Origin of the sequence: Paraburkholderia bonniea (assembly GCF_009455625.1) — a bacterium.
GTDB classification, from domain to species: Bacteria; Pseudomonadota; Gammaproteobacteria; order Burkholderiales; family Burkholderiaceae; genus Paraburkholderia; species Paraburkholderia bonniea.
Genome location: NZ_QPEQ01000002.1, coordinates 518,913 through 922,806, shown reverse-complemented (window position 1 = coordinate 922,806; position 403,894 = coordinate 518,913). Strand labels below are relative to the sequence as shown.

At 58.3% G+C, this 403,894-nt stretch carries 313 protein-coding genes, 4 tRNA genes, 3 rRNA genes and 9 pseudogenes; 194 read left to right on the top strand and 135 right to left on the bottom strand.

Annotation, left to right across the window (positions count from 1 at the left end):
* A partial coding sequence (locus tag GH656_RS17940; RefSeq protein WP_217352308.1) for a hypothetical protein occupies positions 1–304 on the bottom strand: 304 nt, incomplete at its 3' end.
* Between the two features lie 520 nt (positions 305–824).
* A complete protein-coding gene (locus GH656_RS17690; RefSeq protein WP_153077329.1) occupies positions 825–1,136 on the bottom strand; it encodes a hypothetical protein in 312 nt (103 codons plus the stop codon).
* A gap of 652 nt (positions 1,137–1,788) precedes the next feature.
* On the opposite strand from GH656_RS17690, the gene GH656_RS17685 reads away from it, so the two are divergent.
* Positions 1,789–2,994, top strand: a complete 1,206-nt coding sequence (locus GH656_RS17685; protein ID WP_153077328.1) for a DNA-binding protein — start codon at positions 1,789–1,791, stop codon at positions 2,992–2,994.
* Positions 2,995–3,020: 26 nt separating this feature from the next.
* Here GH656_RS17685 and GH656_RS17680 read toward each other — a convergent pair whose 3' ends face one another.
* The 3 genes from GH656_RS17680 to GH656_RS17670 all read right to left on the bottom strand — a co-directional run bounded on the left by GH656_RS17680 (position 3,021) and on the right by GH656_RS17670 (position 5,195).
* Complete coding sequence (locus tag GH656_RS17680) at positions 3,021–4,082, bottom strand: tyrosine-type recombinase/integrase (protein WP_153077327.1); 1,062 nt, start codon at positions 4,080–4,082, stop codon at positions 3,021–3,023.
* A 50-nt stretch (positions 4,083–4,132) separates the two neighbouring features.
* On the bottom strand, positions 4,133–4,519 hold the full coding sequence (locus GH656_RS17675; protein ID WP_153077326.1) for a DUF2471 family protein: 387 nt from the start codon (positions 4,517–4,519) through the stop codon (positions 4,133–4,135).
* A gap of 64 nt (positions 4,520–4,583) precedes the next feature.
* Positions 4,584–5,195, bottom strand: a complete 612-nt coding sequence (locus GH656_RS17670; RefSeq protein WP_153077325.1) for a helix-turn-helix domain-containing protein — start codon at positions 5,193–5,195, stop codon at positions 4,584–4,586.
* 163 nt (positions 5,196–5,358) lie between these two features.
* On the opposite strand from GH656_RS17670, the gene GH656_RS17665 reads away from it, so the two are divergent.
* Positions 5,359–6,558, top strand: coding sequence for a glycine C-acetyltransferase (locus tag GH656_RS17665; RefSeq protein ID WP_153077324.1), 1,200 nt, complete (start codon positions 5,359–5,361; stop codon positions 6,556–6,558).
* Positions 6,559–6,592: 34 nt separating this feature from the next.
* Positions 6,593–7,621 carry an L-threonine 3-dehydrogenase gene (gene tdh / locus GH656_RS17660; protein WP_153077323.1) on the top strand — a complete coding sequence of 343 codons (1,029 nt, stop codon included), beginning with the start codon at positions 6,593–6,595 and terminating at the stop codon, positions 7,619–7,621.
* 31 nt (positions 7,622–7,652) lie between these two features.
* On the opposite strand, the gene GH656_RS17655 is transcribed toward tdh, so the two are convergent.
* Positions 7,653–8,357, bottom strand: a complete 705-nt coding sequence (locus tag GH656_RS17655; RefSeq protein WP_174769822.1) for a YceI family protein — start codon at positions 8,355–8,357, stop codon at positions 7,653–7,655.
* A gap of 193 nt (positions 8,358–8,550) precedes the next feature.
* Here GH656_RS17655 and GH656_RS17650 point away from each other — a divergent pair, with 193 nt between their 5' ends.
* Positions 8,551–9,063: a hypothetical protein gene (locus GH656_RS17650; protein WP_153077321.1), complete on the top strand. Its 513-nt coding sequence runs from the start codon at positions 8,551–8,553 to the stop codon at positions 9,061–9,063.
* Positions 9,064–9,205: 142 nt separating this feature from the next.
* On the opposite strand, the gene GH656_RS17645 is transcribed toward GH656_RS17650, so the two are convergent.
* Complete coding sequence (locus tag GH656_RS17645; RefSeq protein WP_153077320.1) at positions 9,206–9,970, bottom strand: SDR family oxidoreductase; 765 nt, start codon at positions 9,968–9,970, stop codon at positions 9,206–9,208.
* A 280-nt stretch (positions 9,971–10,250) separates the two neighbouring features.
* Here GH656_RS17645 and GH656_RS17640 point away from each other — a divergent pair, with 280 nt between their 5' ends.
* From GH656_RS17640 to GH656_RS17615, 6 genes are all read left to right on the top strand, one after another.
* Entirely contained in the window at positions 10,251–11,087 is an 837-nt protein-coding gene (locus GH656_RS17640; protein ID WP_217352306.1) for an FkbM family methyltransferase, read from the top strand.
* Between the two features lie 632 nt (positions 11,088–11,719).
* A complete protein-coding gene (locus GH656_RS17635; protein WP_153077319.1) occupies positions 11,720–12,436 on the top strand; it encodes an ABC transporter permease in 717 nt (238 codons plus the stop codon).
* Complete coding sequence (locus GH656_RS17630) at positions 12,433–13,389, top strand: glycine betaine ABC transporter substrate-binding protein (RefSeq protein ID WP_153077318.1); 957 nt, start codon at positions 12,433–12,435, stop codon at positions 13,387–13,389. The genes GH656_RS17635 and GH656_RS17630 overlap by 4 nt, the downstream gene beginning before the upstream one ends.
* Positions 13,386–14,039: an ABC transporter permease gene (locus tag GH656_RS17625; RefSeq protein WP_153077317.1), complete on the top strand. Its 654-nt coding sequence runs from the start codon at positions 13,386–13,388 to the stop codon at positions 14,037–14,039. Before GH656_RS17630 ends, GH656_RS17625 begins: the two co-directional genes overlap by 4 nt.
* Complete coding sequence (locus tag GH656_RS17620; protein ID WP_153077316.1) at positions 14,036–15,223, top strand: osmoprotectant ABC transporter ATP-binding protein OsmV; 1,188 nt, start codon at positions 14,036–14,038, stop codon at positions 15,221–15,223. Before GH656_RS17625 ends, GH656_RS17620 begins: the two co-directional genes overlap by 4 nt.
* Before the next feature lie 169 nt (positions 15,224–15,392).
* A complete protein-coding gene (locus tag GH656_RS17615) occupies positions 15,393–15,656 on the top strand; it encodes a hypothetical protein (RefSeq protein ID WP_153077315.1) in 264 nt (87 codons plus the stop codon).
* 197 nt (positions 15,657–15,853) lie between these two features.
* Here GH656_RS17615 and GH656_RS17610 read toward each other — a convergent pair whose 3' ends face one another.
* A complete protein-coding gene (locus GH656_RS17610) occupies positions 15,854–16,882 on the bottom strand; it encodes a DedA family protein/thiosulfate sulfurtransferase GlpE (RefSeq protein WP_153077314.1) in 1,029 nt (342 codons plus the stop codon).
* Between the two features lie 536 nt (positions 16,883–17,418).
* Between GH656_RS17610 and GH656_RS17605 the strand changes: the two genes are divergently transcribed.
* The 3 genes from GH656_RS17605 (at position 17,419) to GH656_RS17595 (ending at position 21,331) form a co-directional block, all read left to right on the top strand.
* Positions 17,419–18,528 carry a porin gene (locus GH656_RS17605; protein WP_153077313.1) on the top strand — a complete coding sequence of 370 codons (1,110 nt, stop codon included), beginning with the start codon at positions 17,419–17,421 and terminating at the stop codon, positions 18,526–18,528.
* A 293-nt stretch (positions 18,529–18,821) separates the two neighbouring features.
* Complete coding sequence (locus GH656_RS17600) at positions 18,822–19,109, top strand: hypothetical protein (RefSeq protein ID WP_425495888.1); 288 nt, start codon at positions 18,822–18,824, stop codon at positions 19,107–19,109.
* A 620-nt stretch (positions 19,110–19,729) separates the two neighbouring features.
* On the top strand, positions 19,730–21,331 hold the full coding sequence (locus GH656_RS17595; RefSeq protein WP_153077312.1) for a peptide chain release factor 3: 1,602 nt from the start codon (positions 19,730–19,732) through the stop codon (positions 21,329–21,331).
* A 148-nt stretch (positions 21,332–21,479) separates the two neighbouring features.
* On the opposite strand, the gene GH656_RS17590 is transcribed toward GH656_RS17595, so the two are convergent.
* Both GH656_RS17590 and GH656_RS17585 read right to left on the bottom strand, forming a co-directional pair.
* Positions 21,480–22,022, bottom strand: a complete 543-nt coding sequence (locus GH656_RS17590; protein WP_153077311.1) for a hypothetical protein — start codon at positions 22,020–22,022, stop codon at positions 21,480–21,482.
* A gap of 236 nt (positions 22,023–22,258) precedes the next feature.
* On the bottom strand, positions 22,259–23,068 hold the full coding sequence (locus GH656_RS17585) for an IclR family transcriptional regulator (RefSeq protein WP_153077310.1): 810 nt from the start codon (positions 23,066–23,068) through the stop codon (positions 22,259–22,261).
* Between the two features lie 977 nt (positions 23,069–24,045).
* Here GH656_RS17585 and GH656_RS17580 point away from each other — a divergent pair.
* The 3 genes from GH656_RS17580 to GH656_RS17570 all read left to right on the top strand — a co-directional run bounded on the left by GH656_RS17580 (position 24,046) and on the right by GH656_RS17570 (position 27,207).
* Positions 24,046–25,194, top strand: a complete 1,149-nt coding sequence (locus GH656_RS17580; protein ID WP_153077309.1) for an aldo/keto reductase — start codon at positions 24,046–24,048, stop codon at positions 25,192–25,194.
* Positions 25,195–25,197: 3 nt separating this feature from the next.
* Positions 25,198–26,031 (top strand): amidohydrolase family protein, encoded by an 834-nt coding sequence (locus GH656_RS17575; protein ID WP_153077308.1) that lies wholly within the window; start codon positions 25,198–25,200, stop codon positions 26,029–26,031.
* Between the two features lie 327 nt (positions 26,032–26,358).
* Positions 26,359–27,207: an ureidoglycolate lyase gene (locus GH656_RS17570; RefSeq protein WP_153077307.1), complete on the top strand. Its 849-nt coding sequence runs from the start codon at positions 26,359–26,361 to the stop codon at positions 27,205–27,207.
* A 232-nt stretch (positions 27,208–27,439) separates the two neighbouring features.
* On the opposite strand, the gene GH656_RS17565 is transcribed toward GH656_RS17570, so the two are convergent.
* Positions 27,440–28,327, bottom strand: a complete 888-nt coding sequence (locus GH656_RS17565; protein WP_153077306.1) for a hypothetical protein — start codon at positions 28,325–28,327, stop codon at positions 27,440–27,442.
* Between the two features lie 624 nt (positions 28,328–28,951).
* Here GH656_RS17565 and GH656_RS18140 point away from each other — a divergent pair.
* A pseudogene (locus GH656_RS18140) lies at positions 28,952–29,265 on the top strand (transposase); the annotation flags it as partial.
* A gap of 287 nt (positions 29,266–29,552) precedes the next feature.
* The gene (locus GH656_RS17560; RefSeq protein WP_153077305.1) at positions 29,553–38,840 is read left to right on the top strand and encodes a hemagglutinin repeat-containing protein; all 9,288 of its coding nucleotides are present in this window, start codon (positions 29,553–29,555) and stop codon (positions 38,838–38,840) included.
* A gap of 304 nt (positions 38,841–39,144) precedes the next feature.
* Here GH656_RS17560 and GH656_RS17555 read toward each other — a convergent pair whose 3' ends face one another.
* Positions 39,145–39,429: a SymE family type I addiction module toxin gene (locus GH656_RS17555; RefSeq protein ID WP_153077304.1), complete on the bottom strand. Its 285-nt coding sequence runs from the start codon at positions 39,427–39,429 to the stop codon at positions 39,145–39,147.
* Here GH656_RS17555 and GH656_RS18355 point away from each other — a divergent pair.
* From GH656_RS18355 to GH656_RS17525, 6 genes are all read left to right on the top strand, one after another.
* Positions 39,410–41,791, top strand: a complete 2,382-nt coding sequence (locus GH656_RS18355) for a hemagglutinin repeat-containing protein (RefSeq protein WP_484555866.1) — start codon at positions 39,410–39,412, stop codon at positions 41,789–41,791. The two genes, GH656_RS17555 and GH656_RS18355, sit on opposite strands and share 20 nt — an antisense overlap.
* The gene (locus GH656_RS17545; protein ID WP_153077302.1) at positions 41,788–42,081 is read left to right on the top strand and encodes a hypothetical protein; all 294 of its coding nucleotides are present in this window, start codon (positions 41,788–41,790) and stop codon (positions 42,079–42,081) included. Before GH656_RS18355 ends, GH656_RS17545 begins: the two co-directional genes overlap by 4 nt.
* A 146-nt stretch (positions 42,082–42,227) precedes the next feature.
* Entirely contained in the window at positions 42,228–43,094 is an 867-nt protein-coding gene (locus GH656_RS17540; RefSeq protein WP_153077301.1) for a hypothetical protein, read from the top strand.
* The gene (locus tag GH656_RS17535; protein WP_153077300.1) at positions 43,091–43,324 is read left to right on the top strand and encodes a hypothetical protein; all 234 of its coding nucleotides are present in this window, start codon (positions 43,091–43,093) and stop codon (positions 43,322–43,324) included. The genes GH656_RS17540 and GH656_RS17535 overlap by 4 nt, the downstream gene beginning before the upstream one ends.
* A gap of 90 nt (positions 43,325–43,414) precedes the next feature.
* Positions 43,415–44,086: a hypothetical protein gene (locus GH656_RS17530; RefSeq protein WP_217352305.1), complete on the top strand. Its 672-nt coding sequence runs from the start codon at positions 43,415–43,417 to the stop codon at positions 44,084–44,086.
* 459 nt (positions 44,087–44,545) lie between these two features.
* Entirely contained in the window at positions 44,546–45,331 is a 786-nt protein-coding gene (locus tag GH656_RS17525; protein ID WP_153077298.1) for a polymorphic toxin type 22 domain-containing protein, read from the top strand.
* A gap of 185 nt (positions 45,332–45,516) precedes the next feature.
* On the opposite strand, the gene GH656_RS17520 is transcribed toward GH656_RS17525, so the two are convergent.
* Together GH656_RS17520 and GH656_RS17515 are read right to left on the bottom strand one after the other, a co-directional pair.
* Positions 45,517–45,747 carry a SymE family type I addiction module toxin gene (locus GH656_RS17520; RefSeq protein WP_153077396.1) on the bottom strand — a complete coding sequence of 77 codons (231 nt, stop codon included), beginning with the start codon at positions 45,745–45,747 and terminating at the stop codon, positions 45,517–45,519.
* A gap of 244 nt (positions 45,748–45,991) precedes the next feature.
* On the bottom strand, positions 45,992–47,089 hold the full coding sequence (locus tag GH656_RS17515) for an AGE family epimerase/isomerase (RefSeq protein WP_153077297.1): 1,098 nt from the start codon (positions 47,087–47,089) through the stop codon (positions 45,992–45,994).
* 234 nt (positions 47,090–47,323) lie between these two features.
* Between GH656_RS17515 and GH656_RS17510 the strand changes: the two genes are divergently transcribed.
* The 7 genes from GH656_RS17510 to GH656_RS17480 all read left to right on the top strand — a co-directional run bounded on the left by GH656_RS17510 (position 47,324) and on the right by GH656_RS17480 (position 52,263).
* Positions 47,324–48,010, top strand: a complete 687-nt coding sequence (locus GH656_RS17510; RefSeq protein ID WP_153077296.1) for an MgtC/SapB family protein — start codon at positions 47,324–47,326, stop codon at positions 48,008–48,010.
* A 218-nt stretch (positions 48,011–48,228) separates the two neighbouring features.
* On the top strand, positions 48,229–49,185 hold the full coding sequence (locus tag GH656_RS17505) for a hypothetical protein (protein WP_153077295.1): 957 nt from the start codon (positions 48,229–48,231) through the stop codon (positions 49,183–49,185).
* A 353-nt stretch (positions 49,186–49,538) separates the two neighbouring features.
* Entirely contained in the window at positions 49,539–50,270 is a 732-nt protein-coding gene (locus GH656_RS17500) for an autoinducer binding domain-containing protein (RefSeq protein ID WP_153077294.1), read from the top strand.
* A 190-nt stretch (positions 50,271–50,460) separates the two neighbouring features.
* Complete coding sequence (locus GH656_RS17495; RefSeq protein ID WP_153077293.1) at positions 50,461–50,703, top strand: hypothetical protein; 243 nt, start codon at positions 50,461–50,463, stop codon at positions 50,701–50,703.
* A gap of 275 nt (positions 50,704–50,978) precedes the next feature.
* Positions 50,979–51,440 (top strand): mobile mystery protein A, encoded by a 462-nt coding sequence (locus GH656_RS17490; protein WP_153077292.1) that lies wholly within the window; start codon positions 50,979–50,981, stop codon positions 51,438–51,440.
* Positions 51,431–52,024, top strand: a complete 594-nt coding sequence (locus GH656_RS17485; protein WP_153077291.1) for a mobile mystery protein B — start codon at positions 51,431–51,433, stop codon at positions 52,022–52,024. The genes GH656_RS17490 and GH656_RS17485 overlap by 10 nt, the downstream gene beginning before the upstream one ends.
* 74 nt (positions 52,025–52,098) lie before the next feature.
* A complete protein-coding gene (locus tag GH656_RS17480) occupies positions 52,099–52,263 on the top strand; it encodes a hypothetical protein (protein WP_153077290.1) in 165 nt (54 codons plus the stop codon).
* On the opposite strand, the gene GH656_RS17475 is transcribed toward GH656_RS17480, so the two are convergent.
* Positions 52,260–54,833: a heavy metal translocating P-type ATPase gene (locus GH656_RS17475; protein ID WP_153077289.1), complete on the bottom strand. Its 2,574-nt coding sequence runs from the start codon at positions 54,831–54,833 to the stop codon at positions 52,260–52,262. The genes GH656_RS17480 and GH656_RS17475 overlap by 4 nt on opposite strands.
* Before the next feature lie 100 nt (positions 54,834–54,933).
* Positions 54,934–55,581, bottom strand: a complete 648-nt coding sequence (locus tag GH656_RS17470) for an FMN-binding negative transcriptional regulator (RefSeq protein WP_153077288.1) — start codon at positions 55,579–55,581, stop codon at positions 54,934–54,936.
* A 542-nt stretch (positions 55,582–56,123) separates the two neighbouring features.
* On the opposite strand from GH656_RS17470, the pseudogene GH656_RS17465 reads away from it, so the two are divergent.
* The 8 genes and pseudogenes from GH656_RS17465 (at position 56,124) to GH656_RS17430 (ending at position 68,258) form a co-directional block, all read left to right on the top strand.
* Positions 56,124–57,547 (top strand): annotated as a pseudogene (locus tag GH656_RS17465) (DUF1254 domain-containing protein).
* Between the two features lie 405 nt (positions 57,548–57,952).
* Entirely contained in the window at positions 57,953–61,807 is a 3,855-nt protein-coding gene (locus tag GH656_RS17460) for a DUF748 domain-containing protein (protein WP_153077287.1), read from the top strand.
* A gap of 188 nt (positions 61,808–61,995) precedes the next feature.
* Positions 61,996–63,096: an ABC transporter ATP-binding protein gene (locus GH656_RS17455; RefSeq protein ID WP_153077286.1), complete on the top strand. Its 1,101-nt coding sequence runs from the start codon at positions 61,996–61,998 to the stop codon at positions 63,094–63,096.
* Positions 63,097–63,205: 109 nt separating this feature from the next.
* Positions 63,206–64,471: an ABC transporter permease gene (locus GH656_RS17450; RefSeq protein WP_153077285.1), complete on the top strand. Its 1,266-nt coding sequence runs from the start codon at positions 63,206–63,208 to the stop codon at positions 64,469–64,471.
* A 23-nt stretch (positions 64,472–64,494) separates the two neighbouring features.
* Positions 64,495–65,331, top strand: coding sequence for an ABC transporter permease (locus GH656_RS17445; RefSeq protein WP_153077284.1), 837 nt, complete (start codon positions 64,495–64,497; stop codon positions 65,329–65,331).
* A gap of 223 nt (positions 65,332–65,554) precedes the next feature.
* Positions 65,555–66,586 carry an OmpA family protein gene (locus tag GH656_RS17440; RefSeq protein WP_153077283.1) on the top strand — a complete coding sequence of 344 codons (1,032 nt, stop codon included), beginning with the start codon at positions 65,555–65,557 and terminating at the stop codon, positions 66,584–66,586.
* Positions 66,587–66,868: 282 nt separating this feature from the next.
* Complete coding sequence (locus tag GH656_RS17435; RefSeq protein ID WP_153077282.1) at positions 66,869–67,507, top strand: response regulator transcription factor; 639 nt, start codon at positions 66,869–66,871, stop codon at positions 67,505–67,507.
* Positions 67,508–67,538: 31 nt separating this feature from the next.
* Positions 67,539–68,258 (top strand): Hpt domain-containing protein, encoded by a 720-nt coding sequence (locus tag GH656_RS17430; RefSeq protein WP_153077281.1) that lies wholly within the window; start codon positions 67,539–67,541, stop codon positions 68,256–68,258.
* A 64-nt stretch (positions 68,259–68,322) separates the two neighbouring features.
* Here the strand turns inward: GH656_RS17430 and GH656_RS17425 are convergent, their stop codons facing one another.
* From GH656_RS17425 to GH656_RS17365, 13 genes are read right to left on the bottom strand one after another with little or no spacing between them, the layout of a single operon-like run.
* Positions 68,323–69,096 (bottom strand): lytic transglycosylase domain-containing protein, encoded by a 774-nt coding sequence (locus GH656_RS17425; protein ID WP_153077280.1) that lies wholly within the window; start codon positions 69,094–69,096, stop codon positions 68,323–68,325.
* Positions 69,093–69,878 carry a TadE/TadG family type IV pilus assembly protein gene (locus GH656_RS17420; RefSeq protein WP_246184355.1) on the bottom strand — a complete coding sequence of 262 codons (786 nt, stop codon included), beginning with the start codon at positions 69,876–69,878 and terminating at the stop codon, positions 69,093–69,095. The genes GH656_RS17425 and GH656_RS17420 overlap by 4 nt, the downstream gene beginning before the upstream one ends.
* On the bottom strand, positions 69,875–70,225 hold the full coding sequence (locus GH656_RS17415; protein WP_153077279.1) for a DUF192 domain-containing protein: 351 nt from the start codon (positions 70,223–70,225) through the stop codon (positions 69,875–69,877). Before GH656_RS17415 ends, GH656_RS17420 begins: the two co-directional genes overlap by 4 nt.
* Positions 70,222–71,103, bottom strand: coding sequence for a type II secretion system F family protein (locus GH656_RS17410; protein ID WP_153077278.1), 882 nt, complete (start codon positions 71,101–71,103; stop codon positions 70,222–70,224). Before GH656_RS17410 ends, GH656_RS17415 begins: the two co-directional genes overlap by 4 nt.
* Before the next feature lie 2 nt (positions 71,104–71,105).
* Positions 71,106–71,954: a type II secretion system F family protein gene (locus GH656_RS17405; RefSeq protein ID WP_153077277.1), complete on the bottom strand. Its 849-nt coding sequence runs from the start codon at positions 71,952–71,954 to the stop codon at positions 71,106–71,108.
* Positions 71,955–71,964: 10 nt separating this feature from the next.
* A complete protein-coding gene (locus tag GH656_RS17400) occupies positions 71,965–73,836 on the bottom strand; it encodes a TadA family conjugal transfer-associated ATPase (RefSeq protein ID WP_153077276.1) in 1,872 nt (623 codons plus the stop codon).
* A gap of 22 nt (positions 73,837–73,858) precedes the next feature.
* Complete coding sequence (locus GH656_RS17395) at positions 73,859–75,496, bottom strand: type II and III secretion system protein family protein (protein ID WP_153077275.1); 1,638 nt, start codon at positions 75,494–75,496, stop codon at positions 73,859–73,861.
* Between the two features lie 23 nt (positions 75,497–75,519).
* On the bottom strand, positions 75,520–76,623 hold the full coding sequence (gene cpaB / locus GH656_RS17390) for a Flp pilus assembly protein CpaB (RefSeq protein ID WP_153077274.1): 1,104 nt from the start codon (positions 76,621–76,623) through the stop codon (positions 75,520–75,522).
* A gap of 20 nt (positions 76,624–76,643) precedes the next feature.
* Positions 76,644–76,841, bottom strand: coding sequence for a hypothetical protein (locus GH656_RS17385; RefSeq protein WP_153077273.1), 198 nt, complete (start codon positions 76,839–76,841; stop codon positions 76,644–76,646).
* A 3-nt stretch (positions 76,842–76,844) separates the two neighbouring features.
* Positions 76,845–77,558: a hypothetical protein gene (locus GH656_RS17380; protein WP_246184354.1), complete on the bottom strand. Its 714-nt coding sequence runs from the start codon at positions 77,556–77,558 to the stop codon at positions 76,845–76,847.
* Positions 77,555–78,409, bottom strand: coding sequence for a hypothetical protein (locus tag GH656_RS17375; protein WP_153077272.1), 855 nt, complete (start codon positions 78,407–78,409; stop codon positions 77,555–77,557). Before GH656_RS17375 ends, GH656_RS17380 begins: the two co-directional genes overlap by 4 nt.
* A 7-nt stretch (positions 78,410–78,416) precedes the next feature.
* Positions 78,417–79,976 carry a pilus assembly protein TadG-related protein gene (locus GH656_RS17370; RefSeq protein WP_153077271.1) on the bottom strand — a complete coding sequence of 520 codons (1,560 nt, stop codon included), beginning with the start codon at positions 79,974–79,976 and terminating at the stop codon, positions 78,417–78,419.
* A 24-nt stretch (positions 79,977–80,000) separates the two neighbouring features.
* A complete protein-coding gene (locus tag GH656_RS17365) occupies positions 80,001–80,282 on the bottom strand; it encodes a Flp family type IVb pilin (protein ID WP_153077270.1) in 282 nt (93 codons plus the stop codon).
* A gap of 640 nt (positions 80,283–80,922) precedes the next feature.
* Here GH656_RS17365 and GH656_RS17360 point away from each other — a divergent pair.
* The 6 genes from GH656_RS17360 (at position 80,923) to GH656_RS17335 (ending at position 94,063) form a co-directional block, all read left to right on the top strand.
* Entirely contained in the window at positions 80,923–88,110 is a 7,188-nt protein-coding gene (locus tag GH656_RS17360) for an ESPR-type extended signal peptide-containing protein (RefSeq protein ID WP_153077269.1), read from the top strand.
* Positions 88,107–90,125 (top strand): YadA family autotransporter adhesin, encoded by a 2,019-nt coding sequence (locus GH656_RS17355; RefSeq protein ID WP_246184353.1) that lies wholly within the window; start codon positions 88,107–88,109, stop codon positions 90,123–90,125. The genes GH656_RS17360 and GH656_RS17355 overlap by 4 nt, the downstream gene beginning before the upstream one ends.
* Before the next feature lie 94 nt (positions 90,126–90,219).
* Positions 90,220–91,353: an OmpA family protein gene (locus GH656_RS17350; RefSeq protein WP_153077267.1), complete on the top strand. Its 1,134-nt coding sequence runs from the start codon at positions 90,220–90,222 to the stop codon at positions 91,351–91,353.
* 371 nt (positions 91,354–91,724) lie between these two features.
* A complete protein-coding gene (locus GH656_RS17345; protein WP_153077266.1) occupies positions 91,725–92,336 on the top strand; it encodes a response regulator transcription factor in 612 nt (203 codons plus the stop codon).
* A 12-nt stretch (positions 92,337–92,348) separates the two neighbouring features.
* On the top strand, positions 92,349–93,167 hold the full coding sequence (locus GH656_RS17340) for an Hpt domain-containing response regulator (RefSeq protein WP_153077265.1): 819 nt from the start codon (positions 92,349–92,351) through the stop codon (positions 93,165–93,167).
* Positions 93,164–94,063: a hypothetical protein gene (locus GH656_RS17335; RefSeq protein WP_153077264.1), complete on the top strand. Its 900-nt coding sequence runs from the start codon at positions 93,164–93,166 to the stop codon at positions 94,061–94,063. Before GH656_RS17340 ends, GH656_RS17335 begins: the two co-directional genes overlap by 4 nt.
* A 136-nt stretch (positions 94,064–94,199) precedes the next feature.
* On the opposite strand, the gene acnA is transcribed toward GH656_RS17335, so the two are convergent.
* From acnA to GH656_RS17300, 7 genes are all read right to left on the bottom strand, one after another.
* Entirely contained in the window at positions 94,200–96,917 is a 2,718-nt protein-coding gene (gene acnA, locus GH656_RS17330) for an aconitate hydratase AcnA (protein ID WP_153077263.1), read from the bottom strand.
* Positions 96,918–96,979: 62 nt separating this feature from the next.
* Entirely contained in the window at positions 96,980–98,431 is a 1,452-nt protein-coding gene (locus GH656_RS17325; RefSeq protein ID WP_153077262.1) for a bifunctional 2-methylcitrate dehydratase/aconitate hydratase, read from the bottom strand.
* A 26-nt stretch (positions 98,432–98,457) separates the two neighbouring features.
* Entirely contained in the window at positions 98,458–98,976 is a 519-nt protein-coding gene (locus GH656_RS17320; RefSeq protein ID WP_153077261.1) for a hypothetical protein, read from the bottom strand.
* Between the two features lie 109 nt (positions 98,977–99,085).
* Positions 99,086–100,264, bottom strand: coding sequence for a bifunctional 2-methylcitrate synthase/citrate synthase (prpC, locus tag GH656_RS17315; protein WP_153077260.1), 1,179 nt, complete (start codon positions 100,262–100,264; stop codon positions 99,086–99,088).
* The gene (gene prpB / locus GH656_RS17310) at positions 100,261–101,184 is read right to left on the bottom strand and encodes a methylisocitrate lyase (RefSeq protein ID WP_153077259.1); all 924 of its coding nucleotides are present in this window, start codon (positions 101,182–101,184) and stop codon (positions 100,261–100,263) included. Before prpB ends, prpC begins: the two co-directional genes overlap by 4 nt.
* On the bottom strand, positions 101,181–102,197 hold the full coding sequence (locus tag GH656_RS17305) for an HpcH/HpaI aldolase/citrate lyase family protein (protein WP_153077258.1): 1,017 nt from the start codon (positions 102,195–102,197) through the stop codon (positions 101,181–101,183). The genes prpB and GH656_RS17305 overlap by 4 nt, the downstream gene beginning before the upstream one ends.
* 260 nt (positions 102,198–102,457) lie before the next feature.
* Positions 102,458–103,441, bottom strand: coding sequence for a malate dehydrogenase (locus GH656_RS17300; RefSeq protein WP_153077257.1), 984 nt, complete (start codon positions 103,439–103,441; stop codon positions 102,458–102,460).
* A 352-nt stretch (positions 103,442–103,793) separates the two neighbouring features.
* On the opposite strand from GH656_RS17300, the gene GH656_RS17295 reads away from it, so the two are divergent.
* The 24 genes from GH656_RS17295 to GH656_RS17180 all read left to right on the top strand — a co-directional run bounded on the left by GH656_RS17295 (position 103,794) and on the right by GH656_RS17180 (position 128,939).
* The gene (locus tag GH656_RS17295) at positions 103,794–104,582 is read left to right on the top strand and encodes a GntR family transcriptional regulator (protein WP_153077256.1); all 789 of its coding nucleotides are present in this window, start codon (positions 103,794–103,796) and stop codon (positions 104,580–104,582) included.
* Between the two features lie 190 nt (positions 104,583–104,772).
* Entirely contained in the window at positions 104,773–105,186 is a 414-nt protein-coding gene (gene sdhC / locus GH656_RS17290) for a succinate dehydrogenase, cytochrome b556 subunit (RefSeq protein ID WP_153077255.1), read from the top strand.
* Positions 105,187–105,188: 2 nt separating this feature from the next.
* The gene (gene sdhD / locus GH656_RS17285) at positions 105,189–105,557 is read left to right on the top strand and encodes a succinate dehydrogenase, hydrophobic membrane anchor protein (protein ID WP_153077254.1); all 369 of its coding nucleotides are present in this window, start codon (positions 105,189–105,191) and stop codon (positions 105,555–105,557) included.
* A 4-nt stretch (positions 105,558–105,561) separates the two neighbouring features.
* Positions 105,562–107,337, top strand: a complete 1,776-nt coding sequence (gene sdhA / locus GH656_RS17280) for a succinate dehydrogenase flavoprotein subunit (protein WP_153077253.1) — start codon at positions 105,562–105,564, stop codon at positions 107,335–107,337.
* Between the two features lie 23 nt (positions 107,338–107,360).
* Positions 107,361–108,065 carry a succinate dehydrogenase iron-sulfur subunit gene (locus GH656_RS17275; RefSeq protein ID WP_153077252.1) on the top strand — a complete coding sequence of 235 codons (705 nt, stop codon included), beginning with the start codon at positions 107,361–107,363 and terminating at the stop codon, positions 108,063–108,065.
* A gap of 1 nt (position 108,066) precedes the next feature.
* Positions 108,067–108,339 carry an FAD assembly factor SdhE gene (locus tag GH656_RS17270; RefSeq protein ID WP_153077251.1) on the top strand — a complete coding sequence of 91 codons (273 nt, stop codon included), beginning with the start codon at positions 108,067–108,069 and terminating at the stop codon, positions 108,337–108,339.
* Positions 108,340–108,423: 84 nt separating this feature from the next.
* A complete protein-coding gene (gltA, locus tag GH656_RS17265) occupies positions 108,424–109,725 on the top strand; it encodes a citrate synthase (RefSeq protein ID WP_153077250.1) in 1,302 nt (433 codons plus the stop codon).
* Between the two features lie 499 nt (positions 109,726–110,224).
* Positions 110,225–111,634 (top strand): 3-isopropylmalate dehydratase large subunit, encoded by a 1,410-nt coding sequence (gene leuC, locus GH656_RS17260; protein WP_153077249.1) that lies wholly within the window; start codon positions 110,225–110,227, stop codon positions 111,632–111,634.
* A gap of 5 nt (positions 111,635–111,639) precedes the next feature.
* Positions 111,640–111,789: an entericidin A/B family lipoprotein gene (locus GH656_RS17255; protein ID WP_153077248.1), complete on the top strand. Its 150-nt coding sequence runs from the start codon at positions 111,640–111,642 to the stop codon at positions 111,787–111,789.
* A gap of 78 nt (positions 111,790–111,867) precedes the next feature.
* Complete coding sequence (leuD, locus tag GH656_RS17250; protein ID WP_153077247.1) at positions 111,868–112,521, top strand: 3-isopropylmalate dehydratase small subunit; 654 nt, start codon at positions 111,868–111,870, stop codon at positions 112,519–112,521.
* 32 nt (positions 112,522–112,553) lie between these two features.
* On the top strand, positions 112,554–113,621 hold the full coding sequence (leuB, locus tag GH656_RS17245) for a 3-isopropylmalate dehydrogenase (protein WP_153077246.1): 1,068 nt from the start codon (positions 112,554–112,556) through the stop codon (positions 113,619–113,621).
* Positions 113,622–113,932: 311 nt separating this feature from the next.
* Entirely contained in the window at positions 113,933–115,054 is a 1,122-nt protein-coding gene (asd, locus tag GH656_RS17240) for an aspartate-semialdehyde dehydrogenase (RefSeq protein ID WP_153077245.1), read from the top strand.
* A 145-nt stretch (positions 115,055–115,199) separates the two neighbouring features.
* Positions 115,200–117,617 carry a FimV/HubP family polar landmark protein gene (locus GH656_RS17235; protein WP_174769820.1) on the top strand — a complete coding sequence of 806 codons (2,418 nt, stop codon included), beginning with the start codon at positions 115,200–115,202 and terminating at the stop codon, positions 117,615–117,617.
* Positions 117,617–118,426 carry a tRNA pseudouridine(38-40) synthase TruA gene (gene truA / locus GH656_RS17230; protein WP_153077243.1) on the top strand — a complete coding sequence of 270 codons (810 nt, stop codon included), beginning with the start codon at positions 117,617–117,619 and terminating at the stop codon, positions 118,424–118,426. The genes GH656_RS17235 and truA overlap by 1 nt, the downstream gene beginning before the upstream one ends.
* The gene (locus tag GH656_RS17225) at positions 118,423–119,151 is read left to right on the top strand and encodes a phosphoribosylanthranilate isomerase (RefSeq protein ID WP_153077242.1); all 729 of its coding nucleotides are present in this window, start codon (positions 118,423–118,425) and stop codon (positions 119,149–119,151) included. The genes truA and GH656_RS17225 overlap by 4 nt, the downstream gene beginning before the upstream one ends.
* 46 nt (positions 119,152–119,197) lie before the next feature.
* Positions 119,198–120,391, top strand: coding sequence for a tryptophan synthase subunit beta (gene trpB / locus GH656_RS17220; RefSeq protein ID WP_153077241.1), 1,194 nt, complete (start codon positions 119,198–119,200; stop codon positions 120,389–120,391).
* Positions 120,392–120,468: 77 nt separating this feature from the next.
* Entirely contained in the window at positions 120,469–121,287 is an 819-nt protein-coding gene (locus GH656_RS17215; RefSeq protein WP_246184360.1) for a DNA-methyltransferase, read from the top strand.
* A gap of 81 nt (positions 121,288–121,368) precedes the next feature.
* Complete coding sequence (gene trpA / locus GH656_RS17210) at positions 121,369–122,184, top strand: tryptophan synthase subunit alpha (RefSeq protein ID WP_153077239.1); 816 nt, start codon at positions 121,369–121,371, stop codon at positions 122,182–122,184.
* Positions 122,185–122,256: 72 nt separating this feature from the next.
* Positions 122,257–123,129 (top strand): acetyl-CoA carboxylase, carboxyltransferase subunit beta, encoded by an 873-nt coding sequence (gene accD, locus GH656_RS17205; RefSeq protein ID WP_153077238.1) that lies wholly within the window; start codon positions 122,257–122,259, stop codon positions 123,127–123,129.
* The gene (folC, locus tag GH656_RS17200; protein ID WP_153077237.1) at positions 123,122–124,462 is read left to right on the top strand and encodes a bifunctional tetrahydrofolate synthase/dihydrofolate synthase; all 1,341 of its coding nucleotides are present in this window, start codon (positions 123,122–123,124) and stop codon (positions 124,460–124,462) included. Before accD ends, folC begins: the two co-directional genes overlap by 8 nt.
* 51 nt (positions 124,463–124,513) lie before the next feature.
* Positions 124,514–125,329, top strand: coding sequence for an SPOR domain-containing protein (locus tag GH656_RS17195; RefSeq protein WP_153077236.1), 816 nt, complete (start codon positions 124,514–124,516; stop codon positions 125,327–125,329).
* 7 nt (positions 125,330–125,336) lie between these two features.
* The gene (locus GH656_RS17190; protein ID WP_153077235.1) at positions 125,337–125,831 is read left to right on the top strand and encodes a CvpA family protein; all 495 of its coding nucleotides are present in this window, start codon (positions 125,337–125,339) and stop codon (positions 125,829–125,831) included.
* A 123-nt stretch (positions 125,832–125,954) separates the two neighbouring features.
* Positions 125,955–127,502, top strand: a complete 1,548-nt coding sequence (purF, locus tag GH656_RS17185; protein ID WP_153077234.1) for an amidophosphoribosyltransferase — start codon at positions 125,955–125,957, stop codon at positions 127,500–127,502.
* Positions 127,503–127,745: 243 nt separating this feature from the next.
* Positions 127,746–128,939, top strand: a complete 1,194-nt coding sequence (locus tag GH656_RS17180; RefSeq protein WP_153077233.1) for an O-succinylhomoserine sulfhydrylase — start codon at positions 127,746–127,748, stop codon at positions 128,937–128,939.
* 80 nt (positions 128,940–129,019) lie between these two features.
* Here GH656_RS17180 and GH656_RS17175 read toward each other — a convergent pair whose 3' ends face one another.
* On the bottom strand, positions 129,020–129,808 hold the full coding sequence (locus GH656_RS17175) for a helix-turn-helix domain-containing protein (RefSeq protein ID WP_153077232.1): 789 nt from the start codon (positions 129,806–129,808) through the stop codon (positions 129,020–129,022).
* A gap of 40 nt (positions 129,809–129,848) precedes the next feature.
* Complete coding sequence (locus tag GH656_RS17170) at positions 129,849–130,190, bottom strand: FKBP-type peptidyl-prolyl cis-trans isomerase (RefSeq protein WP_153077231.1); 342 nt, start codon at positions 130,188–130,190, stop codon at positions 129,849–129,851.
* A 155-nt stretch (positions 130,191–130,345) separates the two neighbouring features.
* On the opposite strand from GH656_RS17170, the gene GH656_RS17165 reads away from it, so the two are divergent.
* The 3 genes from GH656_RS17165 (at position 130,346) to GH656_RS17155 (ending at position 135,061) form a co-directional block, all read left to right on the top strand.
* Complete coding sequence (locus GH656_RS17165) at positions 130,346–131,158, top strand: histidine kinase (RefSeq protein ID WP_246184352.1); 813 nt, start codon at positions 130,346–130,348, stop codon at positions 131,156–131,158.
* A gap of 147 nt (positions 131,159–131,305) precedes the next feature.
* Positions 131,306–132,658: a hemolysin family protein gene (locus GH656_RS17160; RefSeq protein WP_153077230.1), complete on the top strand. Its 1,353-nt coding sequence runs from the start codon at positions 131,306–131,308 to the stop codon at positions 132,656–132,658.
* A 783-nt stretch (positions 132,659–133,441) separates the two neighbouring features.
* On the top strand, positions 133,442–135,061 hold the full coding sequence (locus tag GH656_RS17155; RefSeq protein WP_153077229.1) for a methyl-accepting chemotaxis protein: 1,620 nt from the start codon (positions 133,442–133,444) through the stop codon (positions 135,059–135,061).
* A 33-nt stretch (positions 135,062–135,094) separates the two neighbouring features.
* Here the strand turns inward: GH656_RS17155 and GH656_RS18200 are convergent, their stop codons facing one another.
* The 6 genes from GH656_RS18200 to GH656_RS17130 all read right to left on the bottom strand — a co-directional run bounded on the left by GH656_RS18200 (position 135,095) and on the right by GH656_RS17130 (position 140,384).
* A complete protein-coding gene (locus tag GH656_RS18200; RefSeq protein ID WP_281349681.1) occupies positions 135,095–135,220 on the bottom strand; it encodes a hypothetical protein in 126 nt (41 codons plus the stop codon).
* 107 nt (positions 135,221–135,327) lie between these two features.
* A complete protein-coding gene (locus GH656_RS17150; protein ID WP_153077228.1) occupies positions 135,328–135,690 on the bottom strand; it encodes a response regulator in 363 nt (120 codons plus the stop codon).
* A complete protein-coding gene (locus GH656_RS17145) occupies positions 135,659–137,416 on the bottom strand; it encodes a sensor histidine kinase (RefSeq protein ID WP_153077227.1) in 1,758 nt (585 codons plus the stop codon). The genes GH656_RS17150 and GH656_RS17145 overlap by 32 nt, the downstream gene beginning before the upstream one ends.
* Positions 137,413–138,738, bottom strand: a complete 1,326-nt coding sequence (locus tag GH656_RS17140) for a tetratricopeptide repeat protein (protein ID WP_153077226.1) — start codon at positions 138,736–138,738, stop codon at positions 137,413–137,415. Before GH656_RS17140 ends, GH656_RS17145 begins: the two co-directional genes overlap by 4 nt.
* On the bottom strand, positions 138,739–138,897 hold the full coding sequence (locus GH656_RS17135) for a hypothetical protein (protein WP_153077225.1): 159 nt from the start codon (positions 138,895–138,897) through the stop codon (positions 138,739–138,741). It lies immediately after the preceding gene.
* A 2-nt stretch (positions 138,898–138,899) separates the two neighbouring features.
* Positions 138,900–140,384: a glycosyltransferase family 2 protein gene (locus GH656_RS17130; protein WP_217352303.1), complete on the bottom strand. Its 1,485-nt coding sequence runs from the start codon at positions 140,382–140,384 to the stop codon at positions 138,900–138,902.
* 226 nt (positions 140,385–140,610) lie between these two features.
* Between GH656_RS17130 and GH656_RS17125 the strand changes: the two genes are divergently transcribed.
* From GH656_RS17125 to GH656_RS17115, 3 genes are read left to right on the top strand one after another with little or no spacing between them, the layout of a single operon-like run.
* Positions 140,611–141,579, top strand: coding sequence for an ATP-grasp domain-containing protein (locus GH656_RS17125; protein ID WP_153077223.1), 969 nt, complete (start codon positions 140,611–140,613; stop codon positions 141,577–141,579).
* Positions 141,567–142,199 carry a histidine phosphatase family protein gene (locus GH656_RS17120; protein ID WP_174769819.1) on the top strand — a complete coding sequence of 211 codons (633 nt, stop codon included), beginning with the start codon at positions 141,567–141,569 and terminating at the stop codon, positions 142,197–142,199. Before GH656_RS17125 ends, GH656_RS17120 begins: the two co-directional genes overlap by 13 nt.
* The gene (locus GH656_RS17115; RefSeq protein ID WP_153077221.1) at positions 142,196–142,573 is read left to right on the top strand and encodes an Hpt domain-containing protein; all 378 of its coding nucleotides are present in this window, start codon (positions 142,196–142,198) and stop codon (positions 142,571–142,573) included. Before GH656_RS17120 ends, GH656_RS17115 begins: the two co-directional genes overlap by 4 nt.
* 1 nt (position 142,574) lies before the next feature.
* Here GH656_RS17115 and GH656_RS17110 read toward each other — a convergent pair whose 3' ends face one another.
* Together GH656_RS17110 and shiA are read right to left on the bottom strand one after the other, a co-directional pair.
* Positions 142,575–143,588 (bottom strand): PIG-L family deacetylase, encoded by a 1,014-nt coding sequence (locus GH656_RS17110; RefSeq protein WP_153077220.1) that lies wholly within the window; start codon positions 143,586–143,588, stop codon positions 142,575–142,577.
* Between the two features lie 141 nt (positions 143,589–143,729).
* Positions 143,730–145,094, bottom strand: coding sequence for a shikimate transporter (shiA, locus tag GH656_RS17105; RefSeq protein ID WP_153077219.1), 1,365 nt, complete (start codon positions 145,092–145,094; stop codon positions 143,730–143,732).
* 212 nt (positions 145,095–145,306) lie between these two features.
* Between shiA and GH656_RS17100 the strand changes: the two genes are divergently transcribed.
* Together GH656_RS17100 and GH656_RS17095 are read left to right on the top strand one after the other, a co-directional pair.
* Positions 145,307–145,603: a hypothetical protein gene (locus GH656_RS17100; protein WP_153077218.1), complete on the top strand. Its 297-nt coding sequence runs from the start codon at positions 145,307–145,309 to the stop codon at positions 145,601–145,603.
* A gap of 195 nt (positions 145,604–145,798) precedes the next feature.
* Positions 145,799–146,047: a hypothetical protein gene (locus GH656_RS17095; protein WP_153077217.1), complete on the top strand. Its 249-nt coding sequence runs from the start codon at positions 145,799–145,801 to the stop codon at positions 146,045–146,047.
* Here the strand turns inward: GH656_RS17095 and malQ are convergent.
* The 4 genes from malQ to GH656_RS17070 form a co-directional block, all read right to left on the bottom strand.
* On the bottom strand, positions 146,015–148,357 hold the full coding sequence (gene malQ, locus GH656_RS17090; protein ID WP_153077216.1) for a 4-alpha-glucanotransferase: 2,343 nt from the start codon (positions 148,355–148,357) through the stop codon (positions 146,015–146,017). The genes GH656_RS17095 and malQ overlap by 33 nt on opposite strands.
* Positions 148,354–150,417, bottom strand: coding sequence for an alpha-amylase family glycosyl hydrolase (locus GH656_RS18130; RefSeq protein WP_246184351.1), 2,064 nt, complete (start codon positions 150,415–150,417; stop codon positions 148,354–148,356). Before GH656_RS18130 ends, malQ begins: the two co-directional genes overlap by 4 nt.
* A gap of 6 nt (positions 150,418–150,423) precedes the next feature.
* A complete protein-coding gene (gene treS / locus GH656_RS17075; protein ID WP_153077215.1) occupies positions 150,424–154,011 on the bottom strand; it encodes a maltose alpha-D-glucosyltransferase in 3,588 nt (1,195 codons plus the stop codon).
* 398 nt (positions 154,012–154,409) lie between these two features.
* Positions 154,410–155,069, bottom strand: a complete 660-nt coding sequence (locus tag GH656_RS17070) for a DUF1345 domain-containing protein (protein ID WP_153077214.1) — start codon at positions 155,067–155,069, stop codon at positions 154,410–154,412.
* A gap of 344 nt (positions 155,070–155,413) precedes the next feature.
* Between GH656_RS17070 and GH656_RS17065 the strand changes: the two genes are divergently transcribed.
* The 3 genes from GH656_RS17065 (at position 155,414) to GH656_RS17055 (ending at position 159,521) form a co-directional block, all read left to right on the top strand.
* Positions 155,414–156,034, top strand: a complete 621-nt coding sequence (locus GH656_RS17065; protein WP_153077213.1) for a sugar dehydrogenase complex small subunit — start codon at positions 155,414–155,416, stop codon at positions 156,032–156,034.
* Between the two features lie 82 nt (positions 156,035–156,116).
* Entirely contained in the window at positions 156,117–157,718 is a 1,602-nt protein-coding gene (locus GH656_RS17060; protein ID WP_153077212.1) for a GMC family oxidoreductase, read from the top strand.
* A 498-nt stretch (positions 157,719–158,216) separates the two neighbouring features.
* Entirely contained in the window at positions 158,217–159,521 is a 1,305-nt protein-coding gene (locus GH656_RS17055; RefSeq protein ID WP_153077391.1) for a c-type cytochrome, read from the top strand.
* Between the two features lie 74 nt (positions 159,522–159,595).
* Here GH656_RS17055 and GH656_RS17050 read toward each other — a convergent pair whose 3' ends face one another.
* The 5 genes from GH656_RS17050 to GH656_RS17030 form a co-directional block, all read right to left on the bottom strand.
* Positions 159,596–160,300 (bottom strand): RES family NAD+ phosphorylase, encoded by a 705-nt coding sequence (locus GH656_RS17050; RefSeq protein ID WP_153077211.1) that lies wholly within the window; start codon positions 160,298–160,300, stop codon positions 159,596–159,598.
* Positions 160,297–160,710, bottom strand: a complete 414-nt coding sequence (locus tag GH656_RS17045) for an MbcA/ParS/Xre antitoxin family protein (RefSeq protein WP_246184350.1) — start codon at positions 160,708–160,710, stop codon at positions 160,297–160,299. The genes GH656_RS17050 and GH656_RS17045 overlap by 4 nt, the downstream gene beginning before the upstream one ends.
* Positions 160,711–160,793: 83 nt before the next feature.
* Entirely contained in the window at positions 160,794–163,007 is a 2,214-nt protein-coding gene (locus GH656_RS17040; RefSeq protein ID WP_153077210.1) for a hypothetical protein, read from the bottom strand.
* 208 nt (positions 163,008–163,215) lie between these two features.
* Positions 163,216–163,290: transfer RNA gene (locus GH656_RS17035), tRNA-Arg, on the bottom strand.
* 170 nt (positions 163,291–163,460) lie between these two features.
* Entirely contained in the window at positions 163,461–163,643 is a 183-nt protein-coding gene (locus GH656_RS17030) for a rubredoxin (RefSeq protein WP_153077389.1), read from the bottom strand.
* A 337-nt stretch (positions 163,644–163,980) separates the two neighbouring features.
* On the opposite strand from GH656_RS17030, the gene GH656_RS17025 reads away from it, so the two are divergent.
* The 4 genes and pseudogenes from GH656_RS17025 to parC all read left to right on the top strand — a co-directional run bounded on the left by GH656_RS17025 (position 163,981) and on the right by parC (position 171,307).
* Positions 163,981–164,382 (top strand): DUF4399 domain-containing protein, encoded by a 402-nt coding sequence (locus GH656_RS17025; RefSeq protein WP_153077209.1) that lies wholly within the window; start codon positions 163,981–163,983, stop codon positions 164,380–164,382.
* A gap of 346 nt (positions 164,383–164,728) precedes the next feature.
* A pseudogene (locus tag GH656_RS17020) lies at positions 164,729–166,653 on the top strand (ATP-binding cassette domain-containing protein).
* A gap of 269 nt (positions 166,654–166,922) precedes the next feature.
* Entirely contained in the window at positions 166,923–168,908 is a 1,986-nt protein-coding gene (locus GH656_RS17015; protein WP_153077208.1) for a DNA topoisomerase IV subunit B, read from the top strand.
* Positions 168,909–168,988: 80 nt separating this feature from the next.
* Positions 168,989–171,307, top strand: coding sequence for a DNA topoisomerase IV subunit A (gene parC / locus GH656_RS17010; protein WP_153077207.1), 2,319 nt, complete (start codon positions 168,989–168,991; stop codon positions 171,305–171,307).
* A gap of 41 nt (positions 171,308–171,348) precedes the next feature.
* Here the strand turns inward: parC and GH656_RS17845 are convergent, their stop codons facing one another.
* Positions 171,349–171,594, bottom strand: coding sequence for a hypothetical protein (locus GH656_RS17845; protein WP_174769818.1), 246 nt, complete (start codon positions 171,592–171,594; stop codon positions 171,349–171,351).
* A gap of 87 nt (positions 171,595–171,681) precedes the next feature.
* Here GH656_RS17845 and GH656_RS17000 point away from each other — a divergent pair, with 87 nt between their 5' ends.
* Positions 171,682–172,134, top strand: a complete 453-nt coding sequence (locus GH656_RS17000) for a CopD family protein (RefSeq protein WP_153077206.1) — start codon at positions 171,682–171,684, stop codon at positions 172,132–172,134.
* Positions 172,135–172,280: 146 nt separating this feature from the next.
* Here GH656_RS17000 and GH656_RS16995 read toward each other — a convergent pair whose 3' ends face one another.
* The gene (locus GH656_RS16995) at positions 172,281–173,255 is read right to left on the bottom strand and encodes a LysR family transcriptional regulator (protein ID WP_153077205.1); all 975 of its coding nucleotides are present in this window, start codon (positions 173,253–173,255) and stop codon (positions 172,281–172,283) included.
* 216 nt (positions 173,256–173,471) lie between these two features.
* Between GH656_RS16995 and GH656_RS16990 the strand changes: the two genes are divergently transcribed.
* The 3 genes from GH656_RS16990 to GH656_RS16980 all read left to right on the top strand — a co-directional run bounded on the left by GH656_RS16990 (position 173,472) and on the right by GH656_RS16980 (position 177,181).
* Positions 173,472–174,782: an MFS transporter gene (locus GH656_RS16990; protein ID WP_153077204.1), complete on the top strand. Its 1,311-nt coding sequence runs from the start codon at positions 173,472–173,474 to the stop codon at positions 174,780–174,782.
* A 31-nt stretch (positions 174,783–174,813) separates the two neighbouring features.
* Positions 174,814–176,073, top strand: coding sequence for a Zn-dependent hydrolase (locus GH656_RS16985; protein ID WP_153077203.1), 1,260 nt, complete (start codon positions 174,814–174,816; stop codon positions 176,071–176,073).
* A 79-nt stretch (positions 176,074–176,152) separates the two neighbouring features.
* Entirely contained in the window at positions 176,153–177,181 is a 1,029-nt protein-coding gene (locus GH656_RS16980) for a histone deacetylase family protein (protein WP_153077202.1), read from the top strand.
* A gap of 56 nt (positions 177,182–177,237) precedes the next feature.
* Here the strand turns inward: GH656_RS16980 and GH656_RS16975 are convergent, their stop codons facing one another.
* The 5 genes from GH656_RS16975 to GH656_RS16955 form a co-directional block, all read right to left on the bottom strand.
* Entirely contained in the window at positions 177,238–179,628 is a 2,391-nt protein-coding gene (locus tag GH656_RS16975) for a bifunctional diguanylate cyclase/phosphodiesterase (protein WP_153077201.1), read from the bottom strand.
* Between the two features lie 521 nt (positions 179,629–180,149).
* Complete coding sequence (locus tag GH656_RS16970) at positions 180,150–181,061, bottom strand: PhzF family phenazine biosynthesis protein (RefSeq protein WP_153077200.1); 912 nt, start codon at positions 181,059–181,061, stop codon at positions 180,150–180,152.
* Positions 181,062–181,175: 114 nt separating this feature from the next.
* Positions 181,176–181,646, bottom strand: coding sequence for a RidA family protein (locus GH656_RS16965; RefSeq protein WP_153077199.1), 471 nt, complete (start codon positions 181,644–181,646; stop codon positions 181,176–181,178).
* A 58-nt stretch (positions 181,647–181,704) separates the two neighbouring features.
* Positions 181,705–182,904, bottom strand: a complete 1,200-nt coding sequence (locus GH656_RS16960) for an aminotransferase-like domain-containing protein (RefSeq protein WP_153077198.1) — start codon at positions 182,902–182,904, stop codon at positions 181,705–181,707.
* 111 nt (positions 182,905–183,015) lie between these two features.
* Positions 183,016–183,924 (bottom strand): DMT family transporter, encoded by a 909-nt coding sequence (locus GH656_RS16955; protein ID WP_153077197.1) that lies wholly within the window; start codon positions 183,922–183,924, stop codon positions 183,016–183,018.
* Positions 183,925–184,134: 210 nt separating this feature from the next.
* Between GH656_RS16955 and GH656_RS16950 the strand changes: the two genes are divergently transcribed.
* The 9 genes from GH656_RS16950 to GH656_RS16910 all read left to right on the top strand — a co-directional run bounded on the left by GH656_RS16950 (position 184,135) and on the right by GH656_RS16910 (position 195,571).
* Entirely contained in the window at positions 184,135–185,589 is a 1,455-nt protein-coding gene (locus GH656_RS16950; RefSeq protein WP_153077196.1) for an aminotransferase-like domain-containing protein, read from the top strand.
* Between the two features lie 154 nt (positions 185,590–185,743).
* A complete protein-coding gene (htpG, locus tag GH656_RS16945; RefSeq protein ID WP_153077195.1) occupies positions 185,744–187,666 on the top strand; it encodes a molecular chaperone HtpG in 1,923 nt (640 codons plus the stop codon).
* Between the two features lie 503 nt (positions 187,667–188,169).
* Positions 188,170–190,026, top strand: a complete 1,857-nt coding sequence (locus GH656_RS16940) for a tetratricopeptide repeat protein (RefSeq protein ID WP_174769817.1) — start codon at positions 188,170–188,172, stop codon at positions 190,024–190,026.
* Positions 190,027–190,177: 151 nt separating this feature from the next.
* Positions 190,178–190,810, top strand: a complete 633-nt coding sequence (locus tag GH656_RS16935) for a chorismate--pyruvate lyase family protein (RefSeq protein ID WP_153077194.1) — start codon at positions 190,178–190,180, stop codon at positions 190,808–190,810.
* Positions 190,810–191,283 carry a DNA-deoxyinosine glycosylase gene (locus GH656_RS16930; protein WP_153077193.1) on the top strand — a complete coding sequence of 158 codons (474 nt, stop codon included), beginning with the start codon at positions 190,810–190,812 and terminating at the stop codon, positions 191,281–191,283. Before GH656_RS16935 ends, GH656_RS16930 begins: the two co-directional genes overlap by 1 nt.
* Positions 191,280–192,197: a class I SAM-dependent methyltransferase gene (locus GH656_RS16925; RefSeq protein ID WP_153077192.1), complete on the top strand. Its 918-nt coding sequence runs from the start codon at positions 191,280–191,282 to the stop codon at positions 192,195–192,197. Before GH656_RS16930 ends, GH656_RS16925 begins: the two co-directional genes overlap by 4 nt.
* A gap of 283 nt (positions 192,198–192,480) precedes the next feature.
* Complete coding sequence (locus GH656_RS16920) at positions 192,481–192,717, top strand: DUF3311 domain-containing protein (protein ID WP_153077191.1); 237 nt, start codon at positions 192,481–192,483, stop codon at positions 192,715–192,717.
* Positions 192,717–194,267 carry a monocarboxylate uptake permease MctP gene (gene mctP / locus GH656_RS16915; RefSeq protein WP_153077388.1) on the top strand — a complete coding sequence of 517 codons (1,551 nt, stop codon included), beginning with the start codon at positions 192,717–192,719 and terminating at the stop codon, positions 194,265–194,267. The genes GH656_RS16920 and mctP overlap by 1 nt, the downstream gene beginning before the upstream one ends.
* A gap of 92 nt (positions 194,268–194,359) precedes the next feature.
* The gene (locus GH656_RS16910; RefSeq protein WP_153077190.1) at positions 194,360–195,571 is read left to right on the top strand and encodes an FUSC family protein; all 1,212 of its coding nucleotides are present in this window, start codon (positions 194,360–194,362) and stop codon (positions 195,569–195,571) included.
* Between the two features lie 35 nt (positions 195,572–195,606).
* Here the strand turns inward: GH656_RS16910 and GH656_RS16905 are convergent, their stop codons facing one another.
* From GH656_RS16905 to GH656_RS16880, 6 genes are all read right to left on the bottom strand, one after another.
* Positions 195,607–196,041 carry a VOC family protein gene (locus tag GH656_RS16905; RefSeq protein WP_153077189.1) on the bottom strand — a complete coding sequence of 145 codons (435 nt, stop codon included), beginning with the start codon at positions 196,039–196,041 and terminating at the stop codon, positions 195,607–195,609.
* 173 nt (positions 196,042–196,214) lie between these two features.
* Positions 196,215–197,168, bottom strand: coding sequence for a transaldolase (tal, locus tag GH656_RS16900; protein WP_153077188.1), 954 nt, complete (start codon positions 197,166–197,168; stop codon positions 196,215–196,217).
* A 213-nt stretch (positions 197,169–197,381) separates the two neighbouring features.
* A complete protein-coding gene (locus GH656_RS16895; protein ID WP_153077187.1) occupies positions 197,382–198,578 on the bottom strand; it encodes a benzoate/H(+) symporter BenE family transporter in 1,197 nt (398 codons plus the stop codon).
* 116 nt (positions 198,579–198,694) lie between these two features.
* Entirely contained in the window at positions 198,695–199,870 is a 1,176-nt protein-coding gene (locus GH656_RS16890; RefSeq protein ID WP_153077186.1) for a vWA domain-containing protein, read from the bottom strand.
* Between the two features lie 113 nt (positions 199,871–199,983).
* On the bottom strand, positions 199,984–200,574 hold the full coding sequence (locus GH656_RS16885; protein ID WP_153077185.1) for a GNAT family N-acetyltransferase: 591 nt from the start codon (positions 200,572–200,574) through the stop codon (positions 199,984–199,986).
* A gap of 42 nt (positions 200,575–200,616) precedes the next feature.
* Complete coding sequence (locus tag GH656_RS16880) at positions 200,617–201,459, bottom strand: AAA family ATPase (protein WP_153077184.1); 843 nt, start codon at positions 201,457–201,459, stop codon at positions 200,617–200,619.
* Positions 201,460–201,796: 337 nt separating this feature from the next.
* Between GH656_RS16880 and GH656_RS16875 the strand changes: the two genes are divergently transcribed.
* Together GH656_RS16875 and GH656_RS16870 are read left to right on the top strand one after the other, a co-directional pair.
* Entirely contained in the window at positions 201,797–202,165 is a 369-nt protein-coding gene (locus GH656_RS16875) for a c-type cytochrome (protein ID WP_153077183.1), read from the top strand.
* 46 nt (positions 202,166–202,211) lie between these two features.
* On the top strand, positions 202,212–202,598 hold the full coding sequence (locus tag GH656_RS16870; protein WP_153077182.1) for a c-type cytochrome: 387 nt from the start codon (positions 202,212–202,214) through the stop codon (positions 202,596–202,598).
* A 96-nt stretch (positions 202,599–202,694) separates the two neighbouring features.
* Here the strand turns inward: GH656_RS16870 and GH656_RS16865 are convergent, their stop codons facing one another.
* The 3 genes from GH656_RS16865 to rsxB form a co-directional block, all read right to left on the bottom strand.
* Positions 202,695–203,129 (bottom strand): DUF1841 family protein, encoded by a 435-nt coding sequence (locus GH656_RS16865; RefSeq protein WP_153077181.1) that lies wholly within the window; start codon positions 203,127–203,129, stop codon positions 202,695–202,697.
* A gap of 107 nt (positions 203,130–203,236) precedes the next feature.
* The gene (gene nth / locus GH656_RS16860; RefSeq protein WP_153077180.1) at positions 203,237–203,881 is read right to left on the bottom strand and encodes an endonuclease III; all 645 of its coding nucleotides are present in this window, start codon (positions 203,879–203,881) and stop codon (positions 203,237–203,239) included.
* A gap of 10 nt (positions 203,882–203,891) precedes the next feature.
* On the bottom strand, positions 203,892–204,755 hold the full coding sequence (gene rsxB / locus GH656_RS16855; RefSeq protein WP_174769816.1) for an electron transport complex subunit RsxB: 864 nt from the start codon (positions 204,753–204,755) through the stop codon (positions 203,892–203,894).
* Between the two features lie 285 nt (positions 204,756–205,040).
* Here rsxB and GH656_RS16850 point away from each other — a divergent pair, with 285 nt between their 5' ends.
* Positions 205,041–205,673: a TetR/AcrR family transcriptional regulator gene (locus GH656_RS16850; protein ID WP_153077178.1), complete on the top strand. Its 633-nt coding sequence runs from the start codon at positions 205,041–205,043 to the stop codon at positions 205,671–205,673.
* A 189-nt stretch (positions 205,674–205,862) separates the two neighbouring features.
* Here GH656_RS16850 and GH656_RS16845 read toward each other — a convergent pair.
* Positions 205,863–207,098: pseudogene (locus GH656_RS16845) on the bottom strand (polyhydroxyalkanoate depolymerase); the annotation flags it as partial.
* A 409-nt stretch (positions 207,099–207,507) separates the two neighbouring features.
* Entirely contained in the window at positions 207,508–209,688 is a 2,181-nt protein-coding gene (locus GH656_RS16840; RefSeq protein ID WP_153077176.1) for a peptidase domain-containing ABC transporter, read from the bottom strand.
* A gap of 103 nt (positions 209,689–209,791) precedes the next feature.
* On the opposite strand from GH656_RS16840, the pseudogene GH656_RS16835 reads away from it, so the two are divergent.
* Positions 209,792–210,606 (top strand): annotated as a pseudogene (locus tag GH656_RS16835) (IS5 family transposase).
* Between the two features lie 26 nt (positions 210,607–210,632).
* On the opposite strand, the gene GH656_RS16830 reads toward GH656_RS16835, so the two are convergent.
* The 7 genes and pseudogenes from GH656_RS16830 to GH656_RS16805 form a co-directional block, all read right to left on the bottom strand.
* Entirely contained in the window at positions 210,633–211,907 is a 1,275-nt protein-coding gene (locus GH656_RS16830) for an HlyD family secretion protein (RefSeq protein WP_153077175.1), read from the bottom strand.
* Positions 211,908–212,028: 121 nt separating this feature from the next.
* On the bottom strand, positions 212,029–212,406 hold the full coding sequence (locus GH656_RS16825; protein ID WP_153077174.1) for a hypothetical protein: 378 nt from the start codon (positions 212,404–212,406) through the stop codon (positions 212,029–212,031).
* A gap of 50 nt (positions 212,407–212,456) precedes the next feature.
* Positions 212,457–212,816, bottom strand: a complete 360-nt coding sequence (locus GH656_RS16820; RefSeq protein WP_153077173.1) for a hypothetical protein — start codon at positions 212,814–212,816, stop codon at positions 212,457–212,459.
* A 265-nt stretch (positions 212,817–213,081) separates the two neighbouring features.
* Positions 213,082–213,638: pseudogene (locus GH656_RS16815) on the bottom strand (transposase).
* A gap of 25 nt (positions 213,639–213,663) precedes the next feature.
* Positions 213,664–213,885 (bottom strand): transposase, encoded by a 222-nt coding sequence (locus GH656_RS18250; protein WP_343039020.1) that lies wholly within the window; start codon positions 213,883–213,885, stop codon positions 213,664–213,666.
* A gap of 146 nt (positions 213,886–214,031) precedes the next feature.
* Positions 214,032–215,840 carry a glycoside hydrolase family 15 protein gene (locus GH656_RS16810; RefSeq protein ID WP_153077172.1) on the bottom strand — a complete coding sequence of 603 codons (1,809 nt, stop codon included), beginning with the start codon at positions 215,838–215,840 and terminating at the stop codon, positions 214,032–214,034.
* Positions 215,841–215,997: 157 nt separating this feature from the next.
* Positions 215,998–216,150 carry a DUF3096 domain-containing protein gene (locus tag GH656_RS16805; protein WP_153077171.1) on the bottom strand — a complete coding sequence of 51 codons (153 nt, stop codon included), beginning with the start codon at positions 216,148–216,150 and terminating at the stop codon, positions 215,998–216,000.
* Between the two features lie 258 nt (positions 216,151–216,408).
* Between GH656_RS16805 and GH656_RS16800 the strand changes: the two genes are divergently transcribed.
* The 4 genes from GH656_RS16800 to GH656_RS16785 all read left to right on the top strand — a co-directional run bounded on the left by GH656_RS16800 (position 216,409) and on the right by GH656_RS16785 (position 224,732).
* On the top strand, positions 216,409–217,695 hold the full coding sequence (locus GH656_RS16800) for a lactonase family protein (RefSeq protein ID WP_174769815.1): 1,287 nt from the start codon (positions 216,409–216,411) through the stop codon (positions 217,693–217,695).
* Between the two features lie 900 nt (positions 217,696–218,595).
* Positions 218,596–219,264, top strand: coding sequence for a hypothetical protein (locus GH656_RS16795; RefSeq protein ID WP_153077170.1), 669 nt, complete (start codon positions 218,596–218,598; stop codon positions 219,262–219,264).
* 468 nt (positions 219,265–219,732) lie between these two features.
* The gene (locus GH656_RS16790) at positions 219,733–220,293 is read left to right on the top strand and encodes a hypothetical protein (RefSeq protein ID WP_153077169.1); all 561 of its coding nucleotides are present in this window, start codon (positions 219,733–219,735) and stop codon (positions 220,291–220,293) included.
* Positions 220,294–220,616: 323 nt separating this feature from the next.
* Positions 220,617–224,732 (top strand): calcium-binding protein, encoded by a 4,116-nt coding sequence (locus tag GH656_RS16785; protein ID WP_174769814.1) that lies wholly within the window; start codon positions 220,617–220,619, stop codon positions 224,730–224,732.
* Between the two features lie 127 nt (positions 224,733–224,859).
* On the opposite strand, the gene GH656_RS16780 is transcribed toward GH656_RS16785, so the two are convergent.
* The 5 genes from GH656_RS16780 to GH656_RS16760 form a co-directional block, all read right to left on the bottom strand.
* A complete protein-coding gene (locus tag GH656_RS16780; protein WP_153077167.1) occupies positions 224,860–225,261 on the bottom strand; it encodes an ectoine synthase in 402 nt (133 codons plus the stop codon).
* An 88-nt stretch (positions 225,262–225,349) separates the two neighbouring features.
* Positions 225,350–226,717 (bottom strand): amidase, encoded by a 1,368-nt coding sequence (locus GH656_RS16775; RefSeq protein WP_174769813.1) that lies wholly within the window; start codon positions 226,715–226,717, stop codon positions 225,350–225,352.
* A gap of 30 nt (positions 226,718–226,747) precedes the next feature.
* Positions 226,748–227,899: a branched-chain amino acid ABC transporter substrate-binding protein gene (locus tag GH656_RS16770; protein WP_174769812.1), complete on the bottom strand. Its 1,152-nt coding sequence runs from the start codon at positions 227,897–227,899 to the stop codon at positions 226,748–226,750.
* 612 nt (positions 227,900–228,511) lie between these two features.
* The gene (locus tag GH656_RS16765) at positions 228,512–232,171 is read right to left on the bottom strand and encodes an FtsK/SpoIIIE family DNA translocase (RefSeq protein ID WP_153077386.1); all 3,660 of its coding nucleotides are present in this window, start codon (positions 232,169–232,171) and stop codon (positions 228,512–228,514) included.
* A 284-nt stretch (positions 232,172–232,455) separates the two neighbouring features.
* The gene (locus tag GH656_RS16760) at positions 232,456–232,956 is read right to left on the bottom strand and encodes an META domain-containing protein (protein ID WP_153077385.1); all 501 of its coding nucleotides are present in this window, start codon (positions 232,954–232,956) and stop codon (positions 232,456–232,458) included.
* Positions 232,957–233,252: 296 nt separating this feature from the next.
* On the opposite strand from GH656_RS16760, the gene purT reads away from it, so the two are divergent.
* The 6 genes from purT (at position 233,253) to GH656_RS16730 (ending at position 240,323) form a co-directional block, all read left to right on the top strand.
* Positions 233,253–234,473 carry a formate-dependent phosphoribosylglycinamide formyltransferase gene (purT, locus tag GH656_RS16755; protein ID WP_153077164.1) on the top strand — a complete coding sequence of 407 codons (1,221 nt, stop codon included), beginning with the start codon at positions 233,253–233,255 and terminating at the stop codon, positions 234,471–234,473.
* Between the two features lie 110 nt (positions 234,474–234,583).
* The gene (locus tag GH656_RS16750) at positions 234,584–234,796 is read left to right on the top strand and encodes a DUF6726 family protein (RefSeq protein ID WP_153077163.1); all 213 of its coding nucleotides are present in this window, start codon (positions 234,584–234,586) and stop codon (positions 234,794–234,796) included.
* 58 nt (positions 234,797–234,854) lie between these two features.
* Positions 234,855–235,244, top strand: coding sequence for an MliC family protein (locus GH656_RS16745; protein ID WP_153077162.1), 390 nt, complete (start codon positions 234,855–234,857; stop codon positions 235,242–235,244).
* A gap of 90 nt (positions 235,245–235,334) precedes the next feature.
* Positions 235,335–236,987: an acetolactate synthase large subunit gene (locus GH656_RS16740; protein WP_153077161.1), complete on the top strand. Its 1,653-nt coding sequence runs from the start codon at positions 235,335–235,337 to the stop codon at positions 236,985–236,987.
* Positions 236,988–237,130: 143 nt separating this feature from the next.
* Positions 237,131–238,567 (top strand): aldehyde dehydrogenase family protein, encoded by a 1,437-nt coding sequence (locus tag GH656_RS16735; RefSeq protein ID WP_153077160.1) that lies wholly within the window; start codon positions 237,131–237,133, stop codon positions 238,565–238,567.
* A gap of 292 nt (positions 238,568–238,859) precedes the next feature.
* The gene (locus GH656_RS16730) at positions 238,860–240,323 is read left to right on the top strand and encodes a DEAD/DEAH box helicase (RefSeq protein WP_153077159.1); all 1,464 of its coding nucleotides are present in this window, start codon (positions 238,860–238,862) and stop codon (positions 240,321–240,323) included.
* 82 nt (positions 240,324–240,405) lie between these two features.
* On the opposite strand, the gene gluQRS is transcribed toward GH656_RS16730, so the two are convergent.
* Positions 240,406–241,290 carry a tRNA glutamyl-Q(34) synthetase GluQRS gene (gluQRS, locus tag GH656_RS16725; protein ID WP_153077158.1) on the bottom strand — a complete coding sequence of 295 codons (885 nt, stop codon included), beginning with the start codon at positions 241,288–241,290 and terminating at the stop codon, positions 240,406–240,408.
* Between the two features lie 12 nt (positions 241,291–241,302).
* A complete protein-coding gene (locus GH656_RS16720; RefSeq protein WP_153077157.1) occupies positions 241,303–242,247 on the bottom strand; it encodes a sulfurtransferase in 945 nt (314 codons plus the stop codon).
* 361 nt (positions 242,248–242,608) lie between these two features.
* On the opposite strand from GH656_RS16720, the gene dnaE reads away from it, so the two are divergent.
* Positions 242,609–246,181, top strand: coding sequence for a DNA polymerase III subunit alpha (dnaE, locus tag GH656_RS16715; RefSeq protein WP_153077156.1), 3,573 nt, complete (start codon positions 242,609–242,611; stop codon positions 246,179–246,181).
* Positions 246,182–246,190: 9 nt separating this feature from the next.
* Here the strand turns inward: dnaE and GH656_RS16710 are convergent, their stop codons facing one another.
* Positions 246,191–246,958, bottom strand: a complete 768-nt coding sequence (locus tag GH656_RS16710; protein ID WP_153077155.1) for a glycosyltransferase family 2 protein — start codon at positions 246,956–246,958, stop codon at positions 246,191–246,193.
* Between the two features lie 337 nt (positions 246,959–247,295).
* Here GH656_RS16710 and msbA point away from each other — a divergent pair, with 337 nt between their 5' ends.
* Both msbA and GH656_RS16700 read left to right on the top strand, forming a co-directional pair.
* Entirely contained in the window at positions 247,296–249,059 is a 1,764-nt protein-coding gene (msbA, locus tag GH656_RS16705; RefSeq protein ID WP_153077384.1) for a lipid A export permease/ATP-binding protein MsbA, read from the top strand.
* Positions 249,060–249,063: 4 nt separating this feature from the next.
* Complete coding sequence (locus GH656_RS16700; RefSeq protein WP_153077154.1) at positions 249,064–250,050, top strand: glycosyltransferase family 2 protein; 987 nt, start codon at positions 249,064–249,066, stop codon at positions 250,048–250,050.
* A gap of 89 nt (positions 250,051–250,139) precedes the next feature.
* Here GH656_RS16700 and GH656_RS16695 read toward each other — a convergent pair whose 3' ends face one another.
* On the bottom strand, positions 250,140–251,159 hold the full coding sequence (locus GH656_RS16695; RefSeq protein ID WP_153077153.1) for a glycosyltransferase family 2 protein: 1,020 nt from the start codon (positions 251,157–251,159) through the stop codon (positions 250,140–250,142).
* A 220-nt stretch (positions 251,160–251,379) separates the two neighbouring features.
* On the opposite strand from GH656_RS16695, the gene GH656_RS16690 reads away from it, so the two are divergent.
* Complete coding sequence (locus tag GH656_RS16690; protein WP_246184349.1) at positions 251,380–252,480, top strand: glycosyltransferase family 4 protein; 1,101 nt, start codon at positions 251,380–251,382, stop codon at positions 252,478–252,480.
* Here the strand turns inward: GH656_RS16690 and GH656_RS16685 are convergent.
* Positions 252,477–253,769, bottom strand: coding sequence for an O-antigen ligase family protein (locus GH656_RS16685; RefSeq protein WP_153077152.1), 1,293 nt, complete (start codon positions 253,767–253,769; stop codon positions 252,477–252,479). The genes GH656_RS16690 and GH656_RS16685 overlap by 4 nt on opposite strands.
* Before the next feature lie 373 nt (positions 253,770–254,142).
* Here GH656_RS16685 and GH656_RS16680 point away from each other — a divergent pair, with 373 nt between their 5' ends.
* From GH656_RS16680 to GH656_RS16670, 3 genes are all read left to right on the top strand, one after another.
* Positions 254,143–254,988: a glycosyltransferase family 2 protein gene (locus GH656_RS16680; RefSeq protein ID WP_153077382.1), complete on the top strand. Its 846-nt coding sequence runs from the start codon at positions 254,143–254,145 to the stop codon at positions 254,986–254,988.
* Positions 254,989–255,484: 496 nt separating this feature from the next.
* Positions 255,485–256,252, top strand: a complete 768-nt coding sequence (locus GH656_RS16675) for a 2OG-Fe(II) oxygenase (RefSeq protein WP_153077151.1) — start codon at positions 255,485–255,487, stop codon at positions 256,250–256,252.
* Positions 256,253–257,347: 1,095 nt separating this feature from the next.
* Positions 257,348–261,820 carry an autotransporter domain-containing protein gene (locus GH656_RS16670; protein WP_153077150.1) on the top strand — a complete coding sequence of 1,491 codons (4,473 nt, stop codon included), beginning with the start codon at positions 257,348–257,350 and terminating at the stop codon, positions 261,818–261,820.
* Positions 261,821–262,782: 962 nt separating this feature from the next.
* On the opposite strand, the gene GH656_RS16665 is transcribed toward GH656_RS16670, so the two are convergent.
* From GH656_RS16665 to upp, 10 genes are all read right to left on the bottom strand, one after another.
* Positions 262,783–263,538, bottom strand: coding sequence for a M15 family metallopeptidase (locus GH656_RS16665; RefSeq protein WP_153077149.1), 756 nt, complete (start codon positions 263,536–263,538; stop codon positions 262,783–262,785).
* Between the two features lie 75 nt (positions 263,539–263,613).
* On the bottom strand, positions 263,614–265,083 hold the full coding sequence (gene rng, locus GH656_RS16660) for a ribonuclease G (protein WP_153077148.1): 1,470 nt from the start codon (positions 265,081–265,083) through the stop codon (positions 263,614–263,616).
* Positions 265,084–265,093: 10 nt separating this feature from the next.
* Entirely contained in the window at positions 265,094–265,741 is a 648-nt protein-coding gene (locus GH656_RS16655) for a Maf family protein (RefSeq protein WP_153077381.1), read from the bottom strand.
* A 125-nt stretch (positions 265,742–265,866) separates the two neighbouring features.
* The gene (gene rlmH, locus GH656_RS16650) at positions 265,867–266,337 is read right to left on the bottom strand and encodes a 23S rRNA (pseudouridine(1915)-N(3))-methyltransferase RlmH (protein WP_153077147.1); all 471 of its coding nucleotides are present in this window, start codon (positions 266,335–266,337) and stop codon (positions 265,867–265,869) included.
* An 89-nt stretch (positions 266,338–266,426) separates the two neighbouring features.
* A complete protein-coding gene (rsfS, locus tag GH656_RS16645) occupies positions 266,427–266,885 on the bottom strand; it encodes a ribosome silencing factor (RefSeq protein ID WP_153077146.1) in 459 nt (152 codons plus the stop codon).
* Positions 266,886–266,887: 2 nt separating this feature from the next.
* On the bottom strand, positions 266,888–267,622 hold the full coding sequence (locus GH656_RS16640; RefSeq protein ID WP_153077145.1) for a nicotinate-nucleotide adenylyltransferase: 735 nt from the start codon (positions 267,620–267,622) through the stop codon (positions 266,888–266,890).
* 25 nt (positions 267,623–267,647) lie between these two features.
* Positions 267,648–268,571 (bottom strand): oxygen-dependent coproporphyrinogen oxidase, encoded by a 924-nt coding sequence (gene hemF / locus GH656_RS16635; RefSeq protein ID WP_153077144.1) that lies wholly within the window; start codon positions 268,569–268,571, stop codon positions 267,648–267,650.
* A 152-nt stretch (positions 268,572–268,723) separates the two neighbouring features.
* On the bottom strand, positions 268,724–270,001 hold the full coding sequence (purD, locus tag GH656_RS16630) for a phosphoribosylamine--glycine ligase (RefSeq protein ID WP_153077143.1): 1,278 nt from the start codon (positions 269,999–270,001) through the stop codon (positions 268,724–268,726).
* Positions 270,002–270,099: 98 nt separating this feature from the next.
* On the bottom strand, positions 270,100–270,828 hold the full coding sequence (locus tag GH656_RS16625; protein WP_153077142.1) for a YebC/PmpR family DNA-binding transcriptional regulator: 729 nt from the start codon (positions 270,826–270,828) through the stop codon (positions 270,100–270,102).
* 335 nt (positions 270,829–271,163) lie between these two features.
* The gene (gene upp, locus GH656_RS16620; protein ID WP_153077141.1) at positions 271,164–271,814 is read right to left on the bottom strand and encodes a uracil phosphoribosyltransferase; all 651 of its coding nucleotides are present in this window, start codon (positions 271,812–271,814) and stop codon (positions 271,164–271,166) included.
* 306 nt (positions 271,815–272,120) lie between these two features.
* Between upp and GH656_RS16615 the strand changes: the two genes are divergently transcribed.
* From GH656_RS16615 to kdpC, 7 genes are all read left to right on the top strand, one after another.
* On the top strand, positions 272,121–272,516 hold the full coding sequence (locus GH656_RS16615) for a methylglyoxal synthase (RefSeq protein ID WP_153077140.1): 396 nt from the start codon (positions 272,121–272,123) through the stop codon (positions 272,514–272,516).
* A 46-nt stretch (positions 272,517–272,562) separates the two neighbouring features.
* The gene (locus GH656_RS16610; RefSeq protein WP_153077139.1) at positions 272,563–273,543 is read left to right on the top strand and encodes a quinone oxidoreductase family protein; all 981 of its coding nucleotides are present in this window, start codon (positions 272,563–272,565) and stop codon (positions 273,541–273,543) included.
* A gap of 271 nt (positions 273,544–273,814) precedes the next feature.
* Positions 273,815–273,928 carry a potassium ABC transporter ATPase gene (locus GH656_RS16605; RefSeq protein ID WP_153077138.1) on the top strand — a complete coding sequence of 38 codons (114 nt, stop codon included), beginning with the start codon at positions 273,815–273,817 and terminating at the stop codon, positions 273,926–273,928.
* Entirely contained in the window at positions 273,925–274,017 is a 93-nt protein-coding gene (locus GH656_RS16600) for a potassium-transporting ATPase subunit F (RefSeq protein ID WP_153077137.1), read from the top strand. The genes GH656_RS16605 and GH656_RS16600 overlap by 4 nt, the downstream gene beginning before the upstream one ends.
* Entirely contained in the window at positions 274,014–275,819 is a 1,806-nt protein-coding gene (kdpA, locus tag GH656_RS16595) for a potassium-transporting ATPase subunit KdpA (protein WP_153077136.1), read from the top strand. The genes GH656_RS16600 and kdpA overlap by 4 nt, the downstream gene beginning before the upstream one ends.
* Positions 275,820–275,909: 90 nt before the next feature.
* Positions 275,910–277,994: a potassium-transporting ATPase subunit KdpB gene (kdpB, locus tag GH656_RS16590; protein WP_425495887.1), complete on the top strand. Its 2,085-nt coding sequence runs from the start codon at positions 275,910–275,912 to the stop codon at positions 277,992–277,994.
* Positions 277,995–278,121: 127 nt separating this feature from the next.
* Positions 278,122–278,700: a potassium-transporting ATPase subunit KdpC gene (kdpC, locus tag GH656_RS16585; RefSeq protein ID WP_153077135.1), complete on the top strand. Its 579-nt coding sequence runs from the start codon at positions 278,122–278,124 to the stop codon at positions 278,698–278,700.
* 223 nt (positions 278,701–278,923) lie between these two features.
* On the opposite strand, the gene GH656_RS16580 is transcribed toward kdpC, so the two are convergent.
* A complete protein-coding gene (locus GH656_RS16580) occupies positions 278,924–279,613 on the bottom strand; it encodes an ankyrin repeat domain-containing protein (protein ID WP_174769810.1) in 690 nt (229 codons plus the stop codon).
* 381 nt (positions 279,614–279,994) lie between these two features.
* On the opposite strand from GH656_RS16580, the gene GH656_RS16575 reads away from it, so the two are divergent.
* The 6 genes and pseudogenes from GH656_RS16575 to GH656_RS16550 all read left to right on the top strand — a co-directional run bounded on the left by GH656_RS16575 (position 279,995) and on the right by GH656_RS16550 (position 288,209).
* Entirely contained in the window at positions 279,995–282,781 is a 2,787-nt protein-coding gene (locus tag GH656_RS16575) for a sensor histidine kinase (protein ID WP_153077133.1), read from the top strand.
* Positions 282,778–283,467: pseudogene (kdpE, locus tag GH656_RS16570) on the top strand (two-component system response regulator KdpE); the annotation flags it as partial. The gene GH656_RS16575 and the pseudogene kdpE, both read left to right, overlap by 4 nt.
* 172 nt (positions 283,468–283,639) lie before the next feature.
* Entirely contained in the window at positions 283,640–283,960 is a 321-nt protein-coding gene (sugE, locus tag GH656_RS16565) for a quaternary ammonium compound efflux SMR transporter SugE (protein ID WP_153077131.1), read from the top strand.
* A gap of 213 nt (positions 283,961–284,173) precedes the next feature.
* A pseudogene (locus GH656_RS16560) lies at positions 284,174–284,784 on the top strand (DUF4126 domain-containing protein).
* A gap of 86 nt (positions 284,785–284,870) precedes the next feature.
* Positions 284,871–287,459 (top strand): ABC transporter permease, encoded by a 2,589-nt coding sequence (locus tag GH656_RS16555; RefSeq protein WP_153077379.1) that lies wholly within the window; start codon positions 284,871–284,873, stop codon positions 287,457–287,459.
* Between the two features lie 120 nt (positions 287,460–287,579).
* Positions 287,580–288,209, top strand: a complete 630-nt coding sequence (locus tag GH656_RS16550) for a DUF924 family protein (protein ID WP_153077130.1) — start codon at positions 287,580–287,582, stop codon at positions 288,207–288,209.
* Between the two features lie 72 nt (positions 288,210–288,281).
* Here the strand turns inward: GH656_RS16550 and GH656_RS16545 are convergent, their stop codons facing one another.
* From GH656_RS16545 to GH656_RS16520, 6 genes are all read right to left on the bottom strand, one after another.
* Positions 288,282–288,866: an LOG family protein gene (locus tag GH656_RS16545; RefSeq protein ID WP_153077129.1), complete on the bottom strand. Its 585-nt coding sequence runs from the start codon at positions 288,864–288,866 to the stop codon at positions 288,282–288,284.
* Positions 288,863–289,594, bottom strand: a complete 732-nt coding sequence (locus GH656_RS16540; protein ID WP_153077128.1) for a TetR/AcrR family transcriptional regulator — start codon at positions 289,592–289,594, stop codon at positions 288,863–288,865. The genes GH656_RS16545 and GH656_RS16540 overlap by 4 nt, the downstream gene beginning before the upstream one ends.
* Before the next feature lie 188 nt (positions 289,595–289,782).
* On the bottom strand, positions 289,783–290,280 hold the full coding sequence (locus GH656_RS16535) for an RDD family protein (RefSeq protein WP_153077127.1): 498 nt from the start codon (positions 290,278–290,280) through the stop codon (positions 289,783–289,785).
* Positions 290,281–290,286: 6 nt separating this feature from the next.
* A complete protein-coding gene (locus GH656_RS16530) occupies positions 290,287–291,009 on the bottom strand; it encodes a DUF3106 domain-containing protein (protein ID WP_153077126.1) in 723 nt (240 codons plus the stop codon).
* A gap of 62 nt (positions 291,010–291,071) precedes the next feature.
* Positions 291,072–291,488: a DUF3619 family protein gene (locus GH656_RS16525; RefSeq protein ID WP_153077125.1), complete on the bottom strand. Its 417-nt coding sequence runs from the start codon at positions 291,486–291,488 to the stop codon at positions 291,072–291,074.
* A complete protein-coding gene (locus GH656_RS16520; RefSeq protein WP_153077124.1) occupies positions 291,485–292,048 on the bottom strand; it encodes an RNA polymerase sigma factor in 564 nt (187 codons plus the stop codon). Before GH656_RS16520 ends, GH656_RS16525 begins: the two co-directional genes overlap by 4 nt.
* Before the next feature lie 394 nt (positions 292,049–292,442).
* On the opposite strand from GH656_RS16520, the gene GH656_RS16515 reads away from it, so the two are divergent.
* The 6 genes from GH656_RS16515 to GH656_RS16490 all read left to right on the top strand — a co-directional run bounded on the left by GH656_RS16515 (position 292,443) and on the right by GH656_RS16490 (position 299,493).
* Positions 292,443–294,236, top strand: a complete 1,794-nt coding sequence (locus GH656_RS16515; protein WP_153077123.1) for an acetolactate synthase 3 catalytic subunit — start codon at positions 292,443–292,445, stop codon at positions 294,234–294,236.
* A gap of 95 nt (positions 294,237–294,331) precedes the next feature.
* Positions 294,332–294,823 carry an acetolactate synthase small subunit gene (gene ilvN, locus GH656_RS16510; protein WP_153077122.1) on the top strand — a complete coding sequence of 164 codons (492 nt, stop codon included), beginning with the start codon at positions 294,332–294,334 and terminating at the stop codon, positions 294,821–294,823.
* Between the two features lie 107 nt (positions 294,824–294,930).
* Positions 294,931–295,947: a ketol-acid reductoisomerase gene (ilvC, locus tag GH656_RS16505; protein ID WP_153077121.1), complete on the top strand. Its 1,017-nt coding sequence runs from the start codon at positions 294,931–294,933 to the stop codon at positions 295,945–295,947.
* A gap of 134 nt (positions 295,948–296,081) precedes the next feature.
* Positions 296,082–296,720, top strand: a complete 639-nt coding sequence (locus tag GH656_RS16500; protein ID WP_153077120.1) for a phosphatidylserine decarboxylase — start codon at positions 296,082–296,084, stop codon at positions 296,718–296,720.
* Between the two features lie 20 nt (positions 296,721–296,740).
* The gene (gene pssA / locus GH656_RS16495; RefSeq protein WP_153077119.1) at positions 296,741–297,610 is read left to right on the top strand and encodes a CDP-diacylglycerol--serine O-phosphatidyltransferase; all 870 of its coding nucleotides are present in this window, start codon (positions 296,741–296,743) and stop codon (positions 297,608–297,610) included.
* Positions 297,611–297,945: 335 nt separating this feature from the next.
* Entirely contained in the window at positions 297,946–299,493 is a 1,548-nt protein-coding gene (locus GH656_RS16490) for a 2-isopropylmalate synthase (protein ID WP_153077118.1), read from the top strand.
* A 134-nt stretch (positions 299,494–299,627) separates the two neighbouring features.
* Here GH656_RS16490 and GH656_RS16485 read toward each other — a convergent pair whose 3' ends face one another.
* Positions 299,628–300,161, bottom strand: coding sequence for a hypothetical protein (locus GH656_RS16485; RefSeq protein WP_153077117.1), 534 nt, complete (start codon positions 300,159–300,161; stop codon positions 299,628–299,630).
* A 177-nt stretch (positions 300,162–300,338) separates the two neighbouring features.
* Here GH656_RS16485 and GH656_RS16480 point away from each other — a divergent pair, with 177 nt between their 5' ends.
* The 27 genes from GH656_RS16480 to GH656_RS16350 all read left to right on the top strand — a co-directional run bounded on the left by GH656_RS16480 (position 300,339) and on the right by GH656_RS16350 (position 326,705).
* Positions 300,339–301,619, top strand: a complete 1,281-nt coding sequence (locus GH656_RS16480; RefSeq protein ID WP_174769808.1) for a branched-chain amino acid ABC transporter substrate-binding protein — start codon at positions 300,339–300,341, stop codon at positions 301,617–301,619.
* Between the two features lie 117 nt (positions 301,620–301,736).
* On the top strand, positions 301,737–302,006 hold the full coding sequence (gene rpsO, locus GH656_RS16475) for a 30S ribosomal protein S15 (protein ID WP_153077116.1): 270 nt from the start codon (positions 301,737–301,739) through the stop codon (positions 302,004–302,006).
* Positions 302,007–302,304: 298 nt separating this feature from the next.
* Positions 302,305–304,455 (top strand): polyribonucleotide nucleotidyltransferase, encoded by a 2,151-nt coding sequence (gene pnp, locus GH656_RS16470; protein WP_153077115.1) that lies wholly within the window; start codon positions 302,305–302,307, stop codon positions 304,453–304,455.
* 133 nt (positions 304,456–304,588) lie between these two features.
* On the top strand, positions 304,589–305,608 hold the full coding sequence (locus GH656_RS16465; RefSeq protein WP_153077114.1) for an NAD(P)H-quinone oxidoreductase: 1,020 nt from the start codon (positions 304,589–304,591) through the stop codon (positions 305,606–305,608).
* Positions 305,609–305,841: 233 nt separating this feature from the next.
* Entirely contained in the window at positions 305,842–306,618 is a 777-nt protein-coding gene (gene tpiA, locus GH656_RS16460; RefSeq protein WP_153077113.1) for a triose-phosphate isomerase, read from the top strand.
* 83 nt (positions 306,619–306,701) lie between these two features.
* A complete protein-coding gene (gene secG, locus GH656_RS16455) occupies positions 306,702–307,067 on the top strand; it encodes a preprotein translocase subunit SecG (protein WP_153077112.1) in 366 nt (121 codons plus the stop codon).
* 112 nt (positions 307,068–307,179) lie between these two features.
* Positions 307,180–307,264: transfer RNA gene (locus tag GH656_RS16450), tRNA-Leu, on the top strand.
* A gap of 159 nt (positions 307,265–307,423) precedes the next feature.
* Positions 307,424–307,783 carry an NADH-quinone oxidoreductase subunit A gene (locus GH656_RS16445; protein WP_153077111.1) on the top strand — a complete coding sequence of 120 codons (360 nt, stop codon included), beginning with the start codon at positions 307,424–307,426 and terminating at the stop codon, positions 307,781–307,783.
* 62 nt (positions 307,784–307,845) lie between these two features.
* Positions 307,846–308,325 carry a NuoB/complex I 20 kDa subunit family protein gene (locus GH656_RS16440; RefSeq protein WP_153077110.1) on the top strand — a complete coding sequence of 160 codons (480 nt, stop codon included), beginning with the start codon at positions 307,846–307,848 and terminating at the stop codon, positions 308,323–308,325.
* A 26-nt stretch (positions 308,326–308,351) separates the two neighbouring features.
* On the top strand, positions 308,352–308,954 hold the full coding sequence (locus tag GH656_RS16435; protein WP_153077109.1) for an NADH-quinone oxidoreductase subunit C: 603 nt from the start codon (positions 308,352–308,354) through the stop codon (positions 308,952–308,954).
* A gap of 9 nt (positions 308,955–308,963) precedes the next feature.
* A complete protein-coding gene (locus tag GH656_RS16430) occupies positions 308,964–310,217 on the top strand; it encodes an NADH-quinone oxidoreductase subunit D (RefSeq protein ID WP_153077108.1) in 1,254 nt (417 codons plus the stop codon).
* Between the two features lie 121 nt (positions 310,218–310,338).
* The gene (gene nuoE, locus GH656_RS16425; RefSeq protein ID WP_153077107.1) at positions 310,339–310,824 is read left to right on the top strand and encodes an NADH-quinone oxidoreductase subunit NuoE; all 486 of its coding nucleotides are present in this window, start codon (positions 310,339–310,341) and stop codon (positions 310,822–310,824) included.
* Complete coding sequence (gene nuoF / locus GH656_RS16420; protein ID WP_153077106.1) at positions 310,821–312,149, top strand: NADH-quinone oxidoreductase subunit NuoF; 1,329 nt, start codon at positions 310,821–310,823, stop codon at positions 312,147–312,149. Before nuoE ends, nuoF begins: the two co-directional genes overlap by 4 nt.
* 102 nt (positions 312,150–312,251) lie before the next feature.
* Positions 312,252–314,591, top strand: a complete 2,340-nt coding sequence (gene nuoG, locus GH656_RS16415) for an NADH-quinone oxidoreductase subunit NuoG (protein ID WP_153077105.1) — start codon at positions 312,252–312,254, stop codon at positions 314,589–314,591.
* Complete coding sequence (nuoH, locus tag GH656_RS16410) at positions 314,592–315,656, top strand: NADH-quinone oxidoreductase subunit NuoH (protein WP_153077104.1); 1,065 nt, start codon at positions 314,592–314,594, stop codon at positions 315,654–315,656.
* Positions 315,657–315,671: 15 nt separating this feature from the next.
* Positions 315,672–316,160, top strand: coding sequence for an NADH-quinone oxidoreductase subunit NuoI (gene nuoI / locus GH656_RS16405; RefSeq protein ID WP_153077103.1), 489 nt, complete (start codon positions 315,672–315,674; stop codon positions 316,158–316,160).
* A gap of 112 nt (positions 316,161–316,272) precedes the next feature.
* Entirely contained in the window at positions 316,273–316,935 is a 663-nt protein-coding gene (locus tag GH656_RS16400) for an NADH-quinone oxidoreductase subunit J (protein ID WP_153077102.1), read from the top strand.
* Between the two features lie 17 nt (positions 316,936–316,952).
* Entirely contained in the window at positions 316,953–317,258 is a 306-nt protein-coding gene (gene nuoK / locus GH656_RS16395; RefSeq protein ID WP_006052894.1) for an NADH-quinone oxidoreductase subunit NuoK, read from the top strand.
* A 17-nt stretch (positions 317,259–317,275) separates the two neighbouring features.
* Complete coding sequence (nuoL, locus tag GH656_RS16390) at positions 317,276–319,333, top strand: NADH-quinone oxidoreductase subunit L (RefSeq protein WP_153077101.1); 2,058 nt, start codon at positions 317,276–317,278, stop codon at positions 319,331–319,333.
* Positions 319,334–319,348: 15 nt separating this feature from the next.
* Positions 319,349–320,839, top strand: a complete 1,491-nt coding sequence (locus GH656_RS16385; protein ID WP_153077100.1) for an NADH-quinone oxidoreductase subunit M — start codon at positions 319,349–319,351, stop codon at positions 320,837–320,839.
* A gap of 25 nt (positions 320,840–320,864) precedes the next feature.
* The gene (gene nuoN, locus GH656_RS16380; protein ID WP_153077099.1) at positions 320,865–322,337 is read left to right on the top strand and encodes an NADH-quinone oxidoreductase subunit NuoN; all 1,473 of its coding nucleotides are present in this window, start codon (positions 320,865–320,867) and stop codon (positions 322,335–322,337) included.
* A complete protein-coding gene (locus GH656_RS16375; protein WP_153077098.1) occupies positions 322,337–322,633 on the top strand; it encodes a DUF2818 family protein in 297 nt (98 codons plus the stop codon). Before nuoN ends, GH656_RS16375 begins: the two co-directional genes overlap by 1 nt.
* A gap of 51 nt (positions 322,634–322,684) precedes the next feature.
* Complete coding sequence (locus tag GH656_RS16370) at positions 322,685–323,302, top strand: NUDIX domain-containing protein (protein WP_153077097.1); 618 nt, start codon at positions 322,685–322,687, stop codon at positions 323,300–323,302.
* Between the two features lie 81 nt (positions 323,303–323,383).
* Positions 323,384–323,821: a DUF1178 family protein gene (locus GH656_RS16365; RefSeq protein WP_153077096.1), complete on the top strand. Its 438-nt coding sequence runs from the start codon at positions 323,384–323,386 to the stop codon at positions 323,819–323,821.
* A 49-nt stretch (positions 323,822–323,870) separates the two neighbouring features.
* Complete coding sequence (locus tag GH656_RS16360; protein WP_153077095.1) at positions 323,871–325,067, top strand: acyl-CoA dehydrogenase family protein; 1,197 nt, start codon at positions 323,871–323,873, stop codon at positions 325,065–325,067.
* A 10-nt stretch (positions 325,068–325,077) separates the two neighbouring features.
* Positions 325,078–326,214: an acyl-CoA dehydrogenase family protein gene (locus GH656_RS16355; RefSeq protein WP_153077094.1), complete on the top strand. Its 1,137-nt coding sequence runs from the start codon at positions 325,078–325,080 to the stop codon at positions 326,212–326,214.
* A 29-nt stretch (positions 326,215–326,243) separates the two neighbouring features.
* Positions 326,244–326,705, top strand: coding sequence for a MaoC family dehydratase (locus GH656_RS16350; protein ID WP_153077093.1), 462 nt, complete (start codon positions 326,244–326,246; stop codon positions 326,703–326,705).
* A 133-nt stretch (positions 326,706–326,838) separates the two neighbouring features.
* Here the strand turns inward: GH656_RS16350 and GH656_RS16345 are convergent, their stop codons facing one another.
* From GH656_RS16345 to GH656_RS16335, 3 genes are all read right to left on the bottom strand, one after another.
* Positions 326,839–327,540, bottom strand: coding sequence for a glutathione binding-like protein (locus tag GH656_RS16345; RefSeq protein WP_153077092.1), 702 nt, complete (start codon positions 327,538–327,540; stop codon positions 326,839–326,841).
* A gap of 117 nt (positions 327,541–327,657) precedes the next feature.
* Entirely contained in the window at positions 327,658–328,452 is a 795-nt protein-coding gene (locus GH656_RS16340) for an oxepin-CoA hydrolase, alternative type (RefSeq protein ID WP_153077091.1), read from the bottom strand.
* A complete protein-coding gene (locus tag GH656_RS16335) occupies positions 328,449–330,005 on the bottom strand; it encodes a 3-hydroxyacyl-CoA dehydrogenase (protein ID WP_153077090.1) in 1,557 nt (518 codons plus the stop codon). Before GH656_RS16335 ends, GH656_RS16340 begins: the two co-directional genes overlap by 4 nt.
* 132 nt (positions 330,006–330,137) lie before the next feature.
* On the opposite strand from GH656_RS16335, the gene GH656_RS16330 reads away from it, so the two are divergent.
* Positions 330,138–330,785 carry a glutathione S-transferase family protein gene (locus GH656_RS16330; RefSeq protein ID WP_153077089.1) on the top strand — a complete coding sequence of 216 codons (648 nt, stop codon included), beginning with the start codon at positions 330,138–330,140 and terminating at the stop codon, positions 330,783–330,785.
* 97 nt (positions 330,786–330,882) lie between these two features.
* Here the strand turns inward: GH656_RS16330 and GH656_RS16325 are convergent, their stop codons facing one another.
* Entirely contained in the window at positions 330,883–332,055 is a 1,173-nt protein-coding gene (locus GH656_RS16325) for a pyridoxal phosphate-dependent aminotransferase (RefSeq protein WP_153077088.1), read from the bottom strand.
* Between the two features lie 149 nt (positions 332,056–332,204).
* Entirely contained in the window at positions 332,205–332,696 is a 492-nt protein-coding gene (locus GH656_RS16320) for a putative toxin-antitoxin system toxin component, PIN family (protein WP_153077087.1), read from the bottom strand.
* Between the two features lie 58 nt (positions 332,697–332,754).
* Between GH656_RS16320 and yaaA the strand changes: the two genes are divergently transcribed.
* Positions 332,755–333,537 carry a peroxide stress protein YaaA gene (yaaA, locus tag GH656_RS16315; RefSeq protein ID WP_153077086.1) on the top strand — a complete coding sequence of 261 codons (783 nt, stop codon included), beginning with the start codon at positions 332,755–332,757 and terminating at the stop codon, positions 333,535–333,537.
* Positions 333,538–333,571: 34 nt separating this feature from the next.
* Positions 333,572–334,726 (top strand): M14 family metallopeptidase, encoded by a 1,155-nt coding sequence (locus tag GH656_RS16310; RefSeq protein ID WP_153077085.1) that lies wholly within the window; start codon positions 333,572–333,574, stop codon positions 334,724–334,726.
* Between the two features lie 89 nt (positions 334,727–334,815).
* Here the strand turns inward: GH656_RS16310 and GH656_RS16305 are convergent, their stop codons facing one another.
* The 4 genes from GH656_RS16305 to GH656_RS16290 all read right to left on the bottom strand — a co-directional run bounded on the left by GH656_RS16305 (position 334,816) and on the right by GH656_RS16290 (position 338,951).
* Positions 334,816–335,451 (bottom strand): BspC domain-containing protein, encoded by a 636-nt coding sequence (locus tag GH656_RS16305; protein ID WP_153077377.1) that lies wholly within the window; start codon positions 335,449–335,451, stop codon positions 334,816–334,818.
* A 222-nt stretch (positions 335,452–335,673) separates the two neighbouring features.
* Positions 335,674–336,348 carry an energy-coupling factor ABC transporter permease gene (locus GH656_RS16300; RefSeq protein WP_153077376.1) on the bottom strand — a complete coding sequence of 225 codons (675 nt, stop codon included), beginning with the start codon at positions 336,346–336,348 and terminating at the stop codon, positions 335,674–335,676.
* 81 nt (positions 336,349–336,429) lie between these two features.
* On the bottom strand, positions 336,430–337,296 hold the full coding sequence (locus GH656_RS16295) for a helix-turn-helix transcriptional regulator (RefSeq protein ID WP_153077084.1): 867 nt from the start codon (positions 337,294–337,296) through the stop codon (positions 336,430–336,432).
* 434 nt (positions 337,297–337,730) lie between these two features.
* Entirely contained in the window at positions 337,731–338,951 is a 1,221-nt protein-coding gene (locus GH656_RS16290) for a DUF2863 family protein (RefSeq protein WP_153077083.1), read from the bottom strand.
* A gap of 606 nt (positions 338,952–339,557) precedes the next feature.
* Between GH656_RS16290 and GH656_RS16285 the strand changes: the two genes are divergently transcribed.
* From GH656_RS16285 to GH656_RS16255, 7 genes are all read left to right on the top strand, one after another.
* Positions 339,558–341,090 (top strand): 16S ribosomal RNA (locus GH656_RS16285).
* A 62-nt stretch (positions 341,091–341,152) separates the two neighbouring features.
* Positions 341,153–341,229: transfer RNA gene (locus tag GH656_RS16280), tRNA-Ile, on the top strand.
* Between the two features lie 48 nt (positions 341,230–341,277).
* Positions 341,278–341,353 (top strand) — tRNA-Ala (locus GH656_RS16275).
* Between the two features lie 330 nt (positions 341,354–341,683).
* Positions 341,684–344,562, top strand: a 23S ribosomal RNA gene (locus tag GH656_RS16270).
* 140 nt (positions 344,563–344,702) lie between these two features.
* Positions 344,703–344,815: ribosomal RNA gene (rrf, locus tag GH656_RS16265) — 5S ribosomal RNA — on the top strand.
* The 16S, 23S and 5S rRNA genes sit together here with 2 tRNA genes alongside, the layout of an rRNA operon.
* A 620-nt stretch (positions 344,816–345,435) precedes the next feature.
* Positions 345,436–346,083: a hypothetical protein gene (locus tag GH656_RS16260; RefSeq protein ID WP_153077082.1), complete on the top strand. Its 648-nt coding sequence runs from the start codon at positions 345,436–345,438 to the stop codon at positions 346,081–346,083.
* Between the two features lie 68 nt (positions 346,084–346,151).
* A complete protein-coding gene (locus GH656_RS16255) occupies positions 346,152–346,958 on the top strand; it encodes an arylamine N-acetyltransferase family protein (RefSeq protein WP_153077081.1) in 807 nt (268 codons plus the stop codon).
* A 22-nt stretch (positions 346,959–346,980) separates the two neighbouring features.
* Here the strand turns inward: GH656_RS16255 and GH656_RS16250 are convergent, their stop codons facing one another.
* From GH656_RS16250 to GH656_RS16225, 6 genes are all read right to left on the bottom strand, one after another.
* Complete coding sequence (locus GH656_RS16250) at positions 346,981–347,772, bottom strand: hypothetical protein (protein ID WP_153077080.1); 792 nt, start codon at positions 347,770–347,772, stop codon at positions 346,981–346,983.
* 165 nt (positions 347,773–347,937) lie between these two features.
* Complete coding sequence (locus tag GH656_RS16245; protein WP_153077079.1) at positions 347,938–348,753, bottom strand: hypothetical protein; 816 nt, start codon at positions 348,751–348,753, stop codon at positions 347,938–347,940.
* 184 nt (positions 348,754–348,937) lie between these two features.
* Positions 348,938–349,168 carry a 4-oxalocrotonate tautomerase gene (locus tag GH656_RS16240; protein WP_281349685.1) on the bottom strand — a complete coding sequence of 77 codons (231 nt, stop codon included), beginning with the start codon at positions 349,166–349,168 and terminating at the stop codon, positions 348,938–348,940.
* 12 nt (positions 349,169–349,180) lie between these two features.
* Positions 349,181–349,951 carry a class II aldolase/adducin family protein gene (locus GH656_RS16235; protein ID WP_153077077.1) on the bottom strand — a complete coding sequence of 257 codons (771 nt, stop codon included), beginning with the start codon at positions 349,949–349,951 and terminating at the stop codon, positions 349,181–349,183.
* Between the two features lie 29 nt (positions 349,952–349,980).
* On the bottom strand, positions 349,981–350,868 hold the full coding sequence (locus tag GH656_RS16230) for an urea transporter (RefSeq protein ID WP_153077076.1): 888 nt from the start codon (positions 350,866–350,868) through the stop codon (positions 349,981–349,983).
* A 277-nt stretch (positions 350,869–351,145) separates the two neighbouring features.
* Positions 351,146–352,057, bottom strand: coding sequence for a mechanosensitive ion channel family protein (locus tag GH656_RS16225; RefSeq protein ID WP_153077375.1), 912 nt, complete (start codon positions 352,055–352,057; stop codon positions 351,146–351,148).
* 281 nt (positions 352,058–352,338) lie between these two features.
* On the opposite strand from GH656_RS16225, the gene GH656_RS16220 reads away from it, so the two are divergent.
* Both GH656_RS16220 and GH656_RS16215 read left to right on the top strand, forming a co-directional pair.
* Entirely contained in the window at positions 352,339–354,015 is a 1,677-nt protein-coding gene (locus tag GH656_RS16220; RefSeq protein WP_153077075.1) for an ATP-binding domain-containing protein, read from the top strand.
* Positions 354,005–355,879, top strand: a complete 1,875-nt coding sequence (locus GH656_RS16215) for an ATP-binding response regulator (protein ID WP_246184348.1) — start codon at positions 354,005–354,007, stop codon at positions 355,877–355,879. Before GH656_RS16220 ends, GH656_RS16215 begins: the two co-directional genes overlap by 11 nt.
* 50 nt (positions 355,880–355,929) lie before the next feature.
* Here GH656_RS16215 and GH656_RS16210 read toward each other — a convergent pair whose 3' ends face one another.
* Positions 355,930–356,799: a helix-turn-helix domain-containing protein gene (locus GH656_RS16210; protein ID WP_153077074.1), complete on the bottom strand. Its 870-nt coding sequence runs from the start codon at positions 356,797–356,799 to the stop codon at positions 355,930–355,932.
* 192 nt (positions 356,800–356,991) lie between these two features.
* Between GH656_RS16210 and GH656_RS16205 the strand changes: the two genes are divergently transcribed.
* The 4 genes from GH656_RS16205 to zwf all read left to right on the top strand — a co-directional run bounded on the left by GH656_RS16205 (position 356,992) and on the right by zwf (position 365,958).
* Positions 356,992–358,128 (top strand): potassium channel family protein, encoded by a 1,137-nt coding sequence (locus GH656_RS16205; protein WP_153077073.1) that lies wholly within the window; start codon positions 356,992–356,994, stop codon positions 358,126–358,128.
* A 156-nt stretch (positions 358,129–358,284) separates the two neighbouring features.
* Positions 358,285–359,793: a hypothetical protein gene (locus tag GH656_RS16200; protein ID WP_153077072.1), complete on the top strand. Its 1,509-nt coding sequence runs from the start codon at positions 358,285–358,287 to the stop codon at positions 359,791–359,793.
* A gap of 232 nt (positions 359,794–360,025) precedes the next feature.
* Positions 360,026–364,228: a hypothetical protein gene (locus GH656_RS16195; protein WP_153077071.1), complete on the top strand. Its 4,203-nt coding sequence runs from the start codon at positions 360,026–360,028 to the stop codon at positions 364,226–364,228.
* A gap of 242 nt (positions 364,229–364,470) precedes the next feature.
* Entirely contained in the window at positions 364,471–365,958 is a 1,488-nt protein-coding gene (gene zwf / locus GH656_RS16190; protein WP_153077070.1) for a glucose-6-phosphate dehydrogenase, read from the top strand.
* 94 nt (positions 365,959–366,052) lie between these two features.
* Here zwf and GH656_RS16185 read toward each other — a convergent pair whose 3' ends face one another.
* On the bottom strand, positions 366,053–367,111 hold the full coding sequence (locus GH656_RS16185; RefSeq protein WP_153077069.1) for a GlxA family transcriptional regulator: 1,059 nt from the start codon (positions 367,109–367,111) through the stop codon (positions 366,053–366,055).
* A gap of 76 nt (positions 367,112–367,187) precedes the next feature.
* Between GH656_RS16185 and GH656_RS16180 the strand changes: the two genes are divergently transcribed.
* The 7 genes from GH656_RS16180 to GH656_RS16150 all read left to right on the top strand — a co-directional run bounded on the left by GH656_RS16180 (position 367,188) and on the right by GH656_RS16150 (position 374,624).
* Entirely contained in the window at positions 367,188–367,460 is a 273-nt protein-coding gene (locus GH656_RS16180; protein WP_153077068.1) for a hypothetical protein, read from the top strand.
* 73 nt (positions 367,461–367,533) lie between these two features.
* The gene (locus GH656_RS16175) at positions 367,534–368,778 is read left to right on the top strand and encodes a sarcosine oxidase subunit beta family protein (RefSeq protein WP_153077067.1); all 1,245 of its coding nucleotides are present in this window, start codon (positions 367,534–367,536) and stop codon (positions 368,776–368,778) included.
* Between the two features lie 75 nt (positions 368,779–368,853).
* Entirely contained in the window at positions 368,854–369,189 is a 336-nt protein-coding gene (locus tag GH656_RS16170; RefSeq protein WP_153077066.1) for a sarcosine oxidase subunit delta, read from the top strand.
* On the top strand, positions 369,186–372,209 hold the full coding sequence (locus GH656_RS16165) for a sarcosine oxidase subunit alpha family protein (protein WP_153077065.1): 3,024 nt from the start codon (positions 369,186–369,188) through the stop codon (positions 372,207–372,209). The genes GH656_RS16170 and GH656_RS16165 overlap by 4 nt, the downstream gene beginning before the upstream one ends.
* Positions 372,199–372,864 (top strand): sarcosine oxidase subunit gamma, encoded by a 666-nt coding sequence (locus GH656_RS16160; protein ID WP_153077064.1) that lies wholly within the window; start codon positions 372,199–372,201, stop codon positions 372,862–372,864. Before GH656_RS16165 ends, GH656_RS16160 begins: the two co-directional genes overlap by 11 nt.
* A 151-nt stretch (positions 372,865–373,015) precedes the next feature.
* On the top strand, positions 373,016–373,381 hold the full coding sequence (locus tag GH656_RS16155; RefSeq protein ID WP_153077063.1) for a hypothetical protein: 366 nt from the start codon (positions 373,016–373,018) through the stop codon (positions 373,379–373,381).
* 115 nt (positions 373,382–373,496) lie between these two features.
* The gene (locus GH656_RS16150; protein ID WP_153077062.1) at positions 373,497–374,624 is read left to right on the top strand and encodes a nucleoside hydrolase; all 1,128 of its coding nucleotides are present in this window, start codon (positions 373,497–373,499) and stop codon (positions 374,622–374,624) included.
* A 79-nt stretch (positions 374,625–374,703) separates the two neighbouring features.
* Here GH656_RS16150 and GH656_RS16145 read toward each other — a convergent pair whose 3' ends face one another.
* The 3 genes from GH656_RS16145 to GH656_RS16135 all read right to left on the bottom strand — a co-directional run bounded on the left by GH656_RS16145 (position 374,704) and on the right by GH656_RS16135 (position 377,379).
* Entirely contained in the window at positions 374,704–375,435 is a 732-nt protein-coding gene (locus tag GH656_RS16145) for a class I SAM-dependent methyltransferase (protein WP_153077061.1), read from the bottom strand.
* A 48-nt stretch (positions 375,436–375,483) separates the two neighbouring features.
* A complete protein-coding gene (locus GH656_RS16140; RefSeq protein ID WP_153077060.1) occupies positions 375,484–375,828 on the bottom strand; it encodes a zinc ribbon domain-containing protein YjdM in 345 nt (114 codons plus the stop codon).
* A 93-nt stretch (positions 375,829–375,921) separates the two neighbouring features.
* The gene (locus tag GH656_RS16135; RefSeq protein WP_153077059.1) at positions 375,922–377,379 is read right to left on the bottom strand and encodes an MFS transporter; all 1,458 of its coding nucleotides are present in this window, start codon (positions 377,377–377,379) and stop codon (positions 375,922–375,924) included.
* 324 nt (positions 377,380–377,703) lie between these two features.
* Here GH656_RS16135 and GH656_RS16130 point away from each other — a divergent pair, with 324 nt between their 5' ends.
* From GH656_RS16130 to fdhA, 6 genes and pseudogenes are all read left to right on the top strand, one after another.
* Positions 377,704–378,828 (top strand): hypothetical protein, encoded by a 1,125-nt coding sequence (locus GH656_RS16130; protein ID WP_153077058.1) that lies wholly within the window; start codon positions 377,704–377,706, stop codon positions 378,826–378,828.
* Positions 378,829–379,180: 352 nt separating this feature from the next.
* Positions 379,181–388,402 carry a hemagglutinin repeat-containing protein gene (locus tag GH656_RS16125; RefSeq protein WP_153077057.1) on the top strand — a complete coding sequence of 3,074 codons (9,222 nt, stop codon included), beginning with the start codon at positions 379,181–379,183 and terminating at the stop codon, positions 388,400–388,402.
* Positions 388,403–388,686: 284 nt separating this feature from the next.
* Complete coding sequence (locus tag GH656_RS16120; protein WP_153077056.1) at positions 388,687–389,415, top strand: hypothetical protein; 729 nt, start codon at positions 388,687–388,689, stop codon at positions 389,413–389,415.
* A gap of 385 nt (positions 389,416–389,800) precedes the next feature.
* Positions 389,801–391,063, top strand: coding sequence for a hypothetical protein (locus GH656_RS16115; RefSeq protein WP_153077055.1), 1,263 nt, complete (start codon positions 389,801–389,803; stop codon positions 391,061–391,063).
* Complete coding sequence (locus GH656_RS16110) at positions 391,064–391,540, top strand: immunity 42 family protein (RefSeq protein ID WP_153077054.1); 477 nt, start codon at positions 391,064–391,066, stop codon at positions 391,538–391,540. It abuts the gene before it with no gap.
* Between the two features lie 333 nt (positions 391,541–391,873).
* Positions 391,874–393,069, top strand: a pseudogene (gene fdhA / locus GH656_RS16105) (formaldehyde dehydrogenase, glutathione-independent).
* Between the two features lie 282 nt (positions 393,070–393,351).
* On the opposite strand, the gene GH656_RS16100 reads toward fdhA, so the two are convergent.
* Positions 393,352–395,886, bottom strand: coding sequence for an adenosylcobalamin-dependent ribonucleoside-diphosphate reductase (locus GH656_RS16100; RefSeq protein WP_153077053.1), 2,535 nt, complete (start codon positions 395,884–395,886; stop codon positions 393,352–393,354).
* Between the two features lie 79 nt (positions 395,887–395,965).
* On the opposite strand from GH656_RS16100, the gene GH656_RS16095 reads away from it, so the two are divergent.
* Positions 395,966–396,319, top strand: a complete 354-nt coding sequence (locus GH656_RS16095; protein ID WP_153077052.1) for a hypothetical protein — start codon at positions 395,966–395,968, stop codon at positions 396,317–396,319.
* A gap of 25 nt (positions 396,320–396,344) precedes the next feature.
* On the opposite strand, the gene GH656_RS16090 is transcribed toward GH656_RS16095, so the two are convergent.
* The 6 genes from GH656_RS16090 to GH656_RS16065 form a co-directional block, all read right to left on the bottom strand.
* Complete coding sequence (locus tag GH656_RS16090) at positions 396,345–397,076, bottom strand: LytR/AlgR family response regulator transcription factor (RefSeq protein WP_153077051.1); 732 nt, start codon at positions 397,074–397,076, stop codon at positions 396,345–396,347.
* A 1-nt stretch (position 397,077) separates the two neighbouring features.
* A complete protein-coding gene (locus GH656_RS16085) occupies positions 397,078–398,136 on the bottom strand; it encodes a sensor histidine kinase (protein ID WP_246184347.1) in 1,059 nt (352 codons plus the stop codon).
* A gap of 4 nt (positions 398,137–398,140) precedes the next feature.
* Complete coding sequence (locus GH656_RS16080) at positions 398,141–399,529, bottom strand: hypothetical protein (protein WP_246184346.1); 1,389 nt, start codon at positions 399,527–399,529, stop codon at positions 398,141–398,143.
* Between the two features lie 176 nt (positions 399,530–399,705).
* A complete protein-coding gene (locus GH656_RS16075; RefSeq protein ID WP_246184345.1) occupies positions 399,706–400,602 on the bottom strand; it encodes an outer membrane lipoprotein-sorting protein in 897 nt (298 codons plus the stop codon).
* 137 nt (positions 400,603–400,739) lie between these two features.
* On the bottom strand, positions 400,740–402,401 hold the full coding sequence (locus tag GH656_RS16070) for an ABC transporter permease (protein ID WP_246184344.1): 1,662 nt from the start codon (positions 402,399–402,401) through the stop codon (positions 400,740–400,742).
* A complete protein-coding gene (locus GH656_RS16065; protein ID WP_153077050.1) occupies positions 402,398–403,132 on the bottom strand; it encodes an ABC transporter ATP-binding protein in 735 nt (244 codons plus the stop codon). The genes GH656_RS16070 and GH656_RS16065 overlap by 4 nt, the downstream gene beginning before the upstream one ends.
* Positions 403,133–403,894: the final 762 nt, after the last annotated feature.

Genomic DNA, 403,894 nt, shown 5'->3' with positions numbered 1-403,894 from the left:
GCGTCGGATTGAGGTGGGAGGATTGGGCCAAAGCATACCGTCCGGGGTGATGCTCGTCTACAGAAACGCGCTCACCCTTGCGGGTGAAACGGTCCTCCCATTCACAACTCACCTCGCCAGGTTCCCGCAAACCCTCACCATCATCTGTTTTGGCGCATTCAGCCCAGCATTGTGCTGCGGAAGGATTGAGCCGATTCATGGTTTTAGCCCGGCCTTGAACGGGATAAATTAGCTCCCGTATCACCTCACCGAAAAAATCTGTCGCAGTTTCACGACTCCAGTGCAATTCGGCTGGCTTTTTCATCTTTGAGAATTTTCATCAGACAAAACACTACAAAACGACCTGTCTCTGCAGCAAAAAACAGGGGCATATGTGATGAAAACGTTCGCTGCGGGTGCTCGCCATCTGCAGAGTTCGTTTCATCTCCCGAAAACGCTCACCTAAATCGCCGCCAGCCCCTGAAATGACGTGGCCCGCCACTTATCTGCCAGAAAAAGTCCGTTTGCCAAGCACCCGAAAACCCTCACCTTTGCCAGCAACATCACCATGAAAATCATCCCGGCTGGCCAGAAACACTCGATAAAACAGCTCCCGAAAACTCTCACCTGCTGCCTGGTTCAAAAAAATACTCAATCGTTTCCGGTACTTACCCGATACACAGCCTCGCACCTGCTTCAATACCTCCCCCGAATTCCCTCACCTTTATAAAACCTGGCGCATCACACCGGCTACAACAGCACAAAAATTAAGCCTCCCGGAAACACTCACCTTATGAAAGGGCGAAGGCCAATCCTGAACAAGCAATATGTTGATTTAGAACGATTTAAATGAGAGTGACTACCAACTTTCCCGGAATACAGACGGGTTCGAAGCGCATCTCATCGCCGAATACTCCCCCGAAAACCCTCACCTTTCTGCTTCTAAACCTATTCCGCACCTTGGCGGCGAGGCATTTAGCACCGCTCCCGAATAGGCTCACCTCTGATAAATCAGCGGTATTTCCGGGCTGCCCGGAGACTAACGTCCCGTAAAACCTCACCTCAACCTTCTCTGGGACCCAATCCTGGCTTGAGATCAGCCTCCAGCCCCTGAAAAGTCTCACCTCGTGATCTGTTTTTTTCCTGTTAACGCTCACCGGTCCATCAATTCACCCCCTCAAACCTTGCCGAACAGGGTGTTTTTACCATCCTGAATAATCTCACCGTGATTCATCAGATCCCTAACCAACCGAGCTAGGTATAACGGGCCAGACAACTCATCAGGTCCCGAAAAATCTCACCTTGGCAATTGCTCACAATCGATCTCTCTCCTGAACTCACTCACGTTCTATCCCGGACTGTCTCACCCACGCCCCCGAATCCGAGCACCTTTCCATCCTGCATGCCCTCACCCAGGCTCCCGCAGAGCTTCACCTTGGCTGGCGCAAACGCTTTCCTGGCAAGGGTTTCACCAAGCGTTAACGTTTTTAACAAGGTTCAAGGGTGTTTACTTCTAATACTCTCAACAAGCTGTTTGTGTGCTCAGAGATAAATCTCTTTTCTGACTGCGCATCCTCCTGTGAAACACTGCAAAAAATCTTGGATAACGGATTAACCATTTGTTATCAACAACTTACAGCAAAATATAGATGTTGTTTCACAAAAGATGGCGTGATAACAAGCACCAATCAGTCTATTTCCAACTTGATTGGGGTAAGCATCTTCAGCGCATCAATGGCCAAATAAAACGTATAAAAAAATACGTAATTTGTTATTATTTGAACTTTTCTGACCTAAGCAGGTTCGCTGATGAATCTAGATGAAATACGCGCCAATATCCGCGAAGAACTCCAAAAAATGCGCAAAAGTGGCAGTAAACGGCAAGAAATGTCACTTCATGCGTGCAAACGGCTATTTTTTGATCTAGGCATTCGTCCAACCATGGCAACGGTCCGCGATCTCACGCAAACAGGGAGTGCGAGCGATATTCCAAAAGACATCGATCATTTTTGGGAGCGTATTCGCAGCGCATCCAAAATCCGGATCGGCACAGGCGTCATTCCACCTCTCCTTGAAGAACGCGCGGGTGAACTGCTCCAGACACTTTTTGAAGAAGCGCTGCGCTCCGCCCGAGCTGAACTAGAGGAAGAGCGGCAACAATTTCAGGCTCAGGTCCAGTCGGCGGAAAAAAATGCCCACGAAGCCAGCATTCGTCTGGATAGCTCGGATGAATCAGTTCGCCGGGAAGAAGAAAAAACCGAAGCGGCCCGGCAACGGATTCGTGAGCTGGAGGCTGAGTTGACCAGCGCTCATCTCCAGCGCGGCGTACATCAAGACGCGCTGCAATCCGCCACACAACGCATGCAAACGGAAACGCACGCGCTGCAAACTCATCTAGATACAGAACGCGCTGCTAATACGGTATTACGAGAGCGTGTCGAAGAACTGCATGTCGAATTGCGCGAACGAACCGAGCACTACGCACAACAAATAAAAGACGCAATTGATGCCGCGGAGCGCCGGGTAAAACCTCTGCTGGTTGAACTGGATACCTTGCGTGGCATGGCGGCAACGTATCAGTCAGGGACGAGAGAGGCGAATCGGAAGGAGTTTGAGTTTCTGCAGCAGTTAGCCGTAACCAAAGCACAATCGGACCGGTTTAGCGCTCAGGTTGAAGAACAAGCAGAAGCACTTGACGCGCTAAACCAGGAGCTGGCTGAACTGCGAAAGCAACAGGATGCAGATCCGGCGCTTGCCGCCTTGCTTTACAGGCAGGCGCTTTCTGGACGTTTAAGCGCTGATGAACTACAGATCATCGGCTCGAAACTGGATGCGCAGATATCGCTGCCGCAGCATTGCCCTCAGTGCAAGACTGGGGAGCCCGAGCTTTTTCAAACCGATGGCCAGCATGAACTGGCTTGCCCGGAATGTGAGCATTCATCTGGAGCCAGGTCTTCACGGCTGGAGGCCATTGCTGGGTTTTTTTCAGCCGGCTCATTGTCTGATGGGGTGTGAAAAACCTCATGAGACTGACAGTGAGCTTATTCGGGAGCGGTTGTTGGAGCGTCTGTGGAAGTGATGGCCAGCTCAGGCGGCCATGGGGCACCCACCGGACCAACACTAACGGGCTCCTCTTGCTGAACACACCATGCCTGCCATGCCAGATGCAAGCGGGCAATCGACACAGGCTGAATTAATCCCAGCCACTGCTGGATCACATCGTGATCGGTATTACATTCAAAAAGACTCGCTGCAAACGCGTTTCGCAGCGTTTGCGGGCTGACACGCTGTTGCCGTGCCGAGATGACGTCCGCTGCCTCAACCAGCGTATCCACGGCACGTAATACGGTCGCTTTGTGCATCGGGCCGCCTGAAAGCGAAGCAGGAAATAACAGGTCACCAGAAAACGCATGACGTTGCCGCTCCGCGAGCCAAACCTCCAGCGCTGTGACGGCAAAAGGAAGCAAGTGCGTGCGGCGGGTAAAAGCCGGATTAGCTGTTTCAATCAGCAAAAACGGCAAGGCTTCAATGCAACTAACGGTCAATAACCGCGTTTCGCCAACCTTTAACCCTCCGCCGAGAAAAACCGCGATCAATGCGCGATCACGGCGGGCTTTCCAGCGTTGGAACGGGGCGGATGCTTCCAGGGGCGCTTGCAGAAATGTCGTCAGCCGGGTGCGCTCCGCCGCGCTGAGGAACCCGGTGGGATCGTTGTTATCGGCCTCGCGCCATGCTGCTGCGCCATCTTGCGCAATAAAACGTGCGGGATTAGTCGAGGCAAATTCAATCGCCCGGATATGGTCCAGCACTCGCTCGATCAAGCGCAGATAGCGTGCGCGCTGTGGTTTGCGGATTGACAGCCCGGCGACGAAAAGCGCGATGGAGCGGGTGTCCACCGTTTGCAGGGTTTGACCTTGTGCGGCAAGCCAGTCGAGAAACAACCCCCATTGCGCCCGATAGACCTCCGCTGACGAAGCGCGAAAAGCCTGTTGCGCTAGCCAGGCATCGAATGCGAGACGCGGCGCGAGATACCAGTCTTCACGCTGCTGGTTGAAGAGATCGGCTGGAGAAGGACGGGTGGGCCAGGAGGCGCGTAGCGGCATGGCGTTGAGTGGGTAGCGAGTGGATAGCGGACAGGCAGCGGCCGGATGAGTTATCCACCCCAGGCACGGGCACGTTTGGGGGTATCGGCCGTCGAAACTGCCGCTAGCGCATGTTGCGAGGCTTCTTCATAAGCCGACACCGCGAAGGCAAAAGCCGCGGGCAACGCATTGGACGCGCCGAAATCAACGGTTTCATCGGTTTCTGGATAAGGCAGGGCGGAAGGGCGCTGGAACAGGCCCAGCAACATCGCGTCATGCCGGCTGGCGAAACCCAGATCGGCAAGCGCTTCGGCTTCAATGGCGTGCAGCAGCCGCCAGGTGAGGGGGACCTGTTGCCCGATATAGCGCGCCGCGATGCCGCGGACGATGTGTTCGAGGTCGCGTGCGGCGTTTTGATAGCGCCGGGCGGCTAGATTGTGGTCAGTCAGGTCGGTCATGTTCGGCTCCGGATAACGTCACGGCACTGTACAAAAATACAGTATGTTGCGCAACCTTGGCCGCTTAGCCGTGGATCACGACCAGTAACGCTTTCGCTTCACCTTTGCCTGAATTGCGAATCGTGTGGGGCGCATCGGCCGCATAACGGGCCGTGTCAGCTGTTTTCAGACGTTTGACAATCGCGGCCGTCTCGATTTCGAGCGTGCCGTGCAGCACCGTCAGATGTTCACGCGTGCCGGGTTCATGCGCGGCGGAAACCAGTGCGCCACCCGGTGGCAAGATCAGTTCATACCATTCGAATTTGCCTGCCAGATCGATGGGGCCCCAGACCCGAAGCTGATATTTCTCGTCGTGGCCACTCAGCGTGGGAGTGTCGTGCGGGCCCGCCACCGTGATGGCTTCCGGCGTTTTGGGCGGCGCAAACAGCGAATCCAGGCTAACGCCCAAAGCGGTAGTCAAGCGCCACGCGACCGCGATGGTGGGGTTGGCTTTGTCGCGCTCGATTTCCGACAGGGTGGATTTCGACACGCCTGCCGCACGCGATAAATCATCAAGCGTCATGCGGCGTTCGCTGCGCAGCCGCTGAATCTGTTCACCGACGCGTGGCGGCACGCTCAACGCCGGGTCCGGCTGCGGAACAGCCAGTGGACGACGCCGTGCTCCCGAACTTGCCATAGTCTGACCTATCGTTTAGAGTTGTTCGTCATACCGGATTTTAGTTCGGTAAATCGAAAAATTTCGATAAAAAGAAATCGACTATAACAGGCCGTCGCGGCTATCCGGCAAGCGGATGCAAGCGCCGCAGACGGCTCATTTTTATCTATCAGGAGCCAGATTCATGCGTGACTCTTACCTTTCTCATCTGCGCGGCACGTTAGAGCAAATTCGCACAGATGGTTTTTACAAGCACGAACGCGTGATCGTCAGCCCGCAGGCAGCGGATGTCCGTCTTGCGGATGGCACGCAGGTTTTGAACTTCTGTGCGAACAATTATCTGGGTCTGGCCAACGATGCCCGCCTGATTGCGGCCGCCAAAGAAAGTCTCGATCACGATGGTTTTGGCATGGCGTCGGTGCGTTTTATCTGCGGCACTCAGTCGGTGCACAAGGCGCTCGAAAAAGCACTGGCCGATTTTCTGCAAACCGACGACTGCATCCTGTATTCAAGCTGTTTTGACGCGAATGGCGGCCTGTTCGAAACACTGCTCGACGAGGCCGATGCCATCATCAGCGACGAGCTGAATCACGCCAGCATCATCGACGGGGTGCGCCTGTGCAAGGCCAAGCGCTACCGCTATCGCAACAACAACCTGGCCGACCTTGAAGAAAAACTCCGCGAGGCTGATGCGGCGGGTGCCCGGTTCAAGCTGATTGCTACCGATGGCGTGTTTTCGATGGACGGCATCATTGCCGATCTGGCTGGAATTTGCGACCTCGCTGAGCGCTATGGCGCGCTGGTGATGGTTGACGATTCGCATGCAGTGGGTTTTGTCGGCGAGCACGGCCGTGGCACGCCCGAGCATTGTGGTGTGCTGTCCCGCGTCGATATCCTGACTGGGACGCTGGGCAAAGCGCTGGGCGGTGCTTCGGGAGGTTACGTCGCGGCCAGCAAGGAAGTGATCGAGATGTTGCGCCAGCGCTCACGGCCTTATCTTTTCTCCAACACGCTCACACCCAGCATTGCAGCGGCTTCGCTCAAAGTGCTCGAACTGCTCGCCAGCGATGAAGGCGCGCAGTTGCGTGAGCGCGTGCGGGCCAACGGCGCGTATTTTCGCCAGGCCATGAGTGCGCTTGGCTTCACCCTGGTGCCCGGGGCGCACCCGATCATTCCGGTGATGCTGGGGGATGCGCAAATTGCCTCACGCATGGCGCAGGCACTGTTGCAGGAAGGGGTGTATGTGACTGGGTTTTCGTTTCCGGTGGTGCCCAAAGGGCGAGCCCGGATTCGGACGCAGATGAGCGCGGCGCACACCACAGAGCAAATCAACCACGTTGTGGACGCGTTTGCCCGTGTAGGCCGTGCGCTCGGTGTTATTTGAAATCTGAAAATTTGAATCAGACGCTGGAGCGGACATGAAAGCACTTGCCAAACTCGAACGCGCACCGGGCTTGACCTTAACCCGGATGAAAAAGCCTGAAGTTGGCCATAACGATGTGATGATCCGCATCCGCCTCACGGCGATTTGCGGCACGGATATTCATATCTGGAAGTGGGACGACTGGGCGCAAAAAACGATTCCGGTGCCAATGCAGGTCGGGCATGAGTACGTTGGCGAGATTGTTGAAATCGGTCAGGAAGTGCGTGGTTTTGAGATCGGTGACCGGGTTTCTGGCGAAGGCCACATCACCTGTGGCTTTTGCCGCAATTGCCGTGCGGGACGCCGTCATCTGTGCCGCAACACGATCGCCGTGGGGGTCGACCGCGAAGGCGCTTTTGCTGAGTATCTGGTGATTCCAGCGCTGAATGCGTTCAAGATTCCCGCCGATATTTCTGACGATCTGGCGGCCATTCTTGATCCGCTCGGCAATGCGACGCACACCGCGCTGTCGTTCAATCTGGTTGGCGAAGACGTGCTGATTACCGGTGCCGGACCAATTGGCGTGATGGCGGTGGCGATTGCGAAGCATGTGGGCGCACGCAACGTGGTGATTACCGATATCAACGAATACCGGCTTGAGCTGGCGCGCAAGATGGGCGCTACGCGGGCGGTGAACGTTGCACATGAATCGTTGCGCGATGTGATGGCCGATCTGCACATGACTGAAGGCTTTGATGTCGGGCTGGAAATGTCAGGTGTGCCGAGTGCCTTCACGAGCTTGCTCGAGGCGATGAATCATGGCGGCAAGGTGGCACTGTTGGGCATCCCACCGGCAGAGACGGCGATTGACTGGACCCAGGTGATCTTCAAGGGACTTGAAATCAAGGGCATCTATGGCAGAGAGATGTTCGAGACTTGGTACAAGATGATTGCGATGTTGCAAAGCGGGCTGGACTTGTCGCCGATCCTGACGCATCGCTTCGCCATCGACGACTATGAACGCGCATTTGCCAAAATGCTGTCCGGCGAGAGCGGCAAAGTCATCCTGGACTGGAGCGTTTAGCTCGCTTCACGCCGCGTCAGTTACTGGCCGTTCAGCGCAGGTTTGCAGCACTGGAGGGCACCGTTGCAGACGCGGTGCCTGGAAGATCCGCCTCGGCTCCTGCATCTGTATCTGTATTTGCATTTGTGGCTCCCACCTCCACAACACGGGCGAATTCAGCCTGAATTCGCACCTGCACCTCGTCCCCCACAGCGGGATACCACGCTGACAACCCGAACGCTGCCCGGCTAAACCGCCCTTGCGCGGCAAAACCGAGCTTGTCGCGCTGGGTCAGCGGCTCGCGGGCGAAACCATTGAAGACGACTTCCAGTGTCACGGGCCGGGTCTGGCCGTGCAGCGTCAGTTCACCACTGAGTACGCCCGTGGCGTTTCCTGTGCGGGTAAAGCCCGTGCTGACAAAACGGATCTGCGGATAGTGCGTCACGTCGAGCAAGTCACGGCCCTTCACCATACGGTCAAGCAGCGCCACGTTGGTGTCGAGGCTGGCTGGATCAATCACCGCCACCACCGAGCTTTGATCAAGCCCAGGCGCATGCCATTGCAGGTGTGCTTCGGCTCGGTTGAAACGCATGACAAAGCGCGAATAGTGCAGATGATCGACGTCGAAATTAATGCTCCAGTGCGCAGGGTCAAGCGCATAGCGGCCTGGTGGCACGTGGGCTTCGACCGGGCTGACCGTATGCGTGACGACCCGCAATGAGGTGCATGCGGTGGCCAGCATAGAGACCGCTGCCATGGCCAGAATCCGGCTGGGCCAGCGCCGCAGAAGCCAGCGAAGCCGGAAACCGATGCCCTGTTGTGGTTGAGATAGCATTTGCGGCGCTTGGGGTAGAGTGCGCAGCCAGGTAAGCGGCGCCAGCGGTGCAAGCAGCGCAAACGCAAGAATGTGCCGTTCAGGGTAAGAGCAGGCAACCGGTGATGGAGAGTGCATGGGTTTTCGGCAAATAGTGAGCAGGATGAAGGGCGCGGCAACCGCGCTGGCCGTTGGGATGACGCTGGCTTCGACGGCGCAGGCAGGCGACTGGTGTAAGGGCGGCCTTTGGGTGGATGCCATGGTGGGCTCCTACCACATTCATCCCAAAAAAGATTTCGAGCAGTTTAATCCCGGCATTGGCGTGGAGTGCTGGCTGGGTCAGGAGTGGGCGGTGACGGGCGGCGGCTTTCGCAACTCGTTGCGACGGCCTTCCTGGTATGGCGGCGCTGTCTGGGCCCCGGAGTTTGCGCACTGGGGTTTTATCCGCCTGGCGGCGATGGGCGGCATCATCACGGGCTACAACTACGGCAACTGGGGGCTCGGGAAAAATCACACGATTGGCCCCGTTCTTGCGCCGTTGCTGATGATGGAATACAAGCGCGTCGGGATGAACGTGATCCTGATTCCGCCGATCCCCTCTAACGATTTGCCATTTACCGCTGGTTTCCAGGTGAAGGTGAAGTTCTAGGCGGGCGTGTTTTGACTGGGCGGTTAGTCCGAATTTGTTGAGATCATGGCTCAAAGGTGAGGTTTTTCGGGAGCGTGCCGCAGACGCTCTTAAATCCTCGACTTGGTGACTTCGATGCGTTGGTTCAGTCGTGGTCGCGGTGTCAGGCGAGTTCCCGGAGATCACTCACCGGTGTCTGGCCAAATGCGTCGCTTAGGGCATAAGCGATGAGTTTTTCGGCGGTTTGTTCTGGCGTGGCGAGTTGTCCATTGCGTTTCAGTTCATCGAATTTCCCCCGCAATGGAAACTGCTCTGCAGACGTGCTGCGAATTTCCGCCTGCATTCCGGTATCGACCACACCTGGTGCCACGCTGCTGATCCGCAGCAGCGGGTTTTGCTCAAGTGCAACGGCACGGGCGTGATGATCGAGTGCTGCCTTGGTGGCGCAATAGATGTTCCAGCCTGCATACGCCTGACGCCCCGCCCCGCTTGAAATATGCACGATGCGCCGCTCAGCCCCGCCCGTGCTGGCGCAAGCCACAGCGCTAGCCAGCATGAGCGGGGCGGCGACATTGAGACCGATGGCGTGGGCGATGGCATCGGGTGTTTGTTGTTCCAGCGAGCCGATGGGTTGCACCGTGCCAGCGTTGTTCAGCAGCAGCACGCAATGGGCACCAGCGATAAAGCGCGATAAATCCTCGCCTGCCAGCCAGTGCGCGAGTTGCTGCGTTTGCGCCAGATCCAGTTTGATTTCATCGAACGTGTTGCGGTAGCTGCGTGCGAGCGTTGGATTGCTTGAGCGAGACAGCCCGAGCACCGAGATGTTGCGCGACAAAAGCTGCTGCGCGAGCGCTGCGCCCAGGCCATGAGTGTGGCCTGTGACGATCGCGCGAACGGCGGGAATGGACGAGCTAGATGGTGTTGTCATGGGCTATTCCAGAAAGCTGCAGGGTGGTGCATTTTCGCTCCAGCGCGCGGTGTTAGGGCAACAAAGGTGAGATTTTTCGGGAGCCAAAAACGGGAGAATGTTTGCTGCGAGATATCGTGAAATCACCGTATACAAGGCTTAACCAAGGCTGTTTTATTGCAGAAAAAATGTTTTATCCTGATTTTTCAAATGTGCGAAACTGCCGCATTCGCTTGCCGATAAAGATCGGCGGCTAGGTATCCTGATAAAAATTTCGCTATAAAACAAGACCGTTTTTATTATGCAAACAGATCCCTCAACATTCCTGCCAGTAAGCCCAACTGGCACTCTGGTTCAAACTCGCCACGGCTGGATGCTGGCCAATCCCAATGACTTTTATATTGGCTACGCCATGCTGGAATATGGCGAGTTTTGTGAATTCGAGACGCAGTTTCTGGCGCAACTGCTGATTCTCCCCGGCATGGTGGTTGAAATCGGTGCCAATATTGGCGGCCATACGGTTCCGCTGGCACAGCAAGCGGCCGCTCAGGGGCGTCAACTCGCGGTTTTTGAACCTCAGCCGTTTATTTTTCATAACCTGTGCGCGAATCTGGCGCTCAACGGCATCACTAATGTTCGTGCCTGGCCATTTGCCTGTGGCGAAGCCGAACGCACGCTGTTTTTCCCTCGTCAGGATTACCACGCAACCGGCAATTTCGGCGGTGTGGAGATGCAAAACGAGGCCAATGGCGACAGCATTGCGGTTCCTTGCATCAGGCTGGATGACGTACTGGGTGGCGAGCAGGTCGCCCTGATAAAGATTGATGTGGAAGGCTTTGAGCTGTTCGCGCTGCAAGGTGCCGAGGGGATCATAGACGAGTCGCGGCCGGTGCTTTATCTGGAAAACGACCGCGTGGAGCGCTCCGCTGAACTGATCGAATGGCTTTTTGCAAAAGACTACCGGCTGTGGTGGCATGCGCCGAAGCTATTTAATCCCGATAATTTTTTTGGTAAAGCGGAAGATATTTACGGGAATGTCATTTCACTCAATATGCTTGCATTACCTAAAGAGATGGATCTTCCGGTTGATGGTCTTCCTGAAATAACCGATGCAAAATTTCATCCTTTTGCGGAATAACGTGAAGGCCGCCAGATTCTGGCTGCCGCTTATTTTATTGACACGTGATATCTGAATAACCCGATTAAAAAGACAGGTTTTGCGAGGGCATTATGCGGGCCGTCTGGATTTTCGCCGGATTTCGCTTGAGGCAGTTCATGGGTAGACGCGCCAGGGTAAATTTTATATAATCACGCGCTGTTCGCTGGGAATTAACAGATTTTAAAGGCGATTTGGCGGGTATTTAGCCGTATTAGCGCGGCATTAAATGCCCTTTGTTACATCAAGCATCACAAGCATCAATGCCCTGTTATGTGGAGGCAATCAGGCACATATTGCGACAGGTGTTTCGTTTTGCATCTGGTTTTTTCTTTCCATCAATTAACCCCGAAGTTTGATCTTTGAGGAACACTGGCTAGCCGGTTGTCTCCTGTTTTTTTGCCGTCAGCCGACGGTAGCCTGCCCGGTCTGGTGCGCCATGCGCCAACGGGTAACGATGATCTGGCAGCCGCCATCTAACCGGCGTCCGGCATCGCGGTCTTTTCTGGCCTTGATGCCCGTAGTTTGCTGGTGTGAACCAGCAAATGCCTGCCAGATACCGGTGTGGCGTGTGTTTCAGGCGCGCCGCACATCGCACAAGGAGGCTCATCTTGATGATTCAACGTCCTGTCAGGCTGTTTGCTGGTCTGGCTGCCATTGGCATCGCCGCTACGTTGCTGGTTCGTGCCATCAACTCTGACGCGTTGTCCCAGTACAAACCCGATCTGCTTTACTACACTGGACAGCACCTGCTGCTGGTCGGCTATTCGATGGGGCTGGCGCTACTGGTGGGAATTCCAGCGGGGGTGCTGCTTAGCCGCCCTGCGTTCGCCCGGCAAGCCGAACGCTTCATGCAGGTGTTCAACATTGGCAACACCATTCCATCGCTGGCCGTGCTGGCCATCGCGCTGGGCATCTTTGGGATTGGCGAGTTGCCGGCCATTGCCGCGCTCTTTCTTGCCTCCCTGCTGCCCGTTACCCGTAATGCCTATGAAGGCATGAAAAACGTGTCGCCCGCGCTGCGCGAAGCTGCGCGCGGAATTGGCATGACGGGCTGGCAATCACTGATACGCGTCGAGCTGCCCAATGCGCTTCCGATCATCGTCGGCGGTGTCCGCACGGCACTGTCCATCAACGTTGGCACGGCACCGCTCGCGTATCTGATCGGCGCAGACAGTCTTGGCACATTCATCTTTCCGGGGATCTACCTGAACAATCCGCAACAACTGCTGCTCGGAGCGGGGATGACCGCTTTACTGGCACTCGTGCTGGATGGCCTGGTCGCCTCCGGTAGCCGTTATTTCCTGGCCCGCCGTGGGGTGACCGCATGAACTTCCTGTTTTTACGCTCGTTTTCAGGCGGGCTGGCAAATGGCCTCGCCCGCTACTTTCCTGGCCGCTGGCTGCTGCTCGCCGCACTCCTCGCCACCAGCGTTCACGCCAGCGCCGCCGCGCTGATTGTCGGCAGCAAAAACTTCACCGAGCAATACGTGCTCGCCGAACTCACCGCCCAGTATTTGCGGGCGCAAGGCTATCCGGTGGAAACCCGCACGGGCCTTGGCAGCACGTTGCTGCGCAGCGCGCAGGAGCACAACCAGATCGACATCGTCTGGGAGTACACCGGTACTGCGGCCATCGTCTACAACAAGATCACGGAAAAACTGGATCCCAAAACGATGTACGAGCGCGTCAAGGCGCTTGATGCGCGGCGCGGCCTGGTCTGGCTCGACGCTTCGCCGCTGAACAATACCTATGCGCTGGGCCTGCCACACGAAGTCGCCACGGCTACGGGCATTCACACCATTTCCCAGCTCGCTGAGCGGATGAATGCCGAGCCTGATGGCAAGTACGTGTTTGCGATGGACGCTGAATTTGCCAATCGTCCAGATGGTCTCAAGCCACTCGAAATGGCTTACGGCATGCGTTTTACCCGCAAGCAGACCAAGCAGATGGACCCAGGGCTGGTCTACACGGCGTTGCATAACAACCAGGTGTTCGTTGGCCTGATCTACACCACGGACGGACGCGTGAAAGGTTTTGATATCCGTCCGCTGGAAGACGACAAAGGTTTTTTCCCGCCCTATAACGCCACTCCCGTCGTGCGCGAAGCCATCCTTAAACAGAACCCCCGTCTGGCGGCGCAGTTGAATGCACTGTCTGCCGCGCTGGACAACGACGTCATTCTGGAAATGAACAAGCAGGTGGATATTGACGGCAAGTCGATCCAGACGGTCGCGCGTGAATTTCTGCGCGACCATCCGGCACTGAGTGGAGGCAAGCCATGAGCGTTTTTGACTATCTACTGGCCAACTGGCCACAACTGCTCGAACTGACGCTGGAGCATCTCTGGCTAGTCAGCATTGCGGTGGGTTGCGCGATCATCGCCGGGGTGCCGCTGGGCATTTTGATTAATCGCCATGAGTGGCTGGCGTCACCGTTGCTCGGGCTGGCGACGATTGTGCTCACGCTGCCATCCATCGCGCTCTTCGGTTTGATGATTCCGGTTCTTTCGCGTTTCGGTTATGGCATTGGCGCCGTGCCGGCGATCACGGCGGTGTTTTTGTATTCGTTGCTGCCGATTATCCGCAACACCTATCTCGCGCTGCGCAACGTCGATGCGGGCGTCAAAGAAGCAGCCAAAGGGATTGGCATGACCGCATGGCAGCGGTTGCGGCTGGTGGAATTGCCATTGGCGGTGCCAGTGATTCTCGGTGGCGTGCGCACTGCTGTCGTGATGAACATTGGCGTGATGACAATTGCCGCCGTGATTGGCGCAGGGGGGCTGGGCACGCTGATTATTCGTGCGATTGGCCAGAGCAACATGATGAAACTGCTGGTTGGCGCTGTACTCGTAAGCGTGCTTGCGATTGTCGCTGATTTGCTGCTGCAGGCATTGCAACGTCTGCTGACACCAAAGGGAGTGCAAAAAACATGATCGAACTCGACAAACTGACGAAAATTTTCACGCAAAAAGACGGCCAGCCGGTACGGGCCGTCGACTCAGTCAGCTTGACTGTGGGCGAAGGCGAAATTGGCGTGTTTCTTGGCCCGTCGGGCTGCGGCAAGACCACGACGCTGAAGATGATTAACCGCCTGATTGCGCCTACTTCCGGCCGTGTGCTGATTAACGGTGAAGACACGACGGACCTGGACGAAGTAGAACTGCGCCGCCGTATTGGCTATGTGATCCAGCAGATCGGCTTGTTTCCGAACATGACGATTGAAGAAAACATTACGGTCGTGCCGCGTTTGCTGGGCTGGGACAAAAAGCGCTGCCACGAGCGCGCAACCGAACTGATGTCGATGGTTGCCCTGGACCCCAAGCAGTATCTGAAACGCTATCCGCGCGAACTCTCGGGCGGGCAGCAACAACGTATCGGTGTAATTCGCGCGCTCGCTGCTGATCCACCGGTGCTGCTGATGGATGAGCCATTCGGCGCGGTCGATCCGATCAACCGCGAGTCGATTCAGAATGAGTTCTTCCTGATGCAACGGCAGTTGAACAAGACCGTCATCATGGTCAGCCATGACATTGACGAGGCGCTCAAGCTGGGCGACCGCATCGCAGTGTTTCGTCGCGGCAAGCTGGTGCAGTACGACCATCCGGACACCTTGCTGGCGCATCCGCGCGATGAGTTCGTCGCGCAGTTCGTCGGCCAGGACAGTACGCTCAAACGTCTTTTGCTGATCAAGGCGGGCGATGCGGCAACGCAGCCCGAGACCGCACGGGCCGATACGCCACTCACGCGCGCGTTCCAGATCATGGATGAAAACGACTGCCGTTATCTGACCATCGTGGATGACGACCAGCGTGCGCTGGGCTATGTGACCCGGCGTGCGGCGCGGGGCAACGAGGGGGTCTGCGCGGATCAGCTCGCTGCATTCAGGACCACGGCGGCAGGTGAAGACAATCTGCGCATTTTGCTGTCGAGGATGTACCAGTTCAATTCATCGTGGATGCCAGTAATTGATGCTGACGGACGTTATGTCGGTGAGGTGACGCAGGATTCGATTGCCGATTATTTGAGCTCGGGGCGCTCACGCCAGCAAACTGGTCAGCCTGCGATTATTTCGCCCGCCGTGGCAGCCGCGCAGGCGGCAGCCGACGCAGCGACGTAACGCATTGAAGCAGTGGAGCGAGTGCGGGGCGCGATGGCAGGCACAGAGCGTTCCGCATGTATCACCTCAAGGCGGCAGACGTGGACGGCCATCGGGGATCGGTATATAACAGCACGCAAGCCGCACTCTTACTGACCCCCTTGGACTACAGCGAAAGCGAGACCCCACCATGACGAACGACGATGATTTTCAGCAAAAAGTAAAAGAAGCAGTCAAGCCTGCGCTGGAGCATTTTGATGCGGCAGTCAGCCATGTCGATGAGATGGTGTCGTCAGGCACGATTGCCGCTAGTGCGGCACGCGGCATTCTGTATAGCCTGATCGAAACGCTGGGCACGCTGGTCGGTGATCCTGATTTGCCAGAGCATGCGCGTTCCGGCTATGAAGGGTTGCTCGAAAGCGCGCGTGAATTGCGCGTCAAGCTCGAACGCTAGTTCAGCTTTTCTGCTGAAGATTTTTCTGATCCGCGCCAGCCACGTTGCTGGCGCGGATTTTTTATTTGCAGTGTGCGATGTGCTGCGGCAAGACGGGTTACTCCGTGCGCAGTTCCGCAGGCTGTGTCCGGCGCAACGGAGCCAGGTTGGCTGAGGTGCTAACGGCTAACGATGCGCGGCGATAACCAGCTACCCTCCTATAGCGTTTTGGGCAGCGCAGTGGTTGCAGCGGCCGGCGTGTCAGGCGTGCCAAGCGTGTCAGATGTTTCAGGTGCGTCGTCGAGGCTGGGTAGCGGATCGAGCGGGCGTCCTGCATCGCGCCAGGCATCCAGGCCACCCCGCAGTGGCAGCACATCAGCGAAGCCTGCCTTGGTGAGTTGTTGAGCCATCCAGGCCGCTGAAACTTCGTTGGGGCAAGCGCAATAAATCACGAACTTCCGCTCGCGTGGGTAGGTGTTGATGATCGTTTCCAGATGGCGTTCATCGGCAAACTGCGCGCCAGGAATCACGAATGGGTCGAGCATGCGGTGCTCGGGCGAGCGGATGTCGAACACGATGGGCGCATCGTTGGCCTGCATCAGCGCGTGTAATTCGCTTTCGTCGATCCGGGCGGCCATCAGTTCGCGGATCAATTGTTGCCGCCGCACCCAGCGGTATCCCGCATAAGTCAGCAGCAAGGCCGCGATCACCGCTAGCGCGACACCGCTCATGCGGCTTGCTACGGCGAGCAGCCATTCGATCTGCCGGGCGAACAGCGCGCCGATAAGCAGCCCGGTGCCCGACCACAACACTGCGCCGGTGCCGTTGTAGCGCAGGAAGGTGCGATAGCGCGTTCCCATGGCCCCCGCCATTGGCACCGAGACAATCGACAGCCCAGGCACAAAGCGCGATACCACTAGCACCCGCACGCCCCAGCGGCCAAAAAAACGTTCAGTTTTTTTCACGCAGATATCACGCGAGAGCGAGAGCCGGCACAGCGTATTCAGCATGCGCGCGCCATACACCCGTCCGGCGAGATACCACAGGCTGTCGCCAATCAGCGTGGCAAAGATAGCGAGCACGAGCACGGTCAACAGTTCAGGCGCGATTGAGCCCGGATGCAGTGAAGCCATTGCGCCAAACGCGATGAGCGTTGGCATGGCCGGTACCGGTAAACCGAGCGAGGCGGCGAGCACATTCACGAAAACGATGAGTGGCCCGTATTGCACGACGAGGTCATGGAGCATGGCGGGATTCTCGGAGCGGGCCGGTTTGGGCCGGGTTCGGTCTCCGGCGTTCAGTACGCCGGTAAAAATGCGCTTGACCGATCTGGCGTGAGCGGGCCATGGGTGTCAGACCGGGTGGTTTTCAGCCTGACCTGAACGCGGCTCGCGGCAATCAGTGGGGTGGCAGTTTAACGCGATAACGTGTCCGGCCGCGCGGCAGCGGTGCTATGGCGGCGGGGTGCCAGGGCATTCGCAGATGCTCCTGGCCGCTTGAGCGGAAGGTGGTTTTGAGGGTTCTGTGAAAGTGGCGTCGCAGGGCTACCACAGCGGGCAAGCTTTGCTTTACAGCGTTCTGGATTGAATAAATAATGCGAGCCGTTCTTATTACCGCACAGATCAAGAGTGGCAAACGGTAATTAATTTGTAATTAATATCAAATAATCCCGTTTTTAAGCCCTCCGTCATTTCGTTAATCCGTTTGTCTTCGTTTGCCTGTGCAATACGCGTCAGCCGGTTTTCTTTTCTAACTCAAGCCGTTTTTTCTGGAAACGCCTCCCATGTCTATCTCCCTGAACAAGAGCCTCACCGCACTGGCCGTTTCGGCTGTTGCCGCCCTGCTGAGCACCTCGGCGCTCGCGCAAAGCAGCGTCACGCTGTATGGCGAAATCGATGCCGGACTGGCCTACGTCAACAACGTCCGCGGCAACGCGCAGTACAAAATGACCAGCGGTCTGATCGACGGCAGCTACTGGGGCCTGAAAGGGACGGAAGATCTGGGCGGTGGCAACAAGGCGCTGTTCGTGCTGGAACGTGGCTTTTCGATTGCAAGCGGCGAAGGCTTTAACGATCACCCGGTTTACGTGGGTCTCAGCAACGAATCATTTGGCACGGTCACGCTGGGTCATCAATATGATTCGATTCATGATTATTTCGCTCCGTTCACCTTGACTGGTGGCGCAGGCGGCACCGCTTTCGCGCATCCGTTCGATAACGACAACGCCAATAATTCGTATCTCGCCCGTAATTCGGTCAAATACGCCAGCCCGTCGTTTGGTGGCTTTAGCTTTGGCGGCATGTACGCGTTTTCCAATGGCGCGGGGCAATTTGCCAATAACCGCGCATACAGCGTGGGGGCCAATTACCAGAATGGTCCGTTTAACGCAGGCGCGGCTTACCTGCACGTGAATGGCCGTGGCAACACGTCCAATGGCGCGTATGAAGGCATGACGCTGCCTGGCACGATTGATGGCATCTTCAATGCCAACGTGCAAACGCAAAACACTTATGGCGCAGGCGCAAGCTACGCGCTGGGCAACTTCACGCTGGGCGCAGCATGGTCGCGTTCGACCTACACCGGTGTGGTGAATGCGGATACCGCATTGCCTGCCGCTTCAGCCGGCTTTAGCAACTACGAAGTCAATGGGGTGTATCAACTGACACCGGCGTTCTCGCTGGCTGGCATGTACACCTATACCAAGGGCGCAGGCACGCACTGGAACGAAGGTGCGCTCCAGGCCGATTACCAGTTGTCGAAGCGTACCGATACCTATCTTGAAACGGTGTATCAACGCGCGGCTTCAGGCACCCCGGCGATCATCAACACGGCTAACCCGTCGATGAGCAGCAGCCAGTTCCTGGTGGCAGCGGGTATCCGTCACCGCTTCTAATCATTGATGCTGATGTCGTTTCACTGCGCGGTGTGTCTGTCAGAAAGAGAAAGCAAACCGCCGCGCGGGCATTGATTGTTGATGATCGGGTTTTGAACGGTGGCTACGCAATGCTTGGTGCATGCGTAGCCACTGCTACGTTTACGCCCGCTATGTTTTTTCTTGTGCGTTGTTATGCGTTGCCGTGCTTTAAATCCAGACCCAAGCCCAAGCTCAGGTTTAGTTGCAGGCACGCTGCTGTGGCATGGCACAATCGCTGCGATCCAAAACGCACGTGCTGACCAAGGTGTTCCATGAAACGTAGTTCTCCATTTGATTTCCGTCTTCCAGGCTTGTTGCCGTTGCGCAAGGTGCGTGCCGTCACCACCGGGCTGGTGTTATCGGGCGCACTGGCAGCTTGTAGCAGCGGCCCGCCGCTCTTTTTGTCTGATGGCCGGCCGACCACGCAGGTGCAATGCACGGGCAGCTTTGCCTCATGCGAGCAGCAAGCCCGTGCGAATTGCGACGGCGCGTTTGACGTCGTGCGCCGCTCAACCGACAACGGCACTTTGGCGCTGCTGTATGCCTGCCAGAAGAAGTAACCCGTTGCATAACCAGCCATGCGCCTGATTTGAAGTGAGTCCGGCATCGCGGGTTTTTGCACCACTTCAGCCCCCCCGAAAACCCTCACCTTTAAGCAGCCGCGAGCCGTTTTTCTGCGCTGGTAGGCCATGGCGTGTAGCGCATGCAGCACGTGTAGCGATACCGGATGAGGCTGGGCAAGCAGTTATGAGATGGCATGCATACCTGCGCAAACGAGCGCTGAAAGCGCTGCGATGAAAAACGCAAAAGGCATGCCAGATAAGGGTTTAAGCGATTCAATAGAGCTTTTTCAAGGTCCGGGATAGTGAGTTCGTACGCGCTTCTGGCGGCTATGCTCAGGATGAATACCCGGCCTGAATCAAACCATGCTCGCTCCCTGGCGGCGCACTTCAGCATTCTCTCGGCTCGTCGCGCGAACTGGTCCCGCAAACACTCACCTTTGATACGCTTGCTGCCCTCGTATCCAGCGTCACGGTTCACCTGCGGGTAGTGCGGCAGGTTGCGTGTATCATCGGCGTCCTGCCACCTTCAAGGCTGGTCCCGATTTCGGGCAAAGCGCCGCTCCTCGCGGTTCTCAGCCCGCCAGGGCAGTCCTCTTCCACGAGCCATTCCTGCACCGATGTCAGTCTCCGAACTCAAACGCCGCCGTACTTTTGCAGTCATTTCCCACCCGGATGCGGGCAAAACCACACTGACTGAAAAACTGCTGCTGTTTTCGGGCGCGATTCAGATTGCTGGCACAGTGAAAGGCCGCAAGAGCAACCGCTACGCGACTTCCGACTGGATGGAAATCGAAAAGCAGCGTGGCATTTCGGTCGCTAGCTCGGTGATGCAGTTCGAATACGGCAACGCCGTGATTAATCTGCTCGATACGCCCGGTCACGAAGATTTCTCTGAAGACACCTACCGTGTGCTGACCGCCGTCGATGCGGCCGTGATGGTGATCGACGGTGCCAATGGCGTCGAAGCACAAACCTTGAAACTGCTCGAAGTCTGCCGCAGCCGCCGCACGCCCATCGTCACGTTTATTAACAAGCTCGATCGTGAAGTGCGTGAGCCGCTTGAGCTGCTCGATGAGATTGAACAGCATCTCGGGGTGGCGGCGATTCCCTTTACCTGGCCGATTGGCATGGGTAAAGCGTTTCAGGGCGTCTATGACATTCAGCGCGATCAGGTGCGAGTGTTCCGTGCTGGGCAAGACACGGCTGGCGGTGCTGTCGAAACCCTGCAGGCGATTAGCGACGACGAAGGCTTGAGCCGGTTTGGCGAGAGCTGGGTGCGGGCCAAAGACGAAATCGACCTGATTACCGGTGCCACGCCCGCGTTCGACCGGAATGCTTTTTTGGCGGGCCAGCAGTCACCGGTGTTGTTCGGTTCGGCGATCAATAACTTTGGCGTGAAGGAAATTTTGGATGCGCTGGTCGATCTGGCGCCACCGCCGTCGATGCGTATGACGCTCCAGCGTCCGGTGCTGCCAGACGAGCCGAAGTTCACCGGTGTGGTGTTCAAGGTGCAAGCCAATATGGATCTGGCACACCGCGACCGGGTTGCGTTTATTCGCGTGTGTTCGGGGCATTTCGAGCGGGGCATGGCGTTAAAAGTTACGCGCTCGAACAAGATGTTCCGCGCCAATAACGTCGTCACGTTTTTGTCACAGCGGCGCGAAACGGTTAGCGAGGCGTATCCCGGCGACATCATCGGGATTCCCAATCACGGCACACTGAGCCTGGGCGATACCTTGACCGAAGGCGAAGCGCTGCAATTTATCGGCCTGCCGTTTTTTGCCCCGGAAATTTTCCAGACGGTGGAAGTGGTCGACCCAATGCGCGCCAAGCAACTCGGTGAAGCGTTGAAGCAACTGGGCGAAGAAGGGGCGATTCAGGTGTTCCGGCCAGTGCATGGCGGCTCGATGATTCTTGGCGCGGTCGGGCAGTTGCAGTTTGAAGTGGTGTCGCACAGGCTTTCCACGGAATACAAGGTGGACGTGCGCATCATGCCCGCGCGCTACCGGATGTCACGCTGGGTTACCTGCGACGATGCCGCCGAATTGCGTCGTTTTAGCGATGCTTACGCCGCGCGGATTGCCTTTGATGCATCGGATGCGCCAACCTATCTGGCGTCACACGTCTCGGAGATCGAGGTAGCGCAAAAGGCCTGGCCGAAGATCGTGTTTAACGAGTTGCGCGAACATTCCGGAGCGCCGTTCCGGCGCACGATGTAGGCCGGGCAGAGGGTAGGTGTGGTGCGGTGCAACCGGGCCGCACGGCCGCACTGAACAGCAAAAAAGCCGCGTGAGAAACGAATCACGCGGCTTTTTTGTGCGCTTGGCCTGACGCTAATCCATCAGGCCAAGGCCTTAAACCAGAACATCAGGCTGCGAGCCTGGCGGCGGCCTCATCCACTTGATGCCGGGCGAGCGCTAGCTCATCGAGCCAGGCGGCGGCATAAACCGTCCCGGTTTCGCGCTCCAGACGCGCGATGGCGGCGGCGCAGCGCAGGGTGTCTTTCGGCGTAGCGATGAAGTCTTTCACTGATAACCCCGCGCTGAAGGCCTCGAACAGTGGCACACGCACTTCGTCGGGCAGGCTGCGAGTCCATGGGTAAGGTTTGCCGTTGAAGCTGATAGAAGGTGGCAGCACACGCTCTTTCTTGCTGGCTGGAATCAGGCCATACGCGCGGGCGGCTTCACCGATCTGCTCGGGCGAGAACAACTCGTCGGGCGTAATGCCGAACTGCTCAAGATGCGCTTCGATAGCCTGCATGGCTGCAGCGCGGTCATCACGTTTTTTTTGCGCGCGGGCGACGATATCGCGCAGTTCATCGGCCTCTTCGCTAGTGATCGTGAAGCTCGCCTGTTTTTGCTGGAGCTCGGAAAAACGCTGGAATTCGGGATCGGTCAGAAGTTTGGCCATGGCGGTATCGGATGGAGTGGTGTGGTGGTGTGGGATTGGCGCGCACGGCCTAAGCCGTGCGGCGGGGTTTTAAGCGGGCCGCCATTCTAACGTTTTCACGCCGGATGACCACCTTGTTCGCGTGCAAAACTCTTCGGCGGCTTAGAGCGTTTCATGGCTCGCTCGTCCGTGCTGTTGCCGGTGGCGGTTCCCGATGGCGGCGCCGAGAGCGCGGGACATTCACGCTCGCGGCGGTCTTATTCGCTAGCGGATGCGGCATCCGCCTGGCGCATGAGCGACAGTTCAGCCGCTGTTGCCGCCAGTAACGCGCTCGCCGCTTCAAGCGTAGGCGCGGTATAGCCATCAATGCGGCGCAAATAAGGGCAAGTCAGCGCGGCAATCGCCTGGCCAGCGGGCCCGAGCACCGGGTACGTGACATCAATCACGCCGACCGTCTGCTGGCTGTCCTTCTGTGAAAACCCCTGGCGGCGCACCTCGTTCCAGAGGGCCTCCATGGCGGCGATATCAAGGGTGATCTCACCTTTCACGGTGGTGTGCTGCTTGAGCATATGAGCCCGTTGTGCATCGGCCTGAAACGCCATCAGCACGCGCCCGGAGCCCGTGCCAATCAGCCCGACGCGGGCGCCGAGGCGCACGGAGATACCCCACGCGCCGGGCCCGTCCACCTGAGCGATGACAAGCAGATTGCCGCGGTCGTACACCGTTAGATGACACGATTGCTCCGCCTGATCGGCAAAGCGCTGCATCAGCGGCAGGGCTTCGGCAATCAGCCGCTGCATCGGCGGATGGCGGTGCGCCAGCGCATACAACTTGAGACTCAGCGAATAGCGGTCGCCGCCTGCCGAGCGCGTCACGTATTGGCGTGCGACCAGCCGTTCCAGCATGCGGTAGATCTCGCTGGCATTGCGGCCAAGCTGCCGGGTGATTTCCGCGCGCGTCAGGCCGTCTTTTTGCTGGGCCAGCAACTCAAGAATATCGAGACCTTTATCCAGTGCCGGAGCGCGATAGCGCTCGGCATCGTCCCTGTCCTGTTCCAGTTGATCCATGGTGGTGCCGGTGCGGTTGAGTAATGGGTGCTGGAACGGGTCGTTGTGCAGCGCATGTTGCTGCCTTCAACCCGCCGTGCAGCGCGTGAGTGTAAACGCCTGTGGCGCGAGCGGAGCATCCGGGATCAGGGAAAGTCCTGGGATCTGAAACCAACATGCTTCTTGACGGAGTCTATTCGCATATGAATAATGCGTTCACTTATGAATAGCGGCGCGTTAATTTTGAGAAAGCGCGCCGGACGCTTCGGTCTGGCACTTTCAGCCTCGTCAATTCGAATGGTGATTCGGGGCAACCGGTCACCGACATGAACAACTTGCAGAACCTGAGAGCTCAACGCAAGGTTGTAGGGCCCCTGGCTCCGGCCGCGATCAGCTGCGCGTTAGACGCGGCAACGGCCAGACAAGGCACCCGTGGTTGCTGCCGAAGTCGCACCGGCGCATGACAAGGTGACGATGGTGGTACGGCAGACAACCGCACGTAGGACGTAAAAAAGCGTGGAAGGAGACGAAGCGCACGTAGTGGCGCAAGGTAGTGCAGACATGGACACCCTGGCGCTGGCGAACGGAAATAACCATTCACCAGCGTTCAGGGTGCGCCTGAAGCGCTATTTCGCAATGGGTCTGGCTGAGCACCTCGGCTGACTTGCAAACAAAGTCCAGCGGGCATGACATCAACCCAGCCTGCGCCGGACAAACTCCCAACTGAATGAATCTAGCTGCTCACGCCAGCGTGACGGGTCAACTGACCCCATGCCGTTTGTTACTCATTTGTTACTCAAGCAGTGAGCGGTGACACATTCTTTTGAGGCAGGACCCTCGATGGCAAGCGGCAGGTTGCCAGCCCGCCTGCCCGAGCGGTGCGGTGTCTGGTGTTGATCCTGTTGTAGCCGTTAGCGCAATTGCTTTAATCCGCATGCCCGGTTAACTGGGGGCGTGCATCCCCCATGAAGAACATAAAAAATTAGCGGAGACGCTTCATGACCGATATGTCTGGCTCAAGAACCCGACAACGGCGTTACGTAGGCCGCAGTGCCGTGCAACTGACCGGCCTGGGCCTTGGCAGTGCCGCGCTGGGCGGACTCTACCGTGACCTGGCGGCGCGCGATGCCCATGCGGCGGTCGATGCTGCCTGGGACGCTGGCATACGTTATTTCGATACCGCACCGCATTACGGCCACACCAAGGCCGAACGCCGCCTGGGCGATGCGCTTCAGCGCTATCCCCGCGCAGACTACGTGCTGTCCACCAAGGTCGGACGCCGCTATGTGCCACGCACGACCCCTTATGACGGCAGCGAAGGCTGGGACAATCCGCTCCCGTTTGAAGCCCGCTATGACTACACCTACGACGGCATCTTTCGTTCGTTCGAAGACAGTCAGCAACGGCTGGGTATCGTCGAAATTGATCTGGTGCTGATCCACGATATCGGCCACATGACTCATGGTGAGCACCATCCGCATTACTGGCAGCAACTGATTAAAGGCGGCGGCTTCCGCGCACTGGAGCGGTTGCGCGATTCCGGCGCGGTGAAAGCGATTGGCCTGGGTGTGAACGAAAGCGCGGTGATTCTTGCGGCGATGGACGAGTGCGACCTCGATTGCGCGTTGCTGGCGGGGCGTTACACCTTGCTGGAACAAGCCGCGCTCGATGAGCTGCTGCCTGCCTGTAGCGCGCGGCAGATCAGTGTGATTCTGGGGGGCGCGTTTAACTCAGGGATTTTGGCGCATGGCATCACGCCCGCTCGCACCTACGCTGGCGCGCTGAAATTTAATTACGCGAATGCGCCTGCCAGCGTGATTGAGCGCGTAGCGCAACTGGAGGTGATTTGCCGCCAGCATGAGGTACCGCTCGCGGCGGCGGCGCTGCAGTTTCCGTATGCGCATCCGGCCGTGGTGAGCGTGCTGAGCGGCGCGCGCAGTGTGGCTGAGGTGTGTGAGAACCAGAACTCATTCGAGCACCCGCTGCCAGCCGGGTTCTGGAGCGCGCTGCGTGATGCTGGACTGATCGACGCTCGCGCACCGCTTCCCGCTGTTCAGCCGTTTTCTTCCTGCGATTTAACGTCCCCTCATGACGTTCATGACGCCCACGCTGCGATGGCCATGCCGCTTGCCCTGCAAGCGCTCTGAGCGATGCAGCACATCGACGCTCACCAGCATTACTGGAACCCCAGCCGCAACGACTATGGCTGGCTGACTCCCGACCAGCCGGTGCTGTACCGCACGTATGGCCCGTCGGATCTTGCTGGCTTGCGTCAGGGCGCGGGCATTGGCCAGACGATCGTGATTCAGGCCGCGCCCACTCTCGAAGAAACGCGCTACCTGTTAGGCGTGGCACGTGGTGAGGCTTCCATTGCAGGGGTGGTGGGCTGGGTGCCATTGCTTGATCCGGCCGCGCCCGCATTGATCGCTGAGCTTGCGCTTGATACCCGGTTCAAGGGCGTGCGGCCCATGTTGCAAGACCTGCCTGACGACAACTGGATCAATAACCCAGCGCTGGTACCCGCTATCGAAGCGCTGATCGCCCACGATCTGGCCTTCGATGCCCTGATTTTTGCGCAGCATGCTGCGGCGCTGGCGGCGTTTGCCACGCGTTTTCCGGCACTGCGCATCGTGATCGACCACGGCGCGAAACCGCCGATCCGTGCGGGCGGCATGGAGCGCTATGCATGGGCCGAGGCGCTGAACCGGTTTGCACCATTACCGCAGGTGTACTGCAAGCTCTCCGGGCTCGCCACGGAGGCCGCTCCTGGCTGGACGGATGCCACGCTGCGGCCGTATGTCGAGCATTTGCTGACGGTGTTTGGCCCAGCACGGCTGATGTGGGGCAGCGACTGGCCCGTCCTGAATCTGAATGGCGACTACCTGCGCTGGCACGGCAGCGCCCGTACCTTGCTGGCGGCGCTGCCGGAGCAGGAGCGCGATGCGATCTTCGGTGGCAACGCGCGGATCTTCTACCGGTTGTAATGTCCGCTTGTAAATCCCGCCTGTAACACATCCGCAAGCGGCCTGTATTGAGCGGGCGCTGCAATACCCGGTATGGCTCTGGCAGCACGTGAACCACGAGCGCAAATGATAAAAAGACGAGCGGGCAAAACCGCTCCCCTGATGTTCTGACGACTGCTACAGGGCGCAGTACGGCATGGCACGGCACGATGAGGTGAAGTGAGGCAGGACATCGGGCTGGCCAGTGCGAGCTGTGACAGCAACGCAGGCATCCACGTGACTGACAAGCGCCGGCCGCATCAGGCCACTGCGCTTTCACCCAGATCAAACCTGGAAGGACAAACAACAATGAAATTGCTTCGTTATGGGCCGCAAGGTCAGGAGAAACCTGGCTTGCTTGATGCGCAAGGCCGTATCCGCGATTTATCCGGTGTGGTTGCTGATATTGCGGGTGAGGTGCTGGCGGATGCGGCGCTCGCGCAGCTGCGCGCGCTTGATCCGGCATCGTTGCCGCTGGTGCCCGGTGAGCCCCGGATTGGTGCCTGTGTCGGCCAGGTCGGAAAGCTGGTCTGCATCGGACTGAACTACGCCGATCACGCAGCCGAAGCGGGCTTGCCGGTGCCATCCGAGCCGGTGGTATTCAACAAATGGACCAGCGCCATCGCAGGCCCGAACGACGGCATTGAAATTCCACGCGGTTCGACCAGAACTGACTGGGAAGTAGAACTTGGCGTGGTCATTGGCAAAGCAGCGAAATACGTTGATGAAGCCGACGCGCTGAATTACGTCGCAGGCTATTGCGTGATTAACGACCTCTCCGAGCGCGAATGGCAGATCGAACGGGGCGGTCAATGGGACAAGGGCAAGGGGTTCGACACCTTCGGCCCGCTTGGCCCCTGGCTGGTGACACGCGACGCCGTGCCAGACCCGCAAAACCTGAACCTGTGGCTCGAAGTGGACGGGCATCGCTACCAGAACGGCAACACCCGAACCATGGTGTTTGGCGTGGCGAAGCTGGTGTCGTACTTGTCGCAGTGCATGAGCTTGCAACCGGGGGACGTGATTTCGACTGGCACACCGCCCGGTGTTGGCATGGGCGTGAAGCCGCACCCGGTGTACCTGCGCCCCGGACAAGCCGTGCGGCTTGGCGTGGACGGGCTAGGTGAACAGTACCAGGTGACGCGCGCTGCGCAATAGGGGATAGAGTGGCCGCGGGCTTTAGTCTGGATCGCTAAAAACTGCGGCGGTGCTTTCCGGTTCGCCAGCTTCGACGCGTGACAGGTAAAAGCCAGGCAAAAACCAGAGACAAGAACAAACCGGCCAGCGTATGGGTGTTTTATTGCGCCTGGCCGGTGATGGTGGTGGAGATGGTGGAGATTTTCCAGACAGTGCCTGGAAAATCTCTGCCTCGCTGAGGTTCCTGCTGAATTCAGCGATCGCGGGCCCGTCCGCCGATGGTTGCGGCATAGCTCGCCACAAACGCACCGATCAATAACGAGGCAAAGGCCCAAAGCGAGAAAGCGGCGGCGGCCTTGCGGGCGGTGTCAGCGGCTTCGCGTGCTGTTTGCTCTGCCTGCTGCGCGGCTTGCTTGGCCCGCTCTTCGACTTGTAACAGCCGTTGTCTGGCCACTGCTTCATCTACGCCCGTGCGTTGGGCGACCAGCTTGACCAGATAATTTTCATCGTCGCTGCTCAACTGGCCGCTGGCTATGCTGCGCGTCAGAATGCGCGAGACCTCTTGCCGCACATCGCCTGCGCTGGTTGATGCAGCTGGATCATTCGGGCGTAACAACGTATCCGTAAAGTAGTCCAGCGATAGATGCCGTGTGTCTGCCTGACTGGCCACGGCACTCGCTGCGCCTGCACCCGCGCCCGCCAGCGAGGCCCCGGCCTTGGCCGTTCCCGAAACCACCGAGGCTACGGTGGAGCCCAGCAGCACCAGGCCCACCACCACGCTCAACGCCCAGACGAGAAAGCCATGAGCGGTATCGCGGAAATAGATCTCATCGTGAGCGGCATCCGTCCATTTGGTGCGTAGCCTGCCCGTGACGTAACCGGCCACGCCATACGCGATGATTTGCGACAGCAGCAGCCAGATGATTGTGCCGACGGCAAGCGCAGACCCCGATGCGCCTTCATTACGCCACGGAGACAGAGACAGAAAGCCCAGACCGGTTCCGCCTGACATCAGCATGGCGGACACCGCTGCCGCGATTACGGCACCGGCGATGACAGCCCCCCAGGAGACGGCGGAACGCGAGGATTCGGCACTGCCCAGGGGGGTGGAAGATACGGTAGTTGGCGAAGTATTCTGCATGTCATTTCCTTTTTCTGATTCACGGTGGACAGACTTGAAAATTAATGCACGAACAAAGCAATCAAAATAATGATCGGAATTGGCACACCCAGCAGCCATAAAAGAATGGATCGCATAAAAACTCCTTGTTAAAAATATTTTGATGCCGTAACAAGGATAGCCGATATGGAGGCTGTTATACCACTCGTCATTTTTACCGATTAATGCTGATTGTGCGGTTTACCAGCAATTTATACTTGAAAGTGAAATATTATGATTTTGTTGTTTGATAGATGGGTGGAGGGTTTGTGGGGGTTGGGCAAATAAAAATTGGCGTTTTTCAGGCGTGAATCAAGGGGGTGTGGATTTGTGATGGATAAAAATTTTGCTGGCTGCTGGGGGTATATTTTTAATCTACTGATGCGGATTGGGTTTTTAATTTAATCTGGTGTAAATGAAATGACGTGCTTTGTGGTGTGGCTGTGTAGTGCGTGTGGCGCAAAAATACGATGAAAAATATCCGGGTGGCTTGCTGGATATTTTCCCTTCAGACAAAGTAACTCAGAATTATTTATGCAAAACGGTTATTTGAATTCACTACCACAACCCGGACATTTGAGTGATGTCCACCGTGGCCATGGCGGCATGGCAAGACGAAAGTTATGGGTAGGCCTGGAAGCGTTGATTCTGGCGGTTACGCCCATCGCGGCAAAGGCGGTTGCGGGCGCACGGTTGATGAGCTGACTGTATTGAACGGCATTCGGTGTGTCCTGCAAACCGGTATTCCTGGGGAAGAGCTGTTTGCAGGAACTGCGGTTTCGGTAGCGGTATGACTTGCTGGCGATGCTTGCGGGACTGGCTGGCCGCGGGCGTGTGGGACAAGGAGGCTTCACTGGTTGCGCGAGCAGGACCAGATTGACTGGGAACGGGTCAGTGTGGATGCGGCCAGCGTTGGCAGTGCCTGAAACAGCGTGGAATTGCCCGGCGGGGCGTCGAGAGCAAAGAGCGGTTGAGCGCAGCCAAAGCTGCGCTCGTTTTCCTGCTTATGTTTGATTCAGGGTATTTCCCTTCTTCGTACCTCGCTCTTTTCTTGCTCTAGCGCAGATTTATAAAATGCTCGATAAGCGCAATCCGATTTGTCTAAAAGCGTTGTATTTCGCTCAAAAAAGCGTGTTAACCCAAATCCTCTGATTCATCTGGCGCTAAATTGCCGCTCATTAAAAATTAGTAAAACGAATGAGACCAGATGAAACACAGCAATAAACGACTTCTGTTCAGCCGTCTGAGAGCGAGACATGCCGTGGTTAAAGCGGGCACCACGGCCAACATTCAGCAAACGCAGCAAGTCAGGACGGGCTGTTACGGTGCGACGGCAAACGTGGCGGGCACTTCAGGTGCAGGACATTGGCCAGTCACGTTTGCACTTCGTCCTGCCGCACTGGCTACGCTCGTGCTGCTCGGCACCCTGCCTGTCTGGTCGGGTGCGCAGATTGTTCCGGGTGGGGTGTATTCGCCTTCGGTCGTACAAACGCAAAACGGCTTGCCCCAGGTGAACCTCAACCGGCCTTCGGGTGCCGGGGTGTCGCTGAATACTTATGGCCAGTTCGACGTGCCCCGGCGCGGTGCGATTCTGAACAACTCGCCAGTGGTCGTGCAGACGCAGCAGGCGGGTTTGATCAACGGGAATCCTAACTTCGGGCCGGGCCAGTCTGCGCGGGTCATCGTCAATCAGGTTAACAGCCGTGCGGCGAGCCAGATCAACGGGTATCTCGAAGTCGCTGGCCCGCGTGCCGAAGTCGTGATTGCGAATGGCTCGGGTATCAGCGTGAATGGTGGCGGTTTTATCAACACGTCACGCGCGATTCTGAGCACTGGCACGCCGAACTTCGCGCCGGATGGCTCGCTTGCGGGTTTTAGCGTGAGCCGCGGCCATATCCGCATCGAGGGTGCGGGGCTGATCGCTGGGGCGACCGATCAGGTCGATCTGATTACGCGCGCGGTGCAGGCGAACGCGGCGATCTACGCTAAAAACCTGAACGTCATCACGGGGGCAAATGCCGTCGATCACGACACGCTCGGTGCCACGGCGATCGCGGGTGATGGCCCGGTGCCGGGTGTTTCGATCGACGTGAGCCAGTTAGGCGGGATGTACGCGAACCGGATCATGCTGGTTGGCAATGAGCATGGCGTTGGGGTGTCTACTCAGGGTGTGCTGGCGGCGCAGGCGGGTGAGTTAACGCTGACCACCGAAGGCAAGCTGGTTCTTGCCGGACAGGCTAATGCCAGCGGCAATCTCAGTCTCTTTGCACGCGAAGGCATCGAGCATAGTGGCACCACCTATGCGCAACAGAATCTCAGCGTCAAGACCTCAGGCACGCTGACAAATAGCGGCATGCTCGCCGCGCGGCAGAACACAGCGATTCATGCAGGCAATGTGGCATCGACGGGCACGCTTGGCGCTGGTGTAAACAGCGATGGCAGTCTCGCGCACGCTGGTGACCTGGTGATACTAGGTAACGGCACACTCAGTGCGACAGGCCGCAATGCAGCGGGCGGGAATGCTGCGCTGAATGGCGCGGCGCTCAATCTCGCGGACAGCCGCACCTCGGCCAATGGCACGCTGGCCCTGCGCGCCAGCGGTGGCGATCTGAACCTGTCAGGCGCAACCACGACATCAGGCGGCGCGCTAAACCTGCACGCAGCCGGGATGCTGATGAACGACAACGGGGCGCTGTCCCCGGATGGTGCGCTGGCCATCACAGCGGGTGCACTGGGCAACCGCAACGGCCAGATACGTTCGGGTAGCACGCTGGCGGTCTCAACTGCCGATGGCCTGCAGAACCAGGGCGGCACGCTGCAGGCGGCAGGTGCGCTCTCTGTCAATGCCGGTTCATTCGACAACACCGGTGGTCATGTCGCCGCGCTGGGGGCGGATGCGCTGACGCTGGCGATTGGCGGCCTGCTGAACAACGGCACGGGTGATGCAAGTGGCACAGATGGCACAGGCCGCACCACCGGCACCATTGGCGGCAACGGCAATGTGACCGTACAGGCCGGACAAATCGCCAACGCCGGTTCGATTACCGCCGTGCAGTCGCTGATTGCCCACGCGGTGCAGACACTGTTCAGCAGCGGCACGCTGGCGGCAAACGGCAACCTCGACGTCACGGCAGGGACAACGCTGACGAACCGCGGCACGCTCTCGGCCGGGAACCTGGCGGCGCTGGATGCCACGACCATCGATAACCGCCACGGCAACCTCAGCGCAGACCAGTTCACGCTACATACGGTGAACCTCATCAACCACAGCGGCAACCTCACACAAACCGGCACCGGCACAACGACGCTTGATGTCAGCGGCACACTCGACAACACATCCGGCACACTCCAGAGCAACAGCGACAACTTCGCGCTCAATGCTGCGGCGCTGGTCAACGACGGCGGCAGGCTAGGCAGTTCCGGCACCGGCACGCTGTCAGTCACCACAGGCACCCTGTCAAACAACCGCGGCACGCTGGCAACGAACGGCGCACTCGACATCCACGCAGACGCGGTATCGAATCGCGGCGGCAAGCTGGCCGCACAGCGTCACATAACGCTTGATACGGGCTCGCTCGACAACCGCGCGGGCGGCTATGCCGGTGCACGAAATGTGGCACTAACAAGTACAGGCATCCTGAACAATATAGGTGGCACGATCCAGGCGGACGGCACGCTGTCGGTCACCGCACAGTCGGTTAACAACGATGGCGGCACCCTCTCGAACAGCGGCACCGGCATCGCCACTGTCACCGCCAGCGACGCACTGACAAACACCGCCAATGGCCTGATTGGTGGCAACGGCAACGTATCGGTATCGGGCAACCGCATCAGCAATGCAAACGGCACGATTACCGCAGGCGGCTCAGCGATGCTGCAGTCCGCCAGCACGCTTGATAACCGCGCAGGCCTGATCCAGGGCAGCGGCACGGTCTCCGTGTCTGCACAGGACGCCATCGACAACACCGGTGGACAGATCGAAGCGAATGCGATTGCAGGCGACCCAGCGTCAACACTGACCCTCACCGCCACAGCCCTCGACAACACAAACGGACGCATCGCCAACACCGGATCGGGTACGACATCGCTCAGCGCGGCCACCATCACGAACAGCAACGCAGGCGGCGTCGCTGGCGCAGGCACCATCGGCGGCAATGGTGACGTGAGCGTGCACGCAGACACGCTGCTGAACACCAGCGGTGCCCAGTTCATATCCGGCCATGACCTCACACTGGGCATCACCCAGCTCGCAGACAACACGAACGCCACGCTATCCGGCGCGAACAGCGTCACGCTCAGCGGCCCTAATGCGCGGCTCATCAATGCAGGCGGCTCGATCCACGGCAACGGCGCGATCACGCTCAGCACCGCCACGCTCGACAACACCGCAGGCCGTATCGGCAACGATCAGCGGGCCTCTTCCGGGACTTCATCAGCCAGCAGCACGCCGAACAGAACAGCGCCCCCAGGCAGCGGCCCGGTCTCCATCCACACCGGCACACTGACAAACCAGAACGGCGCGATTGGCAGCGAACAGGACCTGGCCATCACGGCAAACCAGCTCACTGGCGACGGCCGGATCATCGCCGGGAACGATGGCGCGCTCACACTCAACGGCGACTACACGCTCACCAGCAGCAACCCGATTCAGGCCAACCACAACCTGACCTTCACGACAGCGGGCCGCTTGACGAACCAGGGCACGCTCGGCGCGGTAAACGCGCTCACGCTGAACGCCACGAACCTCGACAACCAGGCAGGCGCGCACCTGAACGCCTCGACCACGACGCTCAATGCGCTAAACACGATTACTAACGCAGGCCGCATCGAAGGCGATAGCGTGACGACGAACAGCGCCTCGCTGCTCAACACCGCAACGATCATCGGCAACACCATTACGCTGAACGCCAGCCAGGTCATCACCAGCAGCGGCACAGCGGCTGTGATGGCTGCTGCTTCGCAACTGAACCTGTATTCGCCGGGCAGGATCACCAGCACCGGCGGTGCAAACCTCTTCAGCCTGGGCGACATCAACCTCGCCGCAGACAGCACACGCGATACAAACGGCGTACTCATCCATCGCACACATTCGGTGACGAACGACCAGTCCACCATCGAAGCCCAGGGCAGGATCGAGATCGCCACACAGACGCTGACCAACACCCGCCCCGCACCCACCATCGAAACCGTCACGACCGCTGTGACGACGTCTCACCAGACCAAACGCGACAAGTACCTCGCCTGCACCACCGGCAACGCCGACAGGGGCCACTGCACCCAGGCGATGTGGGACAACGGCTACCGCCATCCGCTGAATGAAACGTTCAGTAACACTGATGTCATTGAGAGAACCAGCGGCCCGAACGCGGTGGACCGCACACTGGTCGTACAGCGCAACGGCCAGCCACTGACGATCTACTACAACACGCTCACCCCCAACGCTGACGGCACGCTCAGCGTCAGCTACTGGGACGGCTACGACCCGCACGTCAACTACGATCCGGGAACCGAATACGCGTCACACAACGACGCCCACAAGGGCTACCAGCGTGTAGAAATCGCCCGCGACACGACCACCACCACCCAGCAGGACAGGGTCACCAGCCCGCAGACACAGCAGGCGCAGATCATCGCGGGCGGCAAGATGGTGCTCGCCAATGTCGGCACGCTGAACAATATGCACAGCGCGATGGCCGCAGGCGGTTCAATCCAGATCGGCGGTGCTGACGCGACTGGCGAGGTGGCGAGTGGTAATTACGGCGGCACGCTGGTCAACAACACCGGCCAGACGCTGTACCAGCAACAGAAGCAGGACATCGTTTCGACCTACGCCTGGAACGAGAACATGGCGCGCGACCGTGGTCCGGTGGTGCAGCCATCGGTGGTGCTTACGCCTGTTGCTATCGGCGGCACAGGTGGCACGATCATCGCTAGCCACGCTGTAAAAATCAGCGCAACTGATATCAGCAACACGAACGTGACGGCGGTGAACTCCGCCACCGGTGCGACCGGTGGCACGCTGGGTGCGAACGGCGTCGTGGGGAGTATCAGCGGCACAGGTACACAGACGGTTGATCTGGCCACCGGACAGACACAGACCATCAACGCACCGCAATCCATCGCCGGACCCGGCGGCGCACTGACGATCACCCTGCCATCGAGCGGGCTGTACACCGTCAACTCCGCCCCCAGCGCGTCATATCTGGTTGTCACCGATCCCCGCCTTACGCGCTACGCAAACTTCATTTCCAGCGACTACATGCTGGGAGCACTCGGGCTCGACCCGTCTAAAACCATCAAACGCCTCGGCGATGGCGTGTACGAAGCCCGGCAGGTACGCAACCAGATCACCCAGCTCACTGGCCGGGTTTATCTCCAGGGCTACACCAGCCACGAGGACGAATACCGCGCGCTGATGAACAGTGGGGTACGTGTTGCGCAGGCATTCAACCTGCAACCTGGCCTTGCGTTAAGCGCCGCGCAGATGGCAGCGCTCACCAGCGATATTGTCTGGCTGGTGAACCAGACGGTGACGCTACCGGATGGCACGACGCAGACGGTGCTCGCACCGGTGGTGTATCTGGCGCAAACGCACGCGAATGACCTGCAGCCGGCCGGAGCGCTGATCGCGGCCGATGATGTGGAGATCCGCGCCACGGGCAGCGCGATGAACGCGGGCGTCATCAAGGGCGGCACGCAGACAGTTATCGCCGCGACTAACATCCTGAACCGGGGTGGAGCAATCAGCAGCAGCACGGACACCGGCACGACCGTGGTTTCCGTGACGCATGACGTGGTGAACGCGTCAGGCAGCATCACGGGCAACCGCGTCGCGGTGCTCGCCGGACATGACATCGTGAACACGACGCTGGTGGATACAGCAGGCGTTAGTTCGGCAGCAGGCCAGAGCAGGATCAACCAGAGCCTGCCCGGCGCACAGGGCACGATGGCCGCGACGGGGGACCTGCTGGTGATGGCGGGCCATGACCTTGCGGTTCACGGTGCGGGCATCGCTGCAGGCGGCAATGCGCAAATCACAGCGGGCCACGACATCACCGTGGATACCGTGCAGTTGGACACATCACAGTCGCTGGGAAAGCATGCCGACCATCACTGGGAAGCCTCCAGCACGATGCACCAGACCAGCGCCCTCACTTCAGGCGGCAGCCTCGCATTGCAGAGCGGCAACGACACGACGCTCAGCGGCGCGACCCTCAACGCAGATGGCGATATCACGGTAGCCGCAGGCGGCAACCTGACTGCGGCCAGCGTCCTCAACACCACGACCTATAACAACGTCGCCACCGACGACAAGACCCGTCAGCAAACCGACCGCCGCTACGACGAACAGACCATCGGGACGAACATCCGCGCAGGCGGCAACGCAACACTCGCAGCCGTGAGCACCGACCAGGGTAAAGGCAACATCACGCTCACCGGTTCTTCACTGGCAGCAGGCAGCGGCGCAGCAACCCTCGCCGCCACGGGCGACGTCCACATCAGCGAAGGCCGTGAGGAACACGATGCGTACTCCGCGAGCGAATCGAAGCGCGGCAGCTTCGTACACGGCTCGACCACTCAAACGATGCAGGACACGCAGGCGAACCTCGGCGTGGGCAGCACCCTATCCGGCGAGACAGTGACCGTCAGCGCGGGCAAGAACCTGAACGTGCAGGGCTCGACCATCGCGGGCACACACGACGTGAATCTGGCGGCCGCAGGCAACATGAACCTCACCGCCTCGCAGGACACGCAAACCAGTTCGGGCTACAACCAGAAGCACGAATCCGGCTTCGGCACGGGGGGTGGAATCGGCATTTCGGTGGGCAGCAAGACGCAGACTGACACCGCGAACACCACACAGGTGACACACACCGGCAGCACCGTCGGCTCGCTCGGCGGCAACCTTAACCTCAGCGCAGGCAAAGACCTGCACGTCACGGGCAGCGATCTGGTCGCGGCACAAAACCTGACAGGCACCGGCACGAACATCACGCTTGACGCCGCTGTCGACACGCAGCACCACGACGAGACACACGAAGTCAAACAGAGCGGCTTTACGCTCGCGCTCAAGGCCCCGGTGATCGACGCCGTGTCCAACACCATTGACCAGGCCCATGCAGCGAGCCGCAGCCAGGATAATCGCGCGGCCGCCCTGCACGGCATGGCGGCGGCCAGCGGTGCGATGGATTCGTCAGGCGCGGCTGGTGCCGCCCTGGGCGAACTGGCCAGCGGACAAATGCCCTCGGCCAGGATCGAACTCAGTTACGGCAGCAGCCACAGCAGGCGCACTTATGCCGAAGACAGCACGACGCATCGCGGCTCGAAGGTGACGGCAGGCGGCACGGCCGCGTTTGTGGCGAAGGGTGAAAGCACGCCGGGCAGCGGCAACCTGACAATCGCCGGTTCAAACGTGAACGCGAACGACGTGATCCTGGCGGCAAAAAATCAGGTCAGCCTAGTGAACACTACCGATACCAGCTCGACGCGCAGCAGCAACGAATCTGGCAGCGCGAGCGTTGGTATCTCCTATGGCACACAGGGCTTCGGGGTTTCTGCGTCGATGTCGAAAGCCCACGGCAATGGCCGCAGCGACAGCGCGACGCAGAACAACACGCACGTGAGCGCAGCCAGCACCGCGACGATCATTTCGGGCGGCGACACAAACATCATTAGCTCGAACCTCAACGGCCGCCAGGTGAGCGCCACGATCGGCGGCAACCTGAACATGGCGAGCGTGCAGGACACGATGTCGAGCACTGCGCATCAGGAAAGCAGCGGAGGAGGATTTACGCTCAGCCAGGGCGGTGGCAGTGCGAGCTTCAGCCACACCAGCGCGAACGCCAGAGGCAATTACGCGGGCGTGAACGAACAGGCGGGCATTCAGGCCGGTGACGGCGGATTCGACATCAGCGTTAAAGGCCATACCGGTCTGAACGGTGCGTATCTCGCAGGCAGCGCTGATGCGTCGAAGAACACGCTCACAACCGGCACCCTCACCTTCTCCGATATCAGCAACACGTCGAACTACAAGGCATCAGGCAGCGGTTTCAGCGCAGGCGTGAGCACTGGCGATGGAGGGGCGAACTACAGCACCCATGGCAATACCTCAGGGAAGAACACCGGCGGTGGCACCCCAATGCTGAGCCAGAATGACAGCGGCAACGACAGCGCAACCACGCGTAGCAGTATCAGCGCGGGCACGATCAGCGTGACCGATGCAGCCAGCCAGAGACAGGACATCACCAGCCTGAACCGTGACGCGTCGAACACAAACGGCACGATCGCCAGGCTACCGGACGTGAACAACCTGCTCGAGCGCCAGGCAGACATGATGGCCGCAGCCAGCGCAGCGGGTGAAGCGGTATCACGGCGGATTGGAGACTTTGCACAGTCGAAGTACGACGCGGCAAAGGCCCGTGGCGATCAGGCCGGGATGGAGGCGTGGAAGGAAGGCGGCACGGCGCGAGCGGGCATGCAGGCGGCGGGAGTGGCAATGGTGACTGGCCTTGCGGGCGGAAACGCGCCTGGTAGTGCAGCGGGTGCGGGGATCGCATCGATTGCAGCGGGCAAGCTGAATGAAATTAGTGCTGCAATTGCAGGTTCAAACCCGACCGGCAGTGCTGACATCAACACCGCCCTTGGCAACATCGTGGCGAACGCTATTGCGACAGGCGCAGGTGCGGCAGTGGGCGGGAATGCGGGCGCGGTTGCTGGGGGGAATGTGGACCGGTTTAACCGGCAGTTACACCCCGACGAGTATGCGATGGCGAAGAAGGATGCAAAGATCGTTGCAAAGCAACTCGGCATCAGTGAACAGGAAGCGGAAGGCCGGATCGTTGCGGAATTGCTGCGCAACTCGGACCAGCAGACATCGACCGCATCGGGCGGTGTACATGACTGGGAAGTACGTAGCATCGTCGGGTGCCAGAACCTGAACTGCGACGGATACAAGAGCGATCCACAGTACGCAAACCACGACTACAACAGCCAGTACATTGCAGGCAACCAGCAAGCCTACGATGCAGGGCAGCAGCAACTCGGAACAGGACTGACTGATGCCGGATTGCGCGATCAGAATATTGTGTATGAGCGCACTGGAAAAGCTGCACTTGCTGTAACCGCATGTCTGGTTTCTGGAGGTGTTGCGTGTAAAGCAGCTGCCACTGGACTGGGAATTACAGCATTGACCAATTACGCTACGGACAAGCCTGTTACGACTGCAGAAGCCATCGGCGGCTTTATTGGGGGAGGAATCGGTGGAGTCTATGGAGCCAACTTGAGCGCGTGGGCTGGCGATGCTAGTGGATGGGTGGAAAAGGCTGTACTGGGTATAACCAAGGCCGTGCCAACATATGCCGGAAAGCAAGCCGGAATTCCGCTCGGTAATGCTACAGGGCTAGGAGGTTCAGTCGATCCACTGCTTGATCCTGCGACGAATTCGTGGTGGGGGTTCCAGAACACCATGGAGAACTTGAAGGGTACAAAAAAATGAGCTTTGGAATGGGGGTTGTGTTCATTACGCTAGCTTCCATGTTTGCAACATGGTTTATGTTCGGCGTAAGTGCCGACAGTTCAAAAAGGAAGCGATTTATTTATTGGCTGGGGTCGACAATGCTGCTGTGGGCGGCGCTGGTCCTGTGGGTGTTGTACAAAGAGCCGGACATTAGCTTTGCGACATCAGCAGGGGTTAGCTTGGTGTTCTCAGCACTGGTGAACCTTCTGCGGTCACAATGGGTTCTTATGCTCCCTTGAAGACAACAACCCCGACGCTGGCCGGGGTTGTTGTTTGCGGGTGTTCAGTTGCGTTTGCTGCGTCGTTGCAGCATGGCTTCGGCCTCCTGCCCGGTCATGTATCGGCTGGCGATCCTGTAGTCATAATCGGGTGTGATGGTGATGTGTCCGCAGCGGTGATCGACGGAAAACAGGACCTGCTGTCCGGGTAGGAAGCCCGCCTGTTCGAGCAGCGCATCGGTGATCCGCATCCACGGAAAGACGGGTCGCTTGCCGCGCTCCCTGGTGTGGGCTGTGGCAGGCGCGTCCTCAAGCGCAACGGAAATGCGCGTGACGTGTTCGCACAGCAAACGCACTTATGCCGAAGACAGCACAACGCATCGCGGCTCGAATGTGACGGCAGGCGGTACGGCCACGTTGGTGGCGAAGGGTGACGGCACGCCGGGCAGCGGCAACCTGGCAATCGCCGGTTCAAACGTGAACGCGAACGACGTGATCCTGGCGGCAAAAAATCAGGTCAGCCTAGTGAACACTACCGATACCAGCTCGACGCGCAGCAGCAACGAATCTGGCAGCGCGAGCGTTGGTATCTCCTATGGCACACAGGGCTTCGGCATCTCTGCGTCGATGTCGAAGGCCCACGGCAATGGCCGCAGCGACAGCGCGACGCAAAACAACACGCACGTGAGCGCAGCCAGCACCGCGACGATCATTTCGGGCGGCGACACGAACATCATTAGCTCGAACCTCAGCGGCCGCCAGGTGAGCGCCACGATCGGCGGCAACCTGAACATCGCGAGCGTGCAGGACACGATGTCGAGCGCCGCGCACCAGGAAAGCAGCGGAGGAGGATTTACGCTCAGCCAGGGCGGTGGCAGTGCGAGCGTCAGCCACACCAGCGCGAACGCCAGTGGCAATTACGCGGGCGTGAACGAACAGGCGGGTATTCAGGCCGGTGACGGCGGATTCGACATCAGCGTTAAAGGCCATACTGGTCTGAACGGTGCGTATCTTGCAGGCAGCGCTGATGCGTCGAAGAACACGCTCACGACCGGCACCCTCACCTTCTCCGATATCAGCAACACGTCGAACTACAAGGCATCGAGCAGCGGCTTCAGCGCAGGCGTGAGCACTGGCGATGGAGGGGCGAACTACAGCACCCATGGCAATACCTCGGGGAAGAACACCGGCGGTGGTGCCCCAATGCTGAGCCAGAATGACAGCGGCAACGACAGCGCGACCACGCGTAGCGGGATCAGCGCGGGCACGATCAGCGTGACCGATGCAGCCAGCCAGATACAGGACATCACCAGCCTGAACCGTGACGCGTCGAACACAAACGGCACGATCGCCAGGCTACCGGACGTGAACAACCTGCTCGAGCGCCAGGCAGACATGATGGCGGCGGCCAGCGCAGCGGGTGAAGCGGTATCACGGCGGATTGGAGACTTTGCACAGTCGAAGTACGACGCGGCAAAGGCGAGCGGCGATCAGGCCGGGATGGAGGCGTGGAAGGAAGGCGGCACAGCGCGAGCGGGCATGCAGGCGGCGGGAGCGGCAATGGTGACTGGCCTTGCGGGAGGAAACGCGCCTGGTAGTGCAGCGGGTGCCGGGATCGCATCGATTGCAGCGGGCAAGCTGAATGAAATTAGTGCTGCAATTGCAGGTTCAAACCCGACCGGCAGTGCTGACATCAACACCGCCCTTGGCAACATCGTGGCGAACGCTATTGCGACAGGCGCAGGTGCGGCAGTGGGCGGGAATGCGGGCGCGGTTGCTGGGGGGAATGTGGACCGGTTTAACCGGCAACTTCATCCGGAGGAGAAGAAGTGGATCAGCGAGAAAGAAGCGGCATACGCGAAGAAGTACGGCTTAACGCCTGAACAAGCGCATAACGAATTGACGATGCAAGCCAATCTACAAGTTCAAAACGGTTCGCCGGGTACGTGGAACCAACGCGCCAGCGCGTTCCTGGGACAAGCGCACGGCATGCTGCCCGCCGATGGTGCCAGCGGGCCGGGTTATATGTTCTATGCCACGCCTGATCAGAAGGCGAATCCGAATATGTACGCGGGGTATTACGCGAATGGCGGCGATCTGAATCAGCCGTCCACGCAGCAGATTCAAAATAGCGCGAGCCGAGAACAGCAAAACCGCAATCTTATGGGCGGTGGTGTTATTGCAGCAGTTACTGGAGCAAGTCTGCTAGTTGGGGGACCCATTGCCGCAGGTGCTGGAGGTCTTGCATATTCAGTTATTGGAGGGGGCGTTAGCGCCGGAATGGACGCGGCGGTGCAATATCAACAGACAGGCGAGATTCGTCCGGCACAAAGCCTATTTGCGGGTGGAGTTGGAGCTATCGCCGGACCAATTGGGGCAAACACCAAATTTTTTTCTAATGTGGTTTTAGGTGGCTCAAGCTACTTCTCAACGACGATTTTCAATAATTTATATTACGGGGAAGCAAATAGCCCGCTTTACGCCGGTGCTATTGGCTCATTGGCGGGAGCCGGAGGGTACGGTATTGGTCTTGTTTTGACCCAGGGTGTTGGTAGGCTCGCGACGCCTTGGATATTTCCAAATCTGGACCCTAAAATTCCAGCGGTATTCCAAGCGGTTCGCAACCCACTTCCTGGTCTAACGGGGGCTACAGGAGGTGGTCTAATAGGCGGTACCGGCGCATTTGCTCCGGGCAAGGAAGCACAAAAATGAAAGCAGATAAGTTTGATTTGTTGCTTCGCGCTCCGGGCTGGAGAGGTTCTTTAGCGCGCGTTTCTTTACTAACGATTGTCTATGTATGCGTTATGTATGTGCCAGTGGCAATCGAATGGGCAGCGGAAAATCTTGGAATGACGCCAATGTCTGAGGCGCAACGACTGGGATACCCCGGCATATTGTTTGGTTTCCGATTGCTATGGCTAATCGCCATTGTGGTAGAAGCTGCTTATTTGATTTTTGCTTACTTGGTAAAAAAGCGGCGCATTAAAAATTCAATGGACTGATCAAAATGTAAGAAAAATCGGTGAAATAAAAGGACCGGTTTAACCGGCAACTTCACCCTGAGGAGAAGAAGTGGATCAGCGAGAAAGAAGCGGCATACGCGAAGAAGTACGGCTTAACGCCTGAACAAGCGCATAACGAATTGACGATGCAAGCCAATCTACAAGTTCAAAACGGTTCGCCGGGTACGTGGAACCAACGCGCCAGTGATTTCCTGGGACAAGCGCACGGCATGCTGCCCGCCGATGGTGCCAGCGGACCGGGTTATATGTTCTATACGACGCCGGAGCAGAAGGCCAATCCGGAAATGTATGCGCAGTACGACGGGAATGGAGCGGGTATGAACCGGCCTGCCGCGGGGGATGTTGCCAGTTCGGTGAACCGTGAGCAGGCGTACCGGGATGTCTACGGAAAACTCACGTGGGGCGCAGCGGCAGGGGCTGGTGCGATTGCAACAGGTGGTGTCATTGCGGCGTTGCCGGGTGCGCCGATCTTTAGTTCAGGTGGGGCGCTGGGCACTGGAGCGCTGGCCTCACCGGTGGGAACGGGGACGATCAGCGCGGGGATCAATGCGGGTTCGCAGTATCTCCAGAACGGCAAGATCAATCCGGTTGATGTTACGGGAGCGTTTGTAACGGGAGCCGCGGGTTCGTATGGAGGGCTGCTGTGGAATGTGGGAGTTAATGCCATCGGAGGCGCAACCACTACCGCACTGAATAATTTCTTACGGGGGAGAAATGACAGCGTAATGGGTGCTGCTATTATTAGCGGCGTGCTGTCTAGTTTTGGCTATGGGCTGGGAAAACTGAGTGAGACTGGCATTAATTCGATGTTAAGGCCAACCATTAACACGCCCAATTGGTCGGCTACTGGTGTATGGGGAAACGGTGGCTGGAATTTACTTAATGCCAATAACTTTGCTCCGATTGGTGGCTCTATAGGCGGGTCGTTTGGTCAAGAAGGAATTAATGGCCTTTATCAACGTAATCAATCTCAGCTCAGGCCAAATAAATGACAAAAAAATTACTTTCCATATTGGCTTTACTTCTTCTTATATGGATTCCGGGAATGTTGGCTATTTCTGTCTTTGCGTCTTATCTAGGTTGTTTTTTTGTTATCGAAGGATGTTACAAATCGCTGGAATTTGTTGAGGTATTAAGTACGGTTAATGTGGAGGGGGTAGTCATAAAAGGTGTGTTAATTGCAATTGTTTTTACTTTAATTGTTTGGGCAAAGATACGATAACTCTTTATCTTTCGCACACACAAACGACAAATCCGGAAATTTAAGAAGCCAGGTTTGTCGTTAATAGGGGAGCGTTAATCAAAAGGCGTGGTGACGATTCGGTTTAACCGGCAACTTCATGAGGATCGCAAGGCGAAAGAACAGACGCTGGCGAAAAAACTGGCCAACGAAAGCGGCGGCAAGTACACCGAGCAGGACATCGAAAACCAGATGGCACGGATGGACCTGACGGTGAATGGCCAGACTGAGCCGGGAGGTGTTCGGGTAGCCACTGGCGCCCAGCCGCAGGATGGAACCGGGTGGCAGTCCTATGGCGTGAACAAGGCTGGGCAGCAAGTCTGGGCCCAGAGCCTGGGGCCGGGCGATCCTGATGTGCAGGCGTATATCGCTAAAGGCGCACAGGGTAGCGGGCTGTCATACCAGCCAACGACCACTGGCTCGAATCCGGGCTTGATCCGCGCGCCGGACTTTGTGAACTTCCAGGTCGATTACTTTGTGGGCAGTGCGTGGGGGACGTTTACTCGGGATGGAAATGCATTCTTTGGTTATGGCGTGAATATGGGTGTTCCCAATGCTGTTGGTGCTGGGGTCGGAATTTCTGCTGGCTATCTTAATACTGGCCATGTGAAGCCGGGTCAGACAAACGACTTTGCGGGGGATATGCCGGAGGCGGATCAGCGTTATACAGCGGCTTTGGCGGTGGCGTCATGGTGTCACCGGGCAATGGCACTGCAACAGTTATTGGTATTGGTAGTGGTGTGAATGTTGGAAAAACAAACAACCCTGCATCTGTTGGTTGGGGTTTCTCGAAAGATCAGGGAAAAACAGGAGTCAGGTGGTAACTATGGGACCTTCGATAACGACAGTACCCAAGACACGTATACAGAAGATCCTCTGGTGGTGCTGCTTCACTGCGATGATGGGTTTCATCGTGTACGTGCTTATTAAAAACATCTTCTTTAGCTAATGTAGGCCACGGTACCCCCAGCGCAAAGGCTGGGGGTACCGTTCATTTGCCTTTGTGAGGTGGTGCGACTGGCTCGTGGATTAACTCCTCCCTCCGGCCAACTATAAACAACGCCAATGGGTGGGCTACAAGTGGTGTTTGGTCAGGAAGCGGATGGAACCTAATTCAGCCAAACGCAATGGAACCGGCAGTTGCATCCCCAAGAAAAATCGAAAGCGCAGCAGATCGCCGACTAGGCGAAGGCACAGGGACTGATGAACGCCGATGGTTCTCCGATCACGACGGCACAAATCGAGAACGCCATGCGTGGGGCGAACAATAGCCAGTATGGTGAAATCGCTGCGACGGGCGTCGTTGTGCCATTGAACGCGAGTACGCCTGCGGGCGCGGTTTATGACACGGCCGGGATGAAGCTGGTAACGGACAGCACCGGGAATTATCTGGTGCAGGATCCGTCAATGCTGGCAACGCCGTCGAAAGCGGTGCAGGACCTGATTACGCAAAGCACGGGCGGCGCAAACTCGCCGTATAGCTGGGGCACGTCGAGCACTCAGGCGGCTACGCTGAAGGTTGATCCGTATGGGCCGTTCTCGCCAGGATACAACATGGGGGATTATTCGGCGGGGTTTGGTGAATATGGGCGTGGACTTGCACCTGACTACGCCACGATCGGCTCTGGATCGCTGTCAGCAAGTGCAGGGCTAAGCGTCAATCTGCATGACGAAACTGCGTATGTAGCCGGAGGCGTCACACAGAGTAATCCTGGATCAATCTCGGTAAGACCCGGTGGTGTAGCTTCGTTTGGTTGGATATTCGGAGATAGAACTGCCGCAGGGACAAATTCATTTATGAATGGCGATGGGGTTCAGGGATTTATCTCGGTTCCCACGCCGTTCGATGTGAACGCCTTCCTTGCAATTACTCATGCATGTGGCGGAAATACTGCTCTTGAAGTTGGCGTTGCGAGTCCCGGGTCAACTTCGTTCGGCGTTTCTCCCTTCAGTCACTCAGTTCCAATCTCAGGATCAAAGGGGAATTGATATGGTCGCGCCAAGTGGGCCCGATGATAAGACATGGGCAAAGATGAGCACGAATTCAAAGAGAATTTATATCGGGGCTATGATCGCGTCCTGGACGGTGTTTCTCTGCGTTCTGGTTAGAAAGTTCTTCTTCAGTTAAAGCAACAAACCCAGCCTCATGCTGGGTTTGTCGTTTGTAGCGTCGTTCAATCTGGCGTGATGACGAGCCTGCCGTGCTCGACCTCGATTCTCACGCGCTGGCCGGGCGGGAAGCCAGCCTGCTCAAGCCAGATGCCGGCGATACGCAGCCACGGAAAAAACGTGGGAGTTCGCCACGGTCGGCCCGGTTTCGGGCTGGGTCGCCAGCGCATGATCTGCTGGATGGTGGCGTGTTGCTCGGGATGAGCGGTCAATGCTTTAAGATCGGCATCAGCCATGATCAACTCCTTTGGTGAGCTGGTTGTGGTCAGCGGGCCGTATGGGTTGCCGCCCATGCGGCCCGCGCTTCGTTTACGTCAAGAAAACATCCCTACTGCGGTGTTTGAGCCAGCACAAACTGCGCATTCGCTTCGCGCTGCATCTCGACATTCATGCTGCGTTGCTCCCCCTTGCTGCTGTCGTTATCGCTTCACGCTTCGTTGATGACTTGTGCTAGCGGCTCTCAACCCGGCTCAACCCGGCTCAACCCGGCAAAGCAGCATAAGCCGTCGCCAGATGGTAGGGCGTGGTGGAGGGCATTTCTGTCCGGATGATTTCACCTGTGGCTGCGCGGCATTCGATCCAGCCGTGTTCGAGCAAAAAGCGCGAGCGGAATCGTTCGATTTGCTGTGGCAACCGGGTTTGCGCGGCGGCGTCGCCACGGCACGCGAGTGCGCGCAGGTATTCGCTTTGGGCCCAGATGCGCTGGGTGTCGTCCAGCTTGTTGCCGGTCTCATCGAGCGCCGCACACACCCCGCCTGTTACAGGATCGACCCCGTGTTGCTGTGCGAAGTCAAACGCCTGTTCCAGCGCTGTGTCTAGCCCGGTTCCGGCCAGCCTCGTGCCCGCTTGCCGCACCAGCCAGAACCATTCGAACTGGTGGCCGGGTTCCAGACGATTGTTCGCGCTGCCAACCGGCAACTCCGCGATGCAACCGCTTGGCACATGTACAAAGGTGCGGGCCAGCGCATGTCCGAGGCGGCTTAGCGCGTGCTCGAACGCGCTGTCCCGAGTGGCGTCGTGCGCCGCGAGCCACGCTTCGGTCAGATGCATCAGCGGGTTTTGCAGCGGCATCCCGGGGAGGGGCGTGAGCGCGGCATCCAGTGCCGCGTGGAATAGCCCACCGGGCGCTGCGAAGCGGCTTTCGATCAGTCCGGAAGTGTGTTGCAGCACGGTGAGCGCAACGGCATTGCCGAAACGTGCGAAGTATTCGGCGCAGGCAAATACAACGAAGGCGTGGGTGTACAGGTCTTTGGTGGTATCGAGCGCCGTGCCGTGAGCGTCGACGCTATACAGCCAGCCGCCATGCTGGTGGTCGGCAAAATGCCGTTGCAATGCATCGAACAGTGTGTGGGCATGCTGGCTGTCACCTGCCTGGGAGAACACGAACAATTGGCGGGCACAGGCCATTGCCCGGTAACGCACGGGGGGCAGCGGCTGAAAGGGAGGGCCGCCAAGCGCTTCATAAGGCAGTTGCAACGCTGGGTTGAAACCGGGGCCGCGCCACAGCGGCAAAATCACGCGCGCAAAATGCGCGCGGAGGGCGTCGGCAAGAACGGCAGGGGAGGCGGTGTAAGTCATGCGCTGGCTACAATGTCGGCGGAAAAATTTGAAAGTGCGCGCAACACAGATGAAGGCAGGTCCGAGCCCGATGGCCGGGCGGCCTGCTGACCCGGTAAAGTCCGCGCGCGGCCAAGCATAAAGCAATTGACTCATCCCGGACATCGCCCCCGGCCCCTCGCTGCGGGCAACGAGGGGCCGGGCGGCTGCCTGCATCACCATCCATCACACATTTGATTTGAATAGGGGAAACCGTTGCTGAACAATTTCGAACTTATTTCACGGCTGATTCTGGCCGCTGCGTTAGGCAGTGTGATTGGGGTTGAGCGCGAACGGCTGTCATGGGCGGCGGGCCTGCGCACCCATATGCTGGTGAGCGTGGGTGCGGCACTCATCATGATCGTGTCGGCGTTTGGCTTTGCCGATGTGCTGGGCGGCGAGCATGTCGTGCTCGATCCGTCGCGGATGGCGGCTCAGGTCGTGTCGGGTATCGGCTTTCTGGGTGCTGGCTCGATTTTGCTGCGCGGCGAAGTCGTGCGGGGACTGACGACAGCGGCGAGCTTGTGGTCGGTGGCGGCGATTGGTCTGGCTGTCGGCGGAGGGTTGTATACGGTGGCGATTGCCGCGACGATCATCATCCTGATCGTGCTGGCAGGCATCAAGCCGATTGAGCGGCGCTTTATCCAGTCCAGGCAGCAGCGTCAGTTGACCTTGCTGGTTGAACGCGGTGCGCTGACGTTTCATTCGCTGCATGACGCGCTGGGCGCGGCGAGCGTGCGGGTAAAACAGTTTGTGATGCAGCAAAGCGACGACGCGCCCGAATTCGATGAAGTGCACATCACGTTGCATCGAGTGTCGCTGGCGGAATATACGGCGCTGCGTGAGCAGCTAAAGCAAGTGCCCGGGGTGAAGAAACTGCGCGAGGATGGTCCGCAGCCGTGAGCCACGGATGAAGCGCCAAACGCTTGCCTGGTGGCCGTATGCCCCCGGGTGCAGCAGCGTCTCGCCAGTCCCGCAGTGGCCAGCCGGGGTATGAGCCCGTGCGACAATGCGGGCTCGAAAACGGGGGCTGGGCGGTATCTGCTTTCAGCCTGTGCCGCTCTTTGATGTAGTTCGCGTTCTTCTCTACTTCTTTGTCTATGGCTCATTCCACGCCCTCTATGCCGTCCTGGTCTCCTGAAACCGATCCGCCTGTGCCGGGCAAACCTCAAGCCTCATTCGACGAAATCTCGCCCTCTGCGCCAGGCGCGCATGAGGCGCTTTTTCCTGAGCGCGAGATTGATGAGCGGCAGGGCACCTTGATGGGATTTGAACTGCCGGAGGGCGTGAGTCAGGCATTACCGGGTGATACGCATGCATCTGCATCTGCATCTGATCCAGTGCTCGCGCTCGCGCCCGCAGAAGCCCAGCCTGCCGCGCTGGCGGAACCAACACCAGAGCTAGTGCTAGCACCAGCACCTGCCGCTGAAGCCATGGCGGCAGAGGCCAATCCGGTTCTCGCAGCAGAGCCGCTGAACCGCCCATCCGCCGCAAGCCGTAAAGCGCCTGCACCACGCGTGGCGACGACGGCCAAGGTGGCAACCGGTAAGCCAGACCCAGCTAGCGCAGAGGCCAGCAGCAAACGCCAGGCGCGTCGTGCCCAACCCGTTGACGGCACCAGTGCCGCAGCGGCGGGTGCTCCGCTCTGGAGCACGCTGCATGCCAGCTCCCCTTTTGCGTTGTCACCCACGACGAGCCGCGCTAGTGCTGACGCATCCGAAGTCGCCGCCAGCGCATACAGCGTGCGCGCCTTGTCGGGTCAGTTGCAACGTCTGAAGTGGCTGCTGGTGGCACTCGCCGCTGTTCTGCTGATCGTGCTGGTAACCGTGCTGATGCAGGCTTTGCAACTGGCGCGGCTAACGCGCGAAAGCCTCGCGCAACAGCAACGGCTGACACAAATGGTGGAAGCTCAACAGGTTGCGCTGGGCGAGATCAATACGACGCTGGCGAGTGTCGCGGCCCGGGTTACGCCAGCCGTGCGGGGCACGAGTGGCCAGACGCTCAAACCGGCTAGCCGCCGCGCGGCGAAAGTACCGCTGCAGTCCGCTCGCAAGGCGCGTGCAACGAGCACGCGTTGAGCGTCCTGCCGGGCGAGGGCGACCGCACGGCAAGACTCAGCATAAAAACTTGGGAAGGGATGAAAACCAGGAGGAGAGACAGAAGAAAGATGAGGAAGACGGACGGCCTCTTGGTGGGTGTCGCGCCTTCTGCATCTGGAAGAGTTGCCCTCGGAAGGCTTTCGGACTATAGCCCGGCGGTTTGAGTGCAACAACTACAAGAACAGGTAGGGTAGGCCATCAATGTCAGGATTCTTAACGGCGAGGACAAGCGTGCGACGCAATGCCGCACAAGCTGAACCAGTAGCGACTGCTGCTGGTTGCCACTGCCGCTGTTGGTGCCGTTGTTGCTGCCTGTGCAACTGGGATTTGAAATGGCATTGACACCGGACCATGCGTTACATCTTCATGCCGTTCTGGCACTGGGGGCCTGCACGGATGCCGAAACCTTGCGTAGTCAGCTGTTCGCTGTTACGCGCCAGTTGGGGTTTTCGGCCGTGCTGTATGCCGGCCGGTTTGCACTGGATGGCGCTCGTGTAGTCGCGCGGATCGAGTCGAATTATGACCATCTCTGGCGTGAGCACTACGAAGCAAAAAACTATGCCGCGATTGATCCGACTGTCGACCATGCCCTGCATTCGCTCGCCCCTCTGGTATGGAACGATGCGATGTACCGCTCCCCCGCGCAGCAACAGTTCCGTGAAGATGCACAGGCCCATGGCCTGGTGACCGGAGCGACGTTCCCGGTTCATTCCCGTGAAGGTGATGCGGCGCTGCTGAGCCTGTCCGTCGATGGCCGGGGCCAGCTTGCGAAAGCGCATCTGAACCAGCATTTGATGTGGGGGCCATTCATCGCCACGATGGTGCAAGATGCCATGCGCAAGATCGTCAAGGGCGGTGCGCTTGAGCAGCGGCCGGAACTGACTCCACGTGAAAACGAAGTGTTGAAATGGCTGGCCAGCGGCAAGACCAGTTGGGATATCGCTGCGTTGCTCGGCATTTCGGAGCATGGCGTGGTGCATCACGTGCGCAACATTCTCGTCAAATTTGATGTAACGACACGTCGCCAGGCGGTCGCCAAGGCCATTGCGCTGGGCATGATCTAACCCGAAACGGCTCGCGTCAGCGCGAGCTTTTTTACCTTGTTGCAACCTCTACGATTGGCAACGTGTGCTTACAAGTGCTCACAGCTGAGGTCATCTCGCGCCGTTACAGTGGGTCTCGCACGGCCGGTGCCCGCGGTTATTTTTCTGCATGCCTGATGCCGTGCGACGTGTCTTGAAAGGGAGATCCATTTTGAAACTGTGGAACAAAACTTCGCACTCACTGATCGCCAATCTGCTAGCTGGCGGCATGCTGCTCAGCGCCAATAGCGCGTTTGCCCAAGTCAGTTTTTCTAGCCAGCGCGTTGGTGTGGCGGTGGCGATTTATGGCGATCCGTATGTTAGCCCTGCCGAGCCGCTGCGCCAGGCGGCCAGTCATGCCAGTGCCCGTGCCGTTCATTCAGTGCCTGCGCCCGATTACCGTCCGCGTTTTTAACGCCGGCCCGGCTCACCGGGTACCCGGATATCTACACCGTTAAACCGTTATCCAATAATCGACAACCCTCTTCGGAGGGTTGTTTTTTTTATTAGCTTGCAACGCATCAAATTTGCAATAAATGTTTGCCTATAAGCTATCAAGTCAATGTTATTTGATGCCTCATAGGCTATCAAGAAATCATTTTAAGATTGCCTGTAAGCTAGCAAACATTGGTAATATGCTTGCCCATAAGCTATCATTTTTAAATTTCACGCTAGCCTTTAGGCAATCAAATGAATGCAAAGCTAAACCAGCTCCAGCTTGAACAAGTCCAGACATCGGTCGAAGCGTATGCCGGTCTGATGAAGCGCCGTACGCCGCCTCGGGGCTGGTTGAAGCTCATTCGAGAATCATTAGGGCTGACTGAGCGGCAGCAGGCCGCGCGCCTGAGCATCTCCGCACCGACTTTGCACAAGTCAGAGCAAGCGGAAGCGGATGAGCGCATCACGCTTAAGCAATTGCGCAAGCTGGCAGAGGGGCTGGACTGCGAGCTGGTCTATGCCCTCGTGCCCCGAAAGCCGCTCACGCAAATGGTCGCAGAGCAGGCGCACGCAATTGCGCTGCGAGAAGTCAGCGAGGTAGCGCACACCATGAGCCTGGAGGACCAACGTCCAACTGAAACCCACCTTCGCAGACAAGTTGAGCAGCGAGCCGAAGAGCTGCTTCGGGGTCGGTGGTCAGCACTATGGCGCTAGATTTTGATGAGCAAGAGGGGCAAACGCCTCTCGACCCCGACGAAAGCGCCGGACTCAGGCCAGCGCACCTGACCACGAAGGGTGAGCTTAACGACTGGGAGCAGGCGAACATTCTGGCCGCGCTGATCTGGCTGCGCCGCGCTCGTCAGCCAGATGTACTCAGCGAAAATTTCTGTCGCACCCTGCACAAAAAAATGTTCGACAAGACTTGGGCCTGGGCCGGTAGATTCCGGAAATCCGATAAAAACATTGGATGTGACTGGACACAGGTGAGCGTCAAGCTGCGAGACCTTTTCGGCAATGTGCGCTACTGGATTGAGAATCAAGTCTTCCCGCCGGATGAAATAGCGGCGCGATTTCACCGTGATTTAGTCTGGATTCACCCCTTTCCAAACGGCAATGGCCGACATGCACGGATGATGACGGATGCACTTTTGCGCAGCATGAAAGTGCTTCCTTTTTCGTGGGGCGGCGGCGAGCTGGTTAATGCCGACAACGCTCGCACGCGATATTTAACCGCGCTGCGTGCCGCAGACAAAGGCGACTACACGTTGCTGCTCGCCTTCGTACGCAGTACCGCTTAATTAACGAGCGAATGCCATTGAGGCGGTGCTGTCTAGCCTGCGGGCCATCGAAGACGGCGGCTCTGAACCGGCGATTGCCCGCGCCACGCTGCTGCGTTGTTGCCATTGCCATTGCTATTGCCATTGCCATTGCTATTGCTATTGCTATTGCTATTGCTATTGCTATTGCTATTGCTATTGCTATTGCCGGTAAGCGCCAGGCTCCCGTACCCGGCACCACATTCCATACATCCCGCTAACGCTGGCCACGCCAGAAGCGCAGCAGCAGGGCATTGCCCACCACGCTGACACTCGAAAACGCCATCGCTGCGCCCGCGAGCATCGGATTGAGCCAGCCGAGTGCCGCCAGCGGGATGCCAATCAGGTTGTAAACGAAAGCCCAGAACAGGTTCTGCTGGATCTTGCGCCACGTGCGGCGCGAGATATCGAGTGCATCAGCGACCAGCGCCGGATCGCCGCGCATCAGCGTAATGCCGGCTGCGTTCATGGCGACATCCGTTCCGGTGGACATCGCCATGCCGATATCAGCCGCCGCCAGCGCGGGTGCATCGTTGATGCCATCGCCGACCATCGCCACCACTCCCGCCGTGCGCTGCTTTAGCTCGCGGATGATCCGTGCCTTGTCATCGGGCAGCACCTGCGCGTGGTATTCGCTGATACCGAGATTCGCGGCGATGCTGGCCGCGCTGCCCTGGTTATCGCCAGTGAGCAGGAGGCTGCGCACGCCCATGTGCGTGAGCCGTTCGATAGCGGCGCGCGCGCCTGGTTTGACGGTGTCACCGAAGCCGATCAGCGCCAGCACAGCGGCAGGCTGGGCTGCGCCGGAAAGCGTAAGGCTGGCTGCATCCGGTGTCTCTGGCGTATCCGGTGTGAGCGCTGCCTCGTGGCCTGGGTTTTGAGGTGACGGCTGCGCGGGCAGACGAGACGGCAGCCGCATCAGCCACGAGACGGTGTTGCCTGCTTGCTCAAGCTGCTGGGCGCGTTCGGCCAAAGCAGGCGGCACGGCCAGGCCCAGCTCGGTGAGCCAGCGGCTGCTGCCGATGGCCAGGGCCTGGTCACCGACTTGTGCTTCAACGCCGCGTCCCGGCACCGCGCGAGCCGCTGAGGTAGCTATTGATGTAGCCGCCGCTGTAGTTGCTGTAGCTGCCGCAGCCGCACGAGCGCTTGGTACCACGGCAAATACCGCTGCCGCGCTGGCGGTGATGGGTTCAACGGCTGACCGGGAAGGCTGGGCGCTGGCTGCGTCATGGGCGGATTGCTGACGGTGCTGCTCGAACGCCTGCACTACGGCGCGGGCCAGGGGGTGATCGCTGTGCCGTTGCACGGCGGCGGCGAGCGCGAGCGCGTCGCCGTGGCTCATGGCGACCGGCTCGAATGCCGTCACCGAGGGCTGGCCCAGTGTCAGCGTGCCGGTTTTATCGAAGGCGACAACGTTCACCCGATGAGCGGTTTCCAGTGCCAGCGCATCCTTGATGAGCACCCCGTGGCGCGCGGCCACGCCCGTGCCCGCCATGATCGCAGCGGGTGTCGCCAGACCCAGCGCACACGGGCAGGCGATTACCAGCACAGCGACCGCATTGAGCAGCGCGCTTTCAACGCTGGCACCGGCCAGCATCCAGCCCGCGAAGGTGACCAGTGCGATCAGCAAGATCACCGGGACGAACACAGCGCTGACCCGGTCCACCAAACGCTGGATCGGCGCTTTTTCCGCTTGCGCGGTTTCGACTAGCCGGATGATGCGGGCCAGGGTGGTTTCTGCTCCGGTTGCCGTGGTGCTGACCACCAGCGCGCCTGCGCCATTGATCGACCCCGCCGTGACTGGATCGCCGGGGGCTTTCGGTACTGGCAGGCTTTCGCCGGTAATCAATGATTCGTCGATGTGCGTCTGGCCTTCGAGTACGGTGCCGTCAACGGGCATGCGCTCCCCAGGGCGCACGACGACTTCCATGCCCGTGCGCACTTCCGCAAGTGGCACGTCACGTTCGAGGTAGCGCCCGGTTGCCTGGGCTCCAGCCCCAGCTCCGGCCTCCGCGTTGAGGCGAATCCGGGCGCGTTCGGGACGCAGTGCGTTGAGCGCGCGGATGGCATCGGTGGTTTGCCGCCGGGCTCCGGTTTCGAGCCATTTGCCAAAGCGCACCAGCGTAATCACGACCGCTGACGCTTCGAAGTAAAGATGCAGCATGTCTGCCGGGCCGCGATGCAACGTCATTTGATAGACGCTGACGCCATACGCCGCCGAGGTGCCGAGTGCCACCAGCAGATCCATGTTGCCGCTGCGTGCGCGTAGCGCATACCACGCCGCGCGATAAAAGCGCGCGCCAAAGACAAACTGCACCACGGATGCCAGCGCGAGTTGAAGCCAGAGCGGCGGCATCACGTGGAGGCCGACCCAGGCACCGAACATCGGCAGCGTCAGTGGCAGCGTAAGCGCCGCGCAGAGCAGCACCAGAATGAGTTCGTGCTGGGACGGATTGCCTGTGCGGGGTTTGTTCGTCAGGCTGGTGGCTGCTGCCTCCGCCTCCGTGGCCGCGCTCATGCCGGGTGACACATGCAGCGTGGCTTGATAACCCGCCTTGGTGACAGCCTTAACCAGTTGCGCCGGATCGACAGGCTGATGCAGACGCACGCTGGCTTGCTCGGTGGCCAGATTGACGGAGACCGACAGCACACCAGGCACTTTCGCCAGCGCTTTTTCGACACGCATTGCGCACGAAGCGCAAGTCATGCCGCCTAGATCGAGTTCGGTGGTGATGGTGGCCGAGGTGGCCACGGGGGGAGGTTGAGGTTGTAGCTGAGAGAGATCGGTCATGGTTTTTTGATTGCCGAAGTGGCATGAATAAGGGACATGACGGCAGCATCAACCTTTCTATGCTGGGAAGGTCAAGCACCAGGCAGCAAAAACGTCATGTTCATGTATCTGAAGACGGCGTGGCGTTACGCATCGCGGCAGCCAGCTGCGTCTGTTGCTCCACGCCGTGTGCTTGCAGCGCAGCGGCCGCGCCCAGCCGGTCACGGGCGGCCTTGTTTTGTCCGAGCTTCCATTTGCCTGTCAAACGCGTGATCTTGATCTCAAGGCCGACGATGGCTGCCAGCATCTGCGTCATGAAATCGGCAGGCGCGTCGCTCATCTTCCATGGTTGCGCTTCGGTGGCTTCCATCGTGCGTGTGAGCCGGCCAACCAGGCCGCGCAAAAATTTCTCGTCCTCGCGCACCACAATCCGCCCGTGCGCATGCACCACCATGTAGTTATAGGTTGGTACCTGGCGATGGGTTTCGTGTTTGTCGGGATACCAGTTGGGCGAAATATAGGCCGCAGGGCCCTGAAAGATCACGAGGGTTTCTGGCTGTGCCGCGACTTCCTGCCAGACCGGATTGGCACGGGCCACGTGGGCATGCAGCGAACCGAGGGGCGCGCCGGCGGGATCGAAATGAAACGGCAGATGATTGGCGTCCAGGCCTGATGGGCTGTGCGTGACAAGTGTGGCAAAGGGGTGTTCGGTCATTAGCCGATGCAAAACTTCAGGCCGGTTTTCTTCGAAGTGAGCGGGCAGATACATGGAGGCTCCAGGGCGGGGACAGCGGCGGGTGCGGCGTCTCGATATCTTGCCAGTGATTGCATCAAGGGGTTGCATCAAGGGGTTGCACAAGGGGTTGCACAAGGGGTGGCGTCAAGGAATTACACCAAGCGATTACACCAAGCGATTACACCAAGGGTGGTACCAAGCGATTGCATCAAGGGACGGCACCAGGCGCTGGTGCCAGGTTTCTGCAACATTTTTTTCGCCTCGACTCCGTACCGTCTGACCTCATTTGACTGGCCGGCGGCACCACACCGCTAACGGGTCTTCCAGCCCAAACCGGCGGCGGCTGGCGCTGGCTCCCGATTGCCGCTGCGAGGCACCGCGCGGTGCCTCGCAGCGATGCCACAGCTTGCGCTCCCTTCTCCGCTTGCCTGGGTGCGATGGATACGATACAACTGCCGCTTCGCCCGGACTTGCCATTGGCTGGCGTGGCAGACGGCGCGAGGCGGGCCGCCCAGGCTCGATTGGGGTGACCCATACCCTCCACCGACACTCGTTTCAGTTTTTCGACACCAGGCATGAAAAATCAACGCCGAGAGCTGTTTTCGTTTCGCTGGGTCTGTGCCGCACTGACAGGCCTTGTTTTGTTGGCGGGCTGCGCCACACCGCCATCAGGTCTTCCAGCCAAAACCGGCAGTGGCTGGATTCAGGATGAAGTCGCTGATTCCTACGTGTTTGGCTACCCCCTGTTGTTGATGAGCGCGGCCCGCGATGACGCGCTTGGCACTGGGCCAGGACAGGCTCAGGTGAACGTGCTGCGGCACGCCCGTGCACTGCCGTCGTCAGGTGCGCTGAACCCGATGCGGCCTAGCCTCGACACGCTCGATTCCACTGGCTGGCTGGATCTTGGCGCGGAACCCATCGTGTTGTCGTTGCCTAATTCTGGCGGGCGTTACGTGGATGCCCGGGTGCTGGATATGTGGACCAACGTGATCTGGTCCAGCGATATCCCCACTGCGCCGCGCATCACTGGCATCAAGGCGCAGTCCATCGCGTTTGTTGGGCCAGGCTGGTCGGGCACCTTGCCGCGCGGCGTCCGGCGAGTTGAGGCGCCGACACGCTATCTGTGGGTCAATCTGCGGATTCAGGCGAATGGCCGGCGCGATATCTCGGTGGTGCGCAAATTGCAGCGCGCGATCCGTGTGACGCCGCTTGCCATTTACGCTGGAGAGCGGCGCGCAGCGAGTGTGGTCGCGCGCAGCGACCGGCCCGAGACAGAACTTCCCGATACCCCGGCTGCCCAGATAGCCGCGCTCAATGCCGCTGATTTCTTCGGCCGCCTGGCGCAGGCGTTAGCCGATAACCCCCCGTGCCAGCCGATCCCGATGCACTGCAAACCCTCGCTGATATTGGCGTGAAACCAGGCCTGCCGGTGCGTCTTCCGCGTGATGCCAGCAGCACTCAGACCGCGCCAGGTTTAGCGCTTGGCCGCGAACGCGTGGCTAGCCCGCCGTCGAACCTGATGAGCGGCAATGGCTGGTTGTGGTTTGGCGATGATGTGGGCCAGTACGGCAAGGATTACGCGCTTCGGGCATATGCCGCGTATGCCCAGCCAGGCATCGGCACGCGCCACGACGAAGTCCGGGCGACGGTGCAACTGGATAACGAAGGCCAGAAGCTGAACGGCGCGCGGCGTTACGTGCTGCATTTCGCCCCGAACCAGTTGCCACCGGTGCGCGGCTTCTGGTCGCTCACCGCGTATATGCCCGACGGCGCGCTGGCCAGTGGCATGCCGGAGCAGGCCAGTGTGATCGGTGACCGGCGCGGGGTGCGGCGGAATGCGGATGGTTCGCTGGACGTGGTGGTGTCGGCGGTGCGCCAGAAAGCCGGAAACTGGCTCGCCGCGCCACGCGGCGAGTTTCAGTTGATGCTGCGCTTGTACGCGCCGAAGCCGCAGGCGACCGATGGCACCTGGCAGCCACCCGCCGTGACGCGGCGGTAAATGCGCTGGTGTGGGCTGTGTGTGCCGGTGGCCGCCGTTACCGCTAGGTTTGGGCCACTGGCACACAAAATTTATGACAGGCCCGTCGCTGGCCCACAGTCGTCAGCCCACCGCGCTGGCAGACAGCAGACAGCAGACAGCAGACAGCAGACAGTAGACAGCTCACAGCTCACAGCTCACAGCTCACAGCTCACAGCTCACAGCCCACAGCCCACAGCCCACAGCCCACAGCCCACAGCGCCCACAGCCTCTGAGCTGAGCCATCAGCAGCGCCTTCGTTCGCGCCGCAAGCTTCCAGCCACCCACATGCGATCTCTGGTGCAATGCCAGGCAGGACGTATACTCGCCGCGGGCTGAACCTTCGTCATCGCAGCGGATTCTCCGCTGCCTCATACATGGCCGGACATGGCATCGCTCAATAAAAACCGACTCTTTTCCCTCGCGCAGCATGCTCAAGCTGCCGCTCGCGCGCCTCGCACCCGGCGCATCCTGACAGGGTTGCTGATCTTTCTCGTGGTATTCGGCTTGCTGGGCTTTTTTGCCGCACCGCCGCTGCTACGCCATTTCGCCGCGCAGCAGCTCAGCAAACAGCTTGAGCGCCCTGTCACCATCGGCCGGATCGCGCTGAATCCGTACACGCTGAGCCTCGAAGCCGACCGTATTCATATCGGTGAGCGCGGCGCGGCAGGTGCATTTGTCGATATCGAAAGATTGCGCGTACGGCCATCGTGGAGCTCGCTGCTGCGCGCCGCACCGATCATCAACGAAGTGCGGCTCGATTCGCCGCGGATTCATGTGGTGCGTTATGACGCACAGCGCTTCAATTTCACCGACCTGATCGAGAAGTTCTCGACGCCCTCAGCGCCTGGCAGCAAGCCGACGTTGTTTTCCGTTTCGAACATTCGCCTCGAAAACGGCCAGATCACGTTTGATGACCGTCTGCTCGGTGAACAGCACGTGCTCGATCAATGGAAGCTCGGCATTCCGTTTATCGCCACGCTGCCTGCCAAGGCCGATATTTTTGTCGAACCGCTGCTGCGAGCACGCATCGACGGCAGCCCGCTGGCGCTGGATGGCAAGACCAAGCCCTTCACGGCTTCCCGTGAATCCGAAGTGTCGCTACGGTTTGACGGGCTCGATTTGCCGCGCCTGTTGTCGTATGTCCCAGCGAAGCTGCCGCTGACGGTTCAGTCCGGCAAGCTATCGAGCAACCTGACGCTGAACTTCGTGATGTCCGGCGACGCGCCCTCGCTCCGGGTGAGTGGCACCACGGACCTCACCCAGCTCAACGTGCTCGACCAACACCACGCACCGTTTTTTGCCGCGCAGGCGCTGCACGTCGCCGCCGCCACGCTTGAACCACTGAATAACCGGTATCGCTTCAATGAAATTCGCGTCGAAGCGCCGACGCTTGCGCTGGCGCGTGACAAAGCAGGCGTGCTGAGCATCGAGCGGATGTTCGTGACGTCAGAGTCAAAGCTAAAGCCGGAGTTAAAGCGCGAGACAACAGCGCACCCGCAAAAACCCAGCGCGCTGGCCAGCAGCGCTAACGGCGGCAGCGCTAGCGTCACCGCAACAGCCCCAACAGCCCCAACAGCCCCAACAGCCCCAACAGCCCCAACAGCCCCAACAGCCCCAACAGCCAAAACCACCCCCGTCGCGCCGCTCGACCTGTCGATCAAGCGTTTCGTCCTGAACCAAGGCACGCTTGATTTCAGCGATGCCGCCGCTTCGAAGCCGACCCAACTGGGCTTGAAGCATCTCGCCGTGACCGTGGCGGATTTCTCGACGCTAGGCAAAACCGCCGCGCATTACACCTTGAATACAGCGTTCCGCGATACCGCAGGCGGGCTCGATAGCGCGGGTTCGTTCGCGCTCGCAACGCACACTGCGCTGGCCCAGATCAACCTTAAAAACACATCGCTGCCGCTGCTGCAACCCTATCTGGACAGCTTCACGGCAGCTCAAGTGAAGGCTGGCACGGTGTCCGCGAATGCCAGCCTCAGCGTGGACTGGAGCAAAACGCCAGTGAATCTTCAGGTGGGCGAAAGTGAGTTGAACCTGCAGTCGCTCCAACTGGCCACACCACGCGGCAAAACCTCCGCGCTTACGCTGGCACAAGGCCAGGTGGCGGTGAAGCGCATCGACGTGCCAGCCCGCCTGGCCGAGATCAGCAGCATCAGCGTCACCGGCCTGACACTGGACGCAACACGCCTGAAAGACGGCAGCATCGATCTGGCCGCGCTTGCTGGGCCGCATCAGGTCGCCGCCGAGCGCACGGCGCGTCACGCGCTCAAACAACTCGAACAAGACCCGGCCTGGCGTTACACGATTGACGAGCTGAACCTGAAAGACAGCGCGGCAAGCTGGACTGACCAGAGCACCGCGCGCCCGGTCAAGCTGGTGGTGAAGCCGCTGCAACTGAACCTGCGTCAGATCAGCCAGGACCTGAGCCGCCCTGTGCCGCTCAGCCTGCAAGCGACGCTGAATCGCAAAGGCACGCTGGGCGTGACGGGCAACGTCACACCCACGCCGCTCAAGCTGGCACTGAAGCTCAACGCTAAACGCCTCGACGCCGCCGCCTTCGAGCCGTACTTCGGTGACAAGCTGAATGCCGTGATCGCCAGCGCACTGCTGAACGCCGATGGCACGCTTGAGCTAAGCCAGGCAAAAACCTTGAAAGCAGCGTACCGGGGCGACGCCGCGCTGGTCGACGTGCGCATGCTGGACAAGGCCAGCTCCGACCCCTTCGCAGGCTGGCGTTCGCTAGCGCTGACCGGGCTGAAAGCGAACTACGGTGATAGCGGCGTAGAGGTTGATGCCGCCCGGGTGAACTTCGCTCACTTCTATGGCCGCGTGATGCTCGACGCACAAGGCCGGCTGAACCTGAAAGACGTCGTGGCCCATCAAACCGGCGAAGCCCAGTCGCTCACGCGTGGCGCAGCGGATGGCCACGAACCCGTGCCACTGACACCCGATGCCGCTTCCGGGGCATCCACCGCCACCGCCACGGCCCCCGCTACTGCCTCAGCACCCGCCACGGTGGTCGCGGCGACACCACCGCAGCACGCCGTCAAACTGCATTTCGGCCAGTTGGTGTTGCAAAGCGGCCGGGTGAAATACACCGATAACTTCATCAAGCCGAATTTCACCGCCGATCTGGTGCAGATCAAAGGCACGATTGGCGCATTCGGCACCGATTCAAAAACCCCGGCACCGGTTGAGATCAATGCGCAGCTTGCCGCGAATGGCCCGCTGGCGATTCGCGGCACGGTGAATCCGATGATTCAAAAGCCCGCGCTGGATCTGACTGCCAGCGCGCATGACGTGGCGCTGACCAACCTGACGCCGTATTCCGCCAAATACGCGGGCTATCCGATCACCAAAGGCAAGCTCAATGTTGATCTGCATTACAAGCTGGAGAACGATCGGCTCAGCGCCAACAATCATTTGTTCATCGACCAGCTGACCTTTGGCGATCACGTCGAGAACACCACTGCCACCAAGCTGCCAGTCCGGCTGGCGATTTCGCTGTTGAAAAATTCACGAGGCGAGATCGACGTGAATATTCCCGTGTCCGGTTCGCTGGATAACCCAGAGTTCAGCCTCGGCGGGCTGATCTGGCACGCAGTGCTGAACCTGATTCAGAAAGCGGTGACCGCGCCGTTTTCGCTGCTGGCCAATGCGTTTGGCGGCAATGGCGAAGAACTGGGCTACGTTGAGTTCGAGCCCGGCGCGGCCAAGCTCTCGGAGGCCTCAGACAAAAAGCTCGACACCATCGCCCGGGCGCTGGCAGACAAACCTTCCATCCGCATTGACCTGATCGGCCGCGCCGACCCAGCGCTGGACGAGCCCGCTTTGCGTGCGTTGTACGTTGAACGGCTGGTGAAGCAACAAAAGATCAAGAGCCTGGTGGGCAACGGCGAAAGCATTGATCTGTCCAGCGTCACGGTCAGCCCTGACGAATACAGCAAATATCTGACCAAGGCGTATAAGGCGGCGGACTTTAAAAAGCCGCGCAATTTTGTCGGCCTGACCAAAAAGCAGCCAGACGACGAAATGAAACGCGCGCTGATGGAGCACGCGGACATCAACGAAGGCAGCCTGCGCGAACTGGCCCAGTTGCGGACCCAGCATGTGCGGCAATACTTCGAAGGCAAGATCGACAGCGGCCGCATCTTCATCGTCGCGCCGAAGCTCGACACCAAGGGCATTAACGATAAAGGGGCGACCACGCGCGTGGATTTCGGCCTGAAATAAGCCCGGGAAAACCAGCAAGCTCAGCCGCCAGGGCCAAATAAATTGGCCCTATGCGCATTAATGAAATGGCTTCAAGTGGTTGTGCCTGAACGGGCTATAGTGGCTCCGCAATATGGCTGGCTAGCCGCTCAGGTAGCGCCAGCAAGGCCGAACCAGACGAATCAGACGAATCAGCAAGGGGACAGGGGATGAAGACCAGCGACGTGATCGTCAGCTTCCGGGGCGTGCGCAAGACTTACGACGGCGAAACACAAGTCGTCAAGCAACTGGATCTGGATATTTATCAAGGGGAGTTTCTGACGCTGCTTGGGCCCTCGGGCTCGGGCAAGACCACCTGCCTGATGATGCTGGCCGGGTTTGAATTTCCGACCGGTGGCGAAATCTGGCTGGACGGCACCTTGCTCAACAAGGTGCCGCCGCACAAGCGCGATATCGGCATGGTGTTTCAGAACTACGCGCTGTTTCCCCATTTGACCGTCGAACAAAACATTGCCTATCCGCTAACCGTGCGCAAGCTCGCCGCGAAAGAGCGCATCGAGCGGGTGCAGCACGCGCTAGAGATGGTGCAGATGGCGCGCTTCGGCAAGCGCTACCCCGCGCAGCTTTCGGGGGGCCAGCAGCAGCGCATCGCGCTGGCACGCGCGCTGGTGTTTGAGCCGAAGCTGGTGCTGATGGATGAACCGCTTGGCGCACTCGACAAGCAACTGCGCGAGCACATGCAATACGAGCTCAAGTCATTACACGAGAAGCTGGGCTTGACCTTCGTCTACGTCACGCATGACCAGGGCGAAGCGCTCACGATGTCCGACCGCGTGGCGGTATTCGATAACGGCATCGTGCAGCAGCTCGATACCGTGGATCGTCTGTATGAATCGCCAGGCAACGCGTTCGTGGCGAACTTCATCGGTGACAGCAACCAGTTGCGCGGCACGATTGCGAGCGTCGACGGCGAATTCTGCGAACTGCAACTGCTGGATGGCACGCGTCTGAGGGGCTGCAATATTGGCGGCGCGCAAGTGGGCGCGGCGGCGGTGGCCAGCATTCGCCCCGAGCGCATGAAGCTGGCCGTCAACGGCACGCGCAACGGAGGCAACGCGCTGACAGGCGAGGCGCGCGGGCTGATTTATTTCGGCGACCACGTGCGCATGCGCTGCGGGCTGCGCGAGCAAAACGAATGCTTCGTCAAGGTGCCCCTCGGCACGGCCGCCCTCGATACCTTCGCGCCTGGCGCGCCAGTTGCGCTCGAATTTGCGCCAGAACATCTGCGCGTCTTTGGCCTGGCCGCCTGAGCGGCAGCACGCCCATCACTGGCTGCTGGCGGCCTGCTTCTGAGCCGCCAGATCCAGCCACATAACGAAGTTGCAACACGTAGCTGCAACGCAGGAGACAGGCGTGAGCATGACGACCATCACAGCCGGTGCGCCGGCCGAATCGCTCGTAAAACTGAAACGTGAACTCAAGCTAGGCGAAGCCAGAAAGCGCGCGATGGCGCTGCTGCTGATCGCGCCATTAGCGATTTTTCTGTTGCTGATCTTTGTGCTGCCGATTGGCGTGCTGCTGACGCGCGCGGTGCAAAACCCGGAGGTCATCACCGCCTTGCCGCAGACGGTTGGCGCACTCCACGCCTGGGACCGCAAGACGCCCCCGGCCGATAGTGCCTATGCCGCGCTTGCCGCTGACCTGACGCTGGCGAAAGAGAGCGAATCACTGGGCGGCCTCGCCCGGCGTTTGAACACCGAGATTCCAGGCTTTCGCTCGCTGATGTCGAAAACCACCCGGGCGATGCCGCTGGTGGACGACACGGGTCACACCCTGCCTGCGGCGCAAATCCGGGCGAAGCTGCTCGATGTTGATCCGCGCTGGGCCGAAGTGGCTTACTGGCAGGCGATTGCGAAAAACGGCAGCGCGTATTCGCCGTTCTATCTGCTGGCCTCGCTGGATCACCGGCAAGACGCGTTTGGCCATATCGCCCCCACGAACCCAGACCAGCGCATTTATCTGACCGTGTTTGGCCGCACGTTTCTGATTGGTGCGGTGGTGACGTTCTGCGCGTTGCTGCTGGGCTATCCGCTGGCGTACTGGATTTCGAGGCTCTCGGAGCGGCGCGCCAATCTCGTGATGATCCTGGTGCTGATTCCTTTCTGGACCTCGATTCTGGTGCGCGTTGCCGCCTGGATCGTGCTGCTGCAAAGCGAGGGCCTGGTCAACAAGGCGCTGGTCGGCAGCGGGCTGTTGCAGGCCTCATTGCCACTGCTCTTCAATCGCGTCGGGGTGTACATCTCGATGACGCATATCTTGCTGCCCTTCATGATCTTGCCGCTGTACAGCGTGATGAAATCCATCCCACCGACCTACCAGCGCGCAGCCATCTCGCTCGGCAGCCATCCGTTCGCGGCGTTCTGGCGGGTGTATGTGCCGCAAACCTATCCGGGCGTGGGGGCGGGCGCGTTGCTGGTTTTCATCCTGGCGATTGGTTACTACATCACGCCCGCACTGCTGGGCGGCCCGGACGATCAGATGGTCAGCTATTACGTCGCCTATTTCACCAACGTGACGATCAACTGGGGCATGGCGTGCGCGCTCGGTGGTTTGCTGCTCGCCGCCACGCTCGTGCTGTATGTGATCTACGGACGCTTCACGCGTTCGCCAGCGAATCTCGGCTGAACCTGTCAGGAGCCTGAACCGTGATGAAATTTTCCAAGCCGCTATTCGCGCCCCATACCTCGCTGATCGAACGCGTGTGGTACTTCGTGCTGCGTGGCCTGGTTGCGCTGACCTTGCTGTATCTGATCTTGCCGGTGCTGGCGATCGTGCCGCTGTCGTTTTCATCGAGCACGTTTCTGGTGTATCCGATTCCAGGCTGGTCGCTGCGCTGGTATGAAAACCTGCTGGGCTCAAGCGACTGGCGTCTGGCGGCGAAAAACAGTTTTATCGTCGCGCCGTCCGCGACGGTGGTGGCGACCGTGCTTGGCACGCTGGCCGCGATTGGCCTGAACAAGGCGAACTTTCGCGGCAAGACACTGCTGATGGCCATCCTGATTTCGCCAATGATCGTGCCGGTGGTGGTGGTGGGCGTCGGCATGTACCTGTTTTTTGCTCCGCTTGGCCTGGCTAGCACCTATACCGGGCTGATCCTCGCGCATGCCTCGCTGGGCGTGCCGTTTGTCGTCACCACGGTCGCGGCGACCCTACAGGGCTTTAACTACAACCTGGTGCGAGCCAGCCAGTCACTGGGGGCGAGCCCGGTGCAGACGTTCTTTCGCATCACGCTGCCGGTCATTGCACCGGGGGTGATCTCGGGGGCGTTGTTTGCGTTTGCCACCTCGTTCGACGAAGTGGTCGTCACGCTCTTTCTGGCCGGCGCGCAGCAAACCACGCTGCCACGGCAGATGTTTACCGGCATCCGCGAGAACATTAGTCCGACGATTGCCGCGCTGGCTACCATCCTGATTGTTTTTTCGACATGCCTGCTGCTGGCGCTGGAGTGGCTGCGTGGCCGGAGCGCCGCGCGGGCAGTGGCTTAAGCGGCAATGCAAGGAGCAGGAAAAAATGAGATAAATAAAACGAGATAAATAACAAATCGAATTCTCGTTTTATTTTGATAAATATCTCTAAATAAATAGTAGGGGTTTTGACAATTTAATTACATTGATGACGTAAGTTTTAAGAATTTTCCGTATCCAAATATGGCAACGTACCTCTATCCTTAGTCGTTTCGCTTAGCCGAAATAATTGACTCAGGTAGCCATGAAATTTCAATTAACGATGCTGGCTTGTGCGCTGGCGGTATCGGGATGTGCAGGGAATGCCGCCCGCGAGCGGCTGGGCATCGAAGACGCCACCATTCTGAAGTCCGGTTGGGGCGCAGCCCAGGACGCCTCCGCAGGTGCGCCAACGCGTGAGTGGTTCGATATCTACGGCCCGATGGGCAACCGCAGCAAGGCACTGGACAATCTGCAGCAACGTCTCGACAGCCTGCCTGACGATCCAGACAGTTACTTCCGTGCGAAGGCCCAGTGCTGGGCCGATGTTGCCCGTGAAGAACTCAAGACAGGTGATCGCTGGGGCTTCGTTGAAGAAGCGATTGGCCAGGCGGCGGTGCTCACCGCCGGGCTGACACAGCGGAGCGAGCTTTCGGCGGCCAACCCGCCGTTGCGCACCGTGTCGATGGTGCGTCCTGATTTATGGGCGGTGGTGAACGCAATCAAAAGCAACCCGGCGCTGCCCAACTGCCCGAAAGCACAGCGGCCATTGGCGTGTGCTGAAGTTGGTTTGATGCGCGCTGGGTATTACGCCTGGAAGCGCAATTTTTCGGCCGCCGAACAACGCTTGCCGGAGGTGCAGCAAGCGTTGCAGCAATCGGCTGAAATCGCGTTGCAATGCACGCCCCCTGCGCCCGCCATTCCCGCAAAAATGACACTGAAAGCAGACTCGCTGTTTGGCTTTGATCGCAGCGACGAAGGCGGCATGCTGCCTGCCGGCAAGGCTGATCTGGATGCGCTGGTGCAGGCGTTGCGCGAGCAGGGCGGCAAGGTGCGCGGCATGCGGATTAACGGCTATGCCGACCGGCTGGGCCGCGTGACGTACAACCAGAAGCTGTCGTTGCAGCGTGCGGAAACCGTCCAGTCGTACTTGCGCCGTCACGGTGTGACAGTGCCCATGACCGCAGCGGGTTTGGGGGCGGAGCATCCATTGGTGGAGTGCCAGCAAAAAGAGCGCAGTGCGCTGATCCAATGCCTTGCACCCAATCGCCGGGTTGAAATCGAATTCGACCGTTAATAGGCGCATGACCCGCCAGGCTTATGCGCCTATTTCCATGGGGCCTTTATTTTTAGATATGACGTGATTTAACGGTGCTGTATATACAATGAATTTTGTCTCGTTATTAGTCTTTTAATTTATATTGTTGTTTGGGAAATTTCCTTTATGAAATAAGCAAATCATATGGGTCGTGTGTTACCATTTTTTTGCTAATGGCGTTGCTATGTAAATGTCTTTAATTCCCTCATTTCAGGTGCCGGATATATTTAAATATCAAGGTATTTCCAGGAGAAAAGCGAGATGACTACCATATTGATCGTTGATGATCATCCCGCGCTTCGTCTGGTCATCAAAACACACCTCGCGCAGTTGGTTGGCGTGAGCGAGATCATCGAAGCCGACAATGGCCAGGCTGCTGTCGAAATGGCGCGGCTGCATTTGCCGGAGCTGGTGATTCTCGATCTCGATATTCCTCGTATCAGCGGGCTGGATGTGATTTCACGGCTCAAACTGGTACATCCCGAAGTGCGTGTGCTGGTGTTATCGGGGCAAGACCAGGAAACTTTCGTGCCTCGCGCATTGCGGGCGGGTGCACAAGGTTTTTTGAGCAAATCCCAGGAGCTGCGCGACATCATGCGCAGTGTCGAAGCGGTGCTGGCGGGCTACACGGTGTTTCCGGTGCTGACGTCATCCAGTCCTGTTTCGCTCGTCGAATCCTCACAGGAAGCCGATTACCTGCAACTGCTGAGCGACAAAGAACTAGTGATTTTGCAAATGCTGGCCAAGGGAATGTCAAACAAGGCCGTGGGCGATGCGCTGTTTATCAGTAATAAAACAGTGAGCAGCCACAAGGCTCGCATCATGCAAAAGCTGCGGGTCAATTCGATGGTTGAACTAGTCGATCTGGCGCGGCGTTGCCGGGTGGCTTTGCCGCAATGAGTGGTTTTTCTTTTATGTGCGCTGGTGTTCCATGAATGCGGCGTTACTCGTGAGCGCCAACCCGAAGTGGTCTCAGGCAAGCGGCCTTGGTGCCGCACTCGGGCAACTGGGGTTTGTTTTCACCACTGATCCTGCCGGCCGTATGCAGGAACAGATCAAGCTCATGCTGGTGGATGGTGACTCAGGCCTGCCGCCAGAGGGTTTCAATGGCCACGAAGGCCATAAAGCTCGACCCAGCTGCTTGTGTCTTGCCGTTGTACCTGCCGGATTTTCTGCGGATCATGCGGCGCTCAGTGAGACAGCGCCCGCTGCCTATTTCGACGGCGTGTTACAGACACCCGTCACATTGCGCGAACTCGCGCAAGCCCTTGCCCGGCATCGTTATGCGGTACTGACCGCCGATGCCTGCCAGAACCTTCCCTCCACCCTTGATGCACTGGCCTGTGGCGATCACACCGTGGCGCAGGATCTCGTACATCTGTTGCTCATGACCGACCGTGAGAACCTGGTGTTGTTGCATGACGCGCTTCAGCGTCAGGCACCGGATGAACTGGCAGAGGCGGCACATCGTCTTAATGGCTCATTGAAGATGCTGCGATGTACCGCATTAATCAAACTGGCAACCTGTCTTGAGCAAGCCGCTCACGAACGTGATTTCACGGCGGCGCAGGCGCTATTGCACCTGCTGGCTGACGGAATGAAATGTCTCGACGCTGCGCTTGAGCAGCTTCCTCGCAACCTCCCGGCATAGGCAGCCTGCAACGCTCTGGGCATGGCCCGTCGCATGTTGGCAAGTGCCGCATGAGACGGTTGAGCTAGCGCGCTGCGGTAATCGCCTGCCGTACCTGCACAAAATGACCACGCGCTTCCTGAGGTGCACCAGGTGTTGCCGCTGCGGCGGTCCGGGTCCGGTAGTGCTGATAGCGTCCCAGTACCTTTGGCACGTAAGCCATGGTTTCGTCGTAGGGCGGGATTTGCATGCCGTATTTTTTGACCGCACCTTCACCAGCGTTATAGGCCGCCAGGGCGAGTTCAATGTTGCCAAACTGCTGCATCAGTATGTGCAGGTAGCGGGCACCCGCCATGATGTTCTGGCGCGGATCAAAGAGATCGGCCGCTCCGTGCCGCTTTCCGGTAGCTGGCATCAACTGCATCAGGCCAGTTGCCCCTTTGGGCGAAACCGCTTGCGGATTGCCCCCTGATTCAACGTCAATCACGGCCATCAGCAACGCGCTGTCGATATTGGCCGCGTGTGACACCTCAGCGATAAGCGGGGTGAGCGCCATGACCCTGGATGCAACCGTGCCTGATGGCGCAGTGGTGACCGGCATCAGCATGCCTGGGACAAAAGTTGTCGAGACGCGGCCGGATGGGTTGTACAGCGTCACCACAGAACTACGGGGTTCTGGCGCGGCGACGGGTTGGGCCGATGCCGCTTGGCCTGCGGTATTTTTCATCCCGCCAATCATCATGACCACTGCCGATGCCTGGGCTTGAGCGGCGACGCACAGCACACAGGCGAGCACGGCCTTCGGCCATATGCGCTGACGCCGCGCTACTTGTGCCAGCGAATCTGAACCTGGCTTCATGATGGCGCTTTACCATTTGCGGCGGCTGCAGGCCGGAATGGCGATTGCATCCGCACCATCACTTCTGATTCAAGCCCAATCGGGTAACGGCCTGTCTCCACGCCATCCTGCAGATAAATATTGCATTGCCGGTCTGGATGCTGCGGATTGCCGAAGCCGTTCGTGCTTGGGATATCTGAAAAAATGCCATTCTGGGCCGGCCGGCCGATAAGGTTGGACGCGTAATAAATCACCTTGTTCGCTAGCGGTACGTACATCGGGTAGCAATAATGCACGCGGATTTTCAGCAAGTTCGCATCCTGGATATTGACCGTGCCAGCCGCCGGATGCGGGTCGCGGTACATCAACGAATCGTTCGGAATCTCTGTGTAGGTCAGACCACTCTCGGGATACCGCCGCTGTACCGCAAAAGCGCTGATGGCCTCTGGTGTGGGGTTGACGATGGTGATGAGGCTGGCGTTGATTGACGCCAGCTCGGCGAGTTTTCCTGCCGTCTCCACGCCATCTGTCGAGGTGTTGCGGGCATAAAGCGGCATTAATCCGCGCGCCAGCCCAGCTTGCATGTCTCTCATCGAACCATTAGTGACGGCTCCTTCGCGGGCTGCTTCCAGTACCGCAACATCGAGTGTCGATTTAGCCTGGTACAGCAACGCGAACTGAACAATGGCAAGACAAAAGAACAGCAGCAGCGGCGCGATGATGATGAATTCGACCATCGACTGGCCCAGCTGGCTGCGCCGCCCGCACATGGCCAGGGCAGGCCTGGAACGTAAGTGCTTCACTGGATCGCCTCGAAGCCAAGTTGATCGCCCACGCTGATGCCATGTGAGCGGGCAACCCCCGCTCGCATCTCAAGCGTTTGAACGGCCCGCAGATGCAAGCGCATCCGGTTGCTCGGCACTTCATGGTGAATGGACACGACGCGCTGGTAACGATCGAGAAACAGGATGTCGATGGCAAAGCGCATGCCGAAGGTATGAATCGAGCGGCACGGATGGAGTAGCAGTGCTTCTTCGTGGGGCAAATGGTCACGGCCGAGCAGCCCACGCATGCGTTCCTGGCGAGTTTCCGTGGTGGCGACCCGAACCCCTGTGTCGCGCTGCCGAATGATTAAGCGGGCGAGTTTCACAGAAAGCCCTCTTGCATGAACTTCATCACGATCGGAAAGCCCAGCACGATAAACGTGACCGGGAAGATAAACATCAGCAGTGGGAAGACCAGCTTCACAGGCGCTTCCATGGCTTGCTTTTCAGCGCGCTGGAACCGCTCCGAGCGCCGTTGCTCGGACTGAAAGCGCAGTGTGCTGGCCAGCCCGGAGCCCATCCGTTCAGCCTGAATGACTGCGCCGACGAGGTTGGTGATCTCTTTGATGTTTTGCCGCGCATCGAAACGCCGTAGCGCCTCGGTCCGATTCAGGCCAGATTTCAGATCGCGCAATACGTGCTCAAACTCCCGGCGTAACGGCCCTTCAGGACCTTTTTCGACGGCTTTCTGAATCGCACTGTTGACGTTCAACCCGGCTTCGACGGCGAGCGTCAGAAAGTCGAGATATACCGGGAGTTGCTTCAGCACAGCTGCAACGTGGCGCCGCCGTACGTCCCTGGTCCAGATCAACGGGTAGTAATAGCCAAGCACCGCGACGCCGAGCATGATCGGCCAGGAAAACATATGCAGCAGGTACATCATGGCCAGTGCAGCTAACGTGGCCAGCAACGAAGAAGTGATCGACAAGGAAATAAACTGGCGGGCGCTCATCAAGAACAGCAACGAAGTCAGGCGCAGGCGCTCTTCGACTTTCGCTACACGTTTGGCACCGAACGTTCCACCGAAGTGATGGTCGACAAAATTCACCAGCGGCCAGATCAGACGTAACGCTCTTGGCAATGGATCAAGATAGATCCGGTTTTCTGGAGGGATGTCGCCAGTCAACTGGCCGACGGACTTGAATGCAATGAAGGCGAAAACCATCGCGCCAACACTGATCAAAATTGAAATAAAAAGCAGCATGGTTACACGTTGATATTGGTGATCTTGGTAATCGACTTGTAGCCGAGAAACTCCATGACGGCGATGACACCTAGCGTCGCCCAGCCAACTGGTTTGCTAAAGAGCGGCTCCATGGCGGTGGGCTCCATCCAGCGCAGCACCAGCATCAGGAACAGGGGCAAACAGGTCATCACAATGCCTTGCATCCGGCCTTGCGACGTGAGCGCCTTGATCTTGCCTTCCATCTGCAGTTTTTCGCGCAATGTGCGGGCCACCGATTCAAGCGCCTCTGCCAGGTTGCCGCCGACCTCCCGGGCGATGGTGACCGCTGCCGTCACCATCATGAAGTCGGGTACCGGGATGCGTTTCTCGACGTTGCGCATCGCCGTGTCCAAATCCACGCCAAGACGAATTTCGCGCATCAGCAAGTCGAATTCCTGCGAAATGGGAGGTGCGGATTCCTGGACGACGCTTTCGAGCGCGCTAGGAAAGCTGGCACCTGCGCGCAACGCTCCCGCCATCATCAGCAACGTATCGGGCAACTGCTTTTCGAGTGTCGCAATCCGCTTCTTGCGCATCGCGGCCAGCACTCGTTTTGGCAGTATCAGCGCGAGCGGGATCGTAGCGAGTGCGACTAGCCAGTTATCACTAAGAAGAAAGGTGACGAGCGGCAGCGCCAGCATGGCTGCCATGGTCCAGGCAGCGACCTTTTGCCGGTTCACGAAAACAAAGGCTTCGGCAAGCGAGGCCTCCACTTCGTTGGCCATGTCGCGCGACCGGCTGGTCAATGCGGTTTTACCCACCCGCATGACGAGCCAGATGACAAACAGGAAACCGCAGAAGGTCGGTATCAGAATAAAAAGGGGATTCATGGTGACCGGCCTAGTGTTCTGCTGAGCGCGTGAATATTTCGGTGTTCACAGGAATATGACGGCGCATCAGGTCTTGATAGAAATCAGGGATATAAGCCGTTGGTACAAAGTCGCCGGTGATCTTGCCTTGCTCATTGAAGCCTTTCTGGCGATACACAAACACGTCTTGCAACTGGATGACTCCGGATTCCATGCCGCTGACTTCGGTGATGTGCGTGACCCGGCGTGAGCCGCATGAGAAGCGGGTCTGCTGCACGATGATGTCTACGGCGGAGCAGATTTGCTCGCGGATAGCCTGCACAGGCAGATCAAGGCCAGCCATCAGCGTCATCACTTCCAGCCGGGCGATACAGTCACGTGGCGCGTTTGCGTGAGCGGTGGTCAGCGAGCCGTCGTGGCCGGTGTTCATCGCCTGCAGCATGTCGAGTGCTTCGCCGCCACGGCATTCGCCGATCACGATGCGGTCTGGACGCATCCGCAAGCAGTTCTTCACGAGATCGCGGATATGCACGGCACCCTTGCCTTCCATATTGGCGGGCCGGGCTTCCAGCGAGACGAGGTTGGGCTGCGACAGTTGCAGCTCGGCTGCGTCTTCGACGGTGACGATTCGTTCGTTATCGGGGATGTAGCTCGACAGCACGTTCAGCAAAGTGGTTTTGCCCGAGCCTGTGCCGCCCGAAATAATGATGTTGGCGCGTTGCTCAACGGCTGTATTCAGGAACTCCAGCATTTCTGGCGACATCGAGCCGAAATTCACCAGATCCTCGCCGTCCAGCTTGCGCGTGGAGAATTTCCGGATCGTGATACTGGGCCCCTTGAGGGCGAGCGGTGGAATGACTGCATTCACACGCGAGCCATCAGACAGCCGCGCATCGACCATTGGTGAGCTTTCGTCGATACGGCGGCCGATCGGTGCGACGATCCGCTCGATTGCACCGATCACGGCGCGGTCATCGGTGAAGATCACCGACGAGCGAGTGAGCTGCCCTGACTTTTCGACAAAGATCTCATCGTGGCAATTGACCATGATTTCGCTGATGCTTGTATCTGCCAGCAGTTCTTCCAGCGGCCCCAGCCCAATGATTTCGTCGAACACGGCCTTTTTGAGCGCATTGAGTGGAACCTCCGCGTTGCGGAAGATCGGATCGTGCTGAAGGATGTCGTCAAGCGCGCTATTTACGGTGTTGCGCAATTCGTCATCTTCCATGCGCGCTACGTTCAAGCGGCGCAAATCAAGCGCGGCGATCACACGCATGTGTGCCAGCTTGCGCAGCTCGATGCCCGAAGGGCTATTGATGGGCGACACCGTGAGGATCTCGGGCGCTGTCTTTTTGACGCGCACCGGTGCTGTGCGCAATGGTGTCTGTGGCACGGGCGCTGGCATCTGTGCCTGCACCTCTACTGGCGCGGCAGGTGTTGTGCTGGCTGTCTGCGGCTGGGTGAACAGCGTCGTCTTTGAGGATGAGGACGTTGCGGGCAGCGCCATGCCGGGTTCGCGGTCCGCTCTAAACGTGATGCTTTGCTCTGCGGCGTTTGCGACTGCTGCTGGCGGCATAGCGGGAGCTGTTTGAGCCGCCTGAGCCGCCTGAGCAGGCGAGGATTCGAGCATTTTCAGCGTAGTGGTGCCGATCTCGATGGTGTCCGTTCCATTGAGCGGGCCGTAGCGCGTCACGGGTTCGCCATTGACGAGCGTTGCTGTGATGCCACCTTGATCTTCGATGTAATACGCGTTTTGCTGCTTGACGATGCGCGCGTGAACTTTGCCGACCAGCATGCCCTTGATAACGATGTCGCAGCTTGCATCTTTGCCAATCGTGCAGCCGTCTTCCAGCGTGAACGTTGTGGCAGATGCATTGCGTGGCTGAATCTGTAAGTTAAGCATTGAGGTTCTCGATTAATTCTGGTCAGTTACCCGAGCTACCGAGCACGCCAACTTGTTGTGCGGGCAGCTTGCCGCCCGGTGCGGCGGCAGGCGCGGCTCCAGCCTTGGCCGCAGCAGAGGTGTCGCGTGGGGTGTTCAGCATGCGGATGGCGTCTGCCAGCCCGGCTGAGGAGCTCGGCACGGGAGCTGGGCTGGGCTGCTGTGCCGCTGGCGGTTGAGTCCACTGCGTGGCTTGATAAGGCAGGCTCCGGACCGGTGCGACAGGGATTGGCTGGGTAGGCGCGATCCGTTGACGCGGTTCCGGCGTCGCATTTTTATCTGCGGCTTTAGCCAGCGGGCTAGGGGCGCCATACCGCTCGCGGTATTGCTCATCAACAGCATCGGCGCGTGACAGCAGGTTCGTGTTGGGTGCCTGCGAAGGATCGGAGATCACCGGCGTGACAAAAATCACCAGATCGCTCTTCTTGGCGCGGAAGCTCTCTGAGCCAAACAGTTTGCCGATGATGGGCACCTTGCTGAGATAAGGCAGGCCCGTCGTGCTTTCCAGCGCATCGGCGCTGATCAGCCCGGAGATCGCCAGCGTTTCGCCCGCGCGCAGCGAGATGTCGGAGGTGGTCCGGCGCGTCAGGAAGCCCGGGTAGCCGCCATACGAAACGGATGGATCCAACTGGCTGATCTCGGTGTCGAGACTGGCGGAAATGATGTTGTTCGCGTCGACCACCGGACGGATGTTCAGCTTGATGCCGTAGTCCTTGAATTCGACGTCGGTCGTGCCGAGTGCGCCTGCACGCGGGATTGGCACCTGGCCACCGGCGAGGAACGTGGCGGTGCCACCGCTCTTGGTGTTGAGTTCAGGTGCGGCAAGCAGGAAGGCATCGCCATCGTTGATGGCGAGGTTGATTCTGGAAGCGATCTTGGACGCGATGCCCGCGACGAACAAGCTGCTGCCCGCCGCTGTCGACGCGAATGCTGCCTCTGGGTTGGCCCCTGCCTTGAGAAACCCCTGGCCTGCAACTGTTGGGCCAGCGAATGAGCTGTCCCATGCAATCCCCAGATTCTTCTGGGCATTACGCGTGAGCTCCATGATCTGCACCTTGAAGTGGATGGTCTTCTTGAGCGCATCGCCTTCATCGGTGGTCGTGGTGTCGATCACGTTTGTCAGATCTTCCGTAGCAGCTTTGACCAGCGGCAGCATGTTGCGGTGAACCACACCGGAGAGCACGATATTCGGCCCCACCGGATCAATATGCAGCCCGGGCACGGTGCGCAGCACGGTGCGCAATTGTTCCACGGAGAAATTGACATCGCCTTTCGCTACCCGAACGGTGGTTTGCAGCGCGATGCCCCGTTCATTCCAGACGACCAGAGAGGCCACGCCAGGCGCTTCCCCGATCAGCATCAGACGGCCATCCACCACATTGGCGGTAATCAGCGAACCATTGCCGACGGCGATGCGCTTGATCGTGCCAGGCACATGCAGCATGCGCACTTCGCCGCGATAGAGGTCCAGCATGCTGCCTCGGGCGGGGGTTCCGGTGTTGTAGAGCGTGCTTGAGGCCTGTGCCAATGCCAGCGGTGCAGCGTTGCACAGCAAGATACCAACGAGGACGGATGAGATTACACGGCGTGGAAATGCCTGTGCGTAGTGTTTGACTTTCATGATCGAAATCTGTGCTCTGTACTTTAGTTTCGACCCGGCTTGGCGCGCGAATCGAGGTTCTGCAATTGTTGGGCAATAGCGTTGGCCTGCTCGTAGACGCTCGACGCTTTGGCCGGCGCTGTGGTGTCAGGAGTGGAAGCGCCGGCTGGCGCAGCGGCTGCGCTGTGCTGGGGTGCGGCAGGAGCAGCGGCTGGTTTGGTGTGAGAGTTGAGTACATCAACCGGAATCAGCTTGGTTGCATTGTTCTGGCTACCGCCTGAGATGAACTCGATGACATTCGGCGTAGCGCTTTTGCCAGAACGCTTGCCCGTGCCAAAAAGTTGTTCTTCGCTGAGGTAGGTCGGAACATCCAGGCTCTTGTCCTTGGAGTTACGCAACACGAGGCGCAGTGCGCCGACCCGTTGCGCCAGCGCGAGGCGGGCGGCTTCAGCGACAGGCACCTGTACGGTGACACTGCCAAACGTGCTTTTATCAAGCCCATTGCCACTCGAATTCATGCCGTTGTTCATGGCTTCGCCAGCATCGCGTTGCCGCACGTCCTGCCCGGTAGCCAGAATCAGGATGTTAGGCAGCAGCAACTGGATGGCCGTGCCCTCGGACGGTGCGGTTGATTTGTAATCCATCGCATTGTTGCCCGCACCTACCCAGTAGATATCGACGTGATTGCCAGGCCGGACCATCTCGTTGTTTGAGTTGATCATGTCGATCTCGAGCGTGATTGCCCGCTCACCAACCGGCACGGCGTCCGAAAAATCACGGTTGCCCAGCGTATCAATGTCCGATGCGCGTAGCGGCAAGCCGCGCCGCACAGGCTGGACCAGCTTGGCGCTGCGGAGCTGGTCGAAGCTATCGGCCCGGATCATGTCGTCATAAACCAGATCCGTGGCAACTTCACGTGCGACGAAGACATTGCTTGCAAGCGGTGTGCCTGCCGGAACGTCTTGGCTCGGGACGACTACAGCCACCCCATGGCCTTGTTTGCCCGCTAGCTCGGCCTTGAGATTTTGTTCCCGTGTGTTCAGGTACTGGTACATGAAGTAGGTCAGACCACCTGCCACCAGAATGGCGGCCAGCAACAAGACCCATGAATTCCCGAGAAGGGAGCGAAGTTTGATTTTTTTAAGCATGACAGAGTGCCCTATACCGGTCAGGGCAGTGAAAGGGTGAAGCTATAAGCGCTAAAAAGTGACTTGAATGCGTCAACTAACTGGTCAATGGTTGAGGGTGATGTCACACCAGCTACGACCAGTGCAAGTGCGATGGCCATCGTGATCACCAGATATTCGGTGCCAGCCTGGCCACGTTGCTGCCTGGGCGCAGGTGCTGAGGAGTGGGGGAATTTCATAAGTCAACGATTCCTTGTTGCATTGATGACAGCCTGGGTTTGGCCTCCCTGATCGGAAAAAATCGCATCGACGTGATCGTCACCACGCTGCATCATCGCCATGCGCCCAACGACTCTTTGTGAGCCATCGAGCTTGTAGGACGGTGCCTGTGCGACGGTGGACCAGCCTTGAGCTGCGAGCCTGGCCTGGTAGCGTTCGGCATTGCCGGCGGCTTGCCCTGGCAACTGGATGAGCCAGGTGCGACCGGCTTGGGCTGGATCATGGCTTTCGACGTCGGAAATGACGTGGGCGCTGTCTGGCAACGGCACGGCCCGGTCGGGGATCTGACGCCGGGGGGCTTCCCCCCCTAAGCGGGTCACGCTGAGAATGCCTTTGGTGCGCCCACCCGTTGCTTTAAGCGGAATGGTGAGCACGTAGTGGCAGCTTGTGTCGAGCGCGCTTAGCAGCATGCCGGACGCGTTGCGCCGCCCCATTGCGGGCACTTGCTGCTTGCGCCAGAACGCGCGGAACTCAGCGATGACTTCTTCTGGCGAACCAGCGAAAGTCTGTCCCAGCACCGTGGTTGGAACGCCATTGACCAGCAGGTTTTGTCCGAAGACTTCGGTGCGCTCCGCCTTGACGGGCCGCTTGTCGCAGGCGGAGTCAGCAAGCGCCGCAGTGGACAGCCACGCACAGCCTAGCCACGCGCTACGAAAAATAAGTTGAGCGAGCTTCATGGTGCGAGACGGTCTTTGGGAACGATGTCTTTACCGCCGGGGCTGCGCATGTCCAGCGTGGAGATGTCCGGCGAGTATTTCTGCAGGGGCTTGTAGAGCGTTGGGTCGATGATGTCGAACTGCCGGACAGGAACTGCCTGAGTCGACAGGTCCCAGGCGCTGTTCCGGCCATTGGGCACCCAGGAGTTGCTCAGGATCACGCTGGTATCGCGGAATGTCAGGCCGTTAAAGGTGTTACCGAACAGGCGCTGGAGCGTTGCGTTGTTCTGCGCGACTGAAACGCTGACAGTGGCCGCTTGCAGGTTTTCAGTAGCCAACCCGATCTTTGCGTTGAAGGTGCCATGACCGACCGTCGGTATCTTGCCAAACACCTGACCGCTGTATTGATCCAGTTGAGGCGCGGGGGTGGGCCTGATGCTGGTTGTTACCGCAATATTTGCGTCGTCGCTGACGAAGGCTTCCCCACCGTGGTTGTTCCACATGACCGGCATCGCGGGCAGTCCTGCCGTTTGCTTGTCTGTATTGCTGGGCTTGGAGCCGGGTGCCAGGATGCGCTGGATATATTCGTTATGCAGCTCTGCATCGTTTTTGTTACTTGCTCCGGCATTCCCATAAAACCAGTCGAAGTCGCTGTGCATACCTTTTTCACGGGCGTCGGAGTCGAGCCAGACGGTACGTTCCCACGCGACGTAGCGCGAGCCCATCAAGGTCTTGTTACGGACATCATTAAATTTGCCCAGCATGGCGATGGCCAGAAATAAAACCCCCATGACGAACATGGCGGCGACGAGAAACTCCGTCATGGCCTGGCCACGTTGAGCACGTGGGCGTGAGTAAGTGAGTGACATCATGTTGGTTTTATCGAGACACGGGCGTAGAGATCTGGTCTTTCCAGGCGGCTTTACGCTCGCTGTCGCTGACCGGTGCGAGACGCACTTGCCAGTACGGGTTGAACATGCTGGGGTATTCAGTTTTACCGTCGACCCGGGACCAAAAGCGGCTATAAGAAAGCGAGCCGCTTTTCGTGCTGCCTGTTGGGCCTTCGTTGGGCCGCATGAAGTAAGCGTTAGCGCTGGAGAGCGCCCGCAGAACGTCGCCTGCCGTGCTAGGAGCGACCCTCATGCGGCCTCCGCCCTGAATGCCTGGTGTTGCTGTCAGCGTGTCGCTTTGGCGTTCCAGCTCAATCGTGATGCGCGGTGCCTCGGCGGCGAGCGGCTTACCCGGGAGGTCCTGATATGGTTGCAGCCCGCCATTTGCCGGGTCCATGACGATGCCTGGGCCTACCGCGATCTGAGTGGCCATGGCGTTGGGCACGATGCCAGGCCGCCCGCTCGAGTCGGCACCGAAGTTGTAGTAACCGCCATAACCGGTCCAGTCATTCTCAAACGAGACGAAGGGCGCACTGGTGAGAAAGGTGGGGACACCTCGATACATAGGCAGTTTGCCGTTAGCGGCACCTGCCCGGCCAGCGGTCAGCAACCCGAGATCTGGCAGGCACGACACTGTCAACGTGGTGTAACTCACATCAATTGCCTGCCAGCCTTTTTTGTCGCGGCGTAACTGCGTGCCACCTTCGTGCGACACCCGGCCAATGATGGTTCCGGAATCGCCGCGGCGGCAGATTTTCCCAGCGGTGTCGTTGATCTGCTGGTAGTCCGGTGCGGTGCTGCCAGTTGAGCGGCGATTTTTGGTGAAAGGATCGAGCGTGTCGCGGTCTGTGACGACATCTGCAAAATGGTCTTTGTTAATCGTGCCTGCAGGCGATGCGATCCGCGTATAGGTTTTCCACGCAGCAAGCTGATAGGCGTTGCGCGGACTGACGAAATACCCTTCAGTCACGTGCGTGTCTTTCTGGCTTTGCTGGGCGACCGCATTGGCGGCCTGTGGCACGGCGGTAAATACACCCGCGTGGAAATTGATCTGAGCCGTGCTTAAGCCATGAATGATTGTTCCGATGTCTTTGGCGACGACGGGCAGCAATGCGTCAAGCGTGGCTCGAACAGGCGCGATCTCAGCTTTGCCACGGCTTTTGGGGCCGGTCCATTTTTCAGGGTGATCGGCAAAGGCATTGATCATGTCGTCCGCATCCGACTGGCCCGGGATGTAGGTGTACCGGTTGTCGAGTTCGTCGATCCATGACTTGAGGCCGACTATCTGGGCTGCGGTTACCTGGTTGGCAACCATTGCGCGATTGGCGTAGGCGGTGAAATTGTAGTCACGCGCCTGCAGCATTGCGGCACTGTATGCGGCTGCGTCGGCGGTGTTTTGCAGCTTGATCTTGGCACTCGTCAGCTGGAACGAGTTGAATGCCACATAGACGCTAATACCACCGACTAGTAAAAAGATGAGTGCAGGGACCAGCGCTTGCCCGCTAGCGCTGGCAACCCTGGCCCTGTCCTTGCGGGCAGAGCGTTTCATGATGCTTGATCCAGATAGGACGTATTACTGACCTACATTGTTGGCGTCGTTATAAGTACCCATGTTTTTCGTCTTGTTGGAATTGGTTGTAGACAGGTTCGCATTGGCCTTGGCCTGACCAATATTGGTTTGGGCGTTCTGTCCGGCCATCTCATTGGTCAGACCGGCCGTCTGGTTACGGATCGTCTGGCCAAACAGCGAATACACCCCGATAGCCGACACTGCAATTAGCGCGACGATAATGATGTACTCAGTCATGCCTTGGCCGAGTTGCTTGCGTTTATTACGAATTTGCGTGAGTTTCATGGTTTATCTCTTTAAAGGTGAGTGTGAAAGGTTGAGTAAAAGGGTTTGTTTAAAAATACACAAATATTACGGGTTGAAGGTTTTCCGAATGTATTAACAAAAAAACAGACGGTTGACTCATTGCAGATGAGTATTTACGTCTGCCGCGAGTATAGAAACCCGGGTGACTATGAGGCTTGAGAAATTTCCCCATTCGAAGGTATTTATTTCCCAAACACATTGATCGATTTGTCGATTTTTATCGGGCATGGTGACGGTTCAGCCTTGCTGGATCAGGGCTTAAGGCTGATTCATTGCCATCTATAAATAATATTTTTGCTTTGAAATCCAGTTGTTGTCATGGCGCAACGCTTTATTTTTTGATGACTTCATTCGATTAACTCAATGAATTAATTGAATATTTTTTATCTCAATTTTTTTAAAAGCGCGCTATTTTGTTTAATCGGAAAATTCCTACAAAGATTTCTGCTTTTCTGATTTTTGAGGCATGGCTGGCCGCGTAAATTTGCGACACGTGAAAAACTTGGATTGGGCTATCTGCGCGATTGCTAGGTTTTCCGCTTACGACTGCTTTGCGGTTGTGTGTTTCAGAAATCACGAGCAAACGGGGTTTGCCCGTTTTTAATAGGAATCAAGAGGAATGAATAAAGTATACAAGTCAGTATGGAGTGCGGCGTCGGGCACCTACGTTGCCGCAGCCGAAACCACTAAGAGTAGTGGCAAAAAATCCAGTAAACGCAGCCGGAACCTGATGTCTAGCGCGGTGGCGTCGGCCATGTTGCTAGGCGCGGTGCAAGTAGCGAATGCTGCTGATCCCAAACCTTTTAGTAGTGGCGGATCGAGTGAGGTGGGTAATCTCAACCCCGCTTCCACAGATAGTACGCAAGCGGCTGCTACCGACCCGAAGGCGGTTAACGCATGGGGCTGCTTTTTGTTCATTTTCTGCTTTGGGGGCGGCGAGTCAACCACGACGAATAATTACTATAACGACCCCTATGTCTTGGTGAAGGGCGGGAAGGGCGACAAGAGCGATTATCCGACGGTTGACGGCGTGAGCGGCATTGCCATTGGTCCGAATGCCAAAGTGACGACCGTAGGCGGCATCTCAGGGATTGCGATTGGTGATGGAGCCCAGTCAGGTTCGAGCGGCTATACCGGTGCTGTTGCCATCGGGGGGCAAGCCAAGGCAGTTTGGGATCGAAGTGTAGCGCTTGGCTATGGGGCGACCGTAAATGGCCGTCAGGGCATAGCAGTGGGTTTTAACAGCCTGGCTTCGGGTTACCAGGCTATGGCTATAGGTACCGAAGCTTACGCGATGGGTACTCAAGGAGCAGCGTTCGGTCAGGGTGCCGGTGCTTCCGGTGCTTCCTCGGTGGCGTTAGGTGCGAATGCAATTGCCGCGTCATCTGGTTCGGTTGCCCTTGGTTCAGGTGCTATTGCAGCACGTATCAACTCCGTGTCGGTTGGTGCGAAAAATGCCGAACGTCAGATTACAAACGTTGCCGATGCAACTGCCGCGACAGACGCGGTTAACCTGCGGCAATTGAACGAGGCGATTAAGGGAGGCGGAGGCACGCCTATTCCTATTCCTCCTCCTCCTGATGAAACGCCTGCATATTTGGCAAAATATTTCAAGGCCAAGTCGGTTCTGGCTGATGCCAATGCGGTGGGTGAAGAATCGGTTGCGATCGGCGGGAATGCCTTGGCCTCGGCCCAGAACGCTATCGCGCTGGGTACGAATTCGGTTGCCAATCGGGAAAACACCGTTTCAGTTGGTAAAGCGGGTGCTGAGCGGCAAATTACCAATGTGCTGGCTGGTTCGCAAGACACCGATGCGGTCAACTTTGGGCAATTGAAGACGTCCATTCAGAACGCTATCAGCGGGGCACCCAACGTTGTTCAGTACGACTCGACAACACGTGACCGTATTACGTTAGGCGGTAAAGATACCTCTACAGGTCAAGTTGTTATCACTAACCTGAAAGATGGTTCGTTGCTGGCAAACAGCAGTGACGCGGTTAACGGCTCGCAACTTAGAACAGTTGATATCTCGTCTCAGCAACGAGACGGCCTCCTCGGTAATGTTATTGAGGGTGTGGCAAAGCAGCTAACTGAAGCACTGGGTGGTGGCGCTGGGCTGGATGATTCCAAGAAAGACAGCTCGAAACTGATTGCGCCAACGTACAAGGTGGGTGCCTCGACCTACAGGAATGTAGGAGATGCAATTAAGGCACTGGCTGAAGGTGGTGGCGGTGGTGGTGGCGGCGGTACTGATAATAAATATGTGGTGGTGAATTCGACGGGTGCTGGGGCAACGGCTTCTTCTACCAACGCTATTGCAATCGGATCGGGTGCAATCTCTAATGGTCCTGGCAGCGATGGTGGCGGCATCGCAATTGGTACGAAGGCTGTATCGGATTATGGAAAGAACCTCGCACTTGGTGATGCCGCAGCGGCAAAAGGCGGTGCGTATGGCGGTGGCTATAACACTGCGATCGGAGCGAATGCATACGCTGAGACGGGTGTTGTAGGTGACTGGGGATTCAATACGGCTCTTGGTGGGAAATCATACGTCAAGGCAGCAAGTGGAACGGCATTGGGTGCTGAGGCAACGGTAACAGCAAATGGTGCTACTGCGTTGGGAACCGGTACAGTCGCGGACCGGGCGCAAACGGTGTCGGTAGGTCGAGCCGAGGTGAAGGACGCTACGGGCAAAGTGACGACAACATCATTGCTCCGCCAGATTGTGAACATGGCGGCGGGTACAGCCGATACCGATGCAGTGAACCTGAAACAGCTTAAGGATGCAGGTATTACGATCGATACCAGCGGCCAGTTGACGAACGCGTTCGTTGCGTATGACGACACCACGAAGGGCAAGATCACACTGGGCAGCAAGGATTCGAAGACGCCAGTGATCGTATCGAATGTCGCCGACGGCAAGAACGCAAACGACGCGATCAATCTGGCCCAGCTTAAGGCAGCCGGTCTCTCGGTTGATACCAGCGGCCAGTTGACGAACGCATTTGTTGCATACGACAACACCAACAAAACTAATATTTCGTTGGGCGGTGGCGCTACTGGCACGAAGATCACGAATCTTGCAGCAGGCGGAATTTCGGCGGCAAGCACAGATGCGATTAACGGCTCCCAGTTGTACAACACAGCCTCGAGCATTGCTGAAGCGCTGGGTGGTGGTGCGAAAGTCGGGGGTGACGGCAAGGTGTCCAAGCCGAGCTATATGGTCGGCGGCTTGCCATACGGCAGCGTTGGCGAGGCGGTGGACGCACTTAGCAAAACTGTTGGCGGAATCAATAGCATTACTGAGACGTCCATCAAATATGTGAAGGTGATATCACAAGGGAAGGCGGCTAGGGCAAGTGGTGCCGAGTCGGTTGCTATTGGTGGTTTGGCAACTGCACAAGGCGATGATTCGGTAGCAATTGGCCCTGGAGCCGTTGCGAATGGGCCTAACTCGGTCGCTCTTGGCGGCAACTCCGTAACGACTGAGAAGTACACGGTATCGATTGGTAGTGCTGGTGCGGAACGGCGCATTGTTAACGTCGCAGACGGCATAAATGCTAGTGATGTCGTGACGCTCGGGCAACTGAATGCATTGCGTGCCGAGTTGACAAAGCCATCAAGCCGGATGGCTGGCCCGGCTGTGCGGTCGCTGGCAGCTGATGATACTACTTATGTTCCCGCCGGGCCTATCGATCAGTACATCGTGATCAGTCCAAAGGTGAGTGGTGCAGCGACGTCGGTTGATGCCAAGACCACAAATTCGATGGCGATTGGTCCAAAGGCTTCGGTCTTGGGTTCGTCGTCGCTTGCCATCGGTTCAGGCGCTGTAGCGAGCCTTGGGGAAAGCACCTCCATTGGTACCAATGCAACTACCAATGGTGAGGGCGCTACGGCAATTGGTTCAGGTGCTTCAGTAGGGTCCGGTGCAAACAATGCTACTGCTGTGGGTAAGGATGCTATAGCTAACGGCGTAGGGTCACTGTCGCTAGGTTACGGCGCTAGCACACAGGACAAGGACACGATTGCTATCGGTAGAACGGCCGTTGTCGCCGTGTCTGTTACAGGCAGCGTGACAATCGGTAGTGAGTCGCGCGTAAATGCAAGCAACAGCGTTGCGCTGGGCACAAAATCCATTGCTGCTCGGGCAAATACGGTTTCGGTGGGCGATTCAACTAATTTTCGTCAGATCACCAGCGTTGGTGCGGGTACGCAAGCGACAGATGCAGTGAATTTGTCCCAGTTGTCGGGCGTAGTTGCCGCGCTTGGCGGCGGGGCAGCAATTGATCCGACCACCGGTAAGGTGACAGCACCGTCGTACAAAGTGGGCGGTGGGTCCTATACAGATATCGGTTCAGCGCTTGCTGCCGCAGCGCTATCTGGCTCATCGCCTGATGCCGTGAGCTATGACTCGTCGATTCACGACCGGCTGACGCTGGGCGGTAAGGGTTCGACCACGCCAGTAACGGTTTCGAATGTTGCAGATGGCAAGGATGCGAACGATGCGGTGAACCTGAAGCAGTTGCAGGCAGCGGGCATCACGGTCGATACAACTGGCAAGGTGACGAACGCGTTCGTTGCGTATGACGACACCACGAAGGGCAAGATCACGCTGGGCGGAGGTGCTGCTGGCACGACGATTGCGAACGTGAAGGCAGGAACGCTGTCAGCTTCGAGCACAGAAGCGGTAAATGGCAGCCAGCTGTTTGAGGTAAACAAGGCTGCAACGGAAGCGAAGACGGCGGCTGAGAAGACGAGCAAATACCTGGTGGTGAACTCAGGTGGTGCAGCGGCAAGTGCGACGGGTGGGAATGCGATAGCACTGGGCGATGGCACGACCGCTACGGGTACGGAGAGCATCGCACTGGGCCACAACACCAAGGCCACCGGCACTTACTCGGTTGCAGTGGGTTCTTCTGCGGTAGCAGACCGTGATAACGCGGTGTCTTTTGGCTCGTCATCTTTCAAGCGGCAACTGATTAACGTAGCGGCTGGTACGGCCGATACCGATGCAGTGAACCTGAAACAGCTTAAGGATGCAGGTATTACGATTGGTACCAGCGGCCAGTTGACGAACGCGTTCGTTGCATACGACGACACCACGAAGGGCAAGATCACACTGGGCGGCAAGGATTCGACGACGCCAGTGATCGTATCGAATGTCGCAGACGGTAAGGGTGCGAACGACGCGGTGAACCTGAAGCAGATGCAGGCAGCCGGTATGACGATTGATACCAGCGGCAAGGTGACGAACGCGTTTGTTGCGTATGACGACACCACGAAGGGCAAGATCACACTGGGCGGCAAGGATTCGACGACGCCGGTGATCGTATCGAATGTCGCCGACGGCAAGAACGCCAACGACGCGGTCAATCTGGCCCAGCTTAAGGCAGCCGGTCTCTCGGTTGATACCAGTGGTCAGTTGACGAACGCGTTTGTTGCATACGACGACACCACGAAGGGCAAGATCACACTGGGCGGTAAGGATTCGACGACGCCAGTGATCGTATCGAATGTCGCAGACGGTAAGGGTGCGAACGACGCGGTGAACCTGAAGCAGATGCAGGCAGCGGGTATGACGATTGATACCAGCGGCAAGGTGACGAACGCGTTTGTTGCGTATGACGACACCACGAAGGGCAAGATCACACTAGGCGGCAAGGATTCGACGACGCCGGTGATCGTATCGAATGTCGCCGACGGCAAGAACGCCAACGACGCGGTCAATCTGGCCCAGCTTAAGGCAGCCGGTCTCTCGGTTGATACCGGCGGCAAGGTGACGAACGCGTTTGTTGCATACGACGACACCACGAAGGGCAAGATCACACTGGGCGGTAAGGATTCGACGACGCCAGTGATCGTATCGAATGTCGCAGACGGTAAGGGTGCGAACGACGCGGTGAACCTGAAGCAGATGCAGGCAGCGGGTATGACGATTGATACCAGCGGCAAGGTGACGAACGCGTTTGTTGCGTATGACGACACCACGAAGGGCAAGATCACACTGGGCGGCAAGGATTCGAAGACGCCGGTGATCGTATCGAATGTCGCCGACGGCAAGAGCGCAAACGACGCGGTCAATCTGGCCCAGCTTAAGGCAGCCGGTCTCTCGGTTGATACCAGTGGTCAGTTGACGAACGCGTTTGTCGCATACGACGACACCACGAAGGGCAAGATCACACTGGGCGGTAAGGATTCGAAGACGCCAGTGATCGTATCGAATGTCGCTGACGGCAAGGGTGCGAACGATGCAGTGAACCTGAAGCAACTGCAGGCAGCCGGTATGACGGTTGATACCAGTGGTCAGTTGACGAACGCGTTTGTTGCATACGACGACACCACGAAGGGCAAGATCACACTGGGCGGCAAGGATTCGACGACGCCAGTGATCGTATCGAATGTCGCTGACGGCAAGGGTGCGAACGACGCGGTGAACCTGAAGCAGATGCAGGCAGCCGGTATTAAGGTTGATACCAACGGCCAGTTGACGAACGCGTTTGTTGCGTATGACGACACCAACAAGGGCACCATTACATTGGGTGGTGCTTCTAGCACGAAGATCACGAATGTAGCGTCGGGCGGAGTTTCGGCGACGAGCAAGGACGCGATTAACGGTTCGCAGTTGTACGAGACAGCCAATAGCGTTGCTAAAGTGCTGGGTGGTGGCGTCACGGTAGGCTTGGATGGCAAGTTGTCGGACGGCTATCAGGTCGGTGACAAGAAATACGACAACGTTGGCAAGGCGATGGACGCGCTGAGCACAATTGTTGGCGGAATCAACAACATCACTGAAACGTCTATCAAGTATGTGAAGGTGGTGTCAAAGTCGGCGGCGGCCACGGCAAGTGGTGCCGATACGGTTGCTATTGGCGGTTTGGCAAATGCACAAGGCGATAATTCGGTAGCAATTGGCCCTGGAGCCGTTGCGAAGGCGAGTAACTCGGTCGCTATTGGCCGCAACTCCGTAACGTCTGAGGAGTACACGTTTTCGGTTGGTAGTGCTGGTGCGGAACGGCGCATTATTAACGTCGCAGACGGCATAAATGCTAGTGATGTCGTGACACTCGGGCAACTGAATGCATTGCGCGCCGAGCTGAAAAAGCCATTAAGCCGGATGGCTGACCCGGCTGTGCATTTGCTGGACGCTACCCCAGATGCCGATATGCTGCCTATCGGGGCTGCCGGACCTCTGTCGGACTACATAGCGGTCAGTCCAAAAGTGACGGGTGCCAAGGCGAGTGCTGATGCGAGTTCTACTAATTCGATGGCAATTGGTCCAAGGGCTTCGGTTCAAGGTGACCTGTCACTTGCAGTTGGTGCTGGTGCTGCCACGAACTTTGCTAGTTCCACAGCAGTCGGTTCCCAGGCAGCTACCAATGGCCTCAATAACGTAGTAGTTGGTGCAAAGGCCTCAACGGGTTCCAACGCAACCGATGCTGTCGTTGTGGGCGCGGGATCTGCAGCTAACGGCGTAGGATCCATCGCGGTGGGTACAAGCACTACCGTCCATGGGGATAACTCGATTGGTATTGGTAAGGGCATCCTGATCGGGATCGGAGCTACTGATTCTCTGGCTATCGGCACTGGTGCGGCTGTAGGGGCGAAGGTAACCAATGCCATTGCTCTAGGCTCGGGTTCCAAAGCCGATCGGGCAAATGCGATTTCGGTTGGCAGCACGCTCACCCAACGTCAGATCGTCAACGTCGCTGCCGGTACGGAGACAACCGACGCCGTGAACGTTACCCAGCTCAAAGGGGTACTGGCTACCATTGGCGGGGGGCCGTTATTGACAAGGATGGCAAGGTGACAACGCCATCCTTCAAGGTTGCTGGTGGCTCGTATACCGATATCGGTTCGGCCTTGACGGCTGCTGCGGCGGCGGGTTCAACGGGTTCGCCGGATGGCGTGGTGTATGACACGTCGAAGCACGACCAGTTGACGCTGGGCGGTGCAGGCTCGACGGTTCCCGTCACGCTGTCGAACGTCGCTGATGGTCAGAAAGCTAACGATGCAATCAACCTGAAGCAATTCCAGGCGGCGGGTATCAAGACCGATACGGCTGGTAACGTGACCAACGCATTCGTGGCGTATGACGACACGAACAAAGGCCTGATTTCATTGGGTGGCGCTAGCGGTACGAAGATCACGAATGTGGCGATTGGCGCTGTTTCGTCGGCAAGCAAGGACGCAATCAACGGCGCTCAGCTGTTTGGTACGGCGGACAGCCTGGCGAAGGCAATTGGCGGCGGCACGACAGTTGACGACAAGGGCATTATTTCCACGCCGACGTACACCATTGACGGTAAAGACTACAAGAACGTGGCGGATGCGATTTCGGCAGCAGCCAAGTCAGGTGGTTCAACCGACAGCGTGATTTACGACACGCCGGCGCATAACCAGTTGACGCTGGGTGGTGCAGGTTCAACGACTCCAGTGCTTCTGGCTAATGTGGCTGCTGGCAAATTAGCGGCCGGTAGCACGCAGGCCGTGAATGCTGGGCAGTTGTTCGACACGGCTACCAGCATTGCACAGGCGCTGGGTGGTAGTTCGGCACTGGGTGCCGATGGCAAGGTAACGAAGCCAAGCTATAAGGTGGATGGCGCGTCATACGAGGGCATTGATGGTGCACTGAGTGCGCTGAGTGCGAAGATTTCCTCGGGTGGCGGTTCAGCCGATAGCGTGGTGTACGACTCGTCCAAGCATGACCAGTTGACACTGGGCGGCACGACTGGCGCTGCGCCGGTCAGGCTGTCGAATGTTGCAGATGCGCAGACTGATAACGACGCAGTCAACCTGAAGCAATTGAAGGCAATAGGGCTGACCACTGACACCACAGGGCAGATCACTAATTCGTTCGTTGCCTATGACAACGCGACGAAGAGCAGTGTGACCTTCAATGCGGGTGGTGCGGCTAGCCAGTTGAAGAATGTTGCTGCAGGTGTAGATGCGACGGACGCGGTCAACGTTAGCCAGATGCAGGCGTATGTCGGTAGCCGTTCGCTGGCCGGAAATGGCGTGGCTTATGACGACTCAACCATGAGCCGTGTGACATTGGGTGGTGTTGGTTCAACTACGCCGGTGAAGCTGACGAATATCGCTGACGGTACCGATGCAGGCGATGCGGTGACCTTCGGTCAGTTCTCTGCGCTGCAAAGCAAGGTAAGCAACATCACGACAGGTGGCGGTGGCGGTACAGGTGGCAACACGTACATCACCATTAACGGTCCTGCTACTGATAGCGGCACGCCTCCTGTAGCGCCGGTTGCGACAGGCACTGATGCAATTGCCATCGGCAATGGTGCTTCTGCAACAGGCCTCTCAGCAATTGCTGTGGGTGCACGGACCGTGGTCGCGGGTGATAAATCGGTTGGGCTGGGTGCGGATGCGTCAGCACCTGCAATGAATGCTGTCGCGCTGGGTTCAGGCTCGGTGGCTGATCGTGACAACTCAGTTTCAGTTGGAGCGCTTGGTGCTGAGCGTCAGATCACCAACGTGGCGGCAGGTTCTGCGCCAACCGACGCGGTCAACGTGGGGCAGTTGAGCAGCGCAATGGGCGGGGTGTATCAGTCCATGCGTGACATCGACCGCAATGCGTCCAAGGGTATTGCGGCTGCGTCAGCACTGAACGTGGTGACGCCGTACTTGCCAGGACGTACCACCTTGAATGCAGGTGTTGCGAGCTACCGTGGTCAGCAGGCGCTGGGTATTGGCGTGTCGCGCTGGAATGACAAGGGTACGGTCAACTACAACCTTGGCGTTTCCAGCTCGGGCGGCAACAGCACCATCGTCCGTGCGGGTATTGGCATCGTTCTCGGCAACTAAGCATGGCCATCAGGCCAGATTAGGAGTTTGAAACGATAGCTGACTGGGTCGCACGGGAAATTTCCGTGCGACCCTCTTTCATGGAAGACATGACATGAAGTATTCATTAATGGTCATCGCGCTTGCCGTGGTGATTACCGGTTGTACCTCGCCTGCCACCCGTGATGCTTTACAGATTCAGGATCAGACGATCTTGCATAGCGGTTTTGGCACGCCACAAGATTCACATTCGGGAGCGCCTTCGCCTGAATGGCTGGATATGTATCGCAGTGTCCGCAGCACGCCGGCAGAAGCTGATTTGCAACGGCGTCTGGAAGCGCTTGGTCCGCGCAAGGACAATTATTTTGGCTACAAAGCGCAGTGCTGGATCAAAGCTGCGCAAGATGAGCGTGGCCATCGGGACCAGTGGGGTTTCATCGAAGAGGCGCTCTTTGAAGCTGGCAAACTGACGGCAGCACTTGAATCGGGGCAAGGATTGTCCGCGGACAATCCGGATCTCAGGACGTCATCGGCGTTGCGGCCGGATATCTGGAAAGATTTGCTGGCGGCTAAGTCTTCACCGGAGTTTCCTTCCTGTACCGACGCGCAGCGCCTGACGGCTTGTGCGGAAGTCGAGATGTACCGCGCCGGGCATGAGGCATGGACGCGCGACTTCAAGGGAAGCAAGCAGATCGTTGATTCGCTTGAAAAAGGTTTGCCTGATATCGGCACGGCGCTGGCAGCATGTACGCCGCCGCCTGCGGCAGCTCCAGTTGTTCCGGAGAAGATCACGCTTCAGGGTGATGCCACCTTCAAGTTTGACCGGAGTGATCTGGCGGGTATGTTGCCGAGTGGGCGTGCGCAGCTTGATGGATTGATTCAGAACATCAAGTTGACCAACGACCTCACGAATATCCGGATCGAAGGCTATACGGATCATCTCGGAAGCGATAGCTATAACCGGCGGTTATCTACCCGGCGCGCTGAAACTGTCAAACACTATATGCAGTCGGGTGGTGTGGCAGTTCCAATGACGGCTTTGGGTATGGGCAAGGCTAATCCTGTCGTGCAATGTTCGGACAAGAACCGTCATGCGCTAATTGAGTGTCTTGAGCCAAACCGGCGAGTGGAATTGAATTTCATGCGCCGCAATAGCGATGTTGTGCCTGTAGATCAATCCACATCGTTGCAGCCAGTTGCACCGGCTGCAGCGGTTGTCGAACCTGTTCTCGCAGAACCACAGCAGTAAGTCCATGCGTTTGATTCAATAGCAAAGAGATGCATGCACCCGGGCGTAGCCTGGATGCATGCATTTTTATTGTCTTGTTTGTTTGGTTCTATGTTATTCAAAAATAAATCGATGTTAATTAATCAAAAGTTACACTTTGGTGGTTGCCGGGTGAATTTTGATTAAATCAATATCGTCTTATATTAATGAAAATCACATTAATTTTTTGAATAACCCTGGAAATATCATTTTCGAGATTTTATCTTGTACAAGTTTTTTATAAAGGAGGAGAAAATTCTGATGTCCGCAGAAAATTATTTAAAATATCCAGAATTTTCATATCGCAATTTGAGTTTATGTCATAAAAGTAGAGATTTATAATGGGCCAAGGAATGAAAAAAATCATCATTGTTGATGATCATCCGATGATTCGCAGGACACTTTCTGCCTTGATCCGGGAAGACCCTGAACTGGAGTTAATCGGTGAATCCGGCGATGGGGAGGAAGGGCTAAAAATGGTGCTCTCTGAAAACCCCGATCTGCTTATCCTCGATCTTGAGTTACCCAATCTTGATGGTCTTTCCATGATTCGCCGGATTCGTCTGGTGAATAACAAGATGCGTATTTTGATTTTGTCGGCAAAATCCGAACAGCTTATGGCGGGTCACACTCATCTTGCAGGCGCGAATGGTTATGTTGGCAAAGGCCGCGAAATGGGTGAGCTGGTGACCGCGATCAAAACGGTACTTTTTGGCTATGACTGTTTTCCTGCCGCGCCCATGAACGTTCCTGGCAAGGCTGCCCGCCTGGAGGCCCTGTCTCCGCGTGAGGTAGAAGTGCTGCAGTACCTGGCACGTGGCGTCAATAACCGGGATATCGCTGTGCGGTTATTTTTGAGTGAAAAGACAGTCAGTACATACAAGACCCGGATTCAGGAAAAGCTGGGGCTTGAGTCGCTGGCCGGGATGATCGAGTACGCCGTCCTTCACAAATTAATTGATTGAGTTTGTTTGAGCATGAACACGATGAGCCCGACCAGCATGTTTTCGTCTGACGATGGACCACGGCGTGTTCTGGTCGTTGACGATAACGCGGTCAATCGCAAAGTGCTGGCGCGCCAGCTCAGCGTGCTTGGGTTCACGTCAATCGTCACCGATTCGGCAAGCAAGGCGCTGGACGCAATGGAGCGGGATCACTTTGATCTTCTGATTACTGATTTGCGGATGCCTGGTATCAACGGCATCGAGTTTGCGGAGCGTGTGCGTGAACTATCGCAGTCGGTACAGATCCGTGTGCCGATTGTTCTGCTGACTGCCGATGCCACTGTCGAGCAGGGCCCTCCAGCTAGCAGTTCGCCCGTCGATGTCGTACTGGTGAAGCCGGTTGATCTGGATACGCTGGGAGCCTGCCTGAAAAAACTTTTGCCAGAAGAAGCGGGTCAGGGTCTGGCATTGGCTGCAGGGTCCCAGCAGATATCTGACTGTCCGGCAGGTTCAGATTTATTTGATCTCGATTATCTTGGCGCGCTGGCGCGACGCGGCGTTAACGTGTTTTCGCTATTGCAGGAATGGCGTCGTGAAGTGGATGAAGATCTGGCGCGCCTGGATAAGTACCGGCGCTGCGCGGATCTTGCTGGGGTCCGCTCATCGCTGCACCGGCTCAGCGGTTCGATGGGCCTGGTTGGGAGCCGCCTTTTGATGAGTGATTTCCAGCAGTCCAGCACGGCGCAGCAGATGCCTGAAACGTGTGTGCTGGATTGTCTTGTCGCCACTACCCGGAAATTAGTCGAACAACTCAAGCAGGCACCGTTGCCGTATGGGAGCCCTCAGCAATGAGCCGGGGTGTGCTGCATGCGGTTGAGGGCGATCTGGCGATTCCGGCGCTGGGGCCACTAAATCGATTACCCCCTCCGTTTGGCCATGCATGGCCAGGCTTTTTTTCACCACAGACGACCCGCCGCGAGTCCCGCCGCGCGGTGCCTGCCACGCGGCCTGGATCCTCTGTCCGCATGCTCGCTTACTGGCCTGCGTCTGCGTCTGCACCGCGTCCGGGCGCGAACTGCCTCGATGATGCGATGGCTGATGCGGGTGAGTATCTGAGAGAAAGCGCACCACGTGCCCGCTCGTCTCGCACCAATTACATGCTGGCGTTGCTGATCGCGTTGAGCGCAATGCTAGCCATAGCGGGCCTCATCATGATGAATTCTGGAAGTAGTGAGCAGAGCGTTCCAGTTGCATCCGCTGATCTAGCCGCTGTTGTGTTACCTGAACGGCAGGCTGTGCCTCTGGCTGTTACAACGGCAACGGCTCACGCTCATTCAACCGCACAGCCGATGCCACGCGCGGTGACTCGCCCGATGGCTGCCGGCCTGGCGGGACAAAAAAACACCGGACACACCATGGATCAAGCGCGACTGCCACATCAGGCATCGGCCAGGCACGCGGGCGCATACGATGCATCGGCCTATCCGGTTCAGCCGGTTAATTCACTTAATTCAGTTAAACGCGAGGCTCAGGAGGTCTCTTGCCAATCGCCGGAAAAGTGCACGCGATTGGTGGAGCATGGGCGTATGAATTCGGCGGCTGAATGGCGTGAATGGATGGCGCAGGTTGTTGGTACCCAGCGCCGGGAGCCTGCTGTCTATGCCAGCGTTCCGGACGACGCTAACTGGATGGCTCGGGTACACCAGCGCAGGGTGACGGATAACCCCGCAGCCTTTGGGCGTGAATAACGCTGGAGCAAAGCGGGCTTGAGCCTGGCACCGAAATTGAAAAATGTTTAATAAAAAACCCGCTTCAACGTGAACACGTGAAGCGGGTTTTTAACGACTGCGCAAAAAGCCAGACGCTAGCGGCTAACGCTAAACATCACGCCGCGAGCAATGAACGCAGCACAAACGGCAAGATGCCACCGTGCTTGTAGTAATCGACTTCAATAGGCGTATCAATGCGCAGCAAAACCTGCACACGTTGCGTCTTGCCATCCTTGCGGTGAATCACCAGCGTCACTTCCTGCTGCGGCTTGAAGTCATTGCCGAGGCCTTCGATGTCGTAGGTTTCTTCGCCGGTGATGTTCAGCGATTGCACGCTATCCAGCCCTTTGAACTGCAATGGCAGCACGCCCATCCCGACCAGATTGGAACGGTGAATCCGCTCGAAGCTGCGTGCGATCACAGCCTTGACGCCAAGCAACTGCGTGCCTTTAGCGGCCCAGTCGCGTGATGAGCCTGTGCCGTACTCTTCGCCCGCGAACACGACGGTTTGCGTGCCTGCATCAACGTACTTCATCGCGGCATCGTAAATCGATAGTTGTTCGCCGCTTGGCTGGTGAATCGTCAAGCCACCTTCAACACGTGAGCCATCGGCTTTCAGCGGGATCATCAAGTTCTTGATCCGTACGTTGGCGAACGTGCCGCGCATCATCACATCGTGATTGCCGCGCCGTGAACCGTAGCTGTTGAAGTCCGCTTTCTGCACGCCGTTGGCCTTGAGCCATTTGCCTGCTGGCGAGTCTTCCTTGATCGAACCGGCTGGGCTGATGTGGTCGGTGGTCACCGAATCACCGAAAATGCCGAGCGCCCGGGCACCGGTGACAGCCGCGATGCTGTCCGCCGGTTGCATCGAGAAATCCTTGCCGAAGAACGGTGGCTCAGCGATGTAGGTCGATTTTGGCCAGTCGTAGACTTGGCCGTCTTCGCCCTCGATCTTGCTCCACAGGTCGCCCTTTTTGGTCAGGTGCGCGTAGTTTTTACGGAATGCCTCAGGATCGAGCGCGAACTTCAGCAGCGCATTGACTTCGTCGCTGGTTGGCCAGATATCGCCGAGGTAGACGTCCTTGCCGCCCTTGCCTTTGCCCACTGGCTCGGTCATCAGGTCACGCGTGATATTGCCGGCGATGGCGTAGGCTACTACCAGCGGCGGCGAGGCGAGGAAGTTGGCGCGGATGTTCGGGTGAATCCGGGCTTCGAAGTTGCGGTTGCCCGACAGCACCGCAGCCGCGACGATGTCGTTTTTGACGATGGCGTCGTTCAACTCAGGCGTTAGATCGCCCGCGTTACCGATACAGGTCGTGCAGCCATACGCCGCTAGTGTGAAGCCCAGTTTGTCCAGGTATGGCAGCAAGCCCGTTTTGGTTAGGTACTCGGTGACGATGCGCGAGCCTGGTGCCAGCGAGGTCTTGATGTGCGGTGCGACGCTCAGCCCGGCTTCAACGGCTTTTTTGGCCAGCAGGCCAGCGGCGAGCAGCACGCTTGGGTTTGATGTGTTGGTACAAGAGGTGATGGCTGCGATCAGAATGTCGCCATTTTTCACGTCTACGCCGTTCGACGTGGTGTATTGCGCGTCGAGGTCAGCGGCTTTCTTGGCGAAACCATTTTCGCTAACCGGCTTCGAGAAGAGGTCGCCGAAGGTGGCTTTCACGTGGCCGATTTCAATCCGGTCTTGAGGACGTTTCGGGCCCGCCAGCGAAGGGGTGACCGAGCCGAGATCGAGTGTCACGACGGTCGTGTAGTCAATCTCGCCAGCCTTTGGAATGCCGAACAGTTTTTGCGCCTTGAAGTAGCTTTCGAACGCAGCGATTTCGGCATCGGTGCGGCCAGTGCCCTTGAAGTAATCAATGGTTTTTTCATCTACCGGGAAAAAGCCCATGGTTGCGCCGTATTCCGGTGCCATGTTGCCGATGGTTGCGCGGTCTGGTAGCGACAGCGATTTCGTGCCTTCGCCGAAGAATTCAACGAACTTGCCGACAACCTTTGCCTTGCGCAGCAGCTCGGTTACGGTTAGCACCAGATCGGTTGCCGTCACGCCTTCCCGAATCTTGCCTTTGAGCTCGACACCCACCACGTCAGGCGTGAGGAAATACACCGGCTGGCCGAGCATGCCTGCTTCGGCTTCAATGCCGCCCACTCCCCAGCCCACGACGCCGATGCCGTTAATCATCGTTGTGTGGCTGTCGGTGCCGACCAGCGTATCCGGGTAGTACACGGTGTCGCTGCCGTCGGCTTTCTTGTGCACGCCACGCGCCAGATATTCGAGGTTCACCTGGTGCACGATGCCCACACCTGGCGGCACGACCTTGAACGTATCGAAGGCTTGCATGCCCCATTTCATGAACTGGTAGCGCTCGTTATTGCGCTGGAATTCCAGCTTCATATTCAGATCGAGCGCGTCTTTCTGACGGAAGTAATCAATCTGCACCGAGTGATCGACCACCAGATCGACCGGCACCAGCGGCTCGATGGATTTAGGATTTTTGCCGGCGCGTTTGGCGACGCCGCGCATTGCCGCGATATCGGCCAGCAGCGGGACACCGGTGAAATCCTGCAACACCACGCGCGACACAACGAACGGGATTTCATCGACGCGCGCCGCGTTTGGCTTCCAGTTCGCCAGTTGCTGAATGTGTTCTTCGGCGATTTTTTTGCCGTCGTAATTACGCAGTACCGATTCCAGCACGATGCGGATGGATACCGGCAGGCGTTCGATCTTGACGTTCAGCGCCCGACCAAGCTGCGGCAATGAATAGAACTTGCCGGTACCGGAACCGCTGTCGAATTCTTTGAGTGTTTTGTGGAGGTTGTGGGCCATGATGTTTTCCCTTTTATGATCTTTGGGGCGTGGAGATGACACAAACAAGCTACATGCTTGCGCTAGATCACGTACAAATCGACGTATTCGTGAACTGGCATCGCTTCAAGCTTTGCCTGGTCCAGCGAAACATCGAGAATCGCCTGTTGCTGCTTCGATGGAAACCGGCGCGCCAGATTGGTGCGGAATTTCTCGACCAGCAATGGAATGCCATCGGCGCGACGGCGTTTGTGGCCTATCGGATATTCGACGATGACTTCATCGAAGACCGAGCCATCATTGAACTCGACCGTCAGCGCATTGGCGATCGAGCGTTTTTCCGGATCGTGATAGTCGCGCGTAAATTGCGCATCTTCGATGCATTCCATCTTGTCGCGCAGCGCGTCGATGCGGGGGTCTTGTGCAATCGCGTCTTCGTAATCAGCGGCGGTCAGACGGCCATGGATCAGCGGCACGGCGATCATGTACTGGAGGCAGTGATCGCGGTCCGCCGGGTTATTCAGCGGCCCTTTTTTGTCGATGATGCGAATCGCCGCTTCATGCGTGCGAATCGTGATCTTGCGGATATCCGCAGCCGAGCGGCCTGCTGCGCGTAGTGCGCCGTGCAGCGTCATGGCCGCTTCTACCGCAGTCTGCGAGTGGAATTCAGCCGGAAACGAAATTTTGAACAACACATTTTCCATCACATACGTGCCATACGGCCGCTGAAAAGCAAATGCCTTGCCGTTGAACAGCACGTCGTAAAAGCCCCATGTTTTCGCGCTGAGCACGGACGGATAGCCCATTTCGCCTGTTTTAGCGATGAGTGCGAGACGTACCCCGCGCGAGGTTGCATCGCCTGCTGCCCACGATTTGCGCGAACCCGTATTGGGTGCGTGACGGTAGGTGCGCAGTGCCTGACCATCAACAAACGACAGCGACACGGCATTGATTAATTCGTCGCGCGTGAGGCCGAGCATCTGGCCCACCACTGCCGTTGATGCGAGCTTGACCAGCAGCACGTGGTCCAGCCCGACTTTGTTAAACGAATTTTCCAGCGCGATACAGCCTTGAATTTCGTGCGCCTTGACCATGGCGACCAGCACGTCTTTCATCGTCAGAGGAGCTTTGCCCACTGCGGCGGCATTGCGTGAGAGCCAGTCGGCAGTGGCCAGGATGCCGCCGAGATTGTCCGACGGATGACCCCATTCAGCGGCCAGCCAGGTGTCGTTGAAATCCAGCCAGCGGATCATCGTGCCGATATTGAACGCGGCTTGCACTGGGTCAAGCTGAAAGGACGTCCCAGGCACCTTCGCACCGTGCGGCACGATCGTGCCTGGGACGATCGGCCCCATCAGCTTGGTGCAGGCCGGGTAGGTCAATGCTTCGAGTCCGCAGCCGAGCGTATCAATCAGGCAGTTGCGCGCGGTTTCCAGCGCGAGCTTGCTGTCGACGCCGTAGTGCAGAACGTAATCGACGATATCGACCAGAACGGAATCGGGTTCAGGCCGGACATTGGAGATCGGTGCGGACATCGAGGCTTCCTGAAAAAAAAGTGAAATTACTGGCCGGTTTTGTCGATGGCGTTCGATTGCGTCGGGGCTGGCGCGCCTTGTTGCATGGCGGCTGTTTGGCATTCGTCTGCCAGACGGGCGCTGTCTTTATCGGAGAACAGCATGGCCTTGGTTGGGATGACAACCAGATCCATTCCGCTTGCGGCGTCGTGGAAGCGGTCTGCACCCGTGGTGGTTGCCTGGCGTGGCAAGTGGTAGTTCTTGTTGCCCCAATGCACGGTGACGATCTGGTCACGCTTCATATCGCCTTTCAGCTCGAATGCGAGACCGTCCTTGCAGGACCATTTTTCTGCGCCTTCCGGTACTGGATCAAGCGCGGCGGCTTTGGCGGGATTGGCTTTGCGCTTGATGAGGCGCTTTTTGGGGGCCGGTGCCTTGGGGGCGGCCTTTTTGGCAGCGGCTTTGGCCGGTGCTGTCGTTGCCGTTTGCGCAAACGCGCCAGGTGCGGCGACGAGCATCGTCGTGGACAGGGCGCCAGTCAGGGCGACGATCAACAGTTTTTTCATGTAAAGACCTCTATTGGAGATAAATGAAACCGGGTAATGCGTGGTTGGCATGGGCGGCATAACAGTGAAGCGCAAGCTGTTTATCTACCCCTGAAGCGGGCAGCGGGCGCTATTTTCGCTTATTTAATGGCACGAACTTTAAATTGTCCGGGCCGGTGTAATGCGCGCTGGGCCGGATGATCTTGTTGTCGATGCGCTGCTCGATGACGTGCGCGCTCCAGCCAGCAGTGCGGGCTATCACAAACAACGGTGTGAACATCGCAGTAGGCACGCCCATCTGGTGATACGACACCGCGCTAAACCAGTCGAGATTCGGGAACATCTTTTTGGCGTCCCACATCACCTGTTCGAGTCGTTCTGCAATACCGAACAGTTTCAGATTGCCCGCTTCTTTGGATAGTGTGCGCGCCACTTCCTTGATGATCTTGTTGCGCGGATCGGCGATGGTATAGACCGGATGACCGAAACCGATCACGACTTCCTTGTTGTCGACCCGGCGGCGGATATCGGCTTCGGCTTCGTCGGGGCTGTTGTAGCGCGACTGGATGTCGAACGCGACTTCGTTGGCACCGCCGTGCTTCGGGCCGCGCAGCGCACCGATTGCGCCGGTGATGGCCGAGTACATGTCCGAGCCCGTGCCAGCGATGACGCGACCGGTGAACGTGGACGCGTTGAATTCATGTTCGGCGTAGAGATTGAGCGAGGTATGCATGGCTTGGACCCAGGATTTCGCGGGTGCGGTGCCGTGCAGCAAATGCAGAAAATGGCCGCCAATCGAGTCGTCGTCAGTTTCGACCTCAATGCGCCGGCCGTTATGCGAATAGTGATACCAGTACAGCAGCATTGAACCGAGCGAGGCGATCAGCCGGTCGGCGATGTCGCGTGCGCCGGGCAGGCTGTGATCGTCTTTCTCGGGCAGGATCGTGCCGAGCACTGATACACCAGTGCGCATCACGTCCATTGGGTGAGCCGATGCGGGAAGCCATTCGAGCGCGGCTTTCAGATTGGCAGGCAGGCCGCGGAGCGATTTCAGCCGGGTTTTATACGCGCGCAGCTCGGTGGCGGTGGGCAAGGTTTCGTGGATCAGCAGATAGGCGATCTCTTCGAACTCGCAGGTGCTGGCGATATCGAGAATGTCGTAGCCGCGATAGTGCAAATCGTTCCCGGTTTTGCCAACGGTGCACAGCGCGGTGTTGCCCGCCGTTACACCGGAGAGTGCGACGGACTTTTTTGGCTTGAAACCACTGGCACCCTGGGCGCTAGTGATTGCGGGTGTCGTATCGCTCATTTCCGCTCATCTCCTGTCAAGGCTGCTGACGTTTTCTGGTTGAACAGCGCGTCGAGCTTTTGCTCGTAAGCGTGATAGCCGATGCTGTCGTAGAGCTCAGCGCGGGTCTGCATGGTATCGAGCACGGCTTGCTGTGTGCCGTCGCGGCGGATTGCGTGATAGACGTTTTCGGCCGCACGGTTCATCGCGCGAAATGCTGAGAGCGGGTACAGCACCAGTGACACATCCGCGCTGCGCAATTCATCGACGGTGAACAGCGGAGTCGAGCCGAACTCGGTGATATTGGCGAGGATCGGCACGCGCACGGCCTGGGAGAAGTGCCGGTACATGGCGAGTTCGGTCATGGCTTCAGGAAAAATCATGTCCGCACCCGCTTCGACGCACGCGGCAGCGCGGTCGATAGCAGCTTGCAGACCATCAACCGCCAGTGCATCCGTGCGCGCCATGATGACGAACTCGGGATCGGTGCGTGCATCGACTGCGGCCTTGATGCGATCCACCATTTCCGCCAGCGTCACAATCGCCTTGCCTGGCCGGTGGCCGCAGCGTTTGGCACCTACCTGGTCTTCGATATGCATAGCGCCTGCACCGGCTTTGGTTAGTGCCTTGACGGTCCGCGCGATATTGAACGCCGAGGGCCCGAAGCCTGTATCGACATCGACCAGCAACGGCAGATCGCAGACATCGGTAATCCTGCGCACATCGGTCAGCACATCATCGAGGGTCGAGATACCCAGATCTGGCAAGCCGAGCGAGCCTGCCGCGACCCCGCCTCCTGAAACATACAGCGCCTTGAAACCCGCTCGTTGTGCCAGCAGCGCATGGTTAGCGTTGATCGTGCCGACGACCTGTAACGGATTTTCAGAGGCAACCGCTGCGCGAAATGCCGCGCCAGCGGAAGAGGGCTTCGTCAGGGTCATGAGGTGGTGGTCCCGGTCAGGAGGGTCGTGGTGAAGAAGCGTGTGGTTTCGTCCGGCACGGTGCGGCCTGCCGTGTGCGCGCGGCGCAGGACTGACCAGTAATAGCGATAGCTGGCGCGGTCGTGCAAGGTATCGCGGTGGCGTGTTGGGCCCCATTGAGCGGATTGTGCCGCTAGCAAAATTTCGGCGGCGAGGGTGATTTCTTCGTCGCGCGGCGCAAATGCCGCGACGATGGCGGGCACTTGTGCTGGATGAATGCTCCACATCCGCGTATAGCCGAACGTATCGCGGGCGCGGGCCGCGTCGCTGGCCACGACGTTGAGATCGCGGACCTCGGTGGTGACGTTGTGCGATGGGGTTTTGCCATGCGCATGGCAAGCAGCGGAGAGGTTGAGCTTGGCGCGGGCGACCAGCGGATGGTCAAACTGGCCTGGCGAGCGCATCGCGCTGTCAGGAATCGCGCCGTGGTGCGCTGAGACAAAATCCATCAGGCCGAAACTGAGCGCTTCGACACCGGGCAGTGCGGCGAGCTCGAATACGTGTGCTAGCGCGCCATGGGTTTCAATCAGCACCTGCAAGGCAATGGGCTGAGCAAGACCCAGTTCTCTCCGGGTGGCCTCGATGAACGCGCACATCTCAGCCGCGTCAGGAACGCAGCCAATTTTAGGCAAGGTGATGTACGCCGGAGGGGATTTGGCAGCACGCAAAATCGTGCGCACGTCGTCGCGCCAGTGTGGGTGATGAAAATCGTGGATGCGCACACCGACGCGCCCAAACGCATCGTGCTCACTGCCCAGCAGCGAAGCGACTTGTTCCGCGTGTTCGGTTTCGTGGCCGACTTGCGCGCCATCTTCGCAATCGAGCGTGACATCAAATACCGGACCGAGCTGTTGCTGAAGCGCGAGCGATTTCAGCATTAGCTTTTCGCTGCCAGCGTAGTGATCGCAGGCCGGCAGAATGCGGGGCGGCGCTTCGCCGTCAAACAGCACTTCGGCGGGAGTGAGGGCGCGCATTTTCAGCGTCAGGTCAGAAAGGAGAGTAGGGGAATCTGACTGGAGTGCGTTCTGCATGATCGCGTGGCTTGGCGCACGGATCTGGCTGCCAGGCAAAACGTACTCGAATCAGTTTTAGTTTCAGTGGCACACGGAGCCGGAGTGCGGGGCGGGCGCTTCATGTGTGCTATCGCAGGTGAAGCAAGCCGTGTGCCGCCGCGCACGAAAAATAACCGGAATCCGCCAGTGGCCGACGGGATTCCGGTTTTTGGCACGCCGCGTTAGCCCAACAGATGCTGGACGCCGTCGCGCTCTTCGAGCAGCTCGTTCAGCGTGTGATCCATTTTTTCACGGGAGAACGCGTCGATCTCGAGTCCTTCCACGCGCTTGTACTCGCCGTTTTCGCAGGTGACGGGCACGCCGTAGACGATATCGGCGGGAATGCCATACGAGCCATCTGACGGAATGCCCATCGTGACCCACTTGCCATTCGAACCCAGCACCCAGTCGTGCACATGATCTATGGCGGCGTTAGCTGCGGAAGCCGCTGACGACAGGCCGCGCGCTTCGATGATTGCCGCGCCGCGTTTGCCGACGGTGGGGATGAACGTATTGCGATTCCATTCGTCATCGTTGATGAGCTTGGTCAGCGATTGACCTTCAACGGTGGCAACGCGGAAATCGGGATACATGGTGGGCGAGTGGTTGCCCCAGACCGCGAGTTTTTCGATTGCAGCGACGGGTTTGCCCGATTTGGCAGCCAGTTGTGACAGCGCGCGGTTGTGATCGAGGCGCAGCATTGCGGTGAAGTTTTTCTTCGGCAGATCAGGGGCCGACTTCATGGCGATGTAGGCGTTGGTGTTAGCCGGATTGCCGACTACCAGCACGCGGACGTCGCGGCTGGCGACTTCGTTCAGTGCCTTGCCCTGGACGGTGAAAATTTCAGCGTTGGCTGACAGCAGATCTTTGCGCTCCATGCCTTTCGAGCGGGGACGGGCACCGACCAGGAGTGCGACGTCTGCATCTTTGAATGCCACTTTGGGATCGTCGGTGACCACTACGCCAGCAAGCAGTGGGAACGCGCAGTCTTCAAGCTCCATGACGACGCCTTTGACGGCTGCTTGCGCTTGCGGCAAGTCAAGAAGTTGCAAGATGACCGGCTGGTCTTTGCCGAGCATGTCGCCGTTGGCGATGCGAAACAGCAGTGAGTAACCGATTTGACCTGCGGCGCCGGTGACGGCAACGCGCTTTGCGGGCTTAGCCATTGAGAAATCTCCGAGACAATACGTGGGACGCTAGGAAAAACGCCATTCTATCTGTGCGTTACGCGTAGCGTTGGTGAAATACGGCGGAATTTGCCGCATGCAGCGCGCTGAAAGGATGCGTTGGCACGGGTGTTTGACAGGATAACGGACAGACATGACGTGAGGCGCGATGCCTAAAAGCGGACGATAAATCTGCAAAAAAATAGGGCCAAAAAACCGCGGACCCTTGCTTGCGAAGGAGTGTAGGAGTCGTCGCAGACAAAGTCAACATTATCTTATGTCTTATATAAGACATAAGTCATGGCGGGGAAAATTCTGGACTCGGGGTTGTGCTTCATGATGAAATGCGCGGATGACTTCCAACCCAGCGGGCATCACACATCCGTCAGACGCAGCAGGCGAATCCACGCCTGCTCCTGCGGTTTCACCCACATTTAGCCCGTTGTACCAGCAGATCAAAGGGCTCATCACACAAAGTCTTGAATCGGGTGAATGGAAGCCTGGCGAGATGATTCCCAGCGAAGTCGAACTGGCGGCTCGTTATAAAGTCAGTCAGGGCACAGTGCGCAAAGCCATTGACGAACTCGCTGCAGAAAACCTGCTGGTGCGCCGTCAGGGCAAAGGAACATTTGTTGCGACGCACAATGAAGACCGCGCGCAATTCCGCTTTTTACGCCTGCTCGCTGATGATGGCGACGAACACCCGCACATCAGTCATCTGCTTGAGTGCCGCCGTCTGCGCGCCCCGGCAGAAATCGCTCGCCAGCTTGAACTGAAGCCCGCTGACCCGGTGGTGTTGATTAAACGCTTGCTGCAGTTCGACGGCGAAACCACGGTTCTCGATGAAATCTGGCTGCCAGGCAGTGTCTTTCGTGGCTTGACGCTTGAGCGCCTCGCGGACTACAAAGGCCCGCTGTACGCAATGTTTGAAACCGAATTTGGCACGCGGATGATTCGCGCGTCAGAGAAAATCCGTGCAGTTGCAGCAGACCCTGCGGTTGCCGCTCATCTACATGTGGCGCCGGGGTTTCCGTTGCTGTCAGTAGAGCGAATTTCTTATACCTATGGTGACCGGCCAGTTGAGGTGCGCCGCGGCTGGTATGTGACGACTGGATACCATTATCAGAATGATCTGAGCTAAAAGCGGATTGAGTCGATGCATGGCACATCGCCGCTGTGGCGTGGTTGCGGCGTTTGCTGGCGGGCGGAAAGCCATGCGAAAGCTACATTGTTGCGTGTTTTGGAGAAGGTTTGGGCGGCATTTCGCTGCAACGCGGTATAAAAAAGCGCTAAAATTGCGGATTAGTGTTATCACATAGTAGGGGTCTAGTATGGCTGAAGCCGTAAAAAAACCGAGGCCGGAGTACCGGAACATCGGTATCGGTCAAATATTGACGGCATACCGCCTTCCTCTCGCGGGGCGCGTGTCAATTTTGCATCGAGTGAGTGGTGCGTTGTTGTTCCTGTCCCTGCCGTTTGCGCTGTATCTCTTCGAGCAAAGCCTGACATCAGAACTCAGCTTCGAAATGTTCAAGGCGCTTCTTTCCGGTATCTACGTCAAGCTCTTCACGCTCGTTCTGGCGTGGGCCTTTCTGTTTCACTTTTGCGCCGGTGTCCGTCACCTTGTGATGGATACGCACATTGGCGTAACAAAGAAAGGCGGCAAATTAACTTCAGTCATCGTTTTGGTCGTCTCATCATTTCTCACGATCGCGTTCGCAGCAAAACTATTCGGAGCATTTTAAAAATGGCAGCTAATAACCGAATCGGTTCGAAGCGCCTGGTTGTCGGCGCGCACTATGGTCTGCGCGACTGGCTCGCGCAACGTGTGACGGCCGCCATCATGGCGATTTACACCGTGATTTTGCTGGTGTGGTTTTTTAAGGCGAAGGCGTTTTCTTACGACGGCTGGGCCTCGATTTTTGCAACCGAGTGGATGAAGCTGGCCACGCTCGTGACGCTGCTCGCGCTGTTCTATCACGCGTGGGTTGGTGTGCGCGATATCTGGATGGATTACGTGAAGCCCGCTAGCTTGCGCCTGATCCTTCAGGCACTGACTATCGTCTGGTTGCTCGCTTGTGCGGGCTACGCTGCGCAGATTCTCTGGAGAGTTTAAAAGCATGGCTGCAATCAAAAATACTCTGCCGCGTCGCCGTTTTGATGTGGTGATCGTTGGTGCGGGCGGCTCCGGAATGCGCGCCTCGTTGCAACTGGCGCGTGCGGGCCTGTCGGTCTGCGTGCTGTCCAAGGTGTTCCCGACGCGTTCGCATACGGTCGCGGCACAAGGCGGCATTGGCGCATCGCTCGGCAATATGAGCGAAGACAACTGGCACTACCACTTTTACGACACGATCAAGGGTTCCGACTGGCTTGGTGACCAGGACGCGATCGAATTCATGTGCCGCGAAGCGCCTAATGCGGTGTATGAACTTGAACACTTTGGTATGCCATTTGACCGCAATGCCGACGGCACGATTTATCAGCGCCCGTTTGGTGGTCACACTGCGAATTACGGTGAAAAATCAGTGCAACGTGCCTGCGCAGCAGCTGACCGTACCGGCCACGCACTGTTGCACACGCTGTATCAGCAAAACGTAGCGGCAAAAACGCAGTTTTTCGTTGAGTGGATGGCGCTCGATCTGATCCGCGATGCGGATGGCGATGTGCTCGGCGTTACCGCGCTCGAAATGGAAACCGGCGAGGTTTATATCCTCGAAGGCAAGACAACACTCTTTGCTACTGGTGGTGCGGGCCGCATTTTTGCCGCTTCGACCAATGCCTTCATCAATACGGGCGATGGCTTGGGTATGGCAGCCCGTTCGGGCATTGCGCTGCAGGATATGGAGTTCTGGCAGTTTCACCCAACTGGCGTAGCCGGTGCGGGCGTGCTGATTACAGAAGGTGTGCGTGGCGAAGGCGGTATTTTGCGCAACTCGGATGGCGAGCGTTTCATGGAACGCTACGCGCCGACGCTGAAGGATCTGGCTCCACGCGATTTCGTCTCCCGCTCAATGGACCAGGAAATCAAGGAAGGGCGTGGCGTGGGTCCAAACAAGGATCACGTGCTGCTTGATCTGTCGCATATCGGTGCAGACATCATCATGAAGCGCCTGCCGTCGATTCGGGAAATCGCGCTGAAGTTTGCGAATGTCGACTGCATCAGGGAACCGATTCCGGTCGTGCCAACTATCCATTATCAGATGGGTGGTATTCCGACCAATATCCATGGTCAGGTGGTGGGAACCTCGAAGGGCCATGAAGACCCAGTCAACGGTTTTTATGCTGTGGGCGAATGCTCATGTGTTTCGGTGCACGGGGCGAACCGGCTTGGTACGAACTCGTTGCTTGATCTAGTGGTGTTTGGCCGCGCAGCGGGCAACCACATCGTCAAGCACGTGAAAGACATCAAGGAGCACAAACCGCTGCCGGCGGATGCTGCCGATTTCTCTCTGGCGCGCCTCGACAAGCTGGAAAAATCATCGTCTGGCGAATACACCCAACGCGTCGCCGACGATATCCGTTCGTCGATGCAGGCGCATGCGGGCGTGTTTCGCACGTCAAAGCTGCTGGCCGATGGCGTGGAGAAAATCCGCGAACTGGCTGAGCGCGTCGAAGATATTCATCTGAAAGACAAGTCGAAGGTATTTAACACCGCGCGCGTCGAAGCACTGGAGCTGGCGAATTTGATCGAGGTGGCACGCGCCACCATGGTCTCTGCCGAGGCTCGCAAGGAAAGCCGTGGTGCGCATGCGCAAAGCGACTTCGACCACCGCGATGACGAAAACTGGCTGCGCCATACGTTGTGGTTCAGCGAAGGGGATCGCCTCGACTACAAGCCGGTGCATATGCAACCGCTGACCGTCGAATCGGTGCCGCCAAAAGAGCGGACCTTCTAAGGCACACGTCAAAGGATATTGAAATGGCTACGCGAATTTTTGAAATTTACCGCTACGATCCAGACAAGGACGCTGCGCCCCGCATGCAAACCTACGAGATCGAGATCGACTCGCATGAACGTATGTTGCTGGATGCGCTTCTCAAACTGAAAGCAGTTGATGAAACCTTGTCGTTCCGTCGCTCATGCCGTGAAGGCGTGTGTGGTTCGGACGCGATGAACATCAACGGCAAGAATGGTCTGGCTTGCCTGACCAATCTCAACGACTTGCCACATAAGATCGTGCTGCGTCCACTGCCTGGCTTGCCGGTGGTGCGTGACCTGATCTGCGATTTCACGCAGTTCTTCAACCAGTATCACTCGATCCGCCCGTATCTCATCAACGACACGCCGCCGCCGGAAAAAGAGCGTTTGCAGTCGCCTGAAGAGCGCGATGAACTGGATGGCCTGTACGAGTGCATTTTGTGCGCGAGTTGCTCGACGTCTTGCCCGAGTTTCTGGTGGAATCCAGACAAATTTGTCGGCCCGGCTGGTTTGCTGCAGGCATACCGCTTTATCGCGGATAGCCGGGATGAAGCGACGGGTGAGCGTCTGGATAACCTTGAAGATCCGTACCGTCTGTTCCGCTGCCATACGATCATGAACTGCGTCGATGTGTGCCCGAAGGGCCTCAATCCGACCAAGGCGATTGGCAAGATCAAGGAATTGATGGTTCGCCGTGCGATCTGAGATGGACACTGATCCACATCAGTCGGACCCTCTTCGCCGTGCGCGCCTTCGCTGGCGTGCACGGCGTGGCCTGCTGGAAAACGATCTTATTTTCGAGCGTTTTTTCAGCCGATATGAGCATGACCTCAGCAATGCAGATGTGGGCGCGCTTACGCGCCTGCTTGAACTGAGCGATAACGACCTGATGGATTTGCTGCTGGCGCGTACCGAGCCAGAAGATGAACTAGCTGATCCGGATGTCACGCGAGTGCTGGCCCTGCTAAGAGCGGTTTAATGCCGTTTCGGAGGTTGCCAGATTCTGTGCGTGAGGCGTGCTGATTATCGCCCCCTATATTCCTACTTCGATTGAGGATGTGCTATGACCCCGTCAGATGTTAAAGCCACACTATCGTTCAGTGATAACTCACCGAGCGTTGAAATGCCGATCTACAAAGGCACGCTTGGTCCGGATGTGATCGACATCCGCAAGCTGTATGGCCAGACTGGCAAGTTCACTTATGACCCGGGCTTCATGTCGACGGCGGCGTGCAATTCGGCGATTACTTATATTGACGGCGATAAGGGTGAGCTGCTGTACCGCGGTTACCCGATTGATAACCTTGCTCAAAACGCAGATTTTCTCGAAACCTGCTTTTTGCTGCTGAAGGGCGAGTTGCCCAATCAGGCGCAAAAGAAAGAGTTCGTTGATACGGTGACGAAGCACACGATGGTGCACGAGCAGATGCACTTTTTCTTCCGTGGCTTCCGTCGTGATGCGCATCCGATGGCGATTCTGGTGGCTGCTGTGGGCGCGCTGTCAGCGTTCTATCACGACTCGCTCGACATCAATAATCCGCGTCACCGCGACGTGTCGGCGATTCGCATGATCGCCAAGCTGCCGACGCTGGTGGCGATGGCCTACAAATACAGCACGGGTCAGCCGTTCGCTTATCCGAAGAATGATCTGTCGTATAGCGCGAACTTCATGCACATGATGTTTTCGAACCCGTGTGAAGAATACAAAATCAATGACGTGCTGGTGCGTGCGTTGGACCGCATTCTGATTTTGCATGCTGACCATGAACAAAATGCTTCCACGTCTACTGTGCGGCTGGCGGGTTCATCGGGTGCCAACCCGTTTGCCTGTATTGCTGCCGGGATTGCATGCCTGTGGGGGCCAGCGCATGGCGGCGCGAATGAAGCAGCGCTGAACATGCTGGAAGAAATCGGCACAGTCGACAACATTCCTGAGTTTATCCGGCAGGTGAAGGACAAAAACTCGGGCGTGAAGCTGATGGGTTTTGGCCATCGCGTGTACAAAAACTACGATCCGCGTGCGAAGCTGATGCGCGAAACGTGCCATGAAGTGCTCGAAGAACTGGGCCTGCATGACGATCCGCTGTTCAAGCTGGCGATGGCGCTTGAAAAAATCGCGCTGGAAGACGAATACTTCGTATCGCGCAAGCTGTATCCGAATGTCGATTTTTACTCTGGTATCGTGCAGCGCGCGCTGGGCATTCCTACTTCAATGTTCACCTGCATCTTTGCGATGGCCCGGACAGTCGGCTGGATTGCACAGTGGAACGAGATGATTGCTGATCCTGAGCAAAAAATTGGCCGCCCGCGTCAACTGTTCGTTGGTGAGATGCCGCGTCAGGCCAAGCCGCTGGCACAGCGCTAGGCTTCTGCCGGGCCCCACAGACTGGTGCAGCGGTGAGTGAGGGCTTGGTGCCTTGTTCTAGTTGTCTCGCTAGCCTCTTTTGCTGCTGGCACCGCTGATATATGACTGATGGCAAGCCGGTAGTTTTAGCTAAGTTTTGAAACGAATGTCCTGGCGGGTTGAACTACGCGCCAGGGCATTTTTTTATCCGGTGTGACGCATAGAAGAGGTACATGAAGCGTAAATTCACCGCTGATTCTTGCCCGCGCAGTGTTGGCGGGCGAGTGTTATCTGGCTACGTTCTCCTGCCAAAAAGAAGGGTGCTCGGGGTCTCACCTGCTGGCGTTGAATTTCATCTATTCCACTTTCCGGGTAACACTAGTACAGGTATTGGAACTACCACCCAACTCCATGTTTTTTATCGGTTTTTTGGGAATATGGGCGCAAAAAAAAGATGTCACGTGGCATAATCGGCCGCATACAAATTGCCCGTAGTGGTAACTACTTTTCCCTGCATACCATGGCTAAAACGCTCTACGACAAACTGTGGGACACCCATGTGGTCCACACCGAAGAAGATGGCACGACGCTGCTTTATATCGACCGCCATTTGCTGCATGAAGTCACCAGCCCCCAGGCGTTCGAAGGCCTGAGGCTTGCACAGCGTCCGGTGTGGCGTGTTAGTGCGAATCTTGCCGTTTCCGACCACAACGTACCGACCACCGACCGCAGCCATGGCATTGCCGATCCGGTTTCCCGGCTTCAGGTGGATACGCTCGATGCCAACTGTGATGCTGCGGGTATTACGCAGTTCAAGATGAATGACCTGCGTCAGGGCATTGTTCACATCATTGGGCCTGAGCAGGGTGCGACGTTGCCTGGCATGACGATCGTCTGTGGTGATTCCCATACCTCCACTCATGGCGCGTTCGGCGCGCTGGCGCATGGCATTGGTACCTCGGAAGTCGAACACGTGCTGGCCACGCAAACGCTGCTGCAAAAAAAGAGCAAAAACATGCTGGTGCGGGTCGAAGGGCCGCTGCCGCGCGGCTGCACCGCAAAAGACATCGTGCTGGCCATCATCGGCAAGATCGGCACGGCCGGTGGTACTGGTTATGCGATTGAATTTGGCGGCTCGACTATTCGTGCGTTGTCGATGGAAGGACGCATGACGGTTTGCAACATGGCCATCGAGGCGGGTGCTCGTGCTGGCATGGTTGCCGTGGATGACACCACCATTCATTACCTGAAAGACCGGCCGTTCTCGCCCGAAGGCGTTGAGTGGCAGCATGCGGTCGAATACTGGAAGCAGTTCAAGTCAGATGAAGGTGCGGCGTTTGATCGCGTAGTCGAACTGAATGCAGCAGAGATCGTGCCGCAGGTTACGTGGGGTACGTCACCCGAAATGGTGACTTCGATTGATGGCCGCGTGCCTGACCCTGAGCGTGAAAAAGATCCGGTGAAACGAGACGCGATGGAACGTGCGTTGCGTTATATGGCGTTGACGCCAAACCTGGCCATCGAGTCCATCCAGCTCGACAAGATTTTCATCGGCTCGTGTACGAATGCCCGGATTGAAGATCTGCGTGCTGCAGCTTACGTGGTGCAGAAGCTGGGCCGCCGGATAGCGCCGAATATCCGGCTGGCGATGGTTGTACCGGGTTCTGGTCTGGTGAAGGCGCAAGCCGAGCGCGAGGGGCTCGACAAGGTTTTTCTCGGCGCAGGGTTTGAATGGCGTGAGCCAGGCTGTTCGATGTGTCTGGCGATGAATGCCGATCAACTGGAGCCGGGTGAGCGCTGCGCATCGACCTCAAACCGCAATTTTGAAGGGCGGCAAGGCGCGGGTGGCCGGACTCATCTCGTGAGCCCTGCCATGGCTGCCGCAGCGGCGATCGAGGGGCATTTCGTCGATATTCGCCAACTGGGGTGATCCGGATGAAGCACTTCAGTCTTCCTGCGTTACTGCGCGGCCTTGGGTTCGGAGTGCTGGCCGTGGTGCTGGCTGGATTAGCGGGTTGCAACACAGTGCATGGTTTTGGCCGTGATTTGCAGCACCTCGGCAGTTCGATCAGTAACAAGACATAAATTACGGTTTTCGATTTTTGTCGGCGAGCGTTTTCACTTCAAAGCGCCGCGACCGACTTTGAACAGGTATCAGACGTCATGGATAAATTCATCGTACACACCGGCCTGGTAGCACCGCTCGATCGTGAAAACGTCGACACCGATGCCATCATTCCGAAGCAGTTTCTGAAATCAATCAAGCGCACCGGCTTTGGTCCAAATGCGTTTGACGAGTGGCGTTATCTCGATCATGGCGAGCCTGGTCAGGACAATTCGAAGCGCCCGCTCAATCCTGATTTCGTGCTGAACCAGCCGCGTTATCAAGGTGCGTCGATCTTGCTGGCACGCAAGAATTTCGGTTGTGGCAGTTCGCGTGAGCATGCGCCCTGGGCGTTGCAGCAATATGGCTTCCGCGCGCTGATCGCGCCGAGTTTCGCGGATATTTTCTACAACAACTGTTTCAAGAATGGCGTGTTACCGATTGTGCTGACTGAGCAGCAAGTCGATCATTTATTCACGGAAACCAATGCCTTTATCGGGTTTCAGCTGACTATTGATCTTGACGCGCAAGTGGTTCGCACTACCAGTGGCAGTGCTGAATACCCGTTTGAAGTGGCGGCCTTCCGTAAATATTGTTTGCTGAACGGTTTCGACGATATTGGCCTTACGCTGCGTTACGCGGACAAAATCCGTCAATTCGAAGCGGAGCGTCTGGTGAAGCAGCCATGGCTTAACCATCGCATTGCTGACTAAAGCGTTTGAAACATATCTCCAGGGAAATTCGCATGAAAATCGCAGTGTTGCCGGGCGACGGCATTGGTCCAGAAATCATTAAAGAAGCCGTAAAGGTGCTGAACGCGCTGGACGAAAAATTCGAACTTGAAGAAGCGCCGGTTGGCGGTGCGGGATATGAAGCTAGTGGGCATCCGCTGCCTGATGCAACGCTAGCACTGGCAAAGGCTGCGGATGCGATTCTGTTTGGCGCAGTGGGTGACTGGAAATACGATTCGCTGGAGCGCGCGCTGCGCCCGGAACAGGCCATCCTGGGTTTGCGTCGGCATTTGCAGCTGTTCGCCAATTTCCGTCCGGCGATCTGCTATCCGCAACTAACAGGCGCTTCATCTCTCAAGCCCGAAATTGTTTCCGGGCTGGATATCCTGATCGTGCGTGAGTTGAACGGCGACATTTATTTTGGCGCGCCACGTGGCGTGCGCGAGGCACCAGACGGCCTGTTCAAGGGCGAAAAAGAGGGCTTCGACACGATGCGTTATGCCGAGCCTGAAGTGCGCCGGATTGCACATGTGGCGTTTCAGGCGGCACAAAAGCGGGACAAAAAGCTGACCTCGGTTGACAAGGCGAATGTGCTCGAAACCTCGCAATTCTGGAAAGACGTGATGATCGACGTCGCCAAAGAATACCCAGAGGTTGAGCTGTCGCATATGTATGTCGATAACGCCGCGATGCAGCTGGTGAAAGCGCCGAAATCGTTCGATGTGATTGTCACGGGCAATATGTTTGGCGATATCTTGTCCGACGAAGCCGCGATGCTGACTGGTTCGATTGGCATGCTGCCATCGGCCTCGCTCGATAAAAACAACAAGGGCTTGTATGAGCCGTCGCACGGTTCGGCCCCTGATATCGCAGGCAAGGGCGTGGCTAATCCGTTGGCCACTATTTTGTCGGCAGCGATGATGCTGCGTTATTCGCTGAATCGCGCTGAGCAGGCTCAACGTATTGAAAATGCGCTGCAGCAAGTGCTGGAACAGGGCTATCGCACGGGCGATATCCTGACGCCAGGTTGCCAGCAGGTTGGCACGGTGGCGATGGGCGATGCCGTGGTTGCGGCGCTGTAACTGGCGGGTCGCATTCTGTACCGAATATGAGCGAATCGCCCCTAATTCCGGGTAATTCGCTCATAAACTGGCAGCCAGGCTGTCAAAACAGGGTTTTCGTGTAGACTGCCGGGATGGCGAAAATTTCTCTTATTTCTTTGGTTTCAGGTGCTCACGGCGATACGGCCCGTGCCACTGAACTCGCTATTTCCATCAAAACGATTACCCCGAAAACGATCACACGCTGATCGTCCGCCGTGCCCGCCTGTCTTCCCCGCGCGGTCACGCCGGGCAAAGTAGCGGGGAAGTGTCCACTCGAAGGGTATGAAGTCATGAACGTAGGTCTCGTGGGTTGGCGCGGTATGGTCGGCAGCGTCCTGATGCAACGCATGCAGCAGGAAGGTGATTTCGATCTGATCGAACCGGTGTTTTTCAGCACCAGCAATACGGGCGGTGACGCACCAGCGTTCGCTAAAAACGAGACCCGGCTTAAAGATGCGACCAGCATTGATGAGCTGAAAAAATGCGACGCGATTATTTCCTGCCAGGGTGGCGACTACACCAGCGCGGTGTTTCCAAAGTTGCGCGCGGCTGGCTGGAACGGTTACTGGATCGACGCGGCATCATCGCTGCGGATGCAGGACGATGCAGTCATCATCCTTGACCCGGTTAACCACGATGTAATCAAAAACGCGCTGGTTAAAGGGCAAAAGAATTTCATCGGTGGCAATTGCACCGTTAGCCTGATGTTGATGGCGCTGGGCGGTTTGTTCCGCGAAAATCTCGTCGACTGGATTACGGCCATGACCTACCAGGCGGCCTCTGGTGCGGGTGCGCAAAACATGCGTGAGCTGCTTCAGCAAATGGGCACGTTGTATGGCGCGGCGAAGGAAGATCTGGCTGATCCATCATCGGCCATTCTCGATATCGACCGGCGTGTGCTGGCCGCGATGAATAGCGAGCGCATGCCGTCTGAGCACTTTGGCGTGCCGTTGGCCGGATCGCTGATTCCCTGGATCGACAAGGATCTCGGCAATGGCATGTCGAAGGAAGAATGGAAAGGCGGTGCGGAAACCAACAAGATTCTCGGCAAGCCAGCTATGGGCGAACCAGGTTCGATACCGGTCGACGGCCTCTGCGTGCGAATTGGTGCAATGCGCTGCCATTCCCAGGCACTCACGATCAAGCTAAAAAAGAATGTGCCGCTTGATGAAGTGAACAGCATCCTTGCGTCTGCTAACGACTGGGTCAAGGTTGTGCCGAATGAGCGTGAAGCCACCATGCGTGATCTTTCGCCTGCGGTTGTTACCGGAACACTCACGGTGCCAGTCGGCCGTGTGCGCAAGCTGGCGATGGGCGGTGAGTATCTTTCGGCGTTCACGGTGGGTGACCAGCTATTGTGGGGCGCGGCTGAACCATTGCGTCGCATGCTGCGCATCTTGCTGGACAAGTAAAGTAAACTACGCGGTTACGGCGTATAGAGTAGAAAACCAAAAGCGTCGCGTTTTTCGCGGCGCTTTTTTTATGTGCCCGATAATCCTGTCTCCCCCTCTATCCCATTGCAAACAAGGGCTGCACGCTAGCGCGCCAAGGATTTCGATGACTGTTCGACCCATTTTCTTTCAACTGACTTCCGGCCGTCGTATCGGTGGTTTGGCTGCGACATTATTCACTGCCTGCTTAATTACCGGAACGGGTGCAGTTCATGCGCAAGCGGGGGCCGCTGCGGCCACTGCCACGGCCACGCACTCGCTGGTAACTCATTATCAAATCGGTGAAGGGGAGTCGCTGAACGATGCGGCGATGATTATTACCCAGTCGACTGATCCCGCTGTTCTGTTGCGCGCCTCGCAGGCATTGTTTGAGGCGAATCCTAAAGCGTTTATGAAGGGTGACCTGAATCGCGTGAAGATCGGCGCGGTGTTGCAGGTGCCGCCGCTTGATGCGTCAGGCCGGGCAGTCGTGGCGAGTGGAGAGAAAAAGAAGGCGAGCAGCGTAAACGCGAAAACGCGTGCAAGCACCGCCACCGCAGCGGCAGCGCAGGGCGGATCTGCTACGGCGGCTACGGCTGCCGCTGCCGCACATAACGATGCAGGCGCAGCTAAGCGTGTCGCAGAGGTTCATCACGCTAGTGCCTCGATGGCCACAAGTCCCGCGCCTGAAGCCGCAGTGAGCGTGCCGAAGCTCGTTTGGCCTCCTGTGGCAGCCGTCTTTGCGCCAGCCGCGCAAGGTGCTTCGGCGGCTGTTGGCGCAACCGCTGGCCATGCTGTTTCAGCGAGTGCGTCTGTGGCAGCGCAACCGGCTTTGGCTTCCTCAGCCGCTCACGTGGGGCGCGCGCCCTCGGCTCTGGGCGCGCCGTCAGTTCCATCAGCGCATCAAGCCGCTCCAGCCCAGCCAGCAACGGGTGCCCATATCTGGAGCGGTGCGGTGCGTCCACTCTCTGGCGCTATTGGTGCTACTGGTGCTAGTGACGCAAGCGGACCCGATGCAGCCAGCGTGGCCGAGACGAATGCCGCCGCCATGGCTGCTAGCGTGACTGCCCCGGCTTCTGTTCCTGCTCCTGTGCCAGCGGTATTAGCATCAAGCGTGCCGGGGTCTGGCGTTGCCAAGTCTGCTCCAGCGAAGGTGTCCAGTCTTCAGCAACTGCTTGAATTAAAAAATCGCGTGTTGATGGAGCTGCAAAAGCACGGTATCGGCACGAAGAAACCGGTGGCAGCTTCTGCGCTGGCGGCTTCCGCCGCCGCACCTGTTCTTGCGGTTCCCGCAATGCCTGCGGCGCGGCACATGATTGGTCCATTTGACATCTCGAAAATCGACCTGCGCTTAGCGTTGCTTGCGGTAGTGGTGAGTGTGGCGCTGGTGCTGTTGCTCGTGGGTTTGCTGTTGCGCCGTCGCAATCGGGCCGCGCTTGCGCGCCAGGCAGCGGCAGATTCGACGCTCACAACTGAAACTGAACACGAGGTGGTTGGGCTGCCGGTTACCGCTGCGGAGGCGTTGCATGCTTCGGTGCCAGATGCGGGTGTTTCTGCCGTTGCAGGCAGCGCTAACGATAGGGACGGCGAGCCTGAGTTTCCTGTTACTCCTGATCGGCAGAATGAACCTACGTGGCCCGGGCCCGGCGACGTTGCGCACGATTCTGCTCTTGAGACAGGCCGCCATGTTGCTGCCGTTGAGCCGGAGCCGGCGTTGCCTGTGAGGGTGTTTCCGCTGGATGACGTTGAGCCAGCGGATCAGGGCGTGGCAAAGTCCCTCGAAGCGCATGAAGCGTCAGCGGATCATGAGCAGCCAGATACCTTATCGGCCGATGAATCACCTGAGCCCGTCGTGGCTTCCGCTATGCATGACGACGCATCGCTGGCAGCCGTGCCGTCTAGTGACGCTGAGGCTGTTGATGAGGCTGATGAGCTTGCCGCCGATGACGCTGATGACATGGAACCAGCGCCTGCTGCTGAGACCTCGCCGCATGCAGTAGCCCCGATGGGACTCCCTCTCGCTGTTCTTGATGCGCTAGGCAGCCTCAACATGCCGTTGCCGCCGCGCGCGCCGCTGGCCTCAGGCGAGATGGCAACCGATAGCGATGACAGCGCCGATACCGACGGCACACATCACGTGGCTGCGGCGCAAGACGAAACACCCGCGGCACCTCATTCTGGCGAAGCCGCTGTTTCATTCAGCGAGCCTGTTGCGGCGGAACCTCCTGCATCAGTGCCGGAACCAGAGCCCGTTACTCAAGCGCTACCACCTGCGGTAGCTGGCTTGGGCGCGGCACGTTTTGGCGTGCTCAATCTCGATTTTGATCTTGAATTGCCAGCCGGTTCAGCGGATGTCCTGCCTGCGTTTAGCGCGGCAGATCTGTCGAAAATCGCGCGCAACAAACTGGATCTCGCTGCCGAATACGTTGAGCTTGGCGATTTGGCGGGTGCTCGCGCGCTGATCTACGAAGTCATCGAATCGAACGATGTGCCCACGCGCGAAGACGCCTACGCGTTGCTAGCGACGCTTGAGCCGCACGCGTAATGCGTATCGCATTTGGCGTTCAGTACGATGGCCGTCCGTTTCGCGGCTGGCAGTCTCAGCGCGACGGCGGCACGGTGCAAGATGAGCTGGAGCGTGCGCTGTGCGCCTTCGCGCAGACGCCGTTGAAGACAATCGTCGCGGGGCGCACCGATACCGGCGTGCATGGCTTGGGTCAGGTGGTTCATATTGATACTGAGCTTGAGCGCACTGAGTTTTCCTGGGTGCGTGGCACCAACACCTTTTTGCCTGAGACGATTGCCGTGCAGTGGGCCAAGCCTATGCCTGAGCCGTTTCACGCCCGGTTCTCTGCATTCGAGCGCACCTATTTCTACGTGCTGCACGTCAGCGCGGTGCGCTCGGCGATGCTGGCGGGGCTGTCTGGCTGGGTGCATACGCCGTTAGATCTCGATGCGATGCGCGCGGCGGCCGCTTGTCTGATTGGCGAGCATGATTTTTCAGCCTTTCGTTCGTCCCAATGTCAGGCCAAAACGCCGGTCAAGCAGATGCATCAAATTGATATCCGCCAGCAGGGCAGCTTTATCCATTTTCGTTTCCGGGCGAATGCGTTTTTGCATCACATGGTGCGTAATCTGATGGGCTGTCTGGTCGCAGTTGGCCGTGGGCGCTATCCGGTCGAGTGGCTTTCCGAGGTGCTGGCGAGCCGCGAGCGGCATCTCGCGGCTCCGACGTTTATGCCTGATGGCCTGTATCTAGCTCAGGTCGGCTATCCTGAAAAATTCGCGGTTCCCGCTGCTACGCTCGCAAGCGTGCCGTGGGGCGTGGTCTGGAGCGATCCTGCAACATCATGAGTCAGCATTTCACTTCTCCAGCGGATGGCCATTCCGCTAACCCTGCTCATCCGGCCTCCGCTGCGCCGTCGCTGCGCCGCACCAGGATCAAGCTGTGCGGTTTGTCGAAGCCCGCTGACGTGGCCTGTGCGGCTGAACTTGGCGCGGACGCGATTGGTCTCGTGTTCTACCCGCCCAGCCCACGTGCTCTTAGCGTGGCTCAGGCGCTTGAACTGGTGCGCGAGGTGCCCCCCTTTATTGCGCTGGTGGGGCTTTTTGTGAATGCGGCACCTGCATGGATTCGAGAAGTGACGGCAGCGATTCCGTTGAACGTATTGCAGTTTCATGGCGATGAAACGCCGGAGCAATGCGCGTCGCTTGCACACCAGGCCGGTTTGCCCTGGTTGCGCGCGTTACGCGTCGCGGCCGATACCCGGCAAGCTGATTTGCTAGAATCCGCGCTTAACTATTCAGCTGCCAGCGGCCTTTTGTTCGATACCCATGTCGAAGGCTATGGCGGCGGCGGGAAGGTCTTCGATTGGTCACTTATTCCAGCAGAACTCGCGCCTCGGGCCGTTTTGAGTGGTGGGTTGAACGCGCAAAACGTCAGTGAAGCCATTCATCGTGTGCGCCCGTATGCGGTCGATGTCTCCAGCGGCATCGAACTGGCGGGTGCGAAGGGCGTGAAAGATCACGCCCGGATGGCAGCATTTGTGCGCGCGGTGCGCGCCGCAGATGCGGATTAATTCTGGCGAAACCGCTTTGGTTTTCGCCCACTGAGATGGGTTCGACATGTACAACTTCCCCGATGAACAAGGCCATTTCGGCCAGTATGGCGGCCGGTTTGTGGCCGAAACGCTGGTTCACGCACTCGATGAGCTGCGCGAGGCTTACGAAAAATGCCAGCAAGATCCCGCCTTTATCGCCGAATATGAATACGAATTAAAGTATTTTGTCGGCCGTCCCTCCCCTGTTTATCATGCCCGGCGCTGGAGCGAGACGCTTGGTGGCGCGCAGCTGTTTCTAAAGCGCGAGGACCTGAACCACACGGGCGCGCACAAGATCAACAACGTGATCGGCCAGGCTTTGCTGGCAAAGCGCATGGGCAAATCGCGCGTCATCGCAGAAACTGGCGCAGGCCAGCACGGCGTGGCGACTGCCACGATTGCCGCGCGCTTTGGCATGGAATGCGTGATTTACATGGGCGCGGAAGATGTGCGACGCCAGGCGGCCAACGTCTACCGCATGAAGCTGCTGGGCGCGACCGTGGTTTCGGTCGAATCCGGTTCGCGCACGCTGAAAGATGCGATGAACGAAGCGATGCGCGACTGGGTGACCAACGTTGAAAGCACGTTTTTCATCATTGGCACGGTGGCTGGGCCGCATCCTTATCCGATGATGGTGCGCGACTTCCAGCGCGTGATTGGCGACGAATGCAAGGTGCAAATGCCCGAACTGGTGGGGCGTCAACCAGATGCCGTGATCGCTTGCGTTGGCGGTGGTTCGAACGCGATAGGGATTTTTTACCCGTATATCGACGAGCAATCGGTGCAATTGATTGGCGTTGAAGCAGCGGGCGATGGCCTTGATACCGGACGTCATGCCGCATCGCTCACCAGGGGCCGCCCTGGCGTGCTGCATGGCAATCGCACGTATTTGCTGCAAGACGGCGATGGCCAGATTATCGAAACCCATTCGGTTTCTGCCGGGCTGGATTATCCGGGTGTCGGGCCCGAACACGCGTGGCTCAAAGACAGCGGCCGGGCGCAATACGTCTGCATTACCGACGAAGAAGCGCTCAAGGCGTTCCACGACTGCTGCCGCATCGAGGGCATTATTCCTGCGCTCGAATCCAGCCACGCGTTGGCCTATGCCGCCAAACTTGCCGCCACGCTGCCTAAAGATAAGTACCTGCTGGTCAATCTTTCGGGCCGGGGCGACAAGGACATGCATACGGTGGCCGAGCGATCGGGCCTGGCGCTCTGAGCGGCGCTCCGATGCGCGACGAGTTCGATCCGCTTCAGCTAGTTCAGCCAGCCGCGCCGGCTTCGGCTGCCTCCACCATGCAGGCTGAGGATGGCAGCGCTGGGCCTGGCCAGGCGCTGCCCGCAGGCATTACGCTGCTGAACCGCAATTTTCTGACTGATGTGGTGAATCTGCCGGATGCGTCGATTGACCTGATCCTGGCTGACCCGCCGTATGGGCTTGGCAAGGATTACGGCAACGATTCCGACATGCGTTCAGGCGAGGATTTTCTTGCGTGGACGCGGGCGTGGCTCGAGCTGGCGATTCCCAAGCTCAAGCCAAGTGGCTCGCTCTACGTGTTTTGCACCTGGCAGTACGCACCGGAAATCTTCAGCTTCCTGAAGACCCAGCTCACGATGGTGAATGAAATCATCTGGGACCGGCGCGTGCCGAGCATGGGCGGTACGACCCGGCGCTATACCTCAGTGCACGACAACATTGGTTTTTTTGCGGTGTCGAAAGCGTATTACTTCGATCTCGATCCGATCCGAATCCCCTACGATGCCGTCACAAAGAAGGCGCGTTCGCGTAAGTTGTTCGAAGGCAGCAAGTGGCTGGAGCTGGGCTATAACCCGAAGGATGTCTGGTCGGTGTCGCGCCTGCATCGTCAGCACGCCGAGCGGGTCGATCACCCCACGCAAAAACCACTCGAAATCATCGAACGCATGGTGCTGGCAAGCTGCCCGCCAGGCGGCCGTGTGCTCGATCCCTTCATGGGCAGTGGCACCACAGCGGTAGCCTGTGCGCGCCAGCAGCGCGAATTCGTCGGCTATGAAATTAACGAAAGTTATTGCGCGATAGCGCGTGAACGCGTCAATGCAGTTAGGCGAGGTGAACGAGGTGAGGCGGGCGACTGATTCCGCCTCACAGTCTCATTTTCTGATTGCTAGGCCTGGTTAGCGTGATCCGTGCTGTAAACCTATTTTTGAGAAAATTCCATGTCCCGTATCAAGAACACATTTGCGGCTTTGGCCGCGCAGGGCAAGAAGGGCCTGATTCCCTTTATGACGGCGGGTGACCCAGACCCCGCGCGGACCGTCGAATTCATGCATGCACTGGCGGCCGGTGGTGCTGACGTGATTGAGCTGGGCGTGCCGTTCTCTGACCCGATGGCGGATGGGCCCGTGATTCAGCAATCGTCCGAACGCGCGCTGGCGCGCGGCACCACGCTGCTTCGTGTGCTGGCCGATGTGAAGCGCTTTCGTGAGCGCAACGACACCACTCCGGTGGTGCTGATGGGCTATGCCAACCCGATTGAACGCATGGGCGTTGAAGCCTTCGTGGTGGCGGCGCGGGACGCGGGGGTCGATGGTGTGCTGGTGGTGGATTACCCGCCCGAAGAATCCATCGAGTTTGCCCAGCATATGCGTGCGGCCGGGCTTGACCCGATTTTCCTGCTGGCACCTACTTCGAGCGTTGAACGGATCGCGGCAGTCGGCAAGATTGCGAGCGGTTATGTGTATTACGTTTCGCTCAAAGGCGTGACGGGCGCGGCAAATCTTGATGTAGCGAGCATCGCGGGTAAAATCCCGGCCATCAAGGCGCATGTGCCGCTCCCGGTGGGCGTTGGTTTTGGTATCCGTGACGCTCAGACAGCACGCGCGGTGGCGGAAGTTTCTGATGCCGTGGTGATCGGCAGCCGGATCGTGCAGTTGCTGGAAGCCGCACCGCCCGAGACTGCGGCGGACACGCTGACGCACTTTATTGCCGAAGTTCGTGAGGCCATGGATAGCCTTAGCCCATCACAATCTTAATTTTGCCGTCCGTGTTCAGACGGGCTGGGCCTTTGCCCGGTCTGTCTGGCGCGGACTTTTGAAGGAAGCGCTATGAGCTGGCTCGATAAACTGCTACCGCCGAAGATCAAGCAAACTGATCCGAAAAGTCGCAAAAGCATTCCGGAAGGGTTGTGGATCAAATGCCCGTCGTGTGAGGCGGTGCTGTACCGCAACGACGTTGAAGCCAACCTGCATGTTTGCCCGAAGTGCGAGCATCACATGCGAATTGGTGCCCGTGAGCGGCTTGATGGCCTGCTTGATCCCGAAGGGCGTTACGAAATTGGTCAGGAAATCCTGCCGGTCGATGCGCTGAAATTCAAAGATAGCCGCAAGTATCCCGACCGCTTGAAAGACGCCATCGAAGACACCGGCGAAACCGATGCGATGGTGGTGATGGGTGGAGCGATTCACACTTTGCCGGTGGTGGTGGCCTGCTTCGAGTTTTCGTTTATGGGCGGCTCAATGGGGTCTGTCGTGGGCGAGCGCTTTGCCCGCGGTGCCCAAAACGCGCTTGAGCAGCAAGTGCCTTTCATCTGCTTCACCGCGTCAGGCGGCGCGCGGATGCAGGAGAGTTTGCTGTCGCTGCTGCAGATGGCGAAAACCACCGCAATGCTGACCAAGCTGTCGGACGCCAAATTGCCGTTTATCTCCGTGCTGACTGATCCGACGATGGGTGGGGTATCGGCGAGCTTCGCCTTCCTTGGCGATGTGGTGATTGCTGAGCCGAAAGCGCTGATTGGTTTTGCCGGCCCGCGCGTGATTGAACAGACCGTGCGGGAGAAGCTGCCGGAAGGCTTCCAGCGCGCTGAATTCCTGCTGACTAAAGGCGCGGTGGACATGATCGTTGACCGCCGCCAGTTGCGCGCTGAACTGGCACAACTGATGGCGCTGTTGACGCGCCAGCCTGCTGACGCTGTTGCCTGATGCCCGAACTTTCCCCCCCGCTTTTCCGACGCTTGAGGCGTGGCTGGCTCATCTGGAATCGGCGCATCCGGTTGGCATAGATATGGGCCTGACGCGTATCGGGCGCGTGCGCGATGCACTTCAGCTTGATTTCGCCTGCCCGGTCATCACGGTTGGCGGCACGAATGGCAAAGGATCGACCTGCGCCATGCTCGAAGCGATTTTGCTGGCGGCGGGCTATACCGTGGGCTGCCATACCTCGCCGCATTTGTTGTCGTTTAACGAGCGGGCCCGGGTGAATGGGCAAATGGCGAGCGATGCCGATTTGCTACCGCATTTCGCCGCCGTGGAAGCGGCCCGGTTGAGCCTGCCTGAGCCCGTGTCACTGACGTATTTCGAATTTACGACGCTGGCGATCATGCATCTTTTCGCTGCGCGCGGGCTGGACGCGGTGATCTTCGAAGTGGGGCTGGGCGGGCGGCTGGACGCGGTGAATTTGCTGGATACCGATTGCGCGATCATCACCAGCATCGACATCGACCACACCGAATATCTCGGTGAAACACGTGAGCTGATTGCGGCTGAGAAGGCGGGCATTTTCCGCCCGGGCAAACCGGCGATCTGCGCCGATCCTTTGCCGCCACAGTCACTGATTGACTATGCGCAAAGCATCGGTGCCGAACTATGGCTCTTCGGGCGCGACTTTCGTTACGAAGGGCAGGCTGGTAGCGAGCGCCAGCAATGGAGCTATATCGGCCCGACGTTGCGGCGCTCCGCGCTGGCCTATCCCGCGCTGCGTGGTGCGAATCAATTAATTAATACTTCGGCGGCGCTGGCGGGGCTCGAAGCGCTGCGTGAGCGTTTGCCGGTATCGGCCCAGGACATTCGTCTGGGACTGGCGCGGGTGGAGTTGCCGGGGCGTTTTCAGGTGTTGCCTGGCAAGCCGTCAGTGGTACTGGACGTTGGGCATAATCCGCATGCTGCTGCGGTGCTGGGTCAAAATCTCGGCAATATGGGGTTCTTTCCGTACACCTACGCAGTATTTGGTGCCATGCGTGACAAAGACCTCGCCGGTGTGATTGCACATCTGAAGGGTGAAATAGACCACTGGTGTGTCACCGCGTTGCCAACCACGCGTGCGGCCACGGCGGCCGAACTCGAAAATGCGCTGCATGATGCTGGTGTTAACCCGAAGGCCGACGAGACGAATGGCAGCATCAAGGGTTTCGCATCGCCGGCGGAGGCTTTTCAGGATGCGCTAAGCCGGGCGTCTGAAAATGATAGAATCGTCGTTTTCGGCAGTTTCCATACGGTAGCGGGTGTCATGGCCTACCGTAAATCGCAGCAAAATTAATCAAACGCTTAACCCACCGCCCGCGCGCTAGCCTCGAATCTCAAGTCATTCATGGGACTTTTCTCCTCCAGCAAGAAAGACGGCGAGTCTGTCCGGCGCGGCAACCGCACTGGCGGTGGCTCGGACGCACGTAGTGAGCGTGTCGAGCGGCGTACCCGGCGAACCGATGCAGCAAGCGAAGCTGATGCCATGCTGCTCGATCCCACCCTCCCTGAAAAGCAGCGTGCGCGGCGGCGTCTGGTTGGTGCCATTGCGCTGGTCGTCGCGGCCGTGGTGATCTTGCCGATGGTGCTCGATTCCCATCCGAAGCCAGTTACCGCAGATATCGCCATTGATATTCCCAGCCGTCCAGCGGCCAAAGCCGTAGCAGCCGAAGAAGCCCAAGCCGCTAGCGACGACAGCGCCGCCGATACTGAACCGGGCACCGGGCCGCAAGCGCTCGATGAGGCGGCAAGCAGCTCAGCTACCCCGGGCTCCTCCCGAACTTCCTCACCTCACACTTCTCCGGCTGTGGTTTCGCCTGATGCGAATGCCCACCCGGCGAACGCGTCTTCAGCTGCACCAGCCAAGTCCGCTACAAAAGCCACTCCTCAAACCGATCCGGGTACGCCCGTATCGCCACCGGGCAGCCGTTTTGCGGTGCAACTCGGTTCATTTCCTGACGAAGCGAGCGCCCGCGACTGGGCCACCAGGCTCAAGGCGGCAGGCGTCCCCGCTTATATCGAGCGCCGCAAACAGGCGGATGGTTCGACCCGGACCCTGTTGCGCGCAGGCCCTTTTGCCGATCGCGCAGCAGCTTCCGCTGTCATTGCCAAGGTTCGTGCAGCGGGTTTGACGCTAGGCGGGAATAACGAGGCAGCACGGTAAGCCAGCGATGTTGACGCTCTTCGACTACGCTGTAATGGCGGTCATTGGTTTATCGGCGTTACGTGGCACGTGGCGCGGTTTTCTCTCAGAGATTTTTGGCCTGATTGGCTGGGTGGCGGCGTTTTTATTGGCCTGCCATTTTGTCGGTTGGGTGGTGCCATTTATTCCGGCCACGTGGCCAGGCGGCGCATTAACTCAATGGCTGGTTGCTTTCGCGCTGATCGTAATTGGCGTGGTGCTAGTGGCTGGCGTGGCCAACGCATTGCTCGGCCGGCTGGTTCAGGCCACGGGTTTGAGCGGCGTCGACCGCTCACTGGGTTTGATGTTTGGCTTTGTGCGAGGAGTAGTGCTGGTGCTGATTCTGGTCGCCGTTGCGGGCCTGACTGAATTACCCCAGCAAACCTTCTGGCAAAACGCGTTGTTGCGGCCCTATGCCGAACAAGGTGTGCATGAACTGAAACCGCTGCTACCCGATACCCTCGGTGCCTATATCCGTATGTAGCGGAGGCTGGATGTGCCGGGTGTGCCGAGTATGCTCAGGCAGCGTAGTGCAGGACATCCACGGCCTAGCCCCCATTTTGGGTCTGGTGCTCGTGACGAATTTCGTTCCTTTGAAGGACATGCCATGTGCGGCATCGTAGGTGTAGTTTCCCATTCCCCCGTCAATCAGCTGATTTATGACAGCCTGCTGCTGCTGCAGCATCGCGGCCAGGACGCAGCGGGCATTGCGACAGCGGATGGCAGCAATTTTCATATGCACAAGGCCAATGGCATGGTGCGCGACGTGTTCCGCACGCGCAACATGCGCGGCTTGCCTGGCACAACGGGTATCGGTCAGGTGCGCTATCCGACTGCCGGGTCGGCCTCCAGCGAAGAAGAAGCCCAGCCGTTCTACGTGAACGCGCCATTCGGCATCATCCTCGCTCACAACGGCAACCTGACCAACTGGCGGCAGCTCAAGGAAGAAATGTTCCGGGTCGACCGCCGTCACATCAACACCAGTTCCGATTCCGAAGTGCTGCTGAACGTGCTGGCGCACGAGCTGCAATTGTCTAGTTCGGGCTTGCAGCTTGATCCGGCGGCGGTGTTCAAGGCGGTGTCCGGGGTGCATCGGCGGGTCCACGGGTCGTATGCGATTGTGTCGCTGATTGCCGGTTATGGGCTGCTGGCGTTTCGTGACCCGTTCGGCATCCGGCCGCTGTGTCTGGGCAAGCAGGAAACCGCTAACGGCATCGAATGGATGCTGGCATCGGAATCGGTGGCGATTGAAGGGATTGGCTTCGAATTCGTGCGTGATGTGGCACCAGGCGAAGCCATTTTCATTGATATCGAAGGCAACTTTCACACGCAGCAATGCGCGCTGAATCCCAGCCTGAACCCGTGCATTTTTGAACTGGTGTATCTCGCCCGGCCTGATTCAGTGCTGGATGGCGTGCCGGTGTACAACGCACGGCTGCGCATGGGTGACTACCTTGCGGAAAAAATTCAGCGCGAGTTGCCCGGCGTTGAGATTGACGTCGTGATGCCGATTCCAGATTCGTCACGTCCTGCCGCCATGCAGGTGGCGGCCAGACTGGGGGTGGAATACCGCGAGGGATTTTTCAAAAACCGTTACGTGGGCCGCACCTTCATCATGCCTGGGCAGGCTGTGCGCAAGAAATCTGTGCGCCAGAAACTCAACGCGATGGGGATCGAATTCAAGGGCAAGAATGTGCTGATTGTCGATGACTCGATCGTGCGTGGCACCACTTCCCATGAAATCGTGCAGATGGCGCGCGATGCGGGAGCGAACAAGGTGATCTTTGCCTCCGCTGCGCCGCCCGTTAAATTCCCGAATGTTTATGGCATCGACATGCCGACGCGCGGCGAACTGGTGGCCCATGGCCGCACGAATGAAGAGGTGGCAGCGATGATCGGCGCGGATCATCTGGTGTATCAGGACGTCGATGCGCTGAAGCAGGCCGTGCGTGATACCAATCCGATGCTCAAGGACTTCGAGGCCTCGTGCTTTGACGGCCATTACGTCACCGGCGATATCACGCCCGAGTACCTGGACCGGATTGAAAGCGCTCGTATGACACCTTCCGCGCAATCCGACCGTGACTCCGCGAGCGACGAACTGGACGGCGGCACGACCCGCTCGCAACTGCATCTGCAACTGTCGGTGGAGTGAACCCGGCACGCATGTTAGGCTTGCCGTTCGCGTCGATTTGACCTCAGCTTGCGGACGCGGGGCAACCCAAAACGGCTAAAGCGAACGGCGTGACTGATGTGTCTGTGATGTCCGTGCCGCCGCTGCTGCTGTTTTAGCAGTCGTTGTTCCCGCTTGTGAAGCCCGCCTGAGCCTTGCGCCACGCGGGCTTTTTTCTTGACGAGGCGCTTGGCGTCTCCCTGACTACTGAAACGGAACACGTATATGGACGACTCTCTTAATTTCGATACTCTCGCTGTTCGCTCCGGCACGTTGCGCAGCGAATTCAATGAGCATTCCGAAGCCATTTTCCTGACGTCGAGCTTCTGTTTTACCAGCGCCGCTGAAGCGGCTGAGCGTTTTAAAAATTCCGAAGATTTCTACACCTACTCGCGCTTTACGAATCCCACCGTGACGATGTTTCAAGACCGTCTGGCCGCGCTCGAAGGCGGTGAGGCCTGCATGGCGACGGCCTCGGGTATGAGCGCGATCATGTCGGTGGTGATGTCGGCGTTGCAGGCGGGCGATCATCTGGTGAGCTCGCGCAGCCTGTTCGGTTCAACGCTGGGGATGTTTTCGCAGATCTTCACCCGCTTTGGCATCACGACCACCTTTGTCGATCCCACCGATCTGAACGCGTGGAAAGCCGCCGTGCAGCCTGAAACCAAAATGTTCTTTCTTGAAACTCCGTCCAATCCGCTGACTGAAATCGCGGATATCGAGGCGATTGGCAAGATTGCGAAACAGGTGAATGCGCTGTTCGTCGTCGATAACTGTTTTTGCAGCCCGGCTTTACAGCAGCCGCTGAAGCTCGGTGCTGACGTGGTGATGCATTCCGCGACCAAGTTTCTGGATGGTCAGGGCCGGGTGCTGGGCGGTGCGCTGGTGGGCTCGCGCCAGTTCATCATGGAGAAAGTGTTTCCGTTCGTGCGCAGCGCGGGCCCTACGTTGTCAGCGTTTAACGCGTGGGTGCTGTTGAAGGGTATGGAGACCTTGTCGTTACGGGTTGAGCGGCAGTCCGCGAATGCGCTGGAAATCGCGCGCTGGCTCGAAGCGCATCCGGCGGTCAAGCGTGTGTTTTATCCGGGGCTCGAATCACATCCGCAATATGCGATTGCCCAGCGTCAGCAAAAAGCGGGCGGCGCGATTGTGTCGTTCGAGCTGCATGGCGATAGCCCCGAGGCGCAGCGTGCGAATGCATGGCGTGTGATCGACGGCACGAAAATCTGTTCGATTACCGGCAATCTGGGCGATACCCGCACCACGATCACGCATCCCGCGACCACGACACATGGCCGCATCGCGGCGGAGGTGCGTGAGGCGGCGGGGATTACCGAGGGGCTGGTGCGGCTGGCGGTTGGGCTGGAAAGCCCAAGTGATATCCGGGCTGACTTGCAACGCGGCCTGGGTGCTGGGTAACCCATGCGCGGGTAAAACGTGTGCGGGCTTGGCGGCCGGCGGGTGGGGCAGGGCTAAGCCCGGTCTGGCAGCGTGCGCTGTCAGTCTGTGCCGGGCCCAGTGCGCCACTGGCCAGGCGCGAGGCCAAAGCGCCGCGAAAACGCATGCGTGAACGCGCTTTGGTCGCTAAAGCCGACGCTTAGCGCGATATCGGTTAATGGCCGGGAAGGTTCATTCAGCAAAATAATGGCCGTGTCGAGCCGCAGACGTTGCAGATAACGATGTGGCGTTTCGCCAAAGGCTTCGATGAACAGCTGATGGAAACGGCGCAAGCCAAAACCGCAATGGCTGGCCAGATCGGCAATCCGTAGCGGCTCGGATAAATGGGCTCGCAACCAGCGGTCGATGCGGGCGAAATCGAGGCCCGCATGTAGCGCCGCCGTACTTTGTATGCTGCTGCCATCGCTGATGATGGCTGCGCTCAGGCGAGCCGCAGCGTTCCAGTTAAAGCGTTGTGGTTGTTGTAGCGGCCGCGCAGGCGGCAGGCCCGCGCTGAGCATGGCAATGTCCCGCACGAGCGCGCCAAGCGGCGCATTCACTGGAATCACACGGGCCCGCTCGAATAAACGTTGCGGAATCGCCAGCGACGCGGCTGGCAGATCCAGCACCAGTTGCCGGTTGCTCCCGAGCCCCGCGTATTCGTGCCGCGCACCCGCTGGAATAAGCCATGCCGAACGGCTGTCGAGCAACTGCCCGACGCCTTCAACCGCCATCGCCATCGCACCATCCAGCCCCAGCACAATTTGATGGAAATCGTGCACGTCCGAGGCTTCAGTTGCGTCATAGCAGCGCAATGAAACCTGAGGGGCGGTGACGGCGGCAGAGTTCATGATTCAGCCAGTGAGCCAGTGAGCAAGGACAGCGCTGGCTTTAAGCCTCAAGCAGTTCGACTTCGAACACTAGCGTGGCATTCGGTGGAATCACACCGCCCGCGCCGCGTACACCGTAGCCGAGGAGCGGTGGAATTGTCAGTCGCCGCACGCCACCGGTTTTCATGCCTTGCACGCCTTCATCCCAACCCTTGATGACCATGCCGCCGCCCAGCACAAAAGCAAAGGGCTCGTTGCGGTCTTTGCTTGAATCGAACTTCTGGCCGTCGGTCAGCCAGCCGGTGTAATGCACGCTGACGGATTGGCCCGCACAGGCTTCCTTACCCGTGCCCTCCGTGAGGTCTTCGTATTTCAGGCCGGAATTAGTAGTGACGATGGGCATGTGCCGCTCCTTGAGACAAGTTAGATAAAGGCGGTATTGTAGGCGGGTTGCGCTTCTCCTGGCGGGGCTCAAACGCTTTGGTCCATCCCCGCTCCGGTTCTCCGGATTTCCTCGTTTCCCGTTGCTTCAGATTCAGATAAAGGCTGGCTACTATCGTGACCTTGTTTTCTTCTGCAGGCGATGCGGATGCCGCTCGCCTTACCGCGCTACGTTGTGCCGAAACAGCGTGGTTCATGCGGGATCATGTGCTGGGGGTCATGTCGCATGATTTGCGCGGGCCGCTAAACGCGATTCACAGCTGGGCGTATGTGCTCGAACGCAAGCTGGCGTCGAGCGATGCCGGGGCTCAGCGTGCGCTCGATGGCATTCGTGCCGGTGTTGAGCAGCAACTCAGCTTGCTGGAAACCCAGGTTGACGCCACGCGTGCCGCAACCCGCACGCTGACATTACGGCGCACCACGTTGGCGTTGCCGTCATTGCTTGATGAAACGGTGGCTGCGGTGCGCGTAGCGCTGGCCGATGCCCGCCAGGTGGAACTGGAGATCGACACGGCATCGCTGGGCGCAGAGATCACGCTGGATGGTGACCGCGAGCGTCTGGCGGCTGCGCTCTGGCTGATGCTGGTGTTTGCCGTTGAATCGAGTGCGAGCGCGGCACAGGCCAGGCTTAGTGTCACGGCGGATGCTGGGCAAGGGTGTGTGACGGTGCGTTTTCGGGCGACGCCCGGGATGCTCGACGCCAGCACGGTGCCGCATGTGCTCGAAGCCCATGCGCGTCAGCAAGCACTTGAGCCGCTCGAAGCCGGGCGGATTGCATGGGTGCTCGCGCTGTGCCAGCGTGTCGCGCTCGCGCATGGCGGGCGTTTTGAGCAGCAGGTTGAGGTGTCTGAGGTGCCTGAGGCCTCTGATGAGGCTGAGGCCGCTGGCACACCTGCTGCGCTGCGCTTGTGGTTACCACTCGCGGGGTAACGGCCCGCAGCGCCGCATTTCCCTTCGTTTTGCCGATGTTTGGCAGGCACTAGCAGCACGTGCTGACTGTGAGACGCAGCACCTTTGCTTTCAGCGCGCTGGCTGCGGCCTCTATACTGAGCGCTTTCGTTTTTGGAGTTTGACGTCTTGGCCCAGGTCTTTGCCCTTGTTGGTGCGCTCTTATTGGTTGCGCTAAATGGTTTTTTTGTTGCCGCTGAATTCGGGCTGGTGAAGCTGCGGCAGACCCGTGTCAAGGCGCTCGCACGCAAGCACGGCATTCGCGGACGTGTGCTGCGTAAAGTGCACGGCCACCTCGATGCTTATCTATCGGCTTGCCAGCTCGGCATTACGCTCGCTTCGCTGGGGCTGGGCTGGATCGGTGAACCGGCTTTCGCCAATCTGCTGACGCCACTGTTGTCGTTGCTAGGCATCGAATCAGAAAAACTGGTCCACGGTATTTCGCTGTTTTTCGCGTTTTCGTGCATTTCGTTTTTGCACATCGTGGTGGGTGAGCTGGCGCCTAAATCGCTGGCGATCCGCCAGGCCGAAAAAATCTCGCTCTGGATTGCCCCGCCGCTGTACGCGTTTTACTGGGCGATGTATCCGGCGATCTGGGTGCTGAATTCGAGCGCGAATGCGGTGCTGCGCATGGCCGGTCTGGCCGGTGGACATGGCGGCGATATGCATTATTCGACCGATGAATTAAAGCTGATCTTGCGTGGCCGCCGCACGGGTGTTGTGAGTGAAATTGGCAGCGCGAGCGGCAGTGGTGATGCCTACAGCCAGGACGAATGGAACACGATCGCGCATTCGCTCGATTTTTCGAAAATGACCGTTTCGGACTTGATGCGGCCGGCTCATGAAATGGTCGGCCTGCGTAGCGATGTGCCGCTGGGCGACAACATGCAGGTGATCGCACGGCATCGCTTTAGCCGTTATCCGCTGTTCGAGGATGCTTCGGGCGAGCGGGTGGCCGGGATGATTCACCTGAAAGACCTGCTGCTGGCGCGTCATGCAGGCAGCACGCCTGACGAGCTGACGAAGTACGTGCGTCCCGTGCAATACGTGAAGCCGAGCATGCCCGCGCTGGAGCTGTTCCGGCGCTTTCGCAAAGGCGCGCCGCATTTCGCGCTGGTGGGTCACAAGAACGCCAAGCCAATCGGGTTTCTGACGCTGGATAACTTGCTGGGCGCGCTGGTCGGGCAGATTCATGACGAGTTTCGCCAGGGCGATGCCGACTGGTCGCGGATGGACGATGGCACCTTGATGGGCAAGGGTAGCTTGCCGGTGGTGTCACTTGAACGGGCGCTGGGCATTGATATCGACGAAGGCCAGGCGGAGTCGGTGGGTGGGCTGGTGATTCAGGCGTTGAGCGACTTGCCGGTGGAAGGGCAGCGCGTGGCGTTTGAGCGCTTCGACATCGTCGTGAAGAAAATGCGCGGGCCGCGCATCGTGCTGGTGCGGGTCTATCCGAAGGCGTTCGAGGATGAGGGCGGGTGAGGGTAGGGGCGGGTTCTGAACTCATTTCACAGCAGCTTCTTAAATAGCCTCCTTCACGGGAGGCTTTTTTTGGTGCGCCGAGCCATGCGCAACAGCTTGGGGGTGCAAGTCCCCTGTTCGGTTTGGTGAGACGAGGGATTAGCGAGACTCCCGGTGGGGCGGCCGTGGTAGCGGTAATTCACTTTGGTTTGGCGGATGCCTGAATGAGCCTTGCCTGCGCGGCGGATCAAGCTGCTGCTTCACCCTTGCCGCTGTAATTTGGTCGCTGCGGTCTTGTGGACACCCATCGGTCAACCCCGACCCCAACGGCCCCGACGCACAAGCTTGTCTCCGGCATGCTCATCGACGCTGGCGATCCATTCGTCAGCAAGCAGATCGCGCGTTGTGCCGCGCAGGCATTTGCGCGCACGCGACCAACGGTCGCACCGCTGCCGCGCTAAAGACAATCGTAATCTTGCCGTTAAGCATTAACCATGCACGAGCAATGCGTTTGTCGAACTGCACGTTTTGTAAAAGCCGATTCCTCATAAGTGGCAGTGGCTTCAGTTGTGACGCACGCCCGGCGAGCGTGTCCTGATCGAGGCCTTTAAAAGCCCATATCAATCTTGTCTGCCCCGGAGCGGGATCTTTCGCGTCGGCTTCGGCAAGCACCGGGCACCAGGCACTAGACACCCCAGGCACTCGTCACATGCCCGCTGCCGGCAAAACGTCTGTCGCACGACCGCACACGCTGCTCGATAAGCCTGCTCCCGTATTTGTAGACCGTCTCGGATACCCAGAACGATGCGCAACAATCAGCCTGTCACCCAGCACGAACACACGATTCCGCTCAATCGGACGCTTGTGTCAGTGACCGACCAGAAGGGCCGCATCACCTATTGCAACCGGGCATTCATCGAAGTCAGCGGCTTTGCCCGCGAGGAACTACTTGGTCAACCGCACAACATCGTTCGTCACCCGGACATGCCGCAAGAAGCCTTCCGTGACATGTGGGAGACCTTGCAGACCGGCTTGCCCTGGAGCGGGATGGTCAAGAACCGGCGCAAGAACGGTGACCATTACTGGGTCCAGGCCAATGCCACGCCGATGATGGATGGTGAGCACATCACTGGTTTTCTTTCGGTGCGCAGCATTCCTTCGCGCGAGGCGATTGTCGCGGCTGAGCGTTTATATGCGGCTATGCGCGACGAGGCCCGGGCTGGCAAGAAAAAACACATCCTGCGCCGAGGGGAAGTCTTGCGTCACGACTGGCTAGGGCGCGCCCGCCGGGCCTTGACGTTGGGCATGGAGGGCAAGCTGCTATGGGCCCAACTGGGCGCGGCCGTGGTGATCGTCGCGCCGGTGGTACTCGGCATGCCGCTATCACTCACCCTGGTGGCGGCTGTTGTGGCGATCTCGCTGACGTTCTGGCATACCCGCTCTTTAGCCGTGAAACCGCTGAATGCGCTCGTGGCCGACGCGAACCGCATGGCGGCAGGTGACCTGTCGCGTCCGGTGACAACTGGTTCAAGCGGTGCGCTCGGGCGAGTGCAGCAGGCGTTGATGCAGATGTCGGTCAATCTGCGAACCGTCGTGCATGACGTGCGCGAAGAGGTCAAGCCGCTGCGCACGGCGATTCGGGAAATCGCCGCAGGTAACAACGATCTGTCCGCTCGCACGGAGTCGCAGGCCGCGAGTCTGGAGCAAACCGCCGCTTCGATGGAGCAGATCAATGGCACGGTGCAACAAAGTGCTGATGCGGCTGCGCGTGGCGCTTTGCTGGCCCAGGACACGTCGCAGGTCACGATTCAGGCGAATGAAGCGGTACAAGCTGTGGCTGAAACCATGGAGGGAATCGCTGGTTCAGGGAAATACATCAATGAGATCGCGCATTTGATCGAAGGCATTGCCTTTCAGACCAACATCCTCGCGCTGAACGCCGCGGTCGAGGCCGCCCGGGCGGGTAGCGCGGGTCGAGGTTTCGCGGTGGTTGCCTCCGAGGTTCGTGCTCTGGCGCAGCGCACTTCCGCCGCGACGAAGGAAATCAAGCTGCTTCTGACGGATTCGGCGCAGCGTGTCACGTTAGGCCGCGAGCGCACGATTGACGCACGAGAGCGCATGAAGGACGTGCTTGCCGCGGTGGTCAAGGTCAGCACGGTGCTCGACGAAATTAGCGCCGCTGCGGTGGAGCAGCGCTCCGGTGTCACCCAGATCAGCGCAGCGGTGATGCAGATGGATTCGGTGACGCAGCAAAACGCGGCGATGGTGGAAGAGCTGGCGGCAGCGGCCGGGTCACTGAAAGATCAGGCTGAGGAAGTTAGCAATTCGATGCAGTTGTTCCGTCTCGAACGCCGTGAGCTTTTGCTCTCCCAGATTGATGCTGTCGAGCTGCGCCGGGATGCTCAACTCGCGTTGGAGAACTGAGCGCAGGTCTTCGAAAATGCTATCGCGGCGGCTTTAGCGGCTCACCTCGAAGTGGGTGTCGATCTTGGTGCCGGTATCGGTATCGGTATCGGCAAGCACGCCACGTTGGGGCTGTCGTACTCGGGCCAGTGCGGTAGCGCCGCGATAAGGCGAGAGCACGAGGCGGTAACGCGCTTGAAGGCACCCTGTTATGGCGTTTCTAGCTTGATAAAAGCCGTCGTCTGGACTTCATGGCGCGGCTCCAGCTCGCGCCATGAAGAAGCACCTTAATAAGCCTGCTGGGTGGCAAACGCTGTACGCAGCGCTGCAAACGTGACCGGCTTTAGCAACACCCGGTCGAAGCCTCCGGCCAGCATCCGCTCGGTATCCTCGGGCATCGTATGCGCGGTATAGGCGACGATAAAGAGCCCCGGGTGCGCTTCACGCAAGCGCTCGCACACGGTCTCGCCACTCATCCCGGGCAAGCTGATATCCAGCAAGACGGCATCGAACGGCTGCTGCCGCACTTGCTCCAGCGCGCTCGGCCCGTCCTCGCATTCGCTCACCTCCCAGCCGTCGCGTGCCAGCATCGCGCGCGCCAGCTTGCGGTTCACCAGATCATCGTCCACCACCAGTACTTGCCTTGTCATGCTGCGAGTCCTCCAGGGTTGAAGCAGGAATAGCACCGCGCGGTAAGCGCACCGTGACGACGGTGCCTTCACCGGACTTTGATGCCACCGTGACCGAGCCGCCATGTAACTTCACCAGTTCATATGAGAACGCCAGCCCCAGACCGCTGCCGACATTCGCCCGCGCAGCCATGTCGCGCCCTTCGGCGAACATCTCGAACAGATGGCTCTGGTCTTCCTCACTCATGCCGATCCCGGTATCGCTGGCGCGCAATATCACCTCGTCGCCGGCAGCGAGCAGCGCGAGCGTTACGCTGCCACGCTCGGTGAATTTGATCGCGTTGTGCAGCAAGTTGTCGAGCACTTCGGTGATGCGGATCGCGTCACACATCACGCTCGGCGGGAATTCGTCGGCAATGTTCAGCGTATAGCTCAGGCCCTTGCGGCGCGCGGCCATCGCGTGGGTGTTGGAGACCCGGGTCACCAACGCTCGCAGGTCGGTGGGCTCCAGATGCAGTTGCAGCTTGCTGGCGCGCATCTTGGTCAGGTCGAGAATCATATTCACCAGCGCCAGCAAGTGGTTGCCGCTATCAAGGATGTATTGCGCGTACTGACGCCGCTCGGCATCGGGGGCGCTTTCGCGCAGCACGTCGGCAAAGCCGATGATGCCGTTGAGCGGGGTGCGCAGATCGTGCGAGATATTGGCGATAAAGCTCGATTTGAGCTCGTTGGCCTGGCGCTCGGTGGCGGCAAGCTGGCTCAAGATGCGCCGTCGCCGCGCCGAGAGCCAACCCGCCAGCAAGGTCAGCACCAGCACGCACACCGAAAAAATACTGGTGCCGATCAGGTACACATAGCGGCGTCGCTGAAACTCATGCAGCGCCCGCTCCGAGGCCAGTCCGACGGCCACCGTCAGCGGATAGTCGCCGACTTGCTGCGAGACCCAGAAACGCTCCACGCCGCCAATCATGCTGCGGGCGTGGACCGCCTGGCCCGCGCGTGAACGGCTGATGTCGAGTAGCGGCAGATATGACTCACCATGTTCGAAGTCGATCTTGTTGCCGCGCAGCCGCACCCGGACGATGCCATCGGTGCCGACCAGCATCGCTACGTCCTGCTCGCCAAAATCAGCGTCACGAAACGCCTGCAAGAAGTACGAAGGCTCAAGCGATGCCATCACCACCCCGGCAAAGCTGCCATCACGCCGCTCAATGCCGCGGGAGAGCTGGATCGTCCATGGCTCGCTGAGTTCATAGCGCATCGGGCGGCTGATGTAGAGGAAGTCTTCCCGATGCGCCAGATGCACCTTGAAGTATTCCCGTTCGCGCATCGAGCGCGGGCCATCGGGCGTGGAGGAGGCGATCAGCTGGCCGTCTGCGGCACCAATGCGCACGCGTAAATAGTCGGGGCTGAGATAGGCCGCGTCGCGCAGCACCTGGGCGATATCGATGGTTTGTCCCGCGCTCAGATAACGGCGGCGCACGAGGTTGAGCATCTGGTCGGCGGAGCCGATGGTGCGCTTGGACTGCTCGTCAAAAGCCCGTGCCAGGCCATTGGCGGTGGCGAAAGCGCGGGCGATGGCCTGGGCGCGCTCATCGGCGATCTTGCCTATGGTGATGCTCCACGCGAGCACGATCATCAACGGCCCGAGCACCATCATCATCACGGCTGGGTCGAGCCAGTCGATCAGGCGATGCCAGTGCCGCGCCAGCGCCTGGCCCAGGCAGGTGAACGGGGCGCGTTTCATTGCCAGTTGATGCGCCAGCCCAGCGCTGCTTCGAGTTCGTTGCCAAACGAGCGATGTTCGATGCCGAAGGTCAGCGCTTGGCGGGTGGTGACCGGCCACACCACGCGTCCGTGCACGATGAAGCTGCGCGGCTCGAAGTTGTAGCCCGCACCGAGGTTGTAGAGCAGTTGCCCCGGGCCTTCACGCGTTAGGTCCAGCACCAGTGCCTGGCTATCCGAAGCGGATTCGGCATGGCCGTAGTAACTGGTTAGCGTGGCGCTCCAGCGCTCGATGACTGGCGCTGAGAGCCCGGCGTATACCAGCCGGTTTTCCCACGGCGAGGGGAAGCCCTGGCGCACGCCAGCAAACCATTGCACGGTGCGCGTCAGATAGCTGCCGAGATTGACCTCGACGCGGTTTTCGCCGTTTTGTGCGCTGCGCTCGCGGAACTCATACGCGATACCCCAGTGGTAGCTGCCCGGCACCAGCCGCTGAAAACCGATGCGGCCGTAGTTGGAGGGGAGCGGGGTGGGGTCGTTGGGGTTCTCGGTGGGCAGCTCGCGGGTGTTGTGACCGACGCCGAACAGCAAGGTGTCGGTGTCGTTGAGCGCGACTTGCAGTTGCGCGGTGCCGCCATAGGCGGTACCCGCCGCCAGTGAGTACACCGACGCGCCCGCATCGAACTGATAGCGCCAGCTTTGTTTGAGCTGTTCAAGGCCTGCCTGGGCATTGAGGTCATCAGGATGGGCCTTGAGTTCGGCTTCGAATTGTGCGCGTGCGGCACTGAAATGCTTGCTGTCGAGTTCGAGCCATGCCAGTCCGCTGAGCGCTTCGGCATCGTCCGGATCAATCGCGAGCAAACGGGTGTAGAGCGCTCGCGCTTCCGCTGGCCGGTGCTGCGCCCGCGCGACTCGGGCGGCACCCAGCAGCGCGGCGCGCGAGGTGGGGGTGGCCGCCAGCGCTTCGTCGTTGAGCTGGCGCGCCGCGCGCAAGTCACCGCGCCATTCGTAAGTCGTAGCCAGTTCAAGCGTGGGTGCCAGTTCATGCGGGGCCAGTTGATGCGCGTGTTGCAGCGCGCGCACCGCTTGCTCAAGTTGCCCCGCATCGCGGGCGGCGCCGCCGCGTAGCAGATCGACCCGGTAGTCACTGGCGGCTTCGGCGTCACAGGCGGCGAGCAGCGTCTCGATGCGTGCGTCCGGACGCGGTTTGAGGGCGAACAGCTGCTGCGCGAGATCAAGCTGGCAGGCCTGCGTCTGCGCTTGTACCTGCACCTGCGCGCTGGCGGGCACAGCGGTAATAGCCTGGATCGCGGCCAGCATGTAATACCACCGAAGCGCTTTCACCTAGGCGCTCCCGAAGATTCGCCAGCGTGCCACGAGTAGCAGCGCGATGAACCCCAGCACGGCGAGTTCGCGGTACAGCAAGCGCCGCTCGTGACGGATATCGTCTTGCAGCATGGTGTCGAATGCGGCTTGCCCGCCTGGATGCTCATGCGTAGGCATGTCTAGCTCCTGATTTGAACGCTGCCGGATTTCTCGGTTTTGTCCCATTTGCGTTCCAGCCCGCGCCATTCAGCGATAAAGGCGGCGAGCTCGATCGTGCACAGCAGCGGCCCATAGCCGACCACCAGCAGCAGCGCTTGCACCAGCCGAGGCGGCAGGCCCGCACGTTCGAGCTCGCGCACGCACCATGCCGCCAGCATGCACAGGCCGACCCACGAATACAAAAACAGCATGAGCGCATCGAGCCAGCCAAACTGTCCGGTATGGCTCTGGAGCCGCTGTGCGAAGTAGCGGTTGAACACGCCGGGCAAAAACGAAAACACCATCGCCGCGAGCGAGATCAGCCCCGGAAAGACAATCCCCTGAAACCAGGCGCGTTTCGCCGTAGCCGGATCAATCGAGAATGAAAACAGCGTGACGAACAGATAGACCCCAGCGTTGATAAACCAGAACGAACGGAATATCTGCCAGGCCCAGTCGGCGTTGAGAAGGAACAGGCCGACTTGGGCCAGCATCGCTATGCCCATCAATAGCGGCATCAGCACGGTCGAAAACCAGATCACGCCAAACAGCGGGCTGCCGACGCTGCCGCGCAGGCTCGGGCGAAACCACACATGACGAAACGCCATCGTCAGTTGCAAGTTGCCGCGCGCCCAGCGCAGCCGCTGTTTCCACAGCCCATCGACCGTGCCAGGCTCTTCGGCCCATACGGTCGCGTGGCCATCGAACACCACGCGGCGGCCCTGGAGTTCGGTTTCGAAGGTGGTGAAGGTGTCTTCGGCGAGGGTGGTGGTGTCGATCTTGCCGCCGAGCGCGACGAGGTTGGCGCGGCTATGCAACTGCGCGCCGCCTGCCAGGCAGGCCATCACGCCCAGCACGTTTTGCGCGCGGCGCGCGGCGGCCTGGGCGGTGATGTATTCGAACGCGACCGAGCGGGTGATGAAATTGCCCGGCACGCTGCCTTCCTTGATATAGGCGGTGACCGCGCCCGTGTTGGGGTCGGCCAGATGACGCGTCATGCGTAGCAGCGCATCGGGCTCGAACAGCACATCTGCGTCGGTGATCATGACGGCTTCGGCCCATGGTTCGGCCAGCACAACCTCCAGACCGTGATTGAGCGTATGCGCTTTACCCTGGCCGCCGCGCTCGCGGCGCAGGTGAAACACCGTGCCAGCAAACGCCGTCATTTTTTGCTGCACGACGTGCGGCGTGGCGTCGGTGCTGGCGTCATCCACCACATAAATTCTTAAATGTTCGCGTGGATAGTTAAGTGCGAGTAAACGCTCGATACTCGCGCCAATTACCGCGCCTTCATTCCATGCCGGAATGAGAAACGCGACGCGCGGAATATATGGCGCGCATTGCGAATAATGATTGCGCAGGCCATGTAGCCCGGCGAGAAAAAACTGAATAAATGCCGTTATCACCGGAAGTGCGCCGAGCAATACCAGTGAGATGAGCAGCCATTCAAACAGCGTCTGAGTCACGATGAATAGCACTCCATGCTTGGCCGCAGGGGCTTTGGCGCGCTTCGCCAGGGCTTGCGTGCGCTTGAGTGGCTCATGACGGCGTCCTTGGTTAAAAGCTCGATTTAAATCGATTTGTTACGTCTGGCCGGTATGATACAGTTTTATCTCAATAAAGATTTGTATTAATTTTTACGCCAAAAATTACTATTCCATTTAAATCGGCTGACCTGTTCAGGAAACTGCAATGCGAATCATGATTACTGGTGCGGGCGGGCCTGCCGCTATTAGCATCTGGAAAAGCCTTTATCCCCAGCATGAATTGCATATGGCCGATATGGATCCGTGTGCGGCTGGTTTATATCTGGTGCCTGCGGCGCAACGGCTGATCGTGCCGCGCGGCGATAGTCCTGAGTTCGTTGGCTCGGTGCAAGAGGCCTGTCGCGTGCGCGGCATCGAGATGCTGCTCTCCACGGTCGATGCCGAACTTGTCCCAGTGGCCGAAGCCGCTTCCTCGTTCGAGGCTGGCGGCACGCGCGTGCCGCTTTCTCCCGTCGAAACGCTGCGCTTGTGCCGCGATAAATACCTGCTGCTTGAGCATCTGAAACACGCGGTGCCCGTTCCCGAATTTGGTTTGCTGAGTGCGGCCACGCTCGACCAGGCGCTGGTTTTTCCGCTATTCGCTAAACCCCGGCTGGGCGCGGGCTCACGTGGCATCGCGCTGATCCATCACAAGGACGATCTGCGTGCGTTGCCGCTCGATGGCTCGTATTTGCTGCAGGAATGGCTGCCGGGCGAAGAATATTCAGTCGATTGCTATGTGCGCAGTGATGGCGTGGTGCTTGCCGCAGTGCCGCGCGACCGGATGAAAACCGATTCCGGCATCGCAGTGGCATCGCGCACGCGGCATCTGGATGAACTCATCGAAGCCGGGGCCAACACTGCCCAGGTGGCCGGAATTCGTTACGTCGCCAACGTCCAGTTCAAACGCGCCAGCGATGGCCGCTTCAAGCTGCTCGAAATCAATCCGCGTTTTCCTGGCACGCTGCCCTTGACCACTGCGGCCGGCATCGATATTCCCGCGTTGCTGGTGGCCGACGTGCGCGGCGAGCCGTTGCCGGACACGCTGCTGCCGTTTCGTGAGTTGATGGTGGTGCGCTACTGGACCGAGCAGTTTTTTGACCCGGGCGAATGGACTCAGCTGTGCCGCCCCTGAATCTATGGCTGGTGCGCCATGGCCAAAGCACCGCCAACGCCGGACGGCCCGCCACGGCAAGTCACGCCGAGATCGCGCTGACCGAACTCGGCCAGCGTCAGGCCATGGCCGTGGCGCAGCAGGTCGACTGCTGTCCGGCGCTGGTGATCGTGTCGCCGTTTCTGCGCGCCCGTGATACCGCAGCACCCTTGCTGGCGCGCTATCCCGAGGCCCATCACGAAATCTGGCCGATTGGCGAGTTGAGCTATCTCAGCGCCGCGCACAGTGTGAATACGACGAGTGCGACGCGGCGGCCGTGGGTGGAGCGTTACTGGAAGCTTGGCGATCCTGAGTATGTGGACGGCGCGGGCGCGGAATCGTTTGCGATGTTTATCGAACGGCTCAAGGCGTTTGAGCAGCGTTTGCGCGCGCTTGAAGTCGATGGGCTGGTGGTGGCGGTGGGCCATGGACAGTTTTTTCGCGCTTTTACGCTAGGGCTGGCGCAAGGTTTCGACGCCACGCCCGCATGGATGAGGCAGTTTCGCTCCTACGAAATGGCTCAGCCGTTGCGCAATGGCGAGATTCTCAAGCTGAGGCTCAAGCGCGTGCCGGTATCTGCACCTGAGATTGATATGCCATGACCGCACACACGGACACCGAGTGGTTCGACCGGCCAGGCGCGCTGGCTTTTCTGGGGGATGAAGCGCTATTGAAAGAGGTGCTCGACGCGTTCGTGCAGTCGTCGCAAGAGTATTTGCCGCAACTGCATCAGGCCATTGCCAGCAAGGATGCGGCGAGCGTGCGCCGTTATTTGCATCGTGTCACTCCGACGCTGGGGATATTGGCGTCGAAGGCGCTGCGGGCTCAAACCCATGAGGTTCATGCGCTGTGGCATGAGCCGGTCGAAACGCCGGCACGCGATGCGCGCAGCCGCGCGCTGGCCAATGACCTGGAGGCGCTGGTGCGTCAAGTGCAGGCGGAACTGGCGAGGTTGTCAGCAGCGCCCACGGTTTGAATCAGTCGTTGCGCTGGCGCACGATTTCCATCGGCTCGGCGAGCACGAAGCCAGCAAACCGGCCCCAGTAGCGCGCGGTAGCCTGAATCAGATCCGGTGCTAGATAGGCTCGTACGGAAGTCTGGCTTTCGTAGGCCGCGATGGCCGCCAGCTTGGTGTCCAGATGCGCAGAAATGTCGATGAACAGGTTGGGCCGGAAATCGACCGTTGCCGACGGCGCTTGATAGCAATACACGTTGGGAATGGTCCGCACTGCAACCATGCTGGCGTGATGCGTATTGCGATGGTCCTGGTGGGTATCGAACTGCGAGTGGGTATAGACGTGGGTCGGACGGACCCGGGCAATCACCTCAAGAATCGCGGTAATCGACTCGCCGCCTTCAGGAATCCGGGTATCGGTGAGATTACCCAGATTCAACCTGGCACCCAGCAATTGAGCCGCTGCCGCCGCTTCACGCGCGCGTACTGCCGCGTCGCCGCCCGAGGCACCATGGCTCAGCGTGACGATAGCGACGTCGTCGCCATTGGCAAGGTGCCGCGCCAGCGCGCCGCCGCAGCCAATTTCGACGTCATCGGGATGCGCGCCAATCGCCAGCACCGAGCGCCGCTCACGGCGGTGATTGACCCGGGTTTGCGTCGCCAGCTCACGCACCTGGGTCAAAAAATCTTCTTTGGGAAACGGCTTGAAAAGCAGGCCATCCGCATGGCTTTGCACCGCGCGCTGAGCGTAATCCATGCTTTGCACGCCGGTGATGATGAGTACCGAGAGCCAGCGATCCACCTGCTTGGCCAGTTGCACCAGCTCCAGGCCATTGATGTCCGGCAGCTCGATATCGGCGATCACCAGGTCCCAGCGCGCTTCATGCACCAGCGCCATGCCACGCTTGCCATCGGCGGCATGGGTGACATTGGCGAAGCCGTGTTGCTCCAGCCAGTGGCGGATGATGACGGCAAATTCCGCGCTGTCTTCGATCAGCAAGACTTCGAACGGCGCGGCTGGGACGGTCGTCGGCATTCAGGGTTCTCCGGCAGCACAGGGGGCGCGCCAGACGCCTCGCACTCACGCGGCGGCTTGGCTGGCGGGTTGAATGGGCCGGAGTTTGCTCTAAAACCTGTGCCCTCGCAATCGAGGCTTGTCCGCCATGTGGCGCAAGACTCAAACCCCGTGCGCCGGGCGCATGCGGGCGGCGGCGAGCGCCGAGACCAGGCAGCCCGCAGCCAGATACAGCGCTACTGGATGCCATGACCCTCCCGCCAGACTGACCAGCCCAACTGCGATAAACGGCGTGAAGCCGCCGCCCACCACACTCGCCACCTGATAACCGACGCCCGCGCCGCTATAGCGATAGGCGGTGCCGAACAGCTCGGTGAACATCGGTTGCTGCACGCTCACCACCATGTCGTGCGCGACATTGGCGAGCAGCACCGCAAACACCAGGATCCATGCCGTCGAGCGCGCTTCGAGCGCGAGAAAGAACGGCACCGCGCTGGCGACACCGGCCAGCGCGCCAATCAGGTAAATCCGGCGACGGCCGAAGCGGTCTGCCAGCCAGGCAAAACACGGAATCGTCAGGCAACTCAGCGCGCCGACCAGCAGGCCAATTTCCAGAAAAAACGAGCGCGGCATGCCGAGATTGGCCGTCGAATAGTTCAGCGCGAACGCGGTGACGATGTACATCGTGAACAGCTCGGCGAGCCGCAGCGCGATGATGAGCAAAAAGGCTTGGGGGTGTTGCAGCAAGGCTTCGATCAGCGGTGGCCGGGCGGGCGGGTTATGGAGCTCATGGCGGTCATGGTGGCCACGGCTACGGGCTGCGGCAGTAAATGCCACGGATTCCTCCATGCTTGAGCGGATCCACAGCGCGACTAACACCAGCACCACGCTAAACAGAAATGGCACCCGCCAGCCCCATGCAATAAATGAGGCGTTGTCCATTGAACGGCTGAGCAGGCTTACCAGCCCCGTCGCCAGCACAAGACCGACGCCATAGCCGACCTGTACACCGCTGCTATAAAACGCTTTGCTCTTTTCTGGCGCGCTTTCGACGGCCATCAGTGTTGCGCCGCCCCATTCCCCTCCGACCGCGAAACCCTGCACCGCGCGCAACGTCACGAGCAGCACCGGTGCCCACCAGCCGATTACGGCAAACGGTGGCAGCAAACCGATTAACGCGGTGGACAGGCCCATCAGCAACACGGTGAGCACCAGCATCCGTTTGCGTCCGAGGCGGTCGCCATAGTGGCCAAACACGAAGCCGCCCAACGGACGAAACAGGAAGCCGACGCCGAAGGTGGCGAAGGCCGCGAGCGTGCCCATGGCCGGGCTGATCTGTGGGAAGAATTCGGTGTTGAACACCAGCGCGGCGACGATGCCGTACAGCAGGAAGTCATACCAGTCGACCACCGCCCCAACAAAACTGCCGAGCGCGGCTTGGCGCGCGCGCCGGGCCTGGGCCGCAGACGAGGTTGCAGGGCGGGAAGGGGGGGCGGACGGAAGCGGTGGTGGAAAGGCGGTACTCATGCAAAAACTCCTGAAACGGGGATGCGCTGTTCAACGTCAGATAAAACAAGGCAGAAAGTTAGCAGACACTAAACTTCATTTGGCAATAGTTTATAAGTGAGCGGCATTAATTTAGGTAAATACCCTGATTGCTGGAAAATCTTAGGTCGTTACATATTAATAAATTCATTTCAAGATTTTCAATCTGGCTATACAGTCATCGGGATTTATTTATGAAACACTGGCAGCAAGGCGCGTTAATCATTCTCATTGCAGCAAGTTCTATGTTTTTAATGTGGAAAATGCTGCGGCCTGATAAAGAAGATTTTCTATTTAATCAAGTTTGGCTAAAACCAGTTCAAACATCTGCAGCAATTTCTACTGATATACCGGAAGCCAGAGAAGACGCGTCACTTCATAATGCGACTGAAGGCGATGTGCTCTTTTCTCCAGTTTTTGAGCGCCGGGATTTATTGGTTGATGGCGATTATTCCAGTAAAAAGAATGGTTATTCCGATATCAATAATTAATCACGCCTGGTGTAAGGGCAGCGCGTATAGCGTGAGGCAGGAGACATAGAGCAGGGCAGGAGGAAGCACGGATGTTTACATCGCCAGCGCGCATGGCGGGCGGTGTATGGATTGCTAACACCGCTAATGGCAGTCGCGCAGGTGTTGCCTGAACCTGCTGCGCAGGAACGCAAACGCGCGACGACATGAAACGCGGTGTCTGTCCGCCGTGGTGACCCGTTGAACCTGTGCGGCATCGAACCGGCGCTGGAGAACTTGCACCGTGTGCCCAGCTGTGTGACGGTCGCGGACCGCTTCGACAACACGCGCGGCACGCTGGTGGCGGCAGGCTCGACGGTGGCCGCAAGCGGCGACGGACGAATCAGCGCAACCGATGAGGGGAACGCGTCGAATCTCACGGGCCTGCAGACCTCATCCCCTCCGCCATCGTCGAATCGCAACTAACCGTCTAGCCACTTCCGGTTGTTCAAACAGAGCCCCGACCGGCACATTTAACCGTCTGCGCCAGTTTGGATGGTGATCCACGGTGCCGGGCAAATTGGGTTGTTCGACCAGCCCAAGCAGGTCTTCGAGCGGAAACAGCGCCAGCGGCGCAGGTGTTGAAGCGACAAAGGCCAACGCCGCATCAATGGGCGCGTGCCTGGGTAGCGCGGTTTCGTCATCATCGCGTGCCAGTGCTGGAGCCGTTTCATGAGCTGGCTCATGCGCTATCTCACGCGATGGCTCATGAAGCGGCTTTGGCATTGGCTCATGCCCTGAGCCCGGCATTGGCTCATGCCCCGAGCCCGACACCGACTCATGCCCCGCCCCCAGCACCATCCCAGCCTGACGCAACGCGCCCCAAAGCGCGGCTCGTTCTTGCGCCCGTTCAGCCTGGGCGGCCACTGCCGCGTCCTGACCGTCAACCCGCTCAGGCAATTGCCCGCACTCGCTGCGCCACGCAATATCGCGGCCAGCCCACCAGCCAGCGAGGGTCGGTAGATCGTGTGTGGTGGTGGTCGCAATGGCTTCGTGGCCCCATGCCTCGGGTGTTAGAAAGCCTGGGCCGGGTTCGCTGCGCTCCAGCCACAGCGTGCGTATCCCGGCGATGCCGTGGGCTGCGAGCCGTTGCCGGAACCCCGCTGGTACGGTGCCGAGGTCTTCGCCAATCACCACCGCGCGATGACGCCACGATTCCAGCGTGATGAGCCGTAGCAAGTCTTCCAGCGGATAGCGCAAATACGCACCTGCAATAGCCGATGCGCCTTGTGGCACGAGCCACAGGCGGCGTAAGCCGAGAATGTGGTCGATCCGCACGCCGCCTGCATGGGCGAAGCTCGCGCGCAACAGGTCGATAAAACCGGCAAATCCCTGGTGCCGCATCGCGCGTGGTGAAAACGTCGTCAGCCCCCATGCCTGGCCTAGCTGGTTCATCGGATCGGGCGGTGCGCCAATGGATACGCCGTCGAGCATCTCGCTGCCGCACGCCCATGCGTGGCTGCCTGTGCCGTCGCAACCTACCGCCAGATCTGCAATCAGCCCGAGCGCCATCCCGTCTGCGCGGGCGCGGCGCTGGGCTTCGTCTAGCCCCTGGGCAGCAAGCCATTGCAGGAATAGATGAAATTCGACTTCGAAGGGATGTTCGTGGGCAAACGTTGTCACGGCGGCCTGGCGTGGATCGCGTAGGGCGGCGCTCCAGTGATGCCAGTCGCCGCTGGCACCATGGGCGAGATGGAACGCTTGCAGGGCTTCAAAGCGGGCGTGATCCTGGAGCGCCTGGCCGCCTCGTGTACGAAACGCATCCAGGGCAGCGCGTTCGGTGGCGGAGGCGCTGGCGCAAAAGCGTTCGAACAACAGCCGTAACACCTTGAGCCGTAGCGTCGCGGCGGTGGTCCAGTCGAGCAATGGCTGGGCTTCGCAGCGCGCCCACGCGTCATGGGCGTGCAGCGTGTCGAGTGCGGCGTGGACGGCAGCGGTGCCAAACAGCGCGGCGGGGTCGATATGCAGCACGTTCAGCCATAGCCGTGATGAGGGCGAATACGGGCTGAAATTTTGCGCTAGCGCGCTGAACATCGCATGCGTTGGGCTGACGGCGAGTGCATGCGCGCCGTGCCGGGCGCTATGACTGGCGAGTTCGGCGAGCGCGGTGTAGTCGCCTATGCCACCGTCGCCACCGCCACCGCCACCGCCACCGCCACCGCCACCGCCACCGCCACCGCCACCGCCTCTGCCGCCATCGCGCCGCAAGCCATACAGCTGCGCGCTGAGACCCCAGAGTGGCGGTGGCGCTTGCATGTCACCGGTGGCGCGCCATGCGTCGGCCACGGTGTACGCGCGGGCGGGTGCGACCGCCAGCGTCACGCGCTGCTCGTGCCACACCAGCGTGTGATAGCCCGGCTCGCTCACCGGTGCGAGCAAAGCGCTTTCACCTTTGGGCACGGTGAAGTGGCCGTCAATCACCGTGCCGCTTTCCAGCTCGATCTGGTAGCGGCTCCCGGTGCTTAGCGCATTGGGTGGCAGGGCGATGCCGCGTTCGCATTCAGCGGTCAGCAACGGTGGCAGGTGGCGGTGATGGTGTTCGGCGGCGAGCAGTGCGCTGCTTTGGCGGATCTGTGCGTTGCTGCGGCATGGCAGGCCCAGCTGTTCCAGCAGGCACGCGAGGGTGTCTGGGCTGACGCGGTGCGTGACGTGTTGCGCGTCTTCCCATTCGAGTTGCAGGCCGGCGTGTTCGGCGAGGGTGTCGAGGGTGGCTTTTGCTTGATTCGGCAGGCTCATTCGTGCCACTCCCGTGGGTGAATCAGGCGGGTGTCATGGCCGCAGGCGTAGGTGTTGACGTCGCCGGTCAGCCAGGCAAGGCAGGTGTGGCCCGCGAGCGTCTGGGCGTTTAACTGATCGCGGGCGCGGGCGGGGGTTTCGAAGATCACTTTGCCGGGGGGCGTGTGGGGGAATGGAATCGCTTGAGAGTCCAGATTGAGTGCGAGCGACAGGGTTGCGCCATCGCAGAGCTGCCAGCGCGCGAGCAGTGCTTTGCTTTGGGTGGGATCGCCCAGCACTTGCACGCCTAGGGCCCGGGCTTCCGTCAGGCGTGGTGCGATGAGCTTGGCCCGTACCGCTAGCGCAGATTGATAGAAGTGACGCCATGTCTGGCGAGTGTGGGCTTCGGTGGGGGGGAGCGCGGTTTCGTCGGGCGGCGGGCACGAGGCGGTAAAAGTGTGTGGGTCGTTGGGATCGGGCAGAGGCGTGCGGGCGTCGATGGGGCTGTCTGGCGAGAAGCGGGCGAATTCCTGACGGCGTCCGTTGCGCACGGCTTGCGCGAGGGCTTCGGGGTAATCGGTGAAAAACAGGAAGGGCTGGGTCGAGCCATGTTCTTCATCCATAAACAGCAGCGGAATGTGGGGGGACAGCAGCATCAGCGCAGTGGCGGCGCGCAGCGCCTCAGGAGCGCAGAGCGAGGGCAGGCGTTCACCGAATGCGCGGTTGCCGATCTGGTCGTGGTTCTGCAGATACATCACGAAGGCGCTGGGGGGCAGATCGGCGCTGGACAGGTTGGGCTGGCTGGATGATGCGTCAGGCAGGCGGGGTTCAGAGAGGGTGTTTGGCTCATCCCGCTCACCCCGCTCATCCCGCTCATCCCGCTCACCCCGCTCACCCCGCTCACCCCGCTCACCCCGCTCATCACGCCCACCCCGCTCAACAGGTTCACCCCACTCACCCCGCGTGGATGCCACTTCGCCCGGAAACGCGAAACCCGCGCTGAGCACCTGCGCCAGGTGCTGCACTGGCTGTTCAGCAAACGCGTGGTAGTTGCCGCCGGTTTCGCCGGTCAGCAGCACGTGTAGCGCGTGATGCGCGTCGTCGTTCCATTGCGCGTCGAAGTCCTGTTGCAGCAGGCTAAGCGTCTTGCGTTCGTTTTCCAGAATCAGGTGTATGTGCCGCCCGTGTTCGACGCTGGCATGCAGGTGGCGCGATAGCTCGCTGAGCCAGTCATCGTTGTCGATGGCTTGCACGGCGTCGAAGCGCAGGCCATCGAAGCGATATTCGTTGAGCCAGTACAGCGCGTTGTCACAGAAGAAGTCGCGCACTTCCATGCGCTCGAAGTCGATTGCTGCCCCCCATGGTGTGGGTTCGCCAGCGCGGAAAAACGGCTGGGCATAATGCGGCAAATAGTTGCCGTCCGGGCCGAAGTGGTTGTAGACCACATCGAGAATCATCATCAGACCGAGCCCGTGAGCGGCATCAATCAGCGCTTTGAGTTCGTCGGGGCGGCCATAGGCGGAATCGGGCGCGTAGGGCAGCACGCCGTCATAGCCCCAGTTGCGCTGGCCGGAGAAGTCGTTCAGCGGCATGAGTTCGAGTGCGGTCACGCCTAACTGGGCGAGCGCGGGCAGCCGCTGCATCACGCCGGCATAGCCGCCAAGCGCGCCGACGTGCAGTTCATACAGCACGGTCTCTTCCCATGGCCTGCCATGCCAGTGCGCGTGCTGCCAGGTGTAGGCGCGTGGATCAAGCACTTCGCTGGGGCCGTGGGTATCGCGTGGCTGAAAGCGTGAGGCTGGGTCTGGCACAGCTAGCGCGCCATCGAGCCGGTAACGGTAGAGCGTGCCTGCGCCGCAGTGGGCTTCGCCTTCGAACCAGCCGCCGCCGCTGGGATGCATGTCGAGCAGGGCCGTCCGGGCTGGGCCTTGTTCGATTTCGAGCTGCACGGTTTTGCAGGAGGGGGCCCAGAAGCGAAAGCGTGTGCGCGGCGCGGCGCTGGCCGCGCCAATCAGTTGCGCGCCGAATGGCAGGCAGTGCGCGTAGTGCTGGGCGTGATGGTCAATCGGGCATTCAAACATGCTGGCTCACCCTTTGGTTGATGGGGGCAGGGGGGGCACGGGAGGCACGGGTGCTGCAGGCGAGGCAGCCGATGCGTCGCCGGGTTCCTGGTCTTGGTCCTCAACGTCGCCTAGTAACTGGCTGGCGAGCGTGGCGAGGCCATGCACCGGTAGACCCAGCCAGCCGGGGCGTTGCACGGCTTCATCGCAGATTTCACGGGCGGCCCGGCCGATCAGGAATACGTCGAGCAGCGCGGCGTGGGCGTGGGCGGCGACGCAGGGATGCGTGACGTGCGCGACGGCGCTGCGGTAGTGCTGCAAAAAGCACTCGGCGGCTTTGCGGTTAAAGCGCTCGAACAGCACGCGTTTGCGTTGTGCTGCGGCTTGCGAGGTGTGATCCAGGGTCGAATGGGCGGCTGCGCTGGCATATGAGAGTGAACGCAGCAGCCCCGCGACGTCACGCAACGGGCTGGTTTTTTGCCGCCGGGTGTCGAGTGGCGTGCTGACATCGCCTTCGAAATCAATCAGAAACGCGTCACCTTGGGCCATCAGCACTTGTCCGAGATGAAAGTCGCCATGAATGCGCTGGCACCACGCGGCGGGGGCAGCGGGCAGATGCTGCGCCAGCGCGCGGATGAGCGCTTCGCGCCGGGCCAGCAAGCTGCGTGCGAGGTCGCGGGTTTCGCCGCTGAGCGATTCTGCGTTGAGGTGCTCAGCCAGCAGGTCGAGTGCTGCGCTCAGCGTCTGTTGTGCTTCGTCGATCCAGCCTTGTACTTGCCCGGCGCTGGCGGGTTCGGTGCTAAACGCCGATGTCTGGGCGGCTGGGCTCGCCTGCGTTTGTGTGTGCGGCTGAACGCTGCCGTGGCGTTGGCTCTTGCCGTCGCCACGGCCACCGCCACCGCCACCGCCACCGCCACCGCCACTCAACGCGACATGCAACTCGCCAAGACGTTTGCCGATCACCCCAGCGAAGGTGCAATAGCCGTCGATGGCTTGCATCTCGCCTGCCCGGTCTGGTGCCGCATCGCTGCCGTCGGGCATCAGCGCGAGTTCCTCGACCGCGCGGCGCAAATAGTCGAAGGCCCAGTTCCAGGCATCGCCCTGGTTCTCGATAAAGCCTTGCAGCACGGCAAGGGTATGCGGCACACCCGCTGGATCGACCCGCACCACTTCGCCATACAACGGCGCGCTATTGGCGTAGCCCACCTGGGTCAGATAGCGGCTGATTTCCGCCTCTGGATGCGTGCCGCCTTGCACCCGCCGCATGAGCTTGAGCACAGCGGTATCGGCTACCACCAGCACGCTGTTGCGCTGTTCGGCGGCGATCCAGCGGATCGCAGGCGGGGCCTCCGGATCGGCCAGATCAAGGGTGTCGAAAGCATCGGCCGGGATGAAGCGGATTTCATTCTTTTGCACGGTGGGGATCACCGCGCGCTGTTGCAGCCCGCGCAGCACGCCATGTGCGAACTGCGGCAGCGAGAACGCATCGGTCAGATGACCGATCGTGCGGTTGCGCCGCACCCGGGCCAGTGCGAGCTGGATAAACAGAGGCGTGGTGGTGTCGCTGCCCCAGGTGATCGCCAGCGGCACCAGATAACGCCCGGTATGCCCGCCTGCGGTGGCTTCAATTTCGGTGAAGGCAAAGCCCGCTTCCGGCATGGTGGTCAACGCGGCAAGGCGCACGCTGTCAAGCGTGTGCCCGTGTGAGACAAACCAGCGGCGGCGCATCAGCCACGACGGCAGCACTTCCGATTCAAGCAAGCGCACGTTTTCCGGGGTCGGCCCGGTCTGGCCTTCGCGGATCACGATCGTGGCGAATTCTGGTAACGGATCAGGGGGCGCGTTGCTCCATGCCGGGCGCTGCTCTTCCTGACACAGCGAAAACCACATGAAGCCATACGGCGGAAAAGTCATGACGTAGGCCAACGAACTAATCGCGGGAAACACTGAATCAGCGGTCATTTCGATCGGCACGGCACCTGCGAATTCGGCCAGGTCCAGCTCGACGGCCTGCGGCGCGCGTGACAGATTGGCCACGCACAGAATGGGCGGCTCGCCGGGCATTTCGCGCAAGTACGCGAGGATTTTGCGGTTCGCGGGCCGCAAAAAACGGCTGCTGCCCCGGCCGAATGCGCCTCGGCTGCGGCGGGTGGCGAGCATGCGGCGGGTCCAGTTGAGCAGCGAATGCGGGTCGCGGCTTTGCGCTTCGACGTTGACTGCATCGAAGCCGTACAGCGCCCCCATCACTGGTGGCAGGACCAGTTGTTCAGGGTCGGCGCGGGAAAAGCCGCCGTTGCGGTCGGAAGACCATTGCATCGGGGTGCGCACGCCATCGCGGTCACCGAGGTGGATGTTGTCGCCCATGCCGAGTTCATCGCCGTAATAGATCACGGGTGTGCCAGGCATCGAGAGCAGCAGCGAGTTGATCAGTTCGATCCGGCGCCGGTCGCGCTCCATCAGCGGCGCGAGACGTCGACGGATACCGAGGTTGAGCCGGGCGCGGCGGTCGCTGGCGTAGGTGTTCCAGAGATAGTCGCGCTCGGAATCGGTGACCATTTCTAGCGTCAGCTCATCGTGGTTGCGCAAAAAGATCGCCCATTGGCAGGACTCGGGCAGCTCGGGCGTCTGCCGCATGATGTCGGTGATCGGAAAGCGGTCTTCGCTGGCGAGCGCCATGTAGATCCGCGGCATCAGCGGGAAATGAAACGCCATATGGCATTCATCTTCGTTGCCGAAATATTCCTGCACGTCTTCGGGCCACTGATTGGCTTCTGCCAGCAACATGCAGTCTGGGTAATCGGCATCGATGGCCGCGCGAATCTGTTTGAGCACCGCGTGGGTTTCGGGCAGGTTCTCGTTGCTGGTGCCTTCGCGCTCCACCAGATACGGCACGGCATCCAGCCGCAGTCCGTCAATCCCCAGATCCAGCCAGAAACGCATCACTTGCAGCACTTCGCGCAGCACCGCTGGATTATCGAAATTCAGGTCGGGCTGGTGCGAGTAGAAGCGGTGCCAGTAATACGCGCCTGCTACCGGGTCATGAGTCCAGTTCGAGGGCTCGGTATCAATGAAGATGATGCGGGTGCCTGCGTATTTCGTATCGGTATCGGACCAAACGTAATAGTTGCGATGACTCGATCCGGGCTTGGCGTGGCGCGCGCGCTGAAACCACGGATGCTGGTCGGAGGTGTGGTTGATGACCAGCTCAGTGATGACCCGGATCCCCCGCGCATGGGCTGCTTGAATGAAACGTTTGACGTCTGCCAGTTGGCCGTAGTCGGGATGAACGCCACGGTAATCTGCGATGTCGTAGCCGTCATCGCGGCGCGGCGATGGGTAAAACGGCAGCAGCCAGATCGCATTGACGCCTAGCTCAACGATGTAATCGAGTTTGGCCAGCAGGCCGGAGAAATCGCCAATGCCATCGTTATTCGCATCGAAAAACGATTTCACATGAACCTGATAAATGATCGCGTCCTTGTACCAGAGCGGATCGCCTTTGAGCAGAGAGGGTTTGCGGCGCGGATTCAGACGCGGCTGGCGGGCGTGAGACGAAGTGGCATGGGCCGTATCGGCGGTTGCCTGACGAGGATGACGCACATGAGGAGAGTCCATCGGCAGTTTCCAGGTTCACCGGCGCGGCAAACAGCAGCACCGGCGTGCGCGTGTGGCTCCCGGCTAAACCCAACTTGCAACCGGGTATGAATCAATCTAGTGCAAAGCAGCCTGTGCAGCGGCGTGATGCCGCGCTGCCGGATTGCTGAAGGATCGTGGTCCAAGGCAAAACCTGATAGCCAGCAAGTGCTGTGCCAGTTGCGTCGCAAAGCGGCGCTGAACGGAGCGGGGCGGGGGCGAGAGAGGAGGCGGTGGCGCGCTACGCGAGCGCGTGTGCTGCAGCGTTGACGTGTAAAAGCGCGAATGAGCGGCCGGCTTTTACACGGTAAGGCGGGAAAGCGTGTGGCTGGCGGATGGGTTGGCTGAAGCGGAGTGTGCGTTTGTCTGCGCTAGCCTGGTTAGGAGCCGAGCAAGCCCGCCGCGATATTCACGCACAAGCCCAGCACGGCGACATTGAAATAGAACGAGAGGATGGATTGCGCCAGCACGGCACGCCGAATCGAGCGTGAACGCAGCACGACATCAGCGGTTTGCGAGGCCACCGCGATGGTGAAGGAGAAATAGAGGAAATCCCAGTAATTGGGTTCGAGCTTGCGGTCGGGAAAGTGCAGCGCGGTTTCCTCTGCTGCGCTGCCGTAGTAAAGCCGGGCGTAATGCAGCGTGAAGAGCGTGGGAATCAAGAACCAGGCACCGATCAGCGTGACGCCAGTGAGCAGCGAATGCGTGACCCCAGAGGTTCGCCCCATGGTTTTCACGGCCGCCAGTTCGAGCACGATGGCCGCGATGCTGGCCACGGTGGCGACGCAGATCACCACGAGCGCCACCCCGGCATTCCGGTCTTCGCGGATGGCGAACTGACGCACCTCATCGTGATGCGCCCGCGCCATATGTACCCAGATCAGCATCAGATACGACCACACCGCGATGTCCCACGCGATGAGCCCGCGCAGCAACGGGCGCATCGACGCCGAGGCGAGGCCCAGCGATGCGGCAAGCCCGATGACCAGGCCCGCCAGCATGCGCGGACGGTTGCGAAGCACCTGTGGATAGAGATTCATGTGTGCCTGAAAGGAGGGGGCGCTGGTGGTGCAGCCGGGCGTGTCTGGCCGCTGCGCGGATTCTACCGCGCGGGTTTTGGCTGAATTGTCTAAAGCGGGCACCGCGGTTATAGTCCTGCGCATCGCGCCGCTGGCCTGGCGGTTCGAGCAAGCGATCCAACGATCCAACAATAAACAACGCCGTCACTGAGAGACTGGCGAGGGGACACGCCCGTGTGCCGCCAGCTGATAGCCGTCCGCCATCAGCCGTCAGCCGTCAGCCGTCAGCCGTCAGCCGTCAGCAGCGGACCAGCGGGTTCGTGCGCCCTTTGCCTGTCAGGTCCGGTTCATTATCGGGAGCCCCTATGGCAGAGGTTCAGCAAGACCCGCGCGGCGCGCGCCCCCCCATTGCTTCAGCGCCGCCTGCTTCTGCATTGCCTGCGTTTCCCCCTGTTTCCCCCGCTTCTTCCATTGCTTCCATGCGCCGCCGCTGGCTGCTTGGCGCTGGCGCGTCGGCCGCCGTGCTCGCTTTCACGCTGGCTGCGGGAGGCTTCAGCCTTAAGCCCGCTTGGGCCGCCGGCCTATCTGACAGTAGCTATGTCGCATTTCTCAGCGTGTCCCGGCAACTGAGCGGCCGCAGCGACTTCAACCTGGTGCTGGCCCAGCGGATTTACACCGCGCTAAGCAAGGCCGAGCGCCAGTTCACGCGCGATGTCGGTGTGCTTGAGCGCTGGCTTGAAAATCATCGCGGTACGCCCTCGGACACCGTGATGCAAGCGTTGCAAGCCAGTCAGCCAGAACTGCTGGCACCCGCCCGGGCGATCTTGCAGGCGTGGTACCTGGGGCTGGTCGGCAAGCACCTCACGACCCGGGTCGTGGCGTTTGAGCAGGCCCTGATGTTTGCGCCGGTGCTAGACGTGCTGACTATTCCGTCGTACTGCCGCGATGTGCCGTTCTACTGGACGCAGAAGCCCGGGCAGAGTTAACCGAACCGGTGCGCGCTGCGTTACCTGTTCAACACAACACTCCAGATACCTCACCGTATTCAGCCAGCCAAAGAGGGCAAGCATGGCAAATTCTTATTCGGCCGATGTCGTGGTAGTTGGCTCCGGCGTGGCGGGTGCGCTGGTTGCGCACCAGATGGCGCTAGCGGGTGCCTCGGTCATGATGCTCGAAGCCGGACGGCGCATTCCGCGCTGGCAAATCGTGGAAAACTTCCGCAATTCGCCGGTTAAAAGCGACTTCACCACGCCTTATCCGTCGCTGCCTTACGCACCCCATCCCGAGTATTCGCCCGCTAACAAATATCTGATCCAGAAAGGCGATTACCCGTACAACTCACAATATTTGCGGCTGGTGGGCGGTACCACCTGGCACTGGGCCGCTGCGGCGTGGCGTCTGCTGCCGTCGGATTTCGAATTGCACAAGCGCTATGGCGTGGGGCGCGACTGGCCCTATGCGTATGAAGTGCTTGAGCCGTGGTATTACGCCGCCGAAGTGCAACTGGGTGTCTCCGGCCCGGACAGCCTGATTGATCTGGGCTCGCCGAGGGCGCAGCCCTATCCCATGGCGGCCTTGCCGCTGTCGTATCTGGACCAGCGCTTTACCGACGTGCTTCAGCCCCATGGCTTCAATGTTGTGCCGGAGCCGGTGGCGCGTAACAGCCGTCCCTACGACGCTCGCCCGACTTGCTGCGGCAATAACAACTGCATGCCGATTTGCCCGATTGGCGCGATGTACAACGGCGTGATGCATGTCGAAAAGGCCGAACAGGCCGGTGCCAGGCTACTCACGCAAGCCGTGGTGTACCGCATCGAAGCCGATAGCAAAGGGCTCATCAACGCGGTGCATTTCAAGGATCCGAGTGGCAACAGCACCCGCGTGAGCGGCAAGATGTTCGTGCTGGCCGCCAATGGCATCGAAACCCCGAAACTAATGCTGATATCGACCTCCGATGCCTGGCCTAAAGGCATTGGCAACCGCTCCGATCAGGTGGGCCGCAACCTGATGGACCATCCCGGCACGGGCGTCACCTTTCTCGCCCGCGAAGCGCTTTGGCCTGGGCGCGGGCCGATGGAGATGACCTCGATCGTTAACTTCCGCGATGGCGCGTTTCGTTCGGAGTACGCGGCGAAAAAACTGCACCTGTCGAACGCGATCTCGACCATGGCCGTGAGTGCTGAGCTATTGCGGCAAGGCTTGAGCGGGGCCGAACTGGAGCGGCAAATCCGCGAACGCTCCGCCCGCACGCTCTCGATCAACAGCTTTCATGAGCATCTGGCCGAAGCGCGCAACCGGATCGTGCCTTCCACGGAACACAAGGACGCGCTAGGTATTCCACAGCCGGAGATCTACTACTCGATCAACGATTACGTGAAAAAGAGCGCGGCCAACACCCGCGAGCTTTACGCGCAGATCGCTGGGCTGCTGGGGGGCACCGAGGTGCGTTTCGACGATACCTTCGCGCCGAACAATCACATCATGGGCACGACGATCATGGGCCACGACCCGGATGATTCGGTGGTCGATGCGGATTGCCGCACGCACGATCACGCCAATCTTTTTGTTGCAGGCAGCGGAGTGATGCCGAGCGCTGCCTCGGTGAACTGCACGCTGACTATCGCAGCGCTGTCGCTGAAGCTGGCCGCTCAGCTCAAGCGCGAACTTTAAGCCCAACCCTGACGGAGATTCACCATGACGCAACGACCGTCTCGCGTGCCGCCCACCAGTGCGAGCGCTCAGCGCCGCCGCACCCAACGCGGGTTGCTGGCGGCGATTTTTCTGCTGTTTGCGCTGTATTTGACCTGGCATGCGTGGTTCGGCCCCGCGCAGCCGGTCAGCATGGTGCCGGTGACGGCGGCATTCGCTGAGCATGCGGTGGTTTCTGCTTCTGCTTCTGCTTCAGGCACAGGCACAGGCACAGGCACAGGCACAGGCACAGGCACAGGCACAGGCACAGGCACAGGCACAGGCACAGGCACAGGCACAGGCACAGGCACAGGCACAGGCACAGGCACAGGCACAGGCACAGGCTCAGGCACAGGCTCAGGCACAGGCACAGGCACAGGCTCAGGCACAGGCACAGGCACAGGCACAGGCACAGGCACAGGCTCAGGCTCAGGCTCAGGCTCAGGCTCAAGCTCAAGCTCAAGCTCAGCCGTGCCGCCTATGTCTGCCAGTGCTGCTGAGGCCGCCAACGCTGCCAGCACCCCCATCGCAGAGCCCACCACCGCCAGCCGCGCGACATTGGGGGCCTTTGCCGCACGCATCGGCTTGAGCGCGGCGGCGAGCCCCAATCTGGTGAAGCGCGGCGAATACCTCGCTCGCGCCGGAGATTGCAGCGCCTGCCATACCGCTGACAAAAGCCGCCCGTTTGCCGGTGGGGTGCCGATCAGCACCCCGTTTGGCACGATCTACACGCCGAACATCACCCCCGACCCGGAAACCGGCATTGGCCGCTGGGACAACACCGATTTTCTGCGCGCGATGCACGAAGGCATTGGCAAGCGCGGCGAGCGGCTGTACCCCGCGTTCCCTTACACGGAATACACCAAGGTGACCCAGCAGGATGTGCTGGCGATTCGCGCCTATCTGAATACCGTCATGCCGGTGCGCTATACGCCTCCGGCCAGCACGCTGACATTTCCGTTTAACCAGCGCTGGCTGATGGTGTTCTGGAATCTGTTCAATTTCGACGAAGGCCGCTTTGTGCCCGAGCCAAAGAACAGCGCTGAATGGAACCGGGGGGCGTATCTGGTGCAAGGGCTGGGGCACTGTGAGGAATGCCATACGCCCCGCAATTTCACCCAGGGTCTGAAGTCGAGCGCGCGCTTTTCAGGTGCCACGCTAGCGGGTTGGCACGCGTTCAACATCACGCCAGATCGCAACAGCGGCATTGGCAACTGGAGCGAGGACGATCTGATGCGTTATCTGTCCACTGGTGTCGCACCAGGACGAGCCAATGCCGCCGGACCAATGGCCGAGGTAGTCGCGGGCAGCACGCAGTATCTGGATAGCGTCGATTTGCGCTCGATTGCGATTTATCTACGCTCGCTGCCGCCAGTAAGCGGCGGTGAAACCCGGCCGCGCGACCAGTGGGGGCAACCCGCCGATGCCGTCAGCGGGTTACGTGGGCAGGCGGTGACGGGTATCAATGGGGCCCAGCTGTTTCTGGCGAACTGTGCGAGCTGCCACAACTGGACGGGGCAGGGCGTAGGCGCGAGCGCGCCATTGGCCTATCCGTCGCTGATGCATAACACCGTGGTGGGTGCGAGCCAGGCGAACAACCTGGCGCTGGTGGTGCTGAATGGCGTAGCGCGCAAGACCCAGCAAACCGATGTGCTGATGCCCGCGTTTGGCGCTCAACTAAACAATGAGCAGATCGCCGCGCTGACAAATTACGTGACGAAGCAGTTCGGCAACCCGCAAGCCACGATCACGGCGGACCAGGTACAGGCGCTACGGGCGCATTAAGAAGATGAGGCGATGCAGCGGGCTGGGCTGGACATGGCACTGCTGCATGGCTTCATCGCTCCTTTCGCGCGGAGCTAACGCGCTTCCTGGCGCAACTCGAACACGATGTCGATGGCGTGGCCGTTCCAGTTGTATTCCAGATAAGCCGCGTGATGGCAGGCGCGCAACAGCGTCGTTTTGAAAGCAGCGAGGCATTCGCCCGCTGGGTCGCGCACCGACGGATATGCGATGCCGGGCGCGCCCGCCATACGCGCTGCTTGCCCGAGCGGCTGGCTTTGAGCGTAACTGTCCGGCGCGAAAATCGCCGGATCTTGCGTCGCATCGTTACGCAGATCGACCACGTGGCCCCCCACTTCCACCGTATACAGCCGCATTTGCTGACGTAACGGTGCCTCTTGCGTAGCGGCGAGAAAGCGGCTGGCGTGATAGCGCGTCTCGGTGACGGCGGTAGCCCGCGAGCGCGCGCAGTAAAACACCCCGTAAGAGCCATCCGAAAACCGGCTGCCATGCGGATTCAGATGGGTGAAGGCCGCCATGATCGGCCCACAGCCGGGGCCAAAGCAGCGTTCGTGGCGTGGCACCAGATCCAGCTCGCCGAGTTCAGTGCGCAGACGGTCGTTGGTCATGGCTTCGAGCGCATAGAGGGCGTCGAAGTCTTCCGCTGAGGCGACCCGGTCGAACAGGTTCACCGCTGGAAACCGCGTTGGAATGACCCGGTAAGCCGGCCGCCAGACCAGCGGTGTGGCTGGCCAGCGGTCTTGCCAGAGCGTTTTGGTCATGCCCAGCCGCCACGCATCGCATCGAGATACTGGCGCACCGCCACGAGATCGCTGATATTGCCTGCCAGCATGCGCTCCAGTGCCGGACGGCCACCGAATGGTGGCGCGCTGTTGGGGCGCTTGATCCAGCCATCCGCTGCTGCGGGTTGCGGCAGCAGGATTTGCAGTGCCTTGTAAATGCCGAGCAGCAGCGACAAACGCTCAAGCGTGTCACGGCCTAGCCGGGCGCTTTGCGGCGCGGCTTTCCATTTAAAGAAGGTGGAGCGGCCTGGTGCGCCGAGCAGAATGATTTGCTCTTCGGCATTCAGATTCCAAGCGTGCGCGATATTGAAGAAGGCCCGCAGCCCGGCGGCGGACATCTCGGCATGGGAGGCGGTGGGAGGCTGGGAGAGTGGTGCGGCGTCAGACATGGCATTAATCCGCAAATGAACGTTTTTGTATATTAGTCCATTTGTGGATTAATGCGTAGCGCCAAGGTGGAATGTGTGATGCGTCACGCGCCGGGCGCAGTCACCGCGGGCCTGCGCGGCAGCCTGGTTATTGCTGGCTTCAGGCCTGATGTAGCCTGTTTCGCGCCGTTTTTGGCCAGAGGCGCGACAGAGACCGAACTCAGCTTGCGAGCGGGTACAGGCACCGGCGGGAGCTCGTTATCGGTGGCCGTAACCTTGCGCTCGCTGAGCTTTTCCGCCTGCAGCTTTTCGAGCGCCTTGGTGCGTCTGTCGATTTTCTTTTGCTCGCGCAGCGGGATGTACTTTGTTCTTTCTTCGAGTGGCAGCCGGCTAAGCAGGAGATTCTTGTAGTCACGGAAAGCATTCGACCGGCGGGTGTTGTAGTCCCGGTACCAGGTGACTAGTTTCTGCGTAACGAAAAAGCCAAGTTGTATTGAGATAACAGCGATGCCGATAGGTCCCATCATGAGTGCAGGGATCGCAAGAGCGAGGGCACCCCAGCCTGTCATTACGGATGAAGCCAGCTTTAGTCCGAGCGCCAGATAGCCACTGGTACTGGTAGCGCCACCCATCACCCAACTGAGCTTGAGCTTAGCTGGTCTTAATTCATCTTCTATTAAATTTAGTTTGTCAATCGCTTGCTTATATTTATCACTCGATACTTCATATTTGCCGCTGGCAGCCAGAAATGCTTCTGCCAGTGCTTCATCGCTTTGAGAGCGACCAGCAGCAAATATTTGCCGAATCTTGCCGGTTATCCAGCTCTTTTCTTTAAGGCGGAATACGCTAATAATTTTTGATTCGGGCCGGTCGTTAGTAATGGTTTTTTCGACCGCATAGATCATTTTTGAAAAATCAGACGTAGTAGCCAGATCCGAATCACCAACCTTGCTTTGAGTTTTCTGCAGTAATTCAATCCCTTCCTTGCCCGAAACCCGGATTAATTTACGCAGTGCTTTTTCATAGGCACTGGTTGCTATGGGGTCTTCCTCGAGCAGTGCTTTAAATGCATTGGCGAAGTCGGAATTCACACTGGTTCTTTTTTGCATCTGGTCGGTACCGTCGTTGATATCGGTAGCTATCAGGCCGATGGTGGTAACAACCGTACCTATCTGCCCCAAACCGGTCAGCGACAAAACCACCCGCGGTGCCAGTGTCAGTAAGCGTTTTGCGAGGGACATGCCCGTAGCAGCAGCTTCGAAAAGAAGGGCGCTGGTTCCAGTGGCATTTTCGACCTGGTGTGCCTGATTGCCTATCCGGTTATTCAATGCCTCGGTGGCGATCAATTTCATATCGAAGCACAAGTTTCCCAGATGGCGCTGAATTTCGTCTTTTCTATTAATAAAGATGGACTGTGTTTGCTCTGCAGCGGACGGATATTCTTCTAGCAACGCGATATATTCGCCGAGAATTTCGTTCATTCTCGACAAAAATTGATTGCTGAAATCCATTTCTGTAGCCGATTTTGCCGAAAAGAAATTGAGAATCACTTGCACGGGCGTGCATTGTTTAATCCAGACAACGGCTGCATTACCGGTCGCACCATTATGGCGGGCAGTTAATTTTGAAAGCAGGCGTGGCAATTCAACCTTGAAATTCATGGCGACATGCAGATTCGGGCTGCTGCACAGCCGGTTTGTATTGTTTTTCAGTTTTTCCAGTTCTTTCAGATTTCTCTTATAAGCATTTTCGGGTTTGCCAGATTTATCGAGCCTGATGACCGTTGACGTCGGCTCTGGATACGCCACCGATTGAAGGTGCGCTTTTGCGGATGGAATGAGGCGAAGCACGGGGAATGCTATCAAAGCTAATTTGGCACCGAAGCTTTTGAGATGAAGGCTAATACGCTTATGGAAATGACCCGCTTCGGTAAATGGGACTGCGCGCTGCGGGGTTTCGGCTGGCTCGGCGTGGCTAGTAGAGCTTTTCGGTCTCGCGCTGGACGCACTTGGGATGACTGAGGGCGACTTGACCGAGTTCTTCAGCGGTGCGGCCGAAGAATTTGGCGTGGTGTCTGTAGAGGAATTTTTGTTCGTGCCAGAAGCCCGGCTGATTTCGCCAGGCATGGCCACTTTTGCTTTTGACAATGGCTCGAAACGTCCTCCGAACGAACCAAAAGACGCAGTCTGCGCGCGCGAGCGTCCATCAGTGGCCACTTGTGAGTAGGGGCCGCTGCCGAGGTTATCTGCGGAACTACCACCTGAAGCGACGAAGGGCGGTATTAGGTTTGCATTACGCGAATCAATGGATGGAGGCATGCGGAGCGCTCGCTATTTTCTGCAGTTGGACCTATGTAACAAGCGTGCGGTAATTCGTTCCACAACCAGGAGATTTTTTTGAAAATAATGCCGAAGATGTATTTGGGATGGTGCGCCAGAGCCGCAAGCTTTGGTGCCAAGGGCCGCGCGGGCGAGCCCGGAGACGGTGGGAGGCTGCAGTGTGATGTGGGGGTGAGGATGAGGCGGTTGGCCTCTCTGGCAGGAATCGAACCTGCATCTGAGTCTTAGGAGGACCCTGTTCTATCCATTGAACTACAGAGAGTGGGCCAAAACGTGCGCCCGGCTAAACCGGGCGACGCGAGAAAGCATGTGATGGGAAAGCATGTAATGGAGCAGATCGGGTGGCCCAAGCGACATAACTGGCCTAGCGTCGCCAGGCTACCAATCCAGCCAGGCGGCAGAGTATAGCAAACCGAAGGTGCGCCAGCAGCCTCAGAATTCGACCGCGGCGAATTCGGCCTTGCCGACATCGCACAACGGGCAGCGCCAGTTTTCGGGTATCTCGGAAAAGCGCGTGCCAGCGGCGAGACCTTCTTCCGGGAGTCCTTCTTCTTCGTTGTAGATCCAGCCGCAGATCAAACAAATCCAGCTTTTATATTCGATGATTTCGCTCACGACGCGTTGGGTTCCATGTAAATAAAGCGCTGTGCATGGGCTGCACGGCGTGACGTCTGTCAAGACGCGCTGCTGGCCGCTGTTGGCGCAACGCAAGCCCGCTAGTTTAGCGGAATTCATCTGTAAGCCCGTGTGGGTCTTTGTCGCAGGCAACTGAATGTATGGGCCTGGCTGTGGACGGCGGGGTGGGGGGTGCGGTGTATGCTTTCGCTCGCGGTCATTCCAGCGGCATCCCTACCGGTGTGGGCTCGCCGCGATGCCCTTGATGGCCCATGCTGCATGTGGGCATGAGAGGCTCGCGGTGCCACGCCAGGCCGTATTTATCCAGGAGAAAACTATGTTTAATAAAAAATGGCTGGCCGGTGCTGCATGTGCTGGGTTGCTGGTGATGTCAGGCATCGCGCGTGCTGAGAGCGTGTCGTTTATTGAGCCGCAGAACGGTGCAACGGTGACTAACCCAGTGCATGTGAAGTTTGCTGTTGAGGGCATGAAGGTCGTCCCCGCTGGCACCTTGGCCGAAGGCACGGGCCACCACCATCTGCTGATTGACGGCGCGCCGTTGCCCAAGGGCGAAGTGATCCCGGCCAACGATAAATCGCTGCATTACGGCAAGGGTCAAACTGAAACCGATGTGACTTTGCCGCCAGGAGACCACACGCTGACCTTGCAGTTTGGTGATGGCGCGCACCGTTCGTATGGCCCGGGCATGAGCAAGACAATTACTGTGCATGTGAAGTAATAAAAATCAGTTTGAAATCCAGGTATGACCTGCCTGGATTGGCCAAAGGGGGCCGGCTGGCAATGCAGCACAGCATGCCGGCTCGCAGTGAGTGGGCATGGCACCGATTGGCACCAATTGGCACCACTGCCTGGTTTCACCGTTCACAGCAAAACGGCCACACGGCCGTTTTGTTTTGCTGCGGCAGGTTTCGGCTGCAGGGTGCTCATAAGCAGCGCTATCTTCGGCGTATTGTCCCCAGCGCGACAAGTCCGCCATTTGGCCTATGCCATCCGGCTAGTCAGATTTGCCGGGCATGACCGGTACAATGCGCAGTTCCGTTCATCGTTGTTTCCTTCTGGCTCCCATGTCGCTCTATACCATTACCGGCGCGCAACTCGCGTTCGGTCACGTCGCGTTGCTTGATCACGCGGATTTTTCTCTTGAAGCAGGCGAGCGCGTTGGGCTAATTGGCCGCAATGGCGCGGGCAAATCGTCATTGCTGAAAATCGTCGCCGAACTGACTCGCCCGGATGACGGCCTCGTCACACGCCAGCAAAACCTGACCACGGTCTATGTGCCGCAGGAGCCAGAGTTCGATGCGTCGATGTCGGTTTTCGACACCGTGGCGGCTGGGCTGACCGATGCTCGTGCGTGGCTGGACGAGTACGACGCTGTGATTCACCGGCTGGGCGACGTGGCGGAAGGCGAGGAGCACGACGCTTTGCTGGCGCGCATGAACACCTTGCAATCGTCGCTCGACACCTCGGATGCCTGGAACTGGCGCACGCGCGTGTCGACCACGCTGGCGCAGATCGGGCTGGATGGCGATGCACTTATTGGCGCGCTGTCTGGCGGCATGCAAAAGCGCGTGGCACTGGCGCGTGCGCTAGTGGTGCAGCCCGATGTACTGCTGCTGGATGAACCAACCAATCACCTTGATTTCGACGGCATCCGCTGGCTCGAAGAGCTGCTGGTTTCCCAGCGCGCGGGGTTGCTGTTCATTACTCACGACCGCGCGTTTCTGGATCGGGTGGCCACGCGCATCGTGGATCTCGACCGTGGGCGGCTGCTGTCGTACCCGGGCAATTTTTCGGAGTATCAAACGCGCAAGGCGCAGCAACTGGAAGTAGAGCGGGTTGAGAACGACAAGTTCGACAAGTTGCTGGCGCAGGAAGAAATCTGGATTCGCAAGGGTGTTGAAGCGCGCCGCACTCGCAGTGTCGGGCGGATTGCCCGGCTGGTGGAAATGCGCGGTGAGCGCGCCGAGCGGCGCAACGCGCAGGGCAACGTCAAGCTGGATGTGGGGCAGGGCGAGAAATCTGGCAAGATCGTCGCGGAACTGACCGAGGTGTCCAAACGTTATGGCGCACGCGCGGTGGTCGATACCTTTACCGCGACCGTGATGCGGGGCGACAAGATTGGCTTTGTTGGACCCAACGGGGCGGGCAAAACTACCCTGCTCAAGATGATTCTGGGTGAGCTCGCTCCCAGCGCAGGTGAGGTCCGCGTGGGCACCAATCTTCAGGTGGCTTATTTCGACCAGATGCGAGCGCAACTGGATCTGGAGAAAAGCCTCGCCGATACGATCAGCCCGGGCAGTGAGTGGGTTGAGGTCAACGGCACGAAAAAACACGTGATGAGCTATCTGGGCGATTTCCTGTTCGCCCCTGAGCGGGCGCGTTCGCCGGTTAAATCGCTGTCGGGGGGGAGCGTAACCGGCTGCTGCTGGCCCGTCTTTTTGCCCGTCCGGCTAACGTGCTGGTGCTGGACGAGCCCACCAATGATCTGGATATTCCAACGCTCGAATTGCTCGAAGAGCTACTTGCCGAATACAACGGCACGGTGCTGCTGGTGAGCCACGACCGGGCATTTCTGGATAACGTCGTGACTTCGGTGATTGCTGCCGAAGGCGATGGCAAATGGCGTGAGTACGTGGGTGGTTTTACTGACTGGCAAGTGCAGCGTGAGCGCTCGCAGCAGATGACACAGCAGGCTTCGCGTGAAGCTGCCAGAGAAGCCCCGGCCAAAGACGCTGCCGCGCGTAACGCTCCGGCACCGCGCGCGGCCAAGCTGTCGTTCAAGGAGCAGCGCGAACTCGAGGCGCTGCCCGCGCAGATCGAAGCGCTTGAAGCTGAGCAGAAAAGCATTGGTGCCCAGTTGGAAGACGGTTCGATTTTTGCCCGGGATGCCGCTGAAGGCACCCGGCTGACCGCACGCTACAGCGAGATCGACGAAGCCTTGCTGGTGGTTTTGCAGCGCTGGGAAGAACTGGAAGGCCGCCGCAAGTGAATCCGCTTTATCTTGAAATAAGTAAAATACTTGCCGCTTGAGTAGGCCTGCACGGTGTGTGGCGGTGCGTCACGGGTGGTGTAAGCCCAGCGCTGTAGCCGTAGCCGCAGCCGCGCTGGCGATGGCACTGCTCACAGCGCTGCTCATCAGGCAGGCACGCTTGCTTATCTTCTTGTTTCAATTAATTTTTTTCGAATATTCAACGCCTTGTCCACGTACCTGTCCACAGGCACTGTGGATAACATTGACCCGATCAGCGCAAACAAGCCATGTCCACAAAAAAGCCAAACGCCGCCTATAGCGAAGCGTCGATCAAGGTGCTCAAGGGCCTTGAGCCGGTCAAGCAGCGGCCCGGCATGTATACGCGCACTGAAAACGCGCTGCACATCATCCAGGAAGTGATTGATAACGCATCCGACGAAGCGCTCGGGGGCTATGGGCGGCAGATTGTTGTCACCCTGCATGCGGACCAGTCTGTTTCAGTCGAAGACGACGGGCGTGGCATCCCATTCGGCTTGCATCCCGAAGAAGGCGTGCCCGTGGTCGAAATCGTTTTTACCCGGCTGCACGCGGGAGGCAAGTTCGACAAGGCTGCTGGAGGGGCTTATACGTTCTCGGGTGGGTTGCATGGCGTTGGCGTGTCAGTGACCAATGCGTTGTCTACGCGTCTGGACGTCACCGTCTGGCGCGATGGCAAGGTAGCCGAACTAGGCTTTGCCAATGGCGATCTGGTCCGCCCGCTGACAGTGCGTGCCGCGACGCGGGGCGAAAAAAAATCCGGCACTCGGGTGACCGCCTGGGCTAATCCGCAATATTTTGATTCGCCCAATCTGCCGTTAGGCGAGCTGCAACGCTTGCTGCGCTCCAAGGCCGTGTTGCTGCCGGGGGTTGAAGTCACGCTGGTCAACGAAAAAAGCGGCGAACAGCAAACGTGGAAGTACGAGGACGGCTTGCGCGGTTATCTGCTGGAAGGTATGTCCGGCGCTGAGCTACTGATTCCGTTATTCGAAGGCGAGCGTTACGCCGAAAACACCCGCTCGAACGATGACACCTTTGCCGAAGGCGAAGGCGCTTCGTGGGTGGTCGCGTGGAGCGAAGAGGGCTCGCTGATGCGTGAATCCTACGTCAACCTGATCCCCACGCCAGCCGGTGGCACGCATGAATCTGGCTTGCGCGATGGCTTGTTTCAGGCGGTCAAAAGTTTTGTCGAAATGCATAACCTCCAGCCCAAAGGCGTGAAGCTGCTGGCAGAAGACGTGTTTGCCCGCGTCTCGTTCGTGCTGTCCGCGAAGGTGCTGGACCCTCAGTTTCAAGGGCAGATCAAAGAGCGGCTGAATAGCCGTGACGCGGTGAAACTGGTCTCGTCCTTTACGCGTCCGGCGCTGGAGCTATGGCTGAACCAGCATGTCGAGCACGGCAAAAAACTCGCTGATCTCGTAATTAAGCAGGCTCAGGCGCGCACGCGCGCTGGGCAGAAGGTCGAAAAACGCAAAAGCTCTGGCGTGGCGGTGCTACCAGGCAAGCTGACCGATTGCGAATCGACCGATATCAAACGCAATGAACTGTTTCTGGTTGAGGGTGATTCGGCAGGTGGCTCCGCCAAGATGGGCCGCGACAAGTCGTTCCAGGCCATCTTGCCGTTGCGCGGCAAAGTGCTGAACACCTGGGAAACCGAGCGCGACCGGCTGTTTGCAAATAACGAAGTCCACGATATTTCAGTGGCGATCGGTGTCGATCCGCATAACCCGGATGACACGGTGGATCTGTCGAATCTGCGCTACGGCAAGATTTGCATTTTGTCGGACGCTGATGTGGACGGCTCGCATATTCAAGTGTTGCTGCTCACGCTGTTTTTCCGCCACTTTCCGCAACTGATCGAGCTCGGTCACGTGCATATCGCGCGGCCGCCGCTGTTCCGGGTGGATGCGCCCGCGCGTGGCAAAAAGCCCGCGCAAAAGCTGTATGCGCTGGATGCCGGTGAGCTGGACGCGATTCTCGACAAGCTGCGCAAAGATGGGGTGCGTGATACCCAATGGGCGATTAGCCGTTTCAAAGGACTGGGAGAAATGAATGCCGAGCAGCTCTGGGATACGACGATGAACCCCGACACACGCCGGCTTTCACCGGTCGCGCTGGGCGAGCTGGATTACGACATGACCGTGGCCCGGATGACGATGTTGATGGGCAAAGGCGAGGCCGCATCACGGCGCAGCTGGCTGGAAGAGAAAGGCAACGATGTTGAGGCCGATATCTGAGTACCCAGGTTTCAAGGCGCTTTATGCGCGTAAAGTCGCGCGCCCTGTCCCAGGGCCAACAGAATTGATACGGAAGCGAGATGGATACAAATACGCCTGATTTTTTCAGCGAACCGGAGACGCCGGAGAGCGATGTTCTGACGCTCGGCAATTACGCGGAGCGTGCGTATCTTGATTACGCAGTTAGCGTGGTTAAAGGCCGTGCGCTGCCAGACGTCTGCGATGGGCAAAAGCCGGTTCAGCGCCGCATCCTGTATGCGATGAACGAGATGGGCTTGAGCGATAACGCGAAGCCAGTCAAGTCGGCACGCGTCGTGGGTGATGTGCTGGGTAAATATCACCCGCACGGCGATCAGTCCGCCTATGACGCGCTGGTGCGACTGGCGCAGGATTTTTCGCTGCGTTATCCGCTGATTGACGGGCAGGGCAATTTTGGCTCCCGCGATGGTGATGGTGCTGCGGCGATGCGTTATACCGAAGCGCGTCTGACGCCCATCGCCAGGCTGCTGCTGGACGAAATTGGCCAAGGCACGGTTGATCTGATGCCGAACTACGATGGTTCGTTTCAGGAGCCCAAGCTGTTGCCGGGCCGCTTGCCGTTTGTGCTGCTCAACGGCGCGTCGGGCATTGCGGTTGGCCTTGCCACTGAGATCCCATCGCATAACCTGCGTGAGGTGGCGGCGGCTGCGGTGGCACTGATCCGCAATCCGAAGATGACGCATGCAGAACTGATGCCGCTGATTCCCGGACCGGACTTCCCAGGTGGCGGCCAGATTATTTCGAGCGAGGCGGAAATTGCTGCCGCTTATGAAACCGGCCGTGGCAGCCTCAAGGTGCGGGCGCGCTGGAAAATCGAAGAGCTGGCGCGGGGCCAGTGGCAACTGGTGATTACCGAATTGCCGCCCAATACTTCGGGCCAGAAAGTGCTTGAAGAAATTGAAGAGCAGACCAATCCCAAGATCAAGCCAGGCAAGAAAACCCTGACCCCCGAGCAGGCCGAGGGTAAGCAGGCCATGCTCGCATTACTCGACGCTGTGCGCGATGAGTCCGGCAAAGATGCACCGGTGCGGCTCGTGTTCGAACCTAAATCGAGCCGCATCGACCAGACCGAATTTATTAATTCGTTGCTGGTGCATACCGGGCTCGAATCGAATGCATCGCTCAATCTCGTTGTGGTGGGTGCGGATGGCCGTCCTTGCCAGAAAGGTTTGCTGGAGATTCTGCGGGAGTGGGTTGGTTTTCGCGTTATCACGGTGACGCGGCGCACGCAGCACCGGCTCGCCAGGGTCAACGACCGGATTCATATCTTGCAAGGCCGGATGATCGTCTTTTTGAATATCGACGAAGTCATTCGCATCATTCGTGAATCGGACGAAGCAAAAACCGCGTTGATGCGCGCGTTTGATTTGTCCGAGCGCCAGGCCGATGACATCCTCGAAATTCGTTTGCGCCAGTTGGCACGGCTTGAAAAAATCAAACTCGAAAAAGAACTGGCAGAACTCAATGACGAAAAGAGCCGTCTGGAAGAACTGCTGGGTAGTGAAAGTGCGCTCAAGCGCTTGCTGATCAAAGAAATTGAAGGCGATGCAAAGCAGTATGGTGACGCGCGCCGTACGCTGATTCAGCCTGAAAAACGCGCAACTTTTGAAGCCCGGGTGGTCGATGAGCCAGTGACCGTGGTGGTTTCCCAAAAGGGTTGGGTGCGAGCGCTCAAGGGCCACGGGCTGGATGTGGCGAGCTTCACGTTCAAGGCAGGTGACGGGCTGTACGCGGCATTTCCGTGCCGCACCCCGGACACGCTGATTGCATGGGGTAGCAAAGGGCGGGTGTATTCCGTGGCGGTGGCCTTATTGCCAGGCGGGCGTGGTGATGGCGTGCCGTTGACCTCGCTGATTGAGCTGGAAAGTGGCACACATCTCTTGCATTACTACGCCGCCGCAGCCGATCAACTGTTATTGCTGGCGTCGAGTAACGGCTTTGGTTTTGTGGCGAAGGTGGGCGATATGGTGAGCCGGGTCAAGGCTGGCAAAGCGTTCATGACGATTGATGCGGATGCTGTGCCGCTGACACCGATGCCGATGCTGCCTGATGCCAGCGCGGTGGCTTGTCTTTCCGGTGGCGGACGCCTGCTGGTGTTTGGCCTTGATGAGATCAAAACGCTCTCCGGTGGCGGGCGTGGCGTGACGCTGATGGCGCTTGAGGGGGCCGAGCCTTTGCTGCAGGCGTTAGCGATCAGTCAGGCAGGTGTCGTGCTGACGGGTACCGGGCGGGGTGGCAAGGCTGCGGAAGAAACTCTGGCGGGCATCGCGCTGGCACCGCATATCGGCAAGCGGGCGCGCCGTGGCCGGGCACCAGAAACCAAACTTAAAGTGACCGGGTTGAGGCCTGTGCTGGTTTGAGTTTTAGCGACCACGCAGCACGCTTGCTTGACCATGCCCGGTCAAGCCAAGCCGACGCACAAAAAACGGTTTGTCGACGAAGCCAGCTTGCTGGCTGTGGCCCGGCGATCACAGATCGAAGAAACCTCGAAAACAAAAGGAACTGCCCGCTTGGCGAGCAGTCGAATGCGATTCGCCAGACGCCAGACGCCAGACGCCAGACGCCAGACGCCAGACGCCAGACGCCAGACGCCAGACGCCAGACGCCAGACGCCAGACGCCAGACGCCAGAAATTTGAAACGCTCACGACGCGCGGCAGGTTGTCCATTGCCACGAGTGTTTCGGATGCCCCCGATGTTTGCCCCAGCACATTTTTTCCCCACTTAGGACCCTCATGATTTATGCGATCAAAGCCGCTTTTTTCCTGCATTTGCTTGGCGTTGCAGTGTGGGTCGGCGGCATGGTGTTCGCCCACTTTTGCCTGCGCCCTGCGTTAGCCGATCTCTCACCGCAACTGCGTTTGCCACTTTGGGAAGCAGTATTCGGGCGGTTTTTCAACTGGGTCGCGGTAGCCGTACTGGTGATTCTGCTGTCGGGCGGATTTCTGCTGAGCTGTTCTGGCGGCGCACACGCAACGTGGCCACTGCATACGATGGCGGGTCTTGGCATCGTGATGATGCTGATCTTCGGCCACATCCGTTTTGCGGTATTTCCGCGCATCCGCCGTGCAGTGCAAGCGCAGAACTGGCCTGATGGCGCGCGGGCGGTGGGGACGGTGCGCCAACTGGTTCTGGTGAATCTCGTACTGGGTGTCGTGACGATCGGCGTCGCGGTTCTCGCACGTTAACCGCACCCGCACCCGCACCCGCACCCGCACCCGCACCCGCACCCGCACCCGCACCCGCACCCGCACCCGCACCCGCACCCGCACCCGCACCCGCACCCGCACCCGCACTCGCACCCGCACTCGCACCCGCACCCGCACCCGCAGCTTCACTCCCCGTCCAGCGGCTCCAGCCCGAGCCGCTGCGGCATCGAATAGCGCAGCATCGTGCGCTCGAAACTCTCCAGAAACGTCTGCTCCGCCGTGCTCATCTTGCGTTCGCGGTGCCACAGCAGATGCACATCGACATCCACTAGCCCCTCCTCCGGCGGTAACGGCCACAAGCGCTGCCGCGCCAGATCGTCGCGCACGATATGGTCCGGCAGGCAGCCAATGCCATAGCCCGCGTAAATCAGCCGCCGCACTTCGTCGAGACTTGGCGAGGCTGCCACGATGCGCCCGGTGAAGCCCTTCTGATCGCGGAAAACCGTGAGCGGCGAGAGGCTGTCGCCGATCTGGTCGCTGGTGAACGAGACGAAATTCTCATTGAGCAGGTCGCTCATCGTCAGTTGCGTCTGGCCAAACAAACGATGGTGCCGGCCGCAATAAAAGGCATAACGCTGGCGCAAAAAACTGCTTATCTGCAATTTCTCCACTGGATTGCGGCACAGCCCTAGCCCGGCGGTCGCGGTTTTTTGCAGCAGCGACGAAATGATGTCCGACGAACGCATGACTTCGATTTGCACCTCAATACGAGCGTGCGTGCGATGAAACTCCGCCAGAAACGCGTCGTACACCGGCGACTCGATGCGGCTCACGCTAAGCAGGCGGATCGAACCGGTAATGCTTTCGGTGCGCGCGTCCAGTTCGGTTTCGAGGCGCGAGATATCACCGTAGATATCGCTGGCGATGCGGTACACCTCGGTGCCTGCCTGCGTAGTCTCAAACTGGGCCCCGCGGCGTTCGATCAATTTGCGCTCAAGGGTGTCTTCGAGCCGCTTTAGCGCCTGGCTTACGGCCGGTTGGGTCACATGCAGCCGGGCGGCCGCGCGGCTGATGCTGCGCTCCTGAATGATGACGAGATACGTGCGCAAAAGATTCCAGTCGAGGCGGTCATTCAGAAAACGGGTGATATCGGTGCGCATGATTGAGGGACCTTGCGGTATAGGTATTAATTAAATTTATATGCGAAATAATAACTTGAAATTTGACTAATGCTTTATGGCTGGTGATAAACGTCCCACGCACGCTAAAACACACGCAATAGACGTGTGGCGCGGCATTAACCTGCCGCGAAGCGATTAATTTCACCGGTATCTGGCCCAGGCGCTGCCTGCTCGATGCCACAGGAGCTCACAAACATGACTCAGCCTGTTTCTTCCACCCGTCAGCCGGTACGTGCCGCCACGGCGGCATTTATCGGCACGATGATCGAGTGGTACGACTTTTACATCTATGCCACTGCTGCCGCGCTGGTATTTGGCGAGTTGTACTTCCCTTCGCATGATCCGTTTCTCAGCACGATGGCGGCCTTTGGCACCTTTGCGGTGGGCTTTTTCGCGCGGCCTCTAGGTGGCGTGATTTTTGGCCACCTGGGTGACCGGATTGGGCGCAAGAAGGCGTTGATGACCACGTTGATGATGATGGGCGTCGCCACTGTCTGCATTGGTTTGCTGCCAGATTTCGCCACGCTCGGGATTCTCGCGCCGGTGCTGCTGGTGCTGCTGCGCGTGGTGCAGGGCATTGCGGTTGGCGGTGAGTGGGGCGGCGCGGTGCTGATGGCGGGCGAGCATGCGCCTAAGGGGCGTCGCACATTCTTTGCCTCGTTTGCCCAACTGGGCAGCCCGGCTGGCTTGATTTTGTCTTTGGTTGCGTTTCGCGCGGTGACCTCGCTCGACAAGGCGGATTTCCTCGCGTGGGGCTGGCGCTTGCCGTTTCTGGCCAGCGCGGTGCTGCTGATTGTGGGTGTGCTGATTCGCATGGGCGTGAATGAATCGCCCGAATTCAAGCAGGTGCAGGAGGCCAATCGCACCGTGAAGCTGCCGGTGGCGGAAGTGCTGCGCTCGTCGTGGGGCCTCGTGCTGCTGTGCATTGGCGCGAACACGATCGGGATTGCCGGGGTGTATTTCACCAACACTTTCATGATTGCCTACACGACGCAATACGTCGGCATCTCGCGTTCACTGATTCTCGATTGTCTGTTTATGGTGGCGATCATCCAGTTCCTGGTGCAGCCGCTCGCCGCGTTGCTGGCTGAGCGCATCGGTGGCGCGCGTTTTCTCAAGCTGGCGGCTTTGGCAGCGATGGTCTCGCCTTATCCGATGTTTCTGCTGGTGCAAAGCGGCAGCCGGGTGCCGATGGTGCTCGGGATTGCGCTTGCGGTGGTGTGCATGGCGGGTTTTTATTCGGTGATTGCAGGTTTTGTCAGCGGCGTATTTGCCACGCGCGTGCGGTATTCGGCGATCTCGTTGTCGTATCAGGTCTGCGGTGCGGTGGCCGGTGGCTTGACGCCATTGATCGGCACCTGGCTGGCACATCGTTTTATCGGGCAATGGTGGCCGCTGGCGGTGTTTTATACCTGCCTCGCGGGCATTTCGCTGGTCAGCATCATGGCGCTGGATGCCCGCCGCGCGCAGCGTGCCGATGTGACTGAAGCGCTGAGCGCTCACTGACTAACCCCCTGTTTTGTTGCGAGGAACGATCATGACGAAGGTGTTACGTAGCAACGGTGCACGCCTGTGGGCCAGCTTGATGGACATGGCGCAGATCGGCGCGACGCCGCGTGGCGGTGTGCGCCGTCTGGCGCTGAGCGATGAAGACCGCCGCGGGCGCAACTTGTTTGCGCAATGGTGCCGCGAGGCGGACATGACAGTGAGCGTTGATGAAGTAGGCAACCTGTTCGCGCGGCGTCCCGGCAGCGATGCGCAAGCTGCTCCCGTGCTGATTGGCAGCCATCTCGACACGCAGCCCGAAGGCGGGCGGTTTGATGGCGTGTATGGCGTGCTGGCCGCACTCGAACTGGTGCGCACGCTAAACGATGCGCAGATCACCACGCGCAAGCCACTCGAAATCGTTTCGTGGACTAACGAAGAAGGCGCGCGCTTCACCCCGGCGATGCTCGGCTCAGCGGTATTCACCGGCATCACGCCTTTGCACGAGGCGCTGGATAAACGTGATGTTGACGGCATCACGCTGGCGCAGGCGCTCGATAGCAGCGGCTATCGCGGCACGCGTGCGGTAACGGGCATGCCCGTCGATGCGTATTTCGAAGCGCATATCGAACAAGGCCCGGTGCTGGAAGCACATGGCACCACGATTGGCATCGTCACAGGTGGCCAGGCGATTCGCTGGCTGGATGTGGCAGTCAGCGGCATGGCGGCGCATGCGGGCACGACACCGATGCCGTATCGCAAGGACGCGCTGTTCGCCAGCGCGCAGATGGCGGCGGCGCTGGAACAGATCATTGCGCGCCATGCTCCGTTGGCGCTCGTGACGATTGGCCAGCTCGACATCGCCAATGCTTCGCGCAACACGATTGCCGCGCAGGTGAAGTTCAGCGTGGATTTACGCCATCCCGACGATGAGCAGATCGACGTGCTGGAGCGTGAGATGCGCGAGGCGTTCGCCCAGATCGCGGCGGAGCGCGGTGTGAGCGTGGCGCTTTCCACTTACTGGAACAGTCCGGCTACCCCATTTGATACGAGCTGCGTCGAACAGGTTGCTGATGCCGTGGCGCAACTGGGTTATTCGCACGAACGGATTGTCAGCGGCGCAGGGCATGACGCGATCCATCTCGCGCGTTATTGCCCTACGGCGATGGTGTTTATTCCGTGCGTCGATGGTCTCTCGCACAACGAAGCAGAAGACGCATTGCCCGGTGATGTCACATGTGGTGCGGATGTTTTGCTGAATGCGGTGCTGGCGCGCGCGGGTGTGACGGCAGCGGTGCCGGCGTTGGCATAGGCAGCAAGCGCCTGAGCCCCATCCGAGCCACCCGAGTCAGATTGCAGGCGCGTCTGGTGCCCACATACAAGGAAGATTCATGCAGACCTTTTTTCATCCTGAACAACTGCTGCACCATCCGCGCAGCTATCTGTCACGCGGCCAGATGCGCACGCCGCAAGAAGTGCCTGAGCGCGCTGCGCGGCTGGTGGCCGCGACCCAGGCGCTAGGTTTTGATGTGCGCCAGCCGGATGATTTCGGCACGGCAGCAATCGCGGCAGTGCATGACATGAATTACCTGCGCTTTCTCGAAGAGGCGCACAGCAACTGGAAACAGATGCCCGATGACTGGGGCGACGAAGTGATGTCGAACATCTTCGTGCGCGAGCCCAACGCGCTGCGTGGCGTGCTGGCGCAAGCCGCGCGTTATCTGGCCGATGGCAGTTGCCCCGTCGGCGCGAATACATGGCGCTCGGCGTACTGGTCGGCGCAAAGCGCGCTGGCTGCGGCGGCAGCGCTCAACGACGGCGCGCGCGAAACGTATGCGCTGTGCCGCCCGCCTGGCCACCATGCCCGTGCGGATGCAGCTGGTGGTTTCTGCTATCTGAACAATGCGGCGATTGCCGCGCAGTCACTGCGTAGCCAGTACCGGCGCGTGGCCATTCTCGATACCGACATGCATCACGGCCAAGGCGTGCAGGAGATTTTTTATGGCCGCGACGATGTGCTGTATCTGTCGGTGCATGGCGATCCAACCAATTTTTATCCGGTCGTCGCGGGATATGAAGATGAACGCGGCACTGGGGCAGGCGATGGTTTCAACGTTAATTTCCCGATGCCACATGGTTCTACTGAGCAGGTGTTTTTTGACCGGGTAGACGAAGCACTGCGCGTGCTCAAACGTTTTGAGCCGGATGCGCTGGTGCTGGCGCTGGGCTTCGATATCTATCGAGAAGATCCGCAATCCCAGGTGGCAGTGACAACCGAGGGCTTTGGCCGTCTAGGCGCGGCGATTGGCGCGCTGAATCTGCCAACCGCGATTGTTCAGGAGGGCGGCTATCACCTTGAGAGCCTTGAGGCGAACGCGCAATCGTTCTTCAATGGCTTTGGTAGCGCACGCTCAATCTGAGCGTGCAAATGTGCAAACGCGTGAGCGTATGAACGCGAGCGAGCGCCTTCTGCTGCTTACGCGGACTGATGGCTGGCGTTAGCGTCATCATCAACGCTGGTTTGGCGCTCCAGTTCGTAGCAGGTTGGTGCTCGCGTGCCACAGACGCCAAACCGTTCGAGCAGTGCGGGTACGCTTTCGATGGCAACTGGGCGCGAAAACAGAAAACCTTGCGCCTCGATCTGCCCGAGTGCGCTTAACCACGCAACCTGCTCTTCGGTTTCGGTGCCTTCGACCACCACCGTTAGCCCGAGCGAGCGCGCCAGATTCACGATCGCCGTGACCATCACGCAGACGCTGTGGTCGGCTGGAATAGCCTGGATAAACGAGCGGTCCACTTTCAGCGTATCGACCGAAAAGCGGTTCAGATACGACAGCGACGAATAGCCTGTGCCGAAGTCATCCAGTGCGATACGCACGCCTAGCGCTTTGAGCGCGATGATTTTCTCGGAGACGAGTTCCGGATATTCCATCATCGCGGTCTCGGTGATTTCGAGTTCAAGCCGATGCGCGGCGATACCCGTTGTGCGAATCGCCTGGGCGACGATCTCGAGCAGATCGCCGCGCCAGAACTGCACGGCCGAAACATTGACTGCCAGCGTCAGCGCATCCTGGCCTTCGTGCTGCCACTGCGCGAGCTGATGGCACGCGCTCTGAATCACGAAGCTACCCACCGGCACGATCAGTCCAGTTGATTCGGCAACCGGAATAAATTCGCTGGCTGGAATGACTCCGTGCTGCGGATGGTTCCAGCGCACCAGCGCCTCGAACCCTGTAATGCAACGCCGGGTCAGGTCGATCTTGGGTTGATAGGCTAAAAAAAGCTGCTCTTGCGTGAGCGCGATGCGTAACTGCTGCTCCCACTGCATTAGATGATCGGCCTGGTGTGACAGCTGAGGGGCGTAAAACTGATAGCAGTTCTTGCCCGAATCCTTCGCGCTATACATCGCCAGATCGGCTTTTTTCAACAGGTCGATCTCGCTCTCGTTAGCCACGGTATGCAGCGCGATGCCGATGCTGGCATGCAACACGAAGGTGTTGCCCCGCACGGCGAATGGCTGGGCAAAAACGCCGGCGACTGCTTCAGCCAGTTTGATCGCACGCGCTTCCAGATCATCGCCTTTCAGCACGACGACAAATTCATCGCCACCGACCCGGCTTAATGTGCCCTCTCCTTCGACCGCACTGCCAAGACGCGCCGCAGTCATTTGCAGCACGATGTCGCCCGCGTTATGGCCTAGCGTGTCGTTGACCGCTTTGAAGTTATCCAGATCAATAAACAGGAGCGCCAGACGTCCCACATTGCCGCTCTGTCCAACTTCGCGCCGCAGGTCCTGCAGCGTGGCATAGCGGTTGTGCAGACCCGTTAACAAGTCGTACTGGGTCAGGTGAGTCATCTCGCGCTCACGGCCTAGCAATTTGCTGATCAAGCCGGTGCTCACGATAAAAAATGCAATGATGGCGAACGAGATAAAATTAGCCATCAAAAGATAAACTTTGCGGGTGTGATTGTAATCAGCGAATTCTTCTGCTTCCGACAAACCCACCATCACACCGAGCGGATAACCGTCGAGATGGCGGTACGAGGTAATGCGCTTCACGTTGTCCAGCGGATCGATGCCGGTACCGGAAACAGGCTGCACTGGCGGGTAGTTGCCGCTCGCAGAAAAGGTGCCGCCCGTGCCGCTCGTGTTGTCGGCGCTGCCGGTCAGGCGCGCGAGCACGGTGCCGTTATCAGCAATCACTGCAATCACGCCGTCACGGCCAATGGCTGCGTTGTTGTAGAAATCGCTGGTGAAGTAAGCCGGGTCTTCCGACACCACCACGACGCCCGCGAAAGAGCCATCGGGATGGTTCAGGCGGCGGGTCATTTGCAGCGTCCAGTGGCCTGAGATCCGTCCCAGCACGGGCTTGCTGATATAGAGCTCGTCGGTGTTGTGTTCCTGATGAACCTTGAAATGCGCGCGGTCGGAGAGATTGAGCGGCTGGATATGTGGGCTTTCGGTGTTCGCCATCAGCATGCCGTGCTGGTCGATCAACGAGACCTGGATCAGCGTTTCACTTGGCACTACTCCTTTTTCGATGGTGCTGGCCAGCTCGAATTTCTCAGGCGCTTTTTCGAATTCGTACTTCACGAAGCGGGTGATCTGGTCAACCTGATGAATCGCCTTGATGGTGTGCTGTTCAAGCGCCGCCGACAAAATAGCTGCCGAAGCAACCGATTCACGATAGGTGGCTTCTTTTTCAACGGCAAGCCGGGTAGAGATCACGGTCCATAGCAATACCAGCACCAGCACACCCAACAGCGGAATAGCCAGCAGCGCGCGGCGGCGCGGAGGGCCTGGATCACGGCTATGTTTAAGCGCGCGTGCGTTGGGAAAGCGAAACGGGTGCGATGGGCGAGCCATGCTTGATATGCCTTGCAGCAAGAGCTTTATCTGGTCTGGTGACTATTTTTCATTGGATGCGTGCGGCACGAAGCCGGGCAACGGAATCACGTCATGCAGCGCGCATGAACATGTTGGTCAGGATGTCTCAGCCCATTTTTGAGATGGTGTTTGATGGTACTGAATGCTTAAAAATTTAGAAAGTGTTAGGGCTTCGGGTATACGTGCGCTTTATCGGAATTTGTGTGGTGACAGAGCGCAAATGTCCATGAGGCATGGCATTACGCTGGAGCGTAAAAATTTTTGGAGGGATTCGTCAGGATGTGCCGGATTGCGACACTGCAGCGCAACGCGTCATGCAAGCGGCATTAAATGCTTGTGAAAGGCAGCGAGTGCGGTAACGCGTGGTGGCTCGTAGCCAGCAGACAAGCAGAAAGAGATCACAGCGGGGGAGTGGTTCCGGGCCGCAGGAACACGGTCCGGAACCACTTCAAGCGTGTATCAGACGCGCTTGAAGTGGGGCTTAGGTAACGGCAGGCCAGTTAGAGCGATTTCGCCACAGGGCACTTGAATGTGCCATCGACGATGGTCACCGCTGGGCCGCTGACCCAGATGACCGGGCTGTTCTTTTCATAGCGCACGGTGACGTTGCCTGCGCGGCCCAGCGCGGTGCCCTGCCGCACGGTGTACTGCGTGCCGGGGGCTTTGCCGAGCGCCGCGAGCAAGCCAGCCAGTGCGGCGTTGGCGCTGCCAGTGACCGGGTCTTCCAGCAACCCTGTTGGCCCTGCGTGGGTGCCGGTTAGCAGGCAGCGCATCTCGAACGTTGCCGGACCATCGGCTTCATGCGGGCCGTACAACGCGATGCCATGCGCATTGACACGAGCAGTGATGCGGGCGAGTTCAAGCGACTCGGGCGTGAGCGTCAGGCAGGCCTGAGCTGATTTCATCCGCACCACGAGCCAGGAGGCCCCGTTATCCACGGCGCATGGCATGGCGCTGAGATCAAGCTGATCGCTGTTCAGCGCGAGAGCGAGGGCGTCGTATTCGGTAGGCGGCAACGCAGTGACATCAGCCCGGGGCGCGCTGAAGGCCCAGTCGCCATTGTCTTGCAGGGCAAGATCGACTAGCCCCGCGCCACATTGCTGGACCAGCTTGCCTGCCTGCTTTGGCTGATAGCCGCTTTCGAGCAGCGCATGGGCCGCGCCCAACGTGGGGTGGCCAGCAAACGGCAACTCGGCGACGGTGGTGAAGATGCGCACACGATAATCCGCTTGCGGATCGGTAGGTTTGGACAGGAACGCCGTTTCGGACAGATTGGTCCAGTTGGCGATGGCTTGCATCTGCACGGAAGTCAGGCCATCTGCATCGAACACGACGGCGAGCGGGTTGCCCTTGAACGGAGTCGAGCTAAAAACATCGACCTGTTTAAAACGCACGTTTGTAAAGGCTGGCATCTGGGATGGGGGAGTCTGGAACGGAAGGTTGGAGACGGTGGCCTTGAAGCTGGCCACCGGGACGAAGCGAAACTGCTCAGCAGCACTCAGTAAATCACTGGCGCAGGCGCTACGTTATTTGACTTCCGCGATCATTTCAATCTCTACGCACGCACCGAGTGGAATTTGTGCGACGCCGAACGCTGAACGGGCATGTTTGCCACGTTCGCCGAACACCTCCGCGACAAGCTCGGAAGCACCATTGGTGACCAGATGTTGTTCGGTGAACTCAGAGGTTGAATTCACCAGGCTCATTAGCTTGACGATGCGTGTGACCCGGTTCAGGTCGCCAAGATGGTTGTGCAGCGTGGCGATCAGGTCGATGGCGATGGCCCGTGCCGCTGCCTTGCCTTCTTCGGTGTCCAGCGAGGCACCGAGTTTCCCGGCCCAGACCTTGCCGTCGCGCTTGGCGATATGGCCTGACAAATACACCGTATTCCCGCTTTGCGCGCTCATCACATAAGCGGCAGCCGGAGCGCTGGCGTTGGGCAGCTCGATGCCGAGTTGTTCGAGACGGTCGTAAATATTCACATGAGCTTCGGTCATAACGGTGTCCTTATCGAGTAGGAGAGTGAGGATGAGACTGGTCAGGCAATGGCGGGTGTTACAGGCGGGCTTGAATCAATTTGGCCAGACGGGCCACGCCATCGTCGATCTGCGCAGGCGGCACGGTGACAAACGACAGCCGCAGCGTGCTGGCCTGGGCCTCGCTGGCATAGAACGGCCCGCCCGGCACGAACGCAACATTGTGCGCCACGGCCTCTTCGAGTAACGCCATGCTGTCGATCGACCCTGGCAGCGAGACCCACACGAACATGCCGCCCTCTGGCCGGTTCCAGCTCACGCCAGCTGGCATGTAGCGTTCGAGCGCGGCCAGCATCGCGGCGCACTGGTCGCGGTAGAGCGCCCGGATCGCGGGCACATGGGTATCGAGAAAGCCATCTTTGACGACCTCATGCACGATGCGCTGGGTAAAGCTGGGGGTGTGGAGATCAGTGGCTTGTTTGGCTTGCACTAGTTTGAACTGCAAAGCTTCGGGTGCAATGATGTAGCCAATCCGTAAGCCTGGCGCGAGCACTTTCGAAAATGAGCCCAGATGCACGATCCGCTCCGGTGCCATCGAAAGCATCGTAGGCAATGGTTCGCCCGCGTAGTCGAGCGCGCCATAGGGGTCGTCTTCGATGACCGGGAAGGCAGCATGCTGGGCTAGTTCAGCTAACGCCTTGCGGCGCGCGAGCGGCAAGCGCCGGCCGGTTGGATTCTGGAAGTTGGGTTGTGCGTACAGCAGCCGCGCCCCGGCGGTGAGTTCCGGTGTGAGGGCTGACACGATCAGGCCGTCGTCATCGGTGGGCACTTGCACATAGCGCGGTTCGTACATCGAAAACGATTGCAGCGCGCCTAGATAAGTCGGGGTTTCGACCAGCACAGGGCTGCCCGGACAGATCAGCACCTTGCCGAGCAGATCGAGCGCCTGTTGTGAGCCGGTGGTGATAAGCACCTGGCTGGCGCGAATTTGCGCGCCTCCGCTTGAATAACGCCTGGCGATCCATTCACGTAGTGGCAGATAGCCTTCGGTGGCGCTGTATTGCAAGGCGGCGCTAGCGTCTTCGCGCAGGATGCGTTCGGCGGCGACGCGCATTTGCTCAACCGGAAAGGTGGCGGGTGCGGGCAGACCGCCTGCAAACGAGATGACTTCGGGCCGCTCGGTAATTTTCAGAATTTCACGAATCGCTGAGCTGGTCAGCTTGCGAGCGCGTTCAGACAACTGCCACGGAAGAGCTGCAGAAAAATCGGGTTGAGTCATGGTCATCTCGGGTGTGACTGGAATAGGGCGAATGCGCCGGGGGCCGTGCATGGCGCGCGGGAGGCGGGCCAAAAGCCCTGGCATTATCGCGCGAGTCGTAACGGGTAGCGGCTATGCGCTGCGAACGGGTTGAGGCGCGACGCGAATGCTGGTCTTGCGGCCCAGCACCACCGTCATCACCACCGCCGCAGCAAATAACCATGTGGACGAGGCGACGCTTTCGCCGAAGAACAGCGCGGAAAAAGCCATCGTGAAGAAGATCTGCAGCAACTGCACTTGGCCCACGCGCGCAATGCCCCCCATTGCCAGCCCGGCATACCACGCGAAAAAACCGATGAACTGCGAGAACAGCGTGACGTAGCCGAACGCTAGCCAGGTTTTCAGGGCGACCGGTTGCGGATGTTGCAGATGATGCTGCCAGCCTAGCCAGCCAACGGGCAGCAGTAAAAACGGGGCGGACAGCACAAGGGCCCAGCAGATCACCTGCCAGCCGCCAATCTGACGTGCGAGCCGCGCGCCTTCTGCATACCCGAGCGCGCCGATGCCCACGGCTACCAGCATCAGCAGGTCACCCGCTCGCAACGTGCCGTCCCCGCTGTACAGAGCGAAGCCGACCACAATCGCGCTGCCCGCAATAGCACTGAGCCAGAACCCTCTGGAGGGCCGCTCATGCGACAGCCACGCGGCATAGAGCGCCACGCACAGTGGCTGCAAACCGTTGACGACGGCACCATGCGAAGCGGGCACGGTTTTCATGGCCCAGGCGGAAAACACCGGGTACGCGATGATGACACCCAGCGAAATCACGGCGAGGCTCTTAATCTGCGGCCATGTCGGCCAGCGTTCACGCCGCCACGCCAGCAACGCGGCGGCGGGGAGCGCCGCGACCAGCGCCCGGCCAAGGCCATTGAGCAGCGGATGGAATTCCATCACGACGATGCGAGTCATGGGCAAGGTCAGACTGAAGATCATCACCCCGATGAGGCCAAGGAACATGCCCTGGGATTCACGCGAATTCATTGGAAAACTCCTGCTAATGCGATGGCAGAAAAGGTTGGGAAAACGCAGCGCGCAGTACGCATCAGAGCACATCAGTCATGCGGGCCAAGCCTCAAGGTGAGCTGATACGGGAGCTGTCACAGGACTGCGAGCGATCAAATGTAACGGCTCGGACCGGCACAGTAACGGTACAATCCGCCCGATAGTTTTCTGTACAGTTTGGAGCCCGCCATGTCCGTTCCACTTGATCTGATTCCCGCTCCTCATGACGCTTCGCCGCTGACACTGGTTGAGCAACTGGTGCAATGGGCGCGCCGCCGCATCGAAGAGCGGGTGTTTCGTCCTGGCATGCGCATGCCGTCGATCCGCACGCTGGCGCTGGATAAAGGCGTCTCGCGCTTCACCGTGGTGGAGGCCTATGAAAGGCTGGTGGCCCAGGGGTATCTGGATTCACGCCGCGGTTCGGGCTTCTTTGTGCGTGAGCGGCTTTCTGCCCCCGCGCCAGGCGAGCCGCGCCAGGTGGCCGACGCCACGGGGGCCTCGGATACGCTCGATGTGGTCTGGCTGTTGCGCAATATGTTGCAGACTTCGACGCGGCCGGAAAAAGGCCCTGGGCTTGGCTATCTGCCCAGCCGCTGGCTGGACGGCGAACTGATTACCGGCGCGCTGCGCACGCTGGGGCGTCAAAGCGGAGCGCAACTGCTGGGCTTTGGCACTCCGCAAGGGTTTTTGCCGTTACGCCAGCAATTGCAAACCCGGCTCGAAGAGCGGGAAATCGGTGCCTCGGCCGAGCAGATCGTGCTGGTTTCCGGCATCACTCAAGCCATCGACCTGATCGCACGCCTCTATGTGCAGCCTGGCGACGCGGTGATCGTGGGCGACCCAGCCTGGTTCCAGATGTTCGGGCGCTTCGCCTCGCAAGGCGCGCGTCTGATTGGCATGCCATATACGCCCGACGGCCCCGATCTGGATGCGCTCGAAATGCTGGTGCAGACCTGGCGGCCCAGGATGCTGGTGATCAATTCGGTGCTGCATAACCCGACCGGCACCTCGCTGAGCGCGGCCCAGGCGTTTCGCATCCTGCAACTGGCCGAGACTTACGATTTCATCGTGGTCGAAGACGATATCTACGGCGACCTGTGCCCGCCTGGCTATCCAGCGACCCGGCTGGCGAGCCTGGACCAGTTGCGGCGGGTGATTTATCTGGGCAGCTTTTCAAAGACTCTGGCAGCCAATTTGCGGGTGGGGTTTATCGCCTGCTCACCCATGGTGGCGAAGGCCGTTGCAGATCAAAAAATGCTGGTTGGCATGACAACCCCCGAGCTGAACGAGCGCGTGCTGTACCGGATTCTCACGGAAGGCCATTACCGGCGTCACGTCGAACGGCTGCGCTCGCGGCTTGATGGCGTGCGCGACAAGGCAGCAAGGATGCTGGAGAAAGCCGGCCTCAAGCTGTTTCTGACGCCAGGCGCGGGGATGTTTCTATGGGCCGATACTGGGGTTGATTCTGATGCACTGGCCGCGAGCGCCCATGAGGCGGGTTTTCTACTCACGCCAGGCAGCCTCTTTTCACCGCAGCAGTCGCCCACGACACGCATGCGCTTTAACGTTGCAAATTGCGGCGACCCGGGGCTGCCGGTGTTTTTGGGGCAATACCTTGAGCGCGTGATCCGGCGCGCCTCTTGAAATAACATGCTTCGCTCCCATGTCGGTCTGCACTCCGGCTGCGCCGTTTTTTAGCCGCGAGGTTAAGACGGCCAGGGGCCGCGTCTGACACAGTCAATCGGCAGTTCAATTCAATCCAATCCAGTTCAATCGCAATCAACGAGGAAGTTTTGGCATGGCACAAGAAACCATGAGTTTTCAGGCAGAAGTGAAACAGCTTCTGCACCTGATGATCCATTCGCTGTACAGCAATAAAGAAATTTTCCTGCGCGAGCTGATTTCGAATGCCTCCGATGCGGCTGACAAGCTGCGTTTCGAAGCTATCGAAAACAGTGCGCTCTATGAAGGTCAGCCGGATTTGCGGATTCGCGTGTCCTACGACAAAACCGCTCGCACTATCACGCTGGATGACAACGGCATCGGCATGAGCCGCGATGAAGCGATTGCCAATCTGGGCACGATTGCGCGCTCGGGCACAAAAGAATTTTTCGGCAAGCTCTCGGGCGATCAGCAAAAAGATGCGGCACTGATTGGCCAGTTTGGCGTGGGCTTTTATTCCGGCTTTATCGTCGCCGAGCGCATCACGGTCGAAACCCGCCGCGCCGGTCTGCCCGCAAGCGAAGGTGTGCGTTGGGAAAGCGCCGGTGAGGGCGATTTTGCGGTGGAGACGATCGAGCGTGCGGCACGCGGCACCACGATCACCCTGCATCTGCGCGCCGACGAAGACGAGTTGCTGTCATCGCACCGTCTGCGCTCGATCATTCAAAAGTATTCGGATCACGTTGCACTGCCGATCCTGATGCAAAAGGAAGAGTGGGATGCGGAACAGGGCGCGATGGTGGCACGCGATGAAGACGAAACCATCAATCAGGCTAGCGCGCTGTGGACCCGTTCGAAGAACGACATCAGCGATGAGCAATACCAGCAGTTCTACCAGCACCTCGCGCACGATCACCAGAATCCGCTGGCATGGACCCATAACCGCGTCGAAGGCCGCAGCGAATACACCCAGTTGCTGTATGTCCCGGCTCATGCGCCATTCGACATGTGGAACCGTGACCACCGTGGCGGACTGAAGCTATACGTGAAGCGCGTGTTCATCATGGACGAAGCTGAGCAACTGCTGCCTGGCTACCTGCGTTTCGTAAAGGGCGTGGTGGATTCGAGCGATTTGCCGCTGAACGTGTCGCGTGAAATTTTGCAGGAAAGCCGTGACGTCAAAGCGATTCGTGAAGGCGTGACAAAGCGTGTGCTGTCGATGCTTGAAGAACTGGCCAGCAAGCCAGCGGTTGCTGCGAGCGCTGAGGCAGGAGATGAGGCAGATAAAGCCGCACCATATCCATCGTTCTGGAGTGAGTTTGGCCAGGTGCTGAAAGAAGGCATCGGCGAAGACACGGCGAACCGCGAACGGATCGCCAAACTGCTGCGCTTTGCTTCGACGCATCAAGACACGCCTGAGCAAACCGTCGCGCTGGCCGATTACGTGGCACGGATGAAACCGGAGCAAAGCAAGATTTACTACGTGACCGCTGACACCTGGCAGGCCGCATCGCATAGCCCGCACCTTGAGGTATTCCGCAAGAAAGGTGTGGAAGTGCTGTTGCTGACCGATCGCGTAGATGAATGGATGCTGTCGTTCTTCACCGAATTCGATGGCAAGCCGCTGCAAAGCGTAGCCCGTGGCGACCTGGATCTTGGTGCGTTGAATGACGAAGAAAAAGCCGCACAGGAGAAGGTTGGAGAAACGCTCAAGCCGCTCGTTGAAAAGATGAAAGAAGCGCTGCGCGACAAGGCTAAGGACGTGCGTCTGACATTCCGTTTGACCGATTCGCCCTCATGCCTGATTGCTGATGACGGTGACATGAGCGGCTATTTGCAACGCATGCTCAAGGCCGCTGGCCAGCAGGCACCCGCGATGCTGCCGATTCTGGAAGTCAATCCGGAACATGCACTGGTGAAGGGCTTGCAAGTCGATGGCGCACAGTTTGATGACTGGTGCCATTTGCTGTTCGATCAGGCGATGCTGGCAGAGGGCGGCGCACTGGAAGATCCGGCGAGTTTTGTACGGCGCACGAATGCGCTGTTGCTAGCGCGGTAATGCCGCGGGTGCTTGCCCGCACCTGATTTAAATCGAAGGATGGAAGTGCTGAAGCGGTGATGGCCTGACGAGGGTCATCACCGCTTTTTTTGCGTCTGGTTTACCGCGTTTGGTTTGCAGCGTTTCGCTGCCTCCTGCGCCAAGCGATGGATGAGGCCATGGCAGCCGTGGCTAATCCATTCTCAGGCACCTGAAGCAGTGGGCTTCACTAGCGCGGTGTGAGTCGCAATTTCACGGCAGTTTTAGCAGGCCGGCAATAGCTCGTCTTGAGTGCAAATAACCATGCTGCACACCTCAATGACGGGTTTCGAGATCGCCGTTATTTATGGGATGCACTCCTGAAGCAAACCCTTATCCTGCTGCGGTCGTTTTCTCAGCATGCTTGTCTGGCGAACCATTGATCCAGCGCTGCTGCTCTGGCGGCCATGCATCTAAATGTAATGAGACGCCACCCTGACAACTCGCTCGTGCACTCGCCCGATGCGCCTACCGATTGACTTCCAATGTCCCAGCTAATGTCACCAGAAGCCCGACCTGTTGCAACCCAGCCGGTCGATCCGGTCTTCCGTGTCTGGTCGCTCCTGAGGGAGCAAGGTTTCGACGCGGCCGTGCACTACGTCGAAGCACTGGATCTCAACACCGAAACGCTGCAGCTTCGCGCTGATCTTCAGGCAAGCAATGAGCGTTTTGAAAATGCTTACCAGTACGCGTCACTGACTCAGAGCGAGATGTTGCCGACCGAGCGTTATGCGCGGCTGGCGCTGTTTGCCGATGGTTTAGGCCAGACAGCGAGGGCGCGTGAATACAGCGAAAAAGCCGTAGATGGCGTCGCGCTTGATGTGAGCGCTGCATGGCTGGTTCGTCTGGGTGACGAGTGCGGCGCTCACTCTGCCGCAGTGCACCTGCTGCGAGCGTTGCAGGCGCAAATGCCGGGTGATGCGCGCATGCCGTGGTGGTTGTCGCAAACGCTGGCCAGACTGCCGCAAGACGATGCCATTCAGGCTGAACGCGATGAAGCGCTGGAGCGCGCTTACGCACTTAACCCGACGCTTCATCCATCCTTGCCGTTGCAACTGGTGCTGATGCATCGCCAGCAGCATGACTGGCCAACGGTAGAGCGGATTTGCCGTGAAGTGCTCGCGCGCGAGCCCAGCAATACCGAGCTCTCCTGGCAGCTCAGCCATGCGCAATGGCAATGCGGTGACGCGGCGAGCGCTGAAACCACGATGGCGGATGCCTATCTGCTGGCACCAGAGAATGGCGCAGCAATCGCAGCGATTGCGCTCTATCAGATTGAACAAGCTAATTATCTGGATGCCGAAGCTACGCTAAATGTCGCACTTGCACTGAATCCTGACGACAGTTTGGCCGCCATAGATCTGGCTGAACTTGAGTTGCGGCGCGACGACTGGGAAGAGGGCTGGCCGCGCTATGAGGCACGACTGGCACGCACTGACCGTGAAGATGACAACGCGGTCACGCTGATGACACGCCGTTACAAAACATGGCAGGGCGAACCGCTCGCGGGCAAGATCCTGATCGTGTATAGCGAACAGGGCAGTGGTGACGATATCCAGATGGTGCGTTTCGTGCCAAAACTGGCAGACCAGGTGCGCCGTGCCGGAGGGCGTTTGGTACTGGCATGCCGGCGTTCGCTGCGCGAGCTGTTTACGCGTTTTTATGAAGACTGCGTGGCACTGGAAGATGGCTTGCCTGGCCGCCCTGATTACAGCTTGCCGATCATGAGTTTGCCGCTTTTCCTCGAATTGCGGCCTGATGATGTCCAAGGGCGCGCCTATTTGATGACGGACTCGCGCAAAGCGAAGACGTGGCGAAATCTGGTCAGGGCAGAAGGTGCCAGCAAAAAATTGCTCCATGTCGGGTTGGTCTGGTCAGGTTCGCCGACGCATCGGCGCGATCTGCAGCGTTCAATTCCGCTGAACCAGCTTGAACCGTTGTTCAGCGTTCCCGATGTGATGTATTACGTGCTGACACCGGGGCGCGAGTACGAGGTCACGCTGCTCCAGCAAAAGGATTACCCGGTGCAGGATTTGACGCCGAACTATCGCTATGCCTTCGACGATGTGGCAGCTCATCTGGGTGCGCTGGATATGCTGGTTACGATTGATAGCGCGCCGCTGCATCTGGGAGGGGCGCTAGGGGTTCCGGTGCTGGCGTTGCTCGATCATGTGTCGCACTGGTGCTGGGGTACGGCGCAGACGCAGCGCTGGTATGACTCCGTTGAGCTATTGCGGCAGCCGCAGCCGGGCGAATGGGCACCGGTGCTTGAGCAGGCAAAAGGCTATGTGCAGGCGTTGCGTGACGCGCGTCAGCAGATGAAGCCCTCCGCGGGAAATTAATCAGGTTGATTAGGTTTGAATGAATGGTGGGGCCCACGCGTTGTACGGAAAGCGTGGGCCCCGCTGTTTTGTTTGGGTTTGTTCTGGTTTGTTCCGGCGCAAGGGCGTGCTGGCGCTGACTGGGCCTGGCGGCGAATCTATAATGCCGCCCATGCCGATTCGTTTCGATGCCGCTGACGCCCACTGGCGCGTCGCGCCTTTACCCGGTTTCTCGCCTGCACAAAAAGACTGGCTGACGCGAGGTGGTTCGTTGACCGCCCATCTGCGCGAGCTCGGCCGTGTCAGCGTATGCGTTACGCGAGAGGCCGTGGCACAGCCCTGGCCTGACGAAGCTGCTGCACTGGCGCTGACGCTCCGCGCGCCAGTATGGGTGCGCGAAGTGGTGCTGGCGGTTGATGACGTGCCCTTTGTCGCTGCGCACAGCATCGTGCCGTTGCCATCCAGCATGGGTGTCTGGCAAGCGATCCGGCGTTTGCACACTCGTCCGTTGGCCGAGCTGCTGTATAGCGATCGCAGTGTGACGCGCTCGCCGCTGGTTAGCCGACGGCTCACCATGCTGCATCCGCTGCACCGGCTGGCTTCGCGCACGATGGCTGGCAGCGGGCAGCAGACACTGGTGGCACGGCGCTCGGTGTTCGAGCGCTATGGCGCGCCACTGATGGTGAGCGAATGCCTGCTGCCCGCGCTCTGGACACATCTGGCACTGCTCCATAAACCTGAACTTGAACTTGAACCAGTGCGAGCCTTCGCTTCGCTGAATGCTGTGCCGGGAGCGCCGCGTTAATGCTTGAAGGTTTTCCACCTGTGATTGCTGAGGATACCCACACGCTGATACTGGGTAGCTTTCCTGGCGTGGCATCGCTGAGTGCGGCGGAGTATTACGCGCATCCGCGTAACCAGTTCTGGCGCTTGCTCGGCACAGTCCTGAACGAACCGCTTCCCGAACTCGATTACCCCGCCCGGCTGGCCTGCTTGCTGGCGCATCGCATTGGCATTTGGGATGTGCTGGCGATTTGTGAGCGAGAGGGCAGCCTGGATAGTGCGATTCGCCATGCCGTGCCCAATGATTTCGCCGCGCTACGCAGGCATACACCGCAACTGTCCAAGGTGTGCTTTAACGGCAAGACCGCCGGACGGTTCGCGCCAGTCATCGCAGCCGCTGGCTATGCCACGCTCGTCCTGCCGTCGTCCAGTCCGGCGAATGCTATCCTCTCGTTCGATCAAAAACTGCGTCTTTGGCGCGATCTCCTCCCATGACGAAACTGATCCGGCGCGCCAGCGCCGAGGCGCGCGCTTTTGACAGCCGCGCTGCTGACACCAATGGTGCCAAGCGCCGCCCTGCACGAAGCAAGTCCCGCACGCAGCATGACGACGATTTTGCCGATGCGCCTCTTCTTGTCGACCCTCCACGCAAGCCACGTTTTGCTCCAGTGACGTTTTCTGAAAGCGACGGTGTGCGCTATCTGCATTTCGGCACTGAATGGGTGCAAGGCGCGATGCGCCTGAAAAAGCCCAACCACATCGAGCTGGAATATGTGCAGCAAATGATGGCCTGGCTGCTTTTTCTCGAAACCCCGCCGCGCATCGTGCAGTTGGGGCTGGGTGCAGCAGCGCTGACCAAGTTCGCTCACCACTTTTTAAAGCGCGCCGAAGTGATTGCGGTGGAGCTGAATCCTGCGGTGGTGGTGGCGGCGCGCACGATGTTCGGTCTGCCCGCCGATAACGCCCGGCTGAGTGTGCGTGAAACGGATGCATGGGATTTCGTGAACGACCGGGTGAATCACGGCACGGTCGGCGCTTTGCAGGTGGATGTTTACGATGCGAAAGCGAAGGGGCCGGTGCTCGATAGTGTGGCGTTTTATCGCGCTGCGCGGGCCTGTCTCACGGATGCCGGGGTGATGACCGTGAACCTGTTTGGCGATCATCCAGATTTCGTGCGCAACATGAAACGCCTGAAAGAAGCGTTCGATGGCCGGGTGATTGCGTTACCGGAGGTTCACGATGGCAATCGCGTGGCGCTGGCGTTCTCGGGCCCAGCGTTAGCGGTGCCATTCAGCGCGCTGCAAGCCCGGGCAAAACTGATCGAAGACAAGCTCGGTTTGCCTGCGCGTAAATGGCTCAAAGGTTTGTGCGAAGAGTCAGGGCAATCAGGTGCGTCGTTTGCGATCTGACGTTTCTCGCTCATAACGCTGACGTAACCAACGCCCGCAATAGCTGATCTGCTGTTGCGGGCGTTGTCGTTTACCAGCGTGGTTAGCCACGTTACGTACTCTGGATTCCACGATTCCATGAACGGCAGCACGAGTGCGGGTCGTCACTGCTTGACCAGCCGTTTTTGACTTCTATACTCTCCCCATCATTTCAAGATGATGCACGGTACGGTGCCTGAAAGGCGGGCTGTCCGATGGGCAAGGTGCTGTTGAAAAACCTCGAGAAGATGCAACAGGAGACGAGATGGCCCCGGATTCTGATGTGAGCCAGGCGAGCAAGCACTGGCTTTGGCTGTTGCTGCTTCCCTGGATTGCCATGATCTGGGTGCCGTCCTACAACCGGATTGAGCCGCAAATCTGGGATTTCCCGTTTTTCTACTGGTATCAGTTGCTATGGGTGCTGATTAGCGCGGCCATCACTGCGCTGGTTTACTTCAAAACAAAACGCCACACGCCAGACGATGCAGCGGGAGAAGCATGATGAATTTCACTGCGGCGTTTGTGTTCGTGCTGTTCTTTGCCGGTGTGACCGTTCTTGGATTCTTTGCGGCGCGCTGGCGCCGGGGCAATCTGGCGCATCTGGATGAGTGGGGGTTGGGCGGGCGGCGTTTTGGCACGGTGGTGACGTGGTTTCTGCTGGGCGGTGATCTGTACACCGCGTACACCTTCATCGCCGTGCCCGCGCTGGTGTTTGGTGCGGGTGCGACGGGTTTTTTCGCACTGCCTTACACGATCCTGATTTACCCGTTTGCGTTCATCGTGTTCCCGAAACTCTGGAGCATTGCCAAGCGCCATGGTTATGTCACCTCGGCTGATTTTGTCAGCGCCCGTTATGGCAGCCGGATGCTGGCCTTGGCGATTGCCGTCACGGGGATCGTGGCGACGATGCCTTACATCGCGTTGCAACTGGTCGGTATCGAAGTCGTCATCGGGGCCCTCGGCTTTGATACCACGGGCTTCATGGGCGACTTGCCACTCATCATCGCGTTTGCGATTCTCGCGGCGTACACCTACACCTCCGGCTTGCGGGCCCCCGCGATGATCGCGGTGGTCAAGGATGTGCTGATTTACATCACGATTGCCGCAGCGGTGATTGTGATTCCACCGCAACTAGGTGGTTTTGGCGCGATCTTCGGCGTGGTGCCGCCCGCCAAGCTGCTGCTCAAGGCCCCCGACGTATCAAGCCTCAACGGCTATAGCGCTTACGCCACGCTTGCAGTGGGATCGGCGCTGGCGTTGTTTCTGTATCCGCATTCAATTACGGCGGTGTTTGCCTCGAAGTCCGGCAACACTATCAGGCGCAACATGGCGCTGCTGCCGGCCTACTCACTGGTGCTGGGTTTGCTGGCCCTGCTGGGGTTTATGGCGCTGGCCGCTGGGGTCAAGGACATGCCCGAGTTCGCGCCGTACTTCAAGGCGTTTGGCCCGAATTTCGCGGTCCCCGCACTGTTTCTGCATTTTTTCCCATCATGGTTTGTGGGCGTAGCGTTTGCGGCGATCGGAATCGGTGCGCTGGTGCCTGCTGCGATCATGTCGATTGCCGCGGCCAACCTGTACACACGCAATATCCACATGCCCTTCATCAACCGCAACATGACGGCTGAACAGGAAACCAATATCGCCAAGATGGTGTCGCTGATCGTCAAGGTAGGGGCCGTGGTCTTCATTCTGGGCTTGCCGCTGACGTATGCGATCCAGTTGCAGTTGCTCGGCGGGATCTGGATTATTCAGACCTTGCCAGCCATCGTTCTGGGGCTCTATACCCGCATACTGGATTACCGTGGCCTGCTGCTGGGCTGGGCTGTTGGGATTGGGGTGGGCACATGGATGGCGGTTTCACTAAAACTCACCAGCTCGATTTATACGATTCATCTGGGTGGTCTGGCGATTCCTGGTTATGCCGCCGTGTGGTCGCTGGGAATCAATCTGGTGGTGGCGTTCGTGGTGAGCCTGGGCGTGCGTGCGCTGGGGATGGCGGGCGGCGAGGACCGCACCCGTTCGGAGAAGTATCCGGGCGTGGCTGAGCGCTAGGCGCTAGTTATGCGCTGCGAGCTGCCAGACGGACGCTGTGAGCGTTACGGGTGTTACGGGCATGACTTCATGGAATCTTCAAACAATGCGCGATGACCGGGAAGCGAATTCCTTCTGACGCCGGTGCTGACACCGGTCTTGCTCCATCACCTTCAAGTGCGGCAGATGATGTCGTCACTCGCCGTCTGGCACCGCCTCGCAGCCGTCTGAACCGGCTATGGCGCAGCCTCACTTCGCCGTTTTACCGCTATCGCCATGCCAAGCTGATTCACAGCTTGCGCGTGGGCTTGGCGATGCTGGTGTCGATTCTGGCCACGACAGGCATTGATGTGCCGCATGGCATCTGGGCCTCGGTCACTCTGCTAGTGGTGATCGGTGGCTTGCAGCATCACGGCAATATCCGCAAAAAAGCCACGGAGCGTGCGGCGGGCACGCTGCTGGGTGCTGCGCTCGGGCTGGCGCTGATCGTGCAGCAAAACCTGCTGGGCTCGCTCACGCTGACGTATGTGCTGATGTCGGTGGTGGCAGCCGTGTGTGCGTGGTACGCGATTGGCAAGGCGGGCTACGTTGCGTTACTGACGGCGATCACGACATGCATCGTGGCGGGCCATGGCGACAATCTGATTGGCACGGGCTTGTGGCGCACGCTGAACGTGCTGGTCGGGATTGTGATTGCGCTGGCGTTCTCGTTTGCGCTGCCGCTGCATGCCACTTATTCATGGCGTTATCTGCTGGCCGACAATCTGCGCGAATGCGCGGGTGTCTATGCGCGCCTGGTGGATGGCACGCCTTTTTCTTCAGAGGCACAGATCAAGGTGTTTATGCGTCTGAATACGCGCCTGGTGCAACTGCGCTCGCTGATGCCTTCAGTGGCTAAAGAAATTCAGGTGCCACAAGCGCAACTGGAGGAGATTCAACGTTTGCATCGCTCGTTGCTGAGTGCGCTCGAAATGATGGTGATGGGGACGTTTATGCAAACCGATGTGGTGCGCAAGGCCTACGCGCAGCAATGCGGTGCTGAAGTGCGGGAGGTGCGTGGGGTGCTGCTGGCGATGGCGCGGGCGTTGCGTTTTACGGTAACGCGGTCGTTTCAGATGCCTGCCGCACCTGCCGTTGTGGTGACGCCGCCGGGTCTCGCCAGCCATCTCGCGCCTGAACTGCAAGGCCCTTTCTGGCTGGGGCAGCGGCTGGCCGAACAGGTTGAACGGCTACGCTCGTTGCTGGCTGAGACGGCGCCTGGCTGGCATATCGAGCAGCGTCCGGGAAAACCTGCGGAACGCTGCTTACCAGGTAATCACGACTGACCCGGGCAGGACTGATCCTGATCCGGCCGGGCGTCTTATTGAGCGATGGGAGTAAACACCATCCAGTGAATGCCGTACTGGTCGACCACGGTGCCAAACCCTTCGGTAGCTGGGGTTTTAGTCCATGGGATGGCGATTTCGCCACTTTCTGCAAGTGCGTCGAAGTAACGCTTGCCCGATGCCAGGTCGTCAGCGATCAGGTTCAGGCTGAAATTGATTTCAGGGTTAATTGGCGCGCCTGAATTGGGTTGCATTGAATCAGATGCGATCAAAACTGAATCGCCGATCTGCAAGCAGGCGTACATGATTTTGTTGTCGTAACCAGGAGGCGGCGCGGGGAGGCCGGCTGGTACTTCAGGCAGGTCCTTGAAATAGACTTTGTTCTGAAGTGTGGCGTCGAGCTTCTTGATATAAAACGCCAGAGCTTCTTCACAACGGCCACGGAAATACGCACAGGGTTGAATTTGCATGATTGATCTCCCGAAAAGGATCACCTTAAAGACACGGTGCGTGCCTGACGGGCAACAAACACCAAAAACGCGAAGTTTAAGCAGATGTTTTTGGCAATTGTAAAAATTTGTGCATATTTTGCGATAGAGGCCGGGACGTTGGTTTTTCGTTCGCCCCGGTTTACCTGGCAGGCCTAGTGGATTGCTGCGATCAATTGTTCGAGTTTGACGGCATCTGCAGCGAAGGCGCGAATGCCTTCGGCCAGTTTTTCGGTGGCCATGGCTTCGTCATTCACGAGAAAGCGAAACGATGGCTCGTCTACTGGCACCCGGTCGAGGCCTTGCTGCTTGCTGGTTTCGGGTGACAGCTTGCGTTCGATTTTGTCGGTGCTGTCTTGCAGCTTCTGCAACAAATCTGGGCTGATGGTGAGCAGGTCACAGCCAGCGAGTTCGGTGATCTGGCTAGTGGTGCGAAAGCTCGCGCCCATCACTTCAGTCGGATAGCCAAATGTTTTGTAGTACGCATAGATGCGCCGCACTGACTGCACGCCAGGATCGTTGGCGCCACCATCTTTGGCTTCGTCCCACGCGCTGCCCGCATTTTTCTTGTACCAGTCGTAAATTCGTCCGACGAACGGCGAGATCAGTTGTGCGCCGGCCTGGGCGCAGGCGGCAGCCTGTGCCAGCGAGAACAGCAGGGTCATGTTGCATTTAATGCCTTCTTTCTGCAGCACTTCAGCGGCGCGGATGCCCTCCCAGGTGGAGGCCAGCTTGATGAGCACGCGTTCACGGTCAATTCCTGCTGCCTTGTAGAGCGCGATCAGTTCATGTGCTTTGCTGATCGAAGCCTGGGTATCGAATGACAGCCGCGCATCCACTTCAGTCGACACCCGGCCCGGGATGATCTGCAGGATTTCCCGGCCGAAAGCGATCAGCAGGTGGTCGATGATCGTGCTAACCGGTTTGGAGGCGTGGTCGCGCACGGTTTTTTCGAGGAGCGGCCGGTAGTCGGCTTTTTGCACGGCCTTGAGGATGAGCGAAGGATTGGTGGTCGCATCTTGTGGCTTGTACTGGGCAAGCTGCTGGAAATCGCCGGTGTCAGCGACGACTGTCGTGTACTGCTTGAGCTGGTCGAGTGCGGTAGTCATATCAGGCCTTCGGCGCGTGCGCGCGGTAGTCAGGAAAGGAAAGGTGCTGGCGGCAGCCTCAAGGGCAGAAGCTGCCGCCAGCACCGGCGCTATGCGCATCATGTCCGCGCTGAAGCGAGGTGCGGCAGATGCAGTCTGAACTGCTCATTCTATGGCGGAACAGGGCGGAATGGGGCTGCGCGAAGGGCGCTTAGCCCGGCCTGCGGACCCGGTTCAGGCACGTTGCCGCGCATACAGCAGGATTTGCGTGACGACGCCCGCCACCAGCCCCCAGAACGCCGAGCCGATGGAGAGCAGTGTCAGGCCAGAGGCGGTCACCATGAAGGTGACGAGTGCTGCTTCGCGTTGACGCACGTCTTGCATGGCGCTGGTCAGGCCGCTCATGATTGAGCCGAACAGCGCGAGCGCGGCCACCGAGATCACCAGCGCGCTGGGCAGCGCGGCAAAAAGCGCGGCAATGGTTGCGCCGAAAGTCCCGGCGATCAGATAAAACACGCCGCACCAGACAGCGGCGCTATAGCGCCTGGTGCGATCTTCACCCGCTTCGGGCCCGGTGCAGATCGCGGCGGTAATGGCCGCGAGATTGATGCCATGCGAGCCAAACGGTGCCAGCACGAGCGAGGCCAGCCCGGTCGTGGCGATTAGCGGTGCCGCAGGTGTGGTGTAGCCATCTGCGCGCAGCACCGCGATGCCCGGCACGTTTTGCGAAGCCATGGCTACGACGAAGAGCGGAATGCCGATGCTTACGATGGCGCTCAGTGAGAACGTGGGCAAGGTTAGGACCGGCTGGGCCAGGCGAATGTGAAAGTGGCTGAAGTCCAGCAGCCCGAGACTGCCCGCTGCAGCGCAACCAGCGATCAGCGTAGCGACGATCGCATAGCGCGGTGCGAGCCGTTTGAGAATCAGCCAGGTGAAAAACATCGTGAGTACCAGCGTGGTCTGAAACTGCGCCGCACGAAACACGCCGATGCCAATCTCAAACAGAATGCCGGCGAGCAATGCCGCTGCGATGCTTGCCGGAATGCGTTTCATCAGCGCATCGAACCAGCCGGTGAGACCAGTCACAGCGAGCAGCAACGCACAGACGACAAACGCGCCAATCGCCTCCGGATAAGACACTTGGGGCAGCGACGTGACCAGCAGCGCAGCCCCAGGAGTGGACCAGGCGATGACGATAGGTGCGCGAAAACGCAACGACAGGCCAATCGAACACAGCCCCATGCCAATGGAAAGCGCCCAGATCCACGACGAAATCTGGGCGCTGCTTAGATGCGCGGCTTGTCCGGCCTGAAACATCAGCACCAGCGAGCTGGTGTAGCCGGTCATCATGGCGACGAAACCGGCAACCAGCGTCGACACGGAGGTATCAGCGAACAGGTTGAAGCGTGCTGTCGATAAGGAAGGTTTCATGCAGGAGGTTCCGGATAACGGCTGGATGTGAAGCGGTTATGAAGCATTCATGAAGCGGAGAAAATGCTGTGCGCTGCGTTGTGCCTTGTTACACCTCACCGCACGCGTATGACGCGTTACTGGCTCAGCGTGCGTATTGCGCTTTCGAGTCCGGCCAGCGTGAGCGGATACATCCGGTGGCTGAGCACATCACGGATCAGCGCGATCGACTGACGGTATTCCCACAGCCGCTCAGGCTCAGGATTCAGCCACACGTAATGCGGGAACTGAGCAGCGAACCGCCGCAGCCAGACCGCTCCGGCTTCCGGGTTGTTGTATTCAACCGAGCCACCTGGCTGTAAAACTTCATAAGGGCTCATGGTTGCATCGCCGACGAAGATCAGCCGGTAATCGGCGCTATAGCGATGCAGGACGTCCCAGGTTGGGGTGCGTTCGGCGTGACGCCGCCGGTTGTGCTTCCATAAAAAATCGTAGACGCAGTTATGGAAGTAATAAAACTCCAGATGCTTGAACTCCGCTTTGGCGGCTGAAAAAAGTTCTTCAGTGCGCTTGATGTGATCGTCCATCGAGCCGCCGACATCCAGCAGCATCAGCACTTTCACCTTGTTGTGCCGCTCGGGGACCATCTTCAGGTCGAGCCAGCCTGCGTTGGCGGCGGTGCTGCGAATCGTGCCGGGCAGATCGAGTTCATCAGCGGCACCTTCGCGGGCGAAGCGGCGCAGCCGTCGCAGCGCTACCTTGAGATTGCGTGTGCCGATTTCGACCTGGTCGTCGTAATCGCGGTAGGCGCGGGCTTCCCAGACTTTGACGGCGGTGCGGTGGCCCGCGGATTCACCGCCAATCCGGATGCCTTCCGAGTGATAGCCGCCATTGCCAAACGGCGAGGTGCCGCCTGTGCCGATCCATTTATTGCCGCCTTCGTGGCGCTCTTTTTGCTCGTCAAAGCGCTGCTTGAGTTGTTCGAGTAATGCGTCGAGGCCACCGAGGGCTTCGATCTGAGCTTTTTCTTCAGCAGAAAATTCACGCTGCAGTTTCTTTTTCAGCCAGTCGTCGGGCACGGTTAAGGCTTGTTGTGCCGCGTGGTTGATGCCAGTGAAATACGCGCCGAAGGCTTGGTCGAATTTGTCGAAATGCTGCTCGTCCTTGACCAGCGTCAGGCGTGCGAGATAGTAAAACGCGTCTAGTGATGGCGGGATGACGCCCGCCCGGAGTGCTTCGAGCAGCGTGAGGTATTCCTTGACCGAAACGGGCAGTTGCGCGGCGCGCAGGGTGTAAAAAAAATCGATCAGCATGCCGCTGTCTCCGCTGGGGTGGTGCGCCCGGTGGGCCGGTGGCGGCATCGGCCGTCAGGTTTGTCAGGTTACCGAAGCATCGTTTGCTGCTGATCCGGCCATCACGGCTGGGGTTAGCGCAGAAGCTGATGTTGTAGATGGGCTCGCACAGCGGCCCATTCGGACGCGATGATCGAGAACACCACCGTGTCGCGCAGCGCGCCATTCTGGCTGCGCTGGTGATTGCGCAAAATGCCGTCCTGTTTTGCCCCAAGCCGGGTGATCGCCGTGCGCGACTGATGGTTCATGAAATGCGTGCGGAATTCGACGGCAATTGCTTCGAGCGTTTCGAAGGCGTGGCCAAGCAGGAGCAGTTTCGCCTCGGTATTCAGCGCGGTGCGCTGTACGCGTTTGGCGTACCACGTCGAGCCGAGTTCGAGCCGCTGGTTGGCATTGTCGATGTTCATGTAACGGGTGGAGCCGACGATGTCGCCAGAGGCCCGATCACGCACGGCGAACGGCTGTGCGCTGCCAGCGTCACGCAATTTCAGCGCCGTGTCGATATAGGCCGACTCATCGCCGGGACCGGGAACCATCGTGTACCAGAGCTTCCATAGCTCACCATCGGCGGCGGCTGCAGCCAGCGCGGGGGCGTGGCTGGCATGGAGCGGTTCAAGGATGACGTGTTCGCCGTGCAGGGTGACGGGCTGGGTCCAGTAGTTCATGGTGAGCATCAGGTGGTGTGATGGGGCAGAGCGCGTATGGCTCTAGCGATGGTTGCGATTCATGAGCATGAGGCGCTCGAACAGGCTGATGTCCTGCTCGTTTTTCAGCAATGCGCCATGCAGTGGCGGCATGATCTGGCGTTGATCGCTTGAGCGTAGCGCTTCGGGCGGAATGTCTTCAGCCAGCAGCAGTTTGAGCCAGTCGAGCAATTCGGAGGTGGAGGGCTTTTTTTTCAGCCCGGACACCTCACGCAATTCGAAGAAGCTTTGCAGCGCCGCGCGCAGCAATTCCTGCTTGATGCCGGGGTAATGCACTTCGACGATTTGCTGCATTGTCGCGGGCTCGGGAAACTTGATGTAGTGAAAGAAACAGCGGCGCAAAAAAGCATCGGGCAGCTCTTTTTCGTTGTTCGACGTGATGATGACGAGCGGACGCTGTCTTGCGCGGATCAACTCACGCGTCTCATAGACGTAGAACTCCATGCGGTCCAGTTCACGCAGCAAATCATTCGGGAACTCGATATCGGCCTTGTCGATTTCGTCGATCAGCAGCACAACCGGTTGATCGGCTTCAAAGGCCTGCCACAGCACGCCCTTAACGATGTAGTTGCGAATTTCGCGGACGCGTTCGTCGCCCAGTTGGGAATCGCGCAGGCGCGACACCGCATCGTATTCGTACAGGCCTTGTTGAGCTTTGGTGGTGGATTTGATGTGCCACTGCAGCAGTGGCATCTGGAGTGCGGCGGCGACTTCTTCGGCCAGCATGGTCTTGCCTGTGCCAGGTTCGCCTTTGATGAGCAGTGGCCGTTTGAGCGTGATGGCCGCATTGACCGCGAGCTTGAGATCGTCAGTGGCGACGTACTGCGATGAGCCTTCGAAACGCATAGCGAACCACTCTTCGGAAAAAATTTCAGTATAAGTCAGAAGCTCTATTCCATTGGCCCGGGCTCGCGTATGGTGTGAGCCGCGTCTGGGCAAGCGGGCAAGCCAGGCAAGATGCTGTGGCATCCCTGGGATTGGCCGCTGCCACCGTATGTATTACGGGCGTTGCCCGCCAGATGAAGTCAGGACATCACAGCGTCTTGTGGCGCGGTGGACGCCCAGCTTCACGTCGCGGTACAATTGGGCCGTTTTTTTGGCCTGCGTGGCGATCCAATAAAAATAACGGTGCAGGCCGTTGCCATTTTGGGCGTCCGTTTCCCCTCAAGCCAGGTTACCAGTTATGAACAAATTCGTCGGCAAACATGCCGTGATCGCGGCGCTTTTTGCGCTTGCGGGTGTTGCGGCCAGTGCGCAGGCAGCGGATGTCGTGGGCAACGCGCAAGCGGGCCAGGGCAAGGTCGCAATGTGTATTGGCTGCCACGGCATCGCGGGTTACCGCGCGGCCTATCCAGAGGTTTACCGGGTACCACTGCTCGGTGGCCAGAACCAGGCGTATCTCGTGAACGCGCTGCGTGCCTATAAAAAAGGCGATCGTCATTTTGATTCAATGCGCGCCATTGCGGCGTCGCTGACCGATCAGGATATCGCCGACGTGGCTGCGTACTACGCGCAGCAAACACCCTCGTCAAAGAGCAATCCCGAAAGGTGAACGTTAGCGTCACCAGGCTATTTCATTTAGCGGGACAGGAGAATTCATGAAGAAGTTCCAGCAACTACGCCTCACGGTGTTCAGGACGATGTGCGCGGCATTCGCGCTGACAAGCCTTACTGCCGTGTCGAATGCAGCACACGCGGCAGATGCCGGTAATGGCAAGGTGCTGTCCGACAGCCACAATTGCGCGGCGTGTCACGGCGTCAAACTGAATACGCCGATCAGCCCGGAATACCCGAAGCTGGCCGGTCAGCATGCTGATTACACATACTGGGCGTTACGCCAGTACCAGATGGGCACGGGCAATCCGCATCTGGGCCGCAATAACGCGATCATGCAAGCACAGGTGCAAAGCCTGTCGCAAAGCGATATGAAAGATCTGGCGGCTTATATCGAATCGCTCAAGGGCGATCTGGTACTGAAGAAGTAAACGCTCTGCCGTCTGGCTGGTTTAAGCACAACACCCCGCTGATGCGGGGTGTTGTGCTTTTGGCCGTCCGGTTCTGGTGTGGCCAGGCTGGCGTTGCTAGTTGCGTGAGGCGCGTTGTTCGATGCGTTGCAGATAGGCATCGGTATCCGGCGGCATACCGGTGCGCTGCGCTTCCCACAGGGTTTCACCGAGGCATTCCATGATTGCGTGCTGGGCGTCGTGCGACGAACCAAGGCGGGCGGCAAGCCGCTCATGAGCGGCGCGAATGCCGGGGGGCTGGTCAATCGACAACTGCTCGCTGATGGCCAGATGCATCGACAGATGCAAAAACGGGTTGGTCTGGCCGCGTTCGGGCGAATAGTCTTCGATCACGGCCGGGTCAGCCGGGGCCAGGCTAGCGTGATATTCCGGATGCGAAGTGATCCAGTCGGCGGCGATGGCTTCCAGCGGCGTCAAGATGCTGCCCGCGCGTTGCTTGCGCCAGGTTTCAATAAAAAAATGTCGAACTTCATCGCGGCTGGGATTGAACATCGTGAGTGCGGGGGAGAAGAGAGGCGGGTGTCATCAGGCCGGCATGAGGGGGAGGGGCCAGGAGCCGCATTTTACGCCGGGTGCCGGTGCATCTGGGTGACGCGTATTTACAGCATCGGCGGCGGTGTTTTGGGTTTGAACTCGCATAGCGGCTCAATCGCGCAATGCCAGCATTCAGGCTTGCGTGCCTTGCAGACATAGCGGCCAAGCAGGATCAGCCAATGATGCGCGTCTTGCCGGAAGGCATCAGGGGTGAATTTTTCCAGCGCTATTTCGACTGCTCGCACGTCCTTGCCTGGTGCGAGCCCGGTTCGGTTAGACACGCGGAAAATATGCGTATCGACGGCAATCGTCGGCTGACCAAAGGCCGTGTTCAGGATCACGCTCGCGGTTTTGCGCCCCACGCCGGGAAGGCTTTCCAGCGCTTCTCGCTGGTCAGGCACTTCACCGCCGTATTGATCGAGCAATATGCGGCAGGTGGCAATCACATTCTTCGCCTTGGTGCGAAAAAGACCGATGGTCTTGATGTAGTCGATGACGCCTGCTTCGCCCAGGGCCAGCACCTGCTGCGGGGTATTGGCGACTGGAAACATCCGCCGCATGGCTTTGTTGACCGAGACGTCGGTGGCCTGGGCGGACAGCATCACAGCGATAAGCAGCTCGAACGGGCTGCTGTACTCGAGTTCGGTGGTGGGGTGCGGGTTGAGGCTCTGGAGTGTCTCGAAGATGGCGCAGCGTTTGTTCGCGTTCATGCGGCTGAGGTTAGCGTTTGGTTGGATCAGAAACAGGATCTTCTGGATCGGCGGGGGTGTCGGCGGGTGTACCAAGGGTGCCGTCGTTGAGGCCAAGGCGCTGGCGGCGTGCTTCAGCAGCATCAATCTGCGCTTGCACTTCAGCGCTAATGCTGGCCGTATTTTGCGGGCCTAAGCCCTTGGCCGCCATGGCTTCTTTCTTCTGGCGGGCGCGTTCAAGTGCGGCCTGAATCATCGCGCGTTTTTTTTCTTCTGCCGTGTTGTCAGGCGTGGTGGCGCTGGCGGAGGCGTCGGGGTTTGACGCGGCAGGTGATGCAGCCGATGTGCTGGCGCGACGGGCGGCGGCGCGGGCTTCGGCGGCTTCGCTCTCACGGGCGAGCCGCGCCAGGTGCTGGTCGTGGCGCAGGCGTGCGGCGTCGGCCTGTTGCTGGCTCCAGGCATCCCAGCCAGTGGCGGCTCCTGTTACCGCGACCATCGCAATACAGTCCACCGGGCAAGGCGCAACGCACAGATCGCAGCCCGTGCAGAGTTCCTTGACCACGGTGTGCATCTGTTTGGGTGCGCCGACAATCGCATCAACCGGGCACGCCTGGATACAGAGCGTGCAGCCGATGCACAGCGTTTCATCAATGACAGCCACTGGCCTTGGCCGCTCAACCCCGTTTTCTGGATTAAGCGGGATCACGGGCCGGTTCAGCAGGCGGGCTAGGCGCTCGACACCTTGCGCGCCACCGGGGGGGCACTGGTTGTAGTTTGCCGTGTCTTGTGCAATGGCTTCTGCATAGGGGCGGCAAGCGTCATAGCCACACTTGGTGCATTGCGTCTGGGGCAGCAGATCTTCGATGAGATCGGCAAGTTTTTTGGAATCAGTCACGGTCACGGCATGGGGGACGGGGTGAGGCGGGTGCTGCGCGGCTTGCCTGGCGATTGTGCTCAGCAGCCCGGAATAGCTTGTGGGGCAAGGCTTTGCACAAGCGCGCATTATCGCCGATTTTCCCGATTGCTATTGTTAAAGCCTATGCGCATAATCAATGCGCTTTATCCGCAAGACCGTAAAAGGGTATTCCCTTTAACCAGCCCGTTCAGCGCCGTCGGTGCAAGGCCCGCAAGAGGCCGGTGGCGTGATCAGGTAACGCGGCTCACAAAGCACAACGCCACCATGAATCAACCAAAAATCAAAAGAGATCCTGAAGGCACCCGCCGCCGTATCTTGCTGGCTGCGGCGGAAGAATTTGCCAGTGGTGGTTTGTCCGGCGCACGCGTCGACCAGATTGCCCGCCGCGCTGAAACCAACGAACGCATGCTGTATTACTACTTCGGCAGTAAGGAGCAGTTATTTACCGCAGTGCTGGAGCATGCCTTTGGTGTGCTGAACGAAGCTGAACGTACTTTGAATCTGGATGGCGTGGCACCCGTCGAAGCCGTTACGCGGCTCGCGCATTTTGTCTGGGATTTTTACCGCGATCACCCTGAGCTGCTACGGCTGCTCAATAACGAAAACCTGCATGAGGCGCGTTATTTGCAAAAAGCCACGCGGGTTCCAGAGATGGTTTCGCCAATTGTCGCCACGCTGGCTGGCATTCTGGAGCGGGGACAAAAAGCTGGGTTATTTCGCGCGCATATTGATCCGTTACGTTTTTATGTCACGCTTTCGGGGTTGGGCTATTACATCGTTTCTAATCGCTACACGCTTGCTGTGACTCTAGGCCGCGATTTTAGTGCGGTGGCCGAACGCAGTGAAATCGTGCAAATGAATACCGAGTTACTGCTGGCGTATTTGATGCGGCGCTAACGCCAAGGTTGAATGCCACGGTTTTCAACCGGTGTAATTAATGTGAAATAAATTGGCGGCGTTTTGTAAAAAACGCCGCCGGGTTTTTTGCATCCAGGGTGTTCAGATATTTCAGGCGCTGGCCCGTTCGCCCCGGGTTTTGGTGCTTTTACCCGTTTTACTGGTCAGTGCTGCGGTTTTCGCCGTGTGGTGTTCAAGAATGAAATCACGCAGTTGCGGGTAAATCACCGTGCGCCAGCGGCGGCCCGAGAAAATGCCGTAGTGGCCGCATTTCTCAGCAGTCAGATGCCGCTTGTCGTGGCTGGCGATGCTGCTGCACAACTCGTGTGCGGCACGGGTCTGGCCACTACCAGAGATATCGTCGAGTTCGCCTTCTACCGTAAACAACGCTGTATTGACGATGTCCTGTGGCCGGACATGTTCACCCGCGACGTGCCAGGTGCCTTCGGCCAGTCTGTACGACTGGAATACGACGTCAATGGTTTCCAGATAAAACTCCGCCGCCATGTCTAGCACGGCGTTGTATTCGTCATAGAAGCGGCGATGGGCTTCCGCATCTTCTTCATCGCCGCGTAGCAGGCTTTGATAGAAGTCCCAATGCGAGCTGGCGTGCCGTTCGGGGTTCATTGCGACAAAGCCGGTGTGCTGCAAAAAGCCTGGATAGACCTTGCGGCCAAAACCGGGATAGTTCTGCGGGACCGTGTAGATCACGTTGTTTTCGAACCATTCGAAGGAATGCTGCGTGGCCAGCGAATTGACTGACGTGGGGCTTTTACGCGCGTCGATCGGGCCGCCCATCATGGTCATCGTGAGCGGCGTGTCTTCGCCCCGGCTGGCCATCAGCGAAATCGCTGCGAGCACCGGCACGGTAGGCTGGCAGACCGAAATCACATGCAGGTTTTTCGCCCCGATATGGCGGATGAATTCCTCGATATAGGCCACGTAGTCGTCCAGATGGAACGCTCCTTCTTCGAGCGGCACCATGCGGGCGTCAACCCAGTCAGTCAGATAGACCTTGTGGTCTTGCAGCAGGGTGCGCACGGTATCGCGCAGGAGGGTGGCGTGATGGCCCGAGAGTGGCGCGCAGACCAGCACGATTGGCTCGTCTTTAAGGTGCCGGACGGCTTCGTCATCGTCGGCAAAGCGCTTGAAACGCACCAGGCGGCAAAACGGCTTTTCGATGATCGTTTGTTCGATGATCGGGATGTTATGGCCGTCTTTGACGATCTGATGCAGGTTGAATTCGGGCTTTTCGTAGTCTTTGCCGAGCCGGTAGAGCAATTCATAACCGGCTGCGAGGCGCGCTGCGCCAGGAACGAAGGAGAGCGGGCTGGCCTGGTTCGCAAAAGAGCGGGCGGCCGACTGGGCCCAGGCGGTCAGCGGGCTTAACAGCGCGCGCTGGAATTCGTGCAATTGGTAAAGCATGAGTGCTCCCGTGGTGGGGCGGTTCGCGCGGGGCTGCGCCTGATTCCTGCTCTTTGCTGCTCGCTTGATCAGGACACGCCGGGCTGCGGCAGACCGTTAGGGTGTTGCATAAAAAGGCGATACGTGTTGGGACGGAAAAACTCGCCCGATCATATCGGACATCAGAAATTTGTGCAACGCAGCAAAAAATGGCGGGTAGGGGGTATGCGGTACGGCCAACTTTCTTCGGTGGCAGATATCTGGGGGCGTCCGCTTCAACTGGATGGGTTGCTATCGGGATAGGGGATGTTGCAAGTACGGCACTCCTCCCTGCGGGTGCGCATGGGCGAGCGGTATCGGGCATCAATCGATGTTACGCCGGGGGAGGGGCCAAGGCGGTGGCGTGGAAACTGGGTCGTCATGTAGCCGGCTACCGTTCTTTTACGAGCGGATTTTTGGCCACCGCAGGCGTAGGAGCTGATGCAATGAACGATTTAGCTGGCTGGTCGAGCACTACTCTTCCATGGTTAAGCATGATGATGCGCGAAGCGGATGCGATGGTTTCCGGACGATGGGCGATGATGATGCGCGTCATCGGCAAGGCACTGATCGCTGTGTTTACCTGTTGCTCACGCTGCAGGTCAAGGTGGCTTGTGGCTTCGTCGAGCACGAGGATCTTAGGGCGCTTATAGAGCGCGCGTGCAAGCAGTATTCGTTGCTTTTGGCCGCCGGATAGCACGGTTCCCATATCGCCGACGAGCGTGTTGTAGCCCATTGGCATGGCGATGATGTCAGCATGAACTGCTGCGAGCTGTGCGCATTCCGCCACTTGCCGCAGGTTGGTTTGTGGGTCGAAGAAGCTGATGTTGTCCGCGATTGAGCCTGCAAACAGTACGTCGTCTTGGAGGACGGTACCGACCATCGAACGTATCCGGTCAATGCCGAGTCGGTCCCGGTCGATGCCTCCGATCAGTATCTCGCCGCTTGTTGGTTCGAGAATGCCGAGTAGTACGTTGACCAGCGTAGTTTTACCGCAGCCGGACGGGCCAATGATTGCGACCGATTCGCCAGATTCGATGTTGATCGACACGTTGTCGAGCACAGTAGGCTCACCATCGGCGTAACGGAAACTGAGATTTGTCGTTTTGATGCTGGTGTCAAAGTTTTCGGTTTCATCGGGAACGCAGCGTAAACTTGAATTTGCTTCGGTCGGTGTGAATACGATGTCGGCAAGTCGCTCACCTTGCAATTGCAACATCTTAATTTCGAAGAATTTGTCGACGAGGTTTCCGACGCGACTGTCGAACTGGCTTTTGTATGCGTTGAACGCTATTAGTACGCCGACGGTGAAATGACCGTCCATCACAAGGCGGGCACCGAGCCAGATAATCACAAGACCTTCGATGCCAAACAGTAAGCCGTTTAACTGCTGATACAGCAACTGCATTTTTTGCACGTGCAGGCTGGCATTAATTTGTTCGACGAGCAAAGTGAGCCAGGTAGATCGGCGTTCGCTTTGTCGGTTGAACAGTTTGATCGTTTTGACGCCACGGATTGTTTCTAGGAAATGACTTTGTTGTTTTGCCGCATGAATGATTTGTTCCTCGGTTACTCGTCGTAGTGGTTGATACCAGAGCCAGCGCAGCAGAGCGTACAGCAGCATGGTCCCGAGAGCTATCAGGCCTAGTATGTGGCTGTAAACGAACATCATGATCAGCGTGATGATCGCCATCAGGCCGTCGATTACAGCGCTCAGAAAAGACGTAGTGAGTGTTTGCTGAATTGTATCGACTGACCCGAATCGGGAGACGACGTCGCCGAGATGGCGTCGTTCAAAGTACCGCATAGGCAGGTTCAGTAGATGCGTGAAAACCTTTGCGCGCCATTGCACATTCAGTGTGACGCCGAGATACATCAGAATCCAGCTGCGAATTGCCTGAGTAAATTGTTGAACAAGAAGCAGGAGACCGAAGCCGAGTGCTAGCATCGTTAGTAATTCACGGTCTGCGCTCACGATGACTTCGTCTATCACCCATTGCATGAAGAATGGCGATACCAGTGTGAAGACTTCGAGCACAAGTGACAGCAACAGAATTTGGCCCAATGAGCGCTTGAGTCCCGAAATGCGACCAAATAGTGCTCGAAGTCGGACGGGGGGCATTGCATCGCGTGGCTTGAAATTACTCGAAGGCCATAGTTCGAGCGCTACACCAGTAAACGAGTGGGAAATTTTATCGAGTGATAGTTTGCGGATGCCTTGAGCTGGATCAAGAATAGTCGCGGTTTTACCGTTTATATTTTGTAGTATAACGAAATGATTAAAATTCCAGTGCAGAATGCAAGGAAGATTCAACTGACTGAGATCAGCCATATCAAGTTTTAGTGCCCGCGTGCCAAGCTCAAGCTGCTGGGCAATCTCGATGATGCGGCTGAGATCTGTGCCCTTGAGAGAGACGGCGAACTGGCTGCGCATGGTCGGAAGATCAATGTGATGGCCGTGGTAGCTGGCCACCATTGCAAGGCAGGCGAGTCCGCATTCCGCTGCTTCGGTTTGCAGGATTATGGGCAGTTTGTTGCCGACACCGAATGAAAGGCGATCAAGTACTGACATGTATAAGAAGCTGTTGCAAAATTAGATTTTGGGTCTGTTAACTTTTCCAGCCTGGTGTTAACTTTCTGTTTTGTTTTGCCTGAGTTTTGCCTGACAGGAAGCGATGCCGAAAGAACTGATAGACGACGAATTGGGGTTACTGATCGAACCACTGCCGCTCGCGCGAGCACCACGCAATCGTCAATACGCGGGCCGCAAACCAACGCCAGACCGAGCTGTGCCGACTGGCATCGTGTTCGTGCTGCGCCCGGGCATTGCGTTGAACCTGCTGGTGCAGGAAATGGGTTGCGGCTCAGGCACCGCCTGCTGGCGACGGCTCGTCGCATGACAGAAGGCCGGTGTCTGGCAACGTATCCACGAAACGCGGCTCGCCGAACTACGTCGCCGTGGCGAAATCGACTTGACGCGTGCCATCGTCGATAGCTCATCAATTCGCGCCATGCTGGCGGGAAAAAAACTGGACCGAATCCCACGGACCGGCGCAAGCTGCGGCAGCAAGCACCACCTCATCCTCGACGCCCAAGGCATCCCGCTCGCGCTCATCCTGACCGGTGCAAACCACCACGACATTACGCAAATCGAAGCACTCGTCGATGTCATTCCACCTATCCGCCGCAAACGGGGACGGTCCCCTGCACAAGCCGCAAATCGTTCAGGGCGACCCGCTGCTCCAGTTCCGAGCCACATCGGCAGCGCTTGCGCGAACGTGGCATCACACCCGTGCTCGCCAAAATGGGCTGGCCCCACGGCAGCGGACTCGGCAAAACGCGTTGACCAGTCGAGCGCTCGATTGCTTGGCTTCGTTCATTTCGACGACTGAAAATTCGCTATGGACGCTACGCTCATATCCACGAGGTTTTCCTCTCGTTAGCCTGCGCCTTGATTTGCTGGACCCGCCTCAAGCCTTGGATTAAATAATTTCGCAACAGCCGCTAAGTGCCGGATCAGAGTTTGCCGGTCAGGCTATAGAGCGGTTCGAGCACCCATTCGTACAGACGACGGCGTTCCTGCAGGATATCGGCCTGTAGCATCATGCCGGCCTGCAACGCATGCGGCTTGCCATAGACGGTGACTGTCTGATCTTTCAGCGTAGCCGTGATGCGATAGAACGTGCCATTGCCGGTGTTCGAGTTGATGGCGGGTCCGCCGCTGCTTGCCAATTCAGCGGCGGATAACGCTGAACGGGTCACTGAGTGGATGGTGGCTTGGTATTGCCCGAATTTTTGATAAGGGTATGCCTGATAACGAATCAGTACGGAATCGTCGACGCGTATGAATCCGATTGCATTGCTCGGCACAAACAGATGCGCCTGCCATTGTGCCCCTGTCGGCACAATGCTGACGAGCGGTTGTGTGCCGTTGATCATTTGTCCGGGATCGGCCATGGTTGCCGTTGCCGTGCCTGTCTCCGGCGCGGTAACAGCCAGTTCGCGTTTTGCTTCGCTCTCGATCAAGGCTTCATCGACATCGATGACACTGCGCGCAATTTTTGAAAGCTGATTTTGCTGCTTGAGTGGCAATCCAGCGAACTCGTTGAGCGCTTCTGATAATGTCTGAGTGGTACGGGCGCGTTCGCGTTGAAGGCCATGCAGCTTTGATTGCTGGTCGAGTAGATCCGCTTGACGCTGCTGCGCCTGATCTTTTGAAACGTAATTTTTGGTGAGGAGGCTTTCGTAGCGGGTTGCTGTATCCGCTGCGATTGAGGTGCGGATGCGCTGGCCGATGAACTGCTCGTTGATACGTCCAAGCTCCGCGCGGAGGCTCGCAATTCTGGCTTGAAGCATTTCATGTTCGTTTTGTTGCAGTGTGCGTGTCTTGTCGATTTCTTCCTGTAGCGAGGCTTTACGTTGGCGAGCCTGGATGATGATGGCGGCTTGCGTTTGCCCTTCCATGGCGCTTTGCAGATCCGTCGAAATAGTGTAAAGCACTTGCCCGCGTGTGACGTATTGCCCTTCGGTCACGCTTTTCTTTAGCACGATTCCTTGTTGCCGCGCATAAACTTTGACGAGGCCGGAGTCGGGCACAAGGATGCCTTCGACAGTCGTGCGGCGCGTATAGCTACCAAACGCGAAGAATAAAACGACGATGAGCGCGATGCATGAGGCAGCGGCTGTCAGGATTGCAAATGAGATCGGACGGATCAGTACGATTGTGCCGAGTGACCGGTTACATTGCGCATCCCGCGCTTCAGTACGAAAAAGAGGATCTGGAGAGGTCACAAGCGAGAACGAATAATTCTATGGAATTTAATTTGAAGCGCATTTAAGAATAAAAATATGTAGAGATTTTAATGTCTAATATTTTTAAATTTCGCATCAGAAAATCGTGCGAATTGTTGATTTAACGAGGCCGATTTTCTTTTTTAAGTAAGTAGAGATAGCGATAGCAGGCACTTCCTAATGAGGCTGGAAGTGCAAAAGCTGCTGCCGGGGAGTCGCCATTAATTTTCGCAACAAGACCGATTAAGGTGAGTGATGCTGCAAATATGCTGCTGCTAAATAAAAGGCTGCGCGGGAAAAAAGTTAGTTTTTCAATGTAGTATCTGCATTTTTTTATGCAGTGGGTGCATGCCATTACTCCTATTATCATCAATAAGCTACCTAGAGCATATTCGCCGGCATAGTCATTGGCGTATATAAAAAAAAGAAATAATCCGAGAAACCATACCGGAAAGTTGATGAGCAAATAAGCCTCGGCATATTTTTTTGCTGGAATCATGGAAAATCGCTCTATTTAATCTGAGCGGCGAGTGCCGCTCAATGTTGAAATTATCGATATGAATCGATGGTGTCGCTTAGTTTTAACATATCATTAAATGAAATTCCGCGAGGAATTCCATTTGGGAACAAAAAAGAAATTCCGTGATCCTGAATGCCGCCGACTATATGTGCACCGGCTATGCTGCCGGCCAATGCGCCATATTCCATGCCTAACGCGCCTCCGATTATTGCTCCTCCTACAGTTCCAATTCCTGGAATAACTGAGCCAATGGCAGCTCCGGCAAGGGCACCCGCCTCGACCCCATACGCGCCTCCGATTATATAACCACCTACACCTCCGACTAGCTCGCCAGTCAACCCCGCGCCGGAAACGCGAGATATTTCGAGTGCGTTCAATTCTCGAGTCATACTTTACCTTTTTGAATAATATATTGTAGAACATAACTGCCATCGGACTTTATTGGAAAAATAATTTAACGTCAATTATTGGGGTGGTGTTTTTGTGCATAAAGATGATGCGCCTGCTTTTGCCTCCAGGAAAAGCTCTGGACATAAGATTCATTAAGAATTAATGGTAAAAAATAAGAAATTAAAAGAAAACGACGGGCTAACATCGCATTCCAGTCAAGCACTGCTGGCAGCGAATAACTCACTACATAAAAACTAGAGCGTGTTAGGCACTTGGTACTTGATAAGCAGCTTGGACGAGCATGAGCATGGCAAAGACGACGAAGTGCAGGCCCGCCAGGGTTTCAGGCAAGCGCCCGTAGTTGCGTGTCAGTCGCCGGAAGCGGTTGAGCGAACCGAAGCTGCGCTTGACCACCCAGCGACGTGGCAGCAGCACGAAGCCCTTTTTCGCCTGGGGCAACTTGATGACCTGCAACGCGATGCCTTCGTCACGTGCGGCCTGTGCAGCCGCGTCACCCGTATAGCTCTGGTCTGCAGAGGCGAGTTTCACCGTCGGGCCAGTGACATGCTGAAGCTGATGCGCCAACTCGCCCACCTGCGCTCGCTCCTGCTGGCTGGCGTAATGTGTATCGCGAGCAGCAGGCCCAGCGTGTCGATAGCCATATGAACTTTGCTGCCCCGCTTGCGTTTGTGACCGTCATAGCCCGCGCGCGGACCGCTCTCACACGTGGACTGCAAAGTGCGGCCATCCAGAATCACCGCACTGGGCTGGCCCTGGCGCTCCTGCGCCACGCGCAGCACCGAGCGCAAATCGTTGACCATCGCCTCGAAGCAGCTCGCGTTGAGCCTAGCGTGGCATTTGCTGGTAGACCAGCTCCCACGGCGGGAAATTAGTCGGCAGCATGAGCCACGACGCACCCGCGCGGGCCATCCAGCGCAGCGCGTTGAACATTTCGCGCAATTCGTATCGGCGCTGCGGCGCGTCTTCGCTCATCAACACCAGGTGGGGAGCGGCAAAGCTCCATTCCTCGTCCGAGACATCCGTGGGGTATGGCTTGCGTTTTGTCATCACCCCAGGTTGCCAGGTTTGGCACACAGTGCCTAACACGCTCTAGGCCAGCCCCGATACAACCGTGGTTGGCCTGTCTGATAGCGAGCAGCAAGTCACGTTAAACCGCTAGCGGAAGCGGCTCGCGCCTGGTTGTTCTAACTCACTCATCCCCCAGGCTGCCCTGCCGCCTGAGCGATCCCCTGTTCATGCCGCATCAGGTTGAGCCCGGTATGCACCAGCGCCACATGTGAAAACGCCTGCGGAAAGTTGCCGACCAGGCGGCCAGCCGCCGGATCGTATTCTTCCGCGAGTAAGCCGACGTCGTTGGCCAGCGCCAGCAGGCGTTCGTACATCGTTCGCGCTTCTTCTACCCGGCCTTGCAGCGCCAGGTTGTCCACCATCCAGAAGCTGCATGCGAGAAACGTGCCTTCGCCTGGCGGCAGGCCATCGTTGAATTCAGTGGTGCGATAACGCATCACAAAACCATCATGGGTCAGGTCGCGCTCAATGGCCGTTACGGTGCCTTTGATTCGTGGATCGGTCGGCGGCAAAAAGCCCAGCAGCGGCAGCAGCAGCACGCTAGCGTCCAGATCGCTGCCGCCGTAGGTTTGGGCGAAAGCGTTCAGTTGCGGATTCCAGCTTTTGGCACAGACATCTGCATGGATGCGGGCACGCAACGTGCGCCAGTGTTCAACCGGCCCTGGCAAATCGAAGCGCTCGGCTGACTGAATCGCACGGTCAAACGCGACCCAGGCCATCACCTTCGAGAACGTGAAATGCTGGCGTCCGCCACGGGTTTCCCAGATGCCTTCGTCCGGTTGCTCCCAGATTGTTTCGAGATGCTGAAGAATCGTGCATTGCACATTCCATGAGGTTTCATCAGCTTGCAGGCCCCCGACGCGCGCGAGATGAAGCGCGTTCATCACTTCGCCATATACATCGAGTTGCAACTGCCCCACCGCGTTATTGCCGATGCGCACCGGGCTGGAATTTTCATAGCCTGGCAGCCACTCGATTTCGAATTCTGGCAAGCGGCGCTCGCCCGCAATGCCATACATGATCTGCAACTGCTCAGGAGCCCCCGCCGTGACACGTGCGAGCCACGAGCGCCACGCGCGGGCTTCGTCGTAATGGCCGCCGCGCATCATCGCTAACAGCGTGATGGTCGCGTCACGCAGCCAGCAGTAGCGGTAGTCCCAATTGCGTGTGCCGCCGAGATGTTCAGGGAGCGAGGTGGTGGGCGCGGCGACGATGCCGCCGGTCGGCTCATACGCCAGCGCTTTGAGCGTGATGAGTGAACGGCGGATTTGTTTGGCCCATTTGCCATCTACCGTGCTGCGCGCAGACCATTCGAGCCAGAAATTTTCGGTGCGGGCGAGGGCGGTAAACGGATCGCGCGGCGGAGGTACACGCAGATGCGATGCGGCGTAGGCGAGCGAGAACGGCACGCGCTCGTCCACCGACACCGTGAATTCGGCCACCGTCCGCATGTTCTCGCCATGCAGCTCGACCGGGGTGCGCAGCACGACAGCATCGGGGCCGGCAATCGCCTTGATGCCGTTTTCATGCGTCAGCTTGCTGACCCACGGGATCGAAAAACCGTAATCGAAACGCAGCACCAGTTCCATTTTCATGCGCACAGTGCCGCGACGGCCGACGACGATCCGCACCAGTTCAGACCAGCCGTTGCCACGCGGCATGAAGTCGATGATCGTGACCGCGCCTTCGGGTGTATCGAAGTCAGTTTCGAGCACGAGCGTCTCGCCACGATAACGACGCGTGATGACCGGAGGCGTGTCGCATATCGGGGCGATACGCCAGCAGCCGTTAGCTTCCGTGCCGAGCAGCGCGGCAAAACACGCGCCAGAGTCGAAGCGAGGCCAGCAAAGCCAGTCAACGGAGCCGTCACGGGAGATGAGTGCGGCGGTGTGGCCATCGCCGACGAGGGCGTAGTCTTCAATAAGTGCGGGCATGGAGCGTGGGGGCGTGGGGCCTTGGGGCCGTGAATAAGCAGCGGGAGAGGAGGCAAACGCCAGCGGACGCTGGGTTCAGCGAGAGCGCTCAAGACGCGAGCCGGGCAGGTGGGGGCTGATGCAGCGACGGCGGCCCACAACTTGCCCGGCATGATGCTTAGAAGTGCGTGGTACCCATACCGAAGATGCCAATGACGCCAATGATGATGAGATACAGCGCCACGATGTAATTGAGCAGACGCGGCATGACGAGGATCAGAACGCCTGCGATCAGGGAAACCAGGGGGGCGAGGCCAAAGGTAGCGGTCATAGAGACTCCATTAAAAAGTATGAACGGCGACAAGGATAAGCCCTGTCGCCCAGGCTGCGCTAGCAGATTGCCCGCATAGGGTTTGAGTGCGGAGCTAGGGCAGGGCCGCGCAATGCTGATCGTCAAGCTGCCAGGCAAGGCTCTTATACTGGCCGCAGCCTGGATGCAGGCTCGACAGCAACCGCTTATGCCAGTTGCATCGCCGCTGCGCCATCTGGTGCCCATCCTCTTCCCCCAAGCCGTACACCGGAGACCTCTATGCCTTGTCGTGACCAAGCTAGCGCTAGTTTCGCGCGTGCATTTGCTGTTCAGTCTGCTGCTATTTCCCGGCGCTTCACGCGTCCGCTAACCAAAGGTTTGGTGTTGATGGTGTCGCTGGCCGCGTTGTCGGTTCAGGCGCAGCAAAATGCCTCGTCAACCGCGGCCACCCCAGCTGCGGCGACGGCGGGCGTCTACGACATGCTGGTCGGGACTTACACCGGCGGCAAGAGCGAAGGGCTCTATGTTTATCGTTTCGACACGAATACGGGGGACGCGACGCGCATGTCGGTTGCGCAAACGGTTAATCCATCGTTTCTAGTGGTGAGCCATGACAAGCGTTATGTGTATGCAGTCAACGAGCTGCCTGGCGACAACGGCCCAGCTAGTCAGCGAGGAGGGGTTAGCGCGTTTCGCTTCGATGCCGCTAGCGGGGAACTAACGTTTCTGAACCGGGTTTCAGCCGAAGGCAACGACCCGTGTTACCTCAGCCTGTCACCCGATGGCAAATATCTGTTGAGCGCGAATTACTCCGTGGCAGCCGATCCAGGTGGCAGTTTTAGCGTGTTTCCATTGCAGGCGGATGGCCAGCTTGGCGCGGCTGTGTTGACGGTGCATCACGAAGGAGGCGGCCCGGTGCGTGGCCGCCAGGATAACGCGCACGTGCATTCGACCGTGTTTTCGCCAGACGGCCAGTATCTGTTTGTGCAAGATTTGGGCGCGGACAAAATCTATTCCTACCGTTACACACCGGATGGCAGCCGAGGCCTGTTTGGCCCAACCGGGACGCGATACACCGTGTTGCCGAAAGGTTCTGGTCCACGTCATCTGGTGTTCAGTGCAGACGGGCAGTACGGTTATCTGACAAACGAACTGGCCGCGACGGTGAGCACCTTCCGCTATAGCGACGGCAAGCTAACGCAACTGCAAACGCTGCCGCTGACAGCGCCTGGTTTTAAAGGCCAGGTGGGTGCGTCGGCGCTTCATCTGGCACCGGATGGACGCTTTCTTTATGTCAGCAATCGAGGCGATGCGAACGAAATCGTGATCTTCGCGGTTGATGCCACCAATGGCCAATTGCGCTTGGTGGGCCGTCAGTCGAGCCTTGGAATTTCGCCGCGCGAATTTGTGATCGACCCGAGCGGGCAGTGGCTGATCGTTGGCAATCAAGGCAGCGATAACGCTTATGTGTTTAGGCGGAATCAGCAAAGCGGCTTGCTGGAGCCTGAACCAAAACGGATCGAGATTGGCTCGCCGGTTGATTTCAAGCTGGTTGCGCCGGGTTAAGGGCTGGTGAGTGGATTGAGCTTGAAGCACTGGCGGGGGATGTTGCCGCCGGTGTGTTTGGGGTGGGGCATGTACGCGGCCTGTGCTGAGGGCTCTGGATGTTTCGTCGATGATTTAAATGCAGGGGAGGTACTGGCTTACTTCTTGGGGGAAAGTGGATTTTTGTCTGGTTTTTTTGGCGTAATTGGTTGAGGAGTTGGTTTTTGTTTGATCAAGATATTTTCTTTTGGAAAAAATAGATGCGAAAAAAGTAAAGTCGATTTTTGTGTCGGCATTAGGTGGTTTATTTGTCGTTGCGCTGGTTGTGGTCAGTGTTGTTGTTATTGAGTAATTTTATGCTGGAAGAGTTGCTAAGGAGTTGCATTAAATATTTTTGGTTATGGGGGATTTTGGCATTTATTTGTTTACGCGAAAAACGCGGCGACATGCTAGATGTTGAGGCATTGATTACGCCCGCGAACCGCGGCGTTACCTGCAAACCCCAGGCTATTGCGGCTGGTTTTAAGGGTTTGTAGAAATTGATTGGTATGTAAGGGCCACCATTTTCATGGATCGGTGGGGAGCGCTGTTTGGAAGATTTTTGCGGTGGAGCTGTGTTGTATTTTTTGCGCTTGTATCCCGTATCTCGCACCTGTCGAAGTTATTAACGATGTGAACGGGGGTAATTAATATTTATCGTGTGGTTTAGCATCATTTGGTGAAATTTGTCCGGCAATTCAAAGAGCGATTTCAAGCGGGGAAATATTTAAGTGGTAACAAATGACGTGCGTGGAAACGCTGGATGATATTTAGCGAGCAGCACGTTTTTTCTACCTGCAACAGCACGCGTTCAGTGGGCGAGTTGCCGGAGCGCATTCGCCAAAACGAAGCCCTGATCTTTGATTTAATTTAAACGGCAACATGGTGCGCGGCAAAGGCAGCTTCATACAGATCGTGGATGGCAAACATACCGAACGAGAAATGCTCGAAGTATGGTTTGGCCAGGACACGCTGCATCAAAAGTTCGACACGACGATTGCGTTACGCGGCGACGTGACTGCGTTACCAGACATCAACGGGGCGGGCAATGTGCGCGACCTGTGGCAGGCGGCGAGTATGGAGACGGCTGAGGGCGCGGCACTGCGCACGCTGCTCCGGCAGGTGGCCGCAGTAAAAACCACGACTGAACAGCATGCGCTGATCGAGTCGCTATTGAAGGCATGGGTGGCGACGTCAAGCATGACGACCACGCAAGCGATGGAAGCTGCTGGCCAGCGCCGGCTGGTGGGTGAAAACGCTACGCGAGAATGGGCAGGCCGTCTGACGGTGCTGGAAAAGATGGCGGGCACGATGCTGGACGCGCGCCATGGTGGTGGCGTGGTACTGAGCATCGAGCGTTTCCGGCAGATCCAGCGGGCATGGGAGACGCTGATGCACTCGGTGTACGTGGCAGTCGCATCGCAGACGACGTGGAAGCCGTATCTGGACACGATCCGCTACCGGTTTGACACGTTCTACAAAGCTGTCGAGCAGTTCAAGTTCGCCAACGGCACGGCCTGGAAAAAGTCGACGCTATTAATCAATTGGTAACTGTGTCTGGATGTGAGCGGTAAGAGATTAGGCGATGCCACGATTTTTTTGGGGCTGGAGGCGAAGAGTTATTCTTGGTTCTATGCCAAATGAGTATTTGGTGCATCGTATGGCATATAAAGATTCTAATTATATTTATACGGGAACTCATATGTTTGCCAATATTGAGATGTGTTTAATGAATTAAATCATGGGGTTGGTGAGGCTGGAAAATATTATAAAAAATGGACAATGTGAAAATGTGTCAAATTTCAAGTGGGCTATTGAAAAATAAATCTTCTGTGTAATAATGTGGAATCATATTGAATAAATTTTGTAATGATTAGTCTCGCTGCGCGTGAGGGCTTTTGCGCGCATCAAATAAATGTGCTGTCGAGTGATAGGATTATTTTTCGGATAGCCTGATCTTTGGTGATTGAAAAATCATCTTGTTGGGGGTGGTGTTTTCATGTTCTGGTGAGGTGTTTTGTGAAATTCAGTGAGCTAATGAAAATAAGGGAGAAGCCCCTCGAGTTTTGTAGGGTGATGCTTTTGAGAATGAGTTGGTTTTTAGTGTTTTTAATTGTTGTGGCGGCAATGCTTTTTCCTGATGCAATTCCAGATAACAGTGTGGCGAGTTGGCTATCGGAAATGGGATTGATGTTTCCTCGAATTGAGGAATATTCAAGACGAACATCGTTTCCATTTGCACTGCTTGTTAGCTATGGTGGTGCATTTTGGTTGGGGTGGGCGAGTGGGTGGGTTATTTATCTGACTGCCATGGTTAATTTGGAGATGAAAGCGCGGGTTCGCCGGTTTATTCCGAAGGCGAGATGGTCGGGAATTATTTTAACAATTATATTCGCGGGGTTTATTTTTGGGAGGGATGGTGAAAATAAACCAATTTATTGGCTGTTTAGATTAATGACGGAATCGAGGATTTATCTGGCGGCGATAGCGGGCGGTACATTCTATCTTAATTTAATAATGTCCGCTTCGTTCTTTTTTGCAGTTGAATATCATGTAAGGAGATACATATGGCAGCGATAACAGATGAGGCGTTTTTGACGGGGGATACGAATAATCGCACTCCAGTTTTAGTTTCTGACAGTGATATTAGGGCTGCTATTGAGTTTCTGCGGAATGATACCGTGGGTACGATATGGGACTCTGTTAGTGGTGGGGCGGATGAAGTTCTATCGCGGGTGACCCGGGGGGAGATAGTCGCAAAAATGGAATATGACGCTCTTGGGCAAAAAATGGCATCTGCCATGGAGAAATACCAGCAGAGGATTGTTGTAATAGCGAATCAGGCCAAATCGGAGAAGGTCCGGACAATACTCCGGTATACAGCGGAATCAATGCGTGGAGGAATGGCGAGACTGAATAGTGGAGGTAGCGGAGCGTATGCGAAGTATGCTGAATCGGTGATTTCGCTGACACGTGCAGCTGCGGCCCGTGCGGCATTAGGTCGAGCGAGCCAGTTGGTTGATGTCATGACGTTAGGGATTGCGATAGACCAGGCCAGACATACGGGTGACTGGAGCAAAGTGGTCGGCACATTTGGCGGGATGGCTGGCTCGATTCAAGGGGCGTCGCTTGCTGCAAACGTTATGGTCGCGTCTGCCACTTTTATTGGTGCGGTTGCTGGAATGACGGTCGGTGGCGCTCCGCTAGCAATCCTGATCGGTCTGGCAGGTGCTGGAGGCGCTATTTTCGGCGGCAAATACGGCTCCGAACTATCCGAAGCCCTCTGGAGCGCATTTGCCCAAACGAAGCTCTACAAAGACATCAGCGCCTTCTTCAGCTCATTCTCCCAGTCGCGCGACATGATCGACCCGCTAATCCTTGATCTAAACGGCGACGGCATCCACACCACCGGCGTGGACCAGTCCAGCGCCCATTTCGATTTCTCAGGCGAAGGCAGCCGCACCCACACCGGCTGGATCACCACCGGCGACGGTTTTCTCGTCCTTGACCGCAACAACAACGGCGCCATCGACACCGGCGCGGAACTCTTCAGCAACTTCACCAAACTCGCCAACGGCATGCTCGCCGCCAACGGTTTCGACGCGCTACGCGAATACGACAGCAATAAAGACGGCGTGATCGACCGCCACGATGCGATCTGGTCTTCACTAAAAATCTGGCACGACGGCAACAGCGACGGCATGACCCAGCAGGGCGAACTGCTGACACTAGACCAGTCAGGCATCATCGAAATCCGCTTAAGCAAGGACGGCACCATCCGCACGCTGGAAAACGGCAACATGGTGCGCGGCAAAGGCAGCTTCATACAGATCGTGGATGGCAAACATACCGAACGAGAAATGCTCGAAGTATGGTTTGGCCAGGACACGCTGCACCAAAAATTCGACACGACGATTGCGTTACGCGACGACGTGACTGCGTTACCAGACATTAACGGGGCGGGCAATGTGCGCGACCTGTGGCAGGCGGCGAGTATGGAGACGGCTGAGGGCGCGGCACTGCGCACGCTGCTCCGGCAGGTGGCCGCAGTAAAAACCACGACTGAACAGCATGCGCTGATCGAGTCGCTATTGAAGGCATGGGTGGCGACGTCAAGCATGACGACCACGCAAGCGATGGAAGCTGCTGGCCAGCGCCGGCTGGTGGGTGAAAACGCTACGCGAGAATGGGCAGGCCGTCTGACGGTGCTGGAAAAGATGGCGGGCACGATGCTGGACGCGCGCGGTGACGGCGTCGTGATACTGAGCCCCCAGCGTTTCCGGCTGATCCAGCGGGCATGGGAAACGCTGGTGCACTCGGTGTACGTGGCAGTGGCATCGCAGACGACGTGGAAGCCGTATCTGGATGCGATCCGTTACCGGTTTGACGCAAACGGCCGGGTCAGCATGGATTTCAGCGGGATGGTGGCGTTGTTGCAGACAGCATCCGGGCGCGTCGGCACGATAGAAACGGCGCTGCTGATGACCGAATTGATCCGGCAGCACGGTGAGGGCTGGCGGGCGAACGGTTTCGCGCTGGAAGCGCATTTACAGCGCTACGTCGCCGCGCATGATTCGGCGGCGCTGCGTGCCGCGTTGGCGGCGGTGGGTGTGCATTACGGCGCGGGCGACGTCGAGGGTGGGGCTGGCGCGGATCTTCTGCTGGGCATCGCAGGCAGCACCCGATTGACGGGTGGCGCGGGTGATGACTTGTTGCTGGGCACTAGCGGCGATGAAAAGCTGAACGGCGGAACGGGCAGCGATCAGTATTTCTTTGGCCGCAACTCGGGCAACGACACGATCAATGATGAACATGACCTCTATGAAGACGACGTCGATGTACTGAACTTCGATGCGGATGTGCTTCCTGAAGACGTGATGGTGAAGCGGGATGGTTACAGTAACGATCTGCTGGTAACGATCAGGGGTGCGACGAATGTGCTGCGTATCAAGGATCAGCTGTACCAGTCTGGCGAGAAATTCATCAAAGCCATTGAGCAATTCAAGTTCGCTAATGGCACGATCTGGAGCAAGGATGAAGTCGCGCTGATGACGCTAAAAAGCACCTCAGGCAATGATGTGATTTATGGCTTCAACGGCAACGATCTGATGGATGGCGGTGCAGGCGATGACCGTCTCTATGGCGGCAACGGCAGCGACACTTACCTGTTCGGCCGTAACTCGGGCAACGACACCATCTTTGAAGACTACGATTTCAGCGACAGGGACAAAGACGTTGTTCAATTCGATGCAGATGTTCTGCCCGAGGACGTGACGGTAAAGCGGGATGGCAGCACTGACGATCTGCTGGTAACGATCAGGGGTTCGGCAAACGTGTTGCATATCAGCGAGCAGTTACGGCAGCTTGGTCAGACGTTCTACAAAGCCATCGAGCAATTCAAGTTCGCCAACGGCACGATCTGGAGCAAGGACGAAATCGCGCTGATGACGCTACAAGGCACCTCAGGTGACGACCTTCTCATAGGCTTCAACGGCGACGATCTAATGGACGGAGGCGCAGGCAACGACCGTCTCTATGGCGGCAACGGCAGCGACACCTACCTGTTCGGCCGTAACTCGGGCAACGACGTCATTGGCGAAGAATATGACTTCGACAAACGCTACAACGACGTCGTTCAGTTCGACACTGACGTCCTGCCAGAAGACGTGATGGTGAAGCGCGACGGCGAGAGCAACGACCTGCTGGTAACGATCAAAGGCGCAACAAACGTGCTGCGCATCAAGGACCAGTTACAGCAACACCGCGAGGAGTTCATCAAAGCCATTGAGCAATTCAAGTTCGCCAACGGTACAACCTGGAGCAAGGACGAAGTCGCGCTGATGACGCTACAAGGCACCTCAGGCGACGACCTTCTCATAGGCTTCAACGGCGACGATCTAATGGACGGCGGCGCAGGCAACGATCGTCTCTATGGCGGCAACGGCAGCGACACCTACCTGTTCGGCCGTAACTCGGGCAACGACGTCATTGGCGAAGAATATGACTTCGACAAACGCTACAACGACGTCGTTCAGTTCGACACTGACGTCCTGCCAGAAGACGTGATGGTGAAGCGCGACGGCGAGAGCAAGGACCTGCTGATAACGATCAAAGGCGCAACAAACGTGCTGCGTATCAAGGACCAGTTAGATCAACACCGCGAGGAGTTCATCAAAGCCATCGAACAATTCAAGTTCGCCAACGGCACAACCTGGAGCAAGAACGAAGTCGCGTTAATGACGCTAAAAAGCACCCCAGGTGACGACCTCTTAATCGGCTTCAACGGCGACGACACCCTCGACGGTGGCTCCGGCACCAACACCCTCGCAGGCGGCGCAGGCAACGACACCTACCTCCACGGCCGCCGCTCAGGCCATAACACGATTGAAGAAGGCTACGACTTCGACAAGCGCTACATCGACGTGGTGCGCTTCGACGCCGACATCCGTCCGCAGGACCTCACCGTCAGCCGCGAGCTATACACCAGCAACATCGTGATCAAGATTGACGGCTCGCATACCGAACTCAGAATCATCGATCAACTGGTCCAGCACAACGACGAGTACGTCAAAGGCATCGAACAGTTCGTCTTCGCGGACGGCACGATCTGGGACAAACAGACAATCGCCGAGAAATCCGCACGCACGCCGCAAATCAGAAGCCTGATGGGTTGGGCTGCAGGAGAGAACGCGCACCTGCACGATCCGATTGGCCACATGTGGAAGAAGTACTACGCGGCAGGCGGGAAGCGCGCAGGCGAAGAATCGTTTTATGCCGACGGCACTGCACCGCTGCCGTGGAGTTCGCGCAAGTCGCCGGGGATTGCCGAAGCCGCCGCCGACGCCTTACCCAAGTCCCCCGTTCTACCGGCCTACAGCAAAATTGAAAGAGATGCCGAAGCCATGTATCAGGGGCTATTGCGCGCGTATGCCACGCCATCGGCTGCCACTACCACCCGCGAACAACCGCGCGAAACAGCGTTCTTCGCACCACCGTTGATCGCATCGAATATCAGCTAACGCAATCACAGACAACCAAAGCAGGCGAGTTCACCCACTAGCCATGGCGATCAGGAACAGAAAAATCCCTCCAGCTCCTGATCGCCCAAACCCAAACCCAACACCAACACGAAGCCCTCCCTTCTCCCTAATCCACCCCCACGCCACCAATTGGCGCATAACTACCATCATCCTCATGCGTCTCATCGCCCGCCAGTGGCGGATTGAATACGCATACCAGCCGTAAGTCTCCTTTCAGCGCCCGCAAAATATGCCGGTCATGTTTGTCGAGCACATAGATCGAGCCTGGGCGTAGCGGGTACGTCTTGCCAGTCGCCACATCCACGACTTCTCCTTCACCCGCGAAGCAGTAATTGGCTTCGATATGGTGTTTGTATTCCAGAATTTGTTCCGCGCCTTCGGCAACGGTGGTGTCGTGGACGGAGTAGCCCACGTTGTCGGCGGCGACGATCAGGCGTTTGCTGTCCCAGCCGGGGCCGCTGGCGTGGCGGGAGGTTCCGGTGGTTTCCTGCACGGTTCGAACAATCATCAGGGTTCCTTTGTTTAAGTAATAGAGGGAGCTTGTTTGAAGCGAAAACGAAAACGCAGCGAAACGATTGGCATCGCGTGGCCCGGTGTTACCCCGTCCATGCGAGCGCGTGTTCCGTTTTTCGTGAAATTTCCAGCAAATGTGTATCGAAGTGTCTGCGCCCGGTGAGCAGAAGGCCGGATGCCACGGGCTGATGGTTCAGGCGGAGTGGCAGCGACAAGCTTGGCGCGTCGATCCGGTTCGCTAGCTCGGTCAGGCTGAAGCTGCGGGCGTTGAGCTGAAGGTAGGCGTCGGGCGTTGCCAGTTCTTCGATGCGGGGTGGCAGGAGTGGCACCGTTGGGGTGAGCAGGGCGTCGAACGCGGTGATCTCGCTATCGAAGCGCTGCGCTAGCTCAACTAGCTGCGCCTGGCCGGCAAGGTAGCGGTGCGCGCTGATGTGTTCGCCTTGCAGGATGCGTGGGCCAACCCGTGGGTCATACAGCGCGAGTTTCGTGTGAATCCAGTGGCGATGTGTCGTGTAGGCATCGGCCACGATGATGCCGCTTTCCAGCGCGATTCTTGAGGGTGCCCGTAGGTCGCTAAAGGTGTTGTCGATGATCTGGGCACCGTAGCGTTTGAGTGTGGCGATGGCGTGGTCGAACGCTTCAAGCACCTCTTCCTCCACGTGTTCCCTGGCAAAGTCGCGCGGCACGGCAAAGCGCAGGCCGCTGAGATCGGGTGCCCGGGGTGGCTCGCTATATGTCTCATAGCCCTCGGCCGCCAGGTTGCGGGTGCCGTTATTGCTATCAGCGCTACCGAGCCCCAACACGCTCGCGGCTCGCTGGAGGGTGGTGACATCACGCGTCACTAGCCCGGGCACATCGAAGCTCGTCGAGAGCGGGATCAGGCCTGCGGTGCTAATGCGGCCGCGCGTGGGCTTGAAGCCGACGACGCCGCAAAACGCGGCTGGAATCCGCACTGAGCCGCTGGTGTCCGAGCCCAGCGCCAGATCGGCGAGCCCTCGCGCCACGGCGGCCGCGCCACCGGAGGTCGAGCCTCCGGCGATGCGTCGTTGCTCTGGGTCGAGTGGTGTGCGAGGTGTGCCGGTGGTTGAATTCAGGCCTAATGCGCCAAACGCGAATTCGGTCATGTTGCTGTGCCCCACCAAAATTGCACCGCTGCGCCGGAGTTGCGCGACTGCGGGGGCGTCGCTGAGTGCGGCGGGTTGATCGGCCAGCACCGCTGATGCGGCGTCGGTGACCCAGCCCGCGACGTCAAAGCATGCCTTGACGGTCAGTGTCACGCCGTCGAGTGGCAAGCGCACACCACTGGCGGCAAGCTGGTCGCGTGCTGCGGCCTCTACATCAGCCGCAGCGAAGCGTTCGCGCAGATAAATCTGTTGCAGGTCGTCACGCGTCGCGGCCTGGGCGATGACGCGTGCGACGGCTTGCTGGTTGATGTCTGGTGCGCTTGCCACGGAAACTCCTGAATGAAATGCCATCGGGTGTTACTGCGCTGCATTAAGAATCTTGATGCCGTCCCAGTGGCTGCCTTTCAGGCGGTACACCGTGTAAGGCGAATTCGCCAGGTCACCGTGTGCATCGAATGCAAGCGGGCCAGTGACGCCTTTCAGCCTGGATGCTTTCACCGCTGCCAGCACTTTGGCGGGTTCCGCTGATCCTGCTGTGAGCACGGCATTGAGTAGCACCGTTGCAGCGTCATAGGCGTAGGGGGCCTGGAAGCCTTGTAGGCGAGTCTTGAAGCGTGCTTCGTAACGGCTGGCGAAGTCGCTGGCGGGGAGCTTGTCGGCGGGCAGCCCTGGCTGAATCGTGATGGTGCCTTCGCCGTCGCCGCGCGCGAGGTCAACGAAGATGTTGTTGTTGAATCCCTCGCCAACGAGCGTGGCCTTGAGGCCGAGGCTGCGCATGCGGCGTACCAGTTGCGCGGCCTGGGCGTCGAAGCCGCCAAACACGATCACATCCGGGTTGGTACCGCGAATTTTCGTCAGGACAGCGCTGAAGTCGATGGTCTTGTTGGTGACGTATTCACGCGCGACGATCTTGCCGTGATTTTTCAGCAGTGTGGCTTCTACGCGGTCGGCTAGCCCTTGGCCAAAATCGGTCCGGTCATCAATGATCGCTATCCGTTTGGCACCCAGTGAATCCAGTAGATAGCGGCCCAGCGTTTCGCCCGCGATGGCATCCTGGCCGACGACCCGGAACGTGGTCGGGTAGCCCTGTTGGGTATATGACGCGCCGGTTGAGCTTGGGCTGATTTCGGCGAGGCTGGCATTGCTGTAGGTTTTCGACGCGGCAATGCTGCAACTGGTGTTGAAGTGGCCGACCACGCCCGCGACGCCGGTATCGACAAAACGCTGGGCAATTTGTGTGGCGATGCGTGGGTCGCTTTGGTCGTCCTGCGCGTCGATTTCGAATTTCACGGGCTGGCCATTGAGCTTGGGTGCGCGGCGGTTGGCGTCATCAATGGCGAGGCGGGTGGCGTTTTCCATCTCCTTGCCGTCGGCGGCGGATGGGCCTGTGAGCGGCGCGGCGAAGCCGATCTTGATGATTTGCGGGCTGGCGGCGAATGCGCCTGGTGCAGCGGTGAGGCCTATGGCGAGCAGCGTGGCGGCTGACGAGAGAGAGAAAAAGCGCTTCAAGATGACACTCCATGAGCAAATCTAATGAACGGATCAGCCGATCTGATGAGTCACGCCAGGCGTAATGCGCATGCGTTTTGCATCGGGCAGGTGACCAAGAATAGAGAGATGGTTCCCGGCCGACAAACAAGAAAGACCGATAAGCTAATTCCACCGGTTGCGGGTGACGAGGGTGAAAGCCTTATGGGGTAAGGCTAAGCTGCGGATGGCGGGAGTTGGCGCGGCAGTGGAAGGCGAGACGGAAAGCGTGCGCGTGACTGCGGCGCGGCGTCACGACGTCACGGCGATGGCCGTGGGTGTGACGTGGGTGATGGGTGACTAGCGGCGGGTGAGGCGGTGTTTTCGCGGCGTGCTGGACCGCGATGGCAGGGATCTTCAGGCGATCAGGTGGATCGGATAAGTCAGGCGATTAACGATGCGCGCTTGTTGCAGCCGAAGTTAGTTGCGAGCGGCTCACTGCAAACAGGGCACCAGCCATCGGCCACGAACCTCCAACCCCGCTTGCAACGTAACTAGCCATCATTTCGGTTAGCAACAAGTTCGCTGCCGTTGTCTGCCGTTGTGCCGCGCCTGCCTGCTTGTTAACTCACTAACCCGCACCAGCCAGCGAGCTTACTCAGCCGGACCCGGAGCGAGCACTTCACGGCTGCCATTGACGCCCATCGACGACACCAGCCCAGCGGTTTCCATCTGTTCGACGAGGCGCGCCGCGCGGTTATAGCCGATGCGCAATTGCCGCTGTACCGATGAAATCGACGCCCGCCGGGAGCGCACGACAAACGCCACGGCTTCGTCATAGAGCGGATCGGCTTCGGCTTCCGGGGCGTCGCCAAAGAGGTCTTGGGGAGCCTCTGAGGCTGGGCCGTCGAGGATGCCATCGACGTATTGCGGCTCGCCAAACTGCTTCAGATATTCGACCACCTGATGCACTTCTTCATCCGCGACGAACGCGCCATGCACCCGTTGCGGATAGCCCGTGCCGGGTGGCAGAAACAGCATGTCACCTTGCCCGAGCAGCGATTCCGCGCCCATCTGGTCGAGAATCGTGCGCGAATCAATCTTTGACGACACCTGGAAGGCCACGCGTGTCGGGATGTTCGCCTTGATGAGGCCGGTGATGACATCGACCGAGGGCCGTTGCGTGGCCAGAATCAGATGGATCCCCGCTGCGCGAGCTTTTTGCGCGAGCCGGGCGATTAATTCTTCGATCTTCTTGCCCGCGACCATCATCAGGTCGGCTAGCTCGTCGATCACCACGACGATCAGCGGCAGGGTGGCGAGGGGTTCGGGTGCTTCGGGTGTCAGCGAGAACGGGTTGCCGAGCTTGCGGCCTTCGGCCTCGGCATCGCGCACCTTCTGATTGAACCCAGCCAGATTGCGTACGCCAACCGCCGACATTAAGCGGTAGCGTTTTTCCATTTCGCCGACACACCAGTTGAGCGCGTTGGCGGCGAGTTTCATATCGGTGACGACGGGTGCGAGCAGATGCGGGATGCCTTCGTACACTGAGAGCTCAAGCATCTTCGGATCAATCATGATGAGGCGCACTTCTTCGGGCGTCGCCTTGTACAGCAGCGAGACGATCATCGCGTTGATCGCCACGGATTTGCCGGAGCCTGTCGTGCCTGCTACCAGCATGTGCGGCGCACGTGCCAGATCCGTGACCACGGGATGCCCGGTGATGTCCTTGCCCAGCGCGATCGTGAGCTGGGAGGGCGAATGCTGATACACACCTGCTTCGAGAATTTCCGACAGGCGAATGGTCTGGCGTTGCGCGTTGGGCAGCTCCAGCCCCATGCAGGTTTTACCTGGAATGGTTTCGACCACGCGGATCGAGGTGAGCCCCAGCCCGCGCGACAGGTCTTTCATCAGGCCGACGATCTGGCTGCCACGCACGCCGAGTGCCGGTTCGACTTCGAAGCGGGTAATGACCGGCCCCGCCGATGCGCCCACCACGACAACTGGCACTTTGAATTCCTGCAGGCGTTGCTGGATCAATTGACCGGTTTCTTCGAGCTTGGCTTCGGAGACGGGTTCCACGTCGCTGGATGCTCGCGCCAGCAAATCCAGTGGCGGCAGTTCGACGGGCGAAGCGGCCAGTGCCTGGAATTCAAACGCATCGGCTGGCGCAGCGCGTGGCGGTGGGGGAGGGGGGCTGGTAAATGTAGATGTGGATGCTGCGGTGCTGGTGTGTGGCTGGGGGGTGTTGGATGGGCTGGCTGTTTCAACGGTCCTTGTGGCTGGCTCAGATGAAGCGGCCAAATCTGGCGTGGCTGCGCTTTCGGGCTGCTGTGCTTGTGTTTGTGTTTGCGCTACGGCAGCGGTGATGGGTGCTTCAACCGCAGGGGTATCCCATGGCGCTGTGGTGGCTGACGTGACAACGGGTGATGAAACGTGACTGGCCGCAGCCGCTGGCACGGCGATGAAGCGGCTTGTGTCAGGTGCAATGTGTTCAACGTGCTTATCAGGCTGAACGGTAGCCGCCGATGAACGCATGGGTTCAGGCGTGGCCGTGACTGTGCTGTGTTCTGCGTTCAGGTGAGGGGCAACGGGCGTAAGCGGTGCAGCAGAAGCGACAGCAGAAAAGGAGGCCACGGCGGCCGTGCTGGCGGGCGGTGCGTTGTCCGGGATTAGAACTTCAGGCTGAACGGTAGCCGCCGATGAACGCATGGGTTCAGGCGTGGCCGTGACTGTGCTGTGTTCTGCGTTCAGGTGAGGGGCAACGGGCGTAAGCGGTGCAGCAGAAGCGACAGCAGAAAAGGAGGCCACGGCGGCCGTGCTGGCGGGCGGTGCGTTGTCTGGGATTAGAACTTCAGGCTGAACGGTAGCCGCCGATGATGCAGGCGGCTCCGGCCGTACAGACGGTTCTTGCCGCACCTGGCGTTCAGGCTCGACGGTGCCTGCGGCAGATGTAACGGGTGCGAGGCTGGACGCTTGGGCCGGCTCGGAGTTCGGCCGCATCAGCGTGGTCCAGCGCGCAGTGCTTTCCTTGATGCTGAGCAGCTTTGCCTGCACGGCGTCGGGTGAGGGTGCAACGGGTGTGACAGGTACCGCAGACGCAGTAGGTGCCGCAGCCACAGCAGGCGGCACAGCACTAGTCTGGACGAGGTTCGGGCGGGCAGCCGTTTTTGCTGCCAGCGCCGGGGTTGTCATCTGGGGCTGAAACGAGCTTGCCTGGACGGGCACGGGGTGCGGCCTGGCTGATGGTGCCCCGGGTCGCGTTAATGGAGCAGAAACAGAAGTTGCGATGGTGTTGAGCGGAGTAGCAGAAGCGGTTGCCGCAGATGGCGTCTTTAGCGGGCTGGTGAGACGGGGCGATGCGCTGTCGTTGCCTGCTGCGTTACGAGCGGTGCTTGCTGCACCACCGAGGCTGTTCGCCGTGCCCGGAAGATCTAAAACAGGAGGCACACGACTTACCACGTTCGCCACGGGTTCAGCGGTTTCCTGGTTGAGCCAGCCAGCGGGCGCGACCGGTTCGGCAGGAAGCTGCGGACGTGTGCCTTCGGTGCGCGGATGAAGCGCTGCCGCCTGGTGTTCCGCCATCGTGGCCAGGCTGCGCTGCTTGAGTTCGGCTAGCCGCTGGTCTGGAGATGGCTGGCCCGGTGCGGCAGTAAGCGGTGCTGAGCCCGGGGAGTTGAAGCTGAACGGTGTTTCTGCGGCATGCGGCGATGCAGTTTGGCCTGTTGCCTGATGCGTAGCCGATATCGTGCGGCGCGATTGTGCCGCTGCTGGATCGGGCCGCCAGCCAAGCGGCCGGGTGCGGCGTTCACGGCGCAGCGCCGCAAACCCAGTTGGCGCGCCCGCTGCGCCAGGCGTTCGTGGTGAGCTTGCTGAAGGTGCCGGAAAGGGAGTGCTGTCGCTGGCGTGACGGCTGCGCACGACCGCATCGCGTTTCGTGAGGCTGTTCATCAAGCCGAGGCCAAAAGCGTCGTCAATCCAGGCCGCAACCGGCATCCAGCGAAACCCCACCAGCCACGGCAGGCTTACGGCCAGCAAGGCCGTGGCCAGTAATGGTGTCACCACTGGCCCGCTCAGATGAACAAGGCCGAGCGCCAGCACAGCGCCGAAGCCATTGATGCCCGGCTGGGGCAGGAGTGACGCCTCCAGCACGCAACTGGCGAGCAACACACACACAAAGCCAAGCCAGAGCCGGATCGTGCCTGGCCCACGCAAGCCAGAACCGCCAGGCAGCACCGCGCGCACCAGATGCCAGAAAAGAGGAAGAAACCAGATGGCAGACCCGCCGAACCAGCTAAAAACAACCATGTGCATGCTAGACATCAACGAATGACGGCAAGACGACAACACCAACCGTCGGGTTTAAACCGGCGAAGCAGGATGCTTCGGAAGAGAGGGGGACTGTGTGGCTATCAGCCGGCAACGGGTGACCTGTGCAAGCCCGTGCGGTGCGCTAGCTCAAATGATCAATGGCCCTCATTGACTCTCAATGGCGCATAAATAACGCATTAATAGTGGATCAATAGCGGATCAATGAAATGCCCCGTTACCTTGAGCCGCCCACACTGCACGAGCAATCTGGGCGGTGTGACTCAACCTCACTGCTCGTGGCGGCTGAACGAGAGCGTGGCACCGTTATCGAGAATCAGTTGCAGCGCTTGGGGCTCGCGCATTTGCACGCCGGTGCGGGCGATATGCGCCAGCGCGTCGAGGTACGGCGCTTCAAGCTTGCCGCCTGCGCTGCCAGGACAGGCCATCCGGGTGCCGGCAAGCGGCCCGAACGAGAGCTTGCCATCTTTAAGCGTGTACATCCCCATATAGCGGTTGCAGCCGGAATAACCGCTGGCGCGGCGCTGGCCGTCATCTATCGAGAGTTCAAGCGTGATGGGTTCGCCGTTATCGCCATGGGGCACTTCACGCAGGCTGCCATCGGCCTCAAGCCAGCGGGTCAGCTCCCAGCGAGTGTTGTCGAGCAACTGGGTGGCCGCCTGATTGAATGGATCGGGTGCCGTTGCGCTGGCATCGGGATGAGTGGGCATAGTGCAGGCAGAAAGAAAGGTGGCAGTGGCGAGGAGCGCGAATGAGCGGCGCGGCCGCATGCCAGGCAGATGGACGAGGCGCGTCAGAAGGCGTTTTGGCAAAGCCAAACCTTGAACTGCACGCGCAAAACACGTATCGAACATGACAGCAATCCTGTTGAAACTGGCGAAGGCGTAAGGGTAACGCACTCCATGCAAAGGAAGCGAGCGGCCAGGGCTGAGGCGCTACGTTCTTGTCGCCGTTGCCGACGACAGCACGACAGCACGACATCGACATCGGCCGAAGCCACTTAAATCACTTAAATCGCTTACCCTTGCTACCTTTCTCATCCCCCCGGATTCGACCAGGAGACCGTATGCAAACCGGCCAGCGGCTTGGCACCCCTCTTTCTCCTTCCGCGACTCGCGTAATGCTGCTGGGCGCTGGCGAACTCGGCAAAGAGGTCATCATCGCGTTGCAGCGGCTTGGGGTCGAAGTGATTGCGGTAGACCGTTATCCACATGCGCCTGGCCATCAGGTTGCCCATCGCGCGCATGTGATCGACATGACGGACGCTGCAGCGCTGTATGCCCTGGTTGAGCAGGAGCGCCCGCATCTGGTGGTGCCCGAAATCGAAGCCATCGCCACCGATGCCCTCGCGCAAATCGAAGCCGATGGCCTCGCGGAAGTGATTCCCACAGCCCGTGCGACACAACTCACGATGAACCGCGAAGGCATTCGCCGCCTGGCCGCCGAAACCCTCGGTTTGCCCACTTCGCCGTATGCGTTTGCCGATTCGCTCGATACCTTGCGTGCCGGAATTGCCCAGGTGGGGTTCCCCTGCGTGGTGAAGCCGGTGATGTCCTCGTCGGGCAAGGGGCAGTCGGTGCTGAAGTCGGATGCGGATATCGAACCCGCGTGGCAGCATGCGCTCGCGGGTGGCCGGGTGAATCACGGGCGTGTGATTGTCGAAGGCTTCGTCACGTTTGATTACGAAATCACCTTGCTGACTGTGCGTGCCCGCGAGCCCGTGAGCGGTGCCTTGCATACCGCGTTTTGTGAACCGGTGGGGCATCTTCAGGTGGCGGGCGATTATGTCGAATCGTGGCAGCCGCAACCTATGCCGCCACTGGCGCTCGCCCGCTCGCGTGAGATCGCACAGCAGATCACGAGCGCGCTAGGTGGACGCGGGTTGTTCGGCGTCGAGCTATTTGTGCGCGGCGATGAGGTGTGGTTTTCCGAAGTCAGCCCACGGCCGCACGATACCGGGCTGGTCACGCTCTGCTCGCAGCGCTTTTCAGAGTTCGAGCTGCATGCGCGGGCGATTCTTGGCTTGCCAGTCGATACCACACTGCTCGCACCGGGGGCGTCGGCGGTGATTTATGGCGGGCGCGACGAAGTGGGCATCGCGTTCGAAGGCATCGCGCAAGCGCTGGCGGTGCCGCAGGCGGATCTGCGTTTGTTTGGCAAGCCGGAGAGTTTCGTGCGGCGCCGAATGGGAGTGGCGCTGGCAACTGGTGCTACCACGACGGAAGCTCGTGAACGCGCCCGTCAGGCGGCTGCCGCCGTGCAGCCAGTTAGCGGTCAGCCGGCCTGAAACAGCAAGGGTTCAGTTATTCAGTTAAGCAGCACCGTTCACGCGCTTGTCATACCGGGCCTCTGACGATGTTTTTTCACGCAGCAGATATTCCATGAAGGCCAGGCATCATGATTGAGCATCAAAATCCCCCGTCCTTGCACCGCAGGCTGCTGCGCGCGGTTGCGCTAGGCAGCAGCATCGCGCTGCTGCTGGCTACGGCGGGTTGCGGTTTGTTTGCCGCACCCTGCCGGGTGGCGTCGGCGGGGCTGAAAATCGTCCCGCTGGTGGGCCATATCGCGGCCGCGCCGACGGATGTATGTGCCGATGTGATTGATCCATGACCCGTGTTTTCACACGGGTTTTTGTTTTGATGAGGTGAATGACCAAAGGAGGGTTCCGATGAAACGAGGGTTGAGCGCAACGTTGGCAATAACGGTAAGCGTGGGTGTGGCATGTGCCTTTTTGCTAGTGCAAGCTGCGCGGGCCGCGCCTTTGCGGCTGGCGGAAATCCAGACCAGCGGCCAGAAAATGGTCAACCAGTACACCTGTGCCAGCGGCAAGAAAATCCAGGTGACATATCTGAATACGGCTAACGGGCAGAGCTTCGCACTGGTGCCAGTCAAGGGTCACGCTCTGCTATTCGTCAATACGCTTGCCGCGTCCGGGGCGAAGTACCAAGCCAATCAATACGTCTGGTGGACCAAAGGCCCGCATGCGGATCTCTACGATTCGAGCGCCGATGACAACGCGCCACCTCTGCTGTCCGATTGCGTGACACAGCAGCCCTAAACCTGCGACAGGCCATCACCACCGCTTCGATCTTCCAGCTGGCCTCCGTTCATCAACACGCACGCCTGCGTGCGTCAACCGAGACTCCGCATGAAAGCCTCCGATCTGTTCGTCAAATCACTTGAAGCCGAAGGTGTCGAGTACGTGTTCGGCATTCCGGGCGAAGAAAACCTCGATTTGCTTGAATCACTGCGCCGCTCACGCATCCGTCTGATCCTGACGCGCCATGAGCAGGCAGCGGGCTTTATGGCGGCCACTTATGGCCGTCTCACTGGGCGCACCGGTGTGTGCCTGGCGACCCTGGGCCCGGGCGCGACCAACTTCGTCACGGCCGCAGCCTATGCCCAGCTTGGCGGCATGCCGATGCTGATGGTGACTGGGCAAAAGCCGATCAAGTCCAGCAAGCAAGGGCATTTCCAGATTGTCGATGTGGTGCGGATGATGGAGCCGCTGACCAAGTACACGCGCCAGATCGTCTCAATCGGCAATATTCCGGCGTTGGTGCGCGAGGCGTTCCGCCAGGCAGAGGAAGAGCGGCCCGGCGCAGTGCATCTGGAATTGCCCGAAGACGTGGCGCACGAAGAGGGCGACGGCAAGCCGATTCCAAAGAGCTTCAGCCGCCGCCCGGTTGCGGAAGAAAAAGCAGTGGCGCATGCGGTGCAGGCAATCGCGGGAGCCCGTCATCCGCTGCTGATGATCGGCGCGGGCGGTAACCGCAAGACCACGCGCAAGATGCTGCGCGAATTCGTTGACCAGATCGGCATTCCGTTTTTCACCACGCAAATGGGCAAGGGCGTGATCGACGAATCACACCCACTGTGGCTGGGGAACGCCACGCTCTCGGATGGCGATTTCGTGCATCGGGCCATCGAACACGCTGACTGCATCATCAACGTCGGCCATGACGTGATCGAGAAGCCGCCATTTTTTATGCGCGGCGCGGAGGCTGACGAGAAAACCGTGATTCATGTGAATTTTCTCGGCGCGCAGGTTGATCCGGTGTATTTCCCGCAGATCGAAGTGGTCGGTGATATCGCCAATGCTGTGTGGCAACTGAAAGAGTCGCTGAAGCAGCAGCCGTCGAACTGGGATTTCACTCGCTTCACCGAGATCAAGCAGCATTTCGAAGCGCATCTGGCGCATGGCCAGAAAGACAACCGTTTCCCGATGTATCCGGTGAGGATTGTTCAGGACGTGTACGAAACGACCCCAGTCGACGGCATCGTTTGTCTGGACAACGGCATGTACAAGATCTGGTTTGCGCGCTATTACCGCGCGCACGAACCGAACTCACTGTTGCTCGACAACGCGCTGGCGTCGATGGGCGCGGGGTTGCCGTCGGCGCTGGCAACCAAGCTGGTGCATCCAGAGCGCAAGGTGATGGCGGTCTGCGGCGACGGCGGTTTCATGATGAATTCGCAGGAACTCGAAACGGCCGTGCGTCTGGGGCTCGACCTCGTGGTGCTGATCGTGCGCGATGACGCGTTCGGGATGATTCGCTGGAAGCAGGAAAACATGAATTTCCCGGATTACGGCATGACGCTGCATAACCCGGATTTCGTCGCGTATGCGCAGAGCTACGGCGCGCATGGCCATCGCATCAACGCCGCAGAACAGTTCGCGCCGTTGTTGCGCGAATGCTTTGCGACGCCAGGGGTGCATGTGATTGATCTGCCGATTGACTACTCCGACAACGAACGCGTGCTGAACCGCGAAATCAAACGCCTCAGCGCGCAGTTGTAGGCCAGGCCTGCGAGGCCAGCGAGGCCTTAGGCCAGCATCAAGCGCCAGGCACTGCATGACGGCGATTCCATGGCGTTACGCCCGTGACTTTGTGACTTTGATTCTGTGACTCTGTGACGAACTAACAGGAAGGAGAACCTGCGATGTTGAAGCCTAGTTACCCGTATTACCTCGCCAACGAAGCTGTGGCGGCGAACACCGATCTCGAAGTGACTGACAAGTTCAGTGGCAAGGTTGCCACCCGTGTGGCACTCGCCGATGCCCGCACCATCGACGCCGCCATCGGCCATGCCGTGGCGGCCCAGCCCGCGCTGCGCGAGTTTGCGCCGTATCAGCGCCAGGCGGTGCTGGAGCACTGCGTGAGCCAGTTTCGCGCGCGTTATGACGAGCTGGCTGAAGCGTTATGCATCGAGGCGGGCAAGCCGATCAACGATGCGCGCGGCGAAGTCACGCGCCTGATCGACACCTTCAAGGTCGCCGCAGAAGAGGCGGTGCGGCTGGACGGCGAGATCATCAATCTGCAGATTTCCGCGCGGGCGAAGGGGTATCACGGTTACGTCAAGCGCGTGCCGCTGGGCCCATGCTCGTTTATTTCGCCATTCAACTTCCCGCTCAACCTGACCGCGCATAAGGTCGCACCAGCGCTGGCGGCAGGCGTGCCGTTCGTGCTTAAGCCTGCCAGCCGCACCCCGGTGGGCGCGCTGATCATCGGCGAAATTCTGGCGCAGACCAATCTGCCCAAAGGCGCGTTTTCGATTTTGCCCGCACACCGCGACGGCGCTGATCTGTTCACCACGGATGAACGCTTCAAGCTGCTGTCGTTTACCGGCTCGCCCGCCGTGGGCTGGGCGCTGAAAAACAAGGCGGGCAAGAAAAAAGTGATTCTGGAGCTAGGCGGCAACGCGGCGGTGCTGGTTGACCAGGATCAGCATGACAAGCTGGATTACGTTGTGGAGCGGCTTGCGTTTGGCGCGTTCTATCAGTCGGGGCAAAGCTGCATTGGCGTGCAGCGGATTCTGGTGCACGCCTCGCTGTATGCCGCGCTGCGCGAGCGGCTCATGGCCAAAACCTGTTCGCTGGTGATGGGCGACCCGCAAGACGAAAAGACTTTCGTCGGCCCAATGATCTCCGAGGGTGAAGCAAAGCGTCTGGCGGGCTGGGTGCGTGATGCCGTCACGGCGGGCGCGAAGATCATCGCAGGCGGCAAGGTGGAGGGCGCGATGTTCGAAGCCACGCTGCTGGAAGACGTGCCGCACAACACCGATCTGTATCGCAAGGAAGCCTTTGGTCCGGTGGTGATGCTGGAATCTTTCGACGATTACAGCAGCGCGCTGGCCGCGATCAACGACAGCGATTTCGGCCTGCAGGCAGGCATCTTTACGGATTCGCTGACGCATGCGCACCAGGCGTGGGATCAGCTTGAGGTCGGCGGCGTGGTGATCAACGATGTGCCGTCGTTCCGCGTCGACAACATGCCTTACGGTGGCGTCAAAGATTCAGGGCTAGGCCGTGAAGGCGTGCGTTACGCGATTGAGGACATGACCGAGCTGCGTTTGATGGTGATACGAGAGAGCCGTTGAAGGCCGGGGCCAGACCAGCCAGGCGCTCGCGCGGAGCGCCTGGACCAAGGTGCTACAATCACGCGCTTTTCCGGCGGATGTTTGCCGCTGACCGGAGCCGGCCGCAGGGCGCATGGAGTTGATGCGCTGCATTTGATTCGCTGCGGTGGTTTCCCAGACGGTGTACCGGTCGTACTGATTCCCGCCTATTCCGAGCCCGTCCGGCACGCCGTGGCTCCATCTCTATCCTGATGCTCTTTGCGGCTCCAGCCGCACACTGCGCGCAGGCGCATTACCTAGCGAAACCGCCACCATGTCCGACACAGCCGCACTTCCCACGTCCACCATTACGTCGTTTGACCAGTTCGGTTTGGCCGACGACATCCTGAAAGCCATTCACGAGCAGGGCTATACCGTGCCGACGCCGATTCAGGCCCAGGCCATCCCCGTGGTACTGGCTGGACGCGACATGATGGGCGCGGCGCAAACCGGCACGGGCAAAACCGCCAGTTTTTCGCTACCGATCCTGCAACGCCTGCTGCCGCACGCCAGCACCAGCACTTCACCGGCGCGCCACCCCGTGCGTGCGCTGATTCTCACCCCAACCCGTGAACTGGCTGACCAGGTTGCCGCCAATGTGCTGGCTTATGGCAAGCACACGGCGTTGCGTAGCACGGTGGTGTTTGGTGGGGTGGATATGAATCCACAAATGGCTGAATTGCGCAGCGGGGTTGAAATCCTGATTGCCACGCCGGGCCGCCTGCTCGATCACGTGCAGCAAAAAACCGCGCAACTAGGCCAGGTGCAAATCCTGGTGCTGGATGAAGCCGACCGGATGCTCGACATGGGTTTTCTGCCCGATTTGCAGCGCATCCTGAATCTGCTGCCAAAAGAACGTCAGACGTTGCTGTTTTCCGCCACGTTCTCCGGCGAAATCAAAAAGCTCGCCGCAACCTATCTGCGCAACCCTCTGACTATCGAAGTGGCGCGCAGCAATTCGACCTCGATCAACGTCACGCAAATCGTGTTTGAAGTGCCGGAAGGTGACAAGAGCAGTGCGGTGGTGCAGTTGATCCGCGAGCGCGGCCTGAAGCAAGTCATCGTGTTCTGTAATAGCAAGATCGGCGCGGGCCGCCTGGCGCGGCAACTGGAACGCGATGGCGTGGTGGCGACGGCGATTCACGGCGACCGCACGCAAAACGAACGGATGCAGGCGCTGGAAGCCTTCAAACGCGGCGAGATCGTCGCGCTGGTCGCTACGGATGTCGCGGCGCGCGGGCTGGATATTGCCGAATTGCCCGCGGTGATTAATTTCGATTTGCCATTTAGCGCTGAAGATTACGTGCACCGGATTGGCCGCACGGGCCGTGCGGGAGCACTGGGCGATGCGTTGTCGCTGTGCAGCCCGAACGAGCGCAAGCAACTGGCCGATATCGAAAAACTCATCAAGCGGCCACTGGAAGTGCAGCGCTTGACGGTGGCCACGCCAGTGCGTCATCACCACGAAGAACGCAGCGGCCCACGGCGTGAGCGTGAAGGGCGTGAAGGACGCGATGAGCGCTCAGGACGCCGCCGCACACCAGGAACCTACGAGCGGCCGCATCACCCGCGCCAGGCTCCGGTCGACGAATTTTTCCTCAAGCCTTACGAGCCTTCCCCCAATGCGCGTCCGCTTGACGAGACCGTGGTGGCCGCGCCTAAACCGGTTTCGAAACAGCCATTGGCTGCGTTGCTGGGCGGGCTGGGTATGCCGCGCAAGACGGATTCTTCGTCCTGAGCTGAATTTGAACTTGAATTTGAACTGAATGAATCTGCGGCACCATCTGGTGCCGCTTTTTTTATGGTCCATTGAGGATGGGTTACCGCAGCACGCTGGCCCGCTGCGCCCAGGCCGCCGTCGCCGCCGCGTAAAACTTTTCTAGCGACGCATGCGCCTCCACAGGCAAATCCAGCTTCAGATGCCTGGCTGCTATTTGCAAGGTTGCGAGCGGCGCTGTTGTCTCCAGCGGTTCCGCCCCGGTTTGCTTACTGAGCTTTTCCCCAGCGGCATTCGCCACGACCGGGACATGCAGATAGCGCGGCGTTGCCACGCCAAGGCAGCGCTGCAGGTAAATCTGCCGCGCGGTTGAATCAAGCAGATCTGCGCCGCGCACGATATCCGTGATTCCCGCGTCCGCATCATCGACCACCACAGCCAGTTGATACGCCCACTGCCCATCCGCGCGCAGCAGCACGAAATCACCGACATCCGTGGCCAGATTCTGGCTTTGCGGACCTTGCCAGCGGTCGTCGAAACGCATCACCGCCGCTGCGCCATCCGGCACCCGTAGACGCCACGCGCGCGCTGGCTTGCCATGCAGGCCAGCGCGGCAGGTGCCGGGATAAGCGAGGGTGGAATGGCGCGCATGTGCCTGCATCAGCGAATCAGCGATTTCCTTGCGCGTGCAACTGCACGGATAAACCAGCGCCGCCGCTTGAAGCTGCTCCAGCGCTCGCTGGTAATGCGCGAGACGCTGGCTTTGCCACTGCGGCGGTTCATCGGGATGCAGGCCGAAGCGGGCCAGCGTAGCGAGGATGGCAGCCGCCGCGCCAGGCACCGTGCGTGGGCCGTCGATATCTTCGATACGTACGAGCCAGGTGCCGTGATGAGCCCGTGCATCAAGCCAGCTAGCGAGGGCGCTAACCAGCGAGCCGAGATGCAGCGGCCCGGTAGGCGACGGCGCGAAACGGCCGCGATAGCGCATGACGTTTAGCGCTTAGCGCTTAGCGTCGCCGAGATCGCTAGCGGCAGCAGGGGCCGGGGTGGAGGTTGAAGCGGATGAAGCCGCTTTGGATCGGGTGGTTTTAGCGCTGCCGGCGTGCCGCTCATGGCATGCCGGACAGCTTTTGCCCGGCACATACAGCGGCGAGAGCTGCGCTTCTGGGCTGAGCACCGCGCGGCAGCCAAAACACTGCGCTGTGGCGGTGGGTTCGAGCTGTGGATTGAGCGCGGTGCGGTAATCGAAGACAAAACATTCGCCGTGATAATGCGCGCCGCCCACCTCTTCGAAATATTTCAGAATCCCGCCATCCAGTTGATACACATGGTCGATGCCGATCTCTTTCATATAGATCGCAGCCTTCTCGCAACGAATCCCGCCAGTGCAAAACGACACTACCGTCTTGCCTTCGAGATCTGCGCGATGCTGCTCGATGACGTCGGGGAATTCGCTGAACCGGGTCATGCGGTAATCGAGCGTGTTGTCGAAAGTGCCGACATCAACTTCGAACGCATTGCGCGTATCGAGCATCACTACTGGCCGGCCCGTATCGTCATGGCCCTGATCGAGCCACGCCTTGAGCGTGTGCGCATCGACTGCCGGGGCGCGTCCTAGCTCAGGCTGGATCGCGGGTTTTTTCATCGTGATGATTTCGCGTTTGAGCTTGACCAGCATGCGGCGAAACGGCTGGGTGGGCGACAGGCTTTCTTTGAACTGCAACTGCGTGAACTTGCCTTCGAACAGCGGATCGTGCCGCAGATAGTCGATGAACGCGTGAGCCGCTTCGGCTGTGCCCGCAACGAACAGGTTGATGCCTTCGGGGGCGAGTAACACGGTGCCACGCAGGCCGAGCGCTTCGCAACGCTGGGTGACCAGTGGCCGCCATGCTGCGGTGGCTTCAAGGGTCGCAAACTGATAGGCGGCGAGATTGACGATGCTCATGATGATTCAGCCATAGGGGGCGCAAACAGGTAGCGCGCTCAGGGTTGCAGTAAAGGGGCGAAAAAGAACAGGGAATAACGGGTTAAAAGCGCGGGTTAAAAACGCGGGCCGAAAGCGTAAGTCGAAACGTAAGTAGAAACCGAGTCATCAGACCGCAGTCCCGCAATAAAGGGCCTGTAACCAAAACCATCGCCACCAGCCAGAAGGCCGGGTAGGGCAAAACGACAGAGCCCGGCATTATCCCTCATCCGGGCGCTTTTCCCCTTGTCGCAGGCATGGCCTTGGGCGGCACCACTCAAGTGCCTCCTGGGTGCGCCGCGGCCTCTGGTTTCATCCTGGATTTATCAGAGCGTGGATTACAATGGCGCCCATGTCAGATCCCCGCTTTGTCCATCTTCGCGTTCACTCCGAATTTTCCATTGCTGACGGCATCGTGCGCCTTGACGACATCGTCAAGGCGGCGGCCCAGGACGGTCAGGGCGCGCTCGCGCTCACCGATCTCAGCAATGCCTTTGGCCTCGTCCGTTTCTATAAGGAAGCCCGCAGCAAGGGGGTTAAACCCATTGCTGGCTGCGACGTCTGGATCACCAATCACGATGACCGCGACAAGCCTTCGCGCTTGTTACTGCTGGTGCGCAACCAGCGTGGTTATCTCAACTTGTGTGAGCTGCTCAGCCGCGCGTCACTGACCAACCAGCATCGCGGGCGTGCCGAAGTAGACGCCGCGTGGCTCGCCGATGGCATGGGCGAAGGGCTGCTGGCGTTGTCCGGCGCGCAGTACGGCGATATCGGCGTGGCGCTATCCAATGGCAACGAAGCCGCAGCCAAACGCCATGCTCAGCGCTGGGCCGAAATTTTCCCCGGTGCGTTTTATCTTGAGCTGCAACGCAGCGGCCAGCCCGGTGGCGAGACTTACGTGCAACAGGCGGTGGCGCTCGCCGCCGCGCTCAAGCTGCCGGTGGTAGCGACCCATCCGCTACAGTTCATGATCCCTGACGATTTCACCGCGCACGAAGCGCGCGTGTGTATTTCAGAGGGTGACATGCTGGCGAACCCGCGCCGCCCGAAACGTTTCACCACCGACCAGTACTTCCGCACCCAGGCCGAAATGGCCGCGCTGTTCGCGGATATTCCAGCGGCGCTCGCCAATACGGTCGAAATCGCCCGGCGCTGCAATCTGATTCTCGAACTTGGCAAGCCCCGGCTGCCGCTCTTCCCGACGCCCGACGGCATGTCGCTGGACGACTACCTGGTGCAGCTGTCGCAAGAAGGGCTGGAAAAGCGTCTTGAGCAGCTTTATCCCGATGCCGCTGCACGCGATGCACAGCGTCCCGTGTATAGCGAACGGCTGATGTTCGAATGCGGCACGATCATCGACATGGGGTTTCCAGGCTACTTCCTGATCGTTGCCGACTTCATCAACTGGGCCAAAAACAACGGTGTGCCGGTGGGCCCAGGACGGGGTTCGGGCGCAGGTTCGCTGGTGGCGTATGCGCTGGGCGTGACGGATCTCGACCCACTGCGCTACAACTTGCTGTTCGAACGTTTCCTGAACCCTGAGCGGGTGTCGATGCCCGACTTCGACATCGACTTTTGCCAGGAAGGGCGCGATCGCGTCATTCAGTATGTGAAGCAAAAATACGGTGCCGATGCGGTGTCACAGATCGCCACGTTCGGCACGATGGCAGCCAAGGCGGCGGTGCGCGACATTGGCCGCGTGCTGGATCTGGGTTACATGTTCACCGATGGCATTGCCAAGCTGATTCCGTTCAAGCCTGGCAAGCACGTGACCATCGCCGACGCGATAAAAGAAGAGCCGCTGTTGCAGGAGCGCTTCGATAACGAAGACGAAGTGCGTCAACTGCTGGAGCTGGCCCAGCGGGTCGAAGGGCTGACGCGTAACGTCGGCATGCACGCGGGCGGGGTGCTGATCGCACCAGGCAAGCTGACCGATTTTTGTCCGCTCTACACCCAGGGCGATGACAGCGGCGTGGTGAGTCAGTACGACAAGGACGACGTCGAAGCCGTTGGGCTGGTCAAGTTCGACTTTTTGGGCCTGACCACGCTGACCATTCTCGATTGGGCCGAGCGCTATATTCGCCGCCTTGATCCGTCGAAACAGGACTGGTCGCTGGCCCAGGTGCCACTGGATGATCCCGCGTCATTCTCGATTCTGAAAAAAGCCAACACGGTGGCGGTGTTCCAGCTTGAAAGCCGTGGCATGCAAGGCATGCTGAAGGACGCGCAGCCGGACCGCTTCGAAGACATCATCGCGCTGGTGGCGCTGTACCGGCCAGGCCCGATGGACCTGATTCCCAGCTTTTGCGCGCGCAAGCACGGTCGTGAAGTGGTGGAGTACCCCGATCCCCGCGTCAAACCGGTTCTGCAAGAGACCTACGGCATCATGGTCTATCAGGAGCAGGTGATGCAGATGGCGCAGATCATCGGCGGTTATTCGCTGGGCGGGGCTGACTTGCTGCGCCGCGCGATGGGCAAGAAAAAGGCCGAGGAAATGGCCGAGCATCGCGCGTTGTTCCGCGATGGCGCAGCCAAAAATGGCCTCACGGCAGAAAAGGCCGACGAGATTTTCGACTTGATGGAGAAGTTCGCGGGCTACGGTTTCAACAAATCGCACGCTGCCGCCTATGCGCTGCTCGCGTATTTCACCGCGTGGCTCAAGGCGCATCATCCCGCCGAATTTATGGCTGCCAACTTGTCGCTGGCGATGGACGACACCGACAAGGTCAAGATTCTGTTCGAAGACTGCTTGATGAACGGCATGAGCGTGCTGCCGCCGGATATCAACCAGTCGGCATATCGCTTTGAGCCTGTCGCACCGGCTGCAGGCAAGGCGCGGGCCGATACCATCCGCTACGGTCTGGGTGCGATTAAAGGCAGCGGTCAGAACGCCATCGAAGACATCATCCGGGCCCGCGATCAAGACGGCCCCTTCATCGACCTGTTCGATTTTTGCAACCGCGTGGACCGGCGCATGGTGAACCGCCGCACGGTCGAAGCCTTGATTCGCGCTGGTGCGTTTGACCTGTTGCATGACAACCGGGCGCAGCTCATCGCTTCGGTGTCGCTGGCGATGGAAGCGGCCGAGCAGGCCAGCGCGAACGCGATGCAGGCCGGCTTGTTCGACATGGGCGACGCGCCGTCGCAAGGCCACGAGTTGGTGCTTGAGCCAGCGTGGGCAGAAAAGCAAAAACTCCAGGAAGAAAAAAGCGCGCTGGGGTTTTATCTTTCAGGCCATTTGTTCGATGCCTACCGCGACGAAATCCGCCGCTTTGCCCGGCAGAAAATTGGCGAACTGAAGGAAGGGCGCGACAAGCTGGTAGCGGGCGTCATCGTTTCGCTGCGCACCCAGATGACCCAGCGCGGCAAGATGCTGATCGCGGTGCTCGATGACGGCACCGGGCAGTGTGAAGTGACGGTGTTCAACGAGTTGTTCGAAGCACACAAGGCGCTTTTCAAAGAAGACGAACTGCTGGTGGTGCAGGGTCAGGCGCGCAACGATATGTTTACCGGCGGCATTCGCTTTACGGTTGAAACGGTGATGGATCTGGGCTGTGCGCGTAGCCGCTATGCCGAGGCTCTGAAAGTGCAACTGGGCGGCGACGCTGATGCGCAAGTGTTGCGCCGTTTGCTGCAGGCACATTGCGTGCCGCGCGCACAAGCGGGCGCGCCGCCGCCAGCAGCCCCTTCAGCCTCTCGTAGTGCCCGTCAGGGCTACGGCGGTGACGATCACGCTGGGCGGCGTCAGGCAGCTGCCGCCGCGCCAGCCGGTCTCGCAGTCTGGGTGATGTACTGCAATCAGCGAGCCCAGGCGGCAGTGCAACTGGGTGAGGCATGGCGCGTGATTCCAAGCGACGAATTGCTGGCCGCGTTGCGAGCCGAATACGCGGACAACGCAGTCGAAATCGTTTATTAAGCCAGGCGCTTAGGGCTGATGCGGCGGTTTTTGCTGCAGATGGGCGAGCTTCAGAAACCGGTAATACACGGTTTGCGCGTTGAACACGGCAATCATGAAACCCGCCTGGCCATCGAGAAAACCACGGCGCAGCAAGTAGGTGCGGACGAAAGCCCAGGTCCCGCGCAGCAATGCCTTGGTGAAGCTGCCGCGCTGGCCTGCCGCGTAGCGCTGCTGTGCTGATGCGCTCGAATAGGTATCGAGCTTGCGCAGCACGGTTTCGAAGTCTTCGTAAGAGTGATGCAGCAACTGGCCCGGCAAGCGCTGCGCGGGCGTCTCGAACAGCAGACGCTCGTGTACCAGGTCATCCGAGAAGCGGGCTGCGCCACGGCGAAATAACCGGGGTATCCAGTCGGGATACCAGCCGCTGTGATGAACCCATGTGCCGCAAAAACTCGAGAGCCGGTCGATCGCGTACACCTCTGCCGTGGGGGCGGCGATGGCCGCGCGGATGGCTGCGGCTAGTTCTGCTGAGACAATTTCGTCGGCATCAAGCGAGAGCACCCAGGTGGTGTCCAGCGCATCCAGCGCCCGGTTTTTCTGCGGACCAAAACCGGGCCAGCCTGGCAGTTGCAGCACGCGTGCGCCATGAGCCCGGGCGATGTCGACAGTCGTATCCGTGCTGCCGCTGTCTAGCACTACGATCTCGTCAGCGAAAGCCACCGACTGAAGACATTCGGCGAGCCGAACCGATGCATTGCGCGTGATGAGTGCGACGCCGAGGGTGATTTCTTTCATGCGTTGATGCCTTCGTGCTTGAGGATGCTTGAGCGTGCCTGAGTGCCTGAGGTCCCTGAGGTGCCGGGGAGGAGCTTGATGATGGAGCGTGGCGCATAGCGGGGCATCTGCATGCCGCTACCCGATGCTCAACGCCTGGGCGCGAACGCGCCGCGGCAAGTATACACAGCGTGCCAAACCGTTCTGGCTCGCGGGCAGGCACGGCATTTACAATGCGACGTTTTATTTCCCGCTTAAGGTTCGGCTAGCGTTTGGCCGGACTGGCGGATTTTCAGCCGTGTTTTCAGAGGATGTTGTGAGCGCAAAGCCCAACGTGAAACCAACTTTAAGCAAGCCGATGGGCTCTGGTGATGCGTCATCGCCTGCCGTCGTGATGCGCCGCCTCTGGCCGTATATCAAGCCGGTGATTTGGGTCGTGGTCGCCGCGATTGCCGCGATGGCGGTCAGCGCGGCCACTGACGCAGCTATTCCTGCGTTGCTGAAACCTTTACTGGACAAAGGCTTTGGCGCGCATGCCAGCGACAACGCGAAGTGGTTTGTCCCGCTCGCTGTGATTGGTCTCGCGCTGGTGCGCGGTGTGTCGCAGTATGCATCTGGGTATTTGCTGTCGTATGTATCGAGCAAAATCCTGCTCGAACTGCGCCTGAAAATGTTCGACCGGATGATTCACACCAGCGTGGCGTTTTTTCAGCGCGAAACCGCCAGCACCGTTATCAATGCGATTGTGTTTGAGGTGAACCAGATCCTGAATGTGCTCACCAGTGTGATGGTCACGCTGGTGCGCGATTCACTGACGGTGATCTTTTTGCTGGGCTATCTGTTTTATCTGAACTGGCGTCTGACGCTGATCGTCGCGGTGCTGCTGCCGGGAATCGGCTGGCTGGTGGGCAAGATCAACCGGCGGCTGCGGCGCTTGAACCGCGAGAACCAGTTGCTCACCAATGAGCTGTCCTACATCGTCGAAGAGACCGTTGGCGGCTACAAGGTCGTCAAGGTGAACAATGGCGAGCAATACGAAAACGAGCGTTTTAGCGCAATGAGCCGCCGCCTGCGCGGCTACGCCATGCGCATGACCGTGTCCGGTGGCCTGGCGCAGCCGCTGACGCAATTTCTCGCGTCGATTGCGCTAGCGGTGGTGATAACGATTGCCGTGGTGCAGTCGTCCAACGATCAGACTACGGTGGGGGGGTTTGTCGCGTTCGTGACGTCGATGCTACTGATTATTTCGCCGTTGAAGCATCTGATGGACGTCAACCAGCCGTTGCAGCGAGGCATGACAGCGGCCGAACTGATCTTCGGCCTGATTGACGAACCCGCTGAGCCCACTGGCGGCGGCAGGCCGCTGGAACGTGCCTCGGGTGCGATTGAGTTTCGTGATGTGTCGTTTGTTTACAGCGCGAACAACGCGAGCCAGCGGCATACGCTGGATCAGGTGTCGTTCAGCGTGGCACCGGGCGAGATGGTGGCGCTGGCGGGCCCGTCAGGCAGTGGCAAAACCACGCTGGTGAATCTGCTGCCGCGCTTTTTTGATCCCACTAGCGGGGAGATTCTGATTGATGGCGTGGCGTTGCCGGAATACAGCACGCACGATTTGCGCAGCCAGATTGCGATGGTCAGCCAGGATGTGGTGCTGTTCAACGACACCATCGGCAACAACGTCGCCTATGGCCAGAAGGCTGATGCCGGACGCGTCATCGCTGCGCTGCAGGCAGCCAATCTGTGGCCGACCGTGCAAGCGATGCCCGATGGCATTGATACGCTGATCGGTGACAACGGCACGATGCTCTCCGGTGGCCAGCGCCAGCGTCTAGCCATCGCCCGGGCGATCTATAAAGACGCACCCATCCTGATTCTTGACGAAGCCACCTCCGCGCTGGATTCCGAATCCGAGCGTCATGTCCAGGCTGCACTTGAGACGCTGATGAAAGGCCGCACGACGCTGGTGATCGCCCACCGTCTCTCGACGATTGAGCGCGCCAACCGGATTCTGGTGATGGATGCCGGACGCATTGTCGAACGCGGCAGTCACCGTGAACTGCTGGCCCAAAACGGGCTGTATGCGCATTTGCATCGCATCCAGTTTCAGCAAGGCACGGCTTGAGTTCATGTCGAATCCCACGTTACCGAAGGCTGTGCCGCTGGTGTCTCTGGCGCTGGCAACGTACAACGGTCAGACCTGGCTGCCTGAGCTGCTGGCCTCGCTAGAAGCTCAACGCTGGCCGAATCTCGAACTGGTGGTAGCCGACGATGCCTCCACCGACAACACGCCTGAACTGCTACGTCATTACGCTGGACGGATTCCGCTAAGGCTCGTCGCGGCAGGCGAACGGGTGGGGATCGTGCGTAACTTCGAGCGGGCGATTGCGGCCTGCAAGGGCGATTACATCGCGCTGGTGGATCAGGACGATGTCTGGACGCCGGAAAAAATCTCGAGCCTGATGCAGGCGGTGCAAGCCGCTGAAGCGCAAGGTGGTACGGCACAACCAGTGCTGGCGTTCTGCGATATCGAGCTGGTGGATGCGGAACTGAAGTGCTTGTCGCCGTCGTTGTTTGCCGCCACGCCGAAATGTTGCCGCGCTGCCCGGCTACGTGATTTTTTCCTGAGCAACCATATTCCTGGTTGCGCGATGTTGCTGAACCGGGCCGCGGTGAGCCGCGCGCTGCCGTTTCCGGCCGAAGCGGTGATGCATGACTGGTGGCTGGCGCTGATTGTGGCGGCGTTTGGCGAGATTCGTTACGTCGCGGCGGCCCACCTGAAATACCGCCAGCACGGCGGTAACGCGGTCAGCGCTGGTACGAAGTGGGACAGCAATGCTGGGCAAGCGCGCCACAAAAAAACGCCTGTTGAGAGACAACGCCGTGCAACGGCGAAGCGTCAGCAGATAGAGCAAGTGGCGGCACAGATTCGTTGTTTCAGCACGTATTGCGCCCAGGACAGTGCGCTTCCTGAGAGGGCGAAGCGTGATCTGGCGGCCTTCGTGCAAAGCGTAGCGAGCTGGCCACGGACGCTGCGCTTCGTGCTTCGCTGCCAGACCGGTGTGACCTTCATGCGCTCGCTGAAGATGATGCGGCGTTTGCGCGGGCTGGTGTGATGGCGTGTGCTTGTTGCTGCGCGAGCGGACCTGAAGGTATCTGAACGCACATAAGCGCACCAGGCTTATGCGCGTTCCAGCCTGGCGCTCTAGCGGTTACGGATCATGCGTTTGAGCCATATCACCGGGGCATAGACCTGCGGGCACACCGTATACAGCAGAATCCGCACTCGCAGCCCGCGCTTCACCTGACGGCTGCGCCAGCAGAGCGCCAGCCGCTCAGCCGTGCCGGGCGCATCGAACATGTGCTGCACGAATTGCTCACGGGCCAGCTTGGGTGCCAGTGCTGCCTGAACCTCACGGCCAACACCGGCAAGATCCGCATCGTGCTGAAGTTGCGCTGATTCGGCTAGCGCATGGTGATTGCCGTCTCGCATCCGCCCGACTAGCTCCGCCACTGAGCGGTAGCGCCGTTTGCGCGAAAGGCCGCCCCGGCGATAGCGCACCAGCGGCTCGCGCAAGCTCAGCGCACCGCCTGAAAGAATCGCGCGAAACGTCATGATCTGATCCTCAGCAATCGCGCCAGGCAGCATGGGCCCGAAACGTTCGAACAGCCGCCGCGACCAGGTATGTGCCGCACCGATCAGCCATGGCCTTTGCTTGAGCCAGTCGTCAAGCCCGCGATATGCGCCGAGATCAGTGGGAGCCATGTGCTCGTGAGTCACGCCGTGCTCGTCCATGTCCGCCAGATCCGTGGCGATCAGATCAGGACGCCGGTCGTGCGCCAGCCAGCAAGCGACGACCCGTTCGCAACGTTGCGGCATCGACATGTCATCGCCCGCAGCGACAAACAGCAATTCACCCTGGGCCATGCCTGCCAGACGCGAAAGATGGCCGCTGATGCCTTCGTTCACCGTGTTACGCCGGATGCTGAGCTGATGTGGGCCAGCGTAGCCCTGCACGGCAGCTTCGATAGCGGCGAAGGTTTGATCGCTAGAAGCATCGTCGGAGATCAAGATTTCGAGTGGCTCGTAGGTTTGCGCCAGCACGCTGCGCACTGCGTCGGCTACGACGCGCTCTTGGTTATAGGCAATCAGCAGCACGGAGACCAGCGGGCGGGCGGCAACAGAGAGAGCAGCAGGAGCAGAGGCAGATGCAGGCGTGGTCATTGAGGCGTGAAAAACAGAAAAAAGGGGGGGCGTGGCAGGATGCCAGGCCGCAGGATGCGGCGAGGCGGCTAGATTCTAATCGCTACGACGCTACCAGGGCTTCAATTACAATTGCGCCCACCTGACTCAGCCTGAAACCGCGCATATGGCAGTTTTATCGTGATACGCGCTGTTTCTGGGGGTTGAGAGCATTCCTCCTGAGCCTTACCGAGACTTCGCTTTGTCCGACTCTACTGTTTCTGTTTCCAGCGCTGTCTTGCCGCTGACCGATCTCGCGCTCACCGCGCCCGCGCTGGCTAATAGCGGTGGCGCAGAGCGTTACACACGTGATGTTATTGGCGGGCTGCATCGCCTGGGCGTGCGGCCCACGCTGTTTGCCCGCGAGATTGATGCGTCGCTCCCTGAGGCCGCATGGATCGACGCCCAGCGGCTCAACGTGCGCTGGGCACCGCGCAAGCTGCGCAATCTCGCGTTCGATTGGCGTCTCAAGCGGTGTTTGCGCCGCCACCATCCGGCCAAAATCATTTCGATCAACCATACGACGCACGCGGATGTAGCGATCTGCGGTGGCACGCATCCTGGTTCGCTCGTCGCAGACGGCCGCCGCGTGCGGCGTAGTGACGTATGGCAAATCAATCTGGAGCGGCGCGTGTATGAGCACGCGCGTGCGGTGGTTGCTCATTCGCATTTGATGGCGCGCGAGCTGCAGCAGTTTTACGACGTGCCTTCCAGCCGTCTGCATGTGCTGTATCCGCCAGTCGATACCGCACGTTTTGTGCCGCTGGATGACGCTGAGCGAATGCGCGTGCGGCAGCAGTTCAATTTGCCCGAAGACCGCGTGATTTTCGTGTTTTCGTCAACCAGCCACAAACGTAAAGGCTATGACCTGCTGGAAGCCTTCTTCTTGCAGACCACGCTGCCGGTGTGTCTGGTGGTGGCCGGACGGCCGGTGCCGAAAACCAGCGACAAGATCCGTTACGTTGGTTATTGCCGCGAGATCGAGAAGCTTTTTGCGGCGGCGGATTTTACGCTGGTCGCATCCGTGTATGAACCGTTTGGTTTGGTGGGTGTCGAGTCGGTGTTATGCGGCACACCGGTGGTGATCGCAGAGAATGTCGGCTCGGCGGAGACGGTGACTGGCGCGGCGAAGATTGGCTTTTCACGCAACTTGCCGGGCAGCTTCGAGCGGGCGATTGACCAGGCGCTCGAACGTATGGAACGCGGGCAGGCGCGCCTGACCGACCCGCTGACCCATCTGGTTTACAACCCGAGTGTGGATCAGCACGTCGCTGAGCTGTACCAGTTGACAGCTGGGCTTTAATGCCCGCTCGGGGGGCCGGGCACGGCGCTGGCCGTGCCTGCTGGGGCACTGGCCAGCTCGCGCTTGCGGGCGTCGATCATCGCCAGAAATGCGGCGTTCAGGAGCGCCAGCAGCACGGTCACCATGATGGGCACCAGCACGTCGATGGTGAGCCCGAACACAATCGTGCTGCCCGAAACCGCCAGCCCTGAATAGGCCGCTGCGCGAATTGCCGGGTCATCAGCATGACGGTTGCGCCAGAAGTAAACCGACGTGCCGAAATAAAACAGCAACAGACACAGCACACCTATCGTGCCCATTTCCGCCAGCGTCGAGAAAAAGTCGCTGTGCGCCCGTTCGTTGACGATTTCCGCTTTGACTTCCCCTCGCTCTGCCATTTGACCGAGCGTGCTCATCAAGCGGCCTTTGCCGATGCCATACACCGGATGCTCGGTGAACAGATGCCATGACGCTTGCCACAACTGGACGCGCAAGCCGATGGAGGTATCGGTGTCCCCCTGGTTGAGCAGCGTGACATCGGTGGTGGCATCGACGACGCGTTGCTCGATCCGGCCGGTTGATAACAATACGGCGAAGCCCAGCGAAAGCGTGAGTACGGCGGCAAGCAGGCGTTTGCGCTGAGTAAACCAGCGGTACTGCACTCCCAGCAGGATGATAAAAAGCGGCACGGCCAGCCACCCACCGCGCGTGCCAGACAGATAAGACGCGTAGCCACCGCCTAATAGCGCCAGCGCCTTGATGACACGTGGCCGCCAGTCTCGCGGGGCATCCCAGCCCAGGGTGAAGAGGGAGAGGAAGGCGAGCAGCAGTGCGGTGTCGCCAAATGGAATCGCATTTGTGTAGTAGTTATTCAGGCGGTTAGCCGGTGTCCAGCCGCCCTGGGGCTGGTCGATCAGCGCCCAGACGCCCACTGCCAGAGCCCCTGCCGCACACCCCCAGCCAATCATGCGCAACGCGCGCGACGGTAACTGGCGCAGCAGCAGAAAAACCACCAGCGCCAGCATAAAGCGCGATAACGCATCGAACTGGCGTGGCAGCCAGTAACCATGCACCAGTTGTTGCACGCCAATGGACACCATGAAGGCCAGCATCGCAGCGGTGTACCAGCCGTAGGTTTGCAGCGGTTTGAAATAATCTGGTTTGTGCCGGTTGGCGATGAGTGTGCCAATACCGATTGCGGTCAGCGCAAAAAAACAATACCCGGAGCCACCGCGCCAGACGAGATTGACCGCCGGGGCGAGGAACAGCAACGCAGCGCTTAACCAGACCAGAATGGGAGGAAAAATCATAGGCTTTGAAGTGATGGAGGCATTCCCGGGCTGGTCGTTCTGCTACGAAGCACCGCGCGTTTGCGATCCGGGAAAGTGGGGCGACCGCGATTATAACCGTCAGAAAACGCCTGGCGAATTGTCATTGTCTGGTTTCATGAGCGCGCGAAATATATCGCTCACATCACGCCTGGCGTTATCTCCATTTGATGGGGCAGCAGCGTACAATTTCGCCCAGCTTGGCCGTGGTTACTGCACGGTGCGTCCCCCGCAAGGCTGCGCTTTTCCCTCAAGAGTTGCAGAACGCGAGGCTTTTCGGCGCTGCTTGCCCGGTCAGCCAGAAACAACGGTTGTCCGGCCGTTTATATCGCGGCACCAATGGATTTACATGTCGATGTTTTCAATCATCATTCCAACGTGGAACAACCTGCCTTACCTGCAACTGGTGATCGAGAGCTTGCGTGCTCATTCCACCCATCAGCACCAGATCATTGTTCACGTGAACGATGGTTCAGATGGAACCCTTGACTGGGTGCGTGAGCAGGGGCTTGACCATACGGCATCGGCGCAGAACATCGGGATCTGTCACGCGGTGAATCTTGCTGCCGCGCATGCCACGGAAGATTACGTGGTCTACATGAATGACGACATGTACTGCTGCCCCGGTTGGGATGCCGCGCTAGTGCGCCATTTGGCGCAGATGCCAGCGGATGGTCTGTTTATGTTGTCGGGCACGATGATTGAGCCAGTAGATTCCGGCAACCCTTGTGTCGTGGTGAGTGATTTTGGCCGGGATGCTGCCCAGTTTCAGGCCAGCAAGCTGATTGCCGCGGCACCCACGCTGGTGCGTGCCGACTGGCGCGGGGCCACCTGGCCGCCGACACTGGTGCGGCGTGACTGGTGGCACAAACTGGGCGGATACAGCAGCGAACTGAGCCCGGGCATGAGCAGCGATAACGATTTTTCAATGAAATTGTGGGATGCCGGCTGCCGAGTGTTTCTGGGGGTAGGCGATAGCCTCGTGTATCACTTTCAGCAAAAAAGCACTGGGAAAATCATTAAGAACGATGGCCGTCGGCAATTTCTGCACAAATGGGGCATGACGCAGGCGACCTTCGACCGGTTCTATTTGCGTCGTGGCCAGCCAGTGGCGGGCATGCTCGTCACGCCAGAGCCGGAGCAAAACTCACGCTGGCGCAGGGCGATGCTCAAGTCGCGCCTCAAACGCATGCTGAGCTGAAGCAGAACCACGCTTTTTGTTTTCTTTACCGGCTGCTTGTGCAGCCGCGTTTGCTTTACCGCTCATTCACATCACATCGACATTGCCTCTTCAAGGCGCGCACCTTTGACGGTGCCTGTTCTCCCCCCATTTTGTTTGCCGCCACCGCTACCGCCTTCGTCTGGCGGTTTTGTGCGGAGATATGGAGCGAAACAGTGGCTCGCATATCACTGCGGCGCTCATTTTTTACCTAACCCCCTTGGCCTGAATTTCAAGATGCCGTTATTCGACGCGTTACCAATTGTCATTTTTTATTCTCGTTTGTCTCATTAATGGCTGTCTACCTTTAAATTATTTAATTAAACATGGATCCATTAATCCCATTAAAAATTGATGCCAAAGCCTGCGGCCAAAATGATTGATTTATATAGTGCCGCTTGTAGTATTACAGGTTCGTTATCTGGGTGTGGGCATATCCCGGAAAAGATTCCTTATTGAGTGGGTTTAATGGTTATTTATGGTTGAAATTAATCGGACATGGCTTGAATGGCTAAATGCCAATGAGAACGGTGCGGCGGCTGAGCCGTCGGGCCAGACGGATGCGACTCCGGTCGCAGTGGAACAGGCTCCCACCAGCGGAGGCTCCCTCGCGGCAGGCAATTTTATTCGCGCCTGGGATCGTGACATCAAAGTAGTGATGCGCCGTGAAAACCCATCTGTCGTAGTGCTGGCTGATGTGCTGAGTGCCGAAGAGTGCGATGAAGTGATCCGGCGTTCGGCGGACCGGCTGCAACGCTCACAAGTGGTTCATCCCGAAAATGGCGAGCGTTACACCATTGAGACCCGGACCAGCGAAAATTTCTGGTTTGCGCAGGGCGAGGACGAATTTGTCGAGAACCTGGAACGCCGCATGGCGGCGTTAATGAACTGGCCGATTGAAAATGGCGAAGGTTTGCAGGTCGTGCATTACGGCATCGGTGGCGAGTACCAGCCGCATTTCGACTATTTCGATCCTGAAGTGCCGGGTCACGCTAGTTATCTGGAGCGTGGCGGCCAGCGGGTGGCGACGTTGCTGATTTATCTGAATGATGTTGAAGGAGGTGGCGAAACTATTTTCCCGTCACTCGGCCTGTCGGTGGTGCCACGCAAGGGTGGCGCGGTGTATTTCCATTATCTGGACAGCGAGAACAAGCTCGACGCACTGACGCTGCACGGCGGCGTACCGGTGGCTCGCGGTGAGAAATGGATCATGACAAAGTGGATCCGCGAAAGGCAATTTATTTAAAGGCCAATTGGTATCCTGGGTGGGGAGGTATATAAGCGGGAAAACCCCACCAAGGAAAACCATAATGGCATTAAGTTAAGATCCGCCTAAGATGTTACTAAACGTAACGATGTGTATCAAAACATAGTATGAGAGGCGGGGGAGACCAGTAGACGGGGGCAAAACAGTAGAAAAACTGCACAAGACGCGATTAATTATTAAATATCGAATCGCGCTAAGGGGATGGCCGCGGAATTTCGCGGCCGTTTTTTTTGGGAAAAGGAATGGTGCGGTAGAAAGACGCTAGGCCACAAGGTTCAGTTCCGCTTCGTCCCATATCGCTTTGCTTCCAATTGTCAGTAGTTGACTGCAGGGCTTAATCAATCAGTTAATTAATTGGCGTGCTATGACTGAAATTTATTAGAAAAATTGCGTGATTAAGTTATCAATTAATCGGCAGAATAAAAATAATCTCGCATTGATTTGAGGTGAGCAGTCAGATTCTTTTTGAGTAAGCCGTTTATAGATTTATTCGCTGGGAAAAATGCGCTCGCTAGCCATCGTGATACGAATACAAAAATCCCGTCTGAATGTCTCCGGCGTACTCCGTTCGCATACAAACGACAGGCCGGCGTGAACAGCGCCGCGGCACGAATATCGGATTTTTTGCGGGTAGAGCATTCATTTCCCGTCTTAAAAATGTCCAGAAGCCGGGCACGGCAAACACTGCGTCACATCTGCTCAGTCAATTTTTTTCTCTATCTCACCGCCTGTCTGCCATGGCCCGGCAAACGCTGCTGGACCTGCCTCATGACAATCCGGTTTGCCACCACTCGCGCCTAGTTTTCCGGCCTCGCATGTGCCCGGTGTAAATGGAACGAATGTCAGCAAATTGTTACTTATAGAGCGAATCAAAAAGCATAAGGGGCCGGAAGAGCGTTGCGCGCCATCCGGAACACGCCCGGCCTGACGGAACCCGCAGGTACAGCGGCAGGCAGCAGCGCGATTCGCTTCATTGATTTCATGGTTCGCCCGGTTAGTGCGGCTCATTTTCGTCTTTGCTGCCTTCTATGTCATGGGTCATCTCCTCTCCGCTAGCCTGAAGAGCACTTATTAATGAACCGTATTTACAGCGTTGTCTGGAATTCCACGTTGCGTCTGCTCCAGGTCGCTTCCGAGCAGGTGCGCTCACGCAGTAGCAAGCCGGGGCGCAAGCGTGCCTATCGCGCTGGTTCCAGTTGTGGTGCTCGGGTTGCCCATGCTGGAAGCGCGTATCTGGGCCATGCGGTACCGGCCCGGCCGCTCGCCATCAAACTGCATACGCGGCAAAGCGCTGTGCTGAGCTGCTTTCTGTCCACGGCCTTGATGCTGCAGCCCCAGGCGGCTGGCGCGTATGGCGAGCCAGGAACGCCAGGCACGGTCGTGACGGATGGAGGGACTCCGCCGCAAAACGAAGGGTCATTGTCAGGCGGTGCTGGTGGTGCAGGGGCACCGGATAGCAGCTCCGCGGGCGGCGGTAATGGCGGCGGCGGGGGAGCCGGTGGCACAGGCATTCTGGTTCAGGTACCCAACACGTTGCTGAGCAATAACACTGGAGCCACAGCACAAGGCGGTGAGGGAGGCACTGGGGGCACGAGTAATCAGAATAATGGCGGCATGGGGGGCGAGGGCGGTAGTGGCGTTGTGCTGAATTTGGGCGGTCTGCTCAACAATGGCACCGTGCAAGGCGGCGCGGGCGGTGCGGGGGGGGAGGGTGGAAATATCGGCGGGTATGGTGGGAGTGGCGGCAGGGGCGGCGATGGCGTGGTTACGACCGGAACCGGAAATGCCCAGGCGGTGGCAATCGACAATCGTGCTTTGATTCAAGGAGGGGCGGGCGGAGATGGCGCTACGACGGTTACTGGTTTTACCGGTAATGGGGGGACGGGCGGTAACGCTGTCGTCATGGCGGACGGGACGTTGACTAATAACGGGAATATCGTGGGCGGCCGCGGCGGTACAACGGCGAGCGGTAACGGAGAGGGCGGTGCCGGTGGGGCGGGGATCTCGGTGAGCGGTAACACGCAGCAGGCGGTGATTGTCAATAACGAGGGCGACACGATTACGGGCGGTGCGGGGGCGGCGGGAGGGGCTATAGCGACCACGATCCCAAGCGGTGCAGGAGGCGCGGGTATTGAGGGGACCAATCTGTATATCTCCAACGACGGCACGATCGCAGGGGGTGAAGGCGGTGCGACAGGTGCCGGCGGCGCAGGAGGCGCTGGCGTTGAGGGTGCCAACTTGTCTATCGTCAACACGGGCACGATCACGGGCGGTGCGGGCGGTGCGGGCGGTGCTGGCGGCGATAACGCCGCCAGCGGTGCCGCAGGTGTGGGCATTGAGGGGGCCGATCTGGTTATCTCCAATACAGGCACCATCAGCGGCGGGCTGAACGTGAATGGCTCGCGTGCCAGCGCGGTGGTGTTTACCGGTGGCGACAATGTGTTCCAGCTGAATGCGGGTGGCATCGTCATCGGCAATGTCGATGCGCGCGCAGCAGCCGCAGCGGGCGGCACGAATACCCTGGTGCTCGGCGGTAATAGCGGCTCGGGGAGCTTTGACAGTCGTGAGATTGGCCGGCAGTACCTCGGTTTTCAGGCGTATGCGAAGAATGGCACTGGCACCTGGACGCTGACCGGTGATACCACTGCCACTGAGGTGACGCCCTGGACCTTGAACGCCGGCACGCTGTCGATTAGCCGCAATGGCAGCCTGGGCGCGGATTCGGGCACGCTGACTTTCAATGGTGGCACGCTCAACACCAGCGCCAGCATCGAGATGGCACGCGCGATCGCCATCACGTCGAAAAACGGCACATTCGACACCAACCCGGATAGCACGCTCACGGCCAGTGGCACGATCTCGGGCGAAGGCAGCCTGACCAAGACCGGCGCGGGCACGCTGACATTGTCGGGGGCGAACCTCTATAGCGGCGGTACGGTGCTGCAAGCGGGCACGGTGTCGATCAGCGCCGACAACAACCTCGGCAGCGCGCTCGGCATGTTGACTTTCAATGGCGGCACGCTCAGCACCAGCGCCAGCATCGGGACAGCGCGCGCGATCACGTTGCAAGGCAGTGGCGGCACATTCGACACCAACCTGGGTAGCACGCTCACGGCTAACGGCATGATTTCGGGCATTGGCACCCTGACCAAGACGGGTGCGGGCACGCTGACGCTGTCTGGGGCCAACACCTATGGCGGCGGCACGGTGCTTGGCGGCGGCATGCTTGAGATCAGCGCAGATAACAACCTTGGCGAGACGGGTCCGGCGGGTGGGACGGCTGGCGGCGTGATCTTCAACGGCGGCAGCTTGAGGGCATTGAGCGGGTTCTCGACAGAGCGCGCGCTGCAACTCAATGGCCCGGGCGGCACGATCGACACCGCGGCAGGCACGCTTGGCTGGAATGGCGTGATTAGCGGCACGGGCATGCTGAGCAAAACAGGGAACGGCGAGCTCTATCTGACGGGGAAGAACAGCTACGAGGGCGGCACGTCGGTCAGCGCCGGGACGCTGACTGTCGACAGCCGCGATCAAGGGCTCGGGGTGGGAAGCGGTGGTGTGAATGCAGTGAATGTGACGGCGTCGTCCACCTCGTCCGCCGCGATTTTGCGCTTCGTGGGCGATAGCCGGGCGAATGGCCTGACCATTACCACGGGCGAGAGAGGGCGGACGGTCTTCGCTGACCAGAGCACAGCGGGCGACGCGCACCTGAGCGTCAATGACCAGGGCCGGTTGATCCTGGCGGACACAGCACAGGCATCAGACGCGACGCTCAGTAACAACAAGGGCGGCTGGGTGGATATCAGTTCGCTGACAGCCGGCGGCACGGCGATCGGGTCGCTCTCGGGCGAGGGTTCGGTGGCGCTGGGAAATCGCGTGCTGATGCTGGGGGGGCTGAACCGCAACGATGTGATCAATGGCGCGATCAGCGATGGCGGTGAGGCGGGCGGCAGCGGCGGCGCGCTGCTCAAGATGGGCAGCGGCGCGCTGACGCTCAATGGCATCAATACCTATACCGGTGGCACAAACGTCGCGCAGGGCATGCTGACCATCGGCGACATCGCCCATCTGAACGCCAGTACAGCGGGCGATGTCACGGTGAGCGCTGCGGGGACATTACGCGGTTATGGCGCTGTGGGTGGCTCGGTGCTGAACGAGGGTATGGTCTGGCCGGGCAGTCCGACTGGCACGCTCTCGGTGGGGGGCAGTTATCAGCAGGGTGCAAGCAGCACCTTGCAGATCGACGTGAGCCCGACGAGCGCATCGCAACTCAAGGTGGGCGGCTCAGCGACGCTGGGTGGCACGCTTTCCTTGCTCTATGCGCCGGGCACCTATCGCGCGATCAGTTATCAGATCGTCCGCTCACAGGGGTTGAGCGGCGATTTCAGCAACGTCACGACGAACGGCAGCGAGCCGCAAAACCTCAAGCGCAGCGTCAATCTGAGTCAGTCAGGGGTGGTGCTGTCGTTAGGCGAGCCGATGCCGCCAGTGGATCCGAACCAGCCAGTGGATCCGAACCAGCCAGTAGATCCGAACCAGCCAGTGGATCCCAATCCGCCCGGTACGCCGACGGGGCCGGTAGTGGTCGCACCGACCAATGCCACGTTGTTTGGCGCACTCGGCTCAGCCGCGATGCGCGAGGGCCAGCAGGTCAACGATCTGTTGCTGGAGCGCTTGAGCCGGCTATGCACGGATGCCAGCGCCCGTGATGCTGGTTGCCTGCCTATGGGCCGTCATGCCTGGGTGCAAACCACCGGCGCAATCGCGCAAGTGGGCGGCAATAGTGGCGCGCCGGGTTATACCGATCGCCGCTATGGGTTTCTCGCGGGCATTGATCGTCAAGTCAATGCGTGGACAGTTGGCGTGGCTGCGGGTTATAGCCATGCCGATGTGACGGAACAGCAAACCGGCAGCAGCGGCAAGATCGATACGCTGCGTGTGGCGGGCTATGGCGGCCGCTCACTCGGGCCGGTGGATGTTGCGGGAACCTTTGGCTATGCTCACGACTTTCTCTCGTCGAGCCGCAACTTTGGCGGCTTTGGCAATGCCGATGGCGATAGTCAGGGCGACGAGATGCATATCGGCGCGCAGGTCAGCTTGCCATTGAGCGTCGGCCCGCTGATCGTGACGCCGCGGGTTGGCTTGCGTTATCAGTACTTCCATGGGCACGCCTTCGATGAGTCCGGCCCGACCGGACAAAATCTCATGGTCGGCATGCAAAACCTGAAAAGCCTACAGCCTTATGTGGGCGTGAGCGCGGGCTATCCGTTCATGTTGCTGGGCGAGCGGCCAGGGCTGGTGGAAGTGCGGCTGGGCTATGCCTATGAAACGCTTGATCCTTCACGCTCGGTGGCGGTGACTGCGGCCGATGGCACGGGTTTTATCGCGCCTGGTGCGGCTTCGTCGCGCGGCATGTTGAGCGCCGGATTAGGTGTGAAGCTGCCGCTGCGCAAGATGCTCGACCTGAACGCGGGTTACGACACGCTGATTCATACCGGGAACGTATCGGGCCAGGCATTCAGGCTGGGGCTGACTTATCGGTTTTAACGCTGGTTTTAAAAGCCAGTTTTAAATACCGGGTTTTAAAAACAGGTGCCAACGTAAGCAGCCAACCTTCGCGGGTTGGCTGGTTCATGCTGGTCTCTTTTAGGCTGTGCGTTCGTGCTGTCGAGTGTGCTGGCATTTCCGGCTCCGGTGTCGAAGCTGGTATGGACAAGCCTGCGCAAAGCAGTCGCTACTGGCACCGGCACACACGCTGTCACCCTTTGCTCATCCGGCGCTAATCAAAACGGGCCACGGCTTGCGATTTGCGCATACTCCGCCTTCAACTTCTGAATGCGCTGGTGGTATGCGTTAAAAAGACAAACTTGATTGCTGCGACACTTCCGTCTTGTGTTTAGCCATGTGGCTTGTTCATCTTGCATCATGCCTCTAGCCCCCATAGCGACCAGGCCGGTCAACATTTCATAGCGTACGGACATTTCCACATCCAGCTCGCTGAGTGGCCTTGAGTCGCAGATCGCTTTCTCGTCTGGCGTTGTGGCCCGAGTGCAATCGAAGCTGGCTGCGTAAGCGCCTGGGGCAAGCAACATCAAACTTGAACCAGCGACGACGAGCGACAGAAAGTGATGTCTCGCTGTTCTAGCAAGGGCAGCAGGCAAGATAACCTCCAGTTGATGATTTGTACGTGAATTAAAAATCAATGACCTAATATCAATAACGTTAATTTTTAACGAAATCGTTCCCGAAAATCTTTCATGACCATTCGATATGCCAAACGTAGTTTTATTTTGATTAGCGGTGTCACTACGCAAATAGCCCAGGGAAATTCCCCCATAACCATGATGCGTATGGGGCTTGAGATCAAAGATTCACCCAGTTACAGCGCTGCGCGTTAAGTAACGCAGTGAATCTTTGCGTTCCGTCAGCGACTAGAAAAATGCCGATCTTGATGTGGTTGCAAAAATGCGCCGGTTGCGGCGCATTTTGACGAAGCGTGCCGGAGACACTCAATTTGCAACTGGGAAATTAAAGTAGGTGTCGGGGTAAGGTTCTTTGGCAAGGGTGAAGTGCCACCATTCGGTATCCAGCGGCTTAAAACCCGCCTGTACCATCAGACTTTGCAAAAGCAGACGATTGGCTCTTTGCTGCGGCGAAACCACTTGTGAATCGGGGTGCGAAAGCGGACTAAAACAATCAAAGCCGGCCCCGAAGTCCAGGCTGTTGTCCGGCGTACGTTGCGATGCGGGTGACGTGCAACTAACCTGCTTGCGTTTGGGGTCATATGCGGGAATTTGGCTGCCTACCGGAACAATCGTCAGGTCCATGGTGCTGCCACGGCTGTGCCCCGAGCGGTAAGCGATATAACCATCACTAAATAGCCGGTCTTTTTTGACTTCGGGATAGAACTCTGTGCGCATCTTTGTGCTGCTGAGATTTTTTGCCCACTTGGCAAAGTCGTCGACAGCATTTTGCGGGCGGTAACAATCGTAGACCTTCAGCGTAAGCCCCATTGGCAATAAGCGGTCTTGAACGGATTTGAGCGCTTGTGCAGCCTGATTCGTTAGCAGACAAACCGGGGCGTCATAACCCTCAATCCTTCGGCCGACGAAATTATGGTCCGTAAAATAGCGTAAATCGTATTGAATTTCTGGCGCGATCGTATTCAGGTTCACAAAATCGTTGGGCCGCTGGTCTTCAACTTGAAGATTGTCGGCTGCGCAAACTGCCGGAATGCAGACAAGAAGGGCACATAACAGTTTCATTTTCCTCTCCTATTTAGAATGGTCTTCTTACGCCAACACGAGTACGAAAGGCTTTTCTGCTAAAGATTGCGCCATTTACATCAAAACAATGTCGTATTGCTCCTGACTTAAATTCGATTCAACCTGCAACGATATCGGCTTGCCAATAAAGTCAATTAGCATGGCCAGATGCTGTGATTCTTCTTCAAGAAACAGATCCACTACCTGCTGTGATGCGACCACCCGGAACTCGCGCGGATTGAACTGGCGCGATTCGCGCAGAATTTCGCGCAGCACGTCATAGCAGACGGTACGCGCTGTCTTGACCTGCCCTTTGCCCTGGCATACCGGGCAGGGCTCGCATAGCACATGGGCGAGCGATTCACGCGTGCGTTTGCGCGTCATTTCCACCAGCCCCAACTGCGAGAACGTATTGACCGTGACCCGCGTGCGGTCGCGCGACAGCGCTTTTTTCAGCTCACCCAACACTTGCTCACGATGCTCGGTGTTCTCCATATCAATGAAGTCGATGATGATGACGCCGCCTAGGTTGCGCAGCCGCAACTGGCGCGCAATCGTGTGCGCAGCTTCCAGGTTGGTCTTAAAGATCGTGTCATCGAAATTGCGTGCGCCAACATAGCCGCCCGTGTTGACGTCAATGGTGGTCATCGCTTCGGTCTGGTCGATCACGAGGTAGCCGCCCGATTTCAGATCGACCCGCCGCGAGAGCGCTCGCTGGATTTCGGCTTCGATGCTGTAGAGATCGAACAAGGGTCGCTCGCCCGCGTAATGGTGCAGGCGTGATGCTACTGCCGGGGTGAACTGGAGCGCAAAGTCGGACAGCATCTGGAAGGTTTCACGCGAATCCACCTGAATGCGGGTGGTTTCGTCAGTGACGAAATCGCGTAGCACGCGTTGCGCCAGGTTCAGGTCCTGGTGCAGCAGGCTGGTTGGCGGCATGCGCTGCGCCTGAGCCTGGATCGTGGCCCAGGTGGTGCGCAGATACGCGACGTCACCGGCGAGCTCTTCGCTGCTCGCATCTTCGGCAATGGTGCGCACGATGTAGCCGCCTTTTTCGTCGGCGGGCAGCAAGGCTGTGAGCCGGGCGCGGATCGCTTCGCGTTCGGCTTCGCTTTCGATTTTCTGCGAGATGCCGATGTGTGGCTCTTGCGGCAGATACACCAGCGTGCGGCCCGCGATGCTGATCTGGGTTGATAGCCGCGCGCCCTTGGTGCCGATCGGGTCTTTCACGACCTGAACCATCAGCGCCTGGCCTTCGAAAACAATTTTTTCAATCGGTTGAACCGGGCTGGACGAGTGGGCTTCACCGGAAGTGCGTGGATGCCAGATATCGGCCACGTGCAAAAAAGCGGCGCGCTCAAGGCCGATATCAATGAACGCAGACTGCATGCCAGGCAGTACGCGTACGACTTTGCCGAGATACACATTGCCGACGCGGCCACGCGACAGCGTGCGCTCGACGTGAAGCTCCTGGACGGCCCCTTGCTGGACAAACGCGACGCGCGTTTCCTGGGGCGTGACATTAATCAGGATTTCTTCATTCATGGGATTGTTTTTAGAAGTCGATGCGCGTTGCACGCAGGAGGGCGGAAGTTTCGAACAGCGGTAAGCCCATGATACCCGAGTAAGACCCTTCAATATGCTCGATAAAGGCCGCTGCGCGTCCCTGGATGCCGTATGCGCCTGCCTTGCCGAAAGGCTCACCGGTCTCGATGTAACGTTGCAGCACGTCGGTTGACACGGCGGCCAGGCGCACGCGTGAGCGTGACAGCTGCACTGGTTGTACTACGCCGGTGTCATCGACCACCGTGAGCGCGGTTAGGACTTCGTGCTCACGTCCGGCGAGCTGGCTAAGCATCGTTAGCGCATGGTCGGCATCCGTGGGCTTGCCGAGGATCGCATCGTCAAGGGTGACGGTGGTGTCAGCCACCAGCACCGGGGCGTTGGGGTTGCCGCTGGCCACCAGGCGCGCTCGTGCGGCTTGTGCTTTGGCGAGGCAAACGCGTTGCACGTAGGCGGCTGCAAGCTCGCCTGGCTGCTCTGCTTCGAGCGCTTCGGCGTCTTCATCGGGGCGTGGCAAGAGCAACGTGTAGCGCACGCCAAGCTGTTGCAGGAGTTCCTGGCGGCGCGGGCTTTGTGAGGCGAGATAGATGAATGGATGCAACGCAAGCGCAGCGGTTGCTGCGATGGCAGGCAAAGGCATGAACGAATCTCCTGGTTGATCCGGGTAGTGCTGCTTGAGCGCGCGGTGTGCATGGCCGGTAACGGTCACGCCGTGATGAGCGCGCATGCACTCTGGGGGGGAGCCTGCGAGCTGCGAACTTACTTCTACACGCGGTGATAAGGATGGCTTTGCGTGATGCTCCACGCGCGATACAACTGTTCGGCCAGCAGCACGCGCACCATCGCATGCGGCAAGGTCAGGCTGGAGACCCGCAGCAGCATGCTGGCGCGGGCTTTCAACTGGGCATCGAGCCCATCGGCACCGCCAATCAGAAACGCCACATCACGCCCGTCTTGCTGCCACTCAGGCAGCGCGCTGGCCAGTTGCATCGTGGTCCAGTCGCGGCCGTGCTCGTCCAGCGCGATGACGCGCGCGTGCCTGGGCAACACGGCTTCGATTTTCTGCCGTTCGGCGGCCATCACGCTTTCAGCCGGGCGGCCGGCCGAACGGGGTTCTGGCTTGATCTCGCGCAGTTCGATGCGTAGTTCCGGCGGCATGCGTTTGACGTATTCGTCGAAGCCGGTAGCGATCCAGCCAGGCATCTTGTGGCCGACGGCGAGGATATGCAGCTTCATCGCGGGTTCCAGATGGAGGTGCGAGGCATGATGGGTAATACCCGCTTAGAGCTCATTTAAAGCCCCGTTAAAGCCCGTTTAGAGCTCGTTTAACGGCGGCGTGCCGGAGTTTTGCGAGCGGGTTTGGCGGATGCCGCAGGGGCCTCGTCTTCTTCTTCGTCGTCAAGGGGCTCGCTGGCGCGGGCACCGCTAAACGGGCTGGATTCCGTCAGCTTGATCCGCACCGGCTTGTCGCCCCAGATTTCTTCGAGGTTGTAGTACTGGCGCAAGGCGGGTTGCATGATGTGGACCACGGCGTCGCCGCAATCGACCAGCACCCATTCGCCCACGTCTTCGCCTTCGATGCTGATGACTTCGCCGCCTTGCTCCTTGACGGTGCTGCTTACGCTGGAGGCGAGTGCTTTAGTCTGGCGGTTCGAGGTGCCGCTGGCGACGATCACGCGGTCGAACAGCGAGGTGAGATGGCTGGTGTTGAACACCTTGATGTCCTGCGCTTTCACGTCTTCGAGAGCGTCGACGATGGCGCGTTGTAGTTTGCGAATGTCCATGATTATTGTGGTGGGTACAGATGATGTTGAGAAATATAGGCCCGCACAACGGCAGGGACAGGAAGTGCAGCGTTTTGCCTCGCGGTGTCGTTGCCACCTGAGCCAAGCGGCTGACGCAAACGGGTACGGATATCAGTGGCTGAAATCTCGCATGCCAGCGTGGTGTCGAGCAGCATGTGACCACATCGGGTGCTTTGCAGCACTGCGGCGCTGGCCTCGCGCGTGGCGATTTCGGCGGCGACTGCGGCAGAAACACGCTCGAACGCGAATCCAGGCCGCGCTGCGACGTACACATGAGCGAGCGTGAAAATGTCGCGCCATGCGTGCCACGTATCAAGCTGGAGTAACTGATCAGCGCCGATCAGCAGCGTGAGCGAGGCGTCATGGCCTTCACGTTCACGCCAGCGCTGAAGGGTGTCGACGGTGTATGTGGGGCCGTCGCGTTCAATTTCGTCGGTGGCGACGCGTACTGCGGCGCCAGGTAGCGTGAGCGTGCTGGCGGCGGCGCGGGTCATGGCCAGACGATGTTCAGCGGCGGTTACCCCCGCTTTTTGCCATGGCTGGCCCGCAGGCAGCAGCACCAGTTCGGTCAGCCGCAGCACCTCGGTCAGACGCCGGGCGAGCGCCAGATGGCCGTCGTGAATCGGGTCGAAGGTGCCACCCAGCAGACCGGTCCGGCGAGGCAGCGCAGCAGGCTGAGGGTTCGGCTTCAGGGCGGAGTCCTTCATCAGGAGCATGGCCGGGCCATGCTGGGCGGGTGGTTTAGACCCATGAGCGTGGGACGAGAAAGTCGCTGTACAGACGCGCTTCCGGTGTGCCGGGCTGCGGTTGCCAGTTATAGCGCCAGGTGGCGGTGGGGGGCATCGACATCAGAATGGATTCGGTGCGTCCGCCGCTTTGCAGGCCAAACAGTGTGCCACGGTCAAAAACCAGATTGAATTCGACGTAGCGTCCGCGACGGTACGCCTGAAATTCACGTTGAGCCTCGCCATAGGGCTCGTGACGCCGTTTTTCGATGATTGGCAGGTACGCCTCAAGAAACGCATTGCCGACGCTTTGCACCATGCCAAATGAGGCGTCAAAGCCCGGCGCGGAAAAATCGTCAAAGAAAATACCGCCGATGCCACGGGTTTCATGGCGATGCTTGAGATAGAAATACTCATCGCATTCGTGCTTGAAACGAGGGTACAGATCCGCGCCAAAGGGCTGCAGCGCATCACGGCATACCTGATGAAAATGCCGTGCGTCTTCTTCGTAGGGGTAATAGGGCGTGAGATCCATGCCGCCGCCAAACCAGAAAATTGGCGCGGCTCCCGCCTGAGTTGCCACCAGCAGACGCACGTTCATGTGCACGGTCGGGCAGTAGGGGTTGCGCGGATGCAGCACCAGCGACACACCCATGGCTTCGAAGCCGCGTCCCGCCAGTTGGGGCCGCGCCGCGCTGGCGGAAGCCGGAAGCGCCGCGCCTGCAACATCAGAAAACCCAATGCCCGCCCGCTCAAAAAACTGGCCGCCTTCCAGAATCCGGGTGCAGCCGCCACCGCGCAGTTTTTCGCCGGGCTCGCGCTGCCAGGTGTCGCTGGCGAATGGCGTGCCGTCGAAGGCACCGAGGGCATCGGCGATCTGCGTTTGCAGGTTTTGCAGCCAGGTCCGTACAGCCTGGGCGTCGTAGGTCGAATCAGTCATGGCAAGCAGTCAGTCACAAGGCAGAGACTTAAGCGGCGTGACCCACTTAAGCGATGAAAAACCGGTATCAGGCGTGTTTGTCAAACGGCCTGGGTGCTGGCGTGTGCCAGTGTGTGCCAGCGTGCGCAGTAACCCAGGCTGCCTGCAACGGCTTAATGGTGCTTGCGCCCGAGGGCCTTGGCACCAATGTCGCGGCGGTATTGCATGCCGTTAAATGAAATCTGGTTGACCATTTCATAGGCCACCGATTGCGCGCTGCGGACCGAATCCGCTAAACCCACCACGCACAGCACGCGGCCACCGCTCGTGGTGAGCTTGCCGTCAGCAAGTGCCGTGCCCGCATGGAAGGTGACCGAATCGGCGCTTTCGGGCGGAATGTCGCTGATCCGGTCGCCCTTGCGCGGGTTCTCCGGGTAGTTGTGCGCGGCGAGCACCACGCCTAGCGCAGTGCGGCGGTCCCATTCGAGCTCGATGGTGTCGAGCGTGCCGGCGATGGCTTGTTCGATCACTTTCGAAAAATCACCTTTCAGGCGCGCCATGATCGGCTGGGTTTCCGGGTCGCCCATGCGGCAGTTGAATTCGAGCGTTTTAGGGTTGCCCTGGGCGTCGATCATCAGACCTGCGTAGAGAAAGCCGGTGAAGCGCAGCCCTTCCTGTTCCATGCCGCGCACCGTTGGCAGGATGATTTCGCGCATCACGCGGGCATGCAGTTGCGGCGTAACGATGGGGGCGGGCGAATACGCACCCATGCCGCCGGTGTTCGGGCCGAGATCGCCATCGAGCAGGCGCTTGTGATCCTGGCTTGAAGCGAGCGGTAGCACATGCTTGCCATCCACCATCACGATGAAGCTGGCTTCTTCACCGGCCAGAAATTCTTCGATGACGACGCGTGCGCCCGCGTCACCCAGCGTATTGCCGGACAGCATCATGTCGACTGCCGCGTGGGCTTCGTCGAGCGTTTGCGCGACCACCACGCCTTTGCCTGCCGCTAGGCCATCGGCCTTGACGACGATAGGCGCACCGCGCTGATCGAGATAAGCGTGGGCAGCGGCGGCATCGGTGAAGCTGGCGTATTCGGCGGTTGGAATGGCGTGGCGTTTCATGAACGCCTTGGCGAAATCTTTCGAGCTTTCAAGCTGCGCGGCTTCTTTGGTAGGGCCGAAAATTTTCAGGCCCCGTGAGCGAAAGAGATTGACGATGCCGGCTGCGAGAGGCTGTTCCGGCCCGACCAGCGTGAATGCGATCTGTTCCTGCTCGGCGAAATCGGCTAGTTCATCGGGGTGGGTGATGGCGATGTTACGTAGGCGCTCATCTTGTGCGGTGCCGCCATTACCGGGGGCGACATAGACGATCTGGACGCGCGGCGACTGGGCGAGTTTCCATGCGAGCGCGTGTTCACGGCCGCCAGAGCCAACGACGAGTAACTTCATATGATTTCCCGAGGACTAAAAACATAAGTGGCTGACGCCTGGGGCGTCAGCCAGCAAAGGCAGCATAGGCACGCGCGGCCAGTTGGGCCGTGTGGCGTTCATGCTTCAACAATAACGGCGTTGGTATAGACCTCTTGAACGTCGTCCAGGTTTTCCAGCGCATCGAGCAGCTTTTGCATCTTGATCGCGTCATCGCCGGTGAACTCGACTTCCGTTTGCGGTTTCATCGTGACTTCTGACATTTCGGCCTTGAAGCCAGCGGCTTCGAGGGCTGTCTTGACGGCCGGGAAATCGTGCGCCGGGCAGACCACTTCAATACTGCCGTCGTCGTTGCTGACGATGTCTTCTGCACCCGCTTCGAGCGCCGCTTCCATCAGCTTGTCTTCGGGGGTGCCCGGCGCAAACAGGAACTGACCGACGTGGTTGAACATGAAAGAGACCGAACCGTCCGTGCCCATGTTGCCGCCGAACTTGGAAAACGCATGGCGCACTTCGGCGACGGTGCGAATCCGGTTGTCGGTCATGGTGTCGACGATGATCGCCGCCCCGCCGATACCGTAGCCTTCGTAGCGGATTTCTTCGTAATTCGCGCCATCGACTCCGCCCACCCCACGCTGGATCGCGCGGTTGATGTTGTCTTTGGGCATGTTGGCGTCGTAGGCCTTGTCAACCGCGAGCCGCAGACGGGGGTTGGTATCGGCGTCGCCGCCACCCATGCGCGCCGCCACCTGAATTTCTTTGATGAGCCGGGTCCAGATCTTGCCGCGTTTGGCATCTGTTGCCGCTTTTTTGTGCTTGATGTTGGCCCATTTCGAATGACCCGCCATATTTTTCTCCGTTGCCTGCTGTGGCGTTTGCCTGGTGCAATGTGTGTGCTGTGTGTTGATGTGCTGTCTGGCCCACTGGGCCCAGCGGGTTAGCTGGGCCAGCCCTGCCGCTGAAATTTCAGGTGGCAGGCGGAAGGTGCCTGGTGAAGCGCCCCGGTGAGTGCTCCGTGCGCATGTTCAACGAGGAAGGACGCCCGGCGGCGCACTTTACAGAGACGGCTGTGACACCGCGCTGTTCGCCGTTTTATAAGCGGGGCGGATTTTATCACGCCGAAACCGCCGCGCCTGCACGTTGAGCGGCCATCGGGGTGGTTTGCGGCCGCTCAGGGTGCTGTCTAGTTTTTGGTGCCGAACAGGCGGTCGCCCGCGTCACCAAGCCCGGGCACGATATATGCGTTGGCGTCGAGGTGGGAGTCGAGCGAGGCGACGTAGAGCTTCACGTCCGGGTGCGCGTCCTGAAACACCTGAACGCCTTCTGGCGCGGCCACCAGCGCGAGGAACATGATGTTTGCCCCGCTGACGCCACGCTGTTTGAGCACATCGACGGCATGCACCGCTGAATAACCCGTGGCGACCATCGGATCACACAGGATAAAAATCCGGTCTTCCAGATCAGGCAGGCGCACGAGATATTCGACTGGGCGGTGGTCGTCGGCGCGATAGACGCCGATATGGCCGACGCGCGCCGACGGAATCAGTTCCAGCAAGCCATCTGACATGCCAACCCCGGCGCGCAGCACCGGCACGATGGCCAGCTTTTTACCGGCGATCACCGGCGCGTCGATTTCAACCAGCGGGGTGGTGACGCGGCGGGTAGTCATCGGCAGGTCACGGGTGATGTCATAACCCATTAGCAGGGTGATTTCGCGCAGCAGCTCGCGGAAGGTGCGGGTGGACGTCTCGCGGTCGCGCATATGCGAGAGCTTGTGCTGGATCAGCGGGTGATCAAGGATGAAAAGATTCGGAAAGCGGCTGTCCTGAGTCATGGCGGAGGTCCACGCGGCGGCAAAAAAGCGGTGAAGGGGCGGGCAGAGCGCGGGTTCGGTTGGGGTGCTGGGGGCGCGAACACGGACTGGTCTGAAGCAAACGAGCGCGAGTTTACCGAAAGCACGCGCGGAAGGTGCCGGAGATTACCTCGCCGCGTGGGGGCGCGGCAGCTTTGCGGTGATTCTTCTAGAATCGGCACTTTCGGCCAGACCACCTTGCGCCTCAGGTTGCCGCCGCCGCGGCTGCTACGGCCTGCTGGTGCTTTCCCTGTTCTGTTGTTCAGTTCAATCAAGGAGCGTCTTGCCATGAAACCCCACGTCGCGCTCATCGCGCACGATCAGAAGAAAGACGACATCGTGAAGCTGGCGGGCGAATTTCGCGCCACGCTGAGCCGCTGCACTTTGCTGGCGACCGGCACGACCGGCGCACGGATTGCCAGCGCGCATGGGCTGGAGATCGAGCGCATGCTGTCCGGCCCGCACGGAGGGGATTTGCAGATTGGCGCGCGGCTGGCGGAAGGGCGTGTCGATATGGTGATTTTTCTGCGCGACCCAATGACGCCTCAACCCCACGAACCGGATATCAACGCACTGGTACGGGCTTGCGATGTGCATAACGTTCCCTGCGCCACCAATATTTCGACGGCCCGGATGATTCTTGACGGGCTCACTTCACGTCTCGCGCACAGCGTTTCAGCGTAAGCCCGCGCAGCGCTGACACATGACCTCGCAACCAGGAGCAATGCAGATGACAAAAGCAATTCGTTTTGACCGGCCCGGTGGCCCCGAAGTGATGCAGTGGGTTGACGTCGACGTAGGCGAGCCTGGCCCGGGCGAGGTCCGGGTGCACCAGCGGGCGGTGGGGCTGAACTACATCGACGTGTATTTCCGCACGGGGTTGTATCCGTTGCCGCTGCCCAATGGGCTTGGTATGGAAGCGGCCGGCGAAGTGAGCGCGGTGGGCGCGGGGGTGACGGAGCTGAAGGTGGGCGAGCGCGTGGCCTATGTGGCGCGCCCGCCAGGTGCTTACGCGCAAGAGCGGGTGTTGCCTGCGGACGATGTGGTGCGCGTGCCGGATGGCTTGAGCGATGAGCAAGCGGCTTCAGTGATGTTGCAAGGCTTGACCACGCAATATCTGTTGCGCCGCACTTACCGGGTTCAGCCGGGCGACACGATTTTGCTTCACGCAGCGGCAGGGGGGGTGGGGCTGCTGGCGTGCCAGTGGGCGAAGGCGCTGGGCGCGACGGTGATCGGCACGGTCAGCACGGACGAAAAAGCCGAGATCGCCCGGGCTCATGGCTGCGATTATCCGGTGGTGTACACGCGGGAGAATTTCACCAAACGCGTGCGCGAGATTACCGATGGCGCAGGCGTGCCGGTGGTGTACGACTCGATTGGCAACGATACGTTTACCGGTTCGCTCGACAGCCTCGCGCCGCTAGGCATGTTAGTCAGCTTCGGCAATGCATCAGGGCCGCCGCCGTTGCTGGATTCATCGGAGCTGGCGGCGCGTGGTTCGTTGTTTTTCACCCGGCCGACGCTTTTCACGTACATCGGCAAGCGCGCGGATTATGTGTCGATGTCCACGGAGCTGTTTGACGTGCTGCTGTCGGGCAAGGTGAAAACCAGCGTCAACCAGCGTTATGCGTTGTCCGATGTGGCACGCGCGCATGTCGATCTTGAGGCGCGGCGCACAACCGGTTCGACTGTTTTGCTGCCACACGGCTGAGATTCATCACCGGTATCGGTCATTTGCTGTGATGCGTTCAGCGCCCGCCATGCGGTGCTGAACGCAGCTTTCACCTCCCTGCTTTTTGCAGCAGCCGGTTGCGCTGCCTGCCCTTAGTCACCACGTCACCACTGCCACGCTATAACGGCCACCCGCAGCGCTGCGGCGGCGGGCCGTTTACACAATTTTTATATTCGCCAGCGCTTCTTTAATCCGTTCTTTATACCCATCGGCATAACGTTGCGGCTATCCACTACCCGGAGAACCCACGATGGATCTGCTGTATGTCGGAGGGCTCGCGCTGTTTGCCGCGCTGAGCCTGGCCTTGATTGCCGGTTGCGCCAGGCTGATGCAGTCGCGGCGCGGCCAGGGAGAGCGTCCATGAGCTGGATTATTTGGCTGGCTGGCGTCACCGTGGCGTTGCTGTTTGGTTATCTCGTCTATGCGCTGCTGTGCGCGGAGGAGATCGAATGACTTCCAGCAATGTGTTGCAAGCGCTGATTTTTCTCGTAGTGCTGCTGGCGTGCGCCATGCCGGTATCGGCTTACATCACGCGCGTCATGGATGGCACCTCGCGCGTGCTGCGCTGGGGTGGCGTGTTCGAACGCGGCTTGTATCGCGTGGCCGGGGTCGATTCCGCCGCAGAAATGACGTGGAAGTCTTACGCCATCGCCCTGCTCGGGTTCAATGTGCTGGGCGTGCTGTTCCTGTATGGCGTGTTGCGTCTGCAAGGCTGGCTGCCGGGTAACCCGCAGCAGTTCGGCGCGATGAGCCCGGACGGCGCGTTCAACACGGCCGTGAGCTTCGTCTCCAATACCAACTGGCAAGATTATTCGCCTGAGCAAACGGTTGGCTATCTGACGCAGATGCTCGGTTTGACGGTGCAAAACTTTCTCTCGGCCGCGACCGGCATCGTGGTGGTGCTCGTGCTGATACGCGGTTTTGCACGTCACACCACGCGCTCGCTAGGTAACTTCTGGGTCGATCTGACGCGGGTCACGCTGTATGTGCTGCTGCCCATGGCCGCGCTGATCGCGGTGTTGTTGATGAGCCAGGGCGTGATCCAGAATTTCCGCGCTTATCAAACGGTGCCGACGCTACAGACCAGCCACTATGCCGCCGCAGTGATGGGCGCTGATGGCTCCCCGTTGATGAACGCGCAAGGCCAGCCAGTGACGCAGCGCATCGCCGTGACCCAGCAGACGCTGGCTATGGGCCCCGTGGCCTCGCAAGAGGCAATCAAGATGCTGGGCACCAATGGCGGTGGGTTTTTCAATGCCAATTCGGCGCATCCGTTTGAGAACCCGACGCCGTTTTCCAATTTCCTGCAGATGTTTGCGATGCTGATTATTCCGGCGTCGCTGTGTCTGGTGTTCGGCCGGATGATCGCGGACCGGCGTCAGGGTGCCGCGTTGCTGGCGGTGATGACGCTGGCGTTCGCGGCGTGCGTGGCGGGTGAACTGGTGGCCGAGCAGGGCGGTAATCCGGCGTTCACCGCGCTGCACGTGGACCAGCGCGCCAGCGTGCTGCAAGCGGGCGGCAACATGGAAGGCAAGGAGGCGCGCTTTGGCATCGCGCAGTCCGGCTTGTTCACGATTGCGACGACCGCCGCTTCATGTGGTGCGGTGAACAACATGCATGACTCGCTAACGCCGCTAGGCGGCCTGTATCCGATGCTGCTGATGCAGCTCGGTGAGGTGGTGTTTGGTGGCGTCGGTTCAGGGCTCTACGGCATGCTGGTGTTCGCGTTGCTCGCGGTGTTTGTCGCGGGGTTGATGATTGGCAGGACACCGGAATATGTCGGCAAGAAAATCGAAGCCTTTGAGATGAAGATGGTGTCGATCATCGTGCTGCTGACGCCGCTGCTGGTGCTGGTGTTGACTTCGATTGCGGTGCTGGCCGAAGCGGGCCGCGCCGGCCTTGGCAACCCGGGAGCGCATGGCTTCTCGGAGATTCTGTACGCGTTCAGCTCAGCAGCGAATAACAACGGCAGCGCGTTTGGTGGCTTGTCGGTGAACACGCCTTTTTACAACACCCTCACCGCCATCGCTATGTGGTTCGGACGCTTTGGCACGATCGTGCCGGTGCTGGCGCTGGCCGGTGCGCTGGCGGCCAAGCCGCGCATTGGTGTGACAGGCGGCACGCTGCCGACTCACGGGCCGCTGTTTGTCGTGCTGCTGCTGGGCACTGTGCTGCTGGTCGGAGCCTTGACGTATGTCCCGGCGCTGGCGCTTGGCCCCGGTGTCGAGCATTTGATGATGATGATGGCCGGCTAGCTAGTCCAGACACTGCATTGCCCGGCCGTGCCGCAGCGTGACATGACACCCAGACACGACCGGGCCTCTCTCCATCCCAGGATTCGAAACATGACAGATTCCACCGCCAAGCCACAGATGTTCGACCTGGCGCTGATGCGTCCGGCGCTTGTGGATGCCTTTAAAAAGCTCACGCCGCGCACGCAGTTGCGCAACCCGGTGATGTTCTGCGTGTATGCCGGCAGCGTGCTTACTACGGTTTTGTGGTGCGCCGCGCTGGCAGGCCAGGCCGAAGCACCTGCGGGATTCATTCTCGTCGTAACGCTCTGGCTCTGGTTCACGGTGTACTTCGCCAACTTTGCCGAAGCGCTTGCTGAAGGGCGCTCCAAGGCGCAGGCGGCGTCGCTGCGCAGTGCCAAAAAAGATGTCATGGCGAAAAAACTCAGCGCGCCAGAAGCCAAAGCGGCCGTGCGTGTGATGGCCGCTTCGGATCTGCGCCGGGGCGACATCGTGCTAATCGAAACCGGCGACACGATTCCTGCTGACGGTGAGGTGATAGAAGGAGTCGCCTCGGTCGATGAATCCGCGATTACCGGCGAATCAGCACCAGTGATCCGCGAATCGGGCGGCGATTTTTCGTCGGTGACCGGTGGCACCCGCTTGCTATCGGACTGGCTTGTCGTGCGGGTCACAGCGAACCCCGGAGAGGCGTTTCTCGACCGGATGATTGCGATGGTCGAAGGCGCGAAGCGGCAGAAAACGCCCAACGAGATCGCGCTGACGATCCTGCTGGTGGCGTTGAGCGTTGTGCTACTGCTGGCCACGGCCACGCTGCTGCCGTTCTCGATGTTCGCGGTGCAGGCCGCAGGGGCGGGTCACGTGGTCACGATTACCGCGCTGGTGGCGCTGCTGGTGTGCCTGATTCCGACCACCATTGGCGGCTTGCTGTCGGCGATTGGCGTGGCGGGAATGAGCCGCATGATGCAGGCCAACGTAATTGCGACCTCGGGCCGCGCCGTCGAAGCGGCTGGCGACGTCGATGTGTTGCTGCTCGACAAGACCGGCACGATCACGCTGGGCAACCGTCAGGCGAGCGCCTTTGTGTCCGCGCCGGGAGTCTCTGAAACCACGCTGGCCGATGCCGCGCAACTTTCGTCGCTCGCGGACGAAACCCCGGAAGGCCGCAGCATCGTGGTGCTGGCCAAGCAGCGTTTTGATCTGCGGCAACGCGATATGGCGAGCCTGGAAGCAACGTTCCTCGCGTTTAGTGCGCAGTCACGGATGAGCGGCGTCGATTTGCCTGGCCGTGAAATTCGCAAGGGTGCGGCGGACGCGGTGAAGCAGTACGTCGAAACCCATGGCGGGCGCTTTCCCGCCGAAGTGAGCGAGGCCGTGAGCGCGATTGCGCGCCGTGGCAGCACGCCGCTGGTGGTGGCGGAGAAACACGGCGCGGCTGCTCAGGTGCTGGGCGTGATCGAGCTGAAAGACGTGGTGAAAGGCGGCATCCGCGAACGTTTTGCGGAACTGCGCCAGATGGGGATCAAAACCATCATGGTGACTGGCGATAACCGCCTGACTGCCGCTGCTATTGCAGCGGAGGCCGGGGTGGACGATTTTCTGGCGGAAGCGACCCCGGAAGCCAAACTGGCGACGATTCGCGCGCACCAGGCGGCGGGCCGCCTGGTAGCGATGACCGGCGACGGCACCAACGACGCCCCGGCGCTCGCCCAGGCCGATGTCGCGGTGGCGATGAATACCGGCACCCAGGCCGCGCGTGAAGCGGGCAACATGGTCGACCTGGATTCGAATCCGACCAAGCTGATCGAGATCGTCGAGATCGGCAAGCAGATGCTGATGACACGCGGCTCGCTCACGACGTTTTCGATTGCTAACGATGTCGCCAAATATTTTGCGGTGATTCCGGCTGCGTTCGCCGCGACTTACCCGCAGCTAAACGCGCTCAACGTGATGCATCTGGCGACACCCGCATCGGCGATTTTGTCGGCGGTGATTTTCAACGCGCTGATTATCGTGCTGCTGATTCCACTGGCGTTAAAAGGCGTGCGCTACCGGCCGCTGGGCGCAGCCCGGCTGCTGCGGCGCAATTTGCTGGTGTACGGGTTGGGCGGGCTGGTGGTGCCGTTCATCGGGATCAAGCTGGTGGATCTGGTGCTAGTGGGGCTGGGCTGGGTTTGAGCGGCGACATCACTTGAGGTTGCTCGACGCCGCTTACGGTCACCCAAGGTCACATAGAGATAGAGCAGACACTGAAATCCGGGCTGACGACGGCCCATGACACACCTTGTTAATGGAAACGCAAATCATGAAATCGGTACTTCGTCCGCTGCTGGTGATTTTTGCCGTGTTGAGTGCGGTGACAGGCCTGGCTTACCCCGCCGCGATGACCTTGCTGGGGAAGACGGTGTTTGCTGCTCAGGCGAATGGCAGTCTGCTGGAGCACAACGACAAGGTGGTGGGCTCGGCGCTGATCGGCCAGCCGTTCGATGCGCCGCAGTATTTCTGGGGCCGCCCTTCGGCCACTAGCCCGATGCCCTATAACGCACAGGGTTCAGGCGGCTCGAACCTCGGGCCACTTAACCCGGCGCTGATGCAGGCGATCAAAGGGCGGATCGAAGCATTAAAAGCGGCTGGCACGGATGTTTCGCAGCCCGTTCCGGTGGATCTGGTTACGGCTTCGGCAAGCGGGCTGGACCCGTCGATCAGCCCGGCTGCGGCGGCATATCAGGTTGCGCGAGTTGCGCAGGCACGCGGGATGACAGAGGCGACGGTGGAAACGTTGGTGCAGCAGGCAACCCGTGGACGTCAGTTCGGTGTGCTGGGAGAGCCGGTGGTGAATGTGCTGCAGCTGAATCTGGCGCTGGATGCCGCGATGCAGCGCTAGGGCTGAGGGCGGCGGCCAAGGTGGGTAAATGTGCCGTTAGCGATCTACCAATGGGGTAACGGCCATACATAAAAAAACCTCTGAAATGAAATTAAATATTTTCCGGGTAACTGAAGCGTTGTTCGAGTTCCCTGCCGTGGTCCGGTCATGGTTTGTTTTGAGCGGATCAATCGGCTTTGTGATTTTTGCTGAAGGGCTTTCCCTGGCGAGCGCGATACGCCGCTTAACCGTGTTGCTGCGCTCGCGCCGTCAGCGCCTTTTGTGCGGCTGTTTTGCTGGCGTAAATCGTTTCGGAGTTTTCCAGCAAAAGGATCAATTTCTTTTGTGTCTCATGGTTTGCAGCAATTTTGGCGTAATTGAGCGCGGTGTTGCCCTGGAAATCTTTTAACGTTGGATCTGCGTGCAGATACAACAGCTTCCAGCACAGGTACACATTTTGCTGGCGGGCGGCGTAATGCAGCGGACGCTGGTTGTGGTGGTCAGGCCGGTTCACCAGGGCTGGGCAACGGGACACCAGCCAGCCGATCAATTTCAGATCCTGGCCACGATGTAGCACGGCAAGATGCAGCACCGTCTGGTCCCGGTCGTTCACGGTCATCGGGTCGGCACCGGCTTCAATGAGCGCGATGGCATTTGCAAGGTTGTGCTGAGTAAGTTGCTCGCTTAATGGCGTGGGGTACGAAAGCGCTGGATAGCGCAGAAAATCGGCCAGATAGATATCCCCGGCAGTATTGACCGGTTTTCCCGGCCCGATGCTGGCAGAAAACAGGCTGGCTTCGATCTTCTTGCTCAACCAGATAACGGGGGGATGCCGTGGAGAGTCTGGCGGAGTACTGTGCTCAGAAGCCGCCCCGAGGTGTGCCAGAGGAAATGCCGCTTCAGGCGGCAGAAAAGCGGTAGAAGAACTAGGCACAGATGCGCCTATAGCTAAAGAACTCATGGAGCGTTTAAAAACCTCAATTAACCCGGAATACGGATATCGCGCTGGTTAGCGGCAGCGCCCGAAATGCAGAGGAAAGCTAAAACGATTCCGGTGTTCTTTTCTGTAACTGGGCAGGCATAAAGGTTCCATTTCAAACTGAAGCGCATAACGTGACTGCCAGATGTGATTTATGCCTGTCGCTGTTACTGGGTCACTGCATCGCCTCATTAGCACCACCCACATGGACGCACACCTACCCGCGCTGCGCGCGTGTCACCATGTGCGCAACAGCGGTTGGCACACAGCTTCATGCCGCCTGACTGCCCGCCCGTTTGACTGACTAGCTAGCGATCAATCTACCCATCCCTTCCCATGACTCGACCTGATCCCGACGCCCTGCTCGACAAACTGCAACGCGACGAAGCCAAACGCCAGCGCGGCCGGTTGAAGATTTTCTTTGGCGCGTCCGCTGGCGTCGGCAAAACCTGCGCGATGCTGCAAGCCACGCGGCGTCTTCAGGACGATGGTCTCGACGTGGTGATCGGCGTGGCCGAAACCCACGGCCGTAGCGAAACCGCTGCGCTGCTCGATGGTCTGGAGGTGTTGCCGCTTGCGCATTTCACTTACCGCGAGCGCTCGTTAGGCGAGTTCGATCTCGATGCCGCGCTCGCACGCGCACCGCAACTCATCGCCGTCGATGAGCTGGCGCATTCGAACGTGCCGGGCGCGCGGCATCTGAAGCGCTGGCAGGACGTGCACGAACTGCTGGATGCGGGCATTGACGTTTATACGACTGTCAATGTCCAGCACCTCGAAAGCTTGAATGACATCGTCGGGCAGATCACCGGCATCCGCGTCTGGGAGACGGTGCCGGACCGCGTGTTTGACGAGGCTGATGAAGTCACTCTGGTCGATCTGCCCGCGGAAGAACTGCTGGAGCGTCTGCGCGACGGCAAGGTGTATCTGCCACAGCAGGCCGAGCGGGCGGTGCGCAATTTTTTCCGCAAGGGCAACCTGATCGCGCTGCGGGAGCTGGCGCTGCGCCGCACTGCAGACCGGGTGGATGCGCAGATGAGCGAGTACCGCGCGGACCGCTCAATCTCGCAACTGTGGCAGGCGCGCGAACGGTTGCTGGTCTGCGTTGGGCCTGGGCCCGAGGCGCAGGCGCTGGTGCGCGCGGCGGCGCGGCTAGCGGCTAGCCTGAAAGCGGACTGGCTCGCGGTGCACGTCGAAACGCCGCGTGTGCAGCGCTTGCCCGCTGCTCGCCGCGATTACACGCTCAGCGCGTTACGGCTGGCCGCGGATCTTGGCGCGGAAACTGCGACCCTCGCCAGTACCGAAGTGCTCACGACACTGCTCGGCTATGCCCGGGTGCGCAACGTCTCCCGGCTGGTGGCGGGCGTTTCGTTGCGCACAGGGCTGTGGCGCTGGCTGCGGCGTCCGCTGGGCGAGCGTCTGGCGCAACGCGCCGCCGAACTGGGCCTGACGCTGATCAACATCGCGGCGCAGCACGGCGATGACGGCAACGCGTCTCGCAGCGCGCTTGAAGCGGGTGCGCAGGCTTGGCGCGAAGCGCTCGCAGCGGCCCGCGAGCGCCGCTCGCCGCCACGTGCTTATGCGTGGGCGTTAGGTCTTTGCGCCGCGATTACGCTCGTCGCCAGCCAGTTGAACAACTACATCGAACTCACCAACCTGGTGATGCTGTACCTGCTGGGCGTGATTCTTGTCGCGGTGAAGCTGGGACGTGGGCCCGCCGTGGCGCTGTCGTTCCTGAGCGTGGCGGCCTTCGATTTTTTCTTTGTGCCGCCACGCATGTCGCTGTCGGTTTCCGATACGCAATATCTGCTGACCTTTTTCGGCATGCTGCTGAGCGCGCTCGTCATCAGTCATCTCACCTCCAGCCTGCGGCGCGAGGCCAGTATGGCGCGCCGCCGCGAGCAGCGCACCGGCGTGATGTACGCGATGGCGGGTGAACTGGCCGCTGCGCTTAGCGCGGAGCAGATCCTCGAAATCGGTTGCCGTCATGTGAGCGAGGTGTTCGGCGCGCGGGTCGCGCTGCTGTTGCCCGATAGCGCTGACCGAGTGCAGCAAAAGCTTGATGGACCGGATGAAACCCGCATCTTGAGCGGCAGCGGCCTGGACCTTGATGTCGCGCAATGGGTGTATGACCAGCAAAAGCCCGCAGGCTGCGGCACCGATACGTTGCCCGCAGCCAGTGCGCTGTATTTGCCGCTGAAAGCGCCGATGCGCACCCGGGGCGTGCTGGCGCTGAAAATGCACGTCAGCCAGGCGCTGGAATCGCCCGAACAGCGCCGCATGCTCGATGCGTTCGCTGCGCAGATCGCGCTAGCGCTGGAGCGCGTGCATTACGTCGATATCGCCCGGGACGCACTCGTCAACATGGAGTCCGAGCGTCTACGCAATGCGCTGCTCTCAGCGATTTCACACGATCTGCGCACCCCGTTGACCACCATCGTGGGGTTTTCGTCGATGCTGGCGCGAGCCCACGCGGCCCATCCGTGCGCGCCGCCAGATGGCGAAATGGTCGAAGCGATTCAGGAAGAAGCGCTGCGCATGACTGGGATCGTGACGAATCTGCTCGATATGGCGCGGCTTGAGGCGAGCGGGCTGCGGCTGAACCGTCAATGGTCGCTGCTTGAAGAAACCGTCGGCGCGGCGTTGCGTGCGTGCCACCGCATGCTGGCCCGGCATCCGGTGCAGGTGCAATTGCCAGTAGGTTTGCCGTTGCTGCAACTGGATGCCGTGTTGATGGAGCGGCTGTTTTCCAACCTGTTTGAAAATGCCGCCAAATACACCCCACCCGATGCCCCGCTGAGCATTGGCGCGCAGTTGGTTGAGGAGGACGGCCAGCCCTATGTGCGCGTCACGGTGGATGACACGGGCCGGGGTTTGCCTGGCGGCATGGAAGTGCGCATCTTCGAAAAATTCACCCGAGGCGAGAAAGAACCCGCGCAACCCGGCATCGGCCTCGGGCTGGCGATTTGCCGCGCGATTGTCGAAGCCCATGGCGGCACGATCGGAGCGTTTAACCGGCGTTCGGCGCAAGGCGAGATAGAAGGCGCACGCTTCTGGTTTACGCTGCCGGTCGAGCCACCGCCTGCCGTTCCCGAAACACTCGAAGAAGAACCCTTGTCATGAGCGAACCCCATCTCACGATTGTCCTGATCGAAGACGAAAAGCAGATTCGCCGCTTTGTCCGGGTGTCGCTGGAGGGCGAGGGCATGGTGGTGCACGAGGCGCAGACCGGCAAACAAGGCCTGATCGAAGCGGCCACGCGCAAGCCCGATCTGGTGATTGTTGATTTGGGCTTGCCCGATACCGATGGGCTCGACGTGATCCGCGCGTTACGCGGCTGGAGCGATCTGCCGGTCATCGTGCTGTCGGCACGCACCCAGGAAAGCGAGAAAGTCGCGGCGCTGGACGCTGGTGCTGATGATTACCTGACCAAGCCCTTCGGCGTGTCGGAGTTGCTGGCGCGGATACGCGTGCAGTTGCGGCGCAAGCGGGCGGGCGGCGCGAACGACACCCCGCAGGTGCAGTTCGGGGCCATCGTCGTGGATCAGGCGCGCCGTCAGGTGACACGTGCGGGCGCGGTGGTGCATCTGACGCCACTGGAATACCGGCTGCTGTCGCTGCTGGTGCGCCATGCCGGCCGGGTTCTGACGCACCGGCAATTGCTGCGCGAGGTGTGGGGGCCATCGCATGTCGAGAGCTACCACTATCTGCGGATTTACATGGCGCATCTGCGGCAAAAACTGGAGCGTGATCCCGCCCAGCCCGAACACATCGTCACGGAAACCGGTGTGGGCTACCGGCTTTCGGGGATGCTTGAGGGGGTGTCTGAGCGAGCGCCTGAAGTCGTGCCTGAGGACCCCGCTTCAGGAGGCGGCTGAAGGCTGCTGCTGCTTGTGGCTTTGCTATGATTGCGCCTCGCCAGGACGACCTGGCGTTTTCATTTTTACGGGGACGACCCCATCTGACGCATGGAGTGCCCTCATGTCATGGCTTCTTCTGTTTATCGCTGGCCTGCTGGAAGTGGCGTGGGCCGTAGGTCTGAAAACCTCTGAAGGCTTTACCCGGTTGTGGCCCTCGGTATTCACGCTGGTCACCGCGCTTGGCAGCTTCGTGCTGCTGGCGATGGCGATGCGGCAATTGCCACTGGGCACGGCTTACGCGGTCTGGACAGGGATTGGCGCGGTCGGCGCGTTTATCTTCGGCATTGTTGTGATGGGCGAAGCACTGACTGTGGCACGTGTTGCCAGCGCCGCGCTGATCGTCATCGGGCTGATCGGGCTCAAGCTTTCCAGTGGGCATTAAACCGCTCATCAAGTGTGACAAACAGCGCTTCAAACCACGGCTGGCCTTCCGCCAGCCGTGTCTATAATGAAAACCGAATGCCGCCTGAAATAGCCCCGCGCCGTATCCGGCGCGGTTTCGCTTTGGTGCAACAGCGCAATGTCCCTGTTAGCCAAACGTTAGCCAAACCGCTTTAAGTGAGCCAAGCTCAACGCAGCGCGCCTGGAGGTGGTCATGCTCGAACCCATTTCTCTTGCAGCGGGTCTTTCCTGGGGCAGCGGTTTGCGTCTTTATCTGACGGTGCTGCTGGCAGGTATTTTCGAGCGCACAGGGTTGATTCATCTGCCCGAAACCTTGTCGGTGCTCGGTTCTCCCTGGGTGATCGGCGTGGCAGCGGTCCTAAGCCTCGCTGAATTTCTCGCCGACAAAATCCCCGCGTTCGATTCTTTCTGGGACGCAATTCATACGTTTATCCGCATTCCCGCTGGCGCGCTGCTGGCCGTGGGCGCGCTGGGTAATGCCGATCCGGCGCTGCTGACCATTGCCGCGCTGGCGGGCGGCACGCTCGCAGGCACCGCGCATCTGGCAAAAGCTGGAACACGGGCGCTGATCAATCTATCGCCTGAGCCGGTGTCGAACATCGTGACGTCGGCTACCGAAGACGGTTTAGTGTTCGGCGGGCTGTTGCTGGCGCTGTTTGTACCGATGTTGTTTCTGGTGTTGCTGGGGGCTTTTTGCTGCTGGCGGCGTGGGCTTTACCGCGTTTGTGGCGTCAGGTGCAGGGCGGCTTTCGCGGAATGGCGACCCATATGGTGTCGCGGCTGGTCAGGAGTAGGCACGATTGAGCGATTTGAACGATTTGCACGCTGCAAAACAGGTGTCCCGGGTATCCCGGTTTGGTGTGTCCGATCTGCTGCGGCAAGCCGCACGCATGACAGCGCGAGACTGGCGCGCAGGCGAATTAACCATGTTGCTGCTGGCGCTAGTGTTGGCCGTGGCGGCGCTATCCAGTGTGGGGTTTCTCGCTGACCGGCTGCGCCAGGGGCTTGAGCGCGATGCGCGGCAAATGATCGGCGCTGATTTCATCGTGCGGGCCGATCATCCGGTTCCCGCTGAATTTAGCGCGCAGGCCCAGGCGCTAGGGTTAAACACCGCGACCACTGCGATTTTCCCCAGCATGGTGCGGGCCTCGCTTCCGGCTGTGACGCGTGAACCGCAGCCAGCACAGAGGCTGGAGCACGCAGCGGTACCTTCTCCGATCACCTTCACGTCCGATGCGATCGCCGCAGCGCAACCGCAGCTGATTACCCGGTTGGCGGCGCTCAAGGCGGTGTCATCGGCGTATCCGCTGCGCGGCGCGCTGCGCGTGGCTACAGGTCCGAATCTCGCCGATCATCCCGCCAGCGGGATTCCCGCTCCGGGCACCGCCTGGGCCGATCCGGCCTTGCTCGATGCGTTGAAGCTGCGTGTTGGCGACACCGTGCAAGTCGGTCAGCGCAGCCTGGTGATTAGCGCGCTCATCACCCGCGAGCTCGACCGGGGCTTCGCCTTCGTCAATTTCTCGCCGCGCCTGATGCTGAACGCTGACGATTTGCCGTCGACGGGGCTCATCACCTACGGCAGCCGGGTCACTTACCGCTTGCTGGTGGCCGGTGCCGAGCCGCAGGTCGCCGCGTTTTCCGCCTGGGCCCATGCGCAGGTGGATGGCGGCAAGTTGCGCGGTGTGGTGCTGGAGTCGCTGCAGGACGGCCAGCCGCAAGTGCGTCAAACACTCGAGCGCGCCGGCCACTTTCTCACGCTGGTGGCGTTGCTCACGGCCTTGCTGGCGTCGGTGGCGATTGCGATGGCGGCTCATCGTTACATGCGTCGTCATCTGGATGGCTGCGCCGCGATGCGCTGTCTTGGCATCAGTCAGGTCACGTTACGTCTGCTGTTTACCCTCGAATTTCTCGCGCTTGGTGTGTTAGGCGGGCTGGCCGGTGTGGCGCTGGGTTTTGCCGGGCATCTGGCGCTGTTGCAATGGCTAGGAAGTCTGATTGATGTTGCCCTGCCGGCGCCACGGATCTGGCCCGCGCTGGAAGGCATGGCCACGGGCTTGGTGCTGTTGCTGGGTTTCGCGTTGCCGCCGTTGTTGCCACTGACCCGCGTCTCGCCGTTACGGGTGTTGCGCCGCGAATGGGGCGAAGCGGGGCGGACGGCCTGGTTTGCCTATGGGCTTGGCATCGTGTTGTTTGCCGCGTTGCTGGTGGTGGCGGCTGGCGAGCTCAAGCTGGGCGGTATCGTCGCGGGTGGCTTTGCCGCTGGGCTGTTGCTGTTCGCTGGCGTGGCACAACTGGCGTTGTGGCTTGCCGCGCGGCTGGTGCGTCATCCCCGGCTGCGTGCCGGCTTTGGCTGGCGCTATGCGCTGGCATCGCTGGAGCGGCGGCGTGGCACGAGCGCGCTGCAAATCACCGCGCTTGGCATTGGTTTGATGTGCCTGCTGCTGATTGCCATGACACGTAATGATTTGATCGCGGGCTGGCGTCAGTCCACGCCACCGGATGCCCCCAACCAGTTTTTGATTGATATCCAGCCGGATCAGCGCGAGTCGCTCACGCGTTATCTCGCGGGCCATGGCTTGGCAGATGTGGTGCTGGCACCGATGGTGCGGGCACGGCTGGTGGCGATCAATGGCCGCACGGTGAATCCAGACACCTACCAGACCGACCAGGCGCGCCGTCTGGTGGATCGGGAATTCAGCCTGTCGTATACAACCCACTTGCCAGACGGCAACCGGATTGTTGCGGGCACCTGGTTTGGCGTGAGCCCGCAGCCGCAGATTTCACTGGAGCAGGGGTTGGCGAAGACGCTGCAAGTCAAGTCTGGCGACCAGCTTCGCTTCGATGTGGCGGGGCAGATGCTGGAAGCACCCGTGACCAGCCTGCGCAAGCTCGACTGGGGCTCATTCAATGCCAACTTTTTTGTGCTGATGCCGCCGGCGGCGCTGGAGGCTTTTCCGGCGACCTTCATGACGGCGTTTCATTTGCCGCCTGAGCACCGCGCAGTGATGGACGGCTTGATCGACACCTACCCGAACCTCACTGCTATCGACACCGCACCTATCCTCGCGCAAGTTCAGCGCGTGCTGGGCCAGGTGATTGGCGCGGTGCAGTTTCTGTTTGCGTTCACGCTGGCGGCGGGAGTGCTGGTGTTGTATGCCGCGCTGGCGGGCAGCCGCGATGAGCGTATGCGTGAATCCGCGTTGTTGCGGGCGCTAGGCGCATCACATCGTCAGATACGGGCGGTACAGGCCGCTGAATTTATTGCGGTCGGCGCGCTGGCGGGGCTGCTGGCGGCGCTCGGAGCCCAGGCGATTGGCTGGGTGCTGGCCACGTATGTGTTTGATTTTCATCTGGGGTTCAACCCATGGCTGTTGCCAGTGGGGCTCGCCCTTGGCATCGGTTGCGCCGGGCTGGGGGGCTGGCTGAGCTTGCGCCATGTGTTGCAGCGCTCAGCGTGGCGTTCGTTACGCGATGCCTGAAGCGCCCTCTCAAGGCAGATGCGGCAACGGGGGGTAACTCAACCTGAAAGGAGTGAGGGATATGACGCAAGACGGGTTTTTGCTGCAGAACGTAGACGCTGGCTGGCACACGGAGGCGGCATGAGCGAAACATTCAACCAGGCAAATACTGGCGCGGCTAACGATGCGCTTGAGTCACAAGCCAAAGCGGTGCTGGATTTCTGGTTCGGCGCGCCAGAGTCGGCAACGTTTGGTCAAAGCCGCTCGATCTGGTTTGCCCACGATGAGGCGTTCGATGCGCTGCTGCGCGAGCGTTTTGGGGCGCTGCTTGAGGCCGGACGAGCGGGTGCGCTGGATCACTGGTGCGCCACGCCGTTAGGCGCGCTGGCGCTGGTTATCGTGCTGGACCAGTTTTCGCGTAATTGCCATCGCGGCACGCCGCTTGCGTTTGCCGCTGACCCCAAAGCGCTGCAGATCGCCCGCGACATCGTGGCTAGCGGTGCTGACCAGCGTTTGCCCACGGTGCATCACCGGGTGTTCGCCTATCTGCCGTTCGAACACGACGAAACCATGGCGAGCCAACGTGAAGCGCTACGGCTGTGCCAGCCGCTGGGCGCGGAGCCTGGCGGCGAAGGGTATTACGGCTACGCGGTGCGGCACGCGGAAATCATCGAGCGCTTCGGCCGTTTTCCTCATCGCAATGCATGGCTTGGCCGAGCCTCAACAGAGGCAGAAATCGCTTTTCTACGCGAGCCAGGCTCGTCATTCTGAAACGTTGAGCCGGGGCTTGATATGTGCAGCCCCGGCTTCTTTCCGGGACCTGCTTTACCTTCCCCTCCCACGTCACACCGCGCTGCGATGCGTGGACCATTTGTCGCTGGATGGCGGCGCGTAGCGTAGCAGCTTGCCGATGAGTGCCTGGGGGTCGTGATCGACTTGCAGGATGTCGAGATAGGTCTGCTGCATGAAACCTTCGCGCACGGTGTGCCGCAACATTTCCAGCAGGGGATCGTAATAGCCGTTGATGTTCAGCAGCGCGACAGGTTTCTGGTGATAGCCAAGCTGGGACCACGTGTACACCTCGAACAATTCTTCGAGTGTGCCCACACCACCTGGCATCGCTACGAAGGCATCCGACAGGTCGGCCATCAGCTTTTTGCGCTGATGCATGTCTGGCACGACTCGCAGCTCAGTTAGCCCGGTGTGGCCGACCTCCTTGCTGAGCAGGAGCTCGGGGATCACACCGGTGACACGTCCGCCGCGCGCCATGGCTTCGTCTGCCAGCACGCCCATCAGGCCCACTTTGCCGCCGCCATAGACCAGTTCGATACCTGCTTCAACCAGCGCCTGGCTGAAACTACGGGCTGCTGCGGCATATAGCGGACGCACCCCGGTGGCCGAGCCGCAATACACACAAACTGATTTCATGAGTGCGGTGCATTGTTGTCAGGAGCCGGCGTGGCACCTTCACGCGGCGTGCGGTAATCGTAGAACTCACGCCGCGGCAGCTTGCCTGATACCAGATCGTCGAATAACTCCCGCGAGCGGCCCCGCAAATAAGGTGCCATCAGCGAAATAATCTGCACGCTCACCTGATGCAGCTCTGAGCGAATGGTTTCCGGCTCGTTGTATTTACGCGGATTCATCACGAACTGATAGGACAGCCAGTAGGTAGCGATCACGCCGATATTGGTGGCCACCACACGGATCTCATCGGCCGTCGCCTCCATTTCGTGATCCGCGACTAGTTGCTCGCAGAACTCGCCAGCAAACCGCACCTTATGGCTGATGATTTGCTTGAAATGGGTTTCGAGTGTGCGGTTGCGCGCGAGCAGATCGTTCAGGTCGCGGTACAGAAAACGGTAGCGCCAGGTGAACTCCACCATGTACTGCAGGTAGGACCACATTTCATCAATCGTGGCGCGGCGTCCTTCGGGGAAGCACAGCCGCTTTTCAATCTCCTGCTCGAACTGGCTGAAGATGCTGTTGATGATGTCGTCTTTATTGCGGAAGTGGTAGTACAGATTGCCCGGGCTGATTTCCATTTCCTCGGCAATCGTCGTCGTGGTGACGTTCGGCTCGCCGATCTCATTGAATAGCTTCAGCGAGAGTTCGAGAATCCGTTCGCGGGTGCGGCGGGGAGGTTTGGCTTCCATGTCATCCGGTTCTGGTAGCGCGGGCTAAGTACACGGCAGGTTGCTGCGCGGGTCACCCGGAGCGGTGGGTTTTTTTGAGACGATCTTCTAATTATAAGCTGATGAAGACTGGGCTTTACCAGAAGCGCTTGAGGCAGCCGGTTTGAAAAGAGGATGCAGCAGGTGGGTGGCGTGCTGGCAGAGAGGGGTTAACGCGCTAGCAAAATGATGCGGGTGCGCGCCATCCGGTCATGCAGGAATTGCTTGTTTGGACCGATGCAGCCCGTGGCGGCCCAACTGAGGAACCACCCGGCGCTGACCGCCAGCGTTTGCGGCAAGGCCAGTCCGAGCAACGGGTGCAGCGCCAGCGGCGGTAACAACCAGAGCCACGCAAAGCCATAGCGCAGCATGGCGCGGCCGGTGGAAAGCGGGCTGCCATCGGCGCAGACCACACGCAGCCGCCAGGTTTTCATCGGCAGGGTTTGGCCACCGTGGCACCAGAACCAGACGAAATACAGTCCCACCACGAAGGCGATCCATCCAGCGAGCAGGTTGTGATGCACTAGGCCGTTGCGTTGCTGGGTGAGGATGCTGAACAGAAAGCCGGCGATAAAAACGACACCAAACAGGATCACGGCCTCGTAGAGCAGCGCGGCGAGCCGCCGGCGGACTGTCGGCACAGGAGCGGACGCTAAAAGCGTGGACATCGGCGCTTACGAGCGGTTAAAGAGCGATGCGGGGTCGAACGGCGGGCCTGGCGGTGTTTCGGCGTTGCCAGAAGCGGGAACGGCGGCTGCACCGGGCATGCTGCTGCCCAGCGGGCTTACTGCCGAAGCGCTTGCGGTGGTGCGATCGTGCTGATGGGTATTCACCAGACGGTCGATATCGTGAATTTCTGTTTTGCCGGTAGGCGGAGCGCTGACAATCGTCGGTTTGCGCTTGCGCTCCAGCGCGGCCAGCCGCTCTTTTTGTGCTTCGGGCAGTTCTTGATAGGCCTTCCACGCGTCCTGACGGGCGGCGCGAGGCAACTCTTTAGCAGCCTGGTAATTTTCCCGGGCCATGCGGCGCTGTTCGGGCGACATGCGAATCCATTCGTTCATCCGGGCATGCAGCCGTTTTTGCGCCTCCGGGTTCATTTTTGGATAGCGTGCCGCGATCTTCAGCCACTTGCGTTTGCGCTCGGCGCTGAAGCTGTCCCATTGCGTGGCGAACGGTGCCAGCGCGAGACGTTCGGCCTCGCTCAGGCGAGCCCAGGAAAGCGGGCTGGTGCCAGGCAAGCCGGGTAGCGCAGCCGCCAGCGAGGGCGTGCCCGGGGCTGAGGGCGTGGGTGCCACTGCGGGCGCGGCTGGATAAAAGCGGGGGAAGGTCGCAGCGAACGCCACGACGGCAGCTATTGCGCATCCGAAAACAACGGCAAGACCGCGCTTATAGCTCACCTGGCAAATTCCTTTGGTTTTGGTTGGTGCTGGGTATCGTGCTGAACGAGGTCTGACCCGGCTTAATTGCGGCGCGCCAGATAGGCGTTGAAGCCATGGTCAAGATAGGCCTTGAGCGGTAAATCATCGTTCAGCATCGCGGCATCGATATCGGCCACCTCGGAGGTATGCCGCAGGTCTTCCCAGTAGGCGATACCCGCCAGGCTGAGCAGGAGCGCGGCAAGTGGCCATACCAGCGCCAGGCGGCGTAACGGCGAAATGCGGTGACGAGGGGCATCGAGCAGCCCGCCTGTGCCAGCGAGCACCGGAGCGTATGACGGCGCGCGTAGTGCATCGGGTTTTTTTTGTGCCACGGCGAGGTGACGTGCTGCCGCAAGGCGGCTGAGCGTGGCGGGTGCGAGATTAGCGGCGCTTTCGTCAAGTGCGCGACGTAGCTGCCGGGTGAATTCAAGTTCGGTGGGTTCGGGAGTGGGGCTCATAGCGTGATTCCTTTGGCCTTGAGCGCGTGCGCTAGCGTGTGGGTGGCCCGCGAACAGTGTGTTTTGACACTGCCTTCGGAACAGCCCATCGCTGCGGCAGTCTCGGCGACGTCCATATCTTCCCAGTAACGCATGAGAAACGCCTCCCGTTGACGTGCCGGCAATTTTTGAATCTCGTCGTCGATCAAATGCAGTACTTGCTCGCGCTCGAGTTGCTGCTCGCTGCTTTCCGCACCTGGCGAACCGGCCTGGCTTTCGAAGGTTTCCAGCAGGTCGAATTCATCATCTTCGGTGTGACCGAATGACGAAAACAGGCTGACCCACGTATTGCGCACTTTCTGCCGACGAAAATAATCGTGTATCGCATTTTGCAAAATACGCTGAAATACCGGTGGTAACTCAGCGGCTGGCCGGTCCCCATATTTTTCGGCGAGTTTAATCATCGCGTCTTGCACGATATCGAGCGCGGCTTCGTTATCTCTGACGGTATAAACCGCCTGCTTGAACGCGCGCCTTTCGACGCCCGCCAGAAAATCAGCGAGTTCTTGGTCTGATGCCATCCAGTGGGGCGGCGCAGCGAGCGTGCGCGTAGTTAAGTCGTCAGTCAGTCGTAAACAAGGCAAAAGCGGTTTCGAAGCAGAAATTCGAAAAAACTGGCCCACAAAATCCCGAAACCGTAAAACGGTGGCGGATGCTAACAAATTTTTACGCCAACTGGTTATAGGCCAGACCAGGTGCTATCAATCAAATGCCAGTCTGTTGCAATGCGGAAAAATTTCTTGACCGTCTGGACTACAGCAGATATTGTCGTCGGTTCGCAACATAAGTGACTTGTCTCAATTGAGGTGCAGCCCAAGATGCTCGCCTTTCAACTGGACGCGCCGCTTGAATCTGGATCACGAGTCCGGTGGAGAGCACCCAATCAATTTTTTGCCGAAAATTCGAAAGGTAAAGATGAACACCCCTAGCGCGGAATTTTCCATGCCGGAAATAGATTCCCTCGATTTACCCAATTCTCCTCCCGCTTCCACTGAATCCTCGGATTCAATCGGCGCAACGGTGCTGATGAAAGCCCTTGCCGACGAAGAAGTCGAATTTGTCTGGGGCTATCCTGGCGGCTCGGTTCTGTATATTTACGACGAGCTGTACAAGCAGGACGTCTTTCAGCACATCCTCGTGCGTCATGAGCAGGCCGCGGTTCACGCCGCTGATGCCTACGCGCGCTCTACCGGCAAGGTGGGCGTCTGCCTCGTCACTTCCGGCCCTGGTGTGACCAACGCGGTAACGGGCATCGCCACGGCTTATATGGATTCGATCCCACTGGTTGTCATCAGCGGCCAGGTGCCGACTGCGGCGATTGGCCAGGATGCGTTTCAGGAGTGCGACACCGTTGGCATTACCCGCCCCTGCGTGAAACACAACTTCCTCGTGAAGGATGTGCGCGATCTGGCGGCTACCGTCAAAAAGGCGTTTTATATCGCCCGCACCGGCCGTCCTGGCCCGGTTCTGATTGATATCCCGAAAGACGTGTCCAAAACACCGTGTGAATACGAGCCACTGAAAAGCGTCTCGCTGCGTTCATACAATCCGGTGACCAAAGGCCATTCAGGGCAGATCCGCAAGGCGGTGGCGTTGCTGCTGTCGGCAAAGCGCCCCTATATCTACACGGGTGGCGGGATTATCCTGGCAAATGCGGCGCGTGAGCTGAACCAGTTTGCTGACCTGCTCGGTTATCCGGTAACCAATACGCTAATGGGCTTGGGCGGCTACCGCGCAAGCGACAAAAAATTCCTTGGCATGCTCGGCATGCATGGCACGTATGAAGCCAATATGGCGATGCAGCACTGCGACGTGCTGATTGCGATTGGCGCGCGTTTCGATGACCGTGTGATTGGCGATCCGGCTCACTTCGCATCGCGGCCGCGCAAGATTATTCATATTGATATCGACCCCTCGTCCATTTCCAAGCGCGTCAAAGTTGATATTCCGATTGTCGGCGACGTCAAGGAAGTACTGAAAGACCTGATCGAGCAGTTGCAAGGGGCGCAGTCTGGCCCGGATACGGCAGCGCTCGCGCAGTGGTGGCAAGAAATCGAAGTCTGGCGCGCGAAAGATTGCCTGAAGTACGACCGCGAGAGCGAGATCATCAAGCCGCAGCACGTCGTTGAAAAACTGTGGGAGCTCACTGGTGGCAACGCGTATGTGTGCTCGGACGTAGGTCAGCACCAGATGTGGGCCGCACAGTTTTACCGTTTTGACCAGCCGCGCCGCTGGATCAATTCAGGGGGGCTCGGAACCATGGGCTTTGGTCTGCCAGCGGCGATGGGCGTGAAGATGGCTCATCCAGACGACGACGTGGTCTGCATCACGGGCGAAGGCTCGATCCAGATGTGCATCCAGGAGCTTTCCACCTGCAAGCAGTACGACACGCCAGTCAAGATTATTTCGCTGAATAACCGCTATCTCGGCATGGTCCGGCAATGGCAGCAAATTGAATACAGCAAGCGCTATTCGCATTCATACATGGATGCCTTGCCTGATTTCGTGAAGCTGGCTGAAGCGTATGGCCACGTCGGAATACGCATCGAAAAAAGTGCGGATGTTGAGCCGGCGCTGAAAGAAGCGCTGCGTCTGAAAGACCGCACGGTGTTTCTCGACTTCCAGACCGATCCGACCGAAAACGTCTGGCCGATGGTTCAGGCCGGCAAGGGCATCACCGAGATGCTGCTCGGCTCGGAAGATCTATAGCGCGGTTTCTGGCTGCACGCACCGTGGCATGAGGTGCGCAGCAGCGAGGCCCGCATACATCTGCACATCGACATCTGGATTGGGATACGCGAAACATGAGACACATTATTTCCGTTCTGCTGGAAAACGAGCCGGGCGCGCTGTCGCGCGTCGTTGGGCTGTTTTCGGCACGCGGCTACAACATTGAAACCTTGACGGTGGCACCAACCGAAGATCATTCGTTGTCACGGATGACCATCGTGTCAATTGGCTCGGACGACGTGATCGAACAGATCACCAAACATTTGAACCGCCTGATTGAGGTGGTGAAAGTGGTTGATCTGACCGAAGGCGCTCACACCGAACGCGAGCTGATGCTGATTAAGGTCAGGGCAATTGGCAAAGAGCGTGAAGAGATGAAGCGCATGGCGGATATTTTCCGGGGCCGCATCATTGACGTCACCGAAAAGACCTACACGATTGAGCTAACAGGGGCTAGCAACAAGCTTGATGCGTTTATTGAAGGGCTTGAGGCCACCGCGATTCTTGAAACTGTCCGCACGGGCAGTTCAGGCATCGGGCGCGGCGAGCGCATTCTGAAGGTGTAAGGCAATGGCTGGCCGCAGTGGGTTGCCACTGTGGTCATGCTGTTGTCCAGCATGAACCCAGCATGATTTATTTGATTAAATTTCTTTAATTATCCGAAGGAGCGTACATGAAAGTTTTCTATGACAAGGACGCCGATCTCTCCCTCATCAAGGGCAAGCAGGTCACGATCATCGGTTATGGCTCGCAAGGTCATGCCCACGCCCTCAACCTGAAAGAAAGCGGCGTGAACGTCACGGTCGGCTTGCGCAAGGGCGGTGCTTCATGGAGCAAGGCTGAAAATGCTGGCCTGCCGGTCAAGGAAGTGGCTGAAGCAGTGAAGGGCGCGGACGTTGTGATGCTGCTGTTGCCTGACGAGCAGATCGCTGACGTTTACAAGAACGACGTCCATGCCAGCATCAAGCAAGGCGCAGCACTGGCTTTCGCTCATGGTTTCAACGTGCATTACGGCCAGGTGATCCCACGCGCGGATCTGGACGTCATCATGATCGCGCCGAAGGCCCCAGGCCACACCGTGCGCGGTACTTATGCGCAAGGTGGCGGCGTGCCGCACCTGATCGCGGTGGCGCAGGACAAATCGGGCGCAGCGCGTGATATCGCGTTGTCGTATGCCGCAGCAAACGGCGGTGGCCGCGCTGGCATCATCGAAACCAACTTCCGCGAAGAAACCGAAACCGACTTGTTCGGTGAGCAGGCCGTGTTGTGCGGCGGCACGGTTGACCTCATCAAGGCGGGTTTTGAAACTCTGGTGGAAGCCGGTTACGCCCCTGAAATGGCATATTTCGAGTGTCTGCACGAACTGAAGCTGATCGTCGACCTGATTTATGAAGGCGGTATCGCCAACATGAATTACTCGATTTCGAACAACGCTGAATACGGCGAATACGTGACGGGCCCGCGCATCATCACGGACGAAACCAAAAAAACGATGAAGAAGGTCCTGGAAGACATCCAGACAGGCGAATACGCGAAGAGCTTCATTCTCGAAAACCGTGCTGGCGCACCGACGCTGCAATCGCGCCGCCGCCTCACGTCTGAGCATCAGATTGAGCAGGTTGGTGCAAAACTGCGCGCAATGATGCCGTGGATTGCTAAAAACAAGCTGGTCGATCAATCAAAGAACTAACGCGTATTTGTCGTGGTGGCGTGCCCGCTGTGGCGTTATGCCACGCCGGGTAGACACAAGGAAGCCGTCCATGTGTGTTGAGCACTGGACGGCTTTTGTTATCCTACGGTTTTTTAAAAAGACTGAAACTATCCATGAATTATCCTCATCCGATTATCGCGCGCGAAGGCTGGCCGTTCATTGGTGTCGCAGCTGTTATCGCCTTGCTGGTTCATGCTGTTGCGGGGTTCGGCGTGGCATGGCTGTTCTGGTTGCTGCTCGCGTTCGTCGTTCAGTTTTTTCGTGATCCTCCGCGTCCGATTCCCACTCAGGCGAATGCCATCCTGAGCCCCGCTGACGGCCGCATCGTCGCCGTCGAAACTACCCACGATCCTTATGCCAACCGTGAAGCGCTCAAGATCAGCGTGTTCATGAACGTGTTCAATGTTCATTCGCAACGCTCACCGGTGGATGGCGCGATTTCGAAGATTGAGTATTTTCCGGGTGCGTATCTGAATGCAGCGGTTGATAAAGCCTCGCTCGAAAACGAACGCAATGCGGTTGTGATCGAAATGGCGGATGGCACTGTCGTAACTTCCGTGCAGATTGCTGGGCTGATCGCTCGCCGAATTCTTTGCTATGTGCGCTCGGGTGAACCGCTCACGCGCGGACAACGTTATGGCTTTATCCGTTTCGGTTCGCGTGTCGATGTGTATTTGCCGGTAGGCAGCCGTCCACGTGTGTCGATTGGCGAGAAGGTTTCCGCTTCGTCCACCATTCTTGCTGAACTGTAAAGCGGCACAAGGAGGTTTCGATGGCCGCACTTAAACCGCGTCGCCCGCGCAATAGCCATGCGCCGTTGCCCCGTTCTTTCCGGCGCAACAAACCAGCGGTGCAAGATCCTGGCGGAGAAAGCCGCCGCGCCGCGCGGCAGCAGATGTTGCGCAAGCGCGGGATTTATCTGTTGCCGAATGCCTTCACCACGGCGGCGTTGTTTTGCGGTTTTTTCGCTGTGGTCCAGGCGATGAATGTGCGTTTTGAAATTGCAGCCATCGCAATTTTTGTCGCCATGGTGCTGGACGGCATGGATGGCCGGGTGGCACGTATGACCAATACCCAAAGCGCGTTTGGTGAGCAGTTCGATAGCTTGTCGGACATGGTTTCGTTTGGTGTGGCACCTGCGCTTGTGATGTACGAGTGGATTTTGAAAGATCTTGGCCGCTGGGGCTGGCTGGCAGCGTTTGTTTACTGCTCGGGGGCTGCGCTACGGCTGGCGCGCTTCAATACGAACATCGGCGTGGTCGACAAACGTTTCTTTCAGGGCATGCCGAGCCCGGCTGCTGCTGCGCTGATTGCCGGTTTTGTCTGGCTCGCAACCGATAACCGGGTGCCACTGAAACTGGTCTGGTTGCCATGGGTGGCGTTTGCATTGACCATCTACGCGGGTGTCACGATGGTTTCAAACGCTCCGTTTTATAGCGGCAAGGCTCTGGATGTGCGGCATCGCGTGCCGTTCGCGGCGATTTTGCTGGTAGTGGTGGCGTTCGTGCTGGTGTCATCCGATCCTCCGCTGATGCTGTTTGGCCTGTTCGTGCTGTATGGTTTTTCGGGCTACGTTTTCTGGGCTTATCAGGCGGTGCGTGGACGGGCCAATCCGGCGCGCTCGGTGCAGCGGTTGTCCTGACGGCTGGTTCTGAGCGTCATGTCATTTTTTTGAAAGATTTATGTGGGCGCGGCATGTTGCGCGCTGCGCCCACAGGTGCATTTGCACTAATTGCACTAATTGCGCTAATGGTCGAATGTCGCTATAGTCGCCGGCATGTTTATTTTCACGTCCCCCTTCCTCCCCCTTCTCGCTCGTGCACCCCTATGCACGCTAGCGCTAGCGCACCTACTGCGCTAATCGTTTTCGCCCTCCGTCTGCCTCGTTCGTTTTGTGTGGCGTCGCCAGCGGTGGCGCAGACACCCGAATTCCGTTTTCCGATCCCCGCTATCTAATTAATCCCCAGGAGCCCTAAAATGGCCGACAACAAACTGATCATATTTGACACAACATTGCGTGACGGCGAGCAATCGCCTGGCGCATCCATGACAAAAGACGAAAAAATCCGGATCGCGCGACAGCTCGAACGGATGAAAGTCGATGTGATCGAAGCCGGTTTCGCGGCCAGCTCCAATGGCGATTTCGATGCGATTCACACGATTGCTTCGATCATTAAAGACAGTACGTTGTGCTCCCTCGCCCGCGCTAATGACAAAGACATCCAGCGCGCGGCTGACGCGTTGAAGCCCGCTGGCCAGTTCCGCATTCATACGTTTATTGCGACGTCCGCGCTGCATATGGAAAAGAAGTTGCGCATGTCGCCCGAGCAGGTGCTGGAACAGGCGAAGCTCGCCGTGCGGTTTGCCCGCAAATTTACCGACGATATTGAGTTCTCGCCAGAAGACGGCAGCCGCTCAGACATGGACTTTTTGTGCCGGGTGCTGGAGGGCGTAATCGCTGAAGGCGCGACCACCATCAACATCACCGATACGGTGGGCTATGGCGTGCCGGAGCTGTATGGCAACCTGGTGAAGACTTTGCGTGAACGTGTGCCGAATTCGCACAAGGCGGTGTTTTCGGTGCATTGCCATAACGACTTGGGCATGGCTGTGGCGAACTCGCTGGCTGGTGTGCAGATTGGCGGGGCGCGTCAGGTTGAGTGCACGATCAATGGCTTGGGTGAGCGCGCGGGCAATACCTCGCTTGAAGAAATCGTGATGGCGGTGAAAACTCGCCGTGATTATTTCGGCCTCGATATCGGGCTTGATACGACGCATATCGTGCCGGCTTCGAAGCTCGTGTCGCAAATCACGGGTTTTGTAGTGCAGCCTAACAAGGCAGTGGTCGGAGCTAATGCGTTTGCGCACGCGTCAGGGATTCACCAGGATGGCGTGCTGAAAGCGCGCGACACCTACGAAATTATGCGAGCCGAAGATGTCGGCTGGAGTGCGAACAAAATTGTGCTGGGCAAACTCTCGGGCCGCAATGCTTTCCGTCAGCGCTTGCAAGAGCTGGGCGTCGCGCTGGAAAGCGAAGGCGATCTCAATGCCGCATTTGCGCGCTTCAAGGAACTGGCTGATCGCAAGGCTGAAATTTTCGACGAAGACATTCTTTCAATCGTGTCGGAAGAATCAGCCGAAGCGCAGGAGCGGGAGCATTACAAGTTCGTCTCGCTGGCACAGCATTCTGAAACTGGCGAACTGCCGCACGCTCGCATGGTGTTTTCGGTCGAGGGCAAAGAGGTGACCGGCGAAGGGCGCGGCAATGGCCCGGTTGATGCCACTTTCAATGCGATTGAATCCGAAGTGGGCAGTGGCTCGGAATTGCTGCTGTATTCGGTGAATGCGATTACAACCGGCACTCAGGCACAGGGCGAAGTCACAGTGCGGCTGTCGAAGTGTGGGCGCATCGTGAACGGCATCGGCACCGACCCGGATATTATTGCGGCATCGGCCAAGGCTTATCTGTCTGCGTTGAACCGGTTGCATTCCCACGCGGAAAAATTAAATCCTCAGCGTTCCTGAGTTTTTTTGGAGATCGCGCCCAGTGTGATGGCACAGCATCGTGAGGTGCGCGTGTCAGCGAGTTGGGCCGAAATGCATGAAGCCCCATGTTCAGTTCAGAACATGGGGCTTCATGCATTAAGGGCGCAGCAGAATCAGAATAGCCCGCGAAGATCCGGGTCGTGCAAGGGGTCGGGGGTTTTTTGTGTGAGACGAAGAACACCTTGGTCATCGAAGTAGAAGCTGTACATCATGTACCAGATGTTGTCTTCGAGATAACGGTAGGTCCAGACTTCTCGCTTCATTAATGGGAAATACGAGGTTTCGACGGGGCGGCCAAAGTTGACCAGTACATCGTTGCGAGTCCATGTGCCGATTACCGCGCGATAAAACTCGTTGGGTTGCAGCACCTGGCGCACGTTCAGAATTTTGCCGGAAGCATCGACGTCGGCTGCGGTGGTGGTTTCGCCCATGGGCTGGGTGGGCCACATGAGACGTTTGCCGCCGTCGGGCAAATCGTAGGTTTCACGCGGCGAGCCAAGGGCGGAGACGATAGTGGACTGGTCCTGTCCCGGCTGGAATTTCTGCCAGGGCTGAGCGCAGCCTGCAAGGGCCAGGACGCTCACGCAGGCGAATGCTGCACGATGCGCAAAGACGCGTGAAAGCACGGACGAGAAGCGTGTCAGCATGAATTCCTCTGGTAGCGGTTGACGGTAGTGGGTACTTCGAAGCCGCGCTATTTTGACACGGCCAATCGAGAGCGATTGCATGTGCTGGTGGGAGTGGCGTTTGCGGATTCATGGCGGAGCCACTCGCGCTGGTCATCCGATATGATCCCGGTCTTGACGAATTCGGCAGGAGCCAGGATGACGATGAGATGGCGCTACGGAGTGATGGCCGCGGTAGTGGTGCTGTCCACGTTGTCCTTACGTGCGGCGCAGGCGGTTAGCGCAGTGCCTGGCAAGCCGATTCAGTTGGCGATGATTGAAGGGTTGTCGGGCCCGTTTGCCAATGCCGGTAACGCGATGCAACGCAGCCTGCGTTTTGGTATCGAGCGCGTGAATGCTCGCGGCGGTGTGAAGCTGGCGGATGGCGTGCATCCCCTTGAACTGGTGACGCTGGACAGCAAAGGCAGCGCGGAGGAAGCGCTGGTGCAACTCCGGGCCGCCGCCGACCGGCATATTGGCTTCATCTTGCAGGGCAATAGCTCGGCTGTTGCGATGGCGCTGCTGGGTGCCATTGACCGGCAAAACGCCCGCGAACCCGCCCGGCGCATGCTGTTTCTGAATTATTCAGCGGCAGATCCGGCACTGACAAACGATATGTGCAGTTTCTGGCATTTCCGTTTTGACGCGCATGCCGGAATGCGCACGGATGCGCTGGCAGATGTGATTCAGCGCGACCAGTCGATCAAACGGGTTTATCTACTGAACCAGGCCTATAGTTTTGGCCGCGATGTTAGTACGCTCACGCGCACTGCGCTGGCAAGCCACCGGCCTGATATTGCGATTGTGGGTGATGAGTTTCATCCGGTCGGCCGGGTCAAGGATTTCACGCCTTATATTGCGAAGATCCGCGCGAGTGGCGCAGATGCGGTAGTTACGGGCAACTGGGGCAGCGATCTGACTCTTCTGGTCAAGGCAGCGCGGGAACAGGGTTTGACTGCCCGCTTCTACACTTTTTATGGAAATAGCCTTGGTGCGCCAGCGGCATTAGGTGATGCGGGCGTGAAACGTGTGCTCGCGGTCGCTGAATGGCATCCGAATGTTGACGGCAAGGCATCGGCGGCGTGGTATGGGGCTTTTCGCCAGCGCTTTCCTGCTGCCTCAGATGATTACCCGGTGCTGCGGCTTGATGTGCTGGTGCAGATGCTGGCCACCGCGCTGGAACGGGCGGGTAGTGCCCAGCCTGAAGCCGTAGCCCGGGCGCTGGAAGGTATGAAGTTTGATAACGGCTTTCATGTCTCCTGGATGCGCGCTAGCGATCACCAATTGATGCAACCCCTTTATGTGATGGAGATGGACCGGCGCGGCACGCCTAGCGTGCGTTTTGATAATGAAGGGTCGGGTTACGGCTTTCGTACGGTTCTGGCGCTTACTGCAGAGCAAAGCGCGCTGCCTACTACCTGCCGCATGAAACGCCCTTGAACCGATGCGCCTTCCGGGCGTGGCAGCCAGCCTGGGCTGTGCTACAATCGCGCCTTGTTGTAATCCACGGCACGGCCTTTCTTCCGTGACCGCCTGTCTAGTTTTAAAGGAACGTATATGTCAGCTGTTGAAACCAAAAAATCTGACGTTGTTGCGCAATTTGCTCGCGCAGCTAACGACACCGGATCTCCCGAAGTACAGGTCGCGTTGCTCACGACCCGTATCAACGAACTCACCGTCCACTTCAAAGCTCACACGAAAGATCACCATAGCCGCCGCGGCCTGCTGCGCATGGTGAGCCGTCGTCGCAAGCTGCTCGACTATCTGAAGGGTAAGGACGCTGATCGTTATCGCGCACTGATCGAGAAGTTGGGTCTGCGTAAGTAACCGGACCGTTTTATAACAAGATGCCTGTGTCAGTATTAACTGATGCAGGCATTTTGTTTTTAAACAGCGTGCGTCGCATGATGTGCGCTGCTCATTGCCCGTCAGGCGTGTTGGCTTGAAGGCGGGTCACTAGAATAAAACCGGTCGTCAGGGCAGAGGCTTGTGTCATTCCAGCGGTTCGTGTGTGTTTCGCGCGCTTCTCTGGAATGGCATAACACTCCTCTCCCCATGTCGAACCGGTCATGGCGTTGCCGCGCCGCTTGTGGTTAGTGCGGCATAACGAAAACTAGGAGTGACAATGTCAATGTTCAACAAGGTCGTTAAAGAATTTAAATGGGGGCAGCAAACTGTTCGTCTCGAAACGGGTGAAATCGCCCGTCAGGCAAGTGGTGCTGTGCTGGTTGATATCGACGGCACCGTGGTGCTGGCGACCGTGGTTGGCGCGCGGACCGCGAAGCCGGGTCAGGATTTTTTCCCCCTGACAGTCGATTACCTCGAGAAAACCTATTCGGCTGGCAAGATTCCTGGTGGTTTTTTTCGCCGTGAAGGCCGCCCTTCGGAAGGTGAAACGCTTACCTCCCGTCTGATTGATCGTCCGTTGCGTCCGCTGTTTCCTGAAGGCTTCTATAACGAAGTTCAGGTGGTGATTCACGTGATGTCGATCAACCCGGAAGTGCCGGCTGACATCCCTGCGCTGATCGGCGCGTCTGCGGCACTCGCAGTTTCTGGCTTGCCGTTCAATGGCCCGGTTGGCGCCGCGCGCGTGGCCTATATCAATAACGAGTACGTGCTGAACCCGACACGGGCGCAGATCAAGACATCACGTCTTGATCTCGTGGTGGCTGGAACAGAGCGTGCGGTGCTGATGGTCGAATCAGAAGCCGACCAACTGCCGGAAGACGTGATGCTGGGCGCGGTGGTGTTCGGTCATGAGCAGATGCAAACGGCGATTGATGCAATTCATGAGCTGGTCCGCGAAGGCGGCAAGCCGGAGTGGGACTGGCAGCCTGCAGCGAAAAACGAAGTATTGATTTCGCGTGTGAGCGCCCTGGCTGAAGCGGATCTGCTTGCTGCCTATCAAATGCGCGACAAGCAGGCTCGTTCAGCGAAGCTGAAAGAAGTTTATGCCGCAACGTCGGCGCGGCTTGAAGAAGAAGCGGCCGCTGCGGGCACAGCGGCGGCTGATAAAGCCACTGTTGGCAATGTGTTGTTCGATATCGAAGCCCGGATCGTGCGCAGCCAGATCCTGAGCGGTGAGCCGCGTATTGACGGACGTGATACCCGCACGGTGCGTCCAATTGAAATTCGCACAGGCGTGTTGCCGCGTACTCATGGCTCAGTGCTTTTCACCCGCGGTGAAACGCAAGCGCTGGTAGTGGCCACACTCGGAACGCGTGGCGATGAGCAAATCATCGATGCGCTGGAAGGTGAGTACCGCGACCGCTTCATGCTGCACTACAACATGCCGCCGTTCGCCACAGGAGAAACAGGCCGCGTGGGTTCGCCCAAGCGCCGGGAAATCGGCCATGGCCGCCTTGCCAAGCGCTCGTTGCTGCCGTGCTTGCCTAGTGCGGAAGAATTTGGTTACTCGATTCGCGTCGTGTCGGAAATTACCGAGTCGAACGGTTCGTCATCTATGGCTTCCGTATGCGGTGGCTGTCTTGCATTGATGGATGCCGGCGTGCCGATGAAGGCTCACGTTGCAGGCATCGCAATGGGGTTGATTCTCGAGGGCAACAAATTTGCGGTGCTGACCGATATTCTTGGCGACGAAGATCACCTTGGCGACATGGATTTCAAGGTGGCGGGTACGGCTGCTGGCGTGACCGCGCTGCAAATGGACATCAAGATCCAGGGCATCACGAAGGAAATCATGCAAGTCGCACTGGCGCAGGCGAAAGAAGGCCGCATGCATATTCTGGAGAAGATGACTTCGGCGGTGGCTGGCGCGAATACGCAGTTGTCGGAATTCGCTCCACGCATGATTACCGTGAAGATCAATCCGGAGAAAATCCGTGACGTGATCGGCAAGGGTGGCTCAGTGATTCGCGCATTGACTGAAGAAACTGGCACGACGATTGATATTTCAGAAGATGGTCTGGTGACGATTGCCAGCACCAGCAGCGAAGGCATGGCCGAAGCCAAGCGCCGTATCGAAGCCATTACGATGGATGTCGAAGTGGGCAAGGTTTATGAAGGAACCGTGCTTAAGCTGCTGGATTTCGGTGCGATCGTGAATATCTTGCCGGGCAAGGATGGCCTGTTGCACATCTCCGAAATCGCTAACGAGCGCATCAAGGATCTGAATGACTATTTGAAGGAAGGCCAGCGGGTCAAGGTCAAGGTTATTCAGACGGATGAGAAGGGTCGTGTCCGTTTGTCAGCGAAAGCGCTGATCAACGACGCTGCTGCCGGTATTGCACCAGCCGAACCAGCGCCGCAACAGTAATATCGTGGTAGCAGACGGCCGTCCGCATGATTTGCGTGACGGCCGTTTTTCATGGTGAATCGAGATTTATGCATAAGCATTGGTCCGCGTCGGGCCTGTGCGAACCCGGAGGGCAAGACGGATGAACTCGTTGATGAAAGTGATTGAAATTACCGAGTTTGGTGCGCCGGATGTATTGCAACTGGCCGAACGTCCAGTGCCAATGCCTAAAGCGGGCGAAGTATTAATCAAGGTGACCGCATCAGGGGTCAACCGTCCGGATGTATTTCAGCGCAAGGGCGCTTATGCGCCGCCGCCGGGGGCATCTGATCTGCCGGGGCTGGAAGTTGCCGGTGAAATCGTCGGTGGCGCAATAGAAGCAGAAGCGCCGAATCCATTCGGCCTAAAGATTGGAGATCGCGTTTGTGCGTTGCTCACAGGTGGCGGCTATGCGGAGTACGCGGTGGCACCGCTAGCACAGTGCTTGCCCGTGCCGGAAGGCTTGAGCGCGATTGAAGCGGCATCGCTGCCGGAGACCTTTTTTACTGTTTGGAGCAATGTGTTCGACCGAGCCCAACTGGGCGCGGGGGAAGGCGGTGCGAACGAGGTTCTGCTGGTGCAGGGAGGGTCAAGTGGCATTGGCGTGACGGCTATCCAGATTGCTCGGGCACTGGGTTTCCGGGTGTTTGCTACGGCGGGATCTGATGATAAGTGCCGTGCGTGCGAGCAATTGGGGGCTGAGCGCGGGATTAACTATAGAACCGAAGATTTTGTCGAAGTGGTCAAGACGCTGACGAATGGCCGTGGTGTCGATGTGATTCTGGATATGGTGGCAGGCAGTTATGTGCCGCGTGAATTGACGGCATTGGCTGACGGAGGCCGCCTGGTGCTGATCGCGCTACTCGGTGGCGCGAAGGCGGAATTGAATCTGAACGAGATTTTGCGTCGTCGTTTGACGGTGACGGGGTCCACGCTGCGTCCTCGTCCGGTAGCGTTCAAAGCCAGTATCGCCGCGCAACTGAAGGCGCGGGTGTGGCCGTGTCTGGAAGATGGGCGGATCAAGCCGGTGGTGCACCGCGTGTTCCCGGCGGCACAGGCGGCTGATGCGCATGCATTAATGGAAAGCAGCACGCATGTCGGCAAGATTGTTTTGGCCTGGGGCGATCCAGTTTGACCCAGTTGGGTTGTCCGCAGTAAAATTGCGCGTTTTGCGCGGTCTCCTTGGCCCAAATCAGTGGGCGTGGCTGGAGACACGGGAAGAATGTAGGCGATCAGGTCGACGCGCTTAGGTGTGTAACAACTCCATGCCAAAAATCTGAAGCAGCTTGGGTTGGCTTTGGGTGGCGGGATGAAGTCTACGGCGAATGAATTCCGGTTTTTGCCAAGCCGTCATGACAAGATAAAGCGATGTCGAAACAACGATTAAGACTGGTGGTTGGCAACTGGAAAATGCATGGACGGCTTGCCGGCAATGCAACTTTTCTGGAAGCGGTGGCGCGAGGTGCGGCCGCATTGCCGGGTTCGGTGCAGGTTGGCTTGTGTGTGCCATGTCCCTATCTTGCGCAGGTGCAGTCGCTGCTGGAAGGCAGCCGCGTGGAGTGGGGAGTTCAAGATATTTCGGCTCACGTGCAGGGCGCTTATACGGGCGAAGTTGCTGCTGAAATGGCCGTTGAATTCGGTTCTTCGTTTGCCATTGTTGGTCATTCTGAGCGTCGTGCCTATCACCGGGAAAGCGTGGCGTTAGTCGCGCTTAAGACTGAACGGGCGCTGGCGGCAGGTTTGACGCCGATTGTTTGCGTCGGAGAAACGCTGGAAGAACGCGATGCGGGCCTGACTCAGCAAATTGTTGGCTCGCAACTGGGCGAAGTGTTGGCAAAGCTCTCCGTCGAGGCGGCCGCCCGGATTGTGGTCGCATATGAGCCTGTTTGGGCGATTGGTACTGGCAAGAGTGCAACGGCTGGTCAGGCGCAGGAAGTTCATGCGTTTTTGCGCAAGCTTTTGGCCGAAAAAGGCGCGCTCGTTGCGAATGTGCCTTTGCTGTATGGCGGAAGTGTGAAGCCGGAAAATGCGCGTGAGTTGTTCCTTCAAGCGGATATCGACGGTGGCTTGATTGGCGGTGCTTCATTGAAAGAGCAGGAATTCCTGGCGATTTGCAAGGCAGCCGACATCTCGGGTGTTGAGTAGCAAGCAAGTCGCCCGGGCAAAAATGGCCCATTGCGTGTGCGCATCGTGCGCTGCACGGTTAAATATAGATTCAGGTGAGTGCGATGCTGTATTTGAAAACATTGATTATTGTGATTCAGTTGCTGTCGGCATTTGGCGTGATTGGCCTGGTGCTGTTGCAGCATGGCAAGGGTGCAGATATGGGCGCGGCCTTCGGCAGCGGCGCATCCGGTAGCCTGTTTGGTGCCACTGGGTCCACTAACTTCTTGTCGCGTACCACGGCAGTCCTCGCTGCCGTGTTTTTTGTCACGACGCTGGCGCTGACTTATCTTGGTGCGTATCGGGCCAAGCCTTCTGCTGGCATTCTGGGTGAAGTTGCAACTGCGCCGGTTGTGGCCGCTTCAGTGCCGGCTGGCGCATCGGTGCCGCTGGCGGCCTCAGCTTCATCAGGGCAGGATGTGCCGAAGTAAATTTTTGTTTTAAACACTTTTGTGCATTGAATAACCTATTTTTCCGGGTTATAATCTGAGGCTTGGAGTGATTCGCAGGGTGTAGTGTTTGTTTCCCCCGCATGCAAACAGTGCCGACGTGGTGAAATTGGTAGACACGCTATCTTGAGGGGGTAGTGGCGAAAGCTGTGCGAGTTCGAGTCTCGCCGTCGGCACCAATATTATTTATATGCCAGCCGCTTGCTTTGCTTCGGCTGGCATTTTTACTTGTGCTCTACGCCTTGCCGCTGGTTTGTGATGTCAGGCGTATCGAAGCATCGTCGTGCCGGGTGTGCTATGCCCCGGCAGTTTTTAGAACCAACCGATTGAGGATAGTCTTGAACCTCGCAGCCTATTACCCCGTCTTGCTATTCCTTGTCGTAGGCACTGGTTTGGGTATAGCACTGGTCAGTATCGGCAAGATCCTCGGTCCCAGCAAACCCAACAGTCAAAAGAACTCGCCGTATGAGTGCGGCTTCGAAGCATTCGAAGATGCGCGCATGAAGTTCGATGTGCGCTACTATCTCGTCGCCATTCTGTTCATCATTTTCGATCTTGAGACCGCGTTTTTGTTTCCGTGGGGCGTAGCTTTGCGCGATATTGGCTGGCCTGGCTTCCTGGCAATGATGATTTTTCTGCTCGAATTCCTGCTTGGTTTTGCCTATATCTGGAAAAAAGGCGGTTTCGACTGGGAGTGACGGGTTAATTACCGGTTTGCGGGGCGGTCATGGCTGGCCGCCTGTCTGGAGTGGAAAACAAAATGAGTATCGAAGGGGTCTTGAAGGAAGGGTTTGTCACCACAACGGCTGACAAGCTGATTAACTGGACGCGCACTGGCTCGTTGTGGCCAATGACGTTCGGTCTCGCGTGTTGTGCGGTCGAGATGATGCATGCGGGCGCTGCCCGTTATGACCTTGACCGTTTCGGCGTGGTATTTCGTCCTAGTCCACGTCAGTCGGACGTGATGATCGTGGCTGGCACGCTATGCAACAAGATGGCACCTGCGCTCCGCAAAGTCTACGAGCAAATGGCCGAGCCGCGCTGGGTGATCTCAATGGGTTCGTGTGCGAATGGCGGTGGCTACTACCACTACTCATACTCGGTGGTGCGCGGGTGCGATCGGATTGTGCCCGTTGACGTCTATGTGCCTGGCTGTCCGCCAACTGCAGAAGCGCTTGTCTATGGCGTGATCCAGCTGCAAGCCAAGATCCGCCGCTCAAGTACCATCGCTCGTCAATAAGGCTAGAGCCTCTTCCTCCCCACACTATGGCAAGCAAACTCGAGACCCTTAAAGCAAACCTTGATGCCGCATTTAGCGGTGTGCTGGTAAGCATCACCGAAGCAATCGGTGAGTTGACGATCGTTGTGAAACCAGCTCAATACCTCGAAGTGATGACGCGTTTGCGTGACGATCATCAATTTGGTTTTGAGCAACTCGTTGATCTCTGTGGCGTCGACTATCAAACCTATGGTGATCGCATTTGCGAAGGCCCGCGCTTTGCCGCAGTGTTGCATCTGTTGTCTGTGAGCAATAACTGGCGTTTGCGAGTGCGGCTATTCGCGCCAGACGATGAAATGCCGGTTGTTCCTTCCGTAGTCGATATCTGGAGTTCGGCTAACTGGTACGAGCGCGAAGCATTCGACCTATACGGCATTGTGTTCGACGGTCATCCAGATTTGCGCCGTATTCTGACTGACTACGGCTTCATTGGTCATCCCTTCCGTAAAGACTTCCCTATTTCCGGTTACGTTGAAATGCGTTACGACCCGGAAACAAAGCGTGTGGTCTATCAGCCTGTAACGATCGAGCCTCGCGAAATCACGCCACGTGTGATCCGGGAAGACCGATATGGCGGCCTGAAACACTAGGAGAACGCCATGGCAGAAATTAAAAACTACACGCTCAATTTTGGCCCGCAACATCCGGCTGCGCACGGTGTATTGCGGTTGGTGCTAGAGCTCGACGGCGAAGTCATCCAGCGTGCGGATCCGCATATTGGCTTGTTGCATCGCGCAACAGAAAAGCTCGCTGAAACCAAAACATTTATTCAATCCGTGCCGTATATGGACCGTCTCGATTATGTGTCGATGATGGTCAATGAGCACGGCTATGTGATGGCGATCGAAAAGCTACTTGGTATTGATGTGCCTGTGCGGGCCCAATACATCCGGGTGCTGTTTGACGAAATCACGCGTGTGCTGAACCACTTGATGTGGATTGGTGCGCATGGGTTGGACGTTGGTGCGATGGCGGTGTTTTTGTACGCTTTCCGCGAACGCGAAGATTTGATGGATGTGTATGAAGCTGTGTCCGGGGCCCGGATGCATGCGGCCTACTACCGTCCAGGTGGCGTTTATCGTGATTTGCCTGATTCGATGCCTCAGTACAAGGCATCAAAAATTCGCAATGCAAAAGCATTGTCGAAGATGAATGAAAATCGCCAAGGCTCGCTGCTTGATTTCATCGAGGATTTTTTCAACCGTTTTCCGAAGTGTGTCGACGAGTACGAAACTTTGCTCACCGATAACCGGATATGGAAACAACGGTTGGTTGGAATTGGCGTGGTTAGCCCTGAGCGTGCGTTGCAGCTTGGCATGACGGGCGCGATGCTGCGCGGATCTGGCATCGAGTGGGACCTGCGCAAGAAGCAGCCTTATGAAGTGTATGACCAGCTTGATTTTGATATCCCCGTAGGGGTGAATGGCGATTGCTACGACCGTTATCTGGTGCGTGTCGAAGAGATGCGCCAGTCCACGCGTATCGTGAAGCAATGTATCGACTGGCTGCGTAAAAATCCCGGTCCGGTGATGACTGACAACCATAAGGTGGCACCGCCGTCACGTGTCGGGATGAAGTCGAACATGGAAGAGCTGATTCACCACTTCAAGCTCTTTACTGAAGGTTTTCATGTGCCGGAAGGCGAGGCGTATGTTGCAGTCGAGCATCCAAAGGGCGAATTCGGGATCTATCTGATTTCGGATGGTGCGAACAAGCCTTATCGCCTGAAGATCCGCGCGCCGGGGTATGCGCATCTTTCCACGCTGGATGAAATGGCGCGGGGCCACATGATTGCTGATGCTGTAACCATTATTGGTACGCAAGATATCGTGTTTGGTGAAGTGGACCGCTAGAGCAGTAATCGTGAGGGCGCACGCATTTGCGTGACGTCAGGCAAAGGAACGTCGGGACTGCCGCGAAAGAAGCGGGCGGCAGGTTTTCGTTCGGTAGGAATTGAAAGAGTCGTGTCTGAAAATGATCTCAGCTGAAGGCCTGAAAGAAATTGATCGCGCGGTAGCGAAGTACCCCGCAGATCAAAAGCAATCCGCCGTGATGTCTGCGCTGGCCGTGGCTCAGGAAGAGCAGGGCTGGCTGTCGCCGGAAATCATGGAATTTGTTGCGGATTATCTCGACATGCCGGCAGTGGCTGTGCAGGAGGTGGCCACGTTCTACACGATGTACGAGACCTCGCCGGTCGGTAAGTACAAGATCACGCTCTGCACTAATTTGCCTTGCCAACTGGGTCCCGATGGCGGCTCGGATAGTACGGCTGAGTATCTGAAACAAAAGCTCGGCATTGGCTTTGGTGAAACCACGGCCGATGGCAAGTTCACGCTGAAAGAAGGCGAGTGCATGGGTTCTTGTGGCGATGCACCGGTGTTGTTGGTGAATAACCACCGGATGTGCAGCTTCATGAGCCGCGAAAAGATCGATCAGCTGCTGAAGGAGCTTTCGAAATGACGTCTTTGCATGATCGTCACATCAAGCCATTGATTCTCGCCGGATTGACCGGCGATAACTGGCATCTCAATGATTATGTCGCGCGTGGTGGTTATGCCCAGTTGCGCCGCATTCTCGAAGAAAAAATTTCTCCTGAACAGGTTATTGCCGACGTTAAAGCGTCGGGTTTGCGGGGGCGTGGCGGGGCAGGGTTTCCGACTGGATTGAAGTGGAGTTTCATGCCACGCCAGTTTCCTGGCCAGAAGTACCTCGTTTGCAATTCGGATGAAGGCGAGCCGGGTACGTTCAAAGATCGGGACATCCTGCGCTGGAACCCGCATTCGCTGATCGAAGGGATGGCGATTGGTGCCTATGCGATGGGCATTACAGTTGGCTATAACTATATCCACGGCGAAATCTGGGAAACCTACAAACGCTTTGAAGAAGCGCTTGAAGAAGCGCGCAAGGCAGGCTTTCTTGGCGACAACATCATGGGTTCGGCGTTCTCGTTTGAACTGCATGCGCATCATGGTTACGGCGCGTATATCTGCGGCGAAGAAACAGCATTGCTCGAATCGCTCGAAGGCAAAAAAGGCCAGCCGCGCTTCAAGCCACCGTTTCCAGCCAGCTTCGGTGCGTATGGCAAACCGACCACGATCAACAACACCGAAACATTTGCCGCTGTGCCGTTTCTACTGCAGATCGGTCCGCAAAATTATCTCGAACTGGGTAAGCCCAACAACGGCGGCACCAAGATCTTTTCGATTTCAGGTGATATCGAGCGTCCCGGTAATTACGAAGTGCCACTTGGTACGCCGTTCGCCACGCTGATGGAGCTGGCGGGTGGTATGCGCGGTGGCAGGAAGATCAAGGCGGTTATTCCGGGGGGCTCTTCGGCACCGGTGGTTCCGGGTGACTTGATGATGCAAACCGATCTTGACTACGACTCGATAGCGAAAGCGGGTTCGATGCTGGGTTCGGGCGCGGTCATCGTGATGGATGAAACACGCTGCATGGTGCGTTCGCTGCTGCGTCTGTCGTATTTTTATTACGAAGAATCATGCGGACAATGCACGCCTTGCCGCGAAGGCACGGGCTGGTTATATCGCGTCGTGCACCGGATTGAGCATGGTCAAGGGCGACCGGAAGATCTGGATCTGCTGAATTCGGTTGCCGAGAACATCATGGGCCGAACCATTTGCGCGTTGGGTGATGCGGCGGCAATGCCGGTGCGGGGAATGCTCAAGCATTTCTGGAATGAATTTGAATATCACGTTGCCAACAAACGATGCTTGACTGGCGTTCATGCCGGCACAGCAAAAATGCCTGAAATAGTGGCTGCATAAGCACTCTGGCACGAGCTGCGGGATTCTTCGCTTCACCGTCCAGGTTGAGCGAGCGAACAGGCGAATGATTGAGCGGTATCAGGTTAAGGAAGATTGACCATCATGGTTGAACTGGAAATAGACGGCAAGAAGGTTGAGGTGGCCGAAGGCAGCATGGTGATCCAGGCTGCGCACAAGATAGACACCTACATTCCCCATTTCTGCTATCACAAGAAACTGTCGATTGCGGCCAATTGCCGGATGTGCCTCGTCGAAGTCGAAAAAATGCCAAAGGCAGTGCCGGCCTGTGCAACGCCAGTTTCGGCAGGGATGATCGTGCGCACCAAGTCTGACAAGGCGGTGAAGGCACAACAATCCGTGATGGAATTTTTGTTGATTAATCACCCCCTTGATTGTCCGATTTGCGACCAGGGTGGTGAGTGTCAGCTACAGGATCTGGCTGTTGGTTATGGCAAGTCCTCGTCGCGCTATAGCGAAGAAAAACGAGTCGTCTTCCACAAAAATGTGGGCCCCCTGATTTCGATGGAAGAAATGACGCGCTGCATTCACTGCACGCGTTGCGTCCGTTTTGGCCAGGAAGTGGCGGGCGTGATGGAGCTTGGCATGCTGGGCCGTGGAGAGCATGCCGAAATTACTTCGTTCGTTGGCAAGACGGTTGATTCCGAGTTGTCGGGCAACATGATTGATCTGTGCCCGGTTGGTGCATTGACCAGCAAGCCTTTCCGCTATAGCGCCCGGACATGGGAGCTGTCACGCCGGAAGTCGGTTAGCCCGCATGATTCTGTTGGTGCGAATCTGGTGGTGCAGGTCAAGAACAACCGCGTGATGCGCGTACTGCCGTTCGAAAACGAAGCGATCAACGAGTGCTGGATTTCTGATAAAGATCGCTTCTCATATGAGGCGCTCAATAGCGAAGCGCGTCTGACGCAGCCGATGCTCAAGCAAGACGGCAAGTGGATCGAAACGGATTGGCAAACCGCGCTTGAATATGTGGTGAAGGGATTGAATGGCATCAAGGGCGAGCACGGTGCAAATGCGCTGGCGATGCTGGCCACTGGCCATAGCACGATTGAAGAACTGTTTTTGCTGAAAAAGCTGGCTCAGGCAGTGGGCACGCCAAACGTTGACTTCCGTCTGCGCCAGGCTGATTTCTCGGCACCGGTTAAGGGTGCTCCGTGGCTCGGCATGAAGATCGCAGAGTTGTCCACGCTTGATGCAGCGCTGGTGATCGGCTCTCATTTGCGGCGCGATCATCCGCTCTTTGCCGCACGTCTGCGCCAGGCTGCGAGAGATGGCGCAAAACTCACGTTGCTGCAGGCTACCCAAGACAACGCATTGATTCCTCAGGCACAGCGCCTAGTCGCTGCACCTTCCGCATGGCTCGATGAGCTTGCTGGTATCGCGGTGGCGGTGGCAGAGACACGAGGCATCACGGTGCCGTCCGCGTTTGCCGCTATCCAGCCATCAGACGCTGCAAAACAGGTCGCGGCTTCGCTGACCTCGGGGGAGCGTAAAGCGGTGTTGCTGGGCAATGGCGCGGTACACCATCCCGAGTTCAGCCTGATTCACGCAGCGGCTCAATGGCTTGCCGAAAACACCGGCGCGAAGCTCGGCTTCCTGTCGGAAACAGCCAATACGGTTGGTGCGTATCTGGCTGGTGCGATGCCGGGCGAAGGCGGTTTGAATGCACAAGAAGTTTTTGCACAACCGCGCAAGGGTTATGTGCTGTTCAACGTTGAACCCGAATTTGATACCGCTAATCCAGCTCAGGCGCTGGCTGCAGTAAAGCAGGCTGAAATGGTGGTGGTGTTATCCGCCTTCAGGACTGGGACTGATTACGCTGATGTTCTGTTGCCGATTGCTCCATTTACCGAAACGGCCGGTACTTTTGTTAACGCGGAAGGCACGGCGCAAACTTTTAACGGCGTTGTTCGCCCGCTTGGCGAAACCCGTCCGGGCTGGAAGGTGCTGCGAGTGCTTGGCAGCCTGCTAGGTGTGCCAGGTTTCACTTTCGATACCGCCGAAGAAGTTCGTGCAGCAGCGCTCGGAGAGGGCAATTTCGACGCGATTCGTTTGTCGTCGAACCAGACTGATGCTGCGCTGGCGCGTAGCAATGCGGCTAAAGCAGCAGAGGGTTCATTCGAGCGGCTTGCTGATGTGCCGATCTATCACGCTGATGCGCTGGCACGGCGCGCGGAGTCGCTGCATCTGACTACCGCCGCTCGGGTAGCCAATACAGCTGGTTTGCCTGCTGCATTGTTCGACAAATTAGGTTTGAAAGAGGGCGACGCGGTTCGCGTTCGCCAGGGTGAGCGTTCGGTGCAGTTACCTGCCGTGCGTGACGTCAATCTTGCGCAGACGGTCGTCCGCGTATCGGCGGCAACGCCCGCTGGTGCAGCGCTGGGCAGCCTGTTCGGTGAACTGGTGGTGGAGAAGGCGTAAATGAGCTTGTTCGAGACGATCAATTCGGGCGGCGCGCAGCTTCTCGGTGTGGCCTGGCCGACAGTGTGGGCGCTGGTGCGCATCCTGGTTGTGGCTGTAGTCATTCTGCTGTGCGTGGCGTACCTGATTCTGTGGGAGCGCAAGCTGATTGGCTGGATGCACGTGCGTCTTGGCCCAAATCGCGTGGGCCCGGCAGGGTTGCTCCAGCCGATTGCCGACGTGCTGAAGCTGCTGCTCAAAGAAGTGATTCAGCCCACGCAGGCGAGCCGCTGGATTTATCTGGTGGCACCAATCATGACTGTCGTGCCGGCCTTTGCGGTGTGGGCGGTAATCCCGTTCCAGGCGGGTGCCGTGCTGGGCGACATCAATGCCGGGTTGCTGTATGCAATGGCCATTTCATCAATTGGTGTTTATGGCGTGATTCTGGCGGGCTGGGCATCTAATTCCAAGTACGCGTTTCTGGGTGCAATGCGGGCAGCCGCCCAGATGGTGTCCTACGAAATTGCGATGGGCTTTGCGTTGGTCGTCGTTCTAATGACTGCCGGCAGTCTGAATCTTTCGGAAATTGTCGGCTCGCAAGAGCGCGGCATGTTTGCCAGCTATGGCTTGAATTTTCTGTCATGGAACTGGTTGCCGCTGTTGCCGGTTTTCGTGGTGTATTTCATTTCAGGTATTGCTGAAACAAACCGCCATCCGTTCGACGTGGTTGAGGGCGAGTCGGAAATTGTGGCCGGTCACATGATTGATTATTCGGGCATGGCGTTCGCGCTGTTCTTCCTTGCTGAATACATCAACATGATCGTGATTGCGGCCCTGGCAGCGACGCTGTTCCTCGGTGGCTGGAGTGCGCCGTTTGGTTTTCTGTCATTCGTGCCGGGCATCGTCTGGCTGGTTGCCAAGGTTTTCTTCCTGTTGTCGGTGTTTATCTGGGCTCGCGCCACTTTCCCCCGTTATCGCTACGACCAGATCATGCGTCTGGGCTGGAAAGTGTTTATTCCGGTTTGCGTAGTGTGGTTGATCGTGGTCGGCTTCTGGATCATGTCGCCGTTGAATATCTGGAAATAAAGGGCGGATGAACCCATGACCGCAATTCAAAATTTTTTCAAAACGTTCTTTCTGACTGAGCTGCTTAAAGGTCTTGCCCTGACGGGTCGCTATACATTCAAGCGCAAGATCACCGTGCAGTTTCCTGAAGAGAAGACGCCGATATCGCCGCGTTTTCGCGGGCTGCATGCGTTACGCCGTTATGACAATGGTGAAGAGCGCTGCATTGCCTGCAAGCTGTGCGAGGCTGTTTGCCCTGCACTGGCAATCACCATTGAGTCGGAAACGCGGGCAGACAACACCCGCCGCACGACTCGCTACGACATCGACCTGACCAAATGCATTTTTTGCGGCTTTTGCGAAGAAAGCTGTCCGGTCGATTCGATCGTCGAAACTCACATTCTTGAGTACCACGGCGAAAAGCGCGGTGACCTGTATTTCACCAAAGACATGCTGCTGGCTGTAGGCGATCGCTACGAAGCCGAAATCGCAGCGAACAAGGCTGCGGACGCACCATACCGTTAAACCACGCAGCGGCCTGGGGTTTAGATACCGCTGTCGACCGCTCAGGCAGGCTTGTTGCCCGCCTGTCCTGAAGAACAATGCCTGACGATGGCCTAACGATGAACCGGTAATCATGGAATTCACGACCGTACTGTTCTATATCTTCGCGCTGTTCCTGATTGTTTCAGGGCTGAAGGTGATTACGTCACGCAATCCAGTTGCGTCCGCACTCTTTCTGGTGCTCGCGTTTTTCAACGCGGCGGCGATCTGGATGCTGCTTGAAGCCGAGTTTCTGGCCATCTTGCTAGTGCTGGTTTATGTCGGCGCGGTGATGGTGCTGTTCCTGTTCGTCGTGATGATGCTGGACATCAATCTCGACGTCGTGCGACGTGACTTCAAACGTTTCGTCCCGATGGCGACAGCGGTGGGCGCGATCATCGTGATCGAAACCGCACTGATCCTGTGGCATGGCTATGGCGCTACGACAGCGGCGCTGCGCGACACCACGGTGGCGGTTGGCGCACAGGCCGACTGGTCGAACACCCGGCTGATCGGCAAGGTGATTTACACCGACTACATTTTTGCGTTTGAGATCGCTGGGCTCGTGCTGCTGGTAGCGATCATTGCAGCGATCTCACTGACTGCGCGTCCGGCGAAAGACAGCAAGCGCCAGAAGATCAGTGAACAGGTGCAGGTGCGTAGCCAGGACCGGGTGCGGATCGTGAAAATGGCATCAGAAAAAGCCGATCCGCCTGCTGCTGCCGCTGACGATTCAGCGCCTGGCAAAAACGGCTGAGCGGACAGGAGAAAAATATGTTGACCCTTGCTCATTACCTCGTCCTCGGCGCGATCCTGTTTGCGATCAGCATCGTTGGCATCTTTTTGAACCGCCGCAACGTCATCATCATCCTGATGGCAATTGAATTGATGCTGCTCGCGGTCAATACCAATTTTGTCGCGTTCTCGCATTATCTCGGCGACGTGCACGGGCAGATTTTCGTGTTTTTCGTGCTGACCGTCGCCGCTGCGGAAGCTGCGATTGGCCTCGCCATTCTGGTGACTCTGTTCCGTAGCCTCGACACGATTAATGTCGAGGATCTCGATCAGCTCAAAGGTTAAATTCAGGCAAAGCTGTTATGTCAACGACACTCAATGAAAACCTGCTGCTGGCGGTCCCGCTTGCACCGCTCGCTGGCTCGCTGATCGCGGGGTTGTTCGGGAAAGCGGTTGGGCGTGCAGGAGCCCATACGGTCACGATTCTCGGCGTGGCGATTTCTTTCATCCTTTCGGCCTTCGTGTTTTGGGACGTGCTGCATGGCGCGAGCTTCAACGCGACCATCTACGAATGGATGACCGTCGGCAAGATGAAGTTCGAAGTGGGCTTCCTCGTTGATTCGCTAACCGCGATGATGATGTGCGTCGTGACTTTCGTGTCGCTGATGGTGCATATCTACACGATTGGTTATATGGCGGAAGAGGACGGCTATCAGCGGTTTTTCTCGTATATCTCGTTGTTTACGTTTTCGATGCTGATGCTCGTGATGAGCAACAACCTCTTGCAGCTGTTCTTCGGCTGGGAAGCGGTGGGCCTCGTGTCGTATCTGCTGATCGGGTTTTACTTCACACGTGAAAGTGCGATCTACGCCAACATGAAAGCCTTTTTGGTGAACCGGGTTGGCGACTTCGGCTTTTTGCTGGGTATCGGTTTGCTGTTCGCGTATGCCGGTTCGATGAACTACGGCGATGTGTTTGCACAGCGCACGGAGTTGGCGGCCATGAGCTTTCCCGGCACCGACTGGGGTCTGCTAACGGTGGCCTGTATCTGCTTGTTCATTGGTGCAATGGGTAAGTCGGCCCAGTTCCCGCTGCACGTCTGGCTGCCTGATTCGATGGAAGGCCCAACACCGATTTCCGCGCTGATTCACGCGGCGACGATGGTGACCGCCGGTATTTTCATGGTGACGCGGATGTCGCCATTGTTTGAGCTGTCTGATGCGGCGCTGTCGTTTGTGACGGTGATTGGTGCGATCACGGCGCTTTTCATGGGTTTTCTGGGCATCGTTCAGAACGACATCAAGCGTGTGGTGGCGTATTCGACGCTGTCCCAACTGGGTTACATGACGGTGGCACTCGGTGTCTCCGCTTATCCGGTTGCGGTGTTTCACCTGATGACACACGCGTTTTTCAAGGCGTTACTGTTCCTCGGTGCGGGGTCGGTCATTATCGGCATGCACCACGATCAGGACATGCGCAACATGGGTGGGCTGCGCAAGTACATGCCGATAACGTGGATCACCTCTCTAATGGGTTCGCTGGCGTTGATCGGTACACCGTTCTTTTCCGGCTTTTACTCAAAAGATTCGATTATTGATGCGGTAAAGCTGTCGCATTTACCGGGTTCTGGTTTTGCCTATTTCGCGGTGATTGCCAGTGTGTTTGTTACCGCGCTGTATTCGTTCCGGATGTATTTCCTGGTGTTTCATGGCGAGGAGCGTTTCCGTAATCCGCCAGTCAAAAATGCCGCTCACGGTGCCGAAGCAGCCGCGCATGGTGAAGACGCGCACGGCCACGATGACCATCACGGCCATGGCGTACATGTGCCGCATGAAACTCCATGGGTAGTGTGGCTGCCGCTGGTACTGCTAGCGATTCCTTCTGTGGTGATCGGTGCGATTGCCGTGGGGCCGATGCTGTTTGGCGATTTCTTCCAGCATGGCGTGGCTTTCGACAAGGTTATTTTCATCGGCGAAAACCATCCGGCATTGCATGAGATGGCCGAAGAGTTCCATGGCTGGATGGCGATGGGCTTGCACTCGATCTCGACGTTGCCGCTCTGGCTGGCGTTTGCTGGTGTCGTCACCGCCTGGTTCCTTTATTTGAAGCGGCCTGACTTGCCAGCGGTGATCCGCCGCGCGTTCTCGCCGGTCTATACGCTGCTCGACAACAAGTATTACCTCGACAAGATCAACGAAGTCGTATTCGCCAAAGGAGCGGTCGTGCTTGGCCGTGGGCTCTGGAAAGAAGGTGACGTGGTTGTCATCGACGGCATCGTGAATGGCAGCGCGCGTTTCATTGGCTGGTTCGCCGGCGTGATCCGCTTTCTTCAAACTGGTTACATCTATCACTACGCGTTCGCCATGATTATCGGCATGCTGGGGCTCCTGACCCTGTTTGTAACGCTCGGCGGCAAATAAGGCGAGGGACACTTAATGCACGCTTATCCGATTCTCAGTATTGCGATCTGGTTGCCGATTCTGTTCGGTTTGCTGGTTCTCGCCATTGGTTCTGACAAAAATCCTGCCCCCGCACGGTGGCTGGCGCTGGCTGGTTCGATTCTCAGCTTTATCGTGACGATTCCGTTGATAACGGATTTCGATGCCAGCACCGCTGATCTGCAGTTCGTCGAAAAGGCGAACTGGATTGAGCGCTTCAACATCACGTATCACCTCGGTGTCGATGGCATTTCGATGTGGTTTGTCGTGCTGACTGCGCTGATTACGGTGATCGTGGTGGTGGCCGCATGGGAAGTCATCACGAAAAATGTGGCGCAATACCTGGCCGCTTTTCTGATCTTGTCCGGGATCATGGTCGGTGTGTTTAGCGCGGCCGATGGCATGCTGTTTTATGTGTTCTTCGAAGCTACGCTGATTCCGATGTACATCATCATCGGTGTCTGGGGTGGAGCGAACCGGGTGTATGCCGCGTTCAAGTTCTTCCTCTATACGCTGATGGGCTCACTGCTCATGCTGATCGCGCTGCTGTATCTGTACACACAGACTGGCACGTTTGATCTCGCTACCTGGCAACACCTCCAGATCGGCATGACGCCCCAGATCCTGCTGTTCATAGCCTTTTTCATGGCGTTTGCTGTGAAAGTGCCAATGTGGCCGGTTCATACGTGGCTGCCAGACGCACACGTGGAAGCGCCAACTGGCGGCTCCGTGGTGCTTGCCGCAATCATGCTGAAGCTCGGTGCGTATGGTTTCCTGCGTTTTTCGCTGCCCATTACGCCAGATGCCAGCCATTTTCTGGCACCGGTAATCATCACGCTGTCGCTGATCGCGGTGATTTACATCGGTCTGATCGCGCTGGTGCAGACCGACATGAAAAAGCTGGTGGCGTATTCGTCGATTGCGCACATGGGCTTTGTCACGCTCGGGTTTTTCATCTTCAACCAGTTGGGCGTTGAAGGCGCGATCGTTCAGATGATCTCGCACGGCTTTGTCTCAGGCGCGATGTTCCTGTGTATCGGAGTGCTGTATGACCGCATGCATTCACGTCAGATTGCGGATTACGGCGGTGTGGTGAACCAGATGCCAAAGTTTGCTGCGCTGGTGATGCTGTTTTCCATGGCGAACTGTGGCTTGCCAGGCACATCGGGTTTCGTCGGTGAATTTATGGTGATTCTGGCGGCGGTGCAGTACAACTTCTGGATCGCAGCGGGTGCCGCTTTCACGCTGATTCTCGGTGCGGCCTACACGCTCTGGATGTACAAGCGCGTGTACTTCGGCCCGGTGAAGAACGATCAAGTGAAAAAACTGCGCGATATCAACCGCCGCGAGTTTTCCATGCTGGCCGTGCTGGCTGTGCTGACGCTTTTCATGGGTCTGTATCCGAAGCCTTTCACCGATGTGATGCACGTTTCCGTGGAAAACCTCCTCTCCCACGTCGCGCAGTCCAAGCTGCCGTTGTCACAGTAATGCAGAGCGGAGCTATTTAAAGATCATGCAAAACGCCCCTATGAGTGCTCTGTTACCTGATGCACTAATCATGCTTGCTGTCGTCGTCGCATGGCTCAACGACACGTTCGCTGGTCATGCTGGCCGTCGCATCACGTATTTCATCGCGCTGGTTTCAACCGTTGTCGCCGGCATCTGGTTTGCGATTAACGCGTTCGACCCGCAAACGCATTACTTCTTCTCGCGCATGTATGTGGTGGATTCATTCGCCAGTGCAATGAAAGCGGTGGTGTCGCTGGGATACGCGGTGTCGATTGTTTACTCGCGTAAATATCTCGAAGACCGGGATTTGTTCCGCGGAGAGTTCTTTTTGCTCGGCATGTTCTCGTTGCTTGGGCAATTGGTGATGATTTCGGGCAACAACTTCCTGACGCTGTATCTGGGTCTGGAGTTGATGTCGCTGTCGCTGTATGCCGCGATCGCGCTGCGCCGTAATGCGCCGCAATCGAATGAAGCGGCGATGAAGTATTACGTGCTGGGTGCGCTGGCTTCCGGGTTTCTGCTTTACGGGATTTCGATGCTGTATGGCGCGACCGGTTCGCTTGAGCTGAACGAGGTGCTGAAAGCCGTTGCATCTGGACGCATTAACGATGCGGTCTTGCTCTTTGGCGTGATCTTTGTCGTCGCGGGTGTCGCCTTCAAGATGGGTGCCGTGCCGTTCCATATGTGGGTGCCAGACGTCTATCAGGGTGCACCAACTGCGATGACGCTGATGGTTGGCGGCGGTCCGAAAGTCGCTGCGTTCGCATGGGGGCTGCGCTTTCTCGTCATGGGTTTGTTGCCGCTCGCGGTCGACTGGCAGGAAATGCTGGTGATCCTGGCTGCGCTGTCGATGATCGTTGGCAATATCACCGGTATCGTTCAGCGCAACATCAAGCGCATGCTCGCGTACTCCGCGATTTCAAACATGGGTTTTGTGCTGCTTGGTCTGCTGGCCGGAGTGGTGGATGGCAAAACGGGCGCGGCTGCCGGTGCGTATAGCTCAGCGATGTTCTACAGCATCGTGTACCTGATGACGACACTAGGCACCTTCGGTGTCGTGATGTTACTGGCTCGCCGTGATTTCGAAGCGGACACGATTGATGATTTCAAGGGTCTGAATCAACGCAGTCCAGTCTTTGCGTTTGTGATGATGGTCATGATGTTTTCACTCGCGGGCATTCCGCCAGCAGTTGGTTTTTACGCCAAGCTGGCCGTGCTTGAAGCGACGATGAATGCCGGCCTGACCTGGCTGGCGCTGCTGGCGGTAGTGACGTCACTCTTTGGCGCGTTTTACTACCTGCGTATCGTCAAGCTGATGTACTTCGATGCACCGGCCGACACCACGCCGATTCACGCCAATGCCTGCAAGCGCACGTTGCTGGTGCTGAATGGCATTGCGGTGCTGGCACTGGGGATCATCCCTGGCCCACTGATGACGGTTTGCCTCCAGGTCATCTCGCATACATTGCCACTCTGATGTCCGCCGCTGGCTGGTTTATCGTTCTGTTGGCGCTGATCGGCGCCAACCTGCCTTTTCTGAATCAGCGGCTGCTTGCAGTGGTGCCGCTGAAGACGCCCAAAAAAAATGCGTGGATCAGGATTGCCGAACTGATCCTGCTGTATTTCGTGGTGGGTGTGTTGGGTTTCTGGCTTGAAGCTCGTGCTGGTAACCGTTTTGAGCAGGGCTGGCAGTTTTACGCGATCACCTTTAGCCTCTTTGTCGTCTTCGCGTTTCCTGGTTTTACTTTTCAATATCTCGTCAAACGTCGCTGATGGCCTCGCGCTGTCACGCTGCCAAATCTCCTCTGTCTTTGGGCCGTGCTCATGGCTGAATTACCCAATCACGATGCAGCTCTCACCGAGACCTGCTTGAGCCGCGACACGCTGCATCAAGGCACATTTCTGACGCTCAAGCGCGACACAGTGCGCTTGCCAGATGGTCAGCCGGCCACGCGTGAATATGTGCAGCATCCGGGCGCGGTGATGGTGATCCCACTATTCGATGATGGCAGTGTGCTGCTGGAAAGCCAGTATCGCTATCCGGTGGGCCAGGTCATGGTCGAATATCCAGCTGGCAAACTTGATCCCGATGAAGATGCGTTGGCATGCGCCAGACGGGAGCTACTTGAAGAAACGGGTTATAGCGCGCGAGAGTTTCATTACCTCACGCGCATTCATCCAGTTATTTCTTATTCGACAGAATTCATTGATATTTACCTGGCACGTGGTTTGAGTGCCGGTGAGCAGAAGCTCGATGACGGTGAGTTTCTTGAACTGTTCACGGCGAGTGTGGCGGATGTATCCGAATGGGTTCGTGCCGGCAAGATCACGGATGTGAAAACTATCATCGGAACCTTCTGGCTGGAAAAGGTGCTGTCTGGTGTCTGGCCATTGGATGGCCACGCCCGTTCGGCCAGTTTCGATGGTCAAGCTAGTTGCTGATGTTTCACCGAATATTTTTAGTGCGACCGTTCGTAAATTTTTTGTCATGAACTACACTCGCACGCAAGCCTCCGCTTCCTTATGAAGGTTCTTGATTTGCAGTGCTCGAATGGTCATGGGTTTGAAGGCTGGTTTGCCTCGACTGACTACTTCACGTCACAGTTGTTTGCCGGGCTGGTGGCATGTCCGGTATGCAATGCGACAGACGTGAGCCGTATGCCATCGGCCCCCCGGTTGAATTTGTCGGGTGCAGCCGAAGTATCGGCTTCGAACATGAAAAACGCGCAGAAAAGCGAACAGCAGGCTCAAGTGTTGCGCGCTTTGCGTGAAGTGCTGGAGAAAACCGAGGACGTGGGCGACCGCTTCGCCGAGGAAGCACGACGTATTCACTACTGTGAAACGCCTGCTCGCATGATTCGCGGTGTGACCACACGCGAAGATGCGATCGCTCTGGTCGAAGAAGGCATCGAAGTGATGCCGTTGCCGGTTCCTGCTGCGTTGAAGAAGCCTTTGCAGTAGCTCGCATGGCTTGTTGGCAAAGGGAGCGGTAGCGGCCAGGAGACACTGCATGGACCTGAATTATTCCCCCGCCGACGACGCATTCCGCGCCGACATCCGCGCTTGGCTTGAAGACAACTTGCCTCACGCGCTCCGTGACAAAGTTCTAAAACACAAACGATTAAACCGCGATGATTTCGCTAGCTGGCACCGTTGCTTAAGCACGCGAGGCTGGTCTGCGCCTGCCTGGCCGCGCGAATACGGCGGTCCAGGATGGAACCCGACGCAACGGCACATCTGGGATGAAGAGTGTGCCCGGCTCGGTGCGCCGCCTGTGCTGCCGTTCGGGGTGTCTATGGTGGCACCGGTATTGATGAAGTACGGCAGCGAAGCCCAAAAGCAACGTTATTTGCCCCGCATTCTTGATGGCACCGACTGGTGGTGTCAGGGCTATTCCGAACCCGGTTCAGGCTCGGATCTCGCCTCGCTGCGCACACGCGCTGAGCGTAAAGATGACCACTATCTCGTCAATGGCCAGAAAACCTGGACAACTCTGGCGCAGCATGCGGACATGATGTTTTGTCTGGTGCGCACAGATAGCGGCGTGAAGAAGCAGGAAGGCATTTCGTTTTTATTGATCGACATGAAGACCCCGGGCATTACGGTTCGCCCGATTGCGATGCTTGATGAAGATCGTGAGGTTAACGAAGTATTTTTCGAAGATGTGAAAGTACCGCTGGATCATCTGGTGGGCGAAGAAAACCGCGGCTGGACCTATGCGAAATATCTTCTTGGACACGAGCGTACTGGCATCGCCCGCGTGGGTCAGTCGAAACGCGAGCTGGTATTTCTCAAGCGTTTAGCGCTTGAACAGCGCAAAAATGGCCAGCCGCTGCTGCACGATCCGGTGTTCGCGGCCAAGGTCGCAGCACTTGAAATCGAGCTAATGGCGCTTGAGATTACCGTGCAACGTGTCGTTGCCAGCGAGACGGAGGGCCGTGGGCCAGGTCCTGAAGCGTCGATGCTAAAGATCAAGGGTACCGAGGTGCAGCAGGGGCTGACTGAGTTAATGGTCGATGCTATTGGCCCGCTCGCAGCGCCATTCGATGTGCCGTTTCTGGAGGGTGAACGCACCCATGCGCTGAGCGGTGATGACGATGCCGCGCCACTCGCGGCGTATTACTTCAATTACCGGAAGACGTCGATTTACGGCGGCTCTAACGAAATTCAGAAGAACATCATCGCGCAGATGATTCTTGGGCTTTAAGGAGCGATGCATGGACTTTACGTTTACCGGCGAACAGCAACAATTCTCCGACGCGCTGCGCCGTTACCTCGACAAACACTATGGCTTTGAGGCTCGTCAGGCCATCGTGCATTCGCCGGAAGGCATCTCGGATATTCACTGGCGGGCGTTCACTGAGCTAGGTTTGACCGCGTTGCCGGTGCCAGAAGCACAGGGCGGCTTTAGCGGTAGTGCAATTGACATGCTGGTGGTGATGCAGGCACTCGGGCGCTCATTGGTGATTGAGCCGTACTGGGCCACGGCTGTAGGCGTCGAAGCGCTACGCTTGACAGCAACCGGTGCCGTGGCCGACGCGCAATGGCTGGAACAAGTGGCGCAAGGCCAATGCCGTCTGGCAGTCGCATTTCATGAGCCACGTGCGCGTTATGACCTGTTTTCATTGATGACGGTTGCGACTCAACAAGATGGACAGATGGTGTTGAATGGCGTCAAGGCAATCGTGCAGCATGGTGCCCAGGCCGATGCCTGGATTGTGCCGGCGCGTCTGGGCAGTGGCGAGGGCGAGATCGCACTGTTCATCGTCGCCCGCGACGCTGTGGGTGCTGAGGCGCTGGACTACCGCACGATAGATGGCCAGCGGGCATCGACACTAACGCTGCGTAATACGCCCGGGCGTCGGCTGGAGAGCTCGGAAAGCGCTGCCGCAATCCTCGAAAAAATTGCTGATTACGGCGTGATGCTGCTATGTGCGGAAGCCGTGGGCGTGCTCGATGCGTTAAACCATGCGACGCTCGAATATACGAAGACACGCCAGCAATTTGGTGGCTCGATTGCCCGTTTTCAGGCGTTGCAGCATCGCATGGTCGACATGCTGATTCACGCTGAGCAGGCTCGCTCAATCACTTACCTGGCCGCGATGCGCTACGCCGATACCGATGCTGATGTTCGGCGTCAGGCAATTTCGGCGGCGAAGGTGCGAGTGGGTCAAGCGGCCCGCTTTGTTGGCCAGCAGGCGGTGCAGTTGCATGGCGGCATGGGGGTGACCGATGAAGTCGCGGCGGCGCATATGTTCAAACGTTTAACGATTATCGAAACCACACTCGGTGATGTGGATCATCATCTGGCGCGGTTTGCTGCGCTGCCAGGCTTCGCGTGTGCCGAAGTCTGAATCTCGCTGAACAAGATGGGGGAAGCAAAATGGGCATGAGCTTTGAAGATATGGTGGTGGGCTCGACCGTTGAGATTGGCGAGCATACGTTTACGCGTGATGAGATCGTCGCGTTTGCCACGCAGTTTGATCCTCAGCCGTTTCATCTAGATGAAGCAGCGGCTGAGCGTTCGATGTTTGGCAAGCTGGCAGCGAGCGGCTGGCACACATGCTCAGTGATGATGGGCCTGCTGGTGCGCCATGCGCTGGCTGGTTCCACCTCGCTGGGCTCACCAGGGATAGACGATATTCGCTGGCTTAAACCGGTGTATGTAGGCGACACCATCCGCATGACAAATACTGTGCTGGATAAACGGGTTTCTTCGAGCAAGCCGGATCGCGGGATTGTTTCAACGCAATGGGAAGGGATTAACCAGCACGGTGAGACGGTGATAACCGTGCGCTCGAAGGCGCTGTTTGGGCTGCGCCATCCGGGTGCGGCATCTGCGTGACCTGACCATATGGGAAGGCAACGGCTGGGGCGATGCGCTTGCAAGACCTTGACCGTTGCCTTTGTTTTTATTTTTGCCGTGATGGTTACGGTTTAATCAAACACTCGTGTGGTTGCAGTAGCCATGCAACGCATTAACGTTTAGCGTATTGCGTCGCGCCATACAGCACTTCCTTTTCTTTCTCCCCTGCTAGCGGCTGATGCGCCGAAGCCAGCACCTCAACTCCACGTTGTACCGCTGGGCGGCTTGCGATCTCGTTGTGCCAGCGCTGCACATGTGGAAACTCTTCCAGATCAATTCCTTGATTGAGCCACGACCGTGTCCACGGAAACGCTGCGATATCGGCGATGGTGTACGCCTCGCCAGCCAGATAGCGGTTTTTGCTGAGTTGCGCATCCATCACACCGTACAGACGGCGGGATTCATTCGAATAACGGTTGATCGCGTATTCAATCTTTTCAGGGGCATACAGGCGGAAATGGTGAGCTTGCCCCAGCATTGGCCCGAGGCCGCCCATCTGAAACATCAGCCATTGCAGTGTGGCGTAACGAGCGGCCGGATTAGATGGTAAAAATTGCCCGGTTTTTTCGGCCAGATAAATCAAAATCGCGCCCGACTCGAATAGCGAGAATGGCTTGCCGTCAGGTCGTGCGGGCCCTTCGGAATCTACGATGGCAGGGATTTTATTGTTCGGGCTAATGGCAAGGAATTCAGGTTTGAACTGATCGCCAGCGCCGATATTGATAGGGTGTACCTGGTAGGGCAGGCCAGTTTCCTCCAGCATGATGTGAACCTTCTGACCGTTTGGTGTGGCCCAGCTATAAACGTCGATCATCACCGCTCCTATGTGCTGTAAAAATGGCACCACGGTATGTGGCACCGAGGCAGGGGGAGATTAAAGCACGGACTTTGACACGCTGCTCAGAGGGTTAGCAGTGGCTGTTATCAGCGCTCAGGTGCTGCGATAGCGGGGGGGACGTTTTGCAAGGAACGCCTGAATGCCTTCAAGGGCATCGTGATGATGTAGTGCTTGAACGAAGCTATCGCGTTCGGCCAGTAAATGTGTTGCCAGTGGCTGCTTCCTTGCGGCACCGAGCAGCATTTTGATGTGCGCGAGAGCGTGCGGCGAGACAGAGGCGAGTTCTTGCGCCCATGCCAGTGTTGTTTGCAGCACCGTGCCTGTCGTTGCCAGGCGGTTAATGAGGCCGAGTTTGTGCAGCCGCGCCGCGCTAATGGGTTTGCCCTCGAACAACACCTCAGCAGCGAACTGAGGTGGCAGCGCCTGAGCCAGAAACCACGAGCCTCCACCGTCTGGTGTCAGGCCAACACGGGCATATGACATGGCGAATTTCGCGTCATCGGCAGCGACAATCAGATCGCACGCCAGCGCGAGTGAAAACCCGGCACCGGCGGCCGCGCCTTCGACCGCAGCCAGCACGGGTTTTGAGCAAGTACGAAGTGCGGTAATCCAGGCCGCGAGCAGATCGATGCTCTGAGCTTGTATCGAAGGGTCTTTTGCACGGTTATCCAGCAAGCGATGCAGATTGCCGCCCGCGCAGAAAAACTGCTCAGCGCCTGTGATGACAATCGCGGCTATTGACGCATCTTGTTGCGCAGCATGAAGCGCTTCGATCCCGGCAGCGTACATGTCAGGATGCAACGCGTTGCGCACGCCCGGGTTGGACAGCGTGAGGAGCAGGGTTGTGTCGTTCCCTGCGGGGCGGGATGTGAGAAGTGCGGCACTCATTGCGTGCTTCCTGGCTGGGTGTCAGCAAGCTCCTCCTGTGTCAGGGACAAGCCCAGTTGTGCGCGCCGTGCCAGCCATGGAGAAGGCCGGTAACGCGGGTCGCCCAGCACTTGCGACATGTTACGCAAGATGCTCAGGATGGTTTGCGCACCGAGCGCGTCGCCTAGTGCCAGCGGTCCTTGCGGATAACCCAAGCCGAGCGTGACCGCGAGGTCAATATCGCGTGGCGAAGCGATGCGGCGCTGAGCGATATCACAACTGATATTGACGATGGTGGCCACCACCCGTTGCGCGACAAAGCCGGTTGAATCTCGAATCACGCTCACGGGTACGCCATCTGCCGCGAACAACGCATGCGCGGTGTCGCGCGCTAGCCGCGTGGTCGCCGGAGTGGTCATCAGCGTGCGGCGCTGCGCACTGGTAAGGGGAAACAAGGCATCAAGTGCGACTACGCGGCTCGCATCGAGTTCTTCTTCTACGGCCGCAGTAGTCGCATCGAAACCGAATGGCGTGACCACCAGCAGCGAACCGGAAGCAGGTGTGCTGCCCTCATCGAGCGGTACACCTGCTTTTGACACCAGCTCACACACAGCGGCATAAGCGCGTGGATGACGCTTGCTTACCCATACACTGGGCGGCATCGTGGTGGGCGCAGGCGCTTCCGGATGAGCGGCACGCTGGCCTTCTGCGTAGCGATAAAACCCTTCACCACTCTTGCGGCCAAGCAGCCCGCCTGCGAGACGCGTGCCTGTAATAGGCGAAGGTGTAAAGCGGGGTTCTTCATAGAACTGGTGATAAATCGACTCCATGACCGGATGCGAGACATCCAGCGCGGTCAGGTCAAGCAACTCGAATGGGCCGAGCCGAAAGCCCGCTTGTTCACGCATGATCCGGTCGACATCGGCAAAGCTGGCCACGCCTTCGTCGACGATGCGCAGCCCCTCCGTGCTCATCCCGCGTCCGGCGTGATTCACGATGAAGCCAGGCATATCTTTTGCCCGCACCGGCGTATGGCCCATGCGACGAGCCAGATCCATCAATGCATCGGCGGCGGCGGGGTCGCCACGCAAGCCGTCGATGACCTCGACCACCTTCATCAGCGGAACCGGATTGAAAAAGTGATACCCCACCACCCGCGATGGGTTCTGGCACGCGGCAGCGAGCGCAGTGATGGAGAGCGAGGAGGTGTTGGATGCCAGAATGCAGCGGCCGCTGACGATGGTTTCCAGTTCCCGCAGAAGCGCTTGCTTGACCTCAAGTTTTTCGACAATGGCTTCGATCACGAGGTCGCAGCCGGCGAGATCACTGACCGACTGTGTGCCGCTGACCCGTGCCAGCGCAGCATGTGCCAGCGTGGCATCGAGCTTGCCTTTCGTGCTCAGCTTGCTGAAGGTGTCGGCGAGGTAATTACGTGCTGCTGTGATCGCGGCAGGGCTGGCGTCATGCAGACGCACGGTTAGCCCAGCGAGCGCGGCGATCTGCGCGATGCCGCGGCCCATTGCTCCGGTTCCGGCGATGCCGATGGTTTCGATGCTGAATTGGTGAGAGGTCATGTTGGGGTTCGACTCCGTAATTACTCTAGAATGACGCGCACCTGTCAGCGCCTGGTTGCTGGTGCATGGCAGGGCCATATGCTGAAAAACTGTTCAGGTATGCAGAATTCAATTCTTTGAAGGAGATGCAGGATGATTAAGCTGTGTGGTTTCCCGCTGTCCAACTACTACAACAAAGTCAAATTTGTGCTGCTTGAACATCAGATTGCATTCGAGGAAGTTCTGGTGATGCCTGGGCAGGATGCATTGCTGCTGAAACACTCTCCGCTTGGCAAAGTGCCTTATATCCAGACTGAAGAGGGTGACCTGAGCGAATCGGAGGTGATTCTTGAATATCTTGCTGCGCGCTTTCCCGACAAACCGATCTTCGCGCGAGACCCATGGGAAGCCGCGAAAGAACGTGAGCTGATTACCTATGTCGAACTGTATCTCGAGCTAATCGCACGTGAGTTGTACAAGGAAGCGTTTTTTGGCGGCACCGTAACCGACGATACCCGCACACGTGTTGAAAAGCTGCTGCTGCATCATCTGCCGGGCTTTCAGCGTCTGGCGAAATTCGGACCGTATTTGCGCGGGGCTCATTTCAGCGTGGCCGATATTGCCGGATATGTCAGCTTGCCGTTGGTCGGCATAGCGACGCAGAAAATTTATGGGCGTGATTTTCTGCTGGAAGCGGGCATCGACTGGAAAGCGTACGTGGGGCAGATCGAGACGCGGCCTGCAGCACGGCGCGTCTCGGATGACCGGAAAAACTACGTCGAAAGTGTTCGTAGCCAGTAGCTGGAAAACGGCCCAGGCGCTGCGCCGGGCCGTGCGGTGAGGCGAAAACGTGTGCAGCAAGTAGAGAAAGCGGTTGCGTATCACCACGCAGGTCAGGTCAAAGGCGTGCCAGGCGTTCGAGTGCAGTAGCGAGCGTGCGTTCTTGTTTGGCAAAACAAAAACGCACCACGCCCGATTCATGTGGCGTGTGATAGAACGCCGACACAGGAATTGCCGCGACGCCAATTTCCCGCGTCAGCCATTGAGCAAATTCGGCTTCGGGCAGATCGCTGATCGCCGAATAATCGACGCACTGAAAATACGTTCCAGTGCATGGCAGCAAGCGAAAGCGTGAACCAGATAGTCCCGCACGGAAAAAATCACGCTTCTTCTGATAAAACGCCGGTAGCTCAAGATACGGAGCGGGATCGTTCATGTACTGGGCGAGGCCAACCTGCATTGGCGTATTCACGGTAAATACATTGAACTGGTGCACTTTGCGAAACTCTGCTGTGAGTGCAGCTGGAGCGGCGAGATAGCCGATTTTCCAGCCGGTCACGTGATAGGTTTTGCCAAAACTCGACACGATAAAACTGCGTTGCGCCAGCTCCGGATAGCGCGCGACGCTTTCGTGTGGTGCGCCGTCATACACCATGTGTTCATACACCTCGTCCGACAAAATCAGAATGCTGGTGCCGCGCACGATGGCTTCGAGCTGGCGCATATTACTGGCACGCCAGACCGTCCCGGTTGGATTGTGCGGTGTGTTGATGAGTATCAAGCGGGTTTTGGGTGTGATGGCAGCAGCGATTTTGTCGAACGGAATCGCGTAGTCAGGGGCTTCTAGCGTGACGAACACGGGCGTGCCGCCCGCGAGTTCGATAGACGGCAGATAGCTGTCGTATGACGGCTCAATCACGATGACTTCGTCGCCTGGGTGTACGGCGCACAGGATGGCGGTCAGCAGCGCCTGGGTTGCACCAGCGGTCACTGTGATTTCAGTGTTGGCGTCGTAGCGCCGTCCGTACACGCTGGCGATCTTGTCAGAGATGGCCTGACGCAACGGAGCCGCACCGGCCATTGGCGGATATTGGTTGTGCCCTTCGCGCATCGCGTGCGTAACGGCGTCGATGATCCGTGGGTCGCACGCAAAATCAGGAAAGCCCTGGCCTAGATTGACCGCATTGGTTTCAGCGGCAAGCGAGCTCATGACAGTAAAAATTGTCGTGCCGACATTGGGCAGACGCGATGGAAATGATGGTGAAGCTGGCATATCGTGTGGAGCATTCATGGCGCTGTTCAGGGCTGAGGGCTGGAGGCTGGAGGCTGGAGGCCGGAGTGGCTGGTGACGGTGAATAAAAGGTGAGCAAATTCTGGAGGAAACCGGGGTAAAAGCCAGGCGAAACCCGATTGTAGGGAGTTCCGCTGTCGTGTGCGCATCTAGCTGGAGGGCAAGGGCAAGGCAACAGCATCAAGCGAGCATGCGGTGACGAACTGCGCAGGCTGGGCGATTTGAAACCCGAAGTCGCGGGCAAAACGGCGTGCGAGCTTCAGGACGGCGCGGTCTTTCGATATCAGCCAGTCCGCCTGTACCCCGTGAGCGAGTTCGAGAAATTTCTGATCGTCTCGATCTTTGCATTTGGGCAAGGAGATGGCGGGCTCAGCAGGCGGTGGTAATTCGATCTGTTGTGCGAGGTGTGCGACGAGTTCGAGTGCGGCTGGTTTGTTTACCGCACGCTGCACAAATTGCGGATAGTCCAGCACATAGGTCAGTTCAGCCAGACAGCGGGCATCAATCAGGGCGATGAGCGCACCGCGTTCGAGGGCGGCGCGAATGGGGCGGGTATGTGGGTCGTCGAACACCAGGATATCAATCCAGACGTTTGAATCGAGGACGATGCGCAATGCGCGAGAGGTGTGAGAAACAGGCATTCGTTACAATCGTGCTTTCGTCTTGGACCGCCAGGCACGGCGTGCCGGCAAGCTGCTTATGATAATCGTTCTGTCGCCCGCGAAATCGCTCGATTACGCCACCCCCGCCCACATCCAAAAGCACACCATCCCTGATTTTGTTGCCGAGGCCGCTGAATTGATTGGCGGCTTGCGCCGCATGTCGCCACACCAGATTGCGACTTTGATGAGTATTTCTGACCCACTGGCCCAATTAAATTTTCAGCGCTATGCAGACTGGTCGCCGCAGTTTGATACCAGCAATGCGAAGCAGGCTGTGCTGGCATTTAACGGCGATGTGTATGAAGGCTTTGATGCCAGATCACTCTCGGCCACCGATCTCGACTACGCGCAGCAGCATGTGCGTGTGTTGTCGGGGTTATATGGGTTACTGCGTCCGCTCGATTTGCTTCAGCCTTACCGGCTGGAAATGGGTACACGTCTGGCCACTGCGCGTGGCAAAGATCTATACGCATTCTGGGGCGAGCGCATTACCCAGGCGCTGAATGCGCAATTCCATGCCAATACACATGCTGTACCCGCATTAGTGAACTGTGCTTCGGCCGAATATTTCCGTTCGGTCAAACCCGCACTGTTGCAGGCCGCTGTTGTCACACCAGTGTTCGAAGACTGGAAAGGCGGGCGCTACAAGATCATTAGCTTTCACGCCAAACGTGCACGAGGTTTGATGGCACGTTATGCCGTTGAGCACAGGCTGGATACGCCGCAGCAACTCAAGCGCTTTAATGCAGAAGGCTATGCCTTTGACGCGGCCGCATCGAATGATGCGACGTATGTTTTTCGTCGACGCCTGGCCGATTAGGCCCAGCGCTGAATACATCTCACTCGGGGACACCATGATGCTTTCAATTACTAGCCATTTCGATGCAGGTGCGATTGAGGTGCTGTCGTGCGAGCAAGCGGATGACATTCGCTTGCGAATCCGCCGCGATAGTCACGCGGACTTCGCGCAGTGGTTCTATTTCTGTTTGTCTGGCGTGCGCGGCGAGCGTTGCGTGATGACCTTCGATAACGCTTCCGAATGCGCTTTTGCCGAAGGCTGGCGCGACTATCAGGCAGTGGCTAGCTATGACCGCACAAACTGGTTTCGCGTGCCTGCAAGCTACGATGGGAAGTCGCTGACGATTGAGCATATCCCCGACTTTGACCGGGTGTATTACGCGTATTTCGAACCGTACAGCGAAGAGCGTCATCTGGCATTTCTCGGCACGGTACAGCAGATGCCTCAGGCGACGCTAACCGAGCTGGGTCAGACCATCGAAGGCCGTCCGATGTCAGTGCTGACGCTGGGCACGACTCAAACTGATGATGTACCCAAGAAAAATATCTGGATTATTGCCCGGCAGCATCCTGGCGAAACCATGGCGGAATGGTTTGTCGAAGGGCTGGTAAAACGTCTGGCTGGCTGGGGCGACTGGGCGGGCGATCCGGTGGCACGCAAACTGTATGACCACGCCGTATTCCACATCGTGCCGAACATGAATCCCGACGGTAGTGCGCATGGCAACCTGCGCACCAATGCAGCGGGCGCGAACCTTAATCGTGAATGGATGGAGCCCGATGCGGCACGTAGCCCCGAAGTCTTGCTGGTGCGTGAGGCAATTAGTGCAACGGGCTGTGATCTGTTTTTTGATATCCACGGCGACGAAACGCTGCCGTATGTGTTCGTGGCTGGCTCGGAAATGTTGCCAGGATTCACCGAGCGCCAGGCGCAGGAGCAGAGCGCGTTTATAGAAGCGTTTAAGCAAGCCAGCCCGGACTTTCAGGACAAATATGGCTACGAATCAGGCAAATATCGGCAAGACGCACTGAAGCTAGCCTCGAAATACATTGGCCACACATATGGCTGCCTGTCGCTGACCCTTGAAATGCCTTTCAAGGACAACGCCAATCTTCCCGATGAGCGGGTGGGTTGGAATGGAGAGCGAAGCGCCTCATTAGGTGCGGCGATGCTCCAGGCCATTTTGCGGCACGTCGAAACTTTTCCTTGATAGTTCTACGACTAAAGGAAAAGGTAGCGGGATAAAAAACGGGGAAACATGAATAGCATGTTTCCCCGTTTTTATGGCTGACCTGATCGTCAAGACTTCTTTTTCGTGGTGCTGCTGCTTTTCTTTGCTGGTGATTTTTTACCAGACTTCGATACTGCGGCTTTACTCGACGATTTAGCTTTTGTGCGTTTTGTCGTGGCCTTGCTACTACTAGTGTGCTTGCCTTTGGCCGCCTTCTTCTTTGTGCTGGGAGGAGCCGCACTGCGCGGCTTTAGCGCAGGCACGGGATCATTCCAGCTAAAAGCCAACACCTGATCGCCGACATAACCGCAGCGAAACTTCAGGTGAGAGGGCTCTCCACCGTCCTTGCGAATCCCGAGGCCCTCCACGGTGACGATGCTATCGACCTTGACACGCTGCTTGCCTTCATCAAACGAGTCATTCCATGGCGTGAGCGAAGCACGTGTGCTATCGAACGAGCCGGGTGGAAACTCAACATGATCGAAGGCCGCGGAGGTGCTCGCAACAAAATTGGCGTGCGTGGCACAGTTCGCAATCAACGGATCGGCAGCCATGTTATCGACAAATTTGGCGGCAAGCTCGTTGCGCTGGTCGATCTGATCAGCAAAGGCAGGCGTTATGCAGAGGAACGGAATACTTGCTGCAAAGGCGGCGAGCCAAAAGACAGCACGGTGAGGGCGGCGTGTAGCAGTGGATTGATCCATCAGGTGCAGTAGAGACAGAGAAGACATTAGGCACGTAAGATGCCTGACAGCAGCAATGAGTTCAATTCAGAAATAAATATTTATTGTTACGGTTCTATTCCGGCTCCAGGCAGGTAATTTCAGGCAGGCAATGTTCACGCTTGAATTGTTGACGTGTTGTCTTGCTCGTTGCGTCGCTCTATCTGGGGAAATTGAATAAGCGTTGTTGGGCGCGGACCGGATCTAAAGGCGGGGTTTGCCCAGCCGGTAACGCTGGACATCATAAGTCGTAATCCACGCAGGGCGATAGATGGCGATGAGCAAGGTTGAAATTCCAGTGAACCATGCTTCCGCTGAAGTGAGCAGCAGTGTGCTGACTGCGTAGCTTGTGGGGGCTGGAGCCAATGGATTACCCGTGAGCATGGCGTGAACAGCGAGTGCTGCGAGCAAGGTGGTGATTGCTGCACAAGCAGGTAGAGCAAAGCCTTGACTGAGGATGTAGGTGAGCGGATTGCCTGGCAGCAGGGCTATAAAGGCTCGCTGCAATAATGCAGATGCAGCCACGGGGATGGCACCAAATACTACGAATGTGAGCCCAATACCTTGCCAGGGGGCGTCAAAAACGCTGGCGGCCAGACCGATAATTGCCGCCATGGCAATAAGCGCCAGCGGCCAGTCAAATAGCGTAACCAGCAATGTGGCACCAAGCAGATGGATGACTGTTCCGTCATCCATCCATGCATTACAAGCCCATAAAACCGTAATGGCGACGACGATAGCGAACCAGGCATGCTGCAACGTTGTGTCGCGTAGTCGCTGAAACGGGTTTTTCCAGCCCGCGAGCAGAAGCAACCCGGCAGCGATGGCCCAGCTACCGAAAGCGACCCACAATGGAAGCGGCGTGTACAGGAAACCCATGTATCTCATATTACCTGTTGAGCACACTCCGTGTGGGAAATCCCGTGCCAGCGGGTGTGAATAGAGCTGGCACGGGCACGTTTAATGCTCTGTTTCAGTTTCGGTTTCAGGGTCCGGGTTTTCAGTGTCGCCAAACGGTGAAGTGGGTTCAGCTGCCATGGGCGGGTCTACGGGCTCGCTGGGCAGTGGGTATGAGAGAGGTGGTTTGACTGGATGCCGCAGTGGGACTAGGCCCGCTTTTCCGTGAATAGGCCGGGGTGAGGCTTCTTCTGAAGACCGTAAAACCTCGAGGCTTTGCGTGAGCCAGCCGTTGTAGTTCGCAACAGCGGCAGTGCGATTGGCTGCACCCAACTGCTGGAAAATGCTGCTGAGATGAACTTTGACGGTACCTTCGGCAATACCTAGTGTGCGAGCGATCATCTTATTCGTGCTTCCCATGTGAACACAGCGAAGAATCTGTTGCTGTCGTGGAGATAGTTTTGCAATTAAACGTGGCTGGTACGGCAGATGTCCTGCTGGATTGCTCCGATGAACCGCATGGTTGGAGATCCTTGGGACATTGAGCTTGATGGCTTCTTCAGGAATATAGCGCCAGCCGCGTATCACCATTTCAAGTGCCAGGGTGATCAGGTGAGGGTCGGACTTGCGGGGGATGACCCCACGGACACCGCTGTTGAGCAGAAGGCATATATTGGCGGGCGATACGTCATCTGTCAGCACTGCGACTGCTAAGTGGGGGAAACCTTTTAACAGGTGCTGGAGATCGCTGATAGTCATCCACTCCTGCCAGTCGATTACCAGAATGTCGGAGTGCTGGCGCCGAAGCATTCGTGCTGCCTGATGCCAGTCATGGATATCGTTGAACCGTGCTTGCCGGTCAATTTGCCTGAGCAATGTCTTTAGGCCTTCGCGACGCTCCGCATCTGAGTTAAAGACTGAAAATCGCATTGTTTTATCTCCTTGTATATGTAGAAGTGCGATCTATATTATCAATATTTTGACGGTTGTGTAGTGTTTCGTCGGTAATATTATGAAAAATTTTTACTTGTAGGTGAACTGACCAAAAGTCTTAGGACAAAAATTTTCTTTGTCTTAAGTCTGAATTTAAGAGATTTATGTATTTTGTGAGCTGAATTTATCTTGCTATAAGTTAAGACTGCGAAAAATATATCGTCGGCGTTATAGTAGGTTTATAACGCAGCGTATTGACTCATCTGAATAAGCTGAGTTTGTCTGGGGTGCTTGGAGCGGAATGAGGGTCTCTGGATGCGCGCCTAAGCTTGTTGTCGCATCCATGTTGAGACTGCGGCCTGTTGTGGCGCGGAAGGGTGGGGTGGTGCGCGCCAGCCGGGTTTAGCGGCGAGGCGTCTGAGATGGGGTTTTTAGTGGAAGTGAGGCTGTGATGGAGTTGCGTCTTCGGGCATTTCGGCGTGGACGATTTCTCCAAGTGGGTCGGCGTAAAGCGGCACGCCGCAATCATCGCAATATTCTGGTTCGAATAGTCCTGGATGACGCCGGATATCGCTGATGCCCGCCTCTTTTAGCAGCGCTGCAATATTTTCCAGAGGCATATCAGCGGGAGTGATTTCCCGTGCTGCTTCGCCAGTGCCCGGTTCGCCATTTTCCCGGCCGTACAAGGGCCAAACCACGCCATAGATGACATCATTACTGGAGCGGCGGGTGAAGCTGATGCGATATTCGTCAATCCGGCCTTCTCCAAAGCCGGCGATAACCGCACGAAGATCTTGTGGTGCAGTTCCAGTCGTGTCGACTAAATAGCGCACGGCAGTGCGCACGGTGTGCGGGCGGACGCGCTCGTCGGCGTTCCGGCATGACGTGAAATAGGCATCGGGCAGCAGGCATTCGAATTCGCAGCCTGGTAACGCGGCTGAAAAATGAACCCCGCCCTGTGCGATCCACCGTTCAAGACACTGTTCGCGGCTTGTCCGTGCGTCACCCGCTTCGGATTCTTCTTGCCAGCGAAAGATCGGTGCGCCGACGGGGGCGGTAACCAGCATTAGCAGAAAGCGTGGATCTGCGAGGATTGGTGCGGCTTCGGGAAGCGCATTCAGGTTAATTTTTGCCTTCCCTTCGCTCACTTTTGCTCGCTCCAGTTGCTGGGCGATTTGCCAGGTTTCGACGTGCTGTTGTGGCAGTTGGTCGATGCTGTACAGGAACGGGACCATGATCGCTTGCGTGCCTGCAGCAAGAACGTTGGCATGCAACTGTGTGCGGAGTGCATCCGCCGTACTGTCTTTTAGTGTGCCTGATGGGATGACGTACCGGGTCCAGGCGAGAACTGGAGCTGCAACTAGCAGCGCTTGATGCTCCACTCCGTCGCGTTCGGTGATAAACGATTCGCTATGGGTTTCGGCCATATCAGCCAGCGTGCCATAAGCGTCGGGAGAGTCTGGCTGGAGATGGTCGAGCGCAGCGTCTAGTGTCGCCTGGTTGCCGTTGCGCAAGATTTTTGCCAGAACGAGATTGAGCTTTGTTTCCCAGAAATGGTCTTCGACACGGCTGCCCGACGCACAGAGTGCAAGTGAAATGCTGACGAGCTTGTCTGCATCATGAGGGAGGCGTTTGGCGATTCGGGAGCGCATAAATCCGTAGGTTAGGTGCGAAAAGTCATCCATTCTAGTCGCAACCGACAAATTCTCAGTGTGAGCATGGCGGATGCGGCTGATATTGGGGCCCTCCTGGGCCCCAATATATATAGGTAGGGGCGTCGGGATGCGGGCATGGAAAATTTTCCCCGAAAAAGGTCTTGCCAGGCGTGAGGTGAGTGACTAGAATTGCGGTCTTTCGCGCTCTGGGTGGATGTGAGGGCGAAAGCGGGAGCGCCAGAGTTGGCGGGGCTTTTGCGGGTTGGTCAGCGGAGCAGGGTTGGGGCAGGAAAGCAGCAGGGTCCCGATAAAAACATGTTGACGGTCTGCGGAAAGTTCTACATAATCTCGTTTCTGTGCTGCAGGGCGGCACGGCAGGGTGGGGAAGCTGAAGAGCTGGTCCGGCCTGTAAATGATCTTTAAAAATTAACAGCCGATAAGTGTGGGCGCTTGGTAGCGACGCGCAGCGGGCCTCAAGGGGTTTGCTGAAGAAGCGAAAGTATCAAGTCTCACACAGTAAGGTCAGGTATTGAGCAATTGATACCTGTCAATACGTTGAGTGAGCGACCGGTCAGGAAACTGGCCGAAAACAGTAACAGGTTTGAACTGAAGAGTTTGATCCTGGCTCAGATTGAACGCTGGCGGCATGCCTTACACATGCAAGTCGAACGGCAGCACGGGGGCAACCCTGGTGGCGAGTGGCGAACGGGTGAGTAATACATCGGAACGTGTCCTGGAGTGGGGGATAGCCCGGCGAAAGCCGGATTAATACCGCATGATCTCTGAGGAGGAAAGCGGGGGACCCGAAAGGGCCTCGCGCTGCAGGGGCGGCCGATGGCAGATTAGCTAGTTGGTGGGGTAAAGGCCTACCAAGGCGACGATCTGTAGCTGGTCTGAGAGGACGACCAGCCACACTGGGACTGAGACACGGCCCAGACTCCTACGGGAGGCAGCAGTGGGGAATTTTGGACAATGGGCGCAAGCCTGATCCAGCAATGCCGCGTGTGTGAAGAAGGCCTTCGGGTTGTAAAGCACTTTTGTCCGGAAAGAAAACTTCAGCCCTAATACGGCAGGAGGATGACGGTACCGGAAGAATAAGCACCGGCTAACTACGTGCCAGCAGCCGCGGTAATACGTAGGGTGCAAGCGTTAATCGGAATTACTGGGCGTAAAGCGTGCGCAGGCGGTTCGCTAAGACAGATGTGAAATCCCCGGGCTTAACCTGGGAACTGCATTTGTGACTGGCGGGCTAGAGTATGGCAGAGGGGGGTAGAATTCCACGTGTAGCAGTGAAATGCGTAGAGATGTGGAGGAATACCGATGGCGAAGGCAGCCCCCTGGGCCAATACTGACGCTCATGCACGAAAGCGTGGGGAGCAAACAGGATTAGATACCCTGGTAGTCCACGCCCTAAACGATGTCAACTAGTTGTTGGGGATTTATTTCCTTAGTAACGTAGCTAACGCGTGAAGTTGACCGCCTGGGGAGTACGGTCGCAAGATTAAAACTCAAAGGAATTGACGGGGACCCGCACAAGCGGTGGATGATGTGGATTAATTCGATGCAACGCGAAAAACCTTACCTACCCTTGACATGTACGGAATTTTGCCGAGAGGTGAAAGTGCTCGAAAGAGAACCGTAACACAGGTGCTGCATGGCTGTCGTCAGCTCGTGTCGTGAGATGTTGGGTTAAGTCCCGCAACGAGCGCAACCCTTGTCCCTAGTTGCTACGCAAGAGCACTCTAGGGAGACTGCCGGTGACAAACCGGAGGAAGGTGGGGATGACGTCAAGTCCTCATGGCCCTTATGGGTAGGGCTTCACACGTCATACAATGGTCGGAACAGAGGGCTGCCAACCCGCAAGGGGGAGCTAATCCCAGAAAACCGATCGTAGTCCGGATCGCAGTCTGCAACTCGACTGCGTGAAGCTGGAATCGCTAGTAATCGCGGATCAGCATGCCGCGGTGAATACGTTCCCGGGTCTTGTACACACCGCCCGTCACACCATGGGAGTGGGTTTTACCAGAAGTGGCTAGTCTAACCGCAAGGAGGACGGTCACCACGGTAGGATTCATGACTGGGGTGAAGTCGTAACAAGGTAGCCGTATCGGAAGGTGCGGCTGGATCACCTCCTTTCTCGAGCTCACGTGTCAACATCAAGTGCTCACGCTTATCGGCTGTAATCAGGACAGACTCAGGGGTCTGTAGCTCAGTTGGTTAGAGCACCGTCTTGATAAGGCGGGGGTCGCTGGTTCGAATCCAGCCAGACCCACCATCTTTGTCTGCGGTGGCTGCCGGTGAAGACGCCTGGGATGTATGAGTTGGGGGATTAGCTCAGCTGGGAGAGCACCTGCTTTGCAAGCAGGGGGTCGTCGGTTCGATCCCGTCATCCTCCACCAATCTTCAATGCACAGGACTTGCGGTCTCACGAAAGTGAAGGCTGCGAGGGTTGCGCATTGGCGGTTGCGCCACTCAACTGGTATGAAAGTACCGGCTGTCGTTCTTTAAAAATCAGGAAGAAGTAGTAAAGAGACCAGAAGAAAGTGCCTCGAGATGGGCGCAAGTAGACTGGTCAGGGTTGTGATTGTATCAATGTATTTTAAAGTTCATCGAAAGATGACCTGGAATACGGCACAACGCAATACTCAACCTGTAACGATGTGAAGCGGCTCCCCCCGGGGAGCAGGCCAGAGCAGTCATGCTGGCCGCAAGAGACACACTCGTTATAGGGTCAAGCGAACAAGTGCATGTGGTGGATGCCTTGGCGATCACAGGCGATGAAGGACGCGGTAGCCTGCGAAAAGCTTCGGGGAGCTGGCAAACGAGCTTTGATCCGAAGATGTCCGAATGGGGAAACCCACTCCGAATGGAGTATCCATGACTGAATACATAGGTCATGTGAAGCGAACGCGGTGAACTGAAACATCTAAGTAACCGCAGGAAAAGAAATCAACCGAGATTCCCAGAGTAGTGGCGAGCGAAATGGGATCAGCCTGTACTCTTTATCTTTGTTGTTAGCCAAACGCTCTGGAAAGTGCGGCCATAGCAGGTGATAGCCCTGTAGGCGAAAACAGCGAGGAAGAACTAGGTGTACGACAAGTAGGGCGGGACACGTGAAATCCTGTCTGAAGATGGGGGGACCATCCTCCAAGGCTAAATACTCGTGATCGACCGATAGTGAACCAGTACCGTGAGGGAAAGGCGAAAAGAACCCCGGGAGGGGAGTGAAATAGATCCTGAAACCGCATGCATACAAACAGTAGGAGCCTCGCAAGGGGTGACTGCGTACCTTTTGTATAATGGGTCAGCGACTTACATTCAGTGGCAAGCTTAACCGATTAGGGCAGGCGTAGCGAAAGCGAGTCCGAACAGGGCGTTCAGTCGCTGGGTGTAGACCCGAAACCAGGTGATCTATCCATGGCCAGGATGAAGGTGCGGTAACACGTACTGGAGGTCCGAACCCACTAACGTTGAAAAGTTAGGGGATGAGCTGTGGATAGGGGTGAAAGGCTAAACAAACCTGGAAATAGCTGGTTCTCTCCGAAAACTATTTAGGTAGTGCCTCGTGTATCACCTTCGGGGGTAGAGCACTGTCATGGTTGAAGGGTCCATTGCGGATTACTTCGCCATAGCAAACTCCGAATACCGAAGAGTGCAATCACGGGAGACAGACATCGGGTGCTAACGTCCGGTGTCAAGAGGGAAACAACCCAGACCGCCAGCTAAGGTCCCCAAATATTGCTAAGTGGGAAACGAAGTGGGAAGGCTAAAACAGTCAGGAGGTTGGCTTAGAAGCAGCCATCCTTTAAAGAAAGCGTAATAGCTCACTGATCGAGTCGTCCTGCGCGGAAGATGTAACGGGGCTAAGCAATATACCGAAGCTGCGGATGCACAGTAATGTGCATGGTAGGAGAGCGTTCCGTAAGCCTGCGAAGGTGCATTGAAAAGTGCGCTGGAGGTATCGGAAGTGCGAATGCTGACATGAGTAGCGATAAAGGGGGTGAAAAGCCCCCTCGCCGTAAGCCCAAGGTTTCCTACGCAACGTTCATCGGCGTAGGGTGAGTCGGCCCCTAAGGCGAGGCAGAAATGCGTAGCTGATGGGAAGCAGGTTAATATTCCTGCACCATTGTTAAATGCGATGGGGGGACGGATCGCGGAAAGTTGTCCGGGTGTTGGAAGTCCCGGTCGCTGCACTGGAGAAGGTACTCAGGCAAATCCGGGTACAGGATTCAAGGGTGCGGAGCCAGCGGCTCAGGCCGTGAAGCAACTGGAAGTGGTTCCAAGAAAAGCCTCTAAGCTTCAGTTTAACAAGACCGTACCGCAAACCGACACAGGTGGGCGAGATGAGTATTCTAAGGCGCTTGAGAGAACTCGGGAGAAGGAACTCGGCAAATTGGTACCGTAACTTCGGGATAAGGTACGCCCCTGTAGCTTGACTGGCCTGCGCCAGAAGGGTGAAGGGGTTGCAATAAACTGGTGGCTGCGACTGTTTAATAAAAACACAGCACTCTGCAAACACGAAAGTGGACGTATAGAGTGTGACGCCTGCCCGGTGCCGGAAGATTAAATGATGGGGTGCAAGCTCTTGATTGAAGTCCCGGTAAACGGCGGCCGTAACTATAACGGTCCTAAGGTAGCGAAATTCCTTGTCGGGTAAGTTCCGACCTGCACGAATGGCGTAACGATGGCCACACTGTCTCCTCCCGAGACTCAGCGAAGTTGAAATGTTTGTGATGATGCAATCTCCCCGCGGCTAGACGGAAAGACCCCATGAACCTTTACTGTAGCTTTGCATTGGATTTTGAACCGGTCTGTGTAGGATAGGTGGGAGGCTTTGAAGCGTGGACGCCAGTTCGCGTGGAGCCATCCTTGAAATACCACCCTGGCTTGTTTGAGGTTCTAACCCTGGCCCGTTATCCGGGTCGGGAACAGTGCATGGTAGGCAGTTTGACTGGGGCGGTCTCCTCCCAAAGTGTAACGGAGGAGTACGAAGGTACGCTAGGTACGGTCGGAAATCGTGCTGATAGTGCAATGGCATAAGCGTGCTTAACTGCGAGACCGACAAGTCGAGCAGGTGCGAAAGCAGGTCATAGTGATCCGGTGGTTCTGTATGGAAGGGCCATCGCTCAACGGATAAAAGGTACTCTGGGGATAACAGGCTGATACCGCCCAAGAGTTCATATCGACGGCGGTGTTTGGCACCTCGATGTCGGCTCATCTCATCCTGGGGCTGTAGCCGGTCCCAAGGGTATGGCTGTTCGCCATTTAAAGAGGTACGTGAGCTGGGTTTAAAACGTCGTGAGACAGTTTGGTCCCTATCTGCCGTGGGCGCTGGATATTTGAAGGGACCTGCTCCTAGTACGAGAGGACCGGAGTGGACGAACCTCTGGTGTACCGGTTGTCACGCCAGTGGCATCGCCGGGTAGCTATGTTCGGAAGAGATAACCGCTGAAAGCATCTAAGCGGGAAACTCGCCTTGAGATGAGATATCCCCGGGGCTTCAAGCCCCTTGAAGGGTCGTTCGAGACCAGGACGTCGATAGGTCAGGTGTGGAAGCGCAGTAATGCGTTAAGCTAACTGATACTAATTGCCCGTAAGGCTTGATCCTATAACCAGTGTGTTTCCATGAGTATTTACTCACGGGCCACGTGGTTTGAGTCTGTGTTCGTGCCACACTCACAACCCCATTACCTTGCTGCTTCTTCCCGATTCCCCTGTCTGGTATCGCCAGACCGGGTTACAGCTTTGCCTGATGACCATAGCGTGTCGGTACCACCCCTTCCCATCCCGAACAGGACCGTGAAACGACTCCACGCCGATGATAGTGCGGATTCCCGTGTGAAAGTAGGTAATCGTCAGGCTCCATCTCCTCATTCGCCCCGCTCGCACTCGCTTGCGGGGCGTTTGTCTTTGTGTGTCTTTACACCCCCTTCCGCTTCACCCCCCGCGCCCTCTCCCCCCGCCTGACCGCCATCCCGGCTACACTTCCCCCTTCCTGCCGCTCCCGCTTCTCACCCACGCAGCATTGACTTCCCGGCTTCGCCGCTTTGATTGCCTTCTGTCGTTTTAGCTAATCGCTCGTTAGTCATATCTCAAGTTGGTATCGTTCTACCCCATCGATAGAACCAAAGGACTTCTAGGAAAGTTCTGTTCAAATCGGTTTCTGCTCGGCAGGAGCAATCAGTGTTGTCCGATACTTTGCTGCGAATTCTGCCGGCGTTTGGGAGCTCAACGTACTATGCGGCCTTGTCTCGTTAATCAGAATGTTTGTTGTCTATTTGTTAGTTAAGCACTTGCACTTAACACGTTGTTGCCGCTGATTTTCCCCGCTTCCAATGATCTGTTTCTGCGCTCGTATGACACGGGCGGAGGGTGGCGAGAAGTCGATCTCAATATTTAATAGCGCGTTATTAGATGTTTTTGGCGAACGCAATCTTGAATATATGGTCGAAGCTTTTTCATCACTGGAAAGGAGAATTAAATGAATAAATATATCCTCTCGCTATTTGTTAGTACGGGTTTGCTGATATCTAATGCGTCACATGCTCAGCTAAATCTATCTCAATTTGGAATTGGTGGGCATTCGGCGGTGTCTACTGAAACAGGTGGACTGTCTGGCTTGCTTCAAAATTATATTGGTGCGAATCAAGAGGTTTTAAATGGACAGTCGAATCTTGCTTCGGCGATGGGTTTATCCAGTTCGGTCGGGCAAATCCAGCAAGCGGCTGGCCTGTTGAATGGAACGCCATCTGTCAATCAGCTTTCGAAAATAGGGGGCACTCAACAATCGGTATCGCAGGCATTGACTCAGGCGTTCATGAGTCGCGGCGTTTCGGCACCACCAGTTAATAAACAAGCCTTTACAGAAGGACTGGCGGCGCTTGGTAAAGGTGTTAGTCAATACGCAGGCTTGAGTTCAGGTCTCGGAAACATTACTCAAATGAATCCCGCTTCGTTATTGCAATCTGGCCTGAATCCGCAGACAGCTCAAGCAGCATCGTATATCGCGCAATCTGCACCTGGCCAGCTAAAATCACTTGTTGTAACATTGAGTCAGGCGGTTCAGTTTGCATCGAATAACGGCATTAATGTTCCTGCTGTCGCTACTGCCGCTCTAAAAGGCTTTTAAATAGAAATTTAACTGATATTCGGCTGGTTAGTATCTCCAGCTGAATATATTTAATCAGTCGGTGTGATGTGTTAAATCTTGAGCGTTATTTTTCGCGTATTGATTATCGAGGTCAGGCGTATAGCCCGGCATTGAATGTTCTGCGTGAATTGCACGAGCTGCATACCCAGACTATTCCATTTGAGAATATTAATTCGCTGATTGGTGTGCCTGCACTAATCGACTTGCCATCTATTGTGGAAAAGCTGGTTAATCACCGTCGCGGTGGCTATTGTTTTGAGCAAAATACGCTGTTCTACAACGTTTTGATGGAATTGGGCTTCTGTGTTACGCCGTTGATTGCACGCGTGCTTTGGGGTGGTGTGCCGAGTTCAAATGCAGCTTGCACCCATATGTTGCTGCGGGTGGATTTGGAGGGTAAATCTTATATTTGCGATGTTGGATTTGGTGGTGTCACACTGCCAACGCCGATCGAGTTAGTTGCCGGTAAGGTGCAGCAAACTTCGTTCGAATGGTTCCGTCTCGTGGCTTCAGAGCGAGAGACCCTGGAGCTGGAAGTTGAGCTGAATGGAGTATGGAAAAAAATTTATCGTTTCGATTTGCGTCCTGCTGAGTGGATTGATTATGAGCTGGCTAACTGGTATACCTCCACATTCCCCATGTCACATTTTCTTTCGAATCTGGTTATTTGTCGTATTTCCCATAGTGGTCGTTTAACTTTATCAAATAAAATTTTTACAGAGCGTTCGATGCAATTTCCTGTTCGACGTAAAAATATCAATAGCGTGAATGATCTGGTCGAATGTTTGCGGGATAAATTTAATCTCGATACGACTGCTCTTGATCTTCGGTTAATTTTATCAAAATTAATCTGATGCGATGTTTTATTTTATTTTTTTAATCGAGTTTTAATTTTTTAAAATCGCGTACATGATTGATGTAAATCCATGAAGAGCAAGCGGCGGCAACAACGAAAAACATGGTTAATGAAATTCCTTTGTATAAGGTTTCGATGCTCAATATGTAAAGAGCGGGTAATTTCAAGGTGAATTTCTCGATATATGAAAAAATCAATAGCTGGGTAAAGTAAAAAATTATCAGCGCGACAGAAAAAATTAACAGAAAATGCAAAAAATTCTTCGAGCCGGCTTTCCATGCTGTCGCTAGTTTCACGCCGCTTCCCAGTGAAATGGCAGGAAATAGTAGCGCGAGCCGGATATAAAAATAGAAAACGGCACTAGTTGAAATTGCTGCGACTATAAACATTTGAATGGATGAAAGATTATAGCGATACGCCATAAAGACGGGTTTGGCAATAATAATGGCAGCGGCAAATATTAGCGCTACGTAAATCAGAATTAAGCCTGTGTAGAGGAGTAATATTTTTCTCTCCGCCGGGATAAAAGAGTTTCGCTTCTCACCTATTAAAATGAGGCGGGAAACTTTGATGCCGATCATTGCGCCGAGATAGATGTGGATGATTTTTATAATCCAGTATCCTTCTTTTACTGTCAGTTTCCGTGGTTCATATGGAATGCCGGATGATGAGGCAGATTGCATGCCAATACCAATCTCATAGAATTTTGTAAGCGCGAAAAATACACTAATCGTCAATAAAAAAATAGGCATACATTTAATAACTTGCCATGTGCTGATGTAGATATTTTTTATATATTGAGAAAGTGTCATATGTCTTTTTCGTGGCTGACAGGGAGGGCTTGATTTCAACAGTAAATGCAATTAAAGTAAAATTTCAGGCGCATCGAAAATAAGCCTCTAATGCAGTTATCAAGCCTCAAAAACTGGTTAAGCGAGCCCAATTTTCAAGGCCTGAAAACTTCGTAGAATAAAAATTCACGCTTCCTGTTTTGAAATACCGTTTGCCGGTGTTAAATTCTTAAAGCCACGCGCATAATTTCTGTATAGCAATGAGCAGCAAGCCGCCAGAATAACGCTGAGTAACGTGCAATAGATTCCTTTAAATAAAATCATGACAATCATTTGGGTAAATTCTGGCAGTGGCGAAGTAATCTGGTAAATAATCATGGCCACTATTATGCTGACAAGGGTCACTGGCAGAAGTGTCACGGTAAATATGGCCAGAAAGTCCCAGAAATTTTCCGAGCTATTGCGCCATGCCGTTTTTAATTCTATGCCGCTACCCAGTGAAATTGCAGGGAAGAGCAGCGCCAGCCGGATATAAAAGTAAAAAATGAGAAAGGCGCCGATAAGCGCAAGAATTCCTATCTGAGTGACCGAAATATTTCCGCCATACATAATTAATGCGGGTAATGCAATGCAGAATGCAGTGACAAAGGCGATAATCATGTAAATCCAGCTAAGGCCCACATAGCGATGGAGAATTTTTGCTTCTTCTGGCATAAAAGATTTTCGCTCTTCACCGATCAGGATGAAACGGTAAACTTTTATGCTGATAAATGCGCCGAAATAGAGATTGGCAATCAGGCTGACCCAGTTTGCTCCTCGATAGAAATTCTTCGCTGGATCATATGCTTTGCCGGTTGATGAGGCGGATATCATGTCAAGGCCAACGTCAAATAAGTCTGAAATCGCAAACAAGATGCTTATTGTCAATATGGCGGCAGGCATGGCTTTGATAACTTGCCACGTGCTGATGTAAGTATTTTCTACGTATGCAGTGAATTTCATATGTTCTATTGGTGCGTGCTGAAAATTAATCCGGCGTTGGGTGGATGGCCGTCCCGAATTTACATTTGTTCAAAAACGCAATTGTAAAAATAGTTTGCAGAAGGGAGGCGGATGCGGTCGATACGCAGATTTAAAGCTCCACGGCACCTCAAACATCCGCGTTAGTTTTATTTTTTATCGAAGCTCATGGGCTGTCCTCGTCAGACCAGAAACGGCCGCCAGTCGCCCAGTTTTCACGTTTAACCTCGTTCAGGATGATGTCGATCGTATTTGCCGCGACGCCAAGAGACTGGCAGGTGGCCTCGGTAATAGCACGCACAAACGCACGTTTTTGCTCGGTGGTGCGGCCTTCAAAAAGTTCGATATGAAAGGTTGGCATGCTGTTCTCCTGGCTAAACGTGCTGCGGTTGGTGATGGCACTCGTGAATTAATCTCGATATGAATCGTCGATTCGATCTAGCTGGCGTAACAGTGCAGGCCATTCGGTCTCTCCTTCAGTGCCGTCGTCACGGAGCTGTGCTGCGGTTTTCAGCGCGACCTCGTGTCTGGGGAGTGTGAGCGGGGTGCCGCCCGCTTGTGCCTGTAGCTGGATTTCGCATGCCTTGATGAGGGTCGCCATCAGCACGTAGGCCTGGGCAACCGTACGGCCAGTGGTGAGCGTGCCGTGATTGCGCAGCAGCAGTGCGGGCCGGCTGCCGAGATTGGCGACGAGGCGCGAACCTTCGTCTGGTGAAAAAACCGCGCCTTCGTAGTCGTGGTACCCAAGTTGGCCATAGAAGCGCAGTGCGTGCTGAGAGGCGGCAAGCAACCCGTCTGCCTGGAGCGAGACAGCAATGCCTGGGGTGTTATGCAGATGCATCACGCACCCGGCATCGTCACGCGCGGCATGCACTGCTGCGTGCAACGCGAAGCCGCCTGGGTTGGCGGGATACGCACTGTGGCCGATGACCTTGCCGTGGATGTCTATTTTCACCAGGGTCGAGGCGCTGACTTCGTCAAATGCCAGCCCAAACGGGTTGATGAGGTAATGGCCCGGCTGGTCTGGAATGCACGCGGAGATATGGCTATAGATCAAGTCATCCCATCGGTTTAGCGCGACAAGGCGATAGGCAGCAGCCAGATCAGTCCGCGTGCGTTTTTCTTCCGCTGAAACGCTGGAAAAGGTGCTGGCGGGAACAGGGAGTTGAGCGGTGAACATGGTTGGCGGGAGGTGTGTGTGGTGCGGCATTAGCGTGCCGCGTCAGCGCGCAGGCTTTTGTGAGCGTGCAGCTTGAGCCGCTGCATACTCCACGTCGCCAGCACAAATGGTGTCGTGAGTGCGAGCAAGCCGTAAGAGTTGGCGAAGTGTTGCAGCACGACTGAAAGGCTGATCCCGCCGAGGGCTGCGAGTATTCCGGCGTCCGCTAGCGCTAGCCCGGTTAGCGCGCCATTGAAACCGAGCAGGCCCATGTTGAATGACGCGTCCGTGGCTCCCAGAAGGAGGTGGGCCGAACTGGCCAGGCCGCTGCCGAGCAAGGCCCAGATGGCATGCCGGCGGGATGCTATAGCGATGCCGGCCAGCATTAGCAGCCCGGGCCATGCGCCAGTGGCAAAGCCGCTTTGAGCCAGACCGGATAGCCAGTTGGCCGCGTGGCTTAGTAACGAGGTGGAAGGGGCGTGGAGTGGGGGGCTAGCCGGATTGCTGATGGTGATAAACGGCAGCCAGAGCGCAGTGACTAGTAAACAGGGGCTTGAATAGAAACACAGGCCATAGCGTCGCAGCCAGCGTGACCACGGGCCGAGAAGCCAGGCAGTGCCGAGCGAGGCTAGCAGCGCCAGCGAAATGGCGAGCGCGTTGTCATGGATAAAAGTAAAGACGGCGAGCGCGGCGAGTGCGCCGTTAAAACCATGAAGCCCCTGGAGGGTGTCGCGCGAAGCTTGCTTGGCGAGCATGGCATCGGCATTGGCGATGGCGGCGCCGAGCAACGCAGCGCAGGCGAGCCGTGGGCTGTATAGAACCCATGCCGCCAATACGCCGCTTCCGGTAATCGCATTGGGTTGCAGCACAACCTGGCCCAGGCTGCGCAGCAGGGTACGCAAGGCGATGAAGGCTCTTCGGGAAGACACGAGAGACATGACGATGCAGAGGATTAGAAAATGAAGCGGGCGTTTGAATTTCTGGAACCGCGAGGATAGGGCACGGGGTATGTGCCTGAGATGCCGCTGGAGGAATAGTGGTTATTTGTTGCGATGCGGTGAGCGGCTCAGTTTGACGCTCACCGTGTTGCTGCGATGAGCAGCACACATGCCACACAGGCAATACCCATCGTGGCTGCGGGCGCTCAGTTTTGCTGTTGCGCTGGTTGTGCCGATTGCACTGGTTGTGTCCGCAGCCAGATTTCTGGCCAAACCTTTAGTGTGTGTCCGGCTGCCGTGGGGGCATGGCGGTCTGGCTAGCGGTCGTTGAGGTAGCCGCTGGTGCGGCATTCGTGCCCGTAGCGTTTTGCACGATATGCAAGCGGGTTCGCAATGGCAGCGAACATTCTGCTTCGGCCAGGGCATGTCTGACCTGGCGGGCAAGGTCCCAGCGCAAATCCCAAAACAGGTCGACGTTCGTCCATACCCGGATATTGAGAACGGTTGTGCTGTCTTCAAAGCGGTTCACCATGATCTGTGGGGCGGGGTCAGCCAGCACGCGTGTATCTGCGCTGACGAGTGCCAGCAGTGCGGCCATGGCGCGGTCGACATCGTCGCTGACAGCGATTTCGACTTCGAGGTCAAGGCGGCGGGTTGGGTTGCGGGTGTAGTTGCGAATCGAGTTGCCCCAGAGCGCGCTGTTTGGCACGTATTCGCAGATGCCGTCAGGTTTGGTCAGGCGTGTGGTGAACAGATTGACTTCTTCCACGGTGCCCGCGACGACACCGGTGCCGCTGTCGATGTAGTCGCCCACCCGGAACGGGCGTAGCAGCAGCAACATGATGCCGGCGGCGATGTTTTGCATCGTGCCTTGCAGCGCCAGCCCAATGGCCAGGCCGGCTGCGCCGAGCACCGCGACGATGCTGGCGGTTTGAATCCCGAGTTGCGATAGCGCGCCGACGATGGCAATGACGCGGATGCCCCATAAGCAGGTGTCGGAGATGATGGGGCGCAAGGTGGCGTCAACGCTCGACTGACGTGTGAGCAAGCGGTGCAGCCAGTTTGAGACACGCCGGGCGATCCACCATCCGAATGCGAGCAGGGCAATCGCGGCGCACAGCGAGAGTGAAAACGAGGTGAGTGCATCCCAGAGAAAATTCCAGCGTTCTGGGTGAATGTCATTGAACAGGTTTTGCATCGGTGTGTGAGTCCTTGTAACAAAGCGGTTAAGCGCCGCGCAACGGAATTAGGCAAAAAATTGGTTGAACCAGGATGTTTAGCATTTGACCGGGTTTAGCCAGGTTTGATCTTGGCGGGTTATGAAGCTGTGCGGCGCAGCGGGCCGCGCGGGTAGTGCGAGTGCTGGTGCCGCAGCAGCCCCAGCACCCCGTCCAGGCCCGTCAAAGCGAGCCCTCAAACGCCGCCAGGCGTTGCGTACAATGAGCGACCCCAACTTGCCGAGAGCGCTGAATGGCCCGCATCGTCCCTGACGACTGGAAGCACCTTGCCACTACCGGCGCGGCCGCGCGTGAACGCGAAACCCTGGCGCTGCTCGAAGAGGCGCTGCCGGAGGGCTACACGGTATACCACGGGGTTCACTGGACGCGTCTCAATCAAATCGACCAAAACTTTTCGGTATTTGGCGAGGCTGATTTCATGGTTGTGAGCCCCGCTGGACGCGTGATGCTGGTCGAACAGAAAACCGGTTTTCTGCGCGAAACGCCCGCTGGCCTGGTCAAAGCGCATTTGCAGACCGAGCGCAATGTGGCGATTGCGCTGGCGCGCACCAGCGAGAATCTGCATCGGCGTTTTACGGCCGCGTTTGGCGCGGGGATGTATGGCATCGAAGAGTTGCTGTATTGCCCAGATCACACGATCAAACATGCTGCTATTGCTGGGGTGAATCCGGCGCGGATTGTCGATGCCACTCGCAAGCAGCAACTCGCAGCGCTAATCCTCGCAGCGCTGCCTGCCGACGAAGCACGCCTGGCCTGTGCGCCGAAAATCCATCATTTTCTGGCTGATGAGCTGGCGCTCACGCCTGATGCGAGTGCGTTGATTGGTCAGGCGGGCACGCTCGTGACGCGCCTCGCGGGCGGGCTGGCGACGTGGGCGCGGCGGCTTGAGTTTTCGCCGTTTCGTTTGCGAGTATCGGGCACCGCTGGTTCAGGTAAGACGCAACTCGCGGTGCAGGTGATGAAAGACGCCGTTGCACGTGGCCAGCATCCGCTGTACGTCTGCTTCAACCGGCCGCTAGCCGATCACATCACACGCATCGCGCCAGCTCAGGCCACAGTGGCGAACTATCACCAGCTCTGCGACTGGGTGGCTCGTGATAGCGGTCATCAGCCTGACTTTGATGCGTCCGGCATCTTCACCCAGCTTGAGGCCGCCTTTGCCCTGGCACCGGTTAGTTCGCGCTGGCAGTTCGACATCCTGATTGTTGATGAGGGCCAGGATTTTCAGCAGCCGTGGGTGGCGGCGCTGGCGCGGTTGCTCAAACCTGGCGGTGCATGGTGGTGGCTTGAAGATCCGCTGCAAAACTTGTACATGCGCGCTAGCGTTGATTTGCCGGGCTGGGTGGTGTTGCGCGAGACCACGAACTATCGCAGCCCGCGCGACATCCTTGATTACGTGCGCGAGGTGGTGGGCGCATCGGAGCCGCTTGCGGCAGAGCTGGCGTCAGGCAGCCCGTTCGATGGCTCGGCGGTTGCGCTGTCGGTGTATGACGCCGCGCTGGCACCAGACAGTGTGATCGACGCGACCAAACGGGCGATCACACAGGCGCTTGGCCTTGGTTTTCGCAAACAGGATATTGCGGTGCTGTCGTTTCGCGGCCGGGAGGGTTCGGCACTGACCGCGCTCGATCAACTAGGCCCGCACCGGCTGCGCAGCTTTACTGGCAAGTACGATTTATTTGGCAATCCAGGTTACCGGGAAGGCGATGTGCTGCTCGAATCCATCTACCGTTTCAAAGGCCAGTCGGCGCCGTGCGTGATTTTGACCGAAGTCGATTTCGCTGAATTCGATGAACGTGTGGCGCGCAAGCTGTTCGTTGGCGCGACGCGGGCGACGATGAAACTGATCGTCGTGGCCTCACCCCGCGCTGCTGCGCATTTGCGCGCGGGAGGGCTGCATGCTGAATAGCGCTCCGCCACCTATGCCTGGCGTGACGCCTGGCCATCGGCACCGGCGTCCGGTGTTGCGCCGTTTGCTGCTGGTGATGGTCTGGCTCGCCGCGCTTGCCGCACCATTGGGCGCAATCGGTTATCTGCTTTACGCGAACCTGCTCGAACCTGAAACGAGCGATCAGCTAGCCGCTGGGGATGGTGGTTTTGTCTGGGACGCCACGCAACTTCAGATCGCTTATGTCTGCCTTGAAAATCAGCTTCTGCTGTACCGCAGCGGGATTGAGCCTGATTACGTCAAGGTCATGCAGCGCTACGAGGCGCTGCAGGCGAAGCTGCGCTTGATGACGAGTCAGGCTCATCTGCACGTCGGCCGGTTGATGCAGGTGCAGCGGCAAAAGGAAGATATGCGTCAACTGGGTATGCGGCTGGATAGCCTGGCACCTGCGCTCGCCGCGTTGCCCGAAGACATCACCCAGGCCGACGAGATGATTGCCTCGCTGCATGCCCATGGGCGTGAGATGGACGACATGGCGAGGAGCCGCCGCTTTGTTGATGTGGCTGAACGCGCCGCGCTGAATGACGATTTCGTCGCCAAGCGGCGCTTGTTGTTTATCAGCGGGCTCGGTTTGGCGTTGCTGCTGTCTGCGATTGCTGCGCTGCTCCTCGTGGCGAATAGCCGCCGCCGTACCAGGCTGATCCGTCAGCAGCACGCCGCGCTCGAAGCCGAACATCAGGCTAGCCGTGCCGCGCGCGAAACAAATCTGGCCAAGGATGCGTTCCTCGGGATGATTAGCCATGAGTTGCGCACTCCGTTGCATGCGATTGTGTCGTCAGTGGAGCTGCTGGGTTTTAACCCGCATTCGGCGGCGGACCGCAAGGTGATTCAGCGGCTCGAAACCGCTGCACGGCAGCTAGAAGCGCAGATGAAAGACCTGACCGACTACGCGCGTCTTGGCGCGGGCAAGCTCGAATTGCGCTACGAACAGTTCGAACCGCGGGCGTTATTGCTGTCGATCATTGACGAGCACGAACCTGAAGCACGCGCCAAAGGGCTGGTGCTCACCAGTGAAGCGCATGGTGCGACGGGCTTGGTGGAGTCCGATCCCAACCGGATTAGGCAGATTGTCAGCAATCTGGTGACGAATGCCATCCGCTACACCGAGACTGGTTCAGTGCAGGTGCGGCTGGTGCAGCAGGCTGCTGAGCTGTCGATTGCAGTGAGTGACACTGGCCCTGGCGTGCCGGTGCAGCAGATTCCATTGGTTTTCAAAGCGTTCACCCAGCTCGATACGTCGTCGTCGCGGCGCTTTGAGGGGGCGGGCATGGGGCTGGCGATTGTGCGCGGGCTGGCCGATCTGTTTGGTGGCGAGGTTGAAGTGGAGAGCCGTGTCGGCGAGGGTTCGACGTTCAGCGTGAGCCTGCCGGTGACGCCAGTTGCTGTGCCGTCAGCGCCGCCCGCCCAGACATCTTCCGCGGTGCAAACGCCAACCCAGCTTCATGTGCTGGTGGTGGATGACAACCAGCTCGTGCGTGAGTCGCTTTGCGAAATGGTGCTGCATATGGGGGGAACCGCCGCTGCGGCAGCCAGCGCAACGGCCGCGCTAGCGTGGCTTGAGACGCAGCGATGTGATCTGGTGCTGCTCGATTTGCATATGCCGGAGCGGGATGGCTATGCGTTCGCGGCGGAGTTCCGTGCGCGGGGCGGAGGTTTAGCCGGGGTGCCTGTGATTGCTGTGAGCGCTTATGCCCCTGATGCGCCGGAAGCCGGGGCGGGCGATAGCGCTGAGCTGTTTTTCGACTGCCTGCTTAAGCCCGTGCGCTATGACGTTTTACGTGCTGCCGTAGAGCGGGCGATGGCTGCCGCGCGCAACGTGACGTGATGCGACGTGATGCAGCATGTGTCCAGGTGTTTAGGGAGTTTTGGGGAATCTTAGGGGCGCGCAGCAGGAGTGTGATTGAGCCGTTTCGACAGATCCGCGACCAGAATGGCCATGCGTGCGGGTTTTTCGTAACAGGCCACGTCGTAATGGCGAATGACTTCGCTGATTTCGGATTCGCTGGCTTTGCCTGTCAGCAGCTCGCCGGTTAACACGAAAATCGGCGCGTCCGGATTTTCTGAGTGGCGCACGGCGCGGATGGCTTCCGCTGCCGTCTGTGGCCCAAACAGCCAGTCGATCACCACGCCATCGAACCCTTGCGTCTGCAACGCATCGGCGAATGCCGCGAGGCTATAGAACGCCGCTGCCGCAAAGCCGTTGTGTTCGAGATAGTCACGCAGGTTGTCAGCGGAGGCGTGATCGTCATCCACCACGGCGATCAGCGGTTGATCGGTTTCGGCGCGGCGCGGATAGATCTCGATCTTGTGAACTTCATGTGCGTTCTGATAAAGCGCGCCATCGTGCCGCACCACACGCCACTGATCTTGCTTCGTGAAGGCGACGAACTCCGGGCGGCTGCCTGGTTCGAGCGCCGCGCCAACCCACACCGTGCAGGGCAGTTCAATGGCACCAATGGCAAACACCGCCTCCTGGGCAACCGCGCCGACGATGCCCGGATCGAGCGACGGCGCGCCAAATAACTGGGCGGCGGGTTCGTCGAATACTTCCGCGACTTTCTTGATCTGGGCCAGGGTCCAGGGGCTATTGCCGCGCAACTTGCGGTGCCCTTGGGAAAAGCTCAAATCGAGGATGCGGCATAACTCGGTGGTTTGGCGGCGCTTGCCGATACCGTGACGGCTCATCAGCTCGCGCACGCGCTCGGCGACCGCGAGGGCATCGGATGAGGGAGTTTCGTTGACCATGCTGCGAGGGTTTCCGCTGATTGGGATAACAGGGTGGAGGCGGGAGAGACAGCGCCAGGCGCGCTGGGAGCTGGAGCATGTGAGCGCAAAACGTGCCGCGCCATGCCTTGGGCGCAGGAGAGCAAATGTACCGCAAAACGGTTACAAAAAATCAGATCAAGTGTGATTTTGCGCAGTCAGGCGAAATTTTGCATGGTTGGCTGCCGCATCAGCCGTCGTAGAATCGGCGGTTCTTTTATCTGGAGCTATCGCGTGCCGCAGAAGCGTCCCAAGTCTCGCCGCTTCCGTTTTTCGCGCCTGCCGCGCGGACCATGGAAAGCCCCCAGCGCCCGCACGTTGTTTACCCGTCCTGCAGCTTCGCCGCAACGCACGCTGCTGCATCGCGTGTATCTAGTGGCCGGGTTATGCGTGCTGGCATTCAGCGTGCTGTATCTCGACCGTGACGGATTGCGCGATGCCAACCGTGAGGTGCTCGGGATTATCGACTTGATGTACTTCACGATGGTGACCGTGGCGACGGTTGGCTATGGCGACATCGTGCCCGTTACCGCTCGTGCCCGCCTGATTGATGCGTTTTTTATTGTGCCGATTCGCATCGTGATCTGGTTTGTGTTTCTGGGCACGGCCTATCAGTTCGTGATTCAACGTGTGATCGAGGAATTTCGCATGAAACGCCTGCAAAAGCAGTTGCATGACCACATTGTGGTGTGCGGTTATGGCCTGAGTGGTTCGGTTGCGGTACGGGAGCTGCTCGAAAGCGGTTTCGCGCCTGACGCGATCATCGTGATTGATCCCCAGCAAGCGGTGCTTGAAGCGGCTACCGGCCTGGGCGTGGCTGGGCTGCTGGGGGACCCGGCCCGTGAAGATCTGCTGCAGCAAGCGCAGGTGCGCAAGGCAAAGGCGGTGATTATCAGCGTGACCGACGATGCCACGGCAATCTTGCTGACACTCACGGTGCGCAGCATTGCGCCAGATACCAAGATCGTGGTGCGCATCCAGGAGCAGACGTATCAGCGGCAGTTGCGCCAGGCTGGGGCGAATGTGATTGTTTCGTCGACGAAAATTGGCGGCTTGCTGCTGGCCGATGCGGTGGAAAGCGATTACATCGTGCCGTTTATCAATGATTTGCTGTCGACGCGCGGCCGGGTCACGCTGCTAGAGCGTCTGGCCGAACCGCATGAGGTGGGTTGCTGGAGTAATGCGGTGCCCTGTGCGGTGGTGGTAGGGCTGGTGCGGGACGGCAACGTGCTGTCGTTTTATGAGGATCCGCCGTGCCTGATTCAGGCTGGCGATGTGCTGATGGTGATTCAGTCAGCGCGGGCGGAATAAGTACCGGCATCCATGGCTCGTGGGCCGGTGGTTCGTGCGCCATAGTTCGAGGGGGATATTTCATTTTGCTTTCAAGCGTGTTTTTGCCAGGCTTGTAGCAGTCGTTCAGAAAAAAGTTACGAAATATTTCTTATTATCCGGCACGAGTAATTCGGCGTGAAAGCCAGTCCCATCAAGGGATTGCGGGAATCAGAGGGGCTGCGCCATCCAAAAATAACTGTCAATCTATCGTTTACGTTGGAACGATCTTTGCTGTGGCTGTTACATAAGGTCCAGACACCTGTCTCTATAACTATGGGGCCCACGATGGCGTACGGAAACGCACTAACGATGGCGATGGCACGGAATGCCTACAGTGGGCAGTTGCCACGTCAGGGGCAAAACGCCCGGGTTTCCTGCGCGGGGGCCCAAAAGAGTTCAGCGTGGCAGCAGGTGAAAGACTTTGTGACGAGCCCGCTTCAGGGTATTCGCAATCTGTATCAGCAGATTTTTCATTCTTCCAGTCCTGTAAGTGAAAGAACGGAATCGGTGCATCCCGAGGTGATCCTCATGGCACGCCAAGCGCGTGAGGCGCGTCAGCAGAAGAAGAGTGAACAGGTAACAGTATTGAAGGCTGATGTTCGCCAGCGCGGTGTCGTGGCGCTGGATGAGATGTACGACGAGGCTTTCCGGGTAGGTTTGCCAGGGAGAAATCAGGATCCGGGTAAAGCGATGGCGTGCGCAGGGGCCGTGATTGACGTTTTCCTGGACTGGGACAAGGTTACAAAGGGCCTGTCTTTGTCTGTGGATGGGGAGATCTACATGACGATGGATGTCTATCTGGCGCTGGAGTTGATGATAGGGCTCGCTCATACACCGGAGGAGCAAGAGTATGTGAGGAATCTCCAGCCCGCGATACGCGAGCAACTGACGCCACGGTTGGATTCGTTACGCTGCAAGGTGGACAAAGCCGGAGGAGAGGCGCTAGAAGAGTTATTGATGCGGCCAATGGTAGCGCTAGGGGTTGAGGTGCTTTGTGCAAAAGAAAACAAGACACTTGCGTTACGTAACCTGAAAGAGGCGGTGCTGGAATTTTCCGATGCTTATCAGAGGGGGCGGCAAGATAATGTAATAACCGGGTTGCAGGAAATAAAGGAAGCATCGACCCCGTTATTAATAAAAAATAGACTCCAAAACAGTGAACTCCAAAACAGGATTGTACTTGAGGGAATACAAGGACAAATCCGCTTCTGGCTGGAAGGGAGGCGTTGTGACGGAGACGCTGTAGATGCAATGATGTTTTTGATTCAGCAGCATGCTTCTGGTAGCCCGAATGAAAAGCTCGGCGAGCCAATTGTAAACAAGCTGGTTATTCATTCGAGTGATGTGGTTGCGTTATCCGTTAGCGATCAGCTGAATGGCTTTTCTCCTAACTCATCAACCAATAGTCTGGGATCTAGCGAGTCTTTGTACTCGGGTGAATTATTAGGTGAAAGTGATGTATCTAGCGAAGGCGATCTGGAGCAGGAAGACGTAGAGTTTGATGGTATTAGTCAGGGTAATAAAAAATTTCCATTGGAAAAGTCGGAATTAAATTTTCTCTCTGATATAAAAGTGATGCCGGAGAATTATCGCGTGGAGCATAACAAGTTTAATTTGCCAGTCAATTCAATAAAAATCCAGTAATAGAGTTAGCGGGATGCGTAAACAGCATGGTTGTTTAATGCAAAAAATTGAAATATTACATAGATTTATCTGAAGCTGTCTGGCAAGCGCAATATTCAGTATTGCAGAGTGGAAGTCTGGTTCGCCAGACTGGCTAAGGCGATTTATATCAGCCTCCGTTTTCTCTGAAAATCAAGCAGGGATGATGAGGGTAGTCATTCAGAAATATTTAATTTATTTTTTTGAGGGTATTATGTCTGACAATTATTCAATAAATAATTCGATCGGTATAAATAACAAAAATAACCGGGCTGACGATGTAAAATCTTTGCCGCAAAGTACCGCATGGTCGTATCTGCAAAGAGCGGGTAATGCTGTGATTGAGTTTCTGGGGAATGCCAGAACTAGGTTTGCAAAAATTTTCAATTTTAATGAGACGCCTTTTTCTAAAAGAAATGTGTCGGTGGCTAGCACCAGCCAGAGCAGCAGCCGGGCAAGGCCGACACAAGTAAAAGAATATGTAAATAATGTGCTCAAGATGCCGGCTAAGGATCAACCGGGTGAGCTTAAAAAATGGCGTAATGCGGCGAATGATCTGATAAAGCTATATAACACTGATTCAGATAAAATTGAATCGACAAAAAAGCAGATGCAGGCAGTGATATTGCTTTGCATTAAGAATTCAAAAACATCTTTGGCGGGAAAAAATAGTGAGGCAGCAAGCGAAAAAATTGCTGTTCAAATGGATTCGATGTGCCATGCGTTCTATGTTTTAAGTAAATTGGAAAAAACTAAATCCGGAAAACAAGAGCTTGCTCGTCTGCATCAGGCCGCACGAAAAGCGATATTACTTGGCGTAAGCAAGCTGGCGCCGAATGATTATAAGCAATTGAGGGCGGATATAGATAAATCAGCTCAGCTTGTTCTGCTAACGGCAAAAAAGCCGGCGTATGATGTTTTGCTGGAGATGAAAAAAGAATGTGCCCAGAAATTTCCCTCGAGCGAGGGCTTGGTCGATGAATTAGTAAAATGCAATAAAATTTTAAAGGACCATGGGGTTCCCGATCCTGGCGTGCTTATAAAGCGCGAGATTGATTTATTGTGTTTTACTCCAGAAAAAACAAATTCTTTGAAAGAGAGTCTTGGTAATAATATTTCCAGTCTGGAAAAATTTAGTTCAGATTTTTCGGCGCAGGTAAAGCAACCGGAAAATAGCGCATCAGCCCAAAGGCTTGAAGATTTGAAGGGGATTCTGCAGTATATCGAGGCTCGCGAATCGATGGGCTCGAATTCTGCAAATGTCAAAGTTGAGATTAAAGATTATGATTTTAATATTCTGAATTTGCAGAATTTGCCGCGGAGAAATTCTGAGCCGCAACTTGTTTCTTGCAGCGTGAGTGGCGAACACAATAATAGCGTAAGCAGTAGCCTCAACAGCGAGAATAGCGTTGATGATACCGGTAGCGATATCAGCACTGATGATATTTCTAGTATCGACGAATCAGATGATGATTTTGAAAGTAACAAAATTGGTGCGCCTAAAATCGCGGGCGAGGCTGATGTTTTACAAACAGCTTTTGGCCGTCTAGGCGGAGCGAAGACGGCCGATCAACTGACGCAAACGTTTTTATCTGTAATGGAAATACATCGAAGCTGCAGTTCGGTCAAAAAAGAGGGAAATTACAGAAAAGAATTTTGTGCTGCGTTTGGAAAGTATCTGGAAAATAAAAATCCTGTTGTAGCAGAAAAACTTTTGGCGCATTTGGCTGAACGGAAGCCTATATTCGAGGCGGCCTTGAAGATCAAGGATATGCCCCAAAATTTCAAGGATAAATGTCAAAATATAATTTATTTAATTGATAATTTTAATGGTGAATTGAAAAAAAACCAGGCTAGGTGTGCATCGGTTAAAACAAAAGAAATTTACGCTCTCTCAAAGCTTGAGCAAAAATTAATCGGCTCTCATCTGGGAGTTGTCTGGCATAAAGATAGTTTGCAGTGTTTTATTATTAAATATCCAGTTAATCAAGATGAACTCAAAAAGCTGGTGCAGGATCAGGGTAAGCTGGATAGGCAAACGTTTTATGAGGAGTTGCATCTGGATTATAGTCGGGATCCATGGATTTTAAATGGTCTGCCAATTCAGGAAAATTTGAACGGCAAAGAGTTATACGATTTATTTTTAAAGTTTACAAATAACAATGCAGCGCAGGCAAAGGGCTTGGCGCTTGCGGCTTCACAAAAAATTCCTGGGTCACAGGTTGCCGAAGGGAAATACTTTACGAGGGCTGGTATTGCTGATAAGCTTTTTGGTGAAAATGTGGAAAATAATAATTTTTATTTTCGTGAAATAGATGAAGATGGCTTGAATTTTGCAGTTAATCACAAATCCTACGTAGAAATTAGGCGCACAAGAAGTACAATTATCGATTCTTTTGTGGAAGATAAATTTTATTCGAAAAATTTTGGTACCCCAGTTGATATGCAAAGTAGCTATCGCAATTGGGATATAGTTATTCGTGTTGATACACGCGGAAAAATAACGTTTCCAGAAGGAAATGTTAACTTTAGTGTATATGTTAAGTCGCAGGAAGATATTCCGAAAATTAAGGATTCGAAACTGGATTTTTCAGAGCGATTGAGTGTGCTTAAAAATTATGTGCAAAATTATTGGGTTGAGTCAAACAGTTCCGATGGCCTGATGCATCATTGGAAAGCTTTGGCGCCAGCATTGGTTGAGCTGGGGATTGCTGCGCGGCAACGTCATACTTCAGCACCGGACGGTGATCTGGAAACATTGAGTTCAATTTTCACTACAATTCGTTCGCAAATTTCGCCTGAATTGATGGAGTCTAATTTAACAAAATTCAGCTCGAATCTTGACGATTTTATCAAGGAATTTGAAGATATTAACAGCAATAATAAACCAATTTCAGAGATTCTAGATTGTGCGGATGAGCTTGAGAAAGTGAATAAGCTTGAACAATTTTGGTCTAGCTTGAAAGTATCTGAAGACAATCAGCAGTATCTGGCTAAACTGACACCGGCACTGGTTGATTTGAGCAAAAAGGCATTGCAGCTTCAAACTTCAAATGCTGATGCGGCACAGGCTAAATTAGCTTCGCTGTATGACTTAATTATCTCTAAAATTTCGGCAGGTAACGTAGAGGGCGAATTTGAAGAAGCGATATCGCAGATTTATGCCGAGAGATTTATTTTAAAAGCACACCGTAATTATCGAGATGTGAATTTTATGGTGAATGACGCCTCTAAATTCAATGTGTTAAATCAATTATTTCAGTTTATCGATCTGGTAAGTGACTTTAATACTGGAGTTTCGGGGTCTTTGAATAAAAACATTTTCAATAAAGTTTTGCGGCGTAGTCTAACTGGGCATGACGATATTATTCTGAGCAAAGATAATTGCCGGAATATGATCGACCTCTGTGATTATTTACGTGACAGGTTTGAAATTCTGGTGGCTACGCTTAATTTAAATGATCAAAATTACAGCGGAAAGCATAAGGCTGATTGTTTGTTCCATTTTTTGGATCAGACGGTGGAGTTTCTTAAAGAAAATAATGTAATAGATGCCACTGATAAAGACAGATTGTTGCGGAGAACGCCATTGCAGCTTGAAAAGTTGTCGCCTGAAGAGCGTCGGCTTATTGGTGCTAACCTTGGCCTTATATCGCATGATGGTAAATATACTTCAGCGAGCAGGGTTCATGATCTTTCCAGTGATCTGGTTGATGGTGAAAATAACGAGATGAAGGTTACAATAAATAATTGCCTGGATGTTAATTCGGACAGGCTCAGCGAGCTGGACAAGCAGTTATCAAGAGATGTGAAAGGCGGTATTGCTATTTCTCTCAATGGCCGGACGTTGTCGGCTGATGAAAAGGAAAATTTTAATTATCAAAGTCTTGTTAACTTCTCCGGGGAGGAGCATAACAAAAATTCACTCGCATTAGGCTTTGCTTTTATGCAAGGTGCTTTGGCGCTAGTGACGAAAAATATAACTGGGCTTGTTGGACCTAATGATTTTCCAGCAATTGAACTGGAGGATGGTCTATATAAGGCTAATAGCGATAATAAAACGGCCAGTATCAGTGTGGTTGATCACGGTACGTTTTTTATTGTTCACCACACGCGTGAGGAAAAACAGATTTTTCTTGAGCGGATGGATGAAGAGGCAGAAAAGATCGCTCTCGATCCAGATAACCAGTGCAGCCGCTATGACGTAATTATTAAAATTACCAAAGGCCAAAATGGGAGTGATCCGGTTATCAGTTATCCGGTTATAGGTTCTCCGACTGATAGTTTTCAGGCGTATAAATTTGCCGCTTTGACTAGGGCCGATCAGAAGACTTTCGAAGAAAAAGAGCAGCTTAAAAATGCACCTCCCGGTGAAGCATATAAATATATGGCAGAGATCGGTGCAGTTATAGTTTGAGTTTATTAATCCTGAGCCGGTTAACTTAAATCGCTGCAGCAATGGAACGGGGTTTAAATCCTCCCAGCCCCGTTCCACTTCGTGCAATTCACTGAAAAACCCTGCACCATAAGCGTTTTGCAAAACTTTGCGAAACGTCTGGGGCAGGGTGCTGGCAAGCTTATCGGCCAGCGCATCATGGCCGTATCCGATTTGCCCAGGCGTTTTATCTCAACCATCGCCAGTCCTGGGTATGCCGCGCTATGACGATTCCGAATCAGACTTCGACCGCTTCCGCTTCGCCGGACCTTCCACTCGACATGATTATTTTCGGCGGCGGGGGCGATCTGTCTGCCCGTAAGCTGCTGCCGGCGCTGTACATGGCGCATCTGCACGGCAATTTGCCACCCGCTACCCGCATCATTGCCACTGGCCGCCGTGACTGGAGCCGTGACGATTACCTCGGTTTCATGAACGAGCATTCAAAGCCGTTCGTCGATAAAAAAGCACTGACGTCAGCCGGTTGGGATGCGTTCACTGGTTTGTTCGATTACGTGCGGATCGACGCTGGCGCGGCGGATGATTACGCCAGCCTGGCTCGTGTTTCGCGTCCGAATGCTTTGCGGGTGTTTTATCTGGCGACCGCGCCGGACTTGTTCACTACTATTTGCGATCAGCTCGCGGCGAGTGGCCTCGTTGACGAGCACGCGCGCGTGGTGCTGGAAAAGCCGCTTGGCCATGATCTGGCTTCCGCGCAGGCGATCAACACGGCGGTGGGGCAGCATTTTGCCGAGACGCAGATCTACCGGATCGACCACTACCTGGGTAAGGAAACGGTGCAGAACCTGATGGTGCTGCGCTTTGGCAATGCGATTTTCGGGCCGCTGTGGCAAGCGCCGTATATCCGCAGCGTGCAGATCACGGTGGCGGAAACCGTGGGGGTGGGTAGTCGTGCTGGGTTTTATGACGAGACCGGTGCGCTGCGCGACATGGTGCAAAACCATTTATTGCAACTGCTTTGCATCGTGGCCATGGAGCCACCGGTTTCGCTGGATCCCGACGCGGTGCGTGACGAAAAACTCAAAGTGCTGCGCTCGCTGCGCCGTATGACGCCTGATGAGGTGGCGCGCGATACGGTGCGTGGCCAGTACACGGCGGGCGCGGTGAATGGCGAGGCGGTCAAGGGCTATCTCGAAGAGGACAACGTGCCGCCAGGCAGCCGTGCGGAAACCTTCGTGGCGCTGCATGCGCAGATCAATAACTGGCGCTGGGCTCATGTGCCGTTTTTTTTGCGCACGGGCAAGCGTATGCAAAAAAAGGTGTCGGAGATCGTGATTGAATTCGCCGATCTGCCGTTTTCAATCATTCCGAATGGCGCGTCTCATGCTGGCAATCGTCTGGTGATCCAGCTTCAGCCTGCCGAGTCGATCCAGTTGCAGATGCTGGCGAAGGAGCCGGGCAGTGGCATGCGGATGTTGCCAGTCAATCTGAATCTCGATCTGGAGCAGGCGTTCACCGAGCGGCGTGCGGAGGCGTATGAGCGTTTGCTGATTGATGTGATTCGCGGTCGTCTGACGCACTTCATGCGGCGCGATGAACTCGAAGCGGCGTGGGCTTGGGTCGAGCCGATTATCGAAAGCTGGCAGGCATCAGGCGAGCGGCCGCGCAGCTATACCGCGGGCACGTTTGGACCAGCGGCTTCCACCGCGTTGGTGGCACGCGAAAATCTCACGTGGGCGGAAGAGGCCTGAGGCTGGGCGTGATGCGGTGCTTTTGCTGCTGCGTTGCCGGGGTGCGAATGCCCATGCAAACGCAAACGCAAACGCAAACGCATGAGCGTCACGTCTAAAACACTTCCACGCGTCCCGGAAACGTTTCATCCAGCAGCGCACCTGCCGCGCTCGTGCCTTGATCGCGGTAGGCGACGGGCGCGACGCCATAGTGTTTGCGAAACTCGCGTCCTAGATGCGAGGCATCGGAGAAGCCGCAACTTGAGGCGATATCCGCGACGGTGCGCTCCGAGCTGGTCAGCAGCCATGCGGCGGTTCTCAAACGCACTTGCCGGGCGAAGGTTTGTGGGCTTTTGCCGGTTGCGGCCTTGAAGAGCCGTTCCAGTTGTCGAGGTGATAAATCGAGCTTGCGGGCTAGTTCGTCCAGCGGCAATGCGCGTCCAACATGTTGTTCCATCAGCAAGATCGCGCGTGTCACCAGCGGATGCGTAGCGGGCTCAAGGCCTGGTGGATGTGGTTGTGGTGCATTGCCTTTTTGCCTTTCTCCAACCAGCAAGATGCGTAGCGCTTTGTGCACGGTGGCGTGATCGAAGTGGCGCAGCAAGATCGCGGCGGCGACATCAATCGTCGCGCGTCCGCCTGAGCAGGTAATGCGACGCCGGTCAAGCACAAACAGCCGGTCGGCAATCAATGCGTTCGCATCGGCATGCGCGAAGCGCTCCAGAAAATCCCAGTAATGAAACCAGCTAACGCAGATCCGGTGGCCCTCCAGCACACCGGCGCGCATGAGCGCAAACACGCCGGTGCAGATGCCGACGAGTGTGGTGCCGCTTGTTGCGGCGGTGCGAATGAACTGCAGCGTGTCGTCGCTGGCTTGTGGTCCTGCATGCAGCAGGCCGCCGACTACGACGAGGTAGTCGAAGGGCGCGGCGGCATCAAAGCTTTCCCAGGGTGCAATCTGAATGCCGCAACTGGCGCGCACGGGTGCTAGCGAGTGGCCGACTACGCTCCATGAACAACGCACGGGCTTGCTGTAATCGCCTTCGTCAGCGCACAAGCGCAGCATGTCGACAAAGCCGGAGAATGCCGTCAGCGTGAAATTGGGCAGCAGCACGATGCCGAAGCGGATGCGTTGTGGCGGTGTGGGAGTGGGGAGGGGGGCGATGGTGGTCATGGTGCAGCAGATGAGGGGGAGCGCGGGCGTTGTCGAGCTGGGGTGCTTCCGTCTGGTTTGAGCGATGCCGCTCTGCATGCTGCTCTACGCGGTCGCGCCATTATCGGTGTATCTCGCCGCAGCGGGATGGATCAGCCCAGCGTGGCGGACTGTGGCTGCGCTGACCTGGGTTTTTACGTCATCAATCATCGAAGAAGCGCAAGTTGGCTGCCGGTGGCGACGCTATCCCAGCCGGATGGCGTGTTTGTTCTATCGGGTTTTTTTTTGCCTGGGTGTACTGGCGGCACCAGGATGCTTATCTGAGGGGGCGAATAACGCCGCTGGCGTTGTCGCTAGAGACCCCGGTTAGCGCTGGACTGGACACCTTCGCGTGACGGCGTTGCCGTGAACGCGCTCGCATGCTAACGAAAGAGAGCCGACAGATGAGCCGCTATTCGATCTTCAGTTTGTTGCGCAACGGCTTGTCGTATCACGAGAACTGGGCGCGCCAGTGGCGTAGCCCGGAGCCGAAAAAAGAATACGACGTGGTGATTGTCGGTGGCGGTGGCCATGGGCTCGCTACGGCGTATTACCTGGCGAAAGAGCACGGCGTGCGCAATGTCGCGGTGCTGGAGAAGGGGTGGATCGGTGGTGGCAATACCGCGCGCAATACCACCATCGTGCGTTCGAACTATCTGTGGGATGAATCGGCGGGACTTTACGAAAAAGCGTTGCAGCTGTGGGAAGGGCTGGCGCAAGACCTGAACTACAACGTGATGTTCAGCCAGCGTGGCGTGATGAATCTAGCGCACACGCTGCAGGATGTGCGCGATACCGAGCGGCGCGTCAACGCCAACCGGCTCAATGGGATTGATGCCGAGTTCATCACGCTTGAGCAGATCAAGGCGCTTGAACCGGAGATCAATCTGAAGAGCCACTTTCCGGTGCTGGGTGCTTCGCTGCAGCGGCGCGCCGGGGTGGCGCGGCATGACGCGGTAGCCTGGGGCTATGCGCGTGGTGCAGATCAGTATGGCGTCGATATTCTTCAGAATTGCCAGGTAACTGGAATTCGCCGTGAAGGTGGGGCGGTGACTGGCGTTGATACCGTGAAGGGCTTGATCCGGGCGAAGAAAGTCGCGGTGGTCGCGGCGGGCAATACCACCTCGCTGGCAGATATGGCTGGGCTGCGCTTGCCGCTGGAGAGCCATCCGTTGCAGGCGCTGGTGTCCGAGCCCATCAAGCCGGTGCTCAATACGGTCATCATGTCCAACGCGGTGCATGCGTACATCAGCCAGTCTGACAAGGGCGATCTGGTGATTGGCGCGGGCGTCGATCAATACACCGGCTTTGGCCAGCGTGGCAGTTTCCAGATCATCGAAGGGACGTTGCAGGCGATTGTCGAGATGTTCCCGGCGTTCTCACGGGTGCGCATGAACCGGCAGTGGGGCGGCATTGTGGATGTCTCGCCCGATGCCTGCCCGATCATCAGCAAGACCGATGTGAAAGGGCTGTATTTCAACTGCGGCTGGGGCACGGGTGGTTTCAAGGCGACGCCGGGGTCGGGTTGGGTGTTCGCACACACCATCGCGCAGGACTCGCCTCATCCGCTGAATGCGCCGTTCTCGCTGGAGCGCTTTTATACCGGCCATCTGATCGACGAACACGGCGCTGCCGCTGTCGCGCACTGACGCGCCGCATCAATTCCTTACTGCAATCCCTCACCTCAATCCCTACCCATACCCCTGCCTGTGACGGAGAAACCCATGCTGTTGATCGAATGCCCGTGGTGCGGCCCGCGTGCTGAATCTGAGTTTAGTTGTGGCGGCGAGGCCGACATCATGCGTCCGCTGAATCCAGAAGCGCTTAGCGACAAGGAGTGGGGGGATTACCTGTTCATGCGGGACAACCCGCGTGGTGTGCACCGTGAACAATGGCTGCATGCGCAGGGTTGCCGCCGCTGGTTCAAGGCGACGCGCGATACGGTGACGTATGAATTTCTGGCCTACGAAACATTTCAGCCGCACGCTGCAGACACGCGTGAGGCAGGCAGTGAGGGCGCACCTCAAGCCATAAATCAAGCCGGGAGCACTACCCCATGAGCCAGAAAAACCGTCTGGGCACGGGTGGGCGGATCAACCGCGCACAGCCTCTGTGCTTCACCTTCAATGGCCGTACCTATCATGGGTTTCAGGGCGATACGCTGGCGTCGGCGTTGCTGGCTAATGGCGTGCATTTTGTTGCGCGCAGCTTCAAGTACCACCGGCCACGGGGCATTTTCACGGCTGGCGTCGAGGAGCCCAACGCGATTGTCCAGCTTGAGTGTGGTGCTTATACCGTGCCCAATGCCCGGGCCACTGAGGTCGAGCTGTATCAAGGGCTGAGCGCCACCAGTGTGAATGCCGAGCCGAGTCTGGAGCGTGACCGGATGGCGCTTAATCAGCACTTCGCCCGTTTTTTGCCGGCTGGTTTTTACTACAAAACTTTTATGTGGCCGCGCAAATGGTGGCCGAAGTATGAAAGACGGATCCGCGCGGCGGCGGGCCTGGGCCGTGCGCCGCAGGAGCCTGATGCTGAGCGATACGACAAGTGCTATGCCCATTGCGATGTACTGGTGGTGGGCGGCGGCCCGGCTGGATTGATGGCAGCGCATGCGGCTGGGGCGACGGGCGCGCGGGTGATGCTGGTGGACGATCAGCGTGAATTGGGCGGTAGTTTGCTGTCGCGCCGGGTTGAGATCGACGGGCTGATGGGGCTGCACTGGGTCGAGAAAATCACGGCCGAGCTGAGGCGTATGCCCGAGGTGACGCTTCTCACGCGTAGCAATGCGTTTGGCTATCAGGACCACAACCTGGTCACTGTGACGCAGCGTTTGACTGAGCATTTGCCGGTTTCGTTGCGCAAGGGCTCGCGCGAACTGTTGTGGAAGATCAGGGCGCGGCGCGTGATTCTGGCGACTGGTGCGCATGAGCGGCCGCTGGTATTTGGCAATAACGATTTGCCTGGCGTGATGCTGGCTTCGGCGGTGTCGACCTATGTGCATCGCTATGGCGTGCTGCCGGGACGCAACGCGGTGGTGTTCACCAACAACGATGACGGCTACCAATGCGCGCTCAATCTCAAGGCCTGCGGTGCTCAGGTCACCGTGCTGGACGCTCGCGGGCAATGTCAGAACGCTGGGAGCCTGCCGGAGATGGCGCGCCGTGCAGGTGTCAGGGTGATGCCGAACGCGGTGGTGAGCGTGGCGCGCGGCAAGCGGCATGTCAGCTCGGTGGAGGTGGCATCGTATCTGCCCAGCGCGTCAGGCCAGGGCGCTAGCGTGGGCGCGAAGCTGGCTGAGCTGCCGTGTGATCTGCTTGCGCTGTCGGGGGGCTGGAGCCCTGCGCTGCATTTGTTCGCGCAGTCGGGGGGCACGGCGCACTGGCATGACGAGAAAGCGTGCTTTGTGCCGGGCAAGGCGGCTCAGGCGGAATGCAGCATCGGTGCGGCTGCGGGTGAATTCAGCCTGGCGCACGCGTTGCCTCTGGCACTTGATGCTGGGCTTGAAGCGGCCCGCGCAGCGGGATTTACTGCGGCGCGGCCAGCATCGCCGCGAGTCGCGCACCTCCCCAGCACGCCGTTGGTGCCACTGTGGCTGGTGGGCACGCTGGCTGCGGCGGCGCGTGGCCCGAAGCAGTTTGTTGATTGGCAAAACGATGTGTGTGCCGCCGATATTTTGCTGGCCGTGCGTGAAGGTTTTGAATCCATTGAGCACGTCAAGCGTTATACCGCGATGGGTTTTGGCACCGATCAGGGCAAGCTGGGCAACATCAACGGCATGGCGATTCTGGCGCAGGCACTGGGCAAGACCTTGCCCGAAACCGGCACGACGACGTTCCGCCCGAACTACACCCCAGTGAGTTTCGGCACTTTCGCGGGACGTGAACTGGGCGAATGGCTCGAACCTGTGCGCAAGACTTGCCTGCATGAATGGCACGTTGAGCACGGTGCGCTCTTCGAGGATGTGGGCAACTGGAAACGCCCCTGGTATTACCCGCGCGGCGCGGAGGAGATGCATGCAGCCGTGGCCCGTGAATGCCTTGCGGTGCGCCAAAGCGTGGGCATGCTGGATGCTTCGACGCTCGGCAAGATCGACATCCAGGGCCCGGACGCGGCGCAACTGCTGAACTGGGCTTACACCAATCCGTGGAGCAAGCTCGAAGTCGGCAAGTGCCGTTACGGCTTGATGCTTGATGAGAACGGCATGGTGTTTGACGATGGCGTGACGGTGCGTCTGGCTGAGCAGCATTACATGATGACCACCACAACCGGCGGCGCGGCACGTGTGTTGAGCTGGCTGGAGCGCTGGCTGCAAACCGAATGGCCTGGGCTTAAGGTGCGGCTGGCGTCGGTCACCGATCACTGGGCGACCTTCGCTGTAGTTGGGCCTAACAGCCGCAAGGTGCTGCAAAAGGTGTGTGACGAGATTGATTTCAGCAACGCGGCGTTTCCGTTCATGAGCTATCGCGCAGGCACGGTGGCGGGTGTTGGCGCGCGCGTGATGCGCATTAGTTTTTCGGGCGAACTGGCTTATGAGGTCAACGTGCCGGCTAATTTCGGCCGTTCGGTGTGGCAACGGTTGATGCAGGCGGGCGCTGAGTTTGGCATCACCCCCTATGGCACGGAGGCCATGCACGTGCTGCGCGCGGAGAAGGGCTACATCATCGTTGGTCAGGATACCGATGGGTCGGTCACGCCTCATGATCTTGGAATGGGCGGACTGGTGGCTAAAACCAAGGATTTTCTCGGCAAGCGTTCGCTGGCGCGCAGCGATACCGCGCAGGAAGGGCGCAAGCAGTTTGTCGGCTTGCTGGCTGAGGATGCTGCGCTGGTGATTCCGGAAGGCAGCCAGATCGTCGCCAGGCCGTTCTCGGGAAGTACCGCGCCGATGCTCGGGCACGTGAGCTCGAGTTATTACAGCCCGGTGCTGCAACGCTCGATTGCACTGGCTCTGATTCAGGGCGGGCTGGGCAAGCTCGGTGAGCAGGTGACGATTCCATTGGCCAGCGGCCGGCAGGTTGCCGCGACGATCACCAGCCCTGTTTTTTATGACACTGAAGGAGCACGGCAGCATGTGGAATGACACGGGCAATCCGCCTCAGGGTGGCACACCAGGCGCTGTGCGCACGCTGGCCGGAACTTATGGCGGCGGGCCGGGACAGGTCTCGCCGCTGGTTGGTATGGCGGCTGCGCTCAGCGCTCACCAGGCGAGTGCTTCAAGCCGCTTCAGCTTGCGTGAGCGCGCGTTTGTGGACTTGGTGCTGGTGCGCGGCGACGCGGCTGATGCCGCGTTTGTCCAGGCGCTCGAAAGCGTGACGGGCTGCCGTCCGAGCCTCAAGCCCAACAGCGTGACGCGTGGCGCAACCTATGACGCGTTGTGGCTCGGCCCGGACGAATGGCTGGTGCGCTCGCACCAGCCTCAGCGCGCGACGCTGGAAAGCGCATTACGCGCCGCGCTGGCAGGGCAATTTGCTGCGGTGGTGGATGCCGGGAGTGGCTACACCGTGCTGGAACTCTCGGGCAGCCGGGTGCGTGAAGTGCTGGCGCGAGGCTGCCCGCTGGATTTGCATCCCCGGGTGCTGGCACCAGGGCAGTGCGCGCAGAGCCATTACTTCAAGGCGTCGATCGTGCTGGTGCCTATGCCGGGCGATTGCTATGAGCTGATCGTGCGGCGGAGTTTCGCGGATTATCTTTGCCAGATGATGCTGGATGCATCAGTGCCGTTGCTGATTGGATAAATTTCGAAAAATTACCGTGAAAATGGAACCAAGGCGCGTTGTCTGGTTACTTAGCAGCGAATTAGAGTAATCAGACGTGACCGATAGCAGACTGTGCTCGAGGTTTAATTTCGCTGTATTCGGAATTTATTTAATTATTAGTGGGGGTTGTATGGTGGAAATTAGTGCGATTGGCGTGAATGCGCGAGGGGGCACGCGACAGACCGAGACTGAATCTGCATCTAAATCTGGATGGCATCTGGGTATTTCATTAGGCAATCGCGTGAAGTACACTCCAGCGATTTCAGCCGGGCTGGGTACCGGGATTTTCACGCTTCTGGGAGCGACCCTCTGGGATCTGGATACACCGATACCTTTTAAGTATGCTTTTTTAATTGCTAGTAGCTCTAGTCTGTTCGTCGGTGGTGCGGTATTTTTTTATCAGAATTATTCTGCTTGTTCGAATGGATATCAGGAAATAAAAAATCCGGCAACGCCGGGAGGGTCTGAATTTTCATTCGCTTTAGATCAACCATAATTGCGCTGTCAGCACGCGTTTTTCCGCGTGCGCATGAAACACAAAAAGCAAAGCGTGCGCTTTGCTTTTTGCGTTTCTCAACCTCATTCTCAACCACAACACGATGGAGCATTCAATGAAGCGATGGAGCGTCATGCTGGCTTGCCTGACCGGACTGGCAGGCTGTAATGGCACGCATGTGACGGACAATCCTGGCCCACCCAAGATCATCGTCGATAGCGACTACAACACCTTGAGCGACGACGGCCAGTTAGGCGTGATGGCCGCACAGTTGCAGGCCACCGGCCAGGTGAAGGTGCTGGGCATCACGGTTGTGAGTGGCAACCAGTGGCTCAAGCAAGGCGTCGCTGACGCATTGAAATCCGTCGAGCGCTTAGGTATCGACAAGCAAGTGGGCGTGTATGCCGGTGCGAACTATCCGTTGTCGCATGACTTCGCCACCGTGCAGCGCGAACTCGCTGAATACCCCGGTGGCGATGGCTACCTCGGGGCATGGAGCAAACCTGAACCGCAGTCGGAGAGCGATCTGGTCGCGCCTCCCGATGGTTTTGCTACGCATACCCAGGTGCAAAGCAAGAGCGCGGTTGATTTCATCGTGGAGACAGTTAAGCAGAACCCCGGTGAGGTTTCGCTGCTGGCGATTGGCCCGATGACCAATATCGCGCTGGCCACCAGCCAGCATCCCGAGATCGTGCCGCTCATCAAGCAGATCATTTACATGGGTGGCGCGATTGATGTGCCGGGCAATACCACGCCGACGGCTGAGTTCAACTGGTGGTTCGATCCGCAAGCCGCGAGCATGGTGTTGCGCTTGCCGATCCCTCAAGTGGTGATTCCGCTGGATGTGACCAATACGGTGAAGATGGACGCGGCGGTGTATCAGCGCGTCGCGCATGACCCCACCAAACAGACCATCATCACGCAGTTGTTCAAGCAACTGAATGGTTATGGCTTTGATGGCAAGAACGGCTTCGAAACTAATCCGGGGTATGCGACGAATGTCTGGGACACGCTGACGCTGGCCTACCTGATCGACCCGACGTTTGCGACGCAAACCACGCAGCGCTGGGTGGATGTCGATTCAAGCTACGGCGCGAACGATGGCAAATCGACTGGTTATGCGACGTCACCGCCTGCGGGGTTGCAAAAGATGACGGTGGTACAGCGCTTCGATAACGCCCGCTTTTTCGATCTGTATGTCGATTTGCTGACACGGCCCGTGCCGGTGAAACTGGCGGGTTAAAGCGTGAACGGGCCGCCAGCGCCTGGCTGCTGTGTGTCGTGTTTGGTGTGTGACTAATCCAGCCAGGCGGGGGCCTGTTTCAAGGCCAGATGCGTGACGTTGTCGAAGTGATGGAGGCGGTAACCGAATGCGCCGAACATGATTTCAAGCGAGCGGCGGGTGTGAATCGTGATGTGGCCATTGCGCGGTGCGATGTACCAGTAATGCGCCGCGTGGGGGGCAGGTGGTCGATCGTCAGGGTTGAAAACAGCATCACGCCATCGTCTTGCAGAAAACTGAGGGCCTGACGTGTGGTGGCGAGCGGCTCCGGCGTGTGTTCTATCACCTCGAACGCAGTGACGAGATCGAACGAAGCGAGGGCGGGCAAAGCGCAGCCGGAGTCGGCAATCGGATCCCAGCTATGGGCGTTGAAACCCTGTTCGGCTAGCAACGCCGCTAGCTTGCCGTTGCCCCCGCCGTAGTCGAGCAACGCTGGGTTGTGTGCTTTGCGCACGAATTGCTGCACAAAGTCAGCGTAACTTCGGGGACGCGCATCGACGTAATCAGGATCAACCAGCACGTAATCGTCGTTATAGATGTGCTGCACATACTGCGCCGGGCTCCAGCGATCAAAGGCATTGGTGAAAACCAGGCCGCAGTGGCCGCACTGGTGGTAATAAACCGGGATGCCCGATAGCGGGAAATAGTGGCCGCCGTTTTCTCCGCAACTTTTGTTGAAGTCCGTTACGCCATATAACGCAGCGGCGCTGCCGCAAACTTTGCAAACAGATGAGGTGGGGGTATGGGCAAGCAATTCGTCAGGAACAGACATAGAGGCAGCGGTGGTTTGAGCGAAAAAAAACAAGACGAGCGCGTGAATTTATGCGGATACCTTTTTCAGGTAGCACGCTTTTAGCATAAAACTGCCACCGTCTATCTTGCAGTCCACCTCATGATCGCCCCCTACCAGGCGAATGCTTTTCACTTTGGTACCCATCTTCAGCGTGATGGATGAGCCTTTTACTTTCAGATCTTTGATGAGCACTACGGCATCGCCATTGGCCAGCACGTTGCCGTTGGCATCTTTGACGCTTGCGTCGTCTGCCTCATCCGCGCGGGTCTGGACGATGGGCCATTCGTGTGCGCAGTCGGGGCAGATGTACTGCTCAGCGTCGATATAGGTGTGCTCCATCGCACATTGAGGGCAGGCGGGAATCGTCGACATAAGGCGCGCTTGAGATAGTTCAGGAGCGCGGAGTATAGCGGCCATTTGCGCGGCTACTTATGCGTGGCGGGTAACGCCAATGCGCTGCCTGGCTCAGTGTTGCTGACCAGCTGCGGCCACTGGAGATGGCGCAGCGGCGTTATGCCGTGCGGATGATGCGAGCGATTCCAGCGCCAGCCCTTTGGTTTCGATGCCCATGATCCAGACGGCGAGCGCTGCCACCGCGAACGAAAGCGCACCCAGCGCGAACACGCCACCCTGACCAGACAACGGCAAGATCACCCCCACCGCATACGGCCCGATCAGCGAGCCGGCCCGGCCTATCGCCGAGGCAAAGCCAGACCCGGTGGCGCGCGCGCCCGTGCCGTATAACTCGGGCGTATAGGTGTAGAGCGTGGCCCACATGCCGAACAAAAAGAACTGCATCACCAGCCCAGCGCTGACTAGCAACGTCACATTGCCTGCGTGCAACGCGGCCTGGCCGTAGACAAACGCCATTACGCCTGCACCCATTAGCGCTGCGATGCAGGTTGGCTTGCGGCCCCAGCGTTCGACCAGCCACGCTGCGCATAAAAACCCAGGGATGCCGCCGAGCGAGATCAGCACGGTGTACAGCACCGATTGCGTCACCGCGAAGCCCGCCTGCTGCAGTAGCGCGCCGAGCCAGGAGGTCAGGCCGTAAAAGCCGAGTAGTGCGAAGAACCATAAAGTCCAAACCATGATCGTGCGCGAGCGATACGCGGGGCTCCAGATCTCGCGCCATGCACTGCCGCGCGCAGGGGCCGAGAGGGGCGCGGGCATAGTGGGTAAGGCGGGTAATTCTGGCAAGGGGAGCGAGGTTAGGCGCTTTTGCTGCATGACTTTGGTTTCGATCTGCGCCAGCACGGTTTGCGCCTCGGACAGCCGCCCGCGGTGCTCCAGCCACCGTGGCGATTCAGGCACGATGCGGCGCACCAGCAGCACGAACACCGCAGGAATGGCCAGCAGCGCGAACACCGTGCGCCAGCCAAACGCTGGCAGCACGAAGTACGCCACGATGCCAGCAGTGATAAAGCCCAGCGGCCAGAAGCCATCCAGCAACGCGACGAGGCGGCCGCGTGAAGCGGTGGGGACGAATTCGGCCAGCAAGGTTTGCGCAACCGGAAACTCCATTCCCATGCCAATGCCTAGCAGCACGCGATACACGAGCAACGCTTCGACCGATTGCGCGGTGGAACACAGATACGACGCAACGCCCCACAGCACCATGCTCCACTGAAACACTGGGCGGCGGCCGAAACGATCCGCCAGCAAGCCCGCGACGGCAGCGCCCAGCACCATGCCGCCGAAGCTGGCGCTGGCGACGAGCCCGGTCATCGTGCTCGACAAGCCGAATTCGGTTTTGATCGAACCGAGCAGGAAAGTCATCGTGCCGAGATCAACCGAATCGAAGAAAAAGGCGATGGCAATGATGATGAAGATCGTCCCGTGATAACGGGAAAACGGCAGGCGTTCCAGCCGCGCGGCGGCATTGACCTGGTGAGCGGATAACGCGGGGTGGGAAGCGGACATGAGAGCGGTCCTTCAGGAGGTTGGTGCATGTAATGGCGGCGCGGCGAGGTGTCTGGGGGAGTGTCCCGATGAGGCTTAGTAGACGCGGCCATTATTCGCGGCCATAGAACGAATCCGGCATCGCGCTGGAATGAGGCCGTCATGGGGGAACTGACGAGGGAAGGTGATGCCAGGCTGAATTAATCCTGTTTTGGGGGAACCTTGGAGGCTTGGGTAGTTACTTAATCAGGCGGCAATAAAACGCGTTATGGTGTTTTGGCCACAAGACTGGATTTGGCAGCCGGCGCATAATTTTTTAAGTTAATTGAGTGGAAGGTTGTTGATATGAATAAGGCTGTCGGAATTAATTTTTCTACTACTACCACCACTTCTGCTTTGGTGGGGCTTCACGAAGAAGAAATAAAAAAGCAGATATCGACTTCTGGCGGTGTGCGTAAAACAGATGTGCGTAAAACAGATGGGCATAAACAAGAAATTACGCAAGCCAAAATCAAGCCGCTTCAGAATGAGATTGAGGGAAAAAATGATGGTGCGATTCAAAATAAAAAATTGAATCGCGGTAGAGGAATTTTCGTTATTGATAAAGTTACTGGTGCGCATAACCGCATTGTTGCGGGGAAAGAACTTAATGAATTAAAAAATATGCCACCGAATGAATTGAAAAATAGATTGAAAGACAATCCTGATCTGACCCAGAGTCTGGTGCGTGCCGTGGTAAAAGAGTGCGAAAAAAGCAAGGCTGAGTCGATTCTGATTCTTGTGTTAGATAATTTTAAGGCTTTTGGTTTTAAGGATTTCAGCGAGCTGTATGTCATATCTTCTGCCAATGATGAGCAAGCGAAGAAATATCACCAACTGAATGAAGCTATCATCGCGTTTTATTTAATCGTCAATGGCCAAATAAAAATTGCTGAGAAAGCAGAGAAAATTGTTGAGAATCAGGACGTGGCTTATGTGAATCAAGTCGCGTCTGAGCACCGGAAAAATCAATTGCCAAAAATAAAGAAAAAATTTCTGGATGAAGATGAAAAATGCAGGTTGGCGAACAGTAACCTTAACGCGATTGCAGAACATGATGAAATAGTAAGCAGGAAAATTGCGGAAAATGAAGTGTTGAACAAAGAGCGTAAAAATGAAGAGCTGATAATTCAGGCACTTGGCAGTCGTTTTCAGCACAAATTGCCAGCGGGCGAGACGGGGGTAACAGGCCCGAGCGTACACACGGTCAAGCTTGATCTGCAAAAATTTCAGATAAATCTGGCGCTCAATAACTTGACAGTAACGGGCCAGCAAGTCGTTGCGGCGGATCTGGATTTTAGTTTGCTGCTGGCGCAGCTCACGAAGACGCTGGCTGCTACATCGAAGTTCGTTACAGCAGAGAGCCTGCAAGAGATCGACGCGATCTTGACGGCATTGCAGGAGCTGCGCCAAGGCGCGCATTTGAGTTAAACGTTGTTGATACAGGCTGGATATCCGTGAGTTATCGGTGATGCTAGAACCGCTGACTCCGGTGTTCACGCCGTTGCTTGGGGGGGGGCGGCGCATGGGGGATCGTGGTGCGTTGGGCGGCATTCTGTTCGCCAAAAATTGAACAAGATGGTCAATGAAGCCGATTCCATCAGCCGGAATGGCGCAAAAATTTACTTATTTTCAACAAATCACTTACGGTATTTCAGCTAATTTACGGCCGGTTAATTAATCCGTAATGCGAAGCAGAAAAATGAACCGGAAGAGACACGGGTTGGGAGATGGCTGGCTGGGTGGGCGACTGAATACGCAACTGAGCTGCCGGCTGAGAGGGATGTCGGCGGCTATCGAGGGGACCGCTACGGTAGTGGGTGGACAGGCGAGAGACACGCTAAATATCGCCGTACGCGGTAAAAAATCACGCGATGTGCTTTTTGCGCTGAGGCCGAGCGTCTGTGCTGCACTTGCATTCGCCTTCACGCTCGCACTGCCATCGCTCTCGCGCGCGCAGATTGTTCCGGGTGGGGTGTATTCGCCTTCGGTGGTCCAGACGCAAAACGGTTTGCCCCAGGTGAACCTCAACCGGCCTTCGGGTGCCGGGGTGTCGCTGAATACCTATGGCCAGTTCGATGTGCCCCGGCGCGGTGCGATTCTGAACAACTCGCCGGTCGGTGCGATTCTGAACAACTCGCCGGTGATCGTGCAGACGCAGCAGGCGGGTTTGATCAACGGTAATCCTAACTTCGGGCCGGGCCAGTCTGCGCGGGTCATTGTTAATCAGGTTAACAGCCGTGCGGCGAGCCAGATCAACGGGTATCTCGAAGTGGCGGGGCCGCGTGCCGAAGTCGTAATTGCGAATGGCTCGGGTATTAGCGTGAATGGCGGTGGTTTTATCAACACGTCACGCGCGATTCTGAGCACTGGCACGCCGAACTTCGCGCCGGATGGCTCGCTTGCGGGTTTTAGCGTGAGCCGCGGCCATATCCGCATCGAGGGTGCGGGGCTGATCGCTGGGGCGACCGATCAGGTCGATCTGATTACGCGCGCGGTGCAGGCGAACGCGGCGATCTACGCTAAAAACCTGAACGTCATCGCGGGGGCAAATGCCGTCGATCACGACACGCTCGGTGCCACGGCGATCGCGGGTGATGGCCCGGTGCCGGGTGTTTCGATCGACGTGAGCCAGTTAGGCGGGATGTACGCGAACCGGATCATGCTGGTTGGCAATGAGCATGGCGTTGGGGTGTCTACTCAGGGTGTGCTCGCGGCGCAGGCGGGTGAGTTAACGCTGACCACCGAAGGCAAGCTGGTTCTTGCCGGACAGGCTAATGCCAGCGGCCATCTCAGTCTCTTTGCACGCGAAGGCATCGAGCACAGTGGTACGACTTACGCGCAACAGAATCTCAGCGTCAAGACCTCAGGCACGCTGACAAATAGCGGCATGCTCGCCGCGCGGCAGAACACCGTCATCCATGCAGGCAATGTGGCATCGACGGGCACGCTTGGCGCTGGTGTAAACAGCGATGGCAGTCTCGCGCACGCTGGTGACCTGGTGATACTAGGTAACGGCACACTCAGTGCGACAGGCCGCAATGCAGCGGGCGGGAATGCTGCGCTGAATGGCGCGGCGCTCAATCTCGCGGACAGCCGCACCTCGGCCAATGGCACGCTGGCCCTGCGCGCCAGCGGTGGCGATCTGAACCTGTCAGGTGCAACCACGACATCAGGTGGCGCGCTAAACCTGCACGCAGCCGGGATGCTGATGAACGACAACGGCGTGCTGTCCCCGGATGGTGCGCTGGCCATCACAGCGGGTGCACTGGGCAACCGCAATGGCCAGATACGCTCGGGCAGCACGCTTGAGATCGCAACAGCCGATGGCCTGCAGAACCAGGGCGGCACGTTACAGGCCGCAGGCGCGTTTTCCATCAATGCAGGTTCACTCGACAACACCGGTGGTCATGTTGCCGCGCTGGGGGCGGATGCGCTGACGCTGGCGATTGGCGGCCTGCTGAACAACGGCACGGGTGATGCAAGTGGCACGGGCGGCACGGGCGGAACCATCGGTGGCAACGGCAATGTGACCGTACAGGCCGGACAAATCGCCAACGCCGGTTCGATTACCGCCGTGCAGTCGCTGATTGCCCACGCGGCGCAGACACTGTTCAGCAGCGGCACGCTGGCGGCAAACGGCCATCTCACGCTGAGCGCTGGTTCAACGCTGACAAATACAAACACCATCACGGCCGGTCATCTTGCGACACTGACGGCCGCGACCATCGATAACCGCCACGGCAACCTCAGCGCAGACCAGTTCACGCTGCATACGGTGAACCTCATCAACCACGGCGGCAACCTCACACAAACCGGCACCGGCACAACGACGCTTGATGTCAGCGGCACACTCGACAACACATCCGGCACACTCCAGAGCAACAGCGACAACTTCGCGCTCAATGCTGCGGCGCTGGTCAACGACGGCGGCAGGTTAAGCAGTGCTGGCACCGGCACGCTGTCAGTCACCACAGGCACCCTGTCAAACAACCGCGGCACGCTGGCAACGAATGGCGCACTCGACATCCACGCAGACGCGGTATCGAATCGCGGCGGCAAGCTGGCCGCACAGCATCACATAACGCTTGATACGGGCTCGCTCGACAACCGCGCGGGCGGCTATGCCGGTGCACGAAATGTGGCACTAACAAGCACAGGCATCCTGAACAACACAGGCGGCACGATCCAGGCGGACGGCACGCTGTCGGTCACCGCACAGTCGCTCGCCAACGATGGCGGCTCCCTCTCGAACAGCGGCACCGGCATCACCACTGTCACCGCCAGCGGCGCAATAACGAATACCGCCAATGGCCTGATCGGTGGCAACGGCAACGTATCGGTGTCGGGCAACCGCATCAGCAATGCAGGCGGCACGATCACCGCAAGCGGCTCAGCGATGCTGCAGTCCGCCAGCACGCTTGATAACCGCGTAGGCCTGGTCCAGGGAAGCGGTACGGTCTCCGTGTCTGCACAGGACGCCATCGACAACACCGGTGGACAGATTGAAGCAGGCGGTGGGTCGTCAACACTGACCCTCACCGCCACAGCCCTCGACAACACAAACGGACGCATTGCCAACACCGGATCAGGTACGACATCGCTCAGCGCGGCCACCATCACGAACAGCAACGCAGGCGGTGTTGCTGGCGCAGGCACCATCGGCGGCAATGGTGACGTGAGCGTGCACGCAGACACGCTGCTGAACACCAGCGGTGCCCAGCTCATATCCGGCCATGACCTCACACTGGGCATCACCCAGCTCGCAGACAACACGAACGCCACACTATCCGGCGCGAACAGCGTCATGCTCAACGGCCCTCATGCGCGGCTCATCAATGCAGGCGGCTCGATCCACGGCAACGGCGCGATCACGCTCAGCACCGCCACGCTCGACAACACCGCAGGCCGTATCGGCAACGATCAGCGAACTTCATCAGCCAGCGCAGCACATCCAGACAGCGGCCCGGTCTCCATCCACACCGGCACACTGACGAACCAGAACGGCGCGATTGGCAGCGAACAGGACCTGGCCATCACGGCAAACCAGCTCACTGGCGACGGCCGGATCATCGCCGGGAACGACGGTTCCATCACACTCAACGGCGACTACACGCTCACCAGCAGCAACCCGATTCAGGCCAACCACAACCTGACCTTCACGACAGCGGGCCGCTTGACGAACCAGGGCACGCTCGGCGCGGTAAACGCGCTCACGCTGAACGCCACGAACCTCGACAACCAGGCAGGCGCGCACCTGAACGCCTCGACCACGACGCTCAATGCGCTAAACACGATTACTAACGCAGGCCGCATCGAAGGCGATAGCGTGACGACGAACAGCGCCTCGCTGCTCAACACCGCAACGATCATCGGCAACACCATTACGCTGAACGCCAGCCAGGTCATCACCAGCAGCGGCACAGCGGCTGTGATGGCTGCTGCTTCGCAACTGAACCTGTATTCGCCGGGCAGGATCACCAGCACCGGCGGTGCAAACCTCTTCAGCCTGGGCGACATCAACCTCGCCGCAGACAGCACACGCGATGCAAACGGCGTGCTCATCCATCGCACGCACTCGGTGACGAACGACCAGTCCACCATCGAAGCCCAGGGCAGGATCGAGATCGCCACACAGACGCTGACCAACACCCGCCCCGCACCCCGCATCGAAACCGTCACGACCGCTGTGACGACCGCTCACCAGACCAAACGCGACAAATACCTCGCCTGCACCACCGGCAACGCCGACAGGGGCCACTGCACCCAGGCGATGTGGGACAACGGCTACCGCCATCCGCTGAATGAAACGTTCAGTAGCACTGATGTCCTTAACCGAACCAGCGGCCCGAACGCGGTAGACCGCACACTGGTCGTACAGCGCAACGGCCAGCCACTGACGATCTACTACAACACGCTCACCCCCAACGCTGACGGCACGCTCAGCGTCAGCTACTGGGACGGCTACGACCCGCACATCAACTACGACCCCGGAACCGAATACGCGTCACACAACGACGCACACAAGGGCTACCAGCGTGTAGAAATCGCCCGCGACACGACCACCACCACCCAGCAGGACAGGGTCACTGGCCCGCAGGCACAGCAGGCGCAGATCATCGCGGGCGGCAAGATGGTGCTCGCCAACGTTGGCACGCTGAACAACCTGCACAGCGCGATGGCCGCAGGCGGTTCAATCCAGATCGGCAGTGCTGACGCGACTGGCGAGGTGGCGAGCGGCAGTTACGGCGGCACGCTGGTCAACAACACCGGCCAGACGCTGTACCAGCACCAGAAGCAGGACATCGTTTCGACCTACGCCTGGAACGAGAACATCGCACGTGACCGTGGTCCGGTGGTACAGCCATCGGTGGTGCTCACGCCTGTTGCTATTGGCGGTACGGGTGGCACGATCATCGCCAACCACGCTGTAAAAATCAGCGCGACTGATATCAGCAACACAAACGTGACGGCCACCAGTTCAGCCACCGGCGCGACCGGTGGCACGCTGGGGGCGAATGGCGTCGTGGGCGGCATCAGCGGCACAGGTACGCAGACGGTTGATCTGGCCACCGGGCAGACACAGACGGTGAATGCACCGCAATCCATCGCCGGACCTGGCGGCGCACTGACGATCACCCTGCCATCGAGCGGGCTGTACACCGTTAACTCCGCCCCCAGCGCGTCATATCTGGTCATTACTGACCCCCGCCTTACGCGCTACGCAAACTTCATTTCCAGCGACTGCATGCTGGGAGCACTCGGGCTCGACCCGTCTAAAACCATCAAGCGTCTGGGCGATGGCGTGTACGAAGCCTGGCAGGTACGCAACCAGATCACCCAGCTCACCGGCCGGGTTTATCTCCAGGGCTACACCAGCCACGAGGACGAATACCGCGCGCTGATGAACAGCGGCGTGCGTGTTGCGCAGGCATTCAACCTGCAACCCGGCCTTGCGTTAAGCGCCGCGCAGATGGCAGCGCTCACCAGCGATATTGTCTGGCTGGTGAACCAGACGGTGACGCTGCCCGATGGCACGACGCAGACGGTGCTCGCACCGGTGGTGTATCTGGCGCAAACGCACGCGAATGACCTGCAGCCGGCCGGAGCGCTAATCGCCGCCGATGATGTGGAGATCCGCGCCACGGGCAGTGCGATGAACGCTGGCGTCATCAAGGGCGGCACGCAGACAGTTATCGCCGCGACTAACATCCTGAACCGGGGTGGAGCAATCAGCAGCAGCATGGACACCGGCACGACCATGGTTTCCGCGACGCATGACGTGGTGAACGCGTCAGGCCGCATCACGGGCAACCGCGTCGCGGTGCTCGCCGGACATGACATCGTGAACACGACGCTGGTGGATACGGTGGGCATCCATTCGAGCGCAGGCCACAGCCAAGTCAACCAGAGCCTGCCCGGCGCACAGGGCACGATGGCTGCGACGGGGGACCTGCTGGTGATGGCAGGCCATGACCTTGCGGTTCACGGTGCGGGCATCGCTGCAGGCGGCAACGCGCAGATCACAGCGGGCCACGACATCACGGTGGATACCGTGCAGTCGGACACATCACAGTCGCTGGGAAAGCATGCCGACCATCACTGGGAAGCCTCCAGCACGATGCACCAGACCAGCGCCCTCACTTCAGGCGGAAGCCTCGCATTACAGAGTGGCAACGACACGGCGCTCAATGGCGCGACGCTCAACGCAGGTGGCGACCTGGCCGCCATCGCCGGTGGCAACCTGAGCGCAACGAACGTCACGAACACCACGACCTATAACAACATCGCCACCGACGACAAAACCCGTCAGCAAACCGACCGCCGCTACGACGAACAGACCATCGGGACGAACATCCGCGCAGGCGGCAACGCAACACTCGCGGCCGTGAGCACCGCCCCCGGCAAAGGCAACGTCACGCTCACCGGTTCTTCATTGGCAGCAGGCAGCGGCGCAGCAACTATTGCCGCCACGGGCGACGTCTACATCAGCGAAGCCCGCGAACAGCACAACGCCGACTCCGCCACCGCCTCACGACGCGGCAGCCTCATCAACGGCTCCAGTACCCGCGAGCAGCACGCCTCACAGACCAGCCTCGGCGTAGCCAGCACCGTCTCGGGCGAGGCCGTCGCGCTTCGGGCCGGACACGACCTCACCCTCCAGGGCAGCCAGGTCGCAGGCACTAACGACGTCACACTCGCCGCCCAGGGCAACGTGAACCTCACCACCGCACAGGACACATACGCCACACAGAACGGCTACCGCAAACACGAATACGGCTTCCTCTCCGGGCTCAATCCGCTGAACCAGCTTGATGGCGGGCTCCAGGGCTATTCGATCGGCACACGCAAGACGACCCAGACCCAGCAGGACACCCAGGTTTTGCACACCGGCAGCACGGCCGGTTCGCTCAACGGCAACCTGACCCTCATCGCAGGCAACCAGCTACACCTCACCGGCAGCACCCTGCATGCCGGCCAGGACGTGAATCTCGCTGGCCAGCGCGTGACGCTCGACGCCACGCATAACACCACCACGCACAAGCAGCAGCACACGTTCAGCCAGACCGGGATTACCGCAGGCCTCAGCAGCCCCGTGCTCGCCGCCGCCCAGACCGCGAACCAGATGCGCCATGACGTCCAGCAAAGCCGGAATAGCGCAGGGAACGACACCCGCCTCACCGCGCTGGCCGCCGCGACAACCGGCCTCGCGGGCAAGAACGCCTACGACGCTATCGCAAGCAACCCCGCCCAGGCAGGCGGCATTGGCCTGAACCTCTCGCTCGGTACCAGCCACAGTCACAGCAATACCTCGGAGTCCTTAAACACCGCAGTAGGCAACACCGTCAGCGCAGGCCACGGCGTGCGCATCGTTTCGGGCAGTGACCTCGACATAAGCGCCAGCGAGATCACCGCCCGCCGCGATGCGCTGCTGCACGCACAAGGCGCGATTAATCTCCAGGCCGCGCAAAACACCAGCCGCACGCGTAACGACAACAGCGCTTCAAGCGGCAGCATCGGCGTCACCCTCGGCCTCGGGCAGAGCAACGGCATCTCGTTCCAGGCCGGGGTATCCGGCACCCAAGGCCACGGCAACAGCAGCGCGGCAAGCTGGACCCCCACCCACGTCAACGCGGGCAATACGCTCACGCTGCACTCCGGTGGCGACACCACGCTCAGCGGCGCGAGCGCGGCTGGCCAGCGCGTTATCGCAGATGTCGGCGGCAACCTCAATCTCCACAGCGTGCAGGACACCCGGCACGACGACGCGAAACAGACCAGCGGCGGGATCTCGGTGAGCGTATGCGTGCCCCCCATCTGCTACGGCACATCGAGCGTATCGGGCAACTTCAGCCAGAACCGGCTCAACAGTGACTACGCGAGTGTGGCTGAGCAGAGCGGAATCAAGGCAGGCGAAGGCGGGTTTCAGATTCAGGTTGGGGGTAATACGGATCTCCGGGGGGCGTATATCGCGGGCAGTGCGGATACTGCAAAAAACACGCTCACGACGGCCACGCTCACGCACTCCGATATCCAGAACCATGCGGAATACCACGGCTCGTCGGTCGGGCTGAGTGGCGGCTATGGCGGCAATGGCGGCGATATCGGCAAAACCCAGCAAGGCACCGCGACCAATGTGAACCCCGTACCCGGCACGACGCTGCCAGACAGCGACGGTGTTTCGCTGGCTCCGCCCATCGTGATGGGGACTTCTGGCGAGGCCGATGCGAGCTCGAAGAGTGCAATTAGTGGGGGCGTGATTCACCTCACTGACGGAGAGAAACAGCAAACGCTAACTGGGCAAACTGCCGGTGAAGCTGTGGCCAGCATCAGCCGCGACACCTCGAACACCAGCGGAGCACTGGCCCCGATCTTCGACAGAAACAAAATCGAAGCGGGCTTCGATATCACCAGCCAGTTCGTGAACCAGATTGGGACGTTTGTTAACAACCGTGCGAAGGAGGCGGATGCCGCCACGACTGCGGCGCATGATCCCAGCCTGAGCGCGGAACAACGCGCACAGGCGCAACAGAAAGCCAGCCAGATCAACGCCGAATGGGGACCTGGCGGTAGCTACCGGCGAGTAATCACCGCGCTGGGCGTCGCGGCAGGCGGTAACGTGACGGGCAGCGCGGGCCAGTTCGCGGTGAACGCCACGGTGAACTACGTCCAGGGCCTGGCGGCCAGCGAAGTAAAACGGCTCGTGGATGGCATGCAAAGCGAAAGCGCGCGGGCGGCACTGCATGGCATCGTCGGATGCGCGGGCGCGGCGGCCAGTCGCCAGGGTTGTGGAGCGGGAGCGCTGGGGGCATCGGTGAGTTCGGTGCTGGGCTCGTTGATGGGATCGACGACGGGTATGTCGGCACAGGACCGGCAGGCGCGTGAGAATCTTGTGACGAGTCTGGTGGCTGGAATTGCTACGGTATCCGGAGCAAATGCTGCGACGACGGTGAGTGCTGGACTGACTGAGGTGGAGAATAATCAGGTGGTAGAAAGCAAGCGTAATCCGCTCAATGCACTCAAGGTTGATTTGGTGAGCCGGGTATGTGGAAACAGGACGTGTACGGATGAGCAGATTAAAGAGGTGTTGCAAGCTCAAACGGAGATGTCAAAGACATTGTATGGTCCCCTCTCTCCTGATTATGTGTCGATGCAAGGCAATATTTATATTGCATCTGGCGGATTTACAGTGAGTTTTCACAATGGAGATATATTCACTGCGTGGGCACTAGGAAAGCCGATTCCTGTTTACTCAATAAAGCCAGGTATTTCCATAACGTTCGGAAAAATAGTAGGCGGATCCTCTGGCTCAGAGATCAATTCATTCTTAAACGGAGGAGCAGCCAATGGATCTTACTTTGTGCCAGTACCAATGATTCCTGCAATTGGTGCTGGTGGCGGAATTTCTTATGCTTATGGTGGCCAAACTGCTATTGAATATGGTTTTAGCTTCCCGCCGGGAGCCGCCATTAATCCTGTTGGGTACGGATTTAATCCAAAATAAAAGTAGGAGAAAATATACTATGGCTGGTCCATCGTTTAAGCCAGGACAGTATGAAAAATTGAGTAAATTGCAAAAGGCAATTTATTGGGGGGCGGTATGCATTGTGTTTTTAACAATTACTTGCGTATGGCTATATAAATTGGGCTTATTCACGTAAATCGACATAGGGGATGGCCATAAGGCTGTCCCCCTTCCACACCACCCGGCATGCGGGTCTGGACTGAGGGGTTCAGGAAGTTAGGGTTATGAGAGTCGGGGGGACACCCAGCCGATCGAAGTAAGCGATGGTCAGCACGCTGTTGAGCTGCGCGCCACCAGCAGCGACTGTTGGCAGCCACCTGTCACACAACGTAATCCGGTGCCCCCAGCACCGTCGTCAATGCGATGGGTGGCTGACTGAGGTGGAGAATAATCAGGTGGCGCTGCCGCCACCCGGACCGCTGGTGTTTCCATTGGGCTCAGGCCTGCCACCGTTTAAGCTGCCAGGGTATCGCCCGGAGCAGGCGCAAAAAGGTGATGGCGTCATTGCCGATCCGGCGACGCAGCTTGATCCGACGATCATGGCTGGCCGGCCACTGATCTATCCGATGCTAGATGCTAAAACGGTGAGTGACTGGATTACGGCGATCATTCCGGATCAGGCGAAGGGTTTAATTGATTACATTACGAATGCAGTTAAAAGCGAAGATAGAGAGAAAAGTAAATTCTGGTCCTCCACAAAGGATAAGACGTCAGTTGAAAATGCATACAATCATTCGACGAAACACAATGACGAATTCCCAGGACATCAAAATTCGGTGCAATACGTTCAGGCTGCGCGCGATTTCGTAAACAATCCACCGGAAGGAACGTTTGTAAAAAAGCGCTCGAATGGCGACACTCTGTATTACGACCCATCAACGAATACTTTTGCTGTAAAAACAAAAGATGGGGCTCCGAAGACGATGTTTAAACCAAACCCTACTCGACACGGGTATTCAACCAATCTGGACTATTTCAATGCACAGAAATAACTGCCGAGTTTGTGGCTATGAATTGGCAACACCTCCATGGGGCGATGATGGAGAAAATCCATCATGGGAAATATGTCCATGCTGTGGTACAGAGTTTGGCTACGAAGATTGCACTCCATTAAGCGCTAGCAAGAAAAGGAAGCATTGGATTTCGGAGGGGTGCAAGTGGTTTGAGGCGAAAAAAAAGCCATTGAATTGGGACTGCGAATGCCAATGCGAAAATATTCCAGAGGCATTCAAGTAGCGTTGAAAATCCAAAAACGATGGCATCGTATCATCTCAGCTACTAATTTCGGAGGGTAAAAATAGCCAATGTGAAATTAATGGAAACCTCACTGACGGAGAGAAACAGCAAACGCTAACTGGGCAAACTGCCGGTGAAGCTGTGGCCAGCATTAGCCGCGACACCTCGAACACCAGCGGAGCACTGGCCCCGATCTTCGACCGAAACAAAATCGAAGCGAGCTTCGATATCACCAGCCAGTTCGTGAACCAGATTGGGACGTTTGTTAACAACCGAGCGAAGGAGGCGGATGCCGCCACGACTGCGGCGCATGATCCCAGCCTGAGCGCGGAACAACGCGCACAGGCGCAACAGAAAGCCAGCCAGGTCAACGCCGAATGGGGACCTGGCGGTAGCTACCGGCGAGTAATCACCGCACTGGGCGTCGCGGCAGGCGGTAACGTGACGGGCAGCGCGGGCCAGTTCGCGGTGAACGCCACGGTGAACTACGTCCAGGGCCTGGCGGCCAATGAAGTAAAACGGCTCGCGGATGGCATGCAAAGCGAAAGCGCGCGGGCGGCACTGCATGGCATCGTCGGATGCGCAGGCGCGGCGGCCAGTCGCCAGGGTTGTGGAGCGGGAGCGCTGGGGGCATCGGTGAGTTCGGTGCTGGGCTCGTTGATGGGATCGACGACGGGTATGTCGGCACAGGACCGGCAGGCGCGTGAGAATCTTGTGACGAGTCTGGTAGCTGGAATTGCTACGGTATCCGGAGCAAATGCTGCGACGACGGTGAGTGCTGGACTGACTGAGGTGGAGAATAATCAGGTGGCGCTGCCGCCACCCGGACCGCTGGTGTTTCCATTGGGCTCAGGCCTGCCACCGTTTAAGCTGCCAGGGTATCGCCCGGAGCAGGCGCAAAAAGGTGATGGCGTCATTGCCGATCCGGCGACGCAGCTTGATCCGACGATCATGGCTGGAGCGCTGGTGACGCCAGCAGGATCGAAGCTCATTGAGGAGATTTTTAAGCCAGTTGGTGGCGCAGTTGATGCGATTGCGGGGTTGGTTGATTTTGTTTTTACATCAGCAAGCGGAAACAAGAATCGCTTACCGATTCCGGATACAGTAACTGCTGACAATGGATTGCGAGTTGAATCAAATCCCAAACACACCCTTGGGATGCCCGGAAATCGTCCAAGTGCAGGCACGGAGCCGAGAAATTCGCTTGATCTTTTCAATTCTTCGATTCCTGGTGGTGAAGAAACGCGATACGCAATCGACTCGAATGGCAATATCAACAGATTTGATTCTGATGGGAACGGGGTCTACCACTGGAGCGGCTCCACGGGCGATAAAAAAGCACCGATTAACGCTTCGGCCATTCCAATCGAGGTTAGGCGAAAGCTTAAATTTAAGGGGAAATAAATGCTAATTGGTAACCCAGATGCTTTTGCAATTTGGTGCGATGCGGTTGACTCATGGTCTACAAATGACTTTAAAAATGGATGTTTCGCCTATTTCATAGGTGGGGAAATTATTCTTTCATTGAATGCAACACTCAACGTTGACCTCAATTTGTTATCCGCGTTGTTCTGCATCAAAGAGACAGTTGATGACGAGAGAATTTTTCAGTTAAACGCATCCAGCGCATATACAGAGCTTATTGAACAAGCGTTCCCGGCGACGAACTCGGATGCCGAATTTAGCGATTTCAAACATTTAGTTTCAGTCGGCAGTTTGTTGGACGACGGGCATCTGGTTTTTCTAATCGAATCGGGAGAGCAAGCTAAGATGATCTACGGTCGCGGTGATGATCTATCGACCATCCGTGAAATAGCTTTGGGTCTCGGCGAATTTCAGACAGTCATAAAGACGGCAACCCGCACTTGGAAAACTCCATAGTTCAATATCACCAGCCAGTTAGTGAACCAGCTTGGAACGTTTGTTAATAACCGATCTCAGTACGCCTCCCGTCACAACGAACATCCTAATGCGCAAGACAAGACAACACATCGCAGCTCAAACGCAGCTCAAACCCACTGACAGGATTTGTAACGAGCCCTCCCGACGTCCCCCTCCCCAACGCCCCCACCACATGTCGGTTTGACACACACCCATGTCGGATTGAGCACGCTGCGATAGGTCTTCGAGCGGCTACGCTCACTGCAGTGGCATCCGTTGCGGTGGATGTCAAAACGGCGCGGCGCGCCTCAAAACCAGCAGGGAGACAAGACGATGAGCAGCAATCGTGGCGTGGTGTATCTGGGGCAGGGCAAGGTCGAAGTACGCGAACTTGATTTTCCGCGGATGGTCGATCCGCGTGGCCGTGCGATAGGTCATGGGGTGATTCTTCGGGTGGTCGCTACGAATATCTGTGGCTCGGATCAGCACATGGTGCGTGGCCGCACTACTGCCGAAGTCGGGCTGGTGTTGGGGCATGAGATTACCGGTGAGGTGATCGAGGTGGGGCGTGATGTCGAAACCTTAAAGATGGGTGATCTGGTCTCGGTGCCGTTCAACGTCGCTTGTGGCCGTTGCCGTAGCTGCCGGGAGCAGCACACCGGCGTGTGCCTGAATGTCAATCCGTCGCGTGCGGGTGGGGCGTATGGCTATGTCGATATGGGGGATGGATTGGCGGTCAGGCGGAATACGTGCTGGTGCCGTATGCCGATTTCAACTTGCTGAAATTCCCGGACCGTGACCGCGCGATGGAGAAGATCCGCGATCTGACTTGCCTGTCCGATATCTTGCCGACCGGTTATCACGGTGCGGTAATGGCGGGGGTGAGGCCTGGTGCCACGGTGTATGTCGCTGGTGCGGGGCCGGTCGGTATGGCGGCAGCGGCTTCGGCGCGGCTGCTGGGTGCGGCTTGCACCATCGTGGGGGATATGAATGAGGCGCGGCTGGCGCATGCGCGTTCAGTGGGTTTCGAAACGGTGGATTTGTCGCGCGATGCGTCGCTGGGTGAGCAGATCGCGCAAATTCTTGGCCAGCCTGAAGTGGATTGTGCGGTGGATTGTGTGGGTTTCGAAGCGCATGGTCATGGCCATCAGGGTCATCACGAAGAAGCGCCTGCAACGGTGCTGAACTCGTTGATGGATGTCACGCGTGTGGCGGGTGCGATCGGGATTCCGGGTTTGTATGTGACCGATGACCCGGGCGCGGCTGATGCTGCTGCCCGTCAGGGCAGCCTGAGCATCCGCTTTGGCCTGGGCTGGGCCAAGTCGCATTCGTTCCATACCGGTCAGACGCCGGTGCTGAAGTACAACCGCAACCTGATGCAGGCGATCTTGTGGAACCGGTTGCCGATCGCGGACATCGTGAACGTGACTGTGGTGCCGCTGGATGATGCGCCGGAGGGTTATCGCCAGTTCGATGGCGGTGCGCCGCGCAAGTTCGTGCTGGATCCGCATGGTTTGGTGCCTGTGTAAGCGCAGAAGAAGCGGTGGGTGCACCGGCCGTACATGCGCCTGAATTCATGCCAGGTTGGTGTGGCGGCATGACGGTGAATGGATGGCGCGGAAACGTCTCGGCGGGGGCATGACCTGCCTGAGCATGTCAGGCGATAACAGCGAAAATTAATTCTCTGGCATTGGATCATGTGGCCGGTGAAGCAAGACAAACGTTCTTCGTTTCATTCACCGGCCCTTCATCAGCGTTTTTCACTGGGCGTGACCACTGCCACGGCCTCGCTGTATTTCAGATCATCTCCCTTAACCACATGCCCCGGTTTCGCCGCAGGCGGTGCAAAAATCGCAGCCGTCCTTGCGGATCACCGCATGTGCGCCGCAGGTGCCGCACGGCTGGCCCGCCATGATTTGTAGCGAATAGGCGCTGGCATCAGTATCCGCATCCGCTTTCACCTCTGCGGCAGCATCAGCATCCGCGCCATGAAGCGGTGGTTTTTGCGCCGTGTCGTTCAGCACACCGCGTGGCAGGTGTGCCAGCAAACGTGATGGCACCTGGTTGCCTTCTTCGTCGAGAAACCCTCGGCGGTGCAGGATCTGCTGGATCGCATACGCTAGCGCCGCCACTTCTGAGTCATGCCAGCGCGGTGAGCGTTGCCCATCTAGTCTGCGTACTTCGCCTAGCCGTACCTGGCCGCGGTCCCAGGACACTTTGCGTAAATCCTGCAGGTTGCGTGCGACAAATCCGCCGCGCGCCGCGAGTGAAAGCGAGCGCATCGTCGCGGTGATCCATTGCTGCGATTCGTCGCGTTGTCCCACCGGAATAAAGAATTCGATGGGCCGCGCGATGGTCATGTCTTCACCGCTCATGTGTCCGCTCACCTCCATGAATGACACGGCTACATACAGCGATTTTTTCCCGGTTTGTGTCAGGTATTCGACCTTCTCGATGATCGCGGGTAGTTCGCCGCGCGGCCGGTGGTCAATGGCGATGCGTAGTGGATCGACCTCGGTGGCGCTGAGCGCGTCGTCAGCGGTGGCGCTGGGTGTGACGCTTAACACTGCGCCGAGGGTCGCGTTGGGGCGGTAGGTGGCGAGCCCTTTCAGGCCGCTTTTCCAGGCGTCGAAGTACAGGCTTTCGAAGGCGTCGAAGGGGTAGTCGGCGGCGACATTCACGGTCTTTGAGATCGAGGTGTCGATATAGGGCTGCACGGCGGCCATCATCTGTAGATGAGCGTGAGCGGACATCTGCAACGCGCTGACGAAGTACGCGGGTAATGCTTCGAGATCGCCGCCCATCTCACGGTAGAGCCGGTAGGCGTAGTCTTCGACGGCGAAGGATGCGCGGCTGCCGTCGGCCATGATTTTCATGCGGGTGTAGGTCCATGAGAACGCGGGCTCAATGCCGTTCGAGGCGTTGTCGGCAAACGCCAGGCTGACGGTGCCGGTGGGGGCGATCGACAGCAGGTGGCTATGGCGGATGCCATCGCGCCGGATCGCTTGCTGTAAGTCCTCGGGCAGGCGTGAGGCGAAGGTGCCGGGTTCGAGATAGCGCTCGGCGTCGAAGAGCGGAAACGCGCCGCGTTCTTGCGCGAGTTCAACTGAGGCGCGATATGCCGCGTCGCGCATGCAGCGTGCGATCTGTACGGCAAAGTCACGGCCTTCGGTGGCGTCGTAGCGCAGGCCGAGCATCACCAGGGTGTCGCCAAGGCCGGTAAATCCCACGCCGATGCGGCGTTTGGCCTGGGCTTCGGCGTGTTGCGCGGGCAGTGGCCAGAGCGTGACGTCGAGCACATCGTCGAGAAACCGCACTTGGGTGGCGGTGCGTGCCGCCAGTGCGTCCCAGTCGAATTCTGGCTGGCCGCCGTGTAGCTGGGCGAATGGGGCGAGTACGAAGCGGGTCAGGTTCAGTGGCCCAAGATTGCAGCAGCCATATGCGGGTAAGGGTTGTTCGCCGCAAGGATTGGTCGCGCGGATGGTTTCGAGTGCGCGCAGGTTGTTGTCCTCGTTCATGCGCGAGATGAACACCACGCCGGGTTCAGCGATGTCGTAGGTCGAGCGCATGATGCGCTCCCAGAGTGCGCGGGCGGTGGGCTCGCTGTAGACCCACAGGCCGTCTTCGCGCTGATATACATCATTGGCGGCGCGCAACGCGGGCGAGGGGGCGGCGCGATGTACCAGCGGCCAGCGCGCATCGGTTTCGACGGCGCGCATGAAGGCGTCGCTCACCGCGACCGAAATATTGAAGTTGTTCCAGCGCCCTTTGACATGCTTGGCCTCGATGAATTCGAGCAGATCGGGGTGGTCGCAGTCGAGCACGGCCATTTGCGCGCCGCGCCGGGAGCCTGCGCTTTCCACGGTGCGGCATGAGGCGTCGAACACGTCGATGTAGCTGCAGGGGCCCGATGCTGCTGAATGTGTGGTGTGTACTCGTGCCCCTTTGGGGCGGATCGCGGAGAAGTTATAGCCGACGCCGCCGCCGCGCCGCATGGTTTCGGCGGCTTCGAGCAGCGCTACGTAGATCCCGGGCAGGCCTTCGGCGTCGGGGCCTTGAATGCTGTCGCCGACTGGTTGCACGAAGCAGTTGATGAGCGTCGCGGCGATGCCGGTGCCTGCGGCGCTCATGATGCGGCCTGCGCCTAGTGCGCCGTGCCGCAGGTTGTCGGCAAAGCGTGCCGCGACTGCTTCGCGCAGCGCCTCTGGCTCGGCTTGGGCGACGCCGCGAGCAACGCGCAGATAGACATCCTCAGCGGATTGTTCGGTGCCTTTGGCGTATTTCTCTAGCAGCACATCCAGCGCGAATGGCTGGGGCGGGAAGACAGGAGCTGCGGTGTTGGCCATGATTGCCTCGGTGTAACGCCTGGCGGGCGACGGGCGGGCAGGGCGTCAGGAATGGGGGTGACCTGGAGCATGTGACTGCGTGAACTACGTGAACTACGTGAACTACGTGAACTACGTGAACTACGTGAACTACGTGAACTACGTGAACTACGTGAACTACGTGAACTACGTGAACTACGTGAACTACGTGAACTACGTGAACTACGTGAACTACGTGAACTACGCAAACCACGCAAACCACGCAAACCACGCAAACCACGCAAACCACGCAAACCACGCAAACCACGCGCGGTGTACACGGAGCGGACTGGGGCTCACCTTAACGCAGCTCGTTGCGGGCCGCAATCGAGGCCTGGGCGGCGGGTTTCATTCCAGCGCGGCGGCCATTGCCGTGCTTTTCGCCACGCCCACGCCCGCCATCACCACCACATAACTTCAACCCAGCACCCATCCCCACCTCACATCTGGCGGAACAAACTCACATAGCCCCGGCTGACCGGCAGCGTTTCGGTGCGTGCGCGTAGATGAATCCGCGAGCGCCCCAGCAAATCGCGTTCCACCCGGTCGATCTCCGCCAGCGCGACGATCACGCTGCGATGCACCTGCACAAACTGCCCGGCATCCAGACGCGGCAGCAACTCCTTCAGCGGTGTGCGGATCACATGGCGATGGCTGGCGGTGACCACTTCGGTGTATTTGTCGGTGGCCTGAAAGTAGATCACTTCATCAATCGCCACCAGGCGGGTGGCATCGCGGTAGCCCACCGCGAGCCAGCGGATCGGGGCGTCATCGCGTGGTGCGCTGGCCATGGCCGCTTCCTGGTTGCTCGGCGGCATCCGCCCGCCGCGTTGCAGCCGTGTGATGCATTTCAGCAGACGCTCATCGGTCAGCGGCTTCATCAGGTAATCAATCGCGGAGGTATCGAATGCGCGTGCGGCGTATTCGTCGTAAGCGGTGACGAACACGATTTGCATATGCGGCACCGAGCGCGCGATCTGCAAGCCGTCCAGCCCCGGCATGCGGATATCGAGGAAGGCGAAGTCGGGTTGCTGGGCGTTGAGTTCAGCGAGTGCATCAATGCCGTTGCGCGGCATGGCGATGATCTGCAGCTCAGGCCAGAACTGTGTGAGGCGTGAGGCCAGCTCGATAGCCAGATTGGGTTCGTCGTCAGCGATCAGAGCGGTGGGCATGTCATTGCAGCGGGATCAGGAGTTGTGCGGTTACGCCGCGAATCGGGTTGGACTCTATCGAAAGATGGGCCGCGCCGCCATAGAGGGTTGCCAGCCGGGCTCGCACATTGGATAGCCCGACGCCGCCATAGAGTTTGCTGACGCGGCTCAGACCTACGCCGGTATCGACCACGCGCAGCCGCAACATGTTGGCTTCGCGTTCGACATCGACGTGAATTTCGCCGCCTTCGATGGAGGGCTCAACGCCGTGAATCAGCGCGTTTTCTACCAGTGGCTGGAACAGCAGCGGCGGCAGGGGCAAAAAGCGTAACGCGGGTGGCAGCGTGATGGTGTAGCGCAAGCGGTTGCCTAGCCGCATCGCGGCAATGGAGAGCAACGCGTCGATCAGTTCCAGTTCTTCTTCCAGCGATGACACCGGCTTGCGCGTGCGCCCGAGGCTGGCGCGCAGATAGCGGTTCAGGTTGTCGAGCATGGCTGATGCGGCGGATGGATCGCGCTCGATCAGGCTGCGCACATTGGCGAGGGTGTTGAACAGAAAGTGCGGCTCGATTTGTGCTTGCAACAACGCGAGGCGTGCGGCGGTTTCGGACTGGCGTAGCTCGGCTGCTTCGCGGCGCTGTTTTTCGAGCGCGGCGCGCACCTTGAGCGACTGCACGAACACTGAGGCGAAGGCGCAGGCAATGCCGACAATCAGAAAGGTGGGAACCAGCGAGACCCAGCGTGTGAGTTTCAGGTGCGATAGCAGCGGTGGCATACGGCCACCGAGCAGGGCGGCGATCTGCATGCCACTGACCACGCTGAGCGGCGCGACGATCAGCACGCGCACCGGCAGTGCCAGCCGCACCCGGGTAAAGAGGCCAAAGAGCGCGCTAAAAAGCCAGGCGCTAAAGCCAATCGAATTGGCCATCACCAGATACGAAAGCAGTGACGCTTCGCGGCCGCTGATCCAGAAACACAGGCCGATCAGGCAGTTCAGCAAGAACACACGGGCTAGCAAGTGCGGTTCGCTGTCGCGGCGCGTCATGCCTGGCAAGGAAATGAACGAGGGCTTTTTCTGCATGGGCCTAGAAGTAAAACTGAAAGAGGGCCTGCACGATCTGCTTTTGCAGCACCGCGCCATACACGCTGTGTGCCGTGCCATAGCTGGCTTGCCATTGCAGTGCGAGTTCGGAGCGCGGCCAATGGTAGCGCGTCTCAAGCCAGGTGAAATAGCTATGTTCGATCAGGCTGTAACGGGCCATTGCACTCAAGCCGAGATGTCTGATCCAGGCATCGTTCCAGCTGGCATAGAGAAACAGTGACTGGCGTGTCGGTAATTCTTGCGCCGCGCTGCTTGCTTGCTGCCATGCGCTGAGTACGGCGGGCATCTGCGTGAGTTGCTGCCAGAGGGAGCGATTTGCGGCGGCACCGTCGTAGTCGTACTCAAGCGTTAGCGTCGGGCCGGCGGCCCAGGTATGGGTGAGGCCGGTGGCCAGTTTCGAATAGGCATGGCATGCCGTGGGGTCGGTGCCGGGCAGCACTGCCAGTGCGCGGGCGCGGCCAAACGCATATTCAGCAAAGGCCACGCTGGATTCGTTGAGCAACGCGCTCAGGTTCACGCCGAGTTGCGGCTCAAGCCCTGCGCCGCCATACAGCAGCAGTTCGGGCGCGAAGCCTTGCGTGAGCTGTTGTGTGGCGCTCAGCAGATAACGAGTGTGTGCATTGGTGGCGGCGAAATCTGGATTGAACACGCCCTGGTTGCTGGTTGCTGGCAGCTCGGGGGCGATCAACGCGGTGAGCGAGCCGCCGTCCCACACGCGCTGGCCGCGCAGCATGACTGTGCCCAAGCGGTTTTCCCGCAGGCTGGCTGGATCAATCGAGACCACCGAGCGCAGCGCATTCACCTTGAAAAAATCGGTTGGATTAAAGCCGGATGCGACGCCTTCGCGCACGTTGATCCGGCCTGCATCGAAATGCCATAACGCTGCTGGCTGCCAGCTTAGATAGCCCTGCTTGAAGGTGTTCACAGCGTTGTACTGGCCGGTTCCCGCGCGCCAGCCGCTATCGAGCCGGTCTGAGAAATAGATGCGCCAGCCTGCTCCCAGCGCGTGGTCGTAGGTGAGCGAGAGCGAGGCGCGCAGCGTGTCGTTCAGTGCGACCTTGCCCGCCTGGTTCGCGGCGTCGTAGCTGGCGAGCGCTGTTTCAAGCACGGCTTGCCAGTCGCGGTGTGTGGTGGCGGGTTCGGATGTGGCTGCGCGAGGGCTGGGGGGGATGGTGTTGTTGCTGGCAGTTGAGGTGGAAGCAGAGGCAGAAGCAGAAGCAGAAGCAGAAGCAGAAGCAGAAGCAACTGGCTCGGCGAGATGATCGGCCAGGCCCAGCGCGGCCTGATCGTCGTCCATTGGCTGCTCAGCCCAGGCGGGCGTGAAAGCCAGGCTGAGCAGCAACGCAAGCGCAGTGAGCAGGAACGAAACCATGAAGAGCAATGAGCGTGGCGGGACGAAAGTGGAAGCTGGCGGCTAACCGGTTAGCAAAGTGACGGGCTGCGCTGCATTGCCACCACGAAGCGCTGCGCTGAACTAGCGCGGTGCAATGCGGCACAGCACAGCACGCTGATAAGCGACAACAACAAGCGACAACAACAAGCGTTGGTTTAATCCGGCTGAAAATGCGGCAGCCATGCGCGCTGAAACCATTCGTCGGGGATGGCGCGCCAGGCGTAGCGGGAGTAGCGCATCACGGTGACCCAGGATGGATCAAGGCCGTCGATGATGACCGTTTCGCTGGCGCGCTGGCTGCCTAACGCTGGCTGGAAATGGCGGTAGTAAGCCGTTTTCAGCAGGCTGCCGCTGGCTGCATAAAAGCGCGCCTTGACCGGTTGATGGCTGAGCGCGTCAAGCCATAGATCAATCGCGTGATAGGTGACTTCGGGGCTGCGCGCGAGCAGTGTGAGCTTGTTGCAGTGGCGCGGCTGGTGCTCGCCATCGGTGATGTCTTCGTCGTCCGCGAGGGTGGCGTCGTAATCCTGTGCCAGGTTCGAGGTGACGACGTCGCCGTTGGCGGCTTGTCCGAGCAGGCGTTGGCGTGGCGAGATTCGCACGCTCGCCTGGCTGGCCGGATCGTAGAACCACAGGTCATTGCCGTTTTTCAGCAGCAGCTTGTTGGCGTCGCGCGCGGGTGCGTCGAAGCGCACGAGGCTGCGGAACCGGCCACTGGCGGGGTCCGCGCTGGAATACACGCTGAGCACTTCCGTCGCGCTGGCTACGCCGTGGCGGTATTCGAGCAGCGTGGTGACGAGGCTGAACGGTTTCGCGGGATTGCGGCAGGCGTCGCTGGCGGCTAGCAATTGCTGTGCGGAGAGCGCGGCAACTGGGGCGGTTGGGGCCGTTGTGGCGGCCAGTGCGAGCGCATCTGGCCGTGTTAGCGCGAGCGCGGCGCACAGCCCAGCGAGCAGGCGTCGTGCGCGCTGGGCCAAGTTGCAGCACAGGCGGGACGATGCAGCGCCCGCGTCTGCGTCCGTGCGCATCGCAGCGTGAAAGAAAGGGTTCATGTCGGTCTCTTTTTGCACCTGTCTGTATCGATCTGTACGGGTCTGCAAGGGGCTGTACCTGTCAGAGCGTTCCAGGGTGCGTAACGTTGTTTTTTTCGTGTGTGGCATGGCCGGGACGGCATTGGCCTCGCCTGATTTCAGGCGAAGTGCAACGCTGTGACGATCTTCAGCCGGGCAGCCCGTGCGGCTGGCCAGCATGAGGACAGCACGGCCACCACGACCATGCCTGCGCAAACGCGCCAGATCATCGCGTTCTCGCCCCAGATGCGGATGCGCAGCGCGACGGGATCAAGCTGCCCGGGCGGCACCCAGTACAACCCGGTGTGGTTCACCAGCGTGGCTCCGAGCAACGCCACCAGCGCGCCCAGCCCCGCTCCAGTCAGACCTAGCAGCAGCCCTTCGAGTACGAACATCCGCATCAGCGTTGTGCGCCGCATGCCGATGGCGCGCAGCGTGCCGATTTCAGCCGTGCGTTCCAGCACCGCCATATTCATGGTGTTGCTGACGGTAAACAACACGATGGTGGCAATCAGCAACGCGATAAAACCGAACACCGCGCCAAACATCTGAGTGACTTGGCCGTATTGCGGATGCAGGGTGCGGAAGTCGAGCACGTCGAGCGCTTCGCTGGCCACCAGGGTTTCGATGCGGGCGCGGGCAAGTGCCATGTCGGCGGTGTGATGCAGTTGCACCACGATGGACGTAACTTGTGGCGGCTCACCGCCATACACCAGTTGCTGCGCTCGGGCCAGGTGCATTTGCACGAAGGTGTCATCGAGTTCTTTCACGGCTTTTTTCTCTGTCCGGATCACGTCCAGATCCGCGATGTTGGGCGCGCCGTATGCGTTGGCCACCAGTAACTGGATGCGTGCGCTGGGCGGGCTGCTGCCCTGGATGGTCCCGGTGGCGGGCCTGGGGCTTGCATCAGCGGCGAGCTGGGCGATATCGGCGGGTTCTGTGGTTGCTGCGGTTTCTGCGGCAACGGTAATGGCAAGAGTGGCCGCAGTGCCAGGTTGTGCCTGCGCCGCAGCGAGCGCCACAGCGACGGGCGAATGCACAGATGAGGCTGAACGCGTGGCCTGTGCCTCAGGTTGCGCCTGCGCCGCAGCGAGCGCCACAGCGACGGGCGAATGCACAGATGAGGCTGAACGCGTGGCTTGTGTCTCAGGTTGCGTCCGCGCCGCAGCGAGCGCCACAGCGACGGGCGATTGCACGGACGAAGCCGAGCGCATGGCCTGTGCCCCAAAAACGGCTGCCTCACAAGGCGGCAACTGCGCCGTGCCGCAGAGCCGCAACACTCGCGCTACACCGCTGCCGGTCACCACAGCATCGTTGGCGCTACCGCTCAGGCCAAGCCGGGAGCCTGTCTCGGCGAAGCGATAGTCGTTCCACTCGCGCAGACGGTTTTGCTCATGCACCACCACGCCGGAGCCCGCCACGGTGCGCGAGACGCCCGCGCTGAAATTACCGGCGATGCCTTCCACTGCCAGCACTGGTGTGACCATGCTGAGCAGCGGTTGCAGCACCGGGTCATGGCGCAGGCGCTCAATCAGCTTGGGGTAGTCGCGGATGCCATACGCCAGCGGGTCGCCGCTGCCATACAGAAAGTAGCCGCGCCGCTGTAGCTGTAACTGCCCATCGCTGCGCACGAAGCTGGTTTCCAGCCCGTAGCGGATGTTGCGCGTGTAGCCGCCGAAGAGCAGCAGCGCCGCGACGCCGACAATCATCGCCAGCAAAGTCGTGGCCGCGCGCCGCTGGTTGCGCCGCAGGTTTCTCAGTGCCAGCCGCAGCACGCTCATGATTGAACCTCAAGGGTGGTCACGTGGCTCGCACGGGTGACGCTGGCGTGTGGCATGCCGTCCGCGACGATCTGGCCGTCGCGCAGATAAAGCACGTGGTCGGCGCAGGCCAGCACATGGGGGTCATGCGAAGAAAAGACGAAGGTGGTCGCGTACTGGCGCTGCAAGCGCCGCATCAGCGCGAGGATTTCCTGGCCGGTGGCGCTGTCGAGATTGGCGGTGGGTTCATCGGCCAGCACTAGCGAGGGTTCGGCCACCAATGCACGGGCAATGGCAACACGTTGCCGCTGCCCGCCAGATAGCTCGCCTGGGCGGCGCGCGCCGTGCTGTTCGAGCCCGGTGGCGTAGAGCAGGGCGTTGACGCGGGCTTCACGGGTGCGGCGCGGCAAGCCGAGCAGGGTCAGCGGATATTCGATGTTCTCGTAAGCGCTCAACACGCCAATCAGGTTGAACGACTGAAAAATAAAACCCAGATGACGCACGCGAAAATCCGCTAGCGCCCGGTCAGACCACGTCTGCACCGCTTGCCCAGCGACCACGACTTGACCTGCATCGGGCTGGTCGAGACAACCCAGCAAATTGAGCAAGGTGGTCTTGCCGCTGCCGGACGGGCCGCTCAGCACGGTGAAGCAGTTGCAGGCAATTTCAAGCGTGATCTCGCGCAGTGCGGGCACGGCCGCAGGACCGCTGCCATAGGTGCGGGTGACGCCTTGTAACGTGGCTGCCAGCATGAACAAAAACCCTGATTGAATGAGCTGCGGCAACTATAGCCACGCGTTCTGATGCAACGCATCTGATGCGATGAAATGCCGTCAGCGCTGACAACGTGCAGCGCACGCCGATGAATGACGCGGCTGTTTTGCGCCGTACTGACTTCCTTGTTTCGTCGCAATCTCCCCCAGAATCTGCCGCGCTCTGCCGCGCAGTTTTCGCGCCTTTATGAGCCTCAATCTCGGCGTGCCAGCTCGGCTAGCAACGGGCTTTGGACGGCTTAAAACGTATTTCGTACCGCAAGCGCGTTTCAGTTCATCCGCATAAGGGGCATTTCATCCGCGCTACAGGCATTTGGTCGCACCAGCCGGTAATTTTGGCAGCCGGAACCTAGAATTCGCCGCAGGTCCAGACCACTGTGTAAATCGCTCAGAGGCTTGCCACTGAACGCGGAGGCCATGCGCAGTCGTGGCTCGTGCGGGTAAAACTCGGGTAATGCAAGGAGCGCAGGGAGCGCAGGTAATGCGTCCAGATGGCGGTGCGAAACGCGGAGTGCAGCGCGCGCTTGAACGGCGCCGGATGCGTCTGGCGGGCCGGTTTTTGCCGGGCGCGGTGGTCCGTGTTCGCCGCGTGGCATCAGCCGCCCGCCGTAGCCCGCCGTAGCCCGCCGCAGCTCGCATTCCGCAGCCGCGCCAGCCCCGCTGCTGGCTGCCGGCATGCCGCCGAGCGAGCCTCATGCCACGACGTTGCGCCCTGGCGCGCAGGCGCTTAATCAACCAACC

Excerpts from the sequence above, each read along its gene's own strand:
- GH656_RS16520 (WP_153077124.1), bottom strand. The coding sequence starts at position 292,048 with ATGGCATCAGACCAAGAACTCGCTGATTTTCTGGCGGGCGTCGAAAGG.
- GH656_RS16385 (WP_153077100.1), top strand. The coding sequence starts at position 319,349 with ATGCACGCTTATCCGATTCTCAGTATTGCGATCTGGTTGCCGATTCTG.
- GH656_RS17515 (WP_153077297.1), bottom strand. The coding sequence starts at position 47,089 with ATGACTTACACCGCCTCCCCTGCCGTTCTTGCCGACGCCCTCCGCGCG.
- GH656_RS17360 (WP_153077269.1), top strand. The coding sequence starts at position 80,923 with ATGAATAAAGTATACAAGTCAGTATGGAGTGCGGCGTCGGGCACCTAC.
- GH656_RS16875 (WP_153077183.1), top strand. The coding sequence starts at position 201,797 with ATGAACAAATTCGTCGGCAAACATGCCGTGATCGCGGCGCTTTTTGCG.
- GH656_RS17560 (WP_153077305.1), top strand. The coding sequence starts at position 29,553 with ATGAAACACAGCAATAAACGACTTCTGTTCAGCCGTCTGAGAGCGAGA.
- GH656_RS17475 (WP_153077289.1), bottom strand. The coding sequence starts at position 54,833 with ATGACCGATCTCTCTCAGCTACAACCTCAACCTCCCCCCGTGGCCACC.
- GH656_RS16125 (WP_153077057.1), top strand. The coding sequence starts at position 379,181 with ATGTCGGCGGCTATCGAGGGGACCGCTACGGTAGTGGGTGGACAGGCG.
- kdpC (WP_153077135.1), top strand. The coding sequence starts at position 278,122 with ATGAAATCGGTACTTCGTCCGCTGCTGGTGATTTTTGCCGTGTTGAGT.
- GH656_RS17275 (WP_153077252.1), top strand. The coding sequence starts at position 107,361 with ATGGCTACGCGAATTTTTGAAATTTACCGCTACGATCCAGACAAGGAC.
- GH656_RS16935 (WP_153077194.1), top strand. The coding sequence starts at position 190,178 with ATGCCGATTCGTTTCGATGCCGCTGACGCCCACTGGCGCGTCGCGCCT.
- GH656_RS16490 (WP_153077118.1), top strand. The coding sequence starts at position 297,946 with ATGGCCGACAACAAACTGATCATATTTGACACAACATTGCGTGACGGC.
- GH656_RS17155 (WP_153077229.1), top strand. The coding sequence starts at position 133,442 with ATGCGCAACAATCAGCCTGTCACCCAGCACGAACACACGATTCCGCTC.
- GH656_RS16175 (WP_153077067.1), top strand. The coding sequence starts at position 367,534 with ATGAGCCGCTATTCGATCTTCAGTTTGTTGCGCAACGGCTTGTCGTAT.
- GH656_RS16260 (WP_153077082.1), top strand. The coding sequence starts at position 345,436 with ATGAATAAATATATCCTCTCGCTATTTGTTAGTACGGGTTTGCTGATA.
- GH656_RS16870 (WP_153077182.1), top strand. The coding sequence starts at position 202,212 with ATGAAGAAGTTCCAGCAACTACGCCTCACGGTGTTCAGGACGATGTGC.
- GH656_RS17150 (WP_153077228.1), bottom strand. The coding sequence starts at position 135,690 with ATGACAAGGCAAGTACTGGTGGTGGACGATGATCTGGTGAACCGCAAG.
- nuoI (WP_153077103.1), top strand. The coding sequence starts at position 315,672 with ATGACCGCAATTCAAAATTTTTTCAAAACGTTCTTTCTGACTGAGCTG.
- GH656_RS17100 (WP_153077218.1), top strand. The coding sequence starts at position 145,307 with ATGAAACACTGGCAGCAAGGCGCGTTAATCATTCTCATTGCAGCAAGT.
- GH656_RS16765 (WP_153077386.1), bottom strand. The coding sequence starts at position 232,171 with ATGCACATGGTTGTTTTTAGCTGGTTCGGCGGGTCTGCCATCTGGTTT.
- GH656_RS17300 (WP_153077257.1), bottom strand. The coding sequence starts at position 103,441 with ATGGCTAAGCCCGCAAAGCGCGTTGCCGTCACCGGCGCCGCAGGTCAA.
- GH656_RS16780 (WP_153077167.1), bottom strand. The coding sequence starts at position 225,261 with ATGATTGTTCGAACCGTGCAGGAAACCACCGGAACCTCCCGCCACGCC.
- sdhD (WP_153077254.1), top strand. The coding sequence starts at position 105,189 with ATGGCAGCTAATAACCGAATCGGTTCGAAGCGCCTGGTTGTCGGCGCG.
- GH656_RS16535 (WP_153077127.1), bottom strand. The coding sequence starts at position 290,280 with ATGTCCACGCTTTTAGCGTCCGCTCCTGTGCCGACAGTCCGCCGGCGG.
- GH656_RS16340 (WP_153077091.1), bottom strand. The coding sequence starts at position 328,452 with ATGAGTGCCGCACTTCTCACATCCCGCCCCGCAGGGAACGACACAACC.
- tpiA (WP_153077113.1), top strand. The coding sequence starts at position 305,842 with ATGTCGAAACAACGATTAAGACTGGTGGTTGGCAACTGGAAAATGCAT.
- hemF (WP_153077144.1), bottom strand. The coding sequence starts at position 268,571 with ATGACTGATTCGACCTACGACGCCCAGGCTGTACGGACCTGGCTGCAA.
- GH656_RS16290 (WP_153077083.1), bottom strand. The coding sequence starts at position 338,951 with ATGCGCTCCCGAATCGCCAAACGCCTCCCTCATGATGCAGACAAGCTC.
- nuoN (WP_153077099.1), top strand. The coding sequence starts at position 320,865 with ATGCAAAACGCCCCTATGAGTGCTCTGTTACCTGATGCACTAATCATG.
- GH656_RS17675 (WP_153077326.1), bottom strand. The coding sequence starts at position 4,519 with ATGACCGACCTGACTGACCACAATCTAGCCGCCCGGCGCTATCAAAAC.
- GH656_RS16750 (WP_153077163.1), top strand. The coding sequence starts at position 234,584 with ATGATTGAGCATCAAAATCCCCCGTCCTTGCACCGCAGGCTGCTGCGC.
- GH656_RS17460 (WP_153077287.1), top strand. The coding sequence starts at position 57,953 with ATGGCATCGCTCAATAAAAACCGACTCTTTTCCCTCGCGCAGCATGCT.
- nuoF (WP_153077106.1), top strand. The coding sequence starts at position 310,821 with ATGACGTCTTTGCATGATCGTCACATCAAGCCATTGATTCTCGCCGGA.
- GH656_RS17595 (WP_153077312.1), top strand. The coding sequence starts at position 19,730 with ATGTCAGTCTCCGAACTCAAACGCCGCCGTACTTTTGCAGTCATTTCC.
- GH656_RS18250 (WP_343039020.1), bottom strand. The coding sequence starts at position 213,885 with ATGACAAAACGCAAGCCATACCCCACGGATGTCTCGGACGAGGAATGG.
- GH656_RS17605 (WP_153077313.1), top strand. The coding sequence starts at position 17,419 with ATGTCTATCTCCCTGAACAAGAGCCTCACCGCACTGGCCGTTTCGGCT.
- GH656_RS17215 (WP_246184360.1), top strand. The coding sequence starts at position 120,469 with ATGCAGGCTGAGGATGGCAGCGCTGGGCCTGGCCAGGCGCTGCCCGCA.
- GH656_RS17600 (WP_425495888.1), top strand. The coding sequence starts at position 18,822 with ATGAAACGTAGTTCTCCATTTGATTTCCGTCTTCCAGGCTTGTTGCCG.
- acnA (WP_153077263.1), bottom strand. The coding sequence starts at position 96,917 with ATGGCCCACAACCTCCACAAAACACTCAAAGAATTCGACAGCGGTTCC.
- GH656_RS16300 (WP_153077376.1), bottom strand. The coding sequence starts at position 336,348 with ATGGGTTTCCTGTACACGCCGCTTCCATTGTGGGTCGCTTTCGGTAGC.
- GH656_RS17425 (WP_153077280.1), bottom strand. The coding sequence starts at position 69,096 with ATGAAGCCAGGTTCAGATTCGCTGGCACAAGTAGCGCGGCGTCAGCGC.
- GH656_RS16075 (WP_246184345.1), bottom strand. The coding sequence starts at position 400,602 with ATGAACCCTTTCTTTCACGCTGCGATGCGCACGGACGCAGACGCGGGC.
- GH656_RS16375 (WP_153077098.1), top strand. The coding sequence starts at position 322,337 with ATGTCCGCCGCTGGCTGGTTTATCGTTCTGTTGGCGCTGATCGGCGCC.
- GH656_RS17565 (WP_153077306.1), bottom strand. The coding sequence starts at position 28,327 with ATGCAGAATACTTCGCCAACTACCGTATCTTCCACCCCCCTGGGCAGT.
- GH656_RS16335 (WP_153077090.1), bottom strand. The coding sequence starts at position 330,005 with ATGACCTCTCACCAATTCAGCATCGAAACCATCGGCATCGCCGGAACC.
- GH656_RS17665 (WP_153077324.1), top strand. The coding sequence starts at position 5,359 with ATGCGTGACTCTTACCTTTCTCATCTGCGCGGCACGTTAGAGCAAATT.
- GH656_RS16675 (WP_153077151.1), top strand. The coding sequence starts at position 255,485 with ATGGTTGAAATTAATCGGACATGGCTTGAATGGCTAAATGCCAATGAG.
- GH656_RS17305 (WP_153077258.1), bottom strand. The coding sequence starts at position 102,197 with ATGCGCGCCCTCACTCCCGCCGAAGTGCTGTTTGACGGCGAAGCGCCG.
- GH656_RS16700 (WP_153077154.1), top strand. The coding sequence starts at position 249,064 with ATGTCGAATCCCACGTTACCGAAGGCTGTGCCGCTGGTGTCTCTGGCG.
- GH656_RS17570 (WP_153077307.1), top strand. The coding sequence starts at position 26,359 with ATGAAATTGCTTCGTTATGGGCCGCAAGGTCAGGAGAAACCTGGCTTG.
- GH656_RS16325 (WP_153077088.1), bottom strand. The coding sequence starts at position 332,055 with ATGAATGCTCCACACGATATGCCAGCTTCACCATCATTTCCATCGCGT.
- nuoH (WP_153077104.1), top strand. The coding sequence starts at position 314,592 with ATGAGCTTGTTCGAGACGATCAATTCGGGCGGCGCGCAGCTTCTCGGT.
- GH656_RS16810 (WP_153077172.1), bottom strand. The coding sequence starts at position 215,840 with ATGCCCGCACTTATTGAAGACTACGCCCTCGTCGGCGATGGCCACACC.
- htpG (WP_153077195.1), top strand. The coding sequence starts at position 185,744 with ATGGCACAAGAAACCATGAGTTTTCAGGCAGAAGTGAAACAGCTTCTG.
- GH656_RS17670 (WP_153077325.1), bottom strand. The coding sequence starts at position 5,195 with ATGGCAAGTTCGGGAGCACGGCGTCGTCCACTGGCTGTTCCGCAGCCG.
- GH656_RS17345 (WP_153077266.1), top strand. The coding sequence starts at position 91,725 with ATGAAAAAAATCATCATTGTTGATGATCATCCGATGATTCGCAGGACA.
- GH656_RS16085 (WP_246184347.1), bottom strand. The coding sequence starts at position 398,136 with ATGCAGAAAAAGCCCTCGTTCATTTCCTTGCCAGGCATGACGCGCCGC.
- purT (WP_153077164.1), top strand. The coding sequence starts at position 233,253 with ATGCAAACCGGCCAGCGGCTTGGCACCCCTCTTTCTCCTTCCGCGACT.
- GH656_RS16400 (WP_153077102.1), top strand. The coding sequence starts at position 316,273 with ATGGAATTCACGACCGTACTGTTCTATATCTTCGCGCTGTTCCTGATT.
- GH656_RS17545 (WP_153077302.1), top strand. The coding sequence starts at position 41,788 with ATGAAAGCAGATAAGTTTGATTTGTTGCTTCGCGCTCCGGGCTGGAGA.
- GH656_RS16150 (WP_153077062.1), top strand. The coding sequence starts at position 373,497 with ATGAAGCGATGGAGCGTCATGCTGGCTTGCCTGACCGGACTGGCAGGC.
- GH656_RS16545 (WP_153077129.1), bottom strand. The coding sequence starts at position 288,866 with ATGAAATCAGTTTGTGTGTATTGCGGCTCGGCCACCGGGGTGCGTCCG.
- GH656_RS16245 (WP_153077079.1), bottom strand. The coding sequence starts at position 348,753 with ATGAAATTCACTGCATACGTAGAAAATACTTACATCAGCACGTGGCAA.
- GH656_RS17190 (WP_153077235.1), top strand. The coding sequence starts at position 125,337 with ATGTTGACGCTCTTCGACTACGCTGTAATGGCGGTCATTGGTTTATCG.
- GH656_RS16880 (WP_153077184.1), bottom strand. The coding sequence starts at position 201,459 with ATGCGTTTCGAAGGCTCATCGCAGTACGTCGCCACTGACGATCTCAAG.
- GH656_RS17175 (WP_153077232.1), bottom strand. The coding sequence starts at position 129,808 with ATGAACTCTGCCGCCGTCACCGCCCCTCAGGTTTCATTGCGCTGCTAT.
- GH656_RS16885 (WP_153077185.1), bottom strand. The coding sequence starts at position 200,574 with ATGAACTACTGGACCCAGCCCGTCACCCTGCACGGCGAACACGTCATC.
- GH656_RS16515 (WP_153077123.1), top strand. The coding sequence starts at position 292,443 with ATGAACACCCCTAGCGCGGAATTTTCCATGCCGGAAATAGATTCCCTC.
- GH656_RS17645 (WP_153077320.1), bottom strand. The coding sequence starts at position 9,970 with ATGACAACACCATCTAGCTCGTCCATTCCCGCCGTTCGCGCGATCGTC.
- GH656_RS17365 (WP_153077270.1), bottom strand. The coding sequence starts at position 80,282 with ATGAAACTCACGCAAATTCGTAATAAACGCAAGCAACTCGGCCAAGGC.
- GH656_RS16430 (WP_153077108.1), top strand. The coding sequence starts at position 308,964 with ATGGCAGAAATTAAAAACTACACGCTCAATTTTGGCCCGCAACATCCG.
- GH656_RS16220 (WP_153077075.1), top strand. The coding sequence starts at position 352,339 with ATGGCCCGCATCGTCCCTGACGACTGGAAGCACCTTGCCACTACCGGC.
- GH656_RS17270 (WP_153077251.1), top strand. The coding sequence starts at position 108,067 with ATGGACACTGATCCACATCAGTCGGACCCTCTTCGCCGTGCGCGCCTT.
- nth (WP_153077180.1), bottom strand. The coding sequence starts at position 203,881 with ATGAACGCGAACAAACGCTGCGCCATCTTCGAGACACTCCAGAGCCTC.
- GH656_RS16330 (WP_153077089.1), top strand. The coding sequence starts at position 330,138 with ATGATTAAGCTGTGTGGTTTCCCGCTGTCCAACTACTACAACAAAGTC.
- GH656_RS16930 (WP_153077193.1), top strand. The coding sequence starts at position 190,810 with ATGCTTGAAGGTTTTCCACCTGTGATTGCTGAGGATACCCACACGCTG.
- GH656_RS16825 (WP_153077174.1), bottom strand. The coding sequence starts at position 212,406 with ATGATTCCAGCAAAAAAATATGCCGAGGCTTATTTGCTCATCAACTTT.
- GH656_RS16205 (WP_153077073.1), top strand. The coding sequence starts at position 356,992 with ATGGTTGGCTGCCGCATCAGCCGTCGTAGAATCGGCGGTTCTTTTATC.
- GH656_RS17450 (WP_153077285.1), top strand. The coding sequence starts at position 63,206 with ATGACGACCATCACAGCCGGTGCGCCGGCCGAATCGCTCGTAAAACTG.
- GH656_RS16940 (WP_174769817.1), top strand. The coding sequence starts at position 188,170 with ATGTCCCAGCTAATGTCACCAGAAGCCCGACCTGTTGCAACCCAGCCG.
- GH656_RS17505 (WP_153077295.1), top strand. The coding sequence starts at position 48,229 with ATGCCGTCCTGGTCTCCTGAAACCGATCCGCCTGTGCCGGGCAAACCT.
- GH656_RS16800 (WP_174769815.1), top strand. The coding sequence starts at position 216,409 with ATGCCTTGTCGTGACCAAGCTAGCGCTAGTTTCGCGCGTGCATTTGCT.
- shiA (WP_153077219.1), bottom strand. The coding sequence starts at position 145,094 with ATGAGTACCGCCTTTCCACCACCGCTTCCGTCCGCCCCCCCTTCCCGC.
- GH656_RS17195 (WP_153077236.1), top strand. The coding sequence starts at position 124,514 with ATGGGACTTTTCTCCTCCAGCAAGAAAGACGGCGAGTCTGTCCGGCGC.
- msbA (WP_153077384.1), top strand. The coding sequence starts at position 247,296 with ATGGGCTCTGGTGATGCGTCATCGCCTGCCGTCGTGATGCGCCGCCTC.
- GH656_RS16805 (WP_153077171.1), bottom strand. The coding sequence starts at position 216,150 with ATGACCGCTACCTTTGGCCTCGCCCCCCTGGTTTCCCTGATCGCAGGC.
- GH656_RS17610 (WP_153077314.1), bottom strand. The coding sequence starts at position 16,882 with ATGCTCCATGACCTCGTCGTGCAATACGGGCCACTCATCGTTTTCGTG.
- GH656_RS17050 (WP_153077211.1), bottom strand. The coding sequence starts at position 160,300 with ATGACCAAAACGCTCTGGCAAGACCGCTGGCCAGCCACACCGCTGGTC.
- GH656_RS16610 (WP_153077139.1), top strand. The coding sequence starts at position 272,563 with ATGACAAAAGCAATTCGTTTTGACCGGCCCGGTGGCCCCGAAGTGATG.
- purD (WP_153077143.1), bottom strand. The coding sequence starts at position 270,001 with ATGAAGTTACTCGTCGTTGGCTCTGGCGGCCGTGAACACGCGCTCGCA.
- GH656_RS16480 (WP_174769808.1), top strand. The coding sequence starts at position 300,339 with ATGACGATGAGATGGCGCTACGGAGTGATGGCCGCGGTAGTGGTGCTG.
- GH656_RS16145 (WP_153077061.1), bottom strand. The coding sequence starts at position 375,435 with ATGTCTGTTCCTGACGAATTGCTTGCCCATACCCCCACCTCATCTGTT.
- GH656_RS17440 (WP_153077283.1), top strand. The coding sequence starts at position 65,555 with ATGAAATTTCAATTAACGATGCTGGCTTGTGCGCTGGCGGTATCGGGA.
- GH656_RS17490 (WP_153077292.1), top strand. The coding sequence starts at position 50,979 with ATGAATGCAAAGCTAAACCAGCTCCAGCTTGAACAAGTCCAGACATCG.
- purF (WP_153077234.1), top strand. The coding sequence starts at position 125,955 with ATGTGCGGCATCGTAGGTGTAGTTTCCCATTCCCCCGTCAATCAGCTG.
- zwf (WP_153077070.1), top strand. The coding sequence starts at position 364,471 with ATGACGATTCCGAATCAGACTTCGACCGCTTCCGCTTCGCCGGACCTT.
- GH656_RS16970 (WP_153077200.1), bottom strand. The coding sequence starts at position 181,061 with ATGCCAGCCTTTACAAACGTGCGTTTTAAACAGGTCGATGTTTTTAGC.
- GH656_RS17585 (WP_153077310.1), bottom strand. The coding sequence starts at position 23,068 with ATGGATCAACTGGAACAGGACAGGGACGATGCCGAGCGCTATCGCGCT.
- GH656_RS16740 (WP_153077161.1), top strand. The coding sequence starts at position 235,335 with ATGAAAGCCTCCGATCTGTTCGTCAAATCACTTGAAGCCGAAGGTGTC.
- GH656_RS17180 (WP_153077233.1), top strand. The coding sequence starts at position 127,746 with ATGGACGACTCTCTTAATTTCGATACTCTCGCTGTTCGCTCCGGCACG.
- GH656_RS16745 (WP_153077162.1), top strand. The coding sequence starts at position 234,855 with ATGAAACGAGGGTTGAGCGCAACGTTGGCAATAACGGTAAGCGTGGGT.
- GH656_RS16310 (WP_153077085.1), top strand. The coding sequence starts at position 333,572 with ATGATGCTTTCAATTACTAGCCATTTCGATGCAGGTGCGATTGAGGTG.
- rpsO (WP_153077116.1), top strand. The coding sequence starts at position 301,737 with ATGTCAGCTGTTGAAACCAAAAAATCTGACGTTGTTGCGCAATTTGCT.
- GH656_RS16850 (WP_153077178.1), top strand. The coding sequence starts at position 205,041 with ATGAATCAACCAAAAATCAAAAGAGATCCTGAAGGCACCCGCCGCCGT.
- GH656_RS17485 (WP_153077291.1), top strand. The coding sequence starts at position 51,431 with ATGGCGCTAGATTTTGATGAGCAAGAGGGGCAAACGCCTCTCGACCCC.
- leuC (WP_153077249.1), top strand. The coding sequence starts at position 110,225 with ATGGCTAAAACGCTCTACGACAAACTGTGGGACACCCATGTGGTCCAC.
- GH656_RS16080 (WP_246184346.1), bottom strand. The coding sequence starts at position 399,529 with ATGGTTTCGTTCCTGCTCACTGCGCTTGCGTTGCTGCTCAGCCTGGCT.
- GH656_RS17525 (WP_153077298.1), top strand. The coding sequence starts at position 44,546 with ATGAACGCCGATGGTTCTCCGATCACGACGGCACAAATCGAGAACGCC.
- GH656_RS16550 (WP_153077130.1), top strand. The coding sequence starts at position 287,580 with ATGAGCGAAACATTCAACCAGGCAAATACTGGCGCGGCTAACGATGCG.
- GH656_RS17395 (WP_153077275.1), bottom strand. The coding sequence starts at position 75,496 with ATGAAAGTCAAACACTACGCACAGGCATTTCCACGCCGTGTAATCTCA.
- trpB (WP_153077241.1), top strand. The coding sequence starts at position 119,198 with ATGTACAACTTCCCCGATGAACAAGGCCATTTCGGCCAGTATGGCGGC.
- GH656_RS16955 (WP_153077197.1), bottom strand. The coding sequence starts at position 183,924 with ATGAATTCGCGTGAATCCCAGGGCATGTTCCTTGGCCTCATCGGGGTG.
- GH656_RS17145 (WP_153077227.1), bottom strand. The coding sequence starts at position 137,416 with ATGAAACGCGCCCCGTTCACCTGCCTGGGCCAGGCGCTGGCGCGGCAC.
- GH656_RS16575 (WP_153077133.1), top strand. The coding sequence starts at position 279,995 with ATGACTCGACCTGATCCCGACGCCCTGCTCGACAAACTGCAACGCGAC.
- asd (WP_153077245.1), top strand. The coding sequence starts at position 113,933 with ATGAACGTAGGTCTCGTGGGTTGGCGCGGTATGGTCGGCAGCGTCCTG.
- GH656_RS17335 (WP_153077264.1), top strand. The coding sequence starts at position 93,164 with ATGAGCCGGGGTGTGCTGCATGCGGTTGAGGGCGATCTGGCGATTCCG.
- ilvN (WP_153077122.1), top strand. The coding sequence starts at position 294,332 with ATGAGACACATTATTTCCGTTCTGCTGGAAAACGAGCCGGGCGCGCTG.
- GH656_RS16100 (WP_153077053.1), bottom strand. The coding sequence starts at position 395,886 with ATGGCCAACACCGCAGCTCCTGTCTTCCCGCCCCAGCCATTCGCGCTG.
- GH656_RS17500 (WP_153077294.1), top strand. The coding sequence starts at position 49,539 with ATGGCATTGACACCGGACCATGCGTTACATCTTCATGCCGTTCTGGCA.
- GH656_RS17385 (WP_153077273.1), bottom strand. The coding sequence starts at position 76,841 with ATGAAATTCCCCCACTCCTCAGCACCTGCGCCCAGGCAGCAACGTGGC.
- GH656_RS16905 (WP_153077189.1), bottom strand. The coding sequence starts at position 196,041 with ATGCAAATTCAACCCTGTGCGTATTTCCGTGGCCGTTGTGAAGAAGCT.
- yaaA (WP_153077086.1), top strand. The coding sequence starts at position 332,755 with ATGATAATCGTTCTGTCGCCCGCGAAATCGCTCGATTACGCCACCCCC.
- GH656_RS16980 (WP_153077202.1), top strand. The coding sequence starts at position 176,153 with ATGCAGACCTTTTTTCATCCTGAACAACTGCTGCACCATCCGCGCAGC.
- GH656_RS17320 (WP_153077261.1), bottom strand. The coding sequence starts at position 98,976 with ATGAAAAAACTGTTGATCGTCGCCCTGACTGGCGCCCTGTCCACGACG.
- GH656_RS16140 (WP_153077060.1), bottom strand. The coding sequence starts at position 375,828 with ATGTCGACGATTCCCGCCTGCCCTCAATGTGCGATGGAGCACACCTAT.
- GH656_RS16685 (WP_153077152.1), bottom strand. The coding sequence starts at position 253,769 with ATGATTTTTCCTCCCATTCTGGTCTGGTTAAGCGCTGCGTTGCTGTTC.
- GH656_RS17540 (WP_153077301.1), top strand. The coding sequence starts at position 42,228 with ATGCAAGCCAATCTACAAGTTCAAAACGGTTCGCCGGGTACGTGGAAC.
- sdhC (WP_153077255.1), top strand. The coding sequence starts at position 104,773 with ATGGCTGAAGCCGTAAAAAAACCGAGGCCGGAGTACCGGAACATCGGT.
- GH656_RS17370 (WP_153077271.1), bottom strand. The coding sequence starts at position 79,976 with ATGAAACGCTCTGCCCGCAAGGACAGGGCCAGGGTTGCCAGCGCTAGC.
- GH656_RS16485 (WP_153077117.1), bottom strand. The coding sequence starts at position 300,161 with ATGCTGACACGCTTCTCGTCCGTGCTTTCACGCGTCTTTGCGCATCGT.
- GH656_RS16710 (WP_153077155.1), bottom strand. The coding sequence starts at position 246,958 with ATGAAAGAAATCACCCTCGGCGTCGCACTCATCACGCGCAATGCATCG.
- nuoK (WP_006052894.1), top strand. The coding sequence starts at position 316,953 with ATGTTGACCCTTGCTCATTACCTCGTCCTCGGCGCGATCCTGTTTGCG.
- parC (WP_153077207.1), top strand. The coding sequence starts at position 168,989 with ATGGATACAAATACGCCTGATTTTTTCAGCGAACCGGAGACGCCGGAG.
- GH656_RS17115 (WP_153077221.1), top strand. The coding sequence starts at position 142,196 with ATGACCGCACACACGGACACCGAGTGGTTCGACCGGCCAGGCGCGCTG.
- GH656_RS17375 (WP_153077272.1), bottom strand. The coding sequence starts at position 78,409 with ATGATGTCACTCACTTACTCACGCCCACGTGCTCAACGTGGCCAGGCC.
- GH656_RS17625 (WP_153077317.1), top strand. The coding sequence starts at position 13,386 with ATGAGCGTTTTTGACTATCTACTGGCCAACTGGCCACAACTGCTCGAA.
- GH656_RS17470 (WP_153077288.1), bottom strand. The coding sequence starts at position 55,581 with ATGTATCTGCCCGCTCACTTCGAAGAAAACCGGCCTGAAGTTTTGCAT.
- GH656_RS17445 (WP_153077284.1), top strand. The coding sequence starts at position 64,495 with ATGAAATTTTCCAAGCCGCTATTCGCGCCCCATACCTCGCTGATCGAA.
- GH656_RS16305 (WP_153077377.1), bottom strand. The coding sequence starts at position 335,451 with ATGGATCAATCCACTGCTACACGCCGCCCTCACCGTGCTGTCTTTTGG.
- gluQRS (WP_153077158.1), bottom strand. The coding sequence starts at position 241,290 with ATGCGCTATCGCGGCCGTTTCGCGCCGTCGCCTACCGGGCCGCTGCAT.
- GH656_RS17655 (WP_174769822.1), bottom strand. The coding sequence starts at position 8,357 with ATGGCAGCGGTCTCTATGCTGGCCACCGCATGCACCTCATTGCGGGTC.
- upp (WP_153077141.1), bottom strand. The coding sequence starts at position 271,814 with ATGACTCAGGACAGCCGCTTTCCGAATCTTTTCATCCTTGATCACCCG.
- tal (WP_153077188.1), bottom strand. The coding sequence starts at position 197,168 with ATGACTACCGCACTCGACCAGCTCAAGCAGTACACGACAGTCGTCGCT.
- GH656_RS16615 (WP_153077140.1), top strand. The coding sequence starts at position 272,121 with ATGAAACCCCACGTCGCGCTCATCGCGCACGATCAGAAGAAAGACGAC.
- GH656_RS16680 (WP_153077382.1), top strand. The coding sequence starts at position 254,143 with ATGTTTTCAATCATCATTCCAACGTGGAACAACCTGCCTTACCTGCAA.
- pssA (WP_153077119.1), top strand. The coding sequence starts at position 296,741 with ATGGCCGCACTTAAACCGCGTCGCCCGCGCAATAGCCATGCGCCGTTG.
- secG (WP_153077112.1), top strand. The coding sequence starts at position 306,702 with ATGCTGTATTTGAAAACATTGATTATTGTGATTCAGTTGCTGTCGGCA.
- GH656_RS17070 (WP_153077214.1), bottom strand. The coding sequence starts at position 155,069 with ATGAATCTCTATCCACAGGTGCTTCGCAACCGTCCGCGCATGCTGGCG.
- mctP (WP_153077388.1), top strand. The coding sequence starts at position 192,717 with ATGAATTTCACTGCGGCGTTTGTGTTCGTGCTGTTCTTTGCCGGTGTG.
- GH656_RS18130 (WP_246184351.1), bottom strand. The coding sequence starts at position 150,417 with ATGTTTGAATGCCCGATTGACCATCACGCCCAGCACTACGCGCACTGC.
- ilvC (WP_153077121.1), top strand. The coding sequence starts at position 294,931 with ATGAAAGTTTTCTATGACAAGGACGCCGATCTCTCCCTCATCAAGGGC.
- kdpB (WP_425495887.1), top strand. The coding sequence starts at position 275,910 with ATGACAGATTCCACCGCCAAGCCACAGATGTTCGACCTGGCGCTGATG.
- GH656_RS16235 (WP_153077077.1), bottom strand. The coding sequence starts at position 349,951 with ATGTTCACCGCTCAACTCCCTGTTCCCGCCAGCACCTTTTCCAGCGTT.
- GH656_RS16995 (WP_153077205.1), bottom strand. The coding sequence starts at position 173,255 with ATGCGCACCGATATCACCCGTTTTCTGAATGACCGCCTCGACTGGAAT.
- GH656_RS17680 (WP_153077327.1), bottom strand. The coding sequence starts at position 4,082 with ATGCCGCTACGCGCCTCCTGGCCCACCCGTCCTTCTCCAGCCGATCTC.
- GH656_RS16155 (WP_153077063.1), top strand. The coding sequence starts at position 373,016 with ATGGTGGAAATTAGTGCGATTGGCGTGAATGCGCGAGGGGGCACGCGA.
- GH656_RS16965 (WP_153077199.1), bottom strand. The coding sequence starts at position 181,646 with ATGACCGAAGCTCATGTGAATATTTACGACCGTCTCGAACAACTCGGC.
- GH656_RS16605 (WP_153077138.1), top strand. The coding sequence starts at position 273,815 with ATGGATCTGCTGTATGTCGGAGGGCTCGCGCTGTTTGCCGCGCTGAGC.
- GH656_RS16920 (WP_153077191.1), top strand. The coding sequence starts at position 192,481 with ATGGCCCCGGATTCTGATGTGAGCCAGGCGAGCAAGCACTGGCTTTGG.
- GH656_RS17400 (WP_153077276.1), bottom strand. The coding sequence starts at position 73,836 with ATGCTTAACTTACAGATTCAGCCACGCAATGCATCTGCCACAACGTTC.
- GH656_RS16730 (WP_153077159.1), top strand. The coding sequence starts at position 238,860 with ATGTCCGACACAGCCGCACTTCCCACGTCCACCATTACGTCGTTTGAC.
- GH656_RS16525 (WP_153077125.1), bottom strand. The coding sequence starts at position 291,488 with ATGAGCCCCACTCCCGAACCCACCGAACTTGAATTCACCCGGCAGCTA.
- GH656_RS16655 (WP_153077381.1), bottom strand. The coding sequence starts at position 265,741 with ATGCCTTTGCCTGCCATCGCAGCAACCGCTGCGCTTGCGTTGCATCCA.
- GH656_RS16185 (WP_153077069.1), bottom strand. The coding sequence starts at position 367,111 with ATGACCACCATCGCCCCCCTCCCCACTCCCACACCGCCACAACGCATC.
- GH656_RS16670 (WP_153077150.1), top strand. The coding sequence starts at position 257,348 with ATGAACCGTATTTACAGCGTTGTCTGGAATTCCACGTTGCGTCTGCTC.
- GH656_RS16170 (WP_153077066.1), top strand. The coding sequence starts at position 368,854 with ATGCTGTTGATCGAATGCCCGTGGTGCGGCCCGCGTGCTGAATCTGAG.
- sdhA (WP_153077253.1), top strand. The coding sequence starts at position 105,562 with ATGGCTGCAATCAAAAATACTCTGCCGCGTCGCCGTTTTGATGTGGTG.
- GH656_RS17590 (WP_153077311.1), bottom strand. The coding sequence starts at position 22,022 with ATGGCCAAACTTCTGACCGATCCCGAATTCCAGCGTTTTTCCGAGCTC.
- GH656_RS17620 (WP_153077316.1), top strand. The coding sequence starts at position 14,036 with ATGATCGAACTCGACAAACTGACGAAAATTTTCACGCAAAAAGACGGC.
- GH656_RS17340 (WP_153077265.1), top strand. The coding sequence starts at position 92,349 with ATGAACACGATGAGCCCGACCAGCATGTTTTCGTCTGACGATGGACCA.
- GH656_RS16365 (WP_153077096.1), top strand. The coding sequence starts at position 323,384 with ATGAAGGTTCTTGATTTGCAGTGCTCGAATGGTCATGGGTTTGAAGGC.
- GH656_RS16160 (WP_153077064.1), top strand. The coding sequence starts at position 372,199 with ATGTGGAATGACACGGGCAATCCGCCTCAGGGTGGCACACCAGGCGCT.
- GH656_RS16925 (WP_153077192.1), top strand. The coding sequence starts at position 191,280 with ATGACGAAACTGATCCGGCGCGCCAGCGCCGAGGCGCGCGCTTTTGAC.
- GH656_RS17055 (WP_153077391.1), top strand. The coding sequence starts at position 158,217 with ATGTCTGCCAGTGCTGCTGAGGCCGCCAACGCTGCCAGCACCCCCATC.
- nuoE (WP_153077107.1), top strand. The coding sequence starts at position 310,339 with ATGATCTCAGCTGAAGGCCTGAAAGAAATTGATCGCGCGGTAGCGAAG.
- GH656_RS16640 (WP_153077145.1), bottom strand. The coding sequence starts at position 267,622 with ATGCTCCTGATGAAGGACTCCGCCCTGAAGCCGAACCCTCAGCCTGCT.
- GH656_RS17060 (WP_153077212.1), top strand. The coding sequence starts at position 156,117 with ATGGCAAATTCTTATTCGGCCGATGTCGTGGTAGTTGGCTCCGGCGTG.
- GH656_RS17015 (WP_153077208.1), top strand. The coding sequence starts at position 166,923 with ATGTCCACAAAAAAGCCAAACGCCGCCTATAGCGAAGCGTCGATCAAG.
- GH656_RS17580 (WP_153077309.1), top strand. The coding sequence starts at position 24,046 with ATGACCGATATGTCTGGCTCAAGAACCCGACAACGGCGTTACGTAGGC.
- GH656_RS17135 (WP_153077225.1), bottom strand. The coding sequence starts at position 138,897 with ATGCCTACGCATGAGCATCCAGGCGGGCAAGCCGCATTCGACACCATG.
- nuoG (WP_153077105.1), top strand. The coding sequence starts at position 312,252 with ATGGTTGAACTGGAAATAGACGGCAAGAAGGTTGAGGTGGCCGAAGGC.
- GH656_RS17170 (WP_153077231.1), bottom strand. The coding sequence starts at position 130,190 with ATGCCCATCGTCACTACTAATTCCGGCCTGAAATACGAAGACCTCACG.
- GH656_RS16760 (WP_153077385.1), bottom strand. The coding sequence starts at position 232,956 with ATGCGGCCGCGCCGCTCATTCGCGCTCCTCGCCACTGCCACCTTTCTT.
- GH656_RS16865 (WP_153077181.1), bottom strand. The coding sequence starts at position 203,129 with ATGTTCAATCCCAGCCGCGATGAAGTTCGACATTTTTTTATTGAAACC.
- GH656_RS16440 (WP_153077110.1), top strand. The coding sequence starts at position 307,846 with ATGAGTATCGAAGGGGTCTTGAAGGAAGGGTTTGTCACCACAACGGCT.
- GH656_RS16070 (WP_246184344.1), bottom strand. The coding sequence starts at position 402,401 with ATGAGCGTGCTGCGGCTGGCACTGAGAAACCTGCGGCGCAACCAGCGG.
- tdh (WP_153077323.1), top strand. The coding sequence starts at position 6,593 with ATGAAAGCACTTGCCAAACTCGAACGCGCACCGGGCTTGACCTTAACC.
- GH656_RS17650 (WP_153077321.1), top strand. The coding sequence starts at position 8,551 with ATGGGTTTTCGGCAAATAGTGAGCAGGATGAAGGGCGCGGCAACCGCG.
- GH656_RS16985 (WP_153077203.1), top strand. The coding sequence starts at position 174,814 with ATGACGAAGGTGTTACGTAGCAACGGTGCACGCCTGTGGGCCAGCTTG.
- GH656_RS16840 (WP_153077176.1), bottom strand. The coding sequence starts at position 209,688 with ATGTCAGTACTTGATCGCCTTTCATTCGGTGTCGGCAACAAACTGCCC.
- GH656_RS17410 (WP_153077278.1), bottom strand. The coding sequence starts at position 71,103 with ATGCTGCTTTTTATTTCAATTTTGATCAGTGTTGGCGCGATGGTTTTC.
- GH656_RS16120 (WP_153077056.1), top strand. The coding sequence starts at position 388,687 with ATGGTCAGCACGCTGTTGAGCTGCGCGCCACCAGCAGCGACTGTTGGC.
- GH656_RS16090 (WP_153077051.1), bottom strand. The coding sequence starts at position 397,076 with ATGCCCACCGCTCTGATCGCTGACGACGAACCCAATCTGGCTATCGAG.
- rng (WP_153077148.1), bottom strand. The coding sequence starts at position 265,083 with ATGAATGAAGAAATCCTGATTAATGTCACGCCCCAGGAAACGCGCGTC.
- prpB (WP_153077259.1), bottom strand. The coding sequence starts at position 101,184 with ATGACCCTGACGAAGCCCTCTTCCGCTGGCGCGGCATTTCGCGCAGCG.
- accD (WP_153077238.1), top strand. The coding sequence starts at position 122,257 with ATGAGCTGGCTCGATAAACTGCTACCGCCGAAGATCAAGCAAACTGAT.
- gltA (WP_153077250.1), top strand. The coding sequence starts at position 108,424 with ATGACCCCGTCAGATGTTAAAGCCACACTATCGTTCAGTGATAACTCA.
- GH656_RS17455 (WP_153077286.1), top strand. The coding sequence starts at position 61,996 with ATGAAGACCAGCGACGTGATCGTCAGCTTCCGGGGCGTGCGCAAGACT.
- kdpA (WP_153077136.1), top strand. The coding sequence starts at position 274,014 with ATGACTTCCAGCAATGTGTTGCAAGCGCTGATTTTTCTCGTAGTGCTG.
- GH656_RS16500 (WP_153077120.1), top strand. The coding sequence starts at position 296,082 with ATGAATTATCCTCATCCGATTATCGCGCGCGAAGGCTGGCCGTTCATT.
- GH656_RS16465 (WP_153077114.1), top strand. The coding sequence starts at position 304,589 with ATGAAAGTGATTGAAATTACCGAGTTTGGTGCGCCGGATGTATTGCAA.
- GH656_RS16990 (WP_153077204.1), top strand. The coding sequence starts at position 173,472 with ATGACTCAGCCTGTTTCTTCCACCCGTCAGCCGGTACGTGCCGCCACG.
- GH656_RS17380 (WP_246184354.1), bottom strand. The coding sequence starts at position 77,558 with ATGAAGCTCGCTCAACTTATTTTTCGTAGCGCGTGGCTAGGCTGTGCG.
- GH656_RS16250 (WP_153077080.1), bottom strand. The coding sequence starts at position 347,772 with ATGACACTTTCTCAATATATAAAAAATATCTACATCAGCACATGGCAA.
- GH656_RS16735 (WP_153077160.1), top strand. The coding sequence starts at position 237,131 with ATGTTGAAGCCTAGTTACCCGTATTACCTCGCCAACGAAGCTGTGGCG.
- GH656_RS16785 (WP_174769814.1), top strand. The coding sequence starts at position 220,617 with ATGGCGAGACTGAATAGTGGAGGTAGCGGAGCGTATGCGAAGTATGCT.
- GH656_RS16625 (WP_153077142.1), bottom strand. The coding sequence starts at position 270,828 with ATGGCGGGTCATTCGAAATGGGCCAACATCAAGCACAAAAAAGCGGCA.
- GH656_RS17040 (WP_153077210.1), bottom strand. The coding sequence starts at position 163,007 with ATGCCTCCATCCATTGATTCGCGTAATGCAAACCTAATACCGCCCTTC.
- GH656_RS17635 (WP_153077319.1), top strand. The coding sequence starts at position 11,720 with ATGATTCAACGTCCTGTCAGGCTGTTTGCTGGTCTGGCTGCCATTGGC.
- GH656_RS16135 (WP_153077059.1), bottom strand. The coding sequence starts at position 377,379 with ATGTCCGCTTCCCACCCCGCGTTATCCGCTCACCAGGTCAATGCCGCC.
- GH656_RS17630 (WP_153077318.1), top strand. The coding sequence starts at position 12,433 with ATGAACTTCCTGTTTTTACGCTCGTTTTCAGGCGGGCTGGCAAATGGC.
- cpaB (WP_153077274.1), bottom strand. The coding sequence starts at position 76,623 with ATGCTTAAAAAAATCAAACTTCGCTCCCTTCTCGGGAATTCATGGGTC.
- GH656_RS16820 (WP_153077173.1), bottom strand. The coding sequence starts at position 212,816 with ATGACTCGAGAATTGAACGCACTCGAAATATCTCGCGTTTCCGGCGCG.
- pnp (WP_153077115.1), top strand. The coding sequence starts at position 302,305 with ATGTCAATGTTCAACAAGGTCGTTAAAGAATTTAAATGGGGGCAGCAA.
- dnaE (WP_153077156.1), top strand. The coding sequence starts at position 242,609 with ATGGCGCCCATGTCAGATCCCCGCTTTGTCCATCTTCGCGTTCACTCC.
- GH656_RS16910 (WP_153077190.1), top strand. The coding sequence starts at position 194,360 with ATGACCGGGAAGCGAATTCCTTCTGACGCCGGTGCTGACACCGGTCTT.
- GH656_RS16720 (WP_153077157.1), bottom strand. The coding sequence starts at position 242,247 with ATGAGCATCGTCAATCTCGCCGCCTATCAGTTTGCGACCCTTGAAGCC.
- GH656_RS16950 (WP_153077196.1), top strand. The coding sequence starts at position 184,135 with ATGTCCGTTCCACTTGATCTGATTCCCGCTCCTCATGACGCTTCGCCG.
- GH656_RS16350 (WP_153077093.1), top strand. The coding sequence starts at position 326,244 with ATGGGCATGAGCTTTGAAGATATGGTGGTGGGCTCGACCGTTGAGATT.
- GH656_RS17435 (WP_153077282.1), top strand. The coding sequence starts at position 66,869 with ATGACTACCATATTGATCGTTGATGATCATCCCGCGCTTCGTCTGGTC.
- GH656_RS16370 (WP_153077097.1), top strand. The coding sequence starts at position 322,685 with ATGGCTGAATTACCCAATCACGATGCAGCTCTCACCGAGACCTGCTTG.
- GH656_RS16540 (WP_153077128.1), bottom strand. The coding sequence starts at position 289,594 with ATGGAAGCCAAACCTCCCCGCCGCACCCGCGAACGGATTCTCGAACTC.
- GH656_RS17110 (WP_153077220.1), bottom strand. The coding sequence starts at position 143,588 with ATGCCGACGACCGTCCCAGCCGCGCCGTTCGAAGTCTTGCTGATCGAA.
- GH656_RS17685 (WP_153077328.1), top strand. The coding sequence starts at position 1,789 with ATGAATCTAGATGAAATACGCGCCAATATCCGCGAAGAACTCCAAAAA.
- GH656_RS17025 (WP_153077209.1), top strand. The coding sequence starts at position 163,981 with ATGTTTAATAAAAAATGGCTGGCCGGTGCTGCATGTGCTGGGTTGCTG.
- GH656_RS16960 (WP_153077198.1), bottom strand. The coding sequence starts at position 182,904 with ATGACTCAACCCGATTTTTCTGCAGCTCTTCCGTGGCAGTTGTCTGAA.
- treS (WP_153077215.1), bottom strand. The coding sequence starts at position 154,011 with ATGGACTCTCCTCATGTGCGTCATCCTCGTCAGGCAACCGCCGATACG.
- GH656_RS17065 (WP_153077213.1), top strand. The coding sequence starts at position 155,414 with ATGGCAGAGGTTCAGCAAGACCCGCGCGGCGCGCGCCCCCCCATTGCT.
- truA (WP_153077243.1), top strand. The coding sequence starts at position 117,617 with ATGCGTATCGCATTTGGCGTTCAGTACGATGGCCGTCCGTTTCGCGGC.
- GH656_RS16360 (WP_153077095.1), top strand. The coding sequence starts at position 323,871 with ATGGACCTGAATTATTCCCCCGCCGACGACGCATTCCGCGCCGACATC.
- GH656_RS16230 (WP_153077076.1), bottom strand. The coding sequence starts at position 350,868 with ATGTCTCTCGTGTCTTCCCGAAGAGCCTTCATCGCCTTGCGTACCCTG.
- GH656_RS17575 (WP_153077308.1), top strand. The coding sequence starts at position 25,198 with ATGCAGCACATCGACGCTCACCAGCATTACTGGAACCCCAGCCGCAAC.
- GH656_RS17000 (WP_153077206.1), top strand. The coding sequence starts at position 171,682 with ATGATTTATGCGATCAAAGCCGCTTTTTTCCTGCATTTGCTTGGCGTT.
- GH656_RS17615 (WP_153077315.1), top strand. The coding sequence starts at position 15,393 with ATGACGAACGACGATGATTTTCAGCAAAAAGTAAAAGAAGCAGTCAAG.
- GH656_RS16165 (WP_153077065.1), top strand. The coding sequence starts at position 369,186 with ATGAGCCAGAAAAACCGTCTGGGCACGGGTGGGCGGATCAACCGCGCA.
- rlmH (WP_153077147.1), bottom strand. The coding sequence starts at position 266,337 with ATGAAGCTGCATATCCTCGCCGTCGGCCACAAGATGCCTGGCTGGATC.
- GH656_RS17225 (WP_153077242.1), top strand. The coding sequence starts at position 118,423 with ATGAGTCAGCATTTCACTTCTCCAGCGGATGGCCATTCCGCTAACCCT.
- leuB (WP_153077246.1), top strand. The coding sequence starts at position 112,554 with ATGAAAATCGCAGTGTTGCCGGGCGACGGCATTGGTCCAGAAATCATT.
- GH656_RS17325 (WP_153077262.1), bottom strand. The coding sequence starts at position 98,431 with ATGTCCGCACCGATCTCCAATGTCCGGCCTGAACCCGATTCCGTTCTG.
- GH656_RS17125 (WP_153077223.1), top strand. The coding sequence starts at position 140,611 with ATGCGAATCATGATTACTGGTGCGGGCGGGCCTGCCGCTATTAGCATC.
- prpC (WP_153077260.1), bottom strand. The coding sequence starts at position 100,264 with ATGAGCGATACGACACCCGCAATCACTAGCGCCCAGGGTGCCAGTGGT.
- malQ (WP_153077216.1), bottom strand. The coding sequence starts at position 148,357 with ATGAGCCTGCCGAATCAAGCAAAAGCCACCCTCGACACCCTCGCCGAA.
- GH656_RS16890 (WP_153077186.1), bottom strand. The coding sequence starts at position 199,870 with ATGCTGATCGATTTTTTTTACACCCTGCGCGCCGCGCAACTGCCCGTT.
- nuoL (WP_153077101.1), top strand. The coding sequence starts at position 317,276 with ATGTCAACGACACTCAATGAAAACCTGCTGCTGGCGGTCCCGCTTGCA.
- GH656_RS16665 (WP_153077149.1), bottom strand. The coding sequence starts at position 263,538 with ATGAAACTGTTATGTGCCCTTCTTGTCTGCATTCCGGCAGTTTGCGCA.
- GH656_RS16795 (WP_153077170.1), top strand. The coding sequence starts at position 218,596 with ATGGTGCGCGGCAAAGGCAGCTTCATACAGATCGTGGATGGCAAACAT.
- GH656_RS16130 (WP_153077058.1), top strand. The coding sequence starts at position 377,704 with ATGAATAAGGCTGTCGGAATTAATTTTTCTACTACTACCACCACTTCT.
- GH656_RS17430 (WP_153077281.1), top strand. The coding sequence starts at position 67,539 with ATGAATGCGGCGTTACTCGTGAGCGCCAACCCGAAGTGGTCTCAGGCA.
- GH656_RS16320 (WP_153077087.1), bottom strand. The coding sequence starts at position 332,696 with ATGCCTGTTTCTCACACCTCTCGCGCATTGCGCATCGTCCTCGATTCA.
- GH656_RS16195 (WP_153077071.1), top strand. The coding sequence starts at position 360,026 with ATGTCTGACAATTATTCAATAAATAATTCGATCGGTATAAATAACAAA.
- GH656_RS16695 (WP_153077153.1), bottom strand. The coding sequence starts at position 251,159 with ATGACCACGCCTGCATCTGCCTCTGCTCCTGCTGCTCTCTCTGTTGCC.
- GH656_RS16180 (WP_153077068.1), top strand. The coding sequence starts at position 367,188 with ATGCTGCTCTACGCGGTCGCGCCATTATCGGTGTATCTCGCCGCAGCG.
- GH656_RS17235 (WP_174769820.1), top strand. The coding sequence starts at position 115,200 with ATGACTGTTCGACCCATTTTCTTTCAACTGACTTCCGGCCGTCGTATC.
- GH656_RS16215 (WP_246184348.1), top strand. The coding sequence starts at position 354,005 with ATGCTGAATAGCGCTCCGCCACCTATGCCTGGCGTGACGCCTGGCCAT.
- leuD (WP_153077247.1), top strand. The coding sequence starts at position 111,868 with ATGGATAAATTCATCGTACACACCGGCCTGGTAGCACCGCTCGATCGT.
- GH656_RS16555 (WP_153077379.1), top strand. The coding sequence starts at position 284,871 with ATGACAGCGCGAGACTGGCGCGCAGGCGAATTAACCATGTTGCTGCTG.
- GH656_RS16435 (WP_153077109.1), top strand. The coding sequence starts at position 308,352 with ATGGCAAGCAAACTCGAGACCCTTAAAGCAAACCTTGATGCCGCATTT.
- GH656_RS16345 (WP_153077092.1), bottom strand. The coding sequence starts at position 327,540 with ATGATCGACGTTTATAGCTGGGCCACACCAAACGGTCAGAAGGTTCAC.
- GH656_RS17045 (WP_246184350.1), bottom strand. The coding sequence starts at position 160,710 with ATGTCTGACGCCGCACCACTCTCCCAGCCTCCCACCGCCTCCCATGCC.
- GH656_RS17255 (WP_153077248.1), top strand. The coding sequence starts at position 111,640 with ATGAAGCACTTCAGTCTTCCTGCGTTACTGCGCGGCCTTGGGTTCGGA.
- rsfS (WP_153077146.1), bottom strand. The coding sequence starts at position 266,885 with ATGGACATTCGCAAACTACAACGCGCCATCGTCGACGCTCTCGAAGAC.
- GH656_RS17535 (WP_153077300.1), top strand. The coding sequence starts at position 43,091 with ATGACAAAAAAATTACTTTCCATATTGGCTTTACTTCTTCTTATATGG.
- GH656_RS16295 (WP_153077084.1), bottom strand. The coding sequence starts at position 337,296 with ATGCGATTTTCAGTCTTTAACTCAGATGCGGAGCGTCGCGAAGGCCTA.
- GH656_RS17405 (WP_153077277.1), bottom strand. The coding sequence starts at position 71,954 with ATGAATCCCCTTTTTATTCTGATACCGACCTTCTGCGGTTTCCTGTTT.
- GH656_RS16355 (WP_153077094.1), top strand. The coding sequence starts at position 325,078 with ATGGACTTTACGTTTACCGGCGAACAGCAACAATTCTCCGACGCGCTG.
- trpA (WP_153077239.1), top strand. The coding sequence starts at position 121,369 with ATGTCCCGTATCAAGAACACATTTGCGGCTTTGGCCGCGCAGGGCAAG.
- GH656_RS17295 (WP_153077256.1), top strand. The coding sequence starts at position 103,794 with ATGACTTCCAACCCAGCGGGCATCACACATCCGTCAGACGCAGCAGGC.
- GH656_RS16975 (WP_153077201.1), bottom strand. The coding sequence starts at position 179,628 with ATGGCTCGCCCATCGCACCCGTTTCGCTTTCCCAACGCACGCGCGCTT.
- GH656_RS16600 (WP_153077137.1), top strand. The coding sequence starts at position 273,925 with ATGAGCTGGATTATTTGGCTGGCTGGCGTCACCGTGGCGTTGCTGTTT.
- GH656_RS17350 (WP_153077267.1), top strand. The coding sequence starts at position 90,220 with ATGAAGTATTCATTAATGGTCATCGCGCTTGCCGTGGTGATTACCGGT.
- GH656_RS17640 (WP_217352306.1), top strand. The coding sequence starts at position 10,251 with ATGCAAACAGATCCCTCAACATTCCTGCCAGTAAGCCCAACTGGCACT.
- GH656_RS16110 (WP_153077054.1), top strand. The coding sequence starts at position 391,064 with ATGCTAATTGGTAACCCAGATGCTTTTGCAATTTGGTGCGATGCGGTT.
- GH656_RS16065 (WP_153077050.1), bottom strand. The coding sequence starts at position 403,132 with ATGCTGGCAGCCACGTTACAAGGCGTCACCCGCACCTATGGCAGCGGT.
- sugE (WP_153077131.1), top strand. The coding sequence starts at position 283,640 with ATGTCATGGCTTCTTCTGTTTATCGCTGGCCTGCTGGAAGTGGCGTGG.
- GH656_RS16210 (WP_153077074.1), bottom strand. The coding sequence starts at position 356,799 with ATGGTCAACGAAACTCCCTCATCCGATGCCCTCGCGGTCGCCGAGCGC.
- GH656_RS16895 (WP_153077187.1), bottom strand. The coding sequence starts at position 198,578 with ATGAAACCTTCCTTATCGACAGCACGCTTCAACCTGTTCGCTGATACC.
- GH656_RS17520 (WP_153077396.1), bottom strand. The coding sequence starts at position 45,747 with ATGGCTGATGCCGATCTTAAAGCATTGACCGCTCATCCCGAGCAACAC.